Genomic DNA, 461373 nt, shown 5'->3' with positions numbered 1-461373 from the left:
TCAAAGTTGGCTACCGTGTTCGGCGCCTCCTCCGGAAAGAAATCGATATGCACTTCTCCGCCCTTTTCAAGGGTAATTTTACCTTTTTTGGCCATTTGGATGCTCCTTTATAAAAAAATTTATGCAATTGTTATTCTACACCAATTGCGCCGATAATCAAAATCGGGTGGCGTAACCTCGTATATACAAAAAGCGCTTCGGACCGGCCGAAGCGCCTCTTTGTCTTTAATGACCGGACGTTGCCGCCAGACCGATCCGGTCCACCAGCTTCCGGCTCTCCTCGTTTAAGCCGGCGATCGACGCTTTTTTGCCCAGCTGCTCGTATTTGGCGACCACCTTGGCTATGGCGGTGACCGCCGAATGATCCCAAACGTGCGAAGCGCCGAAATCGATGATGACGGAATCCGGATCGTTTTTATAATCAAACAAATCGACAAAATGCAGCATCGTCCCGAAGAAAAGCTGCCCGGTGATGCGGTACACCTTTGCTCCGTTGTTTTCCAACGATGCCTGAGCCTTGATTTTCGCCGACCGCCAGCCGAAGATCAGCGCGCTTAGTACGACGCCCGATACAACGCCGATCGCCAGATCCGACGTCGCCACCACAATCGCCACCGTAACGACCATAACGAGTGCGTCGCTGCGCGGGATTTTGGTCAGGTTACGAAGCGATCCCCAATCAAACGTACCGATAGACACCATAAACATGACGCCAACAAGTGCGGCCATCGGAATTTGTTTGACAACATTGCCCAGCACCATGATCAAAAACAGCAGAAACACGCCGGCGACGAAGGTGGATAACCGCGTTCTTCCTCCTGATTTTACGTTGATAACCGTTTGTCCGATCATGGCACAGCCGGCCATCCCGCCGAAAAAGCCGCATACGATATTGGCGATGCCTTGGCCCTTGACTTCCTTGTTTTTATCGCTTTTGGTTTCCGTCATTTCGTCAACGATCGTAGCGGTCATCAGCGACTCCGTAATGCCGACCACCGCCAGCGCCAACGAAAACGGCAAGATGCTCCATATAACCTGAAAGGACAACGTTATGTCCGGAACATGGAAAAACGGCAAAGCCTGCCTAATTTCGCCCATATCGCCGACCGTGCGCAAATCCAGGTCAAGTGTGACGGAAATAACCGTCATCACGATAATCGCGACAAGCGCCGACGGCACGGCCCTCGTAAGCAGCGGCAGCAAGTACACGATGGCCAGCGTCCCCGCCACCATGGCGTACATTTGCCAGTTTGCTCCTTGGAAGTTCGGAAGCTGGGCCATAAAAATAATGATCGCCAGCGCATTGACAAAACCGGTGACTACGGATTGCGGAATGAACGTTATAAACTTGCCGAACCGAAGCAAACCCATTACATATTGTATGATGCCGGTCAAAATCGTCGCTGCGAACAAATATTCGATGCCGTATTTGGCGATAATCGGTCCCATCAGCGATGCCATCGCCCCGGTAGCCGCCGAAATCATCCCCGGCCTGCCCCCTACGATAGATATCGTCACGGCGATGCAAAACGATGCGTACAAGCCGACCATCGGGTCCACCCCCGCCAAAATGGAGAAGGCAATCGCTTCCGGAATTAGCGCCAAAGCTACGGTCATGCCGGAAAGCACGTCCCTTCGGATGTTGGAGAACCAGGCGTTTTTCAGTTTTTGATACAGCAAAATAAGCTCCACTCCTCTATCTCTATTTTAGGTCCGTTCGCATTAGGAAGATCAGAAGGCAGTTTCAATGACTTTTCACTTTCAGAAAAGTCGGGTCCGATAGTCAACGGGTTTTATTATACATAAAATGTGCATGTTTCTCCATCCTTTTTCCCAAAATTGGTTCGAAAAAAAGAAGCCCTCCCGAAATGGAAGGACTCCTGCTTAAAAAAATCAAGCTTGTTGCACCGACTTCACGACCTGCTTCATCCGGTCAGGAATGACGTCGTTGCCGACGATGTCGTCGTAAGACTCACGTTTGACGACGACGTCCGCCTGCCCGTCTTTTACGAAAACGACGGCAGGACGGCGAATGCGGTTATAGTTGCTTGCCATCGCATAGTTATAAGCACCCGTGCAGGCAACCGCGAGAATGTCACCGGAGCTGACGCGCGGCAGCTCGATGTCCCAGATCAGCATGTCGCCGCTCTCGCAGCATTTGCCGGCGATCGATACAACCTCTTCGTTCGCATCGCCCGCGCGGTTGGCCAGCATCCCTTCGTATTGCGCCTGGTACAGCGCCGGACGCGGATTGTCCGTCATTCCTCCGTCTACGGATACGTACTTGCGCACTCCCGGAATATCTTTGAACGTGCCTACCGTGTACAGCGTCGTGCCGGCATCGCCGACGATGCTGCGGCCCGGCTCGATCCATATTTCCGGCACCGGGTAGCCGAAGCGTCCGAATTCCGTTTTTACCGAGCTGACGATCGCGCCGACATAATCGGATACCGGCAGTGGCGTATCGCCTTCGACGTAACGGATGCCGAATCCGCCGCCGAGGTTGATCACCTTGAACGTGACGTTCAGCTCATCGCGCACTTTCGCGGCAAAAGCAACGACTTTCTCCGCCGCGGCCTGGAAGCCGGCTACCTCGAAAATTTGCGAGCCGATATGGGAATGCACGCCGAGCAGCTCCACATGCTCAAGCTTCAAAGCTTCCTCCACGGCGCGGTAAGCCGCCCCGTTCCCCATGTCGAATCCGAATTTCGAATCGATCTGTCCGGTCGAAATGAATTCATGCGTATGCGCTTCGACGCCCGGCGTAATGCGGAACAGCATTTTGGCTTTGACCCGCTTCTCCCCGGCCAGCGCATTCAGCATATGCAGCTCCACGAAGTTGTCGACGACGAAGCAGCCGATCTTCGCATCGAGCGCCATCTCGATCTCGTGAGGCGTCTTGTTGTTGCCGTGAAAATGAATGCGCTCCGCCGGAAATCCGGCCTGCAGCGCCGTATGCAGCTCGCCGTCGGACACGACGTCCAGCGACATGCCCTCTTCCTCGACGATCCGGCACATCGCCATCGTGCAAAACGCTTTGCTCGCGTATGCGACTTCGAATTTCAATCCCGATGTCCGGAACGCGTCCACGAATTCGCGGCAGCGGCGGCGGATGAGCGCTTCGTCCATCACGTACAGCGGCGTGCCGAACGTTTTCGCCAAATCGACCGCATCGCAGCCGCCGATTTCCAAATGGCCTTTATCGTTAATTTTGCTCGTACCGTGCATGTACATAAAAAGTTTCTCCTCTACCATGACGTTAAAAAAGGACCCAAATGCATTAATATTAAGGTATCATATGGGGCGGAAACTGACAACAGACGAAAAGAAGCCATCTCCATGAAAAGCAAGGAAACGGCCCCTTTTTCCGTAAAAAAGGTTCTATCGTTGACGCGTGTTGTCCAGCGTCTTCGTGATGCTGAGACGGGTTTTCATCGCAAGGAACGGCCTGCGAATGAGGATATCGTAAAAGGCCGGCGCATTAAAGGGGATAAACGGCCACATGTAAGGAGTGTTGTAAGACCTTTGCACCGTCAGATAAACGACCCAAAGCGTCGAGGCGACAACAAGTCCCGGAATTTTAAAAATCGCCGTCGCGATCAGCAAAATAAGCCGGGTAATCCTGTTGGCCAAACTTAGCTCATAGCTTGGCGTGGCGAAGGTGCCGATGGCCGCAACGGCCAAATACAAGATGACCTCGTTGACGAACAATCCCGTTTTCACGGCAATTTCGCCAATCAAGATCGCGGCGATCAGGCCCATCGCGGTCGACAGCGGTGTCGGCGTATGGACGGCGGCCATCCTCATCAGATCGGTGCCGATTTCGGCGAGCACGAACTGCACGAGCAGCGGCAGATGGTAATCCTGCGAAGGTCCGATGAACTCAAGCCCCGGCGGCTTAAGCCCCGGGTTTGTGACCATCAGAAACCACAGCGGCAGCAAAAATAACGAGGCCAGCATCCCGGTATAGCGGACCCACCGCAAATAAGTGCCGACCGTCGGATTTTGCCGGTATTCCTCCGCATGCTGCACATGGTGAAAAAACGTCGTCGGCAAAATCATCGCCGAAGGCGACGTATCGACGATGATCACGACATGGCCTTCGAGCAGATGAGCCGCGGCCACGTCCGGCCGTTCCGAATACCGTACCAGCGGATACGGACTCCAGCCCTTGCCGATAATCGCTTCCTCCAGCTGCTTCTCGGCCATCGGCAATCCATCCGCTTTTACGCCTTTGATTTTATCCCTCACCGCCTCGACCAGATCCGTATCGACGATGTCCTGTATGTATGCCATGCATACATCCGTCTTCGAACGGTTGCCGACCGAGAGCATCTCGAACATCACCCTCGGGTCGCGAAGCCTTCTGCGGATAAGCGTAACGTTCGTCAACAGTGTTTCGACAAAACCGTCCCGAGCACCGCGCACGACCCGCTCCAAATCAGGCTCTTTTGTCGAGCGGACCGGATACGTTTTGGCGTCGATCGTGATGGCATGCGTCTCGCCTTCAAAGAAAAACGCCGCTTCGCCGCGGTTTACATTTTCCACGACCTCGGTCATCTTGGCGACCTTTTTCACTTGAATGTGCGGTATCAACTTCTCCAGAAACAACTCGAACGTTTCGTCGCTTTTTTTCGTTTCTTCGGCATAGCTGAGCCTTTCGAGCACGTCCACAAGCACGATGTCTTTGGCAAATCCGTTAAAATACAACAGCCCGGTTTTCGTGCCGCCGAATACCATTTCGCGGAACACGACGTCGAAGCTTTTGTTCAGTCCGATCTGCTCTTCCAGCGTTCTTTTCACTTCTCCGATGTCGGGCGAAATGCGCTCCGTTTCTTTCAGCCTGAGCTCCTCGCGGGTCAAAATTTCGGAAGGATCTTTACTTCTCGCTTTGCCGGAAGGCAAAATGTTGCCTTCGCTGTCAATTTCCAGCCGTTCGTCTTTTTCCGGATGACCCGGTTTCTCTCTCGACGGTTCGCCTCGCTTAAGCACTGCCCGCTTCGCCAATTTTTTCATCGGAATCCTCCTTGTCCTAATAATAGATCAGCCAATCGAACAATGAGCCGAATACTTTGCCGAAGATCATCGCCATCAGCAGCCACACCATGACGGATTCCATCCCGATCCGCTTCGCCAAAATCGGCAGCACGTTAATGACCTCCGTTAGCGCTGCGGCCAGCATACCGATAAAGCATCCGGCAAACAAACCGACCAGTACGGTGCACATTGGAAAAAGCGGCATCTTCCAATCGAAAAAATCAGTCAGCGTCCAGAACACGGAACCCGCCACGACAGCTCCCTCATATGTCCGAATGTACAGGTGAGTGTCGGTCAGCTGCGTTAGCCGGGGAATGACGTCGAGTACGACCAGAAACGCCACCATCCCGCTGCCTACGGCTATCCCGCCGGCGATTCCGATCAGCGCAAGCATGATGTCCGCGATCCATTCCATCAAGGCGCACCCGCCTTGTTAACCGCCTTCTCTTCGTGAACCTTGTCATGCAGCTTGCCGTATTCTTCGGTGATGACGTAATGATTGACGCTCTCTTGGTACATAAACATTTCCACCTCGAGCGGACTCGGTTCTTCGTTGAACTTTTTTTTGAACAAATGGTTGAAAAATACGACCATCCCGATGCCGATGCCGATCGAATACGGAATTTGCAGCAGCAGCGGATGATCGACCCACTTGCCCGTCAGCAGCTGGTAAATGCGCCGGTGCACCGTAAGCATGCTGACATCTGCATGAAAATTCATAATCGCCAGCCCCGAGCCGATGAAAAGCAGGAAGCACACGAGGGCGATGACGATCAAGTGGGGCCGCTTGATCTCCTTGTACACTTCCACCAACGTATGCGGTTCACCGAAATGTTCAATTTGCATAAAAGGGAAGATGGCCTTGACTTTCTCAACGATGAGCAGCATGTCGATGAGAATCAGGTTGCCGTCCTGCTCCTTGGGGCTGTGCAGCGGCAGATGCTGCAAATCGCGCTCATATTCGGGAGGAGCGACTATTTGCGCAACGGATCCAAGATAAATCGCGGCTCCTTGCGGAAGCCGGATTCTTTTTCTTAAACGAACATACAGCGTGGGGTTGGACACTTCCGGCATGTTTCTTCCCCCTCCACTATGGCTTGGTATATATGACATAGTATGCTAACCGTGGGGCCGGTCTAGTCATGGAAGGGATAACCACCCCGAAACGCCCCTTTTATGGGCTGTCCCCCTACATAACCCTATAAGTACCCTTAAATCAGTTCAAATCACCCCCTAAATCGGTTCAAACCAACCCCTAAATCCCCCTAAAGGGGGACCCCAGGCGCTCGGGCGCCCTGGACCCGCCCGAAGGAGGTGGTACTCGCTTCTAGTCCGCGTTTGTCGGGCATGGATTTTTTACCTCCGGGTAAAAATCCGATGCCCGACACGCTTTACTTTGGAGCGATGGTGCCGGGAGCAGCGACGTGCCTCGGGCCCGCGTTTGTCCGGCACGATTCGGCGGACGCCGAATTTCCGACCGGACACGCTTTAATCATTGGTCCGTGAGAACAACAAAAAAAGCCATACTCCTACTTGGGAATATAACTTTCATTCTCATAAGTCATGTTATGAACGCTCATAAGCTCGGGCTTAAAACTGGTAATTTTTATTTGTAATTTACGATATAACTTCTTGGTCCATACCTCATATCCACATAGCTTGGTACAGATTTCGTGTCGCTATCTCCTTCAACCTGATAATTAATGTTTTCGGGCTTGGCTAATTTAACAATGTAACGGCCAGGCTCTATTTTTTTCCCATTTGAACCAGTTTGATTCCACGGGATGGTAAAAGTATAACTTGATCTGCTTGGGATAGGTTTTGGAATTTGCGGAATAACATATCGATATACAAGTTGATCCTCTACACCTTCCGGTGCTGTATATACCTCTAAGGCCAAATTGGTTGAAGGATCGACAAGCAAGTTATCGTTTGTTCTATTGATCACGGAAAAAACAAAGTTATTCGTATTTTCAATGCTCAGTTGGTCCGAGTTTCGCCGATACTCATCAGGAAGTCCCAATCCCACACCTAAGGGAGTGTAGGCTGCATTTGCAGGGGTTATGTTATCATCAGGTCCATATTGAATTAGCTTATACTCATTGCTTGAAACAGTTATGTGATTCAAATGATCCGCCGCTTCCGACTCTGAAACAAAATCAACGTTAGCCCCCATAGCCTCTGCAAAAACACGTAGAGGAATATAGGTTTTATTATTATAATTCAGAACAGGATTCTCGCTTGTATCTAAGACGGCCTGATTTCCTTTCACCTGAAATGTAATTTTGCTGGGAAATAAAATAGCTTGAATGCTATCGGAAGCAATAACGACCGTTGACATGGATAAAGCAGCTCCGCATAAAAGCCCCATCACAAACTTTTTCACAAACCATCACTCCTAAGTTTAAATTGACTAGCATTATAACGCATTCGATTCAGTTTTTGTTTCAAAATCAACCCTTTTATTAATCTGTATGATTTTTCGTCTTCAAAAGTTGGGACCGACGCAAAAAGAAGATTTGTATATGATTTTTCAAATAGATTTTTTCAAATTACCATCCTAGGGCATATATGGATATGATTTTTCATGCTTATTGGTCGGTTTTACGATGTTAAGGGAACTTCTATTCGATTTTTCATACTTAATCCACCTGTAGAATCGTCGTTAAACTAAATCCGGAACGCTTATCAAACCAAAAAAAACCAGAACGCTTCACTGAGCGATCTGGTCTTTGATGGACTGCAATATTTTTTTCTCGAGCCGGGATACCTGGACTTGGGAGATGCCCAGCCGGCTGGCGACTTCCGATTGCGTTTGATCGCGAAAATACCGCAAGTAAACGATCAGCCTTTCGCGTTCGTTTAAAGCTCCGATCGCTTCGTTCAGCGCCATTTTCTCAAACCACTTGTCCTGATTCTCATCGGCGATTTGATCCATCAGCGTAATCGGATCGCCGTCGTTTTCGAACACGGTTTCGTGGATCGAGGAAAGCGGCTTGCTCGCTTCCTGGGCGAAAACGACATCCTCAGGCGAAATGCCGAGCTCCTCGGCAACCTCTTTGACCGTCGGCAGACGGCCGTTACGCTTGGAGAGCTCATCCTTTGTCTTACGAATTTTATTTGCAAGCTCCTTGAGCGACCGGCTCACCTTCAGCGTTCCGTCGTCGCGCAAAAACCGCTGTATTTCGCCGATGATCATCGGCACCGCATACGTCGAAAATTTGACCTCGTAGGACAGATCGAATTTGTCCACCGACTTCAACAAGCCGATGCAGCCGATCTGAAACAGATCTTCCGCTTCGTACCCCCGGTTCAAAAAACGCTGAACGACCGACCACACCAAGCGGATGTTACAGTTCACCAGCGTTTCCCGAGCCAATTGATCTCCGGACTGGCTAAGTGCTATTAATCTTTTGACTTCGGCATCATCCAAATAACTGTGGGAGGCGTGCTTCAAATCGACATCCATAGATCAGACCCCTAAGTGCCACCCTAATTCATCAGGGCTTTTTTAGATTCCAGACGTTTTTTCATCGTCACTTTCGTACCGACGCCGACAGCGGAAGTGATCTCCACCTCGTCCATAAAGTTTTCCATAATCGTAAAGCCCATTCCTGAACGCTCCAGTTCCGGTTTGGACGTGAACAGCGGCTGCTTGGCCTGCTCCACATCGGCAATGCCGGCACCGCGGTCCTCGATGCTGATGACAACCGTATCTTCGTCGATCTCGGCACTGATGTAAACGATGCCGTTCGGGCTGTTGTCGTATCCGTGAATGATGCAGTTGGTCACCGCCTCCGAAACGACGGTTTTAATATCGGTCAGTTCATCCAAAGTCGGATCGAGCTGGGAGACGAAAGCGGCGACGGTGACGCGGGCGAACGACTCGTTTTCCGAGCGGCTCGCGAATTGCAGATTCATGAAATTTTTGCTCATGATACGACCTCCAGACTGGAGATCGCAAGTCTCTCGTTATCTTGAACAGACAAGATTTTAAACAACCCGGACATTTCGAACAGCCGGTAAACGGACGGCCCGACGTCACAGACGACCATTTTGCCGCCCTTGGCCGTAATTTGCTTATACCTTCCCAAAATAACGCCGAGACCGGAGCTGTCCATGAAAGTCAAGTCTTTCAAGCTTAGTACCACATGTTTGCATTCGCCTTTCTCGATCGCCTCCTCCATCCGCGCCTTGACGGTATCCGCGGTATGGTGGTCGAGCTCGCCCTTCAGCCTTACGATCAATGCCTTGCTTTTGCCATGCTCCAATTCGATTTGCAAACTCAAGCTGTTCACTCCTTCCCTTTCTTGCGTAACTCATTCTACGCCGGAATTGGCAATTCCTGCCCCCCGACAAAACTAGAAGAAATGCGCTAGAAATAGAAGAAATGCGACATTTTTTTGAGCCGAGCGATGCAAAGAAGCCCCCAGCGGACGACTGTCGGTACTGGGGACTGACTTGGCTGTTAGTCGATAAATAAAAGCTTTTTCGCGGTCCGCTTCGTGAGTGTCCACCATCCGGCTTTTTTCACTTCAACCGGAGATTCAAGCGGGAATTCCGTCAGTACGCGGTCCCCCTGGTAGACGACGATTTTACCGATGTTTTGGCCATAAGCAACGGGCGCTTTCAGTCCGGGATTAAACTGAACCTCGTGGCGAATGCCCGCAGCCGCATCGCCCTTTTTCAAGAGGACGCTGTATTGATGTTTGGCGACCAGCGGTACCGAGGCCTGCTCCCCTTTGCTGACGGTAAAGGATCCAAGCGAATCGCCCGCCTTGTAGATCGGGTAGTTCGTATACTGCGAGAATGCGTAATCGAACAGCTTCGTCACTTCGGCGTTGCGCGTTTTCGTATCCGGTTCGCCCATGACGACAGCGATGACGCGGAAGTTGTCCTTCCTGGCCGTCGCCGACAAGCAAAACTTCGCCTCACTCGTATATCCGGTTTTCAGCCCGTCCACACCCGGATAGAAACGCACCAGTTTATTCGTATTTACGAGCCAAAACGGCTTCGGCGAATCTTTGCGCAGATAATCCTGGTATAATCCGGTAAATTGAGTGATTTCCTCGTGTTTGAGCAGCTCCTTGGACATCAGCGCGATGTCGTACGCGGAGGAGTAGTGATTGTCGGCAGGCAGGCCGTTGGCATTGGCGAAATGCGTATTGTTCATGCCGAGCTGCTTGGCTCGTTCGTTCATCATCTGCACGAACGCCTCTTCGGAGCCGGCCAGCTTCTCCGCCATCGCTACGGATGCGTCGTTGCCAGAAGCCATCGCGATTCCCTTCAGCATATCCTGCACGGTCATTTCCTCGCCAGGCTCGAGAAATATTTGCGAACCGCCCATGGAGGCTGCGTATTCGCTCGTCCTTACCTTCTCGTCCATCTTGATCTTGCCCTGGTCCAGCGCCTCCATAATGAGCAGCATCGTCATGATTTTCGTGATGCTGGCGGGAGGCAGCTTGGCATCTTTGTTTTTGTCCAGTATGATCGTGCCGGTATCCACGTCCAGCAGCACCGCGGATTGCGCATTAGGCGCAAGGTCCACCTGCGGAGCGGCCGGCTTTTTTTCTTCCGCCAGCGCCGCGGGCAGGGCCGTCCATGCCAGAAGCTGGATAGCCAGAAATAAGGTCAAACATCGAGTCCACTTCATCGTCTCTCTACCCCTCCTGAATTAGTGAAACAAACATTCATGTACTGCTAATCAGTGTTGACCCATTTTTCGAAAAATATTCCAACAGACGGCAAAAGCCCCCCAAACATTTGGGAGGCTTTCGAAAAAATATTCGTATCAGCGATCGCCTTCAACGATCTCGTGAATCAGCTTCGCCGGTTCCGGTGCAGTGTCCTTCAGTTCATAAGCCTTAAGTATGAGCCGCTCCGCTTCAGCGGTATCGCTGCGGTTCGTGTGCATGATGCACAAAACATCGCCGGCGCTGACCCGGTCGCCGATTTTTTTATGCAGCGTAATGCCGGCGGCATAATCGATCTCATCCTCTTTTGTCGCCCTGCCCGCCCCGAGCAGCATGGCGGCAACGCCGATCGCTTCCGCTTCGATTTTCGATACATAGCCGTCTGCGGTAGCTTTTACCTTTGCGGATACCGAGGCCGCGGGCAGCAAGGACGGATCGTCGACAATCGCGCTGTTCCCGCCTTGGCTCGCGACGAACTGCTTGAACGTTTCAAGAGCGCGGCCGCTTTCGATCGCTCCGATAACCGCCGTTCTCGCTTCTTCCAGCGATGCGCTGACACCGCCAAGCAAAGCCATGTAAGAAGCGACCGTGATCGACACTTCGCTCAGATCCTTGTCGCCGCGCCCGCGAAGCACATCGAGCGACTCCCTCACTTCGCCGGCATTGCCGATCTCCCGCCCGAGCGGCTGGTCCATATCGGTGATGATCGCCACCGTTCGGCGGTTCAGCGCTTTGCCGATCCGGGTCATCGTCTCGGCGAGCTTCCGCGCTTCGTCCACCGTTTTCATAAAAGCCCCCGAACCGACCTTGACGTCGAGCACGATCGCGTTCGCTCCGGAAGCGATCTTCTTGCTCATGATGGAGCTGGCGATCAGCGGGATCGAATCGACCGTGCCGGTAACGTCCCGCAGCGCATATATTTTTTTGTCGGCGGGAGCCAAATTTCCGGTCTGGCTCACTATCGCCATGCCGATCGAATTCACCGCGTCAATAAACTGGCCGTTCGAAAGCTGCACGTTAAACCCGGGTATCGACTCCAACTTGTCCACCGTTCCGCCGGTATGTCCTAACCCGCGCCCCGACATTTTCGCGACGGGGACGCCAAGCGAAGCGACGATCGGCGCCACGATCAGGCTAACTTTATCCCCTACGCCTCCGGTGGAATGCTTGTCGACTTTTATGCCGCGGATCGCCGACAAATCGATCGTATCTCCGGAACGCACCATCGCCATCGTCAAATCGGAAGTTTCCTGATCGTCCATCCCTTGAAAGCAAATGGCCATCAGCAGCGCAGACATCTGGTAATCGGGAATTTCCCCTTTCGTATAACCTTGGATCACATAGTCTATTTCCGCCTCGTTCAGACGTTGCCCGGAACGTTTCTTTTGAATCAGATCGACCATTCTCATATGTCAATTCTCCAATCTTCATCGGATTATTCTGCCAAGTATTAGTAATTATATAGCGCGGCCCGGCAAAAGAAAAGAACCGCCGTCCGGCGTTAGCCGATCAGCGGTTCCCTTAATAGCTTATTGCACAATCAATGTCGACTTCATGTTGGCGTGGCCCGTACCGCAAGGCAGAATGCAGTGAATTTCATACGTGCCCGGCTTGTCGAAGGTCACTTCCTGCGATTTGTTCGATGCGTCCAGCTTCACGTTCAGGCCGACGATTTCCATCGCATGCAAACCCTCTTTGTTATTGAAGGAAACGGTCAGCTTATCTCCCGCCTTTACCGTATACTCCGGTTTGTCGAATTGGAAGTTGGAAGCTGCGATTTTGAGCGTTTTGCCGGCTTCCGCCTTTTCCGAAGCCATTTCGGCTTGGCGTACTGTAATGTTTTGGAACAAAACGCCAACCCCCAAAATACATGCTACCAAAAACAAGCTAAACATAATCCACTTTTGCACGAAAATTTCCCCCCATAGAGTGAGTTGCCTGTAAAGTCAATACTTATATTTTACATGAAGATAGAAGGATCTACTCCACGATTTTCATGGCAAACAGGTGAACAGTTTGTGACAAATTCGTGAATGCTGTTCCCCATGTCCTCAAACATTGTATCACAATCGCATACAAAAAGAAAAACGTCTTGCGACGTTTGGCGATTCGATAATCAAAAGCTTCTTCTCGAATGAAATCCGACACCTTGATGTTTCTTCGCTTCCTTTTCCTTCATATCGTTGATTTGTGCAGTCAACCGGGTGGCGCACGGAACGCATATATTATTCCGGCGGATCGGCCCCCCGCAAGATGCGCACGCATACGTCAAATTCGGATAATCGATCAACGGCAGACGGTTATCTTTAATAAACAGGGTGATCTGCTGTACGCTGACCCCGGTATCCCGGTTCAGCTCCTCCGTCGTCGCCTTCCGGTTCATCCGCAAATAAGAGTAGCATTTCTGAAAATCGCCGTCGACCGCTCTCATGCAATCTTGACACATATTGCGCAAATTTTTTTGAAACACCTTGCCGCATTTCGGACAGTTGGCCACCATCAGCACGCTCATAAGTAACACTTCCTTGTTCCCGGGTGGATGATTCGAGTCAATTAAGTATGCAGCGATTAGTCCAAATTAACCAGGATAATAGTTCCGTTTTCCTAAGTATAACATGAAAGACGGTGGTTTAACAGCCTAAATTACCTATTCACCTGGCTTTTGGCATGGATTTTTTTAATCGGACTCATACTACGATATGTTCGAGACGTTCCGAAGGGAGGCGATCTTATGGCGGACAAGCAGCAAGGCCACGGCAATCAAAATACGACAACCCGAAATACGAACAGCGACAAAAGCGCCAATAAATCGAAATGAGTCGCAGCACTCCGCAAGGGGTGCTTTTTTTGTAGAAAAAAGCGGAATACTCCGCAGACAAGGCTCATACATATCAGTGCACGGATGTAATTTCGTGCAGAAAAATATAAGGGGAGATTTCGATGTATTACTGCTTATTCTGCAAAACGACTCACCCGAAAGGCGCCGCCGGTGAGATCGTATTTAAAACCGGCTTTCATTTCGTCCAATCCGTCCGTTATTCCGCAGGTTTATGCAAAGCGGCCCTGCCGACAAATGCCAATATGGCCGGCTGACATTGCAGTTACAGCCGTCCAAGCTCCCGGCGTTCCGCCATCGGCCTGCACGACTTGCACACACCGACGATTTGACCGTTTTCATCCGCATAAAACGCCAAGTCTTCCGACTTTTTGCGGCAAAAGGAACAAGGCTGTCCATTCCGCTTTTTCTTTTTAAAATCTTTCAAACGGGTTACGTTGCCGCTGTTGCGCGATTTTCTCGAAACAGCCCAAATCCCGAGCAACAGAGCAGCAGCCGCACCGCTCATCATTATTCCAATCCATAGTTCCATTAGTCGACACCTCCGCAGCATAGGTAAACCATACTTTGAAAACGCTGATGTAAACCACAGTATTGCATTTGAAGCAAAATGATGATATTATGTAAATAATGTTTACCTCATAGAAGTTCCCCGAAGAATCATTTTCCTCCAGCCATTTGATTCAAATTCCAATTGTTGAACGAATTTGTTTTCCCGTATTACTGATTCACACTGGCGCGATCATCGGAGTCGTAAGGATGAAAGAGAGGCAGGGCTTTCATTGTTTTAGTATACATCGAAAATGGTGCTACGCATAATATAGATTCATACAGGAACTTGCAAGCTGCCGTATAGGCGGTGGGGAACATAAGAAAAGCTCTGAATCGATGCAAATTCGACGAAGCTTGTTTTAGCGGAAGCTTTTCTTGCGAATCAGATGTTTAACAGCCCCGGGCTTATCAATTCTGATTCTATTAAAAAAGCGGTCGGATGAACACGTTCATCCGGCCGCTTTTTCTATTGCTGGCGAATCAGCATTAAACGGACGTTCTCGGCCCGCACGATGTCTTCTTTGGTCCATGGAGGACACTTCGGATGGAGGATCGCCTCTTCGCATGTCATCCAATAAACGTTTTCCACTTCGTCCTTGCTTTTGCAATACGGCTCTCCTCGTTTATGTTCGCACACGAACACAATATTGACGACATGCGTGCCGGAAGCCGTTACAAAGGAGGAGCTTTGCAGGTAGTGTAGGTTGTCCCCGATCTCAACCCCCACCTCTTCCATCAACTCGCGCCTGACGGTTTTCTCCAATATATTCAGAGCAACGCCTTCCCGGTCTACCTTGCCTCCGACGAAAGCAAGCGTGCCACCCGCATGTTTTTCCTTCGCGCTCCTTTCGATGACAAGCCATTTATCCTCCCGATATAAAGCCCCCTGTACATTGACGATAAACATCCTCCGCTCCTCCCTTCGCTATTCGTCTTAAAAAACATACTCAAATTCGATTTCATGCCGCACAGGAATGCCGTCATAATACGCAACAACATCTTACCACAAGTTTCCACTTTTGTATTCAGCCGACTCAAAAAAATAAGGCCGCGCCATGTCGATCCTGCCATCGACTTGGTGCAGCCTTCGATCATACCTATCCGACTACCATCAAGGATTGCTTTTGTGCCTGCTGGCTTGCAGTCTTTTTCCTTATTTTTTGAAGCATAACAATGTATTTATCCAAGCGTTGGCTCAGCTCGATCACTCTTTCGTTAGCAAAACTGCCATGGAACATTGCCTCTTCAACCATCTGCAAGCGCAATTCTTCAATTTTCTCTTCAAAATAAAGTTCCACCTGATAACTCTCCATTCCTCTAAATACCACGACAAATGCATTATAATACAGATGGTTGTTAAATGTTGTAAAACCTTGTCGACACAAAAAAATTTTTTGAAATAAAATTTCATCCATGCGTCATCCAACTGAATTTTTCAAAAAAATCCAAACATTCATGCATCGCGGGAGCATATTTTGATCATATTAACTATGATTTGGCGACGAAACTTATATTTCAGGAGGATAAACGATGAAACAAAATGCCAAAACCGAAGCCCAGCACGATTTGAACCACGCGCTTCATGCGTTAAATGATGCAAGAAAAAGCAACGATAAAGAGGACCTTCAAGCCGCGCAGGAACTGCTCGATCAAGCTCAACTCGCCCATTTGCAGGCAAAGGTGAACGACACCCCCTAAATCCCCCTCTAGGGGACCCCGGGCGCTTGGGCAATGTTGTCAGGTTAAGCGGGAACATAGCGGAACTATGGTTCGCTAATTAGGTCGATTTCGGTATTTTTGGAAATTAGCGGAACTCAGGTGCGCTATTTGTCTGTTTCTCCACTCCTCAAGCCCATTTTTTACCGATTTAGCGCATCTCAGTTCCTCTATTTTTTCAAATCGCTCATTTTTCTGAGAATAGCGAACGTGGGTTCCGCTATTTTTATAATCTACTTATTTTCGAGGAATAACGTTCCTAGTGTCGTTCGCTCTTATATGGTTCAACCCTTGATTTCGTCCATGCCTGTTAACCTGACAACATTGGGCGCTTGGGTGCCCTTGCCCCGCCCGTAAGAATCGGACTTTGCGGCGGAGGAAACTAATAAACAAGCCCCTTCCTGAGCGGAAGGGGCTGAGCATATTGCCGGTTTTATGGGCGTGTTAAGCGTTTGATCATATAATAATGACTATGGCCTTTTGGCGCGTTTTCCACGACGCCGACGATTTCGAAACCGTTTTTCAAGTAAAATTCCGGCGCTTGAAAGCTGAACGTGTCCAGCTCTATAAAATCGCATTGATGATTTTGCGCGACGATTTCCATTTCGTGAAGCAGACGGCTCCCATACCCTTGACCACGAAGTCGATCATCTATCCAAAAAATATCGACTTTTAAATAATTCCACTTCAAAACCCCCGTAATTCCGCCGAATATCTTCCCTTCTTCATCCTTAAGGAACAAACTGACGTTTTCATGGACAGATTTTAGACCATCGGATATATGTCGGGAATTGTACTCAACCAGCTTGTTTCTGACATATTGACTGTCTTCTTGATTCCACATGCCGTCGATCAACATTCGTTTGCTTTCCACCGCTGCTTCACTCCGCATCCGCTCAAGTTATGCAGACAAATCCCCGAAAGGGAAGTAAACCTTTGCAACCTATTCCTGGAACTTTTTGAGGGCCCCCGGTTATCCACAACTCATAGTTTCCCGGCAATTAAAAAAGCTGCCAACCTTCGGTTTTGTCTTACCTCGGGAAGCAGCTATTTGATTTCAAATCATAACAGCAAATGTCTTAAACCGTCACCTCGCGTACAAAACGCCGAACGAGTGAGATAAACTTCGGCTTCGTGCGGTTTGCGACAGCTACGACCTGCTCGTGCGTGAGCGGCTCAAGCTCGTCGCCGATCGCCATGTCGGTGATGCACGAGATGCCGAGCACCTTGAGCCCGGCATGCCGCGCGGCGATCACTTCGCCGACGGTGGACATGCCGACCGCATCGCCGCCGACGCGGGCCAGCATGTTCAGCTCGGACGGCGTCATGTACGTCGGGCCGGTAATGCCGCTGTACACGCCTTCCTGCAGGCGGATCGGTTCGCCGCCTTCCGTGCCGAGTTCACCGGCAATCCGCTTGGCCAGCTCGCGGTATTCGCGGCTGTACGCTTCCGACATGTCCGGGAAGCGGACGCCCAGCTCGCTGTCGTTCGGCCCGATCAGCGGGTTGTCGCCGGTCAGGTTGAGATGATCGCTGATCAGCATCAGATCACCCGCCTGGAAAGCGCGGTTCATGCCGCCGGCCGCGTTGGTGATGACCAGCGTGCCTATGCCGAGCTGCTTCATCACGTAGACCGGAAACACGACTTTTTTCATCGAGTATCCTTCGTAATAATGAAAACGGCCCTGCATGACGATGACCGTCTTGCCTTCGAGCGTACCGACGACGAATTGACCGGCATGTCCTTCTACGGTAGACACGGGAAAATGCGGCACTTCGTCGTAAGAGATTTTCACGGCGTTTTCCACGTGATCCGCCAAATCTCCGAGCCCCGAGCCGAGAATCAGCCCGATCGACGGCTGCCTGCCGCCAAGCCGCTCCTTCAAAGCGGCCGCAGCCTCCACAATTTGCTGTTTATATGTAAGCTCTGCCATGACTTAAGCCTCCAACTTTGGAATGATGTTCAGCACCAGCTGCAAAAACTTCGGTTTCACCCGTTCGGTCGTCTCGATCACTTCCGCATGGGACAACGGCTGGTCGAGCATGCCCGCCGCCATGTTGGTGATGCAGGAAAAGCCGAGCACCCGGATGCCCGCATGACGCGCGACGATAACTTCCGGGACGGTGGACATGCCGACCGCATCGCCTCCAAGCGTGCGCAGCATGCGAATTTCCGCAGGCGTCTCGTAGTTGGGCCCGAGCAGGCCGACATAGACGCCTTCCTGCAGCTTTATGCCGAGCTCTCCCGCAGCTTCGTGCGCGACCTTGCGAAGCGAGCGGTCGTACGTCTCGGACATATCCGGAAACCGGACGCCGAGATCGTTATCGTTCGGCCCGATCAGCGGGTTGCGGAACGTGAGGTTGATATGGTCTTTGATCAGCATCAAATCGCCGACCTCATAGGACGCGTTAATGCCGCCGGCGGCGTTCGTGACGATCAGCGTATGAACGCCAAGCTCCTTCATGACGCGCACCGGGAACGAAACGACATCGACGCCATATCCTTCGTACATATGGAAGCGGCCCTTCATCAGCAGCACCGTTTTGCCCCGAACCGTCCCGAGCAGCAGCTCGCTGGCATGACCTTCGACCGTCGAAACCGGAAAATGAGGAATCCGATCATAAGAAATGACGGTGGCTTCCTCGATCATTTCCGCCAAAACGCCGAGACCCGAACCCAAAATCAAGCCGATTTCCGGTTTTTTCGGGAACTGCTCGCGAATGAAGGCGGCAGCCTCTTTGATTTTCGCTGAAAGCGGCGTATCGTTCATTGAACATCCCTCCCTGTAGGACTGACAGCTATATCTATTGCAATTGAGGCAAAAAGCTCGCTCCGTTTCCGGTCGATGCGACCGAAAAATTGTCCGCTACCGTAGCGCCGATATCGGAAAAAGTGCTCCTTACGCCAAGCGAACCCGAGGCCTTTAGCGACGGACTGTATACGAGCAGCGGCACGTACTCCCGCGTATGGTCGGTTCCTGAATGGACCGGATCGTTGCCGTGATCCGCGGTTATGATCAGCAGATCGCGTTCGCCGACACCGGCCATAATGTCCGGCAAATGCCGGTCAAACTCCTCGAGCGCTTTGCCGTAGCCGATCGGATCGCGGCGGTGTCCGTAGAGCGAATCGAAATCGACGAGATTCGTAAACGACATGCCGCGGAATTTTTTTTGCAGCGTCTCGATGGTCTTCTGTATACCGTCAAGGTTGCTTTTCGTATGCAGCGCTTCGGTGACGCCTTCTCCGGAATAAATATCGTTGATTTTGCCGATCGCAATACAGTCCAGGCCCGCATCCTTCACATGGTTCATCACCGTCGGCGCCGGCGGTTTGACCGCATAATCGTGCCGGTTCGGCGTGCGGGTGAACGCTCCGGGTTTGCCGACATACGGCCGGGCTATCACCCGTCCGACCGCATAAGGATCCGCCAGCGTCAGCTTGCGCGCGATCTCGCAGGCACGGTACAGCTCCTCCAGTGGAATGATCTCTTCGTGGGCGGCAAGCTGAAACACACTGTCTGCCGACGTATAGACGATCCAGGAGCCGGTTTTCATCTGCTCCTCGCCGAGCTCATCCAATATTTCCGTGCCGGAGGCCGGTTTGTTGCCAAGCACCTTGCGGCCGGTTTCCTTTTCGAAACGTTCGATCAGCTCCTGCGGGAAACCTTCGGGAAACACGTTAAACGGAATTTGCACGCGGAGCCCCATAATTTCCCAGTGTCCCGTCATCGTATCTTTGCCGACGGACACCTCGGCCATTTTGCCGTAATATCCTCTCGGAGATGCAGCCGGCGCGATGCCCGGAATCGGCGCGATATTGCCGAGCCCGAGGGCGGCCATATTGGGGAGTGCCAGATTCGGCATCCTTTCCGCGATATGGCCGAGAGTGTTCGCGCCTTCGTCGCCAAAGCGCGGCGCATCCGGCAATTCGCCGATTCCGACGCTGTCGAGCACAATCAAAGCAATGCGTTCAAAGCGCATAGGCAAAATCCCTCCAAAAATTGTCTATCGTATCCTCCGATTATCTCAAAAACCGTTTTCGATTGCAAAAGGAAAGTGAGCACGCGCTTTTACGTTGCCAAAATGAAAAACAAGTTGTATGCTTGTTGTATGACTATTAAACTAATGGATGAAGACGAAGTCAGGATCAAAATTTTCAAAGCGCTGGCCGACCCGACAAGAATCGAAATCGTCAGAATGCTTCACCACAGCAATCAGGAAAAAAGCTTCGGAGCGGTCGGCGAGCAATGCGAAACGCCGAAAGCCAACATCTCGTATCACTTTCGCACGTTGAGAGAGGCCGGATTAATCCGCGTCAGGCAGGAGGCCCAGACCAAGTACGTAACCTTAAATACGGAGGTGTTCGAACGTTATTTGCCCGGGTTCCTGAATACCCTTTAATTCAGGTTTTTTTTCACCCATTAGTCAAATAGTCATTTAACTATTAAACATATGGAGGTACATACGATGTATGCTTTAAAAGGAAAAGTAATTCGTCTTGCAAATCGCCCTTCGAATCACGTCCGTGCCGAAGATTTCGAGATCATAACGGAACAGGTCCCGGAAGTCCGCAGCGGTCAAGTGCTCGTCAAAAACCTGTTTGTCTCGCTTGATGCCGGAATGCGTCTGCGCATGATCGATCTGAAGATGCCCGTTCCGCTGTACGCTGTACGCGAACCGATGTACGGCGACGCGATCGGAGAAGTCATCGATTCCGCGGACGGTGGCCTGAAGCCGGGCGACATCGTGCGGCATCCGCTCGGTTGGCGTAAATATGCGCTTGCCGAGGGCAATCTTTTCCGCAAAATAGATCCCGATTTATTTCCGACACTTTCGACTCATTTAAGTCTTGGTTTAACCTCGTATGTCGGAATGCTGGAAATCGCAAACCTCAAGCCCGGCGATACGGTTTTCGTATCGAATGCGGCGAGCTCCGTAGGCAGTCTGGCCGGTCAAATCGCCCGTTTGAAAGGGGCGAAGCGGGTGATCGGTTCAGTCGGTTCTCCGGCTAAAGCGGATTATCTGGTCCACGAACTCGGCTTCGACGCCGCTTTGGATTATCATGATCGCTCATTCCGGGAACAGCTGCGGCAGGCCGCCCCCAACGGGATCGACGTCTATTTCGATAATGTCGGAGGCATGCAGCTTGAAGCCGCCATCGATGTCATGAACCCGCTGGGCCGTATTGTACTTTGCGGCTCGGCGGGTTCGCCGGAAGGCGGCTTTGACGGCGTTGCCAATTTATCTCTCGCTATAGGCAAACGCCTCACTTTAAAAGGCTTTGTCGTGACGGATCACCTGGATCGCGCCCCATCGTTTAATGCGGAATTCAGCCAATGGCTGCGTGCAGGTGCGATTAAATACAAAGAAATGGTTATCCAAGGAATCGAACATGCACCACAGGCGTTTATCGATCTTCTTGCAGGCAAATATTTGGGTAAAGTGGTTGTCAAAATTTGAAAAAAAGCCGAAGAATGGCGATAAGCCTTTCTCCGGCAACCGTTACATTTTCGCGCGCGGATGCGTGCGGTCGTACACTTCCTTCATTTTGTGCTTCATCACTTGCGTATAAATTTGCGTTGTCGAAATGTCCGCGTGGCCCAGCATTTCCTGCACGGCCCGCAAATCCGCGCCGTTCTCGAGCAAATGTGCGGCAAACGAATGCCGCAGCGTATGCGGCGTGATTTCTTTATGTATTTGCGCCTCCACAGCGTAGCGCTTGATGATTTTCCAAAATCCTTGGCGGGTGATCCGTGTGCCGAGATGGCCTACGAACAGCGCTTCCTCCGCTTTGGCTTGCTTGAGAAGACGAGGTCTCATCGTTTGTATGTATGTATTCAGGCATTCCGCCGCAATGCGTCCGATCGGCACGATGCGCTCCCTGAAGTTTTTGCCGACGCAGCGGACAAAACCGAGTTCCAGGTTCACGTCCCCGACATCCAACGAGATCAGCTCCGACACGCGGATACCCGTCGCATACAGCAGCTCCAGCATCGCCTTGTCCCGCATGCCGCCCGGCGTCGCCGTTTGCGGCGCCTCGAGCAGCGCCTCGACTTCGGCTATGCTCATCACCTTCGGCAGACGTTTTTCCAGCTTCGGCGTTTCCATGTCGAGCGACGGGTCGCTGTCGATTCTTTTCTCGCGCAGCAGGTGCTGGTAAAATGCGCGGATGGAAACGATGCTGCGGGATACGGTGGCCGAAGCTCTTCCCCGCTGCTTGAGGTGATGCAAATAGCTGTGAATATGAGATTTGGTCGTATCGGGAAGCCGCGCGATTCCTTGCCCGTGCAAATAGTCGAGAAATTGCTGCAGATCGCGCTCGTATGACTCCAGTGTGTTTTTGGCGAGCCCTTTCTCCACCGACAAATAGCGGATAAAGGCCTGCATCTCCTGCTTCATGCTGATTCGATCCCTTCGATGTTTCGTAATGTAATACATTCCACATCGATGGCGATTTTCCTGCTTGCTATTCCCCGTACCAGTAAAAGAGGCGAAGCCGGTCCGACATCGAGCCCAGGTCGCTGATCGACGCGTGCTGATGCTGAAATACTTTAACCGCGCGGCCGGACGGTTCCTTATATTTCTGCATCGGCTCCACCCACTCGGAGAAAATAAGCAGCAGATGATATAAAACAAACGTACATACGCAAAAGAGCAACATAAATTTGACCCGCTGCACCCATCTTCGCATATAAAGGACCATAGCCTGTACCTCGCTTTCTTAAAGATAAGCTATGCCGGCCAGGCTTGTTTTATGTCAAGAAGAGGTTAATAAAAGCTGTAATCGCCGGGAAAATACTCGATCCGCGAGCCGGCAAATAATGTGAGTTTTCCGCTTGTCCCGTCGTAGCTGACGCGCCCGTCCTTCACGTAATACCACGTTTTTTTCGTTCCCCGTTCCGTCTCTTCAAATATAAACACATTAAGCTCATCCTTAAGGCGGATTATTTCCCGGACATCGTCGTTCCAGGTCGTCTGTACCGTAAACATCCAGCCCTCAGGCGACGCCTCTACGCTGTACGGAACCGGATCTTTTTTGCTGTCGATAAACGTCCGGCCGCCGACAGCATGTTTGATCAGCAATTGATTTTGCGTTTGCATGGACTTGACCATCCTTTCCATTACGGCAAATCGATCAGCATGAAAAAGGTATCGTCCAGAGCGGCAAGCTCCAGGCTCCGCGTGTCCGTAATTCTCGCCGAATCCCGGGTGTGCAGCCGCTCCCGCGCACCTGCCTGTACAGCGCCTTCGATCACAAATACAAATATTTTACGCCCCTCGGGTTGGGTGAAAACAAGACTGTGTCCGGACTCCAGCTTGCTTAAATAAATCGTCAAATCCTGGTGAATGGCGGCTATTCCCGGCGCCGGGTTGGGGGCAACGACAGGCAACAGCCGGTTCACCATCTGCTCAGGATCGTACTTGCTGACTTCATAACCCGGAGCGATTCCCCGCCTCTCCGGGGAAAACCACAACTGCAGCAGGGTGACCTCCTCCGTATCGGAAGGATTTCCTTCCGTATGAATAATGCCGCTGCCCGCGGACATACGCTGGATTTCCCCGAAGGAGGTGACCGCCACGTTGCCGAGGCTGTCCTCATGCTTAAGCGAGCCGCGAAGCACGACGGACACGATTTCCATATCGCTGTGCGGATGCGCACCGAATCCGCGTCCGGCGGCGATCGTATCGTCGTTGAAAACCCTCAGCGGACCGAAGGCGGTGTTGTCCGGATCATAGTAGGGGCCGAATGAAAAGCTGAAGCTGCCCCGCAGCCAGCCGTGATCGTAGGAATACCTGGAACCGGCCGGATAAACGGCGATCATGTAACATCACTCCTTTTAAGATAAAAACGCCTTTGCTTACCCTTTGATAGTATCATACGTATAGATAGCCGACAAACAAAACCGATCCTGTCGATTTTGGCCTTTGCCCGAAGCGGTGGAAGCCGATACATCGGCGGCTTCGTAAAACAGCGGATGGCCCCGCAAGCTCCCGGCTGACGGAACCATCCGCTGTTCTTTATTGCTACAGGCGGCGATTTTCTTATATGAGCTCGGATAACGGCTTGTACGGAAAACCAAGCGATTCGGCGACGGCTTCGTACGTAATATGTCCCAGATACGTGTTGACGCCGAGCTGCAGCGGCCTGCTTTCCTTAAGCGCCTTCAGCAGCCCTTTGCCCGCGAGCTCCAGCGCATACGAAATCGTCACATTGGTCAGCGCCAGCGTCGATGTCCGCGGCACGGCGCCCGGCATATTGGCTACCGCGTAATGGATGACCCCGTGCTTGATATACGTCGGGTCGCTGTGGGTGGTCACCCGGTCGATCGTCTCGATCGTACCGCCTTGGTCAACGGCTACGTCGACTATGACCGCGCCCGGCTTCATCGTTTTGACCATCGCTTCCGTGACGAGCTTGGGCGCCCTTGCGCCCGGAATAAGCACTGCGCCGATCAAGAGATCGGCTTTTTGCACCGCATAGCCGATGTTATAGGAATTCGACATCAGCGTGCGCAGCCGCCCCTGAAACACGTCGTCCAAATACCGCATCCTGTCGCCGCTCCGCTCGATGATGACGACGTTTGCGCCGAGGCCGAGCGCCATTTTCGCGGCGTTCGTGCCGACGATGCCGCCTCCGAGGATAATCACATCGGCCGGAGGCACACCCGGTACCCCGCCAAGCAAAATCCCGCGGCCTCCGTAAAACTTTTCCAAAAACTGGGCCCCTACCTGCACCGACATTCGCCCGGCTACTTCGCTCATCGGCGTCAGCAGCGGCAGCGATCCGTTCGCCGCCTGAATCGTTTCGTAAGCGATGCCGGTTACTTTTTTGTCGAGCAAATGTTTCGCCAAATCGCCGGCCGCCGCCAAATGCAAATACGTAAATAAAATAAGCCCTTCCCGGAAATAACCGTATTCGGCCGGCAAAGGCTCCTTCACCTTCATAATCATATCAGCCGCAGCCCAAACTTCCCCTGCCTGATCGATCAGCTCGGCGCCTTCCTTGACGTAATCGTCGTCGGAAAAGCCGCTTCCTTCACCTGCCCCCCGCTCGACAAGCACGCGGTGTCCGGCCTGATGCAGCATGCCGGCCCCACCCGGCGTCAAGGCTACGCGGTTTTCGTTGTTTTTGATCTCTTTGGGCACCCCGATAATCATCGTGTATCGCCTCCCTTTTACTGGCAAGGTATGCTTACATATTATGTGCCTGTGCATTGCATTTTACTAGGAATATGCAAAAAAAGCCTTCCACAAAGCGCGCTTGCGGGAAGACTTTCCTTCACTTATTCGGTTTTGGTTTTATCGATGCAGCGGTGGCAGATGCCTTGAAAATCGAGACGGTGATCGAGAACCTTAAAGCGGAACTCTTTCTCCAGCCGCTCTTCCAGCGGTGTCAGCCAGTCTTCCATTATTTCGTCCACAGCGCCGCACTGCACGCAAATCAAATGATGATGGTGGTGATGATTGCTGTCGTTGCGCAAATCGTAGCGGGCGACTCCGTCCCCGAAATTCATTTTTTCCACGACATGAAGCTCGCTAAGCAATTCGAGGGTGCGGTAGACGGTGGCAAGTCCGATTTCCGGAGCTTTATCCTTGACGAGCATGAAAACGTCCTCCGCGCTCAAATGATCCTCTTCGTTCTCGAGCAGTACCCGTACGGTCGCTTCGCGCTGGGGAGTCAATTTGTAACCCTGCGATTGCAGCTGCTGTTTAATTTTCTCGATTCTTGATTCCATATTCCTCCCCCTAAAGCCCAAAAGCTTGCCGTAACAACGAACATGTCATGTAATCATTATAGGGGGAGCATGCCGCGAAAGTCAAACGTTTGCTTATGAAGCAAACGAGACGAGCGATGGGGTGACCCATTTCATCATGACCGGAGAAACGTACGCTTCGAATGCCGAAACGGCCAGCAGTAAAGCCCCCATGGCCAAAATCGTCGAGGTGTAGCCGATCAAGGGCTGGGCGACCGAGCCTTTGCGCTGCATAAACCGGTGTTTGACCAAATAAATTGAAAATGACATCGCCGTCACACTCGAGACGATCAAAACCGGAATGACGATGAGGTTTTGCGGGACGACGGCAACGAGCGCAAACAGCATGCCTTTCCATGACAATTGGCCTGCCAAATACCCGACGGTAAAGCCGACCAGCACGCCCTTCAGAAAATCGAGAATCAAGATGAGCGGCAGACCGATCACGGAAAGGCCTAAAATCCAAATGATCAAGACCCACTTAATATGCATGGAAAAAACTTGCGACAGCGATGTTTGCGCATCCGTCAGCCCACCCTGGTCGACGGTCAAAAAAAAGTTGCCGAGATAACGCGTAATTTCCTGCTTTTGCTCCAGGGAGAGCGCGTTTACCATCACAGCGCCGAAAATAACACCGGTCACCAAAATGACCGCTACGAAAATGTACAGCGACAGATGCTCCTTGGCGTACTTGGAAAGTTGCATATTTTTGTACATGGACATGGTGGGTACCTCCTATGAGCTTTCCGCAAGGAAAGCTGGCTTCGTAAGGATAGGCTGAGCTTTCCGCATGGGAAAGCTGGCTTCGTAAGGATAGGCTGAGCTTTCCGCATGGGAAAGCTGGCTTCGTAAGGGCTTATCCGGGCTTTCCGGAGGGAAAGCCGGCTTCGCAAAATCGGAATCGGCCGTGCGTATGGAGCGGCATGCCTGGCTTGTCAACCTTGTCCGGTTAATACACCTTATGAACCGGCGTCCAAAACTATGACGGAAAAAGAGGAACCGCGGGTCTGCAAGAAGAATAGTAGGAATTGGAAGGATCGATGGAAAGTTAAACCTAAACCGTTTGCAGTCATAAGCGGCAATATCGAAGGGAGTTAGTTATAGATGAGTACGTATGAAGTGAAGGTATCCGAACGTGTTCAGGCGGAAGCGGGGTCGGTTTACCGGGTGCTGGCGGATTACCGCGATGGGCATCCACATGTGCTCCCAAAGCCTTATTTTCAATCGCTCGAGGTGGAAGAAGGAGGGATCGGCGCAGGGACGATCATACGAGTTCGGATGAAAGCGCTGGGCGTCGCTACCCATCTCCGCATGTACGTCAGTGAGCCGGAGCCGGGCCGATTGCTGCAGGAAGATGATCCTGTCGCCGGCATCACAACGTTTTTTCTCATGGAGCCGGAGCCGGAACGCAGCGGCTGCATCGTAACGCTGCACACCGTATGGCGCAGGAAAAAAGGGTTCGCCGGATGGCTGGAAAGCAAGCTGAATCCTCCGATTGCCCGAAGCATCTATACGAAGGAATTGGCGCTAATTAAGATGTTCTGCGAAAAACGGCATAACGAATAGGAGTGTGCTTCCTTTAGCACACTCCGCTCCGGGTCCGTCACGCTGGCGCGACGGTGCAGCCGCTGCATCCGGTCGCTGCTCTTTCAAAAGGAAACCTGTGGCGAGTCAACATTACCTCAGACTGCTCGGCCATACGACGAAGGACGACCGGTCGCGCTCCGCACCGAGTTCACTGAGCGGGACTGCCGCCTCCGACTGCCCCACCGGCACGCCGTTCCAACTGTCGACAACGAGCTTGCGGACGGAAGCCCGTGCGAGCAAAGCTTTCACAATGTCCTTGAGCGACGAGGCATCGTTAAGCGGCACAAGTTCTTTTCCCATCGTAAAAAAACGTCTGCCGTTGTTTTCGATCCACATCACCCAGCGGCCCCCGGCCATGATCAAATAATTGCCCGGCTTTCGGGCAAATGATATGCCGGGAATATCCGGCCATTTCACCGTCTGGCCAAACGGGTTGGCCGGGTCCGTGGAGGACAGCAGCGTCCAGCGCCCTTCGCCGAGCCCAGCGGGCTGCCGGATCCGCTCCAGCGTTTCCGCCGTGGAAAACTGCAAGGAATCGATTCCTTTGATCCAAAAACCTCGGGTGACGAGCCCCCACATCTCCAGCTGCTTCAGCACCTCCAGCAGCGTTTCCCAAGCGATAAAATGCTGCTGCATGGCGATATCCCGCGTCACGACAGCATAGCTGTTCAGCAAATGATGCGCCCAGCGCACCGCAGCCTGCTCCGGCTTCACGCCGGAGGGGGCGATCGACTCCAGCGCATACCATCGGCCGAGGCCGGATTGGAATTTCGCCGGCGCTTTAGCGGAACGCGAGCCTTGAAGACGAAGCGGCGCGAACTGGTCGTTGGACACTTTGCCAAGCCATACAAGCTCCATGAGCTGCTCCATCACCTCGGACGGGGGGCGTCCGACCTCCCGGGAAATCGCGGTCAGGAAACTGGCTCCCTTTTTTTGCAGCAGCCCGTACAGCTCATCTTGCTGCTCCGGGAGCTCCCCGTCGATGCACGAAGCGAGAAGCTCGCTTGACTCGGCCAGGAAAAACGCGATTTTCCCTTCTTTCTCCCCGGGGTCTTTGCGGCCGATCCACAGCACGTCACCCGAAGCGCACAGCAAATCAAGCCATTCTTTCCGGTATTCCGTCATCCGCGACGGAAAGACGCCCGACTCCCAGTGGGAAAGCGGCAAAAATATTCCCTGCAGCCTGGAAATGACCTGCTTCAGACCGTCGCTGCCGGTTTGCCGGCAGTCCGCCCGCACGTGCTGAAGCTGCGTCAAGTAATCGCAGTACTTTTCCGCATCGACGGGCTCGGATTTTTGCCGCATGTACCTCGTGGATAAGCGGATCATGCGGGATGCCGCGCTCCGGCTCGTCCACAGCTCTTCCCGACCGGGCTCCGCGAACGGCGAAGGCTCGATCAGCTGCCGCTCCCGCCATTCGGCGATCCATCGCTTCGCCTGGTCCGGTTCAACGCCGTACGCCGAGCTCAGCTGCTGCGAAGTAAAGTAAAGCTGGCGGTCCATATACCGTGTCAAAATAAACGCAGCCGCCTCCGGATCGCCGGGAAACCGGGCGTATGTATCCGCTTCGTCGGCGCTGATCCACCGTTCGTCGCCCCCGATCCGGATGAGCGCGGCCTTCTGCTGGCGCTGCAAATCCTCCAGCATGTCCGAAACGACGGGCAGCGGCGACGACGCGATGCGAGCTATCTCTTCCGCCGGCAGATCGCCGTGCGTCTTCAATAACCGCAGCAGCTCCCGCTCGCTTCGAACGTCGATGCGCTCGCCGGAATCTTCGGCGGTCACGGCCTCAAGCAATCGGGCAAGGCCCACCCTGCCGAACAGCTGGCCGGCCAGCTCGCGGCTTACGCTGAGCAGATGCAGCTGCAGATCTTTGCCGATGATGTCGGATTCGTACATTTGCGTATTGACGTAATCGGCGGTAAATTGGGCGGCGAACGGCGATGGAAAATGGCTGTTTCTGACGGCAAGCCGGATCTCGCCGCCGCTTAAGTCCGCAAGCAGCCGCATCAGACGCTCCGTGTCGAGAAATTCGTACAAACAGATACGCATCGCTTCGGCGATAAAAGGGAAGCTTGCCGCGTGGGGCAGCGCCTCCCGCAGCAGCTCTTCGCAGCGGAGCCTTATTTTCCACGCCGGCACGCGTGTGAACGAACGCGGCAGCAGCAGCGACGTCTCGGCAAGCCGGCGGAACGCCATGCCGAACAGCGGCGAACCCGGCACCGCTTCCTGCAGGAGCCGCTGCGCTTCGTCCGGCCGCACGGAGAGCAAGAGCGGCAGCCACTCCGGATTCCAGTCGGCGAGCACGAACTCGATGCCGTTGTCCTTGGCGGCGGCGTATACCTTGACGCCGGCGAGGCTTTCGAGCTTCGCCTGCAGCACGAGCTGCCAGGTCCGGTTCAGCCTGCGGCCCAGCCAGCCGTGCACGACCACATGATGCCGGTGCGTCTCGTCCCGGTAATGCTCGACGACGATGCAGCGGTCGGTTGGCACTGCGCCGGCGGCGCGCTGCGCACGGATGAGCCCGATAAGCTGGCCGGCCGCTGCCGCATCCATGCAGTACTCAGCGCCGAGCCAGTCCGTCACCGCTTCGATCGGCTCATTTTCCGCACGCGCCTCCAGCTCTGCCAAAAAACGCCCCGCCTTCATGGACAGCTCATACGAACGGCCTGGCGCCTCCGCCTGCCAAAACGGAATTTCACTGAAAGCGCCCGCCGCTTCGGTAACATAAACGCGGTCGCTGCGGATCGACTGAATTTTCCATGAAGACGTCCCGAGCTGAAACACGTCGCCGACCCGGCTCTCATGAATATATACTTCATCGAGCTCGCCGAGATGAGCGCGGGTTTCCGCGTGATGCACAGGATACGATGAGCTTTGCGGGATCGTGCCTGCGCCCATGATTGCGGCCATGGCGGTCGTTTGGTTGCGGCGCAGAAGGCCGGCGCTGCGGTCCCATTCGAGCAGCGGGCGCACGAACGGGAAATAGCCGGCCAGCACCGCCAGCACCGCTTCGAGGTGCTCGCGCGTAAGGCCGCGGTAGCCGTCGCTGCGCGCGAGCGTCTGCGCGAGGCGCGCCACGGGCCAGTCGTCCGTGGCGACCATCGCCACGACGTGCTGGCACAGCACGCCGAGGGCATCCTGCGGCACGCGGATGTCCTCGATGTCGCGGTGCACGGCGAGCCGCGCGAGCAGCGCGCATTCGGCGAGCGCTCCGCGCGTGCGCGCGATAATCGCGCCGCGGCTCGCTTCGCCGACGGCGTGGCCGGCGCGGCCGATGCGCTGGATCGCGGCGGCGGCGCTCGGCGGAGCGTCGATCTGCAGCACGAGATCGACGTGGCCGACATCGATCCCGAGCTCGAGCGACGACGTCGCCACGAGGCAGCGCAGCTCGCCGGCCTTCAGTGCGCGTTCGACGTCCAACCGCTTCTCGCGCGCGACGCTGCCGTGATGCGAGCGCGCGAGCTCATAGCCGACGTGGTCGTTCAAGTGCAGCGTCAGCCGCTCGCACAGCCGCCGGTTGTTCACGAACACGATTGTGGAGCGGCTGCCCTCCATCAGCTGCAGCAGGCGCTCGACGAGCGGCGTCCATACCGCCTCCTTGTCGGCGGTGAGCAGCCGCTGCTCCGGCATCGTCACGAGCAGCTCAAACGTCTTGTCCATCGCACTTTCGATGATGCGCACGGGTCGCGGACGATACGCATCCCCGGGACGCTGCGCCGCCGAATCCTCTTGCGGCAAAGCGCCATCCTCCGGCTCCCGGCCGCCCAAAAATGCCGCCACGCGAGACAGCGGCTTTTGCGTCGCGGAAACGCCGATCCGCTGCGGGGAACGCCCGCACCACTCGATAAGCCGTTCCAGCGATAGCGACAGGTGCAGGCCGCGCTGGCTCGCCGCCAGGTCGTGAATTTCATCGACGATGATCTGCTCCACCGTTTTCAGCATCTCTCTCGCCTTGGACGAGGACAGCATCAAATAAAGCGACTCCGGCGTCGTGACGAGCAAATCCGGAGGCTGCTTCAGCATCGACGCGCGCGTGCTTTGCGACGTATCGCCGGTGCGTACGCCGACCGTCAGACCGGGCCACGGCACGACTAGTTCGTCCGCCACCCGCTTCATTTCTTCGGCGAAATGGAGAATGTGATGATGGATGTCGTTGTTCAGCGCCTTGAGCGGCGTTACGTACAGCAGCCGGACGCCGGAAGCGCGTTTGTCCGCAGAGATCGCTTTTTCCTCCAGCACGCGGTTCAGGCAGGGCAGCAGCGCGGCCAGCGTTTTGCCCGATCCTGTAGGAGCGGCGATCAATAGGTGTTCGCGCGGCGTCAAATCTTGCCAAACCTGCCGCTGCACGCCGGTCGGCTCGCCGAACGTCCGGCGGAACCATTCCGCGAGCACCGGGTGAAATGAAGTCCAATCGAAGGCTAACACGGTACCGTCCCCTTTTTTTCCATAATCAGATAACTCCATCTTACCATTCCTGCGCCCCCCAAACAAACATTCCCCTTGGCGGAATATTTCTTCCACACCGGCTGGCTCTTCGCCCTTTTCGATGCGGAGACTCGCGCGAGCGATCATTGTTTGTTAAGATAAAATGGATCAACCATCAATGGCGAATAAGGTACGACGATCGGCAGATCGCGCAGCCGGACGCCGCTTCAGAAGGAGACGCTCTATGAATCAAATGCCGATCATGGCTCAATTGAAGCATTTTAGACAGGAAATTACCCGATTTATGATGATGTACAAATTTGCTTTGGACGAGATGGAAACGAAGGTGGAAATTCTTAAAGAGGAGTTTCAATTTCTGCACGACTACAACCCGATCGAATATACGAAATCGCGGCTGAAAACGCCCGACAGCATCATGAACAAGCTGCAGCGCAAAGGAGTTCCGATCTCCTTCGACTCGATCAGGCGCCATATTCGCGACATTGCCGGACTGCGCATTACCTGCTCGTTCCGCGACGACATTTACCGGATTCGCGATATGCTGGCCAAGCAGAACGATTTGACTATCTTGGAGGAAAAGGATTACATCCGCGACCCGAAGCCGAACGGATATCAAAGTCTGCATCTGCTGATCGAGGTCCCGGTGTTTATGTCCGACAGGCAGGAGAAAGTATGCATTGAAGTGCAGATCCGCACCATTGCCATGGATTTTTGGGCGAGCCTCGAGCACAAAATCTATTACAAATATGAAAAAAATGTGCCCGCCCGTCTTCTCGAGGAGCTGAAGGAGGCGGCCGATGCGGCAACGGCGTTGGACAGAAAAATGGAGCGGCTGCACCGCGAAATTGAGAACCTGAAGCTCGAATCCGAGTCCGAGGACGAAAGGCTGGTTCGCATTATGATCGACAACCAGCAGTTCGTGCTCCCTCCCGGGCTCCTGAAAATGCTGGGCGCGGGAGACGGCGAATCCGCCGAATAAATCATTTGGCCGCTCCCGCAGCCCACTCGTTTCATATTTTGTCCGCTGCGATCATAAGAAACATAGGCCGGCGGGTTTCGTCCCGCATTTCCGGATGTTGGGCCAGCAGCTCTTGCGCAGGCTGAGGTTCGGAAAGTCTCCTGATCCTGAAGCCGGCATCGATCAACGCATTCAAGTAAGTCGCGACCGTGCGATGATACTTAGTAACCTCGCTGCCCAAAAATGACGTGTGCCGCAGGCCTTCACTTTGATAATTGTCGACGGGCCAATGCAATCTTTCACCCTGCGGTCCGTAATGCCAGTCTTGGGCGGCAAGCGCGGTAAATACCGGATGCTCGACCGAAAAGACAAAGGAGCCTCCCGGCGTAAGGAAGCGGTGTACTTTACGGCATACTTCCTCGAAGCGTTCAACATAATGAAATGCCAGAGAGCTGATGACAACGTCGAATTCCTGCTCGGCGAAGTCGATGTCCTCAATCGCCATCCGCCGGTACTCAATTGCGGGATCGTCGGTGTTCTCTCTGGCCCGCGCCAGCATATTTTCGGAAATATCCACTCCGACCACCGATCTCGCATGCTGCTGGCGGGCGTACCGGCAATGCCAGCCGAAGCCGCAGCCGAGGTCAAGCACGCGTCTATCGCGCAGCTCGGGGAACATGGCTCGAAGCTCGTGCCATTCCCCGGCGGCGTTCAAGCCGCCGGTCGAACGGGGCATCTGACTGTATTTTTCGAAAAATCCGGGATCGTCATATTTGTTTTGTTTCATGAGCTAACGACTCCTAACTTTAATATGTTTTTATTCCAATCATATAACCTTTTATGGAACGTTTTCCAAGGCAAGTTCTCTTATAATGAAAACTTCGCGGTGCTCCCCAGCAATGAGCAGCCAAAAAAAAGCCGGTTTTCCTGCCTTAGGAAAAACCGGCTTTATCACTTGTTCCGCGCTTACTCCAGCTTGCCCACTTTGCCGTAACGTCCGCCGCCTCCGACATGGAGCGTAAGCGTTCCTTCGCGCGCCTGGACGATATATTCGGCAATCTCCTCTCCAACCGTTTCGGCCAATTGCTCGCGGGACGCACGGTGAAGAATGTTCATCTCGGTACCGAATCGTTCCAGCAGTTGGTCGAACTTTTTCGGGCCGAGCCCGGGGATAAATTCCAGCGGAACCTGGTAATAGTACGGCGGCCGATCCTTCGGAACGAACGGTTCGTCGCGGTCGGCGATCGCAATGATGCGGTCCATCACCCCGCGTACGATTTTCGTGCTGCCGCAGTATAAGCAGCGTTCCACCGTCGTCTCGCTTTCGTCCAAAATCGACTCGCACAGCCCGCAGTATGTGCGGTGATACTTGCCGAGCCGAGGGTTCAGCCCGAAATTCGCCGTTACCTCACGGCCGTCCGCGCAGCCGAGCGCCTTCACCAGCTCCGTAAAGCTGGGTTCCTTCATCGCGATGCGGTTGTATTCGCGGCCGATTTTGGCGAGAGAATGCGCATCCGAATTCGTTACATACGTATACCGGTCGAGCTCCGAAATGAGCCCGGCCATTTTCGAATCGGCGCTAAGGCCAAGCTCGACCGCCGCGACCTGCTCCAAGTCCAGCAAATCCGTCATCCTCGTCGACGCGCTCCCGTAGACGCTTTTATGCGGGGTAAAAATGTGGGCGGGAATCAAAATCCCTCCCCGGCCGACCACTTCCTCCTGCAGCACGCGGGACGGCACGTAAATGCGCTGCGAGCTGAGTCCGACGTTTTTCATCGACTTCTTCATCCATTCGGTAAATTCCCGCATCGCCCCAAGCGTCGGAAGATATGCCAGCAGGTGGGCCGCTTTCATCCCCGGGTCCCTCACCTCGATTTCGCTGCCGAGGACGACCGTCGTATCATGGTACTGAATGCCGCCGCCGGGCAGCTCCCGCATGTCGCCGCGCTCCAGGTAAAAATCGATCTCGGCCTGCACTCCGGGCGACTGGCAATCGATGATGCCGACCATTTCGATCCCTTTGCGCACCGAGGCTTCCTTCGCGATATTGTAAAACGTCAAATCGTTTGCCGCGCTTATTTTGACCGCCTGTCCCGCCTCCGTTCGCCCGATATGAATATGCAGATCGACGTAATATTCATTCATGGGGAGAAAACGCCCCTGTCAGCCGGTAAAGCTGCCACGCGTAAACGGCCAATATCGTCTTCGCATCGCTGATCCGCTGCTGTTTTATCAAATCAAGCGCCTGCTCGAGCGTAATCGCTTCGCAGTCGATAAATTCGTCCTCGTCCAGTTGAACAGTGCCTTTGGTCAGCTTCTCGGCGACGTACAGATGCAAAATTTCATCGGCAAATCCCGGAGACGTATAAAACGAGCACAAATGCCGGATGCTTTCGCAGCGGTAACCCGTCTCCTCTTCCAGCTCCCTTTTTGCCGCTTCCGCCGGCTCCTCTCCCGGTTCCAGCTTGCCTGCCGGAATTTCAACCTGGCTTTTTTCCAAGGGTTTGCGGTACTGCTCAACGACCAGAAGCTTATCGTCCAGCAGGGCAAGCACGGCTACCGCCCCCGGATGCCTAACGATTTCCCGCGTCGCCGTTTCCCCGTTCGGCAGCTTGACATGATCGACCTGCAGCGAAATGACGCGGCCTTGAAAAATCGGCTCCGTCTTCACCGTAACTTCTTCAAATTTTTTATCGTTCGCCATATCGCTTCTCCTCCCTCATTACACCGAAAGGCATAACTTGTCCTTCCTGCACATAAGCTGTATTATAACAAACTTTACGGCTTTTTGCCGGAAAGAGGGGGCCCTTATGAAAGTATACGTAAGCGAACGCGATATGCGTCTGGTCGGAAAAGTGTGGGAGATCCGCGAACAGCTGAAGAGACTGGCGCATCAATCGGGTCCGACGGTGACACTGCAGCAACTTTTAAACGATCACGTTCGGATCATTCCGTCCAAGAGCGGCGACCCTGCATATCCGAAACTGCCGCTTTCCGGGGAAAACAAGGCGTCCGCCCGCATTATCCCCTTCCCGGCGGCGCAGTCTGCACAGGGTTAATCGTTTAGAACAAAGAGCTCACTTTGTCTTCGACCTGCTTTAACATATCTTTAAGCGCTGCCTCTCCTGCGCTCGGCACACTTCCGAACAGCAAATGGTCTACGGGTTCAATTCCGGTAAACTCTAAAATTCCGGTGTCGGATGTCACCTTGAGCCCGGCCGTCATCCCGATCTGATCGTATATATCCTTCGGCGTGCCGTGCGTATTGATGATGAAGCCTTTCTTGCCGGTCAGCAGCTTATCGATTCCTTGCGCCCCGTATGCGTACGCAAATCCGTAAGCGAAGACGCGGTCAACGTAACCTTTAAGTATTGCCGGCATACCGGTCCACCATATCGGATAAATGAACGTAATCACATCCGCTTGAGCGATATAGTCCTGTTCGATTTTTATGTCCTGCGGAGTTTGCCCCGCTTTCATGGCAGCCGTGTCCTGCGGTTTGAGCACAGGTGAAAAATTGAGGCCGTACAAATCCCGCACCGTGATTTCGTGCCCTTTTTGTTTGAGTGCACGAACCATTGTTTCCAAAATGGCATGGTTAAAGCTGTCAGGATTCGGGTGGGCGTAGACGATCAGATGTTTCATCGACAACATTCCTCCATGTTTTTTAGTTTGAACGAACGACGCTAGCTTTCCCAAAACCTGGGCACAATTTGCATAGCCGATCATTCGCTGCTAAAAAACAATGGAATTCGGTGCGCCTCTAAGGTCGAAAAAAAAACGGAGTGTTAACGGAATTCTTTTTTCCGTCAATACTCCGTTTTTGCTCAAAATGCAGAAATCTGCGCCGTCATAAGAAAACTTCTTATTGCGCCGAAGCCGCTTCCTGAATGATCGCCAGCACCACTTCGGCGGTTTTGACAAGATCCTTGACCGCAATTTGTTCCTTGGTCGTATGGATATGCTGGTAGCCGACGGCGAGATTGACCGTAGGCACGCCCATCCCGTTAAACACATTGGCGTCGCTGCCCCCCCCGGAATGAAACGTCTTTGGCGTGCAGCCGCATTTTTTTAGTGCCTTCATCGCGAGCTGCACGACCGGCGATTCATCGTCGTGTTTATAGGCAGGGTAAATGATATCGCTGTGAAAATCGACCTGCGCCCCCGTTTCCGCGGCGACCTCGAGGCATGCTTTGCGCATCGCTTCGAGCTGGGCGTCCAACTTATGCTGGACGATGCTGCGCGCTTCCGCTTCGAGCTCGGCCCGCTCCACGACGATGTTCGTCGCACCTTCGACGCCTCCGGCGAAACGCCCGATATTGGCGGTCGTTTCATGGTCGATGCGCCCAAGCGGCATCCGGGCGATCGCTTTGCTTGCCACCTGGATCGCACTCAGGCCGTCCTCCGGATTCACCCCGGCATGCGCCGATTTGCCGCGGATCGAAATGTGAATTTTCGCTTGCGTCGGAGCCGCGACTGCAATGTCGCCGATCTCCCCGTTGGAGTCGAGCGCATAGCCGAAGTCGGCTTTCACCCATTTCGGATCCATTGCGCGCGAGCCTTTCAGTCCGGCTTCCTCGCCTGCGGTAATGACAAACAAGATTTTGCCGTGTTTGATATTTTGTTCCTTCAGCACCCGGATCGCTTCGAACATGGCGGCAAGTCCCGCTTTGTCGTCGCTGCCGAGAATCGTCGTGCCGTCGCTGCGGATAAATCCGTCCTCATGGATCGACGGCTTGATGCCTTTCCCCGGTGTCACGGTATCCATATGCCCGGTGAAAAATACCGTCGGTATGGATGCAGCAGGATCGGCAGCAGGCAGCGTGCAGATCAGGTTACCGGAGCCGTGTCCGGTTTTTGCCGCAGAATCGTCCTCTTCCACTGTCAGACCCAGATCCGCGAACGCTTTTTTCAAGTAAGCGCTGATTTCCTGCTCATGTTTCGTTTCGCTGTCGATCCGGACCAACTCCAAAAAATGGTTCACGAGCCGGTTTTGCTGAATCATAGCTTTCCTCCAATGTCCCGGTAGGGTAAAATGGCTTTATAGACATGTTAGTTGATTCATACGTCATTATGCCCATGAAAAGGAGCTTGTTACCATGTACCGCAATAAACTCGTCTTTAAAGTTATCATTTACCTGATGATCGCATCGATGCTGCTTTCCACGCTGCTGTTTACGATTAATTTGTTCGTTTAAAAGTGTGGTAAAAAGGGCTGCTGCGTGTCCCGGATCGTACTTCCGATCGCTCTTGTTCCCGGATTTCTTGATTCAATCGCCATTCGGCGGTTGAAATCCGGTCACAAAGGCGACCGCTAACGCTTCTCCAGCACGATTCCGTCCACTTCGCTATCTTATCACCGTTTAATAAAGCTTCGTATCCAGCGTGAAGCCTTCGAGGTTTTCCTTAACGCGCTGGAGGAAGCGGCCGCAGATGACGCCGTCCAATATGCGGTGGTCAAGAGATAAGCACATATTGGCCACCGAACGTACGGCGATCATGTCCTGAATGACGACCGGTTTTTTCACTATCGATTCAAATGTCAAAATCGCCGCCTGCGGATAATTGATGATCGGATAAGAAAGGATCGAGCCGAACGACCCGGTGTTGTTAACCGTGAACGTTCCTCCTTGCAAGTCGCCAAGCGCCAGCTTGCCGGCTCTCGCCTTTTTCGTCAGCTCGTCGATTTCCTGCGCGAGGCCGGCGATATTTTTTTGATCAGCTTTCTTGATGACCGGGGTCACGACGAAATCTTCCGTACCTACAGCGAGCGAGATGTTGATGTCGCGTTTGACGATGATTTTATCGACAGCCCATACCGAATTCATGATCGGGTAGTCCTTGATCGCGCTGACGACCGACTTGAGCACGAAAGGCAAATACGTCAGCTTGATACCTTCCTGACGCAAAAACTCGTCTTTCAGCTTATTGCGCAGCATGACCAAATTCGTGACGTCGACTTCGATCATCGTCCATGCATGCGGAATTTCCGTGACGCTTTGCCGCATCCGGCTTGCAATTGTATTCCGTATCGGCGTTACGTCGATCAAATATTCGCCGCGGCCTTCGAGCGGCTGGCCTTCGACCTCGATGTTCGGCAGCGGCGGATTTTCCGACAGGTGCAGTCCGGTCGAGCGGACCGGTACCTTGGCCGGCGCGGGCACGACGAACCCCGGGCCCGACAGCGGCGTTCCCGCCGGGGCGACCGTTTCCCCGCCATACGAATTCGCCGCCCATACGGCCCCCTCCTGCGGCGGCCTTGCGGCGTTTTGCGGCAGATCTGCCTGCTGCTGCGGCTTGGCGGCCTTATGCGCGCCGGAGGCGACAAACTGCTCGACGTCCTTGCGCGTAATACGCCCGCCGAGACCGGTGCCCGGCACCGCGTCGAGCGATACGCCGTGCTCGGCGGCGAGCTTCAGCACCGCCGGCGAGTAGCGTCCGCGCATGCTTGCATCTTCGCCGCTGTCGGCCGCGACGGCCGCTTGTTCCGGCGCCGCCGCGGAAGGTGCGAACGAGGCGGCCGCCCCCTCCTCGGCAATTCGGCAAATGACGGCACCGACTGCCGCCGTCTCGCCCTCCGGCACGACGATTTCGAGAATCGTTCCCGATACCGGAGACGGCATTTCCGTATTGACTTTATCTGTAAACAGCTCGCAGAGCACATCGTACTGCTCGACGTAATCCCCCGGCTTTTTCAACCATTTTCCTATCGTAGCGGAAACGAGGCTTTCCGCCAGATGAGGAACCGTCACATCGGTTCCCTGCTTCACTTGGGCCATCGTCGGACCTCCTCGGGTATCTTCTTAAAATAACGCCAACTTTTTAATCGCTTCCTTGATTTTATCCGCGCTCAGCAGGAAAAACTTTTCCATCGGCGGATTCATCCCGACCGCCGGCACGTCCGGAGCGCACAAGCGCATGATCGGCGCATCCAGCTCAAACAGCAGATCCTCCGCGATAATGGCCGACACCTCGGAGCCGACGCCGCCCGTTTTGTTGTCCTCATGCACAATCAAAACTTTGCCGGTCTTGGCTGTCGCCTCCAAAATCGCTTCCTTGTCAAGCGGCTGTAGCGTGCGCAGGTCGAGAACGAGCGTGCTGATGCCTTCCTTCGCCAGCTCTTCGGCTGCCTGGAGTGCATACTGCACCGTAATTCCGTACGAGATGACGGTCACATCCGTACCGTCACGCTTGACGTCGGCTTTGCCGATCGGCACGGTGTAATCCTCGTCGGGCACTTCGGCGGAATAGGCCAGGTAACATTTTTTATGCTCGAAATAGATAACCGGGTCCGCATCGCGAATCGCCGCTTTAAGCAAACCTTTCGCATCGTAAGGGTTGGACGGCGCAACGAGCTTGAGGCCCGGCGTGCCGAAAAATACCGACTCCGGGCATTGCGAATGGTACAGAGCTCCGCCTCCGGTCGCTCCGTACGGCGCGCGGATCACGACCGGGCAGTTCCAATCGTTGTTCGAACGGTAGCGGATTTTGGCCGCTTCGCTGACAATTTGGTTGGTCGCCGGAAAAATAAAATCGGCAAACTGCATTTCCGCAATCGGCTTCATGCCGTACATCGCCGCTCCGATCGCCACACCCGCAATCGCCGATTCGGCGAGCGGCGTATCCATGACGCGGGCCTCGCCGAACAGATCGCGGAGCCCTTTGGTCGCGTTCAGCACGCCGCCTTTGCCTACGTCTTCGCCCAGGACGAAGACGTTTTCATCGCGCTCCATCTCCTCGCGCATTGCCGAACGGATCGCTTCCAAATAAGTAATGACCGCCATGCTTACACCTCCCCTTCTTCGGCAAAAACATGCTTCAGCGCATCATCCGGCTTCGGATACGGAGCCTTATCCGCGTAATCCGTCGCTTCGTTGATTTCTTTTTTCACATTTTCCAGCAGCTCTTCTTCCTGAAGTTCGGTCCATAAACCGCAGTCGGTCAAATACTGCTTAAATTTCGGAATTCCATCCTTGCGCCGGTTCTCTTCGACTTCTTCTTTCGTCCGGTACAGCATATCGTCGTCAGCCGTGGAGTGCGGAGAAATCCTGTACATAACCGCTTCGATCAGCGTAGGACCTTCGCCGCGCACGGCGCGTTCCCGCGCTTCCTTGACGACGCGGTATACCTCGAGCACATCGTTGCCGTCTACCTTGACGCCGGGAAAACCGTAGCCGATCGCCCGCTCGGCGACGCTTCTTCCGGCAACCTGCTTGTGAAGCGGCACGGAAATCGAATATTGGTTGTTTTCGCACATGAAGATAACGGGCAAATTATGGACTCCCGCAAAGTTGCAGCCTTCATGGAAATCGCCCTGATTGCTGGAGCCCTCGCCGAACGTCGTAAAAGCGACGAAGTCCTGCCGCTTCATCTTAGCTGCCAGCGCAAAGCCGACCGCATGCGGAAGCTGCGTGGTAACCGGGCTCGAGCCCGTCACGATGTTGAGCTTCTTATGGCTGAAATGCCCCGGCATTTGCCGGCCGCCGCTGTTCGGATCTTCCGCTTTGGCGAATACCGACAGCATCAGTTCCTTGAGCGTCATCCCGGCCGCAAGCACAAATCCGTAATCCCGGTAATACGGCAAAAAGTAATCTTTTCCTCGTTCCAGGGCAAACGCGGCCCCTACCTGCGCCGGCTCCTGACCGATGCCGGATACGTGAAAAGCGATTTTCCCTGCACGCTGAAGCACAAGGCCGCGTTCATCGAACTTGCGGGCTTTTACCATGCAGGTGTACATGTCGATGACTTGCTGGTCGGACAATCCTAACGTCCTATGCTTCATCAATTGACCGATGGACATGTGGGTCCCCTCCTAAGGGCACTGCCGAAGGCAATGCCGGCTTCGTAAGCATTTGCTTGGCATTGCCGGCAGGCAATGCTTGCTTCATTAGCACCGAAACTTATTACTAGGTCCTAATACTAGACACTATATATGTATTATAATGCCTTTTCATTATGAATACAATTTGATCTTGCGCTCTTTTTTAAAAATTAATCGATTGTCCATCTACGGCAAGCATGGCCTCTGCGATAAGCTCCGAAAGCGTCGGATGCGGATGAATCGTCTGCCCGACCTCCCATGGCGTTGCGTTCAGAAACTGGGCAAGCGCGGCTTCCGAAATATAATCGGTCACATGAGGCCCGATCATATGTACCCCCAGAATATCGTTCGTCGACTTGTCCGCAATCACCTTGACAAATCCGTCGTTTTCCCCGTAAACGAGAGCTTTGCCAAGCGGCTTGAACGATACCTTGGCGGTTTTCACGTCGAATCCCCGCTCCTTGGCCTGCTCTTCGGTCCAGCCGACGCTGGCGATTTCCGGACGCGTATAGACGCAGCGCGGCACCCGGTGCGCCTCCATCGCCTCCGGATTGTGGCCGCAAATGTGCTCCACCGCGATGATGCCTTCGTGGCTTGCCACATGGGCAAGCTGCAGTCCGCCGATCACGTCCCCGATCGCGTAAATGTGCGATTCCGCCGTCTGCATAAACTCGTTAACACGGATGAACCCCTTATCTATTTTCACATCGGTGTTTTCCAGGCCGATTCCTTCGACATTCGCTTCGCGGCCGACGGAAACGAGCACCTTTTCCGCAGCAAGCTCCTTCAGCTCGCCTTGCTGCTCCACCTTGAGCGTAACCGCCCCTTCCGCCGCAGTCACCGTTTCCGCGATCACCTTGGCCTGCGTCAACACCTTGACGCCGCGTTTCTTCAGCAGGCGCAGCAGCTCCTTCGAAACATCGGCATCTTCCGTCGGCACGAGGCGGTCTGCGTATTCAACAACGGTGACATCGACGCCGAAATCGTTCAGCATCGAGGCCCATTCCACGCCGATAACACCTCCGCCGATGATAACGATCGACTCGGGCAGCGACTCCAGTTCCAACGCTTCATCGCTTGTAAGCACATGGGTTCCGTCGATCGAAAGCCCCGGAAGCGAACGCGGCCTGGAGCCCGTTGCGATGATCAGATGCTGCGGCACCAGCGTCACAATTTCTCCGTCCGCCTGCTCGACCGACACCGCACCGCTGCGGGGTGAAAAAATCGAAGGTCCGATGACGCGGCCATTGCCGGAAAACACATCGATTTTATGTTTTTTCATCAAGTACTGTACGCCTTTATGGATTTGCTCGACGATCCCGCTTTTTCTTTCCTGCACTTTTGGAAAATGAAGCTCCACCCCGGAGGTCGAGATGCCGTAGCTTTCGCTTTCCTTCATTGTCGCGTATACTTCCGCGCTGCGGAGCAGCGATTTGCTTGGTATGCACCCTCTATGCAGGCACGTTCCGCCGAGCTTGTCCTTCTCCACAACGGCAACCGTCCTGCCGAGCTGGGCGGCGCGAATGGCGGCGACGTAACCGCCGGTTCCTCCACCGAGCACCACAATATCGTATGTATGTGTCATTGTTTGAATTCCTCCCTGAAGCCATTCTGAAAATCTAGCTTCTATTTTACCCTTATTCGCCGGCAGAAATATAGTGTCAAATCTGCAAACCGCATGAAAAATCGAACGATATGTGTTATTTTATAAGCTGGATACGAAACGTTAAAAGGAGTCTGCCATGAAAATCGCTTTTTTCCGTTTTATTGCTATTTTGCTTCTCGTTATTCCCGGAGTGCTCGCAACCTACGGCTTTCTTGCCATGAAGGACTCGGTGTTCGCTCAATTCAGTTCGCCGGAGGCCCATGTACAGTGGGGAAAGTTCGCCCTCGGTTTCGTTTGCTTTGCAGCCGGCGTTTCTTTTATCGGCGGATGGATTTTTTTCCGCGACCGCAAAAGAAATTATGTAGCCCCCCGCTTTAAAGCGAAACGCAAAAAATCCTAAAACCGAGTCAGTTCCCGCACCGTTTTAGTTTGAGAATCATCGCATTTTTTCATGCAGCATGATTAGATGCAGTGGAATGAATTACATGGATTAGGCAATAATGCTAATACGTACCGTTACGAAAACAAAGGAGTGAATGCTATGGAGCTCAGCATGACTATGGATGAAGTTCTTCATCAGGTAGTTCGGCTTCAGGGCAGCGGCGAGTCACTCAACAAGAAGCACATCAAGAAAAACTACCCCGACTTGATGAAAAACGCCCTCTACTATTACCCGAGCTGGGATCATGTCCTACACAAAGCGGGCGTTGTCCACTAGTACGGACGGGGAATTCACGAAAAGAGCAGCCGTTGCTGCTCTTTTCCTTTTAAAGCATGTGGGTCCTGTGCTTATGTTTCCCTGTGATAAACGGGACCGTCTTATCGCATATTATGGTCGTACCGTCTTGAACAAATAAGGAGGAACCGCCATGATCGATAACCTCGAAAGCAATTATGACTGCGCCCGGGCCGGCGACGATTTGCAGCAGCTCCAAAACGAACTCGCCGCTTTAAAAAGCGGAGGCGAAGCATCCAAGGAAGCGCAGGAGCAAATCAACCGCCTGATCAATCAAATCAGCTTTATCCGAAACAAATGCGATATTCATTAATGCTTAAAACCTCTTCGGCACTTGACGTCTGAAGAGGTTTTTTTATGAGCAGCTTGCGTTAGCTGTTTATTATTCAAAAAAACCACCCCCTCCCGATCATGATCACGGAAGAGGAATGGCTTTTTCAAATCTCACTACTCCTTACCCTTTCAAGACACCTTGTGCTCGATTCTCAGTTTGTCCGCAACCATCGCGATGAATTCGCTGTTCGTCGGCTTCGCTTTGCTGATATTGATCGTATAGCCGAAAAGGTGGCTGATGCTGTCGATGTTGCCGCGCGTCCAGGCGACTTCGATCGCGTGACGGATTGCGCGTTCGACGCGGCTTGGCGTCGTTTTGTATTTTTCGGCAATGGCCGGATACAGCGTTTTGGTGATGGCGCCCAGTATTTCGATGTTGTTGTAAACCATCGTAATCGCTTCGCGCAAATACTGATAGCCTTTGATATGCGCAGGTACGCCAATCTCGTGGATGATGCTGGTGATGTTGGCGTCCAGGTTTTTGCCTTTCGGCATTTGGATGACTTTCGGTTTATGCGATGACGGAACAGTGGCTTCGGAACCGGACTGATTGCTTACCAATTGGCGAATTCGGTTGGTCAGCACCTCCATATCAAACGGTTTCAAGATATAATAAGAAGCACCGAGCTGCACTGCTTTTTGTGTGATGTTTTCCTGACCGAAAGCGGTCAGCATGATAATTTTCGGCTGCGGATTGAGATCCATCTCGCGAAGTTTTTCAAGAACGCCCAGGCCGTCCAAATGCGGCATAATGATATCTAAAATAAGTACGTCCGGCACTTGTTCGTTTTGTTCGATAAAGCGAAGGACGTCGTTCCCATTATACGCAACGCCCGCGACTGTCATATCATGTTGGTCGTCGATAAACTCCGAAAGCAGGTTTGTAAATTCTCGATTGTCATCCGCCAATAAAACTTCGATCTTTTGCAACGTCAAAATCCTCCTTCGAATAAGCAAGTAATTGATTTTGTAATTTTTACCTAGACTATGTTTTCGACACGCGGCTTAATTTTCCTTCTGTCGAAATTTATTTTTTCTTTATTTTTTTTAATGTTTATCATATAATGAAAATTTAACTGCAAAGTTTGAGGAAATTCGACATGATCCCCCCTAAATCCCCCCTACGGGGGGACCCAGGCGCCCCAAGCGCCCTGGACCCGCCAGCTTTGCGTGACTACTCGCTTCTAGGGTCGCGTCTGTCCGGCAGCGATTTTTTGCTTTCAGGCAAAAAATCTGCTGCCGGACACGCTGCACTTTAGCTGCACGTGGGTGACAGGCTGCGTGCCTCGGGCTCGCGTTTGCCAGGCATGGATTGGTGCTTCGCACAATCCTATGCCCAGCACGCTTTACTTTTGACGCCGGGCCGGGTGGCGCGGCTGCGTGCCTCGGGCTCGCGTTTTGCCGGGCATGGATTGATGCTGGCGCACAATCCTATGCCCGGCACGCTTTACTTTTGACGCCGGGCCGGGTGGCGCGGCTGCATGCCTCGGGCTCGCGTTTGCCGGGCATGGATTGGTGCTTCGCACAATCCTATGCCCGCACGCTTTACGTTTGGTGCCGGGCCGCGTGGCGGGGATACGTCGTGCCTAGGGCCCGCACGCTTTGAGCGTATGTGTAATGGTATGTGTAATGATAAGTTTCTTTTTAGACGGTTCGGATTCGGGAAAGGTTGCATTCTTTGCAACAACAGGCAAAGTTTCCTTACCGCAAGATAAACGAAGTGTTGCAGTTACATAGTTTTCTTTAAAAGCGGACTTCAGGTTACTTCAGGTCCGCTATTTGTTTAGTAATGGCCATTTTTGAAATCATGTGGACATACGTTCCGCAATTTACCGCAAATAACGCTTCTCTTTTGTCCGCGAAAAGAAAAAATCAAAGGCGGTCAGCTTGCCTTTGATTCGGAATTGGCGGATCGGAGCATGATGCCGGCGTCCTGAAGCATCCATTCGATGAAACAGCCGTAGCCGGAGGTCGGGTCGTTCACGAAAACGTGAGTTACGGCACCGACAACTTTGCCGTTTTGAACGATCGGGCTGCCGCTCATACCTTGGACGATACCGCCGGTTTTTTCGAGCAGTCTCGCATCGGTAATTTTGATGACCATCCCTTTGGTTGCAGGGTAATCCTGCTTGGCGACATGAACGATCTCGATATCGAACTTTTCGACCTTTTGTCCGTTGATGACCGTGTAAATTTGTGCAGGTCCTTCTTTTACCTCTTCGGCAAAAGCAACCGGCAAAGCTTCTTTGGATACACTATGATCAGGCATTCCATACATTTTGCCAAAGATGCCGAACGGCGTATTTTTTTCGATATTTCCGATCACTTTGCTTTCCTTTGAAAATTGCGCGCGTTTTTCTCCCGGCTCACCGTTTTGGCTTTTCGAGATGGAGGTAACGTTGGAATGAACGATTTCTCCGTCTCCGACGACGATCGGGGTTTGCGTGTCCATATCGGTTATTACATGTCCCAACGCTCCATAAACGCCCTGATCCGGGGCATAAAAGGTCAGCGTACCGACCCCTGCGGCGGAATCGCGAATGTACAGACCGAGTCGGTAAGCTTTGTCTGCGACATCATAGGCCGGCTGCAGCTTGAGTTCGATGAGTTCGCTGCCCCGGCTGATCGTTAACTGCAGCGGAGTTTTGCTTTCCCCCGCCTTGTTGACGAGATCGGAAACCTTCGTAACATCGTTGATCGGTTTACCGTTGATTTTCATAATCAAATCGCCTACTTGAATTTTAGCATCTTCGCCGGGAGAAATTTTTTTATCGTCCGCTACGGTAACCAAATGGTGTCCAACGACCAGAATACCCGCCGACTTCAGTTTAACGCCGATCGTTTGACCGCCGGGGATGACTTTCAGATCGGGCACGACATTGACCTTGACGGTTTTCAGGGGGATTTTGCCGAACAATTTCAGCTTGACTTCGGTTTGTCCGGTTTGCTCGGATGACAGTTGGATAGGATCCTTAAGATTTACCTTGAATGATTGCTGGGCCACTCCGTTGACTTTGACGATTTCCGGATTTTTTAGCGTCACCTGCGCACTCACCGGCATGGCCAACTGAAGTTTGGTGTTTTGCCCTTCAAAAAGCCGAAGCTCTTCGGGGAATGAAGCGAAGCTTTGAAAAGGAGTGGAGAAACTTCCTAGACAAACGAAGAGGACGAGCATTAATCCAATCAATCTTTTTCTTTGGTTGGAACTCAAAGTGCTCACGCTCCCTTGCCTAATGGATTGACGATGACGACAGGTAAAGCCGCTGCTTTACCGATGAATTCGCGCTCGCCGATTTGTACCTTTAAGGTAACCCCACTCCTTTTGTTTTATAACTGCAAATGATCCCTTACCGCTGAAAAAATGCCACGTCCTGCACGTTATATCCTTGATTTCTTTTCCGCCGCCATGGAAAGCATTTCCTGCGCATGCTGAAGCGTTTTGTCCGTCACTTCCACACCGCCGAGCATTCTCGCCAGCTCCTGAACGCGCCCTTGGTCGCTCAAATCCTCCACCATCGTATAAGTGCGGTTGCCGTCCGTCTGCTTATAAATGTAATACTGCGCGTCAGCCATGCAGGCGACCTGCGGAAGATGCGTGATCGAAAATACTTGGCAGCTTCCCGAAAGCGCCGACAGCTTTTCCGCGATCGCTTGCGCCGCCCTGCCGCTTACCCCGGTATCGACCTCGTCGAAGACGAGCACGGGAATGCGGTCCATGCGGGCGAAGATCGCCTTTAACGCCAGCATCACACGCGAGATTTCCCCGCCGGACGCGATTTTGTTCAGGCTGCGCAGCGGTTCCCCGGGGTTGGCGGAAATGAGAAACTCCACCTGATCCCAACCGTCCCGCGATAGCCGGTTTTCGTCGGGCGCCACCTGGGCGCGGAATTGCGTTCTCTCCATATGCAGATCGCGCAGTTCCGTCATGATGGCGGACGCCAGCCGATCGGAGACCGCCTGGCGGGCATTCGACAGCTCGCCGGCCAAGATGCGCAGCTGCTCCTTTTGCTTCGCTTCTTTCTCCTGCAAATCCCGAATAAGGTCATCCTTATTTTCGATGACGCTCAGTTCCTTTTGAATTTTGCCGAGATAATCCAAAATATCCTGTATGTTTGCACCGTATTTGCGCCTTAAACCGGAAATGATATCGAGCCGTTCTTCGATTTCGTCGAGACGGGCCGGATTAAACTCGATGCTGTCCCGGTAGTCGCGAATTTGATATGCCGCATCCTCCAGCTGATAATAAGCAGATTGGACCTGCTCCACGACAGGTTGTAAAACGGCAGGATCGAGAGCCGCTATGTCCTGCAGGCGATGCAGCGCTTTTCCGATCGCATCCAGCCCTTTGTTGCCGCTGTACAACAAGTCATAGGCGTCGGCTGCGGACTGGAATAATTTTTCGGCATTTGCTAGCTTGCGCCGTTCTTCGGCCAATGATTCATCCTCGCCCGATTTTAATTTGGCCGCGGCGATTTCCTCGCTCTGAAACCGGTATAAATCAAGCATTTGCAGCGCCTGCTTGGACGTTTCGAGCAGCTCGTTCAAGCTTTTCCGCGTTTTAACATATTCGTCGTATAATGCTTGATACCGCAGCTTGACAGGGCCGATTTCTTTTTCGCCGTACAGGTCGAGCCACTTCATATGCTGCTCCACCTTAAAAAGCGACTGGTGCTCGTGCTGCCCGTGGATGTTGACCAAACAATCCCCGACTTCCTTTAAGGACGACAAATTGACAAGCTGCCCGTTGATGCGGCTGGTGCTTTTTCCTTGAGACGTAATCTCGCGGCGGATGATCAAATGCTCCTCCGCATCAGGCTCGAAACCTTGCTTTGCCAGCACTTCCCACGCCGGATGGCTATGTTCGATCTGGAACAACGCTTCGATTTCCGCTTTTTCGCTGCCGTAACGTACGAGATCCGCCGAGCTGCGCCCGCCGGCGATCAGGCTTAATGCATCGATAATGATCGATTTTCCCGCGCCGGTTTCCCCGGTAAGCACGTGAAAGCCTTTGTGAAAAACGAGATTGACTTGTTCCACGACAGCCAAATTTTTAATGGACAATTCAAGTAACATAATCCACCTTCTTTGCTTAACTTAGCATCGATAAAATTTGATTCACGACATGGCTGCTGTGTTCTTTTGTCCGGCAAATGATCAGGATCGTGTCGTCGCCGGATATCGTCCCCATAATTTCGTTCCACTCCAGACTGTCCATCAGCGCGGCGATCGCGTTGGCGGTTCCGGGCAAGCTTTTCAGAACGACGAGATTTTCCGTATAGTCGATATGTACAAAATGATCGTTTAGCGCGCGCCGGAGCCGCTGCAGCGGATTATACCGCTGGTCCGCCGGAACCGAGTATTTGTACCTGCCGTCATCAAGCGGAACCTTGATCAGGTGAAGCTCCTTGATATCGCGGGAAATGGTCGCCTGGGTGACGTGGAAGCCCGCCGCGCGCAGCTCCTCCACCAGTTCGTCCTGCGTTTCGATTTCCTTGTTCGTGATGATCTCGCGAATTTTGATATGCCTTTGGCCCTTCATGAAATCCCCCTCAAACTTCAAGCTTTATATGAATAGTATTGATTTTGCGCGCAGCCATGTCGACGTATAAAATGCCTGCGGTTTGCGGATAGGCGAGCTGGTAACATAAAAATGCGTCGCGGATGCCGCTCCCCGTAAGCTCCAGCGGCTTGCGGTCTTTAGCCAGCTTCACGATGTAATACTCTCCATCTTTTTGCGCAAAGTAATCGATGAACAAACGGCTTTGCAGCGATTCGCTGCCGTTTAAGGTGATTTGAATCGGCAGCCGCTTCTTGGCCGCCAGCACCTCGTAGCCGCTTTCCTCCAAAAGCGTTACCGCTTCGTCTGCGGGAATTTCTTCGTCGACCGGAACGTCCGGTTCGATACGCCGGGTTTTGTCTCGAACCCAGCCGCGGGTTCGGGTGAACGCCCAAACCGCTATCGCGATAAGGATAAGGAAAATGACGATTCCGTCGCCGCTTTGCATGGGATCACCTTCTTTTCGGATACTACTTCGTGAATCCGGATGCAATTTCCTTTTTTTAAACAAAAAACCCATCGCGCGGATGAGTTCTTCTTCATGTCCTTTGCGCCTGGTCCACGACGTCGCCGATCAGTTGATTGAGCGGCGCATCGTCCGGCAGAGCATTTTCTTTTGTACAAGTAAAATAAGCCAAAAACTCGATATTGCCTTCCCCGCCTTTGATTGGCGAGAATGTCAGCCCTTTCAGAAAGAAACCGATGCTTTCCGCGAATTCAATGACGGTCCGCACGACGTGGCGGTGCACATCAGGGTCGCGCACAACGCCCGACTTGCCCACCTGCTCGCGGCCCGCCTCGAACTGCGGCTTGATCAGCGCCACCGTTTCTCCCGCATCGCCTAAAATCTCCTTCAACGGCGGCAAAATCAGCTTGAGCGAAATAAACGAGACGTCGATCGTGGCGAAGGTCGGCTTCGGTCCCGGCAAATCTTCCGGCTTCATATATCGGAAGTTGACGCGCTCCATCACATGCACCCGCTCGTCGCTGCGGAGTGACCAGTCGAGTTGGTTATAACCGACGTCGATCGCATATACGTATGCAGCCCCGTGCTGAAGCGCGCAGTCGGTGAAACCGCCCGTCGAGGCGCCGATATCAAGCATCACCGCACCTGCGAGCGGTATTTGAAACGTATCCAGCGCCTTTTTCAGCTTGAGCCCGCCCCGGCTTACATACGGATGAACCGCGCCTTTAACGTGAAGTTTGGCCGTTCGGGCCACCTTCGTTCCGGCTTTGTCTACGCGTTCTTCATCGACGAAAACAAGTCCGGCCATAATGGACGTTTTCGCTTTTTCCCGCGATTCGAAAAATCCTTGCTCCACGAGCAGTACATCCAAACGTTCCTTATCTGCTGCCATGAATTCTCCCCGCTAGGCCCGTTGGCGTCTTCTCGGCAGCAGCGCTCGCACTTCCGTGACGATCCGCTCCGCCGTGAGCCCGACCTCTTGACGTTGTTCGGCAACGGAGCCGTGCTCGACAAAATAGTCGGGAATGCCGACGGTTTTGACGGTTAATTGGGACAGCAGGTTTTGCTGCGAATAAAACTCGAGCACCGCGCTGCCGAACCCGCCCTGCACCGAGCCTTCTTCGATCGTGATGATCCTCATGCGTTCGCCTGCCAACTCCAGCAGCATTTTTTCGTCCAAAGGCTTAATAAATCTCGCATTGACGATCCGTACGCGCACGCCTTCTTTGCCGAGCTGCTCCGCCGCTTCCTCAGCGATCTGCACCATAGGACCGACGGCAAGAATGGCAGCCGCATCGCCTTCCCGATGCACTTCCCATTTGCCGATCGGAATCGGTACGAGCTCATCGTCCATAGCGACGCCGACCCCGTTAATGCGCGGATATCTGACAGCGATCGGTCCGTCGTTATAATCGATCGCCGTTTTCAGCATATGCCGCAGCTCGTTTTCATTTTTCGGCATCATCAGCACCATATTCGGGATGCTGCGCAAAAAGGCGATGTCGTACACACCCTGATGCGTTTCGCCGTCAGGCCCGACAAAACCGGCCCGGTCGATCGCAAAGATCACATTCAAATTCGGCCGGCAAATATCATGCACGACCTGGTCGTACGCCCGCTGCAGAAACGTCGAATATACCGCGAACACCGGCTTGATGCCACCGGTGGCAAGACCGGCGCACAGCGTTGCGGCATGCTGTTCGGCGATGCCGACGTCGAACATGCGCTTCGGGAACTTCGCCGCAAAGCCGAGCAGCCCGGACCCTCCCGGCATGGCCGGAGTGACGGCGACAACACGAGGATCCTGTTCCGCGAGCTCAATGAGCGTTTTTCCGAACACTTCCGTGTACATCGGCGGTCCGGCAGATTTGAGCATTTTGCCGGATTCGATCTTGTACGGGCTGGCTCCATGCCACGCATGCGAATCCTCCTCAGCGGGAGAATACCCTTTGCCTTTCAGTGTGATGACGTGAACAAGAACAGGTCCGCTTACCTTGTCGGCCTGTTTCATCGTATCCAGCAGCAGCGGAATATTGTGCCCGTCGACCGGGCCGAAATAAGTGAGGCCGAGCTCTTCAAACAACACGCCGGAAACGAGCAAATATTTGAGGCTGTCTTTCAGCTTTTCCACGGTTTTGGCCAATGTATTGCCGACAGCCGGAATTTTCTTCAGCAGGTACTCGACTTCTTCCTTCGCTTTCATGTAATGTTTGTCCGAGCGGATTTTGCCGAGATAATTATGCAGCGCACCCACGTTCGGAGCAATCGACATTTCATTATCGTTCAGGATGACCATCAGGTTCTTTTTTTCGTGACCGATGTGGTTTAAAGCCTCGAACGCCATGCCTCCCGTAAGCGCACCGTCGCCGATAATCGCAATGACACGGTTGTGCTCGCCTTTCAGATCGCGGGCGATCGCCATTCCCATGGCCGCCGACAACGATGTGCTGCTGTGGCCGGCCTCCCAGACGTCATGCTCGCTTTCCGATCGTTTGATGAATCCGCACAAACCTTTATATTTTCTCAAGGTATGAAACTGGTCTTTTCTCCCAGTAAACATTTTATGAACGTAGGACTGATGGCCGACGTCGAAAATAAATTTGTCTACCGGACTGTTATACAAGTAATGCAAAGCGATCGTCAATTCGACGATTCCCAGGTTGGAAGACAAGTGGCCGCCGGTGACGGAAAGGTTTTTGATCAGAAATTCGCGCGTTTCCTCCGCCAGCTGCTGCAGCTGTTCCACGGAGAGCCGCTTAAGGTCATCCGGCTGATTGATTTGTTCGAGCAGCACGTTTGTTCCCTCTCTTTCCGTTGTGTTGTTTGTGCTTTTTCTTGGAGGTAAACCACTTGATTCCAAGCCGGTGCTCCATCATGTAAAACAGCTTGCCGATAAACAGCACAATATCCGTAGAATAATGAATGGCGAACGATTTGCCCATCGCCTTGCCTCCCACGGTTAACGCCGATACGATCGCGGTAAAAACGACGCTGACGACCGTACGCAGCGTTTCGTTATCGCTCATTCCGCTCATCAGCTTGAAGACGACGAGCGCGCTGGCCGCGCCGCTGATTACTCCGGAAATATCGCCGATCACATCGTTGCAAAAGTTGGAAAACCGATCCGCATTGCGGACGATATATATCGCGTGCCGCGAGCCTTTAACTTTCTCCGATGCCATCGCATGAAATGGAGTTTCGCTCGCCGCCGCCGCGGCTAAACCCATAATATCAAAAAAGATGCCATTGCAGATCAAAAAAATGACGATCAGCATCCCGACGCCCCAAGGAAATCCTTCCATCACCGTCGTCGAAGCGACGGTAAAAACGCAGGCCAGGATGAAGGTGACAACGGATATAAAAAGACTCCATTTGATGGAGTGTTTGAAAGAAAATTTCATTCCCACTTTCCTTTTCTTGGAAATACATATATGTTTGGCCAGACGCAAAACTTATATGTATATGATAAAGAATTGTTCGGTTTTCATGAACAAAAAAACCGTCTTTATCGTAATAATTCGAGTGGCAGCTTCTTGAGTAAACGCTGTGGCTTAGGTCCAGTAGGTTTTCCCAAGCGGTCACCCTCTCGTCGCCGAAAAGGCGGTTTCCCTTTACGCCCGCCTTGATGCCGTTGCCGGTCATCAGACTGAATTACCACTTAGTCCACACTATAATCCCCAAGAAGCCTCACAGCCGTGAACAGTCTAGGGGTTTTCCCCGGCAGCCCTGAATCATTTTTTAGCCTCTTTTGCAAGCCAGATTTCATACAGCATACGGCGAATGTTTTTTTGGCCGAAAAAACAAACTCCTACCATCTGCAATCCCCTCGGACTCACTCAAGGCAGGCTACGCTGCACGCAAGTCGTTTTAGCATAAGATATCCATAAATAAGAACCTCATACAGGTGAGACTCGCCATGCAGGTTCATACCCCAAGCCGTAGCGATCCTTACCGGCAAGCCGGGTCAGGATGGAGCCACGCACTTGGGCCTCCGCGGAAGGAGGGTCAACGCCCGCATGCCATTGCGGATCGCCCTCCAACCTTAACTCCCAGCATCAGCCCCGGGCTGGGCGCCCAAAGCCAACACCAGGAACTTCATCGATGTGCCCTTCGGCGAATTTTTAGGCCCGCCCTCAAAATGCCGGACTGACTAGAATACTGCACCACTCCGCAAGTTAAACAAGGCTATTATACCACGATAAGCCGCTGCACCTCAACGGAACATGCTCAAGCCGAACTTGCTTCCCTGTCACTTAATGATCGCGCGCCATCAAGTAGTCGGCAAGCTGCAGCAGCCGATCCGGTTTGGGGATGCCGCCCTCGATGATCGCCGACTTCGCTCCCTCGGTAAGCTCCTCAATTTTTCGCTTCGAAGCTTCGATGCCGATAAAATACGGATACGTCACTTTCATCTGCTTTTCGTCGCTTTTGACCGGCTTGCCCAGCTTCTGTTCATCTCCAATCAGATCGAGGATATCGTCCTGGATTTGAAAAGCTAGACCGATATGATGCCCGAACTTCTCCAGCGCCGCGAGCTGCGGCTCCCCGGCCCCCGCCAGACGGGCTCCCGCTTTTAAGCTGAAGACGATCAGATCGCTTGTTTTGCGGACATGAATGTATTCCAGCTCCTCCAGCCGGGTGATCCCTTGTTCTCCGAGTATATCGGCGGCCTGGCCTCCGACCATTCCTTTAGCCCCGGCCAGCACGGCCAAATCCTCAACGATCGAGAGTGCCGCTTCGGCCGGCACCCCGAATTTGCGGTGTGCCTGAACGATGCTGTAAAACGCATGCGTCAGCAAACCGTCCCCGGCAAGAATCGCCATCGCATCGCCAAATACCTTATGATTGGTTAGTTTTCCCCGTCTGTAGTCATCGTTATCCATGGCCGGCAGGTCGTCGTGGATCAGCGAATACGTGTGCACCATTTCCACGGCGCAGGCAATGGGAATAGCAGCTTCGATCCGGCCGCCGAACGCTTCCGCCGCCGCAATGACCAAAATCGGGCGCAGTCTTTTGCCCCCTGCCATCAGGGAATACTGCATCGATTCTTTCAGTTTTTCGGGAATGTGCCATTCCGGCGGAAAAGCAAATCCAAGCTCCGCTTCCACTTTTCGCGCCATATTTTCAATGTAGTCCTCTATGGAGACGCCAACGCTCAATGATTGTCACCTTTCTCGTCCGCTGCCGGATTGAACGGCTTTTTGACCATGCCGCCCTCTTCTTCCAGCAAAATCTCGATTTTTCGCTCCACATGCTCCAGCTTTTGACTGCACAGCTGGGACAACTTCATCCCTTCCTGAAAAAGCTCGATCGCTTTTTCCAAAGGGACATCGCCGTTTTCAAGCTGGAGCACGATATGCTCCAGCTTCTCCATCGCCTGCTCGAAGCTAAGCGCCGTTTCCTCGTTTGTCATCCGGTTTCTCCTCCATCGCCCAGACGTGCGCGTCGACACGCCCGTCCTTCAAACGCAATTTCAATATGTCCCCGATTTGTACCTGATTGATAGAATTGATGATATGTTTTTCCTTCTCATCGTACACCAAGCTGTATCCGCGCTGCATCACCTTGAGCGGGCTGAGCGCGTCGAGCTGCCGAACGTGCGTGAGCCATTCCTGCTTGCGCTGCCGGAGCGTCACCTGCATCGACTGCACAAGCTGGCGCCCTGCCGAATCGAGCCGCTTGCGGGCGAACATCGCCTGATTTTTCGGATTGTGCGCCGTCAGCGTCCGCTCCAGCTTCATCAGCCGCTCGCCCGCTTTAGCCAGCCTGCCGTTCATCTTGTACGCAAGCTGCTCCTTGAGCCGGTCAAGCCGCTGTGCCGGCTGAAGCAGCTGCCGCTGCGGATACATGAGATATGGCGAACGCTTCAGTGCGCCAAGCTTCTCCTTCTTCCGGTTCACCTGACGCGATAAAGCGGCGTAGAGGCTTTGGCTTATGAAGCTGAGCTGCTGCTTCAGCTCCATATGGTGCGGCACGGCCAACTCGGCGGCGGCGGTTGGAGTGGCGGCCCGAAGGTCGGCGACGAAATCGGCGATCGTAAAGTCGGTTTCGTGGCCGACCGCCGAGATGACCGGTATGTTCGACGCGCTGATGCTGCGGGCGACGATTTCTTCGTTAAACGCCCACAGCTCCTCCAGCGACCCGCCGCCGCGACCGACGATCAGCACGTCGACTTCGGCTCGGGCGTTCATCGCTTCGATCGCTTTGACGATGGACGGCGCCGCCTGCGTACCCTGCACCAGCACGGGGTAAAGCAAAATCGGCACTGCCGGATAGCGCCGCTGCAGCGTAATGATGATGTCGCGCACCGCCGCTCCGGTCGGCGACGTGATGACGCCGACCGCTTTCGGAAAACGCGGAATCGGTCTCTTTCGCGAAGCGGCGAACAAACCTTCGGCTTCGAGCTTTTTTTTCAGCTGCTCGAAGGCCAGGTAGAGGCTCCCGATGCCGTCCGGCTGCATTTGCGAAACGTAAAACTGATATTGACCGTCGCGCTCGTAGACGGAAATATTGCCGCAGGCGAGCACCTTCGACCCTTCCCGTGGCATAAAAGAGAGCCGCTGGTTCTGCGAAGCGAACATCACGCATTTGAGCCGGCTCTCCGCATCCTTCAGCGTGAAATACATATGTCCGCTGGAATGGTGCGTGAAGTTGGAGATTTCCCCGCGCAGCCACACATCCTGCAGCCCCGCATCGCCCTCCAGACGCATTTTGATATAGCGGTTCAAATCTTTGATCGACAGGACTTTCCGTTCTTTCATCGACATTTCGCGTTCACGCCTTGACGGCCGTTTCAGCCTGTGACGCTCTCTTCGCCGCTTCCAATGTATTGCGCAGCAGCACCGTAATCGTCATCGGGCCGACGCAGCCGGGAACCGGCGTAATGTAGCCCGCTGTGTCGAGTACGTCCTCAAAATCAACGTCGCCGGCAAGCTTTCCCGTATCGAGCCGGTTGATGCCGACGTCAACGACAACGGCACCCGGCTTGACATGCCGCTTGCCGATCATGTTCGCCTTGCCTACGGCGACGACGAGAATGTCCGCCTGCCGTGTAATTTCTTCCATATTCGGTGTGCGCGAATGGCAGATCGTCACGGTGGCGTGCTCCCTGAGCAGCAGGAGCGCCATCGGTTTGCCGACGATGTTGCTGCGCCCGACGACAACCGCATGTTTTCCGGCGATCGGAATGCCGACTTTTTTCAAAATCTGAATGACACCGGCCGGTGTACAAGGCAGTGGCGCATCTTTGCCGATTGTCACATTGCCGACGTTCGTCGGATGGAAGCAGTCGACATCCTTTTCGACCGCGATTTCCTCGACGACGCGTTCTTCCGAAATATGCTTCGGCAGCGGGGATTGCACAAGGATGCCGTGAATTTTCGGGTTTCCGTTAAGCTCGCGAATCAGCTGCAGCAGCTCGGCTTCGGACGTTTGTTCAGGCAGGCGGTGAACCTCCGAATACATTCCCGCCTCTTCGCAAGCTTTCGCTTTATTGCGCACATACACTTGCGAAGCCGGATCTTCCCCGACGATGACGACCGCAAGCCCGGGCTGCGTCCCCCGAGCCGTCAGAGCATGAGCTTCTTCCTTGATTTCCGCGCGGTAAGAACTTACGATTTCTTTTCCGTTAATGACATGTGCCGACATGGCTTTTTCCCCTCCACGATTTCAATTCTCGCTGGTAGCAGGCTAAACCGAAACTATTGTTCGTGTTTTTGCAAAGCTTTCGATTTGATCGCTTCCAGTTCTTTGATCATCCTGCCCAAAACGCCGTTGACGAACTTGCCCGACTCCTCGGTGCCGAAATGTTTGGCCAGTTCGATCGCTTCGTTGACGACGACCTTCGGCGGCACGTCTTCGCGGTAGATCATTTCGTATACGGCAAGGCGCAGCACCTGGCGGTCCACCCGGGACAGCCTGTCCATTTGCCAGCCTTTCAAATATTCGAGCAGCAGCTCGTCAATCGTAGGCAAATGTTTCTGCGTTCCGTCGACGAGTTCCTTTATGTACTGCGGCGAAATTTTGTCGTCACCTACGTCCAAATTCGCTTCGTTGTCGTTTTCCGCTTCCTCTATGGCGATACGGATCGCCTCCGCTGCGGACACCTGATTCATTTCCATTTGATATAACACCTGAAGCGCGATTTCTCTGGCTACTCTGCGTTTCATGATTGTCCCCCTTATCGGAAAAACGAAATCGTTTCTCCTATTATAATGGCAAAATGGGCCATTTCCAAACGGAAAGACCCGAAACGTTCTCATTTGAACATTCTCCACCGGTCGGACAGCCAATCCCGCGTGTCTTCAAACGGAAACAAGGGCTCGCCCCGATCCGCCTTTACCCCGAAATAATAACCGAGAAAGACGATAAAAGCAAAGATCAGCATGTCCCAAAATCCGAAAAACAAGTAGATGAAGCCGAGTCCGATGCCCCCCGCGACGCCGAGCACAACTCCCCGGTGATGTTCCCACAGCTGTTTCCACATGGGCCTGTCCACCTCTATTCGACTCTGCTTCTAAATGTCGGAGCAGTTTGCTGAATGTTGGCCACGTATACGGAGACCATCGCCACCGGAATTCCCGTTATCTCTTCCACATGCCGTTTCACGGCGCCTTGCATTTCTTCCGTGAGCGCCGGAATGGAATTCTCCCCGTCCACAATCGCGCGTATCGTAATGTCAAGTCCGGCGTGGTTCACTCGGACCCGCGACTTTAAATCTTTGACCCCGCGCGTGCGGTTCGCCGCCTTCAAAGCCAGATTTTCGACGGTATCAATTGAAATGCGGATATCGCCGAATTCCGTACGCTGGTCGATGGAAGGCGCCTGGGCGCGCCCCGGACGGACGGCTATGTAAAAAAAGCGGATGCTGATCAGAAAAAGAACGATCATGCACGGGATAAACGTAAAAGCAATTTTTTGATCATAATAAACATCGCGCAAAAAGCGGCCGGCGTCCTCATACGGAATCCAAGCAAAGGCTGCAGCAAGCGCAAGGGCCGAGCCTACAAGCACGGCAAGCGTATACAGAAACAACAGCAGCCTGTCGAGCATTTTTACCACAAAATCTTACCCCTTCCACATAGAGCAAACCCCCTGGCATCAGCAGGGGGGCTCTTGGTCGTATTATTTTACGCGCTGTACGACGTTTTCCGCTTCTTCCGCTTTGTCCATGCCTTTGAAAAGCACGTCGTGAATATGAACATTCACCTGAACGACGCTGAGGCCGGTCATCGATTCGATCGCGTGTTTGACGTTTTGCTGGATCGCGCCGGCAACTTCCGGAATTCGGAAGCCATATTCGATAACTACGGATACGTCGATCGCCGCTTCCCTTTGACCGACCTCCACCTTGACGCCTTTGGACAAGTTTTTACGGCCGAGCAGCTCGGCGATGCCGCCGGCAAAACCGCCGCTCATCCCGGCAACTCCCGGCACTTCTATCGTAGCAAGACCGGCGATCACTTCAATAACCTCGGGAGCGATTTGAATGGTGCCCATCTCGGTTTTTTCATAATCCGCAAGCGCTGCGTTCATGGTATGAACCTCCTAAAAAGTAAGTTTTCGCCTGACAGACTGGCTCCGGAGCATGTCTTATCTTATAACTATACCATTATCCGAAATATATGACAAATAATCGTCAAGATTCCGGATCGTTTACGTCATGCTCCTCGAGAAACTTGATATCGTGGTCGCCGGCGATAAATTTTTTATGGTCCATCAGCTTCAGGTGGAACGGGATCGTCGAGGATATCCCCTCGATCGTAAACTCGGATAAAGCCCGTTTCATTCGGGCAATCGCGTCGTTTCGATCCGTTCCCCATACGATCAGCTTTGCGATCATCGAATCATAATGCGGCGGAATCGTATATCCCGGATAAGCGGCGCTGTCCACGCGCACCCCGAAGCCTCCCGGAGGGAGATAGAACTGAATTTGTCCGGCGGAAGGCATAAAATTGCGGTTAGGATCTTCCGCATTGACGCGGCATTCGATCGCCCAGCCGTTAATTTGCACGTCTTCCTGGCGGAACGACAGGCGCTCGCCTTCGGCTACGCGGATCATCTCTTTGATGATATCGATGCCGGTGATCATCTCCGTCACCGGATGCTCGACCTGAATGCGCGTGTTCATTTCCATGAAGTAGAACCGGCCGTCGGGCCCGAGCAAAAACTCGAGCGTGCCCGCTCCCGAATAGTTCACCGCTTTGGCGGCGCGAACGGCGGCATCGCCCATCGCTTTTCTCGTTTCCGGTGTGAGGATCGGGCAAGGCGCTTCCTCGACGAGCTTTTGACGGCGGCGCTGCACCGAGCAGTCGCGCTCGCCCAAATGGACGACGTTGCCGTGCTTGTCCGCCAAAATTTGAATTTCGACGTGCTTCATGCCCGTCAAATATTTTTCCAGATAAACGCCGGCGTTGCCGAACGCTTTCTGCGCTTCCTGCTGGGCGGTCGTAATTTGCGAGATCAGCATTTCTTCGTTTTCGGCGATGCGGATGCCTTTGCCTCCGCCCCCCGCGGTCGCTTTAATGATCAGCGGGTAGCCGATTTCCCGGCCGAGCCGGATCGCCTCGTCCAAATCTTCCACAAGGCCGTCGGAGCCCGGAATAACAGGTACGCCGGCGTCCTTCATCGTCTGCTTGGCGACGGATTTGTCGCCCATCTTGCTGATCGCTTCCGGAGAAGGACCGATAAATGTGATGTTGCAGCTTTCGCAAATTTCCGCGAAATCGGCATTTTCGGCAAGAAAGCCGTAGCCCGGATGAATGGCATCGGATTCGGTCAAGGTCGCGACGCTCATAATATTCGTCAGGTTAAGGTAGCTGTCTTTGGACAAAAACGGACCGATGCAGTAAGCCTCGTCCGCCATGCGGACATGGAGCGCATCGCGGTCCGCTTCCGAATATACGGCTACCGTGTAAATGCCGAGCTCCCGGCAGGCGCGTATAATGCGGACAGCGATCTCTCCGCGGTTGGCGATCAATATTTTGTGAAACTTCACTGGGATTCCTCCTGAAAATTACTCCGGTTTAACTAGGAAAAGAGGTTGTCCGTACTCGACGAGCTGGCCGTTTTCCGCGAGCACCTCGACGATTTCGCCTCTCACTTCGGCTTCGATTTCGTTCATCAGCTTCATCGCTTCGACGATACATACGACCGTCTTCTCGTTCACACGGTCTCCTTTCGATACGAATGCGGGCGCGCCCGGAGACGGTGCTTGGTAAAAAGTTCCTACCATCGGAGAGACGATTGTATGTAAATTTGGGTCGGCTGCCGCTTTCTTCTCCGCGGCAGGCGCAGGCGCCGCCGCCAGTGCGTCCGTGCCCGGCTGCTCCGCGCGGGGATGCGCCAAAACCGGCGCATATGCTGGTTGAACCTGCGCAGGCGCGACGATGACGGATTCGGTTTTATTAGGCTTGCGAATGAAAAGGCGCGACCCTTCGCTTTCGATTTCAAGCTCTTGCAAAGTAGATTGATCGACCAGTTTAATTAATTCTTTAATCTCGCTAAGCTTAAACAAATACATTCACTCCTTCAACGTTGGTGAAACATGGAACCGTGAGACTAATGTATTATATCACAACCAAGTCGCGGACATAAACATCAAATCTATGATTCCACCTTCCGCCCGTCGATTCCTTCCGCGAAAAAACACTTCTTTTGACGAAAAAACCCCTGCGGCACGGCCGCAGGGCAGCCTGTTGAAAAACCCAACAGGCTACTTTTTCGTTCAATATCTTTAACAAATTACCGCGTTAATATGTTATAATGTAAATATACTCTTAAGGCGGTGGATCCTATGCTTCGCTCTAATCCGAATGTCCAAAATGAATATGAATTGGTGTGTATCGAGGAACTGGTTCATCCAGATCATCCTCTTCGTAAAGTACATAAGCATATCGACTTTTCCTTTATTCTCGACTTAGTCCGTCCTTATTACTGCGAGGATAATGGACGTCCCTCGGCAGATCCCATCATGCTTTTCAAGATGCTATTGATCGGGTATCTTGACGGCATTCGCTCCGAACGACGGTTGGAAAGAGAGGTTTTCTCTAATAATGCTTATCGATGGTTTCTGGGGCTTGGGCTCAAGGATCGCGTGCCGGATCATAGCACCCTTAGCTACTTTCGTGAACGTCTTCAAGAAGGCGATGTACTTCAACAAATCTTCGACCGGGTCGTTCTGCTTGCTATTCAACATCGTCTCGTTGCCGGTCGGGTACTTATCACCGACTCAACTCATCTTAAGGCCAATGCGAATAAACGAAAGTTTGTTCAAGAGGAAGTAACCAAGAGTACGAAGGCCTACATGGAAGAACTGGACGAAGCAATTCGTGCCGATCGCGAGGCTCATGGAAAAAAGCTTTAAAGCCACGAGAGGAGGTGGAAGAAACCAAACTAACGAAGGTAAGCACAACCGATCCGGAGAGCGGTTATATGGTGCGGGACGGTAAGCCGGAAGGCTTTTTCTATCTCGATCATCGGACCGTCGACCACAAATACAACATCATCATGGATGTCCACGTCACTGCCGGCAATGTTCACGATTCTGTCCCTTACATAGAGCGTTTGGAACATATCATCAAGAAGTTTAAATTCGAAAAAACACTGGAAGCCGTCGCACTGGATGCAGGTTACTTCACGTCGCACATTTGCAAAAAGCTTCAAGACAAGAAAATATACGCGGTCATCGGAGGTAGAGCCTTTACCCCAGTTAAAGGATTAATGGCTAAGTGGCGATTTAAGTATGATGCGGAGAACAATGTGTATATATGTCCACAAAAACACGAATTGAAATATACGACAACGGATCGCGAAGGCTACAGACAGTATAAGTCGGATCCGAATCATTGTGCGAACTGCCCCATGCTCAAAGAATGTACCCGGTCCCGGAATCACCAAAAAGTCATCACCAGGCATGTATGGCAGGATAGTAAAGAGTGGGTAAAACAAAACGGTAGAAGCAAGTCCGGCAAATATCTCTACCGCTTACGATACCAGACGATTGAGCGAAGCTTCGCGGATGCCAAAGAGCTCCATGGGCTTCGCTACTGCCGGTTCCGCGGCCGAAACAAAGTGCAGCAGCAAGCATTACTGACTGCACTATGTCAAAACATTAAAAAGATCGCCAATATCCTGGCTAAAAGGGCCGGATAAGAGGCGATCTTCTATTTTTAGGGCTAAATTCAAAAAATGATCCTACAAAAGCCCCGAAAAACCGGGGCTTTGTCAACAATCTGCCCTGCGGCACGGCCGCAGGGGATATTTACCGGTTAAGGCATATACTGAACGACGATATTTTCCGGGCCTACGCTCATTTCTTTCATCACTTTGTCGACGATGCTGACCGCCTGGCTTTTTTCCAGCTTGTTTGTCTGAACGACAATTTTCCATTTGCTCGCTTCTTCGTTCACAAAGACTTGCGGGAAATCCTTCATCAGGCTTTCTTCGAGATTGGTGATTTTCGCTTCCTTATCCTCGAGCTTCCGCAGATCCTCATAGGCTTTCGAAACCGCTTCGGTGTTTTGCTTGGAGTCGGTGATGATCGTCATCAGCTTTTCCGTCTGCTTGCCCATTTCTTCGTTGCGCTTCAGTTGCTGGCTGACGAAAAAGTCGGAACCGGACGTCGCCTGCGCCTTCACCTGGTCGAGTATTTTGGCGTCGGATTTAGCCGCATCCGTGCCGGTCTGCGTTTGCGCCGCCGTCGATTTGGAGTCCGTTTTCGCATCGGTTTTCACGCTGCTTGCTTTGGAATCCGCAGCCCCCGCGTTTTGCTTGGAAGCATCCACAGTCCCGGTCGAGCTTGCTTTGGCGTCGGTTTTCGCGTCCGTCGGAGCGGCAGCTTTCGCGTCTGCTGCCGCATCCGTGCCTGCTCCGGACGATTTCGCCTCGGTGCCCGAAGTGCTGTGTTCATTCGTCGTCACTTTGATTTCGCTGCCCTGCTTAACGCCTGTGCCGGTAAACTCGAGCTGGTTCACGTCTTCCGTGAACAAGTAATAAGCGGAAAGGACCACCATCAAGCTGAGCATCGATACCAGCCAAACCGTTTGTCTTTTTGCATTCATCTTCAAATTCCTCCTTTAATTTAGGCGCTTTGCGCTGTATGGTTAATGGTTGAATTGCCGTCGGTTACTGCTTGCGGGGCAATATCGAGATGCGGTGTGCGGGTACGTCCAATCCGCGTTCGACCGCCTCGCTGATCATCTTTTTGACCGTCAGGTTTTCGGCCCCTCGCGCTACGACCAGGACACCGCGAATTTTCGGCTTGATCGTTTTCAGAATGAGCGGCTGTTTGCCGCCGGATACTTCGTAGAGAACGACTTCTCCCCTCCGGGTAACATCGGTGACGTGCCGGGTCGCGCCGTGCTGATCCTTTTCGTTCGTCGTCTGCTGCGTTTCCTGGGTGTTGCGCTCGACGGCGACTTCTTCGGTGGACTCGATCGTCACCAGCACTTCGACATCGCCGACTCCGACGATTTTGGTCAAAATGTCGCGGAGCTGAGCCTCGTAAGCCTCCTCGTATTCGCGAAACGATGTCTGCTCCTTGCCGCCGCCGGAGCCGAGAAAGGCCGGCTTCTCCGACTGGGGCGGCGAGCCGCGGCTCTCGCCAATGGGGTCGAGTTCTTTTATATGGATAAAAGAATTCAGGATCATGAATGCTGCACCGATCAGCCCAACGAGGATGAGCCAGCGGAACGTCTGTACCCGCTTCGTGCCGCCTTCCCCGCCTCCCAGCCATTTTTCGATCAGTTGGATGAATTTGCCCATTGGTTCACCTCGGTTCGTGGAGGATTGATTGAGAAATGTAACGCTTCGGTGAAGGGTGCTTCGTTCCGGAAGTCCAATGAATAATTGTCCGCTTCGAGTGCGGATCGTTTCTCCTCAGATGATTATTCACCGGACTTGCCGATTTCAAAGCAGCTCGCTTCGCCCCTGCGGCATCCTCATCACCTGCGCTTGGGTATCTCAAACAGTCCTCATTTTTTTTCAAAAGTAATGTCGACCTGTTCCGGCTTTAGCTGCCATTCCTGGCGAAGCAGGTTCAGCACGGCGGCTTTGGTCTGCTCCTCCTTCGGCGACGACGCCGATTGGGCAGGTTTGGCGCCGGCCTCCGTTTTGAGAGGCTGGATATTTATGTTGACAGGCTGGACCGGCTCAATGCTGATGTCATTGCCTGGTTTTCCCGCTTGGGGTTTGCCGGTACCCTGTTCCTGTAAAGCGATGAGTACGTTCCCGATGGAAGCTTGGCCTTTCTCATCCTGGACGGTAGTCACGCGTACGCTCTTGACCGCCATGCCGCTTTGCTTCTCGATGTTCTCTTTCATGCGGGCCGCAAGCTGCTCTTCCACAAGCCGGCGAGATTGCCGGTTTTGCATCTCCCTGAGCTGATCGGACTGCCGCTCGATCGCATTTAGCGAAGGCAAAGCCCCGCCGCTGCCGCCCGAACTTCTTTCCCCGGCCGCAGTCGCCTCGGCGATCAGCCGGTCCGGATCCCATTTGTCGTGAAGCAGCCCGAACACCGGATTCAGCAGCGTCAGCAGAATGAACAGGCTGATGACTGTTTTTACGTACCTCTGCATCGTGCTGCTCGGGAGGATCAAATCGATAAATGTCGCCAGCAGGATGACCAGAACGATTTGCCGCAGCCACCCGCCGAGCCATTCCATGCGCCTTCACTCCTTCAGCTTCATGTCGGTTAGCGTACCATGACCGAGACGTTGCCCGCCGCGATCATGATCGTAATGGCGAGGAAAAACATCAATCCGACGACCGCCAGGGCGGCGAACACGTAGACCATGCTTTTCCCGATCGTTTCCAGGCAAGCGATCATCGGATTGTCGCCGAGCGGCTGCATGATGGCCGCACACAAATTGTAGATGAGCGCGAGCGTGATGATTTTGATGGCCGGAAACGCACAGATCAGGATGATGATGACGACGCCGACGAGGCCGACGGCATTCTTCACAAGCAGTGAAGCGCCGATGACCGTCTCGGAGGCATCTGCGAACAGGCGGCCGACGACGGGAACGAAGTTGCCGGCAATGTATTTCGCCGTGCGGATCGTGACTCCGTCCGCCACGGCGCCGCCGGCCCCCTGCACGGAGATGACGCCGAGAAATACGGTGATGAATACACCCAAGGAACCGAGTCCGATGTTGCGCAGCAGGTTGGCGAGCTGGGTTACTTTGTATTTGTCCGTCAGCGAACTGACGATATGCAGCACGGCGGAAAAAAACAAGAGCGGGAATACGAAGGCGTAAATCGCCGTCCCTACCGTATGAATCATAAATATAATAAGCGGATGCAGCACCGACACCGAAACGACATTGCCCATCGAAGCGAGCAGCGTCAGCAGAAGCGGAACGACCGCCACCATAAAGTTGATCATGTCATTGATCGCGCCCTTGGCATACCCGATCGCTACGCTGAAGCTGTTGATCGCCATTATCATCAGCACGAGAAAGCAGATCGAGTAGGCGATTTTGCTCACCGCGTTTTTTTCAAAGGAGCTTTGCAGCGTCTCGAGCAGTATGCTGAAGATGGTCAATACGACGATAGCCGCCAGCAGCTTGCCGTTATAGAGAACCTCGTGAAAAAAGTATTTGAGCACGCTCTGCAGCGCCGAGGTCATGCTCAGCTGCTTCGCCCCCGTGAGCAGGTCCATGAAGCTCGGGGTTTGGCTGTCGGGAAAAAATCCGCCGTATTCGTTGACCAGCTTGTTCCAAAATTGCTCAACCTGATCCGTAGGCAAATGCTCCGCCTGCTCCCTGACGACCTGATCGAACGGAGCCGCCGCTGTCAGGCCTGACATGCTGCCGGATACAGCCGTTTGCAAGCTTCCCGTCATAAATAGCACTCGTTTCCATGGCCGCGACAATTTGCTTCAACTCCTACCGCCTTAAGCCGGAATCATTTTCACAACCGTTTCTATGATGACGGACACGATCGGAATGGCCATCACCATGATTAAAATTTTTCCGGCCAGCTCGATTTTGGAAGCGATCGATTCTTGCCCCGCATCGCGTACGATTTGGGCTCCGAATTCCGCGATATACGCGATACCGATGATTTTCAATATCGTTTTCAAAAAGATCATGTTGATGTTGGACTTTACCGCCAAATCTTCCAACACCTGAATGACGGAAGAGATTTTGCCGATCAGCATGAGGAACAGCGCTATGCCTGTAAAAGCGGTAAGCAAAAAGGCGAACATCGGCTTCTGTTCCTTGATGATCAATATCAATATGGTGGCGATCAGTCCGATACCCACGATCTGAATCATTTCCAACGGCCTTCACCTGACCTTACTGAAAAAGAAAGATGGTCTTGATCTCTTTAAACAGGCTGTCGAGCAGGCTTACGACCATAAACAGAACTACGACGAATCCGATCACCGTCACCCAATGGGCCATGTCCTCTTTCCCCATCTGCTTAAGCACCGTATGGATCATGGCGACGATAATTCCGATGCCGGCGATCTGGAATATCGCGTTCACATCGACGTTCATTGGCGGCACCTTCCTAATACATTAAAATGACCACAAGCGCGCCCATCAGGATCCCCAGGCTTTTCCACATGCTTTCGTACCGTTTCTGCTCTTCGATCGCCCCTGTCTCCTCCGCCTGCAGCTGGCTGACCGCCAGCCGAAGATGCTTCACCTGATCGTCCCGGTCGGTTCTTCCAAGCGCCCAGCCCAGCTGAAGCAATATTTGCTTCTCTCCGGTTTTCATCGCGGTGAGCCTGAACTGTTCTTCCGCGGCCTCCCGCCAAATGTCTGCGGCCGAGCAGTCCGAAGCGGCGGCCAGCCGTTCCCCGGCGGTGCGAAACAGCCCTGCCGCCGGCTCCGTGAGCTGCGACGACAGCTTGCCGAACGCCTCCGCAAGCGGCGTGAGACCGAAGACGATTTCCGTCTCGAGCCGCTGCACCGCCTGAATGAACTGCCGTATTTGTTTCGGCCTGCGGGAGAGCAGCGATGCCTGATAAAAGCCGAACATCGTGCCGGAAAACAATATAAGCACGCAGCCGATCAGCTTCAGCATAAGTTACCGCCTCCTGCCTTCGGAAAATGAAGGAACCGCATCCAGCCTGGCTCCTTGTCCGTCATAGACCGCTTCGACGGTGCCGGCCCCCCGCCTGCGGCTGAGCACCACATAGCGGCTGAATACACCGTCCGCCATCAGCTCCCGCAAAATCGGCCGGCTGCGTATATCGGCCAGATCGTTCCCGTGCGCCGTCGCCAGCACGCGAATGCCGGCGCGCACCGCCTCGTGAATGGCGATAGCGTCTTCGGGGCGGCCGATTTCATCGACGGCCAGCACATCGGGAGACATCGAGCGGATCATCATCATCATCCCTTCGGCTTTCGGACAGCCATCCAGCACGTCCGTTCTTGGGCCGACGTCAAACGTCGGCACCCCGTGAACGGAGGCGGCCAGTTCGGAACGCTCGTCGACGATGCCGACTTTTAACCCCCTCCCATGGACCGGAGGGTCCTGGCCGGATCCGCTGCTGATCAGACGCGCCAGGTCCCGGAGCATCGTCGTTTTTCCCTGCTGGGGCGGAGATACGATCAAGGTCGGGTGAACCGACGAGAGCCCGGGATCGATCAGGTACGGCAGCACCATTTTGCCTGCGTCGACCGCTTGCCTGGCGATGCGGATGTTGAAGCCCGTGACGTCCTTGATCTGCTTGACTTTGCCCTGCTCGAGCACGGTTCGCCCGGCCAGTCCGACTCTATGGCCTCCCTGGACCGTAATGAAGCCGCGGCGCAGCTCCTCGTCGAAGGTGTATACCGAGTACCGGGTGATCAGCTCAAGAATCGACGCGCAATCTTCACGGGAAGGCCGGTATGCCGCATCCGGTGCGCTGCCTGTTTCCGAATCCGCGCTTACGAAGCCATATCCTCCGCGGTAAATGATTTCCAGCGGGCGCCGCTCCCTGACCCGTATTTCTTCCAATTGCTCTTTGACTGCGATTGGTAGATTTTGCACGATCGCTTTGATCGTTTTTGGTAGAATTGCTAGAATTGATTCAAGCACAAGGCAGACCCCCAAGCTGTCCATCTTTACCACATATGTATGCCCCGCCTCTACCGAATATGACCAATTACTTTTTCAAGATTCCGATAAAAATGAAAGAAACGCCGAGCAGCACCCACAGCATTTTGCCAAATGATAGTTTGTCCGCTAGACCTACGAGGCCGATCGTCGTCGTGGTCAGCAAGACGAGGGGGCCGACCATGGCAAGTCCCGAATTGACCATCAGCGCCTTGTCAATCTGATTGAAGCGAAGCATCAGCAATGCCGCGATGATTTCCACGCTTCCCGAGAGCATTCTGAGGCTCGCCATGCCGAGCACCACCTTGTTAAACGTCTCCCACAATCTGCGTTCACTCCTTTCCCTGTCGGCTTGCACGGGCTGTCCGCACTTCACGCGAATGCGCGCCGCACGTAAGTCCCTCCTTTCTATACCCTATGCGGGCACGTCTCTTTTTAGGCATAGTGGGCACACCCCCAATCAAAAATGCATATGATGACACAGAAAACAACCACATTACAGCGAGGAGTTTTAAACGATGGAAGTGACATCTCGTTTGGATTGGCATCCGCAGCTCAGCGACCCGACCGGCGCCCGGAACGTAAAGCCGCGAACCTTAGGAAAAACGATGGTGATCGATAAAGGACTTGGCCTTCACGCTCTGCAAGATTTGATGGACACCGCCGCCGACTACATCGATCTGCTTAAAATCGGCTTCGGTACATCGCCCCTCTATAAAAAAAGCTTGCTGAAAACGAAAATCGACTTGGCCAAAGCAAACAACATCGTCGTTTATCCCGGAGGCACGTTCCTGGAAGTGGCCATCCGCCAAAACGCGATCGATTCGTTTTTCGATATGGTCGCCTACTTCGGCTTCAACGGAATCGAAGTATCCGACGGAACGATAGAAATCGACCGTAACCTGAGAAACGAGCTCATCTCCCGCGGAAAGGAATCCGACCTTACCGTCTTTACGGAATACGGAAAAAAATGCTGGGGTTCGACGATTGAACTTGAGGAATTGATCGAAACCGTGACGATCGATATGGAGCAAGGCGCCGATCTCGTGACGATCGAAGGACGCGAATCCGGCAAAGGTGTCGGTATTTACGACGAAAACGGGGCATGCAAAGACAAGGAAATCGAGCAAGTGCTCAAAGGGATTCCAAGCCCTGACGTGCTGATGTGGGAAGCGCCGCACAAGGAGCAGCAGGTACACCTTCTGACCACGCTCGGCACCGATATCCATTTGGGCAATATCGCTCCGCAGGATATCATTTCCCTGGAAGCGCTGCGGCGAGGACTTCGCTCCGACACGCTCCTGCTGGGCAAGACGGCCGCGGAACCGAACGAGGCGCTGAACTAATCCGTATCCAAAACGAATCGCTGAACGGAAAAGGAGACTGGCGGCACGATGAACATTCAAGTCATTTCAAGCGTAGACGAAGCGCTTAGCGACGGGCTTGCCGGCAATACCGTCGTCGTCATCGATGTTCTGCGTGCGACAAGCACATTGATTACGGCGCTCGTCCATGGCTGCGCCGGCGTTGTCCCCGTGGAAACGGTACAGCAGGCGAAACAGGCGCAAAAGCCGGGGGACCTGCTCGGAGGCGAGCGATTTTGCCAAAAAATCCCTGGGTTCGATCTCGGCAATTCTCCTTTCGAGTACCGCCCGGAAACCGTAGCCGGCCGGAATGTCATTTTGACGACGACCAACGGCACCCGAGCCGTGCAAAAATCGCAAAAAGCCGCGTATATATTGGCCGGTGCGCTTCTGAACGCAAGCGCCTGTGCGGAAAAAGCGCTTGAACTCGGCAAGGATATCACTATTCTATGCTCGGGAACAGGCGGCGTATACAGCTTGGAGGACGGTCTGTGCGCAGGGCTGCTCGTGGAGGAAATGGTTCGCCTGGCAGGCCCGGAACTGCAGGTAGGCGATTTCGGCTTGGCGATGATGTATGCATACGGTCAAGTGAAGGATCGGCTGACCGAAGCTCTTTTCAACTGCTATAACGGAAAACGTCTGACAAAACTCGGCTTTTCGGAAGATATTTTGTACTGCTCGCGGGTCAATGCAGTAACGCTGGTTCCGATGTACCACAACGGCGTTATGAAATAATCCGCTGTTTCAAAGGAACATCCTGTCCTCTGCTTCCGTTCTAAATCGGTTGTCCACTCATAGACTTAAAACAGAAACTATGAGTACAAGGAGCCGGACTATGAACGGAGACATTTTGCTCGTCGTATTGATCATTATCGGGCTGATCGGCCGCTCGCATATCATCACGACCGCTGCCTGCGTTTTGCTGGTCATCAAGCTGATCAGCCTGGAGCGTTACCTGCCGACCATCGAGAGAAGAGGGCTGGAGCTGGGGCTGCTGTTTTTGACGATGGGCGTGCTTGTACCGTTCGCCAGCGAACGCATCAATTTGAAGGACGTGACGAGCGTCTTCACGACATGGCCCGGCATTTTGGCACTTGTCGGCGGCGCTATCGCCACTTACATGAACGGCAAAGGGCTTGAGCTGTTAAAAATAGACCCACAGCTCATTGTGGGTCTTGTCATCGGTTCGATATTCGGCATTATTTTTTTGCGCGGCATACCGGTTGGGCCGTTGATGGCCGCAGGTATTACCGCTTTTTTGCTGCGGGTATTTCAGATTATATTCGGGAAGGGGTAAAACCAATGTCACCCCCTAAATCTAGGGCTCACCCCCTAAATCCCCCTCCAGGGGGACCCCAGGCGCTCGGGCGCCCTGGACCCGCCCGTATGGAGGGGCTGCTCGCTGCTAGTTCGCGTTTGTCCGGCATGGATTTTTTTACCTTCGGGTAAAAATCCTATGCCGGACACGCTGTACGGTTGAGCTGTGCCGGGGAGCGGGTATGTGCCTCGTGCCCGCGTTAGTCAAGCCATGGTTTTACTGGCGCAAAACCTATGGCGGACACGCTTTACCCTACCTTTTGGCGGTACGCGCCACATACCTTAACAGCAAAAATCCGGTGAACTTCGTCACCGGATTTTTTCGCTTCAGTTAATCTACTTTTTATTTATATTTATTTTCTTCTCGTTTGCTTATTGCCTACTGCCTTCTATCTCGTATCTTCCGTCCTTAGACTTAACGTCTTTCAGAAGGACCGCCGACGAAGGCTTGCTTGTCGGTATCAAGGCCGTATGCCGTATGGAGAGCGGAGATGACTTCGTTCAAGCGGGAGCCGTCGATGACGCAGGACGTCTTGATTTCGGACGTGCTGACCATGTTGATGCTGATACCGAGGTCCGAGATGACCTCGAACATTTTCGCGGCGACGCCCGGAGTGCTGACCATGCCGGCGCCGACGATCGATACTTTCACCAGATCTACTTGGGAGGTCACTTCGCGGAAGCCGACCTGCGGGCGGATGCTTTCGATGACGGACAAAGCTTTGTCTTTATCGCTCAGCGCCACGGTGAAAGAGAAATCGGCCGCGCCGTTCATAACGCCGCTTTGTACGATGATATCGACGTCGATTTGTTCCTTGGCGAGAGCGGTGAACACCTTTGCCAGCTGTCCCACTTTTTCCTCCACGCCCAAAATGCTGATTCTTGCCACGTTTTTATCGTAAGCGATGCCGCGCACCGCAAGGCCTTGCTCCATGACCGCTTCCTCCTTCACCATTGTGCCTTCGTTATAATTAAAGCTCGAACGGACGACCAGCGCCACGTTGTAGTTTTTCGCATATTCCACCGCTCTCGGGTGAAGAACGGCCGCGCCGAGATTGGCGAGCTCCAGCATCTCGTCGTACGAAATTTCGTTCAGCTTGCGCGCTACGCGGACAATACGCGGGTCTGTAGAGTATACACCGTCTACGTCGGTGAAAATTTCGCAAACGTCCGCTTTGATCGCTGCAGCCAGAGCCACCGCCGTCGTATCGGAACCGCCGCGCCCGAGCGTCGTAATTTCGCCCTCCTCGGTCATTCCCTGGAAGCCGGCGACGATGACGATCTTCCCTTCGTCTAATGCTTTATGAATACGGTCCGGCTTGATATCCGTAATCCGCGCTTTGCCGTGAACCGCTTCCGTGTACATACCTGCTTGCCAGCCGGTAAAAGAAATAGCCGAAAATCCCATGCTATGTATCGCCATAGACAGCAGCGCTACGGATACTTGCTCGCCCGTTGAGAGCAGCATATCCATTTCGCGCGCGGGAGGCGTTGTATCGCATATTTGCTTCGTCAAATCGATCAAATCGTCCGTTGTATCGCCCATGGCCGATACGACGATCACGCATTGATGTCCTTCCTGCTGTCTTTCCACAACCCGTTTGGCCACGCGTTTCATGCGCTCCGCATCGCCGACGGAGCTGCCGCCGAATTTCATGACTATAAGAGACAAGCTGCTCACTCCCAGTACAATTTATAACGCCCAATTCAAACTGCCTAACAATAACAATATGTAATTATATCACAAGGCTTTCATATTAGAAAACTGCAAAAATCCCGCTCCCCACGAGGTGGAAAACGGGATGCTTGTCCGAATCGCTTACGCGCGGGAGATGTACTTGCCGTCGCGGGTATCGATCAGCAGCACGTCTCCCTCGTTGATAAACAATGGCACCTGAACGTTAAGGCCGGTTTCGAGCTTGGCGTTTTTGGTGGCGCCGGTGGCGGTGTTGCCTTTGATGCCCGGCTCGGTTTCGACGACTTTCAGCTCGACGCTGTTCGGCAGGTTGATGCCGGTAATTTCTCCTTGGTAGCTCATTATGTTGATCATCATGTTTTCCTTCAGGAAGTTGAGCTCCCATTCGAGCTGCTCCGCCGGAAGGCTGACTTGATCGTAGGTTTCCGTATCCATGAACGTATGCTCGCTGCCCGAGGCATACAAGTATTGCATTTGACGGTTTTCAATGTGGGCTCTGCCCACGTTTTCGCCTGCGCGGAACGTGCGCTCAACGGTGTTGCCGTTGCGGATATTTTTCAGCTTGGAGCGGACAAATGCCGCACCTTTACCCGGCTTAACGTGTTGAAAATCAAGAACCGTAAAAATGTCGCCGTCCACTTCAATAGTGAGGCCTGTTTTAAAATCGTTTACTGAGATCACTGTGATAACCCTCCTAGTTTATTACAATCAAGTCTTTGCTTGAGTGCGTCAAAATTCGCAGGCCCTGCTCGGTGATGACGACATCGTCTTCAATGCGCACTCCGCCGAACCCCGGAATATAGATGCCCGGCTCCACCGTTACCATCATGCCCGGAGCGAGCACCGTCTCGCCGGTTTTGGAAAGCCGCGGCGCTTCGTGAATTTCCAGGCCGAGTCCGTGGCCAAGCCCATGGCCGAAATGGTCCGCATACCCGTATTTGGCGATTACGCCCCGTGCCAGTGCGTCGGCTTCAATCCCGGTCATGCCCGGCTTGATATGCTCCAGCGCATAACTTTGGGCCTCACGCACGATGTCGTAAATCTTCTTATGTTGCTCGGTTGGCTGCCCAAGCACGACGGTGCGGGTGATGTCGGAACAGTAACCTTTATACAGCGCTCCGAAGTCGAATTTGACGAATTCGTTCCATTTCAGCACGCGGTCACTCGCTTTGCCGTGAGGCAGCGCGGAACGTTCACCGGAAGCCACGATCGTCTCGAAGGAAGTTGACGTCGCCCCATGGCGACGCATGAACATTTCCAGCTCGACCGCCAGCTCCCTCTCGGAAACGCCCGGCTTGATGAAGCCCAGTATATGGCTGAACGTCCGGTCCGCCAAATCCGCTGCTTCCTGCATGACGGCAATCTCCTGCTCATCTTTCACCATGCGCAGATTCTCGACGAGACTGTCGGTAGCGACAAGCTCAATCGACCCGAGCTGCTCGCGATAGCTGATGTAGCCGCCGTACGTCACATCCTGCTGCTCGAAGCCGATACGACGGATTCCGAGCCCGGATAAAAGCTCCTTCACCGTATCCATCGGTTTTACGGCATGCTCGACGATCTCGAATTGTGCCGCCTGCTCCGCCGCTTGCGTCGTATACCGGAAATCGACCAACAGATAAGCTTTGGAACCGGTAATCAGAACGTATCCGGCGCTGCCGGAAAAACCGGTCAAATAAAACCGGTTAAACGCATTGGTGACGAGCAGCGCTTCCAGTCCGTTTTCCTGCAGAACCGTTCTAAGCTTCGCTATTCTCGAAAGCTGCATGAGATTCACCCCGCCTGTTCGATATGCTTGACAAGGGCCCGAAGTCCGAGCTCGTAGCTGTCCGCCCCGAAACCCGCGATTTGTCCGACCGCAACGGGAGCGATTACCGAAACGTGACGGAACGCCTCCCTTTTATGGATGTTGGACAAATGGACTTCCACCGTCGGTATGTTTACCGAGCCGAATGCGTCGCGCAAAGCGTAGCTGTAGTGCGTAAACGCACCCGGATTGATCAAAATGCCGTCGACATTTCCAAACGCCTGGTGAATGCGGTCAATCAGGTCTCCTTCATGGTTCGACTGATAAAACTCCACGGTTACCGAAAGCTCCTGGGCGAGCCGCGTCAGACGTTCCTCGATTCCGGCGAGCGTTACCGTTCCGTACACGCCGGGTTCGCGGATTCCGAGCATATTGAGATTAGGTCCGTTAAGGACTAGAACACGCTTCATGGCATCCTCCGGTTGCATAATCGCTTGGAATCAAGCGTAACACCCTTGCCATTTTACCATAACTTTCCCCCGTTTGTTAAGCGCCTTTCTTAAATGGTTCGCGGGTCCTCTCGTCCGTAAATTCCACGGAAATCGAATAACCGATAAACAACCCCCACAATACGAACAAACAAGCGTCGGTAATCAGCGTGTTCCATTCGATTTGCCCGAGCCACGGCATCATGCCAAGGGCCGGTCCGACAAGCAAATACAGCAGTCCCCACCAGCAAACGCCGTATGCGACTCCGCCCCACGGCCCCTTAACTTTGGCTAAAAATATACCGTAAATAAGCGAAGCGGCGACCGAAAACAAGATATAAAAGACCCAACCGACCAAATAACCTTGCCATGTCATTAAAAACGAATGCCTGAAAAACGGCTCCACCAGGAAACCCGGTGTAAGTTCGGTAAAACGGAAAAAATGCTCGATGATTTTCAGCGCGCCCCAGATAACTCCGGCAAAAAAACCGATATATCCGGCAAACCACCATTTATTTGTATGCCGAACCGTCTCGTCCTGAATTTTCATGTCCGCTCGACCCTTCCTCTATATGTGCATTAACGAAGCCAATTAAAGGTTAGTATGCACAAAACCGGGTTCAATAAACGGGTAGCTTTATACCAGCGAATTCGTTAAAATAGATGTTATATCCATCAATCGAAGAAGGTGAGCACGTTGTCGCAAAATCAATGCACAATTTACGGAGGTCAAGCTGTAATAGAAGGAGTTATGTTCGCCGGCCAAACGGTTCATGTTACGGCGGTGCGCCGTAAGGACGAATCGATTCAATACTTTGAGGTGCCGAAGAAAGAAATCCCTTGGGTTCAAGCGCTGAAAAAAATCCCTTTCGTCCGCGGTATTGTCGGCATTATCGAAGCAAGCGCCAAGGGTGCGCAGCATTTGAATTTCTCCGCCGAGGTATTCGCCGAGGAAGAAGGAGAAACGAAAGAAGAGAAAAAAGAATCGGTTTTCGCCAACATCTCAATGATTCTAGGCGTGGCGGTCATCGGCATCATTTCGTTTTTGTTCGGGAAATTTGTATTTACTCTAGTTCCCCCCGCTATCGAGCAACTGCTGTTTTCCCGCCTGTTCGAAAACCAGATCGGGCATAACTTGATCGAAGGTTTGATTAAAATCATTTTGCTCGTCGGATACATTTATTTCATCTCGCTTACTCCGATGATCAAAAGGCTGTTTCAGTATCACGGGGCGGAGCATAAAGTGATCAGCGCGTACGAAGCCGGAGTCGATTTGACGGTGGAGAACGTGCAAAAATTCAGCACGCTTCATTACCGGTGCGGCAGCAGCTTTATCGTCTTTACGGTAATTGTCGGCGTCGTCATTTACTCGTTTTTCACTTATGATTCATTCATCGAGCGGATCGTCCAGCGTATTATATTATTGCCGGTCGTTATCGGCGTGTCTTACGAGGTGCTGCGTTTTACGAACAGCCTGCGCGAAGTGCCGGTGCTCAGATACTTGGGATATCCCGGACTTTGGCTGCAAAAACTGACGACCAAACAGCCTGACGATTCCCAGGTAGAAGTATCCATCGCTTCGTTTAACCGGATGCGGGCCATCGATATGCAAAACCAATAAGCTGATGATTGTAATACAGATATTTAAACTCATGTTTTAACCTTAGGGGGAATGATCGCATGAACCGCCGATTACCCGCATACGCCTATGTCATATTCGGGCTCGTTGCCGTCGGGATATTAGCCCGATTCGTCTCCGATCCGAGAGGCATGATCGTTCCGATTGTCGTTTTCGGTGTCGTATTTCTGCTCTACAAATTTCCGCCCAGCCGTTGGCAGCGCCGCAAAACGGCTCCCGGTCCCCGCTTCGCAAAACCGAAGGAAAAACGCAGAGCACCCTTCCGCGTCATCCAGGGCAACAAACCCGACGACGACGATCTGCCTAAATATCACTAACCAACAGCGACCTCGCGTCGCTGTTTTTTTATTGCCTTTGGTTGCACATTGTAATTATCTACGGCTTGTACTGGTTGTGTGCGCGCAGAAAAGTTTAGCGTGTTCGGCCCCAATTCGGCGCCAGCCGAATCGTGCCGAACAAACGCGGGCAAGCGGCACTCAGAATCTCCCAGCATCTTCGCTCCAAAAAGTAAAGCGTGCCCGGCATAGGATTTTTTGTCCGAAGGCAAAAAAATCCATGCCGGGCAAACGCGAACTAGCAGCGAGTATATCCTCCACCGGGCGGGTCCAGGGCGCTTGGGGCGCCTGGGGTCCCCCTTCAGGGGGATTTAGGGGGGGTCCGCCCGATTCAGGGGGTGATATGCCTCCTACGACTTAGGAATAAGCTTCCTTTCCACCATCATCTTAAATTGGTTCTCGTACTCGGATGCCTTCCATCTGGAAAAAAATGCGCTCGCCGCGTTGTACCCGGACTCGTACAGCTTTCCGCTCGCTTCCGGCGTAATTTCGAACTGCGTGACCCTTACCCCGACAGCCGGAATTTTTATCGTACGAAAGCGGTTATGCTCTTCGATGTAACGCTCATCGTGAGCCTCTAACATCGTCGCCACGAGCGCACGCAGCATCGTCACAGGACCGTAAATTTCGTGGGGTACCGCCGCCTGTTTTCCTACGAGCTGAAAGCCGACCGTCGGAATCATTTTGCTCATATTCGTTTCATATTGTTTATCGAACAACCACAGAGGGAAATTGCTCAGCAGTCCGCCGTCCACAATGTAAATAAACTGATTTTTGAACAAATCCCCTTTTTTGCGGATCGTCACCGGCTTGCGGACAATGACCGGGTCAAAAAAATACGGAATGCTCGTGCTCATCCGGATCGCTTTGGATATAAGCAGCTTTTGCGGGTCGATGCCGTATTGATCGATATCGTCCGGCAGCACAAGCAGCTTGCCTTGGGAAATATCCGAGGCGATGATCCTAAGCTGACCTGGCTTTAAATCACCGAAGGTGCGGATCCCTTTTTTCAACAGGAGCTGGTAAACCCAGTATTCGAGCGCCTCACCCGAGTAAAGTCCCTTCTTGATAAACAGCCGTAGTGCCGGACCGATGATTTTAACGTTTTCAAAAATCCAGGAACGTTTTAAAAAAGCCGAAAACGGAGTTTGCTCAACCACCTTTTTTATTTCTTCTCCCTTATACCCCGCTGCAATGAGCGATGCGACAATTGATCCTGACGACGTTCCCGCCACTTGATGAAACCGCACGCCTTTCTCTTCCGCAGCGTGCACCGCGCCAGCCAGCGCGATCCCCTTCACCCCTCCGCCTTCAAACACCGCATTCACGAGCATGCCTACCATCACCTCTCGCACACAGCCTCTAGTGGTATGTATGCAAGATTGCGATTGTCCTAGAACCGAAGCTACTTCATGCACCCCCGCCAAGCTCCGCATTATTTCCAAGGCAAAGCAAAAAGACCGTCAGCATCGGCTGACAGTCCCGGTTTTTCTCTACATTATGTTAATCCGCGTCCATTTCGGCCTTCAGTTTTTGCAATTCCATGGTGCGGGCAGGGTCGCGACGGAAATATTCCAGCAAAGTGGCGATACAGTTGATCGAATCCCAGCTCAGGTGGTGTTCGATCCCTTCCACATCTTTATAAATCGTGTCGTCGGATACGCCGATCAGCATCAGAAACTCTTCCAACAGCTGGTGACGGTCTACGAGACGTTTGCCCATCTTTTGTCCCTTGGACGTCAGAACTAGTCCGCGGTACTTTTCATATACAAGATAATTATCTTTGTCCAGTTTTTGGATCATTTTCGTAACGGAGGACGGATGAACTTCCAAGCCTTCGGCGATATCGGAAACGCGCGCGTATCCTTTTTCGTCGATCAGCTTATAGATTCTTTCCAAATAATCCTCCATGCTTGGCGTGGCCATCCAAGTTCCCCCTGTACGTCAGTGAGCGATTCATATGTTATGATACCTTGTTTTATCTCGAAATTGCAAGTGTATGAAGCTCGAAATTCCCATGTGTGTTTTTCCCGAGTAAATCATACAATAACCCAGGCTGAGTGAATACTTACTATACCATATTGCCATTGGAAAAAGCAAGAAGGCGAGGTGACGTTCTCCCATATGTCCACTCAACTCATGAGCCACCGGCATACGCAGCTGTTTATTCCGGAGCTTGTTTATTTTGAACCGAATGCGCTCGAATATCCGAAAGGGCAAAAAATTCATGAATGGGCGAAACAACAAGGTTTGCCCATCCGCATCACGCCTTCGCATAACCGGATCACCAATTTACCCGGCGAAAGCGAGCTGGAAAAATACAAAATCGCCAAACGAACGCTTGTTGTGGGCATCCGCAAAACGCTTAAATTCGATACGTCCAAGCCGTCCGCGGAATATGCTCTTCCGATCGCCACCGGCTGCATGGGTCATTGCCATTACTGCTACCTGCAGACGACGCTCGGCGCCAAGCCGTATATTAGAGTATATGTCAACATGGACGACATATTGAATGCGACGCAGCAATACATCGACGAAAGAGCGCCGGAAATCACACGCTTCGAAGCGGCATGTACCTCCGATCCCGTAGGGCTCGAGCACATCACCGGTTCGCTGAAGGAAGTCGTCGAATTTATGGGACGTCAGCCGCTTGGACGGCTCAGATTCGTCACAAAATATCACCACGTCGAGTCGCTGTTGGATGCCAAGCACAATAAGCATACCCGGTTCAGATTCAGCGTCAACGCCGACTACGTCATTAAAAACTTCGAACCGGGGACATCGAGTTTTCAAGAGAGGATCGATGCGGCGGGCAAAGTGGCGAAGGCCGGCTATCCGCTAGGCTTTATCATCGCGCCGATCATTTGGCATGAAGGATGGGAGGAAGGATACGCGGCACTGCTGCACAGGCTGAAGGAGGCCGTTCCCGAGGAGTCAGCACAAGACCTGACGTTCGAGCTGATCCAGCATCGTTTCACGAAAACGGCCAAACGGGTGATTGAGCTGCGTTATCCGAAAACGAAGCTGGAACTGGACGAAACGAAACGGAAATATAAATGGGGCCGCTGGGGGCAAGGTAAATACGTATACCCTGACGAACAAGCCGATGCGCTTCGGGAGTTTATCACCGAGCAAATCTTCGAGAACTTCCCTAAGGCAAATATCGACTATTTTACATGACTTTAAAACTTAAGCCATGGAGGGGTCATATCGTTGAGCCAGATCGTAATTTTCGTCATCCGGTCGGTGTACAAGAGTACAGCCATGACGATCATCAGCGCCCCTCCGATTTTCATGATTTTTGCCGAATATTGGAGTATCCACTTGGTTGTCCCGATAAAAAATGCCAGGATAAAAAACGGAATCGCAAATCCAAGCGAATAAGCGGTGATAAGCGGAAACCAGGAACCCGGCTCTGATGCAGCCAAAGCCAAAATCGCGGACAAAATCGGTCCGACGCATGGCGACCAGCCCGCGGCAAACCCCATCCCAATCAGAACCGACCCGACATAACCGGCAGGACGAAGCTTCCACTGCACTTTTCTTTCCTTGAGCAGCCACTGCGGCTGAAAAATTCCGAGCAGGAAAAGTCCCATCACCAAAATAAGAATTGCCGCGATTTCCCTGATCAAATCCTTGTAGTCGATGAACAGCGCGGCGACAAGACCGGCTCCCCACCCGAGACTGTAAAAAATAATCGAGAACCCGGCGATAAAGCACAAGGTATGCAAAATCGTCTTCAGCCGCACATCGGCGGAACCGCCCTCCTTGAGCTGGCTGACCGATATGCCGGTAATATAGGAAAGATACGACGGATATAACGGCAGGCAGCAGGGTGAAATAAACGAAGCGAGCCCCGCCCATAATGCGATCCATAAGTTGACATGCTCCACAGTCTGATCCCCTCTCGATACGTCTTACAATCTAAGCCCCCGCTTCACAAACAACGTGCCGATCAGAACAGCTATCAAGAGCAGCACAACGGTTGCTCCCGGCGCCAAATCCCATAGCCCGGCCGCGATCAGTCCGCCCAGCACGCACAGCTCGGAAAAAATGCAAGCGAGCACGACGGAATGACGAAAGCTTTTCGCAACTATAAGGCTGCAGGCGACCGGAATCGTCAGCAGCGACGAAACGAGCAGCGCTCCCACGATTTTGATCGAAACGCTGATGACAAGCGCCGTCAGCATCGTGATGACGATGTTGTATGTACGCAGCGGCAAACCGCTGACCCCGGCGGCCTCTTCGTCAAAAAACATCAAAAACATCTCTTTGAAGTTAAAGATAACGACCAGGATGACGAGAACGGCAACACCGGCGATTACCCACAAATCCGTCTGGTCCAGCGTATAAATGTTGCCGAAAAAGTAGGTCATTACGTTGATGTTGAATCCTTTGCCCATCGTAAAAAGCAGCGTTGCCAAAGCAACGCCGCCGGACATGATGATCGCGATCGACAGCTCTGCGTAAGTGCGGTATGCCTTGCGCAGCCGTTCGATCGCAAACGAAGCGAGGAGCGCAAACACAAGTCCGACGGCTACCGGGTAAATGCCGATCAAAAAGCCTAACGCCACGCCGGCAATCGATACATGGGCGAGCGTATCCCCGATCATCGAAAGCCTTCTAAGCACTAAAAATACGCCCATCAGAGGCGCCGTAATGCCGATCAGCGCCCCTCCGACGAGCGCCCTCTGGAAAAAGTATTCGGAAAAAATGCTCAATGTTTTCTACTCCTAACTCATACTTGAATCGAGTGCGTCAAATTCGTTTCCAAACACTGCTCGGGCTGATGCGTATGCTTGACATAAAATTTCAGGCCCCCGCTCGTCTGTACCGAGTTCGGCCCCAAATACGACTGAACCATCTCCAAATCGTGAGTCACCATCACGAACGTAATATGATGGTGCTCATGCATATGCCGGATCAATTGAAAAAAGTCGGCCTGCGTCTTGGCGTCGATGCCGACCGTCGGCTCGTCAAGAATAAGCAGCCGCGGGTTGTTAATAAGCGCCCTGGCGAGGAATACGCGCTGCTGCTGCCCGCCGGACAGCTGGCCGATCCGCCGATCCGCCAAGTCCTCGATACCCATCGCCTGCAGCGCGTCATCGCATTTCCGGTAATCTTCCTTCGTCAGCCGGCGGAACATTTTCTTTTTCCCGTACAAGCCGGACATGACAACTTCCTTTACGGTAGCCGGAAACAGCGGATTCAGCGAGTTTTTTTGCGGCACGTAGCCAATCAGATCCCAGTCCTCAAACCGGCTCACCGGTTCGCCGAACAGCCGCACTTCGCCATGGCTCGGCTTCAAGAGGCCGACCATCATGCGCACCAGCGTCGTTTTGCCGGCTCCGTTCGAGCCGACGAGGCCGACGAAGTCCCTTTCGAGAATAGTAAAGCTGAGATTATCTATCACTTTTTTATGTTCATAGAAAAAAAAGACGCCATCGATGGTGACGACGCTTTGATGGCATCCGTTCGGATATCCGTTCATGGCAGCTCCTTGTTTCATGATGATATATTCTATTGTAACGCTTTTAATAAATTTTTCAAATTCGCATCCATAACCGACAAATAGTCCTGACCGGCTTGTGCTTCTTTGTCCGTCAGCCCTTCAAGCGGATTCAGCACAAGCGTCTCGATTTTCGCGTCTTTTGCGAGAGTCTTGGCCAGTTTATCGGATACAAGCTCCTCAAAAAATATATATTTCACGTTATGCTCTTTGATGAATGCATTGATTTGCTGCATGTCTTTCGCAGTAGGCTCCGCATCTGGAGATAAGCCCATGATCGGCATTTGGGTTAGCCCGTATTCCTTGCACAAATAAGCGAATGAATTGTGGGAGACGACGATTTCCTTTTTCTGTACTTGTGCCAGTGCCGACTTGTACTTGCTGTCCAGCTCGTCAAGCTGCGCGGCAAACTTTGTATAATTCGCTTCATAATCGGCTTTGTGGGCTTCGTCGGCAGCGACAAGATTGTCTTTGATCGTCTGCGCTATTTTTTTTGCATTCACGGGACTAAGCCAAACGTGAGGATCCCATTCGGATTCGTGCTCTTCGTGTTTGCCTTCGTCGTGACCGTGCTCTTCTTCGGCGGCTTTGAGCAGCTCCAATCCTTTGCTGGCTTCCACCGCCTTCACCTTGACTCCCGGCTTCAGGCTGCCAAGAAAATCGTTCACCCAGCCTTCGAAACCGGCTCCAAGATAAATAAACAGATCGGCCCCCGTCAAATTGCTCATATCCCGGCTCTTCGGCGACCAGTCATGCGGCTCCACCCCGGCAGGCACGAGATTGATCACGTTCACATGATCGCCGCCGATTTTTTTCGTAAAATCGTAAAGAGGATAAAAGCTGGCGACCACGTTCACTTTTCCCGTCACGAGCGTTTGTTTGGTCCCGCCGCAAGCGGATAATAAAAGTGAACTCACCAAAAGCATAATAACTATCGATACAACCTGCTTTTTGAACATGCTTGCACTCCTCCGAGACATTCCGATGTTTAATCGTAATTTTTTTTATTAATACATTCAGGATTATAAGCGGGCTTAGCGCTTCCTGTCAATGCCTAATCGTAATTTTTTTGAAAAAAAATTAAACAAAAAAGACAAGGTTCCCCTTGTCCCATTATCCCCGCATTTCGCTTTATTGAAGCGTTTCTTTTCTTTTTATAATCTCCTCGGGTTTCAAGCCGGTTACTCGTGCAATGATCGAAATGTCCAGACCTTCGGCGATCATTGCTTTGACCATTTGTTCTTTGCTTATCTCCTTACCTTCCTCAATTCCTTTTTCAATTCCTTGTTCAATACCTAGTTCAATGCCTTGCCTATATCCCTTCGCTTCGACTTCATCAATGATTTTGTCAAAGTTGTCTCGCATGTAAACGGCTCCTTTATGACGAATGTTTCAATCGTTTCAAGTACCACTTGATCCAGCTTCGCATGTGGAAGCTTCCTAGCAAATCGATGTGTGAGCCAGGTCAGAAACCGCCGCAATTGCGGTTCGGGCATTCGTTCCACCGTCCCCATCAAGTTGCTGAGCTGGCGTCTTAAATCGTCCAGACCATCTTGCTGCTGCAGCAAAAAAACAGCTCCGATCGTGTTGGATAAACTCAGTAAATCCTCTTCTTTATATCTCTGCACATCAATTAAAATATACTGAAAATTCATCAGTTCCGTGCCGAACAGTTTTTCGCCGCCGATAACTTCCCGAAAGCTGCGGCTTGCCGTCCATCTCCGTTTCCCGCTGTATACGACCAAAGGCACAATGGCGGGCAACCGGAAGTCTTTTCTTGCGGGGATTGGTTTGGGCGTATTTTTCAATACATCCCGCCAAATTTCCGTTTGATACATAAGCAGCCGATAAGGCATCTGATAATCGACGGTAGATTGCATCTCCAGCAATACGTAGAAGATGATGTCCTGATCTTCGAGCTGCAGGCGGTAAACGATATCGGCTTCCTTTTTGCTGAAATCAGGTAAAATGTAAGATTTATCGACGCCGACCAGCCGGGATTCATCGACTTGCTGCACCCAGTCCCGGTGTACGAAGCTTTTCAGCAACTGCAAAAAGATCTGCTTGCTGGACAGCAAATATTTGTAGCCGCGATCGTGTCGATGGAACCCGGCCGCATGTTCCTGATCTTGAGGCATTCCCATTCTCCTCGGGCTGTTATTTTTATTATAAATCAATCCTCATGACGTGAAAAGAATCCGTCACACGCAAAAAAGCACCCGGCCAGCCGATCGATCGGCGGTCAAGGTGCTTCCTTGTGCATAAATATAAAGTTTTATTCGACGCGAATCGCTTGCTTTTGAGCGAGCAGGCAAAGCTCGGCCGCCTTAAAGGCATGCTCCTGCGTCATCGCGTTTTCCGTACGGTTGATGCAGTCGAGAATGAGCTGGCCGAAAAACGGATACCCGACCTGACCGCTAAGCGAATAGTGCTTTTCTCCTTCATGGTTGACCAGGTAGAGATGGTTGCCGCTCGATTCGCGCGCGATATCGATGTATTTGCGCAGCTCGATATATCCGTCCGTACCGAGAATGATCATCCGGCCGTCTCCCCAGGTGCCGAGACCGTTCGGAGTCAGCCAGTCGACGCGGAAATAGCTGGTTGCACCGTTGTCGGCCACGAGTGTCGCATCGCCGAAGTCCTCGAGCTCCGGATACTGCTTGTTGTTGTAGTTCGCTACGCGGCTCGAAATAACCTTCGCGTCCTTCGCGCCGGTATAAAACAAAAACTGTTCGATCTGGTGGCTTCCGATATCGCAAAGAATGCCTCCGTACTTCTCATGCTTGAAAAACCATTCCGGACGGCTCGGCGCATTTAATCGGTGCGGGCCGGTGCCCAGCGTCTGTACGACGCGGCCGATCGCTCCTTGCTGGATCAGCTGTCCGGCGAACACCGCACTTTCCACGTGAAGCCGTTCGCTGTAGTAAACCATGTACTTGCGGCCCGTCTCCTTAACCGTCGCACGCGCTTCCTCCAGCTGTTCCAGCTTGGTGAACGGCGTCTTGTCCGTGAAATAGTCTTTGCCGTGTTTCATGACGCGGACGCCGAGCGGACCTCTTTCGCTTGGAACGGCGGCAGCGGCAACCAGCTTGATGTTCGGATCCTGCAAAATTTCATCGAGCGATGCTGCAGCTTGCGCTTGAGGGAATTTCTGGACGAATGCGTCCACTTTGGCCGGGTCCGGGTCGTACACCTTTACCAGATCGGCTCCGGCTTCGACCAAACCGTTGCACATGCCGTAAATGTGCCCGTGATCGAGCGCGACCGCGGCAAAAGCGAACTCGCCTTTGGATACGACCGGATTGGGCTTGCCCTGCGGAGCGTAGTTCATACCGTCGCTTTTTTGTACCATAACTGCCTCCCATGAATGGATAATGGTAAATAACATTGTTCACGTTAACATATATTATTTTACCACTGATCCTACCGGTATGTCATCAGCAACTGTGGCCAAAGTTAACTCATCCCCCTGCGATGCGGCCAAGATCATGCCCTGCGACAGCTCGCCGCGCAGCTTTACCGGCTTCAGGTTGGCGACAAGAATCACCTTGCGGCCGACCATCTGCTCCGGCGTGTAATATTTGGCGATGCCGGAGACAACCTGCCGCTGCTCATAGCCGAGATCGAGCTGCAGCTTCAGCAGCTTGTCGGCCTTCTCGACGCGCTCGGCGGCGATTACCTGCGCGACGCGCAGCTCCACCTTGAAGAAATCGTCGATGCCGATTTCTTCCTTCGCTTCCGCAGCAGGCGCCGGGGCCGCTTTTGCGACGGTTTCACCCGGCGCAGGCTGGGGCTGCTCCGGTGCAGCCGCCGCGCCGCCGCCCATCGTGCCCGCGATGTAGGCAACCTCCTTTTCCACGTCGAGACGAGGGAAAAGGTTCTCGCCCTTCTGCACGCGCAGGCCTGCCGGCAGCTTGCCGAATTCGCGCACCGTATCCCACGCTGTAAGCTCAGACAGCCGTTCTGCCGGAATGCCGATCTGCTGCCAAATTTTCGCCGGCGTGCCGGTCGTGAACGGCTGCAACAGCACAGCCGCGATGCGCAAGCTCTCGGCGAGGCAGTACATCACGGATCCGAGCGCCTCCCGCTTCGTCTCGTCTTTCACCATCGTCCACGGCTGCGTTTCGTCGATGTATTTGTTCGTGCGGCTGATCGCCTGCCAAATAGCCGACAGCGCCACGGAAAACTCCATGTTTTCCATCGCTTCCTCCGCCTGCTTGACCGAAGTTTCGATCGTACCCAGCAGCGACGAATCAAATTCAGTTGCACCCGGAATGTAACCCGGCAAAACGCCGTTAAAATATTTGTCGATCATTACGACCGTGCGGCTAAGCAGGTTGCCGAGATCGTTGGCGAGATCGAAATTGATCCGTTCGACAAAGCTTTCCGGCGTAAACGTGCCGTCCGAGCCGAACGGCACTTCGCGCATGAGATAATATCTCAGCGCATCTAGGCCGTAGCGGTCGATCAGCGTTACAGGGTCTACGACATTGCCCTTGGACTTCGACATTTTGCCGTCTTTCATTAGCAGCCAGCCGTGCGCAAACACCTTTTTCGGCAGTGGCAGGCCGAGCGCCATCAGCATGATCGGCCAGTAGATCGTGTGGAAGCGGACGATTTCCTTGGACATAAGGTGAACGTCGGCCGGCCAGTATTTCCGGTATTTGCTGTCGTCCTCGCTGCCGTAGCCGAGCGCCGTAATATAGTTGGAAAGCGCATCGATCCACACGTAGATGACATGCTTCGGGTTACCCGGCACCTTGATGCCCCAGTCGAACGTCGTACGCGATACGGCGAGGTCTTCCAGCCCGGGTTTGATGAAGTTGTTGATCATCTCGTTTTTGCGCGATTCCGGCTGGATAAAGCCGGGGTTTTCCTCGTAATACTGCACCAGACGATCCGCATATTTGCTCATTCGGAAGAAATAGATTTCCTCCGTCAGCCATTCCACCGGCCGCCCGCAGTCCGGACATTTGCCTTCCACGAGTTTATTTTCCAAGTAAAAAGACTCGCAAGGCGTACAATACCAGCCCTCGTATTTACCGAGATAAATATCGCCCTGATCCATCAGCTGCTTGAAAATCTTTTCAACGGCGCGTTTGTGCCGCTCGTCCGTCGTGCGGATGAAGTCGTCATATGAGATGTCGAGTTTTTTCCATAAATCCTTGATGCCGGATACGATGCCGTCAACGAACTGCTGCGGCGTTTGGCCTTTCTCCTGTGCCTTGCGTTCGATTTTTTGCCCATGCTCGTCGGTTCCGGTCAAATACATGACGTCGTATCCGCGCAGCCGCTTGTAACGGGCCGTCACATCCCCCGCTACCGTCGAATAGGCATGCCCGATATGCAGCTTGTCGCTCGGATAATAAATCGGCGTCGTGATGTAAAACGTTTTTTGCTCTTTGGACATAAATGCTCCTCCTTTTTTAATTAAAAAAGCCCTCATCCCCTTTGGGACGAGAGCTTCGAGCTCACGCGGTACCACCCAATTTCCTCAGCGGCAAATGCCTGCCGAGGCTCTTGTTCAAGTCTCTGCGACCTCCATTAACGCTGGATCACGGCGGCAGCTCACGGGTACGCCTGCAGGCGGCAAACCAGCTCACAACCGCTTCCTCCGGGACCATATTCCTCTGCTTCGCGCTATGCCGGTTTTCAGCTTCCCCGGCTCTCTGTCATAGGCTTAAGCAAAGTACTCATCCGTTCATGGGAAATATGGATATTATTAGCCAAATATATCGAAGACAACCCTCTCTTGTCAAGTCTGCTGGTGTACATCCAACGCTCATCTATTCGGGATCCGGCGGAGGGACGTGGTCGATGCCCCCCGGATGGAACGGATGGCATTTGCAAATTCGTTTTGCCGCAAGCCAGGAGCCTTTGAGCGCGCCGTGACGCTCCAAAGCGACAAGCGCATACTCGGAGCACGTCGGATAAAACCGGCACGTCGGCGGCTTTAGCGGGGATATGCATTTACGGTAAAAAAGAACGGCTCCGGTCAGCAGCTTTACCATGGTTCGTTCCTTCCTGAGGTAATCACCCCTAAATCGTTGCAGCAACCGCAGTACAATCAATTAAAGATCATCATATCACAACAAAAAAAGGACCTGCAAGGTCCGCTCAAAGGGTACATCAACTGCTAACGGTCGCGTTCTGTTCTTGTTTCTTGCGTTCTTGACGCTGCCGCTTTTGCTTCGCATGGGTTTGCCGAGGGACAATTTAAAAGATAATGCACAATGGTTACGCAAATATCACGGAGACGGGTCAGTTTTGCCCATCAACCGATCCATATGATTCTTCAGCTCCTTGAGCGGGTGTTCGATCCGTCTTCCCGTCTCGCGTTCGATTCGTTCGGCGGCGGCTGTCATCGACAGCTGGCCTACGGCAAGTCGGCTTGCCGGCTGCCGGCGAATATGCTCGGCGACCAATTCGAGATACTCTCCCTCTTTTCCTTCCATAAATAGCTCGAAAGATCGTTCGATCACCGACGCTTCCACATCCGGACGAACCCCTCGCCGATCCGCGAACATCCTTAACCTCCTCATCGTTCCTTGCACCGTAGCCGGGTTGGTAAACAAGATGCGGACAGGGCCTTCCGACTCGAACAGCGATGTCATAAACGGCTCGTCGATGGCAGCAACAGGGCACGGCGTGCGGGGCCGAACTTCGTCCATCGCGGCGATATAATTTGTGCATGTGAGCAGAATGGCATCGGCAGGATATCCGCCAATCCACTCCAGCTGGCGCTCCATATATATGCGCAGCTCATGTTGCTGCCGCTCTTTGCCATTCAGCCAAGGAATAAATCCCGGATCTACATAATGAACGAGCCGGTAATCGCTTCCTAAGGTTCTTTCAATGCCCGGAATGTTGTTATGATGTGCATGAAGGCAGCCTATTGTTTTGACCATACTTCTCCGCCTTTCGTCTCGGTTTGTCCGTAAATGGTTTAATCTTATATTAAGGTATTTTTTAGCCGTCATTAAGTTTATCGTCATCTTCTTTTCATATTTGAGATTTACATTAGGAAATGTAAGGAGCCATACATATAAAAAGGATAAGGTGGAGAGAACCATGAATCGGAGAAACAAAAAAGCGATCGTTACTACATTGACAGCTGCATTGCTGCTCGGAGGAGCTCTGGGCAGCACCTTCTCGCCAAAAGCTTTTGCGGAGGAAGCATCCGCAGCCGCCGGAACTTCTGGAACTTCTGGAGCTGCTGCAACACCTGCCGCTGCCGGCGCCAACGCACTCGATATTGCCAAGCAAGCCGGCATTGATCTTCACTTGGATCAGATCGTTCAGAACAGCGCCGTTTTCCTCGATTTCGATGACTATGGGGACCTGATCGAGCAGCTGAGAGCGGGAAGCAGCTTGGTGGATGTCGCCAAAAGTGCAGGGTTTGACGCGGACGATTTCGTAGCCCGGCTGACAAATATCTCCGTCACAGAGATCGATAACGCTTTGGCGAGCGAAAAGCTGACCAGCGAACAAGCCGATCAACTGAAATCGGCCGTAAACGCCAAAGTCAAAGAAATCGTAAACACCGCAGGCTATCAGGAACCGAAATCGGCGGCAGCCGCTTCGGATGCGTCCTCCGCAGCCGCGGATCCGGCGAAAAACATCGATCTCGGATTGGATAAAATCGTAGCTCTTTCCTCGCAATATTTGGATATGGACTGGATTGACGTGAGAGACGCTTTGAATAACGGAGATTCGCTGGCAAGCCTCGCCAAAAAGACCGATCTCGGCGAAGAGGGGCTGCTGAACAAGCTGATGGAATATGCTGAGCTTAACATTCAAAATGCGGCATCGCAGGAGCTGATCACCGGTGATCAAGCCTCGCAGCTGATTACGAAAGCACAGGATGCAATCAGGAAAGCTGTGGAAACGTCCGGCTACAGTGACCGCGTTCAAGGCTAACGCCTTTTAAAATAAACCAACCCCCCGTATCGAGACGAAAGCTCGGTCCGGGGGGTTCGTGCGTTTTGCGCCATCCAATCGCGGCATCAGCCGCTCAGTCTGCCGCCGTTTCCCGCAGAAGCGGCAATCGTGGAGGACGGCGGCTCCGTGCCCATGCCGTAGCGGGAGCGCAGCAGGAAAGCGTAAAACGATGCGAGGATTTGCTGAAACAGCATGCAAATAATAACCGGCATCGCCACCGCCGCCGGGAAATAAGTGGTCGCCAGCACGGCTCCAGCGCTAATATTGCGCATCCCGCTGTTGAACGTCATTGCGACGACAATGCTGCGGTCCCAACCCATCAGCTTCGCCACAAGCCAACCGATCGCATAGGACGATATCGCGATAAGGAGCACAGTGATGAAGATGACGAACAGCTTGGCGTTAAACAATTTCAAGTAAGGAGCGACAAGCGAGCTGTTGATCGCCACTACGACGCCGAGCGAAATTTTCGAGACCGGAGACAGCGGCACGCCGAGCTTCTCCTTGATTTTCCCCTTCGTCCATCCGTTCAGCACCATGCCGAGCACGGAAGGAAACACAACCATCCACAGCAGCCCCTTCATCATACCCAGCGTGTCGATCTTTACATCCGCTCCTACAAGAAGGTGCATCGTAAATGGAACAAGGAAGGGGGACAGCAGCGTATCGATCAAAATCAACGAAAGCGTAAACGCAATGTTGCCCTTGTAAATAGACACCCACATGAAGCTGATGATTCCTGTCGGGATTGCAAACGCAAGCAGGAGCCCGGTGATCGTCAGCGAATCCCCGGCAAACACGATATGCCCGGTAACAAGCGCGACCAGCGGCATGACCAGATGGAGCAAAGCCATACAGGTGAGCAGCGGAACCGGATGCATGATGACCCGGGTCAAATCTTTAAAATTCGATCCGAGACTGCCCGAAAAGGTGATTAAAGCAAATATCCAGGGCACAAGAAACGAATAAGGCTGAAGCGTGGCGGAAAAAATCACGCCCAAACAGACTGCGGTCGGCGTGATCAACGGCATGATTTTTTCCAGCTTTTTGTTGAGGCGAAACAGGAATGGATACATGACGAAGTCCCCTTGTTGTCGTTATGAACACGTGAACAATGATGTTTTTATTGTACCATAACTTGACGGCAATTGGGGGAAAAAATAAAACCTCCGCTTCCGATCGGGCGCAAAAGCATTGTTCGCACCGCCGGATAGGAGATTTTTCGATTGCTAAGATCAGGCTGCTGAGTTTCGTTCGAAAAATCGCTAATGGCCCGAGGGCAGCTGCACCCCTTGCTGACGATTCTCCTCCGAAGCTGCGCTTTTACCGGAAAACAGCGGAACGAGCAAAGCGCATGCCATAGCCGCGATCATAAGCGCAATAAAATACCCGCCTTGAAAATCTTTAACGAACATGGCGGATACCAGAAGCAGGATCCGGGTTACGTTTAAAAACCATTCGCGCCACAGAAATATTCGCGCCTGTTCGATCGCCGTATGTTTGCTTATGATTTTAAATTGACCGGTATTCCATACGGTGCCGAAATAAAACAACCCTATTGTCGTCAGGATGTTGGAGATCACCAAAAAAAAGGAATGCTGCAGAAGCGCGCACAAAAAGCCGATGCACATCGATGCCATGCCGATGGCGAGCCAAATTCCGTTTTGAATTTGCAGCCGCCGGTACAAAAACATCGATCCGATCGAAGATAACGCGTACATCACATTAAGCAGCGCGATGACGAGTTTATCGCTCGATACCGAAAAAGTAAAAATGATCGCAAACAATGCCTGAAATTGCAGAAATACGCCTGCCGCGAGACAGGAAGGCACCATCCAGCGGATTGCGGGATAACAAAACACTTTGGAAAACGACATATTGCGGAATAACGGCTCCGGTTCCTTCGCCAGCGTGATGGGCGGAATGGAAAAAGAGACGACAAGAAGCAAAATGACGAACAGAAACATAAGCAAAAACGAGCCGTTGTAGCCGACCCACTTGATGACGAGAGCGAACACGACCGGATTGAGGATCGACACGGCCTGGCCTATTATGCTGGCATACGAAAAGTATCCTTCGAAATCTTTTCCCCTGCCGAACACGCTGAGCGTAATGTTTTGCGCCGATGCGTAAAATCCCCACATGATGCCGACCGGCACGGCTATAATCGCGATCCAGAGCACCCGGTTATCCAAATGCAGAAACGACAGAAGCAAAAATGTCGCCGTGCCGCTCAGTGCAACGGTGCGAATCAGAAAACGGGTCGAAAACGCAGACAAAAGCCGCGCCCCGACCGCAAATGCAATGCTCCATGAAATGAACATGACGAGATTGAACCACGTCACATCCTTGATTTGCTTCGCGCTTTCCCAAATATACAAATTCACAAATATGCCGATGTAGTTGAAAATAATGTTCGACGCCGCGTTCATCAAAAGCACCCGCTTGATCTGGGGTGTGATGCTCATTCTCGTCATCTCCTCTAAAATCTTGCTGTCCGTTACCCGCGGCGTAAAATGGAAAATCCCGTACCGTTAAACGACCCGATCGGCGCGCGATCCTCGTAAAGTCCGGTCCCGTCCCCGTTCAATGCTATATCGACGAGCCACCGGGTAAATCCGGCGACCTGCATATCCTTCATCTCCTCCAGGCTGAAAAAACCGGCTGCATCGACCTCCGTACCGTCCGGAACCGGCTCGCCGTCCACATAATCCATCGTAAACGCGATGTAGACGTTATGAACGTCGCGCGGCTGATCGCGGAGCGCGACGATGCCTTTTACTTTTGCCGTCACGTTCGCCTCTTCCTTCACTTCCCTTTCGATCGTCTGCTCGATCGGCTCGTGCTGCTCGATGTACCCGCCCGGGTTCGTCCAGTTTCCTTTGCCGGGCTCGATCGCTCTGCGGACAAGCAGCACCTTGCCTTCCCGCTGCACAAGCGCTCCCACGCCGATGCTGTAGTTGCCCCAATGCACGAAGCTGCACTTGGTGCAGGCGTTTCTCTCCGTCCCTCCGATATTGCGCAGCTCGAGCGGGCTGCCGCAATCCATGCAAAACCGTGGTGCCATGAAATATCATCTCTTTTCGTTTAATGTCATGCCCTATGAATAAATATAGTTCATCTTGATCGAAGGAACAATATCAATAACTATCCCCAACGGAAGCAAATCTTGCTATAATATGAAGGATGGCATCAATCAAACTTACTGACCTCAGGCTGCTGGCAATCGGTCATCTTTTGCGGAGGACGAATACGTATGAGAGTTCACGACCTGGAAATTCCAAAAAACTTTGAAAAAGAAGATCTGCAAAGGCTTACAAGAGAAGCGAATCAGTTCAGCTCCGACATTAAAATCCGTTACATCACGGACCATCAAGTGGAAGTCGATATGAAAAGCTTGCTCGGCATGATGCTCGTACCGATTGAGAAAGGCACCAAGATTACCCTCGTGACCAAGGGGCCGGACGAGAAGGAAGCGATCGATTTCATCAGCGAACTGCTCGAGAAACCTTCTCTTTCGTGAAAAAACGAAGGAACAGCCCGAATCCGGCCAAGGATCGGCTTGCTCCTTCGTTTTGTTTTTACCGCCGGGTCTACGGCACCTTAGCGGCGAACGAATCGTAGCGGCAATTAAACTGCGTAAGGCGCATTCCTTCAGACGATGTTTCCACAACGGCGATGCCGGTGTTGCTCTGGACCAGCTGGCGGTACGCGCGAAACGGCATGGACAGCACCCCGGCCAAATATATGCGGATCGCCGTGCTGTGGCTGACGGCAAGAATCCGCCCGTCCGGATTATGTAATGCCGTTTCCTCGAAAAACGAATTCATTCGCTCGAACACTTGACGGGCGGTTTCTCCGGTGGAGCCGGCGGCGTTCGTTTCAGGCTGCTCGCACCACAATCGCCAGGCATCGGGGTAACGGGAACGAATTTCGTCGCCTCTCAAACCTTCCCACAGGCCAAAATCCACCTCTTCAAGCCGAGAATCCGTCCGCACGTCAATACCGTGTACCTTGGCGATCGGCTCGGCGGTTTCCTGCGCCCGCTTCAATGTAGATGCATATATGGCGTCCAGCGGCGTACCGGCCAAAAACTCGGCCGTTTTGCGGGCCTGCTGCGCTCCGGTATCCGAAATCGAAATATTCGTCTTTCCGCAATACCGGTTATGATCGTAATTCCATTCCGTTTCCCCATGCCGAACGATGTAAAATCGGGTCAATTCAGGCACTCCTTTTCTCTGATGTTTCATATCCGGCCTTTAGCCAAGCTTCGCCTCGCAATAATGCAGCCATATCACTATCGTAATGGACCGCTTGCGTGTTGGCAACCACTCTCGACTGTACTCCGTTTCAAGCGTATTTGTTCCTTGTGTCCACTTAACCGAGGATGTATAATCGTTTCGAATATGAACGATCCGGAGGATACATCATGAACGTATTTTTTATGGGAACCGCAAGTGCGGCAGGCAGCAAAGAAAGGGACAATACTTATCTTTTGCTGCAAAACAACGAGGAGAGCTGGATGGTCGACGTAGGCGGAAATCCGCTCGGCAAGCTGAAGCAGGCTTCCATCCCGATAGACCGCATCAAAGGCGTCATTTTTACGCATTTTCATGTCGATCATATTTACGGCCTGCCCTCCCTGCTTTGGGGAATGTGGATCGCGGGGAGGAAGGAACCGCTGACGCTTTTCTGTCCGCAGCCCAACGAAGCTCAGCTGCGCAGCATTTTGCAAAGCTATCAAGCGGCGGAATGGCCGATCGGGTTCGATATCGTGATCCGTCCGTATGAATGGGAGCAAGAGAATGTCATTGTCGACCAGCCGGATTTCCGCATTTCCACGTTCCAGAGTCTGCATGGCGTACCCGCTTCCGGCATCGCGGTCCAGAACGGCGGTCAAGTGCTTATTTATTCTGCGGACACGGGTCCGAACGAATGGATCGCCAATCAGCCGCGAATCGATGTGCTCATTCACGAAGCAACGAGGGCCCGGGGCCGGATGAGCACGCATACGAGCCTGGAGGATTTGCTCGCTTTTTATCCTATAGACCGCATCGGAAAAGTGTATGCCGTTCACCTTACGGACGGAGAGCCATACGGAGAGGTGCTGGCCGGCAGCAGCGACGCTGCAAAGTCCAAGGTGGAGCTTGCTTGCGATATGATGAGTATCACTGTGTAAGGGCATCCCCCTAGGAGTACCCTATATTGTTGCCCCCCTCCTCTAGGGGGACCCCGGGCGCCCCAAGCGCAATGTTGTCAGGGTTAAGCGGGAACATAGCGGAACTATGGTTCGCTATTTGGGGCGATTTCGGACATTTTTGGAAATTAACGGAACTCAGGTGCTCTATTTGTCGGATTTCCCAATCCACAAGCCATTTTCTACCGATTTAGCGCATCTCAGTTCCTCTATTTTTTCGATGAAGCCATTTTTCTGAGAATAACGAACGTGAGTTCCGCTATTTTTATAAACTACTTATTTTCGAGGAATAACAGTTCCAAGTGTCATTTAGTCTTCTATGGTTCCAATCTCGATTTCGAATGTAAAAAACCTGGCGAACATTCCGCCAGGTTTTCTTTGTATATAGTTCGTTCGTTTTTAGAAATTGAAATACTCGTTTGCGTTGTTGTAGGAAATGTTTTGCACGATTTCGCCGAGCAGCTCCATATCGTGAGGGAACTCGCCGTTCTCTACCCATTCGCCGATCAGGTTGCACACCAAACGGCGGAAATATTCGTGGCGGGTGTAGGACAAGAAGCTGCGGGAGTCGGTCAGCATACCGACAAAGCGGCTCAAGAGGCCGACGTTGGCCAGCGTCTTCATTTGGTCTAGCATGCCGTCCTTCGTATCGTTAAACCACCATGCGGAGCCGAACTGGATTTTGCCCGGGATGCCGCCGCCTTGGTAGCTGCCCATGAGTGTGGCCAAAATAATATTGTCGTTCGGGTTGAGCGAGTACAAAATCGTTTTCGCCAGCGCATTGTCCTTGTCGAGCGTATCGAGCAGACGGCTCAGCGGATAAGCGACCGAGCTGTCGTTGATCGAGTCGAAGCCGGTGTCCGGACCGAGCTGTGCGAACATGCGGCTGTTGTTGTTGCGGGACGCGTTGATATGGAACTGCTGCGCCCAGCCGAGCTCGGCGTAAATTTTGCACAGGAACACGAGCGTGTATGTCTTGTACTTCTTCTCCTCCTCGAGGCTGACCGTTTCGCCTTTCAGCGCTTTGGCGAAAATAGCCGCTGCCTCTTCCTTCGTCGTTTCCGCGTAAGGAACATAATCAAGCGCATGGTCGGATACGCAGCCGCCGATCGAGTGGAAGAAACGCGCGCGCGAATCGAGGGCGGAGAGCAACTGATCGTAGTTTGTGATCGTTTGTCCGGTAACTTCGCCGAGCTTGCCTACCCATGGCAGGAACGTCGCGCGGTTGATTTCAAGCCCTTTGTCCGGGCGGAAAGAAGGCAGCACCTTCACATCAAACGTCGGATCATCCTTGATTTTGATATGATATTCGAGTGAATCGGTCGGGTCGTCCGTCGTGCAGATGACGCGAACGTCGGATTTCGTGATGAAATCGCGCGCACCGAAGCCTTCGCCGCTCAGCTTGGCATTCACTTTTTCCCAAATCGCCGGAGCGTTCTTCTCGTTGATCAGCTCGTATACATCGAAATAACGCTGCAGCTCCAGATGCGACCAGTGGTAAAGCGGGTTGCCGATCGCTTGTGGAACCGTTTTCGCCCATGCGAGGAAACGGTCGTAGTCGCTGGCTCCTTCGCCGCCGGTTACATATTTTTCCAGGACACCGTTCGCTCTCATGACTCTCCATTTATAGTGATCGCCGTACAGCCATGCGTCGGTGATATTTTTGAACTTTTTGTTCTCGTAAATCTCCTGCGGGCTCAAATGGCAGTGATAATCGATGATCGGCATTTTTTTGGCATAATCGTGGTACAAGCGAATCGCAGTTTCATTGTTCAGCAGAAAGTTGTCATCCAAAAACGGTTTCATTGCGCAAATTCCACCTTTCAAAAGTATTGTTCACGTTAACATTCATACGGTAAAGGAAGACCCATAAGCGGGTCTCCCTATTAACAATATCATGTTTCGGACAACATAGCGAGTGCTTCACCCGCAAAATCCGAAAAATTTTCCGATTACTTGCCGAGCAGCTCGAGGTGTTTGCCGATGTGTTTGATAAGCGCCTGACTGTACTCTTCCTCGTGATCGCTAAGCGTGCGGTAGAACTCGTCCTTGAACAGCGAGTTGCCTTGCGCGTCTTTCGCCTGCAGCAAAATGCCGTAAGTGATGTGAATAACTTGGCGGGCGTTTTCCTCGTCCATGTACGTCGGCAGGTCCGCATCGGACACTTGATCCAGAGGTTTCACCTTGTCCGGCGTACCGTTGACATGGTAGTAAGCCGTCGCTTCCTCGTAATGCTCAAGCGCATATTGGTGCATTTTGCGGTACAAGGAAGGATTCACTCTCGCAACCGTACGCATCGCCTCAAGCCAGTTCGTGCCGGCAGTTTTCACGTGGAAGCGACCCTTCGTATATTCGCCGATCAGCTGGAATACGCTGAACTTGTCGCTGCCGGAGTGGATGCTCAGCTTGTAGCCGAACTCGTCGGCCAGGCCGGCATGGATTTTGAGCTCCTTCTCGAACTGCGCGATATCGCCGATGTAGTCGATGCCCTTCTGGAACTCGCCGCAAAATCTCGGCGCCATGCTGTAAATTTCCAGACCGCGGCTGTACAGCTCCTTCGCCACGAAGAAATGGGATTCCGGAGCGGTCGGCGTAGCCGTTTCGTCGATGGAGATTTCAAAGTCCACCGCGCGCGGAGCCGTCTTGATATACGTATTGTACACGTGCTCCATAAAATCGATCGCTGCGCCATAGATCAGCACGTTTTCGATTAGCGTCGCCTTGTCGAAAGTGAACTTCGTGCCGGCAGCCTCGAACGTTTTGTCCAGGTAACGGCTTTCGTAGTGGCTGCGGACGGATTCGGGCAGCTGCGCATATTTGGCCGCTTGAGCCTCACGCGTAGTTCCGTCCACGGTATTGTCGATTTTTTCCGAGCAGTCCAGCGTCAGCATCGTAAAGCCCAAGTCAAGCGACATTTGGATGTCTGCTTCGACCTTCAAGTGGTCGCCGTCTGCGCCGTAGCCGTCCTTGTAGCCTTCCTGGAACACGGCGTAAGCGGCGGCGTCGACAACTTCTTTATAGTTGCGGCCGGTCAGGTTCAGCTCGCGGATGCTTTGCTGGGCCAGAATCGGACGAACGTTTTTGCCGCGCACCGTTTGGATATGTCCGGGAGATGCAAGACCGAGACGGTCGCCGAGACCGATCGTGGCGATTTGCGTTCCGAACGCCTGAGGCGCCGTATATGGGAAATATTTGTTGAGCACAAGGCGGTTTTCATGCGACAGCGGACATACTTTGTACCCGCCTTGGGCGTTTCCTTGCAGTTCGCTGTACAAGCTTCCTTCGCCAACGGCGATCAAATATTTCGTGTAGCCGTCTTTGATCATAAGAAGTTTCGTGCCGGCCGCTTCGTCGAGCGATTTTTCATATACCTTGACGCCATTTACCGCCGCAGCGGAAACGGTTCCATTTTGGATCGCCTGTGCGATCGATTCATACTTGCTCATGCTATTAAAAAGCCTCCTCGACTAATGGTAACAACTCTTTTTTCATCATATCGCAAATTAATATCAGAATCTCTACGATTTTTGCTGTAAATAGCATAAACCATGCATATTTTGCTATAACGGAAGCAAGCTGTTACAATGTGGTGGGGGTGTCCGCATGAGCGAAACGGTTTCCTTTACTTACGGGTCCGAAGAGGACGATTTTTATATCGATCACGTCCGGCGAACAGAGCCGTTCGAACGAACGAATCATTATCACGGCAACTATGAAATCTACTATTTACTTTCGGGCCAGAGGACTTACTTCATTAAAGACCGTTCTTATTTAATATCTCCGGGCGATCTGGTATTTATAAACAAACACGAAGTGCACAAGACGTCGGACATCGGCGAACCCGGTCACGAGCGGATCGTCATCAATTTCAGCGACCAGTTTCTCGGAGCCGATTTTCCTTTAAAAGCGCCATATTTGTTTGTTCCGTTCGGGCATCCGGGTCACGTCGTCAGCCTCAAGCTGCAGGATCAGCTGTTCGTGCAGACGACGCTGGACAAGCTGATGAAGGAATTAAAAGACCAGGCCACCGGGTACGAGCTGTATGCGAAAACGCTGCTGATCGAGCTGCTGCTCTTCGCGACCCGTTACCTTGAACAACATAAAACCGTTCCATTTGAACATGCCAGCCCGCTGCACAAAAAAATTTCGGAAATCGTGCAATACATCAACCGGCATTACGCCGAGCCGATCACGTTAACCGCGCTTTCCGAACGTTTTTACATCAGTCCGTATTATCTAAGCCGGGCGTTTAAGGAAATTACCGGTTTCTCGTTCGTCGAATATTTGAACGTGACACGCATCAAGAAAGCGCAGCAGCTGCTCAAGGAAACGAATGCGAAAATCATCGAAATCGCCGATCAGGTCGGCTTCGAAAACATCGCTCATTTCGGGCGGGTGTTCAAAAAACTGACCAAGCTGGCTCCGCTCGAGTACCGCAAGTTCAGCCCGTGAGCAGTCCGGGAGCCCGACCGTTCCACATTATGCCTTGTCCGTACCGGGCTCCATGCGCCCGAACCGGTTTAAGCCCCATTTGAGCACCGGCGGTACGAGGAACAAAATAAACAGAATGCGGAACATTTGATAGGCGACGATCATCGTAATATCCGCATGCGTAATCGCCGCCGTCACGCCCATCTCCGTCATGCCGCCCGGCGCGGTGCTGAGGAAAGCGGTCAGAAATGTGATCGGATGCAGCAAACTGAGCACGTAGGCGATAGCCAGCGAAAAAAGCACTACGCCGATGCCGCTGAGCGCGGAGTACGGCAGCAGCTTTTTCCAGTTCGCGAGGCTGCCCAGCCTCGTCGTAACACCCATATAGGCGCCGATGGCCCACTGGGCGGCGATGATCAGGAGCGGCGGTACATGCGGGGCCGGCTCGCCCAGGACGACCAGAAGCGCGGCCGCCACCAGCGGCCCGAGCATATAAGGCGTCGGAAAGCGCAGCTTGACCGCAACCCAGCAGCTTGCCGCGATAGCGGCGACAACGCCGGCGGAAAACGCCGGATGCGCAAGCCAGGCCGTGTAAGCATTCGCCGCTGCGGAGGCAGGAACCGCCCCGTCGGCGCTTGCGGCAAGGCCGTGCACCGCCACGAAGGGCACGATAAAAATGACGGCCATCAGCCGGATCGTCTGCATAAAAGCGACCTGCGTCCCTTCCGCTCCCCTCACCTCCTCGCTTAATACGACCATCTGGGACAGGCCGCCCGGAATGCTGCCGATCACGCTGCTGGCCATCGTGATTTCCGCTTTCCGCGCCGTCAGCCAGGCTGTGGCCAAGCTGAAAGCAACCGTAAGTACGGTGACGGTCAGCATCGTCGGCAGCTGCACGACGATCTGGTGCCCCGTTTCCTTCGTAAACGTGATGCCCATCATGTAGCCGAGAACGGCGAGCCCCGCATTGCGCAGCCCGATCGGCCACCGGAGCGTCCGTTTCGCAAGCTCGCCCCAAAGCATCGCAGCCGCCATCGGGCCGAGCATCCAGCTGAGCGGGATATGCAGCAGCGTAAACAGCAGCCCGCCGGCGCCCGTCACGAGTCCGGTTTCAAGCAGTCTTCTCATTGTTGTTCAAGCTCCTTTTTCGTTCCGTCGTCGTCCCTCTTATTTTACTTGAATAAAGCTGCGGATGCACTTATAGCTATGATAAAGACGGTACATCTACGTGCTGAAAGGTTAGGGCACAAACAGGCCGCCCGATCGATCCCCGGCGGCCTCTTTATTACTCGTTGAGCTGCTGAGCCTCATCTGCAGCTTCTCAATGGGTACTATGAATAATTTTCCATAATATAACTTTTCAAGAAATTGTTACAAAACTTTCCTTGAGGGTCGCACTGAAGGAGCAGCTGCCGAAAGTCGGGCAGCTTTTCGTAAAGCGATTGAACATGTGCGGGTGGCATGGCAAACAACTTCCCCCAATGCGGACGGGCATGAAACGGTGCCAGCTGCTCTTCGATGATCGGCAATATTTGCCGCACAGCTTCCCAGTCCGCTTTCCACGTAAAGTGAATCCCCACCGATTGCTGCTTGTAACAGGGGCTCATCCACAGCCGATCTTCCGCAATCGTACGAACCTCGGACACATAGAGATACGGCGCAATGCTGTCCTTTATTCGGTCAATCGCACATAACGCATCATAAGCTTTTTGGCGCGGCACGAAATATTCGCTTTGCAGTTCCTCGCCGGCGCTTGGCGTAAAATCCATCCGGAAATGCGGCAGCCGTTCGTACCACGGCCCGGGAACGCCAAGCTGCTCGCTGCAATTCTCCGCCGAGTAGCCGGGCACCGGATGCCGGTGCGCACCTGCCGGCGCAGCGCCAAAAAATTCGGAGTCCGCCGGTGCAGGGGTGTAATCGTTTGCAATACGCTTTTGCCATACTTGATTGAAACCCGCAGTTTTCCAATCCGTGAATAGACTAACGCTGTAAGCGCTGGAGAAAATATCGTCAAAATGGTCCTTCAGCTGCGCTAAAGGCAAGTTTTCGAATACGTGTTGGCTCATCTGGAACGTAGGGATCACATCCAGAGTGATTTGCGTAATAACCCCAAGTCCTCCAAGTCCCACGACCGCTCCCTCGAAGAGACCGTCTTGCCCTTCTCGAGAGAAAACGGCTTTCTCCCCATCCGCTTTGACGACTTCCAGGGAGTGAACCGCAGAAGCAAGATTGCCGTTTCGGTCACCGGAACCATGTGTTGCTGTTGCGATTGCACCTGCAATGGATATGTGCGGCAGCGATGCCAAATTGTGCAGCGCATAACCGCATCCGTGCAAATAATGGCACAGATCGCCGTATCTTATACCGGCTTCGACTGTAATCTTATTGCGTTGAACGTCTAAATTTATAACGCGGTTAAGCTTTTGAAGCGAGAGGAGACTCCCGGTACAATCAGCGATTCCATTAAACGAATGCCGAGTGCCAAGCGCCTTGATCAGGCTGCTGCGAGCCACGATTTCCTGTACTTGTTCCACCGACTCCGGAACAAGAAGTTCCTTCGCGCTGTAGCTGTAATTGCCTGCCCAGTTTCGATTGTTTTCCATACGCGTACACCCCCGCAAAATCGGATGAAAGATCTGTGCAAAAATATAAATTTTTATAATAAACATTCTACATGTATCGGCTATTATCCTGCCCTATAATCCCAAAGAAGAGTTCCTCCTTTACGAGAAAAAAAGCAGCCGCCTCACGATAAGGCAGCCGCTTCTTTTTCTTATAGGCTCTCTCTTAAAACTGCACGAGTTGGTCCACTTTCACCGGAAGGCCGGTGCGGATCGAGATGTTGCCGGCGATGCCGGTCAGGATGCTCATCGCGCCGTCGACGTGAGACGCTGCGCGGTTGAAGCGGTCCGGCGTTTTTTCCGCGCCGAACAGGTCGTTCAGCAGCACCGGGTCGCCGCCGCCGTGACCGCCTTTGCCTTCGACCACCTTCACTTCGTACGGCTGGTCGAACATCGGATGCACGATGATTTTTTTGCCGACTACCGCGCCTTCAAGCCCCTGCTCGCCGCCGGAGTTGACGTACGATTGCTCGATCACGTTCATTTCGATACGTCCCTTCGTGCCGCTGAACGATACACGGAAGCCTTCCCACGGCGCGTACGCGTACAAGGAGTAAGTGAGCATCGCGTTGTTTTTGTAGCGCACGAGCACGCTCATCGTATCCTCAATGTTGATGCCGTCACCGAAGACGCTTTGGTCGCGATAATAGCCGTCCTCATGCTCCGCATCGGCGTACATCGCCTTCAGGCTGTCGCTTTGCTCCAAATGCAGCGCAAACGGATCGTTTTTCGCATATTCCGAACCGCGTGCCCGCGAATAAAACTCCGTCACGCCGCGCTTCTCCGCATTTTCGCGGCCGTAGAACATCAAGTCTCCCTGCGCGTAAACAGTTTTCGGCTGCGTGTTCAGCCAAAAATTGACCAGATCGAAATGGTGCGTCGACTTGTGTACGAGCAAACCTCCGCTGTTGCGCTTGTCGCGGTGCCAGCGGCGGAAATAGTCGGCGCCGTGCTTCGTGTTGAGCAGCCATTCGAAGTGAACCGCCGTGACGTCGCCGATTGTGCCGTCCTCGATCAGCTCGCGGATTTTCGTGTTGTGCGGAGAATAGCGGTAGTTGAACGTAACGCGCAGCTTGCGGCCGGTCCGCTTTACCGCGTCGAGAATTTCCTGGCACTTTACTTCATCGACCGTCATCGGCTTCTCAGTGACGACGTCGCAGCCAAGCTCCATCGCGCGGATGATGTACGTATGATGCGTGCGGTCGACGGACGTGACGATAACCGCATCCGGCTTCGATTCTTCGATCATTTTATCGAATTCGTTCGATTTGTAGGTCGGAACCGCCTTGGCGCCGTTTTTCTCCAGCTGCTTGTTGGCGTAGTCCATGCGGGTTTGGTTCACATCGCAAAAAGCGACGATCTCCGAAGTTTCCTTAAAATCTTTGGCGATCGCATTGTAAAAAAATTGCGCGCGGCCGCCTGTGCCGACTTGAGCATAACGGGTACGAGACATGAATATTCCCTCCAGCATAATTTGGTCTGTTGGAACAGCTTTCATGCCTCCTATTGTATTGCAAAAATTACATGAAAACATTACATCATTTGCTTACATCGAGATTTTTTCTACATTTTTTGTTATGATAGACATCATAATGACCCGAAAACGAGGTGCCGTTTTGAAACACGAAGTCATCCCCCAGCAAAAACCGTTTCTCATCGAACACGTCAAACGAACCGCCAGCTTCAGCATGAGCAAGGATCATTCCCACGACTCCTACGAAATTTACTATATGAGCTCCGGCGAGCGGTTTTATTTCATTAAAGATCGGACTTACCACGTTAGGCAAGGCGACCTCGTACTGATCGAGCCGCTGGTGCTTCATCGGACGACCGAAGCTTATTCGCCCAACCACGAACGGGTGCTGATCAATTTCAAAAAAACTTTTGTCGGCGGCATTCTCGTGGACATGGATTTCGATCCGCTGGGCATGTTCGGAGCGTTTCCGCTGCTGCGTCTTGACGGCAAGGAACAAACCCAGGTATCCCATATGCTCGATAAAATGCTCCGCGAAAACAAGCTGGCCGCCCCGGAATCGCATGGCCTCCTGAAAGTGCAGCTGGCCGAGCTGCTCGTTTTTATCCACCGGTGTACGAAGAGCGCCGCAGCGAAGCAGCCGGAATTCCCAAACACGCTGCACCAAAAAGTGTCGGACATCGTCAAGTACATCAACGAGCATTACGCGGAGCCGCTCAGCCTGAGGGACCTGGCGGATCGTTTTCATATGAGCCCGTTTTATTTGAGCCGCATTTACAAGGAAGTGACCGGCTTTACGTTTGTGGAGTACGTCAATCAGGTGCGGATCAAGGAGGCTCAAAAGCTGCTTAGGACGACATCCTTGAACATCACCGCGATCACGGAAAAAGTCGGCTATGAAAGCAGCACGCATTTCGGGCGTGTCTTCAAGGCGATCACCGGCATCGCGCCGCTGCAATACCGCAAGCTGAACCTTTAATCCCACAGGCTGCCTTCCGGCCTCGGGCACGTCTTCGCCTTCAGCTTCGCCCGGATCTGAACGATGCAGCCGCAAACCGTGCACGTGTGCCCTCCGGCCAACCCCGCGCACGAGAAGCATGCCTGAAGACGCCGCTCGTAAGCTTCCGCCGAAACACAATCCTCGGGGGCAAACCTTGCCGCCGCGATCATTCTGCCGATCCTCTCCTCGACGATAGCGCCGTTTTCTTCGCAGTTTCTGCAAAGTTTCGCCGTTTCCATACCTTATTGCGCAGCCAGCTTCAACACGGCCACGGACATCGGCGGCAAAACCGCTTCGATGGCGTCCTGCCTCCGCACGAAATCTTCAAACGGCTGCGGTTTAACACGCTCCGGCTGCTCGAACGTGTTATGTTCGCGCATATCGCCGGCCGTCAAGATCGTTCCGGACAGCACAAAATCGCCGCCTGAACCCCGAAGCTCGATGCGGACAGGCGCCTTCGAATGATGATCCAGGTTGCACAAGCTGATATGAATATGACCCTCCGCATCCTTCGAGGCCGACACCGATACCTGGGAGAGCTGTTCTCCTTCCATTTCGTACACAGCTGCGCTTGCCGTATGAATATCCAGCAGCTCCGCGTCCTGATGCACCTTAAACATGTCCATCACATGATACGTCGGCGTGAGCAGCATCCGGCTTCCCTCGGTCAGCACCACGGCCTGCAGCACGTTGACCGTCTGCGCCAAATTCGCCATATGTACGCGGTCGCAATGGTTATGGAAAATGTGCAGATTGAGCCCGGCGACAAGCGCATCGCGGATCGTATTTTGCTGGTATAAAAACCCGGGGTTCGTACCCGGCTCGACATCGTACCAGCTTCCCCATTCGTCGACGATCAGCCCCACCCGTTTTTGCGGGTCGTATTGGTCCATTATCGCCTTATGTTTCGTGATCAGCTCATCCATAAACAGCGTTTTCTTAAGCGTGGCAAACCATTCGTTTTCGCCGAATTCGGTGGCGGAGCCTTTCTGCTTCCACTCGCCGGGCACCGTGTAATAATGCAGGCTGATTCCGTGCATATGGCGTCCGGCTTCGCGCATCAGCACCTCCATCCAGTTGTAGTCGGACGTATTCGGCCCGCAGGCGATTTTGTAAATCTTGTTGTCGCCGTAGCTGCGCACATACGTTTGGTATCTCCGGTACTCGTCCGCATAATATTCCGGCCGCATGTTGCCGCCGCAGCCCCAGTTTTCGTTCCCGACTCCGAAATACTTCAGCTTCCACGGCTCCTCCCGTCCGTTCCTGCGCCTTAAATCAGCCATCGGCGATTCGCCGGAAAACGTAATGTATTCCACCCATTCCGACATTTCCTGAACCGTGCCGCTGCCGACATTGCCGGAAATGTAAGGCTCGCAGCCAAGCAGCTCGCACAGACGCAAAAATTCGTGCGTGCCGAAATGATTGTTCTCCACGACGCCGCCCCAATGCGTGTTGACCATCCGCTTGCGCTGCTCTTTCGGCCCGATGCCGTCCTTCCAGTGGTATTCGTCGGCAAAGCAGCCGCCGGGCCAACGAAGCACCGGAATGTTCAGCTTCTTAAGCGCTTCCAGAACGTCATTGCGAATACCTTCGGTGTTGGGAATCGGCGAATCTTCCCGGACCCACATCCCTTCATAAATGCAGCGGCCCAGATGCTCGGCGAAATGCCCGTAAATGAATTTGCTGATGTTTCCCTTCGTTACGTCGGCATTGATTAAAATTTGGTTCATCACATGAATTGCCTCCTTTGGATTAATATAATTACAAATCGATAAATGATTATATTTACTTAATTATCATATGATGAAATCGCGAATTGATCAAGTTTTTTCCAAATGAAAAAACCGGCCTTCCTCATAAGCGGGAAAGTCGGTTTATGTATTTTCGGCAGCCGTTTGAATGCGCCTGCGTTCAGCTTTTTTGTCACGCAGCGCCATGAATTATCCCTCGAGTCGTCATTAAAATTTTGCTCCTTACTCTGAGGCTGCCGTGTTTCGCTTGGCGTTGGTCCGGTATTCTCCCGGCGTGAATCCGGTCCATTTCTTGAAAGCGTTCTGGAACGCGCTTGGTTCCGAATAATGCAGCAAATAGGCGATTTCGGCTACGGAATGCTCCCATTTCGCGAGGTAGCTCACTGCAAATTCCTTGCGTACGCGCTGCGCCAAATCGTTGTAGGAGACGTCCTCTTCTTTCAGTTTGGCCTGCAGCGTTCTCGAGCTCATCTTGAACGCGTCCGCCGTCTGCTGCAAAGTAGGGAAACGGGCAGGCATGCACTTCATCATCCATTGAAATACCCGGTCGGAAAATTCTTTGCCTTGAACCAGCTTTCGCATGATGTCCTCGGCGATCGGCTCAAACGCTCTTCGCAATCGGGCATCCGAGTACAAGATTGGGTAGTGCAGCACTTCCTTGCTCACGCGGAGCATATTGTCGTTTGTGCCAAATGCCGGCTCCACGCCAAATGTCGCAACGTACGGACCGATATCCGCAGGGGCCTCGTGCGCGAACCTGAGTTCTTTTACCGCTATCGCCCGATTGCTTATGCGGACTGTGAGATGATACAGCGAGCTGATCATATCCTCCATGCAGTGGCGCGATGCCCGGGCAAGGCCCGGCTTGAAAAACCGCAGCCAGACGTCCTCCCCCCGTTCCTCCCACTCCAGATGATACCCGCTGCAAAGAATGACGTGGTATCTCCGGTATGCGGCAAGCGCGTCAATCACTTTCTCCGAATGCATCATGACGTAACCGAGAATCCCCATATCCGCAACGTCCGTCGCTTTGCCCTGCTGCAGGCCGAAGTAGTCGTCCTGCGTAAACTTCGCCGCTTCGTACATCAATCGCTCCAGCTCTTCCTCGTCAATCCGCGCTTCCACATCCTGCAACTGCCGCATATCGAAGGAAATCCGTTCACAAAACCGCCGAAAATCAAGCCCTTTGCCCGTGATGGACCTCATGATCGGATAAACCAGGGAAATGGCGTACCCCTTGCTGCTTTTCAATCTTCCGCTCCCCCTTGCGCAAAATCATAAGTTTTTTACACGTTGGATCATTTATGCATGATGCCGAAACATGTAATCTGAGTTTAGCAACCGAACCTACAATAACCATCCACGAGGAGGATTCATCATGAAAATACTCGTTATCATCGGACACCCCGACCCGGAGAGCTACTGCTCCGCCCTAGCTCGCGCCTACATCGAAGGGGCGTCAAGCCGGACGGATCGCGTACGCGCCATCGACCTCAGCCAAATCGCATTCGATCCGAATCTAAAATACGGATACCGGAAAAGAACGGAGCTCGAGGAGGAGCTCCAGAAGGCGCAGGAGTCGATTCTCTGGGCGGATCATCTGGTTTTTGTCTACCCTACCTGGTGGGGAACGATGCCCGCCGTTTTGAAAGGATTTTTCGACCGGGTGTTTTTGCCGGGCTTCGCGTATAAGTATCGGGAAGATTCGCCCTTGTGGGACCGGCTTTTAAAAGGCAAGTCAGCCCGTTTGATCGTCACGATGGATACGCCGTCCTGGTATAACCGGCTGATCTACAGACACGCAGGCCACCGTGTGATGAAAAACAACATTTTGCATTTTTGCGGGATCAAGCCTGTGCGCATTACCGAGATCAGCCCGATCAACTCATCGTCGGAAAGTCAGCGCGCAAGCTGGCTGCAAAAGGTGCGGCGTCTCGGTGCCGAGCTCGGCTAAACCGGTATATCGCTCCACACTACTTTTATTACACAAATGATACCACGATGGCAAGAGATCTTCTGAAAAAAAACAATCGCCCTTCCGCAGTTGGGCGGAAAGGCGGTTTTGCTTGCCTGTATGTTACCGATCTTACACGTTGATCAAATATTGATTGATCGTACTTTTGATCAGCTCCAGACGGCCGGAGGCGTTTTGGATTTCTTTATTTTGCAGCGCGTATGCTTCCAGCGTACGGAAATTCGCTTTGCCTGCGACGATATCGGCGCCGATGCCGGATTTGAACGAAGCGTATCTTTCGTCCAACACTTTGGCGAAAACGCGGTCTTCGATCAGCTTCGCCGCCACCTGCAGGCCGCGGGCGAACGCGTCCATACCGGCGATGTGCGCGTAAACGAGGTCGATCGGCTCGAACGAGCCGCGGCGCACCTTCGCGTCGAAGTTGACGCCGCCCCGGCCGATGCCGCCTTCGTTCAGCAAAATCTCATGCATCGCCAGCGTCGTCGAGTAAAGATCGGTCGGGAATTCGTCGGTATCCCAACCGAGCAGCATGTCGCCCTGGTTCGCATCGATCGAGCCGAGCGCGCCATTGATGCGCGAAACATGCAGCTCGTGCTCGAACGTATGGCCGGCAAGCGTCGCATGATTCGCTTCGATGTTCAGCTTGAAATGCGGCAGCAGATCGTACTGGCGCAGGAACGACAGCGTCGTGGCCGCGTCGAAGTCGTATTGGTGCTTCGAAGGTTCTTTCGGCTTCGGCTCGATCAGGAACTGGGCGTCGAAGCCGATTTCCTTCGCATAATCGACGGCCATGTGCAGGAAGCGGGCCAGGTTGTCAAGCTCCAGCTTCATATCCGTATTCAGCAGCGTCTCGTAGCCTTCACGGCCGCCCCAGAACACGTAGTTTTCTCCGCCGAGCTCTTTGCCGTGCTCGAGCGCTTTTTTCACCTGCGCCGCCGCGTAGGCGAACACATCGGCGTTCGATGTCGTGGCGGCGCCGTGCGTGAAACGCGGATGCGAGAACATATTCGCCGTATTCCACAGCAGCTTTTTGCCGGAAGATTTCATGTTTTCCTTAATCAAAGCGACAATTTCATCCAGATTGCGGTTCGTTTCCTGCAGGGTGTCGCCTTCAGGGGCAATGTCGCGGTCGTGGAAGCAGAAATAGTCGACGTCAAGAATTTGCAGCAGCTCGAAGCACGCTTCGACGCGGGCTTTGGCCAAATCCATGCCGCTGTAGCGGTCCCATCCGCGGATCGCCGTGCCGCTGCCGAACGGGTCGGCGCCTGAGCCGGTGAAAGCGTGCCAGTAGGCGACAGCGAAGCGCAGATGTTCCCTCATCGTTTTGCCTAAAACCACTTCATCCGGGTTATAAAATTTAAATGCGAGCGGGTTCGTCGATTGCCGGCCTTCGAATTTCACTTGCGGCACGTTCGGAAAATACGTCATGATCGTCCCTCCATCATAGGAATAAAATAAAAGCGTTTTCGTATCATTCCCTTTTATCATATCACTGTCCGCAAACTTTGTAAATTGATTAAACTAACTTAGTGTGCAAAAAAATATGTTTTCGTGATACAATCTAGTAAAACATCCGCTGGAGACACAAACATGAAGCAAACGGGAGATTTGAACCTCGTCAAACAAATGAATAAAGCGATCGTTCTGGAGCATATCCGCAAGCATTCGCCGGTGTCGCGCGCCGAAATCGCCGCTCTGACGGGACTGACCAAGGCGACCGTATCCTCGCTCGTAAGCGAATGGATCGACAGCCACATGGTGTTTGAAATCGGCACCGGCGCATCGAGCGGCGGGCGCAAGCCGGTGATGCTGCTGTTCAACAAGCAGGCCGGCTACGCGATCGGCGTCGATTTGGGCGTCGATTACATCGCTGCGGCGCTGACGGATTTGGAGGGCTCCGTCGTACAGGAGCTGCGAATCGCCCATCGCAACATTTCGGTGCAATCGGTCATCGGCGATCTTGTCCGATGCGTCCGTGAACTCATTTCACGTGCTCCCGTCAGCCCATACGGCATCGTCGGCATCGGCATCGGCATCCCGGGCATCAGCGACGACCAGGGGACCGTGCTGTTCGCGCCGAACCTCGGCTGGGAAAATGTGCCGCTGAAGCAGCTGGTCGAGCAGGAGCTCGGCATCCCGGTCGCCATCGACAATGAAGCGAATGCCGGAGCCGTTGCGGAAAAGCAGTTCGGCGCAGGCACTTCCGCCTCCCACCTCATCTATGTCAGCCTCGGCAGCGGGATCGGCACCGGCATCATCATAAAAGGCGAGCTGTACCGCGGGGCGACCGGCTTTTCCGGGGAGATCGGGCACGTCACGATCGAGCTCAGCGGGCCGAAATGCCGCTGCGGCAACATCGGCTGCTGGGAGCTGTATGCGTCCGAGCATGCACTGCTGCAGCAGGCGAAAAAGCTGCTCGGCGAAGACGGCATCGATGTCGAGACGCTCATCTCCCGCGCGCGCGAAGGAAACACCGATGCCGTGCAGCTCTTCTCGCGGCTCGGACATTATCTCGGCGTCGGTCTCGTGGGCATCGCCAACAGCTTTAACCCGGAGCTGATCATCATCGGAGGACGGCTGACGGAAGCCGCTCCATGGCTGGAGAAACCGATGCACGAGGCTTTGGAGCAGCGGCTGCTGCCGTTTCCGCGCAAGGAGCTGCAGGTGCGGTTCTCTTCGCTCGGTGCGCGCTCCGCAGTGCTGGGGGCTTCCTCGTTCGCCATCTCCACCTTTCTCGCCTCCATCAAAGCTTAGTTCGTTTGGGGATCGGCGGACCGGTCGGATATATAAGTCAGCAGAAAGTCCCTGTCCTCCGGAAAGCATAAATCCAGCGAGGCGATGCGTTCTGCGGACTGCCAGCGGATATCGTGAATGAGTCGGTCCGGGTCTTGAATCGCCGCCTCTCCCCCGATACATTTCACCTCGAAATACCGGAATATGAAGCGGCCCTCCGATCCGGCGCCGCTTTTTTCATGCAAAAACCGCACAACCTTCACCCGGTATCCGGTCTCCTCCCACACTTCCCGCTCGCAGCATGCTTCGAAAGTTTCCCCCGGCTCCATCCCGCCGGACGGTACGGACCATCGCTTCTCCTCGTCCGGCTTGCCCTGCAGCACCATCAACATTTCGCCCCGGCCGTTCATGCAAACAGCCGCGGCTCCACTCCATACATTCATCGGACACTCTCCTCCGCTATCCGGTTCGTACACTTTGATTATAATCAAGAAGGCACGCCATATTGGCGGAATATACACCGTGCCGGAAGCTTCACCCGAAGCTTGCCGGCACGTTCAACAAGTCGGCAGCATTAAAACGCTGTCTTATTTTTCAAGCTCAACTTACCCCGAGTTGCAATTGAACCGCCTTCTGCCAGCCGCTGTATGTCCGCTCGCGGAATTCGTCGTCTTTCTCCGGCGCAAATGTTCGGTCCAGCTCCCACAGTGTTTGAATTTCATCCAACCCGCTCCAAAAACCGACAGCAAGTCCGGCCAGATACGCCGCTCCGAGCGCCGTCGTCTCGTTGACTTTGGGGCGGGTTACGCTGACGCCGAGCAGGTCCGCCTGAAACTGCATGAGGAAGCCGTTTTTTACAGCGCCGCCGTCGACTCTCAGCTCGGGCAGACGGATGCCCGACTCCTCTTCCATCACCTGCAGCACGTCGCGGCTCTGATACGCGATCGCCTCCAGGGCGGCGCGCACGATATGCGCCCTGCCAGTGGCACGGGTCAGACCCGTCATGATGCCGCGGGCGTGCGGGTCCCAATAGGGCGTGCCGAGCCCGGTGAACGCCGGCACGAAGTAGACGCCACCCGTATCCTCGACCGACCGGGCGATCGCTTCCGTTTCCGCCGCGTTATCGACGATGCCGAGCCCGTCGCGCAGCCACTGGACGACCGCGCCGCCGATGAATACGCTTCCTTCCAGCGCATAGGTTACCTTGCCGCCGAGTCCCCAGGCGATCGTCGTGAGCAGCCCTTTTTGCGATGCGACCGGCTTCTCTCCGGTATTTTTCAGGATGAAGCAGCCGGTGCCGTACGTGTTTTTCGCCATACCTTCGGCAAAACATCCTTGCCCGAACAGCGCAGCCTGCTGGTCGCCGGCCGCTCCGGAGATCGGGATGCCCGCGCTCTCACCTCCGAGTACCTTCGTGTATCCGTATACTTCGCTGCACGGCTTAACTACAGGCAGCATCGAACGCGGAATGCCGAATTCGGCCAAAATCTCGTCATCCCAATCGAGCGTATGAATATTAAACAGCATCGTCCGCGACGCGTTGGAAAAATCCGTCATATGGACGGCCCCTTCGGTCAAATTCCAGATGAGCCAGCTGTCGATCGTGCCGAACAGCGCTTCGCCCGCATCGGCTTTCGCCCGGATTTCCGGATGCTCGTCCAGCAGCCATTTCAGCTTCGTCCCTGAAAAATACGGGTCCAGCACGAGCCCGGTTTTGCGGCGGATCGTCGGCTCGAAGCCGTTCTCCTTCAGCGTCCGGCATATGCCGCTCGAACGGCGGCACTGCCAAACGATCGCATTATAAAGCGGTTTGCCGGTGGCCCGGTCCCAAACGACCGTCGTTTCGCGCTGGTTGGTAATGCCGATGGCAGCTATGTCTGCGGCGGAGATGTCCTTAACCGCTCGCCGCAAAACCTCGAGTTGAACGCGACAAATCTCCCCCGCGTCGTGTTCGACCCAACCGGACTGCGGGAAAATTTGCGTAAACTCCTGCTGCGCCATGCTTACAATCTGCCCCTGCTTATTGAACACAATCGCACGGCAGCTCGTCGTGCCCTGATCTAAAGCGATTACATATTTGCTCATATAAGGCCTCCAATAAGAAAAATCGGGCTTGCCCGGCTCAAAGCGGTTGCACCTAATCTCAAGTGTACCCCAGCGGAAGGGCGTTAGCAATTATTGATTTTTGCTCTGCCGTGACACCGTGGTGTGCGTAATCTCCGGGAAAACGCAAAAAAGAAAACGGAGCAATAGCGGAACGATTTGTTCCGTTAAAGCTCCGTTTTGATGCATATCGGGATACTTGATAACGTGCCGGACAACCGGATTGCAGCCGCTTTGCGGTACGGCATTCTCGGCAGTTACGCTCCTTCTGTCCGCGCCAGCAAACTTTTCAAATAAGCGTCCAGCCGCTCGATCATCAGCCTGTCCGTCAATCCGGTTACGCCGAGCGCGGTCCAACCCGGGTATACACCGGGCGGACCGGGAAGCGCCTCTATAAGCGATAAAAGGTCCCAGTACGGGTCGTAGCGGAAAGCCGATCCGGCGCATATTCCGTAAGCCGATAAAAATGCGTCCGCTTCGGCAACACCGAACAGACGTGCAAGATTCAATCGGCAGTGGCCGATATCGATCCCGGCCGGCCCGCGGCAAGCGTTCACCCAATCGACCACCCCGCTGACCGCACCTGCGGACCATAACACATTGGTCGGATGATAGTCCCGATGAATAAAACACGGCTTAAACTCGGGACGCGGTCCTTGAACGATGCGTATCGCTGACTCCCACAATTCCGGAAAACGCGACCATGAAGGTACTGAGAGCGACGCCACATCGTTGTACGTATAATAAGTCCATGGAAAATCACCGGCGTCCAGAGCGTGTATCCGCACCAAAGCTTGGGCCAGCCCGTTCAGCCATCGATCCATGTTTTGCGGCTGCAACCGAACCGCGCCGTCCAGCCGCGTCATCAGCACGGCGGGTATGCCGCATTCGCTGCCGGTTTCGTCGAACGCGACGAGCTGCGGCGTCGGCAGCCCGGTACGTGCCGCCCGGCGCAAGCTTTCCGCTTCATGCCGGGCGAGATCGGGCTCATTGCGGAGCCATTCCCTGTCGTGAAACCGGCGCAGCACAAAATGCTTCGTTTCGCCGTTCACCTGAACGGAAACGCTGTGAACTAGAGCCGACATGCCCCCATGCAGCGGGCGAACCGATCTCACCTCAGCTCCTGCACCCGCAACGTCCATAACCCACCCGAGAACGAGGTCCGGCAGCGAATTTTCAAGTTCCGGCGCCATATGCGGCCACCCTTCCGTTGAAGATTAGCGGTTACTTTATTTTCACCTGATTTAAGCTTTCGCCCCGTCCAGAACCCCCGGGAACATGCCCGTCGATATCATGAGCCGGTTCCAGCTGTTAATCGTAATGATCGCCATGAGAAGCACAACATACTCTCTTTCGTCGAAAAAGGTGCGTATCCGGTTGTACAGCTCATCCGGCACACCGTGTTCGGAAATTTTCGTGACGTACTCCGTCAGCTCCAGCGCCGCCTTTTCCTTATCGGTAAAAAACGGCGTTTCCCGCCAGACGCCGATCAGCTGCATCCGCCGCTCCGACTCACCCATTTTGCGCAAATCGTTCATATGCATATCCAGACAGAACGCACAGCCGTTGATCTGCGAGGCGCGGATTTTGATCAGCTCGTAAATCGTCTTGTCAAGACCGCTCGAAGCCATCAGCTCCTCGAATCTGAGCATGGTCCGGTAAGCTTCCGGATACACTTCGCGATGTTTCACTCTTACTTCCATATGAATCTCTCCTTCGGATAAAATGGTCTTTCGTTATGAAAGACAATTCGCCTCGGAGATTTGTGACCAAAACCGCGACAATTTATCCGGATTCGAGATAAGAAAAATTTGCTCGAGACGCCCGTCCGGATCAAGATCGAACAGAAAGATGAACTTGAGCCGGCCTTCTGTCAGCAGCAATATTGCTTTTTGCCCGTTGGCCGTAGTTTGACGAATATCGCCCTGAAGCGAGCCTTTGCCGTAAATGCCTTGGAAGAAAGCGACGATGCGATCCCGGCCGACAATCGGAACCAGCGCCGCACGCGTCTTGCCCCCGCCATCGGAAACGAGCCTCGCTTCCTCGGCCAGAACGCCCACCAATGAATCGAACCGGCCTGTGCGAACAGCCTCCATAAACAGCTCTGCGAGACGACCCGAGGTTTGTTTTGCAGCCGTCCGATCCATGCCGCGCTGCGGCAGCTTTTGCCGGGCCCGGCTGTACAGTTTGCGGCAGCTCACTTCGGATTTGTCGAGCACCTCTGCGATTTCCTCATAATCGTAGTAAAACGCCTCCCGCAGCACGAATACCGCCCTTTCCGCTGGGGTCAGCTGCTCCAGCATAACCAGAAACGCATACGAAACGTCTTCACGCAGCAAAGCGGCGTCCTCGGGCAGCGCTGCGCTGTCACTGAGCACGGGCTCGGGAAGCCACGGCCCCGTATACACCTCACGCTGCTTGCGCGCCGACTGCAGCACGTTCAGGCAGCGGTTCGTAACGGCCTTGACAAGATAGGACTTCCAGCTTGTCACCCGGAGCTCGTCCAGCTTCTCCGGCAGCGCGGCAAACAGGTCCTGCACGATATCTTCCGCATCTGCCGCGGTTCCGAGCATCCGGTAAGCGACGGAAAACAGCACCCCTTTATATTCGCGGTACAACGTCTCCACATCCATAACCTCACCCTCCTCTCTCCGGCTGGGAGTAACTTTCGGGGAAAAAAGAGAAGCCGACATCTCGTCCGAGACCGCTTCCCTCTTGAATCACATTAAGTTTTCCGGGTTAAGCCGCTCCAGCTCCGGCACAACGAATCGCCCGTCCTTGCGGACAAGCACGTCGTCGAAATACATTTCGCCGCCGCCGAATTCCGGGCGCTGGATAAGCACCATATCCCAATGTACGGACGAACGGTTGCCGTTGTCCGCGTCCTGGTAGGCGTTGCCCGGCGTGAAATGAATGCTGCCGTCGATTTTTTCGTCGAACAAGATGTCCTTCATCGGCAGCTTGATATAAGGATTGACGCCGATCGCGAACTCCCCGATAAACCGCGCGCCTTCGTCGGTATCGAGAATTTCGTTCAGCTTTTTCGTGTTGTTGCTCGTCGCTTCGACGATTTTGCCGTTTTCGAAACGGAGCACGACGTTTTCAAACGAGGTCCCCGCATAGATCGTCGGCGTATTGTATGAAATGACGCCGTTTACCGAGTCGATCACCGGAGCGGTGAACACCTCGCCGTCGGGGATATTGTTTTTGCCCGCGCATTTGATCGCCGGAATGCCTTTGATCGAGAAATGCAGATCCGTACCCGGACCGACGAGCCGCACTTTATCGGTGCGCTGCATATAGTCGACGAGCGCGTCCATCGCCTCGGACATTTTGCTGTAATCAAGATTGCACACATCGAAATAAAAGTTTTCGAACGCTTCCGTGCTTGTGTTCGCAAGCTGCGCCATCGACGGGTTCGGGTAGCGCATAATGACCCACTTCGTATGATTGACGCGCTGATCGAGCACCGGCCTCATGTACTGGGTCGTGTACAGCTTCATTTTATCTTCCGGCACGTCGGACAGCTCGGTGATGTTGTCTCCGCTGCGCACCGCAATATAGGCATGCATCTGCTTCATCCGGTTCAGCTCGATGTCGCGCAGCCGCGCGTACATTTCCTGCGTTCCTCCAAGCATCAGGCTGCGGGTAACGGCCGGCTCGCGAATCTCGATGAACGGATGCCCTCCGGCATCGTAAACTTCCTCGATGAGGCATTTCGTCAGTTCGTGGTCAGGGACGCCGATCATTTCGATCAGTACGTTTTCCCCCGGCTGCAGATTGACGGAATACCGGACGAGATTCCGGGCGAACACTTTCAAACGAGGATCTCTCATGTTTATCCAATCTCCTTTAAACTCGCGGATTCATAGGCGGGAATTGCATAAACTTACCATATTCAATGTACCCGTTTTTCATGAAAAGTTCAAATGTACAACGATGGCTGTATTCCTTTTTTTATATAAAACGGTTGTCACGCTGCGGCCAACATGATATGGTTGAATATATCCATGTATATCGATTGGAAAACTATGCTTAATTTCGGAGGGAACTTTCATTATGGCATCTGTCGCGCAAAATTTGACCGATCTGATCGGCAATACTCCGCTGCTCCAATTGAACAATTATATGAAAAGCCATCTACTCGAAGCGCGGCTTTTGGCTAAGCTCGAGTATTTCAATCCGGCCGGAAGCGTGAAAGACCGGATCGGCTTCGCTATGATTAAAGATGCGGAGGAAAAAGGCCTGCTGCACAAAAACTCCGTCATCATCGAGCCGACGAGCGGCAATACCGGGGTAGGTCTCGCTTTTGCCGCCGCCGCGCTCGGATACCGGCTGATCATTACGCTGCCGGACACGTTCAGCATCGAACGCCGCAAGCTGCTCGTCGCGCTTGGCGCCGAGTTGGTGCTGACGCCGGGAAACGAGGGAATGAGGGGCGCGATCCGCAAGGCGGAGGAGCTTGCCGGCCAAATTCCCGGAGCGTTTATCCCGCAGCAGTTCAGCAATCCGGCCAACCCGGATATTCACAGGCGAACGACAGCTGAGGAAATATGGCGGGATACGGATGGCGAGGTCGATATTTTCGTTGGCGGCGTCGGCACCGGCGGAACGGTTACCGGCGTCGGCAGCGTGCTCAAAGAGCGCAAGCCGAAGGTGGAGGTCGTCGCGGTCGAGCCCCACGACTCGCCTGTGCTGTCGGGCGGCCAGCCGGGTCCGCATAAAATCCAGGGCATTGGCGCCGGCTTCGTCCCGCCCGTATTCGACCGTTCGGTCGTGGACGAAATCGTGCAGGTGAAAAACGAAGACGCCTTCGACACTTCGCGTAAGCTCGCCCGCACGGAGGGGCTTCTTGTCGGCATATCCTCAGGTGCGGCTGTCTTCGCCGCCGTGCAAATCGCCCGCCGCCCGGAAAATAAAGGCAAAACGATCGTCGTTTTGCTGCCCGACACCGGGGAGAGGTATTTGTCGACTCCGTTGTTCCAGGAAGGATGACCCCTTTAAGACGTCCATCAACATTTTTCAAAATAAACAGAGGCTGTCAATAGCGGGTGTTTCCCACCATAAGGCAGCCTCTGTGCTTTCAATTTTTAATTGATCGATCAGCAGCTGAAATTATCCTGCAACAACTCGTGGGGCCGCTGCGAAGCAAGCGCATCGGTGTATGTTTGGCAAATTACGCAGGCACGCAAAGAGACTTTCCTAACGCGGCAATTGCCGCTTTGGAGAAAGCCTCTTGTTTCGAACTATTGTTCTTCGTAAATGATAACCGATTTCGTCTCGTCTTCCCATTTTACAACCGCTTTCAGCGCTTCGCTGACGAATCGGACCGGCACTACCGTGCTGCCGTTCTCGATGGCCGCCGGCACTTCAAGCGTCACCTCTTGTCCGTTGACATAAGCCGTTTTGCTGTCGATAAACAGCTTCACCGAAATGCCGTCGCGGGTGACCGTTACGGATCGTTCATCCGCGTTCCAGCTCACTTCCGCTTTTAATGCCTCGGAGATAGCGCGAAAAGGCACCAGCGTATTGCCGTCGCGGATGAAAGGCCGAACTTCCATGGAAGGTTCGTCGCCGTTGACGTACAGCTGCACGCCGTTTTTGCCGAGTTTTTCATACAGCTTGCCAAGCTTTTTGTAGGAATCGATGTTTTTAATATTCGCTTTGATCGCTTCCTTCTGCACATACACCGCATCGGTCACGCTTCCCTGCTTGTCCAGCAAATCTGCCGCCGCGGACAGGGCCGCGTCCTTTTCGTTCAATGCTTCCAATTCCGCCTTTTGCTCATCGCTGAGCTTGCTGCCGTATTTGCTCAGGAGCAGGTCGGCAATCACCGCTCCCGCCGGCTTGTCCTTCACATTTTCAATAGCATTCAAAAGACCTTTGAATCCGTTTTTGCCCTTGTCCTCGTATGTACTGGATGTAACGGTCGCTTGCGTATCTGTCCCCGATTTAACTTCTTTTTCCTTCTCCGGAGCTTTGACCGTTGCCGCCGTTGCCGCTTTTTCAGCGCCTCCCCCGTTCTCCGGCTTAGCCAATGCCGAACCGCTCATCAAGCCCGTTGCGACGATGCAGGATGCCGCGATGATCCATGTTTTGTTTCTCACTAATGATTCCTCCCTGAAAATGTTGTCGAATATGTCTCTAACTTATTCGCAGCCCCCTGCGGCTTTATGGGGGCGCATTCGACAAATCCATTCAACCGGGCAAACCTCCGACGATTAGCGAAACATGTTCATCGATGCGAAAACGCAGCGCGGAATGCGCTTCCCATACACCGCCCGCAGATTCAATGTGGTAATGATACTCCTTCCCTTGAAACTGGACGTTGACCACCTTGCCTGGAATCCCCGGCCGATCGGGCTGGAGAAGCGCAAGCTGATCCGGTCTTACCGGAAACAATCCGCACGTTTTAAAATATTCGGCCACCTCCGTCCCGTCCCATAGAGCTTCCCCGGCTGATCCATGCGGGAAAAAGAAATGACCGTTCCACCGGCCGGGAACCAAATTGGCTTTCGCCACAAATTTGGCGACGAATTCCGTTTCCGGCCTGCCGTAAATTTGCTCCGGGGAACCGACCTGCTCGATGGCGCCATCCTTCATGACCACGATCCGGTCGGCCATAGCGAGCGCCTCGCCCTGATCATGCGTGACGTAAACGACGGCTGTTCCCGTGTGCCGGTGAATCGACTGAATTTCCCGGCGCATATCCATGCGCAGCATCGCATCCAGGCTGCTGAGCGGTTCATCCATCAAAAGCAGGGCGGGCTCGGCGGCAATCGCCCTGGCGATGGCGACGCGCTGCTTTTGTCCGCCGGACAGCTCATGAGGCATCCGCTTCGCAAAATCGCTTAAACCGACCATCCGGAGCACCTGCAAAGCTCTTTGCTTCGCATTCTCCCTTAAGGCGGGCGGGGTTTCCTTGTGATGGCGGAGCGGAAACAGCACATGCTCCATCACGTTCATATGCGGCCATAACGCAAAAGCCTGAAACACCATGCCGATTTTCCGTTTTTCCGGAGGCAGGCTTACCCCTTTGCCCGCAGCAAGAGTTCCGCCGAAATAAATTTCGCCTTCCGTAGGCTGCTCGAAACCGGCAAGCAATCGGAGCAGCGTCGTTTTCCCGCAGCCTGACGGCCCGAGGACGGCGACGAATTCCCCGTCCGCTATCGACAAATCGACGGACCGTAACGCATGAACGTTTCCAAAATGTTTTGTTATCCGAATCAGATCGATACTCATGACCGAACACCTCTTTTCGCCTGAACCTTCTGCAGCGTATAGATCACGGCCATTCCGGCCAAAATCAGGGCGATGACGAGGCTGGATAAAGCGGTGGAGTACATCGTATCTCCGGCCTGCTCGAAGCCGTACACCGTCACGCCGATCGTTTGCGACCCGGCCGACCAAAGGATCGCCGACACCGTAAGCTCGGTAAGTGCCGTCAAGAAGACGAGAATCCCTCCGCCGAGCAAACCGGGCGCCAAAAGCGGGAGAAGAATCCGCAGCCATTTTCTCCGCCGGTCGGCGCCGAAAATATGCGCAGCTTCCTCCATGGAAACGTCTATTTGCATAAACGCCGAGATGCCCGATCTCACCTGTAAAATTAAAAAGCGGCAAACATATGCGATAAACAAAATTTGCATACTGCCGTAAATGCCGGGGTTCCAGCCGGGAACCGGCTCCATCCAGACGAAAATCATCGCCAAGCCGAATACGATTCCCGGCAGTGTAAACGGGAGGGCGATCACGATTTCGGCTGTTTTGGCAAGCCAGGACGGCCTCCTCACCCGAACGTACGCGATCCAGGTGCCGAACGCAAAGCAAATCCCGAGCGTGACGGCTGCAAGCAGGAAGCTGTTTTGCATGGAACGCCATACCTTCGTGCTCTCGAATAAAATATACTGGTAGTGATCCAAAGTTAAGTTAGGCAGCGTAAACGGCACACCGTACGCCTTTTTCAAAGAAACCGCCAACATGGACAAGGACGGTACAACCGTAATGACGGCCAGGAAGCCCCACAGCAGCAAACTAACAAGCGTCCTATACGGCCCGAGAAAATATCTTGGACTGTCGTCCGGCACGCCCGCGTCAAACGGATTGTTTTTTCGGACGAGCAGCCACTGCAGCATTGCACCGGCGGCGGCAAACAGGACTAGCACGACGGAAAGGGCGGCCCCTTTGGAAAAAGCGGACGGACCGAAGCCGATGATCTGCTCGTAGATGAGCGTGCTCAAGACGGAAATATGGGCCGGGATCCCCAAAAAAGCCGGGATGCCGAAATTGTCGAGGCCCGCCAAAAACGCAAGCAGACCGCCGCCGGCCAGTCCCGGCAGCGCTATGGGCAATGTAACGAGAAAAAACGTTTTGACCTTCCCCGCTCCGCCGGCCCTCGATGCCCATTCCAAATCGCGCGGCACCTTTCGGAATACGTCAACGGAAAGCAAATAAACGAGCGGAAAATGATGGATCCCCATCATAAAAATGATACCTCCATAGCTGTACATGCTCCATGGCTTCGCATTCGGGTCGACAAGGTGAAGCAGATACGCCGCCGGGCCTTGAGTCCCCATCAGCGAAGTCCACGAAATCGTCAGCACATAGGAAGGGATCATATAGGAGAAAAGAATGGCCATTTGCAACGCCTGTTTATATTTCAAATCGGTATATGCGACAAACCAGGCCGTTACCGCACCGAGAATAACCGCCAGCAGCGAAGAGCCTATGACGATCGCAGCGGTGTCCTTCAATGTTTTCCACGTTCGGGGCTCCTGGAGCAGATCCGCGTAATGAGCAAATGTGAAGCCGGAATCGTGCTGCATGCTTAACACGATCAGTTTGACGACCGGCAGGGCGAAGAAAAGCGCCAATACGGCAACCGGAAGCAGCAGCGCGCATTTCTTCGCGGCTGCAAATAAAAAGAAGAAGAGGCCAGCGCCGGCCTCGACTCCGTCTCTTTTGGATTGAATCGTCTGCGGATTCGTATTCATTGCTGACAATGCCCCGCTCCCTTATTGCCCGAACAGCTGGGTAAATTCTTTTTTGTCGGCTTCGCGAGCTTCCGTCAGCTTGGTAATATCCGATGAAATGACTTTGAATTCGGATAGGCTTTTCAGCCCTTTCGGCGCTTGAACGCCTTCGCGGATTGGGGTGTACCCGATGTCGGAAGCCAGCTTTTGCCCGTCCTCGGAAAGCACGAAATCGACGAACGCCTTTGCCGCTTTGTCGTTTGCGGTATCCTTCATAATGCCGATGGGCTCCGTAATGACCGGCACACCCTCCGACGGGTAAACCGGCTCCACCGGCGATCCTTTCGCTTTTTCCCGGGCTACCAGGTAGTCGACGACCATACCGTACGATTTTTCCCCTGCCGCCACCGCCTTCAGCACCGCTCCGTTGCCTTGAACGACGGATATGCCGCTGTCCTTAAGGCCTTTGAAAAAGTCCCAGCCGAAGCCGTCCGTGCGGGTTAATACGCCGACATTATAGGCTGCGGCTCCGGAATACAGTGGGCTCGGCATGATGGCGGCGCCCTTGCTTTCCGCGGAGGAGAGCGCCTTCCACGAGGTCGGCGGGGTTTTTACCTTCTGCGTGTTGACCGCAAGCACGGTAGCCATCACCTTCGTGCCCGAATACATGCCGTCCGGGTCGACCAACGTTTTCGGTATTTTATCGAGCTGCGGAGATTTATAGGAAAGCAGTAAATTTTGTTTTTTGAGCCCTTCGAACGTGACGGAGTCGGCGAGCAGCAGCACATCGGCCTGAACTTTGCCGGCTTTGTTCTCCGCCTGAATTTTGGCCGCCACCTCTTCGGTGCCGGAGCGGAACGTTTCCACTTTCACATCGGGATACTTCTTGTTGAAGGCTCCCGTGAGCTTCGTCGCGTCCTCTTCCGGTTGGGAGGTGTAGAACACCAGCTTTCCGGAAATCGGCGCCGACGCCTCTTTAGTCGCACCGCCCGCAGCGCTCTGGTTTCCCGCCGTTTGCGTGGAGGCGGGCTTGTCCTGCGAGCCGCACCCGCTTAATACCAACAAGGCTGCAAAACCTGCAATCAAAGCTTCTTTTTTCATCATATGTGCTTTCTCTCCCCTGCTTTTGTTTTGTGTAAGGTTTTCCCCATTATAGCGGTCATTTGTCATGCGATTGTAAAGCGAACCGTTCGGTTTTGTTAACGGCTCCGCCTTTTTCCTCCAAGAAAAAAAGCGCCGCATATCCTTAAGGGATACACGGCGTATGACGGTTATTTTTTTACGATCCGCTCGTACAGATAGTCCGCTATATGCACGGCCTGCATTCGCGAGGACATTTGCTCCCGCTCGATGCCCAGCTTCATTTGCAGCAGGCAGCCGGGGTTGCTCGTTAACAGGTAGGAAGCGTTCGTTTCCTTTACATGCTCCATTTTGTGGTCCAAAATTTGCGTCGACATTTCCGCCTGGATCAGGTTGTAAATGCCGGCCGAGCCGCAGCAGCGGTCGGACTGCTTCAGCTCGACGAAACGGGCGTTTTCCACGCGGCTCATCAGGTTGCGCGGCGCATTGGCCGACCGCATCACGTTGCGCAGATGGCACGAGTCCTGGTACGAAAAAATTTCCGCCGACGCCGCCTGCTCCGCTTCCGGTCCATGGCCCGCAATCCCCGGTTTCCCGGCAGCTGCGGCCGAAAATTGTGGGATGCGACCTTTTTCCAATATGATCTGGCTGACGTCCTTCACCTTGGATGCGAACCAAGCGGCATCGTCCGCCCATTCGGGGTCGTCGTGCAGCAGATGGTCGTATTCGACGAGCAGTGCCCCGCAGCCACCGGCGTTGGAGACGATGTAATCGACGCCGGCCTCGCGAAATGCGCGGATGTTTTGCCTCGCCAGCAGCTTCGCCTGGCTCGTTTCGCCGCTGTGCGCGTGCAGCGCGCCGCAGCAAGTCTGGCTGTCGGGAATGGCGACTTCAAAGCCGCATTCCGCCAGCAGCTTGACCGTGTTCACGTTCGTATCCGTGAACAGGATGTCCATGATGCAGCCGCGAAACATGCCGACGCGGGCGACCTTTTCCCCGGCGGCCGGATACAGCGTCACGCCGAGTTTTTGCACGACGCCTTCGGACGAAGCGTCCGGAAGGATGCGCTCCATCTGCTCCATATGCTTCGGGAACAGCTTCATAACGCCCAGTCCGCGAACCGCGGCGCGCAGGCCGCTTTTTTGGTACACCTTCAGCCCGAGACCGACCATCCTCATTCTTTTCGGATGCGGGAACAGATGCTTGAACGTCAAACTTCGTGCCATGCGGACCCACGCCCGGTGCTCGGTATGCTGCTCGATCGCGTCGCGCGTCTGCTCGAGCAGGTGGCCGTATTTGACATCGGACGGACAAACCGGCTCGCAGGCGCGGCAGCCGAGACACAGGTCCATCTGCGCCTTGAACGTCTCATCCGGCGCCATATAGCCGTCGACGACGGCTTTCATGAGCGCGATGCGGCCCCGCGGCGACGCGGCCTCAAGCCCGGTTTCCTTAAACGTCGGACACGCCGGCTGGCAGAAGCCGCAGCGCATGCAGTTCGTCAGCTCGTCGTAATTCAGCGTCAGCTTCATCCGCTCCGCGAGCGCCTTCGTCTCGCCGGCGAGCTCCGCCTTCGGCATCGTTTGCTGTGTACTCATCGCTGCACCACCACTCTTTTTCGCGACTGCTTCGCGAACATTTTGCCCGGATTCATGATGCCGTTCGGGTCAAAAGCCGCCTTAACCGCTTTCATCAGCTCTATGCCCGCAGGCCCGACCTTCCACTCCAGATAAGGCGCCTTGACCATGCCGACGCCGTGTTCTCCCGTAATCGTTCCGCCGAGCCGGATCGCCGCATCGAAAATTTCCGCGAACGCTTCCTCGACGCGGTGAATCTCCTCCTCCTTGCGGGCGTCCGTCGGGCACGTCGGATGCAAATTGCCGTCGCCGGCATGGCCGAACGTGCATATTTGCAGGTTATATTTTTGCGCGATTCGGTTGATTTCCGTCACCATGTCGGCGATTTTCGAGCGCGGCACGGTGGCGTCCTCGAGAATTGTCGTCGGGCTGATGCGCGCCAGCGTCGACAGTGCGCTGCGGCGCGCCATCATGAGCTTGTCGGCCTCCTGCGCGTTTTGCGCGACCTTCACCTCGGCGCCCTCTTCCTCGCAGATGCGGATGATCGCATCGATGTCTTTGCCGACGACGCTTTCGTCCCCGCCGTCCTGCTCGATCAGCAAAATCGCATCCATCTCGACCGGCAGCCCGATCTTGTTGAATTCCTCGACGACGCGGATCGTCGGATTATCGAGAAACTCGAGCGTCGACGGGATGATCCGGTTGCCGACGATCTTGGAAACGGTGCGCGCCGCCGCGTAAATGTCCTTGAACATGGCGAGCATCGTTTTTTTGTATTGCGGAGCGGGAAGCAGCTTGACGATCGCTTCCGTTACGATCGCAAGCGTCCCTTCCGAGCCGACGAGCAGCTTGGTCAAGTCATAGCCCGCCACGTCTTTGTACAGCTTCCCCCCGGTGCGTATGATGTCTCCGTTTGGAAGCACCGCTTCCAGCCCGATGACGTAATCTTTCGTCGTGCCGTATTTCAGGCCGCGCAGGCCGCCCGCGTTTTCCATAATGTTGCCGCCGAGTGTGGAAACGATCATCGAACCCGGATCCGGCGGGTAAAAAAGCCCCAGCTCCTCGACCGCCATATGAAACTCCTTCGTGTTCAGTCCCGGCTGCACGGTCGCCGTCAGGTTGTCCTGGTCGATTTCGATCAGCCGGTTCATCCGGTTCATCACCAGCACGACGCCGCCTTCCACCGGCACGGTGCCTGCGCACAAATTGCTTCCGGCCCCCCGGCCGACGACCGGAATGCGGTGTTCGTTACACACCTTCAGCACGGCCGACACCTGCTCCGTGCTCAGCGGATAGATGACGGCATCGGGCATCGACTGCACCATTGGCGTAGCATCGTAGGAATGCGCAATAAGCGACTCCATATCGTCGCGAAAGTTCGCCTCTCCCACAATATCGCGGAAACGACGGCGAACGGAATCTGTTAACATGTTTTTCCCTCCCGTGGACATGATTGTTCGTGCAAAGCGGCGGCACCTCTCATCTGCACAAAATTAATCAGGTCATCTGATGACTTTACACCGATTATACTGTATCATTAAATTATTGCATAGGGGGTAGTCGGAATGAATTTTAATCGCATCAAGCCGAAAAAAGGATCGGAGATCGTGCTCGAGCAAATCCGGACGAGCATCGAAAACGGCAGTTTAAAACCCGGGGACAAGCTCGCCTCGGTCGTCGAGCTGGCCGGCAGCTTCGGCGTCGGCCGCTCGACCGTCCGCGAAGCGCTGAGCGCGCTGAAGGCGATGGGCTGGCTCGATATCCAGCAGGGCGGCGGCACCTACGTCAGCAAGGAGCTGCCCCGGGACAAGCCGGCGTCGACAGGCGGATTGTATCAGACTGAGCCTTTCCGCGAGGTGCTGGAGGTGCGCAAGTTCATCGAAGCCGGATGCGCGTCTCTGGCGGCCAAACGCCGCACGGAAAGCGACCTCGCCGGGCTGGAGAACACGCTGCGCACGATGGCGGACACGCTGGACGACGAGGCGGCAGGCGAGCAGGCGGATATCGCGTTTCACCTGCAAATCGCGCGGGCGGCTCACAACTCGCTGCTGCTGCAGACGATGGAATCGCTCCATCAGCGGCTGCAGGACAGCATGAAGGAGTCGCGGCGGCTCTGGTTTTACGGCGAGCGCGCTTCGGCGGAGCGGCTGCTCGCGGAGCACACGGCGATCTACGAAGCGATTCGCGACGGCAACGAGGCGCTCGCTGCCGAACGGATGGCCCAGCATATCGACAAGGTCGACGCCGTGCTGCAGAAGCTGCTGTAACCGACACGGGTCGATACCGCGCTGCGAAGCAGATGTAAAAGGCCGGGGCAGACACCGCGCTGCGAAGCCGAAGTAACCGTCCGAAGCGGACACCGTGCCGCAACATAAGCCGCGTATCCGTCCGAGGCTGATACCGCGCTGCGAGCCGATGATCCGACTGAAGCAGGTGCCGTGCTGCAACAAAACCCGCGTATCCGTCCGAGGCAAGTATCGCGCAGCAGAAACTGAACTCGCTTAATAGCAATATGGTCCGGTTAACGCGTCGCACGGAATTTATAGGTTTGACCTAAGCGGGGAACCGCCCGGCAGTCCGAAATAACAGGGAACCGTCAACCGCTAAATTAAGTAGTATATAAACATAGCGGAACCTGCGTTCGCTATTTCCCCTATAAATGGGCATGTTGAAAAAATAGAGGAACTGAGATGCGCTATATCGGTGCAAAATGGCTTGAGGAGCGGGTAAGCAAACAATTAGCGCATCTGAGTTCCGCTAATTTTCAAAAATATCCGATACTGTCCCACTTAGCGAACTGCAGTTCCGCTATGGTCCCACTTAACCTGACGACATTCCGTTCAAACGGCGGGACTTCCCACGTACCGGGCTCCTCGCCTTTTCGTCATGCAGGTGGACCGGCTCGAACCGCTAATCACCGAGCGACGCCCAGTCCGTGATGTAAGAGCGTCGAGCCGGATCCGGCGGAACAGGGAATGACGCGCTGCAGCTGCGCTAAATATTTCCGCGGCCCTGAAATTTCCGCCGCCCTGAAATGATATCGATGCGTTCCACATGTGCTGCATGCCGTTCAGCGGTACTTGCTCCAATCCTTGCTGTTGTTCAGCAAATACTCGAAATCGTTTTCCAGCCGCTTTTCCTCGGCTTTGCGCTCGGCTTCCCGGCGCTCCCTTTCCTCCAGCTTGCGCTTCTCCTCCGCCGCCTTCATCTCATCCGCCTGCTCTTTCAGCTTGCGGGCGACTTCGGGAGAGAGCAGATCCTTCAGCGTGGCCGGTTTTTCTTGGGGCGCAGGTGCGGGTGCCGAAGCATTTCCCTTCTTTTTCGCCATATCCATTCTCCTTGCAAAGGTTGTCTTGTTCTCAAGCGATGTAATTTATTTTATGACGTCGGGGTCTGCAAAGCAACAATCGCCCAAGAAATATCGCTTTCAAATGAATATGATGTACCACCTTGCATAAAGGATGGTGAAATGATGGCAGGCAGAGGATCCACTTACCGCAGAGGAGGCGGCAGCATCTTTGTTCCGAACTGCGCTAGATTTTGCCGAAACGTGTGCACCCGCTTGTTTATTTTCGGCAGGCAGCAGTGCATCGCCGATTGCTTAAACTGCGCAGGTCTCGTCGGAGGTACCAAAAAGAAAGCCGGCGTCGCAAAAGTGTCGCGGAAAAGAACGTGCAGCTGCGGCTGCGGCAAGTGTCATAAATAGCTATACCTTCACGAATGGGAGAGCCGGAGCTCTCCCGTTTTTTGTGACAGCCGGCAAGCTTCGCGCTCTAATACCTTCATACTCTTCTCAGCCGTTCCGGGCTTACCGTGCCTTCGCAAAGACAAAAAAAGAGACCCAGATGCGGGCCTCTCCGGTTATCTTCATTTTTGCGGTGCACTCTAAGCTCTACGGCTTGACAAACACCGTCTTGATCGAAGTGAAAAACTCGATGGCCGCCTGCCCCTGCTCGCGGGAATGGGAGCTCGACTGCTTCATGCCGCCGAACGGCGCCTGCAGCTCCACCCCGGCCGATTCCGCGTTAATCCGCACAAGTCCCGCGTCCATGTCGCGGATGAATTCAAGCATGCTGCCGATATTTTTCGTAAAAATCGAAGCGCTTAAGCCGTACTTCACATCGTTGGCGATATCAAGCGCTTCCTGAATCGTTTCCACCTTCATTAGCGCGATGACCGGCCCGAAAATTTCCTCCTGGGCGATCGTCATGCCGCGCTCGACGCCTTCAAATACGGTCGGCTCGACGAACCAGCCGGACTCGTACTCCTCGCCGGCGAGTCGGTTTCCGCCGCAAAGCAGCCAAGCTCCCTCCTGCACGCCTTTATCGATATAATGCAGCACCGTATTCAGCTGAGACTCGCTGGCGCACGGCCCCATCCACGTATCGGCCTTAAGGCCGTCTCCCACTTTGATCGTTTTGACTTTGGCTAGCAGTTGTTCCTTAAATGTATCGTAAATGCCGCTTTGAACGATGACCCGGCTTGTCGCGGTGCATTTTTGCCCCGTGGAACGGAAAGCTCCGCTGATCGTCGCCTCCAAAGCCTGCTCCAGATCGGCGTCGTTTGCCACGATGACCGGATTTTTGCCGCCCATTTCAAGCTGATATTTCGCCCCGCGCTTCAGCGCCCCGAGACCTACCTGCTTGCCGACGGTATCGGAGCCGGTAAACGTGACGCCCTGAATATCCGGGTGATCGATGATGCCTTGGCCGATGACCGAACCGCGTCCGGTCACGAAGTTGAGCACGCCTTTCGGCAGCCCCGCTTCATGGAAGCACTCGATGATTTTGGCTGCGGTGACCGCCGTTTCCTGCGCGGGCTTAAACACGACCGTGTTGCCGTAGATCAGCGCCGGCGCGATTTTCCAAATCGGGATCGCCACAGGAAAATTCCACGGCGTGATCACTCCGACCACGCCAAGCGGAACGCGCGTCGTAAACATCAGCGCTTCGCTGTCCGTCGACGGAATGACGTCGCCGATCTTGCGCATCCCTTCGCCGGCGTAATAGCGGAGTATCGCTATGCCCCGCGCCGTTTCGCCCTTCGCCTCGGGGAACGTTTTGCCCATTTCCCGCGTCATCGTTGCGGCGATATCGTCGATGCGCGCTTCGATCAGGTTTGACACTTTGTACAAATAATCCCCGCGGACCGCTCCGGCCAGCTTCCGCCATGTTCCCGCCGCTTCCTTTGCCGCTGCTGCCGCTTTATTTAAATCTTCCGGCGCCGAAACCTGCACATACCCGACCACATCGCCGCGGTTTGCCGGGTTCAGGCTGGGCTCGGTTTGGCCTGCGGACGAAGACGTCCATTCGCCGTTTACATAATTCAAATAGGTTTTCGTTTCGCTTACGGTGCTGCCCATAACTCCGTTTCCTCCTCCGATTTGAAAAAATGATGTCAAGCGGTCTGCGTCCGTTCCTGCCGCTCGGCGGCAGCCACCGGATTCACCAGCACGCCGATGCCGCCGATTTCAATTTCGATGCGGTCCCCCGGCGCGAGCGTGAACTCGTTCGGAGGCACGATGCACGTGCCGGTCAGCAGTACGGTGCCGTCGAAGATCGCGTTATCCCGGCACAGAAACGAGACAAGCTCATCCAGGCGCCTTTTGAGCTGCCCTGTGGAAGCGGTTCCTTCGACGGCCAGCTCTCCGTCCCGGTAAATGCGGCAGGCGAGCGAAAACGCGTACGGATCGTCGACGGTTTCGGCAAGCCGGATGGCGGGGCCGATCGAGCAGGAGTTGCGCCACATTTTAGCCTGCGGCAAATACAGCGGATTTTCGCCCTCGATATCGCGGCAGCTCATGTCGTTGCCGATCGTATAGCCGACGATGCGGCCGGTTCGCGTCAGCACAAGCCCGAGCTCCGGCTCGGGAATTTGCCACTGCGAATCGCTGCGCAGCATGACGGACTGACCCGGACCGACAGTACGCGCCGCCGTCGATTTGAAAAAGATTTCCGGCCGCTCCGCCTCGTACACCTTGTCGTAAAAGGTTGTCGCGTCGAGCTTTCCGCCCGTCGCCTCGTAGTTGCGCGCCGCGCGGCTGCGTTCGTAGGTGACGCCCGCCGCCCATACTTCCGGCGCTTCGATCGGGACCAGCAGCGGAAGCGACTCCATCGGTGCAGGCAGTGGAGCCGTATGCGAGATTGCGTCCTGTACGAGCTGAAGCGGCGAAGTTCCGGCGGCGTCGGCCGCCTCGACCAGCTCCATGAAATGGCGGTGCGGAAGCTCGTATACCGCTCCTTCGTCGGTGACGGCCGCAAGCTGCGGCTGCCTGTCCTGCCTGGCGTATCGAACGATTTTCATGCGGTGATATCCTCCTTTAGCTTTTATAGCCCATATGGGCGGAAATATCGGCCGCCGTTTGTTTAAGCAGCCGGACATACCCTTCGAACATATGGTCGTCTACGCCGGAAACGAGCATCGACAAGCTGACCGCCGCAACGACCTGACCCGTATGGTCCCTGACCGGTACGGCGGCGCAGCGGACGCCTGGTTCGTTTTCCTCCCGGTCGTAGGCAACTCCCTGCTCGCGCACGGCGGCAAGCTCCCTGAGGAAATCGGCCTCGTTGTCGATCGTCTGCGGGGTGCGCCGCTCGTAGCGATAGTTTTGCAGCAGCGTCATCAGCTCCTCCTGCTTCAGGTACGCGCCGAGCGCTTTGCCGACGGCGCTGCAATGAAGCGGGATTCTTCGGCCGATGCGGGAGTAGCGGATGGCCGCCTTCGGCCCTTCGACTTTGTCGATGTAAACGCCCTCATTTCCGTCGAGGATGACAAGATTAACCGTTTGCCCGGTCTGGGCCGATAATTCCAGCAAATATTTGCGGGCCACGGAGCGGACGTCCATCGTTTGCAGCAGCAAATTGCCGCGCTCGAACAGCGCCATGCCGAGCCGGTATTTGCCGGATTCCTCGTCCTGCTTGATGTATCGGTAAGCCTCCAGCGTTTTGAGCAGCGAATGGACGGTGCTTTTGTGCAAATTCATCCGTTTGCTGATCTCGGTAATCTTCAGTTCCGTCGTCTGTTCGTCGAATAAATTTAAAATTTGCAGCGCCCGTTCCACGGACTGAATGATCGGCATAAAAACTCCTTCTGTATGTATTTTGTTTGATATTATAAAACCATGTTTTACTATTTCGCTACACCTCTACTATATGACAACAAACATCGTTTCAGCAATATGTTTTATTGTGAAATTTTCGGAACCGGGCGCCTTTTTCCCGCTGACGACTACAATTCGACACACCCTCACAAATTCCGACATTCGCTCGAACTTTATAACAGGCCGGACCTTGCGGCTGGAATATTTTTCAGCTTATGTTAACCATAATTATATGTTATTGTTAACTTGTACTAATTACACCAAGGAGGTACCTGCATGATTAAAAAATGGACAAGTTTGTTTTTACTGCCTGCATTGGCATTGGGAACTCTTCAGATCGGCACGAAGGCAGCCGATGCGGCAAGCTACGGGACCATCGTTCACGACGTCAACTTCCGCACCGAGCCTAACGTAAACGCAAGCCGCATCCGCTATTTGCAGGACGGCGAACAAGTACAAATTATCGATGCCCCCAATAAATATTGGTACAAAGTCAAGGATAAAAACGGCAAGGTCGGCTACGTCAGCTCGCTGTCCCAATACATAACTGTCGGAGGATCGTCTTCCGGAGGTTCGTCTTCGGGCGGTTCGTCCTCGGGATCGGGTTCTTCCGCGAACACTTCGGCAGCGGCGGCCAAGGTTATTGCGGCCGGTAAAAAATATATGGGCACTCCATATGAATTCGGATCGAACCGTTCCGATACTTCGACCTTCGATTGCTCCGACTTTGTGCGCCAAGCTTTCAAGGATGCGCTTGGGATCACGCTCCCTACCGACTCCCGCAAGCAGGGCGACTATGTGAAGGCCAAAGGAAATACGACGACGAACTGGAAAAATTTGAAGCCGGGCGACCTGATGTTCTTCATGGGATACCGCGGCACATCGAAATCCAGCTATCCGTCCGATACTTCGGGCCAACGCATCGAGCATGTCGGCATTTACCTCGGAGACGGCAAAATACTGCATACATATTCCAAAGCGTCCGGCGGAGTCCGAATTGATAGCATCGCAAACCGCCACTGGGAATACCGCTTTATTTTCGGAGGCAGCGCGTTATAATTACCTTAACCGCCTCAATCATATGTTCGGCTGGAAATCGTACGCGCAAGCGATGTCCCGGCCGGACATTTTTTTATGTTCCGTCCCGTTTATTTTCGGCCGCTTTCCGTAAACTTTTCGCTTCGGCTCAGGACCGAAGCATGATATAATAGGGCCGATTGCACACGTTATCCTCGGGAGATGCCACAATGCTCAAATTTGCAATAGCTTTTTTTAAAACGCTTTCAGCCCGAAAATTATGGCTGGCCCGCCTATGCGGCTTCGGCCTCCTCAGCATCATCTGCCTGGCCGTTACCACATCGGGATACGAAAGCGGCAAGCGGGTCATCGTCCTCGGCCCCGTTCCCGAGCTCACCGGAGAACAGCTTAAGCGAAAGCCGAACATCGTTGTCGTGCTCAGCGAAGCGTTCTGGGACCCGACGCTGATTCAAAGCGTCAAGTTCAGCCGCGACCCCATCCCGTTTTTTCATGCGCTGGCCGAAAAGCATACGAGCGGCTGGCTGCTTTCACCGCAATTCGGCGGCGTTACCGCCAACGTCGAGTTTGAGGTGCTGACCGGCAATTCGATCCGCTTTCTGTCGACCGACACGGTCGCTTACGAGGAGCATGTGCATGCGAACATCGACTCGCTGGCGAGCATTTTGTCCGGACAAGGTTACCGGGCGACGGCTGTCAGCGCCTTCTACGACTGGTTCGCAAATACGCGGCAAACGTTCGAACGGTTTGGCTTTTCCCGTTTCATCAGCAACGAGTTTTTTGGCGCGAACGAATACGAAGGTCCCTATCTCGCGGATCGGGCGGTCGCCAGGCGGATTATCGAGGAAAGCCGGAAAACGGACGGGCCGGATTTCATATACGCCAATACGATGGAAAATCATTATCATTTCTATCCGGGCAAGTTCAGGCGCAATACGATCGACGTCACCGGCGATATTCCGCGGGCCGATATCGGCATCCTCGAAACGTATGCGCAGGGCATCAGCGATGCCGACCGGATGCTCGAGACGCTCGTCGATTATTTCACCCGCTCGCAGGAGCCGACGGTCATCGTCTTTTTCGGCGATCATTTGCCGCATTTCGAAGAGGACTACCGGGTGTACCGGGATACCGGGTATATAAGCGGGGACAGCGATCCTCAATTTTTGGAAAAGATGCATAAAACGCCGGTCATCGTCTGGAACAATTTTTCCCGCCAGCCCAAAGAATCGCTCGACATCAGTCCGTCGTTTCTCGGCCCTTACGTGCTTAATTTGGCCGGAGTGCAGGGAACGCCTTATACGGAGTTTTTGTACAACCTGTCTAAGCGAATGCCGATTTTCCCGCCGAAGGAGTACTTTGACAAGTACCGGATCAACCAAGCCGATGTCGCCGAATACGAAGCATGGCAATCCAAAATGCTGGCCGGCGAGCTGACCGACCAAAGTGCGCGAACGCTTGTCATGGGCTACGACTCGCTCGCCATCACGGAATTTGCACCGGCTGAAATCTCTGCCGGCGAACCGTTCAAAACCGACTTCGGCCGGCAGACCGTCAGCATCAGAGGCGGCCCCTTCGGCCAGGCCACCGTGCTGACTGCGGGCGGCAAACCGCTTGAAACGACGTGGGTCAGCGAGTCGACTGTTACCGCGACGCTGCCCAAGGAAATGTACGAAAAGCCCGGCAGCCTTGAGCTCAAAGCACAAGTCATCGACGAAAAAGGAACTGTGCTGGCGGAGTCGAAGCCTGTGGAAATTAAGGTCGTTAACAAGTAAGCGGCAGCTACGGTGCGGAAAGCATACGCTCAAGCCTAAGATGCCGGAACAAGGACAATGCCGTTGTTCTTCTGTGCTTGGCGACAATAAAACGGAGTGATAAGAGGAACATTCGTTCCGCTATCACTCCGTTTTTTGTTTCCGACGGTATGCAGTTTCTAACCGTCGATTGCAGCCAGCGCCTTGTCGCTGGCGGCGTTCAGCTCGGCCAGCTCCTGCGGCGACAATTCGATGTCGACGGCATCGGCGTTTTCCCGCAAATGCTTCACATTTTGCGTGCCGACGATCGCCGTGGTCAGTCCGTCCTGATGCAGCAGCCAGCTGATCGCCACTTGCGAAACCGTTTTGCCCTTGGCATCGGCAATTTCCTTCAGCTTCAAAATCAGCCCGCGTTCCGCTTCCAGGTGCTCGGGAAGAAACAGCCGGCGCGTTTTGCGAAAATCGTCTTCGGCAAGCTGTTTGCCACCGATGTGAAACGCCCCTGTTAAAATGCCTTTGGCGATCGAGCTGTAGCTCATGACGGCGATGCCGTTTTGCTTGCAGTAAGGCAGCACGTCTTTTTCAATGCCGCGGTGCAGCAGGCTGTATTCCGGCTGGATCATATCGATCTGCGCGTACTTTCCCGCCTCCTCGAGCTGCTCCAGCGAAAAGTTCGATACGGCGATCGCGCGAATGAGCCCCTCCTGCTTCAGCTTGTTGAATTCGGAGAGCGTTTCCGCCACCGGGATCTCGAAGCTCGGCCAATGAATGTAATAAATGTCGATGTAGTCGGTGCGCAGCCTTTTCAGGCTCGCCTCCGCGGATTTCCTTACGTTTTCCGGCGCCAGATTGGCCCGGCTGACTTTGGTGGAGATGATCGCATCCTTACGGATGCCTTCCAGCGCAGCGCCGACGATTTCCTCGGAGTGGCCGTTGCCGTACCCTTCCGCCGTGTCGAACGTCGTAATGCCCATATCGAAGGCGGCACGAAGCGCCTTCATGTTGTTTTCGTCGCTCGTAAATTCCCACGGACCACCGCCCAGCTCCCAGCAGCCGAACGTAATGGCGGAAACCTGGATGCCCGATTTTTGCAGTGTGCGGTATTTCATTATCAGTCTTCCTCTCTTTTAAAGATTTTGGCCCCGCTCTTCGACGCGGCGGATCGCGTCCAGCACCATATCCGCTGTAACCTCAAACGGCATATTCCCCATCGTGCCTTCCGGCGACAAGGCGACTTTGACGACAGCATCCAGCTCTTCCTCGGAAAGCCGGCGGCCGATCCCCATATCGGCGAGTTTGGTCGGCAGCCCGATGTCTTTATAAAATCCGATCAGCTCATCAATCTCTGCGGCCGGACGGTTTTCCAGCATCAATTGAACGAGGATGCCGTAGGCCACCTTCTCCCCATGATAGGCGCGGTGGGAATCGGGCAAAGCCGTCAGGCCGTTATGTACGGCATGCGCCGCCGCCGATCGGCAGTTGTCCTCGCCAAGACCGCCGACAAGACCGCTGAACAGGATGACCGCGTCGATCACAAGCTGCAGAGCTTCGCTCGACCGGCCTGCCTTGGCATCCTCGATGGCTGTCCGGCTGTGCCGAATGAGCGTATCGTAGCACAGTTTCGCCGCCTGCACGCCGCCGATCGTCGGCAGGTTGGCCGGTTTGCCGGCCGAGCAGGCGACCGATTCATACCACTTGGCGATCGTATCCCCGATACCGGCCACCAAATAACGCACAGGCGCCTTCGCAAGCACGTCGGTATCGACCAGCGTCAAGAGCGCGTTGCGGTAAAATACCGGAAAGTCGACGTACACGCCTTCGTCCGTGTACATGACCGATAAATTCGTTACGGGGGCGCACGTCGCTGACAACGTTGGTATTGTAACGAGCGGTTTGCCGATGTCGTTGCTCAGCTTCTTGGCCGTATCGATCACTTTGCCCGCACCTACACCGACGATGAGTTCCGCCTGCGGATCGACAAGCGACTGCAAACGGGCGACTTCGCCGTAGGAGCATTCCCCGCGATAAAACGCAAGCTCGTACGTCACGCCCGATTCCGTCAAGCTTCGGGCGAGTGTTTCCCCGGCGGCCGCCCAAGATTTGGAACCGGTTACAATCAACGCGCGCTTGCCGTATCTCGCCATCCATTCCCCCGCGCTGGCAAGCAAACCGGGCTTATGAATATATGCATTGGGCGTTCCGGCAACAAAATGTACTCCGTTCATGGTTTCTCCTCCCTGCACTGTTGTACCCAGCCTACTCTATTATACTCCTCTTGGCCGCAAATACGAGAGGAAACCTTCGCCGCATGTCAAAAACAATGTTGACACATTTTTCCGTATGCTCCGGCATGATGAAAGCACCGCTGCCGGCGGTCGGCTTCTTATGTGTCGCAGCGGAGCTGGCTCCGCATTGCCAAAGCTGCAAAGACATGATGGAAGTGCCGCCCTTTTTTCGGTATGATCGGATTATAGCACAATCGATTGGCGGACGTATTATCATTTCTTACGGAAAGCTGGTGTTTTCTTATGATTTCTCCGGTATTGCAGCCTTTTCTGCAAGGCTTTGAACGTACGGACAGGCTGGAGCACGATGTTCCCCGCTTCCTTCGGCTTCATGGCTGCCCGAATACGGCGGAACACTGCATCCGTGTCGGCAGGGAAGCGGCAAAGCAGGCGGCGCGTTTCGGGGTCGATCCGCAGCTTGCGCAAGCGGCGGGACTGCTGCACGACATCAGCGCCGTTTTTCCGAACGACCGCCGCGTTGACGCAGCGATTCGGCTTGGGCTGGACGTGCTGCCGGAAGAAGAAACTTTCCCGATGATCGTCCATCAAAAAATATCCGCGGCGATGGCAGCCGAGCTGTTCGGGGTTACAAGCGGGCAGGTGCTCAGCGCTGTCGGCTGCCACACCACTCTAAAGGCTTCGTCGTCGCCTCTCGATATGGTGCTGTTCGTGGCGGATAAAATCGAGTGGGACCAAACCGGTACCCCGCCGTTTTTGGACAAGCTGCTCGGCGGTTTGGACATATCGCTCGCGCACGGCACGTTCTCCTACCTCGAATATATGTGGGAGCGCCGGGACCAGCTGAAGGTCGTTCATCCGTGGCTTGCCGAAGCTTACCGCGAGCTTGCCCGGAAGCTTGGCAGGCCCGCCTCCGACGATACGCGATACGATAGTAAGGATAAGGAGTGAGGACATGGACCATCAAAAATCAATAAAATCGGACATCCATTGACAACGCCGCCGCAACATGGCAGTATGAACTATATTTAAACCGCCGAAAGGAAGATACTATGGAAACCCGGTTTGTCAAACAATCCCGCTGCTACAAAACATCCAGAATATTCCCTACCGACGTCAACAACCACAACACGCTGTTTGGCGGCAAACTGATGGCGTATATCGATGACATCGCCTCCATTTCCGCCTCCAAGCACTGCCGCCGCTCCGTCGTCACGGCGTCGACCGACTCGGTTGACTTCCTGTCCCCGATTCGTCCGACGGATTCGGTATCATTGGAATCGTTTGTGACGTGGACCGGAAAAAGTTCGATGGAAGTTTTTGTAAAAGTCATGACCGAGGATTTGATCAGCGGCGAACGGAAAATCGCGGCAACGTCGTTCCTCACCTTCGTCGCATTGGACGAAAACAAAAAACCGGTGCCCGTTCCCCATGTGGTGCCTGAAACCGAAGAGGAGAAGCGCCTTCATGAAACCGCCGTTCAGCGTGCGGAAATGCGCCGTATTCGCCGGGAGGAAAGCAAGAAATTCGCCGATTACCTAATTACGTCTTTCCCTTGGGAATAAAAGGATCGGCGTGATTTGGCGAAACGCATCGATTTTTGCGCTTGCCCGGGAAATACGGGTGCCGTATTCTTAAGCTTAAGCTCGCCCGCGGGGCATAATAAAGCCGAGGTCCGGCAGACAATCGTCTGTCCGGGCCCCGGCTATTTTATTGCTTAGGAGCATAGGAACTGATGCACCGCTAATTTTTTTGGATAACCGGGGCTCTCCCAAAAGTACCGAAAATAGGCTGCAAAGGTTCACTTTTATATCCAGAGAACCGGCTGGCGAACCGCGATATTCCTGCGCACTTCCGTATCCTGCGGATCCCTCTCCAACGACTCGAACAACCGAATATACTCCGGCCTGCCAAGCCCGATCCCGGCGAACAGCAGCCCGGATATCCGGGCCGGCCAGCCTGCAAAATGCTCGATATCCGGCGGGTAAGGCCAGCTGCTTTTGTCTGTGAGATACGGATACAAATAATCGAAGCCTTTGCGTATGCCGCGCCCGTCCGCCAGCTCGAACGTCCATAAATCGTCGCCCGGCACAGATAACGTATGGCACAGTGTCGCCATGTTGTCGAGCACGAAAATCGAGTAGCCGTAAGGCTTTGTCCGCGCCAGCTCGCGCGGGAAGCTGCCATCCGGCGCCATCTGGCCCGGTAGAAGCACGTGTTTGTACCGGTCGCGGCAAAAAGCCAGCCTCTCCTCGTTCCCGGTAAAGCGCGCGAACACGCTCGCCTGCACGAACCAGCAGACGCTGTGATTATTCGTCGCGTTCATCTCGTCAATGCCGTACGTATGCGTGCACATCCAATGCAAATAATCCGCGAACCAGCGCTTCAGGCCGTTTGTCAGCTCCTCCGTCCATTCGGCTGAGCCTTGCAGCGCATATACCGCCTGCGGCACATCGATCAGATGCAGCGTATCGATCACCCCGATGCCGCGTCCCGAGCAAATGCCCGGAATCGCCTGTGCGTACAGCAGGTGCGGATTCATCCGCGTCTCCTCGTCCAGGAAAAACTCCTTCAGCCAGCGTGCCGCCCGCGCCGCATACTTTTCTTCGCCGGTAACCGCATAGGCCGCCGCCAAATGTGCGACATGCGTGCGCATCTCACGCAGCACGAGCCGATGAGCGTTAAAGTTGTCCGGATTCGACTCCCCATCCCGTTGAACGTACGGAAGACCATCCGGCGTATCCGGATTCGGCCACCAATAGTCGCCGTTGGAATAATAATCGTGCGGACCGCCTTCGCTCATCGCCGCCCGCTCGTCGGTAATGTGCCGGGGCTCCGTCCGCAATGCCTGCTCCGCCTTGCTTATAATCCACGGCCGGTCTCCTTCGATCAGTTTCTTTTTGATCTGCTCCTTCACCTGCTGCGATTGATCCATGAGCCAACACATCCCCGTCTGTTAATAATCCGTTAATGAGCTCTTCAAATCTCCGCTTCGAAAACGATGATTTTTAACGGCGCATCCGAATGGTTTTCCAGGCCGTGGCTCCAGCCCCGCTTGTTCAAAATGACGTCGCCCGCCGTTACCTTGCGGGATTCCCCGTTCACCGTCATCGTCCCTTCCCCTTCGAGGATCGCATACACCTCTTCGTTGTCCCCGTGTTTATGGTAGCCGATGGAGGATTTCGGCGGAATTTCCGTGTAATAAAAAAATTTCAGCTTCGTCTCGAAATCGCCGTCGTCGAACAAACGCACGCTTTTCACGTCCCCGCTGCCCTTGTGGCTCGGCGCTACTTTATATTCGGCCTGCAAAAAGTTTCTCACGATCATCCCGTTCGTTCCCCCTTTTCGAATTCAGATCAAGTTCCCGTCTATTATAGTCCCGGCCCACGACGGTGTCGATGCCCGAAATTCAGCGAGAGTTGCGCAAAATTCAGCTATTTTCGGAATCGCATTCAAGGGGTGCCGCCGAGGGCGATAAGCGGTATAATGATATGGACAATACCCGCGCAGTAGCTGCGGAACAGGAGGCACCAGAAAATGAAACTCGGCATTTTAGCCCATTGTTACGGAAAACTGCCTTTAGAGGAGCTTGCGGCAAAAGTAGGGGCCGGCGGCTTTCAATCCATTCAGCTCGCGATGGCCAAAGCGATATCCGATATCGACTCCGATCTCGGCAAGCTGAGCCCGGGGCTCGCGAACCATATCGCGGAAACGTTCGAACGTCACGGCGTCCGCATTCCGGTGCTCGGCTGCTACATCAACCCGATTAACCCGGACCGCGAAGCAAGAAGGTACGAAATCGACCGGTTCAAGGAGCATTTGAAATATGCCCGCCAGTTCGGCGCGGCCATGGTCGCCACCGAGACCGGAAAGCTCACTACATACAAGGAGCAGGAGCCCGAACGTTACGAGCAAATTGCGTGGAATACGCTGCGGGAGACGGTGGAGGAGCTTGCGGAGGAAGCGGAAAAATGGGGCGTCATTTTCGCCATCGAGCCGGCCACCTCGCTGACGATTCACGATACGGCGGGTATGCTCCGGATGATGGAGGAGGTCCCTTCATCCAGCATCGGCGTCGTCATCGATCCGGTCAATCTGCTGGAGGACTACAACATCGACCGCCGGGACGAAGTAATGACCGAAGCTATCGAAAAGCTGGGACCGCGCACCGTGCTGATTCATGCCAAAGACGTCCTTCTCGGCCCCGACGGCAAAAAACAATACGCGCCTATTGTCGGGCAAGGCATCTTGAACTACCCGCTCTTCGTCAGCCTGCTTAAGAAACATAAACCTCACGTCCATATTTCGCTCGAAGGGCTGAAGGAAGAGAACATCGCCCCGTCGGCCGCCTTCGTCCGGCAGCAGTGGGAAACAACAGGAAGCACGCTTTAGGCGTGCTTCCCCAGCCTGTTGAAAAACCCAACAGGCTACTTTTTCGTTCAATATCTTTAACAAATTACCGCGTTAATATGTTATAATGTAAATATACTCTTAAGGCGGTGGATCCTATGCTTCGCTCTAATCCGAATGTCCAAAATGAATATGAATTGGTGTGTATCGAGGAACTGGTTCATCCAGATCATCCTCTTCGTAAAGTACATAAGCATATCGACTTTTCCTTTATTCTCGACTTAGTCCGTCCTTATTACTGCGAGGATAATGGACGTCCCTCGGCAGATCCCATCATGCTTTTCAAGATGCTATTGATCGGGTATCTTGACGGCATTCGCTCCGAACGACGGTTGGAAAGAGAGGTTTTCTCTAATAATGCTTATCGATGGTTTCTGGGGCTTGGGCTCAAGGATCGCGTGCCGGATCATAGCACCCTTAGCTACTTTCGTGAACGTCTTCAAGAAGGCGATGTACTTCAACAAATCTTCGACCGGGTCGTTCTGCTTGCTATTCAACATCGTCTCGTTGCCGGTCGGGTACTTATCACCGACTCAACTCATCTTAAGGCCAATGCGAATAAACGAAAGTTTGTTCAAGAGGAAGTAACCAAGAGTACGAAGGCCTACATGGAAGAACTGGACGAAGCAATTCGTGCCGATCGCGAGGCTCATGGAAAAAAGCTTTAAAGCCACGAGAGGAGGTGGAAGAAACCAAACTAACGAAGGTAAGCACAACCGATCCGGAGAGCGGTTATATGGTGCGGGACGGTAAGCCGGAAGGCTTTTTCTATCTCGATCATCGGACCGTCGACCACAAATACAACATCATCATGGATGTCCACGTCACTGCCGGCAATGTTCACGATTCTGTCCCTTACATAGAGCGTTTGGAACATATCATCAAGAAGTTTAAATTCGAAAAAACACTGGAAGCCGTCGCACTGGATGCAGGTTACTTCACGTCGCACATTTGCAAAAAGCTTCAAGACAAGAAAATATACGCGGTCATCGGAGGTAGAGCCTTTACCCCAGTTAAAGGATTAATGGCTAAGTGGCGATTTAAGTATGATGCGGAGAACAATGTGTATATATGTCCACAAAAACACGAATTGAAATATACGACAACGGATCGCGAAGGCTACAGACAGTATAAGTCGGATCCGAATCATTGTGCGAACTGCCCCATGCTCAAAGAATGTACCCGGTCCCGGAATCACCAAAAAGTCATCACCAGGCATGTATGGCAGGATAGTAAAGAGTGGGTAAAACAAAACGGTAGAAGCAAGTCCGGCAAATATCTCTACCGCTTACGATACCAGACGATTGAGCGAAGCTTCGCGGATGCCAAAGAGCTCCATGGGCTTCGCTACTGCCGGTTCCGCGGCCGAAACAAAGTGCAGCAGCAAGCATTACTGACTGCACTATGTCAAAACATTAAAAAGATCGCCAATATCCTGGCTAAAAGGGCCGGATAAGAGGCGATCTTCTATTTTTAGGGCTAAATTCAAAAAATGATCCTACAAAAGCCCCGAAAAACCGGGGCTTTGTCAACAATCTGAGGAAGCACGCTTTAGGCGTGCTTCCCCTGCCATTCGTATGATGTTACGCCGGATATTTCTTTACCGCGTCTGACCGTAAATAAAATCGTTATCGATCTCATGACCGTGACCGTCGAACGCGGCTCCGAAAAACGATTTGCCCCCGCAGTATATCGGCTGAGTCTCCCCCGTTCCGTCCAGTTCCGCGGCCAAATGCAGCAAAGCTACCGGCTCGAGCCGGTCGAATTTCGCATAGACGTGACGTTCGCTCGGCATGAAAAAGCCATGATGATACCGCTGCGCGACGATATTTCTGCCGATGCGCTCGGCGAGGTGCAAATACGCTGCGTTCCGCGTGATCCGATGCAGCTCAAGCATGGCAAAAATCCCGTGCGGATCGGCGCATTCAGTGCCGCTGTTCAAATCGGCGCCACTGCCCGTTTGCGACAGACCGGCGCTTTCTGCGCCGCCGCGGGCTGTAGGCGCGCTGCCGATATCGCCCAGGCCGTTTCCGCGGGCGATGGCTCGCGCAATGTCCCACAGCCGCTCGTTGCGGGACAGCCGATAACCCGCCGCAAAAGACCAGAGCAGCAGCAAATCGGCCGCTGCGGCCTTTAGCGTGTCCCCTTGCTTGCCGTAGTAGCCGCTTTTTTCCATCACGAGGCCGGTCAGCCTTGTTCCGTCCGTGAGCATCGGGTGGATCGTATTGTCTGCCGCATCGTAAGCGTATTCACCGTATGCGAGCAAGTCCTGCACGGCCCACTCGCCGAACTCCTTGCCGGCTTCGCCCAATTGATCGGCCAGCGCCATCCGGCATAAGGCGGATTCGCCGATGATCGTGTGGATTTGCCGCACCACCGACAGCGTCGCTTCGATCGGCGAATGTTTTTTCAGCTGCTCCCCGAATTGATCGATCGCCCGGTCGCCGCGAATGCCAGGCAGCACGGAGATGCTGAACTGGTAACCGCCGAGCCCGGTTTGCGGATTTCTCGTCTCCACATAACGCCGGGCAAGCCGTTTCGCCCATTCCAGCGGTTTCGCATCCCCCGTCAGGCGATGCAGCATCGCCGCGGCGTAATACAAATCGCTTCCCGCATTGATGAAGGTGAGTCCTTTGCCGGTGAAAAAAACGTCCTCCGCCGCGTATTCGCGGTCCCACACGGATAAGCCTTCGCGCGGCGGTTTCGGCTGGCCGTGACGATTGAATTCAAGGTTGGCCCAATTGGCGACGTGACCGTCCCAAACCGCTTCCACATACTTGCGGGTTTCTTCCAGGTTCACTTCGGCCATCACATCGTAGCACGGGTAATGGCATTTCAGCTCGTGCTGCGGACCTTTATCCGAAGCGAAGACCGATCGCTTTGTGTTCAAATCTATCGCCATATGCCCGCCCCAGCTGAACATATCGCCGTACCTTGCCTGCCCGAACATATACTCCAACGCTTTGAATGCAGCCTGTTCGTATGCGGACTGCCCGGTAAGCCGGGATAATCCGACGAGCGTGCGCACCCAGTTTTGCTGGTTCGCACCGTTGGACAAAATCCACGTCTCCCCCCCCCGAACGCCAAGAGACGGGATCATGCGTCTGCGCATGCACCCCGTCTGCAAAGAGCGGCGTCGGATAGCTTCCGTATCGGTCGCGGCCGTATTCCAGCACGCGGTCCGCATATTCGCGAACCGTCCGGATGAAAAAGTCGCTGCCTGATCCCTGAACATGTTCCATCTATCAACGCCTGCCTTTTCGATTATTTCACCTGAAGCACGTCTTCGATCTTCACCGGGCGCCCTTCCTTCACCGAACGCCATACCGCTTCGCCGGTGCCGATCGAGTAAGCTCCGTCCTGACTGCCGGACAGAATCGCATATTTCCGCTTCGGATCCGGGCCAAGGAAAATGTCTTCCAGAAGCACCGGATCGCCGCCGCCGTGCCCGCCTTCGCGCATGACGACATGAATGATTTCCTTGGAGCCGAACAGCGGGTAATACTCGATCGTCTGCTGCTCCGGAATCGGGAACGGAATGCGGTTTGGCATATGATATTCCGTCGTCTCGATGCGCCCTTTGGTACCGTTGATCGCCAGCCGGTAGCCTTCGTACGGCAAGGAGAAGTTGACCGAGTAGCTGAGCAGCGCGCCTTGATCATAGCGCACCGTTGCGGTATACGTATCTTCGATGTTGATCTCCGAATCGTAAATGCACATATCCGGGCGGTAACCGGTGTATCCGCCTTTTTCTCCGGTTTGCACCGTGCCGAGATGGTCGTCCTTGACCGCAACGTCCTTGCTGCGCGTCGACCAGCGCGTAAAATATTCGCAATCCTGCTTCACGTCGCAAGTGCCGCAGAACCGTCCGTCTTCCTTCTTCGGATTAAGCTCGCCGTTAGGACCGTAATAATTAAGAGCGCCGAATGCAAACGCCTCGACCGGCTTCTGTCCCGTCCACCAGTTGACGAGGTCGAAATGGTGGGAGCTTTTGTGGATGGAGAGGCCACCGGATATTTCGCGAATGCGGTTCCAACGCTTGAAATAGCTAGCGCCATGATACGTGTCGATATACCAGTTCAGATCGATGGACGTGACGCGGCCGACTTTGCCTTCGAGGATCATCTCTTTGATTCTCGTATGGATCGGCGAGTAGCGGTAGTTGAACGTCACCGTCACCTTGCCTTTACTGCGCGCCTCCGCATCCATAATGCGGCGGCAGTCCGCACCGGTCGTCGCCATCGGCTTCTCGGTCATGACGTCAAGATCGTGTTCCAGCGCCTTGATGATATATCTTGCATGCGTGTCGTCGCGTCCGGTAACGATAATGACATCCGGCTTCGTCTCCTTGACCATTAGGTCGAAATCGCTTTCTCCGTACTCCGGAACGGAAGCGGTTTCCGGAAATTTCGTTTTGCATACCTCGTGCCTGCGCGGATCCACATCGAGCAATCCTACAAGTTCCGCGTGCTGCGAAAAGGTTTTCAGCATCGGTCCGATAAACATGCCGATGGCGCGGTTGCTGACACCGCAAACTGCGTAGCGTTTTTTCATGAGATGGGTTTCCTTTCTTTTAAAAGATATCTACCCCTAAAAGATTTCTACCCCCTAAATCCCCCTGAAAGGGGGACCCCAGGCGCTTGCGCCCTGGACCCGCCCTGGTGGAGAGACTGGGGTGCCTCGGGTCCGCGATTGTCCGGCACGCATTTGCTGCATTTTGCAGCAAATTTTATGCCGGACTCGCTTAACCATTTGTGCGGTGCCTTGGGAGGGGGGGGCGTGCCTCTTGCCTGCGCCGGGCGGCACGGTTTGGCTGCCGCCAAACTTGTGCCTTCGCGCTTAACCCTAGAGCATAACCTTAGCCAGATATACAAATTCTACATCCGACTCGGTACGTTTCGCTCAACTAAAGGCATGTGGTTCGAAACATGTTCACGTTAACATTTCGCTGTCTTGACCTAAATACTTAACTTCATAAACTATAAACCTGATAATTCTTCTATAGCTTACTAGAAGAGCCTTCGCTTTGGCAATGTGCAAAAACGGCGAAATTTTCGAAAATAACAACGTTATTATTGCTTTTTTTCCCTCATTTTTGCTTATTCAGCGCTGTACACATCCATCAACTTTTGAGGCCCTCCTCCTTCAAATTTGCCCGGGGGTTTCCCCGCACAAACAAAAAAGACTCTCACGGCGGTGAAAGTCATTTCGTTTTGCTATGCTGTTCGCGATATTGGCCGGGCGTCACGCCGATCGACTTGCGGAATGTGCGGATAAACCCGGTGGCATTCATATAGCTTAATTTTTCGGCGATTTCGGATATTTTCATGTTCGTCGTTTCCAGCCACGATTTGGCGATGTTCATCCGGTATTCCGTCAAATATTCGCTGAAATTGACGCCGGTTTCTTTTTTGAACACGCGGCTTAAGTACACCGGATGAAAGTTCAGCTCGGAGGCGACCCATTCGAGTGAAATATCCCGGCCGTAATGCTCATGGATCAGCTTCATCATCTGGCTCGCGATGTTCAAGTATTGCTTTTCCGCCTGCTGCTCGAGCAGCCCGATCACCTGAACGAACACGTTATTCGTCAGCCAGCGGCGTATTTCCTCGGGAGAACCCAGTGTCATAAACTGCTCCATCGTCGCGTGATCGCCGATCACCTTTTGCACGGACGAGCCATGATCCTGAATAAGCATAAAAATGCGGGAAATGAGCTGCAGTAAATATACCTGATATTCGTAAAAATTCACATGATGTCCGAGCAGCGCCGACTGATATTCGCCGAAAACGCGTTCGGTTTCGTCCAGGTCGCATATTTTCAAAGCTTGAACGATCTGGTCTTCCAGCAGCTTGAGCCCGGGCACGACGTTTTCGCCGCGCTCCTTGCCTGCCCGAACGTCGTCGTAATGCAAAATGATGTCCGTCCCCAAATTCATCCGGCCCTTGAGCGCCTGAACGCCCTGCTCGTATGCCTGCGCGGTGTCGGAATAATTCGTAAACGGCGAGCCGATGCCGATGCTGACCTTGAGCTGCAAAAACTCGTACACCTTCGCTTTGATCAGCTCCGCGATTTCATGAAAAAACGACCTGGCTATGTCCGGATCGGCACTTTCGCAAGCGACCAGCGTCACCTGGTATTGGTCGAATAATACCGGACTGAACCGCTTGGCCGGAGGAATCAAATCCCCTGCCATATTGTTGATTGCAAACATCAGCAAATCCCGGTCGCTTTCCCGGAATCTCGTTTCCTGCAGCGTATCGATTTGCAGCGTCAGCACGCCAAGCGTCCGCCAATCGGACGGAAACCCGTAATCAACGCATTTTTGCGCAAATTCGGCGGCGTCAATCTGACCCATAAGCAATTTGAGCACCATAAATTCCTTCATATGCCGGAATTGTCCACGCACCTGCTGCTGAAGCTGTTTGCCGCTGCTGGACAGCGAGCGGAGCCGCTCTTCGATAAATGCGAACTCGTCCTTCGCCGGAGCGTTTGCGCCCTGCCCGTCCATATCCCGGCTGAACTCGAACAACCGGCGCACCGGGGAATACATTTTTTGTCCGCCGTAGAGCGCAAGAAGCGCGACAAAGACGACTACGCCGAGGCAGGTATACAGCGTAATCAAGGCGATCCGCCTGGACTCGCCAGTCAACTCCTTCACCGAAACGACCGATAAGTACGTCCAGCGGTTGTAAGGCGATACGATGTAGCTGATGACCGATTTGCTTCCGTCAATCTCCATCGTAAACGAGCCGCTTTGATCCTCTGCGTTTTTCACCTTTTCCACGAGCGAAGGGCTGATCTTACTCTGCAATTCCGACGTTTCTCCGTCTGCGGCAAATTGTTGGTACTTGTCGTCCAGCAAATAATACGAGCCCGAATGCCGTTTTTGCGTAATAAGGTCCAAAATGGCGTCATTGCTTATATCCATCACCAGCAGCGCCCTTGGCGCCCGGCTCCGCGAAAACGGAAACGGCAGCTTGAACACAAGCCTGGATACATAGGCGGGAGGCTTGTCCCCGGATGAATCGACCCCGCCGCTTTTTCCGAAATCGTTTGTCACCCAAAACAAATGTTGCGGCAATAGCCCGTACTTCAAGAAAACGTCGTGATCTTCAAACCGGCTGAACGAGGAAAACCCGCGGTTGCGGATCATCCAGTCTTTTTCAATATTGATCAAATAGACGTCTCGGATGCCGGGGTATATTTGCAAATTGTACATCCCTTTAGACAGATCGTTGATCATCTTAAAATCGTCCGCAGTCAGCGATTCGTTCAAGGATGCGCTTACAAGCGGCGATTTGACAAACTGCGTCGTCGTCAGCTCGATGTTGCGGAGCAGCTGCTCGACCCTCATCTGGGTTTGCAGCAAAATTTGCGAGTTGCCTTCGTTCACCTTCCGCTCGATGTCGCGGGAAGAAATAGAATACGAAATCAGTCCGGTAAAAATAACCGGAAGCATGCCGAGGAGCAAACAAAACGCGAGCAGTCTGAACAAATAGTTGCGTTTCTGCATATGGCCCCCCTCTTCCTGCAAAGAAGCACGGTTCATTTTGGTCGGTTTTGCCGTAGTATTCCATATTTTATCATGCCCCGGCTAACATTCCATGCACCAAAATTAACCGCACCGCCTTGCAAGGAACAAAAGGGAAATGAACCTTTCATAACCTTGGCGTATACCTTTCTTAACCTGCACATTTTAGCGGAGTGCATCTCGGTAAATCCGCCGAGGGTGTCCGCTGCCGCTTACCGGTGCCGCACGCCTTCCGTATATCCGGGATATTTGACAACCGGCCATTTTTCCTTGCGCAGCGCATCCAGAAATTCCGGGCTGACTCGCAAATTATTCTGCACCAGCTCGCGGGGGGTCAGAGCCATCCATTGGTTTAACGAAACGTCGGCGAACCGGTCGCTTTTGAACACCTCCAAATACCAAAGCGTTTGGCTGCCGGTATTTTGAATATAGTGTCCGAAAGCAAAAGGCACATAACCGACATCGCCCGCCCGATAGTCGAACGTAGCCGCGGCGCCGCTGCCGGCAAACACCGTCATGCGCCCTTGACCGGTCAAATAATACTGCCATTCATCGTTGTTCGGATGCCAATGTAGCTCCCTCATCCCACCCGGTTCGATTTCCACCAACGCGGCGGCAACGGTTTTGGATATGGGAAAGTTGGAGGAATCTACAATCCGCACGCTTCCGCCGGGTGTTTTAAACGGTTTTTGCGCCAGCAGGCTGTGCTTGAAGCTGAGCGGAATCGTTCCGTATGGCGATTGAATCCGCTGGCTCTCCAGCGAACCGGGCACTTTGTCCTGAAATATGTACACCTGCTCCCGGGGAATGTCGTTAAAAGCATCCGCAGGGACGCCGAAGTTGGCTGACAGCACCTCTTTCGGGGTATGCGCAAACCAGTCGCTGATCGACAGCGTGTTAAGATCGGAGAAGCTCCCGTCGTCGAAAACGAGCAAAAATTCGCAGCCCTCCTCAAGCCCTTGAATGGAATGAGGAATGCCCGGGGGAAAGTACCAAAGATCGCCGGGACCTACATCGGCGATAAAATTTCGTCCGTCCTGGTCTACCGCCGTTATCCGTGCGCTTCCTAAAATCATATACGACCATTCCGCCTGCTGGTGCCAGTGCAGCTCGCGTACTCCGCCTGGGGTTAGCCGCATATTAACTCCCGCCAACGTCTTCGAGACCGGCAGCTCTCTGACCGTAATCTCCCGTGACCAGCCGCCGTGCTTTAACGTCATTCGGGTATCGGAAAACGAGAATTTGAGGTTGGGAAGCAGCCCCGCATCGGTAGCGGGCGGAACGAGCATATCGGGATTCTCGAGGTCCCGCATGACGTCGCGGGGGCCCGGGTCTGTTGCCCCGGCGCCGTCGTCCCTTATAGGCTGCGGCACGGGAAGCTGCCGGGGCGGCCTGTCGCTCATCGCAGCAACTCCTTCCGTTTATCGGTTTTACTTGAATGTATGTGCGGCAGCTTGGCCGATATGCGATTCTCATCGAAAAGCGGACACAGAACAACAAGCCTCGGCGTATGCTGCCGAGGCTTGTGTCGGATAACGGTTTATCCGACATGTGTGAGCGTTACGTTTTTCAGGTTCATAAGTGCGCCGGAGGGAATCCGCTCCGCCTTCACGGCGAGAATGTAACGCCCCGGCGCGGGAATGTGTACGGAACCGAGATCAAATGTGCGCGGCTCGTAAGGGCCGCCGGTCGGCTCCACAGCGGCGCTCAAGGCGATCACCGGCGCATCCCCGGTGCGGACGGCGGAGAAGTCCGCATCGGCTGCGGACGCAGCGCCCAAGGCGGGGTTGGCGGCAGCCACCACTACCCGGAAGGCGCCCCCCGCCCACGCCGCATCCGCGCTGTAGGCGATTTGCACTTGGTAATCGCCGGCGCTCGCGGCGCGGAATGGCCATGTAACGAAGTCGGCCGGGGCGGACCATCCGGTGACGTAGTCGCGGCCTTTTTTCCCTGTATCGTATCGGATCGCCATTCCGTGCAGATCTCCGTCGAAAGCGGCAAACACGTTGGGGTAGTCGCGTTCATACAGCCTTTTTGCGGAATTCGCTTCGATCGTCTCTTCCGTCTCCACGACGAAAACGGCGGCGATTTCATACTGCTGCGCTAAACCGGCCGGAAGCGTGATTTGCACGTCTTCCTCGTTAAGCCGCTCATGCTTCAGCGGTGTGCGATGCGGGTCGGCCAGCAGGTAAACGGCTTTGACAGCGCTGCGCAGCCCCGGCACGATCAGATTGCCGCTTGTCGGCGCCTCGTAAATGTGCAAATACAGTTTGTTCCCTTTGGCGGTACACCGGCCCCACGGCGGTTTGCCGATCGGGCTTTTCACCGCGCCGTAAATCGCCTCTCCGTTCACTTTCATCCATTCACCGATTTCGCCGAGCAGCTTCAGCGACGTCGGATCGAACTCTCCGGTGCCCGTCGGACCTACGTTGATGAGGAAATTGCCGTTCATGCTGACCGTATCGATGAGCTGCCGCATGACGGTCTGCGCCGATTTCCAATTATGGTCGTTCGCTTTATACCCCCACGAGTCGTTCAGCGTGGCGATCGATTCCCAATCGGAACGCGGCACGCGGACATGGGGCTGGTTGTCGCCGGAGTTGCCGTAATCGCCAAGCGGATCTTTCCAGACGCGGCGGTTGACAAGGCAGTGCGGCTGCTCGTTTTTGACCGCATTTACAAAGCGAATACCTTGCTCTTCCGTCAGTTTATGCCCGCAGTCGAACCAAACGATGCCGATCGGGCCATACTGCGTCAGCAGCTCGCGCACTTGGGGAATCGCATGCCGCTCCAGATACCGCTCGTAGCGGGTCCGCTTGTCCTCGTCGCCGATCCAGGATTCGACCTCATCGTAGGCGCCGATATTGTGCGGATAATCCCACGTATTGCCCTGCGAATCGGGATGGTGCCAATCCATCGAATGGGAATAATACAGGCACAGCCTGATGCCGTGCTTTGCGCAAGCTTCGGCCAGCTCCGCAACCGGGTCGCGCCCGAACGGGGTGCGCTCCACTATATTGAAAGAAGATACTTTCGAATCGTACATGGCGAATCCGTCATGGTGCTTGGCGGTGAACACCAGATACTTCAAGCCGGCGTCTTTCGCCGTCTTGACCCATTCTTCGGCGCTGAAGCGGACGGGATTGAATCGCCCGGCGACTTCTTCGTATTCGCGGACCGGAATTTGCGCGCGCAGCATGATATGCTCGCCGTAAGCTCCCTTTACTTCCTCGCCTTTCCAATATCCCGCAAGCTCCGAATACAGTCCCCAGTGGATAAACAAGCCGACCCGCGCCTCGCGCCACCAGGCCATCATCCGATCATGCCCGGCATCCTTTTGTTCTGCCGGTCCGGCCGCATACCTGTGCGTTTCGTTTTCCGCGTTATCCATCAATATTTCATCGTGATTGGCCATAACCGGCTGTTCCCCCTTATTTTATCCTAGCAAAACCGTCCGGTAGACGATCCCTGAATTAAAATCCGTTTGTTCCGACGGCAACAAAAATTCCGGATTTGCTTTATCGACGATTCCACGTATGGATTCTGTATGAAAAATCATATAGAAGTTTCACTAAGATCGTAAACCAGACGAATTTGTACGAAAAATCATATACATGTAACCCTGGGACGGTAAAAAACGAACAATTTATATGAAAAATCATTTATAAATTTTCTTTTTGCCTCAGTCCCAACATCAACCAAGATTACACTTTAACCGGATCAGTATGATTGCATTATATTTGGCTCATTCAATTTGGAATAGGCCGCAAAGTTCGCTTCACGTTAAGGGAATCCGCTCTCTTGCCGACGCGACGACGTATGAAGTTCCTTCATGGACGGCAAACTCGAAAAGCCCATTCTCTATATGCCGCACCGCGACGGCCGCGCCGCCGCTGCTGACGGCGATCGGCTCAGAGGAGCGAATACGGCACATCCCGCTGCGGCGCGCGCGGAGGACCGCTTCGGCAAGGCGGCCGTCCCGCCAGGCAAGATCGACGTCCAGGGCCCCGCGGGCACGCAGCCCTCGGATGTGCCCGTTCGGCCAAGCCGCGGGCAAAGCCGGCAGGAAGCGCAGCTCGCCGCCGTGCGACTGCAGCAGCATTTCGGCTACGCCGGCGGCACCGCCGAAGTTGCCGTCGATCTGGAACGGCGGATGCTCGTCGAACAAATTCGGATTCGTCGAATGGCGAAGCAAGGCCAGCACGTTGCGGTGAGCTTCTTCGCCGTCGCCGAGCCGCGCCCAGAAGTTGATGATCCACGCGCGACTCCAGCCGGTATGGCCACCGCCGTGCGACAGCCGCCGCTCCAGCGTCGTGCGCGCGGCGCGGGCCAGCTCCGGCGTATGAATCACATCGATCGCCTCGTCCGGATGAAGCGCGAACAGATGGGAAATATGCCGGTGGCCCGGCTCCGCCTCCTCGTATTCCTCGCGCCATTCCAGGAGCTGCCCGTGCCTTCCGATCTTGGGCTCGGGGAAGCGCTCCAAAGCGCGGCGCAGCTCATCCGCAAACGCTTCGTCCTTGCGCAAAACCGCCGAAGCCTCGATGCAGCTGCGGAACAAGGCGCCGATGATCTGCACATCCATCGTCGGCCCCATCGTCAGGTAACCGATGCTGCCGTCCGGCAGCAAATATTTGTTTTCCGGCGACGCGGACGGTCCGGTAACGAGGCAGCCGTCCTTGTCCGTGGTCATGTAGTCGAGGAAAAACAGCGCCGCTTCCTTGAGAACCGGATAAGCGCGGCGGTCCAGAAACTCCTCGGAGCCGCCGTACCGGAAATGCTCCCACAAGTGAAGCGCCAGCCACGCCCCCGCCGTCGGCCAGGTGGCCGCCCTCACGTTCAGTCCGTTCAGCACCGTATCCGCCCACAGATCGGAGTTGTGGTGTGCCACAAAGCCGCGACAGCCGTACATGTCCTTCGCCGTCCGGCGGCCGTTTTCCATAAGACGGTCTATGAAATCGAACAGCGGTCCGCTGCATTCGGCGAGGCTGAGCACTTCCGCCGGCCAATAGTTCATTTGCAAATTGATATTCATCGTATAGTTGCATTCCCACGGCGGCTTGAACTGGTCGTTCCAGATGCCCTGCAAATTGGCGGGCAGTCCGCCGGGCCGGGAGCTGGCGAGCAGCAAGTAACGGCCGTACTGCGTATACAGCGCGACGAGGCCGGGATCGTCCTCGCCCCCTTGCACGCGGGCCAATCGCTCGTCCGTCGGCAGCGCCAACGCTGCCTCAGCGCCGCCGAGCTCAAGCTCCGTGCGTCGAAACTGCGGCTGGTATTCCGCGATGTGATCGCGCCACAGCGCTTCGGCGCCTTTGGCGAGCGCCGCTTCCACTCGTTCGCGGGCGACGCGATCAGGGTCGGCGCTGCGGAACGTCGTTTCCGCCGCCAGCACGAGCGTGACGCGGTCGGCGCGCTCCGCGGCGACGAAGCTGCCGATCGTGCGCACGGTGCCGCCTTCGGCGTGCATGCCGAGGCAGGCGGCGTAACGCACGCCGTCCGGCCCGCACTGGCCGCTCATCACGAGGCGGCCATCTCCGGCATTGACGTCGCCGTCAAACGGGCGGCGGCTCAGATTCGCGCTGAACGACAGGCTGCCCGGCCTGTCTGCGGTAAACTGCAGCACGATCACCTGATCGGCTGCGCTGGCAAACATGTCGCGCCGGTACGCGACATCGCCCATCCGGTACCGCACGCGCACCGCGGCGGTGTCCAGGTCAAGCTCGCGCTCATAGTCGGAATACGCTCCGCCGTGGCGCTCGAACCACAGCTGAAGATCGCCGAGCGGCTGATAAGGCCCGAAAAACTTCGGCACCGGCGTTAGCGCCATCCGCGCCAAATATTGCGCCTCCGCGATCTGCCCCTCCATCAGCATGCGGCGAATTTCCGGCAGATGTGCCGCCGCATCGGGATGCAGCCGGTCCCGCCGCCCCCCGTACCAAACCGAATCTTCATTGAGCTGGATCAGTTCCTCTTCCACTTTGCCGAAAATCATCGCGCCCAGCTTGCCGTTTCCGAGCGGCAACGCTTCCGTCCATTTTTTGGCGGGATTTCGGTACCACAGCCGAAGGTTATTGTTCGTTAATTCCTTCACTTGTTGCGTCACGTTGCTGCATCTCCTTTTTCTCGTCGTCTCAAAATATAGTTAGCTGACCGTTTGCGTCTGCATGTGCCGTTTACGATACTGCGATGGCGAAAGCCCCTTGCGCTGGTGAAACAACCGTGAAAAATACGACATCGTCCAGCCGACCCGGTCGCTGATTTCCGCCACCGTCATATCGGTCGTCTGCAAATATTCCATCGCCTTCAGCAGGCGGACTTCCTGCAAATATTGGATCGGGCTCATGCCCATGCGGTCGTTGAACAGCTTGATCACATAATGCGGATGAAACCCGAAATGCCGGCCGATTCCTTCCAGCGTGAGCTTTTCCGAAAAACGCTCCCGGATATATTCCGCGATCGGAAAAGGCGGTTCGTTCTTGTCTTTGGAAAGTTGGCCATGGCTCGAATGCTGCTCCGGCGCGATGCGCTGTGCAATCGACACGAGAACGGACTTGACGGCGGCATCCAGGCAAAACTTCGTCAGCACCCGTCCTCCTTCCGTCGTTTGCAGATCGAAGCAGCGCTGCAGTTCCGCCATCTCCTTCGGTTGACAGGGTCCCATCGCCGGGAAAAGCGACATCAGCCGCCGGAACGGCTCATCTATGATTTTCAAGGCGGCGTCCATTACCTGCGAGTCGGTGCTAAATAAAAAGCCGTGCGGCCGGTGTCCGCTTAGCAAATAGTAGTAACCGGCCAGAAGCGGATAGTAAATGCCGCCGATCAAAATTTCTCCCCGGCCTTTCTGCACGACGAGCAGCCGAAAATCCGCATCGCCTTCCTGGCCATCCGGCCCGCCCGGATCGGCGAAATCAAGCCGGCCGATGGACAGCACCCGAAGCTGGCTGTCCCTCATGGCGTCCTGCTGGTAAAGCGAGGCATCGAACACCTGCATTAGAAAAAGCCTCCCTTGTGTCGTTTAGGCACCGGCGGACAGCCGGCGCCGCGAGATTGCTCCGGGATAAAGTTAAGGTTTGAAGCGCACGGTGTAACGGACCGACTTCGCAGGGTCCTTTTTATCCCGCGAAATGATCACCGCTTTGCCGTACAAGTGCGAAGCCTGAATGTACTCCATATCGTGGCGCATATCGTGGGCTTCCACCTGCGCAGCGGCATTGGTTCCCGGCGGGAGCTGCACGACGTAATCGAACGTCGACGGCTTGAACCCCTCCATCGCTTTGCCGTTGATTTTGATCCCCTTCAGCAGCGGCAAATCGTCCGCCATTACAGGCACATCGAGCGCCCCGCCGCCCACCGGTGTCCGGGCGATATTTTGCAGCGCCTGCGCGTCCAAACGATCCTGCAGCTGCTGCTTATACAGGCTGCCCGGCTGCACGTGCGCTCCGAGCGATTCCCAGTAAGCGTCTTTCCTCGGGCGCGGATCGTCCGCGTTCGGAAGGAACGGTTTTACCTTCGTGCCGACGTGGCCGATCGCATAGTTTTGCGCCGTTGGCGGCTGCTGGCTTACCAGCTCTCCTTCGGTATTCCAGGTGACGTAGTTAGCACCCGACCAGCCGTGCCCGCTGCCGAGCCAGCCGCGGTCGCGGATCGCGATATCGCTTTTCACATTGTCGTAAAGCCCGCCGACAGACCAGCGGTGATGCGGCTCGCTCGTGTTGAAATCGGTTTTCGATTTGCCTTCGAGGAACACGTTCGGTCCGGGAATGCGGCTGTCGACGACAAACGCATGCCTTGCCGTTTCCACGTAATTGCGCTGTACGAGCGAGAGCTGCCCCGATTGATGAAACGCATAGCGGCGGCCGCCCGTAATGATGCTGACAAAATCGGTCACCGTGCAGTCCTGCACCGTGATCCATTTCGATCCGCGATCCATTTGCACGAGCGCATGCTCCAGATGTTTGCCGGTGACGTCGCGCACCCACGCGTTCTTCACATGGCCAAGCACCGCGAAGCTGACCGCATGGTTTTCGTCTGCGTAATATGGCGTGTCGGTGCTGCCGTTATCCATCGTTTTGCTCGTCACCGAAGGGTCGAACTGCACGTCGACGCGAAGATTTTCCACGCCGACCTGCTCGATGCGGTCCTGGTCGTCATATTTGTACACATCCGCGCCGCCCCAGCGGCGTTCGATCGAATTGGCCAGCGGAGCATCGACGGTGATGAGATTGCCTTCGATTTTCGTAATGACGCGGTCAAAATCGAGATCGAACGGCGCCCATTGCTGCGTCCCTCCCGAACCCGGCCGCTGCACGATCGAATCCATCGACAGCGCATGTATCCACCGGTCGCTGCCGTGACGGCGCACGATAATCGTATCCCCGACCTTGTAGCCGGCCGCATTTTCGACGTGGAACGAGCGGGCCCCCGACGGAACGAACAGATCGGCCACCGCCGTTTTCGTTTCCGGGAGCGTTACGGCCCCCCGGGTACCGCCGATTTGCAAAATATCCCGGCGTGTCGCACCGGTGGCATATAACGTCGTGCCGTCCTCGCCCTGCCCTTCCCCGCGAAGTACGACGCCGCTGGCGTTAATGCGAAGCGATCCGGCTATTTCGTAAGTCCCTTTTTTCATCAGCACGGCACCGCGGAAGCCTTCCACCGACTGGGGCAGCTGCGACACCCGATCGATCGCCGCTTGTATGCGGGCCGTATCGTCGCCCTCGCCGGGCTCCACCACCACTCTCGCCTGCACGTCCGGCAGCCGCACTCCTCCGCCCATGTACCCGCTGTTCGAAAAATCAAGCACACGGTTGCCCTTGAAATCGGGCACATATTCGAGCCTGCCGCCATCGCCGATGAAAGCAACAGCGCTTTGCCCCGTACGGTCCGCGTCCGGATCGCTCACCGTAAAACTGAAGCTGTCGTACACGTCCGGCTTTCCGGGCGATGACAGCTTGAGCCGGATTTCGTAAAGCCCCGGGGCTGTGAGCGGGGATGCTTCGGCAAAAGCGATTTCCTTTTCGGCTCCTGCCGCAAGCGCCGTCTCCGGAATCCGCTGAAGCACTCGGTTTGTTTTGACATGAACGAGCTCCGCGGATAGCGCTGCGTCCGCCGCGGCCTGAGCCGTTATCGTCGGCAGCGGATCGCCAGGATTCAGCAGCGCCGGCAGTCCGATTTCCCTTGTTATCGACGGATGACGAAGCCGGAAATCCGCGACATTCCGCACCGGATCGTAAACGTCGACCCAAACGCTCGTTTCTTTGGCAGTCTGCCCCACCGTCATTTTGCCTGTCAATTTGGTTACCCCTTCCTGTATCGCGCTGATGCCGCCGCTGCCGGTAACCGCCGCTATCGCAGGCTTCGAACTGGACAGCTCGACCGTCGCGTTCGACAAATCGGCATTTCGGCCGTCCGACATCACGCCTTGCAGCGAGATGACCGTCCCGCCCCCTACCCCTATCGTCAAAGTATCGTCAGTCGCCAGCTTCCTCCCGTCGGCTGCCGCAAAGTAGACACTCTCCAGCACGGATTCGGGAGGATTTGCCGTCGTATCGTAAATTTCAAATTCATTCAACTGGAAATTTCGGTCCGGATCGTTCAGCGTTACATCCAGCTTTACATAACGTCCCTGGCGCATCCCCACGTTCCTGCTGTCGATGGCGGGTATCGCACCTTGTTCAGATCCGCTTGCATATATGTCCTGCCAGTTCACGCCGTCTGCGGAAGCTTGGATGGTGTACTTGTCGATGGCGGACGTGCTTGTTCTGAATTGAACGACCGTTTTGTTAAAAGCGAGCGGCATTCCGAGATCGACCGTCAGCCACACGTGATTGTCATCCTTACGGTCGGTTGAAAGCGGTTGCCAATAGGTGCCGGTATTTCCGTCAACAGCATTGGCCGATCGTCCGGATGACGTGTCAGAGCTTTTCGTCACGCTTTTACTCAGCGCCAGGTTCGCGGATTCCGCATAAGCGGTCCCCTCAATCGGCGCCAAATCGGGCACCGGAAGAGCCATCAACAGGGCTGCAAGCGCGCCACAGGTTCGTTTTTTCCATAACGCCTTCATCCATTACACCCTTCCATATTCAATTCGGACAGAACCGTATCTTTATCGTAACGCTTGGGAGCCGGACGGTAATTACGTTTATTTACGCATGCATATGATAATTTACGATGCGTGAAGGATTCGACCCGGCGGTGTATCATGGCAATATTGCATGTCTGAATTCGTTTCTGTACAATGAAAAAAACGATGTTTCGTCTCGTGTCGTGAAGCCCACGCCGCCGGATTCCTGAGAGGAGTCCTGGCGGCTTTTTGCTTGTGCGGGAAATTCCGCCACGATCGTTCGTCGTTACTTTGAACTACTACACGGGGAGGAAAATCGATGCATTTTGAAGCGGATTACGAGGCATTTATGCGATTACATGAAGCGGAACGTTCGGGAGAGAGCTTGAGGCGCCTTCAGGAAGGGCACGATCATGCCGAAAAACTGTTCCTCGAGCAAGTATGGTGGCCTGCCGTAGGGCACTTTGACTATCTGCATCCGGAATGTGAAGTTCGCGATTTTCGGGACGGAACGCGGTTTCTTGATTTTGCGTATATCCGCGGCCCTTTGAAGGCATGCTTCGAAATCGACGGGTACGGCCCGCACAGCCGCGACATCAGCAGATGGCAATTCGCCGACCAGTTGATCCGGCAAAATCATCTTGTGTTGGACGGATGGATGGTCATCCGCTTCGCCTACGACGATATTCGGGAAAAGCCCCGCCGGTGCCAGCAAATCGTTCAACAGCTGCTCGGCAGATGGTTCGGTGAACAAGGCGCGGCCGACCTTGAGCTCAGCTTCAAGGAGAAGGAGATCATACGCCTCGCCGTTCAATGCCATGACTCCGTCACACCCAGAGATGTAAGCTTCCGCCTCGGCATCAGCGTCCGTTATGCCAGGGAACTGCTGCATGTTCTCGCCAAACGGCGAGTACTGCTCCCTGCTTCGGGCACAGAGCGCATCCGCTCGTACCGTTTGAACCCCCACGGGAAAAGGTACTTCCTTTAACTCGGTGATAGTGAAAATAGAGAATCCGATGCGCACCTTTGTGCGGACTTACCGGGTGGGAAACTTCGAGGGTGGACATATGGAGTGAGTCGGGTGCTGCCCAGGATGGGTTGGGTGACGATCGATTTAAGGTGGGTTGGACTGCTCTGGTGTGACTGCTCTGGTGTAATTGTTTTGGCGTGACTGCTCTTGTGTGACTGCTCTTGTGTGACTGCTCTTGTGTGACTGCTCTTGTGTGACTGCTCTTGTGTGACTGCTCTTGTGTGATTGTTTTGGCGTGATTGCTTTGTAGTAATTGCTATGGTGTAACTGCTTCTCTGTCGCTTCTGTCGCTGGTTTGGTTTGCTGTGGCACGATATAAGTGGCGAGCACCAAGAATTAGCGGAACTGTAGTGCGCTATTTGAACTAAATAAAAGGCCATCAACGAAATAGAGGAACTATATTCCTCTATTTCCAGTCAAATTACCACTTTTGTCCGAAAAATGGGATAATAGTGCACCTCAGTTCCTCTATTCCTGGAAAAAGCAGCTTCACCCCTTGGTTAGCGCACCTGAGTTCCGCTATTACCTTGCAAGTCGCTTCAACCCTCCGTTTGCGCACCTGAGTTCCGCTATTGCCTTGCAAGTCGCTTCAAACCTCGGTCTGCGCACCTGAGTTCCGCTACTGCCTTGCAAGTCACTTCAACCCTCGGCCTGCGCACCCGAGTTCCGCTATTGCCTTGCAAGTCACTTCAACCCTCGGTCTGCGCACCCGAGTTCCGCTATTGCTTCGCAAGTCACTTCAACCCTTGGTTAGCGCACCTGAGTTCCGCTATTACCTTGCAAGTCGCTTCAACCCTCCGTCTGCGCACCCGAGTTCCGCTATTGCCTTGCAAGTCACTTCAACCCTCGGTCTGCGCACCCGAGTTCCGCTATTGCTTCGCAAGTCACTTCAACCCTTGGTTAGCGCACCTGAGTTCCGCTATTACCTTGCAAGTCGCTTCAACCCTCCGTCTGCGCACCTGAGTTCCGCTATTGCTTCGCAAGTCACTTCAACCCTCGGTCTGCGAACTTGAGTTCCGCTGTTTTACGGATCAGACTGCGAGATGTGCTGCTCCCAATCTTCAAAAGTACGCTGCCCCCGGCTCAAACCGGGAGGTACCCTCACTTGATGCCGAGAGAGTTGCGGTAGTCGGTCGGCGAACAGCCGATCACCTTCTTGAACAGCACCGAAAAATGCGGATAGCTCTGGTATCCGACCTCCAGCGATACGTCGACGACTTTGTAGTGCGGCAGCTCGAGCAGCCGCTTGGCCATTTCCATCCGCTTTTTGATGCGGTATTGGACAAACGTTTCGTTGGCCGTCTTCTTGAACAAATGGCTGAAATAGGTCGGAGCAAGGCCCACCTTGTCGGCGACCGCCTCCAGGCTGATGTCTTCGGTGATGTGCTCGTCGATGAACGCCTTCGCCACCTCCCACACGTTTTTCTGATTGCCGCCTCGCCAAAACAGCAGCATGTCGCAAAGCCGAAACACCTCTTCCTTCAGCAGCGTCGCTGCCTGTTCCGCGGAGGAAACGTCCCTCCTGCGGTCCGGTTCGGGGAATGAATAAACGCTGCGCGCATTCAACCGTTTCACCAGCATGGTCAAGCCGTCCGATACGATCTGCGCCATCCGTGCCGCGCTCATCCCTTTGCCGAAATAGTCGCGTTCACCTTTCTCCAGCAACTTGGCAATCTCCTCCGTATCGACCGACCATACCGCCGCTTCCAGGCGTTCGATCCATTCCTCGTATTGCGAGATGGATACGGCCGCGACGGCCGCAGCTTTCGCCGGCTTTAAAAGCTTATCCAGCACCGGATACAAATCCGAAGCCGTAACCGGCTTCAGCAAATATTCCCGTACACCGTAGGACAAACATTTCTGGGCGTAGGAAAACTCGCCGAGACCCGAGATGACGATCGATTGAATCGATCTGCCGTGGTGCTCGCTGATATAACGGCACAGTTCAAGGCCGTCCAGCTTCGGCATGCGGATATCGGTCATCACGAGATCGGGGGACTCGGCGCGGATAAAATCGATGGCCTCCTCACCGTTCGCTGCGCCAAAAGCGCGAATTCCGCCGGACTCGTAACGTTCGAGCATGTGAATCAAACCTTTGCGAATCATCGGTTCGTCGTCGACAACAAGCACTTTTTTCATCTGATTCACCTTCCTTGTTACATCAAATCGATTGCGGGGAACGCTGTGGCGGGCTTTCTCCCCGGAACGCGGCCGCACAACAACGAAATAAATCGCGTTACCCGGCCGCCCTGCCCGGTACCGATTCCGGCATGACCATAATCAGTTTCGTTCCGCGATCTTCCTCACTTTCGATGCTCAACCCATACTGCTCGCCGAACACCATCTGAATGCGGCGATGCACGTTTACGATGCCAATGCCGCCTTTACCCCCGGCCGCGTCGCTTCCTTGCTCCGCGAGCCGGTTGGCCCGCAGCTTCTCTCTCAGCTCGCTCAGCCTCGCCTCGGACATACCCGCACCGTTGTCTTCGACGCTCACCCAGAAGCGGCCGTCCTCCACGCCGGCGTCGATGCGGATATAGTGGTAATCCTCCACGCCGTCGGGAAAAGCATGCTGGAACGCATTTTCCACCAGAGGCTGAAGTGTAAGCCGGACCATATTTTTCAACAAATACTGGGGTTCGATAGCCACGTCGATTTCAAAATCCCGGCCGATCCTGTGGCGCAGCACGACCAAATAATACAGCACATGCTTCAGCTCGTTGGCAACCGTGATTTCCTCCAGATTCGTCTGCACCGAATAGCGGAGCATGTACGCCAGCGCCTTGACGATCTCCGAAATTTCTTCGGAATCGCGAACGACGGCGTAACAGACGATCGTTTCCAGCGTGTTGTACAGAAAATGCGGGTTGATTTGCAGCTGCAGCGATTGGAACTCGGCCTGCTGCCGCTCCATCCGCATCTGTTGGTTGTTCAGCTCGGCGGCGTATACCTGATCGACAAGCTCGGAAAGCCGCTTCACCATCGTATTGTAGCGCACCATCAACTCGGCGATCTCGTCGCGCTGATCAGGCAACGGGATCATCACCCAGTTGCCTTTTTCCGTCTCGCGCATGCCGTTTTTCAGCACCTGGATCGGACCGGTGATCGATTTGCTCAGCCGGTAGGCGAGCCATAGCGCAAAGACCAGTGTAAAGCCGCCGACGACGATCGTCGTCAAGCGGATGTTCGATACCGGCTTCATCACCTCGTCCAGCGGCATCGACACCACGAGGTTCCACCCGGAGTAATCGGAACGGCGGCTCATGTACATGCGCTCCTGCCCGTTCTCCTTCGCCACAAAGTCCCGGTCGCCCGCTGCGGACAAGCTGCCCCGCAAATCCGCATCGACCATCGTCCCTATTTTGCCGCTGTCCGGGTGATGGATTACCTGACCGTTTTCATCCACGATGAAAAAATATCCGCTTTTCCCTAGATCGATTCCTTTCCATAAAGCCGACAGCTCCATATTGCGCATTTCAATCGCCAAATACCCCCGCGGTTCAGGCGAGGACAACCCCCGGATTTGCCGGACGAAGGTAAGCATTTTGTTTTGCTGGCCCTCCAAGATGCTATGGTTCAGGATCGTCAGTTTTCCCCCGGCACGCGCCGTGCGCCCGAAAAATTGCAGCTGCTCTTGAATATCGCGGGGCTTGAACGATTCGCCGGGAATATCGTTGTAGTAATACACCGCATTGCCGCTAAAGCTGATGATGTAGACGGCGGCGATTTCCGGGTTGCGGATGAAAATCGGCTCAATGCTGAACTCCTTGATGGAGCGCCGGACCTCGTAATACGTATAATCCTCGCGGTTTTCGGGCAAATCGACAAAACGCTTGACGTCCTTGCTCGTCAGCAGCGATACGATCGCCCTCTCGTACGACTTCAAATACAGGTCCGTATGGTGCAGGGCGTTGCCGGCAATTTGCGCCATTTGCTCCTTGACCTGCCGGTCCAGCTCCCGGGAGGACATTCGGTAAGTGAACACACCGACGGAAGTCAGCGACACGATAATGACGAGGAGAAAATAGAGCAGCAGCTTCCGGTACAGGCTCGCCTTTTTCATTTGATCCCCAGCGCCGCGCGGTATTCGGAAGGAGAAACGCCGACGACCTTTTTAAACGTTTTCGTAAAATGTGGGTAATCGTCGTATCCGACCTCCGCCGCCACATCGGTAATCCGCAGGTGCGGCAAAGCAAGAAGCTGCTGCGCCTTCTCCATCCGCTTTTTGATTCGGTATTTGACGAACGTTTCGTTCGTTATTTTTTTGAACAGCGCGCTGAAGTAAGTGGGAGTAAGGCCGACGAGCTCGGCAACTTCCTCCAGCGTGATCTCCTGGGACAAACGTTCGTCGATATACGTTTTTGCTTCTTCCATCGGATCTTTAAACATCCCTTTGCGGGAGGCTGACAATTCCCGGAACGCGCGCCGCAGCCCACGTTCGAAAGCGTCCATCGTATCCAATGCGGTCCCGGGCCGTCCTTCATCCCTGAAGTCAAGCAGCGCTGCCGCCAGGCATCCCCGCGCTTGCAATCGTCTGTACAGCAGCTCCAGGCAGTCCGAAAGCAGCTCATGGAGCTGCGCTGCATTCAGCTGCGCTCCAAGACAGTGCTCCCGCCAGCGGCCGAGCAAAGTTTCGAACTCTTCCTGCTGCAGCGACCATATGCTCATCTCCAGGTTTTCGATCCATTCCACATACTTGAATACAGGCACGTAACCTTTAGCCGGCCGCTTGACCAGTTTATCGAACACCTCATGCACATCCGGCTTCGTCACCGGCTTCAGCAAGTAGTGACGGACCCCGTACGACAAACATTTTTGCGCGTATTCAAAATCACTGTAGCCGGAAATCACAACAAGCCGGATGTGCTCGTAATCGTCATGAATCGTTTGGCACAGCTCCAGCCCGTCCATCTTCGGCATACGAATATCGGTAAGCACGATGCCGGGCTCGAGTTCGCGGATCATTTGCAGCGCCTCCAGCCCATTTGCCGCCGTGCGGATGCCGGTAAAGGCCGGCGAATACTGCTCCGCCATTTTGACAAGTCCGCTGCGGATGACCGGTTCATCGTCGACGATCAGTAAGTGCATGTCGAACCCCCATATTATACAAGTTTCCCAAAAGAAGTAATCCTCTGCAGCTTATTCCCGGTACTTTTGGGGGAGCCCCCGATTATGATCTGGAAAAAGTTCTGCCCCGAAGCGAAGCGCCGCGGAGCAGAGGATTTGGTTTATGTCGATCTTACTATGGCCTCAGGAGGTTCGGCAATGTAGATTTTTTCCACGGACTTGTGTTTTTTTACGATTTCGCCTAAAGCCCGTCATGTTTAGCGGTTGTTAACGACCGTGACGCCTTCTTTCTTCTTATAGCGCTCCGTCGCTTCCTTCAAAATCTCGTTGCCGCCTTTCGTCTTGTATTCCTCGATAACCTTCGGCCAATCGGAGATCGGCTCCTTGCCGTAAATCATTTTCACCATATGGTCGAGTATCAGCTTCGGCCCGGTATCGTCGCCGATCGGGGCAAGGTCCGGATATTTCGAGAACGTGTTCAGCGTCGGGTTAAACCGCACCGTGCCGAGCCCTTCCTTGGCAAGCACAGTGTCGAACGCTTTGATCAGGTCTTGACCGTCTTGGGACAGCCCGGAACGCAGCCGGTTGAGCGTAATGTCGTGGGCCCACCACAAATTGCCGCGGAACCCTTCTTCGTCGACCTCTTCCTTCGTTTTCGGAAACTTGTAGTTGATCTTTCCGTTCTCGACCGTATAGTTTTCCCCTTCGATGCCGATGCTGAAAAACTTCTCCGCTTCCGGTGTCAGCATCCAATCGAGCAGCTTGACAATTTGCGCCGCCTTCTCCGGCTTGACCTTCGCATTGATGTACAGCGAAGTCGAAAGCGGAGCGTACAGCAGATGGCCGCCGCGGTTTTCCGGACCGCGCGGGGAGCCGATGATGTCAACCTTGGAGCCCGGTGCCGCCGCGGCGATTTTGGAACGGAAGCTGGGCAAGCTTTCCGCATTGGCCGTCCACATCCCGGATTTCCCGGACTCGATGTTTTTGCTGTAGTCGGTGGACGATACCGTCGCGAAATCTTTCGGAATAAGGCCTTCGTCGTACATCGTTTTGTAAGCCTGCAGCGCCTTGGTCATATTTTCCACGTCAAAAAATTTCGGCACCACCTGGTCGTTCTGAATCTCGAACTGGGACGGGAGCACATCGTAGGCGCCGAGGATCGTATCGGCGTATTTGAAGTTTTCCCGGATTTGGTACGGGTTTTCCACACCCAACTTTTTGAACGCGCGCATCACGTTCAGAAAATCGTCGACCGTCTTCGGTTCCGGCAGGCCGGACTTTTGCAGCAGATCGGTGCGGATGTACAAACCTCGGCGGGACGGGTTGGAGATCCAGGCCGGGACTCCGTAAATTTTTCCCTGGTAGCTTACCACGTCCCAAGCTTCCTTCGGCACCTGCTTCATCAGGTTCGGCGCATACTGCTTGAGCAGATCGTCCAGCGGCATGAAGATGCCGGCTTCGATCGAGCCGGACATCGATTTTCCCGTCGCCCCGCCGACATTTTGCACCACATCGGGAATATCTCCTCCGGCGAACATGACCGCCATTTTCTGATCGAATTCCTTCAGCGGAATGAGGCGGATGTCGAAATCGGCGTTCGTCAGCTCCTCCAGCTTTTGCACCCATTTGTCCTTGTTGATGTCGGGCGAGCTTTCCGCATAGTTATTGCCGCTGGTCGTCAACGAAATGGAGAACTTCAGCTTCTCATTGCCTGTACCGGTGCTTGTCCCCTTGGAGTCGTTTGCGGGCGAGCACGCTGCGAGCGACCCAAGCGCAAGCGAGCTTGCGAGTACGACAGTAACACTTTTTTTCATGGAATCCCCTCTTCTCGTTTCAATCATTATAGTTGGCTTGCCGGCTCACGTCTATATTAGCGCTTACAAGCAGCGGGCGGGATATATAATTTTATCATCGTTCTGTGTTTTCTTACGATTTTCCGGTCCGCCTACGATTTGATCGAACCGACCATCATCCCCTGAATAAAATGCCGCTGCAAAAACGGATAGATCATCATGATCGGCAGCGACGAGACGGCGATGATGGCCATTTTCACGCCTTCGGGCGACATCGTCCCGGCCACATCGAAGCTGTTCGAGGATCCGAAGTAATCGGAGATGACGATCTCGCGAAGCCTGACCTGCAGTGGGTAAAGCGTCCGGTCGTTGATGAAGAAAAGCGCGTTCGAATATGCATTCCAATGCGATACCGCGTAAAAAAGCCCCATCGTCGCCATCGCCGGCTTGGACAGCGGAAGCACGACGCTCCAGACGATGCGCAGCTCGCTGCAGCCGTCCATGCGCCCGCAGTCGATCAGCTCCGCGGGAATGTTCATGAAAAACGAACGCATGACAAACAGGTTAAACGCGCTGATCATCGCCGGAAACATGAGCGCCCAAACGGTGTCGAGCAGGTGCAGGTTTTTGATCAGCAAGTAATTCGGAATGAGCGGCGCGTGAAAAATCAACGTGACCAAAATCATCAGCAGCACGTATTTGCGTCCGGCGTATTCCGGCCTCGACAGCGGATAAGCGAGCGACGCCGTCGCCACGAGATTAAGCAGCGTGCCGAATATCGTAATGAAGACGCTGACTTTAAACGCCCGCCACACGGATGCGTCCTTCAGGATCACCGCATAATTCGACCATGTAAAATCGACCGGCCAGAGCGTAACCCGGCCCGCATTGATCGCGAGGTTGCTGCTGAGCGATTGGGCCAGCACGTGAAGCAGCGGAAAAATCATCATGCATGCAAAAGCCGCCATCAACACGTAATTGACAAACCGAAAGGAACGTTCGCCTGCCGTTGTAATCATTGTGTGTTCACCTGCCTAGTAGAGTGATTCGCCTGTCGCTTTTTTGCTGAGCGTATTGCCGAGCACGATCAGCAGAAGGCCGACGACCGATTTGAACAACCCGACGGCGGTCGTGTAGCTATACTGCCTCTCTAGCAGTCCGACGCGGTAAATGTAAGTATCCAGTATATCGCCGTTCGCCGCGTTCAGCCCGTTTAGAAACACATACACCCGCTCGAAGCCGAAATCGAGGAAATTGCCGATATGCAGCAAAAATAAAATCGTGATCGTCGGCAGTATGCTCGGCAGCGTAATCGACCACGTCTGCCGCCAGCGGTTCGCCCCATCGATGACCGCCGCTTCGTACAGATCCGGGTTAATCCCGGCGAGCGCCGCCAAATAGACGATCGTGCCCCATCCGCTGTCTTTCCAAATGCCCGCTCCGACGAGAATGCCGCGAATATACTTCTCTTCGCCGAGGAAATAAATCGACTCGATCCCGAACATGCCGAGCACGTGGTTGACAAGCCCGGTCGTCGGGGACAAAATGCCTACGGCGATGCCGCCGATGATGACCCACGACAAGAAGTGCGGCATATAGATGACCGTCTGCACGATCCGCTTGTAAATCGCGATGCGCATCTCGTTCAGCAGCAAAGCGAGCAGGATCGGGAACGGAAACGCAAAGACGAGATCGTACAGCCCGATCAGCAGCGTATTTTTCAAAATGCGCAAAAACTCGTCGTAGGCGAACATCCGCTGAAAATGCTCCAGCCCGACCCACGGGCTGCCGCTGATGCCCTTGAAGATGTTGTAGTTTTGAAAAGCCATCACCGAACCGAGCAGCGGAATGTACTTGAATATGATGAAATACAAAATACCCGGCAGCGATATTAGGTAAATCGCCTTATGCTTGCGCAGGAGATTCAAAAAACTCCGCTTCGTTTCATAGCTTACGCCGGTCCGATCGCTTGGCAATATTTTGGCGGCCATGCCCTGTGCTCCTCTCTTCGTGCAGTATGTCTTGTTTGCTGCTTGTCATGGTTTTGATGTTACACCGGGAGCGTGGAAAGGAAAATGGAGAAACTTGCAGGCGAGCTGTGTTTTTTTATGATGGAGGGCTGGTGACGGGAGAGCAGCCCAGGCACGGCGGGTCATTTGTCATACGCTGTAGGAGAGAAGCAAACTACAAGTTACGGTTAGGAGCGTTTACTTATGGCGAAGACGAAAACGGCGCGTCGTGCAAAGGAGAATAAATTCGTCGGTTATCGGACGCTGCAGAGGGCGGCGAAGATCATGCTGCCGTTTTACAGAGCGGTGGCCGGAAGCGAAGCGTTTGCCCGTCGATGGAGCCGGGCCGTTACCAAAGATGACCTGGCAGGAATGGGTCGGCTGCTGCGCTCCGTTTCCCCCAAGGCAAGCGGCTTGCCCTATGGTTCGAACGGCATCGGCTATTTCGTCTCGTTTCCGATCGCGAATACCGAGCTGCAGCTAACCAATGGCACGACGATTCCTGCGGGAACGGTGCAGTTCTTCTTTGAGACGCGGGTGCATCGGGCAATCTGCCGGGCGGTGCTGCCGCTGTATCGGGAGCTCGCGCGAAACCGCGCTTTCGCGATCGCTTTTGCCAAAGCGGTGGGGGCTGAGGATGGAGCGGTTGTCAGAAGCATGGTTATCGGCCTGGTCAAGACTCCGGCGCTTATCTCTGTGGAAGTCGGAGTGGAGCAGGGAGGTGTTGCGCTCGCGTTTAAATACAAATTCAGCAAGTATGTGTACCGGAACCTGCTGTTCCTCGAAAGGGTGTAGAGAAAGTGCTTGCAGACGTCCCGCCAATCCGAAAAAATCGAAAGACAGGCCGCGCCGGCCTGTCTTTCGATTTAGGATCCGTTACCGGGATACCGGAACGGCGTTAAGGTACTCTTCCAACGTGATTCCTTTGTCTGCGATTTCTTTGGAAATTTTCGTTCCGACATATCGGATGTGCCAAGGCTCGTAAGAGTATCCGGTGATGGACTCCTTGCCTTTCGGATAACGGACGATAAAACCGTACTCGGCCGCATGCTGGTCGAGCCACTTCGCTTCTTTCGTGCCCGCGAAGCAATCCGCAGCCGCGCATTTCCCGTCGCTGCCGGATATGTCGATGGCAAGGCCGGTCTCATGCTCGCTCGTACCGGGATAAGCGCTGTAAGTGCGCGCTTTGGCTTCTCCGTCCTTTTTGACATAATTGTTGAACACTGCCGTTTGCGTGGCATAAGAACGATAAGCGGAAACGCCTGCGAGCGCCACTCCGTCCTTTTTCGCACCGGCAAAAAGCTGCTCCAGCGCTTTCGCGGCCTCTTTGCGCATCATGCGTTTCTCGATTTTTTCCTTGAACGTAAAAGGTACGTCGGGGTATACGAGATCTTTCGGCTCGTAATCCTTCGGCAGCGCGAACTGCTTGTTCACCAGCACGGTGATGCTGTCCGGTTGGGCAACGACCTGCAGCGCGTCTCCCTTCCCCGCGGGTTGTGCCGCACCGTTTTTTCCGGAATCATTATCCGGCTTGCCGGTTTGCGTGGCATCGGTTTTTCCGGTAGAGCCGTTCGGCTTTTCCGTTTGCGCCGGGTCGGTTTTGCCCGCAGCGTTATCCGGATTGGCCGGTTGCGCCGAGTCGGTTCTGCCGGCGGCTCCGCCGGGCGCAGTCGTCTGGTTTGCAGTCTGGGTTGGTGGATTCGAGGGTGCAGCTGATTTCACGGAATCGCCGCAGCCTGACAAAACGGCAACGGCAAAAACAATCGGCATCGCAGCCGCCAATGGTTTGCGCATAATATGGAGTCTCTCCCTTTCCAAGCTGGTCTTTTTATATGTATTGGACGACATGAATCGATTATATGTTCCAGCTTGGCGCGATGCAAGAAACTATTTTTCGCAGAAAGAGGTTCCTTGTTACCCGCTTTGCCCCGTAGGTGGCGAAAAATGCGCCGCTCGCGGCGCTAGTCCGCCCCCCGAGAGCCGGTTTTTGCCTCTCTCGGCGAGCTGCGACGACGCCCCTCTCAAGGCGAAAAATGGGCTGAGAGCGCTCGTTTGCTCTCTCAGCCGCTCCCGGCACTAGTCTGCGCTCCCGAGAGCCGGTTTTTGCCTCTCTCGGCGAGCTGCGACGACGCCCCTCTCAAGGCGAAAAATGGGCCGAGAGCGCTCGTTTGCTCTCTCAGCCGCTCGCGCCACTTGCCCGCGCTCCCGAGAGTCGGTTTTTGCCTCTCTCGCGTTCGTCCGTGATCCGATTAGATCAGGTCTGCCAGTGAGCGCTTGCCCAGATGCCATTGAACGGAATCGTACGTGTAAAAATCGCCGGCCGAGCCCGCTTCATTTGCCGCTTCATGCTGCCGCACCTCCGAACCACCCGACTCATCCGCCGAAACGTCGGAGATTTCTCCGGTCAGTGAACCGTCCCCGTTCCTGCGCACGACAAGCTTCCGCCATATATGCTGCCCCCGCTCGTAGTCAAACGTTTCTCCGTCATCGTCGTACAGAAGCGCTTCACCCGACGCGTCGCCGAAGTGGACGATGTCCAGCGGCACTTTTTCGCCTGCCCTCGGGGCGCGGTCGAGCGCGGGCATCAGCGGGATGACCGCACCTTCCCGCACGAAAACCGGGATGCGCTCGAGGCCCGACTGAACGGTGACAATCACGCCGCCGTCGTAACGCTCGCCGGTTTCAAGGCCGTACCAGACGCCGGGCGGAAGCAGCACTTCCCTTGACGCCTCGCCGGCAAACAGCGGGGCAACGAGCAAATCGCCGCCGACCATAAACTGGTCGTCCCATTCTTTCGCCTTCGTTTTGCCGTAAGCTCCGTCGGTCGTGTTTTCGACGACCGCCGCGGACGGACCCGCCGCCGAAGCGTCTGTCCGTGAGGCAGGGACCCCCATGCCCCCGCCGCCATCCGCTCCGCCGGAAGCCTCGGCGGCTTCCGCCAGAACCAACGGCATCGCCCGGAAGGGCGGCGTGCCGTCAAACCGGTAGCGGGCAAACGCCGTGTACAAATAAGGCATCAGCCGCATGCGCAGCTTGATGTAATGCCGAACGATATGCTCGACCTCGGGAAACGACCACGGCTTCGTGCCATCGCCCCAAGCGTTCAGCATCGCCATCGGCGAGAAGACGACGCTTTGCATGCGCCGCACCCAATCTTCGGCGTTTTGCGCTTTGCGCACCTCGGGAGTCCAGAGCAGCCCGCTGAAGGAGGCGTTGCATAGCGCCCGCACAAACTGCCTGTGATCGTACAGATCGGAGTACAGCACATACGGCAGCGAGGAAGCGCCGGCGTTCGAGGCGCGCACCAGCCCGTACGTCCGAACGTTTTGCCTGCGGTACAAATCTTCCGTCATTTTCTGGAACAGCAGGCCATAAAGCTGCCGCATCTGCTCGCCGTCATGCCCTGAAGGAAATTGCGCGTGCGCCGGAAACATCCACGAATTGTTTGTCAGCTCGCTGCCGTCGCATTCGTCGAGCTTGTAGCCCGATACGCCGATGCGCACATGCTGCTCTTCATGCTGGCTGCAATACAGCACCTGCGCTTCCTCCAGCGTATAGTCGGGGGCAAGCCCGCCCCAGACGGTATAGTTGCCGGACAGCGGCCTCAGCCGCTCGTACAGCGGAGCTTCGGGCGACACATAAGGGTGCTCCCACAAATTGACGCGAAAACCGTGCAATCCGAGCTCGGCAACAAACGAGCGCGGGTCCGGGAAACGGTCGTGTGCCCACTCGTACGTAACCGGATAACTTCGGCTGTGCCAGCCGGGCTCGAGCCCGATCACGTCGCAGGGAAAATCGCGCCGGCGAAACTCCAGCGCCTCCTGCACCGCTTCGCGGTCTGAAAACAGCTTCGGCACGCGGTGCCAGAAGCCGAGCCCCCACCGGGGCGGGAGCGTCCCGCCGCCGCAGTATAAATTGTACCGGCGCACCGTGTCCAGCGCGTTCGCGCCGGCAAACAGCAGCACCTCCGCGCCTTCGGCAGGCAGCCGGATCTCGACGTACGCCGATACCGGCGTCGCTTGCCAGCCGCGGTCGGTGTTGCGGTCGCGCGCAGCGTCCGCCCGCTGCTCGTCCGCGCGAACCGTCGCGCCGGCATGCACGGTGACGACGCGCGCCGTATTGACGAGCACGCCGCAGCCGCGGTCCGTCACATAAAACGGCACGGGCGCATGACTTTCGCCCGTATCCTGCTTCGGGTCGCTGTTAACGCGCAAATATCGCGTGCGGCCCCGGTGGTTCATGCGCATAAACTGCAGGCCAAGGCCGAACAGCTTCTCCTGCTCGGCCAGCGGAAGCCGCAGCAAATACCCGCCTCCGGCCAGCGCCTCAACCTGAACCTCGTCCCGTGCAAACGGAAGCTCGGCCCCGCCCATGCGGCGCAGCGCTTCCGTCAGCGGCTTGCAGTCGGCCGCAGAGAGCGGCGTAACGCCTTTAGGCTGCCCGACCACGGCACTCCAAACGCCGGGGGCTTTTTCCTGCCAAACCGGCTGAATAAGCTGAATCATAAGATGACATCCTCCATTCGTTCGCTTTGTGCCGATTTTGCCGCAAAATAAACCAGTGCCTGCGTGCGCAAATAATCTTTCCCGCTTGTTTCCCCATCCCGTCCTTCCCGCAGCGACGCCAAAAATTCGCTCAACGGATATGCGGCAGGAACATCGCTGAAATCGTCAATCACGGACGTAACGCCCTCTTTCGTCAAGCGAAGCGTTTTGCCGATCAACTCGATCGCCCCCTGCGTACCTTCGATCCGCCAATCTCCGGCCCACTCGGTCGCCGGTCCCCTCGCAGAAATAGAGCCGGTATACGAGATGCGTATTCCGTTTGCCATCTCCACAAGCGCCTGCAGTCCGATCACCGCCTGCTCTTCGCTCCAGCTCCCGATCGGGTTGAACAGCTGAGCAAAAACGCGTTTGCCATCGCAGCCGGTCAAATATCGCATCATATCGAAATGGTGCACCGCTATATCGTCAAGCAGGCTTACCGTGTAGTTGCGCTGGACGTGGTGATAACGGTGAAAGCGGACGTCGATCGTCGATAGCCCCCCGATCGTTCCTGCATCAATTAGCTGCTTCAACTTGCGGACAAACGGGAAGCAGCGGTAATTTTCCGCCACCATAAACGGAATTTGTTCTTTTTCCGCGCGCCTCACGACAGCCGCCGATTCCTCGTAACGGAACGAAATCGGCTTTTCGCAAAGCACGGGGAGACGATGGTCGAAAGCTAGGTTATTGACCGCCGTATGAACCTGCGGGGGCGTTGCATTGATCACAAAATCGGGAAGCTCCCGGTCAAGCGCCTCTTCTATCGTTGTGTAAAAAGGCACCTCGTCCCCTTCCAGCTTGCTCCGATGTCCGGCATTCGTTTCAACTACGGCGATATTGAAACCGCCCTGCCGCTTCAGTTTTTTATACCAACTGAAACCGGCTGCGCCAAGCCCGACAAGAAGTACTTTCACACCATGATCCCCTTCCGGCACAGCCACGCGGTTCCTCTTTTCGTACCGCTTGACCGGTAATATGTCCACACTCCATCCTATTGTACCTTCGTCTTTCCAACCCGGGACATAACCGATCCTCAGCTTTTTTTGTACAGAATTCACTTTTTCCCCGAAATGAAACAATGGCGGTCCAGGACCCGGAAAAAGTCTTGAACCGCCATTATTTGTTATCTGTAATCAAAATATTCCATCTTAACCATAAAATAGACTATGTCAGAAATGACCTACCCGTCATCATTGTTCAAATCGAAGTTCCATCGACCCTCTTGCAGATGTCCCCAATGCATCTCGCCAACAGTGGATTTTGCAGCTGCGGCTCCTCTATTGGATTCCCGGATCCGGCCTTCATGAGGCCGTTCCGCCTGCCTCCGTGACAATCCGCTCGGATACGCTGCCGTTCGGCTGCAGACGGTACTCCCGTATGCCGTCAGCCGAGCTCACATACAGAGTGTAGCCGCTCATGACCAATCCGGCCGGGTCGTGGTGTACGAACAGCTGCGCTTGAAGCGAAGCGTCTCTTAGTTCCTTCCAGTCGACGGTCTCCAGCTTGCCCATGACAAACTTTTCGTAGCCGCCGCCCTCCGTCGGCGCTTCCACGAAGGCGTCACCGGTCTCCGATCGAAAGCGGTACTCCCAGCTCCGGGTTCCGTCCTGCGGGTTGTAAACGACCTTAAGTCGATTTCCGAGCAGCTTGCGCACATCGTCCCGCGATATACCCGGCTTCAGCTTCTCCCGGATGCGCTGCACGACCGTCTTGTTCAGGTGCAATGTTTTGTCATCCGTATAACTGACCTGATACCCTGCGATTGCCGCAAGCTCGTTGATCGGCGCATACGGGCGCCCCCGATATTCAACCATGGGGCTGGACAGACTCAGCGATTTTCCTGCTGCACTTATCCCGGCACCGTCCAGCAAATACTCCGTACCGGCGATGATATTCACGGGCACGCTAACGGGATTCGACGCTTTCGGCACATACTGCTCCGAACGCATAGTTCTGATCGTGTAGTCCATCGCCAACGTCAACCGGCCGGACTGTTTGTCATACTCTGCGTTCAAGTCCATAATATCCCGGATCAACTCTACCGGGTAATAAAACTTTCCTTCGTAATTGACAGGCAAGTGCGTCAGCTTTACTTCACGGCCATTCACACGTACAGTCAAATCCGGCATTACTAACCCTAAAGATGTACCCCCATCCCCTGCGGCACTATCTCCTGCAGGAGCTGCGCCCCTGTCTTCCGTCCGGTACAGCGGTTCCGTGATCATCGACAGCGACTTCCTCTCCGTATCCCACTCCACGCGGAATCCGATCAAGGAAGTCCAAAAGTCGAAAGGCACGAGCACCTGATTGTCGGCCAAAATCGAAGGATGGGACAGCACCGCGAGGACCGCATCCCCTTTTTCGCTGCGCACCTCACGGCCGCCGATCGGTACTTTCCATTTGGTTCCCCAAGGGGTTACTGCCGTCACTTCCCATTCGACGCCATCCCACTTGGCGTCCCCGCCAAACATCGTCATCATCCGGTAAAGCGGGAAATAGGCGATGCCGTCGAAGTAATGCGGCTCCGTATATTCTTCCCAAGGAGCCAGGACGCCCGGTTGGCCGTTCAACGAAACGTCTATCGGTTTTCGGCTCATCATCCTGGCTTCCAGCGGTGCCCCCGGGGAGTATCCGAGCTCTCCGTCGTTTAGCTCCAGCATTCCGCCGACTTGTTGTCCGTTGGCGGCGTAACCCGAATCGTCCGCATACTTGAGCAGTCCCTCTATAAGCCGGTTAAGCGCCGCAAAATCCGGCTTGCCCTTCTTCAACACATAAGCCGCAATTTCCGCTTTAGTCCCCAACCGCTCCACTTTCCCGCGCTCAACTCCTTGATCGAGCAGCAAGCGAGCGGCTTCCGTCTCTGCCTGTGTAAGTTGAACCGGCATACTCTGCTCGGCCGAAACTACCGGCGGCACAGCCGCTATGAATGCGGTGCCTACCAATAACGGAATGACGTACTTTCGCATAAATTTATTCAAAATTGCCCACCGCTTTTCCCAGCGAATTCCAATATGCCTATATGACGCGGGAAGAGCGGCAAAGTTGCATTATTTACAAAATCTTATGATTTCGGTCAGCCTCGGCATTTGCCTTACAATGAATAAATTTGTTCGCCTATCCGAATACGCATCTCCCCGCCTGCTGCTTCCGGCGGCTCCAGCCGCACGTCCAAAAGATTGGCACCGGCGCCGCACGCGCGAAAGACGCCGATAAAGCGCGCTTGCCGCGTATTTCTCAGACGGCGAAACCATGTGCCTCTGCGCAGATGAGGGGGCATAGCCGGGGTCGTGCCGCGATACCACTCTTCATCGCCCCCGGCTCCCAGCGGATAATACTGGAACCGTACGCCGTCACCCCCGCCGGCCTGATCGTCTCCCGCGCTCCATTCCAGCACCTTGGGTCCCCTCGAACCTGCATACCGGCCAATTTCTTTTACAAAATCGTATCCGTCTTGACCGCCCAAACTCCCGTCGGGAACCGGCACCCACATGCCGTCGCTCCCGCCTGCCACCGCGCCCGGAGTATAAACAACCGCAGCGGCCTCCACATGGATGATCCAGTCCACCGCATCCATCGTGCGCTCCGATTCCGCTTCGCATACGTCCAGCAGCCACTCCTCGGCAAACAGCAGCTTCCGCCTCATCGTTACACCAAGATCAGGGTACGTGTCCGGCGCCTCGCAAACGATCCTTACGACGTGCCCGTCCACTTCCGCCTTCACCAGCGTGCCTTCTGCCGCTTCTTGGGATCGTCCGTTCACCGCCATCGTATTGTGTGCGACCGTCTGTTTGAAAAATGCATGATGCACCGGGTTGCCGTAAGGCAGCATCCCCGCGTCGCCCAGCCAAGTGCGATCTTTCGCGTAGTAAAGCAAGTTAAGCTTGTCCTGATGCCCGTGTCCGCCCCCGTGCGGCCCATAGTCGATCAGCAGCATGCGCGGCATGCCGCTGACATCCGTTCCTTTCGCTACCAGCATGCCGGCGCGTTCCAAATGAAACAGCTCCGTGGACGCCTCACCCGCTGCGGAAGATGAGTCCGCCGGCTCCGCGCCGAACAGCAGGCTGTACAGCGAAGTGCGTTCCACATCCTTCACGATGTCACCGCCGACGCCGATAAAACGATGCGCGAACTCGTATTGGTGCGCGTATTTTTTCACCGGGACGATCCCGGAATCGTGCACCGGAGGAAGCGTCCCATCCGGAAACATCGCGCGCAGCGGAGAACGGAACATCGCCTGAAACCGCTTGTCCGTATGCAGCGATTCGCCGAACCGGGTTCCGGCGAGCACGATATGAATTTGCGCCTCCAGCGCGTAAAAATGATATCCCCAAGCGCCTTCGTACCAGAAGCCGTCTTCCGCCAAACTGTTTTGCATTTGAAAATGAAATCCGTTATCCGGATCGTTCACCGCTTCGTCCCATAAAGCCCGGTCGTCCAATGCCGCCGCTGTCCATGCTTTTGCCGCATTGTGATAAGTTTGCCAGTTCGAGATTCCTCCCGGGTTGCGCCGGATGACGTCAATGGCCGGCCGCAGCAGCCGACCGCCGATCAAGTTTAATTGCTCCCCGGAAAGAGCGTACAGCGACTTCAGAATTACGCAAGCCTGCGCAAGCGGAATAAGCCAGCTCGCTTCGGACAACGTCTGGCATTGCACTTTTCCCGATGTATGATCATTGCCGCCCTTTTTGTCGTGCAGCGGATACTGCTCGTAATGGTCAGCGTAAAAAAACAGCACCCGTTTCGCCCAGTCCGCCCGCTCTACCACTCCGTCCAGCCCGAACAGTACGGCAGCATTCCGGCATGCTTCACTGATCTGCCAGTGCTCATTTGCGACGGCGACCTCGTCCCAAGGTGACCCGCTCCAAACGGCACCGCATGTCGGGCATTCGTGATGATGCCGGTCAATCCGGCGAAGCCGGCTCCCTTCCTTCGGACAGTTGTAATCGTGACTCCAGCCGCCTCCGACAAGCGGAATTTCCAGCAGGCCGCCGCTCAGCCGGTCTACAGACCGCTCCAGCTCCTCCTTCGCTCTCCGCGCCCACTCAAGCCCGGCCGTCTCCCTCTTCACTTCCTCGAAAAAAACTCGCGTCCAAATCGGTTCCATAGCGGAAAGCCTCCCGTTGTTCATTTTCCATTTCATTGTAACAAACGGACAGGTTTAAAAATTTCGCCATGGCATGGAAAAATGTTGCTCTGTTATGTTCTGTTAACGCCGTTTCATTCAAAAGCGACGAATCTCCCTTCGCGCAGCACGGGAACGACCGGCAGCGCATCGAGACGGCAGGAGTGGGCGACATCATCCGCGAAACCTCGCTCGCCTAGCTCCCTGCCGCTGCCGCATTCCCGCAGGAGCCGCGGCAGATCGTGCCGCGCCTGCCGGAAAGCACCGGCGCACACTTCGGCTTCCGGCGACTGTGTGCCCCGCAGTCCGGCGAGCACGGCGCCCGCTCCGAGGTAATCTTCGAGCGCGGGGCGAAGCCCGTCTTCGCCTTCCAGCGCGTCGCTCCACCTCTCCCCGCACGGAATGACGGTGATGGCGGCTCCGGTTTGTGCCCGGATTGCTTCCGCCGCCGCAGCGACACGGGAGGCGTTCAGCAGGCAGCCGACAAGCAGCGAAGGCACCTTGGAGGCCGTCCATGTGCACACCGCGCCGTTCAGCGAGCACAATACGTATTTTTTTCCGGCGTGAAGCGGACCGAAGGTGACAGGCGACAACGATGGTCTGCCTGTGCGCGAGCCTTCCGCGCGGCCTACCATCAGCTCGGCCCCGAGCTTTTGCGCGTACTCCCGGTCTTCCCCGCAGGACGACGGGGGAAACGGGAAAATGTCGGCACCGCAGCTTAGTGCGGTCACCACAGTAGAGGAGAAGCTGAGCACGTCGACGATGACCGTAATATCTCCCCGTTCCGCCGCTTCTCTGGCCCCGCGCGGTCCCCACTCCACCCTGCAATCGTAAGAAGTTTGACCGTAATACATGTATAACTCCCCCTGTTCGCTTCCTTATGTTTCCTTTTGACGCTAAGAATGGTGAATTGTTTCACAATTTCTCATTTTTTTTCGGCATTCTCGCAACTTTTTATATGATTTTCGCAAAACAGATGGTATATTCGACGGTGTAAAATTGTTTGTGTACCAAGAATTGGAGCCTAGTCAGGCAACAAAAAAGTAGGGTATTCTCGGGATGGCGAAGTCACCAAGAAAGGAACCCTACTCATGGCAACTATACACCAAAACATGCTCTCGGAGCTATTTGAAAATCTTGTCACTCAATTTATTCAAGAAAATCTCGAGAATATCATGAAGGCTGAGATTAAAAGCTTCATGGAAGGCGAAGATCAAGCTGAAAACAACAGCCGTAACGGATACTACAAGCGCTCGCTCCATACCAAGTTTGGATACATCGATGACTTGCAAGTCCCAAGGGATCGTAACGGTGAATTCCAAACCCAGATGTTTCAACCCTACCAACGCAGAGATGGCTGGCTGGAAGAAGCGGTGATCCAGATGTACAAAAGCGGCATGGGCACCCGGGATGTGGCTCGCTTCATTGAAAGTATGTTCGGCAGCCACTATTCTCCGACCACCGTGAGCAACATTACGGCTACCGTGCTGGAGGATATCCAAGCATGGCAGTCGAGACCGCTGAGGAAGCGTTACTCTGTCATCTACCTGGACGGCCTTTATGTCAAGCTGAAACGAAGCACGGTGAGTGGTGAGGCCATCTACTTTGCAATGGGTATCGACGAAGATGGTCACCGGCAAATTCTTGGTTTTTACGTAGGCGGTCAAGAGAGCGCCAACGGCTGGCGAGATGTCCTGAAAGACTTGTATAAACGTGGCGCTCAAGAAGTGCTGCTCGGCGTATTTGACGGCCTCCCTGGACTGGATGACGCATTCCGGGAGATATACCCGAAAGCGGACGTACAGCATTGTGTTGTTCACAAGGTTCGGTCGACTTTTCCGAAAATTCGAGTGCAGGACAAGACCGACTTTATCGAAGACCTCAAAACGATCTACAATGCGATCGATCATGATCTTGCTATAGCTGCTTTCGATACGGTAAAGGCCAAGTGGGGCAAGAAGTATCCGAAGGAAATCCAGTCCTGGGAGGACCAACTCCCTACACTCTTGACCTTTTACAAGTATCCGGCGCTTATTAAAGAAGCGATCTACACCTCGAATCCGATTGAGCGTATGAACAAAGAGTTCCGTAAACGCCTGAAGCCTATGAATAGTCTGACCAATATTGATGCCGCGGAGAAGGTCGTCTATTTAGAGATACTGGAGTACAACGAACGCTTCGGCAATCGAGTCGTCCGCGGCTTTGGAGATGCCAAAGTTAAAAAAGAGCTTACCCTGATGTTCGAGGAACGCTATCCCTCGAACGAAACTGAGGAGCCGGCTTGACATGGAGCCTCTGCGGGCATGATGCAAGGCGACGCGGCGACACCTCGTAAACTCGTGTCGCCCTGGCCGTGAGCCTATCATGCCCACCCCTCCATATAAAGCCTTTGGAAGTAACTAGCAACCTAGATAGAACGCGCTGCTCAAGGCACTTATTGAAAGTAGTCAGAATACTCAAATAAAACGTCTATCCATCGTCCCGATGGATATTCCTACCGCCATACACAAACTTCTTGACGCTACCGTATATTCTTCTTATAGATTTGCAGTTAGGGGGGAAATGACGCGTATGTTTTTGCGGAAATTGAAATCGCTCTTTCACAAGCAAACGCAGAAGCGCCAGCCGGAGCCATATAAAATGATGGAGATCGAAGCGACTATCAAGCATGCGGCCTCCGGGCTCGGAACCTACTATACTCTCGTGCTGGAAGTGATCGATCAAGGATCGTTTTTTACGAAAGATATTTTTATCCGGAATGTAGAGGATAAGACGAAGCTGGAGCTGTTTTACAACTACTCTGCGCTCGGCATGAACCTGGACGATTTGCATCGCTACGGCAGCACGCATAAAGCGGAGTACCATTTCGACAGCCTGGAAGAAGCCAGGAAAGCAAAGGAAACGACGATCGGGTACGTTCGTTTCTTGATTCGGGAGCATCAACAGGTGCATCAATCAGCGAAAATCTCCTGACGCCCGAGGAACCGAGATTCGCTAAAGGCTTTCCCTAAAGGGAAAGCCTTTTTGATTGCTTACGGTTCAGCCGCCAGCGTCCATCCCTTTTTTTCTCAACAAATAAAGGAAAAACGGAGCGCCTACGGCACCCATGACGATGCCGACGGGCAGCTCGATCGGAGCGAACAAAATCCGCGCGAGCGTATCGAACACCGTCAGCACGGCGATGCCGAGCAAGGCCGAGGCCGGAAGCAGCACGCGGTAATCCCCCCCGACCAGAAACCGGGCTGCGTGCGGGACGACGATGCCGACGAAACCGAGCAGACCGACGACGCTGACGGCGCTCGCCGAGAGCAGCGCCGCGGCCGCTGTCGCCACAAGCCTCGTCCGCTCGACATGCAGCCCGAGCCCCTTGGCTACCGAATCGCCGAGCATCATGATGTTCATCCGCTTCGCCGCCATCGCAGCAAGGAAAATGCCGATCGCGGAATAAGGAAGCAGCATCTGCAGATGCGGCCAGCTTTTGGCGGAAAGCCCGCCGACCAGAAACAGCAGCGCGCCGTTCACCCGGTCGCTGTAAAACGTCAGCAGCCCCGAAACGCCCGAGCTGAAAAAAGCGGAAACCGCCACCCCGGCCAAAATCATCCGTCCCGGGCGTACCCCTCCACTCCACGCAAGCAGGTAGATGAGCGCCGCAGCCAGCAGCGCCCCGATGAAGGCGACGGGCGTCATCAGGTAAGCATATGCCGGGAACATCACCAGCGCGGCGATGCCGAACAGTCCCGCACCGGAGGACACGCCGATGATATGCGGGTCCGCCATCGAATTGCGCATCACCCCCTGCAGCAGCACGCCGGCCAGCGACAGGTTGACGCTGACGACCGCGGCGACGAGCGTTCTCGGCAGCCGGACGTTCCAGATGATGTCGCGCTGCATGCCATGCTCTTCCCCGGCAAGCACGCGAAAAATAAGTGCCGCATCCACTTGAACCGCACCGCTCATCAAGCTGAAGAGGACTCCGGCAAACGCAAGCGTAACGAGCGCCGCAAAGGCGCAGACTCGCCGCGGGAACCTTCTGCGAAAACCAACAGCCGCCTTATTTGCCGTATACATCGGGATACACCAGCTTGGCCATATATTCAAACGCTTCGTCCAGATGCAGGCCCGGAGTTTTCTCGAACCCGTCCGGGAGGAAATACAATCTGTTCTCCTTTACGGCTCTGAGCGAAGCCCAGGCGGGATTGCTCTCCATGTTGTCCTTCAGCTTCTTTTTCCCGTATTCCTCGGTGCCGTGTACGACCATAAACAAATAATCGGGATCGCTTTGAATCAATTTCTCCAGACTGTACGGAACGTAATCCGGCCATTCCCCGGAAATCATCCCCTCGGCCGCGTTGCTCAGCTTCAACCTTCGGGCGATATCCGAAATCGTGCTGCCGTCTTTCTGAATGTAGATGCCCATCGGCATAATCGTCACTTGGGCGAACGTCGTTTTGCGGTCCGGCGCCTTGCCGGTCACCGCCTGTACGCGGGCATCCGCCTCTTTAAGCGCCTGCTCCGCTTCGGCCGGCTTCCCGAGAATTTGCCCGTACAGCTTGCCGACCTGCTGAACGTCCTCATAGCTTGTAATTTTCAAAAGTGCAAACGGGACACCGCTCGCGGCAAACGTTTCCTTCAGTCCGGCATTAAAATAATACTGACCGATCACGAGGTCGGGGTTCAAAGCGGCAATTTTCTCTATGCTTACGTTGTTCACCTGCCCGACGTCCTGGGCTTTCCGCTGCTCCTCCGAAACGGGGGTACCCGGAGCGCTTGCTCTTCCGACGGCTTTCCCGCCGAGCTGGTAAAACAAATCCAGCGTCTCCGTCGCCAAAACGACGATCCGCTCCGGTTTTTTCGGCAAAACAACGTCGCTGCCCGCCATATCCTTGAACGTAAAAAATGGCTTTTCCACAGCTGCGACGGCCGCCTTCGGTTCCTCCTTGACGGCCGCAGGCTGCTCTGCGGAAGGGCTGCAGCCGGTTAATGCCGCAAGCAGCGCACCTGCAATCAGTACGATAACGTTTCGTTTCAATGCCATCCCATCTCCTGTTCGTACACATAACGCGTAAGCTGAACGCGGTTTTCCATATGCAGCTTGCACATGATGTTTTTCAAATGATTTTTTACGGTATGCTCCGAAAGCTCGAGCCGGTCGGCGATTTCCCGATTGGAAAGCCCTTTGGCCACGAGCTCCAAAATGTCCTGCTCCCTGACGGTCAGGCCGTTTTTCGGAGACGCCTTATGTTCCTTGACGGAAAATTCCCTGAGCAACCGCACGGCAAACTCTCTCGACATGGGCGCTTCGTCGCCCGCTACCGCCTTCAAATATTCGATCCACGAATGCGGGCTGATGTTTTTCAGCAAGTAACCTTGAGCGCCTTTCTTGACCGCCTCGAAAAGATCCGCGACATCATCCGACACGGTCACGATGATGATTTTGACGTACGGATACTTTTCCTTGATCCGTTTCGTCGCTTCAAGCCCGTTCATTTCCGGCATGTTGATATCCATCAGGAGCAAGTCCGGCATCCAGACGCCCGTAAGCTCGACGGCTTCCCGCCCGTTCGTTCCTTCCGCCACGATCTCGAACTCGGAATCCATCTGCAAAATGCTGCGGATACCTTCTCTGGCGCGCACATGATCATCCGCAACGATAACCCGGATCGGCTGTCCGTCCATCGCCTCACCTTCCTTCCCGTCATGAAACCGGCTATTTGTTGAGCGCCAGAACATCCTTGACGATTTGATCGTAAGGAGGCTCTTCCCCGTCATACCTCGCCACGACCGTTCCTGCACGATTGACGAGGTAAAATGACGTTCCGTGGATTACCTGGTCGGACGACGTGTCTTTTTCCACGGCGATTTTGAACGATTGGCCGGCAAACTTGCGGATATCTTCAAAGCTGTAGCCGGTTAACGCATGCCAGTTCGTAAAGTCGGCCTGGAATTTGGACAAATAAGCCTTCAGCGCTTCCGGGGAGTCTCTTTCCGGATCGACGGAAAAGGTGACGATCTCGGCTTTGGCTCCTTGTTCCTTCAGCTTTTTTTGCAATTGGGACATATTGGAGGTAAGCCCCGGACATACGGTCGTGCAGTGGGTAAAAATGAAATGGGCCACCCACACCTTGCCGTTCAAATCCTCAAGAGCCATCTGCCCCCCACCCTGGTCCGTAAAGCGGAACGGCCCCACTTTATAGTTCAGTTGGTCGGGTGCTTTACCGCCTCCGCAAGCGGCAAACATCAGCAATGCCCCGAATGCGATGACCGTCAGAGACCATTTTTTCATTCACATTCACCTTCCCTGTTAAAACGATTACTTCTTCGCAGCCAGCCATGAAGACAACGATTCGATTTCCTGCTCGCTCAGCGTGCTTTTGAATGCGGGCATTCCTCCGCCGCCGCTGCGGATTTTGTCTGCGAGCTGCTCTTGGGACAGCTTCGCTCCCGCCTTTTGCAAATTCGGTCCGACCTTGCCGCCCAAATCCGCCCCGTGGCAGGAAAGGCACTGCTTTTTGTAGATGGCGGAAGCCTCGGAATTATCGCTCGCGATCGCCGGACTTGCCGGCGCTTGGGCGTTTTGCCCGCCGCCTTGTCCTCCGCATGCCGCAAGAAGAGATGCTGTAAGCCCGAGGATGCCGATCATGTACATCCGGTTTTTATTCGCCAATCGTATTCCCCCGCTTTCGGTTTATTCGACGATCAATTGTTTCTTGGGCATACTGTGCATGCCCTTCGCCCGTACGTGAGCGATGATGTAATAGGAGCCTTTATGTTCGAAGGTTTTGTCCAGGCTGTAAACGCCTTGTCCCTGATGCTTCGCGGTGAACAATCCCTGGCTCTGCCCATCTTCCCCTATTTCGAACTCCACTTTCTTCGCATCATCGATGCTGCTCTCTCCCAGCGTCACCTTCGCTTCGATCCGAACCGGCTGTCCCGCCCGTATCGTTTCCGGAACGGTCGTTATCTGCACGCGGACCGCTGCGGGCTCGTCCCCGCCATGGGAGTGTGCGGCTCCGTTCGAAGACGAACAAGCGCAGACCGCAAGTGCAAATCCGCCAAGGACGATCAGCATCGGCAAGAAACGGTTGTTTCCGGCCAAGTTTCCAAGCTCCTTTCATTACCAATTATTTGAGCGCTCATATCCGTTATTTTAGCGGCTGCCGCTTCACGCCTCATGACTCGACAGGGCTACTGTGTTGTCTATTTTGTGTCGGTTAAAGAAGTTGGCCTTCATCAAGCAGCGCTTCCGCTTTTCCGTGAAAAAAAAGAAAAACGGAACGTCGGCGGAAACCATCGTTCCGTCAACGCTCCGTATTCACGTATAGGATGCTATGTTTGCCCCGCCCTACGCTTTCCGCAAGCGAAGCGCATTGCAAATGACCGTAACCGAGCTGAGCGCCATCGCCGTACACGCCATCCATGGCGCCAAATAACCGGTAACGGCAAAAGGGATCGCCACCGCGTTGTAGCCCAGGGACATCAGCAAATTTTGCCTGATGTTGCGCATCGTGGACCGGCTGAGCCGGACCGATTGCACCGCCGCATGCAGATCGCTTTTCATCAGCACCACATCGGCGGCGGATTTGGCGATATCGGTGCCCGAGCGGATGGCGATGCCGGTATCCGCCGCCGCCAAAGCGGCCGCGTCATTGATGCCGTCTCCGACCATCGCCACCTTTTTGCCCTCCCGCTGCAATCGCCGGACGAGATCGGCTTTCGCTTCCGGCAAAAGCTCCGCGTAAACCCGGGATATTCCCACCCGTCCGGCAATGGTGTGTGCGGTTTCCGTGCGGTCGCCCGTCGCCATGACGACTTCCAGCCCGAGCCGGCGCAGGGCATCCACGGCTTTGCGCGAGCTCCCTTTCACCGGGTCCTCCAGCACCGCGGCGCCGGCCCACACGCCGTCAACCGCGACGCACAGCAGCGACCGGCCTCCCTGCAGCAGCCGCTCCAGCTGCGCCGGGGAAACCGGGCAGCCGATGCCGAGCTTGCGAAACCAGTTCAGCGACCCGACGGCGACACGACGGCCTTCGACGACCGCTTCGACGCCCTGCCCAGGGTGCTGCCCGAATTCGCGGCATTCGGGCAAATTCAGCTTGCGCTGCAAGGCGGCATTCACGATCGCCCGGGCGTAAGGATGCCTGGAGGGCGCCGCGGCGGCTCCCGCTAACCTCAGATGGGCCGTATACGAAGCGATGGGGCCGATCCAATCGGTCACCTGCGGCCTGCCTAGAGTCAATGTTCCGGTTTTGTCGATGACGACGACATCGCTCCTTGCAAGCAGCTCGAGATGTTTCCCTTCCTTGAACAAAATGCCCGTCTCCGCCGCTCTTCCGGAAGCTACGAGTATCGAGGTCGGCGTGGCCACGCCGAGCGCGCACGGGCAGGCGATCAACACGACCGCAATCGCCTTCTCGATCGCACCGCTCACATTGCCCGGCTCAAGCAGCCACCAGACGGCAAAAGTAAGAGCCGCGGCGGCCACGATAACGGGTACGAACACCCCGGCCCACCGGTCGGCGAGCCGCTGTATCGGCGCTTTCGAAGCCTGCGCTTCTTCAACCAGACGGGCCATCCGGCCGATCGCGGCGTCTTCGCCGACTTTGTCCGCCCTCATGTAGATCACGCCGTTTTGATTTAAGGTGCCGCTGTACAAATAACTTCCCGGCGATTTATCCACGGGCATGCCCTCGCCGGTCACCGCGGATTCATCCACTGCGGCGCTGCCTTCCGTAAGGACGCCGTCCACCGGGATGAGCTCTCCGGGATAAACCGCCACCGTATCGCCTGCACGCACTTCCTCCAGCAGCACGGTGTGTTGCTCGCCGTGCCGGATGACGCGGGCCGAAGGAAGCTGCAGCCGGCGCAGTTGGCCTATGCTTTGTCCTGTGCGCTGCCGCGCCAGCGCCTCGAGCCATTTTCCGGCCCACACGATGGTGATGATCATCGTGCTCGTATCGAAGTACAGCATCGGATGCTCGGCATGCATACCCGAATGCATGCCGGCATGCGGAGCGGGAGCCGGCATACGGAAGATCAAATAGTGGCTGTACAAAAACGCCGCGGAAGACCCCAGAACGACGAGCAGCTCCATATTGGCGCTTTTGTTTCTTAGCGCGGCGAAAGCCCGCTCGTAAAACGGCAGCCCGATCGCAAACTGGACCACAGCCGCCAGCGTAAGCTGCAGCCACGGGTTTAACAGAACCTCGGGTACCCACAGATTCGAAGTCAGCGGATGGTGCTTCGCCATGCTCCAGATGAACGGAACGGTTAAAATCGCCGACAGCAGCGCCCTTAAACCAAGATGACGCACTTCCGATTGCCGCTCCTCCCGGCGTGCCCCGATCTCCACCGGCTTCGCCTGGAAGCCGAGCTTGCTGATTTTTTGCTCGATCTGCTCCAGCGTGACGAGGCGCCGGTCGAAAAGCACAGCCGCGCGGTGGACGGCAAGGTTCACCTGAATCCGCTCGACGCCGGCCATTTTTCCGACCGCCTTTTCAATGCGGGAAGCGCAGGAGGCGCACGTCATGCCGCCGATTTCCAGCTGAACCGGCCGGTTGCCGCTTACATCCATATCCATCACTCCGGACATATCTTGAATGACTTACCTATCACTCAATATATGGACGGCTTTTCCTTTTCATGCCGGGCAGCGTTCACCGTGCTTATTTTAGCGATTCGGCCATCTTGATCACTTCGTCCTTGGAGAGCAGCCTGCCCGACAGGCTGATATACGTTTCGTTTTCGACCCAATCCAGCTTGAAAAAACCGTCGCCCGTCGTCGTCAATATCGCCTTGCTGCCGCGCAAAAACAGTTCCTCCTGGCTGCTTGGTCTGAACATGCTGGAGCTGATGTTGCCGTTTTTCGGCAGCTTGTAAAAGGAAATCCGCAATAAATACCCTTCCTCGTTCGTATAAACGAGCATCGCGTGTTCGGATTTGCTATCTCCGTCCCTCAGCCACACCACCGCTTCATCCGACCGGTAACCTTGCGGCAAATAAGCCGGAATGACGATCGGGAAATCGGTAAACTGCCTGATGCCGCTCTCGGTCACATTGACGCTCTTCAGCACTCCGGCCGTTTCGCCCGCTTGCGCCGGTGATGGAGAAGCGGTATCGTCTGAAGACACGGCCATCCGTTCCGGCCACGGCGCTGCGAAGCCAAACAATAAGCCGCCGGCCACCACCGTCACCGTCATCATCGCAACCGTACCGGTTTGACGCAGCCATTTCCGCAACCGCCGCTTGGCATGGAGCTTGTCCGCAAGCTCCTCCCACGCCGAAAGCAGCTCCGTTTCGTCCGGCATCAGGCTGGTTGCCGCATACGAAGGATCCGCCGCCACTTCCGGCTCCGGCCCCTTCTCCGTGCCGTTCTCTTGCCCGGCCGGACGGACGCCGGACTGCCGGGCTGCCGCGCGTTCCGTCAGCCGTTTCAGCGACAACTCGATTTGCTCCGCATCTTTGCCTTCGTATCCGGCGGACGCCGCCTTGAGAAACGCCGACACAAGCGCGCGCCGGCGGCAAACCGGTTCAAGCGCAGCGAGCTGCTTTACACCCGCCGCCACACGGACGAACTGCCCGAAAAGCGCCCTCTGTACGGCCGGGCTTTGCGAGATTACGTCCGATTTAAATAACAGGAGCCAACCCTTGTCCAATTGTCTCACCGCCGTTTATTTCGTTTCCGGCGACATGCCGTCCGCTATTTTATTCAGCTCCGCTTCGCCGATCTGCCCTTGCAGGACGATGTTCATCTCCCGCTCATTCCACTCCAGAATACGTGCGCCGTCCGCCGTTTCCGTCAAGCTGCGCTTGCCGTCGGGCAGATCCGCGTTCGCGCTGAACGTTCGTTTGCGGAAAACGATTTTCAGCGGCTTCGGACGGTCCGCCCTTTCATAGATGAACCGGACGGCGCTGCCCTTCGTTTCACCCAGCGAATAATGCACGACGGACTCCTTAAGCTCGTATCCGTCCGGAATGTACCCGAGCAGCGGCAGCGTAAACTGAGATTCGCGGTAGGCTTCCTCTTGGGCGACCGTTTTGCGGATCGAGTTTTCTTCCGGCAAATCGCGGTTATCCGGGCGCGGGGCTTCAGGACCTCCATCCGGCGGAGGCGGCGCCGTTAACGCTCCGGACGCATCCGGCTTTTCCCGGGAGTTGATTTGAATGCTGACCGTGCCTCCAGCCGCCTTATGCACGATATCGTACATCGTGCGAAATGCTTCCGTCGTCTGCAGCGAATGAAACAGAAAGGCACCTACGCCCAAAGAAGCCGCTGCCAATGAAACCCATTTGACCGACCGGCGCCGCCGTTTCATGCGCCGCTCCTTCTCCAGCTCCCGGCGCATGCGAAGCCATGACATTTCCGGATCCGGCACGATTCCCGGCTCGCTCGTTTCGCTCTGCGAAACCGCGCGTTCCCACAGCCGGTCAAACGTTTCGTCCATCCGATCCTTTTTCATGGCTCGGCCACCTTCCAATCCTGCTCGATTTTGCGCTTGATGGCTTCTCTGGAACGATGAAGCGACGTGCGGACTTTTTCCTCCGATACCCCGAGCCGCTCCGCCATTTCCTTGTAGCTGAGCTGCTCCATCCATCTCATCTGAAGGACGTAGCGGTAAATCGGCTTCAGCTGGTGAATATACCGCACGATCGCTTCCTCCATCAGCTTCGCTTCCACTTCCGACTCGGTCGAACGGAAGCTGCTGCTTGCCAAAGAAGCGGCGTTATCAATAAAGACGCTGTCAGGAAACAGTTCGTCACGTTTTTTTTGATTTTTTCTTAAATAACTGATCGCCGTGTTGCGCGCAATGGTCCTAAGCCACGGAATCAGCTTGCCTTCATCTACGTTGTGCGGACTTTTTCTGATAATGTTCAAAAACGCCTCCTGGATGATATCTTCCGTGGACGAATGATCTTTCATGATGTACATGACCGTCGGGTAAATCAATTGATAATACTGCTTATATATTTGCTCCTGCAGCAGCGGGTCCAGGTTGCGGATGTCGCCGGTGAGCAGGATAAGGTGTGATTGGGACATGTTTCCTCCGCTAAAATAAACATTTTTTTTACAATATGATTAGACGGAGAACCCAAACAATAGTTTCGGGCGGGCAAAAAATTTACATAATTACCCTGACGCGCCGCAATCGCATGATCCGGCAGGTTTCGGCAAACGAACAAATCCCCCAAAATAAACCTTTGCAGCCTATTCCCAGTACTTTTGGGGGACCCCCGGTTATCCACAAAAATTAGCATGCATAATTTCCTGGCGAATGAAAAATGCCGCAGAACTCATGCGAGTCTGCGGCAATTTGCACCTGCGCCTCACCGACAGGTGCAGCGGGAGTTCGCTATGATTTTTTCCCGGCCTTCTTCTCGAGCAGCGAGTTCAGCAGATCGAGCGATTGAGCGATGCCATCCAGCTGCTCCTCGCTTAGTCCCTCCAGAACGGAGGTGAAGAAGCGCTCCTCATGAGTCAGCAGCGTATTGCGAATTTCGCTGAACTTCTCAGTCTTCTGTATCCATACGACCCGGCGGTCCGATTCGTCCCTCACCCGCTGAATCCAGCCGTCTCTCTCCAGCCGGTCGATAATGCCGGAAACCGTGCTGTAGGACAGCTGAACGGCTTCCGTAATTTGGCCGATTGTTTTCGGATCGAGATAAATTTGTCCGATGACCATCGTTTGCGGTTTGGTCAGCTTATATTCGTTTAAAAACAATTTTTCGGTCGTCGTTGTGTACAGTCTGGCCAACTTCCGAACAGCCTGGCCGATCTCCGTCGCCTGATTCATGAATACCCTCCGCATTGCTACGTATTGTCAAAAATATACCATAGAATCGGAAGGCCGCCAAGCGAGCTATTGCTTGAGCTCCGCCAGCAAACGTCTCGCATCGCCAAGCGGCGTACTTTGCGTCTCGTAAATTTTCAAGGTAAGCGGCGATTCCAGCGAATCTGACGTTACATTGTCGAAATAAATCGTTTGGCTGCCGCTCATCAACCGGTTATCCCCGGACAGCGCGAACGATTTGTAGGCAAGCCGCAGGCCGGCCGCGTTTTCCAGCTGTATGAACAGTTTGGGGTTTGCCGCGTCCGCAACGACCTGATCGTTTGTTTGAATGTCGACATCGGCGTTCAGCTTGTAGGTGTAGTTGTATTTTAAAGTCGCCGGATTTTGCGAAATGACGTTGGACAAAGCCCATGATTTCAGCTTCAGCGCATAAGGATAGAGCGCGAGGTCAACTGTCCCCGGCGTCGTTTGCTGTACGGTCACGGGAAGCTGCGCGATCGGCGACTTGTAGCCGGAAGTGCCCTGCTGCTCAAGAAGCCGGAACGTGTACGAAGACGTGCTCTCGGAACTAGGCACCGTGATCGCATAGGTCGCAAGCGCTCCGAGACCCGGCAGCACCTCCTTCACGGCGCTGGCCGTGCGCGTGCCGCTGTAGGAAATGCCGCTGCCGTTCACGAGGTCGGCTGCGAGCTCGGGAAGCGGCAGCGGGCTGTCGCTTTGGTTCGTGAATTTCAGCTTGGCGATCACCGTTTTGTAGCTCTGCCCTTCGTTCTCGAACCATTCGATGCTTACCAGCGAGGCCGCCAGCTGCGGGCTGACCGCCTGACTCACCGGATCGATCGCAATCTGCTGGCCCAGCTCGTACGGCGGCAGGCTGACGGCAGCGTTATCCGCAGCCGGAAGCTGGAAACCGATGCTGCCGGTATAATAGGTGAGCGGTGCGGTTTGTCCCGTCTTCATGTAAGTGGCCGGCGTCATCACATAAAAGGCTTTAAGCTGCTGTCCCGGCTCCGTCGTGACCGCGAAATTGATGTATTTCTTTTCGCCGGGATTTAAAGTCATCGACGCCGTTTCGGTCCGTTTGCCGACATACGTCTGTCCGTCCGTTTTCGCCCCGATTGCAAAGTCCGGCACCGTCTCGGTGTAGCTTCCCGGGTTTTCTACCGTCAATTGCACGACATAAACCGGTGATTGTCCGGCAAACTGTGTCGTGAGTCCCGCTGCGGCATACTTCAAAGCGGAGTTTTCCATCGGCAGACTGAACGAGTCCCCCCATTTCAGCATCGCCGCATCGGGAACGACCGCATCGCTGCCTTTCCACACGAGCGAACCGATCGGAGCGTCGGCCAGCGTCTTCTCCACCTTCGGATATACCGTCATGTCGACGTCAACCCACAGCAGATCGGTTAAAGCAATCTCCTGTTTGGCATCAAGCTCGGCCATATAACTTAATTCGACGCTGCTCTGCGGCGAGATCGAACGGGCGTTGGTCGTGCTTGGCTGAAGCGTATAAACGGTGCCGTCCGCCGCTTTGGCGCGCAGCTCGAAATCGGGAATGCGCACGATCGCGCCGGATGTGTTGCTGAGCCGAATGACGGAGCCGATCCTCCAGCCGTCAGGCGTTTTTTCCTGCAGCACGCTTTTTACCTGCGCGTTTGTAATATCGGTGATCGCATACGAAGGCGCTTCGGCTGCCGTAAACGATGCGTCCGCATAAGCCATTATGGGCGATGCGCCCACAATAAGAGTCGATGCTATGGCGACGGTGGATATGACTTGATGAAATCGTTTTTTCATGATGTTCCTCCCCAATCGGATAAATGCATATTCAATCGATAACAAAAAATGGCCGATTCTACCGGAAAGTTTGTCCCTATCACAATGATCTGCGGCTGCATTAAATAGTATTGTAGCTTACGAGCTATAAGAAAATATAAGGAGGAAGTCCGCATGCCTACAATTTTTTATTCGACAGGCCCGATGGAAAACGACTTTGCTCTGGCTAACCGTTCCGGCGTAGTTGCGGTAAAAGCGTTAAACAATAACCCTATATTTCCGGCGTTTGTCACCGTCAACATTTACCGTCTGGACGGTACCAAAACGTTGATTTTCAGCCTTCCCTTGACTGTGAATCCCGTTTCTTCCAATTTCGTTTTCCCGAACCAGGTGAATAACGCGTTCCAGTTTGAGGTTGAGCTTGTCGTGCAAACCGCCGGCGCCATCAACGATGTGCTGCTCAGCGTGTTCGGCATCACCCAAGTCAACAACTTGAACCCGAGCCACCGGGTGCTTCACAGCGAATTGACCATCACTACCATTTTGCCGTAAATCTGTTCACATATCGTAGAAAGCGGACCGGGCTGTCAGCCCGGTCTTTCTTTAGGAATCAGAATTTATAAGCCGGAAGCGTTAAACATCTGAACAGAAGCTTCTTTTACGCCTTCACGGGCTCCAGCACCGGCTTCGGTGCGTCCGGTTTCGGAGCGTCCGGCTTCAGCGCATCCCCTGCTTCCGGCGCCTTTGCGGCCGCCCCGTCCGCTGGAGCGGAAGCCGCTTTTTTTCGGGTGTGCAGGAAAAACAAAAACGGAATGCATAAGAAAGCGGGAACGGCCGAGATGTAAAACGTATCCGCAATCGCTCTCGTCATCGCTTCCTTCTGAATGATGCCGGCGAGAACGGACGTTGCCGCGCCCGTTGCGGTGCTCATATCGATTCCCCATTGGTATACGGAGCCGGCCAGAGCGGATATCGTATCCGAAGCGAAAAAGTTATCAACCGACACGCTTTCGGTAATATGCTGGCCGTGAACGATTTGCCGGTCGCTCATGATCACGGTGAAGATCGCAATCCCCATCGACCCCGCCACCTGGCGGCATACGTTGGACAGAGGCGACGCGTTGCCGACCTGCTGCGGTTTCACGGACATCATGCCCGCCGTCGTGAGCGGCATCATACATAACCCGATCGCCATCCCGCGTACGGTAAGTACGGCTTCCAGCCAAAAACGCGGCGTATCCGTCGTCAGATGATGCAGATCCATCGTCGTGATGCCCAGCACGCTCAGGCCGACAAGCCCGATGGGAATAATGCCGAAGCGGTCGAACAGCTTGCCGCTGATCGGCATCATGAGCGCCATCGCCACCGACTGGGGCATGAGCACCAGACCGGTCTGCATCGCGGTCAGCGATTGAATGTTTTGCAAATAAAGCGGGGTCAGGAACGTTCCTCCCAGCATCCCCATCATAACGAGGCTGGATGCGATGACGCTGATCGTAAATTTCATATTTTGAAAAATCCGCAGGTCCATCACCGGCTGCGGGCTGCCGAGCTCCACCCAAATGAGCAGCAGCAGGCTGGCCGCGGAAACGAACAGCAAGCTGACGATGTACAGCGATGTCCAGCCTTCCTGTTGGCCTTTGCTTAACGCCAGCAGCAGCGTGCCGAAGAATGTAATCGATAAAACCGCTCCGAGCGTATCGAACTTGAGCCCTTCCTTTTTCGGAGTCTCCTTAAGCAAAATTCGCCCCATCACGACGGCAAAAATACCGATAGGGATGTTGATGAAAAACAGCAGCCGCCAGCTGTAGTACTGAATCAAGTAACCGCCGAACGTCGGGCCGAGCGCCGGGGCGACCATCGCGGCTACACCCCACAGCCCCATGGCGGTGCTTATTTTATCGCGCGGAAACGTCGAATAGATGATCGACATGCCTACCGGCATGATGAAACCCCCGGCAATTCCCTGAAGGATCCGGAACATGATCAAAGACGAAGCGCTCCACGCCATTCCGCATAACACGGAACCGATCGTAAATCCGGCGACCGAATATAGAAAGATCGTTTTCGTGCCGAAACGCGCCCCGAGAAAGCCGCTCATCGGAATGACTACGGCGGAAGCCAGCATGTATCCGGTAATAACCCATTGAATCGTCTGGACATCGGAGCCGAATACGGCGACGAACTTGGTCAGCGCCACATTCATCAGGCTGCTGTTCAGTACGGAAACGAACGTGCCGAGCACGATCGCAACGAGCCCGAGCCACATGCCGCCTTGCGATTCCGGTTTACTCTGTAACTCCGAGGACTCGGTCATGGGCCTCCCTCCTATTCCGTCTTGACTTTCGCGCCTTCGGCGATGCCGCTGCCGGGATTCACGGCGATTTGCTGGCCGGCCGCGAGCCCCGAGCCGGATTCCACGTACACCCAATCGCTGTTTTTCGCCGACGTTTTCACTTCGACGATATGGGCGGTATTGTTTTCCACTTTGACGACGTATTCTTTGTTATCTTTTTTAATAATGGCCGAGGCCGGGACCTCGAGTTTGCTCTGCTGAGACTCTTTCGCATACACCTGGGCGGTCATCCCGGCGAACAGCAAACCTTCTTTGTTATCGACCGTCACCTTCACAGGGAACGTGTTGCTGTTCGTATTGGAGACGGGGCTGACAAACGTGATGCTGCCTTCGAACGTCTTGTCCGGGATATTCGGCACCTTCACATCAACCGGCGTTCCCGCCTTCAGCTTGCCGATCTGGTTGTCCGCGACGCTGAGCTCGATTTGCACCTGGTTCATGTTGACGATGGAAAAGAGCGCAACGCCGGGCTGAGCCATCTCTCCCGTCTGAATATTGCGCTTCACGACAATGCCGTCCGACGGCGCCGTGATCGTCGCATTGCTCAGCGAATTGTTCGCGAGGTCCAGCGAGGCGGTCAGCCGCTCCACTTCAGCTTCCAGCGCCTTGATCGTATTGTCGGTCGCGCCGGCCTTGGTGAGATCGAGCTTGGCGCGCGCTGCATCGACTTGGGCTGCCGCTGCTTGCTCGGCTGCCTGTGCCTGCTCGTATGCCGTTTTCGCTTTCTCGTAATCGAGCGTGCCGCGATCCAGATCCTCCTTCGTCACGGTCGAGCTGCTGTCATACATATTGCGCAAACGGTTGTATGTGCTGGTCGCCAGGTTAAAGGCGGCTTTCGCTTGTTCCACGGCGGCTTGTGCCTGTCCGTAGGAGCCTTCCGCGGCGCGAACGGTGCTTTCGGCTGCCGCAAGCTCCTGCGGCCGCGCTCCGGCCTGCGTATCGGCCAGCTTTGCCTTCGCCGAAGTTACCGCAGACTCGGCCTGCTTGACCTGCTGCAGCAAATCGTCGGTTTCGAGCTGAAGCAGGACGTCGCCTTTTTTGACCTTTGCGCCTTCTTCAACCTGGATGCTTGCGACTTTGCCGGAAATTTTGCTGACGATTTTCACTTCCTGATCCGGATTGATTTTACCGCTCAAGCCCGCATCCGCAAGCTGCCCGAGCTTGATCACCTTAAGCGGCGTGTCGCCGGCTCCGCTTGTCTTCGCATCGCCGGTTACGCCGCAGCCGGCCAAGGCGCCGGCCAAGGAAAGAGCCAATACGGCGGGAACCCATAGCTTTCGTGATTGGTTGTTCATGTTCTGTTCTCCTCGCTATCCCTTTACATGTATTTTTATCACTGTACTCATTCCGGGCGATAAATCGAGCCCCTTCTGGTCATCGATCGCCACTTTGATCGGAATGCGCTGGGTTACTTTCGTAAAGTTGCCGCTCGTATTGGTCGACGGCAGCAAAGAGAATGTGGAAGCCGTCGCTTTGCTCACTTCCTTGACCGTTCCCGTCAGCGTGACGCCCGGGTACGTATCGACCTTGATGTCAACCTTTTGGCCCGGCTTGATGCGGTGAATTTCCGTCTCCTCAATGTTGGCAGACACGTATAAATGCTGGTTGTCCACGACCATCGCAACCGTCTGGCCGGGTGAAGCAACCTCGCCCGGTTTCACCATCGTCTTGATCACGGTACCTTCGATCGGCGAACGCAGGGCAGCTTGGTCCAGCATGCTCGTCGACAAGTTGTTGTTATCCTGCTGTCCGATAATTTGGTCGGCGAGCACATGGTCGCCTTCATCCACCTGAAGAGAAGTCACTTTGCCGGTTATGCGCGGCATCACCCGGTAAATATCCCCGGCTAGCCGGGAATCTTCCGTAGATACGTAATTTTGCCCCTCATACCAAAAAACGCCGCCAATGCCTCCTCCGGCAACGACAATGACAGCCAAAATAATATAGAGCATCTTTTTCCTCTGCATGACTTCTCCTCATCCCCGAATAATTATTTCGCATACGAAATAGAATTGCTAAAAAAATCCCCAATCAGTCTTGGCCTTGCTCTTCTTTGTGAGCTTCCAAATTTCGCAGCACGGTCGAATACACTTTATCCATTACTTTCATATCCTCCATCGTGATGCCTTCAAACATCCGGGAGACGAGTTCTCCTTTTAACCCTTGAATCGATTGGACCACCTTGCGGCCCTTCGGGCTTATGCTGATATAAACAAGCCTGCGGTCCACTTCATCGCGCGTACGCTCGATCAACTCCTTTTCCTCCAGCTTGTCGCAAATCAGTGTCAGTCCGCCTGTCGTAATACAAACGACTTCCGCAAGATCCGATACTTTGTAAATGCCTTCCCGAGAGAGCGCCTGAAGCAGCGCCACCTGCGGTAAAGAGAGATTCATCGGGCTGATCGCGTTCCATTCGGCAATAAACTTGCGCTGTACCTGCCGCGACATGCGCTCGAGTTTTTCAAAGTAGTAATAATCCAGCATGCTGTTCACCCCCGTGTTCGATTGATCGATAAGCTTACCTTCCTTTCCTAAACATTTTGCTCACAAATATTTCGTGTGCGAAATTTTTATATACGAAATAATAACAGAAAAATGATGAAAATGAAACCTTGATTTTCCGTCTTTTTCGGTCATTATTGGCAATGCTACGCCATAAGGCTGGAGTTTTCTGCTGTTTTGGGAAAAAAGAAGGCCGTCCGCATCCACGTATGGCTTGCGAACGGCTTGTACGTCAATATTTTCATACGATCCAGATTAAAACTCCGGCACGGCTGTCCCCTCTTTTCCTTCCTCCTGCCGTCCATCCTTCCGGTTCGAAATGCGAATCCCCCCGGTAAACAAGCTTAGAACAGCGCCGAGGAGGACAAACAGGAGCCCGTACCAAAATACGCGGTGCAGCGAATCGACGAGAGCCGTTTTGAGAATCGGCACGATCTGATCGGTCAGCGCCTCCGGCATACGGCTTAATGTTTCCGGGCTCAGCAGCATTGAATACAGAGCTTGCGGATCGGTATTGACCCGTGACATGATTTCCGCGATCAACGGGTTATTTTGCTGCGGCATCCGGGCCACGATCGGCACCAGGCTTTCCGTCAGAAGCTGCGACGATCGGTAATTCATGATCGCCCCGAGTATCGTCATGCCGAACGTGCCGCCGATTTGCCGAAAAAACTGGCTGGACGAAGTCACCACCCCAAGCTCCGACTTCGGAAAACTTTCCTGCAGCGCCAGCGTCAGAAGCGGCATGACCAGCCCCATCCCTATGCCCAGCACAACCATATATGCGGATGCCGTCAGCTTCGTGGTGGCGGTTCCCATCGTCGACAGAAGCACGAATCCGGCCGCCATAATGACCATGCCGATCATCATCTGCACACGGACGGGAACTTTTTGCACCAGCTGTCCGCCGGCAATACTTGCGAGAATCATCGTTACCATCATCGGGGTCATTACCGTACCGGAATCGCTGGCGCTGATGCCGACGATCCCCTGCATGAACAAAGGTACGAACATGATCGCACCGAACATGCCGACGCTCATGAAAAAACCGATGCCGTTCACGACGGTAAACACCCGGTTCCGGAAAAGGCGCACCGGCAAAATCGGTTCATCCGCTTTCGTTTCGATAAGTACGAAGCTAAGCAGCGAGACGGCGGCAAGCAAAAATAAGCCGATGATTTGCCATGAAACCCAGGGATAATTTTTCCCTCCGAACGTCAGGGCGAGCAGCAGACTGACAACGCCGATGACCATCGTAGCAATACCGGGAATGTCGAACCGGACCTTGCCTTCGGCACGATGCTTTGGCAGCGCGGCTGCAATCAGCAACGTCGCCACGATGCCGACCGGCAGATTAATGTAAAATACCCAGCGCCAGTTGATCGCATCGACGATCCAGCCCCCGACCTGCGGGCCGATGATCGACGAAAGTCCGAAAATGCCGCCGAATACGCCCTGCCATTTGGCCCGCTGCTTGCCGGTAAAAATATCGCCGACGATAATCATCGCCATCGGCATCATGATGCCTCCGCCCAATCCTTGCAGGGCGCGGAACAAAATCAGTTCGGTCATATTTTGCGACATGCCGCATAAAGCGGAAGCGCCGATGAATATGAGAAGCCCGGTCACATAAACAACCTTTCTCCCGATAAGGTCAGCCAGCTTGCCGGCGATCGGAACGACAACGGTCGACGTAAGCATATAAGCGGTGGTCAGCCATACCATCAGCCCGAGCCCGCCAAGCTCGCCGACGATTCGCGGCATTGCGGTTCCGACGATGGTGCCGTCAAGCGCGCCGAACAGCATCGCGATAATAAGTCCGGTGATCAGCAGCCCGCGCCGCTTTCCCCCGCCCTCGCCGGAGCCGCTACCCTCCGCTTCGCCGGCTTCATCGTTGACCTCGAGCGGCTCATCCGCGAGCAGCTTCCTTTTGTGGGTCGCCTTTGCCAATGTGGAGCCTCCCTTCCTGCAAATCGAATATCATGCTTAGCTTGCTTCAAATTGTTTGGTTTTATAAAAAAATACCTCCCCCCCTAAATCCCCCCACCGGGGGGACCCCAGGCTTCCGTAGCCGGCTTTGCTCCGCAAAGCCCTTAAGGCGCTCGGGCGCCCTGGACCCGCCTGGTTTGCGGAGCTGCTCGCTGCTAGTTCGCGTTTGTCCGGCATGGATTTTTTGCCTTCGGCTAAAAAATCCGATGCCGGACACGCTTACATTTCGAGCGATGATGCTTGGAGTTATTACGTGCCTCTTACCCGCGTCGTCCTCGCACGATTCGGCTGGCGCCGAATTGGTGCGGGACACGCTCTACTACGTGCGGCAACCAACCCGTAAAGCTTCAGACTGCCTCTTGCCCGCGTTTGTCCTCGCACGATTCGGCTGGCGCCGAATTGGTGCAGGACACGCTCAACTGCGTGCGGCAACCAACCCGAAAAGCTTCAGACTGCCTCTTGCAATCCAACAAAAAAGCTGCAGCTTGCTCTAAATTAGGCAAGCTGCAGCTTTTTCCATTTGCGTCCGAATTTCATTTTCAAAAACTTGAAGAACAGCGTTTTGACCATCCCGATTTCTTCATCGTTCAGGCGCATGATCCTGAAATACGTTTTCGTGTTGTCCAAGGCGGAGAATTGCTCCCAGGTAAGAATGGTTTCTTTCGCCACCGCCTCGTCAATGCACATGAGGATCCATTTTTTGATGCCGCCCGTGCATATTTTGAACTCGTTTTTCTTGAAATATTGCTCCGATTGAAAAATTTCCGGCTTCAGCTTGAGCAGCTGCACGGCGTTAAAAGCGTCGTCCAGCGCCGAATGATGCTGCCCGATCGGCTCCAGTCTGTGCTCCTCCAGCGCCTTGTGAAGGCCTCCGCTGAAGAAGGACGTTACATCCAGCAGATGGACAAGCCAGTTGGAATCCATCCCGTTCACCCTGCTGTCGACGAACAGGTTGAAATAATCGCTGCCGCCCCAGCAAAGCAGCTTATATTCGGAGCCGCAAAACTGAGCGAACCGGCGGATTACCTCCGTGAACGGATCGCTGTTTATCAGCGTCTCCCTGTCGATGCCGCAAAATTGCAGAGCAAATTTATTGATATGAAATTTCGGGCGAATGTAGCTTTGGAACGTATCCACCACTTCAAGTTGTTCGTTTAGTTTAACCGCACCGATTTCAATAATTTCCATCGGATAAATTTCATAATGTTTTCTTCCGTTAAATTCCAGATCGAAGACGATATAATTCAATAAACTCACCCCCATTTAACAATAACATGTGACGGGGGAATATGATATGGTTTTTCATTGGTACCCGTCAAAATTACTTATTTTTCTTGAAATTGTAGCTGATCGCATTGATTTGTCCGCCCAGTATGATGATAAACGCGGTCAAATAAAACCACGTCATCAGCACGATCACCCCGCCCAGGCTGCCGTACGTTGCGGAAAAATTGCCCCACTGCTGGACGTAATACGCAAATCCCCACGATACGGCCTGCCAGGCGATGGCCGCGAAAAAAGCGCCGATAACGACGTCTTTGCAGCCGAGACACGTATTGGGAGCGATATAATACAGCGCCGTAAGGACGATAAAAACGAGCACAAAGTTAACCACAAGCCTAAGCACGTTCCACCACATGATTTGATCCAACGGAACGCGAACGTGCTCGTGCATCCAATCGCCGATAAAATGGCCGAATACGCTTAGCAGCAGAACGGTAGCGATGAGAACCAACATGCCGACCGTAAGCACGATCGCCAGAAGCCGGGAATGGATGAAGCTTCGCCGGTCAGGCAGGCCGTACGCTTTGTTGATCGCAAGAACGATCGCATCCATCGCGGCGCTGGCGCTGAACAAAGAGAACAGCAGGCCGAACGAAAGCGCGCCGCCCCTTTTTATTTCGAGCACATCCCTTAAGTAAATCTCCACACCGGCTGAAACGTTCTGCGGAATGTATTGGTGAATCAAAGCCAGCACGTCCCGGGAAGAAATCGGCAGATAAGCAAGAAGACTCATGACGAACAGCAGAAACGGAAACATCGACAGTAAAAAATAATACGCGCATTGAGCGGCGAGGCCGAACGCTTCATCTTCTCCGATTCGTTTCCACAGCGTCTTCACAAAGGATTGAACCATAAATGCGCTCGCCCCTTTCCGTGCTTTACATTTATAGTTCGTCCCAATCGGCTCGCTCATCCTGACGTTTTATAGCAATCTCGGCATAAAAGCCCGCCCAGGTTGGGAATTTTAATACGGAGGTGAACGGTATGCCTTTTCGGCATTTGCGCACGGACCGTCAGTTTGAACAGGCGCTCATTAACCAAAGGACCGTCTGCGTTCGCGGGAAATGGAGCCGGTCTTGCGAGTATATCGGTCGGCTGGAAGGGTTCAACCCTGTGGTAGTGACCGTCGGCGACAACAAGTTTTTCCGTGATGATTGCGACTTCTTATGTCTCAGGTAAGAAGGGCCGCATTCGGGCTTAATCATAGCAAGATTTACCACCCGGTGTCAAAACAAAAACCTTAGCCCGATCAGGGGCTAAGGTTTTTGCAAAAGCCGGTTGTACTTATTGCACCGTTACATCCATCGCTGTTTTTGTGCCGTTCGGCGCGATCACGTTCAGCTTGAAGCTGGATACGCCAGTTCCCTTGTACGTGATTTTGCCTGTATTTGCATCGACGGAAATGTTTTCCGGATTAGTGCCGACAATGTCGGATACATAGAAGTTCAGGTTGAGCAGATTATTGTCGTTGTAACCGCCTTTTTCATCCTTCACGATCAAGTTATCCGTCAGGCCGCCTTCTTCGTTCTTGCTGCCCGGTGCTTTCTCGGCTACGAACTCGTCACCGTATTGGTCGTTCACAGTGATCTTTTCGGCCAATTTCGCATCCCACAGGTACAAACCATTCAGATCGGAGCCTTTGATCGTTTTGGCTGTTTTCTCAAGCTTCATGCTATTAACAACCGGACCTTCTTTTTTCGTCGTTACGTCGATCGCGTTAGTCACCATGTTTTTCTTACCGTCGTAGTAAACAACCGTTATTTTCGCTGCGCCGGCTTTACCGCCAGCTACGAATGTCTTGCTGCCGTCCTTCGCCACCGAAGCGATTTGGGAATCGCTGGAGGATGCGGATACGACGTTTGTCGGTACGGCCACTTCTTCGCCGCTTGCGTTTTTCGCTTTAACTTTCACTTCTTTAGCAAAGCCTTTGAGGTCGGCTACGACTTTCGCCGCGCCGGCTTCACCCGTACCTTGCGAAGCGAAGTCGTCCATAGCGAGCATCGTGTTGCTGTTAAGGTATGCTTCGTAAGTGAGCTTCGTATTTACGCTGTTCGGATCAAGCACTTCCATCGTTGTGGAAACGTTCGTCACTTCCGTGTACTTATCCGAGCCGATCGTAATCGCACCGTTAGCGTCTTTTTTCAGCAATGTCGCTTTGAAGTTGTAGCTTGCCGCTTTCGCCGCATCGCCCGCATAGAACTTGAACGATTTGTCGAACATGGAGTCCGTATTGTCCGTTACATTTTTCGCGAGCGTAAAGTCTTTCGTTGCCGTAGTCCCGACAGCCGTCGGCTGCAGAACGTATTTTCTTGCGGAGTTCGCGTCATTCGAATCGACACGCTGCGTGCTGGACAAAGATACCGCACCGAGGGACGCCGCGTCGCCACTTGTTGCCGTAAGGGCATAACGAACCGCATAGTTCGAGCCGGCATCGTATTTCATTTCAGCTCCATATTGGTCGTATACCTTGATTTTCATTTCGTTGTCGGAGCCTGCGATCATATATTTTTTCGGCGTTGTGGAGAACTTAACGCTATCGGCTCTGCGCTCGTCATTAACGTTCAGCGAAATTTGAGTCGATGCTTGCGGGTTATCCTTCAATTGAACCGTAATTGTCGCAGTTCCTTTCTTATCCGCGCTAGTGATGGCGATCATTCCTTTATGCGCGGCCGATCCGGAAATCTCTTCATGCGCCAAAGTAATTCCGCTGCTTGCGTTGATCGTAAACTTATCGCGGTTGTCGTAAATTTCCTGGCCTGTCAGCACGTTGCCTTGGCTGTCTTTTACGATGATCGGCACGTACAGCTTGTTGTCAATGTCTTCATCACCTGTCGGCACGTCGCCTTTAGCCAGCGTGTAGTTATAAGCGCCTGCTTGGATTGATGCCGGAACCTTGCTTGCCATCACTTTGATTTTTGTGGATACGGATTGGCCGGCGCCGCTCGCGAACAGATTTACATTAACCTCTTGTTCCTTATCGGAAGTCGAACGGAACATCAGGTCCGCTGCGTTGTCACCAATCGCATTGTCCACGAACGATCCTTCCAGATCGCCGTCAGGGATCGATACGATAATGCCGTTATTCAAAGCGTCCTTATCTTCAACGCGCATGCCGTATTGGTCGTATGCTTTTACATCCAGATATGCCGTACCGTTGGCATCGATGGCGTCGATTTTGTTGCCGGAGGAGTTCACGAGATCGCCGACTTCAATTTTGGATACGATCGATTTCTCGCCCACTTTGAACGTTTTGTTCACTTGCGTTCCGCTGTCCGTGTGCAGGACGGAAAGCACAACGGCATCGCCGCGTTCAACCGTCGTCGGCAGTGTCAAGTAGAATGCTTCCTCTCCGCCGATCGGCGTTACCGTCCCCGTGCTCGCGTAGATTTCGAATTCGCTCGCAGGTAGTGTCGATTGAGCGCCGTATTGGTTCATAGCTTTGAAATCGACGCGAATTTTCTGGTTACCGTCTTTAGGCATCGGCAATGTATCGCCAGTTGCCATCAATTCGATTTTCGTAATGCGTTCTTTCGTTGTGGAAACTTGAGCCGTTTTGCCTGCGTCGTCCACATTCGTCAAACCGCCGAGTGTAACGGTCCATGTTGCATCGTCAAACTTGCTGTCGAACGTGAGAGTGGCCGTTGTTTTATCTTCGCTCCATTTAACGGCATAACCGCCGGTGACTGGAGCTCCGTTTTTGGCGATATCCAATTTTACGGCATCCGTGTCGGTTACCGCACCATTCAGCTGCACGGTCATCGTGTTGGCATCGGCAGCTTTCAAAGAAGCGATGGCGTATTTGCCGTTAAATACCGGTTTAAACTGCTGCTTCGCTTCATAGGAAGAAACGACGAGCAGGTCGCGGGTTGCAGCCGTCATGCCGCCAAACGTACCGTCAGTGCCGACCTCCATCAGCTTTTTCTCGATGGCGAGCGCTACATAGCTTTTCGCCCAATCGGAAACGGTGCTGTCTTTCACGCCTTCGGTCGTTTTAGCTTGCGATTCCAGACCAAGGCCGCGGATCAGGAACGTTGCGAGTTGTTCTTTGGTCACTTCTCCGGCCGGATCGTATTTGCCTGGCGCTACGCCGTCGGTGAGGCCGGCATTCACGATCGCTTCGATGTAAGGAAGCGCGTAGCCGTTAGCCGGATCGTCCGCTTTAACGTCCGCGAACGTGGAAGTTTTCAACGTCGTGTCCACTTTCAAGCCGAATATCAAAGCGGCTACTTTCGCGAATTGTGCGCGGTTCATTTTATCTTTCAAGCCAAAAGTGCCTTCTGCCACGCCGTCATAAACGCCGGCGGAAATCATCGCGTCGAACTTTGCCTTTGTCGCTGCGTCCAAATCTTTCAGATCGGCGAAGTCAGCCGAAGATTTTGGCGCAGTTGCTGCCAATGCTGCGGACGAAAACGTCGAGAACGCTACAGCCAAAGACAAAATCGTAGATACGCTCTTTTTCATATATGGAATTACCTCCATTGAGTTAGTTTTGGCAATGCTAAAACGTAAGCTCCGGGGCGACTTTGTTATATCAATCAGTGTGTATCGCTCGCTTGCAGAACTGAGTATACTACGAGCTATCAATCTAGTCATCGCAAACAATTTGCCAGCCGTCCCAACGAATAGGCCGCGGTAAAAAAATAACCCGGGCTTCCTGCGAAGCAGCCGGGTTATTATTAGAAGATAACGCAAAATAGAAAGTCAGTATTGTCTGGCATAGTCAACGCGATTCAGAGACGGCTTCCGCCCCTTTATATAATCCTGCAAGTTCTGCATGAAAATATCGAATGCCCGCTCGTGATAATGAACCGTCGCTCCTGAATTATGCGGCGTCATAATGACATTGTCCATTTCCCACAAAGGGCTCGAGTCCGGCAGCGGCTCCTCTTCAAATACGTCCAGGCCTGCACCTCCGATCTCACCACGCCGCAGTGCTTCGATGAGCGCTTCCGTATCGGTCGTCGCCCCGCGGCCGATATTGATAAAAACGGCGGAACATTTCATTTGCGCAAACTGCTCTCTCCCGAACATATGCCTCGTTTCGTCGGTCGAGGGCACCGTCACCACCACAAAGTCGCTTTCGCCGAGCACCTCGGCGAGGCCGCCGGCCCCATACATCCGGTCGACCCACGCAGACGGCTCTCCCGACCGGCGCAATCCAAGCACCGTCATGCGAAAAGCTTTGGCCAGCCGCGCCACTTCTTCGCCGATCGCCCCGACACCTATAATGCCGATCGTTTTTTCATGGATTTCGCCCAGTGAACCGGGATTTTCCCATTTCTTTTGCAGCTGAAACCGGATGGATGCATGGAGTTTTCTCGTTAAAGAGAGCATCATCGCGAACACCGTTTCGGCAATCGGGTATGCATGCACTCCGCTGGCCGTCGTCAGATCAACTCCGGCCGCCGCCAACCTATCCAGCGGAAACCGGTCCACCCCGGCTCCCCAGTTTTGTACCCAGCGCAGTTTGCTGTCCGGCTGTAAAACTTCATCTGCCGCCGCCGAATCCCAGCCTACGAGCACCTCGGCATCTTTCAAATGCGGTAGCCACAGCTCTTTTTCCTTGCCGAAAACGAGTTCAAAATCAGGGGCTGCTTGTCTTACCTTATTCGCCTGCTCCTCAGTCAATCCGTGTACGCACACGATTTTGCGCATTCGTCTTCTCTCCTTTTCCTCCATCATACTAAACGGGCACCGGCATATTGAAGAAGTGAAAAATAGTTGATTAAGTTACCTCAAGGTAACCGGCCGAGCCGTTTGTTTTTCATTTTGGAAAAACCGGGGAATATGGACGAATGAACAAACATGCCATACACCCGGTACATATACAGTAATGTAATTTCAAAAAAAGTTCTGAGAGGGGAATTGCGAATGACCTGCTTTCACTGTCCTACAAGCCGTGTCGTCGATCCGCCGAGAGTAATTTACAATGACGTATATCATCCGCAAATTGTACAGGTTATCCATCCGATTGAAGTTATCAACCGGCATCACTGCGTCCCTATTCCATGCCACACTTTCACGGTTGCCGTTAGAGATGAATTTTGCCCTACCCCATCTTTGGCGCAAATCAGATCGGTCAAAAAGAAAAAATCCCGCTAAGCAGACAAGATTCGCTGCAAAGAAAGACGAACCTTTGAATGATGAGATCGTCATCTCCCGCAAAGGTTCGTCTTGCTTCATTCCTATATGTTGTATTCCTCGCTTTTCCCCGCCTGAGTCAAGTCCAAGTGCTCCATGATTTTTTCTCTCATCCGGACAAAATCCGCTCCATTGCGGTTCCTCGGCCGCGGAATGGAGGAGCGAACGGTTGTGACGATCCGTCCTGGGCGCGGACTCATCACGTAGATCGTATCCGCGAGATAAATCGCCTCGTCGATATCGTGCGTGATCAGCAGCACCGTTTTACCGGTGCCTTCCCATAGCCGGATCAGCTCGTTTTGCATCGATATTTTCGTAATCGCATCCAGAGCGCCGAACGGCTCGTCGAGCAGAAGCACTTCCGGGTCCATCACCATGGCGCGGGCAATGGAAGCGCGTTGCCGCATGCCGCCGGAAAGCTGATGAGGATAATATGTTTGAAAGCCGCTTAAGCCGACTTTGCCCAACCACTCATCCACTTTTTGTTTGCGTTCTTTTTTCGGCATGCCTGCGAGTTCAAGTCCGAAGCCGACGTTTTGTTCGACCGTTCTCCATGGATACAAAGCATGCTCCTGGAAAATAAGGACGCGGCTGGGATGTGGCTCCGCGACGGATTTGCCGTTTGCCGTTACCGCTCCTTGAGTAGCGGTTTCCAGCCCTGCGATCATCCGCAGCACCGTGCTTTTTCCGCAGCCCGAAGGCCCGACGATCGCTGCGAATTCGCCCTGCTCCAGAACAAAATTCGCTTCTTTCAGCACTTCCAGCGTTCCGAATGTTTTGGATACGTTGTCAACGCGGATGGTTTGCACGTCAGTCATTCCCTCCCGTCTTTACATATCTGTAGCGGAGCAGACGCCGCTTCAGCCATTCGAGGAGGACCAGATCGAGCAAAGCCGCAATCGTGCCGATGACCAGAATGCTCATCAGCACGCCCTCCATATCGGCCACCTCACCGCGCCAGCGGGAGTAGTAACCGAGTCCGATGGAAGCTCCGCCGACCATTTCGGCGGAGATCAGGGAACGCCATGCGTTGCCGAAGGCGACCTGGGCGCCGGTCACAAATGCGGGAAGCGATTCGGGACCGAACACTTTGGTGATCAGCTGCCGCTTGCTCGCTCCGAGAACCCGGGCGAGTTCCAAATGGGTCCGGTTTACGCCTTCGGTCGCGTTCAGAACGGACAGCGCCATCGGAAAAAAGCTGGCGATCACGATAACCGTAATGATCGTAGCATCGCCGAAGCCGAGCAATATTACGAAAAAAGGCACCCACGTAATCGGCGGAATCGATTGCAGAATGGAAATCAGACTGCGCAGGTAAACCGCAAAGGCGTGGGAAACGCCGCCGACCAAGCCGAGAAGGGCTCCGAACAAGCAAGCGAGCGGATACCCCCAGGCGAGCCGAAACAAGCTGCTCTTGATACCTTTGGTAAATTCAACGTTCGTCGTACTTGCAAACAATCGCTTAAAAACATCAGGCACGTCCGGCAGCAGATAAGCGGGCAAAAAAAATGCGGCTATCTGCCATATAGCAAGAAGGCTCCCTACCGCAAACAGGTAGGGAAGCGCCTTCCGCCAAGAGGAGCCTGATTTCGGTTTTGCCCCGGAATTCGGAGCCGAAGATGCTGCGCCCACCGAAATAACCCCTTACGTAGGAATGATTTTGTAAATCAGGCAATGACGTTTATTTTTGCTGCTGCTGCCAGCTTAAGTCGATGATATCTTCCACTTTGACAGGTTTATCCAAGATGCCTTGATCCTTCATGATATTGGCGATTTCCTGCATGCGGTTGATTTGATCCGGCGAGATTTTCCAGTCGAACACCTGGGTTTCGATCGCCTGCTTGATCACGTCGACCGATTTGACTTCCCCGCCGTGGTGCGAAGTCATCGTATCTTTATCCACGAATTTGCTGGTCAAAAGCTCAGCCGATTTAACCGGATCTTTCTGCAGCATCTCGATCGCTTCTTTTTGCGCGTCAAGCAGCTGATTGACCGCTTCGTGGTTGTCCTTCAAATTTTTCTCGGTCGTGATGACCACCATGCAAGGGAACGGCCATACTTTGCCGATCTCGTAAATTTGCTTCGCGCCCATCGTCTTCGTGGCGATGCTGTCATACGGCTCGAAGACAAATGCCGCATCGACGGCTCCTGCAGCCAGCGACTGGATCGCCTGTGCAGGCTCCACATATACCATCTGCACATCCTGCTTGGTCAACTTCGCATTTTTCAGCGTCACGCCGGTCAGCACGATATCCGCCGTGCTGCCTTGACCTTGGGAAGCGAGCTTTTTGCCTTTCAAATCTTCCACTTTGTTGATGCCGCTGCCGTCTTTGACAAGAATGCTGTGGAAGCCCATCTGAGCACCTCCGACAACCTTGAGTCCAGCCCCTTTGGCAGCCCAGGACACCGCATTGGTAAAGCCGAGTACTCCGGCATCAACTTGACCGCCGACCATCGCTTTGATCAAATCCGTGCCGCTGTTGAATTTCTGCATCGTCACGTTAAGCCCGTGCTTATCGTAAAGCTTCGCTTCATAAGCGAGCATCGCCTGTGCGTCGTCCATGACGTTGAGATATCCAACCACAAAATCTTTCTTCGGTTTGGCCGTCGCTCCGCCGGATTGGTCGCCGGCGCCTGCCGCTCCTTGCTTCGGGTTCGATCCGCATGCCGCCATCGTCATCAGCGTAAAAGCCATGAACAAAAGCAGCAGCCCTTTCATTGTTCTCCCATGCATCATCCTACTCACGATTCAAAAGCCCCCTAGTTTAGTAAATATATCCGATGACCATAGTAGGATTATAGTGACACTCTGCAAAATATGTCAAGTTGAAATCGAGTAGGCCCATGAATGAATTCATGGGCCTCTCACAGAACCGGACGTGCGGGTCATCGCATCCGGCTCCTCCGCGCTTATCCCCGCTGGGGATGATGTTCATTATAGATGTCTACGAGAAAAACGAGACCTCTTTCTCTGAACCAATCGTTTGGCATTGCAACACTGGCTGGCTTGGATAGCGAGCTTCTCCATGCGAACATACGCATCTTGGGAAGCTCTCCCCTCCACTTATTCTTTCTTAGTGCCCTGTAGAAGTTCTTCGGCTTTTTCCAGCTCCGCAACTGTACCATCCGGAGCCTTCTCCTTATCCATGCATCGTACTCTCTCATCAGACTTCCTACGTTGCCCCAGCCAAAATAGCTACCCCATCCACGTAAATATGGATTCAACTTCTTTCGGATCAGCTGTTCCACATTCACCGTTTGGTTCCGCCGCGTAATTGCTTTCACGCGTTCTTTAAATTTCTGTTTGGCTTTCGAGGATGGAGTAACCCAAAATCCCGGTTTAAACTCATGACCTAGGAACATAAAGGACTGTTCCAAGTTGTTCACGATCTTGGTTTTCTCCGGGTGTACTTTGAGCCCAAGCTCTTGTTCCAGTAGACGAATAACACCTTGGAGTACCCTCTCTGCCCCCTTTTGGGATTTGCAGCAGATCACAAAATCATCGGCGTACCGTGTTATACGGTGCTTCCGTTCAGTCATGAGCTTATCCAGCGGGTTTAGGTAGATATTCGCCAAAAGCGGACTAATAACCCCACCCTGTGGACTTCCTTGCTCGTTCAGGTGAAAACTTCCGTTCTCCATGACTCCGGACTTTAAGAAGCTTTCTATGAGCTTTAGGACACTACCATCCACCACTTCTTCCTTGACGGCCTTAAGCAACTTGTCATGTGGAATGAGATCGAAATACGATTTCAGGTCGGCGTCGATCACATAAACGTATCCATCCATGAGATCTTTCCGAATGTTCTCCAGCGCCATGTGTGCACTGCGTCCCGGGCGAAACCCAAAACTACACTCCATAAATGTCGCCTCGTAAATCGGTTCGAGGATTCGGCGGGTCGCCGCCTGTACTACGCGATCGCGAATTGCGGGTATCCCGAGCGGCCTTTGACCCCCATTTTCCTTGGAAATGTACATGCGCCTGACCGGCATCGGCTTGTATGCCTTCGCCCGCAGCTCCTGCTGAAGCGTTCTTAAGTTACGCTCCAGTTCACTCTCGAATACCTTTATGGTCACTCCGTCTACTCCCGCTGCTCCCCGGTTGCGCTTGACCTCCCGGAATGCCTCCTCAAGGTTCGGCATCGCCCATATCTTGTCGATGAGGCTGTGCCATCTGCGTTTTCTCGGGACTTCTACTCCCTCACGAAAGCCTACCTCTCCTTTTCCTTCCTTCATGTCTCGTGTTCCTTCCCTTTCAGTTTCCGGACGTATAGCTAATCTTTCAGCCTTTCCGGTTCCCCTTCGGTACTCCGCCCCAGACGGCCTACCCTTTTGTTCAGCCCCGGCTCTTCGCTCTTCTTGGCTCCCCGGCTTCTGTCTGGCACATGACGGCTTCCTAGGTGGTTATGCTTTTCTTCCACGGTTCCGGGCTTCGCACCAAGTCTTTGCCTTTTGGGTCTAAGCTTGCACCGACAACGTTGGTGTCGGTTCACTTGCCATTGCGGCTTTTCCGGCAAGCTTTCTCACTACTATCCCTTCGTATGACTGCTCACCATCCATCATTCTGTCTTAGCCCTATAAGCCTTGAAAAGAGTTTACCGCTATGCGGAAGACGATAAGCCCTCCTTGGGTCACGTCATCGTCTTTCCCCCGAATCCAGTCCTCCTAACTTTCGAAGCCTATGGTGGTATAGGACGTCCCCTTCTCTTGCAGGGTTATCCGGCTTCGCCAGCCAACATGGTTCATGCCGCCTGTTCCGGGTTTTGCCTTCTGATCCTCCGCACCCTCCCTTACGGCCAGAGCACTACCAGTCGGCTATGCGCTTCCGCCACCCCGCGGTGCGCTCGGGACTTTCACCCGTTAGTACGATGCGCTGCCAAGCGCACAAGAGCGCCATTTTTATAAAATGGCGCTCCCCCGTTTAATTTATCTTATCCACTGAACCACCTGTTCGATCGGCTGACGCGTCTTTTCCCGAGGCTCCCTGACGCGGTAGCCGAAAGCTACCATGCAGGATACGCCGAAGCCGTCCTCCATAATGCCTTCTTCTTGCAAAACGCCTTCCACCTTCCGCTGATCGAATCCTTCGATCGGGCACGAATCGATGCCGATCAACGCCGCCGCCGTCATCATATTCCCCAGCGCGATGTACGTTTGCCGCGACGCCCATTCGAACACCGCACGTTCATTATCCATGATGCCGAAATCGGTTTCGAGAAAGACGCGGTACAGATCGGCTTTGCGCTCTGCAACCTCCGAAGGCAGCTGCTGCACATCCTCCATCATATGGGCGATATGAGCGGAATCGGGCAGCATTTCCCGCTTCGTCCGCGTCAGCATAACGACAAAATGGCTTGACGTCGGCAGCTGCTTCTGTGCTCCCCAGGATACGGGGAGCAGCTTTTCGCGTATTTGCGGATTTTCCAGCACGACGAATTTCCACGGTTCAAATCCGAACGAACTTGGGGACAAACGGCCGGTTTCAAGAATGAACTCGAAATCTTCGGCGGATATTTTTCGATTCGGATCAAATTCCTTGCACGCATGTCTGAACCGGTACGCTTCCATAATTTGCTCTTTGCTCACCATACGATCCACTCCTAAATTTTGGTTTTAGTGTTTACGTGCTGATTATATATTGTATAATTAGGATTTAAAAGTACGCACATTTTTGATATGTAGTATTCATTTTTATACTGAGAGGGAGAAGGCCCAATGGAAAGCAATAAACGACGTATCGGTTTGGCAACGATTTCGGAAGGATGTCCGGTAGAATTTACGCTGGATGTCATCGGCGGAAAATGGAAGGGCGTACTGCTCTACCATCTGATTGACGGGGCCAAGCGCTTCAATGAATTACGCCGCATTTGCCCCAGTATTACGCAAAGGATGCTGACGCTCCAGCTCCGGGAGCTGGAGGAGGACGGTCTGATTCATCGCGAAGTGTATCATCAGGTACCGCCGAAGGTGGAATATTCGTTAACTCCGCTCGGACAAACGCTCGTCCCGATCATCCAGCAGATGAAGATTTGGGGAGAGCAGCACCGCGACGCTATCGCATCGAAAACCGGCGACAAGGCGGAGCTGTAAACCGATGGAACGCCTGTTTTCCCGTTATGCCGCGACCATCCGGGCGCTTCCGGCGGACAGCCCGCTTGCCAAAGAGCAGCTGCTGGCCGAACCTTTTCTGATGCACCGCGAACGCGAAATCGAAATGTTTTATACGGCCACAATCCCCCTCTGCTGTCGACCCCTTTCTGCTCGAAGCGGCGCGCCGCAGGCTGCCCGCCCAGCTTCCGCTATCGGACCGGCTTCTCCTCATTCCGCTGGGCAAAACGGTGGAAGCGGTTCTACGCCTCCTCTCGGCGGACGGCTTGCTGAAAAGCCGCCACATTATGTGGGGATTCCCGCATCCGTCCGGCGCGAACGGCCACCGGCACCGGCAATTTGCCGCAGAGGCGGGGCAGATGCGGCAGGCAGCAGCCGAGTGGGCAAAGAGGCTGAGCTAGCCTGCGAACGATGCTGGCCTCTATTGTTCACATTGGCCGAAACCGACCGCTGCATCATGTAAAAAAACTAACGGACACGTCGAGAAAATCAGGTGTTGACAGCAGCAGGAAGCTGATGTAATCTTTAATTGACTGAACGAGTCAATCTAAAATGCTGATTCATTCATTAATGTCTTCGGCAAGAGTGCGATATTTTTTTGTTAACAGTTCGACTGAATGAGTCAATCTAAAAATACGGAGAGGAAGTTGATTACATGAACACCACTTTAAAAACCGGAAAAGCAATTGTTATCGGAGGTAGCATGGCCGGGCTGATGACGGCAAGGATTCTTTCGGATTATTACGAAGAAGTTTTGATCGTCGAGAAGGACGAATTTCCCGCAGAGCCGGACCTCCGCCCCGGAACGCCGCAGGCGTTTCATCCCCATCGTTTCACGGCACGCGGCAAATCGATTACCGACCGGCTTTTCCCCGGTTATGAGGATGATCTGGTCGCCCTCGGTTCCCCGCCATCGCTCAATAAAACCGTCTTTTTCCTGAATCAGTACGGGAGCCTGGAGATGAAATACCAGCGGAACGATATCAAGTTCAGCAGATCCGTACTGGAATGGGTTATCCGCAACCGCGTGAGGAGCATCCCCAACGTCCGTTTTCTGCTCAAATATGATGTGATCCGTTTGCTGACAACGACCGATCGATCGGCCGTTATAGGCGTAGAGGCCAGAGATCGCGATCAAGCCGGGCAAACGAAAACGTTCACCGCCGATTTGGTGGTGGATACGAGCGGAAGGTCCTCGAAGCTCGCTTCATGGCTCGATGAAACGGGATACGAAGTGCCGGCGCCGGATCTGCTGAAGGTTTCTCTCGGCTACAGCACCCGCCGGTACAAGGTCCCCCCGCATTTGACCCATATCATCGAGAAATGGGATGTAATTAATCTGATGGGCCAGCCTGACAAAGGAACTTTCAGCGGCGTGTTTTCCTTCATTGAAAATCAAACCGCCGAAGTGCTTCTCTATCGGCCGGGCGGCAATTACCCGCCGACGGAAGCGGAAGAGTTCGAACGTGCGGTCGCCCAGCTCCCTAGTCCGATCATAGCGGAAATCGTGCGCGAATTTGAACCCGTCGGAGCGCCGCGAGGTTTCCGCGTTCCGGAATTATACTGCCACAGGTACGAACAAATGAAACGATGGCCGGCAGGGCTGCTGGTTTTGGGAGATGCGTACTGCATCTACGACCCGATATTCGGCCAAGGAATGACCGTCGCCGCGATCAGCGTGGAAACGCTGGAAGCCTGTTTGCGCGAAGAGCGGAACAATCCCCGGTCCGGCTGGGAGAAGCGAACTCTCGGCAAAATCAAAGAAGCGATCGAACCCGCTTTTTGGCTGAACTGCACCGCCGATTTGCGATGGGAGGGCGTCGAATACGCCGGCTCGGATGAACGCAGGGGAAATGTTTTCGCCGAGGAATACATGGAACTGTACCTCAAACACGCGGTGACCAAGCCGGACTGGCAGCTCTACGGGCTTTATTGGGCGGTGAACACGTTATCCGTGTCGCCGGGTAAAATTTTTAACCCGCAAATGGCGTTGGAAGTGTTGTCCGCATCGGAGGAAGGCCGGCAGCTGCTTGAGAGCATCCCGCAGCAGGACGGGAAGCCGATCGAAGCGATGCTTTCGGAAATGCTTCCGAAGTTTGCCGAAGGACCGTTTGAGCTCGCGGAAAGATAAGCATTTGCCAGAAAAAAATGGTATACTCATAAACAAATCTCAATCTGCCAGGCAAAGGAGCAAAAGAACTTGGCACCTTTAAACGAGGAACAGCTGCATCAAATCCGCGATGAGCGAAGAGAACAAATTATGGCGGCAGCGATTCAAGTTTTTGCGCAAAAGGGCATCACCGGCGCGAAGATGAGCATGATCGCGGAGGTCGCCGGTATCAGCAACGGACTGCTTTACCATTACTTCAAATCGAAAGACGAACTGTTTACGACGCTTGTTCAAGAAGCGATGGCCGGGGCGGAAGACGCTATCAAGAGCCTTGCTCGGCTGCCCGGAACGCCGCTTGAAAAAATGAGAACGTTAACGGCCGATATCTTAAGTGAAGAAGGTTCTCCCTACTTCCTTCTTATCCACCAGGCCCGGACTTCCGAAGGTGTCCCGGAGAAGGCCAAACAGCTTCTGGAGCAAAATTCCATGGAAAGCTATATCGAGCGGTTGCGGCCCATCTTTGAAGAAGGCCAGCGCGTGGGAGAAATTGCGGCAGGCGACCCGGCGGAGCTTATTGCCGGGTATCTGTCCGTACTCTCCGGCCTTATGGTGATCCATGCGCTTGGAACGGATGACTACCGGATTCCTCAAATAGACACGCTGCTGAGATTGATAGCCAAATTTTAGCGGATAAGAAAAACCGGATCCCCGCCTTTCGGTACGGGAAATCCGGTTGCTTCGTTTTTCGGGATTATCTTCCGCTTTAAACCTGACCGGACCCGGTTAAAATCCACCGGTCCACCGCATAAGCGATGCCGCCCTCGTGCAGCGGCTTGGTCACGAACCTTGCCTTGCTCTTCAGCAGGTCGGTCGCGTTGCCCATCGCAATGCCGGCTCCGACCGATTCGATCATTTCGTGATCGTTCGTGCTGTCGCCGAATGCCGCGACCTCATCGGGCGAAAGTCCGAGGCGGTTCATCAACCGATGCAGGCCGACGGCTTTATTCAGCCCTTCCGGATTGATGTCGACCGCCCACGGACGCCACCGGTGAAGATAGTAACGTTCCCCTTCCTCTATGTACTCCCGCTGCTCCTCTTCGCGGATAAAGGCGATGCATTGATATACGTCCTGATCGGCCCAGTCCGCCCCGAGCGGCAGCGGCTCCATAAAGCCGATTTCCTGCTGTGCGCGGCGAAACAGCGGATCGTCCGTACGTGTAATCCACATTTGCTCCGCTCCGTAAAGCAGCAGCGTGTGGTTCAGCTTTTCCGCCTTTTGCAGCCACATCCTCACCTTATCCTTCTGCAAAGAGGTGCCGAATACCGTTTTGCCGCGATAGCCGATATGGCTGCCATTGCATGTGACAGCCCAGTCGATGCCGAGCTCTTCGCGCAAGGACGCCATCTCGAATTCGCTGCGCCCCGTGCACAAGGAAAGCGCGACGCCGCTTTGCCTCAGCCGCCGCAGCGCCTCGCGGGTCGACTCCGGCAAGTAGTCGTTGTCGCGCAGCGTGCCGTCGACGTCAAAAGCGACCAGTTTGATCATATTGTCCCCACTCCGTTCTATCGTCCGCTTTTCTATGATAAGCCGACGTTATATAATTATCCGTATGCAGCGATAAACGCGGCACAAGCGCTGGTTATAAAGGAGATGCAAAATGGCTTACAACCGCCGACTCGAAACCGATCAAGACTTCCAGGAAGCGATGGACCGGCAAGTTCCGATCCGCGTCTTTCAAAACGACCATGTCATCGACGCCGGCGGCATCGTCATCCGCTTCGACGACAGGACGGTTATCATCCAATCCGGCGTCGGCGATGTCGCCTACCATTCGAGAGCGGCCTGCGAATTTTTCGGCATGAAAAAAAGATAACGCCTTATTGGATGAAATACGTGACCGCCGCATAGACACAAGCGGCGTTCACGATCAAAAGCGCAGGAAACCCGACATAAAAGGTCGGGTGTTTTGTTTTATGGCGCCACACCCGCATGCCGAGCCATCCGCCGGCAGCACCGCCGAGCGCAGCCAGCAGAAACAGCCTTTTTTCCGGAACTCTGCGCCGGTTATGAACAGCCTGTCTCTTATCATACCTCATCTCGAGAAAACAGACGATATTGATCGCAAGCAAATAAAGCAAAAACAGCCTCAACCTCCAGCCCCCCTTTCCTGCGGAATCATCCGCAGTCCCCCTCTGACCCGCAGCGAGACGAGCGGCTCCGGCTCCGTCGTCACCCCCGGTTCCGACACGAAGCGAAACCGCCGGCCGAGCCCGGCCAATATCAGCGTCGCCTCCATCATCGCAAACTGCGAGCCGATGCAGCCCCGCGAGCCCCAGCCGAACGGAAAATACGCGAAGCGCGGCCAGCCGCCGCTTTCCTCGGCGAAGCGGTCCGGGCGGAAGGCGCCGGCATCGCCGAATACCCGGTCGTTGCGGTGCATCGCATACGGGCTGATCAAAAACGAGCTGCCCGCGGGAAATGTTTCGCCGAGCAGATCCACCTCCGCCACCGCCTCGCGCAAAATGATCCACGCGGGCGGATACAGCCGCAGCGTCTCCTGCACGACCCGCTGTGTGTACGCGAGCTTGCGGAACAGCTCGAAGGGCGGCACCGTCGCGCCGGGAAGCTCTTCTTCGGCGTAAACCGCATCCAGCTCCCGGTAAAAGAGCTCCGCCGCCTGCGGGTTTCGCGCCAGCAAATGCCACGCCCAGACAAGTGCGTTTGCGGTGGTTTCGTGCCCGGCCAGCAGCATCGTCATCATTTGGTCGCGAATTTCCTTATCCGGCAAAGGCGTTCCTTCCTCGTCCTTCGTATCCAGCAGCAGGCCGAGCAGGCAATCTTTATACCGCCCCGGATTTGCCTTCGCGTCCTCAATCGCCTCGTACACCATCGACTCAAGCTTTTGGATGGCGCGCTTATGCGATTGATGGCGCGGCGTCGGGACGGCAAACGGCAGCGAAAAAGGCGAAAACAACGTTTGCGCCGTCCGGCGGATCGTTACATCCACCGCCTCGGCCAGCTCCGCCTTCCGCTCCTCCAGCTCCGTAGCGAACATGCTGCGGGCAATAATCCCGAGGGTCAGCCTCATCATCGCGTCGTGCATCGCCACCGGCAGTCCGTCCGTCCACTCATCCGCAATCCGTGCGGTTTCCTCCTCCACGATGCGCGCGTACATCTGGATGCGCTCTTTGTAGAAGGCCGGCGTCATATATTTCTTTTGCCGGTGATGCTGAGCCCGCTCCGTCGTCAGCAGCCCGTCCCCGATCGTTCTCCGCAGGACGTCCGAGCTCCGCCCTTTGCGGAAAAATTCGTCTTTGCCGGCCAAAATCTCCTGAACGAATTCCGGCGAGTTGACGATAAACGTGGGACGCCGCTTGCTTGTCCTCAGCGAGACCAGATCCCCGTCGTGCAGCACTTCGACCAAAAAACCTAGCGGATCGCGCTGAAAGGCGAAAAAGTTGCGGATTCTGGACGTTTTGATGCCCGTCACCCTGGTCACGCAATCGCCACCTTCCGCTATAACATACTTTCGTCTATTGTAATCCGACCGCCCCTTCAATTACAAACTTTATATAGCCGCCATTTTTCTCATAAGGTAAAATATAGCTGAAGAACGGTTGCAAAAATAGCCGGGACGTCCGTGCTGTCAGAACAGCGTACGTTGAGCCGGTTAATGGGCAAACTGATTAATGGAACATTGTATTTCTCGATGGCAAGAGAACAGGCGGGCGCAGCCCCACTATTCCGGACCGGATACGGAGGCAGATACAAGACGATGGAATTCAAAACGGTCGGCGAATGGGACGAAACTTTGTGGAATGAGGCGGAGACGGTATATGCCGAGGCGTTCCCGGAGCACGGCAGAAAGCCGCGCAAAATTATACGCAGCATGTTCGAAAAAAAGATGGTTTTCCTGCATGTCGCCAAAGAGCGGTCCGATGTGATCGCCATGGCGCTGACAGGCAAGCTCCCGGAGCTGAATGCGCTGCTGATCGATTATTTGGCAGTCCGCGAGAGCGTGAGACAGCGCGGCGTCGGTCAGCAATTTTTCGGCCGCATCCGGGAATGGGCCGCCGCCGAGCAAAGACTGAGCGGCATTGTCATCGAAATCGAGTCGGAGAATTCGGAGACGAACCGCGACCGGTTTCGCTTTTGGACCCGCTGCGGTTTTGCTGCAACCGACTACATCCACCGTTACATTTGGGTGCCGGAAACGTATTTGGCGATGTATTTGCCGCTGACGCCAGGCGCACGTTTGCCTCATGACGGAGAAGCGTTGTTCAAAAGCATTACGGCGTTCCACCAAAAGGCTTACCGAGGACGGTAAGCTTTTGCCTTCGGAGGCCCTTTAACTGCGGCTCATCTCGCCTTCTCACGGCGGGATACGCGCAGCTCGAGCGGATCATCCTCTTCCTTAACCTCGCGGCTGATCGAGCCTTCCTGCCACATTTGATACAAATACAGCAGCACTGAAACCCCGACCATGATGATAAAAAGCTGCCAATGCGCAATGAAATTCAAGCAGGAAAATTATACAAATGCGGCGGAAACCGCTTATCGATAAAAAGAAAGCCAGCACATTCCGGCGCACACGACCGCGGATACGGCTATGAGCCGGCCGTCCGCTCCCGACATTTTCAAGCGGAACGCCCACGTTACGGAGCCGCTCCCCCGCATAACCCCCCGCGCCTCCATCGCCATAGCCAGCTCGTCGCCGAGTCGCAGAAGCGACATCACAAAAGGAACCGCAGCCGCGGATAATTGCGAAAAAGGCACCGATCCCGCCTTGGCCGCTTTTTTGCTGCGGGAGACGGCGATTTTGGCGAAGCGGTTCCACCGGCTTTGCAGCATCGGAATGAAACGGACGATAAGCGCTGCCGTCAAAGCAAACGTATCGACTGGAAAACGGAGCCGCGTGAACGGCTTCAAGCTTTGCTCCAGCGCGCGCTTTAAGCGAAGCGGACTGCTGCTTCTGAGCAGCACGAGTCCGATCAGCATCACCATCGCGATGCGGCCGAGCTCGTAAAAGGTAACCGCAGCGGCAGCGGGAGCGAAGCCGAACCGGCTGTTTCCGGCCGTCGGCAGCCACCAGGCAGGGCCAGCAAAGCTAGCGGTCCCGCTTCCGACTGTGCTTGCATCCGCCGCGGATTCGTAAGCGAAACCCGATACGGCAACGGCAACGGCTATCATGAAGACGAAACCTTTAAGCGGTTGAAGCCATATTCGGCGAGGCACGCGGGCCGCGGCAATCAGCAGTGCCGTCAGCAGGCCGGCCGTACACCAGCCTGTCCAGCTCCGCTGGAGCAAGATACCGAAAGAGATGAGTACATAAGCTAGCCATAAGGCGCGCGGATCGTGATCGTCAAGCCAGCTCCCACGCGCTAAAGCGGGCCGCTCCGCCGCTGCCGCAACTTCGTCTGCTTGCGGCGGGCCTGAAACGGCCGCTAGCAGATCAGCTTCGTCCCGTGGGGCTGCTCCCGCCGCATCACCAAGCAGGCTGCTCCCGACAAGACGCTCCGCTACTTCCGGCCGTCCGCCTTCGCCATCTCCCCGCCCGTTTCGGCCTGCCAACAGTGCCGCCGCTGTCACCCGCGGGTCTGCCCACCCTTGCGGCAGCGGAAACCCTCGTCTGCGCAATGTCTCCGCCGCGAGCAGGCTTTCCGGCAAGTCAAGCCCGGCCGAGCGAACGAGCTCTGCTTGAAGCGGAAGCTCTGCCGCCGGACCTTCCCACGCGATAATCCGCTCATGCAGGATGGCAATGCGATCGGCGGCGCGAATAAGCGCGTCCGGATCATGGGTGGCAACGATAACGCCTTTGCCGGCCTGCTTCCATTTGTCGATCATGCCGCACAGAAACCGTACCCCCTCGGAATCGAGCCCCGCCGTCGGCTCGTCCAGTACGATCCAATCGGGATCGGCAGCCTGAAGCAGCGCCATAGCAAGCCTCCGCTGCTGTCCGCCGCTCAGCCCGAATGGGTCAAGATCGAGCCACGACGCATCCGCCCCGGCGGCAAGCAGCGCGTTAATCGCTTTCGTCTCAACGTCCGGGCAACGGAACGGCTTCAGCGTAAAAGCGAACTCCTCCCGGACGCTGCGGGCAAACAGCTGCTCTTCGGGATATTGGAAAGATATGCCGATTTGCAGCAGCACTTGCCGGGAAGGCCTCATACCGGACCAAAGCGGCAGCTCCCCCATCATAACCTGACCGTCGGTCGGGGGCCGAAGACCCGAAATCGTCTCGAGCAGCGTCGATTTTCCGGAGCCGTTTCTGCCGATCAGCATCGTAACCGTACCCGACGCGAATCGGTGATTCACTTTTTCCAACACCGCGCATGTTCCGTATCGTACGCTCACCGTGGAAACGGTCAGATCATTCGCCATCGCACGTCACCGCCTCGGCAAGCTGCTCGGTTGTCAGCGGAAGCAGCCGCAGTCTCGCACCTAACCGCAGCAGCTCGCGAGCGACCTGCACCGCATAGGGCGGCTCGAAGCCAAGCCGGAGGCAGCATGCTTCATCCATACCCTCGGCCTCCGATCCGGTCCCGTAATAAAAGCTCTCCGCCAAGCCGTCGAATACGACCCGCCCTTCCTGGAGCGCCACTACCCGGTCGCCCGGGGCGATCTCGCCCGAATGCTGCGTCGACCAGACGACCGTTTTCCCGCTCCGATGCTGATGCCGCGCAGCTTCCAGCACCTGCCTGCGCGAGACGGGATCCAGCATCGACGTCGCTTCGTCGAACAGCAGCAGCGGGGCGTCGGCCGCGAGGCAGCCGGCGATGGCCGCGAGCTGCTTCTGCCCGCCGGACAATTCGGCCATCCGGCCGTGCATTTGCGGGCCGAGTCCGACCCGGCGGAGCGTATCCTCCGCATGCGAAGCGATTCGCTCAGGACGCTCCCCGAGCTGTTCCAGTGCGAAAACAACATCCTCCCACGGAGTATCGCCGACCCACTGCACATCCGGATTTTGCATTACGATAGGAATTGGCCCGTCCCCGCAAAAACCTCGGTCCATACTGCCCTCCTGAACGGGAAGCAGGCCGGCCAGCACCCGGATGAGCGTCGATTTACCGCTCCCGTTGCGGCCTACCAAGCTGATCCATTCGCCGCTTCGGATACGGAGATTTACATCTTCCAACGCACTGATGTTCCGAGTCCCTTTCATCACGCGAACGGTAACCCCCGAAAGAACCAGCTCTCGCTGCACATTCATTCCCCTCTTCCGCCTTGCTACTGTTTATCCGGAACAAACTTAAAAAATGATCTTTTCGATCCATACCCGTTGTGCTATAATCCGATTGTCAACCAAAAACCACCATAACCAGGTTAACAAATGATTGGAGATGAAGCAATAGTGTCGATTGCAAAAAATATTCGCGGTCTCGTTTTTAGCGCTTTATTCGCGGCTTTATTCATCGTTCTTAGCTTTGTGAAAATTACGCTCGGCTTCAGTGCTGTCCCGATTACGCTGCAGGGGCTCGGCTTGATGCTGGCCGGAGGTTTCCTCGGTGCGAGGTACGGATTTTACAGCATTTTTACCGTCGTGCTGCTGACATTTCTCGGACTGCCTCTGCTTCATGGCCAAGGCGGCTTTATGCTCGTGTTCGGGCCGACCGGAGGCTTCATTTGGATGTTCCCGTTTGCGGCACTGTTCATCGGTTACTTCTCGAATAAGGTCCGAAGCACAAACAAAACCGTCTCCTTTATCCTGCTGTTTATAATCATGGAAATCGGCGGCCTGCTCGTCTACATAACCGGGGTTCCATGGCTCGCCCATGTGCAGCACATATCGTTTTCCAAAGCGATGGCATCGGGCTGTATTCCGTTTTTGCTTCCCGATGTGCTTAAGGCGCTTGTCGCAGCAGGTATCGTCAGCGCTTTGCGCAGTTCCTTCAGCTTAAAGCCTTCCATCGCTTCCAAGGACGCCCTGCAAAGCTAAAACGCGGCACGCTGCGTAACCGACAAAACCACTCTTCGCTCCGGGAGGGTGGTTTTGCGGTTGTAGGGATCAAGTGATATTTTCACTTGGCAAATAAATTTGTGGCAAAAAAAGCATGATATGGATGACACACCCGAATGAACGGAGTGCATCCGAATGAGCTTTAATGCCTTTTGGTATTTGGGATTGACTGCGTTAAGTCTCGCTTTGCTTACTTTTATGTTTTATAAAAAAAGAAACAACCGTACGTTAATTCAATTTTTAGTTGTCATCGAAATCGCTTATCTCATCGAAGCCGTTATTTATGTTTTCTTGGGAAGCTATACCTATCACCCGAAACTGATCAAGCACAATGCTTATTATGACAGCCATATGGGGGCGCTCGCCTCCAATTTGATTACGATTCCCGTGCTCGCCACCTTCATATCCGTATTTCAATTAGGCTGGGGTTGGATCATTTCATGCATAGGTTTTCTCGCAGCGATCGAATGGCTATTCGTAAAATTGCAAATTTACACGCTTCATTGGTGGCGGATCGAATATACGGCGCTGGGACTCCTAATTTATTTTCCGCTGACCAAAATGCTGTACCGGCGAGTATTGCATCCGTTCCACGGAATCCTTCACTCCGTATTTTTGTTTTTATGCATCGCGCCGATATCGGGGACGCTGCAGTTTTTGCCGTTCATGTTTTTTTCGAACAGAGAGTACATTCCCGGTTGGTACAAAGATCTGTACGTTGACACGAGCGCTTTCGGAGATGTTTATTATGTCTGCGAGAGCCTCTTCCTTGTATTTATGACCAAGCGGAAATGGACGCATCGCTGGCTGAAGTATGCGGTAACGGCACTCTTTTTTGCAGCGGTGACGGTTATTCTAAAAAAAGTCGGGATTTTGCACAGTTACGTTTGGTGGGATCCATGGGTTTATATTTTGTATCCATTAGCAATATTAAAGTTCGCCGAAGTGATTGGCGAACGTTTATCCAGCAGCCCGATTCCGCCGCCATCACAGAAGCAAAGTTAATAGGAACGCCCAGCAACGTGCAAAGCTGCTGAAGCTGCAATAACAAGCTCCGTTTCGAACGACCCAAAGCAGTTATGGCAAAAAAGCAAGACGTCCAATTTGATTGCACTCTTCAGCGAACCAAATGTCCCCCTTTGAACAAATTGCGATACCATGGGGCTCTGCATTCTTTGTAGGGATTGCGAATTCTGAAATTGCCCCTTCAATCGTAATTCGGCCGATCCGGTTGCCGCCCCATTCCGTAAACCAAAGATCCCCGTGCTTCCCGGAAATGATAGCATGAGGCCGAGCGTTCGTCGTCGGGATATTAAATTCCGTTACTTCGCCAGAGGTAGTTATTCTACCGATTTTATTGCCCAAAATTTGGCTGTTTGATGACGAGGTACAGCTCCTTCGGCTTGTCGTAATAGCTCGTTTCAAAATCTTTGAGCACGATATCGTTGTCGCTCGCGTCCGTGATCACCGACTCCCCGGTAAATTCGTAGCGTTTTCCTTGGCCGTCCTCCAGATACATTGTGTTATAGATTGGAGGATGCTTCGCATTCCGACCGGGTAAGCAGAAGAGGGATGAGCGATTTTGGAAACAATCGGTATAAATAGAAAAACCATTCTTTCGCAGAATGGTTTGGTCAATCGATCATTTATTTCCCTGAAGCGATCTTCTCAGCATACGTACGATTCGGTGAAGCGGCCGGTTTTTCTTCAAAATGCCGACGACCTCTGCCCCAGCAAGAACAAGGATCGCTACGGCGAGCAGCAGCATGACGAGCGTGATCGCGGAGTTCGATGCTTTGGTCAAAATAACGGCGCATACTCCGAGGAATGCGGAGATCGCGTACAGCGTGTATACGACGTGACGCCGGCTTAAGCCGAGATCCGTCAGCTTATGGTGAACGTGGCCGCGGTCCGCCTCATACACCGGCCTTCCTGCAATCCAGCGGCGGAGCATCGCAAGGGACGTGTCCAGAATCGGCACCCCGAGAATGAGAAGCGGGATAATAAAAGAGACAAATACCGCCTGCTTGAAGCCGAGAATCGACAATACCGCCAAAACAAAGCCGAGAAATGCCGAGCCTGATTCCCCCATAAAAATGGAGGCCGGCTCCGCGTTGAATATGTAAAAGCCTGCAAGGCTTCCGAGCAGCACCGCGCTAAAAATAAGAACGGGTATATTTCCGACCAGCCCGGCGATCATGCATAAAGTAATGCAGGAAATGCCAGCTATGCCGGTTGCGAGCCCGTCCAAGCCGTCGATCCAGTTCACGGCGTTGATGATGCCGACAATCCAAAACACGGTAAGCAGAATCGAAAACCAGGAAGGGAAATATAGGTCCTGACCGAAAGGAATGTGGACCTGATCGATCGTATACCCCGACAGGGCTACGGCCAGTGCGGCCGCTATCTGGCCGAGCATCTTCCACTTCGCTGTCAGCGTGTACACATCGTCCAAAATGCCGACAAGTTCAATAAGCAGCACCGCTGCAAGAAGCCCCCCTAACGCCGGTACGGAAGGGGATATTTTCGGATACATCAGCGCAATAGCGGACATGAAGGAAATGAACATCGCCAGCCCTCCGAGGCGGGGCATTATGATGTTGTGCATCGTGCGGTGATTGGGTACGGCGACCGCCCCGATTTTAACGGACAACCGACGTATCCACGGCATGATCAAAATAACTATGATGGCGGAAACTGCAAATCCTATGAACGGTGAAAACAACACGCAGCCTCATCTCCAAATCGAAAGGGTAATTAATCCAATTATGTACCAAAACTCGTCCCATTTCAATTACGAGTCGCTGACATGTCACTGATGGGCTAATCCGACCTTTCCATAAAACCCCGTCATTATAATTGCGAATCGCCCGCCGCCCCTTGCCGCGACTCCCGCGCCAGCCTCATAGCCTCCTGACGGTCGGCAACCTGCAGCTTGTTCAATATGTTCGTCACGTAATTGGCGATCGTTTTTCCGCTTAGCTCCATGCGCTTTGCAATCTCTGCGTTGGACACGCCGTCCGCCATCAGGTACAGCACCTCCCGCTCCCGCATCGTCAGCTCCGGGAAAGCTTCCTCGCGGGCAGCCGGACGGGCGGCCGCAAAATAGTTGATCATCCGCGCCGCAATGCCGGGGCTAAAAATGGCCTCGCCCCTTCCGACGGCGCGAATGGCCCGAAGCAGATCTTCCTTTTCGGCGTCCTTCAGGACATATCCGCGGGCGCCGGCCCGCATCGCCGTGAATACCGACGTATCATCCTCGAACATCGTCAGAACAAGCACTTTGCAGGCCGGACATACGTCGGCGATGCGACGCGTCGCTTCAATGCCGTTCACGCCCGGCATGCGTATGTCCATCAGCACGATATCGGGTGCGAGCTCCGAAGCCTTGCGGACTGCCTCCTCTCCGTCCGCGGCCTCGTCCAGCACGGCAAGGTCCGGCACGGTCGAGATCAGCGTGCGCACGCCGTGCCTGAAAAGCGGATGATCGTCGGCGATCAGGATCGTTAAAGCTTCCATGAGGTCAATCCTCCTTTTAATAATCCCGGATCGGCAAGGCTGCACGGATGCAGGTGCCGCCAAGTTTGCTCTTCTCGATTGCAAACGTTCCGCCCAGTTCTTCCGCCCGCTCCTTCATCGATTGAAGTCCGACACCCCGCCAGGAACTTAAAGGGTACCCTTCGTTCATCGGAAATCCTTTGCCGTCGTCGGAAACCTCCACAACGAAACGTTCTTCTCCGTCCGTTTCCATATATAAACGGACGATGCAGCGGACCGCTTCCGCATGTTTAACGACATTGGCCAGCGCTTCGGAGACGATCCGGTACGCCGCGGCTTCGACCCCGGCCGGCAAATGCGGAAGCGGCTCCGGCACGGCGAGCTCGAAATCGATCAACGTCCCGGCATGCCTGAGCGGGATGGACATATCCCGGATTCGCTCCATAATCGCTTCAGGCAAGCCGAACTCGTCGAGCGCCCGGGGCCGCAGGTCCTGCACGAGCCGGCGGATGTCGGCCACCGTCTCGCGAATCGTCCGGCGAAGACCGCCGAGCAGCGTGCGGGCTTCGTGAGGATCCGATGCGATCAGCTCCTCCGCCGCCGCGGACGTCAGCGCCAACGCCGCCAGTCGGGGAGCGAGATCGTCATGAAGGTTGTCCCGCAGCCGCCTATGCTCCTCTTCCCGCGCCAGCACCAGCCGTTCGCGCGACTCCTGAAGGTCGGCGGCAAGCTTTTTCAGCTCAAGCGAGACGCGCACGTTATGAGCGATAGCCCCGGCTTGGCTGGCCAGCGACGCGAGAAGCTGCTCCTCCGAGGGGACAAGCTCCTCGCCGGAGCCGCGCATCGCCAGCTCCAGCAGACCTTGCGGTTCCCCGCGGTAAACGAGCGGCAGCGAGCGCAGCGGTCCGGCAGGCTCGCCGGCTTCAGCCGCAGCGACGAAGTCCCACTGGCTCATCAGCGAGACCCGGACATAAGGTAGACGCAGTCCCTCCCGTACGGTTTGGGCTATGACATCGAGCGCCTTCTCCGGAGCCAACGGTTCGGCAAGACGTTTGCCGAGCCGATCGAGTACGGTGTAAGGGTCTTCGACCTTACCGTACATGAGCCGGTTGACGCTTCGCTGGAGAAGCTCTTTCAGCGGGGCGAACAGCATGGCGACAGCGACGGTCGCAAGCAGCGAAACGATCATGTTCGCGCCCGTCTGAAACATGGCTCCCAAATACCAAACGGCGACGGCATAAATCGTGGATATGCAAAGCGTCAGTGCGGCATAGACTAATGTCCGGTTTACTAGCGGATTAATATCCCAGAGCCGCTTGCGAAGCATGGCGGCCAGAAGCGTCACCGGAATTCCCAGCATCGCGGCATGAATGCCGACTTCGATCGCATACAGCTGCAGCGGATCGGCTTGGACCGCTTCGCCTCCGATCACAAACCACGCCGTAAAGACGATGAGTCCGGTCAAGGCCCAGGCGATGCCATACACGACCCATGCGGCTTGCTGCCGTTCGACCGGACCCAAAACCTTGCGGTACCGGTAAATCGTCACCGCCAGCATGCCTACGGTCCAAAAGCAAAACCAGCAGATAAAAACAGGCTGCGGCCAAGCTTGCAAATCCACCGCGGTACCCGGCAGCAAAATGCCGGGTACGCGCAAGCCGATGACTGCCGCTGCATATCCTAAAGTCCATCGCGGCGCAAAGCGGCCTGACGGAAAGGTGCATACAAAAAGAATAAATGTTGTGAAGCCGAGCGAGTCAAGCAGCCTTGCCGACCAGGCCATCAACGGACTCCCCGCCTTCAGTCCGTCCAAAACCGGCGTAAACGTCGCCCCGATAGCCCCGAGCGCTATCGCCCCGATCCAGGCCATCTTCTCGTGCGGCTTTTTCCAGAACAGCACCACCCCTGCTCCAATGAAGACGAAGCCGAAGGCAGCGTAAATCGACATATAGGCTGCGGCAAGCGAAGCCGGTGTGAGGTCATGGGCAGCCAGCCATGCGTCGCCCGGCGGAGGATTATAGAACGTTTCGCATTCCTCAAGCAAGCAGCGGTCCTTCAGCTCGCCGAAATATTGCGGCAGAGCCGCGATCAGCAGACCGGCAGCCAGCAGAAGAACGGCGGCAACGCCCGCTCTTGGAACAAGGTCTGCCGCTCCGCGGGGATACCGTCTCGGCTCCTCTTGAATAGCGGGTGCGTCGGCATTCAACTGCAGCGCCTCCCTTACGAATAGTGTCGCCACTCGCGCAAATCTGATTGCATTATATAGCACAAGCCGCAGCGCGTAAATCGTTTCCGGGGCCACATAAGACATTTCCCGAACAAAATCCCGGCTTCCGGGAATTCGTTCCTCTTATCGATAGGATTCGGGGTCTGCTACGATGTATGCAGCCAGGGCAGCAGGAGCTGCCGAAGAGGAGGGAAATCAAAACAATGCAAGTGCCTAAAGGATATTTGAAGTTTGCCGGATGGATGCTGCTGATCGGAGGATTGATGGGAACGGTCGGCCAAGCGATCCATCTGGAGGATGTGCCGGCTTCGGTCGATGAAATACCGTCGTTCCTCACCGGTGCTGTCAATATTCATGTGCTGCTAGCCTTCGCATCGACGTTTATTTTAATGGGGCTGCCGGCGGTTTACCTCATACAGGCCCATAAGCTGAAATGGTGGAATTGGCTCGGCTTCCCGCTGCTTTTTATCGGGCTGATGCTGGAAATTTTCCACGGCCCGGTACAGATCATCAGCTATCCGATCATGTTCGGCTACGTGCATAACGCGGACGATTTGCAAAAGCTGTCCGAACAGATCAACAATTTGAGCGTCGACCGGTTTCCGCTGCAGCTGCTTATTTTAATTCCGATTCTGCCGGGAATTATTCTCGGGATTTTATTGCTCGGCATAAACGCTCTTCAAGCTAAGGTGTTTCCCAAAGCGGCTGGCATCGTCAGCCTGGTCGTTCTGGCTCTGCTGATCGTCGGATTTTTCATCACGACCGGTCCGTTCCACAATACGTTTATGTATGTGCATCTCATTTTTGTCACCTTCGGAGGATTCATTGTTTTCGGACGAATCGGCGAAACGCGCGATTATGCCCACATCAATCATGTTTCAACGTAACCTCCGTATTCGACGAAAAAGACGACGAGCCAAATCCGCTTTCGTCGTCTTTTTTTTTACGGGCCGTGATGCTTCCCCAAACTTACTTGATGGTAAAATAACCTCCGAGCGATTTGTCGGCAGCTTTTTCAATATGCTCGGTAAAAGTGCCTTCCTTCCCGGCGACTTTATATTCGATCGTTGTCGGAGTTTTTAAGATCACCGAGTACCGCCCGGCCGGGACCTGCTTCCTATCGGAATCTTTCCCGTCCCACTTGAAATCGATGCCCATCGTGGCGAACGTGTTAAGCGGAATTTCCGGCGCGGCGGGCGGCTTTCCTCTCCACACCAACCCTTGGCTGCCGAAAATCTGGACCTCGAAATCATGGCCGGTTATCGTCTCCACCGCATTCGGAGCTTTACCCGCCACGGAAAGCGTTAAAGACACGGGATCGCCTTGCCTGATTTCCTCGCCTCGAGGATAAGTCAGATTAGGACCTACGTTATTTCCGAGCGAATAATTGATATTATAGCTAATATTGTCGTATTGGTGCTCGAAAGCCCACGTCCCTTCCACGTCGCTCAGAGGAACGAATGCGGGCGCACGATATTCCGAGGAATTGTGTTGCAAAGAACTGCTGTCGACGTAAATCCACGAATCGCCCAGCCAGGTACTGTGAATGTGATACTAGTTGCCCGCTTTTTCAAACGCCTGAACGCTTTGAGGCGCGATCGTCGCTATAGCTCCCGAGAATTGGGAAGGAAGCTGATATACCTCGGTATTCGCCGTCAAATTGATGTACTGATCGATTATTGCGGCGTTAACGGCCGGCTGCTCCGGTATTTTCACAACGTATTTTTGCTCGTCGGCCGGACTGGACTGCAGCTCCTTCAGGCTGCTTTTCAAACGCTGAACGAATGCGACCGCCTCCGTCCGGGTCAGCGTATCGTTCTTTTGGAAGCCTTCAACCGTTTTGGCCGTTTTCCCATCCGACAAACCGGTATCGAGCAAATATTGCACCGAATCGTCAACGGAATAGTTTTTTCCCGAAGCGTTCGCTACGATTCTCGCTACATCGCCCCTCGTGATCGGAGATTGGGGAGCCGCCCATGTTACATCCCAGCGTTTTCTGGAGCCATATTGCAAATACGGCAAAGCCCAGTCCGGCTCATTTTTATAAGACTCGGGATGAAGATCGTCCGGCTCGTAAGCGCGTATAAGCATGGCTAAAAATTCATTTTGGCTCACTTCCCGGTCGGGTTTAAACGTTCCGTCGGGATACCCGTCGACTAATTTATTGTCAATCGCCCATTGTATGTTGGCATAACCCCAAAATTCGGGCGAAACATCCTTGAAGGATAGGCCCGCCGCATATGACGGAAGCATGCTTGCCCCCGCAATGCCCGCCGATAACGCAGCTGCAGCCAAAAGTCTGTTCCATGTTATCACTTAGGCATCCTCCCCCGTTGTTTCAATGTAATCATAACTGTAGCAGCGCCGCTGTAAACGTTCAATAAATGGTTTTTTCCAACGGACAAGGTTCATTGCCGCCTGTTACTCCTTGATTTTAAAGCTGGTTTGTATCGTACCCACATACTTCCTCATGGATGCATATTCGGCGCCCAGCTTCATGTCCTCCGGATCGTATTCGACATCTCCCGGCTTACTTAAAGTGAACACCTTGTCTCCCCGCTCGCCGATCTTGACAATATAACCGATTCCGGCTGCCGTTTGGGCGTTGGCTTCCCAATCTTCTTTGTTCCATATGGTGATCGTAAAAATGACTCTGCCAAACCGTTTATTCGCCGTATCGATAAAATGAATGCTGCCGGTTTGGGAACCCCCGTCCATCTGCTCCTCTACCGAGTATTTTCCGGCCCAGGTTGCGGGAAGAGCAAGAGTGAAACCGCTCTCCGCGTTATCGTATACGATGCTTGGCGCCGCAGCGATCGAATGATCATTGACAGCGTCGATGCGCAGGTTAACCGCCGAATATTGTCTAAAATCCCCATTTCCTTCTGTCACGAAGGGCACGGCGTCAACCCCAAAATCGCTGCCGCCGATGGCGGCCTCGCCGATTTTTTCATTGTTTGAGTTATGGACGAGCACGAGACGGCAATCCCGCAAAATAATCCGATTGTAAATTTTTTCAATAAGACACCCCATTTCTCCTCAATGTAGTTATAGACGTCATTCAAGCGGCGACAGTTGCTTACCCGTTTACTTAAAACGCAACTTTTGGCAACGAACCCCGTATACTTAGAAAAAGTTTGTTTTGGAGGTTAACATGGCCATTATTACGGGCTTAATTTTGTTTCTTTTTTCGATCGCGCTTTTTGTCGCACATATTCTTTGTTGTCTATGGGCCTACAGAGATTGCAAACGCAGAGGCAAAAGCTCGGAATACGCCCTCCTCGTGCTGCTTGCGATATTGTTTTTTCCGTTGGCGGGACTGATCGTTTATATGGTTATTCGGAATGACTGAGAGCGCCCATATCGCCGGATTCCGGCACTCTCATCTCGTACTTCAATGGAAATCGGGTCGGATACCGCGTATCCGGCAAAAAGGTAAACGATTTGACCTCCGTGCTTCCTTCCTCGACATATCGAACCGTGTCCGGCCTCGAAAGCTTCGCAATGTATGAACCCGGGGGAATGATTTGCCTGTCGTTTCCCCGCTGATTCCACGGGACCGTCACGGTATACCCCGTCATCGCATTCATTTTTCCGCCAATCTCCGGCAGCTTGAAGCTGTAAACCAAATCGAGAGGCTCGTTGTTTTCACCCCGCGTGTAAACTTCCACCTGCATGTTGACCGGCTCCAACGAAACAGCTTTTGAATTTGTGTTATAAAAGCTGATCTTGAACGGGCTGACTTTGCCGATCGTTAATGTTCCCGGATAACCGAGCGGCGGATTGAAAAGAATCACAAAAGGATGGTCGTACATAGATACGATCCCTCGCGGCTCCGTTTTCAGAAAATCCCGGACTGCGACCCGGTAAGAAACCGGCTCCCCGGCAAATGAAGTATAGGTCTGAAAAGTGCGGATGTCGCCGGGCTTCGGGGGGGCCGTATCCTGATTGTCCAAATATACGTAATCGGTTGAGGTTAAGATTTGACCGTCTTTACGGATCATCTCGATATCGATTACTTTGCCTGCCAGCTCTTTATTGATCTTAACGGTGCCTCCGGTCAAGCGGGTGATTCCAGCCTCCCCCTTTTCCAGTCTAAGTTCCGACACGGTTACATAATGATCCGGGTCCTCAATGGATTCATTCGCGTTATTAGCCAAGGAAGGCAAATAAATGTTTATAGCCGGCCGATTTCCGTTCTCTCCGCTTCCATTCCCCTCGTTAAAATCAACCTGCGAACCGGTCGCTTCGGCAAAGGAGCGAAGAGGAACGTACGCTTTCTCTTTGTAATTAAGCACCTCCGAGCCGTCGATTTCGGTTACCGTCACACCGGAATGAAACAAAACTTTGCTTGGAAATAAATAGGCCTCAATCGCGTCCGACGCAAATATGGCGGTAGACGCCGATAAAATCGCTCCGCAAACAAACCCGACTGCATATTGCTTTATTCTCATCCGCTTCACTCCCTGTTATTTTTCAATAGATTAGACGCATATGATCTGTCTGAAGTTTTATTTTTGGAGAGTCCTGTCAACAAAAAAAACTGCCCCCAAGTCTACAGCATGACTTGGAGGCAGATCTTTTCCGCTTACGCCGAAGCGCCTTCGATATTTTTGAACTGATTCACAAACATCCGATGGTACGTGCCTTCTTCTTCGATCAGCCGGTCGTGGCTGCCCTGCTCGATAATTTGCCCGCGGTCGATGACCATGATCGTATCGGCGTCGCGAATCGTGTTCAGCCGGTGGGCGATGATGAAGCTGGTGCGGCCCCGCATAATTTGCAGCAGCGCATCCTGGATGTGCAGCTCGGTGCGCGTGTCGATGCTGCTCGTCGCCTCATCGAGGATGAGAATCGACGGCCTGGCGAGAATGACACGTGCGATCGCGAGCAGCTGCCGCTGGCCCTGGCTTAAATTGCCGCCGTTTTCCGTCAGCATCGTGTCGTACCCGGCGGGCAGACGGCGGATGAACGCATCGGCGTTAGCCATGCGGGCCGCCTGCTCCACTTCCTCGTCGGTAGCGTCCGCCTTGCCGTACTTGATGTTTTCCTTGATCGTGCCGGAGAACAGATACGTATCCTGGAGCACGATGCCGAAGCACCTCCGCAGGCTGTCCCGGGTATATTCCTTGATGTCGCGGCCGTCGATCAAAATACGCCCCCCGGTAACGTCATAAAACCGCGTGAGCAGGTTGACGATCGTCGTTTTGCCCGCACCCGTCGGCCCGACCAACGCCGTGCTGCTGCCTTCCGGCGATTCGAAGCTGACGTGCTTCAAAATCGGCACCTCCGGCCGGTAGCCGAAGCTGACGTTTTCAAACACGACGCGCCCCTGCGGATTGTCCAGCACGACCGCGCCGGGAGCATCCTCCGGCTCCTCCTTTTCGTCGAGCACCTCGAACACCCGTTCCGCGCCGGCCACGCCGGACTGCATGATGTTGTAGATGTTGGCGATCTCGTTGAGCGGCCGAACGAACTGGCGGGAATAGCTGAGAAAGCTGGCGATGACGCCGACCGTAATGTGGCCTTTGATCGCCAACACGCCGCCGACAACCGCCACCGCCGCAAATCCGAGGTTGTTGATGACCGCCATTATCGGCATCAGGAAGCCGGAAATGATTTGTGCCCTGAGGCCCACCTTGTACAGCTTCTCGTTAACCTCTTCAAACTCCTCGATCGCCTTCCGCTCATGGTTGAACGCCTTGACGACCTGGATGCCGGAAATCGTCTCCTCGATGTGCCCGTTGAGCCTGCCCAGCTGCGCCTGCTGCTCCTTGAACAGCACGCTTGTTCTTTTCGTGATCGTGCGCGCCAGCAGAATGACCAGCGGCGCCGTGATCATGCTGGCCAACGTCAGCAGCGGGCTGAGGATCAGCATCATCGTCAGCGAACCCAAAATCGCTATCGATCCGGTCATCAGCTGCGTCGTCGACTGGGATATCGTGTTGCTCACGTTATCGATGTCGTTGGACAGCCGGCTCATCAGCTCACCGTGACGGCGGGAGTCGAAAAACGCCAAGGGCAGCTTTTGCAGCTTCGCAAATAAGGCGCGCCTCAGGCCTGCAACGATGCGCTGCGACACGCCCGCCATGAGCCAGCCCTGCAGCAGGGTCAGCCCCCCGTCCGATACGTAAGCGGCAAACAGCACCAGAATCATCAGCTCGAGCAGATGGAAATCGACCGAGCCGCCGGCCGCCGTCATCGCATCGATGGATACGCCGATCAGATAAGGGCCGAACAACGTAATGACGGCGTCGATCACAATGAACCCGAAAATCACCGACAGCCATTTTCGTTCTTTGCCAAAATAAAACCAAAGCCGCTTCATCGTCCCTTTGAAATTTTTCGGTTTGACGACGGGAGCCCCTCTGCCCGGACCTCCGAATCCCCCCGGCCTGGCCGGGTTGTTCAGCATCGGAACGTCCTGCGGCGGCTGCGGCCCTCTCGACTCTCTGCCGGCTTCGTTAGGCTGTGACATCTTTTTGCAGCTCCTTTCCGACCTGGGACTGGAAAATTTCCTGGTACACGAGGCAGCTTCTCATCAATTCGTGATGTTTGCCGATGCCGACGATCTCCCCGTTGTCCATAACAACGATTTTGTCCGCGTCCATCACGGAAGTGATCCTTTGCGCGATCAGAATACAGGTGAGGTCCTTTGCATACGTCTTCAGCGCTTCTTTGATTCTCGCTTCCGTCGCGACATCGACTGCGCTCGTGCAGTCGTCGAGAATGAGAATTTCCGGCCTGCGCACAAGCGCCCGGGCGATCGATACCCGCTGCTTTTGACCGCCTGAAAAATTGACTCCCCGCTGCCCGAGCATCGTATTGTACCCTTCCGGGAACGAAGCGATAAAGTCGTGTGCTTCCGCCATCCTCGCGGCCGCCTCGATTTCCTCCGCGCTGGCATCCTCCTTGCCCCAGCGAATATTTTCCGTGACGGTTCCGGTGAACAGCACCGTCTTCTGCGGAACAAGCGCGATTTTTTCCCGCAAAATCTTCGGATCTACATCGCGGACGTCCACGCCATCCACCTTGACCGATCCGGAAACCGCATCGTAAAACCTCGGAATGAGGCTGACGAGAGAGCTTTTTCCCGAGCCGGTGGAGCCGATAATGCCGACGGTTTCCCCCGGCAGCACGGTTAAGTTCACGTTTTTCACGGCGGGAAGCCCGGACGTCCCTTCATAAGAGAAGGTTACGTTTTCAAAATCGACCCGACCTTTAACCGCGGTGCCGACCCCTGCGTTTTCCTTCCACGTCATATCGTTACTTTGCTCGAACACTTCCCCGATTCGGCCGGCCGACGCTTTCGCGCGGATGAACATGTTGAACACCATTGAGATCATCATCAGCGAAAACAAAATTTGCGTCATATAGTTGATAAACGCAATAATATGGCCGACCTGCATGTCACCCCGGCTTACCCCGAGGCCGCCAAGCCAGATGACGGCAATGATGCCGAAATTGACCGTCAGCATGATCGCCGGATTAAATACCGCCATCGTCCGCATGGCGCGGATCGTTCGCGACTGGTATTCCTCATTGGTTTTATTGAATTTGTCCACTTCAAAGTCGAAGCGGTTGAACGCCTTGACGACTCTTACGCCGGACAAATATTCGCGCATCGCGCCGTTCACCCGGTCAAGCGCCCGCTGCACGTTTATAAAAAGCGGAAAGCCGAGCTTCAGGTTGAAAATGATCAGCAAAGCGACGATCGGCACAACGACCGCCAGCACAATCGCAAGCTGCGGGTCGAGCCGCGTCGCCATGATCAGGCTGCCTATACAGATGAGCGGCGCTTTAACGAAAATCCGCATCAGCCCGTTCATGAAGTTTTGCACCTGCGTCACATCGTTCGTCAGCCTCGTCACGAGAGAGGCCCGTTCGAATTTGTCGATGCTTTCAAAGGTCAGCGACTGGATTTTCTTGAACAAATCGCCCCTCAGCTCCGCCCCGAACGCCTGGGATACCAGCGTGGCCAAAATGTTCCGCATCGACGCCGCCACCGCCCCCATTGCCGTGATCAGCAGCATAAGTCCGCCCATACGCAGCACAAAATGCAAATCGCTGTTTGCGACGCCTACGTCGACGATTTTGGACATGATGGTCGGCTGCAGCAAGTCGGCAAGCGCTTCCAGAGTCAAGAAAAACACGGCTAAGCTGAACCGCCCGCCGTACTTCCTCGCGTATTTTTTTAAAAAATGCAATACGCTCTCCCCCTCGTCAGGATGAAAAAAATATTTAGTGCCACTATATATTAAAATACTCCAATGGGGCGGAAAAGTCACTTTATTTTTGCCCACTCACCTGCCCCTTTATCAGCCCCAAAGTCAATCGATCAACCCTTAAATCGTGGAAGTACCCCCTAAGTCAACCGATCAACCCTCGTCTAAATCCCCCTGAAGGGGGACCCCAGGCACTCCAAGCGCCCTGGACCCGCCCGCCGGGAGCGGCTGCTCACTGATAGGTCGCGTTTGTCGGGAATGGATTTTTTTCGATGTTTGTTGAAAAATCCGATTCCCGACACGCTGTACGCTATCAGCCTAATATTACTTGTCTAATGCCCGAGTGACTGGATTTATGAAGGGATAAGTCTACCCTAACCCTCTTCCCCCAATGAACACGAAAACATATCTCATAGCACAAAAAAAGAACCTAGCGGCAATCTTTGCGCTAGGTTTTTCCTATTAACGAACTAGACTGGAACGGTTCATCGCTTCCGGTCGATTACCGGACTCTAGTGCACAACTGGCCTTTGAACGAAGCTTCAACCTTGGCGGACAATTGGCCCTTCTTGATAGCATCCTTAAAGGAATCAATCGGCCCCTTTTTCTCCTCGAGATCTTTCCAATCTTGACCGTACGCCGATTCAAGCGGATTTAGCAAATCGAATTTCAATGCTCCCAGCTCCACTTTCAGAACGCCCTCCTTTTTGGCGCATTCGGTATCGAACACGTAATTCGTTTTGAACCCGCCGGTTAGTTTCCCAGGTCCGTATGCGCCGCTGACCGTTCCTTCCACTCCCAAGCTGTCGCGCTTTGTAATATCCTCTAGCGGACTGAATTCGAGGCCCCCGCCGACGCCAAAACCAAGCTCGCTGCAGAACGAAAATTGGCCCTTACTGTTAACACAAACCTTCGCGCCGCCACCGACGCCCGCATACGCGTTACCGCCGATACAAAACAATCCCAGAGGATCGCGAAACAGAATCGGATCGTTGCCGACATAGACGTACAAGTTTGTCTGACCGCCCGTGAACAGAATCGGGTCGCGTGCCGTCCATCGTCCGGAAGCAAGCTCGTAATCGCGGAGACCGAACCGGAGCAAGCCGGTGTCCGTGTCCTCCAATCCGCCAGCAAAGCCGAACGGCAGCAGAAAGCCGGGATTGGAATCCGTCAGCCGATTCCCGAAGCTGTCGTAACCGAGTTCCTTGACGATTTGTCCGTTGGCGCCGACAACCAGCTTCGGCGTTCCAACCAGGTCCGTCGCGATGGCATAAGTGACGCCTTCGCGCTTCATACCGGTCAGCTGCCCGGACAGGTCATAGTAATATTCCGTCACGGCGCCGGATGGATCGATGATTGCAGTAATCGTCATAATGGCATCCGGGAGTCCGTACAAATACTGCGTCGTACCCGTTTCGTCATGCCGTGCCACATGCCTGCCAAGCGCATCGTACGAGTACGTGACCGTCTTGCCGCCAACGTTCGCTTCCAGCAGCTCTCCCCGCGAGCCGTAAGTGAAGGAATCGCTGCCGCGATGGGTCAGAAAGCCGTCGGCGTCAAACATATAGTCGACGCCGCCCCGGGTAATCAGCCGGTCTTGTCCGTCGTATACGGCCGATTCGGCCGGCGCCCCGTTTATAGCCGCCGACGTCCGGTTGCCGTTTGCGTCGTAAGCATACGCCTCGATGACGTTTCCGTTCAGCCGCACCTCCAGCAGTTGTCCGTCCGCATCGTAGTCATACGTATAAACGGAAGTTCCTTGAGGTGTGGTTTCCGTTTTTTGCCCCACTTTGCCGACAGCATTGTACTGCAGCTGCATTTGATAAACCGGGACTCCGGACGCGGACACCGTCCTATGCGTTATTCGGCCGTAGGCATCGTATTGATAAGCGGTCTCGAATCCGCCGTCCTGAATGCTGCCGAGAATGCCGCCCGGTCCCGTATATTGGAACGATTGCGAACCGAACGACTTCACCCGGTCTTCCTTATCCCACGTGATGGCGGTGTCGCTTGTGTATTGGCTCGCCGGAATGTTCAGATGGATGCCGGTCACGTTGGACAAAGCGTCATACGTATAATCGTAGGTCGCATTCGCTTTTCCGAGCCATACCGTTTTCGTCACATCCGATCCGTCGTAGGCGAATTGCAGCTGTTGCTCCACTGCACCGGATGCCTTCGCCTTCGTCGTCATCGTATGAACCCGATCGGTATTGTCTGCGTACTCGAAAGTGCGGCTGCGTTTCGTATCATGGCTTTCCGTCAACCGCCCGCCTGGGTCAAACGTATTCGCGATCAAGCGCCCGCTGGGAAACGTCGTATGCGTATGCTTGCCATTCAAGTTATAGTACCATCGAACCGGCTCCGTACTTCCTTCCGGAAGGAACGAAACGAGCTCGTCAGTCTCATCGTAATCCATGGTGAAGTCGTTGCCACCCGGTGCTGTAATTCCCGTCAAGTTGCCTACCGCATCGTGCGTCATCGCCAAGCTCTTGCCGCTAGGCAGATTGATGCGGCTGACGAACCCATATGCGTCATACTCGTATTCAAGTTCCCGGTTTTCCGCATCGGTCAACCGGGTGAGCCTTAACTGTTCGTCATAGTGATAGTTGACGACTTGAACGCCCTGCTTGATCTGCTGCAGCTTGCCTTGCGCATCGTACGCGTATTCGATCGGCTCGACAGACTGACCGGGGTACTCGAGTCGAACCGTTCTCCCGAAATCGTCCAACCGGTGGACCACCTGTCGATTCTCCGCGCTTGTCATTGTGACCGTCTTCTGTGCGGCGTCGTATTGAACCATAGTCGTCCGGCCGTTTACTGTAAACGTTTCTTGATACGTTGTCAGGCTGAATGGATCGGTCGGACTGGCAAACGCGGCTGTTCGCGACTCCGACATCGTTATCGTCCGGGCTTGCGGGGTCTTGATCGTCATGCCGGCCAGCTGCGGAGAGCTCATACCCCAGCGCGGGTCCGGACTGAGCGATTTGCCGACAACGGTTCCGTCCGGATAAGCGATCTCCCGGTAGCCGTTCGGCTTTACGGTCACGACAGTGACGGCCCCCGTCGGCTCGGCCGTCTCGCGCCGAATGTCGCCGTTTTCCAGGCTTTCGATCTTGTAGCTTGTCACTTCTCCCTCGCCGCGGGTCATGGTCACTTTCGTGCCGAGCGGAAGCTTCTCGCGTACGATCGTCAAATCCCCGTAGGAAGGGTGATGCGCTGCGATCAGCAGTCCCTGGGCATCGTATTCATATTCGCTGGTGCTGCCGTTCCGATCCGTAAAGCTGACGAGAAGTCCGTCCGCATCGTAACTCATTTCATAGGATGCACCGCCGGGAACTGTCACCGCGGACAATTGGCCTGCCCCGTCCAACTCCAGCTCCGTCCGCTGTCCGCCCGGCGCAACGATCGCCCTCGGAACACCGAGGACATTGCGTTCGATCACAACCGTGTTGCCGTAAGCATCCTCAAGCGAGACCAACCGTCCTCCGCCGTCATAGTGGAATTGCTGAACCGTCCGTCCGGTTATGGCGTCTTTCGTTTGCTGGTGCCGGCCTGAATTCGGATCGAAGACGTACAGTTGCTGTCCGTCCTCGCTCGGAACGATATAATTGGGTAATGAAACGAAATTTACCTCATCAGTATGAAGCGACATGATGCTCCAGCCGGTTGTACTGATGTTCGAGCTATAATAGACCGTTTCATCCAGCCCTGCGGCAACATATTGGAGACACCCGAGTTTTGATTCGTACGCAAGACCGTTGCCTGTCTGGAGTTCTTCGCATCTCGACATCGGATTGCCCGCATATTTGCTCAACAGACCGCTAGGCTCCAGCCTCAGGATTCGTTTGAAAGACTGGTCGCTAAGGTAAAGCGTACCGTCCGGCGCGAACGACATCCGGTTGGCTGTCAAATAAGGATCAAGCGCAGGACCGTCAACATCAAGTTGTCCCCAGGAGTTGGTGCCTCCGGGAAAATCGATGCGACTCCCCGGTGCGGACAACGATCCCGCAACTCTGCGGACGATTCCGTCCGACCCGACTTTGTAAATGAAATTCCGGTAAGAAGAGCCTCCCGAGCTTTGCCCGCTCTTATCCAGAATATACAGCGATCCGTCCGGTGCGAACTCAATATCTTGTGCATACAATTTTTTCTCATATAACGGGATGCTTTCCGTCGTTTTCGTTCCTATCCCTCCGATCGTCGTCACGATGCCGTCCGGGCCAATTTTACGTATTGCGGCCCTCGAATGCGGTTCGGGATAGCAGCATATCGAAAAACGTTCCAGGAAATAGACGCTGCCGTCCGGGCCGACCTCGACATCAAACGGCTCAATGTAGGCGTCTGTTGCCGGAATACCGTCCTTCATTTTGTCATTGTAACTGCCCCCTGTACCTTTGCCGGCAAAGGTCGTAATGATGCCGTCCGAAGAAACTTTCCGAATATCGTATAGCTCCGCAATATACAAGCTGCCGTCAGGTCCGAGCGCGATATTTCTCGGTGCCACCCTCGCTTGAGTCGCAGGTCCGCCGTCACCGTTATCGCCGCTCTGCTTGCCGCCGGCGTAAGTTGTGACGATGCCGTCAGTACCTATTCTGCGCACTCTGTTGTTACCGCCGTCCGAGACGAACAGACTGCCGTCCGGCGCATGCACGATATCGTAAACATAATAGAATTGTGCTTCCGATGCCGGCTTCCCGTCACCGATTCCAGAGAAGCACTTACCCGGGAGACAACCTGCAGTCTTCTGATACACGACCGAACGCTGAACCGGCAATTGGGTCGTGCCATACCCCATGTATTGCGACTCGCCCTTCTTATCTTTGAAATGATGGACGTCCAGGCTCCAGCCGGCAATTCCATATTCCTGATAAGGGTTGTTTGGGCTTTCGACATACGTCCGGTAGGATGTTGAGATCGAAATTTGGCCATTCTCTCTATCGCGGCCGAAGCTTTCCGCCGGAGCGCCAACTTGCCCGAAGCTCGTCTCCCAATCGGCCCTCGCCTCATAATATTGCGCCACATAATAATAGGTCAGCTTCACATCAACCGGATGACGGCCGTATACGGATCTGCCATAGCCGTCCTTACCATCCCATTCAAACAAGTAACGTTGATTGCTTGTAATCGGTAAATCCTCCACGATCCGTTTCCCCTGCACCTCGATCTCGAGCCGGATCGAGTGAAGCGAATCCGAAACTTCGTCTCCGGTTATAGGTAGCTCCGCGGACGAACGTTCCCGCTGTCCCGGCGTGCGATCGCTGGCATAATGCAGGACCAGATTCGTCCCCGGAATCCCGATCGTCTGCCCCAGCGATTGATCCTCGCAGCCGATGATGGAGCCTTTCTCCTGGCACGGATCCTTCCGTTTATCATCTTTGTCGTCGTCATCGCCGCTGTCGTCCTCGTCGCTCGGAGGCTGTTTCGCATCCTTTGGCGGTCCATAAGGCCAGTTACAATCAAACGGCGTAAAATGATCGACCGGCGACCGCCAGAGCGATTTCCCTACCGGATACAGCTCCGCCAAGCGGGCACGCTCCAGATCGGTAATGCTCAGCTCCGTCAGCTTTGTGCCGGTGTCCGCCGCGCCGTCGCCGTCCACATCCAGATTCGCCGAACCGTTCGTGATGCCGACCACTTTCACAATACGGCCGTTTTTCGACGGAATCCAAGCCGCTTTCTTGCGGTCGTAATAACCGATCGGTACGACGGCCCCGTTAGGAAACTCCAGGAAATTGTCGACGTACAAATACGTCGGCTGATTGAAGCGTACCTCGGTCGCCCCCGCGTAGACCGCTTCGTCAACCGAAAGCTCGACCGCATACGTGTAGCCGACGAAGGTCGGAAGCTCGCCCGGCATCGCTTGCGGGCCCTTTTCGCCCACCGTATATTCCGTGGCCCGCACGTTCATCGCGGACAGCGGCTGTACCGTTCCGTCCGGCAGCGTCATTGTCGCCGTCGTCCCTGGCGCGACCAGCAGCGTCGCCTGGCGCGTGCCGTCCGCATCGGTCACCGTGCTGCCCCTTGCGACCTGATAGACCGATTGCTCCGTCAAGTCAATCGCGGTGACCTGCGTATCATAAGCTTTCATAACCACGTCGGGCAGCCACGTGTATTCCTCCCACGGCGCGGTTACGCTGCGTTGAACGTTCATATAACCGGCAAGCCGGTAGTCGACCGTGAGCGGTCCGCCGCCATTAATAGCCATGTCGAATTGACCGTCTGCCCGCGTATGCGTCTCGCCGAATTGAGGTTTGCCAAGTATGGTCACCTTCACGCCGGGAAGCGGCTGTCCAGCGTCGTCGGTGACGCGGCCGCGCAGCACGGCAGCGCGTTCCGGCTGAATCGCTCCTGCCGCAACACCGGTTTGAACGGCGTTATCGCCTGTATACAGAAAATCGATCGCTTGTACGAAGGGGACGATTCCGGTTGACGGAAGCTGTTCGGCATCCAGGGTGGATGGGGCAGCGGTAACGGCCGCCGACTTCGCCGATCGATTTCCCGCCGTATCGGTTGCGGTCAAGGCGAACGTATACGGCTTGCCGTAAGTGAGCTCGGTTACCGTATAGGCCGTAGATAATCCGACCTCTGTGCCGCTATCCCAGCTGTTCCCTCCGTTTTCGGAGACGAATAGTTGGTAGCCGGCTAAATCCGGCTCGGAATTCGCCAGCCAGCTCAGCTTGATTTGACGGTCCCCGGGTACTGCAGCCAGCCCGGCAGGTGCGGCAGGCGGCGTCGTATCCGGCGGTGCCAGCGGCGTTGCCGAAACGGATGCCGAGCGAAGCGATTCGTTGCCGCTCGTGTCGAGCGCCGTTATCGCAAACAGGTACGGTTGTCCGTAGGTCAAACCCGTAACCGTGTAAGCCGTCACATTACCGATGTCGGTTCTCGTATCCCAGGTTGTTCCGTTATCGATTGACTGGTACATTTTATATCCGTGCAAATCGGTCTCGACGTTCGGCAGCCAGCTCAGCGCCACTTCGCCGACGCCGGCTTCCGCCGTCAATCCGGACGGAGCTGCGGGCGCTTGCGTGTCCGTCTGCGGCGCCGGCGTTGCGCTGACCGCCTGCGATTTCGACGACTCGTTGCCGTTCGTGTCGTAAGCCGCTACCGCAAAATGATAAATCGTTCCATTGGTCAGCCCTGTGATCGTGATCCCGGTTGCCGTGCCCGCATCCGTGTCGGTGGACCAGCTGGCGCCCCCGTCCTCGGAAGCGTACACCAAATACCCGGCCAGATCCGACTCCGTATTGGCGGTCCAGGACAGGCTCACCTGCTGATCACCGGCGACAGCATTCAGACCGGCCGGCGCTGCAGGGGGAACCGTATCGGCTGAATTGCGCACAAACACATGCGCTCTCGCCGTCAATCCCGCATAGGTGGCGGTAATGACGGTATGACCGAAGCTTTTCGCGACGATCGTTCCGTTTTGCTCGATCGCGGCGACCGCCGGTTTATGCGAACTGTACGTGCCGAAGAGCGTCACATCCCGGCTTCCCTTGCCGTCATTTAGCGACAATGCGGCCTGCTTCCGCTCCCCGGCTTTCAGCTCATAGCGTTTGTCATCGAACGAAAGACCAGCCTTGCCTTTCCGATGAACCTGAATGAGTGCGATCGCCGTCATCCCTTCGTAGGATGCCGTCACCATCGTGATACCGGCTTTCATACCGGTTAGGGTTCCTCTTGCGTCAACCGTCGCTATGGCTTCATCCTTCACCTTGAACGTTGACAAGCCGGTAACATTCGACTTGTTGCGCCCGTTGTGCAGCGTCACTTTTATCGTAGCGGAAGCGCCCGCTTCCACCGTGTAGTAATAGCGATCCAGACTCAAAAACTGATTGCCGCCGCGCCGCAAGCTCTCGCCCGCTGTATCGGTCTCCGCCGCGCCGGCCGTGGTCGAAGCCGGCATGGCAAGCGTTAGCACAAGCAGCCATATCATTAGCCTTGCCCATACGGTTTTCATTGTTCTCCTCCATTCTTTCGTACCATACCTCGACGATTCATAAGGGTATGCCTTTGCTCAATCTTGAGCATCACCTCCGTTTTCAGTTCTTATCTTCGGGCAGCGCGGACAAAAAAAATATACTCAAAAAATTGAGTATATTCAGATTGTTGACAAAGCCCCGGTTTTTCGGGGCTTTTGTAGGATCATTTTTTGAATTTAGCCCTAAAAATAGAAGATCGCCTCTTATCCGGCCCTTTTAGCCAGGATATTGGCGATCTTTTTAATGTTTTGACATAGTGCAGTCAGTAATGCTTGCTGCTGCACTTTGTTTCGGCCGCGGAACCGGCAGTAGCGAAGCCCATGGAGCTCTTTGGCATCCGCGAAGCTTCGCTCAATCGTCTGGTATCGTAAGCGGTAGAGATATTTGCCGGACTTGCTTCTACCGTTTTGTTTTACCCACTCTTTACTATCCTGCCATACATGCCTGGTGATGACTTTTTGGTGATTCCGGGACCGGGTACATTCTTTGAGCATGGGGCAGTTCGCACAATGATTCGGATCCGACTTATACTGTCTGTAGCCTTCGCGATCCGTTGTCGTATATTTCAATTCGTGTTTTTGTGGACATATATACACATTGTTCTCCGCATCATACTTAAATCGCCACTTAGCCATTAATCCTTTAACTGGGGTAAAGGCTCTACCTCCGATGACCGCGTATATTTTCTTGTCTTGAAGCTTTTTGCAAATGTGCGACGTGAAGTAACCTGCATCCAGTGCGACGGCTTCCAGTGTTTTTTCGAATTTAAACTTCTTGATGATATGTTCCAAACGCTCTATGTAAGGGACAGAATCGTGAACATTGCCGGCAGTGACGTGGACATCCATGATGATGTTGTATTTGTGGTCGACGGTCCGATGATCGAGATAGAAAAAGCCTTCCGGCTTACCGTCCCGCACCATATAACCGCTCTCCGGATCGGTTGTGCTTACCTTCGTTAGTTTGGTTTCTTCCACCTCCTCTCGTGGCTTTAAAGCTTTTTTCCATGAGCCTCGCGATCGGCACGAATTGCTTCGTCCAGTTCTTCCATGTAGGCCTTCGTACTCTTGGTTACTTCCTCTTGAACAAACTTTCGTTTATTCGCATTGGCCTTAAGATGAGTTGAGTCGGTGATAAGTACCCGACCGGCAACGAGACGATGTTGAATAGCAAGCAGAACGACCCGGTCGAAGATTTGTTGAAGTACATCGCCTTCTTGAAGACGTTCACGAAAGTAGCTAAGGGTGCTATGATCCGGCACGCGATCCTTGAGCCCAAGCCCCAGAAACCATCGATAAGCATTATTAGAGAAAACCTCTCTTTCCAACCGTCGTTCGGAGCGAATGCCGTCAAGATACCCGATCAATAGCATCTTGAAAAGCATGATGGGATCTGCCGAGGGACGTCCATTATCCTCGCAGTAATAAGGACGGACTAAGTCGAGAATAAAGGAAAAGTCGATATGCTTATGTACTTTACGAAGAGGATGATCTGGATGAACCAGTTCCTCGATACACACCAATTCATATTCATTTTGGACATTCGGATTAGAGCGAAGCATAGGATCCACCGCCTTAAGAGTATATTTACATTATAACATATTAACGCGGTAATTTGTTAAAGATATTGAACGAAAAAGTAGCCTGTTGGGTTTTTCAACAGGCTGAATATACTCAAAAAATTGAGTATATTTTTTAAGGAATTAAATTCAACTGCTTGGCCAGACGCAAAATTTCCGGCAAATTGTGCTTCTTCAGACGCAGCCACTCCAAATACGGAAAGCTGCCTTTCAGCAAAGCGGACACCTTGCATATTTCGTTGTTGATGGATTGCTCCGTGTAATAGAGGGTTTCCGCAATTTCTTTGCGCTTCATGCCCTGATTCAGCATCCGCAAAATTTGCAGCTGGCCGTCTGTAATGCGCTCCCGAATCCGCTTCTCTCGAGAGTCCGTGAGATGACGAAGCAGCCGGGAAGCCGATGAATGGTGCAAACCGGACCTGCCGCTATGGACCTCCCGTATCGCTTCCGGCAAATCGCGGTAATGGCGCTTCGTGATGTAGTTGACGGCTTGACCGAACGTAAACGCGTCGGTGATCAGATCCTCCCGGTCGAACGAGGACAGGACGATTGTTTGGACGTGCGGTGCAAACTCGCGCAGTTCCATGAGAATGTCCAGTCCTCCCTGAATATTCTCCTGCAAATGCATATCGAGGATCAGAATATCGATGACGGATCGCTTCAAACGTTCCATCAACATCGGCTTGGATCCGACCACCCCGACTATCTCCAGATCCGGGTGCGATTGCAGGAAATCCGCGAGCATACCGCCGAACGGCTCGTTATCCTCGCAAATCAGCACGCGAATGGACGCTTGTTGATTCTGCATCCGATCTCCTCTCCTTACGATAGGGCTCATCAAATGAAGCGGCAGCGCCCCGCACGATTCGCCGGGCCGGAAATCGCAACGTGAATGCGGCGCCATCGCCGGGTTCGCTTTTGACCGCAACCGATCCGCCATGCTTCTCCATCACGGCAAAAACGTAGGCTAGCCCCAATCCGAAGCTGTCCGAACGGCCTTTGCTGGAGAAGAACGGCTCGAAGATGCGGCTCTGCAGCTCATGCGGAATCCCGGCGCCGTTATCGCGAATGTCGATCTCGACCCCGCCCCTTGTCGCCGCAGCGGTGACCTCCACTTTCCCCTTTCCTTGCACGACCGCATCCAGCGCATTATGGAGCACATTTCCGATCGCTTCCATAAGGTGGACGCGGTCCCCCCATACAAGGACATCGCTTGCGACGGTCAGTTCCATTGCAATGCCCTTCTTCTCGGCCAGCGGACGGTTAGCGTCCATCGCCGCCCGCAGCAGCTCACCGATCGACACCGGCTCTTCGACAAGGTGAATCTCCCGAATCCGATGCTGAATCCGCCCTATCATATCCATCAACTGATTCATTTCCTCCTGAATCAGCCGGGCGTCCTTCACCGTCTGCTTGCTGCTGTCGGACGCGGTTTCGATGCGGGAAGCCAGCATGTCGATGAGCTGCAGCTTGTTTTTGATCGCATGATTCATCATAGCTGTTCCACTCGTGACTGCCTTATAGGACTGCTCGAACACCTCCCTCTCGAACCGCAGGCGAAAGCCGAGCACCCTGCTGCGAAACGCCATAATGAGCACGGCGGCGATCGTAACGGCTTGCAAGAGGTCGTCCCACGCGAATCGGTCTACGTGTCTGGCCATCAGCAGCGCGATAAAATTGGCGGACAGAATCACCGTTCCGACCAACATCATCCGCTTCATTTTGCGGTTGCGCTCCACGACGGTCGCCCACACCATCAAGCCGATCGCGATAACGGTCGACAGGAGCGCATAGACGAATCGCACCCCCTCGTTCAGGATGCTGCTGTCGCGCAGCAGCGCTTCGATCATCAGGGCGAGCGCCGGAATCGTTAACATCGCTAATATGACGACCTTTCGTTTTCCGACGAACCAGGACCAGGAATGAAACACGAGTCCGCACGGGATCAGCACGTAAACTATCCCCGTCTCCACGAACAAATGCAGGGCATCATACAAATGGCCCAGCAGCCGAAATCCGGCCCCTTCCACCTGGAGCTGCCGCTGCCACCATAAGACGAATTCGAGAACTTCGTATCCGATACCGAACAGAATAAAGTACCCGGCCCACCGTTTCGCTACATCTTTGTAGTCACGAAACAGCAATCCCGCCAGCAGCAGCTTGCCGATCACCAGCCATACAGACATCATATTCGCAATCCTTTCTTTTCCTTATAAGGGTCTTTTTCACATAGTTTTTATTCTACTCGCAAGCGCCGTATTCCTTCCGTCTTGCATCTCGGAGAAAGACAATCTGGGTGCTTCAAGGCGTTATCTTGGCATGGAGAGTTCCATATCGCTGTTCTAACCCGGAATGTTCGCATCCGGTTGCTCTTTACCGTTTGGCTGAAGCCGGCGTTTCGCCCAAGAACTTAAGCCCCGTCTCCGGTATGTTGGTTATTCCGTCGCAAAAAAAATAGCCCCCGGTCAGGGAGCTTCATCACGATCAATTTAGGGTATGATAGAACGTCATTATTTAAGTTATGCCCCCAAGCCGGTTTTTGAAAGTGCTGAGCACAGTCGCCAGAAGCGGAACATTCCGCGTCGTAATCGATCGGACGCCAAGCTCGATCATCCGTCTCATCTCCTGCTCCTCGTTCACGGTCCATACATAAATCGGCAGCCCGTGCGAAGACGCAAGCTCCATCAGCTCCGGCCGGCAAAAGCCGTAGTGAATGTTGATGCCGATACACGATGCGGCGAGCGCGTCCTCGCAGGTTTTCCGGATGGCGTCCGGATAATCGGCTTGTTGGAACAGCTCGCCGGTCGCGTTCAGCAGCTTGTTGAACTCGGGGTGGTTCTCCTGCAGGTATAACGCTCTCTCTGTTTCCGCACCCGATAAAAACACCTGGTCCAGCATTCCCGCCTGATGAACAAGTTCCGCCATCGGCCCTATGCAGGCATCATCTTTCAGATCCAGGTTGACCCGCTTTCCGCTTTCCTTCACGATAGGCAAAATGTCGGCCAGGCTCACCAGCGGATGGAAACCGCCGCCGTGCCGTTCGTAAATGCGGTCGTTTTTGAGCTCTTCGTAAGTGAGCTCGGAGAGCAAGCAAGCTCCGCGTGCTTCGAGCACGATCTTGTTATCGTGCAGCAGCACAGGAACGAGGTCCTTGGTCGCGCCGACGTCCACCTCGACGATGTCGGCTCCCGCCGCAAGTCCGGCGCGGAGCGATTCGAGCGAATTATCCGGCGTATTCATACAGCCGGTATGCGCGGTTATCCATGGCAATGTCATGTCCGGTCTCCCTTTTCCGATATTCGGGCCGATCCGCTTACGCCTTGCCGGCGCAGCCGAACAGGCCGATTTTCGCTTTCACGGACGCTTTCACCGCATCGCGGCCGGGTCCCAAATAGTGGCGCACATCGTACATCTCCGGTTTTTCGGCCATCAGCCTGCGAATCGTTGCAGTCATCGCCATCTGGTTGTCGGTGTTGACGTTGATTTTGCAGGTGCCGAGCGAAATCGCCTGCTTGATCTCGTCGTCCGGCAGTCCGCTGCCGCCATGCAGAACGAGCGGCACACCGGTCAGATCGCGGATTTTCTCCATATGCGCGAATCCGAGCTTCGGCTGGCCGCGGTACGGACCGTGCACGGAGCCGAGCGCCGGCGCCAGGCAATCGATGCCGGTTTCCTTCACCATGCGCGCGCATTCTTCGGGAATGGCGTACATCGCCTCCGCTTCGTCCACGACGATGTCGTCCTCGCGGCCGGTGATGCGTCCAAGCTCCGCCTCGACCGATACGCCAAGCACATGCGCGATGTCGGTGACGCGTTTCGTCAGCTCCATGTTTTCCTCCAGCGGATGATGGGATGCGTCCATCATAACGGAAGTAAAACCTGCATGAATCGCTTTGACGCAAACGTCGAACGACGAGCCGTGATCCAGATGAAGCGCCACAGGCACCGTGATTTCGTAATAATCGATCAGCGATTTAACCATTCCCGCGATGCAGGGCAGTCCGCCCATGTACGGGATGTATGCTTCGCTGACCCCGAGGATGACAGGACTTTTCTCTTCCTGCGCCGCTTGCAGGATAGCCTGTGTAAATTCGAGATTGTTCAAGTTGAATTGCCCGACGGCATAACCGCCTTGTAATGCTTGAAGCAGCATTTCTTTCATCGATACGAGTGCCAAAACGTTCGTCCTCCCTCGTGCGGATTGAAATCTCGGCATTAAAAGCGAGCCAAGGGTTAAGCGCTTAACCTCACCAATTTATAATACCGCTAATAGAAGGAAGCTTCAACACTATTTTTTATTAGGATATGGTAAACGAGTTCAGGCGGACAAAAGTCCGCCTGTCAACCCGCTCTATGTACGGCGGCAACCTCCTCGCTCTCGTTGGAACTCCAGCGTTACCCCAGATTAAAAGCCGATACGGATTTGTTCAAATGGTTCGCCAGACCGACAAGCGTCTGGGTGGAAGCGGCCGCTTCCTGAGCGGCTGCCGCCGACTCTTCGTTGCTGGCGGCTATCGTTTCGACAGTAATAAGGATTTCCGTCGACTGTGCAGATTGCTGTTCAACCGCAGCCGCGATTTCCGTCATTCTGGAGGCAACCTCGCTCACCATCGAAAGAATTCCGCTGAATGCCTCGCCGCTTTTTTGCGAATTTGCATAAGATTCATTCGCCACTGCCGCACTCTTTTTCATGCTTTCCTGCATCATTTTAATGATTTGCGTGATTTCCTTCGTCGCTTCGCCGCTTCGTTCGGCAAGCTTCCTCACTTCGTCGGCGACGACCGCGAAGCCTCGTCCCTGATCTCCTGCTCGCGCCGCTTCGATTGCCGCATTAAGCGCAAGCAGATTGGTCTGATCCGCTATATCGTCGATAACTTCAATGATTTTACCGACAGTGTCCGAATGTTGAACGATTTCGGAGAGCTGTTGGTTGAGTTGGCTCATGGCGTCCATGGAAGAAGTAACGATCTGGTTCCCGTCCGAAGACAATTTTGCAGTCTTATCCGACAGCTCGGAAGCGGATTCGGTATTTCTCGCAACCGAGTTCATACCTGCGGACAATTCCTTAAACAACTCCGTCAAGTTTTGGGATGCCATTGCTTGGCTTTGGCTCCCCCCGGCGATTTCTTCCGTCGATGCGGATATTTGATGGGAGGCCGCCGCCAACTGCTGCGCAGAATCGAATATTTGCCGCATGAACAGCTGGTAGTTGCCCAGCATCGTATTAAACGAGCGGCTGAGCTGCCCGATTTCGTCTTGTCCCGCTTCGGGCAAGCGAGCGGTCAAGTCGCCTTTGTTGCCCGACAGCTCTTCCAGCTTAACCGCCACTTGCTTCAGCGGTTTAAGTCTGCGCGCGAGCAAAATGACGGAGCAGATCATGGACGCCGCAACGATAACAATGATGATAATCACGGCGTAAAGGTAAAAAAACATGTTATCTTCGGCCGCTTCGGTTTCATTCTGAGCGCGGGTGTTCATTTTATCCTGGAACTTTTTGATCGGCTCCATAATGATCGCCTTATTCGCTTCGTACCGGTCATCGAACATCAGCTTGCGGGCGGTATTAAAATCTCCTTGTTCAACCGCCTTCATGGCGGCGTCTTCCGTTTTGACCAATGCGTCGGATTTGTTTTTGGCTTCCTGAATGAGATCGAGCTCGTCTTGCGGGGCATTCAGCTCTTTGAGCCTGGCAACGACTCTGTCCCTCGTTTTTGTATCGTTGACCTCGCGCCAATAATTGTTGAAGTGGGCTTTGTCGCCGAATTGTACGTATTGTCTCGCTTCGTTGGTTAAATAATCCGATGCGTCCGCCAAATCGATGCCGAGCTTCTTGAATTCGGCCTGGCGGTTTACCGCATCCCGGACCGAATAATAATTTGCCCGCAGAAGCATGACGGACACGAGCAGGCAAACGGACAAAAGTCCGAATGCAACTCCAATGTACTTCAGCAGAGTTGAGATTTTCATAGCGAAACACTCCCTCTTTTTCATGTTGTCGTTTAACGCCGCCCTATTTTATTCCACGAAACACAATAATACGACATAAAACGACAATTTATATATCGTATATTGTCGAATAATGGCATTTTGATTGTAACCGATTTAACGATTAAAAAAAAGCAGTCTTGCGCAAATTTTACAAATATAAATTTTAATAAAACAGCCCTGACGATTACCCGTTCCAATTTGGCATTTAATAGAAAAATATGCATTCCTGCGTTACAATGGCATTAATACTATCGCAAGGATCGGATCTCATAAAAATTTTCTCGTTTTTGATAGATCGGGATCTCGGTTGGCATCTATGAGGTTGGGATCGGAGGAATGACCATGAAGCTGATTGCAGCCCCGGAAGGGCACGCGGATCAAGAGGATACGATTGAAGAACCTGCGGAGGACGATTGCACTCTCGTCGCCAAAGCGCGCGAAGGGGATCATGCGGCATTTTACGAGCTGGTCAGGCGCCACCGGATCAAAGCTTGCAGCATCGCCCGTTCGCTCACGAGGGACGACCATCTGGCCGAAGATATCGTGCAGGAAGCCCTGGTCCGCGCTTTTCTTCATCTCGGCACCCTCGCGGACGGCAGCCGGTTTCTTCCGTGGTTTCACCGCATCGTGCGCACGCAGGCCTGGATGAAAATTCGCCGTGGCGGATTGTACCGCAAGGAGATGCCTTTAACCGGACTTCGCGCCAAAGCGGACGAACCCGGCTCGGGTTATTGGGACAGCGTGGACCGCGTCCTGTTCCATCTGCGTCAGCGTTCCGAACGGAGGTGCGCGCTGGCGGAGGACCTGTCCGAAGAACTGGTGCGCAAGGAGTTTCTCGATATGATCGGCGAACTGATCAAATGCCTGAACCGTAAAGAACGCGACATCTTCGAGGCACATTTTTTCAACGAGCTTTCGCCGAAGGAAATCGCGGAATGTTTTCAGACGACGCCGGCTTACGTGTATACCAGTCTTTCGAGGAGCAAGGTCAAACTGCAAAACGAGCGGATGCGCATCTTTGTCAGAGGTTACGTGCAGCAGCGCAGGGCGCTCGGACTTCCGGTCAAGAAAATTCTCGATCCCTCCATCATTCATTTTAAATAACGGCGAGGAGAAGATGAACATGCAGCCGATGTTGGTGCGCAAGGAACAAATGGTGATCGGAGGTCTTAAGAGGCCGGTCAATTTGCAGGAAAACAGAGAGTTCGGGCTGATCCGGGATTTGTACGGTAAATGGGAATCGCGAAGAAATGAAGTGAAGCAGGCCGCCAGCAGGCGGACGTTCGGGGTCGAGATCTATCCTGCAGGCAAAAAGGATTTCAATCCCGAGACCGATCATTTCGATTATTTGGCCGGAGTCGATCTGGCCGAAGGGGCGGAGCTGCCCGAAGGAATGCAGTCGTATGTCGCCGAAGCGGGAACGTATGCGGTGTTTACGCATCGAGGAAAAATGGACGATATAAGCGAATTTTTCGGTAAAATATATAAGGAATGGTTTCCCAAATCGATGTACGCCCCCGGCTGTTACGACATGGAGGTTTATGACGAGAGGTTCCTGGGGCCGGCTCATGAGGATTCCGTCATGGAAGTGTGGGTGCCGGTTACGTACAAAAAGCCGCCTCACTGCGGCATGTATCAAAATACGTGGACGACGGCGGCGCAGGCGCTCCGGGAAGCGATCAAATTTTCGGAAAAACGCGAGCTGTCGCTGAACGATGTGATGGGTTATACCGGACACGCGTTCCGGATCAATATTCGCGAGGACAACGTCGATGTTGCGGGCCCGACGGCTTGGGACTGGGGCCCGGTTCTTTCGGAAGGGCTGCTCAATTTGGGCATACGCTCTTCGTATTTGGGAGAGCCGAATTTTACGCCTCCGACGCCGGAGCTGCTGGAAAAAGCAATTTCCAAGGTGCAGACCAGCCTGGATCGGGGAATTCCCGCGTTTGCCTGGGATTTGTTTGTCCCTGAATTCGGTGTTATTTTCGGATATGACGATGAAAAGGCGGAATTTCACGCCAAGGATGTCAGCAAGGAAGGCACGATCCCCTATCAGAAGCTGGGACGCGGACAAGTCGGGGAGCTGTTCGTATTGACGTTGGATGAGTTTTTTGAAGTTGATAAACAAACGACGCTGACCGGCGCCTTGAAGATGATAACGGAGCATGCCCGCGTCCGCTACCACCGCCATCCCGAGCCGCCGTACCAAAACGGGATCGCCGGTTATGACGCATGGATTGAAGCATTCCGCCGTGGTACCGTCGATATGTTCGGCAACTCCTACAACGCAGCTCTTGTCTGTGATGCGCGGGCGCACGCCGTCAAATTTTTGCGCGATTTGCCGCTTAAGTGGAACGGCGATTTGCCGGAGGAACGGGAAATATCGCGGCTTGCCGGGGTCGCTGCGGAGCATTACCAGGCCGTGTTTGACGAGCTGGTCAAGCTGCCGCCGCTGTACCCGTTCCCGCAGGGCGGCAATCCGAACATACCGGCCAACGCCGAGTATACGATCTCTGTGCTCGAGCGGGCCAAGGCGGCCGAGGAGCGCGGCGTCGAAGCTTTGGAGAAGATGCTCGGCGTCCTGCAGGGCGCTTGACAATATCCGCGGAGCCCGGCCGTCTGCTCGTCAGATGGTAACTTTCTCCCTCATAGTGCGGAGCCCTTGAAGGGCTCCTTTTTCGCGCTAAAATGGAGCTTCCGAACGGAACATCCGCTCATTGCAGCTTCTGCCGTACGAAGTGTCGGTGTACCGTGTGCTTTATCCGTTCAGACAAAAGGCTCCGATTGCAAGCGCGCCTACGATGCCCCACACGGCGTTTATGTTCAGATATTGCACGCTGATAAAATACACACATGCGATGGCAAACGGCAGGAACGACATTTTCCCGGCTTGCGGCGCCGTCTGAAAGGCGTATTTGGCAAAGTCGAACGCCAGCATCGCCATCATGACGAAGATAACCGGCTGCACGCCGCGCACCATGCCTTTGACATAGCTGTTGCCGTTCAGCTTGCTCATGATGCCGACGAGCGCAATCATGACGAGCGCCGTCGGCATGACAACGGCGCTGACCGCCACCGCCGCTCCAAGCCAGCCCGCCACGCGGTAGCCGATGAACGCGGACAGCTTCGTGGCAATCGGCCCCGGAAGCGTATTGCCGAGCGCCAGCGCTTGACCGAACTCCTCCGTCGTCAGCCAGCCGTACGTCTTGACCGCCTCGTTCTCGTAAAGCGGAATGATACTCGGCCCGCCGCCGAATCCAAGCATTGTCGCGCGGAAAAATCCGATGAATAACTGCCAAAGCTGCATGATCATGTGGTATGCCTTCCTTTTTCGCATAATGTGGGCTTCGGTTGCCGGGAGGTACCAGTCGTTCGGGTGCGTCTTCCAATAGCGGACCGCCGGTTTGCGAAGCCTCCCCCCCGGGCTGCGATCGGCCTACCGGGGCAAACGGCCAACACTGCAGCACCGGACGTACAGCCTCTCTCAATGGGCGTCCATCCCGGCCGCAAGCTCCCCCGACGTCGTCGGCTCCGTCCCGCTCCTTGCCTTGACGAACTGCCGGACCGCGCGCTCGATACCGCCATAGCCGGTACAGCGGCAAAGGTTACCGCACAGCCCGGCCTCGAGCTCGCCTCTACTTGGGGACGGGTTTTCATCCAGCAGCGCCTTCAGCGTGACGATCATGCCCGGCGTGCAGTAGCCGCATTGAAATCCGCCTTCGGTCAAAAAAGCCTGCTGAATCGGGTGCAGCTCCTGCCCCGATATCCCTTCGACCGTCGTGATCCGTTTGCCCGAGCATTGGTAAGCCATGACCAGGCAGGCGTTCACCGGCTTGCCGTCCAGCAGCACCATGCAGGCGCCGCAGCGGCCGATGCCGCAAGAAAGCTTGGGACCGGTCAGCTCCAGCTTATCCCGGAGCAGGTCGATCAGCCGCAAAGACGGGGAAACGGACAGCACCGTCTCCACGCCGTTCACTTCGCTTTTCCAATAAATGAGTCCGGGCTGCGCCATTTTCATGATGCTTCCTCCCCTTCCCCCGCCAAAATTCGGGCAAAATGCCGCTGCAGCTTCTCCGGCGAAACGGGCAGTTTGGCGATTCTGACCCCGGTCGCGTCGTGAATGGCCGAAACGATCGCCGGGGCCAGCGCAACGCTGCCTACTTCCCCTACACCGCGCGGCCCGAACGAGTCGCCTTCGGGCAGCTCCTCGATCGCGTGCAGCTCAAACCGCTCGTGAATATCGCTTAACGTCGGAATGAGGTAAGTGTCCAAATTTTTCGTCACATATTGCCCGCCGTCCATCAGCGCATCTTCGGTCAGCGTAAATCCAAGCGCCATGACGCTGCCACCCTCGATTTGCCCGAGGTACCCCTGCGGGTTGATGACCGGCCCGGCGGCAACGGCATGGTACTGATCCAGCACCTTGACGCGCCCGGTCAGCAGGTTGACCATCACCTTCACACAAACGGCCGCGTAGGTGTATAAGTAATGCGCGCCCATAATCGCATCCGGAGTCGTCGGGTAGTGGAACTCCGTGTGCGTGGACAGAGGCTCTCCGCAGGCGGCGGCAACTTCTTTGTATGTGACGAGCGGACCCTCGCCGCCTTTCTCATACACGCCGCCGGGGCCGGTTTCCAGCCGTTCCGCAGGCAGGCCGGTCAGCTCGGAGGCTTTGCCCAGCAGCCGGCTTTTAAACGGCCCTTTCATTCGCTGCAGTGCCATCCACATCATGCTGGTCGCGCGCGAAGCGGTGCTCGATCCGCTATGTGGCACCCGGTCCGTGTCGCCGATGACGATTTCCAAATCACCCGCCGCACAGCAAAACAAATCTTTCAGCATCAGCTCCAGCGAAGCCAAAAGCCCCTGCCCGAACTCTTCGTAGCCGAAGGCGGCCTGAATTTTCCCGTCCGCGGTCAGACGCAGCGTGCCGCCGGCCGGGTCGGGAATGCCGAAGCCGAGTCCGGCTCCGTGCATCGTGATCGCCGCGCCCGTTCCGATGCGAAGCCATGGTTCCTCGGGCCGGCCGCTGCGGTCATGTCTATTGCTCCACAGCGCGCACTCCGCGACGGAAGCCCATACTTGCCGGGCGCCGTCCGTCTGCACGATCCGCTGTGCGAACGGGCCGGGATCGCCCATCCCGCGCAAATTGATGTGGCGCAGCTGCCACGGGTCTATTCCCGCCGCTTCCGCAAGACGGTCCATTTGGCCTTCCATCGCAAAAACGACCTGGTTGCCGCCGAAGCCGCGAAACTCCCCGGAAACGCCGTTATTCGTATAAACCGATATGCCTTCGATGTCGACATGACCGATCCGGTATGGCCCGGACGCATGTTCCGTCGCGAAGTTGAGCACAGGTGCCCCAAGCGTTGCATAAGCTCCGGTATCCGCCGTAATCCGGACCTGATGGGCGATGATGCGCCCTTCGCCGTCGATGCCGGTTTTCATCCGGATTTTCATCGGATGCCGCTTGATGCCGGCACGCACCGACTCCTTGCGGGTGTTGTGCATTTTCACCGGCTTCCCGGATTTCAAAGCCAGCAGCGCGCCATACGGCTGCACGTTCAGCTCGTCTTTGCCCCCGAAGGAACCGCCGATCGGACTGGACACGACGCGAATGCAAGCCTCCGGCATACCGAGAATGCGGGACAGCTGCATCCGGTCCTTGAAGCCGTGCTGCGTCGCCGAGTATATCGTCAGCCGTCCGTGCGGTTCGGGAACGAACAGCCCGCCCTCCGTTTCGAGGTACGTGTGCATTTGACGCGGCGTTTCGTAAGTCCCTTCGACCACATAAGCGCAGCGGGAAAAAGCCTCCTCCGCATCGCCCCGCTTGTAATTCGTACGGTGCAGCACATTGCCGGCGGGATGCAGCTTCGGCGCTGCCGGATCAAGTCCGGCTTCGGGGCTGTCGATGACGGGCAGCGGCTCGTAATCGACCTCGATCAAGCCAAGCGCATACTCGGCGAGCTCCTCCGTTTCCGCAGCGACCGCCGCGACGGCATCACCGACATAACGCACGCGGTCCTCGCACAGCGCCGGCTGATCGGGAAACGCGATGCCGAACCGGTTCATGCCCGGCACATCCTCATGGGTGATCACCGCGTGCACGCCGGGAAGCCGGCTCGCTTTTTCCGTGCGGATGGACAGTATCCATGCGTGCGGATGCGGACTGCGCAGAACCTTGCCATGTAACATGCCGGGAAGACGCATATCGGTCAAATATTTGAGCTCGCCCGTCACTTTGCCCACGCCGTCCGGACGGACGTGCCAACGGTCGTCGCTTGCCGATTTACTCAGCCTCATAACGACTCCCCCTTCCGGCCCGCTTCGCGCATCAGCTGCCAAAGCCAGGCCGCCAAGGCGCCAGCCGCCGTCGTTTTGCGATAAGATTCGGTTGCCAATGCATCGGTATAAGTGACCAACTCCTCGCGGACCGCCTCATAAGCCCGGGTCATCAGCCCCCCCTCCGGGGCGCGGCCCTCGAGCAGCGACTCCGTCTGCCGCAGCCTCATTGCCGTGCCGGAACCGCCTCCCGCGGCAATGCGCAGCCGCTGCAGCTTGCCGTCGGCCCCAAGCCGGCCGCAAGCCGCAACGGTAACGAGCGACGGCGTAAACGATTCGCGACGACCCACTTTCTGATAAAAATAAACCGCCCTCCCGCCCACAAATGCAGACGCGGATTCCGCGGCGTTGGAACATCCCGTCGGTTCCTTCAGCCTGATCCCGACAAGCAGCGCATTCTCCCCTTGCCCTTCCGGCTGCTGCGAAGCCGGATCGCTTCGGCTGCCTGCGAATCCAGGCACGCCTTGCAGAAAATCCTCCAACGGGAAAATCACCCTGAGGCCGGCCTCGTACAGCTCCAGCATCGCTTCGGCTGCAAGCAGCGCCGGAATCGCGTCGCCTACGCGGGAGAAGACGTTGCCGCCGAGCGTCGCGATGCTGCGGATCGAAGGGGCGGCTATTTGCGCGGTCGCTTCGGCGAGCAAGCCGCATCTCTCCTGCAGCAGCGGATGCTTCACGCATTCGCCCAGCGTCACCGCCGCACCGATGCGCAGCCCGCCTTCCTCCAGGTTTACTCCGCGCAGCTCCGGCAATCCGGCCAAGCTGATCATATGTTTCGGCATCGGCGCAAGGCCCGACTCCCACTGGGTTCGCAGCAAGGTCGAGCCGGAAACGTAAATGCTTTCTTTACCCAGCGAGCGCTTCAGCCGCCACGCCTCGTCGAGCGACTCCGGCTCCCACACCAGGGGAGACGGCACAAAGTCGTATTTTCCGATAGCCATCGTCATCTCCACCTCTCATGATCATGTTGGTTAGCGCCTTAAAAACCCGCCAAAGCGATTCACGCCCAGGCCGACGCTTCGGGACGGGCGAAGTTTTAAGCAGCGGTACGCCGTCCGGCGCGTTCAAGTGCATGTTGTTTTATGTTTTCACTATACACACGGCGGAATATTAACGTCAACTAATATGACATAAAATCGTTTCTAGCGATGAAGTATCATCTGTTTTTTTGTGCCGCATGCATAAACCAGATCTCGTGCGTCATATATAGTGACATGATGTTCTACGAAATTTTTTTCTAAAAATTCATATTGCTTTCCCGCGACGATCGATTTATAATTACGACTAACTTGATACGAAAGCGAAATTCGATGAAGAGAAAGAGTAAGTTATCCGGCTGATCCGCAGAGAGTTGGGGCAGGTGCGAGCCAACGTTCAGACGATAACCGAACGCCGTCTCCGAGAAGCAGGCTGAAACCGAAGTAAGTGCTGCCGCATTTCCAGCGTTAACGGGAACACGCATTGATGGATGCGTGAACGGAGTGTCACTTCGCATCGGAGTGAAACTAGGGTGGTAACACGGGTATAAACTCGTCCCTTGATGGGGCGGGTTTTTTTGTTTTTCCAAAAAAAAGGAGGAGATTTTAAATGACTTATTCATCCATCGGGGATTTATTGTCGCCGGCCGTGCGGGATATGCCGCCTTCGGGGATACGCAAGTTTTTCGATTATGCCAGCGGCATGAAAGACGTTATTTCGCTCGGCGTCGGGGAGCCGGATTTTGTGACGCCGAAGCATGTCAGGGACGCGTGTATCGCCGCCCTGGAAAAGGGACGGACCCAATACACGCCAAACGCCGGCCTGGTCGAGTTGAGGGAAGCGATCGCGGAGTATTTGTCGGCAAGCTTTCAGCTCTCGTACGAACCGGAGAACGAAGTGATGGTCACGGTGGGCAGCAGCGAAGCGATCGACCTCGCCTTGCGCGCTTTGATCACAAGCGGAGACGAGATTCTCGTACCGGCCCCCTGCTATATTTCATATTCGCCTATTACATTCTTGAGCGGAGGCACCCCCGTGGCCGTGGAAACATTTGCCGAAAACGGGTTCAAACTGACCGCCGAAGCGCTGCAGGCGAAGCTGACTCCCCGCTCCAAGGTGCTCGTGCTTTGCTACCCGAGCAACCCGACGGGAGCCGTCATGACGCGGGAGGATTGGCTGCCGATCGCCAGATTGGTCGAGAAGCATAACCTCGTTGTCATCGCGGATGAAATATATGCCGAGCTCACCTACGGCAGTAAACACGTAAGTTTCGCTTCTCTGCCGGGAATGAAAGACCGCACGCTTCTCGTCAGCGGCTTTTCCAAAGCGTTTGCGATGACCGGCTGGCGGGTCGGATACGTCTGCGGTCACCGGGAGCTCATTGCCGCCATGCTGAAGATCCACCAATATACGGTCATGTGCGCGCCGATTCTGGCCCAGCTCGCCGCGATAGAATCGCTCCGCAACGGCCTTGAGGAGAAGGATCGCATGATCGAAGCCTACGACGGACGCCGCAGGTCGTTCGTAGAAGGGCTCCGGCAGATCGGACTGTCCTGCCACGAGCCGCTCGGATCGTTTTATGCATTCCCTTCGATTGCTCATACGGGCTTAACCTCGGAGCTATTTGCACAAACCCTGCTTCAGGAAACGAAGGTCGCGACGGTGCCGGGCCATGTGTTCGGCCCGGGCGGAGAAGGCCATATCCGGTGCAGCTACGCAACCTCGCAAAGCCAGCTCGACGAAGCGCTGGAGCGGATGCATACTTTTTTGAAGAAAAATGCCGCGAAAGCCGCGGAGCCGCATCTTCCGAAAGTATGATTTTCCCGGGAGGGCGCGGCCTTCCGACGCAGCAGTTCCACGAGGCGCAGGTATGCACCCGGCGTTTCGCGCCGCTCACCCGTTTCGGGACCATAAGGCAAGGAACGTTTCCCAATCGGCCGGCGTATCCACGTCGGTAAAATCGGAAGCGGACCGCGGCACACAGATTCCTCGATACTTCGGCGAAGCAAGCAGCCGCCTCGCCCCGGCATCCCCCTCCAGCCGCTGCAATTCGTCCAGCAGCCGTGCGGAAAACAGTACCGGAGGCATCGGTTTGCCCTCTCGGGAGGAAGCGACGAAATCGAGTCCGGGATCTTCGGCGAACGCCGCTATGAGCGCGTCTATCCATGCGGCGGTGACAAGAGGCTGGTCGGCGAGCATGATCAGCACCGCATTCACCCCTCGCTCGCGTGCGACCTCAACCCCGGCACGAATCGAGTAGGCCATACCTTCGGCCGCCCGGATGCTAACCGTCCGCCGAAGTCTGCCGCTCGCCTCCTGCGGGCCATCCGGCCGGTCCGGGCAGGAAGCTTCGCTCCGCCGCTGAAGGTTCACAGTAAGCTCGGGCGGTTCATCATCGCCCGCTTCCGCCCGATGATGCCTGTCACCCCCCGGCGAGCCCGGCCACCAGTCGAGCCGCTGCCCCGGACGCGTGACCGCGACAATGCCGGCCAATCGCGAAAGCAGCGCTTCCGCGAGCGCCAACGTGCCGAGCCGCCGCCCGTCCGGCAGCTCCAGCGACAGCTTGGCGGTGCCCATCCGGCTGCTTTGCCCGGCGGCCAAGTAGATGCCGATGACGTTCATACCGCATCCTCCCACGAGCCGACGTTATTTTGCACTCTTTTGCAGCGGATCAGCTGCGCGACGATGCTGACGGCAATTTCCTCGGGGCCGACAGCGCCGATCGGCAGCCCTACCGGATAATGAAACGAGGCCGGAACGTGCAGCTGGTGCAGCAGCCGGCCTATCCTCACGCTCGAGCCCATGATTCCCACATAGCGGAGCGGACGAACCGCGAGCAGCTCCAGCAGCTCGCGGTCCCTCTCCATCTGATGGCTCATGACGACCGCGTAGTCGCGCGGCGCCAAATCCAGCGAAGCGATCAATGCCTCCGGGAACCCTACCGCCAGCTCCGCTTTGGGAAAACGCTGCGGCGTGCAAAGCCCGCTGCGCCAATCGGCCACCACCACTTTGAAACCGGTACGGACAGCAAGCTCCGCAAGGCTGCGGGAATCGTCGCCGGCGCCGAAAATGATCAGCCGGTCCTTCGGCACGTAGGTTTGATCGAAAACGCATGCTCCGTCGCTATCGGACATACTCGCTGCGGCCGCTTCTGCAACCCCGCCGGCCGGTACTTCCGTCAATTCGTAACGCATCCGGCGTCCTTCTCCGTTCAACCGGCGAACAAGCCGAACCGAACGGCCCTCAAGCAGCTCTCTTGCCGCACTCGTTAAACATTCGCGGAAATCGCCCGTCACCGGCTCCAGCAGCACATGGATTTCCCCGCCGCATCCGACGCTCGCGCCCCAAAACGGGTCGTCCTCCCCGCTCATGTCGTAGTGGACCAAAACCGTTTCGCCCGTACGCAAAACGCCGGCGACTCTTTCCGTCAAATCCGCCTCCAGGCAGCCGGGACTGATGCTCCCTGCCGTTTCCTCATTTTCATAAAGAAACATAAACGCTCCGGCCTTCCGGTAAGCATGACCTTTGACGTTAACGACGGTTGCCAAGACGCAAGGACGGGGATCCGTGAGCAAACGCGACAGAATTTCCACCTCATCCATGGGCATAACCTCCCGGGAACGCTCTACTCCTGATCAAGCATGCGTCGGAACAAAATCGCCAGCTTGAGCCGGAACAAATCGTTAAATTTTTTCAAGTCAACCTGCAGTAGCTCGCTCAGCTTTTCCATCCGGTATGTCGCCGTATTTCTGTGGATATACAGCCTTTTGGCTGTTTCCGCCATCTGGCCGTCGTTCTCGATAAACGTTTCCAGTGTACGAATCATTTCCTTGAAATATTCCGGGTCCTTTTCGAGCAGCGGGGCCAGCACCTGGCGGCAATAACTCTGCATCTTATCCTTCGGCACATGCCGGAACACGGAAGCCAGCTCCATCCCGTCAAAACGAACAACCCGTTCCGTCATGCCGAGCCCTTGCGCCAGTTGAACGGCCTCTAAGCATTCGCGGTGCGCCTCCTTCAGCAAATCGGGCCGAAATTTTACGCTGCTGATCGCGATCCTCGGACAAGGAACCCGGTCGTGCTGCAGCAGCGGACCCAGACACTTGGTCAGCATACCCTGGAGCGTCTCCGCATCCCCTGGCCCTTCGGCCGGGTAAATGGAAATCAAACCGTCTTCCAGCCATACGTGAAACCCGTCAAACAGTTTGAGTGCGGGATGATGCTGAAGTTCTTCCCAAATCCCCTTCATCCAATCGTTTTTTTCGTCATGGCGCAAAGAGGCCGGCATTTGCGTCAGAACGCAATGAAACCCCTTTTTCCACTGTCCGAGCTCCAAACGGTCGGCGTACTCGACAAGCGCTTCGATGGACAATTCGTTTTTCAAATAACGGGCCATCATAGCACCCAAATCCTGCCAAGCCGATTTCAGCATATACGGATTGTACTGGTACCCCATATGGTACGATATCATTTCCGCCGCCTGCAAAAAGAGCCCCTCCTCCACCTTCTCGACATAGATGTCCGGCGGAAAAAACAACACGTAACCGAGGCTCTCTTCCTTTTGCAGAAGCTGAACCCGGTAATGTCTCCTTCCTTCGATGAGCGCAGGGTGGAATTTATTTTTCCACGGCCAGCCCCGCAGAAGCTCCTCCGGCGAATAATCCGTTGCGTTATATATCAGATGCCCGCGGGAGCCGACAACCGCCATCGGGTAGCCGACGATATCCGAAACCGCGTCAAACAGCTGGCTAATGCGACCCGACTGGAGCGCAAACCTCATCAGCCGCTTCTGTTTGTCCAGCACCGACTGCAGCTCCAGTGTGTTTCGCTTGAACTCGGCCTGGAAAAGCCCATTCATCTGGTCGGAAAACGTAAACTGGTAAGGCAGCTCGATGAGCGGAAAACCGAGCCGGTCCGCTTCCTCCAGCATCGGCTCCGGGACCGCTTCCCAAAACCGCCCGAGCTTGATGCCAAGCCCGGCCGATCCCCGCCGGTCCAGCTTGCGCAGCAAATAAATCGCATCGTTCAAGCTGTCTTTAATAACGTAAGCGGTGGTAAACAGCATTTCGCCATCTTTTACCCAGTCGGAAATATCCGGGGCATCCATCACATTGACCGACTTGACGACGCGGGAAACGCCGGAACGTCCGGCAATCAGCTTCCCTTCGGAAAAAGGATAAATCGTAAGTGCCTGTTCGACGGAAAGATGCATGTTCGATCCCCTCCTGAATGCGTTTTGTCAGCTCAAAAAATGAGGTTCTCAACCCGTTTAGCGAAGAATTATGTTAGTTTATATAACATATTATTAAATATTTCCCGAAAGCACAACGAAAATCTTTGACAATCCGTCCTTTATGTAATTTTTATTGATATATACATAACATTAGAATAAAGTATTATAAAAATTCCATACAGAGGAGCGAGCGCTTATGGATAACAATCGGATAGATCGGCTTATACGCGAGCTGCCCAAGGTCGATCTTCATTTGCACCTGGACGGGAGCGTCCGGCCCGGAACGATCATGGATTTGGCGGATGAGCACGGCATCGAGCTGCCGGGTAAATGCGCCGAGGAACTGATTCCTTTTATGCAGGTAAACGAAACCTGCACAAGTCTTGGCGAATACTTGAGCAAATTCCATTTCACGACCCGATTTCTGCAAACGGCGGCGGCCTTGGAGCGAGTCGCCTACGAAATTGTGGAGCAAGCCGCGGGTCATAGCTGCAAATACGTAGAGGTACGTTTCGCCCCGCAGCTTCATCGGGAAAAAGGTCTGTCCGCGGAGGAAGCGATTCATGCCGTACTGCAGGGGCTGAAACGGGGAGAATTGCAATTCGGAGTCAAAGCGCGGGCGATCGCGATTTGCATGAGGAATCATTCCGAACGGGAAAACAGGGAGGTTATCGAAGCGGCGGCAAGCTTTATCGGAAAAGGACTCGTCGCGGCCGATCTGGCGGGCGACGAAGCTTCGTATCCGCCGGAGCGCTTTCGAGGCGTATTCGCCTTCTCCCAAAAGCGGGATATTCCCATAACGATTCATGCCGGAGAAGCAGCCGGCGCCGACAACATTTACGAAGCCGTAGAGAACCTCGGCGCCGCACGGATCGGCCATGGAGTCAGATTGAAGGAAAATCCGCGCATCCTGGAAATCGTTGCGGACCGCCGCATCCCTCTGGAAATGTGTCCGATCAGCAACATCCAAACAAAGGCGGTTCCCTCATGGGAAAGCTACCCGATACGCGACTATTTCGAACGCGGGCTGCATATTACCGTCAATACCGACAATCCGAGCGTGTCGGGTACGAATATTACGCAGGAGTACCGGGTGCTCGCGGAAAAATTCGGCTTCACCGTGCCGGAGCTGGCAAAGCTGGCGATGAACGGCCTGGAAGCCGCCTTTTTGGAAGAGCATGAGAAGAAGGCTTTGCGGAAGGAGTTTCGCCGGCGGCTCAGCGAGCTTGGGATCGTTTCTGCGGTATGAGGCCAGCGGATGCGCGATCCTATTGACCACGGCACCGTTTGGTGCCTATATCACTTTTTAGTCCCTTTGGAACAAAAAAGTGCCGTCTTCTCACGGAACGCACAAACGTGCATAATCACCTTACCAAACAAAAATAAGGAATGAAATCCGGAGGAGAGGCAAATGAACTCATTTGTAAAAGTACATGTGATGCACACCGGAGATTTAAAGTACGATCGGGCTCTGGCTTTTAAAGAGCTTGACGAGATTCCGGCCGTTAACCGGCGCGGTGAACCGTACCAGCAATTGGTCCCCGTTTCCAGTTACTTGATCGAACATCCCAAGGGACGGATCGTTATTGACGCCGGATGGCACGAAGACATTCGTACTCAGCCCAAGGAGCATTTTGGCGAAGACTTGTATCAATTTATCGAGTACAGGCTTCCGGCGGGAAGTTCGGTCAGAGAGCAGCTTGCCGCCAAAAACATTGCGCCGCAGGACATCGATGCGGTTGTTTTGACACATCTGGATGAGGATCATATCAGCGGGCTGGAGCTTTTGACCGGAGCCAAAAAATTTGTTGTCAGCGGCCCGGAGCTGAGGAACGCGGCTAAGTACAAAGAAAAATGGTATAAAGGCATATCGTTCGAAACGTTTGAGCCTGAACCGATTCCTTTCGGTCCTTTCCAATCGGGCAAAGATTTGTTCGGGGACGGACTCGTTTATCTTGTGTTTACCCCCGGGCATACGGCCGGACACGTATCCGTTCTTGCCCGCGTGGAAAAGGGGTGGCTCTTGCTCGTTTCCGATGTGGGATATGCCGAAAAATCATGGAAAGAGCTGGTTTTGCCCGGCTATACGTTTGACGACCAGCAAGCTTTGGCCTCTTTGCAATGGGTGCGGGAATTTTCGCAAAGAGAGGATTGCATCGCGGCTATTGCCAATCATGACCCGTCAGTCCAGCCGGGTATTTATTGACAGCGGCCTTCAGCGGCGTCCGAAGCCGGAAATATAAAAGGCGATGAGAAAAAACACCGACGCCGCTACATACATGGCGGAAATCGGGACATACCCTTTAATCCAGCCGGCGGCCCCCATCGAAAACAGGTGAGCTGCCATATAAAGCGGGGTCAGAAAGCCGTTTACTCTGCCGACGAGCGATTCGTCGGCGTTTTTCAGGACGATCGTATGGATCCCGATATGGATGGCGGGAACGGACAAGCCGAACACAACCTGCGAAACGAGTGTCAGGATGAGATTCGTAGATAAGCCCGACAGCAATATGCCGGCGGAGCACACAGCCATCCCCAATGACAGGACGCGTTCGGCCGGCAATTTCCTTGAGACCGCGGTCACGAATGCGCTCCCCGCAAGCATCGCGGTGCCGCTCGCCGCCATCAGCCATTGCAAATATTCCTTGGGCAGCCCAAGACGTTCCGTTACCAGAAAAATCGCCAGCGGCTGAATGATTCCGAGACCGAGTCCGGCCAGCACAAAACACCAGCCGAGCGTTTTCAAAGAAGGTTTGTCTGCGATATAACGGAAGCCCGCCCGCATTTCTTGGAGTATCCGACCTGCGGGTGCAGCCTCCGTATGGCGGTCCGGAGGAAGCAGCAGCAAGCAAACTGCCGAAAGCAAAAATGCGATCCCGACAAACCCGATCGAAACGGCAATGCCGTATTGCTGATAAACGAATGTACCGAACACCGGGCCGAGTATGGTAAACACGGCAAACAGCGTTTGGTAGAGCGACATGCCGGTTTGCACAAGATGCGATGGCACATGCTGCTTAAACAGCTTTAATCCGGCCGGCTGGGAAAACTGCGACAGCGCCGAGGAGATCAGCGTAGCCGCAAATACCGCCTTCCATCCTCCGAATGACATAGCAAACAGGACGGCGAAAACCGAGACGGCGCTGAGCAAATCGCTGCACACCATCGTCCGTTTTGGCGGCCAGCGGTCGGCAAAGGTGCCGCCGATGAAGGAAAGCAGGAATATCGGCAAGTATTCCGCTACGGCAATAAGCGATACGGCGAGCGGATCCGCATTCGTTTGCTCGGTGACGTAAAGCAGAACAGCGAAATTGCGCACCCAGACGCCGATCTGCAAAAACAATGCGGATGCCAAAATCATCTGCACGACGCGATTGTTCAGCAAGGATGTTCTCAAGAGCGGAACGGTTGTCATCTCTATGCATCTCCTTTATTACTTCGATGCACATAACGTACCATTCCGGCCGCGTCGCCCTCTACCCGCAGCCGGAGTTCGGATGACGGTTAACGGGAACAAAAAAACTGCCCCGAAAGGCAGCTGATTACGTCTTTTTTCTTATCAGGTGCCGCTTTATCGCATAATAGGAAAGCCAAGCGATGACGGCGACGGTGCCCAGTTTGTAAGCCATCTTCACGGACGAACCCTCCCGAACCGCACCAATTCACCAGGGTTCACGCCATATTTTTCCCGGAATGTTTCTGCGAAATGGCTCGGATTCGAATAGCCGACGGCGCAGGACGCCTCAAGCACGTTGACGGCGCCCATCTGCAGTAAACGATAAGCTTTCTCCAAACGTTTCTCCCGCAAATAACCGAACACCGTATTCCCGTATATTTCCTTGAAGCCGAGTTTCAGCTTGCAGTCGTTCATGCCGACGAGCCGGGAAAGCTCGATAAGTGAAGGCGGCTCCGTCATGCGCTCCAGCAAAATATCCCGGGCTTGACGGATTTTCTCCATTTCTCTTTTCGTCAACCTGGCGGCTCCCCGAATGCCGTCTTGCAGAAACGTTCGGAAAGCGAGAGACAGCAGTTCCAGCACGCCGCACTCCAGCTCGAAATTCGTGATCCCCGGTGATCCGGCAGAGCGCATGATTCGATTCACAATAACGGATGCAGCCGGATCTATCTTTTCCTGAAATACCCGAAACCTCTTATCCCCAAGTATGCGGTAAAAATCAACCGTCCGACTCCCGCCGGCCGCATCCTCCATAAATCGCTGAAAGGTCGCAACGGGAATGCCGATGCCCAGCATCCGGAACGATTCGTCCTTGGCAAATTCGAGGCAGGCTTCCGCCTGATCGATGAACTGAAGCGTGCAGCTGCCGGGGACGATCTCGAATCGCGAGCTGGAAACGCTGGTTTCCCGAGTCCCTTGAAAACAATAGCTCAGTTCGACCATGGCGGCGGCGCCGGGGATGTTCACTTGGCGCTGGCGGCAAAGCGTAAACTCGGTCAGCGCTACTTCCAAATCACCGCGGGGCACAAAGCGGCGTACGGTTCCTGATCCGATCCGCGAGCGCAGCTTCATTTCTTCCGTCCGGTTTTGAGCATTGCGCCTCAGTTCAAGCCCGTCAAAAAAAAGATTGAAATAATGACGAAAATCGGCTGCATCCAATCTGCTCACCCCGCTGTGAATGAATTTCGGAAAATGGATCCACATTTTTCCGTTAACGGCAATAGTTCATTATACCGAGTTTTGCTGCCTTTGACCAGCCAGGATGAGGTCTCTCCGGGGGGCCATGAGCGGGTTCAAGATGCCGAGACAGACAAAACCGATCATGACGGATGTGAAAATAATTCTCATGAAATTTCCCTCCTTTTACGTTTACCGCTCCATTTTACTGGAACCGGCAAACAGTGTCCGCCCGCTCACGGAGCCGAATGGATGCCGGAGGGAGAATTGAGGCCATATTTTACACGCAAGTTGAGCCGCCTGCGTGCAGAAGCGAAACGCGCGCCGTATTAGGCGCGCGTTCGTTTGGGTCAATCGCTGCTGGAGCTGGAGCTGCCGGAGTCGCTGGAACCCGAATCGCCGGAGCCACCCGAACCGCTGTCCCAGCTCGAAGTCGCCGAATCCGCGGACGAATCGCTGCCCCAGCTCGAGGTTGCGCTGTCCGCCGAACGTCTGCGTTCCTCTTCCGCCGCAGCTTCGGCTTCCGCCTGACGTTCCTGCTCCAGACGGCGCGCCTCCTCCTCTTCGCGGACAAGGCGGTCGTGCTCCTGCTCCATTTCGTCAAGCAGCGCGTTCGCCTGAGAGAGCTGGTTCAGCGCATCGGCATAAAACCCGAGCGAAATAAGCCGCGACACCTCGGACATGGAATCGTCGTAGCCGCTGGAAAAGCGCGAAAGATGTGAATGGGAGCGGAACCGCGAATGCTTGCTTCTGTACAGCGCTTGCAGCTCGCCGAGCCGCTCCTCGGCTTCCCGCTTCTGGCGGATCAGCTCGTCGACATGGCGTGCGAACGACTCCACTTCCGCGCCGATTTGCTGCAGCTGGTACTGCACGTTGTCCAGATCGAGCGGACGGCTTGCGAATAAAGCATCCGTGTCGCGAAGACGCCGCTGCACCTGATGCCGCAGCGTCGCAAGCGGACCGCTTGCTGCAGCGTCGTTCGTATCCAGGACGGCGATCGCCTGCTGGAACCTGCTCTTCTGCTCGGCAAACGAAGCCTGGCAGTCCCTTTCCTTCTGCGCGAGCGTATCGAACCGGCCCAGCACCGTTTGCTTCACGCCTTCAAGCTTGTCGATTTGCTCGAATATGGACAGAAGCTCGGCCGCCGCTTTCGAGTACAATTGAACGGCTTCGCCGTTCCACTCCCGCACCTGCGGGATGCGGGCGGCCTGCCCTGCCGCTTCCCGCTGGAGGTCGGCGGCCAGGGCCGGCAAATCGCTCCAATGCTTGCCGGCATATTCCTGCGTCAGCCTGACGATTTCCGCATCGAATCTGGCGTCGAAACGCAAAAGCTCGGCAAGCTTGCGCTCCGCTTCGGCCGCGCCGCTGGCGTTTTTGTCGCGCTGCTCGGCGATTGCCGCAAGCGATGTGCGTGCGTTGTCCAGCAGCGTGCGAACGCGCTCTGCGGTTTCAGCAGCTTCGGATGCATAGCCGGATTCCAAGAGCTGTACGGCTTGCCCATGAAGCGCCTTTGCCTGCGGCAGCGTCTCAAACGGATTATGCTCCGCAAGCAGGAGACGCTCCTTCTGCACGAACGATTCCATTTCCGATTTGGCGGTGCCGATTTTACCGGGCAGCTCCGGAATTTCGGACATACAGGCAGACATGGCTCCGATATCCGCTTCAAGGACAGACAGAATCGTCAGCGCTTCGTCCAATTCTTCCTTTGCCTGCATCACGTTAAAATCGTCGTTTTGCTCCGCCTCGGCTGCTTTCGCTTTAGCCTGATCCAGACGCGCCGTCATCGATTCGAGCGGATAACCTGATTTTTTCCGCCATTCGGCGACCGCGGCTTCAAGCTGCATGATTTGCGCATTCGCTTGGGAAGACGATTCCTTCACCGCTTTACCGGCTGTGACGATTTCCTCGAACGCCGCGCTTATTCTCTCGCAGTCGTTTTCATAGCCGCCGAGCGCTTCCTCGGCTTCGGCCAACACGGCCTGAGCCGTGCCGAAGGTTATGTACGGAATCGCCAAACCTCTGAGCCGCTGGCTCGTTTCGTTAATCGCGGCCTTCAGCGCCTCCGCTTCGTCCCGGATGCCGGAGAGCATCATCTTCGTTTTGGCGAGGACGAATCCTTTTTCCAGATCGCTGGTGATAAGGCTGTGATCCAATACAGAGCCAACCTTCTCCCAAACGTCTCGGCTTTGCTCAAGCAGCTGCTCGCATTGCGTTTTCAGCTGCGCACGTTTTCTGAACGCGTAGATCGCGTAAACGATCACCGCAACGATCAGGATCAGCACGAGGAAAAGCCATATCTTGGAGCCGCCACCGCCGGACTTGGCCGCAAGAGGCTGCTGGCTCTTGGCCGCCGCTCCGGACGGCGAAGCCGGTTTGGCAGCGGAAGACGACTTGTCTGCCGCAGCCGGCGCGGGGGCCGGAGATTTGATCATTCCGCCCAGCGCATCGGCTACCGCGATGACGCCGTCAGCCAGCTTCCCTTTGCTCGCAAGCGGAACGAACTCCTTGTCGATCAGCTCCTTCAGCTTCTTCTCTTTATTATTGCCGTCCTTGTCATAATCGTCCGGAAGCGCCTCTACGGCGGTTTTCAGCTCGTTGTTTTCATAATACACCGTAACGAGATTCGGTTTCGTGGAGATGACCATCGCGGCGGCATCCGCCTTCAGTCCCCACTTTCCGTAAGCGTCCTTAGCCAGCGCGTCGGCATTCGTCTCAGACAAACCTGTCGCCGTCAGCACGCTGATTTTCAATTTTTTCGCAGCCAGCTCCTTCTCAAGCCGCGCCGCATCTTCTTTTGTAAATACGCCTGCCGGATCGGTGACATAGCCTTTTCGGGCCGGCATATCGGCGGCGAAGCCGGTCGCGCCAAGGCAAAGCGACAGCAGGAAAGCAAAAATAAAGATCAACATCCGTTTTTGGCTGAACATGTGACTAAGGTCTCCCTTCTTAGGGTTCCGGGCTCATAGCTCCCGGTCTTTTTGCATATTTTTTTACGATGGTTCGGATTCGCACACCGTTCCTGAACCATTGTAACATCCGAAGAAGGGAGAAGACTGTCGAACATTGTCGTTTTCATGAAAAACTTGGAAGTATCCTCGGAGAATAAAGTTTTAAACTCGATGATCCGGTAAAGCATCAGGCTGAATAGCCTTAAAAAGAAACGGCGGTGCATTGGGACTTGCAAAAAGTCCTTGGACCGCCGCCGCTTTTATTATGTTATTCCGAAAAGTCGGTTACTGCACCTGTGGATGCAGAGGAAACCAGTCTTGCATACTTGGCCAGAACTCCCGAGTTTACTTTAAGCGGACGCTGCACCCACGCTTGCTTGCGGGCGGCCAGCTCCTCATCCGTCACTTCAAACATAATCTGCTGCGTTTCGCTGTCGATGGTGATCATGTCTCCGCTCCTCAGCAGCGCAATCGGTCCGCCCACCTGCGCTTCGGGCGATACGTGGCCGACTACAAACCCATGCGAGCCGCCCGAGAATCTGCCGTCCGTAATAAGCGCAACTTCCCCGCCGAGGCCCTTCCCTACAATAAGAGCCGTAACCGAAAGCATCTCCGGCATTCCCGGCCCGCCTTTCGGGCCGCAATAGCGAATGACCAAAACATCGCCTTTATGGATTTCATCCCTCAAAATAGCTTCGGTCGCTTCCTCCTCGCTATCGTATACCTTGGCCGGCCCGACAAACCGCAGCTTCTTCATACCCGACATTTTGGCCACAGCCCCTTCAGGAGCCAGGTTGCCTCTAAGCACAACCAACGGTCCGTTCGGTTTCAACGGTTTATTTAATGGACGAATAATATCCTGATCGTTTCGCAGCGGTGCTGCTTCGGACAAATTATCCGCCAACGTTTTGCCCGTCACTGTCAGGCAATCACCGTGAAGAAGTCCCTCGGCGAGCAGTAATTTCATTACTCCCGGAACGCCGCCGATTTCGTTCAAATCCTGCATGGCGTATCGGCCGCTTGGCTTCAAATCGGCCAGATGAGGAACACGCAAGCGGATCCGCTCGAAATCGTCTAACGTTAAATCGACACCAACCGAATGCGCTATGGCGAGCAAATGCAGGAACGCATTTGTTGAACCGCCTAAAGCCATAACTACCGTAATGGCATTTTCAAACGCTTTTTTCGTCATGATGTCTTTAGGATAGATACCTTGTTCCAGCAGCAATATGACCTGTCTGCCTGCCGCAGCGCATTCCGCCGCTTTGTCGGGCGAGATGGCCGGCGTGGAGGAGGAGCCGGGCAGGCTCATACCCATGGCTTCCGCCGCAGCGGCCATGGTATTGGCGGTGTACATGCCGCCGCAAGCACCGGGCCCCGGGCAGACGCTGCATTCCACCTTATGGAGCTGATCGTCCGTCATTTTTCCATCATGATATTGGCCGACCGCCTCGAAAGCCGTAACGATATCGACGCTTTTGCCGTCGAGATTGCCGGGTTGAATGGTTCCGCCATATACATAAACGGATGGAATATTCATGCGTCCGATCGCCATTAGACAGGCAGGCGTATTTTTGTCGCACCCGCCGATCGCCACAAGACCGTCAAAGCGCTCCGCCCCTGCCACGATCTCAATGGAATCCGCAATGGCCTCCCGGCTTGGCAGCGAGAACAACATGCCTCCATGCCCCATGGATATGCCGTCCGAGACTGTGATCGTATTAAAGATTAGCGGAGCGCCGCCGTGGTCACGCGCCCCTTTCTTGGCTTGAACGGCCAGTTCGTTGATGTGCATATTGCACGGCGTAACCTCACTCCAAGTGCTGGCTACGCCAATCATCGGTTTTTTGAAATCTTCGTCGGTAAAACCAACGGCACGGAGCATAGCCCTGTTCGGCACCCGGTTGACACCTTCGCTGATTACATTGCTGCGAATCCGCAGATCTTTTCCGCTCTCCATCGTTCAATCGCCCCTGTCTGTTTAAAATAATCCGTGCAGTTCCTGCATCGGACGGGTAAAATTCCGCTTCATCATCGCACGTGCGCTATCGCTGTCTTTTCTTTCGAAAGCCGCAATAATCGAGTCATGTTCATCGACGGAAGCTTGCGTTGCCGTAATCGGCTGCTTTAAAAAAACGTATTTGAAACGCCGGATATGAATCTGAAGCGATGCGCTGAACGAAGCGACATAAGGGTTATCCGAAAGCTCCACAATAAGGTTATGGAACTGTTCATCCGCCTCCATGGCTTGGTAAGCCTGACCGCTCTTAATGGCGGCGGCAAATTCCATGTTTATCGCCCGCAGCCTGTCGACCTGCTCGGGAACGATAATTTTTGCGGTAACCTCGGCTGCCAAAGCCTGAAGAGCCGCCATCGTCGAATACATTTTGAAAATGTCTTCCTTTTCAATTGCCGTCACTTTTGTTTCTTTTCCAGGATGCATAGAAACGAGTCCTTGTACTTCGAGCAGTTGAAAAGCTTCGCGAATAGGCGTACGGCTGACGCCAAGCGACTCCGCCAATTCCGCATCGAGAAGTTTTTCCCCGGGCTGCAGCGTACCGTCGATAATCCACCGCTGAATTTGAGCGAAGGCTCTTTCTTTTGCGGACATCCGTACGGGCGAGACAAAATTTTTAGGTACCGGCACTATGATCACCCTTTACCGATTAGTTAACATATATGCAATATATCGCATACATATATTAAAATCAAGAGGGTAAAATAAATCACCTCCCCTATTCTTAGGTGGCTGCCGCACTCGGCAGGAAGCAAAAAAAAGACCGTCGGATAGACGGCCTTGCGGTTTCATGACCAACAATTTCAAGAGGTTCATTGCTAGTTATCTCTTAAAAAATTGCTCCAAACGCTCCTTCTGGTGAAGGTGATGCCGGTAATGCATTTCGACGATACCGAACCATTCCCTCGCGTTTAGTGCGCCGAACCGGGGATGGGCGGCGGTGCCGGAAGGCGGATCGCCTTCGAGGAGCTCTCCGATGGAATTCATCCTGCTCGCGACCTGGTGCAAGCCTTGTACGATTTGCTCCTTGCTCTCAGGCTGCGGCGGCGCAGGCTGCGGAGCTTGTATCCGAACAGGCGGGAAACTTCCTGCGCCGAATACGGCTCTGCCCGCATCCGTCATTTCTCCTTCGGAAGCTGTGGCATCAACGCCCTGCGCCAGGCACTTCTCGACGTTGGCAAGCTGCATTTTCAGCGCAGAGCCGATCAGATGCATGTACATTTGCCCGAGCGACCATTCATCCTCACCGGGCTTTCGCCGCAGCTGCTCCAAGCTGAAACGGTCCAACTCCTGAATATAGTGATTCGTCGTTTTTTCGAATTGCTGCAAAGTTTCGGAAATGTTCATCGGTTTATGCTCCTTTTCATCATTTGTCTCCAGTATAAAAAAACGCTGCTGACAACATTATGTCAGTAGCGTAAAAGCTTTTCTGAAGAAAATGATTATCTTTGCACTTAGCCGGAAAACCTGCATCTAATTCCAATATTCCCCGATCAGAGCACTTTAGCAGCGGCAAGCTCAACCGAATTGCACGTTCACGCCAAGTGCCGCCAACTGGTCGAAATAGTCCGGGCACGTCTTGGCTACGCACGACGGATCGGCGATGCGGACTCCGCCCGCTTTCGCCCCGATCAAGGCGAGCGACATCGCCATGCGGTGGTCGTCTTGCGGGTCGAGCAAAGCCGGGCGAGGCTGTCCGGGATGCACGGTCAGCCCGTCTTCGCGCTCCTCGACGCGGATGCCGAGCTTGCGCAGCTCCGTGCAGATCGCCGCAATCCGGTCGCACTCATGATGCCGGATATGTGCCGCATCGGTCAGCGTGACCGGGCCGTCGGCAAAACAGGCGAGCGCCGCCATCGTCAGCGTCTGGTCGGACCAACGTTTCATGCTGACGGTAAAGCCGCCTTTCGGCTTCGGCGTTCCTTGCACCTCGACGAAATCCGCACTTTTTGTGACGGCGCAGCCCATCCGCTCCAATATATCGAGCATTTCGATATCCGGCTGGCGTGTTTCGGCGGAAATCCCGTCGATTCGGATACGCCCGTTCGTCAGCGCGGCCAGCGCCCAATAATAGCAGCAAGTGGAGACGTCCGGCTCCAGCCGGTACTCTCCGGGCTGGTAGCGGCCCGGAACGACAACGAACGAACGTCCCTCATCCCGCACCTCCGGCCGCACGCCGAACCGCCGCATCATGTCGAGCGTCATCTCGACATAGTCGCGCTGCACTACGCCGCCCTCGACGCGGATGGTTACCGGCGCTTTCGCATAGGGCGCGGCAATGAGCAGCCCGCTGAGGAACTGGCTCGATACGGCGCCGGAGATCGCCGTTTCCCCGCCCGGCAGCCCACCGCTTGCGCGAACGGTCAGCGGCAGGCAGCCGGCCTCGCGCTCGCAGCGGATGTCGGCGCCGAGCCGGGCCAGCGCCTCGAGCAGCGGGGCCAGCGGCCTTTCGCTGAGCCTGCGGCCGCCGCTCACGCTCCACTCGCCGCTTCCGGCGAGCAGCGCCCCTGGCAGAAAGCGGGCAACCGTTCCCGCCGCGCCCACATAAAGCGCACCGTGCGGGACAGGCCACTGTCCTCCCGCTCCCTCCACTACGGCCGTATCGTCCGAAACGTCAATCCCTACGCCAAGCCGCCGCAAACTATCGACGCACCAATATGAATCGTCGCTTTTTAGCAGACCCTCAAGCCGCGACGTTCCTTCCGCCAACGCGGCCATAATCAGCGCGCGGTTCGTCAAGCTTTTGCTGCCGGGCACCCGGATCGCCGCATCAACCGGCCCCGCCGCCGGTAAAATCAGCACCTCCTGCGTTTCGTTGTAGCGCGACCATGGGGAGCGTGTCCCCCGGTCCGGCTCATCAATCGACTGATCGTTCATCGCATCCACCTCTTCATCAAAATTACGGTGAAAACCGAACGCAACGTGTCCCGGATCATGCTTTCGATCGCTCCTTGGCCCCAAGGCGACCGCTATCTTTACTCCGGCACGACTGACGTCCGCTTCGCTTTGCCTCACCGCGGCACCCGGTCTTTGCCAACCGGACTTGACTTGATTATAATCAAGCTAATGAAATAGATGAAATCATCATTTTCCAATGATGTCATAGAGGTGTTTTATATCGTGTTCAATTTGGAATGGTATCGAATTTTTCTACACACCGCGAGGCTCGGCAATTTGACAAAAGCGGCGGAAGCGCTATACATCACGCAGCCTTCCGTCAGCTATGCGATCAAGCAGATGGAAGAGGCGCTCGGCTTGAAATTGTTTCGCCGTTTGTCCAAAGGCGTCGAGCTTACGCCGGAAGGAAAATCTTTGCTGGACTACGTAGAACGCTCGTTTTCACTTCTGTCCGAAGGGGAAAAACGACTCCAGGACCTGAAGCAGCTTGCCGCGGGAGAGCTTCGCGTCGGCGCCAGCGATTCGCTGTTCAAGATTTTGCTGCTGCCGAAGCTGGATGCGTTTCACTCCCGCTACCCTGATATCCGCATCCGGCTCTCGCACGGCAAGACGCCGGAAATCGCGCAGCGGCTGAAGGACGGGCTGATCGACTGCGGGCTCGTGCATATGCCGCTGACCGATCCGCAGCTGGACGTCCGGCCATTCGCCGAGCTGCCCTGCGCGTTTGTCGCCGGGCGAACGTACGCGGAGCTGGCGGACCGCCCGATTTCCGCAGCCGAGCTCGGCGGCCTGCCGCTGCTGCTGCTCTCGCAGGGCAGCAGCACCCGCCGTTTCGTCGAGACGTGGTTCGCTGCGCAGGGCGTCGCCGTTGACGCGGACATCGAGCTGGGCAGCATCGATCTGCTCGTCGAATGCGCCCGGCTTGGGCTGGGGATCGCGTTTGTCGCCCGCCCGGTTATCGAAAAGGAGCTGGAAGCCGGCGATCTGATCGAGCTTAAGCCAATCACCGGGATTCCGCCGCGCCAAATCGGCATCGCCACCCTCAAGCACGCAGCACTTCCGCTTTCTGCGGAAAGTTTTCTGCATATGCTTGCGACGTCCGGGACAAGTTAATGCAGGAGGTGGAAACATTTTGGATACTTTGGATAAAGAAGTGACAAAACCGGAATACACCCCCGTTCCTATCTGGAGATGCCAAAACGCCGATTGCAAAGCATGGGTCCGCGAGGAGCTGGCCGCATCGCCGAACCCCGGCTGTCCGCTGTGCAGCGGTAAAATGGTGCGCAGCTACAAGCATTTGCCCAAGCTCGTGAAAAAGGCGGCATCTACGAGGAAAAAGAAGATGGACGTGCTGCTGCACTAGTTCTGTTTGCAGCGCAAAAAACTCCGCCCCGGGACGGGACGGAGTTTTCTATAGAGCAAGCTTACCATTCCTGGCGGGCAAGCAAAGAGGACAAGAACACCAGCGCCAAACCTTGGCCCCAGCCCTGGACCCGCTTGTACGGCACTTCCTTGTAGCCCTGCGCGTCGTTCATGACCGCAGTGCCGGCCGATACGCCGTTAACCGAACCTTCTTCGCCGATGCGGCCAAGGATGCCTTTGATCGATTTGTTCACGTATTTGTTGTACATCTTCCCGCGGGACAACAGTGCGGCGGCAATGCCGGCCGAGCCTGATGTTTCCGTGTATGATGTCGGGTCCGTCAATACCGTGTGCCACAGCCCGGATTCGTCCTGCAGGCGGACAAGCGCGCTGAGCTGGTCGCGAAGCGAACCGTCGATGATCATAAACGAAGGATGCTGCACCGGAACGAGCTCGAGAGCCCGGGCCATCGTGATCGCCGCCCAGGAATTGCCGCGCGCCCAGTAGATGCCGGACATATGGTTTTGCGCGATGTTGTCCCAGCCGTGGTAATACAGGTTCGTGACCGGATCCTGCAAAAAGTTTTCATGACCGTGATACTGCTTGAGGCCATCCTCGAAATAATCGTCCCGCTTCAGCATCGCACCGATGCGCACGAGGAAGTAACCCGCCATGAACATGGTGTCCACCCAGGCCTGCTCCGGGAAGTTGTACGTTTCCGAGTTGACGGTATGCTGGAAAACTCCGTCCGCGAACCGGACCGCATCGTGCTTCAAATAATCCGCCATCTGCGTGGCGATGTCGATGTAGCGCTGATCGCCCGTCGCCTTATGCAGAGTGAGCAGGGAATGCCCAATGGAAACGGCATTGACCGAAAGCTTCGGCAGCCCGTCCTCGAGCTGCTCGTCCACCCAAGCTTTAAGCATATCGATGTATTCCTGCTTCCCCGTCGCCTCGTACGCTTCCGTAACCCCGTAAAAAGCGACGCCTCCCGGCCAGTCCCAGTTGAAGTCCATTTGGAACGTACGCTGCACGACCCGGTCAATCGCTTCTAAAATTTGCTTCTCATCGAATTCAAGTGCCGGCACGTCAGTTTCTCCCCTCATCGGCTTTCCTTTCGGGTGTTATCCTTTCAGGCCGCTCGTGCTGATGCCTTCCACGATAAACTTTTGAAATATGAAAAATACAATCACGATAGGGAGCAGCGACAGTGTAGCCATCGCGAACATGCCTCCCCAGTTGTTGAGCGATTCCCCGTCCAAAAACAGCTTGAGCGCCAAGGATACCGGATACAGCTCCGGCTTGTTCAAATACAGCAGTGGGTTGATGAAATCGTCCCATCTCCAATAGAAGGAGAAGATCGCCGAAGTGACCAGCGCGGGTACGATCAGCGGCAGTACAATCTTAAAGAAGATGCCGTATTTGCTGCACCCGTCCATCTTCGCCGCCTCATCCAGCTCTCCCGGAATCGTGCGGATAAACTGCATCATCAGGAAGATGAAGAAAGGCGCTGCAAAAAAGCTCGGAACGATAATCGGTTTGAACGACGACAGCCAGCCCAGCTTGGCAAACATGACGTACTGCGGAATGATCGTCACGTCATGCGGCAGCATCAAGGTCATCATGACGCAGCCGAACCAGAAGCTTTTGCCGAAAAACGGAATGCGCGCAAATCCGTAAGCGACGAGAGCGGAGGAAGCGACCGCGCCGATCGTGGAGATGACCACAATGTAAAACGAGTTTTGGAAAAACGTAGCAAACGTCGTACCCGCAAAGCCTTTCCAACCGCTCGCATAGTTCGCGAACTCCAAACGGCTCGGAATGAGGCTGTATGCCGTTGAGAAAATTTCGTCGTTAGGCTTCAGCGAGCTCGCGGCAAGCCAAAGGATCGGGTAAATCATGCAAAGCGCCAATCCGCCGACGATAATATGATACAAAATGGATTTTTGTTTTCCGGCAAGCCGCATCTCACTTCTCTCCTTTCGCTTCGTAGTGCACCCAAAGGGTGGACGTTTTGAAAATGATAAGCGTAATTATTCCGATGATGATCAGCATCACCCATGCCATCGCAGAAGCGTAACCCATCTCCATGAATTGGAACGCCCTTCGGTACAAGTAAAGCGAATACAGCAGCGTATTATCCAGAGGACCTCCCTCTCCGCGCGAAATGATGTAAGCCGGAGTAAACGTCATAAACGCGGAGATCGTCTGCATGATCAGGTTGAACAAAATGATCGGGCTGAGCAGCGGCAGTGTTATGCTGAAAAATCGGCGCATCCTGCCGGCCCCATCCACGTTTGCGGCTTCGTAATACGAGGCCGGAATGTTTTTCAGCCCAGCCAGGAAAATAAGCATCGATGAGCCGAACTGCCAGACGGACAGCGCGATCAGCGTCCAAAGCGCCGTTTCCGGCAAGCCGATCCAGTTGGCCGTCGTTTTGATGCCGATAAGTCCGAGCGCGGAGTTCAGCAGCCCTTTATCGCCGAAAATTTGCGACCACATGATCGAAACCGCCACGCTTCCGCCGATCAGTGAAGGCAGGTAATACGCCGACCGGTAAGCGCCGACACCGCGAATCGCCGTGTTCAGCAGCATCGCTACGAACAGCGCGAAAGCCAAACGAAGCGGCACGCTGGCGAACACGTACGTAAACGTAACCTGAAACGACTTCCAGATTTTATCGTCTTCCATGAACAGTTTTTCGTAATTTTGCAGGCCGATCCAGCGCGGCGCTTCGAGCAGATTGTACTCCGTAAACGAATAATAAAGCGAGGATATAATCGGAAATAACGTAAAAATGAGAAAACCCAAAATAAACGGGGAGGTGAATACGTATCCTACCACATGATTGTTCTCCCGCAGCTTCATCCTTTTCAGCCCCTTAAGCGACAAGTTTTCGAGCGATGCGGCGACGCAAAGCCTTATACTTTTCATTATAAGGATCGGGCCGCCCGGAAGAAGGCAAAAAACCGTTTACTTTGTTCAAAAACCCGATATATGCAAAAAAGAAGCCGCGGAAGCTGCGGCAGCCGGAAGCCGTTTACAGCGAGGAGAAAGACGAAGCGTATGGTGGGAATCGAGCGAAATTACCCTTCCTTTGCCAAAACAGGCGCATTTTTATTGAGGCTTCTGAATTTCTTCGGGGACATTCCCGTTACATTTTTGAATGTCCGGTAAAAGGTGGACAAATTCTCATATCCGACTTCAAAACAGACGGTAACAATGTCTTTATCCGTTTCCGACAACAGATTTTTGGCATGCCCTATCCGAACCTCGGTTAAATATTGGCGCGGCGTCATCTGGTAATATTCTTTAAATATGTTGTCCGCATAACGTATGCTGATGTTTAATTGATCCGGAATATTTTTGGACAGAAGAAAATTTTCAAAAAAATGGGTGTCTATATAGCTTCGTATACTTTCCGCACGCAAAAAGTTCGCATCGGTGCTTCTGCACCTTGTCTTCAGCGCTCTGTAGAAGGTAAGGAGTATTTCCGTAAGATGGCATCTCAGCGCATATACGTATAGCTCCGATTTTCGATTTTGTTCGTACATCATCTTGCGCAGCAGGCGCTTGATTTCGTCCGCCTCATAACCTGAAAAATTGATGACCTTCGCCCCGCCGAATAATGGTGCCGCCAGTTCCGGGCCTAAAAAGGAAATGTCAGAGAACGCGATGACGAGCAGCGTGAGCCGAAATTCCGACCTGATGATGTGATTGGTGTATGGAGTGATAATCGCGACATCGTCCTGCATGAGGGGGTAATCATTCCGATCGAGCCTGATGCTTCCGCTGCCCTCGATCGCGTATACGATCTGATATACATCATGATAATGTTCGACGAATTCATACTTCTTCGTATGTTTTTTTTCGTACAGTAAGATATTGGCGTCTCCGATGTTCAATTTGCGCAGCATCACAACATCTCCTTGGCATGCACGACTTTTCCCCATTATAGTAAAACCAAGGGCTTGATGACAATCCATCGCATACAGCGTCTGACTGTATTTTCGAACTGGAGGTTAAGAAAAATGCTCATCTTATCAAAGGACGCAGTAAAAAACCGCTTATGATCCTTTTAACAGGTGAGCATTTTTAACCTAATATCTTCTATAAATTCAGCAATCTATTAGCGTTGCCGCTGAATATCATCTCTTTATGCTCTTCCGGGATATCGAGAGCCTCGATCGCTTGAATCGTTTCCTTAATATGATGGTAACCGGCTTCGGGCCCAAAAGGCATGTCGGAAGCGAATACGATCTTATCGATCCCGAAAAAGTCAATCCCACAGGCAATCGGAGCTTTGGCCCCGAAAGATGCCGTATCCGCATAAAATCTTTTCAATGCGTTAACCGGCGGTTCGGTCAAAGGAGTTTCAACCAAATAGGCGTATTGTTTCGGTGTCCGTGTGCCAAAGTCCTCCATCCCGGATGCAAACCTGCCGGCGACCATCGGAATGATGCCTCCTACGTGATGCGTAATGACGCGAATTTCGGGATATTTTTCAAAAAGCCCGCTAAAAGCGAGTCTTGCCATCGCCAAACTCGAATCGACCGGCCAGCCCAATGACCACCACATTTCATATTTGGACGCTTCTTCTCCCTTGTAATCCGGCGTGAACATGGTTCGCGTCGGATGGATCCAAATTGCGCCTCCGGCGCGGTTAACCGTCTCATAAATGGTGAAATAATCATGATGATCCAGCGCTTTGCTCGTCGTATTGGTAAAAAACTGCACTCCCTTCGCACCTAAAACCTTGATGGCATATTCCGCTTCGATCAGTGCAGCTTCGATATTATTCACCGGCAATGTCGCAACAAAAGCCGGAAAATAGTCGTTATATTTGCTGACGATAGAAGCCATTTCTTCGTTTGCCAGTCTGGCCAGCACCGGCGAAACATCTTCGCTCGCAAACGCCTCCAAAGCGGGGGAAACCATGGATGGAACTTGGCGGTAGCCCTCAAATTTGTCCATCATTTTCAACCGGGCATCCAGATTGCTCATCGTAGGCAGCTGATAAGCTCTGTCCAGCATATGTGCAGCCGAACCGCACAGCTGCTCCACCTTCTTATAGTACACTTCAGGCATGAAATGGCAAAACATATCAATCATTTCTCTGGTCATAGATACCACCTGCTTGTTTGTATATTGTTTTATTCAAAAACGGGTCATGCAAGTAGAGAGGTTACGATAACACCGGCCAACAAACCTGCTGCGACGGGGATAAAGCTTTTTCTTGCGAGATCCTGAGGGTCCACTTTCGTTACGGATCCAGTAACCGCGAGAAACCCCCACGGAACCAAGGTAGCTCCTACCCAAATTGCCGACATTTGCGCCATAACGACCAGGTAAGCCAAATTGGCGCCTATCGGTTTGCCCAAAGCCATTGCAATGCTCGCCCCAATCGGAATGGCCGCGTAACCTGAGCCGTCAAACGCGGCAAACGCACTTGTTACCGTTGCCAGCAACGCAATCATAAATTTGTTAATCGGCATTTGCTCGGCGATAAAATAACCCCAGTCAAAAGCCAAACCCTGGATTTTCGGATCGCCGACAATCCCTTTCAGGGTATCCCCTCCGAGCCAGAAGAAGCCGCTGATGATGACGATAGGGCCAAATACCTTAACCGCAAAAATCCAGCCCGTACGTGCCTTCTCCAAAACTTCATCAAAAGCTTTTTTACGGTAATGAATGATGCCGCATATGAAAGAAATGATGTAAAACGTCCCTCCCATCAGAGCCATCGCGTCATTGCCGGACAACTTCCACTTTACCATGGCGTAAATATCGCAGGTAAACGCTAACGGAATGACTACAGCCATCCATTTCGCAAAGGGGGTAACCTTTGCAGTTTCCGCTTCGTGGGCTTCTTTGTAGGCTTCAAGATGAGCAACGTCGCCGGCTTCTCTTTTTTCCTTTTCGGCTCTGGTTAATTTCCGGGATACGAGGCATAAACCGATCATCGTCACAATGGACACGGTCGCCCAAATCGGAACGCTGGCGGCAAATACTTCGGCCACAGGCAATTTCGTAACTTTAGCCGTAAACGCCGGGGTACCTTGGCTGAGAAAATCGCTGGATAAGGCCATTCCTTTTCCGACAATGGACAACAGCATGCCTGCTACCAAGGGGGACATTCCTTTTACCACTGCAGCGGGCACGAGCAAAGCTCCCAGCAGGACAACCGCCGGGGTTGCCCGAAGCACCCAGCTCAGCAGCAGCGTGACTATGGTTAAAACAACAAAAGACATCACTGGATTCCGCAGCATTTTTTTGGCCGGCGCTACCATAATCCGATCGGTCCCCATATCCGCCATGATCCCGGTCATCGTCGTAATTGCCGCTACAATTAAAATAATGTTTAATAAATCCGTACCCGCGGCTAATATTGCCTTATACGTTACCAGGACGCCTTCGAGAAGGTTTCCCCCTTTAAGTGCCAAACTGGTTAAAAATAATCCCGCCAACGTGGGCAGCAAAGCATCCCTCCTTGTAGCGAGGCAAACGAAAATAATGACGATAAAAGCCAGATAAACCCAATCTGCAATTGATAAATTCACGTGATCAGGCATAATGTTTGCTCCTTTGCACACATAAAATCCATCTTCTTTTTTGCGACCGCTTTCATTTTTCATATGGAGTAACGTTACTGGACTTTATATTATCAACAGTCGTTTGATCTGTCTTACGAATATTAGAATTGGCTTCCTAAAGTCGGAAATAGAACGATTTGTACTCACTGTAGTTCTAGATCAACAAAAAAGCCATCGTTTGCCGATCATTCCGGCAAGCAATGGCTCTCGTAGTAGATGGAAATCCATCAATGAAGCTGTTTACGCATCTGCTCAATCTTTTCTTCCGGGACTCCTGTCGCGGCCTCGATCGCTGCGTTATCCAGCCCCAGGGCGATCATATTTCTCGCTACATTTTCTCTTTCTAATGCTCGACCTTTTTCAATTCCTTCTTCAATACCTTTTTCAATACCTTTTTCAATACCTTCTTCAATTCCCCGAAGCTTGATCGCTTCCAAGTTTTTTTGCAGCCCCATGACAGATACTCCCTTCTCCTTGATCTCAAGAATCAAATGCTCGACATCCCGGCTTTCCGGCGGCAACTGCACTTTAATCATATTGGTCAGCCAGTTGATAAATTGCCCCTGCAAATCATCCGGCAAGTTTCGGATCGTATCCATCAGCCTTCTAAGCCTTTCTAGCAGCAGTTCCTGATCGGCCGTTTGGTCCAGCAAAAAGACAGATCCTATTGTGTTCGATAATGCCAATAATTCTTCCTCTGTGTACCGTTCCACATCCAACAGGATATATTCAAAATCGAGCAATTCCGAGCCGAAAGCCTCCTCACCTGACAGCAATTGCCGGAATCGGCGGGGCGCCGCCCACGGCCTCTGTCCATTATAGAGCACCATCGGCACGATCGCTGGAAGCGAAAAAGACGATTCACTTGCGGCCGTTTCCCGGTTCCGCAGCACATATCGCCAGATTTCAACTTGATACAACAGCAGCCGGTACGGCATTTCCATATCGACTGTAGATTGCAGCTCAACAAGAAGATAAAAAATAACATCTCGCTCGTTCAGGCGCACCTTATATACCAAATCCGCTTCCTTGCGTCTAAAGTCTGACAAAACAAACGAATGATTTATTTCCTCAATGCTCGACTCATCGACCTGCTTGACCCAACCTTGGCTGACAAACGACCTCAGCAGCTCCATAAACAGCTTTTTACTGGATAACAAATACCGGTATGATGAATCGTGCGGAAACGGGATATCCGTCTTCTTTTGGTCCATTTGCCACCTCCCCATCCAACCTGTCACGCACGTCCCAGTTGCTTACATTATACCTTGTCAATATGTCCGAGAACAATAAATCTCCACAAAAAAAACAGGCCTGCATGCTCTGCAGACCTGCCTTCCAGCACTGTTACTTTTTATTTTTCGCCAAAATCGCGTTCGCTTCTTTTCTGAACTTCGCGGCGGCGTCTTCGACGGAAATTTTCTTGTACAAAATTTGCTCGCTCGTATCTTTCAGCAGCTTCTCGATCTCGACCGAGCCGACCGGGTTCGGAGGATCAACCGGGCTGCTGTTGTTTTGCGCCCAAGCGACGTAGTCGAATACTTTCGCTTCTTCCGGCTTCAGCAGCGGCTTCAGCGCCTCCTGAACTTTCGACGATACCGGCACGCCGCGTTCGCCTTTGATCAGCTTGTTCGCTTCGACATCGTTGATAAAGAAGTTGATGAACTTGACCGCTTCGTCTTTCACCTTGGAGTTTTTCGTCACCGAGAAGCCCATGCTCGATTTCATGAACAGCCCTTTTTTGCCGTCCGGACCCGGAGGTGCGATGAGCTCGAGCGGACGTTTCGCTGCCGCAGCCCAAGCAACATATTGATTGGACCAAGAGAAGGAGAATGCCGAGTTGCCCATAACCATCTCGTCATCTTCCGGTGTAAGCTTCTTGGTTGCCAGCTTGTCGAGGCTAAGGAAGTAACCGTTGTCGTACCACTTTTGGTAACGCTTGTAGTAGTCTACAAAATATTTGTCATCCGTATAGCCGAGTTGTGTACCGTCCGGGTTATACAGCTTCTGACCCATCGTTCTCAAGTAATAAGGGAAGAACACATCATACCGCATATAGTCGGCAACCAGCTTGCCGTTTGCTTTCAGCTTGGCTCCGACCTTATCGATGTCGTCCCAGGTCCAATTGTTGCCCGGTACGTCGGCTCCCGCTTTTTTCAGCATATCCGCGTCCATCTGGATGCCAAGTGCATTGACACCCAGCGTCATTTGATACATCTTGCCATCGTATTTGCCGCTGTCGATCGTGTTTTGGCTGACGGAGCTTATGTCCAGCTTGCCGTTTTTCGTGTACGGCTCGAGGTCCTCGAGCTGGCCGCGGCCGCCGTATTGGGACAAATAAGATACGTCCATCTGGATGATATCCGGAAGTTGGTTTGCCGCTGCTTGCGGAGCGAGCTTCTTCCAGTAATCGTCAAATGCCGCGTATTCGGTTTCGATCTTGACGTTAGGGTTTTTCTGCTGATACAGCTCGATGACCTTCAGCGTATAATCGTGACGGGCTTGTCCCCCCCACCAGGCGATGCGCAGCTTGACCGGCTCGCCGGACGGCGCCGCGGCGGTTTCCTTCTTCGGTTCGGTTGCGGCAGGCGCACCCGATTTTCCTTGATCGCCGCTGCCTTGATTAGCGTTGCCGCACGCAGCGGCCGTAAAAGCAAGCGCCGCCGACAATAAAACGGTGAGCGTTCTTTTCATCTGTAAATCCTCCCCTTCATAGATCGCGTCCGATGTGTTTTTGTTAGTGCTTACATTAACAATTATCCATGATCGGGAGTAAAACGTTAATTTAAAAAACCGTTATGTTTGTTCAAAAAACCGACAGCTTACGCTTTCATATATTCCGATGGCGTGCAGCCGACATATTTTTTGAAAACCTGACTGAAATACTGTGGATTGTCGCCGAAGCCGAGCTGCTCCGCGAGTTCGAAAATCTTTACGTCCGGGCTCCGTTCGATGAGCTCCGTCGCCTTGGTGATGCGAGCTTTCATTACGTAGTTGGAAAACTTTTCGCCGGTTTCCTTTTTAAACAGCTTGCCCAAATAATCGGCGTTCATGTAAAGAAGCTCATGAGCCACCCAGCCGAGCGACAGCTCGGGATTGCCCAGCTGCTCCTCAATGCTGTCGATCACCTTCTGCACGATCGCGCTGTGTCTTCCCACCGTCTCGCGGTACCTTTTTTGGCAAATGTCCGAGGCGGTTTCCTGAAGATACGCTTGCAGCGCCTGCAGCGTGTTCAGCTCCATCAGAGAAACGAGCTTCTGCATATGAGCGTTCATCTGCTCCTCGTCGCCGAGCCGGATGATCGCCATAAACAGCTGGATGACGTATGATTTGGCCGTATGGATGTCGAAGCGCTGTTCCCCGATTTGTCCGAAATACTGTTCGATGCCGGCCTTGGCTCCGTCCCAGCGGCCCGCCTTAATTTCCAGAAGCAGCTTTTCCTCGTCAAAAACGAATTCCTTCCGCTCGCGCTCGCCCGTACCTGCCAAATCCCGCTTCGTTATAAGCCCGCCTTCGCCCAAGTAAAACCGGTGGTTCAGGCATTCCAGCGTCTGCTTGTACAAGGAGCGCGCCTGCGTAATGTCCCCGGCCTCGCTCAAAGCGATGGTCAAATCGATTTTGTAATATTTCAGGAACGTTTGACGGATCAGCTCCATCTTCTCGTGCATGTCCGTTTCATTCGCATCTTCGGCCACAAGCAGCACATGGTCGCCTACCGTCGAGCTGAGCACGATGTTGGACAAAATGTCGCCGGCGATATTTTTCACCGCGAACAAATGCTCGAATTCAAAGGCCCCTTCCAGTTGGAACAAGGCAAGCCTTACCTTGCGCTCTCCGAGATCAAGCTCGAACAGCTTGCGGTAATATTCCCAATCCCCGCCGCCGTACGTTTTGTTCGTAACGAACTCCTTCAAAAATTGTTCCTTCACATGCGGCAGCACCTTGACGAGGCCTTCCTTCATGCTGCGCACGAACTGCGCCTTCGTTTCGTCGGCCTTCAGCTCGGCGACGACCTCGCGCAAAGCTGAGGCGATTTTGTTCTCGTTGCACGGTTTGACCAGATAATGCTTGACGCCGTAACGCATCGCCGACTGCGCATATTCGAATTCGCCGAAGCCGGACAGCATGATAAAGCGGATGCCGGGATACTCCTGCGATACTTTGGCCGCAAGCTGCAGCCCGTCCATGCCGGGCATTTTGATATCGCTGATCACGATGTCCGGCGGATGTTGGGCGATGAATTCGTAGGCTTCGAGGCCGTTGCGCGCGGTGCCGGCAAGCACCGTTTCGGCCGATGTCCAGTCGACAATCGCGGTGATGCCGTCCAAAATAATTCTTTCGTCGTCCACAAGCAGCACTTTGTACATTACGTTTCCCTCGCTTCCAGCGGTAAATCTACAAAAACGCGGGTCCCCTTGCCGGGTGCGCTTTCCACCCGAACGCCGTAAGCGTCCCCGAAGGCAATCCGGATCCGCTCGCGAATGTTGCCCAGCCCGATGCCTTTGCCGCCTGTGCGGAGCTCGCCTCTCAGCACCTTCTCCAGCACGTCCTCCTCCATGCCGGGCCCGTTATCCTCCACGCACAAAACAAGCCGCTCCGAACTGGGGACGACGCTGACGCGAATGCGGCAAGGATCGATCATTCGCTCAAGCGCATGATTGATCGCGTTTTCAACCAGCGGCTGCAGGGTCAGCTTCGGAATTTGACAGGTGCGGAAACGCTCGTCCACGTCAAGCTCAAACTGAAGCCGTTCCTCGAACCGGTATTTTTGGATGACGATATAGTTCAGTACGATATCGATTTCCGCCCCTACCGTAATCAACGTATCTTTGAGGCTGATCGAGCTGCGCAGCAAATGGCCCAAAGCTTCGACCATCTGCGAAATTTGCGTCTGCTTGTTGATTTTGGCGAGCCAGTTGATCGACTCCAGCGTGTTGTACAAAAAATGCGGGTTGATCTGCGCCTGCAGCGCCTTGAACTCCGTTTCCTTAATGACGAGCTGCTTGGCATAGTTTTCGGTAATCAGCTCGTTGATCTCCTGCACCATCATGCGGAAAGTCCGGTGCAGCTGGCCGACCTCGTCCATAGGCAGCGGTCCGCTTCCCGCAGGATCGGTTTCGGCCAGGCTGAAATCGCCACGCTGCACCTGCTTCATCTGGCCGATCAAATTTTCGATCGGACGCGTGATGCCCTTGGCGAACTGCACGGACAGCGCAAGCAGCGCCACCAAGCTGACGCTGAAGCCGATCAGCAGCACGCGTTTCATCATGATGACGCGGTTAAATATTTGCTCGAACGGAATGAGCCCGTAATAAACCCAGCCGTACCCGGAGGAGCGGAAATGGGTTAAAAAGTACGTTTTCCCTTCCATCTGCTCGATGCGGTAGCCGCTTCGCGAGTTTTCGCGAATACCCGCAGCAAAAAAAGCTTCTTTATCCCCATTTGGGTAAACGGGGCCGCCATCCGCCACGATGCGGATTTCCCCCTTGCCTAGCTCCGTGCCGTCCAATACATCGTCCACAATGGCGTCGATTTTGATCCGAACGACAAGCGTGCCGATCGGCCTCAGATCGAATATCCGCCCGTTATAGGAGCGGATTTCCCTCGCAGCGATCAGGTATGGCTCCTCGCGATCGGGGTAAATCCACTGCAGCTCGCCGGCAATTTTGGACGCTTCTCCGCGGATCAGATTCCGTTTGGCATAGGAAACGGTCTCCGTTTGCCCCGCCCAGTAATCGATATCGGAAAGATCGATGATCTGCAAGGAGGAGATATATTTTTCGTAACCGGAATATTGAATCAGCTTGTCGACCAGGTCCGCCCTGGCAATATGCTTCTCATACTCGGAGGCGCTGCCCGAAACGACGCTCAGGTTGTCCTGTATCCGCGGGTCGGTCGCTACCGTAAACGACAGCTGCTCGATCTTCTTCAGTTCGTTTTCGATCCGGCTGCTCGAAAGATTGAGCACCTGGGACGACTTCGCATATAGCTGTTCGTCGTAAGTCGAATAAGCGTATGAGAGCGAAAAATACGTTACCGAAAAGCATACCGCCATGATCAGCGAGATCAGCGCAAACACTTTGTGCTTGATTCGCCAGCTGCCGATTTTCCGCCTGAACGATGCGAACGAACCCATAGGCCATTCCTTTCTGTTAACGGGATTTGGCTCTAGTATATCACTAGCCGGCAGCGGCGGGCGAAGGAAATCGCTGCCTTCCGCCGCAGACCGGACGGTTATCGTCCCATCGCCTGAGCGATTTTGCTTGCGAAATTCGCCGCAATTTCCTCCTGCCCGGCGGCCGACGGATGAACGAGATCGGCGGACAAGCCGTTCCACGAGGTCAGCAGCTCCGTGCCCGGAAAATAGCGGAGCTTCGGATGTCCGAGCTTCTCCGCCGTTTTGGCCGCAGCTTCGCGGAATGCGCCGATTTTTTCGCGGTTTTCCAGATCATGAATACATAAGAATAAATCCGTGCAAAATACCCACTTATCCGGACGTTTTTCGCAAATGACGGAAAGAAACCGCTCGACCTTCCGTTCGAACAGCTCTGTTTCCCAAAACCGGATTACGTTGATGCCCATCTCGACGGTGGCGAAATCCCAATCATCCCGCCCCGCAACGTATTCGGCGATCGCCTCGTCCATATGAGCGCTGCCGGCGAACGCCTTGTTCAAAAGATCCGCCCCGAGCCGCTGCGCCGTGCGCATCGCGTAAGTGCCGGTCGGCCGCGCCGCGTCGCCGCCGTGCGTGATCGACGAGCCGTAGGCCAAAAACCTGAGGCCCGGCGTTTGGCCGGGACGCGGCGGAGCAAGATCACCTTCGATGCTGACGATTTCGTAAATCCAATCGTACGGCAGGATGACGCGGACGAGCTCCGGGTCGAACGGCAGCCGCCGCTCCTGCGCAATCGCTTTAAGCTGCGGCAAATTCGGCGGCTTGCGAATAATCAGCGTCTGGCCGCTTAAGCCGACCGCTGCGGGAGTAGTCGGGTATCCCGCCTGGAACGATCCGAAATACACCTCGGCGAGTCCTGCTTCCGTAATCGAGTTCCCGCTTGCTTTTCGAAGTACGATGCGCGCTTCCTCGCCGGTCAGGTTAAAGCGGATTTCACAGCCGCATGTGTTGTATGCGCGCACATCCCTAGCGCTCTCGTTGATCGCGCCCCGCACCTTCTCCGGAATGCGGCACAACCTGAGGCCGTCCGGAGTTTCGACCACCTGGTCGACATTGTGCAGCTCTACGTTTTTATAAATCACGGCAGTCAGCCTCCTCGTTCTCTGAACGGAGCGCAGCTTTTATCGCGCCGTTGATACTTTCTTATTGCGCATGCGGCCGTTTCACTTCATCGGGGTCACGCACAAATTGCCGAAGAGGCAAATCCGATCCGGCGATTTCCTCAGCCGCCAGCCGGGCCACTTCCCAGGCGCCCTCCACATTGAAATGCGTATTGTCCGAAGCGCCGTCCGGGTAATTCGGATGCTCGCCGGGCTCAAGCCATACGAACAGCTTTTTCGATTTCTCCGGCCCAAGCGCCGTATAAAGCTCTCTCGTGCGGATGCGCAGATCGATAAACGGCACTCCGAGCTTTGCGGCAAGCTTGCGCGCCGCTTCCGGGTAATCGCCGTGCGTATGCTGCAGATTTCCCGCTTCGTCGAAATGCCTCCGCTCCACGGACGAAAGCAGCACCGGCTGCGCTCCGCGAATGCGCGCCACCTCCACATATTGCGTCATATACGCCGGGTAGGTTGTCGCCGGATCCGTAAAACGTTCGTCCGGTTTTTGATCGTTATGCCCGAACTGAATAAACAAATAATCGCCTTCCCCGATCAGCCCGTCGATTTCTGCCAGCCGCCCCTCGGCGATAAAGCTTTTCGAGCTTCTTCCGCAAGCCGCTTTATCCACAACCTCCACCTTGTCCGTCAAAAAATGCGGCAGCATCTGCCCCCAGCCGGCCATCGGATATTCGTTGTCCGGATAGTCGGCAGCCGTGGAGTCACCGGCGATAAACAGCTTGATTCGCTTCATCGTTGATCCCCCCCGCGATGGTCAATTTCTAAAAATCATTATAACCGATCACAGCTGCGGTTCGATCTTAAAAAACAGACGGTTTTGTTTAAAAATCCGCTGCGATATCCATCATTGCCTAGGTTATATATTTTCGGACGACAGCTTCGAAATGTTTGCCGTACCTGCTCTCGAGCTCCGGCCCCATGTCCTTTAGCAGCTCGTGCATCACCATGTCATGATAGAAATTGTTGAGCAGCAGCTCCGTCATTGCGGGATGCTCGGTCAGCATCGCCTTCGCCGGCTCCGCTCCGCCCCGCGTTCCGATAATGGCCAGTCTGCGGTCAAGCAATAGCGAAAATTTTCGGCCGTTTCGCTCCTGCCATGCATCATCCCTTTCGTGCGGCAGCGCCTTGACGCCTTCGGGAAGTCCGCCGCCTCCGACCAGCGAAACCAGCACGCGTACGCTCCGCTCCTGCAGCTGCCTCAGCTCATCCCCGAGCATCCCGGCTTCTTCCGACCACAAATCGCAAAACGCTTCCTCCCGGCATGCCTTCAGCTCGCTCCGCAGCCGTTCCATTATTTTGGCGTCGCCCTCAAGGCTGAAAAAATCAGCCCGCTGCGTTTCCCTTCTCGGCATGTTTGCTTTTACGAAACGGATCGAAGCCTGAATGTCCGTCTGCAGCTTCTCGCCGATCTCGTCCACCGGCAAACAGGAATAATGCATCGGCTCTCCGACGCTCGCTAGCACCACGCCTTTTTCCGTGAGCTTTTGCAGCGCCGAGTAAACGTTGGAGCGGGATGCGCCGAGCCGCTTGGCCAGCTCGTAGCCGGTCAGCGTTCCGGACTCCGTAAGGACATACAAGCATTTGGCTTCCAGCTCGGTAAACCCAAGCAGCTTCAGGTGCTGCAGCAGCATTTCCATGAAACGTCCCCCCTTTTCTTACATCAGACCTGGCGGCAGGGGGCGGAATTATACCGTCCCTGCTTCCGGCTCCATCCCAAGCGTTTCCGTTTCATATGCCTGATAGGCGTTTTGAATGCCGAACAGAACATCTTTTATACGAAAAAATCCGTTCGAAAAAACGGGCGAGTCCTTGATCTCTTCCCAGATACTGTGATAAGCCATCGTGTTTTCCGTCTCGCAAATGACAAAATCGCTGCACTTCCCGCTGAACGCGTCCGCGTCGAAATACTTTACGCGCACCTCGCCGGAGTACCGCCCGGCGATAGCATAAACTTCCGCTGCATACGTACGCCTCGTTTCCCGCGGCAGGGCCAGCCAGGAGGCATCCACTTCGATTGTAACAACGAAACAATGATTCATTTCAACCACAACCTCACTAGTAGTTCTTTACGGTACTACTATATTTCATTATGAGCATTTTTTCAAGTCCAGGCATCAACTATGCAACTTTGCGTCACACCGAATATTTGACTACTCATTACAAAATAGGTATAATACGATTGCTCCCTGCGGTTAGCGGCGCAAAAGAAACAAGGCACATTTACCGGTGAAAGGAATGAATCAGGCATGAGCGGCAGACCTCGCGAGTTCAAAGATACGGCGGTTGTTGACGCAGCCATGGAAGTGTTTTGGGAACGCGGCTTCGAAGCCAGCTCTACGGAAGAGCTGTGCGAACGAACCGGGCTTGGCAGGGGAAGCCTGTACAACGCCTTCGGAAGCAAACACGCACTCTTTCAAAAGGCATTGGGGCGCTATCAAGAGATAGGGATTCAAGCGCAGGTTGAAATCTTGCAGCATCCGGGTCCGGTAAAAGACAGGCTGCGCGCGCTGATGGAATTTGCGATCGAACAGGACTTCAACGGAACGCAGCGGCGCGGCTGCATGGCGGTCAATGCCGCCATCGAACGCGGAAGCAAGGATGCCGCAGTGGCGCGTTTGGTCGGCGGTCATGTCGCACGGCTCGAACAGGCGTTATGCCATGTCATTGCGTTAGGTCAGCGCTCCGGCGAGATCGTATCCGCACGTCCGGCCTTGGAATTGGCACGTTTTTTCCTGAGCAGCTACTACGGCCTCCGTGTGCTCGGCAAAGTCGTAGAGGATCAAAATGTGCTGCTTGATATCGTCGAGGGGACGCTGGCGGCATTATGATTAAGGACACCCTCGGACGGATTCGTACGCTCGGGGGTTTGATGGATTTTGTATAGGCAGGCCTCTTGCACCCAATTTTGTACTGTTCGTTACATTTTTCGCTGACCATTTATTTCGCAGGGGATTTTTAAAAGAATTACCGACGAGAAATCGCGTTTGTTTCGCTCAATTTTGTACTGGATAATACAATATTAATAAAAAGGGAGCTGTTTGTATGCCGTTTGCAATCTATGTGTTAGGTCTGATGATATTTTCGATGACCACCTCCGAGTTTATGGTGGCGGGTATGATGACTTCGCTTGCCGCGGAGTTCGGGGTTACCATCGCTGCTGTCGGCTACCTCATTTCCTCCTACGCCGCCGGCATGATTGTCGGCGGTCCGCTTCTGACCGTCGTCCTGTTGAAGGTCCCCCGCAAACAAGCCTTCCTGGCGCTGGCTTTCGTTTTCCTTGCCGGGCAAACGCTCGGTGCGCTTGCCTCCGGCTACGGGGTGATGCTCGCCGCGCGGATCATCACCGGCGTTTCCTCGGCAGCCTGCTTCGGCGTATCGCTCGCCATCTGCTTCAGCCTCGTTCGACCCGAGTCGCATGGGCAGGCGGCATCCGTCGTGCTCGGCGGACTAATGGTCGCCACCGCTCTGGGGCTGCCGGCGGCCATGCTGTTCGACCAGTTCCTCGGATGGCGCGCCAGTTTCTGGGCCGTTGTTATCCTTGTGCTGCTCTCCGGATTGCTCGGGCTCATCGCGATCCCTTCGTCCCCCAAGCCGGAATCGGTGCGTCTGCGCGGTGAGCTTAAGGCCTTCCGCAATCTCAGCCTGTGGGCTGCATATGCGACGAGCATGCTGATTATCGGCGCCACTTTTGCCGCCTTCAGTTATTTTTCGCCGATCTTGACCGAACTCTCCGGTTTCGCCGCCGAGACGGTGCCGTTTCTCCTGGCTTTGTACGGAGTGGCGACCGTGGTCGGCAACGCCGTCACCGGCAGGCTTGCCGACCGCTATATGATGCCCGTTCTGATCTCCGGACTTGCCGTCCTGACCGCGGCTCTTATCGGCTTCGGCCTCTTTGCCCACAGCAAGGTCATCAGCATCGCAGCCGTGATCGCGGTCGGTTTGGCGGGAGTGACCATGAATCCTGCGATGACGACCCGGATCACCCGGGTGGCCAATACCGGAACGCTGGTCACTACGGTTCACGGTTCCGTCATCAGCTTAGGCATCGTCGTCGGCTCCTCGATCGGCGGGATGTTCATCGACGCCGGATACGGCGTCGGTTCGCCGCTATGGGTCGGCGCCTTGCTGGCGGCTTTGGGCTTGCTCTCGCTGCTGCCGTATTTGAGGAATAAATCCGGGAAGAAACACGGATTGCCCGATCGTACCGAAAGCTTGCCCCAGTTGGAAGAAGTCTCCTGCAACCGCGTGTAATTGAGCGTTCTGTTTCACCGGGAGGGCGATTTGCTCCGACCTGAATCGTTGGCCGGAGCGAGCCGCCTAGCGGCGGAAGCGCCTCACACACAATGTTGTCGGGTTATTATTTTTCCGATATCCGAGCGATTTCCCATCGATTTAATGCATCTCAGTACCTTTATTTTTCATATACACTCCTTTCCCCGGGAATAGCGAATGTGAGTTCCTCTATGTTGCTCCGCTTGGAAGCATGGCGGATGCTATCCATGCAGCTTGCCGTTCCAATAATACTGACACAATGCCCAAATCTGCAACGCCTGCCCCTCTTCCTATCGCCTTGATTGGATTTTCCAAATATACCCAATCCGTATCGCACTCGTTTCGAGTCCGAAGGTCAAGACGACCATTCCGGCGATACCGGCAAAAGCAAATAAGGCAAACCAGGCTCCTGTCCATCTTCCGATTTCCAACAGCGCCGCCATGCATAATGTGGGCAAAACCGGTTCTCCGTATGCCTTCCACCAATCGAGCGGAAACCGCTCCAGATAAAAGAAGCCGATCATGGCGAGTGCCGAAAGCGCCCAACCGCCGGTATATATCCATACGGCCAAAACGGGATGAGCCGCCGCGATAAACGGCACGATCGTCACCACGAATATCCCCGCCACGATCATCACCCAAAAATTCGCTTTGGTTCTGCCGATCCCCGCGAGTATATTGCCTCCCAATCGTCCGACCGAAGAGAAAAACACGCCCAAAGCCAAAAGCCGGATATAAATCGCCGAATCTCCCGTCGTATAGCTGGAACCGAACAAAAAGCCGTTGATTTCGTTCGGATACAGGCAAAGCAGCAGCGTAAGAGGATAAAGAATAAAATTATTATAACGGATGCAAAGCGTGCCCCGTCTTCGGCTCTCCGCATGATCCTTCGAGCTTTCGGCCACAAACGGAAAGGTGACGATCATAAACCCACGTCACGATGCCGATGAAACCCGTAATGCGCAGGCCGTTCGCCAAATAACCGACCGCCGCTACGGAGCTTGAGCCGATCACCATGACGAGGAAAGGCTGCTGAAACGCCTTTGCGATGTTGCCCGCCCACATCGGAATGCCGAAAGCCATCATTTTCCGCAATTCCTTGAACGAAAACGTTCCGCGCCACTTCGGGCGATGCACTTTTTCGACCTTCCAGCAAATAAACAACGTTGTTAAAATAGAGCCGACTCCCATCCAAAAAGCGACTCCCCACAGTTTATTGCCGAATGGAAACGGCAGCAGCACCCCGGCGACGGTGCCCGCGGTAGAGAAAACCGTCGTAACGACCATAAATAAAGCCTGAACGCTGAAATCGCGGTTGCCGGAGAACGAGGACAACCCGATGTTGCAGATCGAGTTGAATATAAGCATGATCCCGCTCAGCATAAGCGCGCCTTCAAGCGATGGCAGTCCGTACATATGAGACAAGATCGGAGCAAGCGCGCAAAGCGCAATGCTTATGAGCACACCGAACAGCGAGCTCCCGAACAGCGCCCAACGGAATTTATGCTGCAGCGCTTCTTCCTTGTCCGTTGAAAAAGAGTACACCAACGCCGAGTTGAAGCCGATGTTCAGAAACAATGCGACCATACCCTGTATTTGCAGCAGCAGGTTCACTTCCCCGAACTGCACCGGATCGTTCATTACCCTCGCAAGCACGATACTTCCCAACGTTTGCAGAAGCTGATTGATAAACAGGCCAAGTTCAATAATGGCAACGCTTTTCAGCAAAAAACGCTGATTTTCGTTTAAAGAGGATGTTAACTTTCTCCAAGGTGTCATATCCGTTCGATGCTCCTCCCGTTTTCACTGAACAAAGGCTGCCGGACAGTGAAGTCCGGCAGCCTGCAAATACTTATTCGGTTATCGATTACATATTGCTGAGGGTTTCCGTCAATACGGGAACGATCTGCGATTTGCGCGAGACGACGCCTTTCAGCACCGCTTTGTTATCCGCCAAAGCGACGTTATATGCTTTCTCCACAGCGCCTGCCTGGCGTCCGAGAGCTACGCCGACGGAATCGTTGTTCAAAATGTCGGTCACGACAAACAGGAACAAATCGAGATTTTTTTCGGCGATGATGCCGGAAAGAGCTTTCTCCAGCTCCGCTTGGCGGGACAATACGTCGTTTACGTCCACTGCGTTCACCTGAGCGATTTCGACCTTGTAGCTGCCCATTTGGAACTCTTTCGCGTCAAGGGAAATGAGCTCGGCGATCGTTTTCTTGCTCAGGTCCGCACCTGCCTTCAGCATGTCGAGACCGTAGCTGTCCAGGTCCACGCCGGCGATATCCGCCAGCTCGCGGGCTGCCTTCACGTCCTGCTCGGTGCATGTCGGGGATTTCAGCAGTAGCGTATCCGAAATGATCGCGGACAGCATGAGACCGGCGATTTCCTTGGTCACCGCCACGCCGTTTTCCTTGTACAGCTTATTTAAAATCGTCGTGGTGCAGCCGACCGGCTCCGCGCGATAGTAAAGCGGATGAGCCGTTTCAAAGTTGGCGATGCGGTGATGGTCAATAACTTCGGTGACGCGAACCTTGTCGATGTCGGCGGCGCTTTGCTGGCGCTCGTTATGATCGACGAGAATCACGTTCTCCGCTTCGCCGGCTACGGTTTCGACAAGGCGGGGAGCGCTAACCTTGAAGTAGTCCAGCACGAACTGGGTTTCGCTGCTGACGCTGCCGAGTCGTACTGCCTCCACGTCTTGACCCAGCTTCGTCTTGAGGTCCGCATACACGAGGGCGGAGCAGATGGAATCGGTGTCCGGATTTTTGTGGCCGAAAATAAGTGTTTTTGCCATGAAAAATTAACTCCTTAGTCGAAATTTGATCGATAAGTATCATCTGTGCGATACCCCATAAGTTACATTATATCGCTAAATACTGCTTATTCCAATTCCTTTACGCAGAATTCTTTGAAATAAATTTGCAGATGACCTTGATCTTTGGAGCGGCTCGTCTGTAATTGCCCTCGCGTCCATTTTTGAAAAACGGCTTCGGTCCGGCCGTTTTACGATCCGGCTGATTTACTCTGCCGCCGGTTCGACCGCGAACCACGCGAAGTCCGCGCAGCCTTTGCCGGCCTCTCCTGCCATATTGGCCGCGAAAACGCCGACCTTCGCGCCGACCCAGCGCGCTTCGACAGCCGCAAAGACATCGCCCAGCGGCTCGAAACGGTCGCCGTCTGCGCTGTAGCTGAAGCGGCATTCCGCCGTTTCGCGAACGTCGACGCGCACGTAAACGGTGCCGCTTGGAAGCTCAGCCGACGCGATCTCCCGTTCGCCGGCAGGCCCCGGGCTGCCGCCTTCGCCGGACTCGCCATGCACCAGCGCAAGGCGGAAAGCGCCGTTATCCGCCTGCTTCAGCGCCAAATATCGGTAGCTGTAGCCGAATACGATCAGCCCAGCCATGTCGCCCGGCTGCTCCGGACTGAAGCCGAGCTTCGTCGTGGCGATGAACTCGGACGCCGGAAACTTCTGCATGAGCAGATGGGGCGCGTCATAAAGCGCCGTCACGCCTTCCGGCAGAGGCGTGCAGAAAAGCCGCAGATGGCCCGGCTGCTCAGCGAGCGAGTACCAAGCCGGGTTCGGGTTCGCCTGCCACTGCCACTGCAGTCCGAGCCGGTCCGCGCTGAAATCGTCCGACGTTTGCGGCACCTCGATCGGATATTCGCGGCCGACGTTCGGCTTCGGATAACGCAGCACCGGCTCACCGATGCCGTCTCCGTTCGTATCGACGCCCATCAGCGGCCAGTCGTCGACCCAGCGCACCGGCTGCAGATGAACGATCCGTCCGTAGGCGTCGCGATCCTGGAAGTGCATAAACCACGATTCGCCGGACTCAAGCTCGACCAGCCCGCCCTGATGCGGGCCGTTCACCGGCGAATCCCCTTGGTGCAGCACGATTTTGTCCTCATATGGACCGTAAATGTTTTTGGACCGCAAAATCGTCTGCCAACCCGGCTTTACTCCTCCTGCCGGCGCAAAGATGTAATAATAACCGTTACGCTTGTACATTTTCGGGCCTTCCATCGTCGGATGGTTTTCCGTACCGTCGAAAATGATCTCCCCTTCGTCAAGCAGCTGTTTGCCGTCGGGAGACATTTTGCACAGTTTCAGCTTATGCTTGATACCGCAGCGGCTGTGCGCGAACGCATGCACCAGATAGGCGCTGCCGTCCTCGTCCCAGAACGGACACGGATCGATCCAGCCCTTCACTTCCTTGATCATATGCAGCGGCGACCACTTGCCGAACGGATCCTCCGCCGTGCTCATGAAGATGCCTTCGTCCGGCGTGCTGACGAATACCCAAAACTTGCCGTCATAATGGCGGATGCTAGGAGCCCAGATGCCTTTGCCGTGCTGAACCCGGTCGTACCCCGGCAAGTCCACCTTATCGATGACGTAATTGACGATTTTCCAGTTGACGAGGTCTTTGGAGTGAAGCAGCGGCAGCCCCGGTGTATGAGCGAAGCTGGATGCCACGAGAAAAAAGTCGCTCCCTACGCGAATGACATCGGGATCGGAGTAGTCTGCGTGCAAAACCGGATTTTGAAATGTGCCGTCGCCCATATCGGCGACCCATGCGTGATTGTTCAAGTTGATTTTCATATGTGGATATGCCTCCTGACGGGAACGTTTCGCGAACAAACTCCTTTGCTTGCTATTGGAGCGCGCACAAAACAACAGTAGCATATCGCCATGCAAAAAACTGCATAATTTCTTGTCCTCTTGGGCGGAATTTAAACAATTGAGGCCCCCCTAAATCCCCCCACCGGGGGGACCCCAGGCTTCCGAAGCCGGCTTTGCTCCGCAAAGCCCTTAAGGCGCTCAGGCGCCCTGGACTCGCCCGCAGAGCGTGACTACTCGCTTCTAGTTCGCGTCTGTCGGGCATAGATTTTTTGCTTTCAGGCAAAAAATCGTATGCCCGACACGCTTTACTTTGGCGCGGTGCCTGGGGAGCTTCCGAGTGCCTCGGACTCGCGTTTGTCGGCCATGGTTTTGCTGGCGCAAAACCGATGGCCGACACGCTTTACTCAGGATCGGCAGGCACCGAAGGAGATGATTGCGTACTTCTCGCTACAACACAAAAAAAGCCCGCATACGGACCGCTCATACAGTGAGTCCGTCATGGGGCCTTACGTTCAGGCTTAATTACTTGCTCCTGCTTTGCAGCAGCTCGACGAGCTGTTCACCCGGGTTTTTGCCGCCTGCGCCTCCGTTCGGCTGCTGGCCGTCAGGTCTGTTTTTGCGGTCCTGCCCGGCGGCCTTATCATTACTGCCGTCGCCGGATTTCGGCTTGGCTTGTTCCGAACCCGCAGCATTGCCGGCCGGTTTGCCGTCCGAGGCGCCTCCTCCCGCATTGCTGCCCGCCGAGGTACTTCCGCTTCCGCCGCCTGAGCTGCTTCCGGCCGCACCCGCTTCGCCGCCACCACTGCCGTTCCGGCGATTTTGCATGCGGGACGCCGCATCGTCCAAAAACTTTTTCTGCTCCGCGGTAAGCTTTTCCGTCAGCTTCGCATGCTGGTCCTCGGTCAGCTCTTTCTTGGCGATGCTTTCCTGCACAACCGGCAGCATTGCCGCCGCTTGTTCCTTGGTGATGGCCAGGTCCTTTTGCCGGTCCATCATGAGCAGCGACTGGAACGTCATCTCCTGCTGTCTTTCCTTATCGCTCAATTGACGCCTTCCCGAGTTGTCCGGTTTCTCCCCCGTCTTGCCCTCGTTTGCCGGCGCCTGGCCCGTTTGCCCCGTTGCAGCGGACTGCTCCTGCTTCGTTCCCGCCGGTGCGCTTGCATTTGCGCTGCTCTCCGCAGCCGGTTTGGAGCCGCAGCCGCTGAGCAGGAGCATCATGACCGCCACCGCACTGACGATTTGTTTCGAATTCATCTCTCCGCCTCCTATGTAAAGCATCTATATATAATATGGCCTCGCTTCCGAACGTTCGGAATAAACAAAACGTACGATAGACAAGGCTTTCTCAGCATAGTAAGGAAAGATGAACTTAACCTTAAGCGAAGCTGAAGCGAACATAAAAAAGCCATGGTTTCCTCAATTAAGTAGCTCCGCATCGTTTCCGCGCACCAAAAAAACCGGACATTCACGTTTGTCCGGCTAAATCGTATTGATAAACAGCTCCAGCTCGTTCGCAACAGAGTACAGGCTGGCCCGGTTTTCAAATTCGCGGCGGGTTTCCGGCAAAGGCAGCTGCTTGTGATACTCCCGAATATGACGCAGCGTTTCGCGAAACCTTGCGGCCTCGCCGGGGTTATTCAAATTGTCGCTGAGCTGCTGAATGAAGTCCCCGATACGGATGCCCTGCTCCATCTGAACCGTAATTCGGGAAATGGAAGGCAGCATCCGCTCCAAAATTTCGTACTGCCGCCTTTTTTTCTCAAAGTAATACTCGTACGAATTTTCTTTGCGCCGCGGGTTGTTCTCCACATCGAGCTGCGCGAGCCGCCGCGCCTTCTGCAAAGCGTCCCCGAGCTGCAGCAGCTCCTTGCCGTCCCACAGCGTGTTGCCTTCCTTCAAATAAAGCGCAATTTCCTGCAAAATCGTCTCGATCAACTTGTCCACTTCGTCCTTGCACCGGTTCAGCTCCTTGTCGATGCTCGGCATGTACCAGTTGACGATCAGCGCTACGCCGAGTCCGACGAGCACGACTAGAAACTCGTTCAGAAAAAAAGCCGCCTCCACTTTGCCGTGCATATAGACGTGCATCACGATGACGGAGCTGCTGGCGATGCCCTCATGAACCCGAAAACGTACGCAGAGCGGAATAAAGAACAGCAGCAGCACCAGGAACGAATAAGGATGATAACCGATTAACTGGAACAGCAATGTGGAAAAAAACATCCCGGCCATACAGGCGATAAACCGGCTGACCGCCGCATGGGCCGACTGCTTTCGCGATTTTTGGATGCACAGGAGCGTTAAAATGCCTGCCGCCGAGTAATATTCGAGCTGCAGAAACTGGGCGATCATGATGGAAATGCTCACGCCGAAGGCGGTTTTTATCGTACGAAATCCGATTCTCATCGCTGTCACCCGCTGTCGTGTTTTGGTTCATTTTACCTTGGACTGCCGCGTAGTGTAAATATATTTGACATTTTGGTCAAAAAATTTACAAATTCCTTATCCGCTATCACCTCGTCTCTTCCCTCATCGCTTCCGTCCCTATATGGCCCTATATTATATAGCTGAATGGTTTTTGCCGAGTTAAAATTGAATATATGACTTTCCTATTAATGTTTTGCAATCCATTCATATTTATCCTCTATTTACCATGAGGGAAGTTGTTCCAAAACGGACCTTTTTGCCCGATAATATGATTATCGAACCGCCATACGACCTTCCCGGGAGAGACCGACCTGCATGAAAAAATATTTGTTCCTTATCGCATTGCTTTGGATCGCCGGTTGCGCGTCTGCCGCTCCGGAGCTTAAAGAAACCGCTTCTCCCACCCGGCCGGCTCCGGCCGTCGACAAAAATCTGATCACCGCCCACCGCGGCAGCTCGGGCACCGCTCCGGAAAATACGCTGGCCTCTTTCCGCAAAGCTGTGGACGACGGCGCCGGATATTCCGAGCTCGACGTTCAGGAAACCGCCGACGGCGCAATCATGGTCATGCACGATGACAGTGTGCGAAGGACGACCGGCATTCCCAAATACATGTGGGAAATACGCTCCGACGAATTGAAGGAAGCGAGCGCAGGAGCCTGGTACGGTGCTCAGTTTCAATCGGAAAAAGTGCCTACTCTCCAGGAAGTGATCGCGGAGGTCCGGGGAAAAACGAAGCTGAACATCGAGCTCAAGAACAACGGGCATGAGAGACAATTGGCCGAAAAAACGGTGAAAATCATCGAAGATGCGGGTTTTATGAAAGATTGCACCGTCACCTCCTTCGATCCCCGGCTCATTCATCGGGTGAGGGCGCTCGACCGGGCGATCAAAACCGGACTCATCGTGGACAAAAAGCCTGCCGAATGGGACAAGCTGCTCCAAAGCGACGACTACGACGTGATCAGCTCGGCGTATCCGCTCATCGATCCTGCGTTTATGCGTATGGCCGCGCAGCACCGCAAGGAAGTGTACGCCTGGACCGTCAACGACAAAGTGTTGATGGCCAAGATGCTCGATCTCGGGGTAAACAGCATCATTACGAATTATCCTGACCGGCTTGTACAGCTGCTGCAGCAGCGGTCCGAGCGGTAGCTTGTTAAAATCGCCAAGGCTGCGTTTGTCCCTCGAGGGACGGATGCAGCCTTTTTCAACATGCGCACGTTTACCTCCCGTTTATTCCGTCAATGATGTCTACATAGAATCGATCTTACGATGCGATCATTTGCGGAGGCATTGAACAATATGGAATCGTTGCGGTACCGTACAGGGATGCGCCTGTATGTTTTTTTTACGGTGATCTTATGGCTGAAAATGGCGCTGCTCCGGATTTTTTTGTTCGGCGGGGTCGGGATCAGATGGTGGCTGCTTGATTTGGCCGGGATCGTCGTGCTGACCGGCGCGATCGAGGCGCTGTTTCGCGGTACGTGGAAAAAACCGGCCTACTGGACTTTAAACGCCGTGCTTTCGTTTATATTTTTCGCGGCTGCCGTGTACTTTGAACATTTCGGTTCGGTGGTTACCTATACGTCCGTATTGGAGATGAAGCAGCTAAAGCAAATCTCCTCCGGCGTCAAAGCGACGATCGACCCGGCGGATTTTCTTTTTTTCGCGGATATTGCGTTAGCCTTGCTTCTTAGGGTTATCGTGGGAAAAGGGGCCCGGCACAGGTATGGAAAACGGGAATATGTGCGCGGCGGTTTTCGGAAGATAGCGCTTGCGCTGCTGCTCGTCGGTTTTATAGCGGTTGCTTATGCCGTCAAACAGGACAAGGGCATCACCAACGAGCTGGTGCGCGCCGAACAGCTCGGCCTGCTCGGCTACGAAGTATCGGTAGCCGTCAACGGCATCAGCGAGAAAAAACATGCTAAGATCACCGGCCTGGATCTGGCCGGTCCGCTTATCGAACAATTGCAAGCGAGCTACGGCTACGGAGTGGATCCGCAAGCCGCACCCGCCATGTTCGCTTCGCAAAAAGGGCGCAACCTCATCGTCGTACAGATGGAGGCGTTTCAAAACTTTCCGATTGGCCTGCGTCTGAACGGTCAGGAAATTACGCCTGTACTCAATCGGCTTCGGGAGGAGAGCTATTATTTCCCGCATATTTTTCAGCAGGTGGGGCAAGGAAACACTTCGGATGCGGAATTTATGTCCAATACGTCCATTTATCCGACGGGGACTATTCCGATGTCGACGGGCTACGGCGACCGCAACCTTCCGAGCTTGCCGAAGCTGCTGGAAGCGATCGGGTATGAAGCCGACACGTTCCACGTCAACGAGGTTCATTTTTGGGACAGATATAAGCTGTATCCGGCGATCGGGTTTACCCATTATTTCGACAAGCCGTATTACGTCAACGATCAATTCAATGAATTCGGCGCATCCGATGAAGAGCTGTTTCGCGTCGGGGTTGAAAAGCTGGCGGAGCTGCACGTGCAAAACAAGCCTTTTTACGCGCAGTTCATCACCGTCTCAAGCCATTTTCCATTCAAGGTGCCGCTGGATCGGCGAAAGATGACGATTCCGGCGGCACTTGAGGGAAAGCAGCTCGGGGACTATTTGCTGGCCGTAAATTATACCGATTACGCCATCGGCACCTTGATCGACAAGCTGAAGGCGGCCGGCATGTGGGACGATACGGTGCTCGTCATGTACGGCGACCATTTCGGGCTGCAGCCAAACGACAATGATCCCGCATGGGTCGGCGAGCAGCTCGGCATCACCTACCATCCGTCCATTACCCGGTACAACATTCCGCTGTTTATCCGCACGCCGGGACAAACAGCGGGACAAACGATCGACCAGGTCGGCGGACAGCTCGATATTATGCCGACGATCGCGAATTTGCTCGGCATTTCCCTGAAGGAGAAACAGTTTATCCATTTCGGCCAGGATCTGCTGAATATCCGAAAAAATGCCTTCGGCATGAGATACTACCTGCCGACCGGCTCGTTTTTCAACGACCGGATTTTGTTCGTCCCGGGCAAATCGTTTGCCGACGGCACCGCTACCGAGCTGCGAACGCTGCAGCCGGTTCCCGATATCAATTCGTTTCGGGACGACTATGATTTCATCATGAATTTGATGGAGTATTCCGACGACTATGTCAATTTACTGCCGAAACGGCAGGAGTAATGGTCGATTCCGGCGGGTGCGGCCCACGGACGGACGGTCAAACGTTAGACACTCCAATGATCCGGTGATCCGGCCAAATGAACGTATCGTGCCCGATCGATCCGGCGGTTCTTTGGCGGAAATACGGATCCGTCAGCAGCTTGTTCATCAGTTCCCCGGTGATCACAAGCTCGTTCTCGCGGTCTCCGGCTTTTAAAAACAGGCGCAGCCGGCGGTCTTTGACCAGTTCGTCGAACGACGCCGTCATCTGTTCGTGCTGCTGCCCGTATTCCAGCTGTTTGTCGTAATGGAATTGCACCTGATCGCTATCCATCCGGTCGACGATGATATCGGCTTCGCCTTCTGTATTGGAGGAAAGCTTCATCACCAGCACCGGTCGTTCGGTTTGTTCGATTGGACGCGTATCCTTCATGCTCGCCGTGTATGTCGCAGCGTCCCATTTGACCTGAATGCCCAGCTTCTCCGCCGTGTCGCGCAAAGGCACGTAGACGACGCCGTCATAAGTAAACGGCTGGAGCTCCGGCGCGTATTTCCGGCCATTTACCTTCACCTGTACGTTCGAATAAGTGACGTTCGCCGTAAAGGCATCCGTTCCGTCCGGAATCCCTTGCGAATAACCGTTAAACTGGGACTGCGCCTCATCCCCCTTGGCGGCGATCCCCGCCCAATCGGACTTGAGTGTTATTTCGTAACGCTGCGTTTCCGTGTTCCAGACAGTCACGTAACCAAGAGTATCGCGAAAGAAAGTGATCGGCACGTAAAGCGAATTTTGGTAAAACACAGGCGCCGGCGAAACCGGATAAGGCTTGTTGTTAAGCATCATCTTTACCTCATGACCGGGATACAGCGTAATTGGGTATACGACGGGATCGGGAAGCGGCGCGTCGCCTTTGTTTTTAAGCGCATCCACACGCGCGGCGGCTTCGTCGCCTTCATATACGTCGGAAATGCTGACGTACGGATAACCTTGCCGGTCGTCGGAATACATCAGATATGTGTGTCCCTGCTCGAAGGTCATTCCGCACCGGTCCCCATCCGGCGCCGTGATAACGGCGGGAAATTTTCCGCCCTTAAAGCTGCTGCCCGGCACAAACGTTGCCATGCGGTACGGTTTGCCGTCAAAATATACGTTCTCCACCTTCAAGACCGTCCCGGTAAATACGTCTTTAGCCACTTCGTAGTCGTATTCCGGCGTTGTCGATTCGCTTTTCGAGCAGGCATACGCCTTGACCGGATTTGTCACCGCCAAAGCCGGTACGGCGGTTATAACCAGCGTGGCCGCGGCGAGACAAGATATCATTTTTTTCATCATCATCGACTCTCCCTCGTTAAAATTTCGGTTGTTTTTTCATTTTCCATGGCTGATTTTCCAGAAAAAAGGAACTCGCAATTATATATTCGTGGCGTGGGCCCCGTTTGTGGGGATAGAGCTTAAAAAAACGGCTGCCAGTTTCAACCATTTCCTCTCGGCTCCGTTTCCTGCAATCCCCTTATGCCGACTTTGTTTTTGCTTTCGCAAAACCGTATGCCGCCGACCATAATTGTATTCCTTCGGGCAACTGCCTTTTTTATAACTGAATCCAACAACGAAAAAGACAGCCTCCCCATCACGGGGATAGCTGCCCTCTCCTTCTCCCTCTCCCAAACCTGGAATAATAAAGCCATACAACCACGACCTGAATAGCGGAGATGACGAGGTACAAATTGCTGAACACGGCCGCTTCCGGACTCGGGTTGAACGGATTCCAACGGGCGGCGGCATCCAGATCGATGATTTTGCCGCAGACGCTTGCGGATACGGCACCGGCCAAGAAGTTCAGCATGGACAGCAGTCCCATCCCGATTCCGACCTGCTCTTTCGGCAGCGTCTGCGAGATCGTATTGGATAATGCGATGTACATGAACGTTTGACCGACGACGCCGATGATGAGGAAGATCATCACGAGCCATGGCGAACCTCCTGCGAATGTCGACAACAGGAAAAAGCAGCCGAACAGCAGCGGGAAAGCCGCATAGACGAGAAAGGGGTTGCCCTTGGCATCGGCCCACTTGCCCGCCTTCTTCCCCAGCAGCGCTGCAACGAATGCCGCCGGAACCATAACGAAGCCGACCAGCCCCGGATCGAGCGCATTCACCTGGGACAACAATTGCGGGCTGAGAAAAGGAATCGAATAATAAGTCCCGACCATCAGAAAAACAATTGTCAATCCGATAGTGTAACCTTTGTTGCCGAATAGTCCGGGCGGTATGAACGGATTGTCCGCCCGCCTGACCCTTGCCGCGAATAAAATAAACAAAATCGCACAGCCGGCAAATAACGTCCACATCCCTTTGGAAATCGCCAGCAGCAGCAGCGCCACCGCTCCCGCGAGCAGCCCTCCGCCCCACCAATCGATTTTACCCGGGCTCGGCACATGATCGCCCAAATATTTACGATACAGCGGCAGCGTGAACAATGTAAACAAAGGCATGCAGAAGAGCCATCGCCAATCAAGGATACTGACGACACCGGACGCGACAACCGGACCGAGCACGTTGCCGATCGACAATCCGGTCATCGAGATTCCGATGGCACGCCCCCTGCTTTCCGCCGGGAAATAACGCACCGGAATGATCGAGGCGATGGCCGGAATGACCGCCGCCCCCGCCGCCTGCAAAATCCTCCCCGCGAGTACCATCCAATACGCCTGCGCAATCAAGCCGATCATGGAACCTGCGGCAAAAAAGATAAGCCCGAACGTAACCAAATTTTTCATTTTGAAGCTGTCTGCCAATTTCCCGTACATGACGGTTCCGATCGCATAGATCAGCAAGTAGATCGTAGATACCCAACTGACCTGCGCAAAAGATAAGTGAAACTCCGAACGGATCTCGGTCAGCACGATATTAAACATCGTCGCGCTCATAAGGGAAACGGCAAGCGTAAAGGCGAGAACGCGGATCAGCTTTTCCCCGTTATTTCGCGGTATGGATTCGTCCATCCTGAAGTCCCCTTCTTTCCATTGAATCCATTGTCTTCTTTGCAAGATCTATTTTATAATGAGCTTATCATAAACAAAAATATATCTTGTTCAATAAGACATATTCCTTCAAGTATATGAATGGAGGCGAAAAAACGATGGAACTGCTTCAGCTGCAGTATTTTCAAACGGTTGCCAGGCACGAGCACATGACCAAGGCTGCGCAGGAGCTCCGAATCGCCCAACCTGCTCTAAGCAAGACAATTTCCAGGCTGGAAGAAGATTTGGGCGTCCCTTTGTTCGATCGGCAAGGACGGCACATCCGCCTTAACACGTGCGGGAGGGCGTTCCTGGGGAAGGTGAATGCGGCACTGGCCCTTCTGGAGGAAGGGCGGAAGGAAGCGGCCGATCTTGCAGGCATGGAGCACGGCAGCATCCATCTTGCCGCTCCGACGCTGGACCGGTTGACGGAACCGCTCGGCGCCTTTCTGTCCCGGCATCCGGACGTGAAAGTAAGAATTACGCAGGCTTCGACGGAGGAAATGGCGCGCTTGATCGATTCCGGGGAAGTCGACTTTTGCTTTTCTGCGCTTCCTCTGGAAGGGCATGGCATTCGTTCGGCTTCCGTACTGAAGGAGGAAGTGTATCTTGCTGTTCCTGCCGGGCATCGGCTTGCCGGACGCAGCAGCATTTCGCTGAAGGAAATCGCCGATGAACCTTTCATCGGGTACAAGGAAGGGGTTCTTTTCCAACAGATGAACGATGCGTTCTTCCGGGAGGCGGGCATCGCGCCCAGGTTCGTCTGCCGGGTCGACGAGCCATCCGCAATCGCCAAACTCGTTCAAGCCGGGCTTGGCGTTGCGCTGATCGGTGGCTGTGGAAAAGATCCGAGCGCGATGCTGACGACGGTGCCGATCGAACATCCGGTCTGCAAGCGCGATTTTCAAATCTTTTGGCATGACAAACGTTATCTTTCCTTGGCTGCGCGCAAATTTCGGGACGCGATCGTCGAGTTCTACGCCAACCCTCAGGATGAGAACGTCGCCATATCTTCTGAAAAAATTACTTCACAATGAACTTCACTCTGGTTCCGTCACTGTAAACTTCGAGCTGATTGCTCACCCACGATCCGGCGCCGCGGTTGTCCTTCGGACTGACGTAACGGATATCCGCTCCGGAGCCGCCCTCCTTGCACATCGCCATCGGCCACTCGTCCCGGTCATAGCCGGGTTTGGTCGGTATGCCTTTCAGCGACTGCTCACGGCGCTCATCCGCGCCCTTGCGGTCGATCGTGCACGTATCGGACTCCCCTGCGGCGATCGCGTCCTTGATGTGCTGCGCCGTCTCCGGATATTTATCGCTCCGGAAAATGAGCACGTGATCCGCCGGCGCGATAAGCTTTTGCGAAACGATCCAGGCCGCTGCGCCAAACACGACAGCAACGAGAATGATGGAAAACAGAATGCGGCTTCGCTTTTTTAATGCCAACGGCTTCACCTCGGTTTGCATTTTTCCTGCCGGATCCTGACACCGGACAGGACGTCAGCCTATCGTTATTTTTCCTTCAGGATATCGGTAGGGCTCTTTTTTCGGTGTCGGCGTCAAGGTGTACGCCAAGGAGACGGGGCCCAGCCGGCCGACAAACATAAGGATGATGATGAACACCTTGCCGAAATCGGTAAGCTGCGCTGTCAGTCCCATCGACATTCCCGCCGTGGCGTAAGCCGAGGTCACTTCAAACAAAATGCCGAGAAACGGGTAACTCTCCGTCGTGGAAAGTATCATGGCCGACAGGACGACAAGGAAGAAGGACAGCAAAGCAAACGTAATCGCCTTATAGATTCGGTCCTTCGGAACGCTCCGGCGGAACAGCACAATGTCTTCCTTGCCCTGAACCATGGCGAGCATCGCACCGATCAATATAACGAAGGTGGTTACCTTGATGCCTCCCCCCGAGGAACCCGGCGCAGCCCCGATAAACATCATGATGATGATAAAAAACTGCGTCGCCTGGCGCATCAAACCGATATCGACCGTACTTACGCCCGCCGAACGGGACGACACCGACTGCAGCATCGCGCCGAGCCCTTTGCCGGTTGCGGACAATGGCTGCAATGTAGCGGGATTGGTATACTCGAACAGCAAAATGACAAGCGTTCCTATCAAAATGAGAGCGGCGGAAGCGCTGAGAACCACTTTGCTGTGCAGGGTAAGTTTCTTGTTTTTCGGGTATGTCAGCAGGTCGGAAATGACGATAAACCCGATCCCCCCCAAAAAGATGAGAGCCATCGAAACGATATTGATGAACGGATCTTCGGCATAATGAATGAGGCTGCCCGGTCTGTCCGGGATGCTTCCGAACAGATCGAACCCGGCGTTGTTGAAAATCGAGATGCTGTGAAACACGCCGAAGTATAACGCCTGTCCGACAGGCATCTCGAAGGACCAGCGAACCGCAAGCAGCAATGCTCCTGCCAGTTCGATGACCAGGGCGTACAGCAGCACTTTGCGGACAAGGCGCACGAGCCCTTCCGTCGACTCGCTGTTCATCGCCTCCTTCAGCACGAGACGCTCCTGCAGAGAGATGCGGCGGCGCAGCACGAGCGCAATCAGCGTGGACATCGTCATGAACCCTAGCCCGCCGACTTGGATCAGCACAATCAGAACGATTTCTCCAAAGGCCGACAGATGCGCTCCCGTATTGATCACGGAAAGTCCGGTGACGCAGACGGCGGAAGTCGCCATAAAAAGCGAGTCGAGAAAGCTGAGGTTCCCCTCGCCCGAGGAGGAAACAGGCAGACGCAGAAGCACGGCGCCAACCGTTATCATCAGCATGAATCCGATCGCCAGCACTTGCGGCGGATTCAGGCGGAGCTTTTTTCCGGAACGTTTGAACATGCAGGATAACTCCAAACTTATATGATCGTGTTGACTATTGTATTATATTGGATGATTTAAAGTAAAGCCGGACCTTGTACAAGAAGGATTACACCGGTTTGCCTCCGGCCAGCCGGCTTGCCGTATCCTGATCGACGATCCTGCGAACCGTCCGGATCAGCGTATCGAAATCCGCCAAGTTTTTGCCATAACGAAGGTTAAACGCATAATCGAAATGTTCCGGATTGTTCCCCTGATTGTGCTGGATAATCGTTTCCATCTTGTCGAGCGCTTTGGCGATCTTCGCTTCCACGGTTTGCATGTCGTTATATTCACGCCACAGCTCGATAATTTTCCGCCGCAAACTTCCATTTAGCGGTTCCGTCAGCTTCGCGATAGCGTCCTCCTCCACACGCAGCTTGCGGGCTTGATCCACGGCTATCGTCGCGGAGGTGTCGCCCTCGTAGGCTTCACCCAGGTCATGTACCAAGCAGATGCGAATCACCTTGTTAAAATCAACTCCCGGGAAGTAGTCTTCCAATATGAAGGCGAACATCGATAAACGCCACGTATGCTCCGCAACGCTCTCCCTCCTGCCTTCCTTCGTCCAGGCCGTACGGTGCGTATCCTTCAACCGCTCCAGCTCCTTGATGAAAGCGACGATACCCGTCATTTCGGCTTCATGTTCCCGCATGGCCATTCCCCGCCTTTCTTGTTTTTATATAATCTACCATAATTTTCAGCATCGTTATAGATAAAAAAGCTGCTCCTCATCATTGATGAAGAACAGCTGCAATGTGCCGATTATTTTCGCCTGCAGTATGTTTGAATGAGATACACCGCGTCGAGAATCAAGGCGACCCGGCCGTTGCCGAGAATGGTTGCTCCCGTCATGAACGGGACTTTGCCGAGGAACGAGCCGAGCGTTTTAATGACAATTTCCTGGTTGCCGAGCAGCTCGTCTACGGCCAGCGCCATCTTTTTCTCGGCCGAACCGATGACAACCGCGGGCAAATTTTTCGGTACGTCCGCTTTTTTCTCGTATTGCAGCACATCTTGCAGCCAGATCAGCGGAATGACCTGATTGCGCATAATGATCACTTGCTCCCCTTGAATCGACTGAATTTCGTCCATCGGGATTTTCACGATCTCCAGCACATTGTTCATCGGCACGACAAACTGGCGTCCGGCTACGTTTACCATAAGGCCCGTGATGATGGCCAGCGTAAGCGGCAGCCGCACCGTAAAGCAGGTGCCCTCTCCGAGCTTGGTCTGAATATCGATGAGGCCGTTCAGCCGCTCGATCTGGTTGCGTACGATATCCATGCCGACCCCGCGCCCGGATACATCGCTGACGGTCGCCGCCGTCGAAAAACCGGGCTGAAATATCAGGTGCACGAGCTCCTGCTCGGAAAGATGCTGCGCTTCCTCCGGGGTGATGATGCCTTTGCGGATCGCGGACGCTTTGATTTTCTCCGGATCGATTCCCGCCCCGTCGTCCTCGATCGTAATCACGACCTGATTGTCTTCGTGGAACGAATTCAGGCGCACTCTCCCTTTGGCAGGCTTTCCTTTCCGTTCCCTTTCGTCCGCCGCTTCGATGCCATGGTCGACCGCATTGCGGATCAAATGGATCAGCGGATCCCCGATTTCCTCGATGAGCGTGCGGTCCAGCTCCGTTTCCATTCCTTCGAGAACGAGAGCGATATCTTTGCCGAGCTTTTGCGAAAGGTCGCGCACCATGCGCGGAAAGCGGTTGAACAGATGTTCGATCGGCAGCATGCGGGCTTTCATGACGCTTTCCTGCAGTTCCTCCACGATGTGCGCCATATGGTCGGATACTTCGGTCAGCCGGTTTACGAAATCTTCGTTGGAAAAACGGCGCGACAACGACCGCTTCAGCTCGGACAACGAGGTTTGGTCGATGAGCAGCTCGCCGACCAGGTTCATCAGATGCTCGAGCCGCTCGACGCTGACTCTGATCGTTTGCGCCCCCTGCTTCTGCCGCTCTTCGGAAACGGCCTCTTTCGCCGCCGGCGCCGGTTTGCTCAGCTTTTTGGCGAATTGGTACGGCTCCGCCATAACCTGCTCAACATCCGTCATATCGGCTAAGTACGAACGGATCTCTTCCAAATCGTGGCCGCTGCCGATCATAAAGACCGCATCCGCAAAAGCTTCGTCCTCTAACTGACCGTTGATCGGAAGCGCCGGATCGGAGGAGACGACCGCACCGAATTTCTCGTTAATCTCCAACGCGACCAGCTGAAATCGGGCCATCTTCATCGGGCAATCCTTGGCGAAACGAATCTGAATTTTGAGCGGCTGCAGCCCCGACTCTTTAAATTCCTCCAGCTGCAGCGCCTGCTCAAGCGTAAGCTCCGGCAGCTCCTTCATTTTCACGGGAGCTTTCGTATCTTTGGCAAAGCCCCGGAGCCGTTCAAGCACGTCCGAAATATCGGGAAGAGTGCCACAGGCCGTATACTGATCCTTCAGATCTTTAATGCCGTCGAGCGCCACGAACAGCAAATCGACCAGATCGCGGTCCACCTGCAGTTTTTTGCTCCTCACCTGATCAAGCAAATGTTCCATCTCATGCGTGAGCGATTTCATTTCCTCGAAGCCCATGGCTGCCGAAGAGCCTTTGATCGTATGGGCGGCGCGGAAAATCGACTGGACCACTTCGTCCGACGTTTCCTTTTCCAATACAAGCAGATCCTGCTCGATACGATCGAGCTGATCGACCAGTTCCTCGACAAATACTTCGCGGTAAAGCGAAAGGTCCTCCATCTGCACTCCCCCTTTGCTCTAGTCGCTCAGCAGCACTTCGTCCAATTTTAAAATGCCGACCAGATTAGGCCCATGCAGCCCGATTCCGGAAAAATAAGCGCCGTTGACTCCGCCCACCCGTTCCGGCGGCGGCTGGATGTCGGGATAGGTCGTTACTTTATTGACCTGGTCGACGATAATGCCGACCGATTCCTCGCGATGGTTGACGACGACGATGCGCGTCCTCTTCGTATATTCCTCGTCCGGGAGACCGAACAAATTGCGCAGGCTGATGACGGTAACGACCTTGCCTCTTAAATTGATGACTCCCTTGATGTAATGTTTGCTGTGAGGAATATCGGTAATCGCCTGAACCTTGATAATTTCGTGGATATCTTCGATTTTGACGGCATAATTTTCCTTGCCGACGGACATTTCGATATATTGAACCTGCTGTGTCGTTTCCATAAGCGGTCACATCCGTTTCTCGTCAAATTTTGACTGTGCTCACCAAGTTGTTCAATTCGTCGGCGAGCTGCGCCAAAGATTGGCACGTGGTCGCCATCTGCTCGGAAGCGGCAGCCGCTTCTTCGCTGGCGGCGGCGATCGATTCCACCGATTTCATCACTTCGGACGCCTGGGCCGATTCCTCTTCGCAGGCGGCGGCAATTTCATTTACCCGGTGGGAGGAGTTGTCCACCATCCGGATGATTTCCCGGAACGCTTCGCCGGTTTGCGACGATTGTGCGGCGCTTACCAAAACCGCCTCGACACTTTGCTTCGTGTTTTCCTGCATCGCTTTGATGATTGCGGAAATTTCCTTGGTCGCTTCACTGCTGCGTTCTGCGAGCTTGCGCACTTCATCCGCTACGACGGCGAAGCCTCTTCCTTGATCGCCGGCGCGCGCCGCTTCGATCGCCGCGTTCAGAGCCAGCAGATTCGTTTGGTCGGCGATGTCGTCGATCACTTCGATAATGCTGCCGATTTTGCCGGAATCCTCCTCCAATCGAGACATCATTTGATTTACCCGCTGCATTCCTTGTGCGGAGGCATGCACCACCTTCTCGCCTTCGCTTGCGGTTTTCACAGTGTCGTTCGCCATTTCGGCAGCCTGCTCCGCGCTTTGGGCGACGGAATGGATCGCTGCGGACAGCTCCTTGAACAGCTCGGAAATCGACTGGGCGGATTGCGCTTGACTCGAACTGCTGCCGGCGACTTCCTGGGTGCTTGCAGACAGCTGCTCGGAGGCGGCGGCCAAGCTTTGCGACGACTGGGTGATGCTGCCGATCAGCATCAGCAAGCCGTCGACCATCGTGTTCAGCGATTTGGAAACTTGTCCCACTTCATCCTTCGAGTCGACAGCGGATTTTTGCCGCAAATCTCCGGCCGCCACCTTGCCGATCACCTCGACGATATGAGCGAGCGGGCGCGTGATCGTCCGGGCGACGGCGAAACCCAAAGCGATGCTGAGCAGGGTGGAAACGATAAGAATCGATATGGTCACGTTACGCGCCGAATTGTAATCGCTTAACGCTTGCGCATTGGCTTGCTCCGCCTGTTTTACGTTAACGCCGATCAGGTTGACCAAGCTGTCCCTGACTTTGTTTTCCTGATCTTTAAGCGGTCCGTTTTTATAGGCCACCAGTTCCGATATATCGTCCTTATAAGCGAGCTGAACGGCCGCATCGAACATTTTTTCGTAAGCAGGATATGCCGAATCGTATGTTTGGATCAAATCGAGTTCCGCTTGCGTATGCGGAGTGCCCTTATATGTATTCATTTTAGCCGCCTGCTCTTTGCGCAGATCGGCGATTTCTTTCACAAGCGCGTCCTTTTGCTCTTTGGAGGACTCGAGACCGATATCGCGCAGCCTGACCTTGATCTTCTCGTAGTTGATCTGGGCGGCCGACAAATCCCTGACCGAGATCAGTTGATTGTTGTAAGTGTCGTTTAATTTTTCCTCCATCATTTGCAGATTTGTTATGGCATAAATGCCTACCGCGATTAAAATAAACGCAATGACCATAAATGCCGAAATCAGCTTTGCGGATGTTTTCATGTTCAAGTACCAGTTCATAGCTCCACCCTATTCACAATGATTTTGGTATAAAAGACATTAGCTGTTTGAGCTGAAGCTTAGACCGTAACGATCAGTATCACTCCTTCGACATATTTCAACGAATATCACCACATATTATCGTCATAATTCGACTTTCTTCTACAATTTTAGCATGACTCCATGGCACCAGCAATAAAAACTTAAGGATACTCCCGATCCGATTATCTTGATAAAATTGGAAAAACTCTATATATTAGAATTAACCTATATTCAAACGATCTTAAGTCAAGAGGTGTAAGCATAAATGAGTTCCATTCGTTATGCGGTGCTTTCCTTGTTGGCCCGCGAACCGCTCAGCGGCTACGATATCAAACAATATATGAACAACCGGATCGGCCCCTTTTGGAAAGTCGGCAGCAATCAGGTTTATCCGGAGCTGGCCAAGCTCGAAGAGGAAGGGCTGGTCAAACTTCAGGGGGTAGAGCAGCTGACGTACCGCCCTGCACGGAAGCTTTACGAAATCACGGACGCCGGCAGGGAAGCGCTTGTCCTGTGGACCTTGGAGCCGGGAGGCGCGGAAAACGTTCGCGACGATTTTTTGCTGAAGGCGTATAATTCGTGGCTGGTAGAGCCGGAGAAAATGAAAGCGCAAATTGCGGAAATCAAAAAGCAGCACGAGAAGAAGCTGGCTGTCTACCAGGCCAAGGTGGAGGAACTTGCCGCGCAGCTCGATCCGTCCGACCGCAGCGACCCGCTGGCCTCCAGCATCTCCGTCGTCGAATTCGGAGTGGAGTACGAGCGGCTCTATATCGCTTGGTGCGAGCGGCTGATGAAGAAGCTGTAAGCCCGATTGCCGCGATTGCGATCCCGGCGTTATATTCGCTTCTCCCGCACCTCATAAAACGTTCATCTGCAAGCGAAAAAAATCGGAGCCCGCATTTCGCGTGGCTCCGTTAAACTACATTATGAAATCATCTTCACACTCGGAATCCAGATCGTGAAGGTCGTTCCTTGATCGACTGCGCTGTCCACGGCGATTTTGCCGCCATGAAGCTTTACAAGCTCCTTGACGATCGAGAGCCCGAGCCCCGTCCCTTTCCCAACTTCGGAACGCCCTCGGTCCACTTTGTAAAACCGCTCCCAAATGAGTTCTCGATCCTTCTCCGCAATTCCCCGACCCGTGTCCGACACCGTCAGCTTGACGTAGTCACCGTCCTTGCCCGCGGCCATGCGGATCGTACCGCCTTCCGTAAACTTCACCGCATTTTTGATCAGGTTGTTCAAAATTTGCTCGATCCGGTCGTAATCCGCATACATTTTCGGCAAGCCGTCCTCCACGCGGACCTCAAGACTTGTTCCCTTTTCCGCCGCTTCCGAAGCAAATTTGAACGCAGCTTTTTCCAGCAGCGGCCCGGCTTCGAGCGGAATGAGCGCAAGGCTGATTTCCTCGTTTTCCATCTTGATCAGATCCATTAAATCGTCGACAAGCCGGCTCATATGCAGCGTTTCGTTGTACAAAATGTCGTAGTATTTCTTCCTTCCCGTCTCGTCGATCAGGTCGTCCTGCAGCGCCTCCAAAAAACCTTGCATCGCCGTAAGCGGGGTCCGCAGCTCATGCGAAACGTTGGCGAGAAAATCGGTGCGAATTTGTTCGGACTGCTTCTTCTCCCGGTCGGTCCGCTCCAGCTTCTCCGCCATTTTGTTGAGCGTCGAAGCAAGGTCGCCGATTTCATCTTTGGAGGAAATGCGGATCCTTTCGCTGTAATCGCCCATCCCGATGCGCGCAGCGGAACGGTCGATCGCTTGAATCGGCCGGGAGATCGACCATGACAAATAAGAGGCGATCCCTGCGGATAATACAATACCGGCCAGCGTAGCCCAAAGAATCGTTTCCCGCAAATTGCGGATCGTCTCCTCTATGCCGGTAATCGGAGCGTGGAGTACGATGCCTCCGTACACCTTGTCCTCTTTGCCCCATGGCACGACGACGGAAAGCATCGGCTGCGTGATCATTTCCGACTTTACCTGCAGCACGGCGTTTTCCCCCGCCGTCACCTTATCCACAACCGACCGGTCCACCGATTTGCCGATCGACACCTCGTCTTGAGTGGAGGTCGCGACAATTTTGCCGCTGCGGTCGAATACCCAGATGCGCGTATCGTACGATTGGTCGAAAAACAGCAGCAAATCCTTGGTCGCTTCATCGATCGCGCTTGTGTTCTGCATCGCCGAATTGACTTTTTTCGCCTTGCGGAGCAGCTCCGTCTTCTTCGACTCCACGATGTAATCCTTCGTGAAAAAAGATATCGTCAGTCCCACGGCACACAAGCCGAGCAGCACGGTCAGCATGCAGCTGAACAGCAGCCGGAGAAATATGCTTCGGCTCAAACCCGGAATCATATCCCGACCTCGAACTTATATCCGATCCCCCACACGGTATGAATGCAGTCGAAGCCAAAGTCGCTCAGCTTGCTTCGCGTCCTTTTGATATGAACGTCCACGGTCCGGATATCGCCCAAAAAATCGTACCCCCACACCTGCTCGAGCAGCTGTTCTCTGGAATAGACGAGTCCCGGCGATTTGGCCATATGGGCCAGCAGGTCGAATTCCTTCGGACGAAAGGCGATTTTTTCGCCCCTCGCCAGCACTTCCCGGCGGTCCAGACGGATCGATAGTCCGCCGTACTCGATGATATGCCTGGAATCGTCCTCGCCTGCATTCCTTTTTGACTGCATCCGGCGAAAAATCGCCTTGATCCGCGCCATCAGCTCCCGCGGACTGAACGGCTTGGTCACATAATCGTCCGCCCCCAGCTCCAGACCGAGCACGCGGTCGAACTCATCGCCTTTGGCCGTCAGCATGATGACGGGAATATCGTACAGCTTCATCAGCTCGCGGCAAGTATCGTATCCGTCCATCCCCGGCATCATCACGTCGAGAATGATTATATCGGGCGCCGCTTGCTCTACCATATCGAGCGCTTGCTCACCGCTTGCTGCCTCGAACAAACGAATTTGCTGTTTTTCAAAATACAGCCGGATAATCTCCCTTACGTTCGGGTCGTCGTCTACCACAAGGACTTTCAATCCGTTCATGGGCATCACTCCTTAACCGAAAATTGGAAAACTTCCGAGCCCCATCTTAATCCGAAAGCGGCATCGAACCGATTTCGACATACGAGAAAGCGCCGCTCTTTATAAATTTCGTACGCAAAGGCGATTTTTCGGAGGTATGGTACAAAATGGAAGACAACATGGAAAGCCGTCACTCCCCCGCAGAGGAAGACGGCTTCTTGTTAATCGGAAATTATTTGGTTGTCGCCGGGCTTGGCGTTTTCTGCGAATCATCCGGCTTCGCGGAAGACCCGCTGCCCGCGGAATCCGCCGGCTTGGAGGAAGTCCCTCCGCCTGCCGAATCGGTCGGCTTCGCTGAAGTCCCGCCTGCGCTTCCGGAGGAAGCTCCTGTGCCCCCTGGCGCCGAGGTGCTTCCCGAAGTCCCTGAGCTTCCGGATGCTCCGGAGCCTGTGCTGCCGCTCCCGCCCGTGACGCTGTCCGAAGTGGATGTGGACGATTTGCCGGACTGCGAGGATGAAGATTCCCCCGCCTTGCTTGGAGCGTTCCCTCCCGATGGAGATGTCGTCGTTACGTCCGTCTTCATGCTGTCCGTCTTTTCGGAGGTGGAGCAGCCCGCGAGCACCCCCAATAATAATACTGCCGCTGCCGATAAAACTGCCCATTTTTTCATGTGTCATACTCTCCTCTCTCAATCGGTTTGTTCTTACATCAACCAATGTACAGGAGAAAAATGACCTGCCGATGTACGAAATGGTGCCGAATCTTTAACAATGTATGACCAAATTATGAACGCTCGCCGCACCGCCTATCCCCGAAAAATATCCCTTTCTGTCGAATCATTGTATTTTAAAGAGAAGGAGGAGATTTACGGATGAACTACAAGCAGCTTATTCATAACCGTCTGGAAAAAATGAAAACGAAGGCGTCCCGCCTCGTTTCCTCCGGCCAGGATGACGCCGACTACGCCTTGGAGCTGGATCCGCATACGTACCAAAAGCTGAAAATGGCCGCAGACGAGCGGCAAACGACCGTACAGGCCGTGCTGAGCCATATGGTGGAGCAGTATTTGTCCCACGGCGTGAAGGAAATGACCCGGCAAATCCCCGAAGAAAGCAAGGAACAAAACCCGCTGCTGCTGCTGGACGGCATTTGCGGACGGGTTCGATGAAAGGAGGAGAGACGAAGATGAGCATCAGCCATACCCAGCTTTACGGACAATCCGTTTTCATCGACGAAACGGCGTTCGCCGCATTTATGAACCCACGTGATCCCCACCATATGAAGGCGCGTTCCTTGTTTTTGGATCTGGACGATCTGGAACGGGATTTTGTGACGACGAACAGCATTTTGTTCGAGATTCACCGGTGGCTGCGAAACGAATATGATTATGCGCTGGCCGATTTTTTTCTGAATGCGGTCGAAAAGGCGGCCGGACTCGGAAAACTCAGCGTCATTCCCGGGGGCTCCGAATGGGAGCAGGAGGCGAGGCAGCTTCTCATCGAGCGGCCGGAGCTGCAGTATTCGCTGAGCGAGGCGCTCACGGCGGTTGTGATGTCGGCTTACGGCATACGGCGTATTTTTACGTTTAATCCGAATCATGCCGTGCTTCTGAGCTTGGACAAGGGGATAAAGCTGATCCCGGGGGGTTAAGACGGACCGCCGATCCGCCGCCGGGAAATCAAGCCTTAGCCGGCCCGGAAGGCGCAGCTAAGGCTTATTTCGTTATTTGATGAAAAGGGCGACGAACCCGCCGCCGCTGTTCAGCTCGATCGACAATGTGCCGCCGCGCCGCGCGGTGCTTCGCTCTACGACAACCGCAGCATCGTTTTGCGGATTGTCGCGAACGAGCGTTGCCTTGTACTCGCCTTCGCCGAGGAAGGACAGTGGAATATCCAGCGCTCTCGCCGGTCCGGCGCCCATCACGGCAAGCACCCATTTCCCGCCTTTACGCCTTGCAAAAACCGTAAGCTCCCCGATGCTCGACTCCGGCAGCACAATCGTCTCATCCCATACCGCTTCAATGCTCCGGATCACCTCCAGCGCAGGATTGTCGAGCACGCTCTGCGGATGGGCCGCGATCGTCAAAATCGGGCTCTGAAACGTCGCCAGACAGGCGATCTGATGGGCCCAGGTGGAATCTCTGCGCCGCTCGGTGAAGATCATCGCCGTATAATCGGCCGGGCCTGCCAAGTAACGGGTAAACGGCAAAATCGTTTCATGGCGGGCCCGCTGCTGCAGCCCGCCGGACTCCATCCCGCGGACTCCCTCATAGATCATCGCATTCGGCCAAGTATGCGTCCGGCCGGTCGGCTTCTCTTCTTCATTCAATTCAACGGACGGTTTCATTGCATTTTGCATGATCAAGGCCTCCTTGAATTGCTAAATATGCGGCCCTATCAGTTTAATAAATCGCTTTCAAACCGGATATAGCTAAAAAACTCCTTAATTTGTCTGAAAGTCACGAATTTCCCCCGGATATACGTTAAAACGGAGCCCCGCCGTACCGCAAGGCTCCGTTTCTATGAATCGGCACAATCTCCGTTACTTCACACCCGTATAAACAAAAGCGCGAATAATTTGCCGCTGTGCAAAAAAGAACACGATCAAAATCGGCGTAACGAGAATCATATTTCCCGCCATCAGCACGTTCCAGTTCGCCACGCCCTCCTCTTGGCGAATCCGCGCAATGCCGAGCGGCAGCGTGCGCGCCGTTTCGTCGGTCGTCATGACGAGCGGCCAGAAATAATCGTTCCAATGCGCGATGAAGCTGAACAAAGCAAAGGTCGCCAGCACAGGCTTAGCCATCGGGACCATCAACCTCAGGATGATCTGCCACTCTTTCGCGCTGTCCAGTCTTGCCGCTTCAAGCAGCTCCTCCGGAACCTGCTTGAACGACTGCCTGAGCAGGAAGATCCCGAAGGCGCTCGATGCGAACGGCAAAATCAGGGCAAGATGCGTATTCAGCAGCTTCCAGGCGCTAAGCTGCAGGTACACCGGCAGGAAAATGAGCTGCGACGGGATCATCAGCGTGATCATAACCATGCCGAAGAGAAACCCGGACCCTTTAAACTTGTAGCGTGCGAAAGCATAGGCCGCCGGGATGATCGTCATCATCTGCATCACCAGTATTCCGATCGACACTATGATGCTGTTGGTGATGAAGTGGAGGAACGGGCCCGATCCCCAAGCCCGGGCGAAGTTGTTCCATACGAAATGCTTCGGAATCCAGTTCGGCGGGAAAATCATCGTCTCGGGCAGCGTTTTTAACGATGTCGAGAGCATCCAGGCGAACGGCATGGCGAAAATCAGCACCAGCAGCAGCATGCCGGCTATATTAACTACCCGCAGCACATATTTGAACGTTTTTGCGGCGGAGGCTTCCTTGCTTCTAACATTGACGTAGGTGCGGCCAATATCGACCGCGTCGTTTGCACCTTTCAACGGATTCACCTCTTTTTCATTGATAGTGTACGCGTTTGGACAGCAGCTTGAAGTAAAGGATCGTCAAGATCCCGACGATGAACAGCAATACGACGCCTGCCGCCGAAGCGTAACCGATTTTAAAGAAGCGGAACCCGTACTCGTAAATATAATAAACCAGCGTATTCGTCGCGTTCACCGGCCCTCCCTGCGTCATGATCGCAATCGTCTCGAATACTTGAAAGGAGCCGATCATGTTGATGATCACGAGGAAAAAGATCGTCGGCGACAGCATGGGCAAAATCAATTTCGCAAAGGTGGTCCAAGGGCTGGAGCGGTCCAGCGAAGCCGCCTCGTAAATATCCTTCGGTATGCTTTGCAGCCCGGCGATAAACACCAAAGTGTTGTAACCGAGCCCCTTCCATACGGCGACGATGACAAGCGACACCAGCGCTGTTTTCTGGGATGCCAGCCAAGCCAGCTTGCCGAAGCCGAACAACCCGATAATCCAGTTGAGCAGGCCGTATTCCGGATCCATCAGCCAGCTCCAGATCATCGCGATGGATACCAGGGAGACGATATGCGGGCTGAAAATCGCCCCTTGCACGAACCCGTAAAACCACCCGCTGCGGTTCAGCCAAAGAGCAAGCAGCAGCGAGAGAACGATCGTAAACGTCACCGTCAAAATCGTATAAGCCGTCGAATTGGCGATGACCTGCAGAAACTCTTTTTCATGGAACAGATCGACGAAGTTGTCAAAGCCTACAAAATGCTTGACCGGACTGACAAAATTCCAGTTATACATGCTCAAATAAATCATGTACAAGATCGGATAAATGAAGAACAGCGAAAACACGGTGATCGCCGGAGCAACCATAGCATACGGACGAAGCTTTTCCCATGTCGTCATGTTACGCACCGCCGACCGCAACGAGTTTATTTTCCGCTGCCTTTCCTGAACCGGCGTTTTCCGCCAAGCCGCCAATACCGCGAATTCTTCCGCCATTCGGATCGAAATAATAAACATAACGGTACGGCACGACGACGCGGACGTGATTCGCCGTTTCCAGCGGCGCCAGGAACGTTTTGACGAAAAACGTCCCCGCTGCCGACTTGATCTGGTAAATATGCTCCGCACCGAGGCTTTCCCGGGTGATGATTTCGCCTTCGATCGCGAGACCGTCCGCGGGCTCCTTCGGGCTTAGCAGCGCGTGCTCCGCGCGGAACCCGATGTGGCCGATCGTTTCCTGCGTCTCCACACGCAGCCCCGGAACATCGCCGAATTTCAATATGTTCATGGCCGGAGTGCCGATAAACTGCGCGGTAAACAGATTGTCCGGATCATTGTACAGCTTCATCGGCGAATCGATTTGCTGAATGACCCCTTTGTTCATGACGACGATTTCGTCGCCCATCGACATCGCTTCCACCTGATCGTGGGTGACGTATACGAAGGTCGTTTTCAGCCTCTGATGAAGCTGGATCAGCTCCGTCCTCATCTGGTTGCGCAGCTTCGCATCCAGGTTGGAAAGCGGCTCGTCGAGAATAAACACCTGCGGCTTCTTGACCATCGCTCTTGCCAATGCGACCCGCTGGCGTTGACCTCCGGACAACGTCTGCGGTTTCTTGTCCAAATAAGGCGTCAAAGCGACGATTTCGCAAATATCGCGAACCAGCGCCTCCCGCTCCTGCTTCGGGACTTTGCGGTTTTTCAGTCCGAACTCGATGTTTTCGCGAACGGTCATCGTCGGATATAACGCGTAGTTTTGGAACACCATCGCGACATCCCGGTGCCCGGGAGCCGTATCGTTTACGCATTTGTCGCCGATCCATATTTCGCCGCCGCTCTCCTTCTCAAGACCGGCAATCATCCGCAAGGTCGTCGACTTGCCGCAGCCGGACGGGCCGACAAGCACCGTAAACGACCCGTCCTTAATCGTCAGGTTTAAATTGCTGATGACCGTTTCGTCTTTATAGACCTTGGAAATGTTTTTCAATACGATCTTCGCCATCCGATCCCCTCCTCATCCGTTAAGCTGTTACTTGAGCAGTTTGTTGGCCTTTTCCGCCGCTTCGTTCATCGCGTCCTGCGGTTTCACGTTCGGTTCGAGAATCGCTTTGGTGATCGCATCGGTAATGAATTTCGTCGCTTCCGGATAACCGGTAGCCATCGGACGCGGTACCGCATATTTCAATTGGTCCGAAGCAACCTTGTACTGCGGGTTTTCTTTGTAGTAGTTTTGCAGCTCGTCACTTTGCAGGGCGGACAGACGGTTAGGCAAATAACCGACATACTTATGCTGGTAGATCGTGTTTTCTTTCGAAGTCATAAACTTGATAAACTCCCAAGCCGCCTCTTTTTCCTTCTCGTTTACTTTCGACGTGATGACGAGCTGACAGCCGCCGGTCGGAACGCCGAAAGCTTTGTTTGCCGGCATAAAGTCGGTCTGTACTTCGAACCCGTTTCCTTTCGCCACCTCGATCGCCGCCGATACGCCGGCCGTCGAACCGAACTTAAAGGCGGAAATTTGGTTATCCCAGTCTTTGCCCGCATCCGCACCCGCCGTATTTCCCACGACGAACTTCAGCAAGCCTTCTCCCGCCATCTTCTTCCAATATTCTACCGGCGCAACACCCTCGGGGGAGTTGAACATCGCTTTTTTTCCGTCTTCGGACAGCATTTTACCGCCGCTTTGAGCGACAAGCGCTTCGTAATACCAGATATCGACGTTCAGCGTCATCGGCACTTTGCCTTTGGACTTGAGCACGCGGGCGTACTGCTCAAATTCCGACCAGCTTTTCGGACCGGCCGGGTCGAGTCCGGCGTCTTTCAACATCGTCACGTTTTTATACAAAATCGGCGTGCTCCGCATGAAAGGCAGACCGTACAGCTTGCCGTCCACATACGCGTTGCCCATGAGCCCCGGGTTAAAATCCTTGATGTCGATTTCCTTTTCGTCTCTGGCGGCAAGCTGTGTCAGATCGACCAGCATGCCCGAGCGGGCGAAAACCCCTGTCGATGCGATCTCCAGATCGCTGACGGCCGGCGCGTTTCCTGCGGCAAAGGCGGCTTGTACTTTCGCATGCAGATCGTCGTAGTTTCCTTGGTTCGCCTGCTGCACTTCGATGCGGTTTTGCGATTCGTTGAACTTTTTCACCAGGTTTTGCTTCGCTTCTTCAATTTTCCCGCCGTTGGCTGTCCAATACTTGATGACGATTTTACCGCCGGACGAAGCGGCTTTTTCCGGGCTTCCGGCGGTGTTCGAGCCGCATGCCGAGAGCATGAATACGGCGCTGAGCGCCAAGATGGATGCTTTCCTTTGATTTGTCATTGTAAAACCCCTCCTCATCATTTTGCATAACAATAAAAGCCTTAAAATACCGCAGGCTTGATGCCGGCAGCTCTTAAGGCTTCTCCTTCACTCCAACCAAAAGCTATTTACTTGTCCTATTCCTATCATAAAACGCGATTGTTATGCGTATATTATGGCTGTGTAAAAATTATGCAAAATGCGGTGAAGAAACTTCGTTCCACAGCTCCGATTTGGACGAGGATACGGCGGTTGCGCCGTACCTCAGGCATTCCACCGCATGGCTTCTGTCGAACAGCAATCCGCCGGTAATGATCGGAAGCGACGTGAGCTTTTTGATCTCCCCGATCATCTCCGGAATCCGCGCCGGCATGATCTCCACGACATCGGGTTCGATTTGGCAGAGGCTTTTGCTAATATTGTCCAAACCCTCCGTGTCTACCAGAAAAAAACGCTGTATTGTCAGCAAATCCATCTTCTCCGCGATCTTGACCACATTGGTTTTCGTCGTGATGATTCCGGTCGGCCTGATCACCTTGGCTAAATAATCAAGGCCGAATGTATCCGTGCTGAGGCCGCCAATCTTCTCCAAATGTAAAAAAACCGGCAGCTCGTGTTTTTTGAACAAATCGACGTAACCTTTGATAACTCCAATATGCCCGGTCAGCAGAAAGACGCCGGCAAGATTGTTTTTAAGCGACAGCGCTATTTCCAGCTGCTTCGGCTCCTTGATGGAGGCGACCATCTGATAGGTGCGCAGCCTCTCGAAAAAAGCTTCGTTTTCCCATTGTCTGTTCTTTTTCATCGTTCCCCCCTGTCCGCCGCTGTTCGGATTTCGCTCATCGGCTAAGCCTGCCCAGGCTCCGCGGCCTGCAGCAGCGAGACGACGCATCCCCGGTCCGATTCGGCGCCGCGCGCTTCCGGATTCGGTCTGAAGTGCTTCATGTTGCTGTACATGATCTCCGCATTTTTCTCCAGCGCGTCGTTTGCTATGTCCAACGGGGAGATGCGGATTTCTTCGGCATCGATTTCCACGATTCTTACGCCGGGCTGGTCAAGGCAGGCGGGCAGTTGAACGAACGTCCAGTTTTTCTGCGCAACGATGGAGTCGACATGCGTATGGCCGTTAAAATAAATGCCGGTTCCTTCCTTCTGGCCGAGCACCTTCCACATATCGATGTCGGGATGGATCGACCCTTTTTCCTTATCCGATCGGGTCGTCGTGTTATACACCGGATGATGCGCGAAAACAAGCAATGGTTTTGTGCCCGACGCCTTAACGACGCCTTCCAGCCACCGCAGCTGCTCTTCGTCCACCCAGCCGCCCCAATCCTCGAAATCCATCTCCTTCGCCGTGTCGATGAACGCCAGGTCCGCCTTTTCCGTGCGAATGACGTGGTAGCGGGCTTGTCCGGTGATATTAAGCACGTCTTTTCTCGTTTGCGCATACAGGTCGTGGTTGCCCAGCGCATGGTAGAACGTCCGGTCATGCTGCCGGATGATCCCGTAAACCTCCTGCAGTTCGGAAGGATGGCCGTAATTGGTCAAATCCCCCAGCGAAATATGCACATCGGCCTCCAGTTCCAAAAACCGCTCCAGCATCGTTCTGTAAAAATCGTCGCGTGCCGCAACCCATTCCGGAATCGCCGCGTCCGCTTCGTGATAATGCAAATCGCCCATGACTACCAGTTTCATCGAATTTCCAGCCTCCCCTTTAAAATCCATCTTCATTTAGATTATAACCCGGGAGTGTTAGCAGGGATTTAAGCGATTGTTTTGTATTTGTAAAGGGAAAGGGATGCTTTTCAGCTCCGCTTTCATTTCTCTCCGACAAAAGGAAACAACAGCTTCTGGTTTTCGTTCGTATACATATTTTCTTTGGTGATGACCTCGGATCCGGTATCGATATAACCGGTGACCCGTTTGCCGCTTATCGCCTCAAACGCCGTCTTGACGGCGAGGTAACCCATATTGAAAGGCTTCTGAACGACGATGACCTGCAGAATGCCTTCCTCCAGACTTGCGATTTCCTCGGGAGAACTGTCGAAACCGACCATCTTGATCGTGCCGCCCGCGTTCAGCCGCTTTACCGCTTGCAAAGCCCCTATGGTCGACACCTCGTTGAGTCCGATAATGCCATGGAGATTAGGTTCGCTGCGGATAAGCCCCTCGGTGATTTCCGATGCCTTGTCTGTCAAACCGTTGGAGTAGGAGGTGCTGACGATGCGGATGCCGCCTTCGCTCAAGCTGTCCCTTACCCCGCGTTCCCGCTCCATGGCTGTCGTCGATTCCTTCACGAAGCTGACGATCGCAACGGATGCTCCAGGCGGCACCAGGCTTCTCATTGCGAATCCGGCTTTTTTGCCGGCTTCGTAATTGTCCGTCGCGATGAAGCTGGAGGAAATATTGCCGCTTAAGCCGGAATCGACGGTGATCAGCTTGATGCCGGCGTTCACAATGCTTTGCGCCACAGGCACGAGCCGGTTGTAATCGGAGGCGGCCAGTACGATCGCTTGCGGCTTTTCCGCAATGGCCTGCTCGAGAAGGCGAATCTGCCCGTCAATATCGGCTTCCTCTCTCATCCCCCTCACCTCAACGTCGACGCCGTATTCCTTGGCCGCGGCCATCACGCCTTCGTTCAGCGCATGCCAGAAAGCGATCCGGGTATCGTTAGTCTTCGGCACGACGAGGATCGGCCTGCTCTTCTCCGCGAGTTTGTCCGATATGGCGCCCGATACGGCGAATATCAATACGATCGCAGCCGCGACGGCTATCCAAAAGACGGCTTTCCTAACCATCCCGACTCACCTCCCGATGCAGCTCGGGTATGCGCAGCGTCACCGTCGTCCCTTCATCGAGTTCGCTCTCGAAGCTAAGCCCGTACGATTCCCCGAAGTACAGTTGAACCCGATGGTTGACGTTGCGGACACCGACGCCAGCTCTTTTCTCCGTTCCCCGGTCACCCGCAACACCCGTAAGCATCGCCGCCGCTTGCTCCGGAGCCATGCCGACCCCGTCGTCGACGATCTTCAGCTCCAGTGCGCCGTTTGTCCGCTTTCCGACAATGCGGATGCGCCCCGGCTCCGCCTTATTTTTGATGCCGTGGTAAATCGCGTTCTCCACAAGCGGCTGCAGCACGATTTTCAGGATCAGGCACTCCTGCATATCCGGATTTACCTCGATGGAATAAGTAAACTTGCTGCGATAGCGGATTTGCTGGATCGTCAAGTAATTCCGGACGTGCTCCAGTTCGGCGGACAAGGGAACGAGCTCCTCCCCTTTGCTGATGCTGGAGCGCAGCAGCTTGGACAAGGCTGATGTCATCGTTACGACCTCCCCCATCTTACCCGTCTCGGCCATCCAAATGATCGAATCCAGCGTATTATATAAAAAATGCGGATGAATTTGCGCCTGCAGCGCTTTGAGCTCGCTGATCCGCTTCATTTTCTGTTCCTGCACGATCTGCTCCATCAGCTCGCGGATTTTACCGATCATCAGGTTAAACGTACGGGCCACCTTACCGATTTCATTCGTATTTTCAATATCGACGCGAATGTCAAAGTTGCCCCTTTCCACCTGCTTCATATGTTCTTCGAGGTTCTTGAGCGGGCGCGTCAGCGTAAACGAAAAAATGAAGGATAACCCTAACGCGATGATCAGGCACACGAGTCCCCAGGTAGCGGACGACAGCTGCATCGCACGTTTATTCCGCGCGAGCTCCTCCGGATAAATCACACCGGCGATTTTCCATCCGAAGCTCGTCGTGCCGACCGTGTACAGCTTGCTTCGATCGCCTTCCACAGCTGTCGCGGAGCCGCCCTCCGCCCGCAAAACCGCCGGAATATCCTCGGACTTCAGCTTCGAGTAGATGATTTGCTGCTGCGGATGATAGATCAGATCGCCGCCCGGATCGACGATGAAGACGTACCCCCGCTTGCCCAATTGAATTTGCGTGCACAGGTCGTTAATGACTTTGTAATTCAAATCGACCAGCAGCACGCCGCCGCCGGAAATGCCCGGAGAATTTTCCAGATATACGCTGAGCGAAACGACCCAGCGGTATTCGTTTTGAAAAACATGCTGCACGTGGGAAGGCGAAATCGCAATGCGTCCGCCGCTCAGCTGCGCTTTCCGGTACCAATCCTGGCCGACCAGCTCCGGTATCGGCCTCAGCTGCACATCGGTGCGGCTCGATATCGCCCCCCCGTTCGTGCTGACGAATACCATCGAAGCGATATCCGAGCGGGAGGCGACGATCGAATGGAAATAGCCGGTCAGCTGAGCGGCCAAACCCGTCCCTTCGGGACTTCCGGGATCGTCCAGCGACATATACCGCTTCAAATCTCCGTTTCCGGAAGCCAGGCTGGCGATGCTCTCCATGTTGCCGATATAGGTCTGGATATTCATGCCCACCTGCTTCATCAGCTCTGCGGAATATTCAAGGGAATTTTCCGTCACGGCATCGGAGGAAAGCCGGTACGCATTGAAGCTCAAAATAACCGTCGTACATAAAATCAGGAAAGAAAAGGCGATGGCGATGTGGCTGTGAATGCTTTGAAAGCGAAATGGGAGGAACTGCCTCATAAGCAGGCATCCGCCTTTGCGGCGTTCCGGTAATCCTTCGGAGTCATACCTGTATGCCGTTTGAAAATGACGCTGAAATACTGAGGATCCGCGTAACCGACTCTGGCCGCGATTTCATAGGCTTTCAGCTGGGTTAACGCCAAAAGCTCCTTCGCCTTTTCCATGCGAATTCCCGTTAAATATTCGACGAAGGTTTCTCCCGTATGCTGCTTGAACTGCGCGCTGAAATAGCTGGCGCTCATATAAATATGGCCGCACACCTGTTGAAGCGAAAGCAGCTCGTCCGCGTAATGCTCCTGAATATAGGCTTCGGCTTGCCTCATTTGCGCCAAAGTGACATGCGAGCGCTGCTCCGATAAATACGCGATAATCCGGTGGCACGTCTCCTCCATCCATAGCTGTACTTCATCCAGCGTCTTTCCTTTGGCGATGCGGGAGAACGGATCGTGCCCGAACACCTCCGCATCGTGAAAGCCGGTTTCCGCCACGAAGTTCATGAGCGAAGCGACCGCCTTGTACAAAAAGCCGTAACACCGTTCGATAGGGGCGACGGTTTTCAGGTCGGCGAACCAATCGCGCAGCACCTGCGACACCTGGCTGCTTTTGCCGGTTCTCATCGCGGCAATCAGCTTTTTCTCCCAATCGTGATAGCCGGCCGAGCCGATTTTCGGACCGTACTCCACGTCGTCGATCAAGATGATTTTGTTTTTCCCGAGCATAAAACGGTAGTCGAGCGCAGAGCACGCCTCCTGAAACGAGTCTGAAACCGCCTGCACGTCCGCATACGTTCTTCCGATGCCTGCGGATAACATGAGGCGGATATACTTTCGGACGCTTTCAACGGCGTGGCCGGCCAATTTTTGTGACAGCGCTTCCAATTCGGTGGCTTCGCCGGACAGAAACACGGCGATCTTGTCGTCCCGCGTCCGGAACGCAATGCCGCCGTTTTCCTTTTCGAATATTTCCTGCACGATATTGAACGCGGCGAACATGAGCAGCTCCGCATCCGTTTCACCGCGGCCATCGTGCTGCCAGCCGTCCGCATCGAAGATAATCGCTTTAAAATGCGGACCCGGCAGCTCAAGCCCGAAATAGGCAAGCCGTCGCCGGATCTCCTCGGGCTTCAGCCGCGAGGCGGCCAGCCTCTCCAGGAATCTTTCGCGCAGCAGCGGCAAACTTTGGTTAAGCTGCTGGCGAAGGCGGCTGAGATCTTCCTTCGACTCCCGCTCTTCGTCCAGCTCCCGCCTTATTTTTTCCAAAAGACCGGTAAACTCTTGGGCATTGATCGGCTTCAGCAGGAAATCGTTGACCTTCAGCTTAACCGCCTTCTTCGCATAGTCGAACTCCTCATACCCGGTGATGATCACGGTTTTGACGCCCCGGTAATGCTCGGCCACCTGACCCGCGAGCGCCAATCCGTCCATAAACGGCATGCATATATCCGTGATGACGACATCGGGACGCAGCGCATCGATGGCGCCAAGCGCGTCGCGGCCGTTGTCGTAATCCCCGGCGAGCCGGAAGCCGCAGCTGTCCCAGTTGATCTTCCGCTTGATGCCTTCCCTTACTTCGTCTTCATCGTCGACCAAGATTACCGAATACATCGCATGCCTCCTCTCTTTAATGCCATTTTATCATACCCGGGTATGAGGGATAGCGGCAATCCGGGGAAACGACACCGCTCTTTTTTTAATTATACAGCAACGGTTTGATCTGGTCGGAATCGATGTTGGTCTTATCGTACCAGTGGAAGCCGGTGTCGATGTTTTTCGGCACTTGTTCGCCTTTGATCGCCTGAACGGCCGCTTTTACCGACCAATAGCCGATGCCGATCGGATCCTGCGTAATGGCGCCGGCCATTTTGCCGCTGCGGATGGCGTCGATCTGCTGCTTGCCGGAGTCGTAGCCGATAACGATGATTTTGCCGTCTTTCTTCAGCTCGGTAACGGCGTTCAGAACCCCGATGGCCGAACCTTCGTTTGCGCCGAAAAATCCTTTGATGTTCGGATGCGCCTGGATGATCGCTTTCGCCAGATCGGTCGACTTCAGCTGGTCGCCTCCGCCGTACTGCGTGTCGACGATTTTAATGTTCGGGTATTTGGCTTTGATTTGCTCGGTGAAGCCGTCGCGGCGGTCGATGCCGGTTCGGCTCGTTTGGTCGTGAACGATAAGCGCAATTTCGCCTTCTTTGCCGACCAACTCGGCCATTTTGTCCGCGGCGAGTGCAGCGGCTTTCTTATTGTCCGTTGCGGCCGTCGTGACGGGAATGTCGCTGTCGACGCCGGAGTCGAAGCCGACGACGGGGATGTTGGCGGACTTGGCTTTTTGCAGCAAAGGAATGGCGGCCTTACTGTCAAGCGCGGCGAAAGCGATCGCCTTCGGATTTTTCCCGAGCGCTGCCTGGAGCATTTCGATCTGCTTGTCGACCTGGGACTCGGTTTCCGGACCTTCGAACGTAATATCCACCTGGAATTCCTTCGCCGCTTTCTCCGCCCCCTGCTTCACCGCCTGCCAAAACTGATGCTGGAACCCTTTGGAAATGACCGGAATGTAGATCTTGTCGGTTTTCTTCGCATCCGACGGGGCTGCCGAAGGAGCGGAAGTCGATGCGGGCGCCGCCGCGGGTTTGCTGCCGGTGCCGGAATTGTTCGCGCCGCAGGCGCCGAGCAAGGCCGCCGCCACCAGCATGATCCCCGTGCACATGAGCAGTTTTTTGCTTCTTTTCATAGCCGAATCTCCCCTAACTTTTGATTGTATGTTTCACTCCTTGCGGAGCGCATACCGATTATTTCCCGCTTCTGCGCAAAATGTCCGCATACACCGCGAGAATGACGACCAGCCCGACGATCACCGTCTGCCATTCCTGCTTGACCGACAATATCCGCAGGCCGTTGGTCAGCACGCTCATGATGAGCGCCCCTATGACGGTGCCGAGAATCGAGCCTTTGCCTCCGCTGAGCGAAGTTCCGCCGATCACGACGGCCGCGATCGCCTCCAGCTCGTAGCCCGAGCCGAGCGCAGGCTGCGCGGAATTCAGCCGCGATGCCATCATGATCCCGGCGATTCCGCTGAACACGCCCGTCAAGGTGTAGATGACGATCTTCCAGTAATCGACGTTCACTCCGGAAAGCCGCGTCGCTTCCTCGTTGCTGCCCAGCGCGAAGTTAAACCGGCCGACGATCGTTTTGTTCAGAATAATGCTCGCTACGATCGCCAGACCGAAAAAAATCAGCACCGCATTCGGAATATCCCACCCCGGAATGACCGCACCTATGAGCGACCCCATCGAAATCTGGGTAAACTCGGGCGTGTCGTTGAAATAAATCGGCTTCGTTCCGGAAATGACCAGCGATAACCCCTTGGTCACCATCATCATCGCCAGCGTCGCGATGAACGGAGGTATTTTCATTTTCGCCACTGCGAGGCCGCTGACGAGACCGCATGCCGCGCCGGTTGCAATGCCGCCGACAATGCCGAGCGGCATAGGCAAATGCCACAAGGTGATCATCACCCCCGCCATGACGGAGGAAAACGTCATCACGGTTCCCACAGCGAGGTCGATGCCCGAAGTGATGATGACGAACGTGGAGCCGAGCGCGAGTACCCCGACGACGGCGGTGGACAAAATGATGGCGATCAGATTATCGAACTGAAAGAAATTTCCCGAAGACAGCGAAAACACAATCACGAGCAATATCAAGCTGGCAAAAGCCAATATTTTTTGCATCGCGCCGCTTCCGGCGGACACGAACGGCTGCTTGACGGTAACCGGCAGTTTCATGGACGCTCGCCCTCCTTTTCAATAACTCCGCATCGTTGCATATTTCATGATCTTCTCCTGAGTCGCTTCCTCCCGGCTCAGCTCGCCGGTGATCCGCCCTTCGCACATGACGATGATCCGGTGGCTCATCCGCAAAATTTCCGGCAGCTCCGAGGAAATCATCAAGATCGCTTTCCCCTGCCGGACGAGCTGCTCAAGCAGCTTGTAAATTTCGCTTTTCGCACCGACGTCGATCCCCCGCGTCGGCTCGTCGAAAATCAATATATCGCAGTCGCGCTCCAGCCATTTGCCGATGACGACCTTCTGCTGATTGCCGCCGGAAAGAAATTTCACCTGCTGGTGAACGCTCGGCGTCTTTATTTTCAAATCGTCCGCATATCTCTCCGCCGTCCGTTCGATCCGGGCGTCGTCCATCCAGCCAAAATGCCGGAACTTATCGAATGAGGATACCGCGATGTTCGCCTTGACATCCATATCCGTCATCAGCCCGAACCGCTTGCGGTCCTCGGACAAATAGCCGATGCCGTGCCTCACCGCATCGTGGGGATTGTTTACCTCCACTCTTTGTCCATGAACGAAAATATCCCCGGCATCCTTCGGGTCTGCGCCGAATATCGCTCTTGCCACCTCCGTCCGCCCAGCACCCATCAGTCCGGCAAAGCCGAGAATTTCTCCGCGTTTCAGACTGAAGCTCACATCCTTCACCGCCGTGCCGCGGGTGAGCCCTTTCACCTCGAGCACCATCTCGCCGCGATCCGCTATTTCCGCCGGCCCCGATGCGTGATAGATTTCGCGGCCGACCATCATGGAAATGATCCGGTCCGTAGTAACCGCCGCGGTACGTACCGTATCTATGTAACATCCGTCGCGCATGACGGTGATCCGGTCGGTGATCCGCTTCAGCTCCTCCATCCGATGGGAGATGTAAACGATACCGGCCCCTTCCCGGCGAAGCTGCTCAATGATGCGGAACAAGTCCTCGATTTCCGCATTCGTCAGCGCTGCCGTCGGCTCGTCCATGATCAGCACCTCGGCGTTAAATGAGAGCGCTTTCGCAATTTCGACCATTTGCTGCTTGGCGACGGTCAGTTCGGATACCGGCATTTGCGGGTCGAGCTGCACATTCATTCTTGCCAAAAGACTCTCGGCCTTTGCATTCAGCGCCTTCTCGTCCAAAAAGAGCCCGAAAGCTTTTCGAGGTTCCCTTCCGATAAAAATGTTTTGCGCCACGGTCAAATCCGGCATCAGGTTCAGCTCCTGATGAATGATGCTGATGCCCAGATCCTGCGCCGCCTTCGTACCCGGAATGTCGACTTCGCGGCCTTTGTAAACGATGCGGCCGGCATCTTTGGCATAGACACCGGTCAGCACCTTCATCAGCGTCGATTTCCCGGCGCCGTTTTCGCCAACGAGCGCATGCACCTCGCCGGAAAGCAGCTCGAAGCGGCAGCCGCTCAGCGCCTGCACGCCGGGAAATCTTTTTTCGATGCCTTCCATCAGCACCAACGTTTCACTCATGTACACCAGCACCTCGGTTCGTAACGGTTATGTCCGTTGGAGTTCCATGCCCATATTGTAAACTCGGCAGCCACAAAAAAGAGTGGAGGAATCTCTTGTGAAAAGTTTAGTTTTTTACGATTTTTCCGTGGCTGGCGCGAAAAAAAACCGGAGGCAGCGCCTCCGGCAAATTTGCGTATGATTTTAAGAAAATTTCCCCGATTTCATCAACCAAAATGAGTGATGGAACCCGCTGAATTTCCGCTGAAAAAACGCCAAGCGGTACGTGAATCAACGTGCGGACCGCCCGTTTTTGAACTTGTCGAGGCAGCTTTTACAAATACAAGACGTGCCCAGCCGGTCCGGCGGCAAGCTTTCAAAAATGCGCTGCGGAAACACTTCCTTGCTGCACCAGCAGGCTCCGTCCGGTTCGTCGGCCATTCGGCCGCAGCGGTTATCTTCGTTGCAAAAAGGACAAAGCCTGGCGTTGTCGTCAGTCATTATACGATCCCTCCGTATACAAATAAGTAATATAAGCTTATTTCAATTAAAGTCCATATCTTCGATCTTTTAACAAGGTTATCGCATTCGGCCAAATATCTCAAGAAAGGAGAGTTTTTTTTCCATACTGCAGACGGGCGTAGTTACTCTATTTTCTGAGTATATTTTTTCCATGCCGAATCGGATACGATAATACTGCAAGCAAAAAGCTGGCCCGCATGCCGGTCAACTACGGAGAGGAGAATTGGTAATGACGACAAATCAAGAAAACAACAAAGACCAACACACAACAGAAGGAAATCAAGCGGAAAGTGAGGCCAATGCAGCAGGTGGAGTGATGCTCGAGAAAGAAGCCAATACCGCCGCCGGAGAAACCTCCGAGAAAAACGCCGACGCCGCTGGAGGCATGATACTGGAGTAAACATTAACGTTCATCTCCGCAATCTCTAATTCGCCGGAATTTTCGCCTCCGAATGAACAGGTCAAATTATAGAGAAGTCTTCTATAAATTTGGCCTGTTTTTTGTTTTTCCCGGATAGCTTACATTGAAACAGAGTCAGCTCACGGCCGAAAATGGCCGATCACCTTGCGGATGAACGTGCTTGCCGCCTTGCCGATATACCGGTCCGAACGATGTATGATCTCCAGGCTGCGAATCGGCGGGCTACCGGCAATTGTTATGCAGCGCAGCCCTTCTCCGTTCATCGATTCGATCAGCGGCCGCGGCTGGATTGTGGCACCGATATTTGCGCGGACTAGTTGGATCAGCGATGTTACGGTGCCCGTTTCCATTATGGTGCGCAAGGATAGACCGTACCTGGAACAGCATCCCTCCACAAGCTCCCGGCCGATGTAACCTCGTGGAAACATGACGGTATCCACGTCGCACAATTCCTCATATGTAATCTCCCGACGACCGGCGAGCGGATGGCGCTCCGAAACGACCAGCACGTACTCCTCGCGGCATAGCGGCATACGGACCAGCCGACTGTCCGGCTCCGCCATCAGCCCGATGCCGATATCCACCTCGCTGTCGAGCACCTGCTGTACAATCTCAATCGAAGAAACGACTTTAAGATGAATAAACGGAAACTCGTTATGGTAATCGATCAGCATGCCGGAAATGCGGTAATCGAGATCGGACGGAAGAACGCCCACTATCAAAGAGCCGCGCCGATGATCGCGCAGCTCGGCAATCGCATCCAGCGCGTTATCGAGCTGCCGGACGATTTGCAGTCCGTGTTCGTGAAGCAGCCGACCGGCCTGGGTCAAAACGATCTTTTTGCCGACCCGGTCGAACAGCGGCACGTCCAACTCCTCTTCCATCGCGCGAATTTGCTGGCTGAGCGTCGGCTGCGAAATCCCCAGCTTTTCGGCCGCTCTTGTGAAATGCATCTCCTCACAGACCGCCATAAATGTTTTGAGCTGGCGCAGTTCCACGTTGATCCCCCCCAAATCATTGGTATTTATAATTATTATCATAAATTTCATTATATTGATCAATCATTTTAAACTTTGTACACTGATAGTACCCAATTCGATCCACCATGCGGAGGCGATGTTGACTATGAATGTGATCCTTTTAATTGCCGCACTTTTTCTGGCTTCGTTAAACCTGCGTCCCTCCATCTCTTCTGTCGCTCCTCTTCTGGAGACGATCCGAGGTGAGCTGGGCATGAGCGGATTTGCCGCCAGCCTGCTTACTACGCTGCCGGTGCTTTGCATGGGCCTCTTCGCCCCCAGTGCCGTTCGCTGGGTTGCGCGCTGGGGCACGGAGCGTTCGCTCGTTATTGCGTTAAGTTTGATCGGGGGTGCAACGCTGCTGCGCTACTTCACCGTGCTTCCGATCCTTTTGCTGGCAACCTCGTTCCTTGCCGGAGTCGGCATCGCGGTTGCAGGGCCGCTTCTTTCCGGCTTTATTAAAAAATATTTCGCCGAACGCGCATCCGCCGTCATCGGCTTCTACTCTACGGCGCTCGTTGTCGGTGCAGCCTTGAGCGCCGGGCTTTCCGTCCCGTTTCAGGAGGCGTTCGGCGGATCGTGGCGGGCCTCTTTGGCGGCTTGGGGGTGGCTCGCCGCCGCTGCGCTTCCGCTCTGGCTGATTATCGCCCGGCGGGCCGAAAAGACCGCCGCTGACGGTCAGCCTGCCGCAGCCGCGGGGAGACAGCACCTCCCGCTGCACTCTCCGCGCGCCTGGCTGCTGACCTGCTTCTTCGGCGTAGTCGCTCTCATCTTTTATTCGATTACGGCCTGGCTGGCCCCTGCCGTCGAAGCGATGGGCTACGGCAGAGCCGCCGGCGGAGCGGCGCTGACGCTCTTCTCCGTCATACAAATGCCGGTCAGTCTCGTGCTTCCTCTGCTGATCGGCCGTTTCGGCAACCGCCTGCTGTGGCTGCTCCTGCTCGCCGCGCTGGAACTGACAGGCCTGCTTATGCTGGCCTTTTCCGGCAACCCGTGGATCATCTCCGTGCTGCTCGGCATAGGCGCAGGCGGGTTGTTCCCGGTCGTACTGCTGCTGCCGATCGAGGAAACGAAACATGCGGACGACGCCAGCGCCTGGTCGGCGATGACACAATCCGGCGGCTATGTGATCGGATCGCTTGGACCGCTTTTTATCGGCATGGTTCATGACATAACGCGAAGCTTCGTACAACCCATGCTTGGCCTGGCCGTGCTGGTGGCCGTCATGATGCTGCTGGTGCTAAAGATCGGCAACAAAAAGAAGCAGCCGGAGCCGGCGGCGCAGCAGGGAACGCCGAAGCTTCAGTCGGCAAAGCCGTGATTCCGAGCAGCAAGTTCGGGCCTATCACGAAACTTTGAGAAGCGGCGGCAGAAATAGATCATGACGCACGGACGTGCGATTCCCCTTAACGCGAGATGCGCCGGCACAAGCTGCCGCCGTATCCCCGCGTTTTTTTTCAACGAAGCAAGCATCGCCTATTTCGCCCGCAAGTCCAAGAATCTGCAGTTCCCCGCTATTATCCCTAAAAAAATCACTCCCGCGTCTGAAATCATGAAATAAACATTTCACGATCAGCCGCGGGAGTGGCTTTTATCTCAGCTATCTGTTTTAAACAGGCTTACTGCTTCGTTTTGTTCCAATCGGCGGCGAATTTCTCCATCCCTTGATCCGTAAGCGGGTGCTTCGAGATTTGTTCGATCACCGCAAAAGGAACCGTGGCAATGTGCGCGCCCGCCATCGCAACGCGCGTCACGTGATCCGGATGGCGCACGGATGCCGCGATAATTTGCGCATCCAGGTTATGGATGCGGAACAGTTCGGCCACTTTCGTCACGAGCTGGACTCCGTCTTCCGAAATGTCGTCCAGGCGGCCGAGAAACGGCGAAACATACGTAGCGCCTGCGCGTGCGGCCAGCAGCGCCTGGTTCACGGTGAAAATGAGCGTCACATTCGTTTTCACGCCTTTTTTGCTCAAATAACGGCATGCTTCGAGTCCTGCCAGCGTCATCGGAAGTTTGATGGTGATGTTTTTGTCGTAGTTGTTGATTTTGATCAACTCGTTCGCCTGCGCGATCATCTCTTCGGCTGTAACCGCATCCGGCGTCACTTCGGCGGAGACGGATTCAACCTCGGGAACTTCCCGCAAAATTTCGGCGATCCGGTCCTCGAATTTGACGCCCTCTTTGGCGACGAGGGAAGGGTTGGTCGTTACGCCGGACAGAACGCCGATTTTATAAGCTTTTTTAATATCTTCCAAATTAGCGGTATCGATAAAAAGTTTCATAGGTAACTGCCTCCAATTTTTTTGATATTGTAGATTATAGCATTTCTTTTACAAGCCGAGCCACGTTATCCGGAGTGAAGCCGAAGTATTCCATCACCGCCGGCCCCGGACCGGAAACGCCGAACGTATCGATCGAAAGCACCTTTCCGCCTGGTCCCGCATAGCGTTCCCAGCCTAACGAAATGCCGGCTTCAATAGCAACCCGCTTCGTCACGGAAGCAGGAAGAATACTCGACTTATAAGTGTCGGGCTGCCGGTCGAACAGCTCCCTGCACGGCATCGCTACAACACGTACGGAGACGTTGTCGCGCTCCAGCTCAGCTTTGGCGCTTACCGCAACGGATACCTCAGACCCGGTCGCGATCAGGATGACATCCGGCTTATCGTTTGTTTCCGTCAAAATATAAGCCCCTTTCGCCACCCCGTCGATATTGGCTTTGGTCGCTTCATAAACAGGCAGGTTTTGTCTGCTCAGCACCAGCGCGACCGGACCTTCCGTTTGCTGCAGGGCATACGCCCATGCGCTCGCCGTTTCATTGGCATCGGTCGGCCGGATGACGGTCAACCCCGGGATGGCGCGCAGTGCGGCCAGATGTTCAACGGGCTCGTGGGTAGGTCCGTCTTCGCCTACGGCTATCGAATCGTGGGTAAATACGTAAATCACGGGCAGCTTCTGCAGCGCGGCCAAACGAATTGCCGGACGCAAGTAATCGCTGAATACGAAAAAGGTGCTGACGAACGGTTTTACGCCGCCATGCAAAGCCATGCCGTTGCCGGCCGCGCCCATCGCATGCTCGCGGACGCCGAAATAAACGTTGCGTCCCGAGTAGGAGTCGACGGCAAACCTTTGCTCGTCCTTGATGTCCGTCATCGTCGAGTGCGATAAATCCGCGCTTCCCCCGAAGAGGGCGGGAACGATTTTCACATAACGGTTGATGGCCTCCCCGCTGGCAACGCGGGTGGAGACGGCTTTCGAAGCGTCGAACGCTAGAACGTCCGCAGCACCAAGCGATACGGAACCGTCGATGGCCCGCTCAAGCTCCTCGCCCAGATAAGGATGCTGTTCTTTATAGGAAGCGATCAGCCGGTTCCACTGGTCCTCTTTCTCCCCGCCCTCGCGTTTTAACCGTTCGAAGTGGGCTCTGACTTCCTCCGGAACGGCGAACTCTTCCTCATGCGGCCAGCCGTAAGCTTGCTTGGTCGCCTTCGCTTCCTCTTTGCCGAGCGGCGCGCCGTGCGCTTTATTTGTTCCCGCCACCTTGCTGCCGTAGCCGATTACCGTCTTGATCTCGATCAGAGTCGGCTGCGAAACGTTACGTTTGGCGGCTTCGATCGCTTCAACGATTCGCGAAACGTCGTTGCCATCCTCCACGCGTATATATTCCCAGTTAGCCGACTCCGCTCTTTTTTGCATATGCTCCCCGAAGGAAAGGCGCAGCTCCCCGTCAAGCGAGATGTCGTTGGAATCGTACAACACGATCAATTTGCCCAGCTTCATATGTCCGGCCATGGACATCGCCTCGTACGAGATGCCTTCCATCAGGCAGCCGTCCCCTACAAGCGCATACGTAAAGTGGTCGACGACCGGGAAGCCGTCCCGATTGAATTTTGCGGCCAGATGAGCTTCGGCCATCGCCATTCCGACCGCCGTTGCGATCCCTTGTCCGAGCGGCCCCGTCGTTGCTTCCACGCCTTCCGTGTGCCCGTATTCGGGATGTCCGGGCGTCCTGCTGTTCAGCTTGCGAAACTGCTTTAAATCGTCGAGCGACACCCGGTATCCGAACAGATGCAGAAGGCTGTACAGTAAAGCCGAACCGTGGCCGGCCGACAGAACGAAGCGGTCGCGGTTAAACCATTTGGCGTTGCCGGGATTGTGGTTCAACAGCTTGGCCCACAAGGCGTACGCCATCGGCGCCGCTCCCATGGGCAGGCCGGGATGGCCGGAGTTCGCACTGTTTACGGCGTCGATGGACAACGTCCGAATCGTATCGATAGCGAGCTGGTCAATGTTTGTTGTTACAGGCATATAACTCTCCTTCTTCGTTTTCGATTTTTTGTTCGTCCCTGGCATCAAACCACCAGCGGTAGCCGTCTTCCGCGAGCAGCGCATCGGACTCGGCAGGCCCGTAAGTACCGGCCGCATACGGATGAAGCGCAGCAAGATTTTCCTCGAATGCATCCAGGATCGGCTGCACCCATTTCCAGGACAATTCGACTTCGTCCCAATGCGCAAAAAACGTCGGATCTCCATGCAAAGCATCGAAGATCAAATTTTCGTAAGCTTCGGGAACATCGTCCCGGTTTTCATGAAAATCGATGCGAATCGGCTTGAAATCCCCCCTATGTCCGGGGGCTTTCGTATTTAATTGCAGCGAGATGCCTTCGCTCGGGCCGATTTCAAATACGAGAAGGTTAGGCGCTTTACTGTCGTCGCCTGCACCGGAATGCAGCTTTACCGGTTCCTTGAACTCGATTACGATCCGCGTCGACTTTTCTTTCATCCTTTTGCCCGTGCGGATATAAAAGGGAACTCCCCGCCAAAAGAAATCATCGATACGCAGCCTGGCGGCAATAAACGTATCCGTCATGGAATCGCCGGGGATGCCCGGCTCGGAAGTATAACCGGCCACAGGTTTGCCTTGAACGGTTCCCGCCACGTATTGCCCGCGAACTACATCCGCGCTCACTTGCTCTTTCTGCAGAGGCTCAAGAGCTTCCATCACTTTTTTCTTCTTAAAGCGCACCATCTCCGACGTACTTCCCTGCGGAAGGTGGCTCGCAAGCATCATCAGCAGCTGCAGCATATGGTTTTGGAACATGTCCCTTATGGCCCCTGAGTGATCGTAATAACCCGCTCTTTCCTCGACGCCGACCGTCTCGCTTGCCGTAATTTGCACGTTGGCGATGTAATGGTTGGTCCATAACGCCTGAAGAACCGGATTTTGCTGCAGCACCTCAAGCTTCTGCACCATCGGCTTGCCGAGATAATGGTCGATCCGGTAAATCTCATGCTCCGCAAAAGCTTCGCTTAATTTCCGGTTCAAATCCCGGGCGGACTGCAAATCGCGGCCGAAAGGTTTTTCGATCACCAGACGTTTCCAGCCGTTCGCGGAACCGAGTCCGCTGTCCTGAATGCCCGCTGCGATCGTTTCAAACAGTTCGGGCCCGACGGACAAATAAAACAGCCGGTTCGGCGTAATCCCAAGCTCCGTCTCCCGCCGCTCGATCATCTCCCGCAGCTTCCGGTAATCTTCCTTGCGGCCTACATCCAGAGCACAATAGCGGAACAAGCTCAGGAAATCTTTCATTACTTCCGGCTGCTCCACCCGGCGCCTGGAAAAATCTTGGACAGCCCGTTCGACATTTGCCCGAAACGATTGGTCCGTCAGTTCTCTTCTTCCCAGACCAACCAGGGAAAAAGACGGCGGCAGCTTGCGTTCGACGAACAAATTATACAAGGCAGGGTAAATTTTTCTCTTGGCCAAATCCCCTGTCGCTCCAAACAAGACAAACGTGATCGGCTCCATCTTCCTATCCCCTTTCCGCCAAATCTCATTGTCGCTTTCAATGGGAAAGCTCTGGTTTCTGCTGCACAATTCCAATATAATACATGTAGCATTCATACAAGTAATTAATATATTTCACAGGAGTCATAGACCACATTTATGAACAACAATTATGAATTGTACAAGGTATTTTATTGGGCTGCGAAAACAGGCAGCTTGACCCAGGCCGCCAAAGCGCTGTACCTTACCCAACCCAGCGTCAGCCATGCGATCAAACAGCTGGAAGACAGCTTTGGCATCACGTTGTTTTACCGCAATTCGAAAGGCGTGGCGCTGACGAGGGAAGGCAGCATCCTGTTTTCGTATATCGAGCGTTCCCATGTTTTAATCTCGATGGCCGAGGAAAAAATGGCCGCGCTCAAAAATCTCGACAGCGGAGAGCTGCGAATCGGCGGAAGCGATTCGCTGTTTAAGCATTATTTGCTTCCGTACCTGGAAGATTTTCATCAAAGGCATCCCGGCATCAAACTTCATCTGAATCATGGCACAACGCCGGAAATCATCACCTTTCTGAAAGAAGGCAAAATTGATCTGGGCGTCGTCCGCATGCCTATTGTCGATTCGCAGCTTGAAGCCATTCAGAGCATCCAGGTGCAGGAATGTTTTGTTGCGGGAGCGAAGTACGCCGATCTGAAGGACACGATTTTATCGCTGGAGGAGCTGCTCCGGTACCCGGTCATCCTGTTCTCGCGCAACAGCCGGGCACGCATGGCCATTACCGAACTGTTTCAAAAATACGGCTACGAGCTGAAGCCCGAAATCGAGGTCGGCAGTGTGGATCTGCTCATTGAATTTGCCCGAAAAGGACTCGGCATCTCCTACGTGACCCGGGAGTTTGTTTCCAGGGAGCTTGACGAGGGCTCCCTCTTCGAAATTCAATTGGATGTCAGGCTGCCGCCCTCCCACGTCGGTATTATGATCATGCGAAACACGCCGATTTCAACGGCGGCAAGCCGGTTTATCGAGCTGATCCGTTAGTATACCGTTAAAAAACAGCCTGCCGGGAAGTCCGGCAGGCTGACTTATTTAAGGCCAAATGCAATTCGCCTATGATGCAGGCTTTCTAAAGATTTCGATTAAGCTTGTGAAGCTGTCGCCTGCGTGACCGCCGGCCATGCCGCGTTTGAACACCTGAAGGACTGCTGCAGGAAGGGAAGCATCAATACCGGAGTCCTTCGTAGTGTGCACGACATGGTCGACACTTGCCACTCCCATGGCAAGACGGTCCACGTCACCCGGGTGCTCACCGGCATCGATCCTCGGCGTGTAAAATTCGATGAACTTCGGCAGCGACGACATCGTCGCGGAAGCATAAGGCAGGAACTGTTCGGCCGTAATGCCGTTCGCTGCCGCCACAGTGACAGCATGAAGGTAACTGAGCATGGATGTCCAGAAAATATCCATCTGCATTTGGTAATACAGCGCGGCAAGTCCCGGGTCCTCTCCCCGGTAATCGGCACCGGTCAGCACCTCGAGGGTCTTTCTGTGAGCCTCGAATACATCTTTCGGACCGCTGTAAAATGTGGATGACTCCGGCCTGCCGATACCGGAAGGCGGGACCTGCACGCCGCCGGTGAGATGCCGGGCCCCGCGGTCTGCAAGCCATTTCGCCGCCTCGCGGGCTTTTTCCGGCGTGTCCGAACTCAGATTGACGAAAACTTTTCCGGACAGATGCTCCGAAGCCTGCTCGAGGATAGCATACATCGCATCATAGTCCGTCAGGCTGAGGATTACCAGCTCGTTCGCAGCCAACGCCTCGCTAATTGTAGACGCTCTTACAGCCCCTTTGGCTGCAAGCGAGTCCGCTTTGCTTGCGGTCCGGTTCCATACCGTTACTTCAAAGCCGCGATCCAGGAAAACCGCCGCCATCGTCTGCCCCATCGGCCCCAGTCCGATAATGGTCACCGGCGAACGGTGATGAGCCGCTGCAGTATTCAATTGAATAACCCCCTTCACATTTGTCGGTTAAACAAAACAGTTTCGTTCCCAAACAAGCGCATTGATCCCAATTTTCCGCTAAATCCTATCTCAGCACCTTGATCAGGGCTCCCAGTTCTTCGTTGCCATACCCTGCATCAAGCGCCTTTTGAAAAAGCCCCAAAGCGAAAGTTGGAAATTCGGCGTTGATTCCGGCTTCGCGCGCTTGTTCGATGAACAGTTTTACCGTCACCATACAGGTGCTGAGAGAACTTTGCGGCGGAGTGTATGTATTCGTCTGGATGACTTCTCCCTCGTGTTTGATCATTTCTCCCATTGCCGGAGATATTGCGGAGATCATCGATCCGAATTCATCCACGCGAAGACCGTCCGATTCAAGAATACGCGCAGCATGGACAAATCCCAGCAGCGATCCGAACAAGGTCGAGAGAAACGCCAAATCGGTCGACGAAGCCGCACTAACCTTTTCCCCCAGATAAGGCACGTTTCCGGCCAAGCTTTTAAGAAGATGTTCACTCTTCTGATAAGCGCTCCGGTTACCTGAGGTAAAGATCGTGGTGTCCGGCCTTCCAATCTGAGGCGGCGTCGCCGCGATGGCGCCGTCCAGGTATTCCGCCCCGCGCGCCAGTGCCCACGCTTCGTTGTCTCTTGCCTGCTGCGGGCTTCCGGTGCTGAACTGCACCAAAACCCGTCCGGAGAGAGCCTCCGCAACTTCAGGCGTATCCAGGATACTGTAAGCGGTTTTGTAGTTCGCGACACATACGATCGTGACAGGACTCGCGGCCACTGCGTCTGCAGCAGTCGCAGCAAGAACCGCCCCTTCGCGTACCAACGGTTCGGCTCTCTCGCTCGTTCGATTCCAGACGGTAACCCTGCGATCGTTTCGAAGCAGTGCCTGCGCTAGCGCAGTGCCCATCGGTCCCAGCCCGATTACGGTTACATCACTCATAGTAGTTATTTCCTCCCTAATGAATCGATTGTAAAACGAAACTACACTGTTTAGTTTCGTTTCATGGAAATAATACAATACAGTTTAGTTTCGTGTCAAGCCGGTTTTTCCATTTTTAATCGGCTGAATTGTGTGTCATATTACGCGTCAAGATTAACCCGCTATTCGTGTTCTTGTTAATTCAATGCGAATATGGTAGATTTACATACAGAACTGTTTCGTACTATAACGAGTGATGAATTTTGGGCATAAATGGGAAGTGAGGTGGGCGAGTTGGCACGCGCATCCGTACGTCAGCACATACTGAACACAGCGTCCGACTTATTTTACCGCGAAGGAATCCGTTCTATCGGAGTAGATACGATTGCGGAGAAAGCCGGAGTCAGCAAAGCAACGCTCTACCGGCATTTTCCGACCAAAGACGATCTGATCGTCGCCTATCTTGAAGCGCAGGACCATATCAATTGGGAGCATTTCGACGAGGCCATCGCCCGGCACGAGGGCTCGCCCAAAGAGCAATTGTTGGCGCTGATAGACGCTACCATCGAACTGTTGGAGCCGGGATACCATCGCGGCTGTCATTTCTTGAATGCGCTGGCTGAATTTTCCGAAGAAGATCATCCCGTGCATTTGTTAGCGGTCGAATACAATCGCGCAATCAAATTGCGGTTATCCCGACTGAGCCAGCAGGCGGGCGTTCATGACGAAACCTTGACCGACCAGCTTATGCTGGTGATCAACGGAGCTCTCTCTTCCGTTCCCGTATACGGATTTGCGGGACCTGCGGCCCAGTTAAAATCGATCGCCTCGCATCTGATCGACCTGCATCTGGCAAATGTACGGAAAAAGCTTTGACACGGCGGCCATAACGCGGAAAAAGAGCCGTCATGCTGCGTTAGCGGCCCTTTTCCCTTTAAAACGATCCTGACTCAGTAAACGCAAATAACCCCGCAATGATGAAGTTCATTATTGCGGGGTTCGCTATATACACGTTAATATGCCGTCCAGCCGCCATCGGCTGCGATTACCGCTCCGTTGACGAAACGGGAATCATCGGACGCAAGGAAGAGGGCGACGGTCGCAATTTGTAGCGGATCGACCGGCTCGCTCCGCTGAGTTCCCGCTCCTTCCTGGAACACCTGCATCCCGTCCATGTCGATATTGTTTAAGGCAATATTGGTTTTGACGCCACCGGGCGCAATCGCGTTGCAGCGGATGCCGGACTTGGCATACATGTAGCCGACATTTTTGGTCAAGCCAACGAGACCATGCTTGGCGGAAGTATAAGCGACGCCGCCCTTGCCGCCGCTTATGCCAGCGGCCGAAGCGATGTTCACGATCACGCCTTGGCCTTTAGCCAACATCAAAGGAATGGTTTTGCGTATGGCACGCATTGGGCCGGTCAGGTTGACCGCCAGTACCCGCTCCCAGAGATCGTCCTGAATCGTCTCAATGAGCCTGAACCCGTCCATGATACCGGCGTTATTTACGAGGATATCGACGGTTCCGAATGCATCAACCGCTTTATCCACCATTGCCTGTACCTCATCTTCTTTCGTGACGTTCGCAACAATGCCTTCCGCGGTTCCGCCGGCTTGATTGATCTCATTCACTGCCGCCGAGATTGCATCTCCATTAAGATCTGCGATGACGACCTTGGCTCCCTCCTTCGCAAACAATTCTGCGATTGCTTTGCCTACGCCAGATGCCGCTCCCGTTACGATCGCGACTTTATTTTGCAGCTTCATCCCAATCTCTCCTTTCAATTTCGGCCCAAGGCCACGAACAGTTTTGCGGCTTTTTTCAATATCGGTTTGACGGCTTTATTTTATACATAGCGATAAGATCGATGCATACATTCGGCGGCATTTAGGCCTGAACGGGCTCGGGTCTTTGCACCTCCGTTTGACGCGCTGCCGCAGGCGCTTCCGCCTCTGTCTTGGACGGGACATCAGCCGGCTGCGGTTGTCTTTTTGCCCTCAAGAAAAGCACAACCGGGATGCACAGAATGGCGGGAATCGCCGATAAATAAAACGTATCGGCAATCGCGCGGGCCAGCGCCTCTTTCTGCATGATGCCGCTCAGTGTAGAAGTCGCCACGCCCGTCGCCGTGCCCATATCGACAGCCCACTGATATATTTGCCCCGAAAGCGCCGAGATGACATCATTAGCGACCCAGGAATCGACGGTGACGCTTTCGTTGATATGCGCGTAATGGACAATTTGCCTGCTGTTCATGATGGCCGTAAACAGCGCAATCCCCATCGAACCTGCAACCTGGCGGCATACGTTCGATAACGTCGAACCGTTCCCTATCTGATGGGGCGCCAGAGCATTCATCCCCGCGGAGGTAAGCGGCATCATGCAAAGTCCGATACCGATCGAACGGATGCACAGCACGGCATTCAGCCATTCGTTCGGCGTGTCGGTCGTCAATTGATGAAGCTTCAAGGTCGTAATCCCGAGAATCGTTAAACCTAAAATTCCGAGCGGCAGTATGCCGATTTTATCGAACAACCTTCCTGCGACCGGCATCATCAGCGCCATAATAATGGCTTGCGGCATCATGATCAAACCGGTCTCCATCGCATTCAGCGAATGGATGTTTTGCAAATAAAGCGGAGTCAGGAAGGTGCCGCCCATCATCCCGATCATAACGAGACAGGATGAAATGACGCTGAACGTAAACTTCATGTTTTTGAAAATTTTCAAATCCAGCACAGGCTGCTCTGCACCAAGCTCCACCCAAAGAAGAAGCAGCAAACTCGATACCGCTACGAACAGCAGGCTGACGATAAACAGCGATGTCCATCCCTCCGACTGCCCCTTGCTCAATGCAAGAAGCAGCGACCCAAAAAACAATATGGCAAGAACAGCGCCGGCCAAATCGAACTTGAGCCCTTTTTTCGGAATGGACGGTTTAAGCAAAAGCTGGCTCATCACCACGGCGAAAATACCGATCGGGATGTTGATGAAAAACAAAAGCCGCCAGCTGTAATATTGAATCAAATAACCGCCGAACGTCGGTCCCAGCGCGGGCGCCACCATCGCGGCAACGCCCCATAATCCCAGCGCCATCCCGGTTTTTTCCCTCGGGAAAATAGTGTAGATGGTTGCCATGCCGATCGGCATAATAAACCCGCCGGCAACCCCCTGAATGATCCGAAACAAAATGAGCGACGAAGCGTTCCAGGCCAGCCCGCACAAGACGGAGCCGACGGTAAATCCCGCTACGGACCAAATAAATACGTTTTTGTTGCCAAACCGCTCTCCCAGGTAGCCGCTCATCGGAATGACGACAGCCGAGGCAAGCATATACGCGGTAATGACCCATTGAATGGTGCTTACATCAGAGCCGAATACGGCCACGAACTTGGTAAGCGCCACGTTCATCAAGCTGCTGTTTAAAACGGAAACAAATGTGCCCAGCACAATAGCGATCAACGCCAGCCACATCGAACCGTCGCTTTTGTTCTTTTCCTCATCTTGGAGAGATTCCACCATACCGCACACCCGCCTGTTCCGCAATGACGTGCATTCCTGACTGCACATCCAAGTAAATCATAGATTTAATTTACAACATGTTGTATAATTAACATCATATAAATTAAATTATATGGATATGGTTCTTTTTTACAAGCAACACATTACGACAAATTGTAAATTAATATACACGTCATTTTTGTTCTGTAGCTTTTCCCGGAAAAATAATACATAATCGGTAAAACTGTAGCTTATGTATATGATGAAAGGAAAATGAGGATGGATAAAAAATCTTCCCGTATAGATCCCCGTATTCTCCGTACACGGCAATTGCTTAGGGATTCCTTTGTCGAATTGCTTCAGGAAATGGAAATCGAGAAAATATCGGTAAACCGCCTTGCCGAGCGGGCCACCATCAATCGTGTTACCTTTTATCTTCACTATCAGGACATTCCGGATATGCTGGAAAAAATGGCTGACGAAATGGTAGAGGAGATTAGCGCGATTTTGAAAAAAACGCCGGCAAATCCGAATGGTGCGGAAGAAGAAGAGCAGGCGATGCTGGTCAGTCTGCTCGAGCATATTGCCGAACATGCCCAATTTTACAAAGTTATTTTGGCCTTGAAGCGGGTTCCTGTGTTTACGGACCGGCTGTTAAAGCTGCTGACGGAATTGATTACGGAAAAAATCGAGAGATTGGAGGACGGCACTTACCTTACGACAACCGGTATTCAAAAGGATATCGCCATATGGTACGGTTCATCGGCCTTGATCGGAACGATCGTGGCTTGGCTGCGTAACGACATGCCGTATACCCCGCTCTACTTGGCCAAACAATTTCATCTGCTGCGGTCGTCCATGCGGCAGCCGCGTTAGATCAAGGAACAAATTCCCGGTTATACACATAAATTGGCTGCGCCTCATTTCCAAAATGATAAAAAGCCGCGTTTTCACGCGACTTTCGTGCGTTACTGTCTTTAGCTCTCGCGTTTTAAAACAGCCATAAATTCCTCGCCCGAGATGGTCTCCTTTTCCATCAAATACTTTGTGATTTCATGCAACTTTTCTTTGTTCTCTTCCAAAATTCGTATTGCGGTCTGATGGCAGGTTTTGATGATGCTCAGCACCTCGTCGTCGATTCTGGACGCTGTTTCCGCGGAAACGAGCAGCGAGGTGTCTCCACCGAGGTAGGGATTATTTACCGTCTCCAGCGCCATCATATCAAACGTATCGCTCATGCCGAACCGGGTGACCATCGATCTGGCGATTTTCGTGGCCTGCTCGATGTCGTTGGAGGCGCCCGATGTGATTCGATTGAAAATGATTTCTTCCGCGGCGCGCCCGCCCATGAAGGTTGTAATTTTGTCCAGCGCCTGCTCCTTGGACATCAGGATGGTTTCCTGCTCGTCGACCTGCATCGTGTATCCGAGTGCGCCGGAAGTTCGCGGAATGATCGTGATCTTGTGCACGGGAGCGGAATGGCTTTGCATTGCCGCTACCAATGCATGCCCCACCTCATGATAAGCGATGGTCAGCTTGTCCTTCATCGAGATGAGCACATGTTTCCGCTGGTAGCCGGCGATGACGACTTCCACGCATTCTTCCAAATCGTTTTGCGTAACTTTGCTGCGGCCAAGTTTGACGGCACGCAACGCAGCTTCGTTGACGATGTTGGCCAGATCGGCCCCGGACGCTCCGGGTGTGGCCCTGGCGATCACATGAAAATCGATGTCGTCCGCAAGCTTCACTTTTTTGGCATGCACCTTGAGGATCGCTTCCCGTCCGGCCAAATCGGGCAGCTCCACCGGCACTCTGCGATCGAACCGCCCCGGCCTGAGAAGCGCCTTGTCCAGCGTCTCCGGACGGTTTGTCGCCGCCAGGATCACCACGCCTTTGTCCGCATCGAAACCGTCCATTTCCGTCAAAAGCTGGTTCAAGGTTTGCTCTCTCTCGTCGTTGCCGCCTGCGATGCCGGAGTTGCGGCTTTTCCCGATCGCATCGATTTCATCGATAAAAACGATGCACGGAGCTTTTTCCTGCGCTTGCTTAAATAAATCCCTCACCCGGGCTGCCCCCATGCCGACAAACATTTCCACAAACTCGGAGCCCGATATGGAGAAAAAAGGCACCTTCGATTCTCCGGCCACCGCTTTGGCCAGCAGCGTCTTTCCTGTTCCCGGCGGGCCCACCAGCAAAGCGCCTTTGGGAATTTTCGCACCGATCTCCGCATACCGCTTTGGGTTATGCAGGAAATCGACGATTTCCTTCAACGCCTCCTTCGCCTCTTCCTGGCCGGCCACATCGGCAAATGTAATGCCGGTTTCCGCTTCTACGTACACCTTGGCATTGCTTTTTCCAAAGGAAAACGGATTGCCTCCTCCCGGCATCCGATTCGCCATCTTCTTCATCAGCCACTGACCTATTAAAAGAAAGATGAGAAACGGGAGAATCCAGCTCAGTATAAAGTTTAGAATCGGCGACATTTCTCTGGGGATAACTCGGGTAAAAGCAACGTTCGCCTCATACAGCCGGTCGACCAGCTTCGGATCCTCGACGGCACCCGTTTTATACATCTTGGCCCCCGTCGTATCGACCGGAGTAAAGACGATCGCGTTATCCTGGATCTCCACCTGCTTGACCTGACCATCCTTCACCATGTGCAGAAACGTCCCGTAATCGACTTCCTTCACGGAATAATTGTAAATAAGCGGCATTACGAAGGAGTTAATCAGCAAAATCAAAAGCAAGGTGATCCCGTAGTAATAAAAAGTGGACTTTTTAGGCGGTTTGAATTCGTTCATGCCTTCCCCCCTACGACTGTTCTTCTGTTACGCGATCTGGAAAATTCATCAAATACTGTTCCCAGAAGTCGTTATTCTATTCGGATGGCTGCCGCTAAAAACAAAAGAAGCATTAACGAAAAAATGTTTTCCGTTAATACTTCTTGTTTAATCACGCGTTGACGCATCTCCCGAGCGCCGAATCAGTCGAGCGTGGTCAAGAAGCGCTTGGCCTGCCCGCTTGGCGTATCGACAACTTCATAGACGTTGACGGTAATCGGAAATTCAAACTGCTCGCTTTGCACCGTACCGGTCACTATCGTTTGCGTGCCGCTGATCAGCTTTTGCGTGCCGGTTAATCCGGCATCGGCCGTGCTGAGCACCCGCCCTAATTTGTCGACCGCTTCGAAGCGAAGCGTCGGGAAATTTTGATCGACCACAACATCCGGCTGCTGCGTAATATCCAATGTAAGCTTTAATTTATAGGAATACGTGGCGTTCGTGGAGAGGTAGTTCGTTCCGAATTCCCAATGCTCCAGCTTGATGTCCAGCGGGAACAGGTGAAGCACGTCCGTTGCCGTCTCCTTTTGCACCGGCGCCGGCACCGAGGCGATGGCCACTTTGTACGGAGCGGCCGATTTCGCATCGAGCAGCTTAAGTACGAGTCCTTCCCCCGTTTCCGATTGAGGCAGGTTAAATGCGTAGCTGAGCGTATAGCCGAGCCCCGGATTTAAAGCCGCCGGCACATTCGTTTGCCGAACCCCGGCATAAGCGGAACCGCTCGGGCTGCGAAGCTCCGTATCGAACGCAGGCGTCGGGATCGGCTTGCCGCTCTTGTTTGTCAGCTTGAACTTGGCGATCGCCGTCTGGTAGCCATCCGCCGGATTTTGCTGCAAATGCAGCTCCATGAGCGATATGTCCGTCTGATCGATGAGCTGGGATAGCGGATCGACCGAAATCGGCGTACCGAGCGTATAGGCGGACATCGCAGCGGGATCGGCCAACCCTCCTTCCGGCAGCGCGATCACCGCTTTTCCGGTATCGAGTGGCAGCGAATCGTTCCCGGACTTGAACGGATCGGTCGTCATCACCTGCAGCTTGGCAGGTTCGTCGTTATTTTCAACAGGTATCGCAAAATGAATATATGTTTTTTCGCCGGGATCAAGCTGCGGGGCGGTTTCCTCGGTTCGCTTGCCGGCATACTTTTTTATATCCGAACGGGCGTCCATGCGGAAATCGGGAACCGTTTCTCTCCCTTCGCCCGGGTTTTCCACAACTACAGTGACAAGCACGGCAGCCCCTTGATCCGTATGCTGTTTAGAGTAGCCGACCGGCGTATAGAGCAAATTGGAGTTCACTCCAGCCAAAGAAAATGTTTGTCCCCAAGCAAGGCGCACTGCCGAAAGCGGCTCCGTACTTTCCGCGTCATACCATACCTTCCGGTCAAGCGGCATGGAAAGCAGTTCCGTTTCTATTTTCGGATAAGCATATTCGTCTACGTTCACGAAGGCGAGCCGGGTGATTTTGACCGGAGTTTTGTCTTTGCTGTCGATGACGCTCATAAACACGAGCTCCGCCACTTCGAGCGGTTTAAGCGCCGTTTTATTGTCCGCACTGGCGTCGAGCTTGTACTCCACCCCGTCCGCAGTCCGTACGCGCAGCTCGAAATCGGGGATGCGGGCCTTGGCCGTGCCGCCGTTATAAAGCCGAACCGTGGCGGCAATCCGTATGCCGTTCGCCGTCGACTGCACGGATGCGCTCTTGACGGCGGCCTGTATCGTATTTGTCAAATAATAGCTGGCGCCTTCGGAAGCCGGCTGTATCTGAGCCGCCGTTTCTTCCCCGTGCACGACGGGAAGCCCCAAGCTTCCCTGAACCGCCAGAGCGCCGATCATGAGTGCTGCCATACTTTGTTTCCACTGGTTGTTCATTGAGATGCCTCCTTCTCGATTGTTATTTCACCGGTTTCGTATCCGCCGCAGAGCCGCCGGTCCCGCTCTTGGCCGGCTCGTCCGCCTTCTGCCCGTCCTTCAGTTGATGCTGACCGGAGACGACGAGCTGCTCGCCCTCATTGACGCCGCCGGCAATCTCCTGATACTGTCCGTTAATGCGCCCGAGCTTCACTTTTCGCTTCTGATAAGTTCCGTCTTTCAAAATAAAGACATACGAGTCCGATTCCTCGCGGATGATGCTCAAAGCAGGCACCACGGGCACTTTCTGCTCCGTTTCGGTCGTCAGCTGCACCATGTATCTTTTGCCCGGCTGAATTTCCAGGTTCGGGTTCGCTATTTCGAGCTCCAAGGTAAACGTTTTGGTTTGCGCGCTCATGACCGGGGCCAAATAGCTGATTTTCGCCGTCCCCTTCGTCTCCGGAGTATCCGGATTGTAATATACGAGCTCCTGCTTGTTCTTTACGAGCTGATAGTTTGTTTCGGACAGCTCTGTCGTAATCTTGATCGGATCGACCTGCTGGATTTGACCGATCTTGCCGGAGGAGATCGTCTGGCCCACTACCGGAGTAAAATCGGTCAATAGGCCGCTGGCCGGGGCTTTGACACTGTAGTTTTCAAGAGTGCGGATCGAATCCTCGAGCGCCAGACGCGCCGTTTCCAGCTGTGTTTCGTAGGAAGCGATCGTATTCGAATTATCGTTCGCGGCCAATTTGTTTTTGGCCGATTCGAGACTCATCCGCGCCGTATCAACCTGCTGCTTGGCTTGATCGAGCTGGTGGTTCGTCGCTTTTCCGTCCTCGTAATCGTTGCGGAGCTTGTTGTAATCCTGCTCGGCGTTTTTGAAAGCCATCTCCGCCTTCGTTACCGAATCGGCCAAATCCTTGCGGTTGTTCGCCTGATCGTCCTTCGCTTTTTTGAGCGATTCCTCGGCGCTTCTGACGGACAGCTCGTTTTTCCGCCGAACCGATTCCGCATCGACGCTGTCCAAACGCAGCAGCACTTCATCTTTATGCACGTAGTCTCCGCGCTTCTTCACAAGCTCGACCACCGTTCCGCCGACCTTCGGCACGATATCGACCGTCGTTCCCGAGACGACATCGGCGACTTGCTCGACAGGAGCGCCGATGCTTTGCCTCGCAACCGGCTCCGTCTTGACCGGTCTCGTCGCAAGCTGCGCCTCCGCCGGTCCGGCCGGACCTCCGCCGGGAGGAGAGCAGCCCGCCGCGACGGCGGCCACCACTCCCAGCAAAACCATGGTATGGAGCATCGAATACCGGCTCCGTTTTTTTTGTATATCCACCCTTTTCATCGCTCTGCCTCCTCCATCCTTATATTTCTATCGAACCAGCGGGCTCTATCAGCTTCTTGTCCCTATGAAACAACCTGCCGACTCGGACCTTGAACTCCTCGATGAGTTCATACACAATGGGCACGACCACCAAAGTCAGCACCGTGGATGTAGCCAGACCGCCGATCACGACGACGCCCAGTCCTTTGCCTATCAAAGCCCCTTCACCCGACAACCCGAGAGCGAGCGGGAATAGAGCCACGATCGTTGCGCCGGCGGTCATGATAATGGGGCGAAGCCGAACCTTGCCCGCATCCAGCAAAGCCTGCCGTACGGTGTAGCCCTCCTCGCGAAGCTGCTGCGCCCGGTCGATCAGCACGATCGCGTTGGTCACGACGATGCCGATCAGCATCATGAACCCGATCATCGAGGTGATGTTCAGCGCCTCGCCGGTGATGACCAGCCCGATCAAACCGCCGATGGCGGCAAGCGGGAGTGAGAACAAAATCGCGAACGGGGCGCCTGCGTTGCCGAAGGCCAAAACCATGATCAGGTAAATCATAAAGATCGCGACCACCATCGCCATCCCAAGCTGGGAAAAGCTTTCGTTGACGTCGGCGGATACGCCCTTTACTTCCCGGCTGATCCCATCCGGCAGCTCCAACGAACGCAAAGCGGCGGAAACTTTACCGCTGACGGCGGTTTTATTGTCCGAGTTGATTTTCGCCGTTACGCTGACGAGCTGCTGCCGGCTTTCACGTCCTAACGAAGTCGCGGCAGGCTTCAGCTCCACTTTGGCTACTTCTTTCAAATAAACCGTCTTGCCCGAAGAGCTGGTTAAAGGAATGTTGCCCAGCTTCTCGATCGAATTTTTGTCGGATTTGTCCATCGAAACGGTCGTCGTGTACGTGTCGCCGTCAATGTCCAAATCGCCGAGGTTTGTCTTCTGAATCCACGTCATCGCCGCATCCCTCACCGATGATGCCGTCAGACCGTAGGCTCTCGCTTTTTTCTGATCGACGGTGATTTCCACCTCGGTTTTCTTGTCGCTTAAGCTGTCTTCGATTTCGCTCAGTTCCGGGAACTCCATGAGCTTGGCCTTGACCATCGCCGCCGCCTGCTCCAACCGGGCCTGGTCGTCGCCTTTCAGACGGTAGGAAAAGTCTGTGCTGGACACGCCCGTTCCGCCGCCGATCGATTTGGCCTGCACATCGGAGCCCTGCGGCACCTCGGACTCGATGAACTGCTTCACCTGTTCCTTGACTTTATCCGGGTCAACCTGATCGTTTACTTCCACATAAATTTGCGCCGCGAAAGCCGTTTGCTGATCATCGTCTCCGTTAAATCCGGCAAGCCCCTCCACATAGGTAAAAAGCGTGTTGCCCCGGCTGTCTTTGGCATCCCTCAGCAGCTGTTCCAGCTCCTCGGTTTTCGCTTTTGTCGTCTCAAACGCCGTTTCGTTCGGCAGCTTGACCACGAAATACATCGATTTCGAAGCCTTGCCGCTCGGCAGAAACGCAACCGACAATTGCGGTACCGTGACGGCAATGGTGCCTACGAACAGCACCCCGGCCAGCAGCAGCGACTTGAACCGATGCTTCAGCGACCAGTGCAGGATGTTTTCGTAAACGGTCATGAATTTGCCCTGCGGGGCTTCATGATGCGTTTGATGCTTGGACGGCTTTCCTTTGAGCACCATCAGCTTCGCCAGCATCGGAATGACGGTCAAAGCAACGAGCAGCGAAGACAGAAGCGCAAACGCAAGCGTGAGCGCAAACGGTTTGAAAAACCCGCCGACCACGCCGGTTACCATGCCGATCGGGGCGAACACGCCCACAGTCGCGAGAGTCGACGACGTGATCGCCATAGCCACCTGCTTCGTCGCCAATAGAATCACAGATTCGTTTCTTTCCTGCGCTTTTTCCAAGGAAGCGTAAATATTTTCAATAACGACAATCGAGTCGTCCACCACGCGTCCGACGGCGATAAAAATGCCCCCCAGCGTCATCGTGTTCAGCGTCAAACCGAACTCCCACATCAATAGTAGCGTGATCAGGATCGATAAGGGGATGGAAACAAGCACAATCAAGGTCATTCGCACATTCCGCAAAAAGACAAGGATCGTGAACGCAGCAAGCAGCGCGCCGACAACCCCCTCCCTCAGCAAACCGTTGATGGATTCCCTGATTTCGTCGGCACTGTCGTAAGTCGTTTTTAATTCGACGTTAGGCAACGAGGTTTTCCACTCTTCCTTCAGCTTTTCAACTTCGTTCGAAAAATCAACCGCATTCGCGCTGCTCGATTTATACAAGACAACGGCGATCGCATGCTGCCCGTTAAACCGGCTGGAGAAATCCGATTCGTTGATCGCCTTCACTTTGGCTACTTGCGAAAGTGTGATGATATCGCCCGTGCCCGCCGTAATTTCGATCTGCTCGAGATCCATCACGCTTTGGATATCTCCCGTAACCCGGGCATTTTTCTCGTTGCCGCTGATTTCTACGCTGCCGACCGGGCTCTTGGTCACTGCAGCCCTGATCGCGCCGGTTACCTGCGTCGGAGTTAAACCGTACACCTTCAAGGCATCGGCATCGAGTTCGATATCCAGGCTCGTTTCGCGCGCCCCGACGATATCCAAATGGTCGATGCCTTTAAGAGATTCGAAGGCCGGCTTGATCGTATCGTCGAAATGCTTGTCAAGCTCCGTTTGGCTTATGCCTTCTTTGGCGGATACAACCAAATAAATCGACGGCGCGCTGGCAGCCCCGAAGGTCGATGCCTTGGGAGTGCCCGCCGAGTCGGGAAGATCCACCTCCTGCAGCAGGCTTTCGATATCCTGCTTCTTTTTGTCGGTGTCGACGTCTTGCTTGAACATCAGTATAACGCTTGAAAAATTGTTGCTCGATGTCGAGCTCATCGTGTCCAGATCCTCGATATTGGCCAGCTTCTTCTCGATCGGATCCGTCACCTGCTCCAAAACATCCTTCGGCGATCCCGTATAGGTCGTCGACACGAGCACTACGGGAAAAGATACGTCCGGCATGTTCTCGATCTTCAGCTGCGACGCGGCATACAAACCGCTGCCGAACAACAGCAGCATAATGATGAACAGGGCGGACACATTTTTCATGGAAAATAGGGTCATTCGAGTCATTCCTGCGTTCTCCTCCATTCCTTTCTTTTTCTCTCGGAGTCGGCCTCCACTCACCAAGCTAGAATAATATGGCTGTGTGAACTTCATGTGAATATTTCCGAAAATAACCACGAAAAAACCTCTCCCGAAACCTGGAGAGGTTGTAGTGAAGAGGTTTATGTTTAGAAAACGACATCTTCTGCCTGTTTACTTATTTTGCAGCTTATCATACTTCTCGTCATATACCCACGTCAATCCTCCGTCTATGCTGGAAAGACAGATGGTTCCTACGGCTTGGCCGTCTTCGCGCTTCGTCAGCAGAATGGGATAAAGTCCTTCTTTTCCGTTGAAAACAGGGGAAAGAGGTGTCTTATTATAATCCTCGTTGAACTTTTCCGGAAGCGTGACGGCGAGTTTTTCCCATGATTTGCCCCGATTTTTGGTTGAGTAGATTTCAGGCCCGGCATCCCGATAGTAGCGGAAGCCAAAAAAGCCGACATCCTTGTTGGAATAACCTACGCCCGTCAGATGTTCCGAATAAACCTCATTTGGGTTGCCTACCTCCACCCATGTCTTCCCGCCATCGGAGGTCTGGAATACATCATTCAACGCACTTCCTACGCCGCGGGAGTGGCCGCTGACCATCCAGCCTTCATTTTTCGACGTGAAGCCGATGAATAACTCGTTTCCCTTTGCGCCTTGAACGATATAATCGTTCCACGTTTTGCCCGCGTCATCACTGATCAGAACATGCAGCGGCGATAATTTGTCAGGGCCGGATTATACACGATAGCCGTTTTATCCTCGGAGATGAAAAAGCCGCCTTCGCTTATTCCCCGATCCGTTTCATTTCGGGTCATATCCAATTTTAACGGTGTTTGCGCGGTAACTTCTCCATTCCGGTACGAGACGGAAACAATGCCCTCCGCATTAATCGAATACGAATTACCTGCATCAAACGAGACGACTTGCTTCCCGTCGAGGCTGGAATAAATCGTACCGGGTTTAATGGCTGCGCCGCTGCCGTTCGTAACGTTCGTGCAGACGGCTAAAACGCCAAGAGTGAGGATAACAGCACATAAAAGCGCGGCGCCGTTTTGTTTCTTCTTACTAAGAATGGACTTGAATCTTTGTTTCATCGCATGTTCCCTCCAAAAAGCGAAGACTCGGCTTTTGCATTATCACAGCACTGAATTCCAGTTTCATACAATTATATAAATACAACGCTTTTGAACCGCGAAAGGTTCCGGTGGACTCGTTTTTTGACGATCCGGCGCAGGTGCTAAAAAAACGGAGATGGCAGGTGCCATCTCCGATAACGTATGCGGCTAAAGTCCGCTCGGCAAGGTCACTCGAAATACGGTGCCTTGCCCGAGATCGCTTTTTACGGTAATCGTGCCGCCATGCAGATCGACGATTTTCCGCACGATGGCAAGCCCAAGCCCGTTTCCTCCGGCGCCGCGCTGGCGGGACTGGTCCGATTTGTAAAACCGGTCAAAAATACGCGGAAGCTCGTCTTCGGCAATGCCGATGCCCGTATCGCTGATGCCGATCTGCACCGAATCGAGCAGCAGCTCCAGCGAAATATGAATCGCCCCGCCCGGTGGAGTAAATTTGATCGCGTTATGCAGCAAATTGATCCAAACCTGGCTCATTTGATCTTCATCCGCCTTGATGATGGCCGGCGGCAGCGTCAGAAACAGCTCCAACTCCTTGCCTGACCACTCCGGCTCTTGGGCAAGAATGATTTTCCGGATCTGCTCGTCCAGCCGGTAGGGCTCCGCATGAAACGGATGATGCTCCGAATCGAGGGAAGCGAGCTTCAGTAAATTTTCGCTCATTCTGGACATCCGCTCCGCTTCCGTCTGGATGATCTGCAAATATTGATCGCGTTCCTCCCCCTGCAAATCGTGATAGCGGATTAGCTTGGAAAAACCTGCAATGGATGTCAGCGGCGACTGAATCTCGTGCGATACGCCGGAGACAAAATCCTGCCTCATCTGCTCCAGCTGCTTCAGTTCTCCGGCCATATGGCTGAAGCTGCGCGCCAGCTCGCCGATTTCGTCCTTCCGCTTAAGCCATCGGAGCTTCACGTCAAAATTGCCGCCCGAGATGCGCCTGGCAGCCAACGTCATCAGCCTGAGCGGCAAAACGAGGTAACGTGCCGCAACAAGCACGAACAGACTGCCGATGATAAGCGTAACCGTGAGGACAGACAGTAGTATCTGCGTAAAGCTGTCCGGCAGCTTCGGTTTGTTCAGCTGTACAAAAATGGCATAACTGCCCTCCTTCAGAGACAGCGGATAACCTACGAATTGCTTAATCGGTCCTCGGGAAAAATCACGTACGATTTGTCCGCCGAGTACCTGGCGTACCGCTTCGTTGTTAATTTCGCCCTGGTTCGGCCGCGATCCATAGCCCGTTTTGTTGCCCGACATGTCATAAAGAGTAATATAATACCCTTCGAGCCAGCGCCGACTGCGCAGATAGGAATCAGCTTCCTTCATGGTCATGGACACCAAAGTGGATGATATATCCTGAGCCGCCTTATCGAGGTTGTTTTGCATCATCGTCTCGAACCGGTCTCCGAACATGTAATTCGTTGTAAAAAAAGCGACGGTTAACCCGAGTATAACGGCCAGCAAAAAAGTAAGCGCCACCCGTAAATAAAGGGACCGGATCATGGCTTCGGCTCCAGCTTATATCCGAGCCCCCGGACAGTGGCGATCTCAAATCCCGCCGTCTGAGCCGGGAACCGCTCGCGGATTCTTTTGATATGTACGTCCACCGTCCGTTCGTCCCCCTGATAGTCCATGCCCCAGATCTGCTCCAGGAGCTGATGCCGGGTGAACACCTGGTTCGGATAACCGGCCAGCTTGTACAGAAGCTCGAACTCTTTAGGTGGGAGCTTATGGGAATTGCCGTTCTCCGCAACTTCATAGCTTTTCCGGTTCAATTCCAGCCTGCCGGCCTGAACCGTTTGCGAAAAATGGATTTTGTACCTTTTAAGCAGAGCTTTAACGCGCATCGCCAGCTCCATGGGGTCGAACGGCTTCACCACATAATCGTCGGTTCCGAGCTGAAAACCTTTGATTTTATGCGCCGATTCGCCCTTGGCCGTGACCATCAGCAGCGGCAGCTCCGGATAACGGAGACGCAGCTCCTTGCACAGCTCCCAACCGTCCATATAAGGCATCATGATATCGAGAATGACCATGTCCACGTTCGTTCGTTCCAACGTTTCCAGCGCTTCCCTCCCGTTCTCGCTATCCAAAATGCGCATATCCTCGTTTCTCAATGTAAGTCTGATGAGCTGCCGGATAAACGGATCGTCGTCGACAACCAATATTTTATTCATCGCATTTCCCCCGAAAAATGATAAAAGAAAAAGTCTTTACTGGATACAAGTATCCATTTTCATAATATCGGAGTAATTTGAACGCAATATGAACGTCAGGAAAAAAATTCGTGCGAAAACACTCTGCACCGCCATAGTTTTTTGATTGCAGAACAAAAACGCCTATCTGAATGATAAGGCGTTCTTGGCTTTTGCTATATTAAGCTGTCAACGCATCGAAATAGGGCCGACTACCGGATGAGGAACATACGGCTCTTCCAGCGAAGCCATTTCTTCGGGTGTTAACTTAATCGTAAGTGCAGCTGCCGCATCCTCAAGATGAGACATTTTCGTGGCACCGATAATAGGAGCAGTAACCGGCTCTTTCTGCAGCAGCCAGGCAAGCGCAATTTGAGCGCGGGGAACGCCGTGTTTTTCCGCTATTGCCGCAACCCGCTCCACTATCAATCGATCCGTATTTGCCATTGCATCATATTTGGATTTCTGAACTTGATCCGTTTCGGAACGATGGGTTGTTTCCGACCAATCGCGGGTCAATCTTCCCGATGCGAGAGGGCTATACGGAATCACGCCGATTTTTTCCTCCATACACAGCGGCAGCATTTCTCTTTCTTCCTCGCGGTATATGAGATTGTAATGATTCTGCATCGATACGAAGCGGGTCCATCCATGTTTCTCGGCTGCATGCAGCGCCTTCAGAAACTGCCATGCGAACATGGCGGAAGCTCCGATGTATCTTGCCTTCCCGGCTTTCACCACATCGTGCAAGGCCTCCATCGTTTCTTCGATCGGAGTGTGGTAGTCCCAGCGATGGATCTGATAAAGATCCACATAGTCGGTTCCCAATCTCTTAAGGCTTTTGTCCATTTCACTCATGATCGCTTTTCGCGACAGTCCGGCGCCATTGGGACCTTGATGCATCCGGAAATAAACCTTTGTCGCAAGGACAATTTCATCGCGACTCGCATAATCCTTCAGAGCCCTTCCAACGATTTCCTCGCTAGTTCCGTCCGAGTATACGTTCGCCGTATCAAAAAAATTGATTCCCAATTCCAGAGCTCTTTTGATAATTGGACGACTGCGTTCTTCATCAAGCACCCATGGGTGAGTCCACCGTTCCGCTACGCCAAAGCTCATGCAGCCCAGACAAAGCCGGGACACGTCCAAGCCGGTATTTCCCAGTTTCACATACTCCATATGACCGTTCCTCACCTTCTATTGGTATTTTCATTCATGTGCAGTTTAATCCCTGCTCATCGCACCCATTAATGAAGTGTGGAAACTTTGTCACATCTTCTCCTCCCCTTTGAACCCGGTTTCCTATAGTCGAGTTTACAATCTGGAGCTAACTCCAAGTCAATACTCTGAACGGAAATTTTGGGTCGGCTAAAATTTTGCCCCATTTTGTAAAGTCCAGTACTACCCCAACCTTTTTGAGATTAAGCGCGTCGGAATTGACAGCACCAACGGGCTGCACTGGTTTAATTGCAATCGAAGAACGGACTCTTCCGATACCGCTCCACGACGCTGCAGCTTATTTCAACGATTATAACGCCTTTTAAGTCTCGGGCTTTAATCGAGGAATAGAAGATATTCCGAATGAATCAGAAAACGGAGCCCTCGCGGCTCCGTTTTGGTTGTTGATTATAATAAAAACGAGTCAGTTCCTTTTCCTATTATAGTCGTGTTTTTGAAGTTACCTTTAGAATAAAACTCAGAAAATTCGTTTTGTTATTAATTTGTAATTGGGAATTATGTCCGTATTCACCGCGCAGAAAGGAATAATTTCCTCATATAGCGGAGCATGTATTCTAGAGATGTGAATTCCTTGATTGCAAGATTCACACCAAATAGCCAAAAAACCTACTCTTTTGATTTCATCACCAACATATTTATACCGGATTCTGCTTTCAAAACATTCAGGGCATGGTCCTGCACTCATGTTGTCTGTAATGGCAAATATTACATCTTTCCATGTCGATGACATTCTGTGAAACACACCTTTTATTTTACATTTGTTGGGTCAATCGAGTTCATACTTGGGTATTTTAATCTTCTAAGCTCTCCAACAATATCTCCCTCGGATTTATTAAAAATTTTCTTTTCCAATAATTTGTAAAGCAATTGACTCTCCCCATTCATCAGCTATTAAAGATGCTAAAATGATAATCTCTATAAATTAGGGATTCTGAGATCCAAAACGTCTTCACTTTAAACTTTTTAGAGACTTCCAATGGAATCTTTTGCTCGAATATAAAACAAGCATTCACATCAATAATTAAGGTCCACGGCGCTACGTATCCAACTCCCAGTGCTGAATCCATCATGACAGATGTAATTTCTTCAAAATGTAATCCATCTTTCGATTTATAAAAAATGTCCAAGAAGGTGTTTTCCTCCACATTCGTAATATCTCAAATATTAGAAAAGTACTTTCTGAAGTACTTGGATTGAAATCGGCTTTTTAAAAATAGACTGCGTGGAATCAATTAGCTTCCATCCAATTAAGGGTGGCAAAAGCATTTTCAATTATTTCCTCTCTGATTTCCTTAGATAGTTCGTAACTTCCATGCATGAATGCATAGTGGCTAACTTCTACGTTTTGACCCTGTTCCTGTAATCTACCTACTAACGAAGATAAAGCGTCAAGTGGATTTGTAGGAGATCGCAATAAAGCATCTTTTATTTCATTTAGCATTTTTTTCTGATCAACAGTTGGAAATTTCAAACAGCCGGCTGTCTTTTCTAATTGAACTTCATATTGATCATAGTGATCAATTATTTTCCAATCGGGCCACAATTCTTTTAGTTTTTCCGCTAGATCTGCAAAAACAGTTGCATGCCAAATATCAATTTGCATTTGATTGAGATCAACATGAAACCCTGAAGACGGAAAGTTGCTTGTCCATTCGTCAAAATTTATACACTCATGTCCAATAGATTTATTGCAGTTTTGGATGAGCCGCGGCCCGTTTAAGAGATACCCTTCAATACCTCCATAAAGTGGAAAAATCAGAATATGGCCGTCATCAAACTTGATACTGCCTATTGTATCCACCCAACTTTTTTCCTCAGGGGGCTCTAAATTTACCACACAAAGATCATCGTCTTTATTGGTACGCACTTTGTCTTCAGGTACTCCCACGTATGAAGCAATATCCAATATTCCATTGTAGGCCCATCGAATTTCCCAGTTACCCCAAACGGATTGCATCAAGTTTAAGAAGATTCTTCTATAAGGAATGCTCCATAACTCATCTTCCCCACCATAAAAAAGAAGCAGCTTTTTGTTTAAATCAATGAGGGCCCCACCTTCCGCCCAAATATCGTTGAGCCATCCTGAATCATCCACTTTGTTTTGCGCTTCTATAAAAGAAATTGCATTCTTTGGTCCCCAAAATAGATCTCCGGGAAGAGTATTTGCACACCAATGGTTGTAATATAGATTGTATCCATCTTCCTTTACAATTACCAAGTTGGCTCTTTGTCCCATTTTGGTTCCCTTCCAAAAAGTCTCTTTCGACTATAATTCGGCAATGTGAAATACTCCATCTTTTGAATTGACTCTGTACAATTTATCAAAACCTTCACTATAGGTTGGCATCTCCAATTTTTTAAGAGTACTCTTAATCCCAACTTCACTTACTTTTTCTTTCCCAGTCCTCATTTCGTTCCTAGATTGTGACAATTCATAATCAGGTTCAAAGTAATAACCAATCACTTTAAACTTATGCACCCTACATAAATCTATATATTTTTTCCTATCTGCTGCAGTGGGGTTCGTATTATCGATTACGAATGGCTGCATCGCCTTAATGGAGGCAGCCAGGAAGATGTCTTCACGATTTCTTGTCTTAAGCATATCCAGGTTGATCCGCATATGTGTTCTAAAAAATTTTTCTTGATAAAACGTTGATTTACCTGATGCCTGAATCCCCACAAAAATAATGCATTCCATGACTACTCATCCTTGTCTAGATATACATATTGATTGATGTAGTGCCTGTCCTTACTGAAAATCGGTGTTTCGTGGTCAACATCCCATTTACTGCGAGTCGCTTCGCCTTTTTGATAATTTTGCTTCGTGATGCATACACCTCGTTTTTGCCAAACAGGCAGGTTGTTCCAATTAATTCCTTTCTCTAAGAATAACTTATCTTGAAGTTTCTTACTATCCAATCCTTGAAGATGTTTATGAGGAAAGTTTGCTTGGGCTATCATAGAGATACTGTTTTTTGTAGCATCTTGTTGTCTCCATAGAAAATAATTAACAACTTCATCATGTGGCAGAACCCAAGCTCTGCAGTCAAACGTAGCAAAGGGTTTATCAGGATAATATGGTTTAATGACATCATTAAATTTTGCTGCTGCCATCGAAGCCGAGACCGAAACTATCTTCTGCAAATTATTTTCAAACCACGATTGAGTCGTTAATTTATCATAGTTGGTCAGCAATATGGAAATTTCATCACTCTGTTGATAGATGATCTTACATCCCATAATGTTTTGAGCCAAGTATTTCCATGTCTCCCACATCGCATAAGTTAGTTGCTCGTCAAACGGCTTTTTCATGCCACGCGTATATGTATGAAAATGACACCCATCGATCCTTAAAATGACAGGAAGTCTTCTGGGCAAGTATTGCCTAAAAGCATTTTCGTATTCCTTCATTCGATTACCAAAATCATCTTTTTTCATATTTATCTCCATTCCAATGGCATTTGTATAACTAGTGCTTCACAAGTTTATAAATATCATAAAAAAAGTTTTTTTGCTAAAGCCCTTGTGATCTCGTGCAGCTCCGTTTTGTACAGAACAACACCTACTTACTAAAATCATTGATCTGTGCATAAAACTCCAAGAGAAAGTTATAAAATAGTTGTTCAGTAGGAAGCAACTTCCGTTGAGTTGGACAAATCACACCTATCGATCGAAACACACTGGGATCAACTAACGGTATCTTCACAGTAGAGCGTGGAAAGTTATCAACCAATGTAACCTCGGGCATTAATGCCACGCCGAGACCTGCGGCAACTAACCCCTTTAAAGCATCGATATCGTCTCCCTCAAAAGCTATATTCGGTTCAAATCCAAGCTCATTGCAAGCTTGTAACGCAATCTTCCGAAAAACCGTTCCTTCAGGCAAGGTGATAAAAGGATCATCTTTCAGCTCTAGCAGTTGAATGGCAGATCGATTCGCAAACGGATGATGAATCGGCAGCAGGGCAACGATTCTTTCGGTAAATAATATTTTCCGTTTGATTTTCTTCTCTTCTTCCGGCACAGGGGCAATCATGGCAAGATTAAATTCACCATTGATCACTCCGTCGATTAAATCACGATAAAGTGCTTGTCTCATCTGAAATTTAGCTTCCGGGTACCGCTTACGAAAAGCATAGATGGCCGTTGGTAAAACATGAGCCGCCAAACTGATGGGAAAAGCTATGCGAACCGTTCCTTTTTCCGGATCCAAATACTCCTTCACTTCCCTTTCAGCCTCACCGATCATGTTCATTGCTTGCGTCACGCGATCCAGAAATATTTTGCCTATTGGCGTTAATTTGACTCTCCGTCCTTCACGTATGAAGAGATCCACCCCCAATTCGCTTTCTAAATTAAATAACTGTCTGCTCACAGAAGATTGAGCTACATGCAATGCATCGGCAGCTTCTGTAACATGTTCCCGCTTAGCCACTTCCATAAAGTATCGCATTTGTCTAATTTCCATGAGTTCCTCCTAATCATGCAAAAAACGCATCAACTTCATCGTTTTTAAATATTGGAGCGATTAATTATTTAATTATAAAATCAATCCATAATGAAAAAAAGAGTAATATCTTTTGTAGAAATGATCATAAGGGAGTGTATTCATGAAATTGCAACAAGAAGTTGAAGAAACACACACACGTTATGCACAGGATTACGTCAATCATTTATTAGAAACCGTTGTACACCGCAATCCCTATGAAACCGAATTTCATCAGGCTGTGAAAGAGGTTTTTTATTCATTAATTCCTGTGCTCGCGAAAAATCCCAAATACATCGAATATGCCATCCTGGACCGTTTGGTAGAGCCTGATCGTCTTATCACTTTCCGAGTTCCTTGGACGGATGACAACGGGAAGGTACGAGTGAATCGAGGATTTCGTGTTCAATTCAGCAATGCAATTGGTCCTTATAAGGGGGGATTGCGATTTCATCCTTCCGTAAACGCTAGTATCATTAAATTTTTAGGATTTGAGCAAATTTTCAAAAACTCGTTAACCGGACAGCCGATCGGCGGCGGAAAGGGCGGCTCCGATTTTGATCCGAAAGGAAAGTCCGAACTGGAAATTATGCGCTTTTGCCAAAGCTTTATGACAGAACTAAGTAAACATATCGGACAGGATACGGATGTTCCGGCAGGGGACATTGGTGTGGGCGCTAGAGAAATCGGTTATATGTTCGGACAATATAAAAAGCTGATCGGCGCATACGAAGCAGGTGTATTAACAGGTAAAGGGATTGGTTACGGAGGAAGTCTCGGCCGTAAAGAGGCAACGGGATATGGTGCGGTATACTTTGTCGAGCAAATGTTAAACGAAAAGGATCTCAGCTTTAACGGAAGTACCGTCGTCGTATCCGGATCGGGCAACGTTTCGATTTATGCAATGGAAAAAGCTATGCAGTTGGGTGCCAGGGTTGTTGCTTGCAGTGATTCCAGCGGTTATATCTATCATAAAGACGGAATTAACCTGGATACAATCAAACGATTAAAGGAAGTAGAAAATAGAAGATGTCGTGACTATGTACTGGAACATCCTGATGCCGTCTATACGGAAGGTTGTTCCGGAATCTGGACGATTCCTTGCGATATCGCTTTGCCATGCGCAACCCAAAACGAGATCAACCATTTGTCTGCAGAGCTGCTTGTTCGAAATGGAGTAAAAGCCATTGGAGAAGGTGCCAACATGCCTTCTACATTGGAAGCCATCGATATCTTCCTTCAACATAACGTGCTATTCGCCCCGGCTAAAGCGGCAAATGCAGGCGGTGTGTCTGTCTCAGCACTGGAAATGGCACAAAATAGCGCAAGACTGTCCTGGACGATGGATGAAGTTGACGCTAAACTGCAAATCATTATGAAAAATATTTATCGCGAAAGCATGAAGGCTTCTGAAGAATACGGCGTTCCGGGCAACTTGGTCATCGGTGCAAATATTGCCGGATTTGTGAAAGTCGCCGATGCGATGTTAGCTCAAGGCGTTTAAAAAGACCCCCTTCAAGGGAATCGACATGTCGAGATGAAGATTGCCTCTTGAATTGCATTTACTTGAAGTTCATACAAACCCAACGAATTTATAGGTATGTCTATAAATTTTTAAGGGTTTGTTTTTTTATCCATTTATAATATTCATAAAGGCACCGAGATCCTGCATGTGTACAGCTCGGTGCCTTATTTTTATTGGAAAAAGGAGAGATGAATAATGAGTTGAATTGCGGATTGCTCTCATCAGAGACTCGATAATCCGTCCCCTAGGGAAGCGTATGACTTCCCATCGGTGAGCAGGAGCGAAACCTTCCAGGGCGATACGGACAAAACCAACGCTTTACATTCTATTATGGAGGTTACTGTAAATGGCCAACAAAATAAAAACATTTACCCGTATAGTCTTGATATCTTTGGTATCATCTATTTGCCTGGTCCAAGCGGCTCAGGCAGAAGTCATCGATCACGATAAGGTTGTAGGATTCGCGGAATTAACTCCCACTACGACAACTCAAAAAGCGGCGAAGCTCTTTCAACCGACTTTGAAGGTTACGAACGGTTGTGTTCCTTTTCCTGCTGTAGATGCACAAGGGAATACAAGCGGCGGTTTAAGTCCTACCGGTGGGTCTAATGCAAATTGCAGTTCCCATATCGGACAAGTCTATTCACGTTCAACATGGTACAATGGAGTATGGGCCATTATGTATGCATGGTATTTTCCTAAAGATGAACCCTCATCGGGAATGGGGCATCGGCATGACTGGGAATCAGCCGTAGTATGGATTGATAACCCGGCAGCTGCAAATCCGAAAATTTTATCAATTGCCGCTTCCCAGCATGGGAATTTTTCCAAAGCAGCTCCAAGCAGCTCTAATACAAATGAAACTCATCCCAAAATTGAATACAAGAGCATTTGGCCGCTTAACCATGCCTTATATATTACCAGTCAATCAGGCGGAACTCAGCCGTTAATAGGCTGGGACGATTTAACTTCGGCCGCAAGAAACGCATTAAATACAACCGATTTTGTTGACGCCAACGTTCCATTCAACGACGCGAATTTTATGAATAATATTAAGAATGCTTGGTATCAGTAAATAAATACGAGCGGCCCATTCACGGGTCGCTTTATTTTTAACATACGTTCAATCATTTCAGCCTCATAAAGTAGTTCTTTTTTCTTCTCTTCCGGCTCCGATGTGCCAAATAGCTGCATAAGTTCTGTAAGTGATAATTGAAGTAATTCACGATAATGAGTCATGAAATATGAGAAACCGAAGATCCCTCTATAATCGGGAAAGACTTGGTCTATCACAGCCTGGAAATGAAGTTTCGCTTGGATATACATGTCACTGGCTAGCCATCTGCTTGCGGTATTCTTTGGGGGAGACTCCCGCTATTTTGTTGAACATATGCGTGAAATAATTGGAGTCGTTGAACCCGATGGCTTCGGAAATTTCGAATATTTTCATATCTGTGCTTTTCAGCAGAAGCTTCGCTTTCTGTACGCGCAGGTTCTGGATATAGCCGGTTACACTTTCCCCGGTTTCCTTCTTAAACAGATTGCTGAAGTAACTGGGGTTGAGATGGACATGGGCCGCCACCTCGGCCAAGCCGCATACTCCCATATATGATTCTTCAATAAACCGGATGGCCTGCTTGACCGGATTATCTTTCTTGCTGGCAAGCCAGTTATTGTGGGACTGCAGGAATTCATGGATGTATCCCTGCAGCCATACCGCAATATCCTCCGGCGTCGCACATTTATAGACAGAATCCCACTCTATGGGGCGCACGGCCATTTGCCATTCGGGAAACTGGACCTGCACCAGCCGGAGAATGGCAGCAGCCAGCAGCAGCGCTTCGATCTTGGCGGATTGCGAGGGCAATCGGCTGATCCGGACGGCTTGCTCCTGCAGCTCCCGGCTCAGCCGACTGTTATCCTCCGACATAAGCCAGGTTACAATTTCCTTCTCCTTCTCGTAAAGCGCCGTCTGATTGAGCAGTGATTCATTGGCAGAACCGTGATCCCTGTCCCCTTCCCGGCAATACCGTCTGTAGCCCTCGCGCAGCTCCCACGAGCCAGCGCATAGCCCTTGACCGCTGCATTCAAGAGCCAGCCTAAGATAATGATGGACCGAGTCAGTGAGTACCTGCAGCCATGAAGAGGATGTATCCGCCCGGGAAACACTCCGGTCCACCAATAAAGCCCATTCCGATGCGTTCAAGGGAAACAGGCGATAGCCGCCGGGAAACCACTTATTCAAGTGCTCCCCGGCAATATTGGCGAAAGCGAACGGCAAAAGCGGAACATCCTGCACGGAATAGTGCTTTTCCGGTGGGAAATAGGTAGGAATGCGGAGAAAATACAGCTCGCATTGCTTCATCCGCTTCAGCAGAGCCTCCACCTCTTCTCCGCTGCAGGGCATGCCCATCATAACCGAGCGCAGCTCGCTGTCTTCATGCTGACGCTTCCAGCCCTCTACCAAGAGCTGGGACTGGCTTTCTTCAATCAGCTGCACATAAATCCGATCGAGTACACTTAATATATCCGTTTCCACACAAGGCTTCGTGATAAAGTCCAGCACCCCGAACTTGACGGCGGACTGGGCATACGAAAAATCCTTGAATCCGGTTATAATCACAATCTTCGTCAGCCAGCCGCGGCTTCTGATTTCTTCCGCCAGCTGCAGACCATCTATATAGGGCATCCGGATATCGGTCAGCAAGAGATCCGGGACACATTTCTCCATCATTAACAAGGCGTCCCGGCCATTGGCCGCTTCCCCCGTCAACACCCACTCGGCGGACCGCTTCCCCGCCAGCTTCAGCAGCCCCTTGCGGAAGTTGGGCTGATCCTCTGCAATAAACAGTTTGCCCTTCACCCGTTCCCCTCCTCACAACTCCCCAGATGTTTGGGTTCTAATAGGAAGTGCCATGTGAACAACCGTTCCTTTCCCTATGCCACTGGTAATTTCCACTCCATAAGCGGGTCCATACACCAGTTGAATGCGCCGCAGCACACTTTTGTAGCCGATTCCCGTCTTATTGCCGTCAGGCAGATCAGCCTCCGCCTCTGTCAAGGTTCTCAGGGTTTCTTTATCCATGCCGCATCCGTTGTCAGCCACCTCGATATGCAGCGCCTCATTTAACATGAACGCTTTAATCCGTAACACCCGATCTTTCTCCATATCACGGAAAGCGTGCACAAAAACATTTTCCACCACCGGAAGCAAGAGGGATCGCATCATTCGCAGATTCAGCAGGGACTCCTCAACTTGAATCATAGTTTCAATCTCGCCGGTGAACAGCTCTGTCTGGATCTTGATGTAATTGCGGATCTGATGCAGCTCTTCGCCAAGAGTTGTATCCGTCTGGACAGACTTAAGGGAATACTTCAACATCTCCGAGATGGCATTGATCAGAAGCGCCGCCTCCTCCTGGTCGTCACTATACAGCTTCCAATACAGCTCATTGAACAGGTTGTGCAAATAATGAGGGTTCAGCTGTGCCTGGATGGCCTTCAGCTCCGATTCCCTCTGGCTGATTTGAGCCAAATATACCTTATTGATCAGCTCGCTCACTTGCTCCGCCATGCTGTTGAAGCTGTCTCCTATGTAGCCCAGCTCATCGCCGGAATCCACTCTCACACGGACCGTGAAATCGCCGGAACGCAGCATACGCAGTCCCTGCATCAGATGGGCCAGAGGAGTCAGGAGCGTCCGTGTGGAAATCGTAATAAGCAGTGCACTGAGCAGGATCACGCCGATTCCGGCAAATGCCAATACCTGGATGATGTCTTTATTTTTCCTCTGTATCTCCTGCAAGGAAGCCCCTCCGTATAGGGTAAAACCTGACGGAATCAGCTCGTGGCGGATAAACAGATAGGTGATGCCATTCATATTGACATAACGGGGATAATTTGCCTTTGTCAGCTGCAAAAGTTGCTCCATCTCGCTCTGGTCGGTATTGGAGTAGAGCATACCGCCCGTAGGCTCCAGCAGCAGCACCTTGCCGCTGCCGTTCCCTGTAAGATCCCGCAGTACCTTGGATACCAGGCTTTCCTCCATCACCATCACCATGGTGCCGTACGGGATCAGCTTCTCATTGAGCATCCGTCTGGCAGCAACCAGTACCGTTCTGCGGCCGTCCGGATCAATGGTGCTGGCCGCCTCGGCCCGGCCCCAGACCATATTCCCCCGATGGGGCTCAAGCTTTTCCATCATCCTGGTTAAGTCATCCATACCCGGCTCTCCCGATGCGCCGGTTTTAGAGAGTACCGTCATCTCCCCGTTCTCATTGTACAAGAAAACGGAACGGATAGACGGAGCATCCACCAGCAGCATATTCAACTGCTCTTCCACATACTTGCGGTTCTTGAATTGGGTGTAGGAATCGCTTACGGGAACGATGTTCTCCCTGAGGAACTGTTCGATGTACGGATTCAGGATAATGGATTGGGATACCCGGTTGATTTCCTGGAAGGACATCTCCAGTCTGGCCAAAGACTGTTCGTTGGCGATGGAGAACTGCTTGCTGATTTCATCCTCCATTAACTGGATATTTGACCGGTAAACCATCCAGCCTGCCAAGGCAAAGGCAATTGTTACCATACACGAGAGCAGCACGATCAGTTTGATCTTGAAGCTGCCCTTTATTTTTCCGGTTATAACCCCCGGCCAGCTTGTCGGATGCAGTCGGCTCCCCCCTTTGAATTTCATATTGTATTATAAAACGCTTCTTTCCACGCAAACAAGGTTTTCGTTGTACCTATCTGTGTGGAAGGAAGCGCTCACGTCCCGGCCCGGTTTACCCGTATTATATTATAGCTTCATACAAGGCGATAAGAGCAAGGGACTGTCCGTATGCCATCGGCATGATGGCAATGTTTTTATAATGGTCTTTATCCATTCCCATACCGGTTCCGGCCGACACATTCAGCACAGTTCCATCCCCGCTGATATTTTGACAAACCGCCTGGATGGCCTTGTCTGCAACAGCCTGATAGGAGGAATCCAGAATACCGGTTTTTATGCCTTTTAGGATACCCGCGGCAATTGCGGCCGATCCGGATACCTCTTCATAGCTGGCCCGGTCTTGCAGGACTGTGTGCCAGAGACCGGATGCGGCCTGGAGCGAAACCAGTGCATTGACCTGAGCCTTATACGTATCAACCAGAAATTGACGGACGCCCGGGTTCATCGTATCCTGGCAAGTTTCCAGGTAATCGACGAGGCCGTAGGTGAACCAGGAATTGCCGCGGCACCAGAAGATGCTGCCGAAATTATCGTTGCGCTCGAAACTCCAGCCGTGGAAGAACAGCCCGGTATGTTTGTCGAACAAGTACTTGATATGGAGCAGAATTTGGTGTACTGCTTCTTGCTCCCACTCCGGCCGGTTGAACTTGCGCCCCGCCTGGTTCAAAAACAGTACCGCCATGAAGAGCGTGTCAATCCATAACTGCCCATTGTGCAAGTGGATTCCATCCCGGTTGCCAATGGCGGTGACTGTATGCTGGAAGCCGCCTTCTTTGGTTTTGGGCAGCTCATGAACGAGCCAGTCTGCGTGATTCCGGCATAGCTGTTCGAGCTGGCTCGAAGGCTCAAGCTGATCCAAGAGCAAAATCAGAGCCAGATATGGGGCGGTCGTATTAATGTTTTTTGACGGCAGACCCACCTCCAAATTGCGGGAATACCAGTTCTGAAAAAACGCTATATAACGGTGATCGCCGTAATACTTCTGCAGCTTGTACAGACCGTAAAGACCGACGCCCTGGGGCCAGTCCCATTCTTCAATTCCGAAATCCCGTTGGACAATCCCTTTTCTTGTATCGGCCTGGGCCACGGCTTTATCCTTTTCATAGTCGCTGCCGCCCAGATTCATAAGCTTGTCCACGACCAGTCCGATTTTTTGATGCAGCACTTCATTTGTCATGATTCATATACTCCTTCTCTATTAAAATGTTGCTAAAGCAAACTTGGCCCGGCGTTTGCCGAACCAAGTCCGCATTCATCCTATTTTAGCCCTTACTTGTGTTGGGAGCGGACCAACTCCAGAATATCTTTACCCAGGAAGGCTCTGTCCTTATTTTCTTTATACCAGGTATTCATGAATTCCTCGATCTGTTTGCCGCCACCTCTCTCCCAGGCAGCTTTGGCATCTGCAACGGCCTGCTCGGGGGTATATTTGGCTCCGCCGATAATGCCTTTGGTATAGATGTCCTTGATTTCCTTGTCGACATTGGTATTAATCACCACCAACTCGCTCGGCAAGGTAGGCATATGCTCATAGTGACTCAGCGCGGGATACTGGGCCTCGGGATTAAGCAGAAACTCGTCGGCTTTCTTCAGCATGTCCAGACCCGCCTTCTGGTCAGGATCACTCACGTCGAACGCAGTGGTGGAAATCAGAAGCGGATTCTCGGGGATCGAGTAGAACATGGAGTAGTCCGCAGCCCAATCCAGTTCCTTGGCATTTTTTGCTGGATCAATGACCTTGGGAAAACCGTCCGCACCTTTTTTCCAATGCTCTCCCTCAATTCCTTTTTTCAGAATCAGACCGGTCTCCGGCTTGAGGATGAAGTTAATATATTCCATAGCAGCCTTGGGATTTTTGGCCGCGGCATTAATCACCGTGGTCATTTGAACCGGATTGACCACATGATGAACGAATTGCCCCATGGGAGACTTGGGCTGCGCCATCGGTGCGATCTCCGCCTCCGGAACAACCTTGCGGAGCGTTTTGACGTCCGTTACCGTACTCTCAAACCAGTTGGTGATAGCAGGAGGAAGATACACGCCTATTTTTCCGTTCAAATAATCCTGCTTGGCTTTGGCTCCGTTCTTGTCCGCCAGGTAATCCTTATCGATTAGCCCTTCCTCAAATAACCTTTTCTTGAATTTAAGAGACTCCAGCGTATTATCCCAACTCCTGATAATTTTGTCATCGTTGGAGATTTTCCAGCCGTACGAGCCGAACATAGAATCCACCATGCCGTCCGAGGTGTAGCTCATATTGGTTCCATAAGTATCCTTCTTCCCGTTGCCGTCGGGGTCCTGCTCAACGAATGCTTTCAAAACGACAAGCAATTCGTCGGTGGTCTTCGGAACCTCCAGCTTCAGCTTTTTCAGCCAATCCATCCGGATAAAGGCTACACTTTGCAGATGGGGCTCATTAATTTTGCCGATTTCGTAAAGCTTGCCATCCGGCTTAGTCCCTATTTTGCGAAGTTGGGGGTACTTTTCCAGCAGTTTCTGGTATTCAGGCGCATATTTCAAGTAATCGTCCAAAGGCAGCAATTGCTTCTGCTGGTAAAGGGAATTCCGGAACCCCGTATCATAATCATTGACAATATCCGGTGCACTGCCCGATGCGAACAACACATTCAGCTTCTTGACTGACTCTGCCCGGGCCACCGGCACATACATGGCCGTAACGGGAGAATGCTCATTGATCCACTTGGTCCAACGGTTGTCTTCAACCGTTCCCTCCGCTGCAGGAATATTGCCCCTGTCATAGTTGGAAACGGTAATTGTGGCTTTTGCTCCGGCTTGCCCCTCTGTCCCCTCTTCCTTTTGACTGCAACCGGTTGCCCCTGCTGCCATAGCCGCTGACAGTCCCAGTGCCAACGTGATCTTCATTTTTGGTGCGGATGTTTGTCCAAACATGTGGAAGCCCCCTCAATCTATGATTTGATCTCGTTATTGCCGCTAACCCTTGATAGAACCAAGCATAATGCCTTTGACAAAATACTTCTGCAGGAACGGATATACCACCAGCATGGGCACAACCATAACCATAACCCCAACCGCTTTCAGCTTCTCGGATACCATTTCCTGCTGCTGCATCATATCCATGGCCGACACATTGAAGTTCCCCTGTATTTGCAGCATCCCCTGAACGATAACAGTAAGATTTTGCAAATTCGTCTTATTGATGTAAAGAATAACGCTCATGAACATGTTCCAGTAGCCCACCCCGTAGAATAACGTCAGTGTAGCCAGCATCGGAAGAGACAAGGGCAGTATAATGCGCATGAGCAGTTGGACCTCGCCGCAGCCGTCAATCTGGGCGGAATCCACCACTTCTCCCGGGATGCTCTCAAAATAGCTTTTCATAATCAGCATATTATAGGTGCTGATCAGCCCGCCAAACCAAAGGGACCAGTAAGTATTGGTCAAATGCAGGCTGTTCATGACCAGATAAGTAGGGATCATGCCTCCGCTGAAGAGCATGGTGAACAATGCGGCCGTTGTGATCGGCTTGCGGGCGTAGAGGTAACGGCGCGATAAGGGATAAGCCGTCAGCACCGTGGCCAGCATGCTCAAGGCTGTTCCGCATAAGGTGATGATTACGCTGTTGGTAAAAGCGCGCAAGGCCGGCGTATTCTCAAAAAAGTATCTATAAACGGTAAAATCAAGCCCCACCGGCCAGAACCAGACTTGACCCAGGTCAACCGCATGCCCCGAGCTTACGGAGAGCGCAAGCAAATGCAGGAAAGGTAGGATGCAGGTAAGCGAAATGATGATCAATACCAATTGAATAAAGATTACAAAAGTTTTTCCCCCTATGGAATCCCTCAAGAGGATTTCCCTCCTTTCTTCAGAATAATCCCTGATCGAATTTACGGGCCAATGCATTGGCCGACAGCACAAGCACCAGGCCGACAAAGGATTCAAACAAGCCCATGGCTGTGGTTAGTCCAAACTGGGCCTGCTGCAGCCCCACTTTGTACACGTAGGTGCTGATGACCTCCGCTTTCTGCATGACAGTGGGATTCTGCAAATTGTAAACCTGATCAAACCCTACTTCCATCAGACGGCCCATTCCAAGAATCAGCAGCAGGATAATCGTAGGACGGATGCCCGGCAAGGTGATATGCCAAATCTGCCTCAGCTTGCCTGCGCCGTCCATCCCCGCGGATTCGTACAGGCTGGGGTCAATACCGGAGAGAGCGGCGAGATAGATAATGGCGCCGAAGCCCATCTCCTTCCACATGCCGGAACCGATAAAGATGGCGATCCATGAGTTTGCGCGGTACAGGAAAGGCACCGGCTCCATCCCCCATTGGCCCAGCAGCTTGTTGATGGTGCCGCCATCGATGGAGAACAGGGTCAGGATAATGCCTGCAACGATAACCCAGGACAAAAAATGAGGCAGATAAATAATGGTTTGAATCCAGCGCTTCAGCCAGCTCTTCCGGACCTCATTCAAGGCAATGGCGATAATAATCGGCGCAGGGAACCCGAAGATCAGGTTCAGAATGCTCAGGGTAAGGGTATTCCAAATAATTTGCAGCGTGACGTTGGACTGGAACAAAATCTCGAAATATTTCCACCCCACCCACGGACTTGACCATATGCCATCGTGAAAATTGTTGTTCTTGAATGCGATCACAAGACCGCCCATAGGCAAGTAGCGGAATATCAGATAATAAAGCACTCCTGGTATAAGCATGACAAATAGCGGAATATTTTGCCGAAACCGCTTTGTCTGGTAAAAAGCCTCTTTGGCTGCCGGTGTTCTATCCGTTCCTACGGCGGCAGGCGTTGTTTTCATAGCTCCCCCTTCTTTCCAGCTGAAAGTGTTTGTTGGATGTGATGCTTATAATGTACCGCGGTTCATCCATTCCAGGCCTTAAAAATCTTTAGGTCTTTCTGTGCGATTTTTGTTTCTCCTTCAAGCCAGCAGGAGTTTCCCGGATTCACCGGACCATTTAAGCCGGGAGCGTAAGGCAAAAAACAAGGAGCCGGGCGGATGTTCCCGCTTGGCTCCTTGTTTTTTGCCTGCGTTCGCAAAGCTCCTGCCACTGCTGCTTGCATCAGTCTGTCCGGCATAACGGTGCAGAACAGTAATCAGTTGTTCCCGGGTAATGGAAGCTTCAGGGTGTAGTTGGGATAGTGAGATTACTGCCGCCAACTTGGGTATCTGTGCCGCTTTTACCGCTGTCCTTTTGATATACACCCACACTAACAACACAAGAAGCTGTGTAGCCGCCGTCATTAGTCGTTACAGTAATAACTGCTGTACCTGCGGCATGAACGGTTACATGCCCATGTCCATCCACGGTAGCTACAGCCGGATTGGAACTGCTCCAGGTCACCGTCTTGTTGGCTGCGTTAGCGGGTGCCACATTGGCGTTAAGCTGGACAGTCGAAGCCCCATGGTTGGTATATCGTTGGGCGGTGGTCATCTTAAGGCTCACACCCGTCACATGGACTGGTCGAGTCCCCGGATTTTCCGAATCCGTGTACAAGCTTACGGTTACTGTACATGTATCGCTGTAACCGCCGTCTTCCGTGGTTACCGTAATAACAGCTGTACCTGCGGCATGCACCGTCACAAGCCCATTTCCATCCACGGTAGCTACTGCCGGATTGGAACTGCCCCAGGTCACCGTCTTGTTGGCTGCGTCAGCGGGTTCTACATTTGCGGTAAGCTGGACCGTCGAAGCCCCATGATTCGTATACAGTTGGGCGGTGGTCTGATTCAGGCTCACCCCGATGACATGCTGAGTATAGACTGCAATGGTCAAACCCACAGGGGGACTAGCTTTATGGGTATCCGTCTCAGAGTAACGAACCCAATAAGTCCCGGGAGAAAGATTGGCGATGGTATCCCCTTCGACCTTCAACCAGGTGCCCCCATTGTCGGAGGACCATTCCATGAGAGAGTTGACCCCGGTGATGCGTCCGTCCTTAGCCCCAACAGCTGTTTCATTGGTGGTCTCGAGCCCCTCGGGCGCAGACTTCGGTCCTCCGATAACCATCGCTTTGAAATCGTCAAAGTCGATGGAGGCGTTGGCATAGCCATCGATGCCGAACCGCTGGGCTGTCAGCTTGTCGCCGCCCGTGTGGCGGAAGTTGTAGTCCGTGGCCACCTCTACATCGTCTATATAGACGGTATACGTCTTGGCGTCCCAGTTTGCCACCATTTTGATTTTGTACCATTTATTTAACTGAGAGTCTCTGACTTTGACCTTAGTGGAAGGCCCATTCTGGACTATAAATTTACCCGTATCAAAAGCCGTGACCATGGAATAATTACCAGTGCCGCTGTCATTTCGCACCATGGCGCCATTGGCGTATTGGAAGCTGGTGTTTAACCTGGCGCGGTATTCGATGACGATACGCTGACCTGCCGCAGCCTTTACCTCGCCAGCATACGGCAGCAGCAGGTTTGCCTTGCCCGAAGTAGCGGTTGTGGTCAGCCGTAGAAATTTATTCCCGGCCTCCTCCTGTACCGTGGCAGTAGCGCCATTGGTCAGATCCTCGGTGATAAAGCCGTAAGGGTACTTGCCAACCGTATCGCCGGAGAAATCCCGGTAAGCGTTATAGATTACGCCATCCCGAATGCTGTTCAGCGAACCTAACAAAGCTGCTTCCGCTTGAGCAAGCTTATCCAGCTCCTCGTCAAACTGCTCTTTACTCAGATCGGCGTTTACAGCCATCTCTTCCGCCTTGTTCACTTCGGCCACGAACGCATCGTACTTGGATTGGCTATAGTTGCCAAGCCCGTCTCCCAAAGGATAGGAGAAATTCGCCAGCTTGCTGCGGAGTTGATTCACAATCTCATCGAGGCCCCATCCCGGAATAACATTTACGGCAACGGTGGAAGGAAAATCACGGCCGTCCAGCTTTAGTGTGACAGGCACCTGAACAGTGCCCAAGGAGCTGAAATCAAGTCCCTCCGGCTCCCAGCTGACAACCTCTGCCTTCTTCGACTGGCCGTTGTAGACAACATCAACAACGCTGGGCTGCCTAGGAGCCACTCCGGAAGGAATCTTCACTACGGAAGCAACCTGAACCGCATCGGAAGCTGCAATAACGGTCAAGCTGAACGCTGCTTTCTTGCCGTTGTATTCGGCTGTAATAAGAGCTGTGCCCGGTTTAGCCGCATACACCGATTGGGTCACGGAAGCCGATTCCACCCTGGCCACCTCAGGATCGCTGCTGGTATACTGGGCAGCCGCTGTCACATTCTGCATCTCATAATTGTTATAACGTGCCGTTACCTGCAAAGGTCCGCTTGTCTGCCCGATAGTCAGGATGCGGGGCAAGCCGCCGATGGCAACGGACTGCACCGCTTTAGGCTCCGCTGCAACGGTAACCGTGGCTGTAGCCGTTTTCCCGTTATATGTGGCGGTGATGGTGGTACTGCCCGCACTTACAGCCTTAACCCTATTTCCTCCGTCAATAACGGCGACCTTCGTATCGGAAGAACTGAAGATGGCTCCTGTGTCTACAGGGGCATAGGTAGTTCGTGTTACGGTATACAGAGGCAAACTGCGGCTTTCACCGAGCCCCAACGTGTACCCCGGGGCATCGAATAACATTTCCGATGCATCCAGCTTAAATATATCCATGCTGTCGATTTCGGCAAGGTTGTTCCCCTTCGAGAAGCGGAGAATATTGTCGCCTTCCCTTAGATAAACTTTCGCCGTCGAGAGCCCCCAACGATTCAGACCGGAATAGACAATGTTCAAACTGACGCCAGAGCTTCCGTTGACCGACAAAATATGGGAGGCATCAGCCGCATTGGGCGAGCCGTTGGCATTGCGCACGGACAGCATATAAAATCCCGCCTCAGGCACGTTTACGGTAAACTGGGCATAATCTTTGGCGTTCTTGATATTGGCGATTTTCATCCCGCCGGAAGCAGTGCTTTCCAACCGGACAGCGGGAGAAGTTTCACCGCCCGGCTCCTTCACCAGCAGCGCGTTTTCCGCTTCATAGCGCTTCCGCAGCGGCTCGCCCGAAGGCTTGGCTATCGGAGTATTCGGATCGGCCGGCTCCCCCAGATTCGGCGTATTGTCTGCGTTCCAGGTGAATTTCTGCGTGTGGACTTTGCGGGTCCATCCCGAGCCCGGCCAGCGGGCGGCATGGTAGATGATCCAGTCCTCTGCGCCATCGGGGGACGTGACGATGCTGTGGTGGCCCGGGCCGTAAACGCCATTGGCGCTGGAAAAGATCGGCTTGTCTTTTTTCACCCACGAGCCGGGATTCATCAAATCGTCGCCGATCTTGGCCGTGATCAGCCCGAGGCAGTAACTGTCTGTCCAGCTTCCGTTTGCGGAATAGATCAGATTGATCGTGTCGCCCTTGATCGTGACTTCGGGGCCTTCATTGATTCTGGCCGGGGATGACTCCCAATCATATTCAGACGTCGAGAGCAATACCCGTTCCGAGCTGATGGTTCGCGGATCGCTCATCTGCGCAATATATAAATTTTGGAAGCTTCCGTCCGTTTCTTCCCAACCGGACCAGATGAAATAGTGCTTCTCATTTACTGTCAGCACCGTGCCGTCGATCGCCCAACGGTCGGTCGAATCGGCAATCTTCCCTTTGAACACCCAGGTGCCGGTCAACGGATTTTCACTGGCGTTCTCCAGCACGTACATGCGGTGATTTGCGTTGGTTCCGTTGTCAGCCGCAAAGTAAATAAACCATTTGAATTTGCCGTCGGTATCCTTGAGATAATGCATTTCCGGCGCCCACACATTGGAGCTGTACATGGTGCCCTTAACCGGCGACCAGGCCAGGCTCCTCTCGCCCGCTTCGATGCCGCTGATAGTCTTCGCTCTGCGGATCATGATGCCGCTGGAGTTGGCAAATGCGTTGTAATAAAAGCCGTCCGTGTGCTTGTAAACCCAAGGATCGGCTCCTGTCTGCATGATGACATTGTAGAAATCCGACACATTCTTTTCCCCCTGCACAGAAGCCGAATCCGGCTTAGCTGGCGTCGACTCTGCCGTCGCAGCCACTCCGCTCCATTGCAGCAGCATCAGCAGCACTGCGAGAGCAAGCAGATAATGTCTGAATTTTTTTTTGATCATGTGCAATCCTCCTTCGAATCATATCATCCTGTTGTCTATAGCGTTCATGTTCACCTGGAGAAACCAATAGATTCCCCCGCAATACGAACTGTAGAAGCACCGCCATTCAGCTAAGCTGGAATTCCGTTCGGGACGCCGTCAGGGATCCCGATCTTAATCTCATCACCTATGCCGAATTCGCACTTCTTATCTGCTGGTACGGTAATCGCCGTATCCTTGACCGCCGATGATACATTGGCGCAGGCAGTGCAGTTTCCCTCGGTTGCCGCTGTGATGCTATGGCTGGTCAAAGCAACGCTGTCCACCACATTGACACTGAGCACAGCCGGATTCCCCAGATTAAATAGGATAGAGAAGTCCGCCTTATCACCGCTCTTCACCCCCAGTGCGGCCATAGTCTCGCGCTTGATGGTCAACATATCTCCACTGACCGTATAACCATCCGTTCCCAAAGTGCCATTGTAAACGGCACCTGATACTGTTGCTGCGTATAACACCCCGGTCACAGACTTGGCATCATTCCATATGATGCTAGTGCTTACATCCCCGGGAACATGGAGATCATAGGTGGCCTTTTCAGGACTAACATCCGCGTCCTTCTTGGAGACGGTAATGGTGAAGTCCTTGGAGTAGTTCACGCCGATCCCGCTTCCTTCTTCAATCGTAGCGGTGACAATGACTGTTCCCGCTCTTGTGGCGGACAGCACATTCCCATTCAGGGAAGCTCTTGTTTGCCCGGCATCCTTGATGCTCCAGGTGATGCTCTTGCGCGTGGCCCAATCCGGTGAGACTGTTCCAGAGAGAGTCAGCTTCTGTCCTGCCTGCACTGCCGCCGGGACAGCGGTAATGTCCGACACCGCGTGGAATGTAGTGTCATAAAGGTTGCGCGGCTCAATCTTAAACCGTTGGCTGTCTTTCCCCTCGTCATCAGCCAACCGCAGAACAGCGTTGTTTCCTTTGGATGCTTCATTGACCGTAATCACCTTTCCGTTGCTTTTGTTGATCACTTTGTAATAATCGCCATCCTTTTCCAGACGCCACTGTTCCGTATCGGAGGGAGTGGGGGCATCTTCAAGGGTATGATTTAGAATAAGCTCTTGAATATCTGAATCAGGCTTGATATCGAGGAAGCGTGCGCCACGCATAACCAGGATCCGGTAATAGCCTGTTCCCAGATCCAGGAATCGCACTAATTGACTATTGGTTTCGCCATTGGAATATTGAATAACGGCTGCTCCTTGATTGTACTTCTCACCGGCAACACTCAGCGCCTTGCCGCTATGCTTCGGCTGGATTTTCACCATCTTCTCGGGGGTAAGTTCCCTGGCCTTCGTGCTGATGAAGCCTCCGCTGAATTTATCCAGGATCAGGCTGTCTATATTGAGCTGTCCGGTATCCCCTTCCTCACGGCGGAATTCAATGCTATTCTTCCCGGCTTCCAGATTGACCGTCTCGGTCGCGTCCGTCCAGGTATCCCAATTCTCTGTCGGCGGCAAGGAAACTTGCTTGATCCGTTTGCCGTTCACATACATGGTCATGGTTCGATTCGACGATTGTACACCCGAATAGCGCAAGGTTGACGTGTAGGCCGCTGTATAGGGGACATTCACTTCAAACCCGATAGAATCCCCTTTTTTCTGGAATAATCCGACATAACCGTTGCCTTCGAACCATAGACGGTCTCTTCCGATACCCACCGTACCTAAGAGGGTTGCTGCTTCCGCCTGATATTTCCAGGGCGTGCGCTTATTCAGATGAATATGATCGATATGGATGACACCTGAATCTCCGGCTGCATTCTTATAGGTGATGCTGTTTTTCCCTTTGTTCAGGGGAACGGTTACAATCTGTTCCTTCCACACCTTGGCACCTCCGGAGTAGGGAAGGACCATGTCCTGTACAGGCGTGCCGTTCACCTCCAGCGACAATGTTTTGCCGCTCTGCTCTGTGGCGTACCGCAGCTTGAGATCGTAGGAAGCCGCATACTCGATATCCACAGAGAATTCCACGGATGAGTTCAATTGGGACAGACCGCTCACATAACCGATTCCCGTATTTCCATGCTGAGCCTGAACGACCCTGGCATCCGCTCCACCTGTCGTTTTGGCGGATTCCGCCTCATACGTCCAGGTCGCCGCTTCGGTAACGGAGATATAATCCAGATTGACATTCGCCGGATCGCCCCCGTCACGCTTATAGGTGATGACATTGCTTCCTCCCTTCAGGAATACATTGTCATATCTGTCAGCCCACTTGTCCCATTCCTTCTGACCGAAGAAATTGACTTGTTTGATCTTGGTGCCATTCACATACATGGTCAAGGTTCGATCTTTCCCAGTTCCAGCTCCATAAGCCAGCTTGACCGAATAGCTGCCCGCGTGAGGAGCGTTTACTTTAAAGCTGATCGCCGCGTTCGGCTTCGTGAACCCTCTGACAAAGCCTGAACCGCTATATCCCGCATGATTTTGAGCAATTCCCGTTCCGCCGGACAACTCTGCGCCCTCCGCTTCATACAATACGCTTTTCTTGACAATGATAGCATCCAGCCCCAAAGCACTTTTGCCGGAAAGACGTACGATGTTGCTGCCGTCGTTCAGCCGGACGTTGTGAACGGTTTTTATGTCGAAGTTCAGCTTGTTCTCCGATCCGGCATTAGACGGAAATACAAGCGCGGCAGGAGCCTCCTGATTCACGCCCAGTGTCATGGTGACCGGTTCTGTCGTATTGTTGTTGTAACGGAAGTCCAGCGAGTAAATCCCCCCTGCATTCGTGTTGACTGTAAACTCTACATAGTCGCTGTCATTGCCGTTGCTGAACCGGACATATCGGCCGGACGAGGCATAGATGCTGTTCATGGTAGCTCTTGCGGCCCCTGATAATTGCGCGTCTTCCGCTTCATAGACTTCGCTCTTCTCTTCCCCGGAGGGGCGGCTAAGCACGGTGCCGGGATTGGACGGGATGCCCAGATTGATAAAGTCATTGTCGGTCCAATTGATCCGCTGAGCGCGAACCTCCCTGTTCTTGCCGCCTTGACTATGGGTCGGTATGCCATGGTATGTAATCCAGTCCTCTGTGCCGTCTTCGGATTTCAGGAATAACGGTGAGCCTGTCGAATAAGAACTGTTTTCATCCGAACGTTTCATGATCGGTTCGGGATGTTTATTCCATGCCGCTTCATTCTCCACACTTTGGGTCAAATCGGCCCAGGACAGGCCGACAGCATAGTTATCACTCGTGTAGCTGCTGGCGGAATAGGCAAAATAAACTTTTCCGTTTCGCTCCACCACGGCTGCGCCTTCATTCACATTATCAACATACTTCTCCCAGTCGTAGGTCGGCCTGGCTAACGTAATCTCTTCGCCTTCCAATGTCCACGGGTTTTTCATTTTGACAATCGTGGGGCATTCATCAAATGTCTCGTTTCCCGTTTTGGGATCTGTATAGTAGAAATATTTGGTGTAGGTAAGGTATCTCTGCCCTTTGATGGTGACAAAGCCGGTAGGCAGTCCATAGCTTTGCGTATTCAGCAAACCTTGTTGGGGTGTAAGTCCGTCTCCATTATCATATGTTCCCTTCAGTTCCCAGGTCCCTTCAAATGGATCGGGCGAGCTGTTCTCCAGAACATAAGAGCTGGGGTGGCCATAAGCAAAACGCCCCGCTTTATCACTAACCTTCGGACCGGAAGCGAAATAGATGTACCATTTGCCATCGATCCTGTGCGCATCGGGCCCCCATATAAATTCCAGATTATCGGGTAACTTCCATACTTCTTTACTCTTCGCGGTGGAAACGCCAAGAATGGTTTCATGCCGTTTCAATACAACATTGCCATCGCCTGCCGCCGAGTAGTAATATCCATCGTCTTGCCGTTCAATGGTAGGGTCGGCTCCTTTCATCAGCGGGTTAAGATATGAGGATGATACATCCGCATAGGCGATATTGGTCAGCATCATGACGAGCAGTACCACCATGGACACAACAAACAAACCGACTCTCCTCATTACATCAATTTCCTCCTTAGAGAATCATATACTTGATGCTTACACTGTACTGCGGTCCCTCCATTCCAAGCCTTAAGAATCTTTAGGTCTTTCTGTACGATTTTTGTTATTTACCTGAAACCGCTTTCAAACGGACTGCCCGACTGACACCACACATTTGTTGTACGTATCGTTTACTGACTTTTCCAGTTCATCTCCGCCGTTTTCTTTGAATTTCTTCACGTAATCATCGAACACATCGACGCTGGCCTCGCCAGTAATGTCTATCACAGACAGCCAAAATACACTTAAGGAACTATTTGCGAATACCCTGCAGGAAATGCTAGAGGCCGAGATGGATGATCATTTGGGCTACGAAAAGCATGAAGTAAAGAACAAGAAGATTTTGAATTCTCGGAACCGGCATAGCAGGAACATCGTTGCATCTGAATATGGCGACGTTCAGCTTGAAATTCCCCGTGATCGTCAAGGTGAGTTTGAGCCCGCCATGCAGCAGATGGGCATGAGGCTATTGAATGTCCCCATAATTTCATCCGATTCGTATGTTGTTATGACCGGCTGCCGCTGTATTTTGAATGAGCTATTGTTCTCAGATAGCGTATTGTTAGTTCGGAGATTGATATCCTCGTATTAATAGTAATGAGACCCTCTCGACGACTTCCTCTTTATTAACAGTTACGCTCCCAGAAGCCCTCCGATAGGCACTTTTATGAATGACTTGCACAAAAAGAGGCACATAAAATTTGGGGGCAACGGCTTTAGGGTAGCTGCCATTTCGCGTAACCACAAGAAATTATCCGTTATCTTAAAAGAACTTAAACAGATTTTGGTTCGATCGATAAGCTGTAATTCAGTCATTATGCAGGATGGTATTGTGTTGGAGACAACACGCGGAACAATTTTCAAAAAAATACTTTTAAAGAGACGGAGTGGGTGCCTCCGTCGGACTTCAAAAGTAACTTGTTCTGCAAACAATATTGACTTAGAGTTAACTCTAATCCTTACAATACTGGGCATCACCTATTACCAAGAAGAGATATCAAATGATGAATACACAAATGATTCTAAAGGAATACGGCGGAACGGATACGATGTGCATGGTCGAGGAGCCGCTGCGCCGTCCGGAGCCAGACGAGGTTCGCGTTCGCGTGCTGACAGCGAGGGTTGCGCTCACGGATATTATGCGCCGGGAGGGCAAATACCCGAACCCGCCGGCACCACCATTTACGCCGGGATACGATGTGGTTGGTGTCGAGGATGAGTCCGGTGAAAACATGGGGCAGTTTCGTCAGGGAGACCGGGTGGCCGTATTTTATAACAGTACCGGAGGGTATTCCGCTTAGTGTGCGCCAAAGCCGATGAACTTTACCCCGCAGCGGCGGCCGCAACCGTACTCAATTACGTCACAGCTTATCAAATGCTGCACCGGATGAGAAGAGAGAGTTGTCCTGCTTTTGACGTTCAGTCTGTCCGCATGAGAGGCTATACCGAAAGGGAAAAACAATTCTAATTAATTCTGAAATTTCACAAAAAAAAGAAAGAGAAATGTGATATTCCATAATTATTTAGAAAATGGAGCCCGCAAACCCGCGCCGCTCCATTTGGGTTGTTCCATATTTGATTAGAATTTGAATTGCCTCGCGGCGAAAATGGCCGTTTGTTGCAGAAATCGTTAGAATAATTTTCGGTACTATTTCGACGTGTTTGCATAAAAATACACGAAATATCTAACGAGATTGTTTCAATTACTTTATCTCGATTTATAATCGTCCTTCAGTTATTTTCATTATTAGATCTTCTATTTTATTTTTAATTTCCTTAATATCTCTTGAGTAATACTTCATTATTGGTTGAATCCAGTACTCAGTTTGTTCTTCCCAATTATTAGTCCATTCAACGACTTTGAGGCAGTATTGACCATCCAGATTAAACTCTGGATACCAACCTAAGTCTATTATTCTTCTTTGAGAGGTATTTACTATTTGTAATATATCTTCGTTGAATTCCCATCGGTCTTCATAATCGTCGTTATGAAACCTCTCCGGGCATACTTCAGTAAATATATTTTTATTGATTATCCATCCATTAGGGATATTCAATGGAACTAACGGCAATGTCATAAAGTCATTCCTTTTAGCTTTTTATATTTCTATTCCCAGGTATTTCAGCTAACGTTCTTGTACTTCACGAACCCGAGAACCTTGAGGCAGCTTTAGCTGCCGGCCGCAACTCGGTTAGGTTCGCAGAAGTTGTTCTGCCTGAATCCACTCCCCACGAAATGCCTCGTGCAGACTAAAGCTCTGTCAGGAGCCGCAGCGTGAATAAGGTGTTGTTAGGTCATGCCGACAGTCCGCCTTCATTGGATCCTACCGGTATTTAGGTATGAAATATATGCTTCCGTGAGTTGAACCCCATATCTTTGGTCCTTCAATAAGCATTTCGAAAGTTGATGCTCTTGGTACTTTTCATTAATAACAGGCACATATGACAAACGCTTATTTAATGTCGGATGCGTATCTTTAGGGGTCGGTATTTGATTGAGAGCAAACTCAAGCGTTTGTGTAACCAATCCCTGATAGTTCTGCAACTCATCATCAAACACTCGGTAGTAGTCAATCATTCCTTGCCCATTACGATATTGCCCACGAAGTTGGTTCTGGGCTATTTGTTCAAAAACTCTGCCAATGCTTACTGTCTTTTTCAAGGCAGAGGAATAGCTTCCTGATCCACAATAAATTGTTGCCAATAGGTCTGCTCTTTGCTCTCTGGCTTTGGAAATCTTTTTGTTGTAAGAATCAAACCATTTAAGATACGTTCGTAAAGCGTAACGCGGAAGTATTGATGGAATAGATGTTAACGGACCAAAATCAGAATTGGTATGAAAATTTGTTTTCCCGCTATGAGATAAAACAGTTTGAATTCCTACATATACGGGATAGACACGTCTACTGTATTCCACATCCCACCCTGTATAATGGGCGGCTTCATGTGCAATAATGGAGCGCAGTTCGTTTAACGTCAAATGATTAAGTAAAGGGTAGCTTATAGCAAGTATACGCCCTTTTACTTTTCCATTTATTACAGTAAGCTCCGAATCCGTTACATAAAATGAAGAATCTGCTTGAAGAACAACATGTTCGGGAGGATCGCATTGCATGCGCATGAAAATGCCCTTGATAAAATCAAATAATGCCGGTTCGTTTTCAATATCTATTCTAATAGCCGGTTCAATTGATGACGGCCGCCATATTGAACGCCATAAACCGTGTATAACCGCTATTACTCCGAAGATGATTCCAATCCCAACGGCAAAAGCAAAATATAACATAATGGCTGAAATGACTGGTGGGGCTAAATATTCAATGACCCAAAGTACTGCAATACCAATCCCAATTGTAAGGAGCGCTGAAGAAATTAATACCAAATATAAGCCAGGGATAAACAGGAGTGCCTTTTTCATCATATGATCAGGATTATCCAGTACATCTACATTTGGAGCAGTAACATTCTGCATTTTTCACCTCAATGAATTGAATTCAGTAAAAATTTTACCACAAATTTCATATTGCTGTTTAAAATGTTTTTAACCCTCAGATCTAGCCCAATAGTTGCTCACAAGCTCCATTCCTAACCGTTTTCTATACCAAAAGTAACTCAATTGAAAAAAAAGAATAGTGAGACTTCTTCTATAAAATAAAAAAAGAAAAGAAGTGTCGTTTTCCCTTCATATGTTGTCTGATATTAAAGTTGTTGAATTAATAATAAAGTGTTTAATTTTGATAATAAAGTTGTTTAAAACGTTCGGCGCCGTTAAACTAACGGTTACGCTACCGAACAACATCCTGCGAGTTATGACTAGACTAATTGCCATCCCCTTAGGGGCCTTTTTTTATTTAATCTTTTTTCTTGACCTTTACACTAATGTGAAGCTTTATAATAAAGCTAACGTTCCCAATCGATGAGGTGATCGTTTTGAAGATAGGAAAGGTAAGAAAAATAACTGGCGTTAGTGCCCGTTCGATTCGTTATTATGAGGAGAAAGGATTGATCAAAGCATCTCGCCAAGAAAATAATTACAGGGAATATGACGAAAAGGTAATCGAATCCATAAACGCAATTCAACTTTATTTAGGTTTAGGGCTGACAACTGACCAAATTCGAGACATTATCTTCTGTAGATTTCCTGAGCAGGAGCATAAAGATAAAGACGTCTATTGTGAAGAATTAATGCTTATGTATCAGTCGAAAATGCATGAGATCAACCAACAAATAGCTGCTTTAACCGAAGCAAAGTTCAATTTGGCTGAGAAAATCAATCTGCTGGCACAAAAACGCGAGGAGGAAAATGAATGACTATATTAGTTGCAGGGGCAACGGGAACCGTAGGGCGACACGTCGTGGACCAGCTTCTTCAAATGGGGAAAAAGGTACGTGCATTGACACGTAATCCGCTGCAAGCCAATCTTCCTAAAGATGTAGAGGTTGTTGCGGGAGATTTAAGTGTTCCGAGTACGCTAGCTTCTGCGTTGAATGGCATAAGCGGCATGCATTTGATTACAACAGGCGCCGAATATACCCCGTTACAAACGGGACCCGAAATCGTTGAACTTGCTGAGAAGGCTGGGGTGCGCAGAGTTACCGTATTATGGAACGGAGAGAAAGGCCCTTTTGAGAAGGCAGTTGAGGTTAGTGGTCTGGAGTGGACTCAACTTCAAGCCTTTGAATTTATGGCAAATGCACGGAAATGGGCGAACTCTATACGCTCTGAGGGGGTTGTTCGAGATCTGTTTGGAGGATCACGAATTGCTTCTGTTCATGAAGCCGATATTGGAAGAGTCGCAGCGGTTGCACTAACTGAGGAAGGTCATGCAGGTAAAATTTACACATTAACAGGGCCTGAGAGTTTGTCGGTTCAAGATAAAGTTCGGATAATCAGTGAGGTTATTGGACATGATATTCGATTTATCGAAAGCTCTGAAGAAGAAGAACGTGAACAGATGAGGAAAATGGGTGTTCAGGAGGATGCAATAGATTACGTGATTAGTTGGCACCTTAATCCGCCTAAATCTGCTTATACGGTTTTGTCGACAGTTGAGGAAGTAACAGGACACAAACCGTATACTTTCGCTGAGTGGGTTAAGGGGAATGCAGGGTTTTTTATCAATTCGGATAACTCTTGAATCTATTATTTTATTAGACAAACATGTTAGGGCACATCGCTGGCAGCGATACGTTCAACGATTCATTCGTACAAGGGGGCGAACCTCGAATTGTTAAGCTAGACGGGTACGTTAGTTTAATGATTTTAAACAACTTTATTTCTAACCCGGCCCGCATCATAGGCCGGGTTTACTGCATTATTTGCGACCATTTTAAATAACTTTATTACTGGAGAAAATCATAACCGGCAGCACGGTAGCTTTGAATAAGCTGCGCCCCCTTTTCTTGATAGGAAACAATATCGGTCAAAAATCCCTCATGGAAAGCAATTATAAGAGCTTCTTAGTTATCACAGTCCACTTGCTGCGGATCAGCCGCGGCAGGAGCCGGTTCGTCAAACTTCATGAATTGGATAAGATCCATCCAATCGGAATGCTTAAGGTCAGCATTTCGAAGGGCTTGGTCAATCTGACTCGTCGTAAGCGTATAGTAAAGATGCCTAAATAAGAGGGCAAAGCGTGCTTTGCCCGCAATAGGGATTTGGAGTTTTTCCATCTTCTATGAGAAGAGCAAAAAAAGGCCCCCTAAGGGAGCCTTTCTTTCATCTTAACTGCAACGGCTGTATCCGCAGTTGCTGCAATTTTTGCAGCCCTCGGAGTTGATGAGGGACGCGGAGCCGCAGGACGGGCACAGGTCGAGGGAGGTCGCCGCGCTCTTGGTGACGGCGTAGTTGATCGTCGGCGTTTCGGCGATCACTTCTCGCGTTGCGGTGACGTACGGGCTGGCGCCGCCGTCGTCGACGCGGGATTCCTCGTGCATCTCAAGCGCTTTGGCGACGGCGTCTGCGATCGATTCTACGCGGTTCGCTCCGAAGCCGATGGCGCCGGATCCGCCGATGCCCTTCAGGTGCTTGATCAGCAGCTTCACTTTGTTGCCGTGGTCGCCGTAACGCAGGAACAACGAGCAAACGCGTCCGAGCGCTTCCGCCATAGCGAAGACGTCCGAACCGGCTTTGCCGACATTCAGGAAAATTTCGCTTGGCGAGTTGTTCATATCGTTGATCGTAATATAAGCCATGCCGAACGGTGTATTGATCTTGTATGTGGCGCCGCGAAGAATTTGCGGACGGCGTTTGTATTCCTTGTCAAACACCTGCTCGGTCTTGGCATCGACATTCACGGCAAGCGTGCTGGACAGGCTGGTGATGCTGGCCTTCTCCTTGTCGCTTGCAGCCGGAGCAGCTTCTGCTGCAGGAGCTGCTTCAGATGTTTTGTCTTCCTTCTTATCGGTGGACAAGACTTGAACGTCGCGGCTGCCGTCGCGGTAAATCGTTACGCCTTTGCAGCCGAGGTCGAACGCAAGCTCATACAGACGTTTCGTCTCTTCCACCGTGAAGTCTGCCGGACAGTTGGCCGTTTTCGAAATGGAGCTGTCGACCCACCTCTGAATGGCTGCCTGAACGCGGATGTGATCCTCCGCCGACAAATCCATCGCCGTGACGAATTGCGGCGGCAATTCCTCGTTAGGATGCTTATCTTTCCATTCCTGCGCAATCGGCACATACTGCTTGTCGAAGCCGAGGCGGCTTTGACGGTAGTATTCGAACGCAAAATACGGCTCAATACCGGTAGACGTTCCCACCATCGTCCCTGTACTGCCTGTAGGCGCCTGGGTGATGACGGTCACGTTGCGCATGCCTTGCTTCTGAATGGCTGCGCCGACTTCCGGGAATTCGGCAACCATCGTTTTCATGAAGCCGCTTTGCAGAAACTTCTCTTTGTCGAAATGTTTGAACGAACCTTTCTCCGCGGCGATTTCCGAGGAAGCGAGGTATGCTTCTTTAGCCATAAAACCGTACAGCTTGTCGAGGAATTCCAACGACTCCGGGCTGCCGTAACGGATTTCCAGCTTGATCATCAGCTCGGCAAGTCCCATGGACCCGAGGCCTATGCGGCGCTCGCCTTGCTGGTTGATGCGGTTTTGCTCAAAGTGATAAGGCGTTTTGTCAATGACATTGTCGAGAAACCGGGTCGAATAGCGCACCACTTTTCCGAGGTCTTCCCAAGCCACGTCATGCTTCTCCGCATCGTAAAACTTGGAAAGATTGATCGCGGACAAGTTACAGACACCCCAGGCGGGAAGCCCTTGCTCGCCGCACGGATTCGTGCAGATGATCGGATTGAAATACCAGCTGTTCGACATCTGGTTGTAATATTCCATGAACACGACGCCCGGCTCCGCCGACTTCCACGCGGATTCGATAATCGTGTGCCATACGTCGCGAGCTCTCACGGTACGGTAGTGCTTCACCGGTTTGCCAAGCTTCTTCCACTTATCGAGATCGCCGTCCCACAGCTCGTTGTATTCCGGGTCGGTCGTATCCGGATAAACGAGATCCCATTCCAAATCTTCCTTAACGGCTTTCATAAAACCGTTGCTCACGCAAACGGACAAGTTGGCGTTCGTAATTTGCCCCATCGTCTGCTTGACCGTAATGAAGTCGAGGACATCGGGATGCCAGTCGTTCATCATCAGCATGAGAGCGCCGCGGCGGCTGCCGCCCTGCTCGATCAACCCGGTCGTGTAGCTGAACAGGCCGCCCCAGGAAACCGCACCGCTGGACGAACCGCTGACTCCTTTGACGATCGCGCGGCGTGGACGCAACGAGGACAGGTTAATGCCTACACCGCCGCCGCGTGCCATAATTTCCGTCATTTCCGACAAAGTGGCAATAATGCCGCCGCGGCTGTCGTGCGGAGACGGAATGACATAGCAGTTGAACAGCGTCAGCTCGTCGTTGGCATCGGCGCCGGCCGCAATGCGCCCGCCCGGAACCAGCTTCCAGTCATGCAATATATAATTAAACTTTTCCGTCCACTCTTTCTGTTTCTCGGGGGTTGCTTCAACGGAAGCCATCGCTTTCGCCAGACGGTTCCAAAGCTGCTCCGGCGTTTTTTCGACCGATAGGGTCAGCTTTTCTATAGTTGAATCGACCGTTTCTCCGCTGCGGAGCTTGATTTTCACCTGCTGCCCTTGCCTGCTGATGACTTCGCCCACTTCCTTGGCCGGAAACTTCGGATCATCCTTCGTAAGCACGAGTACGGTGTCACCGACTTTCGTGTTGTTCGTATCCGCATCCTTCAGCGCGTAACGATCGAGAAAAATTTTCTCGCTTAATCCTTCCAATTTCAATTGTACCGTATCCAACAGCAACACCCTCCCGACAATAGTGAACATTTTGACGCAAAATCGTCGAAATACAGCGAAAAACAACCATATATAGGTTAAAATTATGTATAACGAAAATCACAATATATGGTATGCGAATTTCATTATACAACACTAGATATTGTGTTTCTAATGGGTGATTAACGAAATTTTAAGATTAGGACAAGACGTCCCCCCGAAAGCTTTTATTTTCTCCCGCATCCTCTCTTTTTTGCGCCTTCCAAATCAATACAAATCGACAAAAAACGACCATAAATTCGGGTATTACGGGTCTTGACTTTGCACTTTAAGTACCAATCCAATATGATCGATCGCGAAATTCCAATGATCTTTGACGCGTCCGGTCACATCTGATACGCTAGATTTAGATTAACACAGCATCAAACAAATATCAAACATATGTTCCCCAAAACAGCACGAGGTGATTCCATTGTACTTTTTCGAAAATCGGTTTATGCCAAAAAATGAGGTTGCCGTTTCACCCGACGATCGGGGTTATTATTTCGGGGACGGCATATATGAGGTGTTCCGCGTTTATAACGGCAGGTTGTTCGAAGCGGAGGCTCATTTCGAACGGCTCGTTCGCAGCGCGGAAGGCATTCGCATCGAGCTGCCTTTTTCCAAAGAGGAGATACATAGCATTTTAAACAAGCTGATTGACATGAATCATATCTCCGAAGGCACGGTTTACATGCAGGTTACGAGAGGGGCGGCACCGCGCGTGCATCCGTTTCCGGCCGGCGCGAAGCCGGTTCTTATGGCTTACTGCAATGAGGTGAAGCGGCCTCTGCAAACGATGCGTCAGGGCATAGCCGCCGTGACGATGGAAGACATTCGCTGGCTGCGCTGCGATCTGAAGACGCTCAATCTGCTCGGCAACGTGCTCGCCAAGCAGCATGCGCTCGATCAAGGAGCGGACGATGTCATTCTTCACCGCAGCGGAACGGTCACCGAATGCAGCGCATCCAACTTTTTCATCGTGAGGGAAGGCAAGCTGCTCACTCACCCTGCCAACCATCTGATTTTGCACGGCATTACTCGGATGGTAACGCTCCGTCTGGCTCATGAGTTCGGCATTCCGGTGCTCGAAGAACCGTTCGCCGTTCAGGACCTGCGTCTTGCCGACGAGGCATTTATTACCGGAACAACGGCGGAAATTACCCCAGTGGTGCGAATCGACGGCAAGCCGGTCAAAGACGGCGTCCCCGGCCCGATTACGAAGCGGCTTCAGGATGCTTTTGAACAGGCAATTCAGTGGTCGGAAGCGGATGACAGAAAGACGTACATAAAGTCCGCAATAGATTGAATGTGGGAAACCGCTAACCGGACAACAAAAAAAGGCCATCGTTTACCGATCATTCCGGCAAACGATGGCTCTCTTAATTGTAGTTGTGGAAAATCCGTCAGTGAAGCTGTTTACGCATTGCTCGATCTTTTCTTCCGGGACGCCTGTCGCGGCCTCGATAGCTGCATTATCCAGCCCCAAGGCGATCAAATTTCTCACTACATTTTCTCTTTCTAATGCTCTGCCTTTTTCAATTCCTTTTTCAATTCCTTGTTCGATTCCTTTTTCAATTCCCTTTTCGATACCTCTTTCAATGCCTTCTTCAATTCCTCTAAGCTTGATCGCTTCCAAGTTTTTTTGCAGCCCCATGACAGACACTCCCTTCTCCTTGATCTCAAGAATCAAATGCTCGACATCCCGGCTTTCCGGCGGCAACTGCACTTTAATCATATTGGTCAGCCAATTGATAAATTGCCCCTGCAAATAAATTATCGTTTACAAAACCTCCGGGGAGAACCAAAAGCTCTACCTCCGAAGGTTCCATGCCTCGTTATCGTATTTCTCTTCCACCAACTGCCGGGCCAGTTCCTTCTCGTAGTCCGACAGCTCGCCCTTCTCCAGCGTGATGTTCATCCCCCGGGCAATTCCATCCCTAAATGCTTCTTCCACTTCCTTAAGGCCAACCGGAGGTTTATGCTGCAGTGCGAGCAGCTCGTTGATCGCCACCGCCCGCTTCGTGAACTGCTCCTTGAGCTTGTCCCGCAGCCGATCGCTGGAAAACTTCAGCACCCTGAACAACTGCTCCGTATCCATATCGAGCAATATCGAGCCGTGCTGCAGGACGACGCCCTTTTGCCTCGTTTGCGCGCTGCCGGCGATTTTGCGGCCCTCAACGACGAGCTCGTACCATGAAGGAGAATCGAAGCAGGCCGCCGAGCCGAGCGACTCGTACTTTTGCTTCTCCTCCTCCGAAACAAGCTGAACCATCTGCGCATCGAGCCCAAGGCCCCTGAAACCGAGAAGCAACCCCTCGCTAAGCACCCGGTACGCTTCGGTGACGCTTTTCGGAATGCCGGGGTACTGTTCGGGCACGATGATGCTGTACGTGAGCTCCTTGTCGTGCAGCACCGCCCTGCCGCCGGTCGGACGGCGAACGAAGCCGAGGCCTTCCGTGCGAACCGCGTCAAAATCAATTTCAGCCAGCGCCTTTTGAAAATAACCGATAGATAATGTCGGAGGATTCCATTCGTAAAAGCGTACGGTCGGCAGCGCCCTGCCTTCGCTGACCGCGACGAGAATCGCCTCGTCGATCGCCATATTCTCCGCGGGAGAGCATGCTCCCGAATGTATGAACCGCCAAGAAGCTGCCATCACGTCCCGTCCTTTTTCACACAGATGAATTTCCCGGAAGCGAGTCCTTCGATTCGCACTTCGCGGGCGCCGGGCTCCGCCAAATCCGGCTTCACAAACTCGATCGCGCCGTCGTCCGCCAAAATCGCAAACTCGTCCGCCGTTCGATCGACTGAAACCGGCCGATGGTCCCATTCTAAAAATACTTGTTTTCGTGTGCTCAAGTCAAGAAGGGCGATCGGCTTCTCGATATCATTCGTGGCGGTCAGATCGTTGCGCAGGATCAGTCCTTTGCCGTTCATGGCGGCCATGCTGTAGGAAAACGGCTTCGTATTCGAAATGAAATTGCTGAACAGATCATAAGGCGTTTGCTGCGGATTGAAGCGGTACACCTTATTGGACCATTCGGACTTGGTGCGCTGCGCAATCATCATATAAACATCGCCGTTCGTGTCGACAGCCACTTCGTCAAGCGGATACCTCCGCGCTTCCTGAATCATTTTTCCCCAATCGCCCGTGGTCAGGTCCGCCTTGTACAAATTGGAGCTCGTATCGTGGTCGTTGTCCGTCACGAAGTATACGTCCTTTCCCCGGCCTTCCATATCCTCTATGCCTCCGGGAACGAGCCACTCCTTGACCCATTTATGCGAGGCGAGCTGATAAATGCCCACCTTGGTGTAATCGCCGCCTTTTTGCGGCGTTTTATCCGCGGAGACGAAGAAGGCGAGATCACCGTAAATGTAGCAAAATTTCGGCGACATCTGCGGGGTGGCGATCTGTGAAAAGCTATTTGAGTCTTTGTCCCGCAAATAAAATCCTTTGAACGCCTGCGCATCCTTGGGATTGTACACGGTCACGAGCAGATGGTCGTTCGTGTAACCCATATGGCTGATCGGCTGCGCGGTGCGCAGTATCGGTTTCATCTGCTGCGTCTTGCTGTCCACGCTGTAAACGGTGTCATCCGAAGCCACGACCAAATCTCCGGCTTCGTCGACCGCCTGTTTGACCTCGGTCCCGATCGTCTGCTTGATTTCCTGAGGTTTCGTCCCATACCAGCAGCCCGAGGCCAACATGCATGTCAGCAGGAGCAGCGTGTAAACCGCAGGTTTTCGCTTCATCCGTCCGTCCTTCCTTTCGGTTGCCTCTCAAGTTGCGTTTTCCCCATCATACCATGAACCCGCGCGTTTTAAAGCAACTATTTTCGAGCATACTAGATTTTAACACTTTGTGTAATTTATTCGTGGAGGTTCAGCCATGCCGACAACGGATCACCCCCATATCGTTCGCGAGCTGAATCAAAGGCTGCACATTCAATTTGACCGGGAGTGGTTTCACGAGCTGTCCGCCCGCGCCGACAAAAACGGTCCGTGGGACGGTTGGACGATGTTCCAGCTCGCCTACGAAGCGGAGCAAGCCGGTCTGATCCACAGCTTCGACGAGCTGCAGTGCCTCGTTCATCTACAGCAGGTCGTGCCGATGCCGCATCAGCTCGATACGGCCAAAAAAGTGCTGACGGAAATGCGCGGCCGCGCCATTCTCGCCGATGAGGTGGGGCTTGGGAAAACGATTGAAGCAGGGCTGATTTTGAAAGAGTACATCATTCGGGGCCTTGTGAGAAAAGCGCTGATTCTCGTTCCCGCCTCCCTTGTTCTGCAGTGGGTGCGCGAGCTGAACCAGAAATTCGGCATCCATGCGGTAGCGCAGAAAAAGGAATACATGTGGGAGCAATACGACATCGTCGTCGCCTCCATGGATACCGCCAAACGCGACCCGCACCGCGAAATCGTGCTCGCCCAGGAATACGACATGCTGATCGTGGACGAGGCGCACAAGCTGAAAAACAAGAAGACGACCAACTACCAATTTATCAATGAGCTTAGAAAAAAATACTGCCTGCTGCTGACCGCCACGCCGGTGCAAAACGACCTGGGCGAGCTGTACAACCTGATCACGCTGCTCAAGCCCGGACAGCTCGGCGGCCACGGCAGTTTCCAGGCGAATTTCGTCGTCGACAAGCGGATTCCGAAAAACGAAGAGCTGCTACAGCAGGAGCTGTCCAAGGTCATGATCCGCAACCGCCGCAGCGACGGCAATGTGACGTTTACGAAGCGGATCGTCAGAAACATCCATCTGACGTTGTCTCCGGAAGAGCAGGCGCTTTACGACGGCGTAACCGATTTCGTCAAGGGGCGTTACGAGGAAGCAAAAGGCGACATCAGCAGCATCCTCTCGCTCGTTACGCTGCAGCGGGAGGTTTGCTCGAGCCGCGACGCCGTTTTTATCACCTTGGTCAACATGTTCAAAAAGACGCCCGAGGACTCGCCGGTCCGCGCGAAAATTTGGGAGCTCGTCGAGCTGATCCGCAGCATCAAAGCAAATTCGAAGGCCGAGAAAGTGCTCGAGCTGCTGGAGGAAATCGGCGACAAAGCGATTATCTTCACGGAGTACCGCGCTACGCAGGAGTATTTGCTCGCCTATCTGAAGGAGCATAAAATCAGCGCCGTTCCTTACCGGGGCGGTATGAACCGGGGCAAAAAGGACTGGATGATGGACCTTTTCCGAAACCGCGCCCAGGTGCTTGTCGCCACCGAAGCCGGCGGCGAAGGGATCAACCTGCAGTTTTGCAGCAACATGATCAACTTCGACCTGCCGTGGAACCCGATGCGGGTCGAGCAGCGGATCGGCCGCGTCCACCGGCTCGGACAGAAGCAGGACGTGAAAATATACAATTTATCGACGCGCGGCACGATTGAAGAATACATTCTTTCCCTGCTCCACGAAAAAATCAACATGTTCGAGCTTGTCATCGGCGAGCTTGACACGATTTTGGAGCGTTTCGAGAAAAAGACGTCGCTCGAATCGCGCATCGCCAGGATGATTCTGGAGTCGCGCAGCGAAGACGACATCCGCAGGGAGATGGACGATCTCGGCCGCTCGTTTTCCTCCATCCGAACGGAGTATGAGGACGAAGCGAAGAAACCTTCGGCCGGCGCCATTCTCGATGCGGTAGGCCAAACCATCAACCGCGATATCGAGGTGAGACCGTGAACGTCGAACAAATCCGGCATTTTCTCATGCGTTACCTGGAAGCCGAAGAGTGCGACATCATCGAGAAGCATCCGGCCTACGTGACGGTCAAGCTGTCGCCTTCGGCCGACAAGGATCTGACGAACCGGCCGTACTATTGGAGCTTTGTCGAGCGCACCGGGGCGCCGGCGGAGACGGTGACATATACGTTTATCCTCGAGCCGGAAAAAGCACGCGAGGCGCTGCCCAAAGGGCCGCCCGGACCGGCACAGCCGTGGCAGGCGCAGGTGGACGTTGCGCCTCCTGGCAGCCTGGGGGGCGCGGGCGGGTCCCAGGCACCGGGGGGCGCGGGGACGCAGCCGGGGCCGCTGGGCGGCGGGAGTGCGGCCGGGGTGCAGCCGGGGCCGATAGACAGCGTGGGAGCGGCATTGGGGCCACCTGCGCCAATTGGCGGTGCGGCGGGCGGCGGAAGTGCCGGCGCCGTGGGGATGCAGCCGACGGGCGGCATTGCGCCGAGCGGGGCCGCGGAGGCGAACGGCACGATTGCAGCGGCGCAGCCAGCCGGACAGCCGGACAGCATCCTCGGCCGCTATTTCGGCTTCGTGCCGCAGTCGGCGGCAACCCGCATCCCGAGGGACGACGTAACGTACGGCAGCCGCCGGCTGGAACAAATTTTCGCCGCTGTGCGGGCCAAGGGCAAATATGTGCGGCTGTTCGAGGAGCCGCCGCAAGGACATCGCATGGCCTCCGTACCTTTTGCCTACGATACGTGGTTTCATGTGAATTACAAGGTGGAGCTGGCGTGCGATTTGAAGCGCAATGAGCTGCATTCGCTGGCGATCCGATTGTCGACCGGCGAGATTGCCGAGCATTTTTTCGATAAGGTGGCCGTTAAAAAGCTGACGCCCCGCCTGCCCGCAAACGTTCACATCATTCCCGACAAAATGTCCTTGTCTCACGGGGCCAGCGTCCTGGAGCGCTTTTTGGAAAACAAGTTGAAATTATATGACCACGCATGGGCGGAAGAAGCGCACGACCGGCTGCTGGAGGAGCTGGCCAGAATCCGCGTCTACTACGAAAACTTGATCAAGGCGGCCGAAGACGACAAAAAGCCCGACTTCGAGGCGCAATACCGGAGAAGGCAGGCCGAAGTCGAATGGCAGTACCGCCCGCGGGTCCATGTATCCGTCATAAACTGCGGTTTGTTTCATCTGAATGCGTCCGGCGGGCCATGAATTGACGAATCTCGATAAAAGGCTGCAAAAAACAATGCAAAAAAAATTTATTTTCGCTTACAGGTTCTAACAAACTTTTCAGCGCATATTCTCTAGAATGAAAGCATATACATAAGATTTCGGGCAGGTGAAAAAATGACCAAGCTATCCGCAGTCATCGCCGTCCTCCTCGTGGGGACAGGCCTCTATACGGGAGCGCCGCTCAGTTCTTCCGAGGTTAGCCGTACGATTGCCGCAGCGCCGTCTGCGGAGGAAATACCGGTCCTGGCTGCGGCACAGCATATACCGGCCGAGACGGCCACGACGTCCGGCAGCGTGTACGCACCGGCACAGATTCCCGCTCCCGTGCCGAGCGGAAGCGCTTCGGCGGACAAGCCGCCGGCAGATCAACCCGGAACGGCATCCGAATCGAAGCAGCCCGCGCCATCCGCACCGGAGAAGCTTGCGGATGCAACGACTTTGGAAGAGGCCGTCGCGCAGTGGAAACAGTCGCTCGCCAAGCAGAAAGGCTTCGAATCGTGGCAAAAAGCGACCTGGACGAGCAGCACGCTCGGCCCCGGCATGCATGGCTGGATCGTTATCCTGAAGCAAGGCGGCAGCGAAGTCGGCTATATGGTCGTACACGCCGCCAGCGACGGTACGCTTCGCCTCGGCGAATACGGCACCGGCAAATATCCGCTGTTTAGCTTGAACACGCTGTACAAATCTTTGGTACAGCATGAACTTATCGATATGTCTTTTTCGAAATTTGCCGAGTCGAAGGAGCTGCACGGGGAAAAGCTTTATTACAATCCGCTGCAGGCCGTCTGGAAAGTGAAACTGAAATCGAAAACCCATCTGATCGATGCGAAAACCGGCGAGCTTCTTCCGGTGCGGGAGGCTGTTTTGCCAAGTGAGGCCTCCTCGGCCGAGAACGGAAACACCAAAACCGCAAGCTCGCATACAATAGTAGAAAGGCTTGATCTCCCTGCCTTCGATCCTTACGAAAAGCTTCCCTGGGTGAAAGGCAAGCCGCTTGAAATCCGGTCATTCGCCGAACTCAAGGAGCGTATCGCCGAAAAGCAGAAAATCACGTACGTCGGTTTTTTGTACGGGTATGAGGTGACGGTTCCGCTTGCGGTAACCGGGTATCATGCCTGGTCCAAGGACGGTTACGTGCTGCTGGACCAAGACGGCCTGCGCGCCGTCGATTATGAAACTCTTCCTTCATCATCGCGGTTTTACCGCTGAATAACGGTTTTTCTCCTCTCTCTTCCTATATTGAAAAGCTTCGCTTTTCTCACGGATTCGGATATTAGCGTCGTCCGGATTCGCGAGAAAAGGAAGCTTTTCCTTGTGTTTAGCGCTGTTTGTACTTTTCCTTTATGCGCCGCCGCTGCTGATCCGCCCACATTTTCAGCGAAAACGGAACAAGACCGAACCAGCGGTACACCCAATCTTCGCGGACCGTTTTCTGGTTTTGTCTGGCCTGCTTGCGCACCTCCCGCGGCGTATCAAAGTAGGCGACAACCCGTTCGGTGATGTACTGGACGAGTTCTTCCCCTTTCACAAGCCCCCTCCTTTCTGCACGTTATTAGGATAAACCACGGCTTCTATTAGTTTTACCGAACTTTCCCTTGTTCAAAACTTGTTATCCATTTACAATGATGGATGCAGCGTAAAAACACGGTCCGGTTGGTAGTCCGGGCGCGCCTTTTCTCCGGAAGGGCGCCAGTATCCTTCCCCCTCGGGATGTCCGTCGTCTGCGTTGTACTTCGAGGAGGGGAATTTTATGAAATTAACCGTTTTTTTCGAATCTCCGTTTTGGGTAGGCGTGGTTGAAGATGAAGAGAACGGCAAGCTGAGGGCTTTTCGCCATGTCTTTGGCGCGGAGCCGCATGACGCGGAAATTGCCGAATTCATCGATCATACGCTGCCCCGGCTGCTGGAGCGCACGTCCTGTGCGGTCGACGTGGAAGCAAGGCCGACTCAGCGCATTAACCCCAAGCGGCTTGCCCGCGAAGCCGCACAGGAGATGCGGCGCAAGGGCGTTTCATCCTCCGCGCATGCCACCCTCCAGCTCGAGCTGGAGCACCGCAAGAAGGCGCGGCGCACTGTTTCCCGCGAGCAGCGGGAGCAGGAAGAAGAACGCAAGCGCGAGATCGCCCGCATGAAGGCGAAAGCCAAGCACCGCGGGCGTTGACGCGCGCTCACGCCGTTTACCGCTGCGGCTCGGCGGGGTTGGGGCGATGCCGGTCCAACGCATGCCGCGACAAGCTCAGGCGACGGCCGCGGCGACCGCACAGGTTGTGGCCGTGGCCGTGGCTTTGGCTCGGCTGGCTACCTCGACTTCGGCCCCGAGCAGCCGCCGCTTCTCTGGTTCGGCCGCCCATCGCGACTCCGGCTCAATTTTGTCAGTTTAACGGACTTTCACGGAATCTTGGGTTTGACCAGCGGAGATCCGCCAAACAAACCGAACTAACTAAATCTGTTTTCCCGCTAAAATAAGAGATTCATTAAGCATAAAGGAACTGACGTTCGCTATCCTCGGGTAAACTTACGTGTCTGAAAAAATAGAGGAACTGAGATGCGCTAAATCGGGGAAAAATGGTGTAAGGAGCGGCAAAACAAGCAAATAACGCACCTGAGTTCCTTTAATCTTGGCAAACCGCTCGAAATGACCATTTTAGCGCACTGTAGTTCCTCTATGAACCGGGGACTAGCCTGACAACACTGGGCTCTACCGCGAATCCCCGAATAATCCAAGTTTTTGCGATTATCCCTGCCGTTACATCATTCCCACAACCGGGGCATGCGCTTCAGCGTTACATGGCGGCAGTCCTCCCTCCCGCATATATCCCAGCTACCACCACTTTACGCACCACCAAACCATCATACCTCGACGAATCTCCGGCTTAGCCAAACAAAATCGCACTGCTTGCCCGAGAACATCCGGCGTACAATGTTTCCGGAATCCGACTTCCGTCTCACTGGAAATGTGACTTCTGCCAGCCTGGCGAGTTCTCCCAATTCGAGTCTTTAAAGGAGCAGCGTCTTCCTTTATCGACATGAAAGCTTGCAAATTACGCAAAAAAGGAGCCACAAAGAAGAACATTCGTTCCTCTTCGGCTCCTTTTCGTTGTTACACCAACCGTCAAATCTTTTCCGGCGCTTCCAGGCCGATCAGCGCAAGTCCGTTGCGCAGCGTAATTTGCACGCACTTCACGAGCGCGAGACGTGCAGCCCGCAGCGCCGCATCGTCCACGAGAATCGGGCACTCGTGATAGAATCGGTTGAAGCTTTGCGCCAGATCGACCAGATAACGGCTGATGATCGAGGGCTCCAGCTTATGCATCGCCTGCTCCACGCGCTCGGTGAACAGGTAGATCTCCTTCAGCACGCCAAGCGCCTCCGGGTTACCGAGCAGTCCCGCATCCAAACCGTCTGCGCTGACGGCAATTTCTCCGGCGTCGCCGCCGGAAGCTTTCCGCAGCACGCTGCAGGCGCGCGCATGCGTATACTGTACGTACGGTCCGGATTCTCCCTCGAAATTAAGCGCATCCTCCCACGAGAACACGATGTCTTTAATCCGGTTATTGCTCAAATCGCTGAAAATAACGGCGCCGACGCCCACCTTGCGGGCAACCTCTTCCTTGTTTTCCATGTTCGGATTTTTCGCTTCGATAATTTCCCGCGTTTTCTCAATTGCCTGAGACAGCAGCTCTTCGAGGCGAATGACGTTGCCCTTCCGCGTCGACAGCTTGGCGCCTTCCAGGCTGACCTTGCCGAACGGCACATGCACCAACTTGTCCGCCCAGTCGTAGCCCATCAGCTCGATGACCTTGAACCATTGCTGGAAGTGCAGGCTTTGTCCGGCATCGGTGACGTAGACGCATTTGGCGAAATCGTACGTATCCTTGCGGTAAATGGCCGCCGCGATGTCCCGCGTATGGTACAAGGTGCTGCCGTCCTTTTTGAAAACGAGCACAGGCGGCATATTGTAGTCGTCGAGGCGGATCAGCGTAGCGCCTTCGTCCTCCTCGAGCAGCCCCTTCTCTTCCAGCTTGCCGATGACCGAAGGCACCATGTCGACATAAAAGCTTTCGCCTGCATACGAGTCAAAGCGGACGCCGAGCAAGTCGTACATTTTATGGAACTCTTTCAGGCTGATGTCAACGAACCATTTCCATAGGCGGCGCGCTTCTTCATCGCCCTGCTCCAGCTTCACAAACCATGCCCGCGCCTCGTCCTCAAGCGCCGGATTGGTTTCCGCTTCGTCGTGCAGCTTCACATACAGCCGCTGCAGCTCGTCGATTCCTTCGGCTTCCACGGTTTCCGCGTTGCCCCAATATTTGTAAGCGACGATCAGTTTGCCGAACTGCGTGCCCCAATCCCCGAGATGGTTCACTCCGACGCTGTTGAAGCCGAGAAAGCGGAAAATTTTATAAAGCGAGCTGCCGATTACCGTTGAGCGCAAATGCCCGATATGAAACGACTTAGCGATATTCGGAGAGGAAAAGTCGATCACCACGTTGCGGCCCCGGCCCAAATCCTGCGAGCCGTAACGGTCGCCGCGGGACAGCACTTCCCCGATAACATCCTTCGCAAAAAATTCCGGCTTCAGGAACACGTTGAAATATCCCGATACCGCATCGACCTTGGCCACCGCCTCATGCGGCTGCCACGCCGTTTTCAGCTCCTCGGCGATCGCCTGCGGTGCCTTTCTCATCTGCTTGCTCAGCTTGAAACAAGGCAGCGACAAATCGCCCATCTGCGGATTCGGCGGATACTCGATCAGTTCCATTAATTGTTCGCGGCTGATCCCTTCGATATGAGGCGCAAGGTGATCCGCCAGCAGCGTTTTGTAATTCATACAGCAATCCCCTTCCTTCGTTGACCGTTGACCCGTTGCGGCAAGCACTTTTACAAACAAAGCACCCCTTGCGGAGTGCTTTCTGAACGTATAAGCATGCCACCCTAACACAAAACTGACATTGCTTTCTATTATAAATATTTGCACAAGCGAAAGTCAAGCGTTAAGCTCGTCAGCAGGCTGCCCGCCTCGATGCTCGTCTTCTGAAGCCGCCTGTTTCTCGCAGCTCAACATTTTCCACCCGCAAGGAAGCTATAATGTTGGGAAAAACGGCACATACTACGAACGAATATCAGCAAACCGAGGAGGTCTGTTTTGCGATGCCATTAGTGCCTTTTGAGCCTTTTCGCCATGTCGATCTATGGAAAAAGGAGCTGGACAAATTTTTTAACGAAGGTTTGCCGTCCGCTTTCGGGTTTAACCAGGAATTCGGAAGCCCGCGGATGGACGTGTACGAGACCGAAAACGAAGTTATCGCCCATTTCGACATTCCCGGCTTGGAGAAAAAGGAAGACGTCGACATCCACGTCGAGAACAACATGCTGACGATTCAGGGCCACATTCACAGAACGTCGGAATACAACGAAGACCAGATGCACCGCAAGGAGCGCTACAGCGGCAGGTTCCAGCGCACCGTCGGGCTGCCGGCCCATGTGGAGGCCGAAGGAACTGCCGCGACGTATCGCAACGGCATTTTGGAAGTCAGAATGCCGAAAGTCCGCAATGAAAACAAAAAGCGGATCGACGTCCAGTTCCACTGAAAGATCGATCCGCTAATCAGCAAATCCGGCTGCTTCTGTCATGACAATCATGAGGGCAGCCGTTTTTCGTTTATCCATCCGCCCGGCGCACGGTCACCGTCACTTCGTCTCCGACGCGAAGCGGCGGTCGGCCCGTCCGCTCCAGCTCCGCGTTCACGCTCGCATACAGCGCTGCCATAGGAATAAACCGGTCGTCCACGAACATGACCCATTCGGCATTTTCCACATCATAAGCGACCCTTCCGGAAACGACGGTTTCTGCAGTACCTTTGGAACGGACATCGCATTATCCTCCCGGCTCGTTAATTAAGTGTATTCCGGCAAAAAATCACCCGAGCTTCACCAACACCCGCCCGCGAATGCCCCCTTGCAAAATCCGCTCCAAATACGCGGGCAACCCGTCCAGCGTCGTTTCCGCGTACACCATCTCCTCCAGCCTATTCGGCTTCAGGTCGGAAGCGAGCCGTTTCCATAAAACGCCGCGAAGCGGATTCGGACAATAGACGGAATCGATGCCAAGCAAGTTGACACCGCGCAAAATAAACGGATAAACGGTTGCGGCGAAGTTCGCGCCGCCCGTCAGCCCGCTTAACGCAACGGAGCCTCCGTAGCGGATGCCGCCGAGCACGAAAGGCAGCGCCGGACCGCCGACCGGATCGACCGCGGCGGCCCATCTTTCCTTATGCAGCGGCTTGATTTCCGCAGGAGACAGCTGATCTCTGCCGATAACCGAACTTGCGCCCAGCGCCTTCAAATAGGCATGTTCGTCCGCTTTGCCGGTGCTTGCCTCCACCTCGTAGCCGAGAGAGGCAAGCATCGAAACGGCGCTGCTTCCGACGCCGCCGGTCGCCCCCGTTACGAGCACCGGCCCATTCGATGGCGAAAGCCCGTTTGCTTCCAGACGTTGAATCGACAGCGCCGCCGTAAATCCCGACGTGCCGAGAATCATCGCCTCCCGCAAAGTCAAACCGGGCGGAAGCGGCTGCACCCATGCCGCGGGCACTCTGGCATACTCGCTGAAGCCGCCGAAATGCGCGACGCCAAGCTCGTAGCCGGTGACGATCACCTCGTCGCCTTCGCGAAACTTCGGGTCATCCGAGGCAGTTACCACTCCGGCGAGATCAACGCCGGGGACCATCGGATAGGCGCGAAGGACGCGTCCGGACGGGCTTGCCGCGAGGCCGTCCTTGTAGTTGACGCCGGAATAGACGACCCGGATCGTAACCTCTCCGTCAGGCAAAGCGTCGGGTGCAACCGTTCTGACTCCCGCCGTAAAAGCTTCTTCCGTTTTATCGACCCAAAATACGCGAAATGGCTCCATGTATCTTCTTCAGCTCCTCCCGACAAGCGACTTCCTGCCTGCGCGCTCGCCTTTTCCTCTATTATAGACGACCCGCTTAAGGCCGACAAACGCCGTTCGAATGGGAGGCGGCGTGCGGAATCGCATCCGTTTAGTGAAGTCCCGCTTTCGCTTTTATCCCGGGAGCCAAATATTCGCCGAGAAGGCCGTGCAGCTTTTCCGTTTCGATCAGGAAAGCGTCGTGTCCGTGCGGCGATTCCAGCTCGAGAAATACGGCCCGCTTGCCTTCCCTTTTTAACAACAGGACAAGCTCCCGATGCTCCGCACACGGATAAAACGAGTCGGAAGAGATACCGGCCACAACGAAAAAAGCTTCGGTTTGTCGAAGCACTTCCTCCAGGCTCCCCCTGCCGCGGCATATATCGTGCGTATCCATCGCCTTCAGCAAATACAAATAACTGTTGGCATCGAAGCGGCCGACCAGCTTCTCCCCTTGATACCGCAAATATCGCTCGACTTCATAAGCCGCCCAAAAATCAAGCTCATCTCCGCCCCGCACCAAAGCCCGGCCAAACTTGCGGTTATACATGTCCGCGGTCCCGTATTTAACCATGCCGAGCATGCGCGCAATGGCAAGCCCTTCCACCGGGCCCGCTCCGCCGTAATAATCGCCGCCCTGCCAACCGGGATCGCTTATGATCGCCTGCCGGGCGATATCGTTATAGGCAATGCCCATCGGCGATAAACGGTGGCAGGTGGCGATCAGCACGCACATGCGCACCATCCCGGGGAATAATATCGCCCACTCCAGCGCTTGCATGCCTCCCATCGAACCGCCGATAACGGCGGCCAGACCGGGGATGCCGAGCTCGTCCAGCAGCATTTTTTGAACCCGTACCATATCGCGGATCGTAACGACCGGAAACGACAGGGCGAATCGCCTGCCCGTCTCGTTGTTTACGGATGCGGGGCCTGTCGTTCCGCTGCAGCCTCCCAGCACGTTGGAGCAAACGACGAAGTAATGATTCGTATCGAGCGCTTTGCCCGGTCCGATGAACCCATCCCACCAACCGCCGATTCCGGCTGCGCGGGCGTCTCCCGTCAAGGCGTGGCAAACCAATACGCAGTTGTCTTTGCTCGGACTCAGCGTCCCGTACGTTTCGTAGGCCACCTGAACGGCCGCCAGCGTTTTTCCCGATTCCAAAGTGAGGCCCGGCAATGCGGCAAAGCGAGTCATCGTATCCATCTTTTCCCCTTCCATCTAAAGTTTAACGGTTCGCCGTCCGCTGAAGGACGGCATACAGCAGACAGCAAAGCAGTCCCGCCGCAAAATACAGCCCCCATACGTGCTGGATCCATCCGCTCACCTTGGCCCAGCCGTACAATGCCCCGCCTGCCGTATTCCCCAAAATGCCTCCCGCCGCTGCGGCGAGTCCGGAAAATCCCTGGTAGCTGGCGGCAAGCCCGTCCGGCGCCATGTCGGCTACAACGGTATCGATCGAAGGCATGATAAGCAGCTGGCCGATGGTGAAGATGACAAGCGTCACCGCCACCAGATAAGCGAAGTGTCCGGCAAACGCCGCGCTTCCGATGCCCGCTGCGGCCAGCAGCACTCCAACGAAAGCGATATGCCGGGCGGCCAAATATCGCGAGCAAACCGCCAGCAGCGGATACTGCGCGGCGATCATCAGCAGCGCGTTGCCGGCAAACAACATGCCGATCGCATCTTGCGCCGCAAACCGGTCGGCCGCAAACAACGGCAGCACGAGCGAGAATTGGGCCAGCATGACATAAAAAGCGATAATCAGTACGGAGAATACGAGCAGCCTTTTGTCGCGAAACACATAAACGAGATTTTTAATAACGGCCAAAGGAACGGAAGCGGGCGGAACGCCCTCGTCCATGCGCAAAAAGAGCCAGACCAGCACCAAAAATGCAAAATATACGAGCGAAGTGAGCAAAAACGTTTTGCGCAGCGACTCCACTGTTATCAGCATGCCGACGACCGGTCCGACCGCAGCGCCGATGTTGACCGCCATGTTGCGCAGGGAAAAAGCGAGCACGCGCGACTGCTCCGCGGTCAGCCGGGCCACGGCGGCTTTGCCGGCCGGCGTAAACAGCGAATAGCCGATTCCGGTGAAAAACGAACAGAGCACAAACGCCCATAAGGACTGCGAAAACGCATAACCGAATGCGGAAACGATCAAAATCGCAAGACCGCACAGCATCGAACGCCGGATTCCGAAGCGGTCGGCCGCAGACCCGCCGAAGAGCGCCATCGCTCTCGGCGTGCCTACGGTAACCGTCAGCACCAAGCCCGCCTCAACCGGACTCAGATGCATATAGGTTGTAAGGTATATGCCAAAAAACGGAATGACCATGTTGGCGCCGCAGTTGATGAAGAAAAATCCTGACAACATGATCCATAAAGGCAGGGACCGCAGGTTAAAAGACATAATGCTTGACCGTTCCTTTGCCCGCTCTTCCCGGATAAGCGCCGTCCTCCGGGCTTCCGAGCATGCCGCGGTACAAGGCCTCGACAAATCCGGCTTCCCGGACCTGCTCCAACACCGCTTCGATGCCGGCCGTCAGCTCCTCCGCCAAATCGATCGCGTGCGCGGTCGGCTCCACTTTGCCCCTGCCGAGAAAACGGAACGATTCCTTGACCGCCCGCAGCGTATCGACCCTCGCCTGCGCCGTGATCGGTCCCCGGGAATACGCTTCATCCGAGGAGGCGATCGTAACTGCGTCCACCTCCAAAGACGCGCCTAACGCGGCATGCAGAGACGTTGTCATGGCCGACTGAACCCGGTCCTCCGAATGCGTCATAAAGCCGATCGGGGCTCCCGGCCATACCGGGGCGTCGACGATTTGACGAAGCGCCTGCACTTTTGCGGCATTAAAATCGATATAGTTGTCCTCCATTTTGCGCGTAATCATTGCCTCCGGCGAATGGCAAAACAGCGGCTGAAGAATCGGCCGCCCGCCGAGCAGCAGACCGAGACGGCATACGATCAGCATTCCCGCAAACGCCTTGAACGCCGGTACGCCGCACAGCTCCTCGTTTGTCACGATGTCGTACGGGAGGCCGTACGCAGCGGCATATTTCAAAGCGGCGATCCCGTCAACGGCAAGTCGTTCGGGATCGGTTCCCGCACCAAGCGAGCCGTAGGCGATGTTGATTTTCGTCAGATCGGCCCCGATCTGTCCGGCGATAACGACCGTCTCCGGCGTATTCAAGCCGCGGTGCGCGCGCACTTGAAACAGCGTATCTTCGCCGAGAAAGGAGCGAAGCAGCCGCAAATTTTGCGCTGTGATCACCGTGCCGTCCCCTTCATAATTCACATGGCCTTCAAGCAGTCCTTCCGTTCTCGCCCCCCAGGCCGGATCGAAATGAATGACTCCGTCGGCCCCCCACGCTTCGGCCACCTTCATATGCGAGGCATCGAGAAACAGCGATCCGGTGCCGTACTGAATGAGCACCGCCGGCTTCGAGCGCGTATGCCGCAGCGAAATCCCTTTGGCATTCCCGTCCGCCGTGCGGCAAAACCGGCGCAAACCCGCCACTTCGTCTTCTTCCACCATCCGTACTGCAGCGGGAATGATCGCCTTCTCGTAATAATCCCGGATGACCGGATCACACAATGCGGCATATTCGGCGCGCAAATTGCCGGTCAAAACACCGACGCCCGCCAGCTCGCGGATTTGTGCGCGTTCCACGGCCGCCGTCGTCCGGCGCTCCGCCCATCGGAGCGCATCCTGCGCAATATCGTCCAGCAACCGGGCGATTCTGCCGTTAAGGAAGCGGTACGTATACCCCGCCGTCAAATCGGGCTTCGTTTTATGCAGACGAACCCGTTCGGTCCGCGCGGGTCGATTCTCAACGAACGCAAGCGCCTCCTCGACCGTTGTTCCGGGTCCGAAGCCGCGGTCAAAGCCGAGCCCCTCGACAAGCTCCGGGCGTATTCCCATACCGCCGACAGCGATTTTAACCCGCCCCTTGAGCCCTGCCGTTTCCATCATCTTCGTAAATTCGGCAAGCAGCTCTTCCGCTCCGTAACCGATCGTACGGCTCAGCATGATGCAGTCGAACGGCTCCCGCACGGCGCGCTCGGCGATTTCATGAACGGCCAAATCGGGCGGAAGCAGCGTTGTATCGTGACCCGCCTCGTCCAATCCCCTGCGGATGATTTTAAGGCCGACATCGTGAACGGGATCGAGCGGGGCCAGTAAAATCCGTCGTTTGCAGCCGCTCAAGTTCAATGTTCTCCCCCCTCCGAACCAAAATACGGCGGCATATCCCCGGCCGGATGGACGTACGCCCGCCCCCGCACGCGGGCCCCGGGGCCCTCATGCTGGACGAACACGACATCCCCGCGGGCGAATCCCATCTGCGCAAGCAGGGAAAGCATCAAGCTTTTCGCTTCGGATTCGCTGCGGCATATAAAAAACGTTTCCAGATCGACGGCGTCCATCACCTTCGTCAGCGCTTCGCCTGCATCCGGTTCATGCGTTCCGGTCATCCGACCCACCCCCTGCACCGCTCTGCGCGCAGCGCCTGGTTTGCATCCCGTCGCCGATGTTCCGGCCGTCGCCGATTTGCACCATGTCGCCGACCCGGAGCCCCAGTTCCAGTCCGGTTTGATTCAAATCCCCGCAAACGACGATGTTAATATGATTCGGAACGTGCGTTTCGTCAAAACCGGCGATCGTACCGCTCCACTTGTCGGCGATCCGGATACGGTCCCCCGATACGATGACGCCTCCTTCGTGCACTTCGAAAAAGCCCACGTACCCGATGCGGTCGACTCTTTTTCCCGGCGCCGGATCCGTTTCAAAACTTATGATCAGCTCGTGGATTTCGTGTTTTTGCAAAACGCGCGAGCGGGCGTGGATCAGCTCGATGCCGCGGTTGTCCAGCTTCCCGTCCAACACGGTGACGATCCTCCCCGCTACGCTTTTTCGCTCAACAAACGGATCGAAAGTAATCAAGCCCTGCGCGTATGGATCTCTGCTCATGGTACACACTCCCGCCTGAATTTCGGTTATATTTGTTCCAGTGCCTGCTCCAGATCGGCTAAAATATCCTCCGGATCCTCGATGCCGATCGAGAACCGGATCATCCCTTCGGGAATGGCGCGCTCCCTCCTTTGCTCCGGCGTCATGAAGTAATAGGCCATCGCGCTCATCGCCGTTACGCTGATCAAACTTTCCACGCCGCCCAGGCTGCTGGCGATTTTCGGAATGCTCATCGCGTCGACCACCTTGCGGGCCTGCTCAAGCGTCTCCACCTCGAACGTGACGACGCCCCCGAACCCGCGCATCTGCGCTTTCGCGATCTCATGGTCCGGATGCGAAGGGAGTCCCGGGAAATAAACGGCCTTCACTTTCGAGTGTTTATGCAAAAATTCAGCCACTCGCATCGATGTCTCATTGTGGCGGTCCATCCTTAGCCCCATCGTCTTTAATCCGCGGATGACCCAGTAAGCAATTGTCGGTTGAATCGTTCCGCCCATAATTTCCAGACTTTCCCTCATCCGCACGATATGTTCCGCCCTGCCGATGACGGCGCCGGCGATCACATCGTTATGGCCGCTCATAAACTTCGTCGCGCTATGTATGACCAAATCCGCCCCGTATTCAAGCGGACGCAAATTATATGGAGTCGCGAACGTGCTGTCGACGATAAAAATTAGCCCACGCTCCTTGCAAAAAGCGGCCGATTTCGCCAGGTCGATCACCCGGAGATGGGGATTCGTCGGCGTTTCCGCAAATACGACCTTCGTATTCGGACGAACCGCCTGCTCCATCGCCGCAAAATCGTTGATCGGCACATAATCCGCCCGGATGCCCCATCGCGACAAATAGCGGTCGACAAATTCCTTGATGTGAAAATACGGATCGCCGACGATGACCAAATGGTCGCCTGCGGACAGCAGATCCAGCAGCGCTGCGGTGACGGCGCTCATTCCGCTGGAGGTTAGCAGCGCCGCTTCTCCGCCTTCGATCGCAGCCAGCTTTTTCTCCGCCGTCTGCTGAGTGGGATTGCCGGTCCGTCCGTACTTAAAGCGCGGGTAACGCTCCTTGCCGAGGTCGGTCAAATCCTTCTTCTCCTTGTAATACTCCTCCAGCTCCGTCGTATCGTGAAAATAAAAGTTGACGGTCTGCACGATCGGCGTCGTCACGCTGCCGTACGGGTTGCGAATCTCTTCGCCGGCGTGAACGATGTCCGTATGCGGATTTCGCATCATGCATTCTTTCATTTGTTTCGTCATCCTGAATCCCCTTCCGTATGCCCGCTAAAAGGCAATCTTAACCCGATCCTCTCTTTGAGCGCCGTTTGGTACAATCTGGCGGCGATGGCGATGTCGACGATGCCCAGGCCGATGCCGCCGAACATGATCTTCTCGTGTTCCGATTCGCGCCCGGGAATCCGGCCGGTCAGCCGCTCTCCGAGCGTGCCGTGCAGGTCGCGTTCGCTCCACTTTCCGAGACGGGCCATGACCGCCAACGTCTGCACCCCCCTGTGCAGCTGCTGCTGCCAGTCGTCGACAACGATTTTGTCAAATGCGGCAACCGCTTCGAAGGTGCATTCATGGCTGCCGATTTGCGCATAAAATACGCCTTCCTTCAGCCACTCTTCCCGTATGACGGGCTCACTCGCCGTAGTGGCGGATACGACGATATCCGCATCGCGCACCGCTTCCTCCGCATGCCGCACGGCTACTATGCGGTCCCGGAAGCCGCCGCCGATTTCCTCTGCCGCGTACCGCGCATTTTCATAGCGGCGGCTGTAAATTCGTATTTCCCGAAGCCGGGGAAAAACCGCCGGCAAATAACGCAAATGCGCCTTACCCTGCGCGCCCGAACCAACAATGGCAAGCACAGTCGACTCCGGATTCGCCAGTTCAAGCGCAGCAACCGCCGTCACCGCAGCGGTGCGGATTCCGTTTAGCCAAGTGGCGTCGATGATCGCAGCCGGCTCCCCGCTGCTGTGGTCGGCCAGCAGCATCAGCGATGTAATGGCCGGAGATGCGCTTTCCGGTTTGCCCACGCGTACCCATTTCATGCCGGCCATTTGAACATCCCCGCCCAGGAAGGCGGGCATGACGATGTAATGCGTCCGACTGCCGTTATTACGGTCGGCTTGGGCAAGCTGAACTTTCGCAGGCAGCACGTGCTCTCCCTGCGCGTGAAGCGCAAAAGCGTGCCGGACGTCGCCCTGAACCGCAGCAAAGTCACCGCCGCCGCAGCGCCTTACGTCATCCTCGCTTAAATACACTATTTGCCCGTCATGCAAAGGCATCACCCCTTAAAAATGTGTCATATGGAAAAATAAGGTTTGAACTTTTGTTTGATAACGATTATCATAATAAATGATAACGATTATCAATATCATTTGTCAATGAAAATTGTTATATTCATCCAAAATATGAAAGGAGCCCCTTCGTTGGCATCTGCAATATATCAATTAGGTGAACAAGTCCTCATTTCAGCATTCAACCGGAGCCCGATCGTTCTGTCCCACGGGCTGGGCGTGCGCGTCTGGGATACGGACGGAAAGCCGTATCTCGATTTTCTCGGAGGCTTTGCGGTAAACACGCTCGGACATTGCCATCCGCGGGTTGTCAAGGCTGTCGCCGAGCAAGCCGACAAGCTTATTCATTCTTCGAATTTGTTTTATAACGAACCGTCTGTTCGGCTTGCCCAGCTGCTCACGGAGCATGGCGCGGGCGATCGGATATTTTTCTGCCCCAGCGGCGCCGAGGCTGTGGAAGCAGCCTTGAAGTTGGCCCGCAAATACGCCTACCGCCAAGGGGAGCGGCAAAAGACGCGTTTTGTCACCGCCCTGCGTTCGTATCACGGCCGCACATTCGGCGCGCTGGCGGCAAGCGGCAAACCGGAGATGCAGGAAGGCTTCGGCCCGCTTCCCGAAGGATTTCGCTATATCCCTTACAACGATTTGGACGCCTTGGAGCGGGCGATGGATTCCAGCGTCTGTGCAGTTATTCTCGAACCGGTTCAAGGCGAGGCCGGAGCGCATGTCGGGTCGCGCGAGTTTTTGCGAGGTGCGCGCGAGCTGTGCGACCGGCACGGGGCGCTGCTTATTTTTGACGAAATCCAGACAGGCATGGGAAGAACCGGCGCTTTCTTTGCATACGAGCACGTCGGCGTGAAACCGGATATTTTGACGTTGGCGAAAGGTCTTTCCGGCGGCATGCCCAATGCGGCACTCGCCGCGACCGATCGCGTCGCCTCAGCGTTCCGCCCGGGGGATCACGGAGCCACCTTCGGCGCCAATCCGGTCGTGTGCGCGGCCGGTATCGCGACCGTCGAAACGATCGTGGAGAACGATTTGCTCCGTCACGTGCGGGAGGTCGGCGATTATCTGATCGATCGGCTGCGCTACTTGCAAACGGTTCGTCCGAACATCGCCGACGTTCGCGGCCGCGGGCTGCTCATTGCGGTGGAGCTTTCCACCGACAACAAGCCGGTCGCGCGGCTCGCCGCCGAGCGGGGCTTGCTCGTCGCTGCGGGAGTCGGCAACACGCTGCGTCTGCTTCCTCCCTTTATCATTACAAAGCAGGACGTGGACGAAGCGTTGTCGATTCTCGACTCCGCTCTCAGGGACGCGCTTGTTACGGCCTAATCCGGGAGGAGACGACAAGTCTATGCGACCGATAAAAGCCGTCTTGTACGCGGAGCAAGCCATGGAATATTACGACAAGCTGCCGTCCTTGCCCGCGGCGATTCAGGTCATTCCCTGCACAACGGAACAATCCGCCGTCCGGGAAGTGCGTGAAAGCGACGTCTTGTGCTGTACGGGAATGTTTTTCCCGGAAGCTGTATTTTCGGCCGGCACGCGGTTAGAGCTCCTTCATTCCATCAGCGTCGGCATGGAGCCTTTGCTTTGCCCCGCTTTGCGAGAAAGCGGCGTCATGTTGACCAATTCTCGGGGAGCCAATGCAAAGCCGGTCGCCGAACACGCCATCGCGCTCCTGCTGGCGCTTACCCGCAATATTCATCTGTCGGTCCGCGCCCAGACAGGCAAAACCTGGCGGCGCAGCGAGCTGCGCAGCGCCGTCGAGGTTGAGGGGCTGACGCTCGGTCTCGTCGGATTCGGCGCAATCGGCCGCGAAATCGCGCAGAAAGCCCTGCATCTCGGCATGAAGGTCATCGCCGTCAAGCGTTCGGTTTCGCTGGCGGATCGCTTGGACCAGCCCGACGGTGTTTCACTGCTTCCGATGGATAAGCTTCACCGGATGCTTCCGGAAGCGGATGCGGTGATCGTATGTGCTCCTCTCACCGCACAAACGCGGACTTTGATCGGCAAAACGGAGCTTGGCTTGATGCGGCCAACCGCATATATCATCAACATTTCCAGAGGGGCTGTTATCGACGAAGAAGCGCTGATCGACGCGCTGCGGGAGGAGCGGATTGCCGGTGCGGGGCTGGACGTGTTCAGCGCTCATCCGCTTCCGGAGGAAAGCCCTTTGTGGGAGCTGCCGCAAGTCATCGCGACGCCCTACATCTCAGCCGCCTCTCCCCATACGATGCAGCGCGCCATGACGATTTTCGCGGACAATCTGATCCGCCTCAGCTGCGGAATGCCGCTGCTTAACGTCGTCGATAAAGAAGCTGGATACTAGGGCTGGGGCCCCCCCCCCTAAATCCCCCCACCGGGGGGACCCCAGGCGCTCGGGCGCCCTGGACACGCCCGCAGTACGGGAGTACTCGCTTCTAGGGTCGCGTTTGTCAGGGCATGGCTTTTACCTCCGGGTAAAAGCCTATGCCCTGACACGCTGTACTATCGGCGCGGGGCTCGGTGAGGAGGTGCGTGCACCTGGCTCGCGTTTGTCCGGCACGTTCCGGCTATCGCCGAAATGGTGCCGGACACGCTGCACGTTGGGTGTGCAGCCGATTGGCGGGACCGCGTGCCTCTTGCTCGCGTATGTCTGCCATGGTTTTGCCGGTGCAAAACCTATGGCAGACACGCTATACGACAGGTGGGAGAGACATAACTTTTTAGACATTAAATAAAGCCGTCGATCTGCGTTCTCACCAAACATGAGCGCGCTGAAGACGGCTTTTCAAATATAACTTTAGCGTATCCGTTCATCTCGGCAAAAGCTTCGGCACGGCGGCAATCAGCGAGCGGGTATACGGGTGGCTCGCCTCCAGATGGAACCTGCGGCTGTCCGCCACCTCCACGATGCTGCCGCTCTTCATGACCGCAATTTTATGGCTGATTTGCATCACTCTGGCGAGATCGTGGGAAATAAACAAGTAGCCGCATCCCCGCTCTTCCTGCAGATCAAGGAGCAGATTCAATATTTGTGCGCCGACGGAAACGTCGAGTGCCGAAATGATCTCGTCGCAAATGACAAAACCCGGCTCCAGAATGAACGCTCTTGCAATATTGACCCGCTGGCACTGACCGCGGCTCAGCTCCCCGGGGTAACGACCCGCATGCTCGGGTGCGAGCCCTACCCTTTCGAGCCAATACGCCGCTTTTTCGCTCCGTTCGCTGGCAGAACCGATACCCAAGTGGATGAGCGGCTCCGTCACGAGCTGTTCTACCGTCAGGATCGGGTTCAGCGCATCATATGGATCTTGAAAAATAAGCTGAACCTCTTTGCGCAAAAGTCTCATTTCGTGTAAGGTCAGCCGGCTTACGTCACGTTGTCTCCAGACGATCTGTCCTTCCGTTAACGGCTCCATCCCGGCGATGCAGCGGCCGAGCGTGCTTTTGCCGCAGCCGCTTTCGCCGACAAGCCCGACGGTTTCCCCGGGCCGGATTTCCAGCGTCACCCCGTTCACCGCGCGCACGAGCGCTTTGGACCAAAGGCCGGTCCGCTTCTCATAGATCTTGTGCACGTTTCTCGCCGCGATCATGACAGCACCGCTTCCTTCATCTTCTCTCCGCCGCGCGGCAGCGGCTGACCGAGAACGGGCGCCATGCTGAGCAAGTGCCGGGTCACTTCGTGTTCCGGCTTCCGGTACACCCGCTTTGCGTCGCCGCACTCGACAATTTGACCCTTGTGCATGACCGCCACTCGGTCGGCAATCTCCGCGACAACCCCGAGATCGTGCGAAATAAACAGCATGCTCATGCCGAAATGTGCTTTCATCTTTTTCAGAAGCTGCAAAATGTCGGACTGCACGGTAACATCAAGCGCCGTCGTAGGTTCGTCGGCAATAAGCAGCTTCGGCCGGTTGATGAGCGCCATCGCAATCATGACGCGCTGCAGCATCCCCCCGCTCAGCTCGAACGAATAACTTTTCATTACTCTCGAAGGATCGGCCAAGCCGACGCTTTCCAGCATATCCAGCGCCCGCTGCTTTTTCTCCGCTTTCGGGCCTTCCTTGACCGCTTCGATCAGTTGATCTCCGAGCGTCATGAGAGGATGGAAAGCGCTTCTCGGGTCTTGAAACACCATCCCGACATCCCGCCCGCGAATCTGCCTCATATCGCGTTCGGACAGCTGAAGCAAATCGCGGCCTTCGAACCGGATGTTTCCGGAACAAATGTGCCCCCGCTCGGGCAAAAGCCGCAAAATCGAAAGCGCCAGCGTGCTTTTGCCGCAGCCGCTCTCGCCGACCAGCGCCAGCGTCTGTCCGGCCTCGATATGCAGGCCGATTCCGCGAAGCGGCTCGACGCGCCCGCCCCGGCCTACAAAGCAAGTGCGCAGCTCCGATATTTCAAGAAGCCGATCTCCGGTATTCATGTTCTGTGCTCCCTTCCCCTGCTTTTATCGAAATACGTTTTTTCCACTTTAGTTCCAGCTTGTTACCTAACGCACTGGCAATCAATACCGAGCATGCGAGCGCTATTGTCGGGAACGCCACCGTCCACCATGCCTGCAAAAAGTACGGGTGACCTTCGGCGATCATCAACCCCCACGTTGGGGTGGGCGGCTGCAGTCCGATGCCGAGGAAGCTGAGCGTGGAAATGACCCCGATGGCCGTGCGGAATGCAAAAACGCCCAGCACCGCGGCGACCGGAATCATATGGGGCAGCACGTGCATCCGGACAACGCCCCATCTGGTAGCTCCAAGCAAATAAGCGGCTTTAATGAATGTGCGCCCTTTCAGACCTCTTGCTTCGTCATAAATGATCCACATAAACTGACCCCACAGGGCGAGCACCATCGACAGCACCATGCCGGCCATCCCTTGGCCCAGCAAGGCAACGATCAATAGCGGAAGCCATCTGACGGGAAAAACAAGCGAAAACTGCGCGATAAACAAAATCGCCGGAGTGAGCCATGGCACTACGTTAAAGCCCGCAAGCGTCCCAAGGAGCACGCCGACAAGCATGGCCAGCACAACGGCCAGCCCCGACAATCCGAGCGTGATCCCGGCAGCATAGAGCAAGCGGCTGAACAAGTCCCGGCCCAAATGGTCCGTTCCCATAACAAACTGCCAGGACGGGGGCGAAAGCTTGCCTCCGACGAACGGGGCGAGCGGATCGTGCCAATGCCCTTTCAGCAGCCAGAAGAGCGCGGAAACGATACATATGATAATAACGACCAGGGCAGCGACAGAGCGAAACAGATTCCGCTTCACCATAAGGATCTCTCCCATACGGCGGTTTGTTTGACCCGGGGATCGAGCCACGGATGTATCAAGTCCAGCAAAAACCGCGAACATAAAAAGAACAGCGTCGTAATCACGAGGCAGGCCTGCAGCAGCGGCAGATCCCGGTTGGATAATGCCTGTACGGCCAGGCTGCCGATACCCGGATATGCAAACACGCTTTCCACCACAACCGCGCTGCTGAGCAGCACGCCGACCTGAATCGATACAAACGAAAAGATGAGCGACAGCGCCGGACGCAGCACATAGTGCACATAGAAACGAAACCGGCCCACCCCTTTCACCTTAGCCGTCAAAACGAATTTTTCTTCCAAAATTTCCGCAAACTTGGACCTCAGCAAACTGCCGATCTTGATCGCTTCCGCGCCGGCAAGCAAAGCCACCGGAAGCACGAGTGACGACCAGCCTTGACTGCCCGAGGGCGGCACCCACTTAAGCTGCACCGCAAACAGCTCAATCGCCAAAATTGCCGGTACAAACCCCGGCAGCGAATGAAGCGCGAGCAGCACCTTATAAAACCAGCGATCCGCCCGGGCGCCCGCAAACAGTCCGAAAAACCCGAGAAAAATACCGCCTAAAACCCCTATGGGAAGCGCCATGCCGAGCAGCTTCATCGTTCCCCAAAAATAAGGAGCGATAATCGTCATAACGGGCTCGTTCAGTTTATACGACCTGCCGAACTCCCCTTGCAGCGTCAGCGTCAAATAAGCGGTCAGCCGGGAGACGGCAGAGCCGTTTAATCCCAGCGATTCACGAAGCGCTTCCCGCTGCTGGTCGTTCGCCTCCATCGGCAGCAGCGCATAAGTCGGGTCACCCATTGACTCCCCGGCAAAAAACAGCAGAACGGAAGCGGCGATAATGACAGAGAGACCGCCGACAAAACGTCGGACGGCCTTGAGTATCCCGTTCATCACGTTATTTCACCTTGATTTGGCGGATTTCGACTCTGCCCGTACCGTCCGGCTTCCAGTCGAGCGCATCGGAAATTCCGTAAATATTGGAAGGATGCATCAGCCAAAGCACGGAAGCGTCCTCCTTGGACATTTGCAAAACGTTTTTTGCAAGTTCCGTCCGGTTCTCCGCCTTCGGCTCGGCGATATATTGCTTGACGAGCGCATCGGCTTCCGGCAGCGGCTGGTACCCGTAACGCTTATAGAACGACTCCGCGGAATAGGCGGTGCCCAGCAGCCGGTATGTTTCCTTCTCCGGGTTATCGAAGCTGGTGGACAGCATGATCGAGCCGCTCTTTCTTTCCTCAAACCGTTTCGGATCAAAAAACGCCCCCGCATCGATCGTATTGATCTTCGCTTCGATGCCGATTTTTTTCAGTTGGGCCTGCACGATCTGCGCGATGTCAAGATCCACCTTGCGCGCGTCCAAATCGATCGTGACCGGTGTCTGGATTCCCGATTCCGCAATCAGCTTCTTAGCTTCATCGAGATTAAAATCCGTGAGCGGGTACGCCTCCACATATCCCGCCCCGCCTTTAATAACCGGAGCGGTCGCCGGCGAAGCGAAATCCCCGTACAGGTTTTGCGCCAGCCCTTTGCGGTCGATCGCTTTGTAGATTGCCTGCCGCACTTTTTTGTTATCGAACGGCGCCTTGAAATGGTAGCTGAGCCAGGTCACCCGGACTCCCGGCTCCGATACGGCCTGAAACCCTTTCTGCCCTTTGATTCGCTCGAGGGACGCCGGGGAAATGTCGGAGGCGATATCCGCTTTGCCGCTCAGCAGCTCGGCGATGCGGGTCGACTCGTCGGCGACATTTTTGACGACCACTTTGGCAAAAGCAGGCTTTTCTCCCCAATATTTATCGTTCAGCTTCAAAGACACCAATTCCCCACGCTTCCAATCTTCCAATACATATGGGCCCGTTCCGTTTAATTTGGTTTTATATTCGTCGCCCGCCGCAAGCTGCTTCGCAGAAAGCACCGGCATCTCGGCGAGGAAATTCGGCAGCACGTAGTTAGGCTGCTTGCTGACGATATCGATGGCAAGGTCGTTAAGCACCTTGATCTGATCGATACCGGAAAATCCGGATTTGTATGAAGTCGTTACGTTTTTGTCCAAAATTTTTTCCAGCGTCGCTTTGACCGAATCCGCCGTCAGCGGGTCGCCGCTATGAAACGAAATATTTTTCTTCAACTGGATATGCACCGTATTGCCGTTCACTTCGAACGACTCGGCCAGAGAAGGCACAAGTTTGCCGTCCGCTTTGCGTTCGAACAAGGTATCGAACACCATGCTGCGCGGCAGGGTGATGTCTTTCTGCAGCGGATCGATGTCGGTCAAATCTCTGGTCTCTGTCGACTGCGCGATCACCAGCGTGTCTTTCTTGGCCGGGGTTTCCGCACTAGTCTGCGGTTTCGCCACCGGTTCGTTCGAGCACGCCGCTGCGGCCAGACTCAGGATCATAAGAGCGGCGATGGCTTTGTTTCTTGCGAATACGTTCATTGCGATAAGACCCTCCCGAAAAAGCTTCCCCAGAACATACATCAGGAAATTTTTATAGTTGATAATGATTATCATTACTAACATTGAATACTATAACCCAGTATTCTCCAGCCGTCAATCATTTTTTTGAGAATGATTATCAATGAAGCGGATGCCGGACGAAAACGGTGGTAATGAAGGCGCAGCTTGCTTCTATCGCTCACCGTCCACTCCGTGTATAATAAATAAAGAACGCATATGAAGCGCTTTCATAAAACGGTAAGGTGATGCCCTATGTATAATCCGATTCGCGGCTTCCGCCTCCGGTTGCTGGCCCAGATGGTCATCTTGATATCCGCTGTCGTGATCGCGAGCATGGCTTTATCGGGAGCGATGTTTTCGATCATGCTCGACGATATTTTGAAAAAATATATCGGCCAGCAGGCGATGACCGTTGCCAAATTGGCCGCCATGGACGAGCGGATCGCCGGCGCCTTCGAACTGCCGGACCCTCCGTCGGTGATCCAGCCAATCGCCGAGCGGATCCGGACCGAGACGGGCGCCAGCTACGTCGTCATCGGCAACAAGGACGGCATCCGGTACTCCCACTACGACCCGCAGCAAATCGGCCTCGTGATGGGCACTTCCAACGATCCGGTTTTTCAAGACGGGATGTCGGTCATTTATGAGGGCACCGGTGTTTCCGGACCGGCCCTTAAAGCGAAAACTCCGATCCGCGACAGGCAGGGAACCGTGATCGGCGTATCTTCGGTCGGGTTTCTGTTCGATGAAGTGGATGATAAAATAGCCGGGTACAAAGCGGAAATGTTCAAGCTTACGGCTGTGATTCTCGGTGTCGGCCTCTTATTTGCGTACCTGATCGCCCGCAGGGTCAAGAAGCTGATTTTGGGGCTCGAGCCGGAGGAAATCTCTTTCCTGTACAAGGAAAGAGAAGCTACGCTCGAATCGATTCGCGACGCCATCGTCGCCGTAGATATGAACGAGCAGATCGTCACGATGAACCGCAGAGCGCGCGAGCTGCTGCACGCTCAGCCGTTCGCGGTCGGCAAGAAGCTCACTCACCCGCAGCTGCGGGAGATGATGAAAACGGTGGCCGCTGCCGGACAAGGCCGCAGCAACCGAAAGATGTTCATACATTCGCAAGTGTTCGCCATACATGCCGAGCCGATTTTGCAAAATAACGGCGTCCAAGGCGCCGTTTTCACTTTTTTGCCCGAATCGGAAATCGAGCAGCTTACGGACGAATTTTCGAAAATCAAGGCGTTTTCGGAAAATATGCGAGCGCAAAATCATGAATACCTGAATAAGCTGAACACCATTTACGGCCTGCTGCATTTGAAGCATTACGATAAAGCCCTCGAGATCATCGCGGGTGAAGTCAAGGAACGCCAGGACGTTATCGCCTTCCTGATGGCATCGGTGAAAGACCCGCTTGTCGCCGCTTGTTTGCTTGGGAAAATCAACCGTTCCAAGGAGCTGAAGGTGGGTCTCGAAATCGACCCCGACAGCAATTTGACGTACATTCCCCCGGAAACGGATACGAAACTGCTCGTTACGATTCTCGGCAACATCGTGGACAACGGCATGGAGGCGGCTCGACATAAAAACGGGTCCTACGCGAAGGTCAAAGTTTCTTTTACCGACCTGGGGAAAGATATGGTGTTCGACATCGAGGATAACGGCCCCGGTATTGCAAAGGAGCAGGAGCGGTCGATTTTTGCGGAAGGCTACACGACGAAGACGGGGGAAAATCACGGAATCGGTTTGACGATCGTCAAACATTCGTTGGCGGCCTTAAACGGACAGCTTTTCATCGATCGAAGCCCGCTCGGCGGGGCCAGATTTACCGTCGTTGTACCGAAGACCCGAAATTAGGCAGTATTTTATACGATAAGGTAGGGATCAAATGTGTCTGAAAATTCCATTCAAGTTATGATCGTCGAAGACGATGCCATCGCCGCGAAAATTTATGAGCAATTTACTCATAAATTGGAAGGATTTCGGGTTGTCGCTTCGGCAAGCACCGGCGGACAAGCTATGGAGCTGCTTCACGCTTTCACTCCTGATCTGATTCTGCTCGACGTATTTTTGCCCGATATGAAAGGAATCGATCTGCTCTGGCACATTAGACAATCCCATCGAAGCATCGATGTGATTCTGATTACGGCGGCCAACGATACGGAAACGGTCAGCGAAGCGATCCGCGGGGGCGCTTTCAGCTATATTATCAAGCCCATCATGATCGATAAGTTCACCGGTACGCTCGAGCGCTACAAGGAGCTGCGTTCGCACCTGCATCAACGGCAAAGCATCGACCAGTATGAGGTCGACCGGTTTTTCCGGCCGTCGGATGAGACCAAATCGAACCCGCAGATGGAGAGCTATTCTCTGCCCAAGGGCATCGACAAGCTGACGCTCAGGCTGCTGAGGGATAAAATGAAGACCATTTATGAACCGGTCAGTGTCGACGACTTGGCGGAGATCGCCGGAATGAGCTACTCTACCGTAAGAAGATACTTGGAGTATATGGTGTCCGTTAACGAAGCGGAGGTCGACATCCTCTACGGAACGGTAGGGAGGCCGGAGCGCAAATACCGGTGGATTCGGAAAAATTGAAAAGGAGGGCCGCCGCCCTCCTTTTTGTTGCCGTAATTATTTCAACATGCCCAAAGCGCCGAGCACATCCTTGATCAGCTTTTCCTGCTCCTCGAGAAACTTCTGGAAGTCCGCCGCATTTTTATAGCCGTTTTCCCAGCCGTTATTCTCCAGCTCTTTTTTCCATTCCGGCGTTTCCGATAACGTCTTCAGCTTCTCGTCCCAGTACTTTACTGCCTCCGCGGACATTTCTTTGCTTCCGAAGAGACCGCGCCAAATTGTAAACTCCGCATCGATGCCCTGCTCCTTATAGGTCGGAATATCCTTGAATTGTCCGGAAAGCCGGGACGGCGCGGATACTCCGAGCACCTTGACTTTGCCCGATTTCAAATACTCCGTCACCCCGGAAATGTCTGTGGACAATACATCCGCGTTTCCTCCAAGCAGCGAGGTCATCGCTTCGCCCCCGCCGTCGAAGGAAACGAATTTAATCGCTTTCGCATCCACTCCGGCTTTCACGGCCGGCAGCATCGCTATTAGATGATCCTGCGAACCGGGAGCGGAACCGCCGGCAAGCGTAAGACTTTTGGGATTCGCTTTCAAATCGGCCATCAACGTTTTCAAGTCATTGTATTTGGAATCGGCTTTGACGACGATCGCCCCGTAATCTTTGGTCAATTGCGCCAGCGGGGTTAAGTCCCTGAAAGAATAAGGGCTGTTGCCTTCTTTTTTCAAATTGTTGATGATCAGCGGCGGGGAAGGCAGAAACAGCTTGTACGAATTTTTCTTGTCCTGCGTGACAAACTCCGCGAGTCCGACGGCTTGGCCGCCCCCCGGCTTGTTTTCCACACTCATCGTTTGCGGGACCAGCTTCGCTCCGCCAAGTGCCTTGACTAACGCTCTTGATGTCAGGTCGAGCCCGCCTCCCGCTCCGGACGGGGCCATAATGGTGACCGGCTTTTCCGGGTAGCCGGAAGCAGTCGCTTTTTGCCCTGCGGTAGCCATGGCCCCCTCTTTTTTATCCGCCGCCGGCGCCTGCTGTTCGGCGCTGCAAGCAGCCAGTCCTACGGCGAGCACACTCGTTAACATAATCGTGGTCCATTTTTTGCAGTTGATCGTCATGCGGAAACCCCTCCATTTTGTTATCGCTTACATTCAGAAAATAGCACATCGTTTGGGGTTTCCATAGTTAACGCGCATATTTTCGATTTTAATAATAGTTATAATTTTTTTCATATTTTTTTCGTGGGGAAACGCCCCCCTAAACAAGATGACAGAGCGTCACAATAAGATATGAAAATGTTCGAGCGGTTCACGGTTTAAACTCTGTTTAAACCGTGAATTCTTTTTACTACACAGTGCAGGTAAGTCGCCGGGATTTTGAGTGTACGACCTCGCCCCCTAAACTGACTTACCACACCCTGAGAACAAATCTTTGTCGCCACGAGCACACCCATCAAATTTCGGTCTGGGAGGGTGTTGGTAGCCTGTGTAGAAAGGATGATCTATTTGGATGCGATTCGTACTTGCTGCGCCGGCCTCGATGTTCATCAGGCCAACGTTGTTGTTTGCTTGTTAAAAGGCCCTCTTCATCAAAAGCCGACGAAAGTGATTCGGGAGTTTTCTACGGTACTCTCCGGCCTGCTCGAACTAGCCGACTGGCTCACTGAAGAAGGATGCACAGAGATCGCCATGGAAAGCACCGGCATCTTCTGGCAACCTGTTTACAATGTACTTGAAGCTTCTTGCACCATCACTCTGGCCAACGCTGCCCATATTAAAGCCATCAAAGGCCGTAAAACCGATATGAAAGATGCCCAATGGATCGCAGAACTTCATCGGTGCGATTTAATCCGCGGCAGCTTTGTGCCTCCTGTGGAAATCCGCGAATTGCGAGATTTGACGAGATACCGCAAAAAACTCGTTGGGCACGCTACCGCCGAAAGAAACCGCATCTTGAAGGTTCTCGAGATGGCTAACATTAAGCTCTCCACCTTTATGAGCGATGTTTTTGGCGTTTCCGGCCGTCTCATGCTTCAAGCTCTTGTGAATGGCGAAGTTATTGAACCCGCGCAAATCGCCGATCTTGCCAAAGCCTCTCTGCGCTCCAAGATTCCGCAACTCGTTTCTGCTCTCAATGGTCGCGTCACCAAACACCATCGTTCCATGATCGCTAGATCGCTCAAACATCTCGAATTTCTCGAACAATCCATCGCTGAGTTAGAGGCCGACATGGAAGTATACTTCGCACCGTATCAGCGGCAATTAGAGCTATTGGATAGTATTCCTGGTGTTGGCGAGCATACCGCCAAGATCATCTTGGCTGAACTGGGAACGGATATGTCTGTATTTCCCACGGAGATGCACCTATCTTCTTGGGCAGGGCTTAGTCCGGGCAATAATGAGAGTGCCGGTAAAAAAAAAGTACTACCATAACCAAAGGCGATAAAATTCTTAAGTCTGCTCTCACAGAAGCAGCCTGGGCCGCCAGCAACACGAAATCCTACTTAGGTGCAAAGTTCTGGTCCATTACAAGTCGGCGCGGGAAAAACAAGGCTGTCATTGCGATCGCCCATAAGATTCTAGTCATTGCGTACCACATCCTATTGAAGAACGAACCGTACAAAGAACTTGGTGCGGACTATTTAGAGAAACGACGAAGCATTTCCAAGGAAGAGCTAATGATTCGTAGGCTACAAAAATTAGGTTACTCGATACAAAAAGTAGACGAACTTCCCTCAACCAGTTAGGCTCTTTTAAAAAATATTCATTATGGGGACCGGGCATCCTATTGCCTTTTTTCGGCTTTTGACCTCATTTCAATCCATTTTCTCTTCGAAGTGACCTCGAGCTAAACGTTATTTTCCCATCAAATCCCCCCACCGGGGGGACCCCAGGCGCTCAGGCGCCCTGGACCCGCCCGCAGTGCGAGACTGCTCGCTTCTAGGGTCGCGTTTGTCGGGCATGGATTTTTGGGCTGCGCGTCAAAATCCTATGCCCGACACGCTGCACAATCGACGTGATGCCGGGGGAGGTAATTCGTGCCTCGGGCCGCGTTATGTCCTGCCATCGTTTTGCATTCGCAAACGGATGGCAGGACTCGCTCAACAATCGTACGGTACAGCTTCTACAACGAGCAACCTTATGAGTTCGGCACGATTCGGCTAATGCCGAATTGGTGCCGATCGCAGCAAAGAACAAATCGTTAAAGATGATTTCCAAGAGTCGAATAACAATAAATAACAAACCCCATCGTTCAGATGGGGTTGGGGGCTTACGCCGGTAAAGGAGTCTTCGTCGGCTTGGCGTAGCCTTTTTCGTAGGTTTTATCAATAAACGTTCGTATTTCTTTCAAGCTTTTGCCGTCCTGCTTCATCTTGATGGATTGAACCGCTATTTGCAGGCATACTCCGCAGCGCGTCCCGTGATCGTCCCAAACGATCGAACCGTCGCTGTTCACTTCCTTCACAAAGCAATTCAAATTGCTTGTGTGTCCGGCGCTTTCGCCGCAGCCGCAATAACAAGGAATCCATTTCAGAATGTCCGAGGCCTTACCGGCAGCTTCATATACCAGGCGGATTTGTTCGGGTTGGCCTTTCAAAAAAGACGGAGCAACATCCGCCGAAGCTGTTTTTTCTTGAATATCGCCGCTTACGGCATGGCTTTGATGTCCTTGGTCTTTATTGGATCCGCATGCCGATAAAACAAAAGCGATCGATAAGGCGACGATGGCTCCCTTATATGAGAATGTCAAACGGTTCACTTCCCTCCGTCGTATTGGCAACTTAAATATACCATGAGGGCTCGTTTGACCGCATCATATCCAGGAAAAGTTCAAATTTCGTTCGAATCAAGAAACTTGGAGGCTCCTTAGGATGCCGTCGATTTCCTTCATCTGCTCCGGGGCGAGCGGTCCGAAGCTCGTCGCCTTCGCCGCCTCCTCCACCTGCCCCACGTTTTTGAGTCCGGGAATCGGGATCGTGCTGCCGCTTCTCCCCCAAATCCAGGCGAGCGCCCCCTGCACCAGGCTTCGCCGGCCGGATGTCAATATGTCCCGTATGGCATCAAGCGCATTCAAAAATTCGACTTTCGGCTCGCCGTCCTTGAAATAAAGGACCCATTCGTGCTTGCTGCCGCGCACGTCATCGGACGGTAACCGCGACGTCCGGTTAAATTTGCCGCTTAGCAGCCCCATGGCGAGAGGTGCGTTGTCGATGCTGGCCAGTTGGTGCCGTTCGCACAAATCGATCATATCGGAATGACCGATCAGCACATTAAAAGGATGCTGGATAGCCGCTCCGGTAGACCTCTTGGCAAACGCTTCGGCCCGCTCCGTATCTTCGGTGCTCCATCCGTAGGCGCGGATCCAGCCTTGCCGCTTCAACTGCTCCAGCGTTTCGATGACCGAATCGAGCTGCTCCAGCGGTATGCCTCCGGCATGAATCTGATACAGGTCGATATAATCGGTCGCGAGCCTCCGCAGCGAAGCTTCGCAAGCCGAGCGGATATAATCCGGTGATACGTCGACTTTCGTGTACACGTTGCGGGTCGCAGCATCGTAGGTGAACCCGAATTTCGTTGCGATGACCGCCTCGTGCCGGCGTCCCTTCAAGGCCCGGCCGATCACCTCTTCGCTATGTCCTGTGCCGTACGCATCCGCCGTGTCGAAGAAATTGATGCCGAGCTCCAGAGCAAGCTCAATTGCCCGAATCGATTCATCGTCATCGACTTCCCCCCAACCGTCCGGCAATCCATCCAGCCAAAAAGGCCCGCCGATCGCCCAGCAGCCGAACCCGACCGGACTTACCTCGATTCCCGACTTTCCCAGTTTTCTTTTTTGCATGCTGTACAGCCTCCTTTTTCTCATAGGATTCAAAATCAGTATAAGGGGAAGAATCGGTTTATATCAGATCCATTTTTCATCAATTTTAAGGAACCAATTTGGCGAACAGAAAAAACGGCCCTATTTGGAGTTACACTCCGCTTTGGGCCGCTTTTTGCCTTTCTCATTCAACTCGTTCCGGTTGTTGATACGTGCATTTTATTCAGATTGCCTAAATTAATCCGTCGTTTCGATATAGCCGTCGCCTTGGCATCTGCCGCTGGTGCAGCTTAACACCAGCTTGGCATTATGCTGATTGTAGCCGTCCAAAGGCATGTCGAAAGTAATGTAATGATCTCCGGAGTTAGGTTGACCTATCGGCGTTAACGGGTTGGTAACGGTTCCGCTGGCGATCACATTGAAATATCCGTCGACCAGCTCCCAGTTAATGTCTCCCCAATTCCCTGTAGGCGCGCTGTTATTAACCGAGATATATACATGGTTGCCGTAATGAAACCTGGATTCCACCGAACTCGGGCTGTATTCGTTTATATCGATGTATTGACTGGATGCGGCATAAACGGGCAGCGCGGCCAAAAAGATTGAAGCGGCCAAGATAAGACTGGCAAACAACCGTTTTTTCATCATTCATCCATCCTTTCGATTTGGAAAATGTATAATTTGAGCTGAAGAAGATTTGGTTTTACGTTCTCCTTTCTCTAAGGATTGATGGCGCAACTTTATGGTAGCACAAGGAAATATGGGAAAATATAGGTGGAATCTGACTTATTTTTCGTTCGCGGAGCCAAGAACAAACCAATATGGACAATCCGATATAGGGATAAAATGTTAAAATTCCTTCAGCTCCATAAACCGAAGGAATTTGGTTAAGTTCGATCAGTGCGACTGTTCCGGCCTCACTTTTGGTAATGCAATCCGATTACGCCATTCTCATACGTTTTGCTGCGAGTTAAACGAAGAGGTTGCTGCTTGCCGGCAAGAGCAAATAAACGATCCCCCTGAGAAGCAATGACGGGATGAACGAGCAGCCACAACTCGTCATAAAGGTCGTTTTGAATAAACGATTGCCATGTCTTTACTCCGCTTTCGACGGAAATGCGATTCCTGCGTTTTTTCAGATCCTCCAGCTCCCGTGCGAGCGACTGATCGTCTCGAACAGCAATCTGCTGCGAGTTTCTCCATATCAACTCCACTTCGGAATGGGAAATCACCACTTTGGGGATTTCGTTCATGCGCCTCGCTATAGCCCTTTCCAGCGAGTTGGACGAATTCTCCGCTTGCTGCCAATGCCCGGCGAGCGAGGCGTATGAGTTTCTTCCGACGATGATCGTGTCCACCGTATTGTAATACTCCAAATAATCTTCGAAAATCTCTTCGCATAAACTCATCCACCGGTACTCATCCGACACAACACCGTCCAACGACAGCTGCATGGTTAAAACGATGTTTCCCATACGTGCAATCAACTCCTAACATAAAGTATAATTTTGCAAAAATATTATAACCTCCCCTCTATTAGGACATTTCTTACAGATTGCTGACTTGCTACCGGCTATTTGCCATCCTCTTTACGACCGGTCAGCATCAACATAATAAAAGATATGAGTATCATCGATCCCGTCCAGGCCCAAGCCATCGGGGAATTGCCCGCATCGACCGCCACATATATGGCCGTGGGGATAGTTTGCGTTTTCCCCGGTATGTTGCCGGCAATCATCAGCGTCGCCCCGAATTCGCCAAGACCGCGGGCAAAGCCCAGGATATAGGCGGAGATCAATGACCGAAGCGTCAATGGGAGCGTGATGTGCCGAAACACCTGCCATTCGCTCGCGCCAATGGATCGCCCTGCATCTTCCAAGTCGCGGTCGACGGAAGCAAAGCCAACTTTCATCGTCTGATAAACAAGGGGAAAGGCCACCACGATCGAAGCGATCACAGCGGCCCACCAGGAAAAGACGACCGGTGCGGCGAAAAGCCATTCGATGAACCGTCCTAGCCAGCTTTTGCGCCCAAGCATGACCAGGAGCAAAAACCCGACTACCGTCGGCGGCAGCACAAGCGGCAGCATAAACACCGTTTCCAGCAGTGTCTTTCCTTTGAACGATCTTCGGGACATCCACCAAGCCATACATACGCCGAACACGGCGACCAGTATGCTGGATAACAATGAGACCTGCAGCGATAATCGGATCGGGGGCCAAAATTCATTCCAGTTCATGTCTTTGGCAGTCACTTCGGTATCGAAAATCCGTATTTAACGAAAACATCGAGCGCTTCTTTCGACTGCAAATACGTGTAAAAATCTTCAGCTTCTTTGCCATGTTTGGATGCTTTGACCATACCGATCGGGTATTCGACGGGGGAATAAGTGCCCGGATCGACGGCAAAAGCAACTTTTACCTTCTGAGAAGATAACGCATCCGTTTTATATACGAAACCAGCATCGGCGTTGCCGGTTTCTACATATTGCAGCACTTGTCTGACGTCTTTGCCTTGAACCAATTTGGCTTGCAGCGCATCCCACAGCTTGGCGTTCGTGAGCGCTTCCTTGGCGTAATTACCCGCCGGAACGCTTTCCGGGATGCCGATCGCTACGTTTTTCACTTCCGCTTTGGATAAATCCGCGACACTTCCGATCGCCGCTTTCCCGTCCGTCGGAATAACGGCAACCAACTCGTTGATCAGCAAATTTTTTTGCTTATTCGCATCGATCAGCTGCTTATCGACAAGTGCTTGCATGTTCTTCGAAGCCGCGGAAAGAAACAAGTCTGCGGGTGCTCCTTGTTCGATCTGCTGCTGAAGGGCGCCGGATGCGCCGAAGTTAAAGTTCAATTTGACGTTGGAATGCTTGGATTCATAAGCCTTCTGGATTTCCTTCAGCGCATCGGTCAAGCTTGCAGCCGCCGAAATCGTCAGCTCCACATTTTCGGCAGGTTTTTGATTTGCCGGATTCGGGCTCGAAGCCGGTGTTGCCGGTGTCGCGCTTCCGTTGACAGTTGGCTTCGGTTCAGTACCGCAGCCTGCAAGTACGAATATAAGCATGAAGACTAAAGATAGAACAATACTAATTTTAATATTTTTTAACATCGGTTCCCCTCCAAACTACTACATGTATATAAATAGATATATTTATTATACTTCCAACCTAAGTTGCTGTAAACGAAGGTTCCGGCTAGAGCAGCCCGGCGGCTCTTAACATTTTGGCAATGAGTTGGGCCGACTCTGCTCTCGTCAAACCGGATTGGGGTTTTAGAAGGCCCTTATCGCAAGCGAAAATTGCAAACTTCCGGGTCCGTTGCCCTCTCACTTCATATCCGTTCAACACAGAAGCATATCTCCCTTCCTCTTTTGGTTTGGTTGCTTCCGCTTTCGCCTTTCTTTTATTCAATTATGATATAATTAGTTCAAAGTGGAATGATTCGAGATGTTGACCGGGGAGGATCTTGCTTTGACCAACGACATATCTTATACAACCGAAGAAATCGCCAAGCTTCTAAAAATATCCAAGCTCACGGTTTACGAATTGATCAAAAAAGGCGAGCTCCCCTCGTATCGGGTCGGCAAGCAAATGCGGGTGGATGCGGCGGATCTTGAAGCTTATAAACAAAGATCGAGAGGTACGAAAGTCGCCGAAAAACCGATAACGACTGATTCCCCGCTGCGCCCGCCTTCGTCGTCTCCCCAGAATGGCATTCGTCCTGTCGTCATCACCGGACAGGATATCAGTCTGGACATACTTGCGAAGCACATCGAGAAAAATATACCCGGTGTAAGGCCGCTTCGCGCTTATGTGGGAAGCCTCGACAGCCTGATCTCCATGTACCGGGGCGAAGCGGATATCGTCAGCACGCATCTTTTGGACGGCGACACCGGAGAGTACAATCTCCCTTACATTCGCCGGCTGCTCGTCGGTTCGTCATACGTGGTGGTGAATCTGCTATCGCGCCGTGCGGGCTTCTATGTACAGCAGGGCAATCCGCACAAGCTGAACGGTTGGGCCGATTTAGGCCGGCCGGGACTGCGGCTCGTGAACCGGGAGAAAGGCTCCGGGGCCCGGGTTTTGCTTGACGAGCAGCTGCGGCTCCATGGCATTCGGCCTAGCGAGCTCGAAGGATACGGCATGGAAGAAACGAACCACATCGGAGTAGCCGGTAAAGTCGCTTCCGGCGAAGCGGACGTCGGCGTCGGCATTGAGAAAGCCGCTTCCATTGTCGGCAATGTCGACTTCATCCCTCTGATTCAGGAGCGTTACGACCTGGTTCTGTTGAAAAAAACGGAAAATCACGATTGGATTCAGGCCGTTCTCCAAATTTTGAAATCAAACGCCCTTCATCAGGAATTATCTGCGATATCCGGCTACGACTTGTCGTTAACCGGACAAATTTTGTACGAAATCTGATCGGCTGGCCCTTGCCATCTTCGAGTCGATCCATAAATTGATTCAATCTGGCAGCCGACCGCGCTCGTCACCCCCATATCAATTTTATCTAATTATAACAAAACACAATTAAACATAATTAATATATATCGACATCCGCTATATATCAATCTATCTTGTTATATTTTATTTGGCATTATCTTGACGTTTCGATTACAATAACAGTTCCATTGCAACCCGTTCTTTATCTGCAATCTCGGACAAAAGCTTGGAAACCTGGTTTAGCTCGCCATGGTTTCCCGTTTTTCCCGCACGTTCGATCAAAGTTGAAACGCCGACCCACATGGGAGCGATTTCTGCAAACAGCAAATAGGCCTGTTCTACTTTGGGGTCTCCACACAGATCCACGCACTCTTTGAGAAAATCCCGATATAGATTTCGAAACAAAGCGCCGCCGGTGCCCGCTCTTTCCATCAATAACGCAGTCAAGATTAGATCCTGCTCCAAATTTTTGCTGCGGGAAGGCCATTTCACGATTTCACTGCTCATTTTGATAATGCCTTTATTTCCCAGATTGCGAATGGGCGGATTCAGATAGTCATGCGCATTGTTGGATAAGGATGACCGTATAGCTGAGATAAGAGGCGGAAGAATGCCGGCCGGCTCGATCGTAAAGGAACGATTTCTCGAGCTCATAGGCCCCTTTGCATTTCTCGCCATGGCCAGTTGGGCCAAACGTGTCTTCACAAGTCCGCCCTGTTGTGTCGTATCCGCCAAATAGGCGTATTCGTCATCCATGCCGTACATGACCGCGTAGTGGGCGGCAAAGTGCACTTTGTTTGTGAAATAATCCAAATAATAGGAGTCCAATTTAAGCCCCACGGGAATTCCGCGTTCTATGGAGCTTCTTACGTTCTGCCACGCTTTTTCAACGGACGAGGTTTCCTGCACCTTGACGATTAAGCCGAGCCGGGACGCTATGCAAGCAGACAATTCATCCGGCTTCACCCTGCCCCCGATAAAAGGAAAATCCATTGCCTTCGAATCCCAATAAATGAATCCGAGCCCTTGTCCGAGCCCGAACAACATCGGCTCCGACAGCCGGATTCCCGCAAATTGAAGCAGGTTGCCCATTGCTGTCGTCTCGCAATGCTCTCCTTGAAAAGGAATGAAACCTTCGATGATTTTAGTCATGTTCCTCCATCTCCTCCACCAATTCGTTGATTAAATTGACGACAAATTCCCGCTCACCCTCGATAAGACTTATCGGATGCAGGAAAAGTCCCCTTACATACAGAGGCAATCGAACGCCTCCTTGCGACTCGTATTTCTGTCTTATATTTTTTAAAGTCTCTCCGAGAAAATCCAGCCTTTTCCGCAAAGCTCTAACAGCCTCACCTTTCTCGATAAAAGGTAATGCGGCAAGGCCGAGATCAAACCGGTTATCGCGCTCCCGCGAAGAAGACAGGCTGGCGATGATTTCACTTCTCAGCGTCGTCATCCCGGCTTCCGTCATGACAAATCGGGTCGGCATAGGACCTTTGCCGGATTTCTCGCCGGAATCCTCGGATTTGATCAATCCTTTATCGTTCAGTTTCTTCAGCCCTGCATAAATCGAAGTCGTACCGATATTCGCCCATTCCCGATAACCGCGCTGATCGATTACCTTGTTGATGTCATAGCCCGACGCTTGATTGCGCTCCGCTATAATTTGCAGCAGCATAAATTCAACATTCGAAAGTTGATTCATGAAGGGATCCCTCTCGTTAAATATTTCATATATGTAATATAACAGTAGTGAATTATATGATCAATTGTTTTTGTTCGTCCATTCAAACGATTATTTAACTTTTCATGGTGTATAATGATTTCGAAAACCAGTATTATGTAAGGATGTGGGAAATTGTGAGAGTTTTAGTCGTAGAGGATGAAGCGCGCATGCAAAAAGCCTTGTGCAATGGATTAAAAAAATATGGTTATGCTGTTGACGCTGCCGGCGATGGCGAAAAGGCTTTAGAGCTTATTGAAATAAATGCATATGATGCGGTTGTGCTTGACTTAAATTTACCGAAAAAGGACGGGATCGAGGTTCTCAAGGAAATCCGGGCAACGAACCGGGAGCTTCGCATCTTGATTTTATCGGCACGAGCGTCGGTGGAAGACAAAATTACCGGACTGGATACCGGAGCCAATGATTATCTGGCAAAGCCATTTCATTTCAAAGAACTGGATGCCCGCATCCGTTCGTTGTTGCGCAGGGCTTTTATTCAAAAGGATACCGTCCTCGCACACGGTGATATTAAAATCGATACCGCCCTAAGGCGCGTCACTGTGAACGATCGCCAGGTTGAGCTAACCAAAAAAGAATATTCCATCCTGGAATACCTCTTTCTGCATATCGAAAGGGTAGTGGGTACAGAGGAGCTGATCGAGCACATATGGGACAACAACGAAGCGGATCTTTTTTCTAATTCCTTTAAGGTACAACTCAATTCTTTGAAAAAAAAGCTGGCCCCCTATATCGGAGATATGGAACTGATTAAAAACACGAGAGGTTTCGGGTACTCGATCTCCAAGGAGTATGCGGATGAAACAGTTAAATAAAATTACACTGCGATTAAGGCTTACGATATCGACTGCACTGACACTCACCGTCATTTGCGTTCTGTTGACACTCTCACAGGTGATAACTTACTCCGCTACGGTGCCGGCAACCCATTTGAATGCCGATGTCCATCTCTCTTTGAATTCAACTACGGGAACCCCCCTATCGGAAGAAAAAAATGATTTCATATATTGGAGTTTCGTATACATGCTCGTCATGATTGCACTGGGAACGGGAGCCTCCTATTTCATTGCCGGCAAGGCGTTAAAGCCGGTTGCAAATTTAAGCGAAACCGTCAAAAATATCGATGAAAACAACTTGTTCCAGCCGATTAAAAGCTTTGATACAAATGATGAAGTGGCACAGTTAGCCGCCTCCTTCAACCATATGATCATGAAATTGGAAAAATCGTTCAATCATCAGAAGCGGTTCGCGGCCAATGCCGCCCATGAACTCAATACGCCGCTGTCCAGTATCATTGCCAACATTGAGGTTCTGCAGATGGATGAACATCCTACCGTTCAAGAGTATAAAGAGGTGTTGGACGATACCTTGGCGGAAGCGCAGAGAATGAGTCTCCTCGTATACGACCTGCTGAAGATGAACAGTTCGTTAAATAGGGACAATTGTGAAAGTTTTGATGCAAAAACGATGTTCGATGATATTATTTTCACCGTATTGGAGAGCAGCAACGAAAAAAACGTCCGTATCGACAACAACATCACGGACATTACGCTTTTTGGCGATAAGGCGCTTTTGCAAAGAGCCTTCCTAAATCTTGTGCAGAACGCCGTGAAATATAACGAGGATAACGGAGCTGTTATTATTTCGGCAGTCCAACGTGAGGAATCGGTGACGGTCACAATCGAGGATACCGGAATCGGTATTCCGGAGGGCGAACTGGAATCCGTTTTCGAACCGTTCTACCGGGTCGACACTTCTCGTTCAAGGGCACTGGGAGGAAGCGGGCTAGGCTTGTCCATCGTGAAAACCATCATTGAAAAGCATAGAGGAAAAATAGAGATAGAAAGCGAACTTGGAGGTTTTTCAAAAATAACGGTCGTTTTGCCGAAAAAATAACCTTAATTTAACTTTGTGTTAGATATCATCATGTTAATCCCACAAAATAAGGAGATAATGTGATGACGCTCAAACACACTGAACACTCAAAAGACGACGGTTTCACGCAATTACTGCGTATGGAGCGGATCAAATTCCGGAAAACGCGCGGTCTTGTAATCGGCATTATAGTTGCTTTGCTGCTAACCGTATTGCCGGGGCTGCTCATTTCGGCTGCCATGACAGGTATTGGCCCGACAATCCCCATTAGTCCTAATGGTCAGGCAGTGACGGATAAGTTTTATTTCGTACACCAGCCGTTGACGGGGGATGGGAGCATTACCGTTCGCCTAACCTCTCTGACCGGCCTGATCACCTATCCTCCGCCCAACCATGACCAGATAGTTTCCGGCGTTGTACCATGGGCGAAAGCAGGCGTCATCATCAAGGACGGCATCAAGCAGGGATCGGCTTACGCGGCACTGATGGTCACCGGAGCCAACGGGGTGCGAATGCAATACAACTACACAAACGACACCGCCGGGCATCCGGGCAATGTCTCCCCGGAATCGCCTCGTTGGCTGCGCCTTACACGTTCCGGTGACATCATCACAGGGTACGAATCGATGGACGGTGTGCAATGGACGAAAGTTGATACGGTTCATCTGGTCGAACTTCCTTCTACTGCGGAGGTCGGGCTCTTTGTTACGTCCCCGGGAGATATAACCGTTCTTGAAGGAGCCAGCCGCTTTACCAGCGCCACCGCCGATTTTGATCAACTGGAGCTGCAAGGGGAAGGAACAGGCGACTCGTGGAGCTACAGCGACATCGGCGCCACCATCAAGCTTGACGGGTCGGTCCACCATCCGGGTCGCGCCAGCCGGTCAGGCGGCACGTTCACCGTGACCGGAAACGGTGACATCGCGCCGCTGGGGGCTGAGGGCGGCTGGACTGTTGAACGCTGCCTCATCGGAACGTTTGCCGGTCTGATAGCAGTGATGATTGTGGCGGTATTGTTTGTCACAGCCGAATGCCATCGGCGAAAAAAACGCGGCTCCGGGCTTGCTGTACCGTGTCCTCATAAAGTACTGGCGGCAAAAGCTGTCGTTATCAGTATCACTTCCTTTGTTATCGGGCTGGTTGCGGCCATTTTCACGATTGTGATTTGCAAACAAATTCTGCTCTCAAACGGCAACCCCGTCCTGCCGGCAGCCGCGCTCACGGAGGTGCGGATTATATTCGGCACAGCGGCACTCTTCGCCTTTGCCTCTGTTCTTGCTCTCGCATTTGCAGGCTTGCTCCGGCGCGGCATATTGGCGGCGACTGCCAGCATCGCAGCTGTTATCCTTCCTTACATTCTCGCTTTTGTAAACGCCTTACCTTTGGATGTTTCCCGATGGCTGCTCCGGCTTACTCCTGCAGCCGGGTTTGCAATCCAGCAAAGTATTCCTGAGTACCCACAAGTGATTGGCCTCTATACGCCGCAGGTGGGCTATTTTCCGTTGGCCCCGTGGGCAGGCTTCACGGTGCTCTGCGGCTACACTGCCATAATCTTCGGTCTAGCCATCTCCAAGAGCCACTTTCGCAGCGATTCCCTCCCGCGAAAGCATTAGCAAGCATAATAACACCGATATGTCAACTCGACACAGGCCCCGATACTATGTCATATCCTCTTGAAAACAAACAAAGGTTTCAGCCCATGAGCTGAAACCTTGGTGTGATTTGAGAGGGTAACCCGGCGATCATTGCACTATTAGTGCAGAAGACCCGTGGCTTTGCGTCCCTGTCTTTCGATCAGGTTTGCCTTTTTTCTAGTCTATTCGGCATATTTGAATTAATTTATTTTACCATATTTCAATAGATGCCAAAAAGCTTGCTTGGTGTCACACCTTAGTAACGTATGTTTGAACATAGCGCAACTCGCTTCTTCTTTTGGCAAGCGATTGCTCAAATACTAACGTTGGATGGTTCCTTAATATGCACCATAATTCTGACCAGGTACTCTTCCGGATTTTGTAGCGACACCTCATCCTGCAAGTACTCCTCGTAAGCATCACCAATGACTACATATTGATTCTTCTCTATGTAATCAAAAATTTGCGGATAAATTTTATCCGTATCCCCATAATCCGCCTTGGTGTACGAAACCAAGTAAAATCCCTCCGGCATATATTGTTGCTCTTCTGAATGAGTGGTCATGCGACTAAACATATGGGACACCATATCTCCGTCTTTCTTCAGTAAATCCTCCTTCTTAACAATAACGCCGTTCGGATATCCGATGGGTGCATTCTCTCTCTCCAGACGCATTTGAAAATCATCCCAGAGATATTCGGGAATTTGCTCCTTGGATGCATGTACGCGGCAACTCAACAGCAAAGGAATCCTGGCTTGCCGGATCACCTTCATACGGCTTGTGTCTACATGAATCGAATGTTCAATCCTCTCTGCTTGCATGCTGATCATTTGCCGGGTCCGTTCAAGCTTCGCCATCTGCAATTGGACAACCTCTCCCTGTTTTCGTAGAAATTCAAGTGTATTGGCAGGGGTTCGACGGCTCTGATGCTCCCGAATTTCCTCAAGCGACATACCAAACTCCTTGAAGACATGAATCATACCGATAGTATCCAACTGGCTGCGATGGTAATAGCGATACCCGTTGTCGGCAACAAATGCCGGCTTGAATAGTCCAATACGATCATAGTAAATCAGCGTTTTGCGTGGAATATCTGACATTTTGGAAAAATCACTAATGGACATCATATCGGATTGATGCATGGCTACCTCCAAAAAAACAATTTGACTGTATAGTTACTATACAGTTTACGATAACATATATCGCTGCACCACATCCACTACGCATTGTTAGAGGAGAGATTTTATATGTTGAGAAAATTGCTCCAAAGTGTGAGGGAATTCAAAAAAGATACATGGCTGACTTTCTTGTTTTTGCTTGGCGAGGTTGCTATGGAGGTCACGATTCCATGGTTGATGGCGGAATTAATCGATAAGGGAATTAGTGGAGGAAATATGAGCCCGATAGCTAAATATGGCTTAATTCTGTTGCTATTTGCGCTGATATCGCTTGTGTTTGGCGCACTCGCTGGCAAACACTCCGCAATCGCCATGGCTGGATTTGGTAAAAATCTACGTCATGATCTGTTTCGTCATGTTCAGCGGTTATCCTATTCCAATATGGATAAATTTTCATCCTCCGGCATCGTAACAAGGCTGACGACCGACATTACGCATGTGCAAAGCGCCTTTTTGATGATCATAAGGATTGCCTTTCGCAGCCCGGTTATGATGATGTTTGCAACCGTAATGACCTTTCAAATCAGCCCAACCATTGCCGTATGGTTTTTAGTCGTCATTCCTGTTCTTGCGGTGGGGGTGTTACTCATTATGAAGTATTCGTTCCCTATCTTCGAACGCGCCTTTGGCAGCTATGATGAATTAAATAAAGTTGTCCAGGAAAATGTCCGAGGGATGCGCGTCGTCAAATCCTATGTTCGGGAAGATCACGAGATTTCAAAGTTTCAGGCCATATCCCAAAAGATATTCAAGCAAATGGTCAAAGCGGAACGCATGCTATCTTACGAGCTTCCACTTATGCAAGTCGTTCTATATACCGTAATGCTGCTCATTTCATGGATTGGAGCCAAGCTGGTTGTCAGCGGCACAATGACGACCGGAGAGCTGACGAGCGTATTTGCTTACTCCATGCAGATTCTGATGAGCTTGATGACCCTTGGTATCGTGGTCATCGTGATCGCCATTGCCCGTGCTTCCGCAGGGCGAATCTATGACTTATTGAACGAACAGCCTGACATTACGAGTCCAAAATCGCCAGTAACGGAATTGCACACGGGAGATGTGGAATTTCGCAACGTTTCGTTTCGTTACTCAACCAAAGCGGAGAAATACGCATTATCCGGCATTAATCTTCGAATCCACTCGGGACAAACCATCGGTATCATTGGAGGAGCCGGCAGCGCAAAATCGACGCTTGTACACTTGATCCCACGCCTCTATGACGCAAGCGATGGCGAGGTGCTCGTTAGCGGAACGAATGTGAAACAGTACGATCTACGCGTCCTCAGAAACCAAGTTGCGATGGTGGTGCAAAAAAATGTTTTATTCGAAGGCTCCATTAAGGAAAACCTTCGTTGGGGCAATGAATCGGCTACCGACGAGGAGTTGATTGAAGCATGCAAAGCAGCCCAGGCCCATGACTTTATCTTGGCTCTTCCTAACGGATATGATACTCACCTGACTCAAGGAGGAAGCAACGTTTCCGGAGGTCAGAAGCAGCGGCTTTGTATTGCAAGAGCCTTGCTTAAAAATCCCAAAATTCTTATCCTGGATGATTCGACCAGCGCTGTCGATACACGAACGGATGCAATGATTCGGAATGTCTTCAAGGAAAGCATCCCCGACATAACCAAAATCATCATTGCACAACGCATCGCTTCCGTCGAGGAAGCAGATCAAATTATCCTGCTGGACGAAGGCCATATAGTGGATATAGGCTCTCACCGGGAACTCATGAGCAGAAGTGCGATTTTTCAGGAGATTTATAATACGCAAACAAAGGGGGTTGAAGAAGATGTCGGACAGCACGAATTACGGTAAAACCCTTATGCGGCTACTTGCCTACTTCAGGTATTTCAAATTCAGCTCTTGCCTGGTATTGCTGTTCGTACTGATTAGCGCCGCCGTATCGGTCTCTTCTGCCGCATTTTTAAGACTGCTTATTGATGACTTTATTGTGCCTTTGCTGGGTGATCAACATCCGGTGTTTGATGCCTTGCTGCAGGCTTTAACGATTCTTGCCGTGATCTATGCTGCCGGGGTCATCAGCACGTTTGTCTCCAAGAGATTGATGATTACGATCTCACAGCAAATCATGAAAAAAATTCGTGACCATTTGTTCGGAAACATGCAAAGGCTTCCCATTAAGTATTTTGACCGAAAAGCACATGGCGATTTGATGAGTCACTATACGAATGATGTAGATACGCTTAACATGATGCTTACTGACGGATTGCCACAATTGCTATCCACCACTGTGACCCTTTTAGTGGCGCTTGGGACGATGCTTTATCTCGATGTACCGTTAACGATTGTAGTGGTAATGGGATCAGTTGTAATGTTATGGGTGACCAAGATAGTGGCCACAAAAGCAACCCTGCACTTTTTCCGGCAGCAGGAATCGCTTGGCGTTGTAGATGGTTATATGGAGGAAATGATACATGGTCAAAAGGTTGTGCAAGTGTTCAGTCGCGAGGATAAAGCGATGGAACAATTTTCTCGATATAACGAGGAATTGTTTAAAGACTCAGCTGCAGCAAACAAATATTCAAACATCCTGATGCCTATTAATGAAAATCTTGCAACCTTCATCTACGTGCTGGTTGCCATTGTTGGCGGAGCTATGGCGATATCCGGCTGGAATACAGGCTTGACACTGGGGAGCATCGCCGCCTTTCTAAGCTTGTCCAGAAATTTCACTATGCCGATCGCCGAAATCTCCTCGCAGATGAATATGTTTGTGGTGGCCCTTGCGGGAGCGCAACGGATTTTCAATTTGATGGATGAAAGTCCCGAAGAGGATGAGGGACGCGTGACGCTGGAAAAAAATCAACATCATACCGGATGGTCATGGAAGCTGGAAGACGGTTCCGTTGTCGCATTGCAGGGAAAAGTGGAGTTCAGGCAAGTAACCTTTTCATATGACGGCAAAAAGCAGGTGCTTCAGGATCTGACACTTTATGCTAAACCCGGACAAAAACTTGCTTTTGTAGGTGCTACTGGTGCTGGAAAAACCACTGTCGCCAACCTGCTGAACCGCTTCTACGAAATTACAGAGGGTGAAATCCTTTATGATGGCATCAATATTCAACGCATTCGAAAGGCTGATTTACGCCGCTCACTAGGAATTGTGTTGCAGGATACTCATCTTTTTTCCGGGAGTGTGGCCGATAACATTCGTTACGGTCGCTTGGAAGCGAGTGATGAGGAGGTTATACAAGCGGCCAAGCTGTCTCATGCGGCCAGCTTCATTGAACGCTTGCCGGATGGATATCATACCCGACTGGACGGCAGCGGGAACGAACTTTCCCAGGGTCAGAGCCAATTGCTGGCCATCGCCAGGGCGGCTATTGCTAACCCGCCTGTGATGATTTTAGATGAAGCAACATCATCCATTGATACACGAACGGAAGCGCTCGTGCAATCCGGAATGGATAACCTGATGGATGGCAGAACGGTATTTGTGATCGCTCACCGTTTGTCCACCGTACGAAATTCGGATGCGATACTGGTGATGGAACGAGGCCGAATTAAGGAACACGGTAACCACGATCAATTGATAGATCAAAGAGGGTATTATCACCAATTGTACACAGGAGTATTTGAATGGGAGTAACGGACACTTGTTCATCTATTGTAAATCTCTCACCTAAGGAGCAGCTACACATGACACAAATAAGAAAAGACCACCTGCTAAAAATAATTTTACTCTTATTAGCCATTTCGTCGATTTTTCTATTTATACGGTATGCCCCTGCTATTCTTGAACTATTATCATCCATGGATAAATTCAGAGATTTTATTCGATCCTCAGGGAACTGGGGCCCTGTAATGTTTATTCTTTTCCAAATGCTTCAGATAGTGGTCGCTCCTATTCCAGGAGAAGTTATTCAAGTTGCAGGGGGATACATTTATGGTATAAGTCTTGGAACACTCTATACGACAATTGGCACGTTGTTAGGCGCAGCATTGGCTTTTTACTTCACTCGTTTTATCGGACGTTCTTGGATTGAACGCTTACTAGAAAAAAAGAATTACAAGTGGATGTCTGTTTTGAAAAATGAAAAAAAGCTATCTGTATTTTTATTTATCTTTTTCATTATTCCCGGCTTGCCAAAAGATCTACTGATATATCTTGCAGCCCTAACACCAATCCGTTCTTTACGTTTCTTCACTTTGCTTCTTATTGGTCGTCTACCATGGTTAATAGCCTCCGTTGTTATTGGAACCACCATTCATCAAGAACAATATGGGGTCGCCATCCTGATAACCATTATCTCTATTCTTGCTTTCATTATCGGGTACTTTTACAAGGATAAATGGATTGAACTATTTTCAAAATCGGAGAAGGATGAAGGAAAATTGTAGTACACCTTCTAAACTGCTTTCAAAATTGAGTCGAAAGAGAGGAACTATCCATGCAAATCATTGAAACCAATCGATTGAGGTTACGAAATTTTTCTGCGACAGATGCTCAAGGATTTTTGGAATATGCGGCTAATCCCAGAGCGAACTGCTTCCTTGGCGATAAAGTTTCGACATTGGAAGATGCCGTTTTAAAGATTCAGGAAAGAAGTTATGATGACTCCTATCTTGCAGTCTGCTTGAAAGAGAGCAATGCGCTAATAGGAGAACTATTTTATCTGCAAGAAGAGCCTGATACGTTTAGCATTGGATGGAACTTCAATGCCAAATATGAAGGAATGGGATATGCTAGTGAAAGCGCGGAAGCCTTCTTCTGGTATCTGTTTACGCAAAAAGAAGCCCGAAGGCTGTATGCGTATGTCGAGGATGATAACGTTAGGTCACAAAAGCTATGTGAAAAATTAGGCATGCGTAAAGAAGGCTGTTTTGTAGAATTTATTTCTTTCACTAAGTACGAGGATGGGACACCCAAATATGAAAACACCTTCCAATATGCATTATTAAAAAGAGAGTGGCTCGGAAGGGTTCAAACTCGAATTTGATTAAATCTGACAGCAAGTTAAACGATATGGAGTGAAGAGGATGAAGAAATGGATGCCAAACGCCGTCGTCGCCGCGAAAATCAATCTGAAGAGGTTGTCCCATCACTCTTTCGTCCGCCAGTTCCACGGTCGTGCCCCGGCTTTCCAGCCGTTCCAGAACGCTCTCCAAACAACTTCTCGGCAACGCAAGGTGACGCGAAAATTCGGCGGAGCAGTTGATAATGCGAGGCTTTCCGAAGGTGGAGAGCCTCATCTTCTGCGCTTTGTAGAATATATATTTACGATAACATGTTAGAAAACAAAATAAAAACCCTTCCTAAGAGAAGAGTTTGTTTGACGGTATGGTGCGGTCGAGAGGACTCGAACCTCCACGGCTGTTACACCACTAGAACCTGAATCTAGCGCGTCTGCCAATTCCGCCACGACCGCATAAGACAACATGGACTATTATACTCAGCCAGCCGAAAAAAGTAAAGAGGCCCGGGGAAAACCATTCCAAACTGCGCTGGAATGACGTTCCTCGGCCCCTCTGCACGAAGTGCTTGCTTATCGCAAAGTCAGTCCGCTCACGCCGAAAGCTGCCTGCCGTCCCAGGCGTAAGTGATCGGCTTGCCGCCGGCATTCGTTTCGAGGTGTACGGGGCGGCCCCATAACTTGAATACGAGCGGAAGCGTCCGCTCGATGTATTTGCGGTCCAGCTCCAGCCCCTCGAAACGGTGCACCAGCAGCAGCTCTCCGCGACTGTGGAAATCTCCGTCCTTGGCCGTGATATATGGAAATCCGCCGTTCGTGCGGGAACGCACGAGCTGGTCGCGAACCTGCTCCACATCGGTCGCCGTGACTTTATACACTCCGCTTTCGCGCCGGAAAAGGAACAGATCCATGTCCGTGACGAGCTCCTGCGTCAAATAATTACGCACGAACGAGGCATCCGAATCGGTCTCGCGAATTTCAAACAGCGCCTCTATCCCTTGTTTCCGCTCGATATGCTGCAGCATGCGCAGCCCCAGATAATACGGATTCAGCCGTCCTTGGCCGGGCTGAACGACGCCGGCGTTCATTTTGGCAAATTCGATAATTTCGGCTTCTTCCAGCTCCAACTGCTCCATCAGCCGCAAATGCCAATATGACGCCCAGCCTTCGTTCAAAATTTTCGTTTCCATCTGCGGCCAGAAATACAGCATCTCCGCCCGCAGCATGTACAAAATTTCCCGCTGCCAATCTTCCAAAACCCGCGATTCGCGGGCGATGAAGCCGATGACGTCCTTGTCGCCGCCTTCCGCCTCCACGTAACCGCGCGCCCGGCCGGCACGAATGTACGGATCGACATGCTCCTGAATGGCCAGTCCCGCATCGAGAAACGACTCCACAGCGTCCGGACCGTACCGGTGCTCGAATTCTCCCACCCGATCGGCAAACAATGCCATCCGGCTCACCATATCGCGGTCGGTCGCGGCAAACATCGCATTGTTTTTGAAAAAATCGCTGTGGCCGAGCACATGAGCGACGATCAGCTTATTTTGCAGCAGCGAATTGGAGTCCAGCAAAAACGCATAACACGGATCCGAGTTAATGACCAGCTCGTAAATGCGGCTCAGCCCCATGTCGTACTCCGACTTCATCCGCTGATATGCTTTGCCGAAGCTCCAATGCGCAAACCTCGTCGGCATCCCGTAAGCGCCGATGGAGTATAGCACTTCGGCCGGACATATCTCATATCGCATCGGAAAATAATCCAAACCTCGTTCCGCACCCATTTGGTGTAAAGTTTCAATTGCCTTTTCCAGCTTTTCATAGTCCGTATCGAACACCCGGCCCCACCTCCCTATTACCCCGCAATCTCATCCCGAAAAAAAGCTTGCAGCGTTTTAAGCACGTCGCTTTTCTCGCGCAGCAGCGTCCGCACGAACGCCGGATGCCGGATGCCGTCGAGCGCTTCCCAAAGCCGATTGCTGCCGTACGGAGACGTGCGTATTTCCCCGTAGCCGAGCATATTGATCCTCTCCGCCAGCTCGGTCGCGAGCCGTACCGCAAGCGCGTTGTCCGCATCGAAATTATCGCCGTCGGAAAAATGGAACGCGTACACGTTATGCCGCTGCGGATGAAACCGCTCGTCCACCAGCTTGTGCGCAAGCTCATACACCGACGAGCAGCGGGTTCCGCCGCTTTCTCCCCTATGGAAAAACTCGTCCTCGCTCACTTCCTTCGCCTCCGTATGATGGGCCAGAAAGCGGATGTCGACAAATTCGTATTTCGACCGCAAAAAACGCGTCATCCAGAAAAAAAAGCTGCGCGCGATATATTTCTCGAACGTCCCCATGGAGCCGGACGTGTCCATCATCGCCAGCACGACAGCGGACGACTGAGGCTTGCGGATGTCGTCCCACGTCTTGAAGCGCAGATCGTCGTTATGGATCGAACCGGCCGCTGCGCCGCCCGCCTCACCGGACATCGCCTGCCGTTTGATCGACTCCAGCAGGGTGCGCCGCTTGTCCACATTGCCCATCATGCCTTTGCGGCGCACATCGCTCCAGTGGATATCGTCCACCGTCATGTCGGGGTAGCTTTTCGGCTTCAGCCGGGGCAGCTGCAAATCCTCGAAAATGATCTCCGCAAGCTCGTCGATCGTCACCTCGGCCTCGTAATAATCGACGCCCGCCTGATCACCGGCCTGCTTGCCTTTGCCCGGTCCGTCGCCTTGCCCGTCTTCCGGAGCCCGGCCGAGCACATCGCCCGGCTTCGTTCCGCCGCCGCCCTGCCCGACCTGGTTTTGGTTCGCGTAGTCGAATCGGAACTTGGGCTCGTCCAGGCTGCGTACCGGCACCTTGACGACTTTGTCGCCCTGCGGCACGATGATCGATTCTTCGCTGACGAGGTCGGCCAAATTTTGCTTGATCGCTTCCTTCACTTTGCGTTTGTGGCGTTCCTGATCGAGCTCGCCTTTGCGATGAAGCGACCAGTCGTCGTGCGATAAAATAAACATCGGCTTGTTCATCGCAGTTCCCCCCTCTAGCGGTTCAGCAGGCTGCCTACGTATTTCATCAGCTCGTTCGCGCAGACGGCGCAGTAACCGTGATGTTCGATAAGCCGCTTCGACACCTCGTTCATGCGTTTGAGCTGCGTTTCATCGGGGTGCGAGGACGATGTCGTAATTTTCACGACATCCTTCAAATCCGCGAACAGCTTCATCTCGATCGCTTCCTTCAGCTTTTCGTGCGACGTATATTCGAACGTTTTGCCTTTGCGCGCCAAGCTGGAAATTTTGATCAAAATTTCTTCGCGGAACGCCCGCTTCTGGTTTTCCGTAATGCCGATCTGCTCTTCGATGGAACGCATCAGCTTCTCGTCCGGATCGTGCTCCTCCTCGGTAATTGGGTCCTTCATCTTGAAGCCGTTGCAGTACGCCTCGACATTGTCCAAATAGTTGTTCAGCATCGTATGCGCCGACTCCTCGAACGAATATACGAAAGCCCGCTGAATTTCCGTCTTGGCGGAGTGGTCGTATTCCTTGCGGGCGATCGTGATGAGGCCGAGCAGCCGCTCCCGCTCCTCCTTCGAGATCGAGGCGTGCTGGTCGAGCCCTTCCTTCAGCGAACGCAGCACGTCAAGCGCGTTGATGCACGTTTTATCGCCGCGGATGAGAGCCGACGAGATCCGGTTGATGACGTAGCGCGGATCGACGCCGGACATGCCCTCGTCGGGATATTCCTTCCGCAGCTCGTCCACATCGCCGCTCTTGAGCCCGTCGGTGCTGACGCCGTCGTAGGCATACATTTTTTTGACAAGGTCGATGCCCATTTTCTTCGGCTCCGCCAGACGCGACAGGATGCTGAAGACGGCCGCCGTCCAAAGCGCCTTCGGGGCAAGATGCACGCCGCGAATGTCGGACGCTTCGATGAGCTTGCCGTAAATGCGCTCCTCCTGGCTGACCTTCAAATTGTACGGGATGCGCATCACGATCATCCGCGAATGGAGCGCTTCGTTCTTTTTATTGGAAATAAAAGCGCGGTACTCCGTTTCGTTCGTATGGGCGACGATCAGCTCGTCGGCGCTGATGAGCGCAAAACGCCCCGCTTTAAAATTGCCCTCCTGAGTCAACGACAGCAGGTTCCACAAAAATTTCTCATCGCACTTCAGCATCTCCTGAAATTCCATTAAACCGCGGTTCGCCTTATTCAGCTCGCCGTCGAACCGGTACGCCCGCGGATCGGATTCCGAGCCGTACTGGGAAATCGTCGAGAAGTCGATGCTTCCGGTCAAGTCGGCGATGTCCTGCGATTTCGGATCGGACGGCGCAAATGTGCCGATGCCGGTGCGGTTTGCCTCGGAGAAGAATACCCGTACGACGCGCATATCCTCCATACGCCCGCAGTGCTCCTCCTCCAAACGCAGCCGGCACACCGGGCACAAATCGCCTTCGATCTTCACGCCGTATTCGTGCTGAAAATCGCGCCGCAGCTCATGCGGGACAAGATGAAGCGGGTCCTCCTGCATCGGGCAGCCCTTGATCGCATATACGGCGCCGTCGTCGGTGCGGGTAAACTCGGCCAGCCCTTCCTTGAGCAGACTGACCAGCGTCGACTTGCCGCCGCTCACCGGGCCCATCAAGAGCAGCAGCCGCTTGCGCACGTCCAGCCGCTGAGCCGCCGGGCGGAAATATTCCTCGACCAGCGTCTGAATCGGCTCTTCAAGACCGAACAGCGCTTTGCTGAAAAACGTATACTCGCGTTTCCCGTTGCCGCGATCGATAATGCCGGCGGCTTCGATCATGCGATAAATCCGGTCGTGGGCGAGCGCCGCCACAGTCGGCCGCTGCTTGACCAGGAGCAAATAATCGGCGAACGAGCCTTCCCACACCAAATCGAGATGTTTTTTCCGGTAACCTTCGAGTTTTTCCATGAACGACATACTCTTTTCGCCTCCTCAAGCTGTAATGGAAAACGCAAAAACACCGTGCGCGAGGCATGAAAGTATGCAGCTTTTAACAGATGCAACCAACCCTGACACAGTGTATGGCGACGGACGACGGGAACCTATCATTATTCAGTTGTCTATTTCAATTATACTAGATTCGGCGGATCGAATAAATAGAATTTTCTTAATTTTCCGACATTTAAAATTTGATTCACCGGCACATCAGAAAAGTATGGAAGCAGGGCCGTCTGCGGAGGGAGAATGGAAGAAAAAAAGGGGGAAAAAGGCTTTTCGTCCTGGACAAAAAGAGTGATTACGATCAAAAGGCTGTCGATCGTATAATCGACAGCCCCTTCCGCTGCACACCCGGCATAGGCATCATTTTTATGGGAATGTCCCGAACCGGGGAAGGCGAAGCCTACCGTCAGCCAAGGGCTGTCCGTCGCGGGGAATCTGAAGGAAATCGGATTTACATAGCGGAACCCACGTTCGCTATCTGCACATAAATGGGCGCATGAAAAAAATAGAGGAACTGAAATGCGCTAAGTTGATGGAAAATGGCTTGAGGAGCGGGAAAGCAATCCATTAGCACAGCTGAGTTCCGCTAATTTTTAAAAACAGCTGAAATTGCTCCACTTAGCGCACCATAGTTCCGCTATGGTCCCGCCGCTTAACCTGACAACATTGGCTAACCGCCCCTGTCGTTTGGTTTGAAAAAGCTTGTTCTCCGTTATTCCGTCGAATAAATCGACTGCAGCTCAATCGCTTCCGCCTGAACCGTCGCCCGACCGCCATTAACATATGCTTCCATACGTATCTTGTCCCTGGCAAGCGGGAAAACCAAATCTGTGATAACGGCGCTTCCGTCATTCGCAAAAACCTCGACCGAGCACCGGTCCATGATCATGCGCAGCTTCAGCTTCCGTTCTCCCGCAGGCTCCTCCAGAACCGCATCGTGCCGGCAGGCAAACAACGGATGGAAGCCGGAGTCGCCGGAACGCGTCCGGTCTGCGAACAGCCGTAAGGTTGCCGTATCAAGGCCGATCACCGTCTCCTCCGACTCGGATTCCGACATGCGCAAGATAAGACCGATCTCGGAGGTGCCTTCGTCCCATTCGAATTGCGCTTCCATGTCGAGCAAACCGCCGCATTCGATCAAAAGCTTACGCTCCCCGTCCCGAAGCGCCGCCGATGTAACGTGAACCGCAGACTTGCGAAGCTCTTCGAGCTCTCTTACCGGAAACTGGCGCAAGCGGACGCCTTGCCCCGAGTCGTACAGCCGAAGCTCTCTCGGAATCGTCATGGCGCCTCGCCATTTGTCCGTAGGCGTCAAATTCGCATATTTCCAATTGCTCATCCAACCGATAAACAGCCGCCTGCCATCCTCCTCCGGAATGTCCGACCACGTGACGCCCGCGTAGTTATCTCTGCCGGCATCCAGCCACAGCACCGTTTCCGCCGGGTTGTCGTTATGGAACATGTCCCCGTCGAAGCTGCCGACAAAATACTGCGTGCGCGAGCCCTCAGGCAGGTCAGGTCGTTCCCCTATGCTGACGATGAGCACCCATTTCTTAAGCCCCGCTGCGCCCCCATCCACGGGCAGCTCGAACAAGTCCGGGCATTCCCAAACCCCGTCGTGAGAGCCCTGTCCATCGTTGCCGAATTGTCCGGTAAGCTCCCAGCTTTTCAAATCATCGGAACGATAGAAGCGAATATGATCGGCAGCCGAGATGACCATCACCCACTGCCGCTTCGGTTCATACCAGAATACCTTCGGGTCGCGAAAGTCGGCGAGCTCCGGTTCGCTCAGAACCGGATTGCCGGCGTACATCGTCCAGGTGCGCCCTTTGTCCGAGCTGTAGGCCAAGCTTTGCCGCTGGCGCTGCTTTCCGGTCCCGGGATCGGTATCATGCTGCGTGAAAATCGCAACAAGACCGCTGCCGCCGCGAAAAAATCCCGTCGTATCCCGCCAATCGACAACAGCGCTCCCGGAAAATATCGTTCCGTGTTCGTCAGGAGCAAGCGCGATCGGCAGATGTTTCCACTGTACCATGTCCGGACTTACAGCGTGGCCCCAATGCATCGGCCCCCATCTAGTTCCATCCGGGTAATATTGATAAAACAAGTGGTATTCTCCTTCGTAATACACCATCCCGTTAGGATCGTTCATCCAGCCGGCAGCCGGGCTGAAATGCAGCTGTGGCCGGTACGGCTCTTGAAAATTCCGGTTGCCTTGACCTTCAACCACCCGCTCCACCTCCATCTTTCACCAATTTTCTACTGCGCTCGTTCTCTTCTATACTCATCCGGCGTTAAGCCAAACTTTCCTTTGAATACTCGGTAAAAATATTTTTCATCGCGGAAGCCGGCCCTGGCGGCGATCTCGTATACTTTAAGTTCCGTCTCTTCCAGCAGCTTCACGGCTTTTTTCAATCTGACGTCGGATAAATATTTGCTGAATGTCATCCCCGTTTGATTTTTAATCATCGCACTCAAATAGTTCGGGCTGAAATACAGCTGCCTCGCCACGGTTTCCAAGGAAAGGTCCTGCATATACGCACCGTCCATAAAGGCAGCAAACTTCTCGATCACCGTTTCGTGTTTCTTCGATCTGTGTCCCCTAATCGTGCTGCTGAACATAAGAAGCGCCTCGGTAAACCGATTCTTCGCCTCCGCGTTATCGGAACATCGGCGCAGCCGTTCCTCCAGCACGGAAACAGTGCTGACGTATTCAGCCTCGGGCATGAAATCCTTTACCGCGTAGGAGACATTGACCATAATTCGGACGAGCGTATTTTTCCACTGCTCCACCGGCGGAAACCCTTTGCTGAGCGCACCGGCAAACAGCTCTTCCGCCAACCCGGCGAGCTCTTCGTCCCGCGTCTTGCGGATCGCTTCCTTGATGAGCTCCTCTTCCTTGGCGGCGTTATAGGCAAACCCGCACGTCCGGTCTGCCGCATGTCTGAACGTCAGTGCCTTCCCCTGCAGGTAATAGCGAAATGTGACTGCCTCGAGCGCTTCCAAATACGACTGCCGGACGGATTCCGCCACCGGCTTTTCATTCCCGATGCCCAGAAAAACGGCGGCTTCATGACCGAACTCGGCGGCAAGCTCGCCCGCCAGCCTCATAAACAGCTCATCGACGGGCGAATGCTCGCGGTACGTGATCAAGGTCACGATATGCGCGTTGTTTTCTTTGGACATAAAAGAAACGGCAGAGCCGTGCGGCTCCATAAATTCATTCAACCTGCGGCTCACATTACTTCGCAGCTCTTCCTGCATGCGGTCCGGGATAGTGGCATACGGTAACAGCTCGGTGACGAATACCATCCCCCGATGCTGCAGCGAAAATTTCGCGATGATCTCCTGCCGCTGGTCCTGAATGCCGAATACGACCCAATCGTGCAGCATTTGCCCGTAATAAGCGGACACTTGCTGCCAAGTTTCCCGCTCCTGCTTCAGAGTCATGTCCATCCTTTTGATCGTTTCGGCGATCGTTTCCTCCCGCACCGGCTTCAGCAAAAAGTCGGAAGCCCCCAATTGAATCGCTTTTTGCGCGTATTCAAAATAACGGTACCCGGTCAATATGACGATTTTGACGCCCTGCCGCAGCTGCTGCAAATTTTCGATAAATTGTAATCCGTCCATCATCGGCATACGGATGTCCGTAAGCACGATGTCGATGGCCGTCTCCCTGACAAGGTCCAGCGCCGCTTTGCCGTTGCCGGCCTCAAGCACCTCATAAGCGGGCACGGCATTCCGGATAATTTTCCCGAGCACTCTGCGCTGAATGGCTTCGTCGTCAACAACCAATATGCGTCTCATGTGTTTATCCTTTTAGCCCTGTGTTTGTTATACCTTGAATATAATATTTTTGCAGCAGCAAGAAAAGGATCACGATCGGCAGCGTCGTAAACGTAAGAGCGGCCATAATTTGTCCGTAATACACCGGCGGCAGCGTGAAAAAGGTTTGGATGCCAAGCTGCACATTGCGCAGCTTTTCTCCCGTCGTCACCAGTATGGGCCATAGGAAATCTCCCCAATGGGATATAAAATCGAGTATAAACACGGTGGTAAACACCGGGCCGGACAAAGGAACGACCACCGTGGCGAAGGTCCGAAACGGGGAGGAGCCGTCGATGGCGGCCGCCTCCAGAAGCTCATTCGGAATGTCCATAAAAAACTGCCGGAACATGAAGATGCTGAAGCAATTCGCTACGAACGGAACGATCAGCGCCCACCAGGTGTTGACCCAATGCAGCGAATTGACCACCACGTAAAGCGGCATCAAGATGCTCTCGAACGGGACGATCATCAGCGCGATGATGGCCGTAAGAATCAGCGTCCTGCCCTTAAAATTCAGCTTGGCCAGCGCATAGCCGCAAATCGAGTTTACGCCGAGGCCGCAAAGTCCGATGACCGTCACATAAAACAGGCTGTTGAACAAATATTTCATCATAGGAATTCGCTGAAACGCTTTGATGTAGTTATCCAACGTGAAATCGACCGGCAGGATCGCCTTGATGGAGCTCAAATCGGCAAAAATCCGGTTTTCCGGCTTGAACGAAGAAACGATCATCCACAGCAGCGGGACAATAAACAACAAGGAAATCACGATGTTAAGGCTGTACAGTACAGCGATGCTGCGTTTGGCAGGCATGGGTCCCTCCCTCCTCCGTTCTACTTATCTTTGAGAAACTTCCGC

General features: G+C 53.6%; 404 protein-coding genes, 1 tRNA gene, 2 pseudogenes, 1 riboswitch and 2 other annotated features (2 of these 410 running past the window's edge). Of the genes and pseudogenes, 95 read left to right on the top strand and 312 right to left on the bottom strand.

Features of this window, described 5'->3' with window-relative positions; genetic code table 11:
* The 14 genes from MYS68_RS08195 to MYS68_RS08130 form a co-directional block, all read right to left on the bottom strand.
* Nucleotides 1-95 carry the 5' end (the start) of a peptidylprolyl isomerase gene (locus MYS68_RS08195; RefSeq protein ID WP_248925364.1) on the bottom strand. Its footprint begins 343 nt before the window's first position, so the window shows 95 of its 438 coding nt (coding positions 1-95); its start codon is at nucleotides 93-95; its stop codon lies off the left edge, out of view.
* 130 nt (nucleotides 96-225) lie between these two features.
* Nucleotides 226-1677, bottom strand: a complete 1452-nt coding sequence (locus tag MYS68_RS08190; RefSeq protein WP_248930848.1) for a SulP family inorganic anion transporter — start codon at nucleotides 1675-1677, stop codon at nucleotides 226-228.
* Nucleotides 1678-1893: 216 nt separating this feature from the next.
* A complete protein-coding gene (gene lysA / locus MYS68_RS08185) occupies nucleotides 1894-3234 on the bottom strand; it encodes a diaminopimelate decarboxylase (RefSeq protein ID WP_248925363.1) in 1341 nt (446 codons plus the stop codon).
* Between the two features lie 147 nt (nucleotides 3235-3381).
* Nucleotides 3382-5016: a spore germination protein gene (locus MYS68_RS08180; RefSeq protein WP_248925362.1), complete on the bottom strand. Its 1635-nt coding sequence runs from the start codon at nucleotides 5014-5016 to the stop codon at nucleotides 3382-3384.
* Between the two features lie 16 nt (nucleotides 5017-5032).
* A complete protein-coding gene (locus tag MYS68_RS08175) occupies nucleotides 5033-5452 on the bottom strand; it encodes a stage V sporulation protein AB (protein WP_248930847.1) in 420 nt (139 codons plus the stop codon).
* The gene (locus MYS68_RS08170) at nucleotides 5452-6111 is read right to left on the bottom strand and encodes a stage V sporulation protein AA (protein WP_248925361.1); all 660 of its coding nucleotides are present in this window, start codon (nucleotides 6109-6111) and stop codon (nucleotides 5452-5454) included. Before MYS68_RS08170 ends, MYS68_RS08175 begins: the two co-directional genes overlap by 1 nt.
* Nucleotides 6112-6643: 532 nt before the next feature.
* Complete coding sequence (locus MYS68_RS08165; RefSeq protein ID WP_248925360.1) at nucleotides 6644-7423, bottom strand: stalk domain-containing protein; 780 nt, start codon at nucleotides 7421-7423, stop codon at nucleotides 6644-6646.
* A gap of 327 nt (nucleotides 7424-7750) precedes the next feature.
* On the bottom strand, nucleotides 7751-8506 hold the full coding sequence (sigF, locus tag MYS68_RS08160) for an RNA polymerase sporulation sigma factor SigF (protein ID WP_248925359.1): 756 nt from the start codon (nucleotides 8504-8506) through the stop codon (nucleotides 7751-7753).
* Nucleotides 8507-8529: 23 nt separating this feature from the next.
* Complete coding sequence (gene spoIIAB, locus MYS68_RS08155; protein WP_248925358.1) at nucleotides 8530-8973, bottom strand: anti-sigma F factor; 444 nt, start codon at nucleotides 8971-8973, stop codon at nucleotides 8530-8532.
* A complete protein-coding gene (gene spoIIAA, locus MYS68_RS08150; RefSeq protein ID WP_248925357.1) occupies nucleotides 8970-9326 on the bottom strand; it encodes an anti-sigma F factor antagonist in 357 nt (118 codons plus the stop codon). The genes spoIIAB and spoIIAA overlap by 4 nt, the downstream gene beginning before the upstream one ends.
* A 179-nt stretch (nucleotides 9327-9505) precedes the next feature.
* The gene (locus MYS68_RS08145) at nucleotides 9506-10690 is read right to left on the bottom strand and encodes a D-alanyl-D-alanine carboxypeptidase family protein (RefSeq protein ID WP_248925356.1); all 1185 of its coding nucleotides are present in this window, start codon (nucleotides 10688-10690) and stop codon (nucleotides 9506-9508) included.
* Nucleotides 10691-10828: 138 nt separating this feature from the next.
* The gene (locus tag MYS68_RS08140; protein ID WP_248925355.1) at nucleotides 10829-12139 is read right to left on the bottom strand and encodes a pyrimidine-nucleoside phosphorylase; all 1311 of its coding nucleotides are present in this window, start codon (nucleotides 12137-12139) and stop codon (nucleotides 10829-10831) included.
* Nucleotides 12140-12259: 120 nt separating this feature from the next.
* On the bottom strand, nucleotides 12260-12640 hold the full coding sequence (locus MYS68_RS08135; RefSeq protein ID WP_248925354.1) for a cupredoxin domain-containing protein: 381 nt from the start codon (nucleotides 12638-12640) through the stop codon (nucleotides 12260-12262).
* A gap of 206 nt (nucleotides 12641-12846) precedes the next feature.
* Nucleotides 12847-13242, bottom strand: a complete 396-nt coding sequence (locus MYS68_RS08130) for a flagellar protein (protein ID WP_248925353.1) — start codon at nucleotides 13240-13242, stop codon at nucleotides 12847-12849.
* A 428-nt stretch (nucleotides 13243-13670) separates the two neighbouring features.
* Between MYS68_RS08130 and MYS68_RS08125 the strand changes: the two genes are divergently transcribed.
* Entirely contained in the window at nucleotides 13671-13823 is a 153-nt protein-coding gene (locus MYS68_RS08125; RefSeq protein ID WP_248925352.1) for a DUF3973 domain-containing protein, read from the top strand.
* Between the two features lie 8 nt (nucleotides 13824-13831).
* On the opposite strand, the gene MYS68_RS08120 is transcribed toward MYS68_RS08125, so the two are convergent.
* The 3 genes from MYS68_RS08120 to MYS68_RS08110 form a co-directional block, all read right to left on the bottom strand.
* The gene (locus MYS68_RS08120) at nucleotides 13832-14098 is read right to left on the bottom strand and encodes a hypothetical protein (RefSeq protein ID WP_248925351.1); all 267 of its coding nucleotides are present in this window, start codon (nucleotides 14096-14098) and stop codon (nucleotides 13832-13834) included.
* Nucleotides 14099-14584: 486 nt separating this feature from the next.
* Nucleotides 14585-15025 (bottom strand): NUDIX domain-containing protein, encoded by a 441-nt coding sequence (locus tag MYS68_RS08115; protein WP_248925350.1) that lies wholly within the window; start codon nucleotides 15023-15025, stop codon nucleotides 14585-14587.
* Between the two features lie 190 nt (nucleotides 15026-15215).
* On the bottom strand, nucleotides 15216-15533 hold the full coding sequence (locus tag MYS68_RS08110; RefSeq protein ID WP_248925349.1) for an aspartyl-phosphate phosphatase Spo0E family protein: 318 nt from the start codon (nucleotides 15531-15533) through the stop codon (nucleotides 15216-15218).
* A 115-nt stretch (nucleotides 15534-15648) separates the two neighbouring features.
* Between MYS68_RS08110 and MYS68_RS08105 the strand changes: the two genes are divergently transcribed.
* Entirely contained in the window at nucleotides 15649-15816 is a 168-nt protein-coding gene (locus tag MYS68_RS08105) for a hypothetical protein (protein WP_248925348.1), read from the top strand.
* Between the two features lie 451 nt (nucleotides 15817-16267).
* On the opposite strand, the gene MYS68_RS08100 is transcribed toward MYS68_RS08105, so the two are convergent.
* The 4 genes from MYS68_RS08100 to deoB all read right to left on the bottom strand — a co-directional run bounded on the left by MYS68_RS08100 (nucleotide 16268) and on the right by deoB (nucleotide 19815).
* Complete coding sequence (locus MYS68_RS08100; RefSeq protein ID WP_248925347.1) at nucleotides 16268-16708, bottom strand: GNAT family N-acetyltransferase; 441 nt, start codon at nucleotides 16706-16708, stop codon at nucleotides 16268-16270.
* Nucleotides 16709-16913: 205 nt separating this feature from the next.
* Complete coding sequence (locus tag MYS68_RS08095) at nucleotides 16914-17768, bottom strand: purine-nucleoside phosphorylase (protein ID WP_248925346.1); 855 nt, start codon at nucleotides 17766-17768, stop codon at nucleotides 16914-16916.
* A 3-nt stretch (nucleotides 17769-17771) separates the two neighbouring features.
* Nucleotides 17772-18605 (bottom strand): purine-nucleoside phosphorylase, encoded by an 834-nt coding sequence (locus tag MYS68_RS08090; RefSeq protein ID WP_248925345.1) that lies wholly within the window; start codon nucleotides 18603-18605, stop codon nucleotides 17772-17774.
* A gap of 34 nt (nucleotides 18606-18639) precedes the next feature.
* Nucleotides 18640-19815, bottom strand: a complete 1176-nt coding sequence (gene deoB, locus MYS68_RS08085; protein ID WP_248925344.1) for a phosphopentomutase — start codon at nucleotides 19813-19815, stop codon at nucleotides 18640-18642.
* A gap of 129 nt (nucleotides 19816-19944) precedes the next feature.
* On the opposite strand from deoB, the gene MYS68_RS08080 reads away from it, so the two are divergent.
* Complete coding sequence (locus MYS68_RS08080; protein WP_248925343.1) at nucleotides 19945-20235, top strand: ArsR/SmtB family transcription factor; 291 nt, start codon at nucleotides 19945-19947, stop codon at nucleotides 20233-20235.
* 66 nt (nucleotides 20236-20301) lie between these two features.
* Nucleotides 20302-21294, top strand: coding sequence for an NADP-dependent oxidoreductase (locus tag MYS68_RS08075; RefSeq protein ID WP_248925342.1), 993 nt, complete (start codon nucleotides 20302-20304; stop codon nucleotides 21292-21294).
* Nucleotides 21295-21336: 42 nt separating this feature from the next.
* Here MYS68_RS08075 and xerD read toward each other — a convergent pair whose 3' ends face one another.
* From xerD to spoIIM, 7 genes are all read right to left on the bottom strand, one after another.
* Entirely contained in the window at nucleotides 21337-22233 is an 897-nt protein-coding gene (xerD, locus tag MYS68_RS08070) for a site-specific tyrosine recombinase XerD (protein ID WP_248925341.1), read from the bottom strand.
* A 67-nt stretch (nucleotides 22234-22300) separates the two neighbouring features.
* A complete protein-coding gene (locus MYS68_RS08065; protein ID WP_248925340.1) occupies nucleotides 22301-22537 on the bottom strand; it encodes a DUF4227 family protein in 237 nt (78 codons plus the stop codon).
* Nucleotides 22538-22602: 65 nt separating this feature from the next.
* Nucleotides 22603-22935: a hypothetical protein gene (locus MYS68_RS08060; RefSeq protein ID WP_248925339.1), complete on the bottom strand. Its 333-nt coding sequence runs from the start codon at nucleotides 22933-22935 to the stop codon at nucleotides 22603-22605.
* A 20-nt stretch (nucleotides 22936-22955) separates the two neighbouring features.
* Nucleotides 22956-23657 carry a pirin family protein gene (locus tag MYS68_RS08055; RefSeq protein ID WP_248925338.1) on the bottom strand — a complete coding sequence of 234 codons (702 nt, stop codon included), beginning with the start codon at nucleotides 23655-23657 and terminating at the stop codon, nucleotides 22956-22958.
* Nucleotides 23658-23877: 220 nt separating this feature from the next.
* Nucleotides 23878-24993: an alanine dehydrogenase gene (gene ald, locus MYS68_RS08050; RefSeq protein ID WP_248925337.1), complete on the bottom strand. Its 1116-nt coding sequence runs from the start codon at nucleotides 24991-24993 to the stop codon at nucleotides 23878-23880.
* 125 nt (nucleotides 24994-25118) lie between these two features.
* Entirely contained in the window at nucleotides 25119-25571 is a 453-nt protein-coding gene (gene fur / locus MYS68_RS08045; RefSeq protein WP_248925336.1) for a ferric iron uptake transcriptional regulator, read from the bottom strand.
* A gap of 93 nt (nucleotides 25572-25664) precedes the next feature.
* Nucleotides 25665-26306, bottom strand: coding sequence for a stage II sporulation protein M (spoIIM, locus tag MYS68_RS08040; protein WP_248930846.1), 642 nt, complete (start codon nucleotides 26304-26306; stop codon nucleotides 25665-25667).
* A gap of 387 nt (nucleotides 26307-26693) precedes the next feature.
* On the opposite strand from spoIIM, the gene MYS68_RS08035 reads away from it, so the two are divergent.
* A complete protein-coding gene (locus tag MYS68_RS08035) occupies nucleotides 26694-27155 on the top strand; it encodes an SRPBCC family protein (protein WP_248925335.1) in 462 nt (153 codons plus the stop codon).
* Nucleotides 27156-27266: 111 nt separating this feature from the next.
* Here the strand turns inward: MYS68_RS08035 and MYS68_RS08030 are convergent, their stop codons facing one another.
* Nucleotides 27267-31643, bottom strand: a complete 4377-nt coding sequence (locus tag MYS68_RS08030) for a DEAD/DEAH box helicase (protein ID WP_248925334.1) — start codon at nucleotides 31641-31643, stop codon at nucleotides 27267-27269.
* Nucleotides 31644-31848: 205 nt separating this feature from the next.
* Here MYS68_RS08030 and MYS68_RS08025 point away from each other — a divergent pair, with 205 nt between their 5' ends.
* Nucleotides 31849-32604, top strand: coding sequence for a GTP pyrophosphokinase (locus tag MYS68_RS08025; protein WP_248925333.1), 756 nt, complete (start codon nucleotides 31849-31851; stop codon nucleotides 32602-32604).
* A gap of 31 nt (nucleotides 32605-32635) precedes the next feature.
* Here the strand turns inward: MYS68_RS08025 and MYS68_RS08020 are convergent, their stop codons facing one another.
* The 3 genes from MYS68_RS08020 to MYS68_RS08010 form a co-directional block, all read right to left on the bottom strand.
* The gene (locus MYS68_RS08020) at nucleotides 32636-33370 is read right to left on the bottom strand and encodes a class I SAM-dependent methyltransferase (RefSeq protein WP_248925332.1); all 735 of its coding nucleotides are present in this window, start codon (nucleotides 33368-33370) and stop codon (nucleotides 32636-32638) included.
* Between the two features lie 179 nt (nucleotides 33371-33549).
* Entirely contained in the window at nucleotides 33550-34728 is a 1179-nt protein-coding gene (locus MYS68_RS08015; protein ID WP_248925331.1) for an endonuclease Q family protein, read from the bottom strand.
* Nucleotides 34721-35287: an NUDIX hydrolase gene (locus tag MYS68_RS08010; protein ID WP_248925330.1), complete on the bottom strand. Its 567-nt coding sequence runs from the start codon at nucleotides 35285-35287 to the stop codon at nucleotides 34721-34723. The genes MYS68_RS08015 and MYS68_RS08010 overlap by 8 nt, the downstream gene beginning before the upstream one ends.
* Nucleotides 35288-35393: 106 nt before the next feature.
* On the opposite strand from MYS68_RS08010, the gene mciZ reads away from it, so the two are divergent.
* A complete protein-coding gene (mciZ, locus tag MYS68_RS08005; RefSeq protein WP_248925329.1) occupies nucleotides 35394-35642 on the top strand; it encodes a Z-ring formation inhibitor MciZ in 249 nt (82 codons plus the stop codon).
* 4 nt (nucleotides 35643-35646) lie between these two features.
* Here the strand turns inward: mciZ and MYS68_RS08000 are convergent, their stop codons facing one another.
* Both MYS68_RS08000 and MYS68_RS07995 read right to left on the bottom strand, forming a co-directional pair.
* A complete protein-coding gene (locus MYS68_RS08000) occupies nucleotides 35647-36228 on the bottom strand; it encodes an NAD(P)H-dependent oxidoreductase (RefSeq protein WP_248925328.1) in 582 nt (193 codons plus the stop codon).
* A 220-nt stretch (nucleotides 36229-36448) separates the two neighbouring features.
* Nucleotides 36449-37588 carry a M20/M25/M40 family metallo-hydrolase gene (locus MYS68_RS07995; protein ID WP_248925327.1) on the bottom strand — a complete coding sequence of 380 codons (1140 nt, stop codon included), beginning with the start codon at nucleotides 37586-37588 and terminating at the stop codon, nucleotides 36449-36451.
* 94 nt (nucleotides 37589-37682) lie between these two features.
* On the opposite strand from MYS68_RS07995, the gene prli42 reads away from it, so the two are divergent.
* Nucleotides 37683-37781: a stressosome-associated protein Prli42 gene (gene prli42, locus MYS68_RS07990; protein WP_248925326.1), complete on the top strand. Its 99-nt coding sequence runs from the start codon at nucleotides 37683-37685 to the stop codon at nucleotides 37779-37781.
* Nucleotides 37782-37946: 165 nt separating this feature from the next.
* Here the strand turns inward: prli42 and MYS68_RS07985 are convergent, their stop codons facing one another.
* From MYS68_RS07985 to lpdA, 4 genes are all read right to left on the bottom strand, one after another.
* On the bottom strand, nucleotides 37947-39362 hold the full coding sequence (locus MYS68_RS07985) for a dihydrolipoamide acetyltransferase family protein (RefSeq protein WP_248925325.1): 1416 nt from the start codon (nucleotides 39360-39362) through the stop codon (nucleotides 37947-37949).
* 24 nt (nucleotides 39363-39386) lie between these two features.
* Nucleotides 39387-40367: an alpha-ketoacid dehydrogenase subunit beta gene (locus tag MYS68_RS07980; protein WP_248925324.1), complete on the bottom strand. Its 981-nt coding sequence runs from the start codon at nucleotides 40365-40367 to the stop codon at nucleotides 39387-39389.
* A 2-nt stretch (nucleotides 40368-40369) separates the two neighbouring features.
* Nucleotides 40370-41383 carry a thiamine pyrophosphate-dependent dehydrogenase E1 component subunit alpha gene (locus MYS68_RS07975; protein ID WP_248925323.1) on the bottom strand — a complete coding sequence of 338 codons (1014 nt, stop codon included), beginning with the start codon at nucleotides 41381-41383 and terminating at the stop codon, nucleotides 40370-40372.
* Nucleotides 41384-41567: 184 nt separating this feature from the next.
* Nucleotides 41568-42989, bottom strand: coding sequence for a dihydrolipoyl dehydrogenase (gene lpdA, locus MYS68_RS07970; protein ID WP_248925322.1), 1422 nt, complete (start codon nucleotides 42987-42989; stop codon nucleotides 41568-41570).
* Between the two features lie 157 nt (nucleotides 42990-43146).
* On the opposite strand from lpdA, the gene MYS68_RS07965 reads away from it, so the two are divergent.
* From MYS68_RS07965 to MYS68_RS07955, 3 genes are all read left to right on the top strand, one after another.
* Nucleotides 43147-43410 (top strand): DUF2627 domain-containing protein, encoded by a 264-nt coding sequence (locus MYS68_RS07965; RefSeq protein ID WP_248925321.1) that lies wholly within the window; start codon nucleotides 43147-43149, stop codon nucleotides 43408-43410.
* A 141-nt stretch (nucleotides 43411-43551) separates the two neighbouring features.
* The gene (locus MYS68_RS07960; RefSeq protein ID WP_248925320.1) at nucleotides 43552-43728 is read left to right on the top strand and encodes a hypothetical protein; all 177 of its coding nucleotides are present in this window, start codon (nucleotides 43552-43554) and stop codon (nucleotides 43726-43728) included.
* A gap of 151 nt (nucleotides 43729-43879) precedes the next feature.
* Nucleotides 43880-44059 carry a DUF2524 domain-containing protein gene (locus MYS68_RS07955; protein WP_248925319.1) on the top strand — a complete coding sequence of 60 codons (180 nt, stop codon included), beginning with the start codon at nucleotides 43880-43882 and terminating at the stop codon, nucleotides 44057-44059.
* A gap of 149 nt (nucleotides 44060-44208) precedes the next feature.
* Here the strand turns inward: MYS68_RS07955 and spo0A are convergent, their stop codons facing one another.
* The 18 genes from spo0A to accB form a co-directional block, all read right to left on the bottom strand.
* Entirely contained in the window at nucleotides 44209-45009 is an 801-nt protein-coding gene (spo0A, locus tag MYS68_RS07950; RefSeq protein WP_248925318.1) for a sporulation transcription factor Spo0A, read from the bottom strand.
* 952 nt (nucleotides 45010-45961) lie between these two features.
* Complete coding sequence (gene spoIVB / locus MYS68_RS07945; RefSeq protein ID WP_248925317.1) at nucleotides 45962-47290, bottom strand: SpoIVB peptidase; 1329 nt, start codon at nucleotides 47288-47290, stop codon at nucleotides 45962-45964.
* Between the two features lie 167 nt (nucleotides 47291-47457).
* Complete coding sequence (gene recN, locus MYS68_RS07940; protein ID WP_248925316.1) at nucleotides 47458-49152, bottom strand: DNA repair protein RecN; 1695 nt, start codon at nucleotides 49150-49152, stop codon at nucleotides 47458-47460.
* A 16-nt stretch (nucleotides 49153-49168) separates the two neighbouring features.
* Entirely contained in the window at nucleotides 49169-49618 is a 450-nt protein-coding gene (gene ahrC, locus MYS68_RS07935; RefSeq protein ID WP_248925315.1) for a transcriptional regulator AhrC/ArgR, read from the bottom strand.
* 10 nt (nucleotides 49619-49628) lie between these two features.
* Nucleotides 49629-50084: a hypothetical protein gene (locus MYS68_RS07930; protein ID WP_248925314.1), complete on the bottom strand. Its 456-nt coding sequence runs from the start codon at nucleotides 50082-50084 to the stop codon at nucleotides 49629-49631.
* A 91-nt stretch (nucleotides 50085-50175) separates the two neighbouring features.
* Nucleotides 50176-50994, bottom strand: a complete 819-nt coding sequence (locus tag MYS68_RS07925; RefSeq protein WP_248925313.1) for a TlyA family RNA methyltransferase — start codon at nucleotides 50992-50994, stop codon at nucleotides 50176-50178.
* A gap of 12 nt (nucleotides 50995-51006) precedes the next feature.
* Nucleotides 51007-52896 (bottom strand): 1-deoxy-D-xylulose-5-phosphate synthase, encoded by a 1890-nt coding sequence (dxs, locus tag MYS68_RS07920; RefSeq protein WP_248925312.1) that lies wholly within the window; start codon nucleotides 52894-52896, stop codon nucleotides 51007-51009.
* Nucleotides 52865-53503, bottom strand: coding sequence for a hypothetical protein (locus MYS68_RS07915; protein ID WP_248925311.1), 639 nt, complete (start codon nucleotides 53501-53503; stop codon nucleotides 52865-52867). Before MYS68_RS07915 ends, dxs begins: the two co-directional genes overlap by 32 nt.
* Before the next feature lie 852 nt (nucleotides 53504-54355).
* On the bottom strand, nucleotides 54356-55222 hold the full coding sequence (locus tag MYS68_RS07910) for a polyprenyl synthetase family protein (RefSeq protein ID WP_248930845.1): 867 nt from the start codon (nucleotides 55220-55222) through the stop codon (nucleotides 54356-54358).
* A 35-nt stretch (nucleotides 55223-55257) separates the two neighbouring features.
* Entirely contained in the window at nucleotides 55258-55515 is a 258-nt protein-coding gene (gene xseB, locus MYS68_RS07905; protein ID WP_248925310.1) for an exodeoxyribonuclease VII small subunit, read from the bottom strand.
* Nucleotides 55490-56863, bottom strand: a complete 1374-nt coding sequence (xseA, locus tag MYS68_RS07900; RefSeq protein ID WP_248930844.1) for an exodeoxyribonuclease VII large subunit — start codon at nucleotides 56861-56863, stop codon at nucleotides 55490-55492. The genes xseB and xseA overlap by 26 nt, the downstream gene beginning before the upstream one ends.
* Nucleotides 56864-56876: 13 nt before the next feature.
* A complete protein-coding gene (folD, locus tag MYS68_RS07895; protein WP_248925309.1) occupies nucleotides 56877-57749 on the bottom strand; it encodes a bifunctional methylenetetrahydrofolate dehydrogenase/methenyltetrahydrofolate cyclohydrolase FolD in 873 nt (290 codons plus the stop codon).
* A 53-nt stretch (nucleotides 57750-57802) separates the two neighbouring features.
* Nucleotides 57803-58270: a transcription antitermination factor NusB gene (gene nusB, locus MYS68_RS07890; protein ID WP_248925308.1), complete on the bottom strand. Its 468-nt coding sequence runs from the start codon at nucleotides 58268-58270 to the stop codon at nucleotides 57803-57805.
* Between the two features lie 89 nt (nucleotides 58271-58359).
* Nucleotides 58360-58587 carry a DUF2273 domain-containing protein gene (locus MYS68_RS07885; RefSeq protein ID WP_248925307.1) on the bottom strand — a complete coding sequence of 76 codons (228 nt, stop codon included), beginning with the start codon at nucleotides 58585-58587 and terminating at the stop codon, nucleotides 58360-58362.
* A 14-nt stretch (nucleotides 58588-58601) separates the two neighbouring features.
* A complete protein-coding gene (gene amaP, locus MYS68_RS07880) occupies nucleotides 58602-59162 on the bottom strand; it encodes an alkaline shock response membrane anchor protein AmaP (RefSeq protein ID WP_248925306.1) in 561 nt (186 codons plus the stop codon).
* Between the two features lie 63 nt (nucleotides 59163-59225).
* Nucleotides 59226-59636 carry an Asp23/Gls24 family envelope stress response protein gene (locus MYS68_RS07875; protein ID WP_248925305.1) on the bottom strand — a complete coding sequence of 137 codons (411 nt, stop codon included), beginning with the start codon at nucleotides 59634-59636 and terminating at the stop codon, nucleotides 59226-59228.
* Between the two features lie 103 nt (nucleotides 59637-59739).
* Nucleotides 59740-61098, bottom strand: a complete 1359-nt coding sequence (gene accC, locus MYS68_RS07870; RefSeq protein WP_248925304.1) for an acetyl-CoA carboxylase biotin carboxylase subunit — start codon at nucleotides 61096-61098, stop codon at nucleotides 59740-59742.
* Between the two features lie 18 nt (nucleotides 61099-61116).
* Nucleotides 61117-61617 carry an acetyl-CoA carboxylase biotin carboxyl carrier protein gene (gene accB, locus MYS68_RS07865; RefSeq protein ID WP_248925303.1) on the bottom strand — a complete coding sequence of 167 codons (501 nt, stop codon included), beginning with the start codon at nucleotides 61615-61617 and terminating at the stop codon, nucleotides 61117-61119.
* A gap of 279 nt (nucleotides 61618-61896) precedes the next feature.
* On the opposite strand from accB, the gene MYS68_RS07860 reads away from it, so the two are divergent.
* Nucleotides 61897-63254, top strand: a protein-coding gene (locus tag MYS68_RS07860) for an IS1182 family transposase (RefSeq protein ID WP_248924449.1) whose coding sequence is annotated in 2 segments (ribosomal slippage) — nucleotides 61897-62461 and nucleotides 62461-63254 — 1359 coding nt in all. Because the reading frame shifts where the segments join, the coding sequence is not laid out codon by codon here.
* Between the two features lie 116 nt (nucleotides 63255-63370).
* Here MYS68_RS07860 and MYS68_RS07855 read toward each other — a convergent pair.
* From MYS68_RS07855 to MYS68_RS07815, 9 genes are all read right to left on the bottom strand, one after another.
* Entirely contained in the window at nucleotides 63371-64162 is a 792-nt protein-coding gene (locus tag MYS68_RS07855) for a SpoIIIAH-like family protein (RefSeq protein WP_248925302.1), read from the bottom strand.
* Nucleotides 64163-64226: 64 nt separating this feature from the next.
* Nucleotides 64227-64865 (bottom strand): stage III sporulation protein AG, encoded by a 639-nt coding sequence (spoIIIAG, locus tag MYS68_RS07850; RefSeq protein ID WP_248925301.1) that lies wholly within the window; start codon nucleotides 64863-64865, stop codon nucleotides 64227-64229.
* Nucleotides 64866-65074: 209 nt separating this feature from the next.
* On the bottom strand, nucleotides 65075-65764 hold the full coding sequence (gene spoIIIAF / locus MYS68_RS07845; RefSeq protein ID WP_248925300.1) for a stage III sporulation protein AF: 690 nt from the start codon (nucleotides 65762-65764) through the stop codon (nucleotides 65075-65077).
* Nucleotides 65765-65793: 29 nt separating this feature from the next.
* Nucleotides 65794-66945 carry a stage III sporulation protein AE gene (spoIIIAE, locus tag MYS68_RS07840; RefSeq protein WP_248925299.1) on the bottom strand — a complete coding sequence of 384 codons (1152 nt, stop codon included), beginning with the start codon at nucleotides 66943-66945 and terminating at the stop codon, nucleotides 65794-65796.
* Between the two features lie 51 nt (nucleotides 66946-66996).
* On the bottom strand, nucleotides 66997-67386 hold the full coding sequence (gene spoIIIAD / locus MYS68_RS07835; protein WP_248925298.1) for a stage III sporulation protein AD: 390 nt from the start codon (nucleotides 67384-67386) through the stop codon (nucleotides 66997-66999).
* Nucleotides 67387-67402: 16 nt separating this feature from the next.
* Entirely contained in the window at nucleotides 67403-67606 is a 204-nt protein-coding gene (gene spoIIIAC, locus MYS68_RS07830) for a stage III sporulation protein AC (protein ID WP_131013129.1), read from the bottom strand.
* A 13-nt stretch (nucleotides 67607-67619) separates the two neighbouring features.
* Nucleotides 67620-68138 carry a stage III sporulation protein SpoIIIAB gene (spoIIIAB, locus tag MYS68_RS07825; RefSeq protein WP_248925297.1) on the bottom strand — a complete coding sequence of 173 codons (519 nt, stop codon included), beginning with the start codon at nucleotides 68136-68138 and terminating at the stop codon, nucleotides 67620-67622.
* 3 nt (nucleotides 68139-68141) lie between these two features.
* A complete protein-coding gene (gene spoIIIAA, locus MYS68_RS07820; RefSeq protein WP_248925296.1) occupies nucleotides 68142-69137 on the bottom strand; it encodes a stage III sporulation protein AA in 996 nt (331 codons plus the stop codon).
* Between the two features lie 67 nt (nucleotides 69138-69204).
* The gene (locus MYS68_RS07815) at nucleotides 69205-69480 is read right to left on the bottom strand and encodes a YqhV family protein (protein WP_420852100.1); all 276 of its coding nucleotides are present in this window, start codon (nucleotides 69478-69480) and stop codon (nucleotides 69205-69207) included.
* A 193-nt stretch (nucleotides 69481-69673) separates the two neighbouring features.
* On the opposite strand from MYS68_RS07815, the gene comA reads away from it, so the two are divergent.
* The 3 genes from comA (at nucleotide 69674) to MYS68_RS07800 (ending at nucleotide 71816) form a co-directional block, all read left to right on the top strand.
* Complete coding sequence (comA, locus tag MYS68_RS07810; RefSeq protein ID WP_248925295.1) at nucleotides 69674-70501, top strand: phosphosulfolactate synthase; 828 nt, start codon at nucleotides 69674-69676, stop codon at nucleotides 70499-70501.
* A 48-nt stretch (nucleotides 70502-70549) separates the two neighbouring features.
* Nucleotides 70550-71254 carry a 2-phosphosulfolactate phosphatase gene (locus tag MYS68_RS07805; RefSeq protein ID WP_248925294.1) on the top strand — a complete coding sequence of 235 codons (705 nt, stop codon included), beginning with the start codon at nucleotides 70550-70552 and terminating at the stop codon, nucleotides 71252-71254.
* Nucleotides 71255-71354: 100 nt separating this feature from the next.
* Complete coding sequence (locus tag MYS68_RS07800) at nucleotides 71355-71816, top strand: DUF441 domain-containing protein (RefSeq protein WP_248925293.1); 462 nt, start codon at nucleotides 71355-71357, stop codon at nucleotides 71814-71816.
* A gap of 435 nt (nucleotides 71817-72251) precedes the next feature.
* Here MYS68_RS07800 and MYS68_RS07795 read toward each other — a convergent pair whose 3' ends face one another.
* The 5 genes from MYS68_RS07795 to MYS68_RS07775 all read right to left on the bottom strand — a co-directional run bounded on the left by MYS68_RS07795 (nucleotide 72252) and on the right by MYS68_RS07775 (nucleotide 76317).
* The gene (locus MYS68_RS07795) at nucleotides 72252-73508 is read right to left on the bottom strand and encodes an aspartate kinase (protein ID WP_248925292.1); all 1257 of its coding nucleotides are present in this window, start codon (nucleotides 73506-73508) and stop codon (nucleotides 72252-72254) included.
* 147 nt (nucleotides 73509-73655) lie between these two features.
* Nucleotides 73656-74213, bottom strand: a complete 558-nt coding sequence (gene efp, locus MYS68_RS07790) for an elongation factor P (protein ID WP_248925291.1) — start codon at nucleotides 74211-74213, stop codon at nucleotides 73656-73658.
* 13 nt (nucleotides 74214-74226) lie between these two features.
* The gene (locus tag MYS68_RS07785; RefSeq protein WP_248925290.1) at nucleotides 74227-75300 is read right to left on the bottom strand and encodes a M24 family metallopeptidase; all 1074 of its coding nucleotides are present in this window, start codon (nucleotides 75298-75300) and stop codon (nucleotides 74227-74229) included.
* A 5-nt stretch (nucleotides 75301-75305) separates the two neighbouring features.
* Nucleotides 75306-75749 carry a type II 3-dehydroquinate dehydratase gene (gene aroQ, locus MYS68_RS07780; protein ID WP_248925289.1) on the bottom strand — a complete coding sequence of 148 codons (444 nt, stop codon included), beginning with the start codon at nucleotides 75747-75749 and terminating at the stop codon, nucleotides 75306-75308.
* A gap of 76 nt (nucleotides 75750-75825) precedes the next feature.
* Nucleotides 75826-76317, bottom strand: coding sequence for a YqhR family membrane protein (locus MYS68_RS07775; RefSeq protein ID WP_248925288.1), 492 nt, complete (start codon nucleotides 76315-76317; stop codon nucleotides 75826-75828).
* 201 nt (nucleotides 76318-76518) lie between these two features.
* Here MYS68_RS07775 and MYS68_RS07770 point away from each other — a divergent pair, with 201 nt between their 5' ends.
* Nucleotides 76519-77388, top strand: coding sequence for a DUF1385 domain-containing protein (locus MYS68_RS07770; RefSeq protein WP_420852208.1), 870 nt, complete (start codon nucleotides 76519-76521; stop codon nucleotides 77386-77388).
* A 59-nt stretch (nucleotides 77389-77447) separates the two neighbouring features.
* The gene (locus MYS68_RS07765; RefSeq protein ID WP_248925286.1) at nucleotides 77448-77723 is read left to right on the top strand and encodes a hypothetical protein; all 276 of its coding nucleotides are present in this window, start codon (nucleotides 77448-77450) and stop codon (nucleotides 77721-77723) included.
* 368 nt (nucleotides 77724-78091) lie between these two features.
* On the opposite strand, the gene MYS68_RS07760 is transcribed toward MYS68_RS07765, so the two are convergent.
* Both MYS68_RS07760 and mntR read right to left on the bottom strand, forming a co-directional pair.
* Nucleotides 78092-79075 carry a patatin-like phospholipase family protein gene (locus tag MYS68_RS07760; RefSeq protein ID WP_248925285.1) on the bottom strand — a complete coding sequence of 328 codons (984 nt, stop codon included), beginning with the start codon at nucleotides 79073-79075 and terminating at the stop codon, nucleotides 78092-78094.
* Between the two features lie 169 nt (nucleotides 79076-79244).
* The gene (gene mntR / locus MYS68_RS07755; RefSeq protein WP_248925284.1) at nucleotides 79245-79667 is read right to left on the bottom strand and encodes a transcriptional regulator MntR; all 423 of its coding nucleotides are present in this window, start codon (nucleotides 79665-79667) and stop codon (nucleotides 79245-79247) included.
* A gap of 198 nt (nucleotides 79668-79865) precedes the next feature.
* Between mntR and splB the strand changes: the two genes are divergently transcribed.
* Nucleotides 79866-80921, top strand: a complete 1056-nt coding sequence (splB, locus tag MYS68_RS07750; protein WP_248925283.1) for a spore photoproduct lyase — start codon at nucleotides 79866-79868, stop codon at nucleotides 80919-80921.
* Between the two features lie 2 nt (nucleotides 80922-80923).
* Here the strand turns inward: splB and MYS68_RS07745 are convergent, their stop codons facing one another.
* The 10 genes from MYS68_RS07745 to MYS68_RS07700 form a co-directional block, all read right to left on the bottom strand.
* Entirely contained in the window at nucleotides 80924-81634 is a 711-nt protein-coding gene (locus MYS68_RS07745) for a cytochrome c biogenesis CcdA family protein (protein WP_248925282.1), read from the bottom strand.
* 24 nt (nucleotides 81635-81658) lie between these two features.
* Entirely contained in the window at nucleotides 81659-82462 is an 804-nt protein-coding gene (locus MYS68_RS07740) for a metal ABC transporter permease (RefSeq protein WP_248925281.1), read from the bottom strand.
* A gap of 17 nt (nucleotides 82463-82479) precedes the next feature.
* Entirely contained in the window at nucleotides 82480-83250 is a 771-nt protein-coding gene (locus MYS68_RS07735) for a metal ABC transporter ATP-binding protein (protein WP_248925280.1), read from the bottom strand.
* Between the two features lie 11 nt (nucleotides 83251-83261).
* A complete protein-coding gene (locus MYS68_RS07730; protein ID WP_248925279.1) occupies nucleotides 83262-84209 on the bottom strand; it encodes a metal ABC transporter substrate-binding protein in 948 nt (315 codons plus the stop codon).
* Between the two features lie 172 nt (nucleotides 84210-84381).
* The gene (locus MYS68_RS07725; protein ID WP_248925278.1) at nucleotides 84382-84615 is read right to left on the bottom strand and encodes an RpnC/YadD family protein; all 234 of its coding nucleotides are present in this window, start codon (nucleotides 84613-84615) and stop codon (nucleotides 84382-84384) included.
* Nucleotides 84546-85388, bottom strand: coding sequence for an Rpn family recombination-promoting nuclease/putative transposase (locus tag MYS68_RS07720; protein WP_248925277.1), 843 nt, complete (start codon nucleotides 85386-85388; stop codon nucleotides 84546-84548). Before MYS68_RS07720 ends, MYS68_RS07725 begins: the two co-directional genes overlap by 70 nt.
* A gap of 137 nt (nucleotides 85389-85525) precedes the next feature.
* Nucleotides 85526-86602 carry a Gfo/Idh/MocA family protein gene (locus MYS68_RS07715; protein ID WP_248925276.1) on the bottom strand — a complete coding sequence of 359 codons (1077 nt, stop codon included), beginning with the start codon at nucleotides 86600-86602 and terminating at the stop codon, nucleotides 85526-85528.
* Nucleotides 86603-86656: 54 nt separating this feature from the next.
* Nucleotides 86657-88660 (bottom strand): methionine--tRNA ligase, encoded by a 2004-nt coding sequence (gene metG / locus MYS68_RS07710; protein ID WP_248925275.1) that lies wholly within the window; start codon nucleotides 88658-88660, stop codon nucleotides 86657-86659.
* A 39-nt stretch (nucleotides 88661-88699) separates the two neighbouring features.
* Nucleotides 88700-88964, bottom strand: a binding site (T-box leader).
* Between the two features lie 72 nt (nucleotides 88965-89036).
* Nucleotides 89037-89261: a membrane protein insertion efficiency factor YidD gene (gene yidD / locus MYS68_RS07705; protein ID WP_248925274.1), complete on the bottom strand. Its 225-nt coding sequence runs from the start codon at nucleotides 89259-89261 to the stop codon at nucleotides 89037-89039.
* A 237-nt stretch (nucleotides 89262-89498) separates the two neighbouring features.
* Nucleotides 89499-90158, bottom strand: coding sequence for a hypothetical protein (locus MYS68_RS07700; protein WP_248925273.1), 660 nt, complete (start codon nucleotides 90156-90158; stop codon nucleotides 89499-89501).
* A 163-nt stretch (nucleotides 90159-90321) separates the two neighbouring features.
* On the opposite strand from MYS68_RS07700, the gene MYS68_RS07695 reads away from it, so the two are divergent.
* Nucleotides 90322-91170 (top strand): hypothetical protein, encoded by an 849-nt coding sequence (locus tag MYS68_RS07695; RefSeq protein WP_248925272.1) that lies wholly within the window; start codon nucleotides 90322-90324, stop codon nucleotides 91168-91170.
* Nucleotides 91171-91256: 86 nt separating this feature from the next.
* On the opposite strand, the gene MYS68_RS07690 is transcribed toward MYS68_RS07695, so the two are convergent.
* The 3 genes from MYS68_RS07690 to MYS68_RS07680 all read right to left on the bottom strand — a co-directional run bounded on the left by MYS68_RS07690 (nucleotide 91257) and on the right by MYS68_RS07680 (nucleotide 94258).
* Nucleotides 91257-92267, bottom strand: coding sequence for a bile acid:sodium symporter family protein (locus MYS68_RS07690; protein WP_248925271.1), 1011 nt, complete (start codon nucleotides 92265-92267; stop codon nucleotides 91257-91259).
* 189 nt (nucleotides 92268-92456) lie between these two features.
* Entirely contained in the window at nucleotides 92457-93659 is a 1203-nt protein-coding gene (locus tag MYS68_RS07685) for an MFS transporter (protein ID WP_248925270.1), read from the bottom strand.
* Nucleotides 93660-93691: 32 nt separating this feature from the next.
* Nucleotides 93692-94258, bottom strand: coding sequence for an NUDIX hydrolase (locus MYS68_RS07680; RefSeq protein ID WP_248925269.1), 567 nt, complete (start codon nucleotides 94256-94258; stop codon nucleotides 93692-93694).
* A 189-nt stretch (nucleotides 94259-94447) separates the two neighbouring features.
* On the opposite strand from MYS68_RS07680, the gene MYS68_RS07675 reads away from it, so the two are divergent.
* On the top strand, nucleotides 94448-94714 hold the full coding sequence (locus tag MYS68_RS07675; RefSeq protein ID WP_248925268.1) for an HPr family phosphocarrier protein: 267 nt from the start codon (nucleotides 94448-94450) through the stop codon (nucleotides 94712-94714).
* A 70-nt stretch (nucleotides 94715-94784) separates the two neighbouring features.
* Here MYS68_RS07675 and MYS68_RS07670 read toward each other — a convergent pair whose 3' ends face one another.
* A complete protein-coding gene (locus MYS68_RS07670) occupies nucleotides 94785-95411 on the bottom strand; it encodes a histidine phosphatase family protein (protein WP_248925267.1) in 627 nt (208 codons plus the stop codon).
* 209 nt (nucleotides 95412-95620) lie between these two features.
* Here MYS68_RS07670 and MYS68_RS07665 point away from each other — a divergent pair, with 209 nt between their 5' ends.
* A complete protein-coding gene (locus tag MYS68_RS07665; RefSeq protein ID WP_248925266.1) occupies nucleotides 95621-96370 on the top strand; it encodes an MBL fold metallo-hydrolase in 750 nt (249 codons plus the stop codon).
* Nucleotides 96371-96787: 417 nt separating this feature from the next.
* Here MYS68_RS07665 and uxaC read toward each other — a convergent pair whose 3' ends face one another.
* Both uxaC and MYS68_RS07655 read right to left on the bottom strand, forming a co-directional pair.
* A complete protein-coding gene (gene uxaC / locus MYS68_RS07660; protein ID WP_248925265.1) occupies nucleotides 96788-98194 on the bottom strand; it encodes a glucuronate isomerase in 1407 nt (468 codons plus the stop codon).
* 146 nt (nucleotides 98195-98340) lie between these two features.
* Nucleotides 98341-99834 carry a tagaturonate epimerase family protein gene (locus MYS68_RS07655; RefSeq protein WP_248925264.1) on the bottom strand — a complete coding sequence of 498 codons (1494 nt, stop codon included), beginning with the start codon at nucleotides 99832-99834 and terminating at the stop codon, nucleotides 98341-98343.
* Between the two features lie 157 nt (nucleotides 99835-99991).
* Between MYS68_RS07655 and MYS68_RS07650 the strand changes: the two genes are divergently transcribed.
* Nucleotides 99992-100840 (top strand): helix-turn-helix transcriptional regulator, encoded by an 849-nt coding sequence (locus MYS68_RS07650; RefSeq protein WP_248925263.1) that lies wholly within the window; start codon nucleotides 99992-99994, stop codon nucleotides 100838-100840.
* Between the two features lie 27 nt (nucleotides 100841-100867).
* Here the strand turns inward: MYS68_RS07650 and MYS68_RS07645 are convergent, their stop codons facing one another.
* The 3 genes from MYS68_RS07645 to MYS68_RS07635 form a co-directional block, all read right to left on the bottom strand.
* The gene (locus MYS68_RS07645; protein ID WP_248925262.1) at nucleotides 100868-101947 is read right to left on the bottom strand and encodes an AbrB family transcriptional regulator; all 1080 of its coding nucleotides are present in this window, start codon (nucleotides 101945-101947) and stop codon (nucleotides 100868-100870) included.
* A gap of 203 nt (nucleotides 101948-102150) precedes the next feature.
* Complete coding sequence (locus tag MYS68_RS07640; RefSeq protein WP_248925261.1) at nucleotides 102151-103422, bottom strand: FAD-binding protein; 1272 nt, start codon at nucleotides 103420-103422, stop codon at nucleotides 102151-102153.
* Between the two features lie 184 nt (nucleotides 103423-103606).
* On the bottom strand, nucleotides 103607-104893 hold the full coding sequence (locus MYS68_RS07635) for a Gfo/Idh/MocA family protein (protein WP_248925260.1): 1287 nt from the start codon (nucleotides 104891-104893) through the stop codon (nucleotides 103607-103609).
* Between the two features lie 163 nt (nucleotides 104894-105056).
* Between MYS68_RS07635 and MYS68_RS07630 the strand changes: the two genes are divergently transcribed.
* The gene (locus MYS68_RS07630) at nucleotides 105057-105893 is read left to right on the top strand and encodes an AraC family transcriptional regulator (RefSeq protein WP_248925259.1); all 837 of its coding nucleotides are present in this window, start codon (nucleotides 105057-105059) and stop codon (nucleotides 105891-105893) included.
* Here the strand turns inward: MYS68_RS07630 and MYS68_RS07625 are convergent.
* From MYS68_RS07625 to MYS68_RS07615, 3 genes are all read right to left on the bottom strand, one after another.
* Nucleotides 105890-106153 (bottom strand): DUF6171 family protein, encoded by a 264-nt coding sequence (locus MYS68_RS07625; protein WP_248925258.1) that lies wholly within the window; start codon nucleotides 106151-106153, stop codon nucleotides 105890-105892. The two genes, MYS68_RS07630 and MYS68_RS07625, sit on opposite strands and share 4 nt — an antisense overlap.
* A 3-nt stretch (nucleotides 106154-106156) precedes the next feature.
* Nucleotides 106157-107644 carry an alpha-N-arabinofuranosidase gene (locus MYS68_RS07620; RefSeq protein WP_248925257.1) on the bottom strand — a complete coding sequence of 496 codons (1488 nt, stop codon included), beginning with the start codon at nucleotides 107642-107644 and terminating at the stop codon, nucleotides 106157-106159.
* A 243-nt stretch (nucleotides 107645-107887) separates the two neighbouring features.
* A complete protein-coding gene (locus MYS68_RS07615; RefSeq protein WP_248925256.1) occupies nucleotides 107888-108916 on the bottom strand; it encodes an AraC family transcriptional regulator in 1029 nt (342 codons plus the stop codon).
* Nucleotides 108917-109043: 127 nt separating this feature from the next.
* Between MYS68_RS07615 and MYS68_RS07610 the strand changes: the two genes are divergently transcribed.
* On the top strand, nucleotides 109044-109619 hold the full coding sequence (locus tag MYS68_RS07610; RefSeq protein ID WP_248925255.1) for an NAD(P)H-dependent oxidoreductase: 576 nt from the start codon (nucleotides 109044-109046) through the stop codon (nucleotides 109617-109619).
* A 132-nt stretch (nucleotides 109620-109751) separates the two neighbouring features.
* Here MYS68_RS07610 and xylA read toward each other — a convergent pair whose 3' ends face one another.
* On the bottom strand, nucleotides 109752-111068 hold the full coding sequence (gene xylA, locus MYS68_RS07605) for a xylose isomerase (RefSeq protein WP_248925254.1): 1317 nt from the start codon (nucleotides 111066-111068) through the stop codon (nucleotides 109752-109754).
* A gap of 162 nt (nucleotides 111069-111230) precedes the next feature.
* Here xylA and MYS68_RS07600 point away from each other — a divergent pair, with 162 nt between their 5' ends.
* On the top strand, nucleotides 111231-112394 hold the full coding sequence (locus tag MYS68_RS07600) for an ROK family transcriptional regulator (protein ID WP_248925253.1): 1164 nt from the start codon (nucleotides 111231-111233) through the stop codon (nucleotides 112392-112394).
* Here MYS68_RS07600 and MYS68_RS07595 read toward each other — a convergent pair.
* The 6 genes from MYS68_RS07595 to MYS68_RS07570 form a co-directional block, all read right to left on the bottom strand.
* Nucleotides 112391-112816, bottom strand: a complete 426-nt coding sequence (locus tag MYS68_RS07595; RefSeq protein WP_248925252.1) for an NUDIX hydrolase — start codon at nucleotides 112814-112816, stop codon at nucleotides 112391-112393. The two genes, MYS68_RS07600 and MYS68_RS07595, sit on opposite strands and share 4 nt — an antisense overlap.
* 157 nt (nucleotides 112817-112973) lie before the next feature.
* Nucleotides 112974-114458 carry a glycerol kinase GlpK gene (gene glpK / locus MYS68_RS07590; protein ID WP_248925251.1) on the bottom strand — a complete coding sequence of 495 codons (1485 nt, stop codon included), beginning with the start codon at nucleotides 114456-114458 and terminating at the stop codon, nucleotides 112974-112976.
* Between the two features lie 275 nt (nucleotides 114459-114733).
* On the bottom strand, nucleotides 114734-115669 hold the full coding sequence (locus MYS68_RS07585; protein ID WP_248925250.1) for a phosphotransferase family protein: 936 nt from the start codon (nucleotides 115667-115669) through the stop codon (nucleotides 114734-114736).
* Between the two features lie 51 nt (nucleotides 115670-115720).
* Entirely contained in the window at nucleotides 115721-116179 is a 459-nt protein-coding gene (locus tag MYS68_RS07580; protein ID WP_248925249.1) for a carboxymuconolactone decarboxylase family protein, read from the bottom strand.
* Nucleotides 116180-116212: 33 nt separating this feature from the next.
* Entirely contained in the window at nucleotides 116213-117109 is an 897-nt protein-coding gene (locus MYS68_RS07575) for an RNA polymerase sigma-70 factor (RefSeq protein WP_248925248.1), read from the bottom strand.
* Between the two features lie 87 nt (nucleotides 117110-117196).
* Nucleotides 117197-118312 carry an aminopeptidase gene (locus MYS68_RS07570; RefSeq protein WP_248925247.1) on the bottom strand — a complete coding sequence of 372 codons (1116 nt, stop codon included), beginning with the start codon at nucleotides 118310-118312 and terminating at the stop codon, nucleotides 117197-117199.
* Between the two features lie 223 nt (nucleotides 118313-118535).
* Here MYS68_RS07570 and cysK point away from each other — a divergent pair, with 223 nt between their 5' ends.
* Entirely contained in the window at nucleotides 118536-119471 is a 936-nt protein-coding gene (gene cysK / locus MYS68_RS07565; RefSeq protein WP_248925246.1) for a cysteine synthase A, read from the top strand.
* 251 nt (nucleotides 119472-119722) lie between these two features.
* Here cysK and MYS68_RS07560 read toward each other — a convergent pair whose 3' ends face one another.
* The 6 genes from MYS68_RS07560 to MYS68_RS07535 form a co-directional block, all read right to left on the bottom strand.
* The gene (locus MYS68_RS07560) at nucleotides 119723-120529 is read right to left on the bottom strand and encodes a stalk domain-containing protein (RefSeq protein WP_275983780.1); all 807 of its coding nucleotides are present in this window, start codon (nucleotides 120527-120529) and stop codon (nucleotides 119723-119725) included.
* A gap of 145 nt (nucleotides 120530-120674) precedes the next feature.
* On the bottom strand, nucleotides 120675-121718 hold the full coding sequence (locus tag MYS68_RS07555) for an ABC transporter ATP-binding protein (RefSeq protein WP_248925244.1): 1044 nt from the start codon (nucleotides 121716-121718) through the stop codon (nucleotides 120675-120677).
* A complete protein-coding gene (locus tag MYS68_RS07550; protein WP_248930842.1) occupies nucleotides 121715-123466 on the bottom strand; it encodes an ABC transporter permease in 1752 nt (583 codons plus the stop codon). The genes MYS68_RS07555 and MYS68_RS07550 overlap by 4 nt, the downstream gene beginning before the upstream one ends.
* A gap of 21 nt (nucleotides 123467-123487) precedes the next feature.
* Complete coding sequence (locus tag MYS68_RS07545) at nucleotides 123488-124549, bottom strand: ABC transporter substrate-binding protein (RefSeq protein ID WP_420852099.1); 1062 nt, start codon at nucleotides 124547-124549, stop codon at nucleotides 123488-123490.
* 167 nt (nucleotides 124550-124716) lie between these two features.
* Entirely contained in the window at nucleotides 124717-126123 is a 1407-nt protein-coding gene (locus tag MYS68_RS07540) for a (Fe-S)-binding protein (RefSeq protein WP_420852098.1), read from the bottom strand.
* Nucleotides 126120-127532: an FAD-binding oxidoreductase gene (locus MYS68_RS07535; RefSeq protein WP_248925243.1), complete on the bottom strand. Its 1413-nt coding sequence runs from the start codon at nucleotides 127530-127532 to the stop codon at nucleotides 126120-126122. The genes MYS68_RS07540 and MYS68_RS07535 overlap by 4 nt, the downstream gene beginning before the upstream one ends.
* A 135-nt stretch (nucleotides 127533-127667) precedes the next feature.
* Here MYS68_RS07535 and MYS68_RS07530 point away from each other — a divergent pair, with 135 nt between their 5' ends.
* Nucleotides 127668-128369: a FadR/GntR family transcriptional regulator gene (locus MYS68_RS07530; protein ID WP_248925242.1), complete on the top strand. Its 702-nt coding sequence runs from the start codon at nucleotides 127668-127670 to the stop codon at nucleotides 128367-128369.
* 803 nt (nucleotides 128370-129172) lie between these two features.
* Here the strand turns inward: MYS68_RS07530 and MYS68_RS07525 are convergent.
* The 4 genes from MYS68_RS07525 to MYS68_RS07510 all read right to left on the bottom strand — a co-directional run bounded on the left by MYS68_RS07525 (nucleotide 129173) and on the right by MYS68_RS07510 (nucleotide 133180).
* On the bottom strand, nucleotides 129173-129430 hold the full coding sequence (locus tag MYS68_RS07525) for a YqkE family protein (RefSeq protein ID WP_248925241.1): 258 nt from the start codon (nucleotides 129428-129430) through the stop codon (nucleotides 129173-129175).
* Nucleotides 129431-129994: 564 nt separating this feature from the next.
* Nucleotides 129995-131464: an alpha-ketoglutaric semialdehyde dehydrogenase GucD gene (gene gucD, locus MYS68_RS07520; protein WP_248925240.1), complete on the bottom strand. Its 1470-nt coding sequence runs from the start codon at nucleotides 131462-131464 to the stop codon at nucleotides 129995-129997.
* Nucleotides 131465-131499: 35 nt separating this feature from the next.
* The gene (locus tag MYS68_RS07515; protein WP_248925239.1) at nucleotides 131500-132405 is read right to left on the bottom strand and encodes a fumarylacetoacetate hydrolase family protein; all 906 of its coding nucleotides are present in this window, start codon (nucleotides 132403-132405) and stop codon (nucleotides 131500-131502) included.
* Between the two features lie 16 nt (nucleotides 132406-132421).
* Nucleotides 132422-133180 carry an IclR family transcriptional regulator gene (locus MYS68_RS07510; protein WP_248925238.1) on the bottom strand — a complete coding sequence of 253 codons (759 nt, stop codon included), beginning with the start codon at nucleotides 133178-133180 and terminating at the stop codon, nucleotides 132422-132424.
* A 297-nt stretch (nucleotides 133181-133477) separates the two neighbouring features.
* Between MYS68_RS07510 and MYS68_RS07505 the strand changes: the two genes are divergently transcribed.
* Nucleotides 133478-134260 (top strand): C40 family peptidase, encoded by a 783-nt coding sequence (locus MYS68_RS07505; RefSeq protein WP_248925237.1) that lies wholly within the window; start codon nucleotides 133478-133480, stop codon nucleotides 134258-134260.
* Nucleotides 134261-134448: 188 nt separating this feature from the next.
* Complete coding sequence (locus tag MYS68_RS07500; protein WP_248925236.1) at nucleotides 134449-136011, top strand: LTA synthase family protein; 1563 nt, start codon at nucleotides 134449-134451, stop codon at nucleotides 136009-136011.
* A gap of 158 nt (nucleotides 136012-136169) precedes the next feature.
* Here the strand turns inward: MYS68_RS07500 and MYS68_RS07495 are convergent, their stop codons facing one another.
* Together MYS68_RS07495 and MYS68_RS07490 are read right to left on the bottom strand one after the other, a co-directional pair.
* The gene (locus MYS68_RS07495) at nucleotides 136170-137099 is read right to left on the bottom strand and encodes an aldo/keto reductase (protein ID WP_248925235.1); all 930 of its coding nucleotides are present in this window, start codon (nucleotides 137097-137099) and stop codon (nucleotides 136170-136172) included.
* A gap of 18 nt (nucleotides 137100-137117) precedes the next feature.
* Nucleotides 137118-138215 carry an iron-containing alcohol dehydrogenase family protein gene (locus MYS68_RS07490; RefSeq protein ID WP_248925234.1) on the bottom strand — a complete coding sequence of 366 codons (1098 nt, stop codon included), beginning with the start codon at nucleotides 138213-138215 and terminating at the stop codon, nucleotides 137118-137120.
* Between the two features lie 303 nt (nucleotides 138216-138518).
* On the opposite strand from MYS68_RS07490, the gene yqeK reads away from it, so the two are divergent.
* Entirely contained in the window at nucleotides 138519-139184 is a 666-nt protein-coding gene (gene yqeK, locus MYS68_RS07485; RefSeq protein WP_248925233.1) for a bis(5'-nucleosyl)-tetraphosphatase (symmetrical) YqeK, read from the top strand.
* A 101-nt stretch (nucleotides 139185-139285) separates the two neighbouring features.
* Complete coding sequence (locus MYS68_RS07480) at nucleotides 139286-139798, top strand: acyl-CoA thioesterase (protein WP_248925232.1); 513 nt, start codon at nucleotides 139286-139288, stop codon at nucleotides 139796-139798.
* A gap of 242 nt (nucleotides 139799-140040) precedes the next feature.
* Here MYS68_RS07480 and MYS68_RS07475 read toward each other — a convergent pair whose 3' ends face one another.
* Nucleotides 140041-141168 (bottom strand): alginate lyase family protein, encoded by a 1128-nt coding sequence (locus tag MYS68_RS07475; protein ID WP_248925231.1) that lies wholly within the window; start codon nucleotides 141166-141168, stop codon nucleotides 140041-140043.
* A 44-nt stretch (nucleotides 141169-141212) separates the two neighbouring features.
* On the bottom strand, nucleotides 141213-141560 hold the full coding sequence (locus tag MYS68_RS07470; protein WP_248925230.1) for a cupin domain-containing protein: 348 nt from the start codon (nucleotides 141558-141560) through the stop codon (nucleotides 141213-141215).
* Between the two features lie 210 nt (nucleotides 141561-141770).
* Here MYS68_RS07470 and MYS68_RS07465 point away from each other — a divergent pair, with 210 nt between their 5' ends.
* Nucleotides 141771-142625, top strand: coding sequence for a sugar phosphate isomerase/epimerase family protein (locus MYS68_RS07465; RefSeq protein WP_248925229.1), 855 nt, complete (start codon nucleotides 141771-141773; stop codon nucleotides 142623-142625).
* Between the two features lie 116 nt (nucleotides 142626-142741).
* A protein-coding gene (locus MYS68_RS07460; RefSeq protein ID WP_248924449.1) for an IS1182 family transposase occupies nucleotides 142742-144099 on the top strand; the annotation gives its coding sequence in 2 pieces (ribosomal slippage) (nucleotides 142742-143306 and nucleotides 143306-144099; 1359 coding nt in all).
* A gap of 144 nt (nucleotides 144100-144243) precedes the next feature.
* Here MYS68_RS07460 and MYS68_RS07455 read toward each other — a convergent pair.
* The 8 genes from MYS68_RS07455 to MYS68_RS07420 all read right to left on the bottom strand — a co-directional run bounded on the left by MYS68_RS07455 (nucleotide 144244) and on the right by MYS68_RS07420 (nucleotide 160243).
* Nucleotides 144244-145755: a hypothetical protein gene (locus tag MYS68_RS07455; protein ID WP_248925228.1), complete on the bottom strand. Its 1512-nt coding sequence runs from the start codon at nucleotides 145753-145755 to the stop codon at nucleotides 144244-144246.
* A 152-nt stretch (nucleotides 145756-145907) separates the two neighbouring features.
* A complete protein-coding gene (locus MYS68_RS07450; RefSeq protein ID WP_248925227.1) occupies nucleotides 145908-147197 on the bottom strand; it encodes a Gfo/Idh/MocA family protein in 1290 nt (429 codons plus the stop codon).
* 649 nt (nucleotides 147198-147846) lie between these two features.
* Nucleotides 147847-150159, bottom strand: coding sequence for a helix-turn-helix domain-containing protein (locus tag MYS68_RS07445; protein ID WP_248925226.1), 2313 nt, complete (start codon nucleotides 150157-150159; stop codon nucleotides 147847-147849).
* Between the two features lie 230 nt (nucleotides 150160-150389).
* Complete coding sequence (locus tag MYS68_RS07440; RefSeq protein WP_248925225.1) at nucleotides 150390-151580, bottom strand: oxalate decarboxylase family bicupin; 1191 nt, start codon at nucleotides 151578-151580, stop codon at nucleotides 150390-150392.
* 137 nt (nucleotides 151581-151717) lie between these two features.
* Complete coding sequence (locus tag MYS68_RS07435; RefSeq protein WP_248925224.1) at nucleotides 151718-153592, bottom strand: alpha-L-fucosidase; 1875 nt, start codon at nucleotides 153590-153592, stop codon at nucleotides 151718-151720.
* A gap of 363 nt (nucleotides 153593-153955) precedes the next feature.
* On the bottom strand, nucleotides 153956-156283 hold the full coding sequence (locus MYS68_RS07430; RefSeq protein WP_248925223.1) for a glycoside hydrolase family 95 protein: 2328 nt from the start codon (nucleotides 156281-156283) through the stop codon (nucleotides 153956-153958).
* Nucleotides 156284-156322: 39 nt separating this feature from the next.
* Nucleotides 156323-157171, bottom strand: a complete 849-nt coding sequence (locus tag MYS68_RS07425) for a helix-turn-helix transcriptional regulator (protein ID WP_248925222.1) — start codon at nucleotides 157169-157171, stop codon at nucleotides 156323-156325.
* Nucleotides 157172-157243: 72 nt separating this feature from the next.
* Nucleotides 157244-160243: a discoidin domain-containing protein gene (locus MYS68_RS07420; protein ID WP_248925221.1), complete on the bottom strand. Its 3000-nt coding sequence runs from the start codon at nucleotides 160241-160243 to the stop codon at nucleotides 157244-157246.
* Between the two features lie 319 nt (nucleotides 160244-160562).
* Here MYS68_RS07420 and MYS68_RS07415 point away from each other — a divergent pair, with 319 nt between their 5' ends.
* Entirely contained in the window at nucleotides 160563-161231 is a 669-nt protein-coding gene (locus MYS68_RS07415; RefSeq protein WP_248925220.1) for a DNA-binding response regulator, read from the top strand.
* Nucleotides 161232-162374: 1143 nt separating this feature from the next.
* Here the strand turns inward: MYS68_RS07415 and MYS68_RS07410 are convergent.
* The 6 genes from MYS68_RS07410 to MYS68_RS07385 all read right to left on the bottom strand — a co-directional run bounded on the left by MYS68_RS07410 (nucleotide 162375) and on the right by MYS68_RS07385 (nucleotide 170124).
* Complete coding sequence (locus MYS68_RS07410; RefSeq protein ID WP_248925219.1) at nucleotides 162375-163412, bottom strand: response regulator transcription factor; 1038 nt, start codon at nucleotides 163410-163412, stop codon at nucleotides 162375-162377.
* Nucleotides 163413-163509: 97 nt separating this feature from the next.
* Nucleotides 163510-165336: a cache domain-containing sensor histidine kinase gene (locus MYS68_RS07405; protein WP_248925218.1), complete on the bottom strand. Its 1827-nt coding sequence runs from the start codon at nucleotides 165334-165336 to the stop codon at nucleotides 163510-163512.
* The gene (locus tag MYS68_RS07400) at nucleotides 165333-166361 is read right to left on the bottom strand and encodes a response regulator (protein ID WP_248925217.1); all 1029 of its coding nucleotides are present in this window, start codon (nucleotides 166359-166361) and stop codon (nucleotides 165333-165335) included. The genes MYS68_RS07405 and MYS68_RS07400 overlap by 4 nt, the downstream gene beginning before the upstream one ends.
* 236 nt (nucleotides 166362-166597) lie before the next feature.
* Nucleotides 166598-168154, bottom strand: a complete 1557-nt coding sequence (locus MYS68_RS07395; protein ID WP_248925216.1) for a type 2 periplasmic-binding domain-containing protein — start codon at nucleotides 168152-168154, stop codon at nucleotides 166598-166600.
* Nucleotides 168155-168285: 131 nt separating this feature from the next.
* A complete protein-coding gene (locus MYS68_RS07390) occupies nucleotides 168286-169152 on the bottom strand; it encodes a carbohydrate ABC transporter permease (protein ID WP_248925215.1) in 867 nt (288 codons plus the stop codon).
* A 15-nt stretch (nucleotides 169153-169167) separates the two neighbouring features.
* Nucleotides 169168-170124 (bottom strand): ABC transporter permease, encoded by a 957-nt coding sequence (locus MYS68_RS07385; protein WP_248925214.1) that lies wholly within the window; start codon nucleotides 170122-170124, stop codon nucleotides 169168-169170.
* A 222-nt stretch (nucleotides 170125-170346) separates the two neighbouring features.
* On the opposite strand from MYS68_RS07385, the gene MYS68_RS07380 reads away from it, so the two are divergent.
* Nucleotides 170347-170937, top strand: coding sequence for a hypothetical protein (locus tag MYS68_RS07380; RefSeq protein WP_248925213.1), 591 nt, complete (start codon nucleotides 170347-170349; stop codon nucleotides 170935-170937).
* An 81-nt stretch (nucleotides 170938-171018) separates the two neighbouring features.
* On the opposite strand, the gene MYS68_RS07375 is transcribed toward MYS68_RS07380, so the two are convergent.
* The 6 genes from MYS68_RS07375 to MYS68_RS07350 all read right to left on the bottom strand — a co-directional run bounded on the left by MYS68_RS07375 (nucleotide 171019) and on the right by MYS68_RS07350 (nucleotide 180662).
* Nucleotides 171019-171936 (bottom strand): M15 family metallopeptidase, encoded by a 918-nt coding sequence (locus tag MYS68_RS07375; RefSeq protein WP_248925212.1) that lies wholly within the window; start codon nucleotides 171934-171936, stop codon nucleotides 171019-171021.
* Nucleotides 171937-172391: 455 nt separating this feature from the next.
* Nucleotides 172392-174647, bottom strand: a complete 2256-nt coding sequence (locus MYS68_RS07370) for a glycoside hydrolase family 31 protein (RefSeq protein WP_248925211.1) — start codon at nucleotides 174645-174647, stop codon at nucleotides 172392-172394.
* Nucleotides 174644-175600: a Gfo/Idh/MocA family protein gene (locus tag MYS68_RS07365; RefSeq protein WP_248925210.1), complete on the bottom strand. Its 957-nt coding sequence runs from the start codon at nucleotides 175598-175600 to the stop codon at nucleotides 174644-174646. Before MYS68_RS07365 ends, MYS68_RS07370 begins: the two co-directional genes overlap by 4 nt.
* A gap of 387 nt (nucleotides 175601-175987) precedes the next feature.
* Entirely contained in the window at nucleotides 175988-177664 is a 1677-nt protein-coding gene (locus MYS68_RS07360; RefSeq protein WP_248925209.1) for a stalk domain-containing protein, read from the bottom strand.
* 113 nt (nucleotides 177665-177777) lie between these two features.
* Nucleotides 177778-179790, bottom strand: coding sequence for a heparinase II/III domain-containing protein (locus MYS68_RS07355; protein ID WP_248925208.1), 2013 nt, complete (start codon nucleotides 179788-179790; stop codon nucleotides 177778-177780).
* 113 nt (nucleotides 179791-179903) lie between these two features.
* Nucleotides 179904-180662, bottom strand: coding sequence for a 2-phosphosulfolactate phosphatase (locus MYS68_RS07350; RefSeq protein ID WP_248925207.1), 759 nt, complete (start codon nucleotides 180660-180662; stop codon nucleotides 179904-179906).
* A 237-nt stretch (nucleotides 180663-180899) separates the two neighbouring features.
* Here MYS68_RS07350 and MYS68_RS07345 point away from each other — a divergent pair, with 237 nt between their 5' ends.
* Entirely contained in the window at nucleotides 180900-182093 is a 1194-nt protein-coding gene (locus MYS68_RS07345) for an IS256 family transposase (protein WP_248925206.1), read from the top strand.
* 286 nt (nucleotides 182094-182379) lie between these two features.
* Complete coding sequence (locus MYS68_RS07340; RefSeq protein WP_248925205.1) at nucleotides 182380-182781, top strand: hypothetical protein; 402 nt, start codon at nucleotides 182380-182382, stop codon at nucleotides 182779-182781.
* Nucleotides 182782-182847: 66 nt separating this feature from the next.
* Here MYS68_RS07340 and MYS68_RS07335 read toward each other — a convergent pair whose 3' ends face one another.
* From MYS68_RS07335 to MYS68_RS07280, 12 genes are all read right to left on the bottom strand, one after another.
* A complete protein-coding gene (locus tag MYS68_RS07335; protein ID WP_248925204.1) occupies nucleotides 182848-183876 on the bottom strand; it encodes a FecCD family ABC transporter permease in 1029 nt (342 codons plus the stop codon).
* Nucleotides 183860-184837: an ABC transporter substrate-binding protein gene (locus MYS68_RS07330; RefSeq protein WP_248925203.1), complete on the bottom strand. Its 978-nt coding sequence runs from the start codon at nucleotides 184835-184837 to the stop codon at nucleotides 183860-183862. The genes MYS68_RS07335 and MYS68_RS07330 overlap by 17 nt, the downstream gene beginning before the upstream one ends.
* On the bottom strand, nucleotides 184834-185484 hold the full coding sequence (locus MYS68_RS07325; RefSeq protein WP_248925202.1) for a response regulator: 651 nt from the start codon (nucleotides 185482-185484) through the stop codon (nucleotides 184834-184836). Before MYS68_RS07325 ends, MYS68_RS07330 begins: the two co-directional genes overlap by 4 nt.
* 31 nt (nucleotides 185485-185515) lie before the next feature.
* Entirely contained in the window at nucleotides 185516-186091 is a 576-nt protein-coding gene (locus MYS68_RS07320; protein WP_248925201.1) for an SCO family protein, read from the bottom strand.
* Nucleotides 186092-186118: 27 nt separating this feature from the next.
* Nucleotides 186119-186472, bottom strand: a complete 354-nt coding sequence (locus MYS68_RS07315) for a c-type cytochrome (protein ID WP_248925200.1) — start codon at nucleotides 186470-186472, stop codon at nucleotides 186119-186121.
* 21 nt (nucleotides 186473-186493) lie between these two features.
* The gene (locus MYS68_RS07310; RefSeq protein ID WP_248925199.1) at nucleotides 186494-186904 is read right to left on the bottom strand and encodes a FixH family protein; all 411 of its coding nucleotides are present in this window, start codon (nucleotides 186902-186904) and stop codon (nucleotides 186494-186496) included.
* Between the two features lie 246 nt (nucleotides 186905-187150).
* Entirely contained in the window at nucleotides 187151-189379 is a 2229-nt protein-coding gene (locus MYS68_RS07305; RefSeq protein ID WP_248925198.1) for a heavy metal translocating P-type ATPase, read from the bottom strand.
* A 91-nt stretch (nucleotides 189380-189470) separates the two neighbouring features.
* Entirely contained in the window at nucleotides 189471-190460 is a 990-nt protein-coding gene (locus MYS68_RS07300; protein WP_248925197.1) for a DUF4367 domain-containing protein, read from the bottom strand.
* A gap of 15 nt (nucleotides 190461-190475) precedes the next feature.
* Nucleotides 190476-191264, bottom strand: a complete 789-nt coding sequence (locus tag MYS68_RS07295; RefSeq protein WP_248925196.1) for a hypothetical protein — start codon at nucleotides 191262-191264, stop codon at nucleotides 190476-190478.
* Complete coding sequence (locus MYS68_RS07290; RefSeq protein WP_248925195.1) at nucleotides 191261-191842, bottom strand: RNA polymerase sigma factor; 582 nt, start codon at nucleotides 191840-191842, stop codon at nucleotides 191261-191263. Before MYS68_RS07290 ends, MYS68_RS07295 begins: the two co-directional genes overlap by 4 nt.
* A 313-nt stretch (nucleotides 191843-192155) precedes the next feature.
* Nucleotides 192156-192596: a MarR family winged helix-turn-helix transcriptional regulator gene (locus MYS68_RS07285; RefSeq protein ID WP_248925194.1), complete on the bottom strand. Its 441-nt coding sequence runs from the start codon at nucleotides 192594-192596 to the stop codon at nucleotides 192156-192158.
* A 66-nt stretch (nucleotides 192597-192662) separates the two neighbouring features.
* Complete coding sequence (locus MYS68_RS07280; protein ID WP_248925193.1) at nucleotides 192663-194390, bottom strand: cupredoxin domain-containing protein; 1728 nt, start codon at nucleotides 194388-194390, stop codon at nucleotides 192663-192665.
* Nucleotides 194391-194543: 153 nt separating this feature from the next.
* On the opposite strand from MYS68_RS07280, the gene MYS68_RS07275 reads away from it, so the two are divergent.
* A complete protein-coding gene (locus tag MYS68_RS07275) occupies nucleotides 194544-194921 on the top strand; it encodes a hypothetical protein (RefSeq protein WP_248925192.1) in 378 nt (125 codons plus the stop codon).
* Between the two features lie 106 nt (nucleotides 194922-195027).
* Here the strand turns inward: MYS68_RS07275 and MYS68_RS07270 are convergent, their stop codons facing one another.
* The 14 genes from MYS68_RS07270 to MYS68_RS07205 form a co-directional block, all read right to left on the bottom strand.
* A complete protein-coding gene (locus MYS68_RS07270) occupies nucleotides 195028-196686 on the bottom strand; it encodes a DHA2 family efflux MFS transporter permease subunit (protein ID WP_248925191.1) in 1659 nt (552 codons plus the stop codon).
* A gap of 11 nt (nucleotides 196687-196697) precedes the next feature.
* Nucleotides 196698-198020 carry an efflux RND transporter periplasmic adaptor subunit gene (locus MYS68_RS07265; RefSeq protein ID WP_248925190.1) on the bottom strand — a complete coding sequence of 441 codons (1323 nt, stop codon included), beginning with the start codon at nucleotides 198018-198020 and terminating at the stop codon, nucleotides 196698-196700.
* 15 nt (nucleotides 198021-198035) lie between these two features.
* On the bottom strand, nucleotides 198036-198692 hold the full coding sequence (locus tag MYS68_RS07260; RefSeq protein ID WP_248925189.1) for an HlyD family efflux transporter periplasmic adaptor subunit: 657 nt from the start codon (nucleotides 198690-198692) through the stop codon (nucleotides 198036-198038).
* 64 nt (nucleotides 198693-198756) lie between these two features.
* Complete coding sequence (locus MYS68_RS07255; protein WP_248925188.1) at nucleotides 198757-199209, bottom strand: MarR family winged helix-turn-helix transcriptional regulator; 453 nt, start codon at nucleotides 199207-199209, stop codon at nucleotides 198757-198759.
* Nucleotides 199210-199482: 273 nt separating this feature from the next.
* On the bottom strand, nucleotides 199483-201060 hold the full coding sequence (locus tag MYS68_RS07250) for an MDR family MFS transporter (RefSeq protein ID WP_275983778.1): 1578 nt from the start codon (nucleotides 201058-201060) through the stop codon (nucleotides 199483-199485).
* A gap of 651 nt (nucleotides 201061-201711) precedes the next feature.
* A complete protein-coding gene (locus MYS68_RS07245; RefSeq protein WP_248925187.1) occupies nucleotides 201712-202464 on the bottom strand; it encodes a 3'-5' exonuclease in 753 nt (250 codons plus the stop codon).
* 73 nt (nucleotides 202465-202537) lie between these two features.
* Entirely contained in the window at nucleotides 202538-203353 is an 816-nt protein-coding gene (locus MYS68_RS07240) for a YihY/virulence factor BrkB family protein (RefSeq protein ID WP_248925186.1), read from the bottom strand.
* Between the two features lie 431 nt (nucleotides 203354-203784).
* Nucleotides 203785-206961: an S-layer homology domain-containing protein gene (locus tag MYS68_RS07235; protein WP_248925185.1), complete on the bottom strand. Its 3177-nt coding sequence runs from the start codon at nucleotides 206959-206961 to the stop codon at nucleotides 203785-203787.
* A 240-nt stretch (nucleotides 206962-207201) separates the two neighbouring features.
* Nucleotides 207202-208155, bottom strand: coding sequence for a D-2-hydroxyacid dehydrogenase (locus MYS68_RS07230; protein ID WP_248925184.1), 954 nt, complete (start codon nucleotides 208153-208155; stop codon nucleotides 207202-207204).
* Nucleotides 208156-208685: 530 nt separating this feature from the next.
* Entirely contained in the window at nucleotides 208686-209459 is a 774-nt protein-coding gene (locus tag MYS68_RS07225) for an ABC transporter ATP-binding protein (protein WP_248925183.1), read from the bottom strand.
* Nucleotides 209452-210273, bottom strand: a complete 822-nt coding sequence (locus MYS68_RS07220; RefSeq protein ID WP_248925182.1) for an ABC transporter permease — start codon at nucleotides 210271-210273, stop codon at nucleotides 209452-209454. Before MYS68_RS07220 ends, MYS68_RS07225 begins: the two co-directional genes overlap by 8 nt.
* A 49-nt stretch (nucleotides 210274-210322) precedes the next feature.
* Nucleotides 210323-211378, bottom strand: coding sequence for an ABC transporter substrate-binding protein (locus tag MYS68_RS07215; protein ID WP_248930838.1), 1056 nt, complete (start codon nucleotides 211376-211378; stop codon nucleotides 210323-210325).
* Between the two features lie 173 nt (nucleotides 211379-211551).
* Nucleotides 211552-212877 carry a group II intron reverse transcriptase/maturase gene (gene ltrA, locus MYS68_RS07210; protein WP_248924450.1) on the bottom strand — a complete coding sequence of 442 codons (1326 nt, stop codon included), beginning with the start codon at nucleotides 212875-212877 and terminating at the stop codon, nucleotides 211552-211554.
* Nucleotides 212878-213567: 690 nt separating this feature from the next.
* Nucleotides 213568-214230, bottom strand: a complete 663-nt coding sequence (locus MYS68_RS07205) for an NAD(P)H-dependent oxidoreductase (protein WP_248925181.1) — start codon at nucleotides 214228-214230, stop codon at nucleotides 213568-213570.
* Between the two features lie 126 nt (nucleotides 214231-214356).
* Between MYS68_RS07205 and MYS68_RS07200 the strand changes: the two genes are divergently transcribed.
* From MYS68_RS07200 to MYS68_RS07185, 4 genes are all read left to right on the top strand, one after another.
* Nucleotides 214357-214731 carry a winged helix-turn-helix transcriptional regulator gene (locus MYS68_RS07200; protein WP_248925180.1) on the top strand — a complete coding sequence of 125 codons (375 nt, stop codon included), beginning with the start codon at nucleotides 214357-214359 and terminating at the stop codon, nucleotides 214729-214731.
* A gap of 4 nt (nucleotides 214732-214735) precedes the next feature.
* Complete coding sequence (locus MYS68_RS07195; RefSeq protein WP_248925179.1) at nucleotides 214736-215212, top strand: hypothetical protein; 477 nt, start codon at nucleotides 214736-214738, stop codon at nucleotides 215210-215212.
* Nucleotides 215213-215404: 192 nt separating this feature from the next.
* Nucleotides 215405-216880, top strand: coding sequence for an FAD-dependent oxidoreductase (locus tag MYS68_RS07190; protein ID WP_248925178.1), 1476 nt, complete (start codon nucleotides 215405-215407; stop codon nucleotides 216878-216880).
* Nucleotides 216881-216949: 69 nt separating this feature from the next.
* Complete coding sequence (locus MYS68_RS07185) at nucleotides 216950-217546, top strand: TetR/AcrR family transcriptional regulator (RefSeq protein ID WP_248925177.1); 597 nt, start codon at nucleotides 216950-216952, stop codon at nucleotides 217544-217546.
* 76 nt (nucleotides 217547-217622) lie between these two features.
* Here MYS68_RS07185 and MYS68_RS07180 read toward each other — a convergent pair whose 3' ends face one another.
* Nucleotides 217623-218405, bottom strand: coding sequence for a Cof-type HAD-IIB family hydrolase (locus MYS68_RS07180; RefSeq protein WP_248925176.1), 783 nt, complete (start codon nucleotides 218403-218405; stop codon nucleotides 217623-217625).
* Nucleotides 218406-218517: 112 nt separating this feature from the next.
* Between MYS68_RS07180 and MYS68_RS07175 the strand changes: the two genes are divergently transcribed.
* The gene (locus MYS68_RS07175) at nucleotides 218518-218733 is read left to right on the top strand and encodes a hypothetical protein (RefSeq protein WP_248925175.1); all 216 of its coding nucleotides are present in this window, start codon (nucleotides 218518-218520) and stop codon (nucleotides 218731-218733) included.
* A gap of 4 nt (nucleotides 218734-218737) precedes the next feature.
* On the opposite strand, the gene MYS68_RS07170 is transcribed toward MYS68_RS07175, so the two are convergent.
* Together MYS68_RS07170 and MYS68_RS07165 are read right to left on the bottom strand one after the other, a co-directional pair.
* On the bottom strand, nucleotides 218738-219010 hold the full coding sequence (locus MYS68_RS07170; RefSeq protein WP_248925174.1) for a DUF1294 domain-containing protein: 273 nt from the start codon (nucleotides 219008-219010) through the stop codon (nucleotides 218738-218740).
* Nucleotides 219007-220359 (bottom strand): cytochrome P450, encoded by a 1353-nt coding sequence (locus tag MYS68_RS07165; protein ID WP_248925173.1) that lies wholly within the window; start codon nucleotides 220357-220359, stop codon nucleotides 219007-219009. The genes MYS68_RS07170 and MYS68_RS07165 overlap by 4 nt, the downstream gene beginning before the upstream one ends.
* 276 nt (nucleotides 220360-220635) lie before the next feature.
* Between MYS68_RS07165 and MYS68_RS07160 the strand changes: the two genes are divergently transcribed.
* Nucleotides 220636-221187, top strand: a complete 552-nt coding sequence (locus tag MYS68_RS07160; RefSeq protein ID WP_248925172.1) for a GNAT family N-acetyltransferase — start codon at nucleotides 220636-220638, stop codon at nucleotides 221185-221187.
* 32 nt (nucleotides 221188-221219) lie between these two features.
* Here the strand turns inward: MYS68_RS07160 and MYS68_RS38485 are convergent, their stop codons facing one another.
* From MYS68_RS38485 to MYS68_RS07150, 3 genes are all read right to left on the bottom strand, one after another.
* Nucleotides 221220-221345: a hypothetical protein gene (locus MYS68_RS38485; protein ID WP_275983445.1), complete on the bottom strand. Its 126-nt coding sequence runs from the start codon at nucleotides 221343-221345 to the stop codon at nucleotides 221220-221222.
* 69 nt (nucleotides 221346-221414) lie between these two features.
* Nucleotides 221415-223241 carry an ATP-binding cassette domain-containing protein gene (locus MYS68_RS07155; protein ID WP_248925171.1) on the bottom strand — a complete coding sequence of 609 codons (1827 nt, stop codon included), beginning with the start codon at nucleotides 223239-223241 and terminating at the stop codon, nucleotides 221415-221417.
* Nucleotides 223231-224070 carry an energy-coupling factor ABC transporter ATP-binding protein gene (locus tag MYS68_RS07150; RefSeq protein ID WP_248925170.1) on the bottom strand — a complete coding sequence of 280 codons (840 nt, stop codon included), beginning with the start codon at nucleotides 224068-224070 and terminating at the stop codon, nucleotides 223231-223233. Before MYS68_RS07150 ends, MYS68_RS07155 begins: the two co-directional genes overlap by 11 nt.
* 141 nt (nucleotides 224071-224211) lie before the next feature.
* Here MYS68_RS07150 and MYS68_RS07145 point away from each other — a divergent pair, with 141 nt between their 5' ends.
* A complete protein-coding gene (locus MYS68_RS07145; protein WP_248925169.1) occupies nucleotides 224212-224796 on the top strand; it encodes a biotin transporter BioY in 585 nt (194 codons plus the stop codon).
* A gap of 156 nt (nucleotides 224797-224952) precedes the next feature.
* Complete coding sequence (locus MYS68_RS07140; protein WP_248925168.1) at nucleotides 224953-225822, top strand: hypothetical protein; 870 nt, start codon at nucleotides 224953-224955, stop codon at nucleotides 225820-225822.
* Nucleotides 225823-225894: 72 nt separating this feature from the next.
* Here the strand turns inward: MYS68_RS07140 and MYS68_RS07135 are convergent.
* The 5 genes and pseudogenes from MYS68_RS07135 to MYS68_RS07115 all read right to left on the bottom strand — a co-directional run.
* Nucleotides 225895-226188: pseudogene (locus MYS68_RS07135) on the bottom strand (Vgb family protein); the annotation flags it as partial.
* Complete coding sequence (locus tag MYS68_RS07130) at nucleotides 226172-226336, bottom strand: hypothetical protein (protein ID WP_248931157.1); 165 nt, start codon at nucleotides 226334-226336, stop codon at nucleotides 226172-226174. The gene MYS68_RS07130 and the pseudogene MYS68_RS07135, both read right to left, overlap by 17 nt.
* Before the next feature lie 123 nt (nucleotides 226337-226459).
* Nucleotides 226460-227545, bottom strand: coding sequence for a glycosyltransferase family 4 protein (locus MYS68_RS07125; protein ID WP_248925167.1), 1086 nt, complete (start codon nucleotides 227543-227545; stop codon nucleotides 226460-226462).
* Between the two features lie 125 nt (nucleotides 227546-227670).
* Nucleotides 227671-228336, bottom strand: a complete 666-nt coding sequence (locus MYS68_RS07120) for a response regulator transcription factor (RefSeq protein ID WP_248925166.1) — start codon at nucleotides 228334-228336, stop codon at nucleotides 227671-227673.
* Nucleotides 228337-228352: 16 nt separating this feature from the next.
* Entirely contained in the window at nucleotides 228353-230626 is a 2274-nt protein-coding gene (locus tag MYS68_RS07115) for a sensor histidine kinase (protein ID WP_248925165.1), read from the bottom strand.
* Between the two features lie 119 nt (nucleotides 230627-230745).
* On the opposite strand from MYS68_RS07115, the gene MYS68_RS07110 reads away from it, so the two are divergent.
* The gene (locus MYS68_RS07110) at nucleotides 230746-231429 is read left to right on the top strand and encodes a hypothetical protein (protein WP_248925164.1); all 684 of its coding nucleotides are present in this window, start codon (nucleotides 230746-230748) and stop codon (nucleotides 231427-231429) included.
* An 82-nt stretch (nucleotides 231430-231511) separates the two neighbouring features.
* On the opposite strand, the gene MYS68_RS07105 is transcribed toward MYS68_RS07110, so the two are convergent.
* From MYS68_RS07105 to MYS68_RS07040, 13 genes are all read right to left on the bottom strand, one after another.
* Nucleotides 231512-232039, bottom strand: coding sequence for a flagellar hook assembly protein FlgD (locus MYS68_RS07105; protein WP_248925163.1), 528 nt, complete (start codon nucleotides 232037-232039; stop codon nucleotides 231512-231514).
* A 57-nt stretch (nucleotides 232040-232096) separates the two neighbouring features.
* Nucleotides 232097-232858 carry an S-layer homology domain-containing protein gene (locus MYS68_RS07100; protein WP_248925162.1) on the bottom strand — a complete coding sequence of 254 codons (762 nt, stop codon included), beginning with the start codon at nucleotides 232856-232858 and terminating at the stop codon, nucleotides 232097-232099.
* 105 nt (nucleotides 232859-232963) lie between these two features.
* Entirely contained in the window at nucleotides 232964-233575 is a 612-nt protein-coding gene (locus MYS68_RS07095; protein ID WP_248925161.1) for a hypothetical protein, read from the bottom strand.
* Between the two features lie 302 nt (nucleotides 233576-233877).
* Nucleotides 233878-234996, bottom strand: a complete 1119-nt coding sequence (locus MYS68_RS07085; protein ID WP_248925159.1) for a hypothetical protein — start codon at nucleotides 234994-234996, stop codon at nucleotides 233878-233880.
* Nucleotides 234997-235130: 134 nt separating this feature from the next.
* Nucleotides 235131-236957 (bottom strand): ABC transporter ATP-binding protein, encoded by a 1827-nt coding sequence (locus tag MYS68_RS07080; RefSeq protein WP_248930837.1) that lies wholly within the window; start codon nucleotides 236955-236957, stop codon nucleotides 235131-235133.
* Nucleotides 236958-237006: 49 nt separating this feature from the next.
* On the bottom strand, nucleotides 237007-238749 hold the full coding sequence (locus MYS68_RS07075) for an ABC transporter ATP-binding protein (RefSeq protein ID WP_248925158.1): 1743 nt from the start codon (nucleotides 238747-238749) through the stop codon (nucleotides 237007-237009).
* Between the two features lie 520 nt (nucleotides 238750-239269).
* Entirely contained in the window at nucleotides 239270-246727 is a 7458-nt protein-coding gene (locus tag MYS68_RS07070) for a fibronectin type III domain-containing protein (protein WP_248925157.1), read from the bottom strand.
* 225 nt (nucleotides 246728-246952) lie between these two features.
* A protein-coding gene (locus MYS68_RS07065; RefSeq protein ID WP_248924449.1) for an IS1182 family transposase occupies nucleotides 246953-248310 on the bottom strand; the annotation gives its coding sequence in 2 pieces (ribosomal slippage) (nucleotides 246953-247746 and nucleotides 247746-248310; 1359 coding nt in all).
* A gap of 133 nt (nucleotides 248311-248443) precedes the next feature.
* Nucleotides 248444-249136, bottom strand: a complete 693-nt coding sequence (locus MYS68_RS07060) for a response regulator transcription factor (RefSeq protein ID WP_248925156.1) — start codon at nucleotides 249134-249136, stop codon at nucleotides 248444-248446.
* Nucleotides 249090-250517 carry a sensor histidine kinase gene (locus MYS68_RS07055; protein WP_248925155.1) on the bottom strand — a complete coding sequence of 476 codons (1428 nt, stop codon included), beginning with the start codon at nucleotides 250515-250517 and terminating at the stop codon, nucleotides 249090-249092. Before MYS68_RS07055 ends, MYS68_RS07060 begins: the two co-directional genes overlap by 47 nt.
* A 325-nt stretch (nucleotides 250518-250842) precedes the next feature.
* Nucleotides 250843-251604, bottom strand: coding sequence for a glycerophosphodiester phosphodiesterase (locus tag MYS68_RS07050; RefSeq protein ID WP_248925154.1), 762 nt, complete (start codon nucleotides 251602-251604; stop codon nucleotides 250843-250845).
* A 37-nt stretch (nucleotides 251605-251641) separates the two neighbouring features.
* Nucleotides 251642-252505 carry a class II fructose-1,6-bisphosphate aldolase gene (fba, locus tag MYS68_RS07045; RefSeq protein WP_248925153.1) on the bottom strand — a complete coding sequence of 288 codons (864 nt, stop codon included), beginning with the start codon at nucleotides 252503-252505 and terminating at the stop codon, nucleotides 251642-251644.
* A 218-nt stretch (nucleotides 252506-252723) separates the two neighbouring features.
* Nucleotides 252724-254295: a methyl-accepting chemotaxis protein gene (locus MYS68_RS07040; RefSeq protein WP_248925152.1), complete on the bottom strand. Its 1572-nt coding sequence runs from the start codon at nucleotides 254293-254295 to the stop codon at nucleotides 252724-252726.
* Nucleotides 254296-254658: 363 nt separating this feature from the next.
* Here MYS68_RS07040 and MYS68_RS07035 point away from each other — a divergent pair, with 363 nt between their 5' ends.
* Together MYS68_RS07035 and MYS68_RS07030 are read left to right on the top strand one after the other, a co-directional pair.
* The gene (locus MYS68_RS07035; RefSeq protein ID WP_248925151.1) at nucleotides 254659-255420 is read left to right on the top strand and encodes an RNA polymerase sigma factor; all 762 of its coding nucleotides are present in this window, start codon (nucleotides 254659-254661) and stop codon (nucleotides 255418-255420) included.
* Nucleotides 255421-255439: 19 nt separating this feature from the next.
* Complete coding sequence (locus MYS68_RS07030) at nucleotides 255440-256912, top strand: GyrI-like domain-containing protein (protein WP_248925150.1); 1473 nt, start codon at nucleotides 255440-255442, stop codon at nucleotides 256910-256912.
* Nucleotides 256913-257074: 162 nt separating this feature from the next.
* Here the strand turns inward: MYS68_RS07030 and MYS68_RS07025 are convergent, their stop codons facing one another.
* The 4 genes from MYS68_RS07025 to MYS68_RS07010 form a co-directional block, all read right to left on the bottom strand.
* Complete coding sequence (locus MYS68_RS07025) at nucleotides 257075-257629, bottom strand: chromate transporter (RefSeq protein ID WP_248925149.1); 555 nt, start codon at nucleotides 257627-257629, stop codon at nucleotides 257075-257077.
* Nucleotides 257630-257800: 171 nt separating this feature from the next.
* Nucleotides 257801-258328 carry a (2Fe-2S)-binding protein gene (locus MYS68_RS07020; RefSeq protein WP_248930836.1) on the bottom strand — a complete coding sequence of 176 codons (528 nt, stop codon included), beginning with the start codon at nucleotides 258326-258328 and terminating at the stop codon, nucleotides 257801-257803.
* 2 nt (nucleotides 258329-258330) lie between these two features.
* Nucleotides 258331-260616, bottom strand: coding sequence for a xanthine dehydrogenase subunit D (gene pucD / locus MYS68_RS07015; RefSeq protein WP_248925148.1), 2286 nt, complete (start codon nucleotides 260614-260616; stop codon nucleotides 258331-258333).
* Nucleotides 260613-261596, bottom strand: a complete 984-nt coding sequence (locus MYS68_RS07010) for an FAD binding domain-containing protein (protein WP_248925147.1) — start codon at nucleotides 261594-261596, stop codon at nucleotides 260613-260615. Before MYS68_RS07010 ends, pucD begins: the two co-directional genes overlap by 4 nt.
* A gap of 360 nt (nucleotides 261597-261956) precedes the next feature.
* Nucleotides 261957-262196 (top strand) — a binding site (T-box leader).
* Nucleotides 262197-262242: 46 nt separating this feature from the next.
* On the opposite strand from MYS68_RS07010, the gene MYS68_RS07005 reads away from it, so the two are divergent.
* Nucleotides 262243-263451, top strand: a complete 1209-nt coding sequence (locus tag MYS68_RS07005) for an aminotransferase class I/II-fold pyridoxal phosphate-dependent enzyme (protein ID WP_275983443.1) — start codon at nucleotides 262243-262245, stop codon at nucleotides 263449-263451.
* 75 nt (nucleotides 263452-263526) lie between these two features.
* Here the strand turns inward: MYS68_RS07005 and MYS68_RS07000 are convergent, their stop codons facing one another.
* From MYS68_RS07000 to MYS68_RS06990, 3 genes are read right to left on the bottom strand one after another with little or no spacing between them, the layout of a single operon-like run.
* Nucleotides 263527-264255, bottom strand: coding sequence for a nucleotidyltransferase family protein (locus MYS68_RS07000; RefSeq protein WP_248925146.1), 729 nt, complete (start codon nucleotides 264253-264255; stop codon nucleotides 263527-263529).
* Nucleotides 264252-265235 (bottom strand): XdhC family protein, encoded by a 984-nt coding sequence (locus tag MYS68_RS06995; RefSeq protein ID WP_248925145.1) that lies wholly within the window; start codon nucleotides 265233-265235, stop codon nucleotides 264252-264254. Before MYS68_RS06995 ends, MYS68_RS07000 begins: the two co-directional genes overlap by 4 nt.
* Nucleotides 265236-265258: 23 nt before the next feature.
* Complete coding sequence (locus MYS68_RS06990) at nucleotides 265259-266845, bottom strand: PucR family transcriptional regulator (protein ID WP_248925144.1); 1587 nt, start codon at nucleotides 266843-266845, stop codon at nucleotides 265259-265261.
* A 217-nt stretch (nucleotides 266846-267062) separates the two neighbouring features.
* Here MYS68_RS06990 and add point away from each other — a divergent pair, with 217 nt between their 5' ends.
* Nucleotides 267063-268115, top strand: a complete 1053-nt coding sequence (gene add / locus MYS68_RS06985) for an adenosine deaminase (RefSeq protein WP_248925143.1) — start codon at nucleotides 267063-267065, stop codon at nucleotides 268113-268115.
* Between the two features lie 162 nt (nucleotides 268116-268277).
* The gene (locus MYS68_RS06980) at nucleotides 268278-269072 is read left to right on the top strand and encodes an N-acyl homoserine lactonase family protein (RefSeq protein WP_248925142.1); all 795 of its coding nucleotides are present in this window, start codon (nucleotides 268278-268280) and stop codon (nucleotides 269070-269072) included.
* A gap of 9 nt (nucleotides 269073-269081) precedes the next feature.
* Here the strand turns inward: MYS68_RS06980 and MYS68_RS06975 are convergent, their stop codons facing one another.
* The 7 genes from MYS68_RS06975 to aroA all read right to left on the bottom strand — a co-directional run bounded on the left by MYS68_RS06975 (nucleotide 269082) and on the right by aroA (nucleotide 279341).
* Nucleotides 269082-270281, bottom strand: a complete 1200-nt coding sequence (locus MYS68_RS06975; RefSeq protein WP_248925141.1) for an MFS transporter — start codon at nucleotides 270279-270281, stop codon at nucleotides 269082-269084.
* A gap of 216 nt (nucleotides 270282-270497) precedes the next feature.
* The gene (locus MYS68_RS06970; RefSeq protein ID WP_248925140.1) at nucleotides 270498-271481 is read right to left on the bottom strand and encodes a helix-turn-helix transcriptional regulator; all 984 of its coding nucleotides are present in this window, start codon (nucleotides 271479-271481) and stop codon (nucleotides 270498-270500) included.
* Nucleotides 271482-271849: 368 nt separating this feature from the next.
* On the bottom strand, nucleotides 271850-274426 hold the full coding sequence (locus tag MYS68_RS06965) for a septation ring formation regulator EzrA (RefSeq protein ID WP_248925139.1): 2577 nt from the start codon (nucleotides 274424-274426) through the stop codon (nucleotides 271850-271852).
* Between the two features lie 289 nt (nucleotides 274427-274715).
* Nucleotides 274716-276407 (bottom strand): dihydroxy-acid dehydratase, encoded by a 1692-nt coding sequence (ilvD, locus tag MYS68_RS06960; RefSeq protein WP_248925138.1) that lies wholly within the window; start codon nucleotides 276405-276407, stop codon nucleotides 274716-274718.
* A 21-nt stretch (nucleotides 276408-276428) separates the two neighbouring features.
* Complete coding sequence (locus MYS68_RS06955) at nucleotides 276429-277094, bottom strand: GntR family transcriptional regulator (RefSeq protein WP_248925137.1); 666 nt, start codon at nucleotides 277092-277094, stop codon at nucleotides 276429-276431.
* A gap of 192 nt (nucleotides 277095-277286) precedes the next feature.
* Nucleotides 277287-277811, bottom strand: a complete 525-nt coding sequence (locus tag MYS68_RS06950) for a DinB family protein (protein ID WP_248925136.1) — start codon at nucleotides 277809-277811, stop codon at nucleotides 277287-277289.
* Nucleotides 277812-277982: 171 nt separating this feature from the next.
* A complete protein-coding gene (gene aroA, locus MYS68_RS06945; protein ID WP_248925135.1) occupies nucleotides 277983-279341 on the bottom strand; it encodes a 3-phosphoshikimate 1-carboxyvinyltransferase in 1359 nt (452 codons plus the stop codon).
* 243 nt (nucleotides 279342-279584) lie between these two features.
* On the opposite strand from aroA, the gene MYS68_RS06940 reads away from it, so the two are divergent.
* On the top strand, nucleotides 279585-280475 hold the full coding sequence (locus MYS68_RS06940) for a LysR family transcriptional regulator (protein WP_248925134.1): 891 nt from the start codon (nucleotides 279585-279587) through the stop codon (nucleotides 280473-280475).
* Between the two features lie 19 nt (nucleotides 280476-280494).
* Complete coding sequence (locus tag MYS68_RS06935) at nucleotides 280495-280725, top strand: cold-inducible protein YdjO-related protein (protein ID WP_248925133.1); 231 nt, start codon at nucleotides 280495-280497, stop codon at nucleotides 280723-280725.
* A gap of 61 nt (nucleotides 280726-280786) precedes the next feature.
* Here MYS68_RS06935 and MYS68_RS06930 read toward each other — a convergent pair whose 3' ends face one another.
* From MYS68_RS06930 to MYS68_RS06865, 14 genes are all read right to left on the bottom strand, one after another.
* A complete protein-coding gene (locus tag MYS68_RS06930; RefSeq protein WP_248925132.1) occupies nucleotides 280787-281812 on the bottom strand; it encodes a glycoside hydrolase family 88/105 protein in 1026 nt (341 codons plus the stop codon).
* A gap of 36 nt (nucleotides 281813-281848) precedes the next feature.
* The gene (locus tag MYS68_RS06925) at nucleotides 281849-282691 is read right to left on the bottom strand and encodes a carbohydrate ABC transporter permease (protein ID WP_248925131.1); all 843 of its coding nucleotides are present in this window, start codon (nucleotides 282689-282691) and stop codon (nucleotides 281849-281851) included.
* A gap of 1 nt (nucleotide 282692) precedes the next feature.
* Nucleotides 282693-283592 (bottom strand): carbohydrate ABC transporter permease, encoded by a 900-nt coding sequence (locus MYS68_RS06920; protein WP_248930834.1) that lies wholly within the window; start codon nucleotides 283590-283592, stop codon nucleotides 282693-282695.
* Between the two features lie 218 nt (nucleotides 283593-283810).
* Nucleotides 283811-284641 (bottom strand): AraC family transcriptional regulator, encoded by an 831-nt coding sequence (locus MYS68_RS06915; protein ID WP_248925130.1) that lies wholly within the window; start codon nucleotides 284639-284641, stop codon nucleotides 283811-283813.
* A gap of 193 nt (nucleotides 284642-284834) precedes the next feature.
* Nucleotides 284835-285848, bottom strand: a complete 1014-nt coding sequence (locus tag MYS68_RS06910; RefSeq protein WP_248925129.1) for an amidohydrolase family protein — start codon at nucleotides 285846-285848, stop codon at nucleotides 284835-284837.
* A gap of 44 nt (nucleotides 285849-285892) precedes the next feature.
* The gene (locus tag MYS68_RS06905) at nucleotides 285893-287359 is read right to left on the bottom strand and encodes a TRAP transporter large permease subunit (protein ID WP_248925128.1); all 1467 of its coding nucleotides are present in this window, start codon (nucleotides 287357-287359) and stop codon (nucleotides 285893-285895) included.
* 185 nt (nucleotides 287360-287544) lie between these two features.
* The gene (locus MYS68_RS06900; protein ID WP_275983440.1) at nucleotides 287545-288531 is read right to left on the bottom strand and encodes an Rpn family recombination-promoting nuclease/putative transposase; all 987 of its coding nucleotides are present in this window, start codon (nucleotides 288529-288531) and stop codon (nucleotides 287545-287547) included.
* 133 nt (nucleotides 288532-288664) lie between these two features.
* Nucleotides 288665-290011, bottom strand: a complete 1347-nt coding sequence (locus MYS68_RS06895; protein WP_248925126.1) for an ABC transporter substrate-binding protein — start codon at nucleotides 290009-290011, stop codon at nucleotides 288665-288667.
* A 128-nt stretch (nucleotides 290012-290139) separates the two neighbouring features.
* On the bottom strand, nucleotides 290140-291684 hold the full coding sequence (locus MYS68_RS06890; RefSeq protein WP_248925125.1) for a response regulator: 1545 nt from the start codon (nucleotides 291682-291684) through the stop codon (nucleotides 290140-290142).
* Nucleotides 291684-293453: a cache domain-containing sensor histidine kinase gene (locus MYS68_RS06885; RefSeq protein WP_248925124.1), complete on the bottom strand. Its 1770-nt coding sequence runs from the start codon at nucleotides 293451-293453 to the stop codon at nucleotides 291684-291686. The genes MYS68_RS06890 and MYS68_RS06885 overlap by 1 nt, the downstream gene beginning before the upstream one ends.
* A gap of 98 nt (nucleotides 293454-293551) precedes the next feature.
* Nucleotides 293552-294574, bottom strand: coding sequence for a GDSL-type esterase/lipase family protein (locus MYS68_RS06880; protein ID WP_248925123.1), 1023 nt, complete (start codon nucleotides 294572-294574; stop codon nucleotides 293552-293554).
* A 61-nt stretch (nucleotides 294575-294635) separates the two neighbouring features.
* The gene (locus tag MYS68_RS06875; protein ID WP_248925122.1) at nucleotides 294636-295343 is read right to left on the bottom strand and encodes a rhamnogalacturonan acetylesterase; all 708 of its coding nucleotides are present in this window, start codon (nucleotides 295341-295343) and stop codon (nucleotides 294636-294638) included.
* A gap of 118 nt (nucleotides 295344-295461) precedes the next feature.
* Complete coding sequence (locus tag MYS68_RS06870) at nucleotides 295462-296247, bottom strand: TrmB family transcriptional regulator (protein ID WP_248925121.1); 786 nt, start codon at nucleotides 296245-296247, stop codon at nucleotides 295462-295464.
* 48 nt (nucleotides 296248-296295) lie between these two features.
* The gene (locus MYS68_RS06865; protein WP_248925120.1) at nucleotides 296296-296649 is read right to left on the bottom strand and encodes a darcynin family protein; all 354 of its coding nucleotides are present in this window, start codon (nucleotides 296647-296649) and stop codon (nucleotides 296296-296298) included.
* 207 nt (nucleotides 296650-296856) lie between these two features.
* On the opposite strand from MYS68_RS06865, the gene MYS68_RS06860 reads away from it, so the two are divergent.
* Both MYS68_RS06860 and MYS68_RS06855 read left to right on the top strand, forming a co-directional pair.
* Nucleotides 296857-297438: a TetR/AcrR family transcriptional regulator gene (locus tag MYS68_RS06860; protein WP_248925119.1), complete on the top strand. Its 582-nt coding sequence runs from the start codon at nucleotides 296857-296859 to the stop codon at nucleotides 297436-297438.
* 214 nt (nucleotides 297439-297652) lie between these two features.
* On the top strand, nucleotides 297653-298861 hold the full coding sequence (locus tag MYS68_RS06855) for an MFS transporter (protein ID WP_248925118.1): 1209 nt from the start codon (nucleotides 297653-297655) through the stop codon (nucleotides 298859-298861).
* A 311-nt stretch (nucleotides 298862-299172) separates the two neighbouring features.
* Here the strand turns inward: MYS68_RS06855 and MYS68_RS06850 are convergent, their stop codons facing one another.
* The 6 genes from MYS68_RS06850 to MYS68_RS06825 form a co-directional block, all read right to left on the bottom strand.
* The gene (locus tag MYS68_RS06850) at nucleotides 299173-299808 is read right to left on the bottom strand and encodes an MATE family efflux transporter (RefSeq protein WP_248925117.1); all 636 of its coding nucleotides are present in this window, start codon (nucleotides 299806-299808) and stop codon (nucleotides 299173-299175) included.
* On the bottom strand, nucleotides 299723-300661 hold the full coding sequence (locus MYS68_RS06845) for an oligosaccharide flippase family protein (protein WP_248925116.1): 939 nt from the start codon (nucleotides 300659-300661) through the stop codon (nucleotides 299723-299725). Before MYS68_RS06845 ends, MYS68_RS06850 begins: the two co-directional genes overlap by 86 nt.
* An 88-nt stretch (nucleotides 300662-300749) precedes the next feature.
* The gene (locus MYS68_RS06840) at nucleotides 300750-301682 is read right to left on the bottom strand and encodes a manganese-dependent inorganic pyrophosphatase (protein ID WP_248925115.1); all 933 of its coding nucleotides are present in this window, start codon (nucleotides 301680-301682) and stop codon (nucleotides 300750-300752) included.
* 225 nt (nucleotides 301683-301907) lie between these two features.
* On the bottom strand, nucleotides 301908-303491 hold the full coding sequence (locus MYS68_RS06835) for a glycoside hydrolase family 43 protein (protein WP_248925114.1): 1584 nt from the start codon (nucleotides 303489-303491) through the stop codon (nucleotides 301908-301910).
* A 543-nt stretch (nucleotides 303492-304034) separates the two neighbouring features.
* Nucleotides 304035-304766, bottom strand: coding sequence for a hypothetical protein (locus MYS68_RS06830; protein WP_248925113.1), 732 nt, complete (start codon nucleotides 304764-304766; stop codon nucleotides 304035-304037).
* A gap of 225 nt (nucleotides 304767-304991) precedes the next feature.
* Nucleotides 304992-305918: an aromatic acid exporter family protein gene (locus MYS68_RS06825; protein WP_248925112.1), complete on the bottom strand. Its 927-nt coding sequence runs from the start codon at nucleotides 305916-305918 to the stop codon at nucleotides 304992-304994.
* A 336-nt stretch (nucleotides 305919-306254) separates the two neighbouring features.
* Here MYS68_RS06825 and MYS68_RS06820 point away from each other — a divergent pair, with 336 nt between their 5' ends.
* Both MYS68_RS06820 and MYS68_RS06815 read left to right on the top strand, forming a co-directional pair.
* Nucleotides 306255-307094, top strand: a complete 840-nt coding sequence (locus tag MYS68_RS06820; RefSeq protein ID WP_248925111.1) for a glycerophosphodiester phosphodiesterase — start codon at nucleotides 306255-306257, stop codon at nucleotides 307092-307094.
* A gap of 150 nt (nucleotides 307095-307244) precedes the next feature.
* Nucleotides 307245-309134: an LTA synthase family protein gene (locus tag MYS68_RS06815; RefSeq protein ID WP_248925110.1), complete on the top strand. Its 1890-nt coding sequence runs from the start codon at nucleotides 307245-307247 to the stop codon at nucleotides 309132-309134.
* A gap of 37 nt (nucleotides 309135-309171) precedes the next feature.
* Here MYS68_RS06815 and MYS68_RS06810 read toward each other — a convergent pair whose 3' ends face one another.
* Together MYS68_RS06810 and MYS68_RS06805 are read right to left on the bottom strand one after the other, a co-directional pair.
* Nucleotides 309172-310449 carry a stalk domain-containing protein gene (locus tag MYS68_RS06810; protein ID WP_248925109.1) on the bottom strand — a complete coding sequence of 426 codons (1278 nt, stop codon included), beginning with the start codon at nucleotides 310447-310449 and terminating at the stop codon, nucleotides 309172-309174.
* A 292-nt stretch (nucleotides 310450-310741) separates the two neighbouring features.
* Nucleotides 310742-312115 carry an MFS transporter gene (locus MYS68_RS06805; protein WP_248925108.1) on the bottom strand — a complete coding sequence of 458 codons (1374 nt, stop codon included), beginning with the start codon at nucleotides 312113-312115 and terminating at the stop codon, nucleotides 310742-310744.
* A gap of 137 nt (nucleotides 312116-312252) precedes the next feature.
* Here MYS68_RS06805 and MYS68_RS06800 point away from each other — a divergent pair, with 137 nt between their 5' ends.
* Nucleotides 312253-313170: a LysR family transcriptional regulator gene (locus MYS68_RS06800; protein WP_248925107.1), complete on the top strand. Its 918-nt coding sequence runs from the start codon at nucleotides 312253-312255 to the stop codon at nucleotides 313168-313170.
* Here the strand turns inward: MYS68_RS06800 and MYS68_RS06795 are convergent.
* The 6 genes from MYS68_RS06795 to MYS68_RS06770 form a co-directional block, all read right to left on the bottom strand.
* A complete protein-coding gene (locus tag MYS68_RS06795) occupies nucleotides 313157-313528 on the bottom strand; it encodes a NucA/NucB deoxyribonuclease domain-containing protein (protein WP_338043665.1) in 372 nt (123 codons plus the stop codon). The genes MYS68_RS06800 and MYS68_RS06795 overlap by 14 nt on opposite strands.
* Nucleotides 313529-313636: 108 nt before the next feature.
* Nucleotides 313637-314992 (bottom strand): TrkH family potassium uptake protein, encoded by a 1356-nt coding sequence (locus MYS68_RS06790; protein WP_248925106.1) that lies wholly within the window; start codon nucleotides 314990-314992, stop codon nucleotides 313637-313639.
* Between the two features lie 88 nt (nucleotides 314993-315080).
* Nucleotides 315081-315665 carry an HD domain-containing protein gene (locus MYS68_RS06785; RefSeq protein WP_248925105.1) on the bottom strand — a complete coding sequence of 195 codons (585 nt, stop codon included), beginning with the start codon at nucleotides 315663-315665 and terminating at the stop codon, nucleotides 315081-315083.
* 110 nt (nucleotides 315666-315775) lie between these two features.
* Nucleotides 315776-317758, bottom strand: a complete 1983-nt coding sequence (locus tag MYS68_RS06780) for a chemotaxis protein CheA (protein WP_248925104.1) — start codon at nucleotides 317756-317758, stop codon at nucleotides 315776-315778.
* Nucleotides 317759-317776: 18 nt separating this feature from the next.
* The gene (locus tag MYS68_RS06775; protein WP_248925103.1) at nucleotides 317777-318205 is read right to left on the bottom strand and encodes a chemotaxis protein CheW; all 429 of its coding nucleotides are present in this window, start codon (nucleotides 318203-318205) and stop codon (nucleotides 317777-317779) included.
* A gap of 22 nt (nucleotides 318206-318227) precedes the next feature.
* Nucleotides 318228-319814, bottom strand: coding sequence for a methyl-accepting chemotaxis protein (locus tag MYS68_RS06770; RefSeq protein ID WP_248925102.1), 1587 nt, complete (start codon nucleotides 319812-319814; stop codon nucleotides 318228-318230).
* A 286-nt stretch (nucleotides 319815-320100) separates the two neighbouring features.
* On the opposite strand from MYS68_RS06770, the gene MYS68_RS06765 reads away from it, so the two are divergent.
* Nucleotides 320101-320640, top strand: coding sequence for a PadR family transcriptional regulator (locus MYS68_RS06765; protein ID WP_248925101.1), 540 nt, complete (start codon nucleotides 320101-320103; stop codon nucleotides 320638-320640).
* 119 nt (nucleotides 320641-320759) lie between these two features.
* Here MYS68_RS06765 and MYS68_RS06760 read toward each other — a convergent pair whose 3' ends face one another.
* Nucleotides 320760-322196: a sensor histidine kinase gene (locus MYS68_RS06760; protein ID WP_275983438.1), complete on the bottom strand. Its 1437-nt coding sequence runs from the start codon at nucleotides 322194-322196 to the stop codon at nucleotides 320760-320762.
* On the bottom strand, nucleotides 322193-322891 hold the full coding sequence (locus tag MYS68_RS06755) for a response regulator transcription factor (protein WP_248925100.1): 699 nt from the start codon (nucleotides 322889-322891) through the stop codon (nucleotides 322193-322195). The genes MYS68_RS06760 and MYS68_RS06755 overlap by 4 nt, the downstream gene beginning before the upstream one ends.
* A gap of 146 nt (nucleotides 322892-323037) precedes the next feature.
* Between MYS68_RS06755 and MYS68_RS06750 the strand changes: the two genes are divergently transcribed.
* The 3 genes from MYS68_RS06750 to MYS68_RS06740 all read left to right on the top strand — a co-directional run bounded on the left by MYS68_RS06750 (nucleotide 323038) and on the right by MYS68_RS06740 (nucleotide 324520).
* Nucleotides 323038-323604 carry a hypothetical protein gene (locus tag MYS68_RS06750; RefSeq protein WP_248925099.1) on the top strand — a complete coding sequence of 189 codons (567 nt, stop codon included), beginning with the start codon at nucleotides 323038-323040 and terminating at the stop codon, nucleotides 323602-323604.
* Between the two features lie 137 nt (nucleotides 323605-323741).
* The gene (locus MYS68_RS06745) at nucleotides 323742-324038 is read left to right on the top strand and encodes a hypothetical protein (protein ID WP_248925098.1); all 297 of its coding nucleotides are present in this window, start codon (nucleotides 323742-323744) and stop codon (nucleotides 324036-324038) included.
* A 17-nt stretch (nucleotides 324039-324055) separates the two neighbouring features.
* The gene (locus MYS68_RS06740) at nucleotides 324056-324520 is read left to right on the top strand and encodes a type II toxin-antitoxin system VapC family toxin (protein ID WP_248925097.1); all 465 of its coding nucleotides are present in this window, start codon (nucleotides 324056-324058) and stop codon (nucleotides 324518-324520) included.
* Nucleotides 324521-324592: 72 nt separating this feature from the next.
* On the opposite strand, the gene MYS68_RS06735 is transcribed toward MYS68_RS06740, so the two are convergent.
* From MYS68_RS06735 to MYS68_RS06670, 14 genes are all read right to left on the bottom strand, one after another.
* Nucleotides 324593-325228 (bottom strand): glycoside hydrolase family 97 C-terminal domain-containing protein, encoded by a 636-nt coding sequence (locus tag MYS68_RS06735; protein ID WP_248925096.1) that lies wholly within the window; start codon nucleotides 325226-325228, stop codon nucleotides 324593-324595.
* Nucleotides 325229-325411: 183 nt separating this feature from the next.
* Nucleotides 325412-326194 carry a carbohydrate ABC transporter permease gene (locus MYS68_RS06730; RefSeq protein ID WP_248930831.1) on the bottom strand — a complete coding sequence of 261 codons (783 nt, stop codon included), beginning with the start codon at nucleotides 326192-326194 and terminating at the stop codon, nucleotides 325412-325414.
* Nucleotides 326195-326327: 133 nt separating this feature from the next.
* Nucleotides 326328-327200, bottom strand: coding sequence for a carbohydrate ABC transporter permease (locus MYS68_RS06725; protein ID WP_248925095.1), 873 nt, complete (start codon nucleotides 327198-327200; stop codon nucleotides 326328-326330).
* A 1-nt stretch (nucleotide 327201) separates the two neighbouring features.
* The gene (locus MYS68_RS06720) at nucleotides 327202-328302 is read right to left on the bottom strand and encodes an ABC transporter ATP-binding protein (RefSeq protein ID WP_248925094.1); all 1101 of its coding nucleotides are present in this window, start codon (nucleotides 328300-328302) and stop codon (nucleotides 327202-327204) included.
* Between the two features lie 27 nt (nucleotides 328303-328329).
* Entirely contained in the window at nucleotides 328330-329622 is a 1293-nt protein-coding gene (locus MYS68_RS06715) for an ABC transporter substrate-binding protein (protein ID WP_248925093.1), read from the bottom strand.
* Between the two features lie 169 nt (nucleotides 329623-329791).
* Nucleotides 329792-330406, bottom strand: a complete 615-nt coding sequence (locus tag MYS68_RS06710; RefSeq protein ID WP_248925092.1) for a glycerol-3-phosphate responsive antiterminator — start codon at nucleotides 330404-330406, stop codon at nucleotides 329792-329794.
* A gap of 41 nt (nucleotides 330407-330447) precedes the next feature.
* Nucleotides 330448-331296 carry a metallophosphoesterase family protein gene (locus MYS68_RS06705; RefSeq protein ID WP_248925091.1) on the bottom strand — a complete coding sequence of 283 codons (849 nt, stop codon included), beginning with the start codon at nucleotides 331294-331296 and terminating at the stop codon, nucleotides 330448-330450.
* Between the two features lie 122 nt (nucleotides 331297-331418).
* The gene (locus MYS68_RS06700; protein WP_248925090.1) at nucleotides 331419-332399 is read right to left on the bottom strand and encodes a substrate-binding domain-containing protein; all 981 of its coding nucleotides are present in this window, start codon (nucleotides 332397-332399) and stop codon (nucleotides 331419-331421) included.
* Nucleotides 332392-334185, bottom strand: a complete 1794-nt coding sequence (locus tag MYS68_RS06695) for a cache domain-containing sensor histidine kinase (RefSeq protein ID WP_248925089.1) — start codon at nucleotides 334183-334185, stop codon at nucleotides 332392-332394. The genes MYS68_RS06700 and MYS68_RS06695 overlap by 8 nt, the downstream gene beginning before the upstream one ends.
* A complete protein-coding gene (locus MYS68_RS06690) occupies nucleotides 334182-335789 on the bottom strand; it encodes a helix-turn-helix domain-containing protein (RefSeq protein WP_248925088.1) in 1608 nt (535 codons plus the stop codon). Before MYS68_RS06690 ends, MYS68_RS06695 begins: the two co-directional genes overlap by 4 nt.
* 85 nt (nucleotides 335790-335874) lie before the next feature.
* A complete protein-coding gene (locus MYS68_RS06685; protein WP_248925087.1) occupies nucleotides 335875-336912 on the bottom strand; it encodes an ABC transporter substrate-binding protein in 1038 nt (345 codons plus the stop codon).
* Nucleotides 336913-336970: 58 nt separating this feature from the next.
* Nucleotides 336971-337966: an ABC transporter permease gene (locus MYS68_RS06680; protein WP_248925086.1), complete on the bottom strand. Its 996-nt coding sequence runs from the start codon at nucleotides 337964-337966 to the stop codon at nucleotides 336971-336973.
* 18 nt (nucleotides 337967-337984) lie between these two features.
* Entirely contained in the window at nucleotides 337985-339484 is a 1500-nt protein-coding gene (locus MYS68_RS06675) for a sugar ABC transporter ATP-binding protein (protein ID WP_248925085.1), read from the bottom strand.
* Between the two features lie 270 nt (nucleotides 339485-339754).
* A complete protein-coding gene (locus MYS68_RS06670) occupies nucleotides 339755-339964 on the bottom strand; it encodes a cysteine-rich CWC family protein (RefSeq protein ID WP_248925084.1) in 210 nt (69 codons plus the stop codon).
* 250 nt (nucleotides 339965-340214) lie between these two features.
* On the opposite strand from MYS68_RS06670, the gene MYS68_RS06665 reads away from it, so the two are divergent.
* Complete coding sequence (locus MYS68_RS06665; protein WP_248925083.1) at nucleotides 340215-340385, top strand: hypothetical protein; 171 nt, start codon at nucleotides 340215-340217, stop codon at nucleotides 340383-340385.
* Between the two features lie 140 nt (nucleotides 340386-340525).
* Here MYS68_RS06665 and MYS68_RS06660 read toward each other — a convergent pair whose 3' ends face one another.
* Complete coding sequence (locus tag MYS68_RS06660; protein ID WP_248925082.1) at nucleotides 340526-341404, bottom strand: LysR family transcriptional regulator; 879 nt, start codon at nucleotides 341402-341404, stop codon at nucleotides 340526-340528.
* A gap of 127 nt (nucleotides 341405-341531) precedes the next feature.
* On the opposite strand from MYS68_RS06660, the gene MYS68_RS06655 reads away from it, so the two are divergent.
* Nucleotides 341532-342746, top strand: a complete 1215-nt coding sequence (locus MYS68_RS06655) for an MFS transporter (RefSeq protein ID WP_248925081.1) — start codon at nucleotides 341532-341534, stop codon at nucleotides 342744-342746.
* Nucleotides 342747-343044: 298 nt separating this feature from the next.
* Here MYS68_RS06655 and fsa read toward each other — a convergent pair whose 3' ends face one another.
* Genes fsa through zwf form a run of 3 tightly spaced genes read right to left on the bottom strand, consistent with a single transcriptional unit; the run spans nucleotide 343045 to nucleotide 347237 of the window.
* Nucleotides 343045-343710, bottom strand: a complete 666-nt coding sequence (fsa, locus tag MYS68_RS06650; RefSeq protein WP_248925080.1) for a fructose-6-phosphate aldolase — start codon at nucleotides 343708-343710, stop codon at nucleotides 343045-343047.
* Nucleotides 343711-343744: 34 nt separating this feature from the next.
* Nucleotides 343745-345736 carry a transketolase gene (tkt, locus tag MYS68_RS06645; RefSeq protein ID WP_248925079.1) on the bottom strand — a complete coding sequence of 664 codons (1992 nt, stop codon included), beginning with the start codon at nucleotides 345734-345736 and terminating at the stop codon, nucleotides 343745-343747.
* Complete coding sequence (zwf, locus tag MYS68_RS06640) at nucleotides 345714-347237, bottom strand: glucose-6-phosphate dehydrogenase (protein WP_248925078.1); 1524 nt, start codon at nucleotides 347235-347237, stop codon at nucleotides 345714-345716. The genes tkt and zwf overlap by 23 nt, the downstream gene beginning before the upstream one ends.
* Nucleotides 347238-347375: 138 nt before the next feature.
* On the opposite strand from zwf, the gene MYS68_RS06635 reads away from it, so the two are divergent.
* Nucleotides 347376-348254, top strand: coding sequence for a LysR family transcriptional regulator (locus MYS68_RS06635; protein ID WP_248925077.1), 879 nt, complete (start codon nucleotides 347376-347378; stop codon nucleotides 348252-348254).
* 69 nt (nucleotides 348255-348323) lie between these two features.
* Here MYS68_RS06635 and MYS68_RS06630 read toward each other — a convergent pair whose 3' ends face one another.
* Both MYS68_RS06630 and MYS68_RS06625 read right to left on the bottom strand, forming a co-directional pair.
* Nucleotides 348324-349214, bottom strand: coding sequence for an NAD(P)-dependent oxidoreductase (locus MYS68_RS06630; RefSeq protein WP_275983437.1), 891 nt, complete (start codon nucleotides 349212-349214; stop codon nucleotides 348324-348326).
* 85 nt (nucleotides 349215-349299) lie between these two features.
* Nucleotides 349300-350163: an NAD(P)-dependent oxidoreductase gene (locus MYS68_RS06625; protein WP_248925076.1), complete on the bottom strand. Its 864-nt coding sequence runs from the start codon at nucleotides 350161-350163 to the stop codon at nucleotides 349300-349302.
* 252 nt (nucleotides 350164-350415) lie between these two features.
* On the opposite strand from MYS68_RS06625, the gene MYS68_RS06620 reads away from it, so the two are divergent.
* Nucleotides 350416-351018 (top strand): TetR/AcrR family transcriptional regulator, encoded by a 603-nt coding sequence (locus MYS68_RS06620; protein ID WP_248925075.1) that lies wholly within the window; start codon nucleotides 350416-350418, stop codon nucleotides 351016-351018.
* 137 nt (nucleotides 351019-351155) lie between these two features.
* On the opposite strand, the gene MYS68_RS06615 is transcribed toward MYS68_RS06620, so the two are convergent.
* Both MYS68_RS06615 and MYS68_RS06610 read right to left on the bottom strand, forming a co-directional pair.
* Nucleotides 351156-351911, bottom strand: a complete 756-nt coding sequence (locus MYS68_RS06615; protein ID WP_248925074.1) for an SDR family oxidoreductase — start codon at nucleotides 351909-351911, stop codon at nucleotides 351156-351158.
* Nucleotides 351912-352032: 121 nt separating this feature from the next.
* A complete protein-coding gene (locus tag MYS68_RS06610; protein WP_248925073.1) occupies nucleotides 352033-353667 on the bottom strand; it encodes a DHA2 family efflux MFS transporter permease subunit in 1635 nt (544 codons plus the stop codon).
* Nucleotides 353668-353925: 258 nt separating this feature from the next.
* Here MYS68_RS06610 and MYS68_RS06605 point away from each other — a divergent pair, with 258 nt between their 5' ends.
* On the top strand, nucleotides 353926-354522 hold the full coding sequence (locus MYS68_RS06605; RefSeq protein WP_248925072.1) for a TetR/AcrR family transcriptional regulator: 597 nt from the start codon (nucleotides 353926-353928) through the stop codon (nucleotides 354520-354522).
* A gap of 101 nt (nucleotides 354523-354623) precedes the next feature.
* Here the strand turns inward: MYS68_RS06605 and ftsH are convergent, their stop codons facing one another.
* The 13 genes from ftsH to gltC all read right to left on the bottom strand — a co-directional run bounded on the left by ftsH (nucleotide 354624) and on the right by gltC (nucleotide 371885).
* Entirely contained in the window at nucleotides 354624-356447 is a 1824-nt protein-coding gene (gene ftsH, locus MYS68_RS06600) for an ATP-dependent zinc metalloprotease FtsH (RefSeq protein WP_248925071.1), read from the bottom strand.
* Nucleotides 356448-356629: 182 nt separating this feature from the next.
* Entirely contained in the window at nucleotides 356630-358357 is a 1728-nt protein-coding gene (locus MYS68_RS06595; protein ID WP_248925070.1) for a hypothetical protein, read from the bottom strand.
* A gap of 22 nt (nucleotides 358358-358379) precedes the next feature.
* Nucleotides 358380-359687, bottom strand: a complete 1308-nt coding sequence (locus MYS68_RS06590) for an efflux RND transporter periplasmic adaptor subunit (protein WP_248925069.1) — start codon at nucleotides 359685-359687, stop codon at nucleotides 358380-358382.
* Between the two features lie 19 nt (nucleotides 359688-359706).
* Nucleotides 359707-362820 carry an efflux RND transporter permease subunit gene (locus MYS68_RS06585; RefSeq protein ID WP_248925068.1) on the bottom strand — a complete coding sequence of 1038 codons (3114 nt, stop codon included), beginning with the start codon at nucleotides 362818-362820 and terminating at the stop codon, nucleotides 359707-359709.
* A gap of 186 nt (nucleotides 362821-363006) precedes the next feature.
* The gene (locus MYS68_RS06580) at nucleotides 363007-363408 is read right to left on the bottom strand and encodes a WD40/YVTN/BNR-like repeat-containing protein (RefSeq protein WP_248925067.1); all 402 of its coding nucleotides are present in this window, start codon (nucleotides 363406-363408) and stop codon (nucleotides 363007-363009) included.
* Between the two features lie 134 nt (nucleotides 363409-363542).
* A complete protein-coding gene (locus MYS68_RS06575) occupies nucleotides 363543-363938 on the bottom strand; it encodes a hypothetical protein (RefSeq protein WP_248925066.1) in 396 nt (131 codons plus the stop codon).
* A gap of 189 nt (nucleotides 363939-364127) precedes the next feature.
* Complete coding sequence (locus tag MYS68_RS06570; RefSeq protein ID WP_248925065.1) at nucleotides 364128-365483, bottom strand: sensor histidine kinase; 1356 nt, start codon at nucleotides 365481-365483, stop codon at nucleotides 364128-364130.
* Nucleotides 365480-366157 carry a response regulator transcription factor gene (locus tag MYS68_RS06565; RefSeq protein ID WP_248925064.1) on the bottom strand — a complete coding sequence of 226 codons (678 nt, stop codon included), beginning with the start codon at nucleotides 366155-366157 and terminating at the stop codon, nucleotides 365480-365482. The genes MYS68_RS06570 and MYS68_RS06565 overlap by 4 nt, the downstream gene beginning before the upstream one ends.
* A 207-nt stretch (nucleotides 366158-366364) precedes the next feature.
* The gene (locus MYS68_RS06560) at nucleotides 366365-367354 is read right to left on the bottom strand and encodes an aldo/keto reductase (protein ID WP_248925063.1); all 990 of its coding nucleotides are present in this window, start codon (nucleotides 367352-367354) and stop codon (nucleotides 366365-366367) included.
* Between the two features lie 1288 nt (nucleotides 367355-368642).
* Nucleotides 368643-369650, bottom strand: a complete 1008-nt coding sequence (locus MYS68_RS06555; RefSeq protein WP_248925062.1) for a hypothetical protein — start codon at nucleotides 369648-369650, stop codon at nucleotides 368643-368645.
* 30 nt (nucleotides 369651-369680) lie between these two features.
* On the bottom strand, nucleotides 369681-370115 hold the full coding sequence (locus MYS68_RS06550) for an AAA family ATPase (RefSeq protein WP_248925061.1): 435 nt from the start codon (nucleotides 370113-370115) through the stop codon (nucleotides 369681-369683).
* Between the two features lie 2 nt (nucleotides 370116-370117).
* Nucleotides 370118-370855 carry a tRNA(His) guanylyltransferase Thg1 family protein gene (locus MYS68_RS06545; protein WP_248925060.1) on the bottom strand — a complete coding sequence of 246 codons (738 nt, stop codon included), beginning with the start codon at nucleotides 370853-370855 and terminating at the stop codon, nucleotides 370118-370120.
* A 124-nt stretch (nucleotides 370856-370979) separates the two neighbouring features.
* On the bottom strand, nucleotides 370980-371885 hold the full coding sequence (gltC, locus tag MYS68_RS06540) for a glutamate biosynthesis transcriptional regulator GltC (protein WP_248925059.1): 906 nt from the start codon (nucleotides 371883-371885) through the stop codon (nucleotides 370980-370982).
* 142 nt (nucleotides 371886-372027) lie between these two features.
* Here gltC and gdhA point away from each other — a divergent pair, with 142 nt between their 5' ends.
* Nucleotides 372028-373407, top strand: a complete 1380-nt coding sequence (gdhA, locus tag MYS68_RS06535) for an NADP-specific glutamate dehydrogenase (RefSeq protein ID WP_248925058.1) — start codon at nucleotides 372028-372030, stop codon at nucleotides 373405-373407.
* A gap of 379 nt (nucleotides 373408-373786) precedes the next feature.
* Nucleotides 373787-374503 carry an NPP1 family protein gene (locus MYS68_RS06530; RefSeq protein ID WP_420852206.1) on the top strand — a complete coding sequence of 239 codons (717 nt, stop codon included), beginning with the start codon at nucleotides 373787-373789 and terminating at the stop codon, nucleotides 374501-374503.
* Nucleotides 374504-374755: 252 nt separating this feature from the next.
* On the opposite strand, the gene MYS68_RS06525 is transcribed toward MYS68_RS06530, so the two are convergent.
* The 8 genes from MYS68_RS06525 to MYS68_RS06490 form a co-directional block, all read right to left on the bottom strand.
* Nucleotides 374756-376291 carry a response regulator transcription factor gene (locus MYS68_RS06525; protein WP_248925056.1) on the bottom strand — a complete coding sequence of 512 codons (1536 nt, stop codon included), beginning with the start codon at nucleotides 376289-376291 and terminating at the stop codon, nucleotides 374756-374758.
* A gap of 12 nt (nucleotides 376292-376303) precedes the next feature.
* Nucleotides 376304-378127 carry a cache domain-containing sensor histidine kinase gene (locus MYS68_RS06520; RefSeq protein WP_248925055.1) on the bottom strand — a complete coding sequence of 608 codons (1824 nt, stop codon included), beginning with the start codon at nucleotides 378125-378127 and terminating at the stop codon, nucleotides 376304-376306.
* 97 nt (nucleotides 378128-378224) lie between these two features.
* Nucleotides 378225-379340 carry a glycoside hydrolase family 88/105 protein gene (locus tag MYS68_RS06515; RefSeq protein WP_248925054.1) on the bottom strand — a complete coding sequence of 372 codons (1116 nt, stop codon included), beginning with the start codon at nucleotides 379338-379340 and terminating at the stop codon, nucleotides 378225-378227.
* A 92-nt stretch (nucleotides 379341-379432) separates the two neighbouring features.
* Nucleotides 379433-381073: an extracellular solute-binding protein gene (locus MYS68_RS06510; protein WP_248925053.1), complete on the bottom strand. Its 1641-nt coding sequence runs from the start codon at nucleotides 381071-381073 to the stop codon at nucleotides 379433-379435.
* 42 nt (nucleotides 381074-381115) lie between these two features.
* Complete coding sequence (locus MYS68_RS06505; RefSeq protein ID WP_248925052.1) at nucleotides 381116-381988, bottom strand: carbohydrate ABC transporter permease; 873 nt, start codon at nucleotides 381986-381988, stop codon at nucleotides 381116-381118.
* 19 nt (nucleotides 381989-382007) lie between these two features.
* A complete protein-coding gene (locus MYS68_RS06500; RefSeq protein ID WP_248925051.1) occupies nucleotides 382008-382964 on the bottom strand; it encodes an ABC transporter permease in 957 nt (318 codons plus the stop codon).
* Nucleotides 382965-383286: 322 nt separating this feature from the next.
* Entirely contained in the window at nucleotides 383287-387240 is a 3954-nt protein-coding gene (locus MYS68_RS06495) for a family 43 glycosylhydrolase (RefSeq protein ID WP_248925050.1), read from the bottom strand.
* A gap of 110 nt (nucleotides 387241-387350) precedes the next feature.
* Entirely contained in the window at nucleotides 387351-391241 is a 3891-nt protein-coding gene (locus MYS68_RS06490) for a CBM35 domain-containing protein (protein ID WP_248925049.1), read from the bottom strand.
* 259 nt (nucleotides 391242-391500) lie between these two features.
* Between MYS68_RS06490 and MYS68_RS39045 the strand changes: the two are divergent.
* Both MYS68_RS39045 and MYS68_RS06480 read left to right on the top strand, forming a co-directional pair.
* Nucleotides 391501-391725, top strand: a pseudogene (locus MYS68_RS39045) (transposase); the annotation flags it as partial.
* 559 nt (nucleotides 391726-392284) lie between these two features.
* On the top strand, nucleotides 392285-392584 hold the full coding sequence (locus MYS68_RS06480; protein ID WP_248925048.1) for an alcohol dehydrogenase catalytic domain-containing protein: 300 nt from the start codon (nucleotides 392285-392287) through the stop codon (nucleotides 392582-392584).
* 417 nt (nucleotides 392585-393001) lie between these two features.
* Here MYS68_RS06480 and MYS68_RS06475 read toward each other — a convergent pair whose 3' ends face one another.
* A complete protein-coding gene (locus tag MYS68_RS06475) occupies nucleotides 393002-393361 on the bottom strand; it encodes a hypothetical protein (RefSeq protein WP_248925047.1) in 360 nt (119 codons plus the stop codon).
* A 236-nt stretch (nucleotides 393362-393597) separates the two neighbouring features.
* Nucleotides 393598-394755: a M48 family metallopeptidase gene (locus tag MYS68_RS06470; RefSeq protein ID WP_248925046.1), complete on the bottom strand. Its 1158-nt coding sequence runs from the start codon at nucleotides 394753-394755 to the stop codon at nucleotides 393598-393600.
* A 449-nt stretch (nucleotides 394756-395204) separates the two neighbouring features.
* On the opposite strand from MYS68_RS06470, the gene MYS68_RS06465 reads away from it, so the two are divergent.
* Both MYS68_RS06465 and MYS68_RS06460 read left to right on the top strand, forming a co-directional pair.
* A complete protein-coding gene (locus tag MYS68_RS06465) occupies nucleotides 395205-395594 on the top strand; it encodes a MerR family transcriptional regulator (RefSeq protein ID WP_420852097.1) in 390 nt (129 codons plus the stop codon).
* Nucleotides 395591-396421 carry an NmrA family NAD(P)-binding protein gene (locus tag MYS68_RS06460; RefSeq protein ID WP_248925044.1) on the top strand — a complete coding sequence of 277 codons (831 nt, stop codon included), beginning with the start codon at nucleotides 395591-395593 and terminating at the stop codon, nucleotides 396419-396421. Before MYS68_RS06465 ends, MYS68_RS06460 begins: the two co-directional genes overlap by 4 nt.
* Nucleotides 396422-397007: 586 nt before the next feature.
* On the opposite strand, the gene MYS68_RS06455 is transcribed toward MYS68_RS06460, so the two are convergent.
* Nucleotides 397008-399638 carry an adenosylcobalamin-dependent ribonucleoside-diphosphate reductase gene (locus MYS68_RS06455; RefSeq protein ID WP_420852096.1) on the bottom strand — a complete coding sequence of 877 codons (2631 nt, stop codon included), beginning with the start codon at nucleotides 399636-399638 and terminating at the stop codon, nucleotides 397008-397010.
* Nucleotides 399639-400059: 421 nt separating this feature from the next.
* On the opposite strand from MYS68_RS06455, the gene dat reads away from it, so the two are divergent.
* Nucleotides 400060-400935 (top strand): D-amino-acid transaminase, encoded by an 876-nt coding sequence (gene dat / locus MYS68_RS06450; RefSeq protein ID WP_248925042.1) that lies wholly within the window; start codon nucleotides 400060-400062, stop codon nucleotides 400933-400935.
* Nucleotides 400936-400977: 42 nt separating this feature from the next.
* Here the strand turns inward: dat and MYS68_RS06445 are convergent, their stop codons facing one another.
* The 3 genes from MYS68_RS06445 to MYS68_RS06435 form a co-directional block, all read right to left on the bottom strand.
* The gene (locus tag MYS68_RS06445) at nucleotides 400978-401364 is read right to left on the bottom strand and encodes an RpnC/YadD family protein (RefSeq protein ID WP_248925041.1); all 387 of its coding nucleotides are present in this window, start codon (nucleotides 401362-401364) and stop codon (nucleotides 400978-400980) included.
* A gap of 75 nt (nucleotides 401365-401439) precedes the next feature.
* Complete coding sequence (locus MYS68_RS06440) at nucleotides 401440-402285, bottom strand: lipoate--protein ligase family protein (RefSeq protein WP_248925040.1); 846 nt, start codon at nucleotides 402283-402285, stop codon at nucleotides 401440-401442.
* The gene (locus MYS68_RS06435; protein WP_248925039.1) at nucleotides 402285-403382 is read right to left on the bottom strand and encodes a hypothetical protein; all 1098 of its coding nucleotides are present in this window, start codon (nucleotides 403380-403382) and stop codon (nucleotides 402285-402287) included. Before MYS68_RS06435 ends, MYS68_RS06440 begins: the two co-directional genes overlap by 1 nt.
* Nucleotides 403383-403518: 136 nt before the next feature.
* Between MYS68_RS06435 and MYS68_RS06430 the strand changes: the two genes are divergently transcribed.
* The 3 genes from MYS68_RS06430 to MYS68_RS06420 all read left to right on the top strand — a co-directional run bounded on the left by MYS68_RS06430 (nucleotide 403519) and on the right by MYS68_RS06420 (nucleotide 407756).
* Nucleotides 403519-405312, top strand: a complete 1794-nt coding sequence (locus MYS68_RS06430; RefSeq protein WP_248925038.1) for a DEAD/DEAH box helicase — start codon at nucleotides 403519-403521, stop codon at nucleotides 405310-405312.
* Entirely contained in the window at nucleotides 405309-406526 is a 1218-nt protein-coding gene (locus tag MYS68_RS38815) for a YqhG family protein (protein ID WP_248925037.1), read from the top strand. The genes MYS68_RS06430 and MYS68_RS38815 overlap by 4 nt, the downstream gene beginning before the upstream one ends.
* Before the next feature lie 135 nt (nucleotides 406527-406661).
* Nucleotides 406662-407756: a hypothetical protein gene (locus tag MYS68_RS06420; RefSeq protein ID WP_248925036.1), complete on the top strand. Its 1095-nt coding sequence runs from the start codon at nucleotides 406662-406664 to the stop codon at nucleotides 407754-407756.
* A 109-nt stretch (nucleotides 407757-407865) separates the two neighbouring features.
* Here MYS68_RS06420 and MYS68_RS06415 read toward each other — a convergent pair whose 3' ends face one another.
* Entirely contained in the window at nucleotides 407866-408075 is a 210-nt protein-coding gene (locus MYS68_RS06415; protein WP_248925035.1) for a YqzE family protein, read from the bottom strand.
* A 222-nt stretch (nucleotides 408076-408297) separates the two neighbouring features.
* On the opposite strand from MYS68_RS06415, the gene MYS68_RS06410 reads away from it, so the two are divergent.
* On the top strand, nucleotides 408298-408708 hold the full coding sequence (locus tag MYS68_RS06410; RefSeq protein ID WP_248925034.1) for a YjdF family protein: 411 nt from the start codon (nucleotides 408298-408300) through the stop codon (nucleotides 408706-408708).
* Nucleotides 408709-409659: 951 nt separating this feature from the next.
* On the opposite strand, the gene argS is transcribed toward MYS68_RS06410, so the two are convergent.
* Complete coding sequence (argS, locus tag MYS68_RS06405) at nucleotides 409660-411378, bottom strand: arginine--tRNA ligase (protein WP_248925033.1); 1719 nt, start codon at nucleotides 411376-411378, stop codon at nucleotides 409660-409662.
* Between the two features lie 320 nt (nucleotides 411379-411698).
* On the opposite strand from argS, the gene MYS68_RS06400 reads away from it, so the two are divergent.
* A complete protein-coding gene (locus MYS68_RS06400) occupies nucleotides 411699-412139 on the top strand; it encodes an Hsp20/alpha crystallin family protein (protein ID WP_248925032.1) in 441 nt (146 codons plus the stop codon).
* Between the two features lie 70 nt (nucleotides 412140-412209).
* Here the strand turns inward: MYS68_RS06400 and MYS68_RS06395 are convergent, their stop codons facing one another.
* The 9 genes from MYS68_RS06395 to MYS68_RS06355 form a co-directional block, all read right to left on the bottom strand.
* A complete protein-coding gene (locus MYS68_RS06395) occupies nucleotides 412210-412365 on the bottom strand; it encodes a hypothetical protein (protein WP_248925031.1) in 156 nt (51 codons plus the stop codon).
* 102 nt (nucleotides 412366-412467) lie between these two features.
* Nucleotides 412468-413460 carry an acrylyl-CoA reductase family protein gene (locus MYS68_RS06390; RefSeq protein ID WP_248925030.1) on the bottom strand — a complete coding sequence of 331 codons (993 nt, stop codon included), beginning with the start codon at nucleotides 413458-413460 and terminating at the stop codon, nucleotides 412468-412470.
* A gap of 130 nt (nucleotides 413461-413590) precedes the next feature.
* Nucleotides 413591-414685, bottom strand: a complete 1095-nt coding sequence (metX, locus tag MYS68_RS06385) for a homoserine O-acetyltransferase MetX (protein WP_248925029.1) — start codon at nucleotides 414683-414685, stop codon at nucleotides 413591-413593.
* Between the two features lie 22 nt (nucleotides 414686-414707).
* Nucleotides 414708-415895, bottom strand: a complete 1188-nt coding sequence (locus MYS68_RS06380; RefSeq protein ID WP_248925028.1) for an MDR family MFS transporter — start codon at nucleotides 415893-415895, stop codon at nucleotides 414708-414710.
* The gene (locus tag MYS68_RS06375) at nucleotides 415885-417702 is read right to left on the bottom strand and encodes a cobalamin B12-binding domain-containing protein (RefSeq protein ID WP_248925027.1); all 1818 of its coding nucleotides are present in this window, start codon (nucleotides 417700-417702) and stop codon (nucleotides 415885-415887) included. Before MYS68_RS06375 ends, MYS68_RS06380 begins: the two co-directional genes overlap by 11 nt.
* Nucleotides 417699-417962, bottom strand: coding sequence for a hypothetical protein (locus MYS68_RS06370; protein ID WP_248925026.1), 264 nt, complete (start codon nucleotides 417960-417962; stop codon nucleotides 417699-417701). Before MYS68_RS06370 ends, MYS68_RS06375 begins: the two co-directional genes overlap by 4 nt.
* A complete protein-coding gene (locus tag MYS68_RS06365; RefSeq protein WP_248925025.1) occupies nucleotides 417946-418458 on the bottom strand; it encodes a DUF6917 domain-containing protein in 513 nt (170 codons plus the stop codon). The genes MYS68_RS06370 and MYS68_RS06365 overlap by 17 nt, the downstream gene beginning before the upstream one ends.
* 26 nt (nucleotides 418459-418484) lie before the next feature.
* Entirely contained in the window at nucleotides 418485-419714 is a 1230-nt protein-coding gene (locus MYS68_RS06360) for a trans-sulfuration enzyme family protein (RefSeq protein WP_248925024.1), read from the bottom strand.
* Entirely contained in the window at nucleotides 419711-420739 is a 1029-nt protein-coding gene (locus tag MYS68_RS06355; RefSeq protein WP_248925023.1) for an ornithine cyclodeaminase family protein, read from the bottom strand. Before MYS68_RS06355 ends, MYS68_RS06360 begins: the two co-directional genes overlap by 4 nt.
* A 150-nt stretch (nucleotides 420740-420889) precedes the next feature.
* Here MYS68_RS06355 and MYS68_RS06350 point away from each other — a divergent pair, with 150 nt between their 5' ends.
* Both MYS68_RS06350 and MYS68_RS06345 read left to right on the top strand, forming a co-directional pair.
* Entirely contained in the window at nucleotides 420890-422089 is a 1200-nt protein-coding gene (locus MYS68_RS06350; protein ID WP_248925022.1) for an acetylornithine transaminase, read from the top strand.
* Between the two features lie 22 nt (nucleotides 422090-422111).
* Complete coding sequence (locus tag MYS68_RS06345; protein ID WP_248925021.1) at nucleotides 422112-423089, top strand: D-2-hydroxyacid dehydrogenase; 978 nt, start codon at nucleotides 422112-422114, stop codon at nucleotides 423087-423089.
* 466 nt (nucleotides 423090-423555) lie between these two features.
* On the opposite strand, the gene MYS68_RS06340 is transcribed toward MYS68_RS06345, so the two are convergent.
* The 5 genes from MYS68_RS06340 to MYS68_RS06320 are packed head-to-tail and all read right to left on the bottom strand — an operon-like array spanning nucleotide 423556 to nucleotide 428493.
* Entirely contained in the window at nucleotides 423556-424335 is a 780-nt protein-coding gene (locus MYS68_RS06340) for an ATP-binding cassette domain-containing protein (RefSeq protein ID WP_248925020.1), read from the bottom strand.
* On the bottom strand, nucleotides 424332-425168 hold the full coding sequence (locus tag MYS68_RS06335; RefSeq protein WP_248925019.1) for an ABC transporter ATP-binding protein: 837 nt from the start codon (nucleotides 425166-425168) through the stop codon (nucleotides 424332-424334). The genes MYS68_RS06340 and MYS68_RS06335 overlap by 4 nt, the downstream gene beginning before the upstream one ends.
* A complete protein-coding gene (locus tag MYS68_RS06330) occupies nucleotides 425143-426012 on the bottom strand; it encodes an ABC transporter permease (protein WP_248925018.1) in 870 nt (289 codons plus the stop codon). Before MYS68_RS06330 ends, MYS68_RS06335 begins: the two co-directional genes overlap by 26 nt.
* Nucleotides 426006-426950, bottom strand: a complete 945-nt coding sequence (locus MYS68_RS06325; protein WP_248925017.1) for an ABC transporter permease — start codon at nucleotides 426948-426950, stop codon at nucleotides 426006-426008. Before MYS68_RS06325 ends, MYS68_RS06330 begins: the two co-directional genes overlap by 7 nt.
* A 4-nt stretch (nucleotides 426951-426954) precedes the next feature.
* Entirely contained in the window at nucleotides 426955-428493 is a 1539-nt protein-coding gene (locus MYS68_RS06320; RefSeq protein ID WP_248925016.1) for an ABC transporter substrate-binding protein, read from the bottom strand.
* 273 nt (nucleotides 428494-428766) lie between these two features.
* Between MYS68_RS06320 and MYS68_RS06315 the strand changes: the two genes are divergently transcribed.
* Nucleotides 428767-430368: an ATP-binding protein gene (locus tag MYS68_RS06315; RefSeq protein WP_248925015.1), complete on the top strand. Its 1602-nt coding sequence runs from the start codon at nucleotides 428767-428769 to the stop codon at nucleotides 430366-430368.
* Between the two features lie 33 nt (nucleotides 430369-430401).
* Nucleotides 430402-431109 (top strand): response regulator, encoded by a 708-nt coding sequence (locus tag MYS68_RS06310; RefSeq protein WP_248925014.1) that lies wholly within the window; start codon nucleotides 430402-430404, stop codon nucleotides 431107-431109.
* A 36-nt stretch (nucleotides 431110-431145) separates the two neighbouring features.
* Here MYS68_RS06310 and MYS68_RS06305 read toward each other — a convergent pair whose 3' ends face one another.
* A complete protein-coding gene (locus MYS68_RS06305; protein ID WP_248925013.1) occupies nucleotides 431146-432210 on the bottom strand; it encodes a Bug family tripartite tricarboxylate transporter substrate binding protein in 1065 nt (354 codons plus the stop codon).
* Nucleotides 432211-432597: 387 nt separating this feature from the next.
* Here MYS68_RS06305 and MYS68_RS06300 point away from each other — a divergent pair, with 387 nt between their 5' ends.
* Nucleotides 432598-433524: an IS110 family RNA-guided transposase gene (locus MYS68_RS06300; protein ID WP_248925012.1), complete on the top strand. Its 927-nt coding sequence runs from the start codon at nucleotides 432598-432600 to the stop codon at nucleotides 433522-433524.
* Between the two features lie 838 nt (nucleotides 433525-434362).
* On the opposite strand, the gene MYS68_RS06295 is transcribed toward MYS68_RS06300, so the two are convergent.
* The 6 genes from MYS68_RS06295 to modA form a co-directional block, all read right to left on the bottom strand.
* Nucleotides 434363-434842 (bottom strand): PCYCGC domain-containing protein, encoded by a 480-nt coding sequence (locus MYS68_RS06295; protein WP_248925011.1) that lies wholly within the window; start codon nucleotides 434840-434842, stop codon nucleotides 434363-434365.
* Nucleotides 434843-434938: 96 nt separating this feature from the next.
* The gene (locus MYS68_RS06290) at nucleotides 434939-435931 is read right to left on the bottom strand and encodes an aldo/keto reductase (RefSeq protein WP_248925010.1); all 993 of its coding nucleotides are present in this window, start codon (nucleotides 435929-435931) and stop codon (nucleotides 434939-434941) included.
* Nucleotides 435932-436147: 216 nt separating this feature from the next.
* The gene (locus tag MYS68_RS06285; RefSeq protein WP_248925009.1) at nucleotides 436148-436555 is read right to left on the bottom strand and encodes a hypothetical protein; all 408 of its coding nucleotides are present in this window, start codon (nucleotides 436553-436555) and stop codon (nucleotides 436148-436150) included.
* 272 nt (nucleotides 436556-436827) lie between these two features.
* Nucleotides 436828-437385: a dihydrofolate reductase family protein gene (locus MYS68_RS06280; RefSeq protein WP_248925008.1), complete on the bottom strand. Its 558-nt coding sequence runs from the start codon at nucleotides 437383-437385 to the stop codon at nucleotides 436828-436830.
* A gap of 98 nt (nucleotides 437386-437483) precedes the next feature.
* The gene (gene modB, locus MYS68_RS06275) at nucleotides 437484-438149 is read right to left on the bottom strand and encodes a molybdate ABC transporter permease subunit (RefSeq protein WP_248925007.1); all 666 of its coding nucleotides are present in this window, start codon (nucleotides 438147-438149) and stop codon (nucleotides 437484-437486) included.
* An 11-nt stretch (nucleotides 438150-438160) separates the two neighbouring features.
* Nucleotides 438161-439018: a molybdate ABC transporter substrate-binding protein gene (modA, locus tag MYS68_RS06270; protein WP_248925006.1), complete on the bottom strand. Its 858-nt coding sequence runs from the start codon at nucleotides 439016-439018 to the stop codon at nucleotides 438161-438163.
* Between the two features lie 361 nt (nucleotides 439019-439379).
* On the opposite strand from modA, the gene MYS68_RS06265 reads away from it, so the two are divergent.
* Nucleotides 439380-440330 (top strand): helix-turn-helix transcriptional regulator, encoded by a 951-nt coding sequence (locus tag MYS68_RS06265; RefSeq protein ID WP_248925005.1) that lies wholly within the window; start codon nucleotides 439380-439382, stop codon nucleotides 440328-440330.
* Nucleotides 440331-440522: 192 nt separating this feature from the next.
* Here MYS68_RS06265 and MYS68_RS06260 read toward each other — a convergent pair whose 3' ends face one another.
* Nucleotides 440523-441503: a BtrH N-terminal domain-containing protein gene (locus MYS68_RS06260; RefSeq protein WP_248925004.1), complete on the bottom strand. Its 981-nt coding sequence runs from the start codon at nucleotides 441501-441503 to the stop codon at nucleotides 440523-440525.
* A complete protein-coding gene (locus tag MYS68_RS06255) occupies nucleotides 441496-442059 on the bottom strand; it encodes a PadR family transcriptional regulator (RefSeq protein WP_248925003.1) in 564 nt (187 codons plus the stop codon). Before MYS68_RS06255 ends, MYS68_RS06260 begins: the two co-directional genes overlap by 8 nt.
* Nucleotides 442060-442214: 155 nt before the next feature.
* Between MYS68_RS06255 and MYS68_RS06250 the strand changes: the two genes are divergently transcribed.
* The 3 genes from MYS68_RS06250 to MYS68_RS06240 all read left to right on the top strand — a co-directional run bounded on the left by MYS68_RS06250 (nucleotide 442215) and on the right by MYS68_RS06240 (nucleotide 445586).
* On the top strand, nucleotides 442215-442913 hold the full coding sequence (locus MYS68_RS06250) for a response regulator transcription factor (RefSeq protein WP_248925002.1): 699 nt from the start codon (nucleotides 442215-442217) through the stop codon (nucleotides 442911-442913).
* Nucleotides 442897-443994 carry a sensor histidine kinase gene (locus tag MYS68_RS06245; protein WP_248925001.1) on the top strand — a complete coding sequence of 366 codons (1098 nt, stop codon included), beginning with the start codon at nucleotides 442897-442899 and terminating at the stop codon, nucleotides 443992-443994. The genes MYS68_RS06250 and MYS68_RS06245 overlap by 17 nt, the downstream gene beginning before the upstream one ends.
* A 62-nt stretch (nucleotides 443995-444056) precedes the next feature.
* A complete protein-coding gene (locus MYS68_RS06240; protein WP_248925000.1) occupies nucleotides 444057-445586 on the top strand; it encodes a DUF1349 domain-containing protein in 1530 nt (509 codons plus the stop codon).
* A gap of 113 nt (nucleotides 445587-445699) precedes the next feature.
* Nucleotides 445700-445788, bottom strand: a riboswitch (cyclic di-GMP riboswitch).
* Between the two features lie 132 nt (nucleotides 445789-445920).
* Here MYS68_RS06240 and MYS68_RS06235 read toward each other — a convergent pair.
* Nucleotides 445921-446751, bottom strand: coding sequence for a MerR family transcriptional regulator (locus tag MYS68_RS06235; RefSeq protein ID WP_248924999.1), 831 nt, complete (start codon nucleotides 446749-446751; stop codon nucleotides 445921-445923).
* A 105-nt stretch (nucleotides 446752-446856) separates the two neighbouring features.
* Between MYS68_RS06235 and MYS68_RS06230 the strand changes: the two genes are divergently transcribed.
* Genes MYS68_RS06230 through MYS68_RS06210 form a run of 5 tightly spaced genes read left to right on the top strand, consistent with a single transcriptional unit; the run spans nucleotide 446857 to nucleotide 452049 of the window.
* A complete protein-coding gene (locus MYS68_RS06230; protein WP_248924998.1) occupies nucleotides 446857-448608 on the top strand; it encodes an ABC transporter ATP-binding protein in 1752 nt (583 codons plus the stop codon).
* Entirely contained in the window at nucleotides 448583-450403 is a 1821-nt protein-coding gene (locus MYS68_RS06225) for an ABC transporter ATP-binding protein (RefSeq protein WP_248924997.1), read from the top strand. The genes MYS68_RS06230 and MYS68_RS06225 overlap by 26 nt, the downstream gene beginning before the upstream one ends.
* Before the next feature lie 50 nt (nucleotides 450404-450453).
* Nucleotides 450454-451155 carry a TVP38/TMEM64 family protein gene (locus MYS68_RS06220; protein WP_248924996.1) on the top strand — a complete coding sequence of 234 codons (702 nt, stop codon included), beginning with the start codon at nucleotides 450454-450456 and terminating at the stop codon, nucleotides 451153-451155.
* Nucleotides 451156-451205: 50 nt separating this feature from the next.
* Nucleotides 451206-451754 (top strand): GNAT family N-acetyltransferase, encoded by a 549-nt coding sequence (locus tag MYS68_RS06215; RefSeq protein WP_248924995.1) that lies wholly within the window; start codon nucleotides 451206-451208, stop codon nucleotides 451752-451754.
* Between the two features lie 40 nt (nucleotides 451755-451794).
* Nucleotides 451795-452049 carry a hypothetical protein gene (locus MYS68_RS06210; protein ID WP_248924994.1) on the top strand — a complete coding sequence of 85 codons (255 nt, stop codon included), beginning with the start codon at nucleotides 451795-451797 and terminating at the stop codon, nucleotides 452047-452049.
* A 47-nt stretch (nucleotides 452050-452096) separates the two neighbouring features.
* Here the strand turns inward: MYS68_RS06210 and MYS68_RS06205 are convergent.
* The 4 genes from MYS68_RS06205 to MYS68_RS06190 form a co-directional block, all read right to left on the bottom strand.
* Nucleotides 452097-452183: transfer RNA gene (locus MYS68_RS06205), tRNA-Leu, on the bottom strand.
* A 137-nt stretch (nucleotides 452184-452320) separates the two neighbouring features.
* On the bottom strand, nucleotides 452321-453565 hold the full coding sequence (locus MYS68_RS06200) for a SpoVR family protein (RefSeq protein ID WP_248924993.1): 1245 nt from the start codon (nucleotides 453563-453565) through the stop codon (nucleotides 452321-452323).
* Between the two features lie 17 nt (nucleotides 453566-453582).
* Nucleotides 453583-454749 carry a sporulation protein YhbH gene (yhbH, locus tag MYS68_RS06195; protein WP_248924992.1) on the bottom strand — a complete coding sequence of 389 codons (1167 nt, stop codon included), beginning with the start codon at nucleotides 454747-454749 and terminating at the stop codon, nucleotides 453583-453585.
* A 14-nt stretch (nucleotides 454750-454763) separates the two neighbouring features.
* Nucleotides 454764-456662: a PrkA family serine protein kinase gene (locus tag MYS68_RS06190; protein WP_248924991.1), complete on the bottom strand. Its 1899-nt coding sequence runs from the start codon at nucleotides 456660-456662 to the stop codon at nucleotides 454764-454766.
* A gap of 64 nt (nucleotides 456663-456726) precedes the next feature.
* Between MYS68_RS06190 and MYS68_RS06185 the strand changes: the two genes are divergently transcribed.
* Nucleotides 456727-456981, top strand: coding sequence for a hypothetical protein (locus MYS68_RS06185; RefSeq protein WP_248924990.1), 255 nt, complete (start codon nucleotides 456727-456729; stop codon nucleotides 456979-456981).
* Between the two features lie 417 nt (nucleotides 456982-457398).
* On the opposite strand, the gene MYS68_RS06180 is transcribed toward MYS68_RS06185, so the two are convergent.
* The 4 genes in view from MYS68_RS06180 to MYS68_RS06165 are tightly spaced (at most 29 nt apart) and all read right to left on the bottom strand, a layout consistent with a single transcriptional unit that may run on beyond the window.
* Nucleotides 457399-458916 carry a glycoside hydrolase family 32 protein gene (locus MYS68_RS06180; RefSeq protein ID WP_248924989.1) on the bottom strand — a complete coding sequence of 506 codons (1518 nt, stop codon included), beginning with the start codon at nucleotides 458914-458916 and terminating at the stop codon, nucleotides 457399-457401.
* A 29-nt stretch (nucleotides 458917-458945) separates the two neighbouring features.
* Nucleotides 458946-460493 (bottom strand): response regulator, encoded by a 1548-nt coding sequence (locus MYS68_RS06175; RefSeq protein WP_248924988.1) that lies wholly within the window; start codon nucleotides 460491-460493, stop codon nucleotides 458946-458948.
* A gap of 4 nt (nucleotides 460494-460497) precedes the next feature.
* Complete coding sequence (locus MYS68_RS06170; RefSeq protein WP_248924987.1) at nucleotides 460498-461328, bottom strand: carbohydrate ABC transporter permease; 831 nt, start codon at nucleotides 461326-461328, stop codon at nucleotides 460498-460500.
* Between the two features lie 20 nt (nucleotides 461329-461348).
* Nucleotides 461349-461373 carry the 3' end of a carbohydrate ABC transporter permease gene (locus tag MYS68_RS06165; RefSeq protein WP_248924986.1) on the bottom strand. The gene runs 905 nt beyond the window's last position, so the window shows 25 of its 930 coding nt (coding positions 906-930); its start codon lies beyond the right edge, outside the window — the gene reads right to left on this strand; the stop codon is at nucleotides 461349-461351.

The sequence above is a fragment of the Paenibacillus hamazuiensis genome (assembly GCF_023276405.1).
GTDB classification, from domain to species: Bacteria; Bacillota; Bacilli; order Paenibacillales; family NBRC-103111; genus Paenibacillus_AF; species Paenibacillus_AF hamazuiensis.
This window is presented reverse-complemented; position numbering and strand designations above follow the sequence as displayed.

Bases quoted from the DNA above. Each gene is read 5' to 3' on its own strand.
- MYS68_RS06615 (WP_248925074.1), bottom strand. From the start codon at position 351,911: ATGAAGCTGCAAAATAAAGTCGCGATCGTAACGGGAGCGGCATCTGGC.
- MYS68_RS07150 (WP_248925170.1), bottom strand. From the start codon at position 224,070: ATGAATGTGCAGCGAGAGCTGGTTCTTTCGGGGGTTACCGTTCGCGTG.
- MYS68_RS06665 (WP_248925083.1), top strand. From the start codon at position 340,215: ATGACGACAAATCAAGAAAACAACAAAGACCAACACACAACAGAAGGA.
- MYS68_RS07635 (WP_248925260.1), bottom strand. From the start codon at position 104,893: ATGTCTCGTACCCGTTATGCTCAAGTCGGCACAGGCGGCCGCGCGCAA.
- xseA (WP_248930844.1), bottom strand. From the start codon at position 56,863: ATGAAAGAACGGAAAGTCCTGTCGATCAAAGATTTGAACCGCTATATC.
- MYS68_RS06780 (WP_248925104.1), bottom strand. From the start codon at position 317,758: ATGGAGGACCTTTCGCTTTACCGCGAAGTATTTGTCGAGGAACTGGTC.
- MYS68_RS06745 (WP_248925098.1), top strand. From the start codon at position 323,742: ATGAACTACAAGCAGCTTATTCATAACCGTCTGGAAAAAATGAAAACG.
- MYS68_RS07215 (WP_248930838.1), bottom strand. From the start codon at position 211,378: ATGATGCATGGGAGAACAATGAAAGGGCTGCTGCTTTTGTTCATGGCT.
- MYS68_RS07765 (WP_248925286.1), top strand. From the start codon at position 77,448: ATGAACCGCCGATTACCCGCATACGCCTATGTCATATTCGGGCTCGTT.
- MYS68_RS06810 (WP_248925109.1), bottom strand. From the start codon at position 310,449: ATGATGATGAAAAAAATGATATCTTGTCTCGCCGCGGCCACGCTGGTT.
- MYS68_RS06495 (WP_248925050.1), bottom strand. From the start codon at position 387,240: ATGATCAAAAAAAAATTCAGACATTATCTGCTTGCTCTCGCAGTGCTG.
- MYS68_RS07925 (WP_248925313.1), bottom strand. From the start codon at position 50,994: ATGGCAGCAGATAAGGAACGTTTGGATGTACTGCTCGTGGAGCAAGGA.
- MYS68_RS06575 (WP_248925066.1), bottom strand. From the start codon at position 363,938: ATGAAACAAAGATTCAAGTCCATTCTTAGTAAGAAGAAACAAAACGGC.
- MYS68_RS07505 (WP_248925237.1), top strand. From the start codon at position 133,478: ATGATTAAAAAATGGACAAGTTTGTTTTTACTGCCTGCATTGGCATTG.
- MYS68_RS07240 (WP_248925186.1), bottom strand. From the start codon at position 203,353: ATGGTTCAATCCTTTGTGAAGACGCTGTGGAAACGAATCGGAGAAGAT.
- MYS68_RS06655 (WP_248925081.1), top strand. From the start codon at position 341,532: ATGAATGTGATCCTTTTAATTGCCGCACTTTTTCTGGCTTCGTTAAAC.
- MYS68_RS08035 (WP_248925335.1), top strand. From the start codon at position 26,694: ATGAGTACGTATGAAGTGAAGGTATCCGAACGTGTTCAGGCGGAAGCG.
- MYS68_RS06755 (WP_248925100.1), bottom strand. From the start codon at position 322,891: ATGAACGGATTGAAAGTCCTTGTGGTAGACGACGACCCGAACGTAAGG.
- MYS68_RS07230 (WP_248925184.1), bottom strand. From the start codon at position 208,155: ATGCGCAAAATCGTGTGCGTACACGGATTGACTGAGGAGCAGGCGAAT.
- MYS68_RS06900 (WP_275983440.1), bottom strand. From the start codon at position 288,531: ATGGACCAAAAGAAGACGGATATCCCGTTTCCGCACGATTCATCATAC.
- MYS68_RS06590 (WP_248925069.1), bottom strand. From the start codon at position 359,687: ATGAAAAGGGTGGATATACAAAAAAAACGGAGCCGGTATTCGATGCTC.
- MYS68_RS06850 (WP_248925117.1), bottom strand. From the start codon at position 299,808: ATGATCGTCACCTTTCCGTTTGTGGCCGAAAGCTCGAAGGATCATGCG.
- MYS68_RS07550 (WP_248930842.1), bottom strand. From the start codon at position 123,466: ATGAATACGAATCCGCAGACGATTCAATCCAAAAGAGACGGAGTCGAG.
- MYS68_RS06830 (WP_248925113.1), bottom strand. From the start codon at position 304,766: ATGAATTCGAAACAAATCGTCAGTGCGGTGGCGGTCATGATGCTCCTG.
- MYS68_RS06925 (WP_248925131.1), bottom strand. From the start codon at position 282,691: ATGCGGCTTGCCGGAAAACAAAAATCCATTTTGTATCATATTATCGTC.
- MYS68_RS06980 (WP_248925142.1), top strand. From the start codon at position 268,278: ATGAACTCATTTGTAAAAGTACATGTGATGCACACCGGAGATTTAAAG.
- MYS68_RS07290 (WP_248925195.1), bottom strand. From the start codon at position 191,842: ATGTCCCAATCACACCTTATCCTGCTCACCGGCGACATCCGCAACCTG.
- MYS68_RS07345 (WP_248925206.1), top strand. From the start codon at position 180,900: ATGGCAACTATACACCAAAACATGCTCTCGGAGCTATTTGAAAATCTT.
- gucD (WP_248925240.1), bottom strand. From the start codon at position 131,464: ATGGGCAGCACCGTAAGCGAAACGAAAACCTATTTGAATTATGTAAAC.
- MYS68_RS06560 (WP_248925063.1), bottom strand. From the start codon at position 367,354: ATGGAGTATGTGAAACTGGGAAATACCGGCTTGGACGTGTCCCGGCTT.
- MYS68_RS07005 (WP_275983443.1), top strand. From the start codon at position 262,243: ATGACTTATTCATCCATCGGGGATTTATTGTCGCCGGCCGTGCGGGAT.
- MYS68_RS06220 (WP_248924996.1), top strand. From the start codon at position 450,454: ATGACACAAATAAGAAAAGACCACCTGCTAAAAATAATTTTACTCTTA.
- MYS68_RS07085 (WP_248925159.1), bottom strand. From the start codon at position 234,996: ATGAGAATAAAGCAATATGCAGTCGGGTTTGTTTGCGGAGCGATTTTA.
- aroQ (WP_248925289.1), bottom strand. From the start codon at position 75,749: ATGAAGCGTGTTCTAGTCCTTAACGGACCTAATCTCAATATGCTCGGA.
- MYS68_RS06700 (WP_248925090.1), bottom strand. From the start codon at position 332,399: ATGGTTAGGAAAGCCGTCTTTTGGATAGCCGTCGCGGCTGCGATCGTA.
- ftsH (WP_248925071.1), bottom strand. From the start codon at position 356,447: ATGAACGAATTCAAACCGCCTAAAAAGTCCACTTTTTATTACTACGGG.
- spoIIIAC (WP_131013129.1), bottom strand. From the start codon at position 67,606: ATGAACGTCGATGTGAACGCGATATTCCAGATCGCCGGCATCGGAATT.
- MYS68_RS06340 (WP_248925020.1), bottom strand. From the start codon at position 424,335: ATGATCGCGGCGAGAAACGTGCACAAGATCTATGAGAAGCGGACCGGC.
- MYS68_RS06770 (WP_248925102.1), bottom strand. From the start codon at position 319,814: ATGAACTGGTACTTGAACATGAAAACATCCGCAAAGCTGATTTCGGCA.
- MYS68_RS07260 (WP_248925189.1), bottom strand. From the start codon at position 198,692: ATGCAGAGGAAAAAGATGCTCTATATTATTTTGGCTGTCATTGTCGTT.
- MYS68_RS06705 (WP_248925091.1), bottom strand. From the start codon at position 331,296: ATGAAACTGGTAGTCATGGGCGATTTGCATTATCACGAAGCGGACGCG.
- MYS68_RS06825 (WP_248925112.1), bottom strand. From the start codon at position 305,918: ATGAGAATCGGATTTCGTACGATAAAAACCGCCTTCGGCGTGAGCATT.
- MYS68_RS06975 (WP_248925141.1), bottom strand. From the start codon at position 270,281: ATGACAACCGTTCCGCTCTTGAGAACATCCTTGCTGAACAATCGCGTC.
- MYS68_RS07725 (WP_248925278.1), bottom strand. From the start codon at position 84,615: ATGCGAGACAACTTTGACAAAATCATTGATGAAGTCGAAGCGAAGGGA.
- MYS68_RS07770 (WP_420852208.1), top strand. From the start codon at position 76,519: ATGTTCGCCGGCCAAACGGTTCATGTTACGGCGGTGCGCCGTAAGGAC.
- splB (WP_248925283.1), top strand. From the start codon at position 79,866: ATGTCCACTCAACTCATGAGCCACCGGCATACGCAGCTGTTTATTCCG.
- MYS68_RS06190 (WP_248924991.1), bottom strand. From the start codon at position 456,662: ATGTCGTTCATGGAAAAACTCGAAGGTTACCGGAAAAAACATCTCGAT.
- MYS68_RS07535 (WP_248925243.1), bottom strand. From the start codon at position 127,532: ATGTTAACAGATTCCGTTCGCCGTCGTTTCCGCGATATTGTGGGAGAG.
- MYS68_RS06260 (WP_248925004.1), bottom strand. From the start codon at position 441,503: ATGACTAAAATCATCGAAGGTTTCATTCCTTTTCAAGGAGAGCATTGC.
- MYS68_RS06435 (WP_248925039.1), bottom strand. From the start codon at position 403,382: ATGAAGCGAAAACCTGCGGTTTACACGCTGCTCCTGCTGACATGCATG.
- aroA (WP_248925135.1), bottom strand. From the start codon at position 279,341: ATGAACGATCAGTCGATTGATGAGCCGGACCGGGGGACACGCTCCCCA.
- MYS68_RS06895 (WP_248925126.1), bottom strand. From the start codon at position 290,011: ATGAAAAGAACGCTCACCGTTTTATTGTCGGCGGCGCTTGCTTTTACG.
- MYS68_RS06815 (WP_248925110.1), top strand. From the start codon at position 307,245: ATGGAATCGTTGCGGTACCGTACAGGGATGCGCCTGTATGTTTTTTTT.
- MYS68_RS07695 (WP_248925272.1), top strand. From the start codon at position 90,322: ATGAATCGGAGAAACAAAAAAGCGATCGTTACTACATTGACAGCTGCA.
- MYS68_RS06920 (WP_248930834.1), bottom strand. From the start codon at position 283,592: ATGAAGCTGCGGGAGAACAATCATGTGGTAGGATACGTATTCACCTCC.
- MYS68_RS08015 (WP_248925331.1), bottom strand. From the start codon at position 34,728: ATGAATGAATATTACGTCGATCTGCATATTCATATCGGGCGAACGGAG.
- MYS68_RS07400 (WP_248925217.1), bottom strand. From the start codon at position 166,361: ATGCACTTACTGATCGTCGACGATGAACCGGTCATCCGCAGCGGACTT.
- MYS68_RS07020 (WP_248930836.1), bottom strand. From the start codon at position 258,328: ATGGCGCAGCCCGGACTCATTTATTGGAAAAGCGAAGTGAACGGCGTG.
- MYS68_RS07195 (WP_248925179.1), top strand. From the start codon at position 214,736: ATGGAACGCCTGTTTTCCCGTTATGCCGCGACCATCCGGGCGCTTCCG.
- recN (WP_248925316.1), bottom strand. From the start codon at position 49,152: ATGTTACTTGAATTGTCCATTAAAAATTTGGCTGTCGTGGAACAAGTC.
- MYS68_RS06240 (WP_248925000.1), top strand. From the start codon at position 444,057: ATGACGCTCAAACACACTGAACACTCAAAAGACGACGGTTTCACGCAA.
- MYS68_RS08115 (WP_248925350.1), bottom strand. From the start codon at position 15,025: ATGTTTATCGTCAATGTACAGGGGGCTTTATATCGGGAGGATAAATGG.
- MYS68_RS06820 (WP_248925111.1), top strand. From the start codon at position 306,255: ATGAAAAAATATTTGTTCCTTATCGCATTGCTTTGGATCGCCGGTTGC.
- MYS68_RS07450 (WP_248925227.1), bottom strand. From the start codon at position 147,197: ATGAAAAAACGCTACGCAGTTTGCGGTGTCAGCAACCGCGCCATCGGC.
- MYS68_RS07555 (WP_248925244.1), bottom strand. From the start codon at position 121,718: ATGAGTATCGATCTGATTCGGATAACAAAACATTTTGGAAACGTTCAT.
- comA (WP_248925295.1), top strand. From the start codon at position 69,674: ATGGAAGTGACATCTCGTTTGGATTGGCATCCGCAGCTCAGCGACCCG.
- lpdA (WP_248925322.1), bottom strand. From the start codon at position 42,989: ATGACACATACATACGATATTGTGGTGCTCGGTGGAGGAACCGGCGGT.
- MYS68_RS07625 (WP_248925258.1), bottom strand. From the start codon at position 106,153: ATGGAAACGGCGAAACTTTGCAGAAACTGCGAAGAAAACGGCGCTATC.
- yidD (WP_248925274.1), bottom strand. From the start codon at position 89,261: ATGGTAAAGCTGCTGACCGGAGCCGTTCTTTTTTACCGTAAATGCATA.
- MYS68_RS06290 (WP_248925010.1), bottom strand. From the start codon at position 435,931: ATGCAAAAAAGAAAACTGGGAAAGTCGGGAATCGAGGTAAGTCCGGTC.
- MYS68_RS07420 (WP_248925221.1), bottom strand. From the start codon at position 160,243: ATGAAGGCGTTATGGAAAAAACGAACCTGTGGCGCGCTTGCAGCCCTG.
- MYS68_RS06570 (WP_248925065.1), bottom strand. From the start codon at position 365,483: ATGATCCGGTCCCTTTATTTACGGGTGGCGCTTACTTTTTTGCTGGCC.
- MYS68_RS07000 (WP_248925146.1), bottom strand. From the start codon at position 264,255: ATGAACGTCATCGGCATCTACTTGGCCGCCGGGCAAAGCAGCCGGATG.
- metG (WP_248925275.1), bottom strand. From the start codon at position 88,660: ATGTCCAAAGAGCAAAAAACGTTTTACATCACGACGCCGATTTATTAT.
- MYS68_RS06760 (WP_275983438.1), bottom strand. From the start codon at position 322,196: ATGATTCCGGGTTTGAGCCGAAGCATATTTCTCCGGCTGCTGTTCAGC.
- MYS68_RS08130 (WP_248925353.1), bottom strand. From the start codon at position 13,242: ATGAGCGTGCTGATGGTGGCCAACTGTCCGAAATGCGGCAAGGTGTTT.
- MYS68_RS07980 (WP_248925324.1), bottom strand. From the start codon at position 40,367: ATGGCGGTCATTACTTATTTGGAAGCGATCCGTTCGGCAATGCGCGAG.
- MYS68_RS07120 (WP_248925166.1), bottom strand. From the start codon at position 228,336: ATGGAAGCTTTAACGATCCTGATCGCCGACGATCATCCGCTTTTCAGG.
- MYS68_RS07500 (WP_248925236.1), top strand. From the start codon at position 134,449: ATGCTCAAATTTGCAATAGCTTTTTTTAAAACGCTTTCAGCCCGAAAA.
- MYS68_RS07735 (WP_248925280.1), bottom strand. From the start codon at position 83,250: ATGAAACAAGGAGCTGCCATGAACGGATATCCGAACGGATGCCATCAA.
- MYS68_RS07110 (WP_248925164.1), top strand. From the start codon at position 230,746: ATGCAAGTGCCTAAAGGATATTTGAAGTTTGCCGGATGGATGCTGCTG.
- MYS68_RS07560 (WP_275983780.1), bottom strand. From the start codon at position 120,529: ATGAGCGGTTCGGCATTGGCTAAGCCGGAGAACGGGGGAGGCGCTGAA.
- ahrC (WP_248925315.1), bottom strand. From the start codon at position 49,618: ATGAAGGGCCAAAGGCATATCAAAATTCGCGAGATCATCACGAACAAG.
- MYS68_RS07425 (WP_248925222.1), bottom strand. From the start codon at position 157,171: ATGCAGGTGTTCGATGCCTCGCTTTACCAGCAGGACGCCATGAGGGAC.
- MYS68_RS07930 (WP_248925314.1), bottom strand. From the start codon at position 50,084: ATGCAAAGCGGCGACGGAATCGTCATTTTCCTTATCCTTATCGCGATA.
- MYS68_RS06675 (WP_248925085.1), bottom strand. From the start codon at position 339,484: ATGAGTGAAACGTTGGTGCTGATGGAAGGCATCGAAAAAAGATTTCCC.
- MYS68_RS07080 (WP_248930837.1), bottom strand. From the start codon at position 236,957: ATGCTGAACAACCCGGCCAGGCCGGGGGGATTCGGAGGTCCGGGCAGA.
- MYS68_RS08105 (WP_248925348.1), top strand. From the start codon at position 15,649: ATGAAACAAAATGCCAAAACCGAAGCCCAGCACGATTTGAACCACGCG.
- MYS68_RS08090 (WP_248925345.1), bottom strand. From the start codon at position 18,605: ATGAACGATACGCCGCTTTCAGCGAAAATCAAAGAGGCTGCCGCCTTC.
- MYS68_RS07475 (WP_248925231.1), bottom strand. From the start codon at position 141,168: ATGGATCAATCGCAGCAGGTGAAGGAGCAGATCAAAAAGAAACTGATC.
- fsa (WP_248925080.1), bottom strand. From the start codon at position 343,710: ATGAAACTTTTTATCGATACCGCTAATTTGGAAGATATTAAAAAAGCT.
- MYS68_RS06325 (WP_248925017.1), bottom strand. From the start codon at position 426,950: ATGAACGGGATACTCAAGGCCGTCCGACGTTTTGTCGGCGGTCTCTCT.
- MYS68_RS06585 (WP_248925068.1), bottom strand. From the start codon at position 362,820: ATGACTCGAATGACCCTATTTTCCATGAAAAATGTGTCCGCCCTGTTC.
- MYS68_RS06410 (WP_248925034.1), top strand. From the start codon at position 408,298: ATGAAATTAACCGTTTTTTTCGAATCTCCGTTTTGGGTAGGCGTGGTT.
- MYS68_RS07155 (WP_248925171.1), bottom strand. From the start codon at position 223,241: ATGGCGAATGATCTGACCGTTTCCACGGTGAGCGTACGATACGGAACA.
- MYS68_RS06365 (WP_248925025.1), bottom strand. From the start codon at position 418,458: ATGAGCAGAGATCCATACGCGCAGGGCTTGATTACTTTCGATCCGTTT.
- MYS68_RS07350 (WP_248925207.1), bottom strand. From the start codon at position 180,662: ATGTATTACGGTCAAACTTCTTACGATTGCAGGGTGGAGTGGGGACCG.
- MYS68_RS07785 (WP_248925290.1), bottom strand. From the start codon at position 75,300: ATGCAGCTTTCGAGAATAGCGAAGCTTAGAACGGTTCTGCAGGAAAAC.
- xylA (WP_248925254.1), bottom strand. From the start codon at position 111,068: ATGACGTATTTTCCGAACGTGCCGCAAGTGAAATTCGAAGGCCGGCAA.
- MYS68_RS07540 (WP_420852098.1), bottom strand. From the start codon at position 126,123: ATGAGTACACAGCAAACGATGCCGAAGGCGGAGCTCGCCGGCGAGACG.
- MYS68_RS07995 (WP_248925327.1), bottom strand. From the start codon at position 37,588: ATGATTCAGCAAAACCGGCTCGTGAACCATTTTTTGGAGTTGGTCCGG.
- MYS68_RS07415 (WP_248925220.1), top strand. From the start codon at position 160,563: ATGCATTTTGAAGCGGATTACGAGGCATTTATGCGATTACATGAAGCG.
- MYS68_RS07385 (WP_248925214.1), bottom strand. From the start codon at position 170,124: ATGGCCGCCAAAATATTGCCAAGCGATCGGACCGGCGTAAGCTATGAA.
- MYS68_RS06235 (WP_248924999.1), bottom strand. From the start codon at position 446,751: ATGCATCAATCCGATATGATGTCCATTAGTGATTTTTCCAAAATGTCA.
- MYS68_RS06545 (WP_248925060.1), bottom strand. From the start codon at position 370,855: ATGAAAAAAGATGATTTTGGTAATCGAATGAAGGAATACGAAAATGCT.
- MYS68_RS07875 (WP_248925305.1), bottom strand. From the start codon at position 59,636: ATGAACGCAGCGCTTGCGGATTATGAAAAAACCGAGATGGGCACCATT.
- MYS68_RS06965 (WP_248925139.1), bottom strand. From the start codon at position 274,426: ATGTTCAGCCAAAAACGGATGTTGATCTTTATTTTTGCTTTCCTGCTG.
- MYS68_RS08025 (WP_248925333.1), top strand. From the start codon at position 31,849: ATGAATCAAATGCCGATCATGGCTCAATTGAAGCATTTTAGACAGGAA.
- ald (WP_248925337.1), bottom strand. From the start codon at position 24,993: ATGATTATCGGGGTGCCCAAAGAGATCAAAAACAACGAAAACCGCGTA.
- spoIIIAB (WP_248925297.1), bottom strand. From the start codon at position 68,138: ATGCTGAAGCTGATCGGCTGCGTGCTTATATTGTTTTCCGGCACGATG.
- modA (WP_248925006.1), bottom strand. From the start codon at position 439,018: ATGTTAAAAAATATTAAAATTAGTATTGTTCTATCTTTAGTCTTCATG.
- mciZ (WP_248925329.1), top strand. From the start codon at position 35,394: ATGAAAGTATACGTAAGCGAACGCGATATGCGTCTGGTCGGAAAAGTG.
- cysK (WP_248925246.1), top strand. From the start codon at position 118,536: ATGGCATCTGTCGCGCAAAATTTGACCGATCTGATCGGCAATACTCCG.
- MYS68_RS08175 (WP_248930847.1), bottom strand. From the start codon at position 5,452: ATGGAATGGATCGCGGACATCATGCTTGCGCTGATCGGAATCGCCGGC.
- MYS68_RS06320 (WP_248925016.1), bottom strand. From the start codon at position 428,493: ATGAACGTATTCGCAAGAAACAAAGCCATCGCCGCTCTTATGATCCTG.
- MYS68_RS08065 (WP_248925340.1), bottom strand. From the start codon at position 22,537: ATGGTCCTTTATATGCGAAGATGGGTGCAGCGGGTCAAATTTATGTTG.
- MYS68_RS06620 (WP_248925075.1), top strand. From the start codon at position 350,416: ATGGGAAGTGAGGTGGGCGAGTTGGCACGCGCATCCGTACGTCAGCAC.
- MYS68_RS07200 (WP_248925180.1), top strand. From the start codon at position 214,357: ATGGAAAGCAATAAACGACGTATCGGTTTGGCAACGATTTCGGAAGGA.
- MYS68_RS07235 (WP_248925185.1), bottom strand. From the start codon at position 206,961: ATGAAAAAGAGCGTATCTACGATTTTGTCTTTGGCTGTAGCGTTCTCG.
- modB (WP_248925007.1), bottom strand. From the start codon at position 438,149: ATGAACTGGAATGAATTTTGGCCCCCGATCCGATTATCGCTGCAGGTC.
- MYS68_RS06870 (WP_248925121.1), bottom strand. From the start codon at position 296,247: ATGGAAATGCTGCTGCAGCACCTGAAGCTGCTTGGGTTTACCGAGCTG.
- MYS68_RS07600 (WP_248925253.1), top strand. From the start codon at position 111,231: ATGAAGCAAACGGGAGATTTGAACCTCGTCAAACAAATGAATAAAGCG.
- MYS68_RS07650 (WP_248925263.1), top strand. From the start codon at position 99,992: ATGAGCGAAACGGTTTCCTTTACTTACGGGTCCGAAGAGGACGATTTT.
- MYS68_RS06460 (WP_248925044.1), top strand. From the start codon at position 395,591: ATGACTATATTAGTTGCAGGGGCAACGGGAACCGTAGGGCGACACGTC.
- MYS68_RS07305 (WP_248925198.1), bottom strand. From the start codon at position 189,379: ATGGATGTAAGCGGCAACCGGCCGGTTCAGCTGGAAATCGGCGGCATG.
- MYS68_RS06605 (WP_248925072.1), top strand. From the start codon at position 353,926: ATGGATAAAAAATCTTCCCGTATAGATCCCCGTATTCTCCGTACACGG.
- MYS68_RS07685 (WP_248925270.1), bottom strand. From the start codon at position 93,659: ATGAGCATCACACCCCAGATCAAGCGGGTGCTTTTGATGAACGCGGCG.
- MYS68_RS08095 (WP_248925346.1), bottom strand. From the start codon at position 17,768: ATGGCAGAGCTTACATATAAACAGCAAATTGTGGAGGCTGCGGCCGCT.
- MYS68_RS06725 (WP_248925095.1), bottom strand. From the start codon at position 327,200: ATGACGACATGGGAAAAGCTTCGTCCGTATGCTATGGTTGCTCCGGCG.
- MYS68_RS07270 (WP_248925191.1), bottom strand. From the start codon at position 196,686: ATGACCGAGTCCTCGGAGTTACAGAGTAAACCGGAATCGCAAGGCGGC.
- sigF (WP_248925359.1), bottom strand. From the start codon at position 8,506: ATGGATGTCGATTTGAAGCACGCCTCCCACAGTTATTTGGATGATGCC.
- MYS68_RS06330 (WP_248925018.1), bottom strand. From the start codon at position 426,012: ATGGTGAAGCGGAATCTGTTTCGCTCTGTCGCTGCCCTGGTCGTTATT.
- deoB (WP_248925344.1), bottom strand. From the start codon at position 19,815: ATGCGCTTTGAACGCATTGCTTTGATTGTGCTCGACAGCGTCGGAATC.
- MYS68_RS06440 (WP_248925040.1), bottom strand. From the start codon at position 402,285: ATGGCAGCTTCTTGGCGGTTCATACATTCGGGAGCATGCTCTCCCGCG.
- MYS68_RS06840 (WP_248925115.1), bottom strand. From the start codon at position 301,682: ATGGCAAAAACACTTATTTTCGGCCACAAAAATCCGGACACCGATTCC.
- MYS68_RS07575 (WP_248925248.1), bottom strand. From the start codon at position 117,109: ATGGATGTGGAGACGTTGTACCGCGAATATAAAGGGGTGCTGTTTTCC.
- MYS68_RS07480 (WP_248925232.1), top strand. From the start codon at position 139,286: ATGGAAACCCGGTTTGTCAAACAATCCCGCTGCTACAAAACATCCAGA.
- MYS68_RS07030 (WP_248925150.1), top strand. From the start codon at position 255,440: ATGCAGCCGATGTTGGTGCGCAAGGAACAAATGGTGATCGGAGGTCTT.
- MYS68_RS07915 (WP_248925311.1), bottom strand. From the start codon at position 53,503: ATGAAATTTTCTTTCAAACACTCCATCAAATGGAGTCTTTTTATATCC.
- MYS68_RS06715 (WP_248925093.1), bottom strand. From the start codon at position 329,622: ATGACAAATCAAAGGAAAGCATCCATCTTGGCGCTCAGCGCCGTATTC.
- ilvD (WP_248925138.1), bottom strand. From the start codon at position 276,407: ATGGAGAGCGGAAAAGATCTGCGGATTCGCAGCAATGTAATCAGCGAA.
- MYS68_RS06885 (WP_248925124.1), bottom strand. From the start codon at position 293,453: ATGGGTTCGTTCGCATCGTTCAGGCGGAAAATCGGCAGCTGGCGAATC.
- MYS68_RS07320 (WP_248925201.1), bottom strand. From the start codon at position 186,091: ATGAAAAAATGGTCTCTGACGGTCATCGCATTCGGGGCATTGCTGATG.
- MYS68_RS08180 (WP_248925362.1), bottom strand. From the start codon at position 5,016: ATGAAAAAATTGGCGAAGCGGGCAGTGCTTAAGCGAGGCGAACCGTCG.
- MYS68_RS06550 (WP_248925061.1), bottom strand. From the start codon at position 370,115: ATGGAATGCATTATTTTTGTGGGGATTCAGGCATCAGGTAAATCAACG.
- MYS68_RS07680 (WP_248925269.1), bottom strand. From the start codon at position 94,258: ATGGCACCACGGTTTTGCATGGATTGCGGCAGCCCGCTCGAGCTGCGC.
- MYS68_RS06950 (WP_248925136.1), bottom strand. From the start codon at position 277,811: ATGAACATTTCCGAAACTTTGCAGCAATTCGAAAAAACGACGAATCAC.
- MYS68_RS07585 (WP_248925250.1), bottom strand. From the start codon at position 115,669: ATGGCGCCGGAACTTGAAAATTCGCTGCCGGACCTCGTTCTCGGGTGG.
- MYS68_RS06480 (WP_248925048.1), top strand. From the start codon at position 392,285: ATGATGAATACACAAATGATTCTAAAGGAATACGGCGGAACGGATACG.
- MYS68_RS07665 (WP_248925266.1), top strand. From the start codon at position 95,621: ATGAACGTATTTTTTATGGGAACCGCAAGTGCGGCAGGCAGCAAAGAA.
- MYS68_RS06765 (WP_248925101.1), top strand. From the start codon at position 320,101: ATGAGTTCCATTCGTTATGCGGTGCTTTCCTTGTTGGCCCGCGAACCG.
- MYS68_RS06720 (WP_248925094.1), bottom strand. From the start codon at position 328,302: ATGGCGAAGATCGTATTGAAAAACATTTCCAAGGTCTATAAAGACGAA.
- MYS68_RS07410 (WP_248925219.1), bottom strand. From the start codon at position 163,412: ATGAAAAAAGTGCTTGTTGTCGACGACGAACCGATGATTCGCAAAGGT.
- MYS68_RS06245 (WP_248925001.1), top strand. From the start codon at position 442,897: ATGAAACAGTTAAATAAAATTACACTGCGATTAAGGCTTACGATATCG.
- MYS68_RS06500 (WP_248925051.1), bottom strand. From the start codon at position 382,964: ATGAAAACAACGCCTGCCGCCGTAGGAACGGATAGAACACCGGCAGCC.
- prli42 (WP_248925326.1), top strand. From the start codon at position 37,683: ATGTACCGCAATAAACTCGTCTTTAAAGTTATCATTTACCTGATGATC.
- MYS68_RS08075 (WP_248925342.1), top strand. From the start codon at position 20,302: ATGTATGCTTTAAAAGGAAAAGTAATTCGTCTTGCAAATCGCCCTTCG.
- MYS68_RS06595 (WP_248925070.1), bottom strand. From the start codon at position 358,357: ATGAACAACCAGTGGAAACAAAGTATGGCAGCACTCATGATCGGCGCT.
- MYS68_RS06915 (WP_248925130.1), bottom strand. From the start codon at position 284,641: ATGCTGCGCAAATTGAACATCGGAGACGCCAATATCTTACTGTACGAA.
- MYS68_RS07645 (WP_248925262.1), bottom strand. From the start codon at position 101,947: ATGAGAAGACTGCTTGAAACCGGACTCGTGACGGGCGCCGGCGGGCTG.
- MYS68_RS06335 (WP_248925019.1), bottom strand. From the start codon at position 425,168: ATGAATACCGGAGATCGGCTTCTTGAAATATCGGAGCTGCGCACTTGC.
- MYS68_RS07380 (WP_248925213.1), top strand. From the start codon at position 170,347: ATGGCGAAGACGAAAACGGCGCGTCGTGCAAAGGAGAATAAATTCGTC.
- spoIIAB (WP_248925358.1), bottom strand. From the start codon at position 8,973: ATGAGCAAAAATTTCATGAATCTGCAATTCGCGAGCCGCTCGGAAAAC.
- MYS68_RS07700 (WP_248925273.1), bottom strand. From the start codon at position 90,158: ATGGTCAAAACAATAGGCTGCCTTCATGCACATCATAACAACATTCCG.
- MYS68_RS07390 (WP_248925215.1), bottom strand. From the start codon at position 169,152: ATGATTACAACGGCAGGCGAACGTTCCTTTCGGTTTGTCAATTACGTG.
- MYS68_RS06490 (WP_248925049.1), bottom strand. From the start codon at position 391,241: ATGAGGAGAGTCGGTTTGTTTGTTGTGTCCATGGTGGTACTGCTCGTC.
- MYS68_RS07470 (WP_248925230.1), bottom strand. From the start codon at position 141,560: ATGATCGTGAGAAACTTTTTGCAGGCCGAATATAAAGTAGCGCCGAGC.
- MYS68_RS07070 (WP_248925157.1), bottom strand. From the start codon at position 246,727: ATGAAAACCGTATGGGCAAGGCTAATGATATGGCTGCTTGTGCTAACG.
- MYS68_RS07130 (WP_248931157.1), bottom strand. From the start codon at position 226,336: ATGTATCTGGAGGACGGCCAAGGAAAACGCTACGAATTTACCGGGGAG.
- spoIIIAE (WP_248925299.1), bottom strand. From the start codon at position 66,945: ATGACGGGAAGCTTGCAAACGGCTGTATCCGGCAGCATGTCAGGCCTG.
- MYS68_RS08140 (WP_248925355.1), bottom strand. From the start codon at position 12,139: ATGAGAATGGTCGATCTGATTCAAAAGAAACGTTCCGGGCAACGTCTG.
- MYS68_RS06750 (WP_248925099.1), top strand. From the start codon at position 323,038: ATGGAAGACAACATGGAAAGCCGTCACTCCCCCGCAGAGGAAGACGGC.
- MYS68_RS06475 (WP_248925047.1), bottom strand. From the start codon at position 393,361: ATGACATTGCCGTTAGTTCCATTGAATATCCCTAATGGATGGATAATC.
- add (WP_248925143.1), top strand. From the start codon at position 267,063: ATGGATAACAATCGGATAGATCGGCTTATACGCGAGCTGCCCAAGGTC.
- tkt (WP_248925079.1), bottom strand. From the start codon at position 345,736: ATGCCTGTAACAACAAACATTGACCAGCTCGCTATCGATACGATTCGG.
- MYS68_RS07440 (WP_248925225.1), bottom strand. From the start codon at position 151,580: ATGAGCGACAGGCCGCCCCGGCAGCTTCCCGTGCCGCAGCCTATAAGG.
- MYS68_RS07405 (WP_248925218.1), bottom strand. From the start codon at position 165,336: ATGAAAAAGGCGAGCCTGTACCGGAAGCTGCTGCTCTATTTTCTCCTC.
- MYS68_RS06875 (WP_248925122.1), bottom strand. From the start codon at position 295,343: ATGAAGCGAATCAAGCTGTTTATCGCCGGTGACTCCACGGCTGCCGAC.
- MYS68_RS06170 (WP_248924987.1), bottom strand. From the start codon at position 461,328: ATGCCTGCCAAACGCAGCATCGCTGTACTGTACAGCCTTAACATCGTG.
- MYS68_RS07335 (WP_248925204.1), bottom strand. From the start codon at position 183,876: ATGTATACGGCAAATAAGGCGGCTGTTGGTTTTCGCAGAAGGTTCCCG.
- spoIIM (WP_248930846.1), bottom strand. From the start codon at position 26,306: ATGTACAAAAATATGCAACTTTCCAAGTACGCCAAGGAGCATCTGTCG.
- zwf (WP_248925078.1), bottom strand. From the start codon at position 347,237: ATGGAGCCGATCACGTTTGTCTTGTTTGGAGCGACAGGGGATTTGGCC.
- MYS68_RS07095 (WP_248925161.1), bottom strand. From the start codon at position 233,575: ATGGGGTGTCTTATTGAAAAAATTTACAATCGGATTATTTTGCGGGAT.
- MYS68_RS07040 (WP_248925152.1), bottom strand. From the start codon at position 254,295: ATGAAAATCTCAACTCTGCTGAAGTACATTGGAGTTGCATTCGGACTT.
- lysA (WP_248925363.1), bottom strand. From the start codon at position 3,234: ATGTACATGCACGGTACGAGCAAAATTAACGATAAAGGCCATTTGGAA.
- metX (WP_248925029.1), bottom strand. From the start codon at position 414,685: ATGGATACGATGACTCGCTTTGCCGCATTGCCGGGCCTCACTTTGGAA.
- MYS68_RS07265 (WP_248925190.1), bottom strand. From the start codon at position 198,020: ATGAACAACCAATCACGAAAGCTATGGGTTCCCGCCGTATTGGCTCTT.
- MYS68_RS06175 (WP_248924988.1), bottom strand. From the start codon at position 460,493: ATGAGACGCATATTGGTTGTTGACGACGAAGCCATTCAGCGCAGAGTG.
- MYS68_RS07035 (WP_248925151.1), top strand. From the start codon at position 254,659: ATGAAGCTGATTGCAGCCCCGGAAGGGCACGCGGATCAAGAGGATACG.
- MYS68_RS06905 (WP_248925128.1), bottom strand. From the start codon at position 287,359: ATGAAAAATGAAAGCGGTCGCAAAAAAGAAGATGGATTTTATGTGTGC.
- MYS68_RS06735 (WP_248925096.1), bottom strand. From the start codon at position 325,228: ATGCAAAATGCAATGAAACCGTCCGTTGAATTGAATGAAGAAGAGAAG.
- MYS68_RS06565 (WP_248925064.1), bottom strand. From the start codon at position 366,157: ATGAATAAAATATTGGTTGTCGACGACGATCCGTTTATCCGGCAGCTC.
- MYS68_RS07465 (WP_248925229.1), top strand. From the start codon at position 141,771: ATGAAACTCGGCATTTTAGCCCATTGTTACGGAAAACTGCCTTTAGAG.
- MYS68_RS06455 (WP_420852096.1), bottom strand. From the start codon at position 399,638: ATGTTCACTATTGTCGGGAGGGTGTTGCTGTTGGATACGGTACAATTG.
- MYS68_RS06215 (WP_248924995.1), top strand. From the start codon at position 451,206: ATGCAAATCATTGAAACCAATCGATTGAGGTTACGAAATTTTTCTGCG.
- MYS68_RS07280 (WP_248925193.1), bottom strand. From the start codon at position 194,390: ATGAAAAAACGATTTCATCAAGTCATATCCACCGTCGCCATAGCATCG.
- uxaC (WP_248925265.1), bottom strand. From the start codon at position 98,194: ATGAAACCGTTTTTGGATGACAACTTTCTGCTGAACAATGAAACTGCG.
- MYS68_RS07445 (WP_248925226.1), bottom strand. From the start codon at position 150,159: ATGCAGAAACGCAACTATTTGTTCAGACTGCTCGCGTTTTGTTTGCTC.
- MYS68_RS06470 (WP_248925046.1), bottom strand. From the start codon at position 394,755: ATGCAGAATGTTACTGCTCCAAATGTAGATGTACTGGATAATCCTGAT.
- MYS68_RS07620 (WP_248925257.1), bottom strand. From the start codon at position 107,644: ATGAACCAAATTTTAATCAATGCCGACGTAACGAAGGGAAACATCAGC.
- MYS68_RS08020 (WP_248925332.1), bottom strand. From the start codon at position 33,370: ATGAAACAAAACAAATATGACGATCCCGGATTTTTCGAAAAATACAGT.
- MYS68_RS07050 (WP_248925154.1), bottom strand. From the start codon at position 251,604: ATGACATTGCCATGGATAACCGCGCATACCGGCTGTATGAATACGCCG.
- MYS68_RS06790 (WP_248925106.1), bottom strand. From the start codon at position 314,992: ATGTTCAAACGTTCCGGAAAAAAGCTCCGCCTGAATCCGCCGCAAGTG.
- MYS68_RS06855 (WP_248925118.1), top strand. From the start codon at position 297,653: ATGCCGTTTGCAATCTATGTGTTAGGTCTGATGATATTTTCGATGACC.
- MYS68_RS06710 (WP_248925092.1), bottom strand. From the start codon at position 330,406: ATGAAAAAGAACAGACAATGGGAAAACGAAGCTTTTTTCGAGAGGCTG.
- MYS68_RS07510 (WP_248925238.1), bottom strand. From the start codon at position 133,180: ATGCCGATCATTCAGTCCGTGGAACGGGCGCTGCAAATTTTAAATTTA.
- MYS68_RS06685 (WP_248925087.1), bottom strand. From the start codon at position 336,912: ATGAAAAGAAGCAAAAAACTGCTCATGTGCACGGGGATCATGCTGGTG.
- MYS68_RS06835 (WP_248925114.1), bottom strand. From the start codon at position 303,491: ATGAAAATCAACTTGAACAATCACGCATGGGTCGCCGATATGGGCGAC.
- MYS68_RS07295 (WP_248925196.1), bottom strand. From the start codon at position 191,264: ATGAAAAAGGATCGGATGGACGAAACGTTTGACCGGCTGTGGGAACGC.
- MYS68_RS06285 (WP_248925009.1), bottom strand. From the start codon at position 436,555: ATGAAAAAACGGTTGTTTGCCAGTCTTATCTTGGCCGCTTCAATCTTT.
- gltC (WP_248925059.1), bottom strand. From the start codon at position 371,885: ATGGAAATTAGACAAATGCGATACTTTATGGAAGTGGCTAAGCGGGAA.
- MYS68_RS07655 (WP_248925264.1), bottom strand. From the start codon at position 99,834: ATGAGCAAGTATGAATCGATCGCACAGGCGATCCAAAATGGAACCGTT.
- MYS68_RS06445 (WP_248925041.1), bottom strand. From the start codon at position 401,364: ATGATTAAAGTGCAGTTGCCGCCGGAAAGCCGGGATGTCGAGCATTTG.
- mntR (WP_248925284.1), bottom strand. From the start codon at position 79,667: ATGGCCACGCCAAGCATGGAGGATTATTTGGAAAGAATCTATAAGCTG.
- MYS68_RS06800 (WP_248925107.1), top strand. From the start codon at position 312,253: ATGGAACTGCTTCAGCTGCAGTATTTTCAAACGGTTGCCAGGCACGAG.
- MYS68_RS07495 (WP_248925235.1), bottom strand. From the start codon at position 137,099: ATGAAATACCGCACACTGCAAAAATCGGGCATCCAGGTTTCCGCCATT.
- MYS68_RS07530 (WP_248925242.1), top strand. From the start codon at position 127,668: ATGAATTTTAATCGCATCAAGCCGAAAAAAGGATCGGAGATCGTGCTC.
- MYS68_RS07190 (WP_248925178.1), top strand. From the start codon at position 215,405: ATGAACACCACTTTAAAAACCGGAAAAGCAATTGTTATCGGAGGTAGC.
- MYS68_RS07115 (WP_248925165.1), bottom strand. From the start codon at position 230,626: ATGTCTTATGTGGCCCCGGAAACGATTTACGCGCTGCGGCTTGTGCTA.
- MYS68_RS06400 (WP_248925032.1), top strand. From the start codon at position 411,699: ATGCCATTAGTGCCTTTTGAGCCTTTTCGCCATGTCGATCTATGGAAA.
- xerD (WP_248925341.1), bottom strand. From the start codon at position 22,233: ATGAAGCAGGAGATGCAGGCCTTTATCCGCTATTTGTCGGTGGAGAAA.
- MYS68_RS07340 (WP_248925205.1), top strand. From the start codon at position 182,380: ATGTTTTTGCGGAAATTGAAATCGCTCTTTCACAAGCAAACGCAGAAG.
- MYS68_RS06315 (WP_248925015.1), top strand. From the start codon at position 428,767: ATGTATAATCCGATTCGCGGCTTCCGCCTCCGGTTGCTGGCCCAGATG.
- MYS68_RS06635 (WP_248925077.1), top strand. From the start codon at position 347,376: ATGAACAACAATTATGAATTGTACAAGGTATTTTATTGGGCTGCGAAA.
- MYS68_RS07025 (WP_248925149.1), bottom strand. From the start codon at position 257,629: ATGATCATGCAGCTTTGGCAGTTATTCATCGGATTTTTCCGCGCGACA.
- MYS68_RS08110 (WP_248925349.1), bottom strand. From the start codon at position 15,533: ATGGATGAAATTTTATTTCAAAAAATTTTTTTGTGTCGACAAGGTTTT.
- MYS68_RS06910 (WP_248925129.1), bottom strand. From the start codon at position 285,848: ATGACCAGAGAAATGATTGATATGTTTTGCCATTTCATGCCTGAAGTG.
- MYS68_RS07435 (WP_248925224.1), bottom strand. From the start codon at position 153,592: ATGGCCAATCACGATGAAATATTGATGGATAACGCGGAAAACGAAACG.
- MYS68_RS07275 (WP_248925192.1), top strand. From the start codon at position 194,544: ATGCCTACAATTTTTTATTCGACAGGCCCGATGGAAAACGACTTTGCT.
- MYS68_RS07455 (WP_248925228.1), bottom strand. From the start codon at position 145,755: ATGCGCAGACGCATGATCCCGTCTCTTGGCGTTCGGGGGGGGGAGACG.
- MYS68_RS06360 (WP_248925024.1), bottom strand. From the start codon at position 419,714: ATGACGAAACAAATGAAAGAATGCATGATGCGAAATCCGCATACGGAC.
- MYS68_RS07010 (WP_248925147.1), bottom strand. From the start codon at position 261,596: ATGGCTATCGGAAAATACGACTTTGTGCCGTCTCCCCTGGTGTGGGAG.
- MYS68_RS07985 (WP_248925325.1), bottom strand. From the start codon at position 39,362: ATGGCCCAAGTGAAGCAGGGAACCGATGTGACGGTTCCTCATCTGGCG.
- MYS68_RS06670 (WP_248925084.1), bottom strand. From the start codon at position 339,964: ATGACTGACGACAACGCCAGGCTTTGTCCTTTTTGCAACGAAGATAAC.
- MYS68_RS06305 (WP_248925013.1), bottom strand. From the start codon at position 432,210: ATGACGATCAACTGCAAAAAATGGACCACGATTATGTTAACGAGTGTG.
- MYS68_RS07140 (WP_248925168.1), top strand. From the start codon at position 224,953: ATGAGCTTTAATGCCTTTTGGTATTTGGGATTGACTGCGTTAAGTCTC.
- MYS68_RS06625 (WP_248925076.1), bottom strand. From the start codon at position 350,163: ATGAGTGATGTAACCGTAATCGGGCTGGGACCGATGGGCACTGCGCTA.
- MYS68_RS07355 (WP_248925208.1), bottom strand. From the start codon at position 179,790: ATGGAACCGATTTGGACGCGAGTTTTTTTCGAGGAAGTGAAGAGGGAG.
- MYS68_RS07490 (WP_248925234.1), bottom strand. From the start codon at position 138,215: ATGAACGGAGTACATTTTGTTGCCGGAACGCCCAATGCATATATTCAT.
- MYS68_RS07720 (WP_248925277.1), bottom strand. From the start codon at position 85,388: ATGCCTCAAGATCAGGAACATGCGGCCGGGTTCCATCGACACGATCGC.
- MYS68_RS08125 (WP_248925352.1), top strand. From the start codon at position 13,671: ATGTATTACTGCTTATTCTGCAAAACGACTCACCCGAAAGGCGCCGCC.
- MYS68_RS07610 (WP_248925255.1), top strand. From the start codon at position 109,044: ATGAAAATACTCGTTATCATCGGACACCCCGACCCGGAGAGCTACTGC.
- MYS68_RS06860 (WP_248925119.1), top strand. From the start codon at position 296,857: ATGAGCGGCAGACCTCGCGAGTTCAAAGATACGGCGGTTGTTGACGCA.
- MYS68_RS07960 (WP_248925320.1), top strand. From the start codon at position 43,552: ATGGAGCTCAGCATGACTATGGATGAAGTTCTTCATCAGGTAGTTCGG.
- MYS68_RS07255 (WP_248925188.1), bottom strand. From the start codon at position 199,209: ATGCTGGATTATTACTACTTTGAAAAACTCGAGCGCATGTCGCGGCAG.
- MYS68_RS06690 (WP_248925088.1), bottom strand. From the start codon at position 335,789: ATGTATTCGGTAATCTTGGTCGACGATGAAGACGAAGTAAGGGAAGGC.
- MYS68_RS06805 (WP_248925108.1), bottom strand. From the start codon at position 312,115: ATGGACGAATCCATACCGCGAAATAACGGGGAAAAGCTGATCCGCGTT.
- MYS68_RS06555 (WP_248925062.1), bottom strand. From the start codon at position 369,650: ATGGGACAAAGAGCCAACTTGGTAATTGTAAAGGAAGATGGATACAAT.
- MYS68_RS07885 (WP_248925307.1), bottom strand. From the start codon at position 58,587: ATGTGGAAACAGCTGTGGGAACATCACCGGGGAGTTGTGCTCGGCGTC.
- MYS68_RS07570 (WP_248925247.1), bottom strand. From the start codon at position 118,312: ATGAGAGATCCTCGTTTGAAAGTGTTCGCCCGGAATCTCGTCCGGTAT.
- MYS68_RS06520 (WP_248925055.1), bottom strand. From the start codon at position 378,127: ATGAAATTCAAAGGGGGGAGCCGACTGCATCCGACAAGCTGGCCGGGG.
- MYS68_RS06210 (WP_248924994.1), top strand. From the start codon at position 451,795: ATGAAGAAATGGATGCCAAACGCCGTCGTCGCCGCGAAAATCAATCTG.
- MYS68_RS06775 (WP_248925103.1), bottom strand. From the start codon at position 318,205: ATGGAAACGACACAGCAGGTTCAATATATCGAAATGTCCGTCGGCAAG.
- ltrA (WP_248924450.1), bottom strand. From the start codon at position 212,877: ATGAAGGAAGGAAAAGGAGAGGTAGGCTTTCGTGAGGGAGTAGAAGTC.
- MYS68_RS07180 (WP_248925176.1), bottom strand. From the start codon at position 218,405: ATGATCAAACTGGTCGCTTTTGACGTCGACGGCACGCTGCGCGACAAC.
- argS (WP_248925033.1), bottom strand. From the start codon at position 411,378: ATGAATTACAAAACGCTGCTGGCGGATCACCTTGCGCCTCATATCGAA.
- MYS68_RS06680 (WP_248925086.1), bottom strand. From the start codon at position 337,966: ATGAAACTGCCGGTTACCGTCAAGCAGCCGTTCGTGTCCGCCGGAAGC.
- MYS68_RS08060 (WP_248925339.1), bottom strand. From the start codon at position 22,935: ATGCAAACGCAAAATCAATTGCTGATCAAACATGCTGTCGGCGGCCGG.
- MYS68_RS06430 (WP_248925038.1), top strand. From the start codon at position 403,519: ATGCCGACAACGGATCACCCCCATATCGTTCGCGAGCTGAATCAAAGG.
- MYS68_RS06990 (WP_248925144.1), bottom strand. From the start codon at position 266,845: ATGCATCTTTCCGTCGAACAGGCACTTACGATTTATCCTTTTTCCGAA.
- MYS68_RS07175 (WP_248925175.1), top strand. From the start codon at position 218,518: ATGGCTTACAACCGCCGACTCGAAACCGATCAAGACTTCCAGGAAGCG.
- MYS68_RS08120 (WP_248925351.1), bottom strand. From the start codon at position 14,098: ATGGAACTATGGATTGGAATAATGATGAGCGGTGCGGCTGCTGCTCTG.
- MYS68_RS07595 (WP_248925252.1), bottom strand. From the start codon at position 112,816: ATGAATGTATGGAGTGGAGCCGCGGCTGTTTGCATGAACGGCCGGGGC.
- MYS68_RS07395 (WP_248925216.1), bottom strand. From the start codon at position 168,154: ATGAAAAAAAGTGTTACTGTCGTACTCGCAAGCTCGCTTGCGCTTGGG.
- MYS68_RS07965 (WP_248925321.1), top strand. From the start codon at position 43,147: ATGAAAATCGCTTTTTTCCGTTTTATTGCTATTTTGCTTCTCGTTATT.
- MYS68_RS06255 (WP_248925003.1), bottom strand. From the start codon at position 442,059: ATGAATCAACTTTCGAATGTTGAATTTATGCTGCTGCAAATTATAGCG.
- MYS68_RS06370 (WP_248925026.1), bottom strand. From the start codon at position 417,962: ATGACCGGAACGCATGAACCGGATGCAGGCGAAGCGCTGACGAAGGTG.
- MYS68_RS06740 (WP_248925097.1), top strand. From the start codon at position 324,056: ATGAGCATCAGCCATACCCAGCTTTACGGACAATCCGTTTTCATCGAC.
- MYS68_RS06380 (WP_248925028.1), bottom strand. From the start codon at position 415,895: ATGTCTTTTAACCTGCGGTCCCTGCCTTTATGGATCATGTTGTCAGGA.
- yqeK (WP_248925233.1), top strand. From the start codon at position 138,519: ATGATTTCTCCGGTATTGCAGCCTTTTCTGCAAGGCTTTGAACGTACG.
- MYS68_RS07640 (WP_248925261.1), bottom strand. From the start codon at position 103,422: ATGGAAAACAATCGAAACTGGGCAGGCAATTACAGCTACAGCGCGAAG.
- MYS68_RS07160 (WP_248925172.1), top strand. From the start codon at position 220,636: ATGGAATTCAAAACGGTCGGCGAATGGGACGAAACTTTGTGGAATGAG.
- MYS68_RS07910 (WP_248930845.1), bottom strand. From the start codon at position 55,222: ATGGCGCGAAAAGTGGAAGCGGAGCTTGGATTTGCTTTTCCGCCGGAA.
- MYS68_RS07060 (WP_248925156.1), bottom strand. From the start codon at position 249,136: ATGCAGAATCAACAAGCGTCCATTCGCGTGCTGATTTGCGAGGATAAC.
- MYS68_RS06845 (WP_248925116.1), bottom strand. From the start codon at position 300,661: ATGACACCTTGGAGAAAGTTAACATCCTCTTTAAACGAAAATCAGCGT.
- MYS68_RS07325 (WP_248925202.1), bottom strand. From the start codon at position 185,484: ATGGACGGACAGCCGATCCGGGTTATCGTTGCGGATGATCATGTGCGC.
- MYS68_RS07055 (WP_248925155.1), bottom strand. From the start codon at position 250,517: ATGATGTCTGTATGGCTGGTGATCGGCAAGCTGCTGCTGGCGGGATTG.
- MYS68_RS07675 (WP_248925268.1), top strand. From the start codon at position 94,448: ATGAGAGTTCACGACCTGGAAATTCCAAAAAACTTTGAAAAAGAAGAT.
- MYS68_RS07545 (WP_420852099.1), bottom strand. From the start codon at position 124,549: ATGATGAAAAAAGAAGCTTTGATTGCAGGTTTTGCAGCCTTGTTGGTA.
- fur (WP_248925336.1), bottom strand. From the start codon at position 25,571: ATGGAATCAAGAATCGAGAAAATTAAACAGCAGCTGCAATCGCAGGGT.
- MYS68_RS08000 (WP_248925328.1), bottom strand. From the start codon at position 36,228: ATGAAACATCTGATCGTCTACGCCCACCCGAATCCTGACAGCTTTAAC.
- MYS68_RS08055 (WP_248925338.1), bottom strand. From the start codon at position 23,657: ATGATCGCCGTTTATCCGGCCGGTTCCAGGTATTCCTACGATCACGGC.
- MYS68_RS08030 (WP_248925334.1), bottom strand. From the start codon at position 31,643: ATGGAGTTATCTGATTATGGAAAAAAAGGGGACGGTACCGTGTTAGCC.
- gdhA (WP_248925058.1), top strand. From the start codon at position 372,028: ATGAAATTGCAACAAGAAGTTGAAGAAACACACACACGTTATGCACAG.
- MYS68_RS06280 (WP_248925008.1), bottom strand. From the start codon at position 437,385: ATGGGAAACATCGTTTTAACCATGCAGCTGTCGTTGGACGGTGTTGTG.
- MYS68_RS06230 (WP_248924998.1), top strand. From the start codon at position 446,857: ATGTTGAGAAAATTGCTCCAAAGTGTGAGGGAATTCAAAAAAGATACA.
- MYS68_RS06185 (WP_248924990.1), top strand. From the start codon at position 456,727: ATGCAGCTTTTAACAGATGCAACCAACCCTGACACAGTGTATGGCGAC.
- MYS68_RS06515 (WP_248925054.1), bottom strand. From the start codon at position 379,340: ATGACAAATGAAGTGCTGCATCAAAAAATCGGACTGGTCGTGGACAAG.
- MYS68_RS07730 (WP_248925279.1), bottom strand. From the start codon at position 84,209: ATGTTCAAAAAGCAGGTTGTATCGATAGTTATTATGCTTTTGGTGAGT.
- MYS68_RS06610 (WP_248925073.1), bottom strand. From the start codon at position 353,667: ATGGTGGAATCTCTCCAAGATGAGGAAAAGAACAAAAGCGACGGTTCG.
- MYS68_RS08170 (WP_248925361.1), bottom strand. From the start codon at position 6,111: ATGCCGGAAGTGTCCAACCCCACGCTGTATGTTCGTTTAAGAAAAAGA.
- MYS68_RS07515 (WP_248925239.1), bottom strand. From the start codon at position 132,405: ATGAAAATCGTTCGATACGCCAGGCAGGACAGGCAGCCGCAGCTTGCG.
- MYS68_RS07855 (WP_248925302.1), bottom strand. From the start codon at position 64,162: ATGAATGCAAAAAGACAAACGGTTTGGCTGGTATCGATGCTCAGCTTG.
- MYS68_RS06420 (WP_248925036.1), top strand. From the start codon at position 406,662: ATGACCAAGCTATCCGCAGTCATCGCCGTCCTCCTCGTGGGGACAGGC.
- MYS68_RS07370 (WP_248925211.1), bottom strand. From the start codon at position 174,647: ATGATTCAGCTTATTCAGCCGGTTTGGCAGGAAAAAGCCCCCGGCGTT.
- MYS68_RS07975 (WP_248925323.1), bottom strand. From the start codon at position 41,383: ATGTCCATCGGTCAATTGATGAAGCATAGGACGTTAGGATTGTCCGAC.
- MYS68_RS06390 (WP_248925030.1), bottom strand. From the start codon at position 413,460: ATGGAGCCATTTCGCGTATTTTGGGTCGATAAAACGGAAGAAGCTTTT.
- MYS68_RS06730 (WP_248930831.1), bottom strand. From the start codon at position 326,194: ATGCTGCTGCTGGTGCTGATTTTCGCCATGCCGTTCGCCTGGATGCTC.
- MYS68_RS07375 (WP_248925212.1), bottom strand. From the start codon at position 171,936: ATGCGCAAACCATTGGCGGCTGCGATGCCGATTGTTTTTGCCGTTGCC.
- MYS68_RS07805 (WP_248925294.1), top strand. From the start codon at position 70,550: ATGAACATTCAAGTCATTTCAAGCGTAGACGAAGCGCTTAGCGACGGG.
- MYS68_RS07580 (WP_248925249.1), bottom strand. From the start codon at position 116,179: ATGGAAGTAAGAGTGAAACATCGCGAAGTGTATCCGGAAGCTTACCGG.
- MYS68_RS38485 (WP_275983445.1), bottom strand. From the start codon at position 221,345: ATGGTCGGGGTTTCAGTGCTGCTGTATTTGTATCAAATGTGGCAGGAA.
- yhbH (WP_248924992.1), bottom strand. From the start codon at position 454,749: ATGAACAAGCCGATGTTTATTTTATCGCACGACGACTGGTCGCTTCAT.
- MYS68_RS06785 (WP_248925105.1), bottom strand. From the start codon at position 315,665: ATGCGGGAACATGAAGCCGAAATGACGGGTATCGTCGCTTTCATCAAG.
- nusB (WP_248925308.1), bottom strand. From the start codon at position 58,270: ATGAAACGCAGAGTAGCCAGAGAAATCGCGCTTCAGGTGTTATATCAA.
- MYS68_RS06890 (WP_248925125.1), bottom strand. From the start codon at position 291,684: ATGTACAAAGTGCTGCTTGTGGACGACGAAAGAATTATTTTGGACGGC.
- MYS68_RS07225 (WP_248925183.1), bottom strand. From the start codon at position 209,459: ATGACTGACGTGCAAACCATCCGCGTTGACAACGTATCCAAAACATTC.
- folD (WP_248925309.1), bottom strand. From the start codon at position 57,749: ATGTCGGCACATGTCATTAACGGAAAAGAAATCGTAAGTTCTTACCGC.
- MYS68_RS08080 (WP_248925343.1), top strand. From the start codon at position 19,945: ATGACTATTAAACTAATGGATGAAGACGAAGTCAGGATCAAAATTTTC.
- MYS68_RS07760 (WP_248925285.1), bottom strand. From the start codon at position 79,075: ATGCTCGTGAATGCGGTGTTTGAAGGCGGAGGGGTGAAGGGGATCGCG.
- MYS68_RS07955 (WP_248925319.1), top strand. From the start codon at position 43,880: ATGATCGATAACCTCGAAAGCAATTATGACTGCGCCCGGGCCGGCGAC.
- MYS68_RS07285 (WP_248925194.1), bottom strand. From the start codon at position 192,596: ATGAATCAGGCGACGGAGATCGGCCAGGCTGTTCGGAAGTTGGCCAGA.
- MYS68_RS06865 (WP_248925120.1), bottom strand. From the start codon at position 296,649: ATGAATCATTGTTTCGTTGTTACAATCGAAGTGGATGCCTCCTGGCTG.
- MYS68_RS06345 (WP_248925021.1), top strand. From the start codon at position 422,112: ATGCGACCGATAAAAGCCGTCTTGTACGCGGAGCAAGCCATGGAATAT.
- spoIIIAF (WP_248925300.1), bottom strand. From the start codon at position 65,764: ATGGAATGGCTCGGCGGGTGGCTGCGGCAAATCGTTCTGGTCATCCTG.
- MYS68_RS07800 (WP_248925293.1), top strand. From the start codon at position 71,355: ATGAACGGAGACATTTTGCTCGTCGTATTGATCATTATCGGGCTGATC.
- MYS68_RS06995 (WP_248925145.1), bottom strand. From the start codon at position 265,235: ATGGATGAGGTGGAAATTCTGTCGCGTTTGCTCACGGATCCCCGTCCT.
- MYS68_RS07775 (WP_248925288.1), bottom strand. From the start codon at position 76,317: ATGAAAATTCAGGACGAGACGGTTCGGCATACAAATAAATGGTGGTTT.
- MYS68_RS08145 (WP_248925356.1), bottom strand. From the start codon at position 10,690: ATGAAGTGGACTCGATGTTTGACCTTATTTCTGGCTATCCAGCTTCTG.
- MYS68_RS07525 (WP_248925241.1), bottom strand. From the start codon at position 129,430: ATGGCGAAAAAGAAGGGAAATGCTTCGGCACCCGCACCTGCGCCCCAA.
- MYS68_RS08010 (WP_248925330.1), bottom strand. From the start codon at position 35,287: ATGGCGAACGATAAAAAATTTGAAGAAGTTACGGTGAAGACGGAGCCG.
- MYS68_RS06695 (WP_248925089.1), bottom strand. From the start codon at position 334,185: ATGAGGCAGTTCCTCCCATTTCGCTTTCAAAGCATTCACAGCCACATC.
- xseB (WP_248925310.1), bottom strand. From the start codon at position 55,515: ATGACAAACGAGGAAACGGCGCTTAGCTTCGAGCAGGCGATGGAGAAG.
- MYS68_RS07715 (WP_248925276.1), bottom strand. From the start codon at position 86,602: ATGGTACAAAAAAGCGACGGTATGAACTACGCTCCGCAGGGCAAGCCC.
- MYS68_RS06225 (WP_248924997.1), top strand. From the start codon at position 448,583: ATGTCGGACAGCACGAATTACGGTAAAACCCTTATGCGGCTACTTGCC.
- MYS68_RS07205 (WP_248925181.1), bottom strand. From the start codon at position 214,230: ATGGTGAGCAAAGAGCAAATTATGGAAGCGTACCGGTTCAGACATGCG.
- MYS68_RS06510 (WP_248925053.1), bottom strand. From the start codon at position 381,073: ATGTTTGGACAAACATCCGCACCAAAAATGAAGATCACGTTGGCACTG.
- pucD (WP_248925148.1), bottom strand. From the start codon at position 260,616: ATGAGGCTGAGTAAATCGGCAAGCGACGACCGTTGGCACGTCCGTCCG.
- MYS68_RS07690 (WP_248925271.1), bottom strand. From the start codon at position 92,267: ATGTATCCATTCCTGTTTCGCCTCAACAAAAAGCTGGAAAAAATCATG.
- glpK (WP_248925251.1), bottom strand. From the start codon at position 114,458: ATGAGCAAATATGTAATCGCTTTAGATCAGGGCACGACGAGCTGCCGT.
- spoIIIAG (WP_248925301.1), bottom strand. From the start codon at position 64,865: ATGGGCAAATTCATCCAACTGATCGAAAAATGGCTGGGAGGCGGGGAA.